This window comes from Pseudoalteromonas sp. DY56-GL22 (assembly GCF_041414715.1).
GTDB lineage: Bacteria > Pseudomonadota > Gammaproteobacteria > Enterobacterales > Alteromonadaceae > Pseudoalteromonas > Pseudoalteromonas simplex.
Genome location: NZ_JANHZR010000002.1, coordinates 93,781 through 555,153, shown reverse-complemented (window position 1 = coordinate 555,153; position 461,373 = coordinate 93,781). Strand labels below are relative to the sequence as shown.

Annotated in this window: 404 protein-coding genes, 3 tRNA genes, 1 pseudogene and 2 riboswitches (2 of these 410 cut by a window edge); of the genes and pseudogenes, 173 read left to right on the top strand and 235 right to left on the bottom strand. The window is 40.3% G+C overall.

Annotated features, from left to right (window positions below; translation table 11 throughout):
* Both ansA and sppA read right to left on the bottom strand, forming a co-directional pair.
* Positions 1 to 316, bottom strand: partial view of an asparaginase gene (ansA, locus tag NO991_RS06475; protein ID WP_300357686.1) — the 5' portion only. Its footprint begins 695 nt before the window's first position; only the first 316 of its 1,011 coding nucleotides appear in the window; the start codon lies at positions 314 to 316; its stop codon lies beyond the left edge, outside the window.
* A 59-nt stretch (positions 317 to 375) separates the two neighbouring features.
* Entirely contained in the window at positions 376 to 2,241 is a 1,866-nt protein-coding gene (gene sppA / locus NO991_RS06470) for a signal peptide peptidase SppA (RefSeq protein ID WP_054553935.1), read from the bottom strand.
* A gap of 199 nt (positions 2,242 to 2,440) precedes the next feature.
* On the opposite strand from sppA, the gene NO991_RS06465 reads away from it, so the two are divergent.
* The 7 genes from NO991_RS06465 (at position 2,441) to NO991_RS06435 (ending at position 7,673) form a co-directional block, all read left to right on the top strand.
* A complete protein-coding gene (locus tag NO991_RS06465) occupies positions 2,441 to 4,402 on the top strand; it encodes an FAD-dependent oxidoreductase (protein ID WP_300357689.1) in 1,962 nt (653 codons plus the stop codon).
* 61 nt (positions 4,403 to 4,463) lie between these two features.
* Positions 4,464 to 5,174, top strand: a complete 711-nt coding sequence (locus NO991_RS06460; RefSeq protein WP_054553943.1) for a DoxX family protein — start codon at positions 4,464 to 4,466, stop codon at positions 5,172 to 5,174.
* A gap of 63 nt (positions 5,175 to 5,237) precedes the next feature.
* Entirely contained in the window at positions 5,238 to 5,786 is a 549-nt protein-coding gene (locus tag NO991_RS06455) for an NAD(P)H nitroreductase (RefSeq protein WP_199529099.1), read from the top strand.
* A 200-nt stretch (positions 5,787 to 5,986) separates the two neighbouring features.
* A complete protein-coding gene (locus NO991_RS06450) occupies positions 5,987 to 6,364 on the top strand; it encodes a hypothetical protein (protein ID WP_054553932.1) in 378 nt (125 codons plus the stop codon).
* Positions 6,365 to 6,437: 73 nt separating this feature from the next.
* Positions 6,438 to 6,528, top strand: a tRNA-Ser gene (locus tag NO991_RS06445).
* 52 nt (positions 6,529 to 6,580) lie between these two features.
* The gene (locus NO991_RS06440; protein ID WP_228290505.1) at positions 6,581 to 6,982 is read left to right on the top strand and encodes a hypothetical protein; all 402 of its coding nucleotides are present in this window, start codon (positions 6,581 to 6,583) and stop codon (positions 6,980 to 6,982) included.
* Between the two features lie 73 nt (positions 6,983 to 7,055).
* A complete protein-coding gene (locus tag NO991_RS06435) occupies positions 7,056 to 7,673 on the top strand; it encodes an FKBP-type peptidyl-prolyl cis-trans isomerase (RefSeq protein WP_300416608.1) in 618 nt (205 codons plus the stop codon).
* A gap of 68 nt (positions 7,674 to 7,741) precedes the next feature.
* Here NO991_RS06435 and fur read toward each other — a convergent pair whose 3' ends face one another.
* From fur to NO991_RS06410, 5 genes are all read right to left on the bottom strand, one after another.
* Positions 7,742 to 8,185 (bottom strand): ferric iron uptake transcriptional regulator, encoded by a 444-nt coding sequence (fur, locus tag NO991_RS06430; RefSeq protein WP_054561419.1) that lies wholly within the window; start codon positions 8,183 to 8,185, stop codon positions 7,742 to 7,744.
* A gap of 190 nt (positions 8,186 to 8,375) precedes the next feature.
* Entirely contained in the window at positions 8,376 to 8,903 is a 528-nt protein-coding gene (gene fldA, locus NO991_RS06425) for a flavodoxin FldA (RefSeq protein ID WP_054553928.1), read from the bottom strand.
* A gap of 14 nt (positions 8,904 to 8,917) precedes the next feature.
* Positions 8,918 to 9,196: a LexA regulated protein gene (gene ybfE / locus NO991_RS06420; RefSeq protein WP_004586673.1), complete on the bottom strand. Its 279-nt coding sequence runs from the start codon at positions 9,194 to 9,196 to the stop codon at positions 8,918 to 8,920.
* Positions 9,197 to 9,198: 2 nt separating this feature from the next.
* Positions 9,199 to 9,420: a DUF2788 domain-containing protein gene (locus tag NO991_RS06415; RefSeq protein WP_036968243.1), complete on the bottom strand. Its 222-nt coding sequence runs from the start codon at positions 9,418 to 9,420 to the stop codon at positions 9,199 to 9,201.
* A gap of 99 nt (positions 9,421 to 9,519) precedes the next feature.
* Positions 9,520 to 10,284, bottom strand: coding sequence for an alpha/beta fold hydrolase (locus NO991_RS06410; RefSeq protein WP_138616804.1), 765 nt, complete (start codon positions 10,282 to 10,284; stop codon positions 9,520 to 9,522).
* A gap of 131 nt (positions 10,285 to 10,415) precedes the next feature.
* Between NO991_RS06410 and seqA the strand changes: the two genes are divergently transcribed.
* The 6 genes from seqA (at position 10,416) to NO991_RS06380 (ending at position 17,844) form a co-directional block, all read left to right on the top strand.
* A complete protein-coding gene (seqA, locus tag NO991_RS06405) occupies positions 10,416 to 11,018 on the top strand; it encodes a replication initiation negative regulator SeqA (protein WP_054553926.1) in 603 nt (200 codons plus the stop codon).
* A 16-nt stretch (positions 11,019 to 11,034) separates the two neighbouring features.
* A complete protein-coding gene (gene pgm / locus NO991_RS06400; protein WP_054553925.1) occupies positions 11,035 to 12,672 on the top strand; it encodes a phosphoglucomutase (alpha-D-glucose-1,6-bisphosphate-dependent) in 1,638 nt (545 codons plus the stop codon).
* A gap of 78 nt (positions 12,673 to 12,750) precedes the next feature.
* Positions 12,751 to 13,806, top strand: coding sequence for a succinylglutamate desuccinylase (gene astE / locus NO991_RS06395; RefSeq protein WP_371351808.1), 1,056 nt, complete (start codon positions 12,751 to 12,753; stop codon positions 13,804 to 13,806).
* A gap of 269 nt (positions 13,807 to 14,075) precedes the next feature.
* Positions 14,076 to 15,290, top strand: a complete 1,215-nt coding sequence (locus tag NO991_RS06390; protein ID WP_054553923.1) for a thiamine pyrophosphate-dependent dehydrogenase E1 component subunit alpha — start codon at positions 14,076 to 14,078, stop codon at positions 15,288 to 15,290.
* Positions 15,290 to 16,267, top strand: a complete 978-nt coding sequence (locus NO991_RS06385; RefSeq protein WP_054553922.1) for an alpha-ketoacid dehydrogenase subunit beta — start codon at positions 15,290 to 15,292, stop codon at positions 16,265 to 16,267. Before NO991_RS06390 ends, NO991_RS06385 begins: the two co-directional genes overlap by 1 nt.
* An 8-nt stretch (positions 16,268 to 16,275) precedes the next feature.
* Complete coding sequence (locus NO991_RS06380) at positions 16,276 to 17,844, top strand: dihydrolipoyllysine-residue acetyltransferase (RefSeq protein WP_371351806.1); 1,569 nt, start codon at positions 16,276 to 16,278, stop codon at positions 17,842 to 17,844.
* A 61-nt stretch (positions 17,845 to 17,905) separates the two neighbouring features.
* On the opposite strand, the gene NO991_RS06375 is transcribed toward NO991_RS06380, so the two are convergent.
* Together NO991_RS06375 and NO991_RS06370 are read right to left on the bottom strand one after the other, a co-directional pair.
* On the bottom strand, positions 17,906 to 19,078 hold the full coding sequence (locus NO991_RS06375; RefSeq protein WP_199529104.1) for a putative manganese transporter: 1,173 nt from the start codon (positions 19,076 to 19,078) through the stop codon (positions 17,906 to 17,908).
* Between the two features lie 71 nt (positions 19,079 to 19,149).
* The gene (locus NO991_RS06370; RefSeq protein ID WP_199529105.1) at positions 19,150 to 20,775 is read right to left on the bottom strand and encodes a M28 family metallopeptidase; all 1,626 of its coding nucleotides are present in this window, start codon (positions 20,773 to 20,775) and stop codon (positions 19,150 to 19,152) included.
* 110 nt (positions 20,776 to 20,885) lie between these two features.
* On the opposite strand from NO991_RS06370, the gene NO991_RS06365 reads away from it, so the two are divergent.
* The 3 genes from NO991_RS06365 to NO991_RS06355 are packed head-to-tail and all read left to right on the top strand — an operon-like array spanning position 20,886 to position 23,684.
* Complete coding sequence (locus NO991_RS06365; RefSeq protein WP_300357724.1) at positions 20,886 to 21,698, top strand: DUF3025 domain-containing protein; 813 nt, start codon at positions 20,886 to 20,888, stop codon at positions 21,696 to 21,698.
* Entirely contained in the window at positions 21,695 to 22,483 is a 789-nt protein-coding gene (locus NO991_RS06360) for an ABC transporter ATP-binding protein (protein ID WP_054553917.1), read from the top strand. Before NO991_RS06365 ends, NO991_RS06360 begins: the two co-directional genes overlap by 4 nt.
* Complete coding sequence (locus tag NO991_RS06355; protein WP_054553916.1) at positions 22,476 to 23,684, top strand: ABC transporter permease subunit; 1,209 nt, start codon at positions 22,476 to 22,478, stop codon at positions 23,682 to 23,684. The genes NO991_RS06360 and NO991_RS06355 overlap by 8 nt, the downstream gene beginning before the upstream one ends.
* Positions 23,685 to 23,733: 49 nt before the next feature.
* Here NO991_RS06355 and NO991_RS06350 read toward each other — a convergent pair whose 3' ends face one another.
* The 6 genes from NO991_RS06350 to NO991_RS06325 all read right to left on the bottom strand — a co-directional run bounded on the left by NO991_RS06350 (position 23,734) and on the right by NO991_RS06325 (position 30,376).
* Entirely contained in the window at positions 23,734 to 24,567 is an 834-nt protein-coding gene (locus NO991_RS06350) for a UDP-2,3-diacylglucosamine diphosphatase (RefSeq protein WP_371351805.1), read from the bottom strand.
* Positions 24,568 to 24,708: 141 nt separating this feature from the next.
* Positions 24,709 to 26,433: a proline--tRNA ligase gene (locus tag NO991_RS06345; protein ID WP_138599556.1), complete on the bottom strand. Its 1,725-nt coding sequence runs from the start codon at positions 26,431 to 26,433 to the stop codon at positions 24,709 to 24,711.
* A gap of 113 nt (positions 26,434 to 26,546) precedes the next feature.
* On the bottom strand, positions 26,547 to 27,251 hold the full coding sequence (tsaA, locus tag NO991_RS06340; RefSeq protein WP_194441434.1) for a tRNA (N6-threonylcarbamoyladenosine(37)-N6)-methyltransferase TrmO: 705 nt from the start codon (positions 27,249 to 27,251) through the stop codon (positions 26,547 to 26,549).
* 106 nt (positions 27,252 to 27,357) lie between these two features.
* Complete coding sequence (locus NO991_RS06335) at positions 27,358 to 27,930, bottom strand: outer membrane beta-barrel protein (protein WP_055198360.1); 573 nt, start codon at positions 27,928 to 27,930, stop codon at positions 27,358 to 27,360.
* Positions 27,931 to 28,161: 231 nt separating this feature from the next.
* Positions 28,162 to 28,626, bottom strand: coding sequence for an acyl-CoA thioesterase (locus NO991_RS06330; RefSeq protein WP_054561436.1), 465 nt, complete (start codon positions 28,624 to 28,626; stop codon positions 28,162 to 28,164).
* 103 nt (positions 28,627 to 28,729) lie between these two features.
* Positions 28,730 to 30,376: an electron transfer flavoprotein-ubiquinone oxidoreductase gene (locus NO991_RS06325; protein WP_300419244.1), complete on the bottom strand. Its 1,647-nt coding sequence runs from the start codon at positions 30,374 to 30,376 to the stop codon at positions 28,730 to 28,732.
* 193 nt (positions 30,377 to 30,569) lie between these two features.
* Between NO991_RS06325 and NO991_RS06320 the strand changes: the two genes are divergently transcribed.
* Positions 30,570 to 31,319: an electron transfer flavoprotein subunit beta/FixA family protein gene (locus NO991_RS06320; protein ID WP_063705098.1), complete on the top strand. Its 750-nt coding sequence runs from the start codon at positions 30,570 to 30,572 to the stop codon at positions 31,317 to 31,319.
* Positions 31,320 to 32,246 carry an electron transfer flavoprotein subunit alpha/FixB family protein gene (locus tag NO991_RS06315; RefSeq protein ID WP_300357746.1) on the top strand — a complete coding sequence of 309 codons (927 nt, stop codon included), beginning with the start codon at positions 31,320 to 31,322 and terminating at the stop codon, positions 32,244 to 32,246. It abuts the gene before it with no gap.
* 70 nt (positions 32,247 to 32,316) lie between these two features.
* On the opposite strand, the gene NO991_RS06310 is transcribed toward NO991_RS06315, so the two are convergent.
* Both NO991_RS06310 and asnS read right to left on the bottom strand, forming a co-directional pair.
* Entirely contained in the window at positions 32,317 to 33,246 is a 930-nt protein-coding gene (locus NO991_RS06310; protein WP_300419241.1) for a PstS family phosphate ABC transporter substrate-binding protein, read from the bottom strand.
* Between the two features lie 150 nt (positions 33,247 to 33,396).
* Positions 33,397 to 34,794, bottom strand: coding sequence for an asparagine--tRNA ligase (gene asnS, locus NO991_RS06305; RefSeq protein WP_130166360.1), 1,398 nt, complete (start codon positions 34,792 to 34,794; stop codon positions 33,397 to 33,399).
* 259 nt (positions 34,795 to 35,053) lie between these two features.
* Between asnS and NO991_RS06300 the strand changes: the two genes are divergently transcribed.
* Complete coding sequence (locus tag NO991_RS06300; RefSeq protein WP_235372977.1) at positions 35,054 to 35,488, top strand: ATP-binding protein; 435 nt, start codon at positions 35,054 to 35,056, stop codon at positions 35,486 to 35,488.
* A gap of 297 nt (positions 35,489 to 35,785) precedes the next feature.
* Here the strand turns inward: NO991_RS06300 and bioA are convergent, their stop codons facing one another.
* On the bottom strand, positions 35,786 to 37,078 hold the full coding sequence (bioA, locus tag NO991_RS06295; RefSeq protein ID WP_371351804.1) for an adenosylmethionine--8-amino-7-oxononanoate transaminase: 1,293 nt from the start codon (positions 37,076 to 37,078) through the stop codon (positions 35,786 to 35,788).
* Between the two features lie 98 nt (positions 37,079 to 37,176).
* Here bioA and bioB point away from each other — a divergent pair, with 98 nt between their 5' ends.
* The 5 genes from bioB (at position 37,177) to htpX (ending at position 41,878) form a co-directional block, all read left to right on the top strand.
* A complete protein-coding gene (gene bioB, locus NO991_RS06290) occupies positions 37,177 to 38,217 on the top strand; it encodes a biotin synthase BioB (RefSeq protein ID WP_054553903.1) in 1,041 nt (346 codons plus the stop codon).
* 7 nt (positions 38,218 to 38,224) lie between these two features.
* Positions 38,225 to 39,358 carry an 8-amino-7-oxononanoate synthase gene (locus tag NO991_RS06285; protein ID WP_300360060.1) on the top strand — a complete coding sequence of 378 codons (1,134 nt, stop codon included), beginning with the start codon at positions 38,225 to 38,227 and terminating at the stop codon, positions 39,356 to 39,358.
* The gene (locus tag NO991_RS06280) at positions 39,355 to 40,146 is read left to right on the top strand and encodes a methyltransferase domain-containing protein (protein WP_300544021.1); all 792 of its coding nucleotides are present in this window, start codon (positions 39,355 to 39,357) and stop codon (positions 40,144 to 40,146) included. Before NO991_RS06285 ends, NO991_RS06280 begins: the two co-directional genes overlap by 4 nt.
* Positions 40,147 to 40,159: 13 nt before the next feature.
* Positions 40,160 to 40,843, top strand: a complete 684-nt coding sequence (gene bioD / locus NO991_RS06275; RefSeq protein ID WP_300419285.1) for a dethiobiotin synthase — start codon at positions 40,160 to 40,162, stop codon at positions 40,841 to 40,843.
* Positions 40,844 to 41,017: 174 nt separating this feature from the next.
* Positions 41,018 to 41,878, top strand: a complete 861-nt coding sequence (gene htpX, locus NO991_RS06270) for a protease HtpX (RefSeq protein WP_054561446.1) — start codon at positions 41,018 to 41,020, stop codon at positions 41,876 to 41,878.
* 37 nt (positions 41,879 to 41,915) lie between these two features.
* On the opposite strand, the gene NO991_RS06265 is transcribed toward htpX, so the two are convergent.
* Entirely contained in the window at positions 41,916 to 42,119 is a 204-nt protein-coding gene (locus NO991_RS06265) for a hypothetical protein (protein ID WP_054561447.1), read from the bottom strand.
* An 80-nt stretch (positions 42,120 to 42,199) separates the two neighbouring features.
* On the opposite strand from NO991_RS06265, the gene NO991_RS06260 reads away from it, so the two are divergent.
* The 7 genes from NO991_RS06260 to NO991_RS06230 all read left to right on the top strand — a co-directional run bounded on the left by NO991_RS06260 (position 42,200) and on the right by NO991_RS06230 (position 46,165).
* The gene (locus tag NO991_RS06260; protein WP_199529556.1) at positions 42,200 to 42,679 is read left to right on the top strand and encodes a GNAT family N-acetyltransferase; all 480 of its coding nucleotides are present in this window, start codon (positions 42,200 to 42,202) and stop codon (positions 42,677 to 42,679) included.
* A gap of 82 nt (positions 42,680 to 42,761) precedes the next feature.
* On the top strand, positions 42,762 to 43,193 hold the full coding sequence (locus NO991_RS06255) for a DUF3859 domain-containing protein (protein WP_138616765.1): 432 nt from the start codon (positions 42,762 to 42,764) through the stop codon (positions 43,191 to 43,193).
* A 21-nt stretch (positions 43,194 to 43,214) separates the two neighbouring features.
* Entirely contained in the window at positions 43,215 to 43,625 is a 411-nt protein-coding gene (locus NO991_RS06250; RefSeq protein WP_371351803.1) for a GFA family protein, read from the top strand.
* 5 nt (positions 43,626 to 43,630) lie between these two features.
* The gene (locus NO991_RS06245; RefSeq protein WP_371351802.1) at positions 43,631 to 43,942 is read left to right on the top strand and encodes an antibiotic biosynthesis monooxygenase; all 312 of its coding nucleotides are present in this window, start codon (positions 43,631 to 43,633) and stop codon (positions 43,940 to 43,942) included.
* A gap of 286 nt (positions 43,943 to 44,228) precedes the next feature.
* Positions 44,229 to 44,588, top strand: a complete 360-nt coding sequence (locus tag NO991_RS06240; RefSeq protein ID WP_339979385.1) for a group 1 truncated hemoglobin — start codon at positions 44,229 to 44,231, stop codon at positions 44,586 to 44,588.
* Positions 44,579 to 45,463: a GGDEF domain-containing protein gene (locus tag NO991_RS06235; RefSeq protein ID WP_371351801.1), complete on the top strand. Its 885-nt coding sequence runs from the start codon at positions 44,579 to 44,581 to the stop codon at positions 45,461 to 45,463. The genes NO991_RS06240 and NO991_RS06235 overlap by 10 nt, the downstream gene beginning before the upstream one ends.
* A gap of 318 nt (positions 45,464 to 45,781) precedes the next feature.
* Positions 45,782 to 46,165: a nuclear transport factor 2 family protein gene (locus NO991_RS06230; RefSeq protein WP_371351800.1), complete on the top strand. Its 384-nt coding sequence runs from the start codon at positions 45,782 to 45,784 to the stop codon at positions 46,163 to 46,165.
* A 62-nt stretch (positions 46,166 to 46,227) separates the two neighbouring features.
* Here NO991_RS06230 and NO991_RS06225 read toward each other — a convergent pair whose 3' ends face one another.
* Both NO991_RS06225 and NO991_RS06220 read right to left on the bottom strand, forming a co-directional pair.
* Complete coding sequence (locus NO991_RS06225; protein WP_371351798.1) at positions 46,228 to 47,436, bottom strand: porin; 1,209 nt, start codon at positions 47,434 to 47,436, stop codon at positions 46,228 to 46,230.
* 171 nt (positions 47,437 to 47,607) lie between these two features.
* The gene (locus tag NO991_RS06220; protein ID WP_199529560.1) at positions 47,608 to 48,129 is read right to left on the bottom strand and encodes a TetR/AcrR family transcriptional regulator; all 522 of its coding nucleotides are present in this window, start codon (positions 48,127 to 48,129) and stop codon (positions 47,608 to 47,610) included.
* 205 nt (positions 48,130 to 48,334) lie between these two features.
* On the opposite strand from NO991_RS06220, the gene NO991_RS06215 reads away from it, so the two are divergent.
* The 7 genes from NO991_RS06215 to NO991_RS06185 all read left to right on the top strand — a co-directional run bounded on the left by NO991_RS06215 (position 48,335) and on the right by NO991_RS06185 (position 56,877).
* Positions 48,335 to 49,921 (top strand): ABC-F family ATPase, encoded by a 1,587-nt coding sequence (locus NO991_RS06215; protein ID WP_082401562.1) that lies wholly within the window; start codon positions 48,335 to 48,337, stop codon positions 49,919 to 49,921.
* 261 nt (positions 49,922 to 50,182) lie between these two features.
* Positions 50,183 to 50,665, top strand: a complete 483-nt coding sequence (gene purE / locus NO991_RS06210) for a 5-(carboxyamino)imidazole ribonucleotide mutase (RefSeq protein WP_054553887.1) — start codon at positions 50,183 to 50,185, stop codon at positions 50,663 to 50,665.
* 1 nt (position 50,666) lies between these two features.
* Positions 50,667 to 51,815 carry a 5-(carboxyamino)imidazole ribonucleotide synthase gene (locus tag NO991_RS06205; protein ID WP_371351797.1) on the top strand — a complete coding sequence of 383 codons (1,149 nt, stop codon included), beginning with the start codon at positions 50,667 to 50,669 and terminating at the stop codon, positions 51,813 to 51,815.
* A gap of 144 nt (positions 51,816 to 51,959) precedes the next feature.
* Positions 51,960 to 52,190 carry a DUF2798 domain-containing protein gene (locus tag NO991_RS06200; protein WP_054553885.1) on the top strand — a complete coding sequence of 77 codons (231 nt, stop codon included), beginning with the start codon at positions 51,960 to 51,962 and terminating at the stop codon, positions 52,188 to 52,190.
* The gene (locus NO991_RS06195; RefSeq protein WP_187489585.1) at positions 52,187 to 53,119 is read left to right on the top strand and encodes a YeiH family protein; all 933 of its coding nucleotides are present in this window, start codon (positions 52,187 to 52,189) and stop codon (positions 53,117 to 53,119) included. Before NO991_RS06200 ends, NO991_RS06195 begins: the two co-directional genes overlap by 4 nt.
* Positions 53,116 to 54,279, top strand: a complete 1,164-nt coding sequence (locus NO991_RS06190; RefSeq protein ID WP_300360042.1) for an endonuclease/exonuclease/phosphatase family protein — start codon at positions 53,116 to 53,118, stop codon at positions 54,277 to 54,279. The genes NO991_RS06195 and NO991_RS06190 overlap by 4 nt, the downstream gene beginning before the upstream one ends.
* A 105-nt stretch (positions 54,280 to 54,384) precedes the next feature.
* Positions 54,385 to 56,877, top strand: coding sequence for a prolyl oligopeptidase family serine peptidase (locus NO991_RS06185; protein WP_371351796.1), 2,493 nt, complete (start codon positions 54,385 to 54,387; stop codon positions 56,875 to 56,877).
* Between the two features lie 71 nt (positions 56,878 to 56,948).
* On the opposite strand, the gene NO991_RS06180 is transcribed toward NO991_RS06185, so the two are convergent.
* Both NO991_RS06180 and rrtA read right to left on the bottom strand, forming a co-directional pair.
* A complete protein-coding gene (locus NO991_RS06180; protein WP_371351795.1) occupies positions 56,949 to 57,542 on the bottom strand; it encodes a hypothetical protein in 594 nt (197 codons plus the stop codon).
* A 52-nt stretch (positions 57,543 to 57,594) separates the two neighbouring features.
* Positions 57,595 to 58,179: a rhombosortase gene (gene rrtA, locus NO991_RS06175; RefSeq protein WP_371351794.1), complete on the bottom strand. Its 585-nt coding sequence runs from the start codon at positions 58,177 to 58,179 to the stop codon at positions 57,595 to 57,597.
* Positions 58,180 to 58,264: 85 nt separating this feature from the next.
* Here rrtA and ggt point away from each other — a divergent pair, with 85 nt between their 5' ends.
* The 3 genes from ggt (at position 58,265) to NO991_RS06160 (ending at position 62,741) form a co-directional block, all read left to right on the top strand.
* A complete protein-coding gene (ggt, locus tag NO991_RS06170) occupies positions 58,265 to 60,022 on the top strand; it encodes a gamma-glutamyltransferase (RefSeq protein WP_371351793.1) in 1,758 nt (585 codons plus the stop codon).
* 174 nt (positions 60,023 to 60,196) lie between these two features.
* Positions 60,197 to 61,891 carry an NAD-dependent malic enzyme gene (locus NO991_RS06165; protein ID WP_371351918.1) on the top strand — a complete coding sequence of 565 codons (1,695 nt, stop codon included), beginning with the start codon at positions 60,197 to 60,199 and terminating at the stop codon, positions 61,889 to 61,891.
* Positions 61,892 to 62,024: 133 nt separating this feature from the next.
* Positions 62,025 to 62,741 carry an SIMPL domain-containing protein gene (locus NO991_RS06160; protein ID WP_300417704.1) on the top strand — a complete coding sequence of 239 codons (717 nt, stop codon included), beginning with the start codon at positions 62,025 to 62,027 and terminating at the stop codon, positions 62,739 to 62,741.
* Positions 62,742 to 62,747: 6 nt separating this feature from the next.
* Here the strand turns inward: NO991_RS06160 and NO991_RS06155 are convergent, their stop codons facing one another.
* Entirely contained in the window at positions 62,748 to 64,100 is a 1,353-nt protein-coding gene (locus tag NO991_RS06155) for a DUF2254 domain-containing protein (RefSeq protein ID WP_300546211.1), read from the bottom strand.
* A 119-nt stretch (positions 64,101 to 64,219) separates the two neighbouring features.
* Between NO991_RS06155 and NO991_RS06150 the strand changes: the two genes are divergently transcribed.
* The 5 genes from NO991_RS06150 (at position 64,220) to NO991_RS06130 (ending at position 67,316) form a co-directional block, all read left to right on the top strand.
* The gene (locus tag NO991_RS06150) at positions 64,220 to 64,594 is read left to right on the top strand and encodes an MAPEG family protein (protein ID WP_166340113.1); all 375 of its coding nucleotides are present in this window, start codon (positions 64,220 to 64,222) and stop codon (positions 64,592 to 64,594) included.
* Between the two features lies 1 nt (position 64,595).
* Positions 64,596 to 65,501: an ABC transporter substrate-binding protein gene (locus tag NO991_RS06145; protein ID WP_166340115.1), complete on the top strand. Its 906-nt coding sequence runs from the start codon at positions 64,596 to 64,598 to the stop codon at positions 65,499 to 65,501.
* The gene (locus tag NO991_RS06140; RefSeq protein ID WP_371351792.1) at positions 65,498 to 66,130 is read left to right on the top strand and encodes a sulfotransferase; all 633 of its coding nucleotides are present in this window, start codon (positions 65,498 to 65,500) and stop codon (positions 66,128 to 66,130) included. Before NO991_RS06145 ends, NO991_RS06140 begins: the two co-directional genes overlap by 4 nt.
* Before the next feature lie 45 nt (positions 66,131 to 66,175).
* Positions 66,176 to 66,748: a tRNA-(ms[2]io[6]A)-hydroxylase gene (locus tag NO991_RS06135; protein WP_138616725.1), complete on the top strand. Its 573-nt coding sequence runs from the start codon at positions 66,176 to 66,178 to the stop codon at positions 66,746 to 66,748.
* A 196-nt stretch (positions 66,749 to 66,944) separates the two neighbouring features.
* Positions 66,945 to 67,316, top strand: coding sequence for a hypothetical protein (locus tag NO991_RS06130; protein WP_054553872.1), 372 nt, complete (start codon positions 66,945 to 66,947; stop codon positions 67,314 to 67,316).
* Here the strand turns inward: NO991_RS06130 and NO991_RS06125 are convergent.
* On the bottom strand, positions 67,308 to 68,015 hold the full coding sequence (locus tag NO991_RS06125; RefSeq protein ID WP_054553871.1) for a metallophosphoesterase: 708 nt from the start codon (positions 68,013 to 68,015) through the stop codon (positions 67,308 to 67,310). The two genes, NO991_RS06130 and NO991_RS06125, sit on opposite strands and share 9 nt — an antisense overlap.
* 245 nt (positions 68,016 to 68,260) lie before the next feature.
* Between NO991_RS06125 and NO991_RS06120 the strand changes: the two genes are divergently transcribed.
* The 9 genes from NO991_RS06120 (at position 68,261) to NO991_RS06080 (ending at position 79,609) form a co-directional block, all read left to right on the top strand.
* On the top strand, positions 68,261 to 69,838 hold the full coding sequence (locus NO991_RS06120; RefSeq protein WP_371351791.1) for an ATP-binding cassette domain-containing protein: 1,578 nt from the start codon (positions 68,261 to 68,263) through the stop codon (positions 69,836 to 69,838).
* Positions 69,839 to 70,060: 222 nt separating this feature from the next.
* The gene (locus NO991_RS06115; RefSeq protein WP_371351790.1) at positions 70,061 to 70,441 is read left to right on the top strand and encodes a hypothetical protein; all 381 of its coding nucleotides are present in this window, start codon (positions 70,061 to 70,063) and stop codon (positions 70,439 to 70,441) included.
* 197 nt (positions 70,442 to 70,638) lie between these two features.
* Positions 70,639 to 72,303 (top strand): hypothetical protein, encoded by a 1,665-nt coding sequence (locus NO991_RS06110; protein WP_371351789.1) that lies wholly within the window; start codon positions 70,639 to 70,641, stop codon positions 72,301 to 72,303.
* Between the two features lie 471 nt (positions 72,304 to 72,774).
* Positions 72,775 to 73,362: a hypothetical protein gene (locus NO991_RS06105; protein WP_187489596.1), complete on the top strand. Its 588-nt coding sequence runs from the start codon at positions 72,775 to 72,777 to the stop codon at positions 73,360 to 73,362.
* Between the two features lie 713 nt (positions 73,363 to 74,075).
* Positions 74,076 to 74,471 (top strand): response regulator, encoded by a 396-nt coding sequence (locus NO991_RS06100; protein WP_194441462.1) that lies wholly within the window; start codon positions 74,076 to 74,078, stop codon positions 74,469 to 74,471.
* A gap of 7 nt (positions 74,472 to 74,478) precedes the next feature.
* On the top strand, positions 74,479 to 75,372 hold the full coding sequence (locus NO991_RS06095; RefSeq protein WP_371351787.1) for an AAA family ATPase: 894 nt from the start codon (positions 74,479 to 74,481) through the stop codon (positions 75,370 to 75,372).
* 3 nt (positions 75,373 to 75,375) lie between these two features.
* The gene (locus NO991_RS06090; RefSeq protein ID WP_300582648.1) at positions 75,376 to 76,335 is read left to right on the top strand and encodes a DUF58 domain-containing protein; all 960 of its coding nucleotides are present in this window, start codon (positions 75,376 to 75,378) and stop codon (positions 76,333 to 76,335) included.
* 2 nt (positions 76,336 to 76,337) lie between these two features.
* Complete coding sequence (locus NO991_RS06085; protein ID WP_300542673.1) at positions 76,338 to 78,278, top strand: DUF3488 and transglutaminase-like domain-containing protein; 1,941 nt, start codon at positions 76,338 to 76,340, stop codon at positions 78,276 to 78,278.
* Between the two features lie 8 nt (positions 78,279 to 78,286).
* Entirely contained in the window at positions 78,287 to 79,609 is a 1,323-nt protein-coding gene (locus tag NO991_RS06080) for a Na+/H+ antiporter family protein (protein ID WP_300357804.1), read from the top strand.
* A 41-nt stretch (positions 79,610 to 79,650) separates the two neighbouring features.
* Here NO991_RS06080 and NO991_RS06075 read toward each other — a convergent pair whose 3' ends face one another.
* Positions 79,651 to 81,624 (bottom strand): response regulator, encoded by a 1,974-nt coding sequence (locus NO991_RS06075; protein ID WP_371351786.1) that lies wholly within the window; start codon positions 81,622 to 81,624, stop codon positions 79,651 to 79,653.
* Between the two features lie 166 nt (positions 81,625 to 81,790).
* Here NO991_RS06075 and yvcK point away from each other — a divergent pair, with 166 nt between their 5' ends.
* The gene (gene yvcK, locus NO991_RS06070) at positions 81,791 to 82,696 is read left to right on the top strand and encodes a uridine diphosphate-N-acetylglucosamine-binding protein YvcK (RefSeq protein ID WP_138602262.1); all 906 of its coding nucleotides are present in this window, start codon (positions 81,791 to 81,793) and stop codon (positions 82,694 to 82,696) included.
* On the opposite strand, the gene NO991_RS06065 is transcribed toward yvcK, so the two are convergent.
* Positions 82,661 to 82,993 (bottom strand): Hpt domain-containing protein, encoded by a 333-nt coding sequence (locus NO991_RS06065; protein ID WP_371351785.1) that lies wholly within the window; start codon positions 82,991 to 82,993, stop codon positions 82,661 to 82,663. The genes yvcK and NO991_RS06065 overlap by 36 nt on opposite strands.
* A gap of 20 nt (positions 82,994 to 83,013) precedes the next feature.
* Between NO991_RS06065 and NO991_RS06060 the strand changes: the two genes are divergently transcribed.
* Positions 83,014 to 84,048 (top strand): glycosyltransferase family 4 protein, encoded by a 1,035-nt coding sequence (locus NO991_RS06060; protein ID WP_371351784.1) that lies wholly within the window; start codon positions 83,014 to 83,016, stop codon positions 84,046 to 84,048.
* On the opposite strand, the gene NO991_RS06055 is transcribed toward NO991_RS06060, so the two are convergent.
* From NO991_RS06055 to NO991_RS05990, 14 genes are all read right to left on the bottom strand, one after another.
* Positions 84,017 to 85,465, bottom strand: coding sequence for a sigma-54 dependent transcriptional regulator (locus tag NO991_RS06055; protein WP_199529623.1), 1,449 nt, complete (start codon positions 85,463 to 85,465; stop codon positions 84,017 to 84,019). The two genes, NO991_RS06060 and NO991_RS06055, sit on opposite strands and share 32 nt — an antisense overlap.
* A gap of 100 nt (positions 85,466 to 85,565) precedes the next feature.
* Positions 85,566 to 87,023, bottom strand: a complete 1,458-nt coding sequence (locus tag NO991_RS06050; RefSeq protein WP_371351783.1) for a SpoIIE family protein phosphatase — start codon at positions 87,021 to 87,023, stop codon at positions 85,566 to 85,568.
* 7 nt (positions 87,024 to 87,030) lie between these two features.
* Positions 87,031 to 87,735 carry an AAA family ATPase gene (locus NO991_RS06045; protein ID WP_371351782.1) on the bottom strand — a complete coding sequence of 235 codons (705 nt, stop codon included), beginning with the start codon at positions 87,733 to 87,735 and terminating at the stop codon, positions 87,031 to 87,033.
* Positions 87,732 to 89,798 (bottom strand): SLBB domain-containing protein, encoded by a 2,067-nt coding sequence (locus tag NO991_RS06040; RefSeq protein ID WP_371351781.1) that lies wholly within the window; start codon positions 89,796 to 89,798, stop codon positions 87,732 to 87,734. The genes NO991_RS06045 and NO991_RS06040 overlap by 4 nt, the downstream gene beginning before the upstream one ends.
* 1 nt (position 89,799) lies before the next feature.
* On the bottom strand, positions 89,800 to 90,657 hold the full coding sequence (locus tag NO991_RS06035) for an OmpA family protein (RefSeq protein ID WP_138602250.1): 858 nt from the start codon (positions 90,655 to 90,657) through the stop codon (positions 89,800 to 89,802).
* A gap of 8 nt (positions 90,658 to 90,665) precedes the next feature.
* Positions 90,666 to 90,986 (bottom strand): STAS domain-containing protein, encoded by a 321-nt coding sequence (locus NO991_RS06030; protein ID WP_138602248.1) that lies wholly within the window; start codon positions 90,984 to 90,986, stop codon positions 90,666 to 90,668.
* A gap of 158 nt (positions 90,987 to 91,144) precedes the next feature.
* Positions 91,145 to 92,980 carry a sugar transferase gene (locus NO991_RS06025; protein WP_371351780.1) on the bottom strand — a complete coding sequence of 612 codons (1,836 nt, stop codon included), beginning with the start codon at positions 92,978 to 92,980 and terminating at the stop codon, positions 91,145 to 91,147.
* A gap of 9 nt (positions 92,981 to 92,989) precedes the next feature.
* Positions 92,990 to 94,066: a glycosyltransferase gene (locus tag NO991_RS06020; protein ID WP_054553832.1), complete on the bottom strand. Its 1,077-nt coding sequence runs from the start codon at positions 94,064 to 94,066 to the stop codon at positions 92,990 to 92,992.
* Complete coding sequence (locus NO991_RS06015) at positions 94,063 to 95,538, bottom strand: GNVR domain-containing protein (RefSeq protein ID WP_054553831.1); 1,476 nt, start codon at positions 95,536 to 95,538, stop codon at positions 94,063 to 94,065. Before NO991_RS06015 ends, NO991_RS06020 begins: the two co-directional genes overlap by 4 nt.
* Positions 95,539 to 95,691: 153 nt before the next feature.
* Positions 95,692 to 96,816 (bottom strand): glycosyltransferase family 1 protein, encoded by a 1,125-nt coding sequence (locus tag NO991_RS06010; protein WP_371351779.1) that lies wholly within the window; start codon positions 96,814 to 96,816, stop codon positions 95,692 to 95,694.
* Complete coding sequence (locus NO991_RS06005) at positions 96,813 to 97,523, bottom strand: acyltransferase (RefSeq protein ID WP_371351778.1); 711 nt, start codon at positions 97,521 to 97,523, stop codon at positions 96,813 to 96,815. Before NO991_RS06005 ends, NO991_RS06010 begins: the two co-directional genes overlap by 4 nt.
* Positions 97,516 to 98,880: an O-antigen ligase gene (locus tag NO991_RS06000; RefSeq protein ID WP_054553828.1), complete on the bottom strand. Its 1,365-nt coding sequence runs from the start codon at positions 98,878 to 98,880 to the stop codon at positions 97,516 to 97,518. The genes NO991_RS06005 and NO991_RS06000 overlap by 8 nt, the downstream gene beginning before the upstream one ends.
* Complete coding sequence (locus NO991_RS05995) at positions 98,864 to 100,279, bottom strand: lipopolysaccharide biosynthesis protein (RefSeq protein ID WP_371351777.1); 1,416 nt, start codon at positions 100,277 to 100,279, stop codon at positions 98,864 to 98,866. The genes NO991_RS06000 and NO991_RS05995 overlap by 17 nt, the downstream gene beginning before the upstream one ends.
* A gap of 9 nt (positions 100,280 to 100,288) precedes the next feature.
* Positions 100,289 to 101,440 carry a glycosyltransferase gene (locus NO991_RS05990; protein ID WP_054553826.1) on the bottom strand — a complete coding sequence of 384 codons (1,152 nt, stop codon included), beginning with the start codon at positions 101,438 to 101,440 and terminating at the stop codon, positions 100,289 to 100,291.
* Between the two features lie 220 nt (positions 101,441 to 101,660).
* Between NO991_RS05990 and NO991_RS05985 the strand changes: the two genes are divergently transcribed.
* Together NO991_RS05985 and NO991_RS05980 are read left to right on the top strand one after the other, a co-directional pair.
* Positions 101,661 to 102,575, top strand: coding sequence for a glycosyltransferase family A protein (locus NO991_RS05985; protein WP_138617714.1), 915 nt, complete (start codon positions 101,661 to 101,663; stop codon positions 102,573 to 102,575).
* Positions 102,575 to 102,979: a response regulator gene (locus NO991_RS05980; protein ID WP_371351775.1), complete on the top strand. Its 405-nt coding sequence runs from the start codon at positions 102,575 to 102,577 to the stop codon at positions 102,977 to 102,979. Before NO991_RS05985 ends, NO991_RS05980 begins: the two co-directional genes overlap by 1 nt.
* Here the strand turns inward: NO991_RS05980 and NO991_RS05975 are convergent.
* The 4 genes from NO991_RS05975 to NO991_RS05960 all read right to left on the bottom strand — a co-directional run bounded on the left by NO991_RS05975 (position 102,952) and on the right by NO991_RS05960 (position 106,154).
* Positions 102,952 to 103,863, bottom strand: coding sequence for an endonuclease/exonuclease/phosphatase family protein (locus NO991_RS05975; protein WP_199529632.1), 912 nt, complete (start codon positions 103,861 to 103,863; stop codon positions 102,952 to 102,954). The two genes, NO991_RS05980 and NO991_RS05975, sit on opposite strands and share 28 nt — an antisense overlap.
* Before the next feature lie 182 nt (positions 103,864 to 104,045).
* Positions 104,046 to 104,480: an acyl-CoA thioesterase gene (locus NO991_RS05970; RefSeq protein ID WP_138602233.1), complete on the bottom strand. Its 435-nt coding sequence runs from the start codon at positions 104,478 to 104,480 to the stop codon at positions 104,046 to 104,048.
* Positions 104,481 to 104,485: 5 nt separating this feature from the next.
* Complete coding sequence (locus NO991_RS05965; RefSeq protein WP_287242827.1) at positions 104,486 to 105,304, bottom strand: M23 family metallopeptidase; 819 nt, start codon at positions 105,302 to 105,304, stop codon at positions 104,486 to 104,488.
* Positions 105,297 to 106,154, bottom strand: a complete 858-nt coding sequence (locus NO991_RS05960) for a 6-carboxytetrahydropterin synthase (RefSeq protein ID WP_371351774.1) — start codon at positions 106,152 to 106,154, stop codon at positions 105,297 to 105,299. Before NO991_RS05960 ends, NO991_RS05965 begins: the two co-directional genes overlap by 8 nt.
* A 207-nt stretch (positions 106,155 to 106,361) precedes the next feature.
* On the opposite strand from NO991_RS05960, the gene fabA reads away from it, so the two are divergent.
* On the top strand, positions 106,362 to 106,877 hold the full coding sequence (gene fabA, locus NO991_RS05955) for a bifunctional 3-hydroxydecanoyl-ACP dehydratase/trans-2-decenoyl-ACP isomerase (protein ID WP_054553819.1): 516 nt from the start codon (positions 106,362 to 106,364) through the stop codon (positions 106,875 to 106,877).
* Positions 106,878 to 106,941: 64 nt separating this feature from the next.
* On the opposite strand, the gene rmf is transcribed toward fabA, so the two are convergent.
* Entirely contained in the window at positions 106,942 to 107,112 is a 171-nt protein-coding gene (gene rmf / locus NO991_RS05950; protein WP_036968408.1) for a ribosome modulation factor, read from the bottom strand.
* Between the two features lie 373 nt (positions 107,113 to 107,485).
* Here rmf and NO991_RS05945 point away from each other — a divergent pair, with 373 nt between their 5' ends.
* Together NO991_RS05945 and NO991_RS05940 are read left to right on the top strand one after the other, a co-directional pair.
* The gene (locus tag NO991_RS05945; RefSeq protein ID WP_054553818.1) at positions 107,486 to 108,118 is read left to right on the top strand and encodes a TetR/AcrR family transcriptional regulator; all 633 of its coding nucleotides are present in this window, start codon (positions 107,486 to 107,488) and stop codon (positions 108,116 to 108,118) included.
* Positions 108,119 to 108,179: 61 nt separating this feature from the next.
* Positions 108,180 to 109,169, top strand: a complete 990-nt coding sequence (locus tag NO991_RS05940) for an MDR family oxidoreductase (RefSeq protein WP_199529636.1) — start codon at positions 108,180 to 108,182, stop codon at positions 109,167 to 109,169.
* A 48-nt stretch (positions 109,170 to 109,217) separates the two neighbouring features.
* Here NO991_RS05940 and NO991_RS05935 read toward each other — a convergent pair whose 3' ends face one another.
* Positions 109,218 to 109,784 carry a hypothetical protein gene (locus NO991_RS05935; protein ID WP_054553816.1) on the bottom strand — a complete coding sequence of 189 codons (567 nt, stop codon included), beginning with the start codon at positions 109,782 to 109,784 and terminating at the stop codon, positions 109,218 to 109,220.
* 183 nt (positions 109,785 to 109,967) lie between these two features.
* On the opposite strand from NO991_RS05935, the gene NO991_RS05930 reads away from it, so the two are divergent.
* On the top strand, positions 109,968 to 110,384 hold the full coding sequence (locus tag NO991_RS05930; RefSeq protein ID WP_138617722.1) for a VF530 family DNA-binding protein: 417 nt from the start codon (positions 109,968 to 109,970) through the stop codon (positions 110,382 to 110,384).
* A gap of 182 nt (positions 110,385 to 110,566) precedes the next feature.
* Positions 110,567 to 111,097, top strand: coding sequence for a lactoylglutathione lyase (gloA, locus tag NO991_RS05925; protein ID WP_371351773.1), 531 nt, complete (start codon positions 110,567 to 110,569; stop codon positions 111,095 to 111,097).
* Positions 111,098 to 111,266: 169 nt separating this feature from the next.
* On the opposite strand, the gene NO991_RS05920 is transcribed toward gloA, so the two are convergent.
* The 11 genes from NO991_RS05920 to NO991_RS05870 form a co-directional block, all read right to left on the bottom strand.
* Positions 111,267 to 111,665, bottom strand: a complete 399-nt coding sequence (locus NO991_RS05920) for a biotin/lipoyl-containing protein (RefSeq protein ID WP_054553813.1) — start codon at positions 111,663 to 111,665, stop codon at positions 111,267 to 111,269.
* Positions 111,666 to 111,679: 14 nt separating this feature from the next.
* The gene (locus NO991_RS05915; RefSeq protein ID WP_166340159.1) at positions 111,680 to 112,351 is read right to left on the bottom strand and encodes an RDD family protein; all 672 of its coding nucleotides are present in this window, start codon (positions 112,349 to 112,351) and stop codon (positions 111,680 to 111,682) included.
* Between the two features lie 38 nt (positions 112,352 to 112,389).
* A complete protein-coding gene (locus NO991_RS05910; protein ID WP_371351772.1) occupies positions 112,390 to 114,210 on the bottom strand; it encodes a serine/threonine protein kinase in 1,821 nt (606 codons plus the stop codon).
* A gap of 55 nt (positions 114,211 to 114,265) precedes the next feature.
* Positions 114,266 to 114,754: a hypothetical protein gene (locus NO991_RS05905; RefSeq protein ID WP_371351771.1), complete on the bottom strand. Its 489-nt coding sequence runs from the start codon at positions 114,752 to 114,754 to the stop codon at positions 114,266 to 114,268.
* 108 nt (positions 114,755 to 114,862) lie between these two features.
* Complete coding sequence (locus NO991_RS05900) at positions 114,863 to 115,624, bottom strand: SDR family oxidoreductase (RefSeq protein ID WP_105180499.1); 762 nt, start codon at positions 115,622 to 115,624, stop codon at positions 114,863 to 114,865.
* A gap of 9 nt (positions 115,625 to 115,633) precedes the next feature.
* Positions 115,634 to 116,524 carry a 3-hydroxyisobutyrate dehydrogenase gene (gene mmsB, locus NO991_RS05895; protein ID WP_371351770.1) on the bottom strand — a complete coding sequence of 297 codons (891 nt, stop codon included), beginning with the start codon at positions 116,522 to 116,524 and terminating at the stop codon, positions 115,634 to 115,636.
* 17 nt (positions 116,525 to 116,541) lie between these two features.
* On the bottom strand, positions 116,542 to 117,684 hold the full coding sequence (locus NO991_RS05890; protein WP_371351769.1) for an enoyl-CoA hydratase/isomerase family protein: 1,143 nt from the start codon (positions 117,682 to 117,684) through the stop codon (positions 116,542 to 116,544).
* Complete coding sequence (locus tag NO991_RS05885) at positions 117,684 to 118,463, bottom strand: enoyl-CoA hydratase (protein WP_371351768.1); 780 nt, start codon at positions 118,461 to 118,463, stop codon at positions 117,684 to 117,686. The genes NO991_RS05890 and NO991_RS05885 overlap by 1 nt, the downstream gene beginning before the upstream one ends.
* 10 nt (positions 118,464 to 118,473) lie before the next feature.
* A complete protein-coding gene (locus NO991_RS05880; RefSeq protein WP_341804308.1) occupies positions 118,474 to 119,631 on the bottom strand; it encodes an acyl-CoA dehydrogenase family protein in 1,158 nt (385 codons plus the stop codon).
* Between the two features lie 110 nt (positions 119,632 to 119,741).
* Positions 119,742 to 121,232, bottom strand: a complete 1,491-nt coding sequence (locus tag NO991_RS05875) for a CoA-acylating methylmalonate-semialdehyde dehydrogenase (RefSeq protein ID WP_371351767.1) — start codon at positions 121,230 to 121,232, stop codon at positions 119,742 to 119,744.
* A 91-nt stretch (positions 121,233 to 121,323) separates the two neighbouring features.
* Positions 121,324 to 122,505: an acetyl-CoA C-acyltransferase gene (locus tag NO991_RS05870; protein ID WP_371351766.1), complete on the bottom strand. Its 1,182-nt coding sequence runs from the start codon at positions 122,503 to 122,505 to the stop codon at positions 121,324 to 121,326.
* A 341-nt stretch (positions 122,506 to 122,846) separates the two neighbouring features.
* Here NO991_RS05870 and NO991_RS05865 point away from each other — a divergent pair, with 341 nt between their 5' ends.
* The 9 genes from NO991_RS05865 to NO991_RS05825 all read left to right on the top strand — a co-directional run bounded on the left by NO991_RS05865 (position 122,847) and on the right by NO991_RS05825 (position 132,422).
* Entirely contained in the window at positions 122,847 to 123,281 is a 435-nt protein-coding gene (locus tag NO991_RS05865) for a MerR family DNA-binding transcriptional regulator (RefSeq protein ID WP_054553803.1), read from the top strand.
* 44 nt (positions 123,282 to 123,325) lie between these two features.
* Positions 123,326 to 124,501 carry an isovaleryl-CoA dehydrogenase gene (locus tag NO991_RS05860; protein WP_054561519.1) on the top strand — a complete coding sequence of 392 codons (1,176 nt, stop codon included), beginning with the start codon at positions 123,326 to 123,328 and terminating at the stop codon, positions 124,499 to 124,501.
* A gap of 9 nt (positions 124,502 to 124,510) precedes the next feature.
* The gene (locus NO991_RS05855) at positions 124,511 to 126,118 is read left to right on the top strand and encodes a carboxyl transferase domain-containing protein (RefSeq protein WP_371351764.1); all 1,608 of its coding nucleotides are present in this window, start codon (positions 124,511 to 124,513) and stop codon (positions 126,116 to 126,118) included.
* Between the two features lie 10 nt (positions 126,119 to 126,128).
* Positions 126,129 to 126,899 (top strand): enoyl-CoA hydratase/isomerase family protein, encoded by a 771-nt coding sequence (locus tag NO991_RS05850; RefSeq protein WP_371351763.1) that lies wholly within the window; start codon positions 126,129 to 126,131, stop codon positions 126,897 to 126,899.
* An 8-nt stretch (positions 126,900 to 126,907) separates the two neighbouring features.
* Complete coding sequence (locus NO991_RS05845; protein WP_371351762.1) at positions 126,908 to 128,872, top strand: acetyl-CoA carboxylase biotin carboxylase subunit; 1,965 nt, start codon at positions 126,908 to 126,910, stop codon at positions 128,870 to 128,872.
* Positions 128,872 to 129,777 carry a hydroxymethylglutaryl-CoA lyase gene (locus NO991_RS05840; RefSeq protein WP_371351760.1) on the top strand — a complete coding sequence of 302 codons (906 nt, stop codon included), beginning with the start codon at positions 128,872 to 128,874 and terminating at the stop codon, positions 129,775 to 129,777. Before NO991_RS05845 ends, NO991_RS05840 begins: the two co-directional genes overlap by 1 nt.
* An 11-nt stretch (positions 129,778 to 129,788) precedes the next feature.
* Positions 129,789 to 130,487: a CoA transferase subunit A gene (locus NO991_RS05835; RefSeq protein ID WP_054553797.1), complete on the top strand. Its 699-nt coding sequence runs from the start codon at positions 129,789 to 129,791 to the stop codon at positions 130,485 to 130,487.
* Between the two features lie 11 nt (positions 130,488 to 130,498).
* A complete protein-coding gene (locus NO991_RS05830) occupies positions 130,499 to 131,155 on the top strand; it encodes a 3-oxoacid CoA-transferase subunit B (protein WP_054553796.1) in 657 nt (218 codons plus the stop codon).
* 388 nt (positions 131,156 to 131,543) lie between these two features.
* A complete protein-coding gene (locus tag NO991_RS05825) occupies positions 131,544 to 132,422 on the top strand; it encodes a LysR family transcriptional regulator (protein ID WP_054553795.1) in 879 nt (292 codons plus the stop codon).
* Between the two features lie 45 nt (positions 132,423 to 132,467).
* On the opposite strand, the gene NO991_RS05820 is transcribed toward NO991_RS05825, so the two are convergent.
* The 3 genes from NO991_RS05820 to NO991_RS05810 form a co-directional block, all read right to left on the bottom strand.
* On the bottom strand, positions 132,468 to 132,815 hold the full coding sequence (locus NO991_RS05820) for a hypothetical protein (RefSeq protein WP_371351759.1): 348 nt from the start codon (positions 132,813 to 132,815) through the stop codon (positions 132,468 to 132,470).
* Between the two features lie 98 nt (positions 132,816 to 132,913).
* Positions 132,914 to 133,366: a hypothetical protein gene (locus NO991_RS05815; protein WP_300579909.1), complete on the bottom strand. Its 453-nt coding sequence runs from the start codon at positions 133,364 to 133,366 to the stop codon at positions 132,914 to 132,916.
* Positions 133,367 to 133,474: 108 nt separating this feature from the next.
* On the bottom strand, positions 133,475 to 133,708 hold the full coding sequence (locus tag NO991_RS05810) for a hypothetical protein (protein WP_300416867.1): 234 nt from the start codon (positions 133,706 to 133,708) through the stop codon (positions 133,475 to 133,477).
* Positions 133,709 to 134,008: 300 nt separating this feature from the next.
* Here NO991_RS05810 and NO991_RS05805 point away from each other — a divergent pair, with 300 nt between their 5' ends.
* Positions 134,009 to 134,431 (top strand): hypothetical protein, encoded by a 423-nt coding sequence (locus NO991_RS05805; RefSeq protein ID WP_166340183.1) that lies wholly within the window; start codon positions 134,009 to 134,011, stop codon positions 134,429 to 134,431.
* 69 nt (positions 134,432 to 134,500) lie between these two features.
* Here NO991_RS05805 and NO991_RS05800 read toward each other — a convergent pair whose 3' ends face one another.
* The 3 genes from NO991_RS05800 to NO991_RS05790 form a co-directional block, all read right to left on the bottom strand.
* The gene (locus NO991_RS05800; protein WP_300416871.1) at positions 134,501 to 135,418 is read right to left on the bottom strand and encodes a DUF5700 domain-containing putative Zn-dependent protease; all 918 of its coding nucleotides are present in this window, start codon (positions 135,416 to 135,418) and stop codon (positions 134,501 to 134,503) included.
* Between the two features lie 63 nt (positions 135,419 to 135,481).
* The gene (locus tag NO991_RS05795) at positions 135,482 to 136,018 is read right to left on the bottom strand and encodes a hypothetical protein (protein ID WP_300416873.1); all 537 of its coding nucleotides are present in this window, start codon (positions 136,016 to 136,018) and stop codon (positions 135,482 to 135,484) included.
* Between the two features lie 107 nt (positions 136,019 to 136,125).
* A complete protein-coding gene (locus NO991_RS05790; protein WP_138619488.1) occupies positions 136,126 to 136,560 on the bottom strand; it encodes a GNAT family N-acetyltransferase in 435 nt (144 codons plus the stop codon).
* A gap of 436 nt (positions 136,561 to 136,996) precedes the next feature.
* Here NO991_RS05790 and NO991_RS05785 point away from each other — a divergent pair, with 436 nt between their 5' ends.
* Positions 136,997 to 137,416: a hypothetical protein gene (locus NO991_RS05785; protein WP_054553788.1), complete on the top strand. Its 420-nt coding sequence runs from the start codon at positions 136,997 to 136,999 to the stop codon at positions 137,414 to 137,416.
* A 66-nt stretch (positions 137,417 to 137,482) separates the two neighbouring features.
* On the opposite strand, the gene NO991_RS05780 is transcribed toward NO991_RS05785, so the two are convergent.
* From NO991_RS05780 to msrA, 4 genes are all read right to left on the bottom strand, one after another.
* Positions 137,483 to 138,571 carry an HlyD family secretion protein gene (locus NO991_RS05780; RefSeq protein ID WP_371351758.1) on the bottom strand — a complete coding sequence of 363 codons (1,089 nt, stop codon included), beginning with the start codon at positions 138,569 to 138,571 and terminating at the stop codon, positions 137,483 to 137,485.
* A 14-nt stretch (positions 138,572 to 138,585) separates the two neighbouring features.
* Complete coding sequence (locus NO991_RS05775) at positions 138,586 to 139,914, bottom strand: glycosyltransferase (protein ID WP_371351757.1); 1,329 nt, start codon at positions 139,912 to 139,914, stop codon at positions 138,586 to 138,588.
* Positions 139,911 to 141,317: a hypothetical protein gene (locus NO991_RS05770; RefSeq protein ID WP_294408583.1), complete on the bottom strand. Its 1,407-nt coding sequence runs from the start codon at positions 141,315 to 141,317 to the stop codon at positions 139,911 to 139,913. Before NO991_RS05770 ends, NO991_RS05775 begins: the two co-directional genes overlap by 4 nt.
* A 276-nt stretch (positions 141,318 to 141,593) precedes the next feature.
* Positions 141,594 to 142,871, bottom strand: a complete 1,278-nt coding sequence (gene msrA / locus NO991_RS05765) for a peptide-methionine (S)-S-oxide reductase MsrA (RefSeq protein ID WP_054553784.1) — start codon at positions 142,869 to 142,871, stop codon at positions 141,594 to 141,596.
* Positions 142,872 to 143,028: 157 nt separating this feature from the next.
* Between msrA and NO991_RS05760 the strand changes: the two genes are divergently transcribed.
* The 5 genes from NO991_RS05760 to NO991_RS05740 all read left to right on the top strand — a co-directional run bounded on the left by NO991_RS05760 (position 143,029) and on the right by NO991_RS05740 (position 150,250).
* Complete coding sequence (locus tag NO991_RS05760; protein ID WP_300544881.1) at positions 143,029 to 144,552, top strand: leucyl aminopeptidase; 1,524 nt, start codon at positions 143,029 to 143,031, stop codon at positions 144,550 to 144,552.
* Between the two features lie 152 nt (positions 144,553 to 144,704).
* On the top strand, positions 144,705 to 145,373 hold the full coding sequence (pxpB, locus tag NO991_RS05755) for a 5-oxoprolinase subunit PxpB (RefSeq protein ID WP_371351756.1): 669 nt from the start codon (positions 144,705 to 144,707) through the stop codon (positions 145,371 to 145,373).
* On the top strand, positions 145,370 to 146,305 hold the full coding sequence (locus NO991_RS05750) for a biotin-dependent carboxyltransferase family protein (RefSeq protein WP_054561537.1): 936 nt from the start codon (positions 145,370 to 145,372) through the stop codon (positions 146,303 to 146,305). The genes pxpB and NO991_RS05750 overlap by 4 nt, the downstream gene beginning before the upstream one ends.
* A 370-nt stretch (positions 146,306 to 146,675) precedes the next feature.
* Positions 146,676 to 148,343: an asparagine synthase B gene (gene asnB / locus NO991_RS05745; protein WP_138619474.1), complete on the top strand. Its 1,668-nt coding sequence runs from the start codon at positions 146,676 to 146,678 to the stop codon at positions 148,341 to 148,343.
* Positions 148,344 to 148,675: 332 nt separating this feature from the next.
* Positions 148,676 to 150,250 (top strand): BCCT family transporter, encoded by a 1,575-nt coding sequence (locus NO991_RS05740; protein WP_054553779.1) that lies wholly within the window; start codon positions 148,676 to 148,678, stop codon positions 150,248 to 150,250.
* A gap of 106 nt (positions 150,251 to 150,356) precedes the next feature.
* On the opposite strand, the gene NO991_RS05735 is transcribed toward NO991_RS05740, so the two are convergent.
* From NO991_RS05735 to NO991_RS05715, 5 genes are all read right to left on the bottom strand, one after another.
* Complete coding sequence (locus tag NO991_RS05735) at positions 150,357 to 151,064, bottom strand: 3'-5' exonuclease (RefSeq protein WP_166340201.1); 708 nt, start codon at positions 151,062 to 151,064, stop codon at positions 150,357 to 150,359.
* Positions 151,064 to 152,962, bottom strand: coding sequence for a DUF294 nucleotidyltransferase-like domain-containing protein (locus NO991_RS05730; RefSeq protein ID WP_138619468.1), 1,899 nt, complete (start codon positions 152,960 to 152,962; stop codon positions 151,064 to 151,066). The genes NO991_RS05735 and NO991_RS05730 overlap by 1 nt, the downstream gene beginning before the upstream one ends.
* Before the next feature lie 84 nt (positions 152,963 to 153,046).
* Complete coding sequence (locus NO991_RS05725) at positions 153,047 to 156,124, bottom strand: efflux RND transporter permease subunit (RefSeq protein ID WP_300579915.1); 3,078 nt, start codon at positions 156,122 to 156,124, stop codon at positions 153,047 to 153,049.
* Between the two features lie 2 nt (positions 156,125 to 156,126).
* Positions 156,127 to 157,143 carry an efflux RND transporter periplasmic adaptor subunit gene (locus NO991_RS05720; protein ID WP_138619466.1) on the bottom strand — a complete coding sequence of 339 codons (1,017 nt, stop codon included), beginning with the start codon at positions 157,141 to 157,143 and terminating at the stop codon, positions 156,127 to 156,129.
* A 290-nt stretch (positions 157,144 to 157,433) separates the two neighbouring features.
* Positions 157,434 to 158,441: a rhodanese-related sulfurtransferase gene (locus tag NO991_RS05715; RefSeq protein WP_055197229.1), complete on the bottom strand. Its 1,008-nt coding sequence runs from the start codon at positions 158,439 to 158,441 to the stop codon at positions 157,434 to 157,436.
* A gap of 199 nt (positions 158,442 to 158,640) precedes the next feature.
* Here NO991_RS05715 and NO991_RS05710 point away from each other — a divergent pair, with 199 nt between their 5' ends.
* Both NO991_RS05710 and NO991_RS05705 read left to right on the top strand, forming a co-directional pair.
* Positions 158,641 to 159,966 carry a DEAD/DEAH box helicase gene (locus NO991_RS05710; RefSeq protein WP_300544890.1) on the top strand — a complete coding sequence of 442 codons (1,326 nt, stop codon included), beginning with the start codon at positions 158,641 to 158,643 and terminating at the stop codon, positions 159,964 to 159,966.
* Between the two features lie 2 nt (positions 159,967 to 159,968).
* Positions 159,969 to 160,799 (top strand): S1 RNA-binding domain-containing protein, encoded by an 831-nt coding sequence (locus NO991_RS05705; RefSeq protein WP_300544864.1) that lies wholly within the window; start codon positions 159,969 to 159,971, stop codon positions 160,797 to 160,799.
* Between the two features lie 212 nt (positions 160,800 to 161,011).
* On the opposite strand, the gene NO991_RS05700 is transcribed toward NO991_RS05705, so the two are convergent.
* From NO991_RS05700 to gyrA, 16 genes are all read right to left on the bottom strand, one after another.
* Complete coding sequence (locus tag NO991_RS05700) at positions 161,012 to 161,461, bottom strand: hypothetical protein (RefSeq protein ID WP_300580854.1); 450 nt, start codon at positions 161,459 to 161,461, stop codon at positions 161,012 to 161,014.
* Between the two features lie 41 nt (positions 161,462 to 161,502).
* Complete coding sequence (locus NO991_RS05695; RefSeq protein WP_300580857.1) at positions 161,503 to 161,847, bottom strand: hypothetical protein; 345 nt, start codon at positions 161,845 to 161,847, stop codon at positions 161,503 to 161,505.
* Positions 161,848 to 161,910: 63 nt separating this feature from the next.
* Positions 161,911 to 162,906, bottom strand: coding sequence for a hypothetical protein (locus NO991_RS05690; RefSeq protein ID WP_300580859.1), 996 nt, complete (start codon positions 162,904 to 162,906; stop codon positions 161,911 to 161,913).
* Positions 162,907 to 162,953: 47 nt separating this feature from the next.
* On the bottom strand, positions 162,954 to 163,259 hold the full coding sequence (locus NO991_RS05685) for a hypothetical protein (RefSeq protein WP_300580862.1): 306 nt from the start codon (positions 163,257 to 163,259) through the stop codon (positions 162,954 to 162,956).
* Between the two features lie 146 nt (positions 163,260 to 163,405).
* Complete coding sequence (locus NO991_RS05680) at positions 163,406 to 163,684, bottom strand: hypothetical protein (protein ID WP_300580865.1); 279 nt, start codon at positions 163,682 to 163,684, stop codon at positions 163,406 to 163,408.
* A 122-nt stretch (positions 163,685 to 163,806) separates the two neighbouring features.
* Entirely contained in the window at positions 163,807 to 164,130 is a 324-nt protein-coding gene (locus NO991_RS05675) for a hypothetical protein (RefSeq protein WP_300580868.1), read from the bottom strand.
* A 235-nt stretch (positions 164,131 to 164,365) separates the two neighbouring features.
* Positions 164,366 to 164,614, bottom strand: coding sequence for a hypothetical protein (locus NO991_RS05670; RefSeq protein WP_063705472.1), 249 nt, complete (start codon positions 164,612 to 164,614; stop codon positions 164,366 to 164,368).
* Between the two features lie 367 nt (positions 164,615 to 164,981).
* A complete protein-coding gene (gene pyrF, locus NO991_RS05665) occupies positions 164,982 to 165,686 on the bottom strand; it encodes an orotidine-5'-phosphate decarboxylase (RefSeq protein ID WP_300580874.1) in 705 nt (234 codons plus the stop codon).
* A 32-nt stretch (positions 165,687 to 165,718) separates the two neighbouring features.
* Complete coding sequence (gene lapB / locus NO991_RS05660; RefSeq protein ID WP_058585078.1) at positions 165,719 to 166,855, bottom strand: lipopolysaccharide assembly protein LapB; 1,137 nt, start codon at positions 166,853 to 166,855, stop codon at positions 165,719 to 165,721.
* 2 nt (positions 166,856 to 166,857) lie between these two features.
* Complete coding sequence (locus tag NO991_RS05655) at positions 166,858 to 167,139, bottom strand: lipopolysaccharide assembly protein LapA domain-containing protein (RefSeq protein WP_054551349.1); 282 nt, start codon at positions 167,137 to 167,139, stop codon at positions 166,858 to 166,860.
* 20 nt (positions 167,140 to 167,159) lie between these two features.
* Entirely contained in the window at positions 167,160 to 167,447 is a 288-nt protein-coding gene (gene ihfB / locus NO991_RS05650) for an integration host factor subunit beta (RefSeq protein ID WP_036968575.1), read from the bottom strand.
* Between the two features lie 65 nt (positions 167,448 to 167,512).
* Positions 167,513 to 169,180, bottom strand: a complete 1,668-nt coding sequence (rpsA, locus tag NO991_RS05645) for a 30S ribosomal protein S1 (RefSeq protein ID WP_054551350.1) — start codon at positions 169,178 to 169,180, stop codon at positions 167,513 to 167,515.
* A 98-nt stretch (positions 169,181 to 169,278) separates the two neighbouring features.
* A complete protein-coding gene (gene cmk / locus NO991_RS05640) occupies positions 169,279 to 169,986 on the bottom strand; it encodes a (d)CMP kinase (protein ID WP_058585079.1) in 708 nt (235 codons plus the stop codon).
* Between the two features lie 104 nt (positions 169,987 to 170,090).
* On the bottom strand, positions 170,091 to 171,371 hold the full coding sequence (gene aroA / locus NO991_RS05635; protein ID WP_300418094.1) for a 3-phosphoshikimate 1-carboxyvinyltransferase: 1,281 nt from the start codon (positions 171,369 to 171,371) through the stop codon (positions 170,091 to 170,093).
* A gap of 2 nt (positions 171,372 to 171,373) precedes the next feature.
* Complete coding sequence (gene serC / locus NO991_RS05630) at positions 171,374 to 172,462, bottom strand: 3-phosphoserine/phosphohydroxythreonine transaminase (RefSeq protein WP_300418096.1); 1,089 nt, start codon at positions 172,460 to 172,462, stop codon at positions 171,374 to 171,376.
* Positions 172,463 to 172,531: 69 nt separating this feature from the next.
* Positions 172,532 to 175,228 carry a DNA topoisomerase (ATP-hydrolyzing) subunit A gene (gene gyrA / locus NO991_RS05625; RefSeq protein WP_138600685.1) on the bottom strand — a complete coding sequence of 899 codons (2,697 nt, stop codon included), beginning with the start codon at positions 175,226 to 175,228 and terminating at the stop codon, positions 172,532 to 172,534.
* A gap of 176 nt (positions 175,229 to 175,404) precedes the next feature.
* Between gyrA and ubiG the strand changes: the two genes are divergently transcribed.
* The 5 genes from ubiG to yfaE all read left to right on the top strand — a co-directional run bounded on the left by ubiG (position 175,405) and on the right by yfaE (position 180,940).
* Entirely contained in the window at positions 175,405 to 176,115 is a 711-nt protein-coding gene (gene ubiG / locus NO991_RS05620) for a bifunctional 2-polyprenyl-6-hydroxyphenol methylase/3-demethylubiquinol 3-O-methyltransferase UbiG (RefSeq protein WP_300360524.1), read from the top strand.
* Positions 176,115 to 176,789: an HAD family hydrolase gene (locus NO991_RS05615; protein ID WP_300360526.1), complete on the top strand. Its 675-nt coding sequence runs from the start codon at positions 176,115 to 176,117 to the stop codon at positions 176,787 to 176,789. Before ubiG ends, NO991_RS05615 begins: the two co-directional genes overlap by 1 nt.
* Positions 176,790 to 177,181: 392 nt before the next feature.
* Entirely contained in the window at positions 177,182 to 179,467 is a 2,286-nt protein-coding gene (gene nrdA, locus NO991_RS05610; RefSeq protein ID WP_371351754.1) for a class 1a ribonucleoside-diphosphate reductase subunit alpha, read from the top strand.
* 70 nt (positions 179,468 to 179,537) lie between these two features.
* Positions 179,538 to 180,668: a class Ia ribonucleoside-diphosphate reductase subunit beta gene (gene nrdB, locus NO991_RS05605; RefSeq protein WP_371351753.1), complete on the top strand. Its 1,131-nt coding sequence runs from the start codon at positions 179,538 to 179,540 to the stop codon at positions 180,666 to 180,668.
* Positions 180,668 to 180,940, top strand: a complete 273-nt coding sequence (yfaE, locus tag NO991_RS05600) for a class I ribonucleotide reductase maintenance protein YfaE (RefSeq protein ID WP_371351752.1) — start codon at positions 180,668 to 180,670, stop codon at positions 180,938 to 180,940. The genes nrdB and yfaE overlap by 1 nt, the downstream gene beginning before the upstream one ends.
* On the opposite strand, the gene NO991_RS05595 is transcribed toward yfaE, so the two are convergent.
* Positions 180,937 to 181,464, bottom strand: coding sequence for a YaeQ family protein (locus NO991_RS05595; RefSeq protein ID WP_371351751.1), 528 nt, complete (start codon positions 181,462 to 181,464; stop codon positions 180,937 to 180,939). The genes yfaE and NO991_RS05595 overlap by 4 nt on opposite strands.
* 166 nt (positions 181,465 to 181,630) lie before the next feature.
* Between NO991_RS05595 and NO991_RS05590 the strand changes: the two genes are divergently transcribed.
* Positions 181,631 to 184,039: a TonB-dependent receptor gene (locus NO991_RS05590; protein ID WP_371351917.1), complete on the top strand. Its 2,409-nt coding sequence runs from the start codon at positions 181,631 to 181,633 to the stop codon at positions 184,037 to 184,039.
* Positions 184,040 to 184,125: 86 nt separating this feature from the next.
* On the opposite strand, the gene glnS is transcribed toward NO991_RS05590, so the two are convergent.
* Positions 184,126 to 185,793: a glutamine--tRNA ligase gene (gene glnS, locus NO991_RS05585; RefSeq protein ID WP_166340235.1), complete on the bottom strand. Its 1,668-nt coding sequence runs from the start codon at positions 185,791 to 185,793 to the stop codon at positions 184,126 to 184,128.
* 228 nt (positions 185,794 to 186,021) lie between these two features.
* Between glnS and NO991_RS05580 the strand changes: the two genes are divergently transcribed.
* Positions 186,022 to 187,092, top strand: coding sequence for a DUF3083 family protein (locus NO991_RS05580; protein ID WP_062564460.1), 1,071 nt, complete (start codon positions 186,022 to 186,024; stop codon positions 187,090 to 187,092).
* 25 nt (positions 187,093 to 187,117) lie between these two features.
* On the opposite strand, the gene argA is transcribed toward NO991_RS05580, so the two are convergent.
* The 9 genes from argA to sdhC form a co-directional block, all read right to left on the bottom strand.
* Entirely contained in the window at positions 187,118 to 188,458 is a 1,341-nt protein-coding gene (gene argA, locus NO991_RS05575) for an amino-acid N-acetyltransferase (protein WP_054561564.1), read from the bottom strand.
* Positions 188,459 to 188,651: 193 nt separating this feature from the next.
* Positions 188,652 to 189,524, bottom strand: coding sequence for a succinate--CoA ligase subunit alpha (gene sucD / locus NO991_RS05570; RefSeq protein ID WP_054551365.1), 873 nt, complete (start codon positions 189,522 to 189,524; stop codon positions 188,652 to 188,654).
* The gene (gene sucC / locus NO991_RS05565) at positions 189,524 to 190,690 is read right to left on the bottom strand and encodes an ADP-forming succinate--CoA ligase subunit beta (RefSeq protein WP_054551366.1); all 1,167 of its coding nucleotides are present in this window, start codon (positions 190,688 to 190,690) and stop codon (positions 189,524 to 189,526) included. The genes sucD and sucC overlap by 1 nt, the downstream gene beginning before the upstream one ends.
* A gap of 177 nt (positions 190,691 to 190,867) precedes the next feature.
* Positions 190,868 to 192,367 (bottom strand): 2-oxoglutarate dehydrogenase complex dihydrolipoyllysine-residue succinyltransferase, encoded by a 1,500-nt coding sequence (odhB, locus tag NO991_RS05560; protein ID WP_371351750.1) that lies wholly within the window; start codon positions 192,365 to 192,367, stop codon positions 190,868 to 190,870.
* Positions 192,368 to 192,370: 3 nt separating this feature from the next.
* Positions 192,371 to 195,190: a 2-oxoglutarate dehydrogenase E1 component gene (locus NO991_RS05555; protein WP_371351749.1), complete on the bottom strand. Its 2,820-nt coding sequence runs from the start codon at positions 195,188 to 195,190 to the stop codon at positions 192,371 to 192,373.
* A gap of 84 nt (positions 195,191 to 195,274) precedes the next feature.
* Entirely contained in the window at positions 195,275 to 195,991 is a 717-nt protein-coding gene (locus NO991_RS05550; RefSeq protein ID WP_054551369.1) for a succinate dehydrogenase iron-sulfur subunit, read from the bottom strand.
* A gap of 10 nt (positions 195,992 to 196,001) precedes the next feature.
* Entirely contained in the window at positions 196,002 to 197,774 is a 1,773-nt protein-coding gene (sdhA, locus tag NO991_RS05545; RefSeq protein WP_054551370.1) for a succinate dehydrogenase flavoprotein subunit, read from the bottom strand.
* The gene (sdhD, locus tag NO991_RS05540; protein WP_054551371.1) at positions 197,775 to 198,122 is read right to left on the bottom strand and encodes a succinate dehydrogenase, hydrophobic membrane anchor protein; all 348 of its coding nucleotides are present in this window, start codon (positions 198,120 to 198,122) and stop codon (positions 197,775 to 197,777) included.
* Positions 198,113 to 198,490, bottom strand: coding sequence for a succinate dehydrogenase, cytochrome b556 subunit (gene sdhC / locus NO991_RS05535; RefSeq protein ID WP_082389167.1), 378 nt, complete (start codon positions 198,488 to 198,490; stop codon positions 198,113 to 198,115). Before sdhC ends, sdhD begins: the two co-directional genes overlap by 10 nt.
* A gap of 408 nt (positions 198,491 to 198,898) precedes the next feature.
* Between sdhC and NO991_RS05530 the strand changes: the two genes are divergently transcribed.
* The 3 genes from NO991_RS05530 to NO991_RS05520 all read left to right on the top strand — a co-directional run bounded on the left by NO991_RS05530 (position 198,899) and on the right by NO991_RS05520 (position 201,938).
* Positions 198,899 to 200,185 carry a citrate synthase gene (locus tag NO991_RS05530; RefSeq protein WP_054551373.1) on the top strand — a complete coding sequence of 429 codons (1,287 nt, stop codon included), beginning with the start codon at positions 198,899 to 198,901 and terminating at the stop codon, positions 200,183 to 200,185.
* 111 nt (positions 200,186 to 200,296) lie between these two features.
* Entirely contained in the window at positions 200,297 to 201,511 is a 1,215-nt protein-coding gene (locus tag NO991_RS05525) for a SufS family cysteine desulfurase (RefSeq protein ID WP_339979097.1), read from the top strand.
* A 13-nt stretch (positions 201,512 to 201,524) separates the two neighbouring features.
* Positions 201,525 to 201,938, top strand: coding sequence for a SufE family protein (locus tag NO991_RS05520; protein ID WP_166340247.1), 414 nt, complete (start codon positions 201,525 to 201,527; stop codon positions 201,936 to 201,938).
* Positions 201,939 to 201,941: 3 nt separating this feature from the next.
* Here the strand turns inward: NO991_RS05520 and tcdA are convergent, their stop codons facing one another.
* The 7 genes from tcdA to NO991_RS05485 are packed head-to-tail and all read right to left on the bottom strand — an operon-like array spanning position 201,942 to position 209,277.
* A complete protein-coding gene (gene tcdA / locus NO991_RS05515; RefSeq protein ID WP_054561573.1) occupies positions 201,942 to 202,736 on the bottom strand; it encodes a tRNA cyclic N6-threonylcarbamoyladenosine(37) synthase TcdA in 795 nt (264 codons plus the stop codon).
* Positions 202,737 to 203,411 carry a TIGR01621 family pseudouridine synthase gene (locus NO991_RS05510; protein WP_371351747.1) on the bottom strand — a complete coding sequence of 225 codons (675 nt, stop codon included), beginning with the start codon at positions 203,409 to 203,411 and terminating at the stop codon, positions 202,737 to 202,739. It lies immediately after the preceding gene.
* A gap of 3 nt (positions 203,412 to 203,414) precedes the next feature.
* The gene (gene kdsB, locus NO991_RS05505) at positions 203,415 to 204,170 is read right to left on the bottom strand and encodes a 3-deoxy-manno-octulosonate cytidylyltransferase (protein ID WP_194441514.1); all 756 of its coding nucleotides are present in this window, start codon (positions 204,168 to 204,170) and stop codon (positions 203,415 to 203,417) included.
* Positions 204,158 to 204,355, bottom strand: coding sequence for a Trm112 family protein (locus NO991_RS05500; RefSeq protein ID WP_036968654.1), 198 nt, complete (start codon positions 204,353 to 204,355; stop codon positions 204,158 to 204,160). Before NO991_RS05500 ends, kdsB begins: the two co-directional genes overlap by 13 nt.
* Positions 204,345 to 205,322 (bottom strand): tetraacyldisaccharide 4'-kinase, encoded by a 978-nt coding sequence (gene lpxK / locus NO991_RS05495; protein ID WP_138600662.1) that lies wholly within the window; start codon positions 205,320 to 205,322, stop codon positions 204,345 to 204,347. The genes NO991_RS05500 and lpxK overlap by 11 nt, the downstream gene beginning before the upstream one ends.
* Positions 205,322 to 207,064 carry a lipid A export permease/ATP-binding protein MsbA gene (msbA, locus tag NO991_RS05490; RefSeq protein ID WP_371351746.1) on the bottom strand — a complete coding sequence of 581 codons (1,743 nt, stop codon included), beginning with the start codon at positions 207,062 to 207,064 and terminating at the stop codon, positions 205,322 to 205,324. The genes lpxK and msbA overlap by 1 nt, the downstream gene beginning before the upstream one ends.
* A gap of 59 nt (positions 207,065 to 207,123) precedes the next feature.
* Positions 207,124 to 209,277, bottom strand: coding sequence for a DNA internalization-related competence protein ComEC/Rec2 (locus NO991_RS05485; protein ID WP_371351745.1), 2,154 nt, complete (start codon positions 209,275 to 209,277; stop codon positions 207,124 to 207,126).
* Between the two features lie 96 nt (positions 209,278 to 209,373).
* Between NO991_RS05485 and NO991_RS05480 the strand changes: the two genes are divergently transcribed.
* Positions 209,374 to 209,883 carry a DUF2062 domain-containing protein gene (locus NO991_RS05480; RefSeq protein WP_054551382.1) on the top strand — a complete coding sequence of 170 codons (510 nt, stop codon included), beginning with the start codon at positions 209,374 to 209,376 and terminating at the stop codon, positions 209,881 to 209,883.
* 79 nt (positions 209,884 to 209,962) lie between these two features.
* Here NO991_RS05480 and NO991_RS05475 read toward each other — a convergent pair whose 3' ends face one another.
* From NO991_RS05475 to NO991_RS05375, 21 genes are all read right to left on the bottom strand, one after another.
* Complete coding sequence (locus NO991_RS05475) at positions 209,963 to 211,699, bottom strand: DUF3466 family protein (protein ID WP_371351744.1); 1,737 nt, start codon at positions 211,697 to 211,699, stop codon at positions 209,963 to 209,965.
* An 11-nt stretch (positions 211,700 to 211,710) separates the two neighbouring features.
* Positions 211,711 to 213,621: an ABC transporter ATP-binding protein gene (locus tag NO991_RS05470; RefSeq protein ID WP_371351743.1), complete on the bottom strand. Its 1,911-nt coding sequence runs from the start codon at positions 213,619 to 213,621 to the stop codon at positions 211,711 to 211,713.
* Between the two features lie 14 nt (positions 213,622 to 213,635).
* The gene (locus NO991_RS05465; protein WP_054551385.1) at positions 213,636 to 213,869 is read right to left on the bottom strand and encodes a glutaredoxin family protein; all 234 of its coding nucleotides are present in this window, start codon (positions 213,867 to 213,869) and stop codon (positions 213,636 to 213,638) included.
* Complete coding sequence (gene rlmKL / locus NO991_RS05460) at positions 213,862 to 215,979, bottom strand: bifunctional 23S rRNA (guanine(2069)-N(7))-methyltransferase RlmK/23S rRNA (guanine(2445)-N(2))-methyltransferase RlmL (RefSeq protein WP_235373465.1); 2,118 nt, start codon at positions 215,977 to 215,979, stop codon at positions 213,862 to 213,864. The genes NO991_RS05465 and rlmKL overlap by 8 nt, the downstream gene beginning before the upstream one ends.
* Before the next feature lie 178 nt (positions 215,980 to 216,157).
* The gene (locus NO991_RS05455; RefSeq protein WP_138600650.1) at positions 216,158 to 216,688 is read right to left on the bottom strand and encodes a cell division protein ZapC domain-containing protein; all 531 of its coding nucleotides are present in this window, start codon (positions 216,686 to 216,688) and stop codon (positions 216,158 to 216,160) included.
* 120 nt (positions 216,689 to 216,808) lie between these two features.
* Positions 216,809 to 217,819, bottom strand: coding sequence for a quinone-dependent dihydroorotate dehydrogenase (pyrD, locus tag NO991_RS05450; protein ID WP_199529676.1), 1,011 nt, complete (start codon positions 217,817 to 217,819; stop codon positions 216,809 to 216,811).
* Positions 217,820 to 217,933: 114 nt separating this feature from the next.
* Entirely contained in the window at positions 217,934 to 222,772 is a 4,839-nt protein-coding gene (locus NO991_RS05445; RefSeq protein WP_187489256.1) for an NAD-glutamate dehydrogenase, read from the bottom strand.
* Between the two features lie 212 nt (positions 222,773 to 222,984).
* Positions 222,985 to 225,309 carry an RND family transporter gene (locus tag NO991_RS05440; RefSeq protein WP_300360327.1) on the bottom strand — a complete coding sequence of 775 codons (2,325 nt, stop codon included), beginning with the start codon at positions 225,307 to 225,309 and terminating at the stop codon, positions 222,985 to 222,987.
* Positions 225,309 to 226,313, bottom strand: a complete 1,005-nt coding sequence (locus NO991_RS05435) for a YCF48-related protein (RefSeq protein WP_300542925.1) — start codon at positions 226,311 to 226,313, stop codon at positions 225,309 to 225,311. Before NO991_RS05435 ends, NO991_RS05440 begins: the two co-directional genes overlap by 1 nt.
* A 123-nt stretch (positions 226,314 to 226,436) precedes the next feature.
* The gene (locus tag NO991_RS05430) at positions 226,437 to 227,801 is read right to left on the bottom strand and encodes a DUF1329 domain-containing protein (RefSeq protein ID WP_138600718.1); all 1,365 of its coding nucleotides are present in this window, start codon (positions 227,799 to 227,801) and stop codon (positions 226,437 to 226,439) included.
* Positions 227,802 to 227,813: 12 nt separating this feature from the next.
* Positions 227,814 to 229,898: a DUF1302 domain-containing protein gene (locus NO991_RS05425; protein ID WP_054551392.1), complete on the bottom strand. Its 2,085-nt coding sequence runs from the start codon at positions 229,896 to 229,898 to the stop codon at positions 227,814 to 227,816.
* Positions 229,899 to 230,195: 297 nt separating this feature from the next.
* Positions 230,196 to 230,417 carry a DUF2835 domain-containing protein gene (locus NO991_RS05420; RefSeq protein ID WP_300360322.1) on the bottom strand — a complete coding sequence of 74 codons (222 nt, stop codon included), beginning with the start codon at positions 230,415 to 230,417 and terminating at the stop codon, positions 230,196 to 230,198.
* Positions 230,417 to 233,011, bottom strand: coding sequence for an aminopeptidase N (gene pepN / locus NO991_RS05415; protein ID WP_300580038.1), 2,595 nt, complete (start codon positions 233,009 to 233,011; stop codon positions 230,417 to 230,419). The genes NO991_RS05420 and pepN overlap by 1 nt, the downstream gene beginning before the upstream one ends.
* A gap of 41 nt (positions 233,012 to 233,052) precedes the next feature.
* Complete coding sequence (gene nhaC / locus NO991_RS05410; RefSeq protein WP_054551394.1) at positions 233,053 to 234,534, bottom strand: Na+/H+ antiporter NhaC; 1,482 nt, start codon at positions 234,532 to 234,534, stop codon at positions 233,053 to 233,055.
* Between the two features lie 178 nt (positions 234,535 to 234,712).
* Positions 234,713 to 236,737 carry a carboxy terminal-processing peptidase gene (gene prc, locus NO991_RS05405; RefSeq protein ID WP_300542930.1) on the bottom strand — a complete coding sequence of 675 codons (2,025 nt, stop codon included), beginning with the start codon at positions 236,735 to 236,737 and terminating at the stop codon, positions 234,713 to 234,715.
* Between the two features lie 27 nt (positions 236,738 to 236,764).
* Complete coding sequence (gene proQ / locus NO991_RS05400; protein WP_054551396.1) at positions 236,765 to 237,415, bottom strand: RNA chaperone ProQ; 651 nt, start codon at positions 237,413 to 237,415, stop codon at positions 236,765 to 236,767.
* 14 nt (positions 237,416 to 237,429) lie between these two features.
* Positions 237,430 to 237,708: a hypothetical protein gene (locus tag NO991_RS05395; protein ID WP_371351742.1), complete on the bottom strand. Its 279-nt coding sequence runs from the start codon at positions 237,706 to 237,708 to the stop codon at positions 237,430 to 237,432.
* Positions 237,705 to 238,166: a GAF domain-containing protein gene (locus NO991_RS05390; RefSeq protein WP_166340277.1), complete on the bottom strand. Its 462-nt coding sequence runs from the start codon at positions 238,164 to 238,166 to the stop codon at positions 237,705 to 237,707. Before NO991_RS05390 ends, NO991_RS05395 begins: the two co-directional genes overlap by 4 nt.
* Before the next feature lie 125 nt (positions 238,167 to 238,291).
* Positions 238,292 to 238,687, bottom strand: a complete 396-nt coding sequence (locus tag NO991_RS05385; protein ID WP_054551399.1) for a hypothetical protein — start codon at positions 238,685 to 238,687, stop codon at positions 238,292 to 238,294.
* A 152-nt stretch (positions 238,688 to 238,839) separates the two neighbouring features.
* Positions 238,840 to 238,930, bottom strand: a tRNA-Ser gene (locus NO991_RS05380).
* A gap of 41 nt (positions 238,931 to 238,971) precedes the next feature.
* A tRNA-Ser gene (locus NO991_RS05375) sits at positions 238,972 to 239,062 on the bottom strand.
* Positions 239,063 to 239,321: 259 nt separating this feature from the next.
* On the opposite strand from NO991_RS05375, the gene NO991_RS05370 reads away from it, so the two are divergent.
* From NO991_RS05370 to NO991_RS05315, 12 genes and pseudogenes are all read left to right on the top strand, one after another.
* Positions 239,322 to 239,987, top strand: coding sequence for a Bax inhibitor-1/YccA family protein (locus NO991_RS05370; RefSeq protein WP_062564480.1), 666 nt, complete (start codon positions 239,322 to 239,324; stop codon positions 239,985 to 239,987).
* 55 nt (positions 239,988 to 240,042) lie between these two features.
* Positions 240,043 to 240,396 carry a sulfurtransferase complex subunit TusD gene (gene tusD / locus NO991_RS05365; RefSeq protein WP_371351741.1) on the top strand — a complete coding sequence of 118 codons (354 nt, stop codon included), beginning with the start codon at positions 240,043 to 240,045 and terminating at the stop codon, positions 240,394 to 240,396.
* Positions 240,393 to 240,749 carry a sulfurtransferase complex subunit TusC gene (gene tusC / locus NO991_RS05360; protein WP_138600636.1) on the top strand — a complete coding sequence of 119 codons (357 nt, stop codon included), beginning with the start codon at positions 240,393 to 240,395 and terminating at the stop codon, positions 240,747 to 240,749. Before tusD ends, tusC begins: the two co-directional genes overlap by 4 nt.
* Complete coding sequence (locus NO991_RS05355; protein WP_054551403.1) at positions 240,746 to 241,012, top strand: DsrH/TusB family sulfur metabolism protein; 267 nt, start codon at positions 240,746 to 240,748, stop codon at positions 241,010 to 241,012. Before tusC ends, NO991_RS05355 begins: the two co-directional genes overlap by 4 nt.
* A 3-nt stretch (positions 241,013 to 241,015) precedes the next feature.
* Positions 241,016 to 241,345, top strand: coding sequence for a TusE/DsrC/DsvC family sulfur relay protein (locus NO991_RS05350; protein WP_054551404.1), 330 nt, complete (start codon positions 241,016 to 241,018; stop codon positions 241,343 to 241,345).
* Positions 241,345 to 241,992, top strand: coding sequence for an rRNA large subunit pseudouridine synthase E (locus tag NO991_RS05345; protein WP_235373475.1), 648 nt, complete (start codon positions 241,345 to 241,347; stop codon positions 241,990 to 241,992). The genes NO991_RS05350 and NO991_RS05345 overlap by 1 nt, the downstream gene beginning before the upstream one ends.
* Positions 241,985 to 242,418 (top strand): annotated as a pseudogene (locus NO991_RS05340) (NUDIX hydrolase). The gene NO991_RS05345 and the pseudogene NO991_RS05340 overlap by 8 nt, the downstream one beginning before the upstream one ends.
* Positions 242,419 to 242,505: 87 nt before the next feature.
* Complete coding sequence (gene mnmA / locus NO991_RS05335) at positions 242,506 to 243,606, top strand: tRNA 2-thiouridine(34) synthase MnmA (protein WP_054551934.1); 1,101 nt, start codon at positions 242,506 to 242,508, stop codon at positions 243,604 to 243,606.
* Positions 243,606 to 244,208 carry a high frequency lysogenization protein HflD gene (hflD, locus tag NO991_RS05330; protein WP_054561602.1) on the top strand — a complete coding sequence of 201 codons (603 nt, stop codon included), beginning with the start codon at positions 243,606 to 243,608 and terminating at the stop codon, positions 244,206 to 244,208. Before mnmA ends, hflD begins: the two co-directional genes overlap by 1 nt.
* Positions 244,209 to 244,241: 33 nt before the next feature.
* On the top strand, positions 244,242 to 245,612 hold the full coding sequence (gene purB / locus NO991_RS05325) for an adenylosuccinate lyase (RefSeq protein ID WP_371351740.1): 1,371 nt from the start codon (positions 244,242 to 244,244) through the stop codon (positions 245,610 to 245,612).
* Between the two features lie 73 nt (positions 245,613 to 245,685).
* On the top strand, positions 245,686 to 246,831 hold the full coding sequence (locus NO991_RS05320; RefSeq protein WP_294409706.1) for a cupin domain-containing protein: 1,146 nt from the start codon (positions 245,686 to 245,688) through the stop codon (positions 246,829 to 246,831).
* A 12-nt stretch (positions 246,832 to 246,843) separates the two neighbouring features.
* Complete coding sequence (locus tag NO991_RS05315; protein WP_138615853.1) at positions 246,844 to 247,302, top strand: GNAT family N-acetyltransferase; 459 nt, start codon at positions 246,844 to 246,846, stop codon at positions 247,300 to 247,302.
* A gap of 67 nt (positions 247,303 to 247,369) precedes the next feature.
* On the opposite strand, the gene NO991_RS05310 is transcribed toward NO991_RS05315, so the two are convergent.
* The 6 genes from NO991_RS05310 to NO991_RS05285 form a co-directional block, all read right to left on the bottom strand.
* Complete coding sequence (locus NO991_RS05310; RefSeq protein ID WP_054551411.1) at positions 247,370 to 247,816, bottom strand: DUF4826 family protein; 447 nt, start codon at positions 247,814 to 247,816, stop codon at positions 247,370 to 247,372.
* A 113-nt stretch (positions 247,817 to 247,929) separates the two neighbouring features.
* Entirely contained in the window at positions 247,930 to 248,460 is a 531-nt protein-coding gene (locus NO991_RS05305; RefSeq protein ID WP_300359952.1) for a DUF924 family protein, read from the bottom strand.
* Between the two features lie 9 nt (positions 248,461 to 248,469).
* Complete coding sequence (locus NO991_RS05300; protein ID WP_300542941.1) at positions 248,470 to 249,714, bottom strand: lipoprotein-releasing ABC transporter permease subunit; 1,245 nt, start codon at positions 249,712 to 249,714, stop codon at positions 248,470 to 248,472.
* Positions 249,704 to 250,402, bottom strand: a complete 699-nt coding sequence (lolD, locus tag NO991_RS05295; RefSeq protein WP_300359948.1) for a lipoprotein-releasing ABC transporter ATP-binding protein LolD — start codon at positions 250,400 to 250,402, stop codon at positions 249,704 to 249,706. The genes NO991_RS05300 and lolD overlap by 11 nt, the downstream gene beginning before the upstream one ends.
* Entirely contained in the window at positions 250,395 to 251,612 is a 1,218-nt protein-coding gene (locus tag NO991_RS05290; RefSeq protein WP_138600616.1) for a lipoprotein-releasing ABC transporter permease subunit, read from the bottom strand. Before NO991_RS05290 ends, lolD begins: the two co-directional genes overlap by 8 nt.
* An 89-nt stretch (positions 251,613 to 251,701) precedes the next feature.
* Positions 251,702 to 252,583 carry a LysR family transcriptional regulator gene (locus tag NO991_RS05285; protein ID WP_082389169.1) on the bottom strand — a complete coding sequence of 294 codons (882 nt, stop codon included), beginning with the start codon at positions 252,581 to 252,583 and terminating at the stop codon, positions 251,702 to 251,704.
* A gap of 110 nt (positions 252,584 to 252,693) precedes the next feature.
* On the opposite strand from NO991_RS05285, the gene NO991_RS05280 reads away from it, so the two are divergent.
* Both NO991_RS05280 and fghA read left to right on the top strand, forming a co-directional pair.
* A complete protein-coding gene (locus tag NO991_RS05280; RefSeq protein ID WP_300359945.1) occupies positions 252,694 to 253,815 on the top strand; it encodes an S-(hydroxymethyl)glutathione dehydrogenase/class III alcohol dehydrogenase in 1,122 nt (373 codons plus the stop codon).
* A 54-nt stretch (positions 253,816 to 253,869) separates the two neighbouring features.
* On the top strand, positions 253,870 to 254,706 hold the full coding sequence (gene fghA / locus NO991_RS05275) for an S-formylglutathione hydrolase (protein WP_194441534.1): 837 nt from the start codon (positions 253,870 to 253,872) through the stop codon (positions 254,704 to 254,706).
* Positions 254,707 to 254,720: 14 nt separating this feature from the next.
* On the opposite strand, the gene NO991_RS05270 is transcribed toward fghA, so the two are convergent.
* The 3 genes from NO991_RS05270 to NO991_RS05260 form a co-directional block, all read right to left on the bottom strand.
* Entirely contained in the window at positions 254,721 to 255,029 is a 309-nt protein-coding gene (locus tag NO991_RS05270) for a hypothetical protein (protein WP_300359943.1), read from the bottom strand.
* Entirely contained in the window at positions 255,019 to 255,360 is a 342-nt protein-coding gene (locus NO991_RS05265) for a hypothetical protein (RefSeq protein ID WP_166340299.1), read from the bottom strand. Before NO991_RS05265 ends, NO991_RS05270 begins: the two co-directional genes overlap by 11 nt.
* A 75-nt stretch (positions 255,361 to 255,435) precedes the next feature.
* Entirely contained in the window at positions 255,436 to 256,929 is a 1,494-nt protein-coding gene (locus NO991_RS05260; protein WP_300419086.1) for a BCCT family transporter, read from the bottom strand.
* A 227-nt stretch (positions 256,930 to 257,156) separates the two neighbouring features.
* Between NO991_RS05260 and NO991_RS05255 the strand changes: the two genes are divergently transcribed.
* The gene (locus NO991_RS05255) at positions 257,157 to 257,573 is read left to right on the top strand and encodes an MgtC/SapB family protein (RefSeq protein ID WP_054561617.1); all 417 of its coding nucleotides are present in this window, start codon (positions 257,157 to 257,159) and stop codon (positions 257,571 to 257,573) included.
* A gap of 4 nt (positions 257,574 to 257,577) precedes the next feature.
* Here NO991_RS05255 and NO991_RS05250 read toward each other — a convergent pair whose 3' ends face one another.
* Together NO991_RS05250 and NO991_RS05245 are read right to left on the bottom strand one after the other, a co-directional pair.
* Positions 257,578 to 258,654: an energy transducer TonB gene (locus tag NO991_RS05250; protein WP_166340301.1), complete on the bottom strand. Its 1,077-nt coding sequence runs from the start codon at positions 258,652 to 258,654 to the stop codon at positions 257,578 to 257,580.
* A gap of 101 nt (positions 258,655 to 258,755) precedes the next feature.
* Positions 258,756 to 260,654 (bottom strand): beta-ketoacyl synthase, encoded by a 1,899-nt coding sequence (locus NO991_RS05245; RefSeq protein ID WP_300542948.1) that lies wholly within the window; start codon positions 260,652 to 260,654, stop codon positions 258,756 to 258,758.
* Between the two features lie 127 nt (positions 260,655 to 260,781).
* On the opposite strand from NO991_RS05245, the gene NO991_RS05240 reads away from it, so the two are divergent.
* Together NO991_RS05240 and NO991_RS05235 are read left to right on the top strand one after the other, a co-directional pair.
* Complete coding sequence (locus NO991_RS05240; protein ID WP_166340305.1) at positions 260,782 to 261,792, top strand: GlxA family transcriptional regulator; 1,011 nt, start codon at positions 260,782 to 260,784, stop codon at positions 261,790 to 261,792.
* A gap of 117 nt (positions 261,793 to 261,909) precedes the next feature.
* Positions 261,910 to 263,109 (top strand): ATP-binding protein, encoded by a 1,200-nt coding sequence (locus tag NO991_RS05235; RefSeq protein WP_300421145.1) that lies wholly within the window; start codon positions 261,910 to 261,912, stop codon positions 263,107 to 263,109.
* A 10-nt stretch (positions 263,110 to 263,119) separates the two neighbouring features.
* Here the strand turns inward: NO991_RS05235 and NO991_RS05230 are convergent, their stop codons facing one another.
* From NO991_RS05230 to NO991_RS05190, 9 genes are all read right to left on the bottom strand, one after another.
* Positions 263,120 to 263,560, bottom strand: a complete 441-nt coding sequence (locus NO991_RS05230; protein WP_138600714.1) for a GNAT family N-acetyltransferase — start codon at positions 263,558 to 263,560, stop codon at positions 263,120 to 263,122.
* 26 nt (positions 263,561 to 263,586) lie between these two features.
* Entirely contained in the window at positions 263,587 to 264,081 is a 495-nt protein-coding gene (locus NO991_RS05225) for an MgtC/SapB family protein (RefSeq protein WP_054551426.1), read from the bottom strand.
* A gap of 30 nt (positions 264,082 to 264,111) precedes the next feature.
* Positions 264,112 to 265,215, bottom strand: coding sequence for a GNAT family N-acetyltransferase/peptidase C39 family protein (locus NO991_RS05220; RefSeq protein WP_300545910.1), 1,104 nt, complete (start codon positions 265,213 to 265,215; stop codon positions 264,112 to 264,114).
* On the bottom strand, positions 265,215 to 266,609 hold the full coding sequence (locus tag NO991_RS05215) for a RimK family protein (protein ID WP_138600598.1): 1,395 nt from the start codon (positions 266,607 to 266,609) through the stop codon (positions 265,215 to 265,217). The genes NO991_RS05220 and NO991_RS05215 overlap by 1 nt, the downstream gene beginning before the upstream one ends.
* A 240-nt stretch (positions 266,610 to 266,849) precedes the next feature.
* Positions 266,850 to 267,326 (bottom strand): transcription elongation factor GreAB, encoded by a 477-nt coding sequence (locus tag NO991_RS05210; RefSeq protein ID WP_054551429.1) that lies wholly within the window; start codon positions 267,324 to 267,326, stop codon positions 266,850 to 266,852.
* Positions 267,327 to 267,402: 76 nt separating this feature from the next.
* On the bottom strand, positions 267,403 to 268,323 hold the full coding sequence (secF, locus tag NO991_RS05205; RefSeq protein ID WP_300360422.1) for a protein translocase subunit SecF: 921 nt from the start codon (positions 268,321 to 268,323) through the stop codon (positions 267,403 to 267,405).
* Positions 268,320 to 270,131, bottom strand: a complete 1,812-nt coding sequence (secD, locus tag NO991_RS05200) for a protein translocase subunit SecD (protein ID WP_138600594.1) — start codon at positions 270,129 to 270,131, stop codon at positions 268,320 to 268,322. Before secD ends, secF begins: the two co-directional genes overlap by 4 nt.
* Positions 270,132 to 270,205: 74 nt before the next feature.
* Positions 270,206 to 270,577, bottom strand: a complete 372-nt coding sequence (locus NO991_RS05195) for a hypothetical protein (protein ID WP_235373495.1) — start codon at positions 270,575 to 270,577, stop codon at positions 270,206 to 270,208.
* Positions 270,578 to 270,776: 199 nt separating this feature from the next.
* The gene (locus tag NO991_RS05190) at positions 270,777 to 271,823 is read right to left on the bottom strand and encodes an NAD(P)-dependent alcohol dehydrogenase (RefSeq protein WP_300360421.1); all 1,047 of its coding nucleotides are present in this window, start codon (positions 271,821 to 271,823) and stop codon (positions 270,777 to 270,779) included.
* A gap of 209 nt (positions 271,824 to 272,032) precedes the next feature.
* On the opposite strand from NO991_RS05190, the gene NO991_RS05185 reads away from it, so the two are divergent.
* The 3 genes from NO991_RS05185 (at position 272,033) to NO991_RS05175 (ending at position 275,897) form a co-directional block, all read left to right on the top strand.
* Entirely contained in the window at positions 272,033 to 273,775 is a 1,743-nt protein-coding gene (locus NO991_RS05185; RefSeq protein ID WP_371351916.1) for an ABC transporter ATP-binding protein/permease, read from the top strand.
* Between the two features lie 74 nt (positions 273,776 to 273,849).
* The gene (locus NO991_RS05180) at positions 273,850 to 274,563 is read left to right on the top strand and encodes a YebC/PmpR family DNA-binding transcriptional regulator (protein WP_166340319.1); all 714 of its coding nucleotides are present in this window, start codon (positions 273,850 to 273,852) and stop codon (positions 274,561 to 274,563) included.
* 53 nt (positions 274,564 to 274,616) lie between these two features.
* Positions 274,617 to 275,897 carry a protein kinase gene (locus NO991_RS05175; RefSeq protein WP_300360420.1) on the top strand — a complete coding sequence of 427 codons (1,281 nt, stop codon included), beginning with the start codon at positions 274,617 to 274,619 and terminating at the stop codon, positions 275,895 to 275,897.
* Between the two features lie 29 nt (positions 275,898 to 275,926).
* Here NO991_RS05175 and NO991_RS05170 read toward each other — a convergent pair whose 3' ends face one another.
* Positions 275,927 to 277,048, bottom strand: coding sequence for a sterol desaturase family protein (locus NO991_RS05170; RefSeq protein WP_300360419.1), 1,122 nt, complete (start codon positions 277,046 to 277,048; stop codon positions 275,927 to 275,929).
* A 412-nt stretch (positions 277,049 to 277,460) separates the two neighbouring features.
* On the opposite strand from NO991_RS05170, the gene NO991_RS05165 reads away from it, so the two are divergent.
* Positions 277,461 to 277,970, top strand: a complete 510-nt coding sequence (locus NO991_RS05165) for a type VI secretion system amidase effector protein Tae4 (RefSeq protein ID WP_138615879.1) — start codon at positions 277,461 to 277,463, stop codon at positions 277,968 to 277,970.
* Between the two features lie 336 nt (positions 277,971 to 278,306).
* Here NO991_RS05165 and gap read toward each other — a convergent pair whose 3' ends face one another.
* The 5 genes from gap to glk all read right to left on the bottom strand — a co-directional run bounded on the left by gap (position 278,307) and on the right by glk (position 284,301).
* Positions 278,307 to 279,311, bottom strand: a complete 1,005-nt coding sequence (gene gap / locus NO991_RS05160; RefSeq protein WP_371351739.1) for a type I glyceraldehyde-3-phosphate dehydrogenase — start codon at positions 279,309 to 279,311, stop codon at positions 278,307 to 278,309.
* Between the two features lie 18 nt (positions 279,312 to 279,329).
* Positions 279,330 to 279,950, bottom strand: a complete 621-nt coding sequence (locus tag NO991_RS05155) for a bifunctional 4-hydroxy-2-oxoglutarate aldolase/2-dehydro-3-deoxy-phosphogluconate aldolase (protein WP_054551439.1) — start codon at positions 279,948 to 279,950, stop codon at positions 279,330 to 279,332.
* Between the two features lie 34 nt (positions 279,951 to 279,984).
* Positions 279,985 to 281,835 carry a phosphogluconate dehydratase gene (gene edd, locus NO991_RS05150; RefSeq protein WP_054561636.1) on the bottom strand — a complete coding sequence of 617 codons (1,851 nt, stop codon included), beginning with the start codon at positions 281,833 to 281,835 and terminating at the stop codon, positions 279,985 to 279,987.
* Between the two features lie 431 nt (positions 281,836 to 282,266).
* Positions 282,267 to 283,280, bottom strand: coding sequence for a LacI family DNA-binding transcriptional regulator (locus NO991_RS05145; protein WP_054551441.1), 1,014 nt, complete (start codon positions 283,278 to 283,280; stop codon positions 282,267 to 282,269).
* Between the two features lie 22 nt (positions 283,281 to 283,302).
* Positions 283,303 to 284,301 (bottom strand): glucokinase, encoded by a 999-nt coding sequence (gene glk, locus NO991_RS05140; RefSeq protein ID WP_371351738.1) that lies wholly within the window; start codon positions 284,299 to 284,301, stop codon positions 283,303 to 283,305.
* Between the two features lie 415 nt (positions 284,302 to 284,716).
* On the opposite strand from glk, the gene NO991_RS05135 reads away from it, so the two are divergent.
* On the top strand, positions 284,717 to 285,736 hold the full coding sequence (locus NO991_RS05135) for a LacI family DNA-binding transcriptional regulator (RefSeq protein WP_138600573.1): 1,020 nt from the start codon (positions 284,717 to 284,719) through the stop codon (positions 285,734 to 285,736).
* Positions 285,737 to 285,929: 193 nt separating this feature from the next.
* The gene (locus NO991_RS05130) at positions 285,930 to 288,116 is read left to right on the top strand and encodes an OsmC domain/YcaO domain-containing protein (RefSeq protein ID WP_300417625.1); all 2,187 of its coding nucleotides are present in this window, start codon (positions 285,930 to 285,932) and stop codon (positions 288,114 to 288,116) included.
* A gap of 65 nt (positions 288,117 to 288,181) precedes the next feature.
* Here NO991_RS05130 and NO991_RS05125 read toward each other — a convergent pair whose 3' ends face one another.
* The 11 genes from NO991_RS05125 to NO991_RS05075 all read right to left on the bottom strand — a co-directional run bounded on the left by NO991_RS05125 (position 288,182) and on the right by NO991_RS05075 (position 304,534).
* Complete coding sequence (locus NO991_RS05125) at positions 288,182 to 289,102, bottom strand: hypothetical protein (protein WP_300362819.1); 921 nt, start codon at positions 289,100 to 289,102, stop codon at positions 288,182 to 288,184.
* A gap of 101 nt (positions 289,103 to 289,203) precedes the next feature.
* Entirely contained in the window at positions 289,204 to 289,785 is a 582-nt protein-coding gene (locus tag NO991_RS05120; RefSeq protein ID WP_371351737.1) for a DUF1287 domain-containing protein, read from the bottom strand.
* A 71-nt stretch (positions 289,786 to 289,856) separates the two neighbouring features.
* Positions 289,857 to 290,294 (bottom strand): hypothetical protein, encoded by a 438-nt coding sequence (locus NO991_RS05115; RefSeq protein WP_300360545.1) that lies wholly within the window; start codon positions 290,292 to 290,294, stop codon positions 289,857 to 289,859.
* Positions 290,295 to 290,389: 95 nt separating this feature from the next.
* Positions 290,390 to 291,283, bottom strand: a complete 894-nt coding sequence (locus NO991_RS05110; protein WP_300360547.1) for a sialate O-acetylesterase — start codon at positions 291,281 to 291,283, stop codon at positions 290,390 to 290,392.
* A 149-nt stretch (positions 291,284 to 291,432) separates the two neighbouring features.
* A complete protein-coding gene (locus NO991_RS05105) occupies positions 291,433 to 292,371 on the bottom strand; it encodes an alpha/beta hydrolase (RefSeq protein WP_300360549.1) in 939 nt (312 codons plus the stop codon).
* A gap of 60 nt (positions 292,372 to 292,431) precedes the next feature.
* Complete coding sequence (locus tag NO991_RS05100) at positions 292,432 to 294,831, bottom strand: glucan 1,4-alpha-glucosidase (RefSeq protein WP_371351736.1); 2,400 nt, start codon at positions 294,829 to 294,831, stop codon at positions 292,432 to 292,434.
* A 12-nt stretch (positions 294,832 to 294,843) separates the two neighbouring features.
* Positions 294,844 to 296,328: an MFS transporter gene (locus NO991_RS05095; protein ID WP_138600557.1), complete on the bottom strand. Its 1,485-nt coding sequence runs from the start codon at positions 296,326 to 296,328 to the stop codon at positions 294,844 to 294,846.
* A complete protein-coding gene (locus NO991_RS05090) occupies positions 296,321 to 298,195 on the bottom strand; it encodes an alpha-amylase family glycosyl hydrolase (protein ID WP_371351915.1) in 1,875 nt (624 codons plus the stop codon). Before NO991_RS05090 ends, NO991_RS05095 begins: the two co-directional genes overlap by 8 nt.
* 94 nt (positions 298,196 to 298,289) lie before the next feature.
* The gene (locus NO991_RS05085) at positions 298,290 to 300,140 is read right to left on the bottom strand and encodes a glycoside hydrolase family 13 protein (protein WP_300360557.1); all 1,851 of its coding nucleotides are present in this window, start codon (positions 300,138 to 300,140) and stop codon (positions 298,290 to 298,292) included.
* A gap of 2 nt (positions 300,141 to 300,142) precedes the next feature.
* Positions 300,143 to 301,639 carry a tryptophan halogenase family protein gene (locus tag NO991_RS05080; RefSeq protein ID WP_300544788.1) on the bottom strand — a complete coding sequence of 499 codons (1,497 nt, stop codon included), beginning with the start codon at positions 301,637 to 301,639 and terminating at the stop codon, positions 300,143 to 300,145.
* A gap of 105 nt (positions 301,640 to 301,744) precedes the next feature.
* Entirely contained in the window at positions 301,745 to 304,534 is a 2,790-nt protein-coding gene (locus NO991_RS05075; protein ID WP_300360561.1) for a TonB-dependent receptor, read from the bottom strand.
* Positions 304,535 to 305,217: 683 nt separating this feature from the next.
* Here NO991_RS05075 and NO991_RS05070 point away from each other — a divergent pair.
* Positions 305,218 to 306,843 (top strand): alpha-glucosidase family protein, encoded by a 1,626-nt coding sequence (locus NO991_RS05070; RefSeq protein ID WP_054551456.1) that lies wholly within the window; start codon positions 305,218 to 305,220, stop codon positions 306,841 to 306,843.
* Positions 306,844 to 306,899: 56 nt separating this feature from the next.
* Here NO991_RS05070 and NO991_RS05065 read toward each other — a convergent pair whose 3' ends face one another.
* Complete coding sequence (locus tag NO991_RS05065) at positions 306,900 to 307,448, bottom strand: TIGR00645 family protein (RefSeq protein ID WP_054551457.1); 549 nt, start codon at positions 307,446 to 307,448, stop codon at positions 306,900 to 306,902.
* A gap of 236 nt (positions 307,449 to 307,684) precedes the next feature.
* Here NO991_RS05065 and NO991_RS05060 point away from each other — a divergent pair, with 236 nt between their 5' ends.
* Positions 307,685 to 307,927 (top strand): hypothetical protein, encoded by a 243-nt coding sequence (locus NO991_RS05060; protein WP_054551458.1) that lies wholly within the window; start codon positions 307,685 to 307,687, stop codon positions 307,925 to 307,927.
* A gap of 133 nt (positions 307,928 to 308,060) precedes the next feature.
* Here the strand turns inward: NO991_RS05060 and topA are convergent, their stop codons facing one another.
* Together topA and NO991_RS05050 are read right to left on the bottom strand one after the other, a co-directional pair.
* Complete coding sequence (gene topA, locus NO991_RS05055; protein WP_138615908.1) at positions 308,061 to 310,721, bottom strand: type I DNA topoisomerase; 2,661 nt, start codon at positions 310,719 to 310,721, stop codon at positions 308,061 to 308,063.
* A 294-nt stretch (positions 310,722 to 311,015) separates the two neighbouring features.
* On the bottom strand, positions 311,016 to 314,348 hold the full coding sequence (locus tag NO991_RS05050; protein WP_138600543.1) for a hypothetical protein: 3,333 nt from the start codon (positions 314,346 to 314,348) through the stop codon (positions 311,016 to 311,018).
* Positions 314,349 to 314,541: 193 nt separating this feature from the next.
* On the opposite strand from NO991_RS05050, the gene NO991_RS05045 reads away from it, so the two are divergent.
* Positions 314,542 to 315,873 carry a dicarboxylate/amino acid:cation symporter gene (locus NO991_RS05045; RefSeq protein WP_371351734.1) on the top strand — a complete coding sequence of 444 codons (1,332 nt, stop codon included), beginning with the start codon at positions 314,542 to 314,544 and terminating at the stop codon, positions 315,871 to 315,873.
* A gap of 75 nt (positions 315,874 to 315,948) precedes the next feature.
* Here the strand turns inward: NO991_RS05045 and sohB are convergent, their stop codons facing one another.
* Together sohB and NO991_RS05035 are read right to left on the bottom strand one after the other, a co-directional pair.
* Positions 315,949 to 316,965 (bottom strand): protease SohB, encoded by a 1,017-nt coding sequence (gene sohB / locus NO991_RS05040; RefSeq protein ID WP_199529719.1) that lies wholly within the window; start codon positions 316,963 to 316,965, stop codon positions 315,949 to 315,951.
* A gap of 114 nt (positions 316,966 to 317,079) precedes the next feature.
* Entirely contained in the window at positions 317,080 to 319,512 is a 2,433-nt protein-coding gene (locus NO991_RS05035; RefSeq protein WP_300359887.1) for a VolA/Pla-1 family phospholipase, read from the bottom strand.
* 228 nt (positions 319,513 to 319,740) lie between these two features.
* On the opposite strand from NO991_RS05035, the gene NO991_RS05030 reads away from it, so the two are divergent.
* A complete protein-coding gene (locus NO991_RS05030) occupies positions 319,741 to 320,484 on the top strand; it encodes a YciK family oxidoreductase (protein WP_054562005.1) in 744 nt (247 codons plus the stop codon).
* Positions 320,485 to 320,544: 60 nt separating this feature from the next.
* On the opposite strand, the gene pssA is transcribed toward NO991_RS05030, so the two are convergent.
* Positions 320,545 to 321,870 (bottom strand): CDP-diacylglycerol--serine O-phosphatidyltransferase, encoded by a 1,326-nt coding sequence (gene pssA, locus NO991_RS05025; RefSeq protein WP_339978846.1) that lies wholly within the window; start codon positions 321,868 to 321,870, stop codon positions 320,545 to 320,547.
* Between the two features lie 288 nt (positions 321,871 to 322,158).
* Between pssA and trxB the strand changes: the two genes are divergently transcribed.
* From trxB to infA, 4 genes are all read left to right on the top strand, one after another.
* Positions 322,159 to 323,109: a thioredoxin-disulfide reductase gene (gene trxB / locus NO991_RS05020; RefSeq protein ID WP_054551466.1), complete on the top strand. Its 951-nt coding sequence runs from the start codon at positions 322,159 to 322,161 to the stop codon at positions 323,107 to 323,109.
* 105 nt (positions 323,110 to 323,214) lie between these two features.
* The gene (gene aat / locus NO991_RS05015; protein ID WP_371351733.1) at positions 323,215 to 323,931 is read left to right on the top strand and encodes a leucyl/phenylalanyl-tRNA--protein transferase; all 717 of its coding nucleotides are present in this window, start codon (positions 323,215 to 323,217) and stop codon (positions 323,929 to 323,931) included.
* Entirely contained in the window at positions 323,924 to 324,628 is a 705-nt protein-coding gene (locus NO991_RS05010) for an arginyltransferase (RefSeq protein WP_054551468.1), read from the top strand. Before aat ends, NO991_RS05010 begins: the two co-directional genes overlap by 8 nt.
* Positions 324,629 to 324,718: 90 nt before the next feature.
* The gene (infA, locus tag NO991_RS05005) at positions 324,719 to 324,937 is read left to right on the top strand and encodes a translation initiation factor IF-1 (protein ID WP_002962494.1); all 219 of its coding nucleotides are present in this window, start codon (positions 324,719 to 324,721) and stop codon (positions 324,935 to 324,937) included.
* A 171-nt stretch (positions 324,938 to 325,108) separates the two neighbouring features.
* On the opposite strand, the gene clpA is transcribed toward infA, so the two are convergent.
* Both clpA and clpS read right to left on the bottom strand, forming a co-directional pair.
* Entirely contained in the window at positions 325,109 to 327,373 is a 2,265-nt protein-coding gene (gene clpA / locus NO991_RS05000) for an ATP-dependent Clp protease ATP-binding subunit ClpA (RefSeq protein WP_371351732.1), read from the bottom strand.
* Positions 327,374 to 327,444: 71 nt separating this feature from the next.
* Complete coding sequence (gene clpS, locus NO991_RS04995) at positions 327,445 to 327,753, bottom strand: ATP-dependent Clp protease adapter ClpS (protein ID WP_161804337.1); 309 nt, start codon at positions 327,751 to 327,753, stop codon at positions 327,445 to 327,447.
* Positions 327,754 to 327,962: 209 nt separating this feature from the next.
* Here clpS and cspD point away from each other — a divergent pair, with 209 nt between their 5' ends.
* Complete coding sequence (gene cspD / locus NO991_RS04990; RefSeq protein ID WP_036968098.1) at positions 327,963 to 328,178, top strand: cold shock domain-containing protein CspD; 216 nt, start codon at positions 327,963 to 327,965, stop codon at positions 328,176 to 328,178.
* 433 nt (positions 328,179 to 328,611) lie between these two features.
* A complete protein-coding gene (locus NO991_RS04985; protein ID WP_371351731.1) occupies positions 328,612 to 330,834 on the top strand; it encodes an NADP-dependent isocitrate dehydrogenase in 2,223 nt (740 codons plus the stop codon).
* A 98-nt stretch (positions 330,835 to 330,932) separates the two neighbouring features.
* Here the strand turns inward: NO991_RS04985 and NO991_RS04980 are convergent, their stop codons facing one another.
* The gene (locus tag NO991_RS04980) at positions 330,933 to 332,951 is read right to left on the bottom strand and encodes an ATP-binding protein (protein ID WP_371351730.1); all 2,019 of its coding nucleotides are present in this window, start codon (positions 332,949 to 332,951) and stop codon (positions 330,933 to 330,935) included.
* 160 nt (positions 332,952 to 333,111) lie between these two features.
* The gene (locus NO991_RS04975; RefSeq protein ID WP_371351729.1) at positions 333,112 to 339,426 is read right to left on the bottom strand and encodes a M4 family metallopeptidase; all 6,315 of its coding nucleotides are present in this window, start codon (positions 339,424 to 339,426) and stop codon (positions 333,112 to 333,114) included.
* Positions 339,427 to 339,629: 203 nt separating this feature from the next.
* On the opposite strand from NO991_RS04975, the gene NO991_RS04970 reads away from it, so the two are divergent.
* The 3 genes from NO991_RS04970 (at position 339,630) to NO991_RS04960 (ending at position 343,137) form a co-directional block, all read left to right on the top strand.
* On the top strand, positions 339,630 to 340,919 hold the full coding sequence (locus NO991_RS04970; RefSeq protein ID WP_371351728.1) for a diguanylate cyclase domain-containing protein: 1,290 nt from the start codon (positions 339,630 to 339,632) through the stop codon (positions 340,917 to 340,919).
* Positions 340,920 to 341,016: 97 nt separating this feature from the next.
* Positions 341,017 to 341,910, top strand: coding sequence for a TIGR01777 family oxidoreductase (locus tag NO991_RS04965; RefSeq protein WP_371351727.1), 894 nt, complete (start codon positions 341,017 to 341,019; stop codon positions 341,908 to 341,910).
* An 81-nt stretch (positions 341,911 to 341,991) separates the two neighbouring features.
* Positions 341,992 to 343,137 (top strand): GGDEF domain-containing protein, encoded by a 1,146-nt coding sequence (locus NO991_RS04960; protein WP_371351726.1) that lies wholly within the window; start codon positions 341,992 to 341,994, stop codon positions 343,135 to 343,137.
* Positions 343,138 to 343,155: 18 nt separating this feature from the next.
* Here the strand turns inward: NO991_RS04960 and NO991_RS04955 are convergent, their stop codons facing one another.
* Positions 343,156 to 344,106, bottom strand: coding sequence for a LysR family transcriptional regulator (locus NO991_RS04955; protein WP_054551477.1), 951 nt, complete (start codon positions 344,104 to 344,106; stop codon positions 343,156 to 343,158).
* Positions 344,107 to 344,216: 110 nt separating this feature from the next.
* Here NO991_RS04955 and NO991_RS04950 point away from each other — a divergent pair, with 110 nt between their 5' ends.
* Both NO991_RS04950 and NO991_RS04945 read left to right on the top strand, forming a co-directional pair.
* Entirely contained in the window at positions 344,217 to 345,158 is a 942-nt protein-coding gene (locus tag NO991_RS04950) for a sodium-dependent bicarbonate transport family permease (RefSeq protein ID WP_371351725.1), read from the top strand.
* 83 nt (positions 345,159 to 345,241) lie between these two features.
* Positions 345,242 to 345,661, top strand: a complete 420-nt coding sequence (locus NO991_RS04945) for a hypothetical protein (protein WP_054551479.1) — start codon at positions 345,242 to 345,244, stop codon at positions 345,659 to 345,661.
* Between the two features lie 12 nt (positions 345,662 to 345,673).
* Here NO991_RS04945 and NO991_RS04940 read toward each other — a convergent pair whose 3' ends face one another.
* From NO991_RS04940 to NO991_RS04930, 3 genes are all read right to left on the bottom strand, one after another.
* The gene (locus tag NO991_RS04940) at positions 345,674 to 346,054 is read right to left on the bottom strand and encodes a hypothetical protein (protein WP_138600519.1); all 381 of its coding nucleotides are present in this window, start codon (positions 346,052 to 346,054) and stop codon (positions 345,674 to 345,676) included.
* 112 nt (positions 346,055 to 346,166) lie between these two features.
* Positions 346,167 to 346,751 carry a hypothetical protein gene (locus tag NO991_RS04935; protein ID WP_138600517.1) on the bottom strand — a complete coding sequence of 195 codons (585 nt, stop codon included), beginning with the start codon at positions 346,749 to 346,751 and terminating at the stop codon, positions 346,167 to 346,169.
* Positions 346,752 to 346,834: 83 nt separating this feature from the next.
* A complete protein-coding gene (locus tag NO991_RS04930; protein WP_062564539.1) occupies positions 346,835 to 347,017 on the bottom strand; it encodes a hypothetical protein in 183 nt (60 codons plus the stop codon).
* Between the two features lie 264 nt (positions 347,018 to 347,281).
* On the opposite strand from NO991_RS04930, the gene sbcB reads away from it, so the two are divergent.
* Positions 347,282 to 348,727 carry an exodeoxyribonuclease I gene (gene sbcB / locus NO991_RS04925; RefSeq protein ID WP_371351724.1) on the top strand — a complete coding sequence of 482 codons (1,446 nt, stop codon included), beginning with the start codon at positions 347,282 to 347,284 and terminating at the stop codon, positions 348,725 to 348,727.
* A 39-nt stretch (positions 348,728 to 348,766) separates the two neighbouring features.
* Here sbcB and NO991_RS04920 read toward each other — a convergent pair whose 3' ends face one another.
* The gene (locus tag NO991_RS04920) at positions 348,767 to 349,648 is read right to left on the bottom strand and encodes an NAD(P)-dependent oxidoreductase (protein WP_054551484.1); all 882 of its coding nucleotides are present in this window, start codon (positions 349,646 to 349,648) and stop codon (positions 348,767 to 348,769) included.
* A 114-nt stretch (positions 349,649 to 349,762) separates the two neighbouring features.
* Between NO991_RS04920 and NO991_RS04915 the strand changes: the two genes are divergently transcribed.
* Entirely contained in the window at positions 349,763 to 350,278 is a 516-nt protein-coding gene (locus NO991_RS04915; RefSeq protein ID WP_054551485.1) for a glutathione peroxidase, read from the top strand.
* Positions 350,244 to 351,227 carry a 2-hydroxyacid dehydrogenase gene (locus tag NO991_RS04910; RefSeq protein WP_371351914.1) on the top strand — a complete coding sequence of 328 codons (984 nt, stop codon included), beginning with the start codon at positions 350,244 to 350,246 and terminating at the stop codon, positions 351,225 to 351,227. The genes NO991_RS04915 and NO991_RS04910 overlap by 35 nt, the downstream gene beginning before the upstream one ends.
* A 38-nt stretch (positions 351,228 to 351,265) precedes the next feature.
* Here NO991_RS04910 and NO991_RS04905 read toward each other — a convergent pair whose 3' ends face one another.
* The 3 genes from NO991_RS04905 to NO991_RS04895 all read right to left on the bottom strand — a co-directional run bounded on the left by NO991_RS04905 (position 351,266) and on the right by NO991_RS04895 (position 353,779).
* Entirely contained in the window at positions 351,266 to 351,727 is a 462-nt protein-coding gene (locus NO991_RS04905; protein ID WP_054551487.1) for a hypothetical protein, read from the bottom strand.
* Between the two features lie 59 nt (positions 351,728 to 351,786).
* Positions 351,787 to 352,386 carry an SMI1/KNR4 family protein gene (locus tag NO991_RS04900; RefSeq protein ID WP_235373097.1) on the bottom strand — a complete coding sequence of 200 codons (600 nt, stop codon included), beginning with the start codon at positions 352,384 to 352,386 and terminating at the stop codon, positions 351,787 to 351,789.
* Between the two features lie 67 nt (positions 352,387 to 352,453).
* Positions 352,454 to 353,779 carry a sodium-dependent transporter gene (locus NO991_RS04895; RefSeq protein WP_300360133.1) on the bottom strand — a complete coding sequence of 442 codons (1,326 nt, stop codon included), beginning with the start codon at positions 353,777 to 353,779 and terminating at the stop codon, positions 352,454 to 352,456.
* A 148-nt stretch (positions 353,780 to 353,927) separates the two neighbouring features.
* On the opposite strand from NO991_RS04895, the gene NO991_RS04890 reads away from it, so the two are divergent.
* Positions 353,928 to 354,665, top strand: a complete 738-nt coding sequence (locus NO991_RS04890) for a 4'-phosphopantetheinyl transferase superfamily protein (protein ID WP_371351723.1) — start codon at positions 353,928 to 353,930, stop codon at positions 354,663 to 354,665.
* On the opposite strand, the gene lysC is transcribed toward NO991_RS04890, so the two are convergent.
* Positions 354,642 to 356,021, bottom strand: a complete 1,380-nt coding sequence (gene lysC / locus NO991_RS04885; RefSeq protein WP_371351722.1) for a lysine-sensitive aspartokinase 3 — start codon at positions 356,019 to 356,021, stop codon at positions 354,642 to 354,644. The two genes, NO991_RS04890 and lysC, sit on opposite strands and share 24 nt — an antisense overlap.
* A gap of 81 nt (positions 356,022 to 356,102) precedes the next feature.
* Positions 356,103 to 356,275: riboswitch (Lysine riboswitch) on the bottom strand.
* Positions 356,276 to 356,363: 88 nt separating this feature from the next.
* Positions 356,364 to 357,614, bottom strand: coding sequence for a sodium:proton antiporter NhaD (gene nhaD, locus NO991_RS04880; protein WP_054551492.1), 1,251 nt, complete (start codon positions 357,612 to 357,614; stop codon positions 356,364 to 356,366).
* 148 nt (positions 357,615 to 357,762) lie between these two features.
* Here nhaD and NO991_RS04875 point away from each other — a divergent pair, with 148 nt between their 5' ends.
* The 6 genes from NO991_RS04875 (at position 357,763) to NO991_RS04850 (ending at position 365,523) form a co-directional block, all read left to right on the top strand.
* On the top strand, positions 357,763 to 359,037 hold the full coding sequence (locus tag NO991_RS04875; RefSeq protein ID WP_166340378.1) for a hypothetical protein: 1,275 nt from the start codon (positions 357,763 to 357,765) through the stop codon (positions 359,035 to 359,037).
* 2 nt (positions 359,038 to 359,039) lie between these two features.
* Positions 359,040 to 359,585 carry a hypothetical protein gene (locus NO991_RS04870; RefSeq protein ID WP_063705788.1) on the top strand — a complete coding sequence of 182 codons (546 nt, stop codon included), beginning with the start codon at positions 359,040 to 359,042 and terminating at the stop codon, positions 359,583 to 359,585.
* Complete coding sequence (locus NO991_RS04865; protein ID WP_371351721.1) at positions 359,585 to 362,371, top strand: ATPase; 2,787 nt, start codon at positions 359,585 to 359,587, stop codon at positions 362,369 to 362,371. Before NO991_RS04870 ends, NO991_RS04865 begins: the two co-directional genes overlap by 1 nt.
* Positions 362,372 to 362,493: 122 nt before the next feature.
* Positions 362,494 to 363,042, top strand: coding sequence for a DUF4136 domain-containing protein (locus NO991_RS04860; RefSeq protein ID WP_054551495.1), 549 nt, complete (start codon positions 362,494 to 362,496; stop codon positions 363,040 to 363,042).
* A gap of 138 nt (positions 363,043 to 363,180) precedes the next feature.
* The gene (locus NO991_RS04855; protein ID WP_054551496.1) at positions 363,181 to 363,483 is read left to right on the top strand and encodes a hypothetical protein; all 303 of its coding nucleotides are present in this window, start codon (positions 363,181 to 363,183) and stop codon (positions 363,481 to 363,483) included.
* Between the two features lie 201 nt (positions 363,484 to 363,684).
* Positions 363,685 to 365,523 carry a TonB-dependent siderophore receptor gene (locus tag NO991_RS04850; RefSeq protein WP_300580266.1) on the top strand — a complete coding sequence of 613 codons (1,839 nt, stop codon included), beginning with the start codon at positions 363,685 to 363,687 and terminating at the stop codon, positions 365,521 to 365,523.
* A gap of 170 nt (positions 365,524 to 365,693) precedes the next feature.
* Here NO991_RS04850 and NO991_RS04845 read toward each other — a convergent pair whose 3' ends face one another.
* The gene (locus NO991_RS04845) at positions 365,694 to 365,942 is read right to left on the bottom strand and encodes a YkgJ family cysteine cluster protein (RefSeq protein WP_054562006.1); all 249 of its coding nucleotides are present in this window, start codon (positions 365,940 to 365,942) and stop codon (positions 365,694 to 365,696) included.
* Positions 365,943 to 366,100: 158 nt separating this feature from the next.
* Here NO991_RS04845 and NO991_RS04840 point away from each other — a divergent pair, with 158 nt between their 5' ends.
* From NO991_RS04840 to NO991_RS04815, 6 genes are all read left to right on the top strand, one after another.
* Positions 366,101 to 367,273: an efflux RND transporter periplasmic adaptor subunit gene (locus tag NO991_RS04840; protein WP_138600497.1), complete on the top strand. Its 1,173-nt coding sequence runs from the start codon at positions 366,101 to 366,103 to the stop codon at positions 367,271 to 367,273.
* A gap of 3 nt (positions 367,274 to 367,276) precedes the next feature.
* Positions 367,277 to 370,429, top strand: a complete 3,153-nt coding sequence (locus NO991_RS04835; RefSeq protein ID WP_055020813.1) for an efflux RND transporter permease subunit — start codon at positions 367,277 to 367,279, stop codon at positions 370,427 to 370,429.
* A 158-nt stretch (positions 370,430 to 370,587) separates the two neighbouring features.
* A complete protein-coding gene (locus NO991_RS04830; RefSeq protein ID WP_300359525.1) occupies positions 370,588 to 372,204 on the top strand; it encodes a murein L,D-transpeptidase in 1,617 nt (538 codons plus the stop codon).
* Between the two features lie 8 nt (positions 372,205 to 372,212).
* Positions 372,213 to 373,076: a D-Ala-D-Ala carboxypeptidase family metallohydrolase gene (locus NO991_RS04825; protein ID WP_300542623.1), complete on the top strand. Its 864-nt coding sequence runs from the start codon at positions 372,213 to 372,215 to the stop codon at positions 373,074 to 373,076.
* A 226-nt stretch (positions 373,077 to 373,302) separates the two neighbouring features.
* Complete coding sequence (locus NO991_RS04820; RefSeq protein ID WP_300542621.1) at positions 373,303 to 374,148, top strand: alpha/beta hydrolase; 846 nt, start codon at positions 373,303 to 373,305, stop codon at positions 374,146 to 374,148.
* A gap of 22 nt (positions 374,149 to 374,170) precedes the next feature.
* A complete protein-coding gene (locus NO991_RS04815) occupies positions 374,171 to 375,613 on the top strand; it encodes a serine hydrolase (RefSeq protein ID WP_054551503.1) in 1,443 nt (480 codons plus the stop codon).
* 49 nt (positions 375,614 to 375,662) lie between these two features.
* On the opposite strand, the gene ribB is transcribed toward NO991_RS04815, so the two are convergent.
* Both ribB and NO991_RS04805 read right to left on the bottom strand, forming a co-directional pair.
* Positions 375,663 to 376,316 carry a 3,4-dihydroxy-2-butanone-4-phosphate synthase gene (gene ribB / locus NO991_RS04810; RefSeq protein WP_138616028.1) on the bottom strand — a complete coding sequence of 218 codons (654 nt, stop codon included), beginning with the start codon at positions 376,314 to 376,316 and terminating at the stop codon, positions 375,663 to 375,665.
* Positions 376,317 to 376,422: 106 nt separating this feature from the next.
* Positions 376,423 to 376,570: riboswitch (FMN riboswitch) on the bottom strand.
* Positions 376,571 to 376,617: 47 nt separating this feature from the next.
* On the bottom strand, positions 376,618 to 377,556 hold the full coding sequence (locus tag NO991_RS04805) for a LysR family transcriptional regulator (protein WP_199529746.1): 939 nt from the start codon (positions 377,554 to 377,556) through the stop codon (positions 376,618 to 376,620).
* A gap of 102 nt (positions 377,557 to 377,658) precedes the next feature.
* Here NO991_RS04805 and NO991_RS04800 point away from each other — a divergent pair, with 102 nt between their 5' ends.
* Positions 377,659 to 378,315 carry a nitroreductase family protein gene (locus tag NO991_RS04800; RefSeq protein ID WP_300359579.1) on the top strand — a complete coding sequence of 219 codons (657 nt, stop codon included), beginning with the start codon at positions 377,659 to 377,661 and terminating at the stop codon, positions 378,313 to 378,315.
* A gap of 72 nt (positions 378,316 to 378,387) precedes the next feature.
* Here the strand turns inward: NO991_RS04800 and NO991_RS04795 are convergent, their stop codons facing one another.
* The 6 genes from NO991_RS04795 to dapB all read right to left on the bottom strand — a co-directional run bounded on the left by NO991_RS04795 (position 378,388) and on the right by dapB (position 385,912).
* Complete coding sequence (locus NO991_RS04795) at positions 378,388 to 378,789, bottom strand: hypothetical protein (RefSeq protein WP_152967105.1); 402 nt, start codon at positions 378,787 to 378,789, stop codon at positions 378,388 to 378,390.
* Between the two features lie 57 nt (positions 378,790 to 378,846).
* Complete coding sequence (locus NO991_RS04790; RefSeq protein ID WP_138600478.1) at positions 378,847 to 379,890, bottom strand: S66 peptidase family protein; 1,044 nt, start codon at positions 379,888 to 379,890, stop codon at positions 378,847 to 378,849.
* 117 nt (positions 379,891 to 380,007) lie between these two features.
* Positions 380,008 to 380,484: a transcription elongation factor GreA gene (gene greA, locus NO991_RS04785; protein ID WP_054551507.1), complete on the bottom strand. Its 477-nt coding sequence runs from the start codon at positions 380,482 to 380,484 to the stop codon at positions 380,008 to 380,010.
* Positions 380,485 to 380,535: 51 nt separating this feature from the next.
* Positions 380,536 to 383,754, bottom strand: a complete 3,219-nt coding sequence (gene carB / locus NO991_RS04780) for a carbamoyl-phosphate synthase large subunit (protein WP_054551508.1) — start codon at positions 383,752 to 383,754, stop codon at positions 380,536 to 380,538.
* A 16-nt stretch (positions 383,755 to 383,770) separates the two neighbouring features.
* On the bottom strand, positions 383,771 to 384,907 hold the full coding sequence (gene carA / locus NO991_RS04775; protein ID WP_055020805.1) for a glutamine-hydrolyzing carbamoyl-phosphate synthase small subunit: 1,137 nt from the start codon (positions 384,905 to 384,907) through the stop codon (positions 383,771 to 383,773).
* Positions 384,908 to 385,114: 207 nt separating this feature from the next.
* A complete protein-coding gene (gene dapB / locus NO991_RS04770) occupies positions 385,115 to 385,912 on the bottom strand; it encodes a 4-hydroxy-tetrahydrodipicolinate reductase (RefSeq protein ID WP_138615973.1) in 798 nt (265 codons plus the stop codon).
* Between the two features lie 280 nt (positions 385,913 to 386,192).
* On the opposite strand from dapB, the gene NO991_RS04765 reads away from it, so the two are divergent.
* Positions 386,193 to 387,506 (top strand): Na+/H+ antiporter NhaC family protein, encoded by a 1,314-nt coding sequence (locus NO991_RS04765; protein ID WP_054551511.1) that lies wholly within the window; start codon positions 386,193 to 386,195, stop codon positions 387,504 to 387,506.
* A 93-nt stretch (positions 387,507 to 387,599) separates the two neighbouring features.
* Positions 387,600 to 388,382: an outer membrane protein OmpK gene (locus tag NO991_RS04760; protein WP_054561705.1), complete on the top strand. Its 783-nt coding sequence runs from the start codon at positions 387,600 to 387,602 to the stop codon at positions 388,380 to 388,382.
* 131 nt (positions 388,383 to 388,513) lie between these two features.
* Here NO991_RS04760 and NO991_RS04755 read toward each other — a convergent pair whose 3' ends face one another.
* Positions 388,514 to 389,311, bottom strand: a complete 798-nt coding sequence (locus NO991_RS04755; RefSeq protein WP_054551513.1) for a M48 family metallopeptidase — start codon at positions 389,309 to 389,311, stop codon at positions 388,514 to 388,516.
* 192 nt (positions 389,312 to 389,503) lie between these two features.
* Here NO991_RS04755 and NO991_RS04750 point away from each other — a divergent pair, with 192 nt between their 5' ends.
* Positions 389,504 to 390,703: a Bcr/CflA family efflux MFS transporter gene (locus NO991_RS04750; RefSeq protein ID WP_371351720.1), complete on the top strand. Its 1,200-nt coding sequence runs from the start codon at positions 389,504 to 389,506 to the stop codon at positions 390,701 to 390,703.
* Positions 390,704 to 390,730: 27 nt separating this feature from the next.
* On the opposite strand, the gene grpE is transcribed toward NO991_RS04750, so the two are convergent.
* Together grpE and NO991_RS04740 are read right to left on the bottom strand one after the other, a co-directional pair.
* Entirely contained in the window at positions 390,731 to 391,339 is a 609-nt protein-coding gene (gene grpE / locus NO991_RS04745; protein WP_300359594.1) for a nucleotide exchange factor GrpE, read from the bottom strand.
* Positions 391,340 to 391,397: 58 nt separating this feature from the next.
* On the bottom strand, positions 391,398 to 392,342 hold the full coding sequence (locus NO991_RS04740; RefSeq protein WP_371351718.1) for an HrcA family transcriptional regulator: 945 nt from the start codon (positions 392,340 to 392,342) through the stop codon (positions 391,398 to 391,400).
* A gap of 120 nt (positions 392,343 to 392,462) precedes the next feature.
* Here NO991_RS04740 and nadK point away from each other — a divergent pair, with 120 nt between their 5' ends.
* The 4 genes from nadK to NO991_RS04720 all read left to right on the top strand — a co-directional run bounded on the left by nadK (position 392,463) and on the right by NO991_RS04720 (position 396,206).
* Positions 392,463 to 393,347, top strand: coding sequence for an NAD(+) kinase (gene nadK / locus NO991_RS04735; protein WP_166340406.1), 885 nt, complete (start codon positions 392,463 to 392,465; stop codon positions 393,345 to 393,347).
* A gap of 96 nt (positions 393,348 to 393,443) precedes the next feature.
* Positions 393,444 to 394,007 (top strand): hypothetical protein, encoded by a 564-nt coding sequence (locus NO991_RS04730; RefSeq protein WP_054551517.1) that lies wholly within the window; start codon positions 393,444 to 393,446, stop codon positions 394,005 to 394,007.
* 68 nt (positions 394,008 to 394,075) lie between these two features.
* Positions 394,076 to 395,749, top strand: coding sequence for a DNA repair protein RecN (gene recN / locus NO991_RS04725; RefSeq protein WP_054551518.1), 1,674 nt, complete (start codon positions 394,076 to 394,078; stop codon positions 395,747 to 395,749).
* A 58-nt stretch (positions 395,750 to 395,807) separates the two neighbouring features.
* Entirely contained in the window at positions 395,808 to 396,206 is a 399-nt protein-coding gene (locus tag NO991_RS04720; protein WP_300362660.1) for a hypothetical protein, read from the top strand.
* Positions 396,207 to 396,280: 74 nt separating this feature from the next.
* Here NO991_RS04720 and NO991_RS04715 read toward each other — a convergent pair whose 3' ends face one another.
* Both NO991_RS04715 and NO991_RS04710 read right to left on the bottom strand, forming a co-directional pair.
* The gene (locus NO991_RS04715; protein ID WP_300362658.1) at positions 396,281 to 397,876 is read right to left on the bottom strand and encodes a hypothetical protein; all 1,596 of its coding nucleotides are present in this window, start codon (positions 397,874 to 397,876) and stop codon (positions 396,281 to 396,283) included.
* Positions 397,877 to 398,026: 150 nt separating this feature from the next.
* Positions 398,027 to 399,622, bottom strand: coding sequence for a hypothetical protein (locus NO991_RS04710; RefSeq protein ID WP_371351716.1), 1,596 nt, complete (start codon positions 399,620 to 399,622; stop codon positions 398,027 to 398,029).
* A gap of 334 nt (positions 399,623 to 399,956) precedes the next feature.
* Here NO991_RS04710 and NO991_RS04705 point away from each other — a divergent pair, with 334 nt between their 5' ends.
* Positions 399,957 to 401,999, top strand: coding sequence for an ATP-binding protein (locus NO991_RS04705; RefSeq protein WP_300362654.1), 2,043 nt, complete (start codon positions 399,957 to 399,959; stop codon positions 401,997 to 401,999).
* A 66-nt stretch (positions 402,000 to 402,065) separates the two neighbouring features.
* Entirely contained in the window at positions 402,066 to 402,554 is a 489-nt protein-coding gene (locus tag NO991_RS04700) for a hypothetical protein (RefSeq protein WP_138600461.1), read from the top strand.
* Here NO991_RS04700 and NO991_RS04695 read toward each other — a convergent pair.
* The 4 genes from NO991_RS04695 to gltB all read right to left on the bottom strand — a co-directional run bounded on the left by NO991_RS04695 (position 402,547) and on the right by gltB (position 409,609).
* A complete protein-coding gene (locus tag NO991_RS04695) occupies positions 402,547 to 403,239 on the bottom strand; it encodes a response regulator (protein ID WP_209326467.1) in 693 nt (230 codons plus the stop codon). The two genes, NO991_RS04700 and NO991_RS04695, sit on opposite strands and share 8 nt — an antisense overlap.
* Positions 403,240 to 403,251: 12 nt before the next feature.
* A complete protein-coding gene (locus NO991_RS04690) occupies positions 403,252 to 403,449 on the bottom strand; it encodes a hypothetical protein (RefSeq protein WP_054551940.1) in 198 nt (65 codons plus the stop codon).
* Positions 403,450 to 403,726: 277 nt separating this feature from the next.
* Positions 403,727 to 405,142 carry an FAD-dependent oxidoreductase gene (locus NO991_RS04685; RefSeq protein ID WP_194441589.1) on the bottom strand — a complete coding sequence of 472 codons (1,416 nt, stop codon included), beginning with the start codon at positions 405,140 to 405,142 and terminating at the stop codon, positions 403,727 to 403,729.
* Between the two features lie 9 nt (positions 405,143 to 405,151).
* The gene (gene gltB, locus NO991_RS04680; protein ID WP_138600455.1) at positions 405,152 to 409,609 is read right to left on the bottom strand and encodes a glutamate synthase large subunit; all 4,458 of its coding nucleotides are present in this window, start codon (positions 409,607 to 409,609) and stop codon (positions 405,152 to 405,154) included.
* A 695-nt stretch (positions 409,610 to 410,304) separates the two neighbouring features.
* Between gltB and NO991_RS04675 the strand changes: the two genes are divergently transcribed.
* From NO991_RS04675 to NO991_RS04650, 6 genes are all read left to right on the top strand, one after another.
* The gene (locus tag NO991_RS04675; RefSeq protein ID WP_300358799.1) at positions 410,305 to 411,558 is read left to right on the top strand and encodes an efflux RND transporter periplasmic adaptor subunit; all 1,254 of its coding nucleotides are present in this window, start codon (positions 410,305 to 410,307) and stop codon (positions 411,556 to 411,558) included.
* 21 nt (positions 411,559 to 411,579) lie between these two features.
* Positions 411,580 to 412,287, top strand: coding sequence for an ABC transporter ATP-binding protein (locus tag NO991_RS04670; protein WP_054551528.1), 708 nt, complete (start codon positions 411,580 to 411,582; stop codon positions 412,285 to 412,287).
* Positions 412,288 to 412,289: 2 nt separating this feature from the next.
* Positions 412,290 to 413,603, top strand: coding sequence for an ABC transporter permease (locus tag NO991_RS04665; protein ID WP_300542603.1), 1,314 nt, complete (start codon positions 412,290 to 412,292; stop codon positions 413,601 to 413,603).
* Positions 413,604 to 413,614: 11 nt separating this feature from the next.
* Positions 413,615 to 414,820 (top strand): ABC transporter permease, encoded by a 1,206-nt coding sequence (locus NO991_RS04660; RefSeq protein WP_138600449.1) that lies wholly within the window; start codon positions 413,615 to 413,617, stop codon positions 414,818 to 414,820.
* An 81-nt stretch (positions 414,821 to 414,901) separates the two neighbouring features.
* A complete protein-coding gene (locus NO991_RS04655) occupies positions 414,902 to 416,230 on the top strand; it encodes a sigma-54 dependent transcriptional regulator (protein ID WP_300358780.1) in 1,329 nt (442 codons plus the stop codon).
* The gene (locus NO991_RS04650) at positions 416,230 to 417,522 is read left to right on the top strand and encodes a PAS domain-containing sensor histidine kinase (RefSeq protein WP_300358777.1); all 1,293 of its coding nucleotides are present in this window, start codon (positions 416,230 to 416,232) and stop codon (positions 417,520 to 417,522) included. Before NO991_RS04655 ends, NO991_RS04650 begins: the two co-directional genes overlap by 1 nt.
* Before the next feature lie 54 nt (positions 417,523 to 417,576).
* On the opposite strand, the gene NO991_RS04645 is transcribed toward NO991_RS04650, so the two are convergent.
* Positions 417,577 to 417,915: a Grx4 family monothiol glutaredoxin gene (locus tag NO991_RS04645; protein ID WP_054551536.1), complete on the bottom strand. Its 339-nt coding sequence runs from the start codon at positions 417,913 to 417,915 to the stop codon at positions 417,577 to 417,579.
* Between the two features lie 264 nt (positions 417,916 to 418,179).
* On the opposite strand from NO991_RS04645, the gene NO991_RS04640 reads away from it, so the two are divergent.
* From NO991_RS04640 to NO991_RS04620, 5 genes are all read left to right on the top strand, one after another.
* Complete coding sequence (locus tag NO991_RS04640; protein WP_054551537.1) at positions 418,180 to 418,761, top strand: superoxide dismutase; 582 nt, start codon at positions 418,180 to 418,182, stop codon at positions 418,759 to 418,761.
* A 239-nt stretch (positions 418,762 to 419,000) separates the two neighbouring features.
* On the top strand, positions 419,001 to 420,923 hold the full coding sequence (locus tag NO991_RS04635; RefSeq protein WP_054551538.1) for a PrkA family serine protein kinase: 1,923 nt from the start codon (positions 419,001 to 419,003) through the stop codon (positions 420,921 to 420,923).
* Between the two features lie 26 nt (positions 420,924 to 420,949).
* Positions 420,950 to 422,236: a YeaH/YhbH family protein gene (locus NO991_RS04630; RefSeq protein ID WP_130167088.1), complete on the top strand. Its 1,287-nt coding sequence runs from the start codon at positions 420,950 to 420,952 to the stop codon at positions 422,234 to 422,236.
* 20 nt (positions 422,237 to 422,256) lie between these two features.
* Positions 422,257 to 423,771, top strand: a complete 1,515-nt coding sequence (locus NO991_RS04625) for a SpoVR family protein (protein ID WP_300358770.1) — start codon at positions 422,257 to 422,259, stop codon at positions 423,769 to 423,771.
* Positions 423,772 to 423,777: 6 nt separating this feature from the next.
* Positions 423,778 to 424,659 (top strand): universal stress protein, encoded by an 882-nt coding sequence (locus NO991_RS04620; RefSeq protein WP_300358767.1) that lies wholly within the window; start codon positions 423,778 to 423,780, stop codon positions 424,657 to 424,659.
* Between the two features lie 56 nt (positions 424,660 to 424,715).
* Here the strand turns inward: NO991_RS04620 and NO991_RS04615 are convergent, their stop codons facing one another.
* On the bottom strand, positions 424,716 to 425,678 hold the full coding sequence (locus tag NO991_RS04615; protein WP_054551542.1) for a diguanylate cyclase: 963 nt from the start codon (positions 425,676 to 425,678) through the stop codon (positions 424,716 to 424,718).
* 3 nt (positions 425,679 to 425,681) lie between these two features.
* On the bottom strand, positions 425,682 to 426,686 hold the full coding sequence (locus NO991_RS04610; RefSeq protein ID WP_054551543.1) for a response regulator: 1,005 nt from the start codon (positions 426,684 to 426,686) through the stop codon (positions 425,682 to 425,684).
* A 205-nt stretch (positions 426,687 to 426,891) separates the two neighbouring features.
* Between NO991_RS04610 and tpx the strand changes: the two genes are divergently transcribed.
* Positions 426,892 to 427,473: a thiol peroxidase gene (gene tpx / locus NO991_RS04605; RefSeq protein WP_371351715.1), complete on the top strand. Its 582-nt coding sequence runs from the start codon at positions 426,892 to 426,894 to the stop codon at positions 427,471 to 427,473.
* A gap of 78 nt (positions 427,474 to 427,551) precedes the next feature.
* Here tpx and adk read toward each other — a convergent pair whose 3' ends face one another.
* The 10 genes from adk to NO991_RS04555 form a co-directional block, all read right to left on the bottom strand.
* Positions 427,552 to 428,196, bottom strand: a complete 645-nt coding sequence (adk, locus tag NO991_RS04600) for an adenylate kinase (protein ID WP_036967590.1) — start codon at positions 428,194 to 428,196, stop codon at positions 427,552 to 427,554.
* 179 nt (positions 428,197 to 428,375) lie between these two features.
* Positions 428,376 to 430,289, bottom strand: coding sequence for a molecular chaperone HtpG (gene htpG / locus NO991_RS04595; protein WP_138600431.1), 1,914 nt, complete (start codon positions 430,287 to 430,289; stop codon positions 428,376 to 428,378).
* Between the two features lie 160 nt (positions 430,290 to 430,449).
* Positions 430,450 to 431,058 (bottom strand): recombination mediator RecR, encoded by a 609-nt coding sequence (gene recR / locus NO991_RS04590; RefSeq protein WP_054551546.1) that lies wholly within the window; start codon positions 431,056 to 431,058, stop codon positions 430,450 to 430,452.
* 10 nt (positions 431,059 to 431,068) lie between these two features.
* Positions 431,069 to 431,395, bottom strand: coding sequence for a YbaB/EbfC family nucleoid-associated protein (locus NO991_RS04585; RefSeq protein WP_054551547.1), 327 nt, complete (start codon positions 431,393 to 431,395; stop codon positions 431,069 to 431,071).
* A gap of 59 nt (positions 431,396 to 431,454) precedes the next feature.
* Positions 431,455 to 433,890 (bottom strand): DNA polymerase III subunit gamma/tau, encoded by a 2,436-nt coding sequence (gene dnaX / locus NO991_RS04580; protein ID WP_300358754.1) that lies wholly within the window; start codon positions 433,888 to 433,890, stop codon positions 431,455 to 431,457.
* Positions 433,891 to 433,893: 3 nt separating this feature from the next.
* Positions 433,894 to 434,439 carry an adenine phosphoribosyltransferase gene (gene apt / locus NO991_RS04575; protein ID WP_054551549.1) on the bottom strand — a complete coding sequence of 182 codons (546 nt, stop codon included), beginning with the start codon at positions 434,437 to 434,439 and terminating at the stop codon, positions 433,894 to 433,896.
* A gap of 161 nt (positions 434,440 to 434,600) precedes the next feature.
* A complete protein-coding gene (locus NO991_RS04570; protein ID WP_254907726.1) occupies positions 434,601 to 434,723 on the bottom strand; it encodes a hypothetical protein in 123 nt (40 codons plus the stop codon).
* 85 nt (positions 434,724 to 434,808) lie between these two features.
* Positions 434,809 to 435,567: a DUF2063 domain-containing protein gene (locus tag NO991_RS04565; RefSeq protein ID WP_300542595.1), complete on the bottom strand. Its 759-nt coding sequence runs from the start codon at positions 435,565 to 435,567 to the stop codon at positions 434,809 to 434,811.
* Entirely contained in the window at positions 435,560 to 436,423 is an 864-nt protein-coding gene (locus NO991_RS04560) for a DUF692 domain-containing protein (RefSeq protein WP_138616016.1), read from the bottom strand. Before NO991_RS04560 ends, NO991_RS04565 begins: the two co-directional genes overlap by 8 nt.
* 54 nt (positions 436,424 to 436,477) lie before the next feature.
* A complete protein-coding gene (locus NO991_RS04555; protein WP_235376807.1) occupies positions 436,478 to 436,966 on the bottom strand; it encodes a hypothetical protein in 489 nt (162 codons plus the stop codon).
* A 173-nt stretch (positions 436,967 to 437,139) separates the two neighbouring features.
* Between NO991_RS04555 and NO991_RS04550 the strand changes: the two genes are divergently transcribed.
* Entirely contained in the window at positions 437,140 to 438,117 is a 978-nt protein-coding gene (locus NO991_RS04550; RefSeq protein ID WP_300419639.1) for a tRNA-dihydrouridine synthase, read from the top strand.
* Between the two features lie 51 nt (positions 438,118 to 438,168).
* A complete protein-coding gene (locus NO991_RS04545) occupies positions 438,169 to 438,504 on the top strand; it encodes a TraR/DksA C4-type zinc finger protein (protein WP_138601654.1) in 336 nt (111 codons plus the stop codon).
* Positions 438,505 to 438,518: 14 nt separating this feature from the next.
* On the opposite strand, the gene NO991_RS04540 is transcribed toward NO991_RS04545, so the two are convergent.
* From NO991_RS04540 to pyrC, 10 genes are all read right to left on the bottom strand, one after another.
* The gene (locus NO991_RS04540; protein WP_371351714.1) at positions 438,519 to 439,523 is read right to left on the bottom strand and encodes a hypothetical protein; all 1,005 of its coding nucleotides are present in this window, start codon (positions 439,521 to 439,523) and stop codon (positions 438,519 to 438,521) included.
* A 55-nt stretch (positions 439,524 to 439,578) separates the two neighbouring features.
* Positions 439,579 to 440,838: a tetratricopeptide repeat protein gene (locus tag NO991_RS04535; RefSeq protein WP_054551555.1), complete on the bottom strand. Its 1,260-nt coding sequence runs from the start codon at positions 440,836 to 440,838 to the stop codon at positions 439,579 to 439,581.
* Positions 440,839 to 440,849: 11 nt separating this feature from the next.
* Positions 440,850 to 441,467 (bottom strand): energy transducer TonB, encoded by a 618-nt coding sequence (locus tag NO991_RS04530; RefSeq protein ID WP_054551556.1) that lies wholly within the window; start codon positions 441,465 to 441,467, stop codon positions 440,850 to 440,852.
* The gene (locus tag NO991_RS04525; RefSeq protein WP_054551557.1) at positions 441,467 to 441,871 is read right to left on the bottom strand and encodes a biopolymer transporter ExbD; all 405 of its coding nucleotides are present in this window, start codon (positions 441,869 to 441,871) and stop codon (positions 441,467 to 441,469) included. The genes NO991_RS04530 and NO991_RS04525 overlap by 1 nt, the downstream gene beginning before the upstream one ends.
* 14 nt (positions 441,872 to 441,885) lie before the next feature.
* Positions 441,886 to 442,410 (bottom strand): MotA/TolQ/ExbB proton channel family protein, encoded by a 525-nt coding sequence (locus NO991_RS04520; RefSeq protein ID WP_054551558.1) that lies wholly within the window; start codon positions 442,408 to 442,410, stop codon positions 441,886 to 441,888.
* Positions 442,410 to 443,774 (bottom strand): MotA/TolQ/ExbB proton channel family protein, encoded by a 1,365-nt coding sequence (locus NO991_RS04515; protein ID WP_054551559.1) that lies wholly within the window; start codon positions 443,772 to 443,774, stop codon positions 442,410 to 442,412. The genes NO991_RS04520 and NO991_RS04515 overlap by 1 nt, the downstream gene beginning before the upstream one ends.
* A 6-nt stretch (positions 443,775 to 443,780) precedes the next feature.
* The gene (locus NO991_RS04510; protein WP_054551560.1) at positions 443,781 to 444,551 is read right to left on the bottom strand and encodes a DUF3450 domain-containing protein; all 771 of its coding nucleotides are present in this window, start codon (positions 444,549 to 444,551) and stop codon (positions 443,781 to 443,783) included.
* A 466-nt stretch (positions 444,552 to 445,017) separates the two neighbouring features.
* Positions 445,018 to 445,632 (bottom strand): response regulator transcription factor, encoded by a 615-nt coding sequence (locus tag NO991_RS04505; protein ID WP_082389172.1) that lies wholly within the window; start codon positions 445,630 to 445,632, stop codon positions 445,018 to 445,020.
* A gap of 408 nt (positions 445,633 to 446,040) precedes the next feature.
* Positions 446,041 to 446,250, bottom strand: coding sequence for a cold-shock protein (locus tag NO991_RS04500; protein ID WP_036967526.1), 210 nt, complete (start codon positions 446,248 to 446,250; stop codon positions 446,041 to 446,043).
* Between the two features lie 340 nt (positions 446,251 to 446,590).
* Positions 446,591 to 447,637 carry a dihydroorotase gene (gene pyrC / locus NO991_RS04495; RefSeq protein ID WP_054551562.1) on the bottom strand — a complete coding sequence of 349 codons (1,047 nt, stop codon included), beginning with the start codon at positions 447,635 to 447,637 and terminating at the stop codon, positions 446,591 to 446,593.
* A gap of 191 nt (positions 447,638 to 447,828) precedes the next feature.
* Here pyrC and NO991_RS04490 point away from each other — a divergent pair, with 191 nt between their 5' ends.
* Positions 447,829 to 450,201 (top strand): EAL domain-containing protein, encoded by a 2,373-nt coding sequence (locus tag NO991_RS04490; protein ID WP_166339406.1) that lies wholly within the window; start codon positions 447,829 to 447,831, stop codon positions 450,199 to 450,201.
* A gap of 58 nt (positions 450,202 to 450,259) precedes the next feature.
* Here NO991_RS04490 and NO991_RS04485 read toward each other — a convergent pair whose 3' ends face one another.
* Positions 450,260 to 452,539 (bottom strand): acyl-CoA dehydrogenase, encoded by a 2,280-nt coding sequence (locus tag NO991_RS04485; protein WP_300545419.1) that lies wholly within the window; start codon positions 452,537 to 452,539, stop codon positions 450,260 to 450,262.
* Positions 452,540 to 452,707: 168 nt separating this feature from the next.
* Between NO991_RS04485 and NO991_RS04480 the strand changes: the two genes are divergently transcribed.
* Positions 452,708 to 454,558, top strand: coding sequence for a M2 family metallopeptidase (locus tag NO991_RS04480; protein WP_054551565.1), 1,851 nt, complete (start codon positions 452,708 to 452,710; stop codon positions 454,556 to 454,558).
* Between the two features lie 57 nt (positions 454,559 to 454,615).
* On the opposite strand, the gene NO991_RS04475 is transcribed toward NO991_RS04480, so the two are convergent.
* The 8 genes from NO991_RS04475 to nagX all read right to left on the bottom strand — a co-directional run.
* Entirely contained in the window at positions 454,616 to 455,404 is a 789-nt protein-coding gene (locus NO991_RS04475; RefSeq protein ID WP_054551566.1) for a putative porin, read from the bottom strand.
* A gap of 220 nt (positions 455,405 to 455,624) precedes the next feature.
* Complete coding sequence (locus NO991_RS04470) at positions 455,625 to 455,999, bottom strand: PH domain-containing protein (RefSeq protein ID WP_054551567.1); 375 nt, start codon at positions 455,997 to 455,999, stop codon at positions 455,625 to 455,627.
* A 2-nt stretch (positions 456,000 to 456,001) separates the two neighbouring features.
* Positions 456,002 to 456,910, bottom strand: a complete 909-nt coding sequence (locus tag NO991_RS04465) for an ABC transporter ATP-binding protein (protein ID WP_138619291.1) — start codon at positions 456,908 to 456,910, stop codon at positions 456,002 to 456,004.
* Positions 456,907 to 457,725 carry an ABC transporter permease gene (locus NO991_RS04460; RefSeq protein WP_199530112.1) on the bottom strand — a complete coding sequence of 273 codons (819 nt, stop codon included), beginning with the start codon at positions 457,723 to 457,725 and terminating at the stop codon, positions 456,907 to 456,909. Before NO991_RS04460 ends, NO991_RS04465 begins: the two co-directional genes overlap by 4 nt.
* A 115-nt stretch (positions 457,726 to 457,840) precedes the next feature.
* Positions 457,841 to 459,019 carry a cystathionine beta-lyase gene (locus NO991_RS04455; protein ID WP_138619295.1) on the bottom strand — a complete coding sequence of 393 codons (1,179 nt, stop codon included), beginning with the start codon at positions 459,017 to 459,019 and terminating at the stop codon, positions 457,841 to 457,843.
* A 19-nt stretch (positions 459,020 to 459,038) separates the two neighbouring features.
* Positions 459,039 to 459,956, bottom strand: coding sequence for an NAD(+) diphosphatase (gene nudC, locus NO991_RS04450; protein ID WP_138601666.1), 918 nt, complete (start codon positions 459,954 to 459,956; stop codon positions 459,039 to 459,041).
* A gap of 114 nt (positions 459,957 to 460,070) precedes the next feature.
* Entirely contained in the window at positions 460,071 to 460,865 is a 795-nt protein-coding gene (gene nagB / locus NO991_RS04445; RefSeq protein ID WP_054551572.1) for a glucosamine-6-phosphate deaminase, read from the bottom strand.
* Between the two features lie 210 nt (positions 460,866 to 461,075).
* Positions 461,076 to 461,373: the final stretch of a transmembrane glucosamine N-acetyltransferase NagX gene (nagX, locus tag NO991_RS04440; protein ID WP_166339410.1), read on the bottom strand. 833 nt of this gene lie beyond the right edge of the window; 298 of the gene's 1,131 nt are visible here — the last part of the coding sequence; its start codon lies beyond the right edge, outside the window; it ends in the stop codon at positions 461,076 to 461,078.

Sequence of the window (461,373 nt, the reverse complement as noted above, 5' to 3'; positions counted from 1 at the left end):
CGAACATGAAAGACAAAGCAGAAGCTGTATAGGCCATAGTATCGGTACCATGCAGAACCACAAAGCCATCATAGTCTTGGTATTTACTCTTAATATCGTCAGCAATTAATTGCCAGTGGGCAGGGGACATATCTGAAGAATCAATGAGCGGGCAATATTCGTGAATATCAAACAAAGGCATTTCATCACGATTAAACTCTGCATTATTGACCACTGTTTCGGTTAAAAAACCTTCTGCCGGAACATAGCCACGGCTCGATTTTTTCATACCGATAGTACCACCCGTATAGGCGATATATATACGTTTACGTTTCATAAAAAAAGCCCAGTTAAATAACTGGGCTTAGTATACCTAAAATCGCTTAGCTAAGTAACTTATTGAATTACATTACACACTAAACAACGAGCGTAAACGCCTTGTGGATCGTTGTAATCTTTTAGATTATCGATCTCACTACTTAACTGATTAATAAGGCTTTGTAAGTTAGCTTGTGTTGCGAGTACTGATTGTGATGAATCAGACTTAGCAAAGAAGCTCTTAACAGCCGCGGTGCCAAAGATATCTTGCAGCATTTGCTCTTGTGGTGTTAATGACTGTTTGATGGTCTTAACATCATAATGATTAAGCTTAGCAAGCTCAGCTGCCGCCTTAATTGCATCTTGCTTATCGCCAAGTTTATCAACTAAACCTAGTTCTTTCGCTTGAGTTGCAATCCATACACGGCCTTGGGCAATTTTATCAACTTGCTCAGGCGTCATGTTACGTGCTTCAGCCACTACATTTAAAAAGCGTTTATATGCATTTTCAACGCTCATTTGAATGATGTCTGACATTTTCTCGTCAAGTGGGCGTGCAATAGAGAAGCCAGCAAGGTCAGTTGTTGCAACACCATCTGAGTAAATACCTAATTCAGCCATGGTATTTTCAAACGTCATGAAAGTACCGAATACACCAATTGAACCAGTAATTGTGCTAGGAGCTGCCCAAATTTCATTGGCTGCAGATGCAATCCAGTAACCACCTGATGCAGCCACTGAGCTCATTGATGCGATAACCGGTTTTCCTGCTGCCTTAAGTGCTAATACTTCAGCGCGGATAACTTCAGAAGCAAACATACTACCGCCACCTGAATCGATTCGTAGTACAACGGCTTTCACTTTGTCATCAAGACGTGCTTTACGAAGTAGGGCTGCAGTAGAGTCACCACCAATTTCACCTGCTTTACGTTCACCATCAACTATGGTGCCTTTAGCTACAACGACAGCTACTTTTTCAGTAATTGGGTTATCGAACTCAACAGGCGGTTTTACCAGAGATAAATACTCACGGAAGCTTACTTGCTTAAAGGTTTTACCTGTTTCTTCTGCACCAACTAACTCAATAAGTTGCTGGCGAATTTGTTGTGATGTTTTTAAAGAATCAACCCATTGATTATTTAACGCGTATTGGCCCGAGTTACCGTCAACTGCTTGCATTTTTGCAAGGTAAACATCCATATCTTCATCGAAGTTACTTTCATCGAATGGACGGCTCGCAGCAACGTCAGTTTTGTACTCGTTCCAAAGTGCAGTTAACCAAACGCTGTTCGCTTCTTTTGCCGCATCTGACATGTCATTACGAATAAATGGTTCAACCGCTGATTTATAAGTACCCACACGGAAAATATGTTGAGTCACTTTTAACTTTTCAAGCGCGTCTTTGAAGTAAAGTGGGAACATACCATAGCCTTCAATGCTCACACCACCATATGGGTGCATAGACACTTCATTGGCATGGGCAGCAATATAATATTGTGCTTGTGTATAGTAGTAGCCCGTTGCAATAACTTGCTTGCCTGCCTCTTTAAATGCATCAATTGCTTTCGTTATTTGTTTTAGCTTATTGATGTGTGCACTTGGCATTTTTTGTAGGTCAAGAAGCATCACACTGATACGATCATCTTTAGTCGCTTGGTTGATCACTTCAATGACATCATCAAGAAGAATTTCTGATGGTGCTTCTTTACCCATAGTTGCATCGTTGATTGCTGCTTCTACAGGATCAACATAGGTTTTTTCTTCAACAATAGGGCCATTTAAGTTTAGGCGTAGCACGGTTCCGTCTGCTACTTTTACTTGGTCTTCTTCACCTGTGATGGCAACAAAGAAGAGTATTACTAGTAATAGAAATAATATGTTTAGGACCAAACGGCGGGAAAAATTAATCCCGGTCCAAATGCCTTTAAATATCTTTGCTAGCAAAATAAATCCTTAATTCAGTACAGCTTAGTAGTGAACTCATCTTAGCTTAGAATAACTTTAAAATTAACTGTTAAATAGTAACAGAGTGTTTAAAACGATAATTTGCTACCGATTAATTAGCAGTGAAAAGTTGATTATTCTAAGTTATTGCCGCAGAATCTATTTCAAATAGAGGTTCGACCAGTTAACGGGGCACACAATGTTAGAACAAAAATTACAATTACCGCATACCGAACTTCGTAATCGTTTGGTTATGGGATCAATGCATACTGGCTTAGAAGAAGGCTGGCATAACCGCAAACGCTTACGTGCATTCTACGAGGCACGTGCCAAAGGCGGCACGGGTTTAATCATTACAGGTGGCTACAGCCCAAATATTCGTGGCAAGCTATCTCCGTTCGCATCAACATTTAATTCATTTTATGATGTGATCAAACACAAAGCATATACTGATGCGGTGCATCAACATGGCGGAAAAATTTGCTTACAATTATTGCATGCAGGTCGCTATGCGTATCATCCATTCAATCAAGCGCCAAGTTCAATTCAAGCTCCTATTAATCCATATAAACCTAAAGAAATGTCGTTAGGGTCGATTAAAAAAACCATCAAAGACTTTGCTAACTCAGCAAAAATGGCTGAAAAAGCAGGTTATGACGGTGTTGAAATCATGGGTTCTGAAGGTTATTTGATTAATGAATTCATGGCTAACCACACCAATAAAAGAACAGACAGCTATGGCGGTAGTTTAGAGAACCGTATGCGCTTGGCTGTTGATATTGTTAAAGCTGTTCGCGCTAAAGTCAGTCAAAAGTTCATTATTGTATTTCGTTTGTCTGTAATGGATTTAATTCCTAATGGATCAACGCCTGATGAAGTAAAGCAACAAGCCCTGGCACTTGAACAAGCTGGCGTTGATATCTTTAACACCGGTATTGGTTGGCACGAAGCTCGTGTACCAACGATTGCCAGTATGGTCCCAGCAGGTGCATTTAAAGAAGCATCAAAACGCTTAAAAGATACGGTATCAGTGCCAGTTATCGCGGTTAACCGTATTAACACGCCAGAAATTGCCAATGGAATTTTAGAAGCAGGCGAGTCTGATTTAATTTCGATGGCCCGTCCTTTATTAGCGGACCCAGAGTTTTTCAATAAATACGTTAATAATAAGTCTGAACAAATCAATATTTGTATTGGTTGTAATCAGGGCTGCTTAGACCATGTGTTTAAAAATAAACGTGCCACCTGTTTGGTTAACCCACAAGCGGCTTTTGAGTTAGATTACAGCCTTGAGAAAGCACCATCATCTCGATTAGTCCTGGTTGTGGGGGCTGGCCCTGCTGGCCTCGCTGCAAGTTGTTACTTAGCAGCGAAAGGTCACAAAGTGACTTTAATTGAACGTAAAGAACAAATGGGTGGCCAATTTAATTTAGCCATGCAAGTGCCGGGTAAAGAAGACTTTAACCATACCCTTAACTACTTTACTAATGAATTAAAGCGTTTAAATGTCGATTTACAGCTCGGTACTGAATTTACTGACAATATGCTCAATCAATACGATGATGTGGTTTTTGCAACAGGCGTACGTCCGCGCGAAGCCAAAATAGAATGCGGTGATGGCAAACGTGTATTCGCTTATGATGAAGTAATTCGTGGTGAAGTAGAACTCGGTGAGAAAATTGCGATTCTAGGTGCCGGTGGTATCGGTTTTGATATGGTTGCCTTTTTAAGTGAACACAAAGGCCAAACAATTGAGCAATTCAAAACTCAATGGGGTATTGAGTGCGAAGCTGCGCCTGAAAAAGACAATCGCCAAATTTATATGCTTAAGCGAAGCGCAGGGCGTTTTGGTAGTGAACTTGGTAAAACAACGGGTTGGATCCACCGTCAAGTTGCCAAACAGCATGGTGTTAAACAAATCGCTGAGTGTCAGTATCTAAGCTTTGATAAGCAAGGTCTGAAGATAACGGTAAAAGGTGAAGAGCAAATCCTCGATGTTGATACCGTGATTGCTTGTATTGGTCAGGTATCAAATACTGAAACGTTCGACAATCAAACCGAAAACGCGAAAGTACATGTTATTGGTGGCGCAAAACTAGCTGCCGCTATCGATGCTAAACGTGCAATTTTTGAAGCGTTACAAGTCGCTCGTAAAATTTAATTGAAAGTAAACTAGAAAACATGCGGTCTATGTGATTAATCTATTTAGTCACGAGACCGCTATGTTGAACACACACCTAATACCCCTTTACCAACACACCTTAAAGAAACTGCAGTTTTTAGATGGACTACCGAGTCTATTAATTCGCTTGATTTTAGCCCCAGTGATGATCATTGCAGGCTTTAATAAGCTTGCTTTAAGCGGTGATGTTACTCATCTTTATCAATACTTTTTAGCATCTGAAGATATTGTTGCATGGTTTGGAAATAGTGACTGGGGTTTAGGCCTACCCATGCCCTCTATATTGGCCTTTTTAGCTGCATGGACTGAGTTTTTAGGGGGGATCTTTATATTATTGGGTTTATTTACTCGTTTAACCGCAATTCCTTTGATGATCACCATGCTGGTTGCAGCAACAACAGTACATGCCAGTAATGGCTGGTTTGCTGTAACACCTACCGATGCCAGCACCAGCCCAGCGAGAGTACTCAATTGGCTTGCAATACCTGGTAGTGAAGCTAGCCTAGTTAATTCTGATGAAGCCAGCGAAAGATTAACCAAAATGCGTGAGTTGCTAGAAACGCATGGTTATACAGAGTACCTTTATGCGAAAGGGAAACCTGTGATCTTAAATAATGGTATTGAGTTTTCTGCCATATATTTTGTTATGTTATTGAGTTTATTTTTTACAGGGGGTGGTCGTTACGTTAGTTTAGATTATTGGTTAACTAGAAAAGTATCGAATAGCTTTCTTGCTCATAAAGATAAATGATAAGCTTGGGTTTTCTGCCCCGATTATTAAGGGGCGTCGTACTTAAGCATTTACGGAATATTCATGGACGCTTTAACGCTATTACAAACTCGACAATCAGATCCTCGCCTTATCGCACCTGGACCTACTGCAGAACAACTTGAAATTATTAAGCGAGCGGCCATTAAAGTGCCTGATCATGGCTGTATTGCGCCTTGGCGATTTATTGTCGTTGAAGGCGATGCACGTAATAAATTAGGCGATATCTATCATCAGGCCGCTGTTGCTGAAAACCAAGATGATAGAACCATTGAGCGCGCTAAAGAACTACCGCTGCGATCTCCGATGATGATCATTGCCATTGCAGATGTAACTGAAAACCTAAAAGTGCCACGTATTGAACAAGTACAAAGTGCAGGCTGCGCTGTACTTGCAATGCAACAAGCGGCATTCGCCCAAGGTTTAGGGGGTATTTGGCGCACAGGTTATTTTGCACAGAGCCCAGCTGTTAAAGCGGCACTCGGTTGTAAAGAACAAGATGAGATTGTTGGTTACCTCTATTTAGGTACGCCAGAAATAGACATTAAAAAACCTATCAGACACAAGCCAGAGACGTTTTTTGAGAATTTATAAATAGTAGGAACTTTTTTGCAGTTAAGCAGTCAGAGACTATTAAGCTTACTTATGTTAGTTTTTTTAGATTTAGCTTAGCTGTAAGAAGCGCACGGATGCAAAAAACGAAATAATTCTTCTTCAGTGTGTTTTTTAATCGGTTATTTTTTGTTAACGTATGGAAAGTCTTAAAAAAAATAACGATAAAGAAGACGAGAACAATGGGAAACTTATTTTTACGTGAAAAAGAAAATTGGTTCGCTTGGTCAATTTGGGGCTTAGTTGGCGCTGTTGTCACATTTTTTGTTGCCATGTCTACAAAACAACCTCATTACCTTGGCTTGTCTGCTGTAGTGGTATTACTTCTATTGACATGGTGGATGCAAAGCACTAAACGTTTCGATTTCGGCCGCGCTTTTAAAATTTGTTGCTACGTTTTAACGATCACCTGCTTACCCGCCTTCGCATTAGTTATTGTACCGAGTTATAACCTCAATAAAATTGACGTAATAGTGCAGGGCTCAGGTTTTGCAATTGTTAGTTTAATTGTTTGTTTAGTTTGCTCTTTAATCGCAAAGCGTCCGAAGCAGTACTATTAAAAATACTTTTTTAAAGTTTTTTACATTTAAGGCTTTACAACGAACGCAGTAAACACTATTATGCGCGCCGTACGGAGAGATGGCAGAGTGGTCGAATGCACCGGTCTTGAAAACCGGCAGGGGTTTGTAGCCCCTCTAGGGTTCAAATCCCTATCTCTCCACCATTATTTAGAAAAACCGCCTTTAGGGCGGTTTTTTGCTATCTGGAGATAAGTAATGTCAGCAAGCGAGTCTTCTTCTACACTAATGCGCATTGTTAAACATGTTCTGCTTTGGTGTATCTTTTCTTATTTTTATCACAGCGGGATCAATGTACTTGTAGCTATGGCCCATGATGCCCAGCCTGATTACGGGCTAATATCTTCAATCGCTTATGGTATTGGGTTTAATGTGTTAGTAGGGCACCTTATTGGCAAATACGACAAGCATTGGCCTGTCATTGCTGCATGTGTGATTTCGATTGTGGGTCTTATTGCTGTGCCTTTAATTATGTTAGGCAAAGATGGTTTAATGAGCGGCTTTTTTATTGCTTCGATGATCGCTACATTACCTGTTGCGACATTTGTAATTGATAAAATAAAGCAGCGAATTAGTGCAAACACTGAGCAAACGCAGTAAAACTAGGCGATATTCGTTGTTTTTTTATGTTAGTATGAGCACGTCTTTTAACTAAATAAACGTGAATTAAAACATGTCAGATAATTTTACAACAGACGCTGAAAAAGCAAGTTACGGTATTGGTTTACAAATGGGTGAGCAATTAAAAGCGAATCCATTCGAAGGTTTAAACTTAAATTCTGTATTTGAAGGTATGAAAGACGCATACACTGGTAATGATTTCCAAGTTGAAATCCCAGAAATTCAAGCAGCTTTTGAGAAAATCAACGCTGAGATCCAAGCTCGTCGTGAAGAAGAAGCTAAAGTTCTTGCAGCTGAAGGTATTGCATTCTTAGAAGAAAATGCAAAACGTCCTGAAGTAACAGTAACTGAATCAGGTCTTCAATACGAAGTACTGACTGAAGGCGACGGTGAAAAACCAACTGCAGATTCAACTATCCGTGCACACTACCACGGTACATTAATCAACGGTACAGTATTTGACAGCTCATACGAGCGTGGTCAACCAGCTGAATTCCCAGTTGGCGGTGTAATCAAAGGTTGGACTGAAGCAGTGCAAATGATGGGTACTGGTTCTAAGTGGCGTTTATACGTACCACACGAACTTGCTTACGGTGAGCGCGGTGCTGGTGCAGCAATCGCTCCTTTCTCAACGTTAATCTTTGACGTTGAGCTATTAGAAATCATCTAATCGATTTCAAATAGACATAAAAAAACCTGCTTTAAGCAGGTTTTTTTATGTCTGAACCAAATAGCTAATTAGCTATTTGATTCAGCGTATTCTTTACACGCAGCAGTGTCTTCACATTCACCATATAGGTAAAGAGAGTGGTTCGTCAGTTTAATACCATTCTCTGTTGCGATTTCTTCTTGACGACGTTCAATAGTGTCGTCTTCAAACTCAACTACCTTACCACATTTTAGGCACACTAAGTGGTCATGGTGAGTGCTACCTGATAATTCAAATACTGACTTGCCGCCTTCGAAGTGGTGGCGAGATACAATACCTGCATCATCAAATTGGTTAAGAACACGGTAGACAGTTGCAAGACCAATCTCTTCGCCTTTGTCTAAAAGAATTTTATAGACATCTTCAGCGCTGATGTGTTGGTTGTCTGGAGATTGTAGAATCTCTAAAATTTTAATACGTGGCAAGGTTACTTTTAACCCTGCTTTTTTTAATTCCAAGTTGTGATCAGTCATTCAATCTGTCTCAATTTTATTTAGTTATACTAGGCATCATCAAGATGCACACGACACATTAGCAACTATTAGAATAACGTGCCTAGTTACTAAGTGCAAAGAACAATTCGTCTATTTGCCGATTTTTCAAACAAAAATGAACTGGTTGTGCATCTTTACATCAGCTAGTAAATGCGAGTAGTACTTGTTATTAATCAGCAAGTTCCGCTAAACACATTTCGTCATAAACCTGAGCACACCAGTCTTTAACACGCTTTTCAGTAAGCTCTGGTTGACGGTCTTCATCAATACCAAGGCCAACAAAGTTGCTGTCATCTACGAGTGCTTTTGAAGCTTCGAAGTCGTAGCCTTCAGTTGACCAATGGCCCACTACGATTGCGCCACGCTCAGTAACGATATCGTTAATCATGCCCATTGCATCTAAGAAGTACTCTGCATAGTCTTCTTGGTCACCGCAGCCGAAAATAGCAACAAGTTTACCTTCGAAGTCAACTTCTTCTAATTCAGGGAAGAAATCATCCCAGTCACATTGAGCTTCACCGTAGTACCAAGTTGGAATACCGAATAACAATAAATCGAATTCAGCAATCTCTTCTTTAGAACTTTTTGCAATGTCGTGAACAGCTACAAGCTTTTTACCTAATTCTTTTTGAATCATTTTAGCTACGTGTTCAGTATTGCCTGTGTCACTTCCGAAAAAAATACCTACGCTTGACATGGATTTAAAACCTTCTATCTATCAATAGCCAATCTTTCTTGTAAAATTGTTTCAATCAACGCGCTACGGCTAATATTCTGCGCATCTGCCATATCGCTTAATGCTTGATATAACTGTGATGAAACCTTAAATTCTACACGCTTTAAACCACGTGCTTTATCTCGTTTTATTTGATTACGTTTATTTACTTTTAATTGCATATCGCGAGGTAGGGGATTTGTTTTCGGCCTACCTGGACGCTTTTCGTATTCAAATAAATCGGGTGTTGTTCTATCTGTTTCTGACTTTGCCATGTCTAGCCTACACCTGCGCCTTGCCAGAAGACTTGAATAAGTCCTTTCGCTATAAACCCAGAACAGCCTAAAAATAGCACTAACCAAACGATGTATCGGCCAAATCGTGGTACATCACCTTTTTTAAGGACGTCTTGAATTGCCATTCCAATAAAAAAGAAAATACCGGCTAAGCCAAAATACAACCCTAAGGTATCAAATTCGTTAATTAACTGACTGACCATCAACGTATAAACCTTTAAATTAAACGGCGCGTACTATATCACACAAATTTGTAATAATTTAGTGCGCACGATCAAAAACAGCGAATTTAATCAGCTCTATTAATGAGCTAAAAAATCGCTGATTGCTTTATTAACAGCAAGTGGTTTTTGGGCATGTAGCCAGTGACCAGCACCATGAATAATTTTTGCTTTTGCATTAGGGAACAACGCCATAATAGCAGGGCGGTGCTCTGCTAAAATGTAGTCAGAATCATTACCTTTAATGAACAAAGTATCACATAAACAAGAATCATTTTCACTAACTTGCGCTAAAATATTTTCATATTGCTGGTATAAAACAGCTAAATTAAAGCGCCATTGATAGTGACCTTCATCATTTTTAGCAAAGCTTTTTAATAAAAATTGACGTACGCCCATTTCCTCAATGTGCTTGGCAAGTATTTCATCAGCCGATTTTCTATCTTTGATATTAGACTGTGCAACTTCGTTTAGGCCTGCAAATATGGCACTGTGGCGAGGGTTATTAGCAACAGGAGAAATATCTAACACGACAAGCTTATCGATTAGTGAAGGGTGATTAAGTGCTAATTGCATGGCCACTTTGCCACCCATTGAATGACCTATGATGTGCGCTTTACTAATAGTTAGATGTTCAAGTAACTCACTGACATCTTTTGCCATAGCATGATAATTCATGGTATCGCTATGGAATGATTTACCGTGGTTACGTAAATCGATATTCGTTACACGATAATTTTCAGCTAATGCTTTTGCGATTACATTGAGGTTTTCAAGTGAGCCAAACAAACCGTGGATCAATACAACGTCTGAACCTTGACCCATTTGTTGGTAGTTTAATAGCATTTTCAACTCCTATTTTTAATGGCAGTATTTTGCCTAGTGAAATTACAAAATGCAAAACATAGAGAATTGCTGCGAGCTTAGGTATAATCATTGAGAACTTTTAAAATGTGACCCGTAAAGACAGGAATAACATGAAAAAAATCGACATAGACGACGAGTTATATCAATACATTGCAAGCAACACGCAAAGTATTGGTGAAAGTGCATCAACCATTTTGCGTCGTTTATTAAACCTCTCTGATGGCACCAATGCCCCAGTTGAAACAACTACTAAAACTGAACAAGAAACCCCAGTTGTTGAAGTACAAGAACAAGCAGAACAAGAATCAAGCCCTGAACCAAGCAACGAAAATGTTGAAGAGGCTGCAGAAACTGTCACAGCATCGACACAAGTGAAAGGTAATGTGTTTAATGTATTAAACAAAGAAGAGCTGGCAATGCAAAAAGGTGTTGTTGGTCGATTCTTATTTATACTTGCTGCTTTATATAGAACGCATAAAAAAGATTTTGCTAACGTGCTTGAAATTAAAGGCCGTGATCGAGTTTATTTTGCCACAAGCAAAGAAGCACTTCTTGAGAGCGGTAGCAGCATGAATCCAAAAAATATCACTGATACTGAGTATTGGGTGATGACAAATTCAAATACAACCAGAAAAAAAATGATGCTTCACGAAGTAGCACTGTGCTTAGGTTACAGCGCAGATGAAGCAGAAAAAATTCGTGATTACTTATAATCCATAAGGAAATAATATGGCGATTCATCCAGATGCAGGTAAACCTGCACCGCAATCAAGCTTAGTGAATGTACCAAAACTGATCTCGGCTTATTACTTAAATGAACCAGACCTAGAACAAAACCCAGAGCATTGTGTTGCTTTTGGTACATCTGGCCATCGTGGTTGTTCGTTCGATGTAAAATTTAATGAATCGCATATTTTAGCGATCACTCAAGCAATTTGTGATTACCGTAAAGAAAACAATATTTTTGGCCCACTTTTCTTAGGTAAAGATACACATGCATTGAGTGAAGCAGCTTTTAACTCTGCTATTGAAGTACTTGTTGCAAACGAAGTGCAAGTCATTGCACAAGAAAATGACGATTACACGCCAACGCCGGTAATCAGTCATGCTGTTGTTTGCCATAACAAAGAAAACCCAAATGAACTTGCTGATGGTATTGTGGTAACACCTTCACATAACCCGCCAGAAGACGGTGGTTTTAAATATAATCCGCCAAATGGTGGCCCTGCAGATACTGATGTTACTAAGTGGATTGAAGACAGAGCAAATCAATTACTTTTAGAAGACTTAGTTGAAGTAGAGTTATTTCCATATGCTAAAGCATCACGTTCTGGTTTTATTAAGTACCAAGACTTAATTACCCCTTATGTTGATGACTTAGTTAATATCGTTAATCTAAAAGCAATTAGCGATGCGAAAATCAAAATTGGTGTGGATCCACTTGGTGGCTCTGGTATCAACTTTTGGCCAGTCATTGCAGAAAAATATAATTTAGACTTAACGGTCGTAAATGAATCTGTTGACCCAACATTTTCGTTCATGCCTTTAGATAAAGACGGCAAAATCCGTATGGATTGTTCATCACCTTATGCAATGACAAACCTTATTGCATTAAAAGATGACTATGATATCGGTATTGGTAACGACCCTGATTATGACCGCCATGGTATTGTTACGCCTGACGGCTTAATGAATCCAAATCACTTTTTAGCAGTTGCGATTGACTACTTATTAAATAACCGCGAATGGTCAAAAGAGGTCGCAATTGGTAAAACGCTGGTATCGAGCGGCATGATTGATAAAGTGGTTGCACGTAATAACCGCGAAGTAAAAGAAGTACCGGTAGGCTTTAAATGGTTTGTTGAAGGCTTAAGCAAAGGTACCCTTGCTTTTGGTGGTGAAGAAAGTGCAGGGGCGTCATTCTTACGCTTTGATGGTACAGTTTGGAACACTGATAAAGATGGTTTCATCTTAGGTCTACTTGCTGCAGAGATTTTAGCTGTAACAGGTAAAACACCATCACAGCTTTATAAAGAACTTGAGCAAGAGTTCGGTGCGCCTATTTATAAACGTATTGATGCGCCAGCTAATGCAGAACAAAAATCACGTTTAAAAGCGTTATCAGCGGATGATGTAACTGCAAGTACCTTAGCGGGTGATGCCATTACGCAAAAACTAACCCATGCTCCTGGTAATAACGCTGCTATCGGCGGTTTAAAAGTTGTTACTGAAAACGGTTGGTTTGCTGCACGCCCATCTGGCACTGAAGACATCTATAAAATTTACCTTGAATCATTCAAAGGTGAAGAACATTTAGCATTATTAGAAAAAGAAGCGAAAAAGCTGGTTGATTCAGTAATTAGCTAATTCCTCTTTTACCTATTAAATGGCTGAGTTTCTCAGCCGTTTTTGTATTCTACTCTCACGCATTTTTAGGATAGAACAATGAGCTATTCAACTCCTTCATATCTCGAACAATTAAAAAGTACTGGCGACTTTTTAACCCTTACTCGTAACAATGAATTTTCACTCGAACCTTGTGCATTTACCCTTGAAAACGGTACTGATGTCACTGTTCACGACACGGGTATCATTGAGTTTCAACCTGCGCAGCAGACAAACAAAGATATTGTACTTTCAAGTGCGGTACATGGTAACGAAACTGCGCCAATTGAAATCTGCGATCAATTAATCAAGTCAATCGTTACAGAACAACTTACCTTGCAGCAGCGTGTACTGTTTATTTATGGTAATCCTAAATCTATTAATATCGGTAAGCGTTTTGTAGATGAAAACTTAAACCGTTTGTTTAATGGTCATCATACTGTAGAAGGCATTGCTTCAAACCCTGAGCGAGTTCGTGCAAAGCTACTTGAAGACGTGGTTACTGATTTCTTTGCTAGAGGCAACCAGGACAGTGAGCGTTTTCATTATGATCTTCACACAGCAATTCGTGGCTCTAAAAATGAAAAGTTTGCAGTCTATCCTTTCTTACATGGTAAACCGTGGAAAAAATCACAACTGCAATTTTTACTTAGCTGTGGCGTAAACACGGTACTAATGATGAAATCAGCGGCAACTACCTTCAGTTACTACTCGTCGTTTGTACATGGAGCTGACTCATTTACGGTAGAACTTGGCCAAGTAAAACCATTTGGCGAAAACGACATGTCGCGATTTGAGAAAACCAAACAAACCTTAATTGCATTAATTAGTCAAAAATCTGTTGAATATAAAGGATTCAATGCAGAAGATTTCGAGTTGTTTTCTGTATATAGAACAATAAACCGTACTTGCGAAGACTTTAGTTTTCCATTTGCTGATGATGTGGAAAATTTCACCGGTTTCGCAAAGGGCGAATTAATGGCAACTGATGGTCAGACCAGATATGAAGCGGAAGTAGACGGTGAAGCTATTATCTTCCCAAACGCTGATGTAGCCTTAGGTCAGCGCGCTTTGCTTACCGTTATTCCAATGCAAGTTGATAGCAACTTTATTTAAAATCTCTGCATTAACATCCATCTAAATTTAGTTAACTATATGATTGTAAAGAATTTATCTTGTTGTATAGTTAACTTTCCATGCGTTTTTAGCCATTTGTCATCTATTCGTCTATGATTAGTTGAATAACAACTTACGTTAACGTAAAGTGACGGCAGTTTAATTTAATTAGATTGAATATTGCGCAAACTTTATCCTTACAGCTCATGCTGATAAAAATATAATTAAGGGCAGTAGCGTAGGTTTCTGACAACGAAAGAAGGTAGGTTATGAGTAATCCAAATAACGTATCGCTAAACATTAATCATGAACTGTCATTTATTGATGGTCACGCATTAACGATCCCTACATTAAGTATTCTTAATGAGGAAGGCGACATCTACGAAGGTGCAACCGCACCTGATATCGACAAAGCAACGGCAATCCGTCTATATGAAACAATGCGTTTTATTAGAGCACTTGATGAGCGTATGCAAGCAGCACAGCGTCAAGGCCGTGTTAGCTTTTATATGCAATGTCTAGGCGAAGAAGCGGCTGTAACAGCATCAGCTGCAGCGCTTGATCAAAACGATATGATCATGGCCCAATACCGTGAGCAAGCAGCTTTACGTTATCGTGGTTTTAGCCTTGACCAATTCATGAATCAAATGTTCTCAAATGAAAAAGATTTGGGTAAAGGTCGCCAAATGCCAATTCACTATGGCTCACGCGAACTTAACTACATGACTATTTCATCACCGCTTGGTACACAAATTCCACAAGCAACAGGTTATGCATATGGTCAAAAAGTTCGTCATATTGATGCCCAAACCGGTGAGTTAAACAGCACTATTGATAACATCACTATTTGTTACTTTGGTGAAGGCGCTGCGTCTGAAGGTGATTTCCATGCTGGTTTAAATATGGCCGCAGTTCATGAAGCACCGGTAATTTTCTTTGCTCGTAACAATGGTTATGCGATTTCTACACCTGCTGATGAGCAATTTAAAGGTGATGGTATTGCATCACGTGGTGTTGGCTATGGCATTAAAACAATTCGTGTTGATGGTGCTGATGCACTTGCTGTTTATGCAGCAACTAAAAAAGCCCGTGAAATTGCAACGACTAAAGGTGAACCTGTTTTAATTGAATCGATTGCCTATCGTCTTGGCGCTCACTCAACCAGTGACGACCCTAGTGGCTATCGTACAAAAGATGAAGAAGCAAAACATAAAGGCTGTCCAATCGAGCGTTTCCGTAAGTGGTTATTAAAACAAGGTTGGTTAGATGAAGCGCAAGACGCGAAAGACAAAGAAACAATTCGTGAAGAAATTTTAGCGGCTCTTAAACGCGCTGAAAAAGTAGCAAAACCAGCATTAGAAGACCTTATTTCTGATGTGTATGATAAGCCAATCCCATCACTGCAAAAACAATATGAAGAACTAAAAGAGCACATTTTGCAGCATCCTGATGCTTATCCAACAACTGCAGGGAGATTAAAGTAATGGCTAAAATGAATATGCTTCATGCAATTAACTCTGCCCTTGATATCACCATGGCAGAGCATCCAAATGCATGTATTTTCGGTGAAGATGTTGGTTATTTTGGTGGTGTATTCCGTGCTACATCTGGCTTACAAGAAAAATATGGTAAGCATCGTGTGTTCAATACTCCGTTAACTGAGCAAGGTATTTTAGGTTTTGCTAATGGTTTAGCGGCGTTCGGTGCACCTGCTTTAGCTGAAATTCAATTTGCTGATTATATTTTCCCTGCATTTGACCAAATCGTGAATGAATCAGCTAAATTCCGTTACCGTAGTGGTAATGAATTTAATGTTGGCAATCTAACAATTCGTACACCATACGGTGGTGGTATTGCAGGTGGTTTATATCACTCACAATCACCAGAAGCTTATTTTGCTCACACACCGGGTTTAAAGTTAGTTGTGCCACGTAACCCATATCAAGCAAAAGGTTTGCTTCGTGCATCAATTAAAGATGATAACCCTGTTATTTTCTTTGAGCCGAAACGTTTATACCGTGCATCAACAGGTGAAGTGCCAGAAGAAGATTACAGCATCGAGCTCGGTAAAGCTGAAATCGTTCAAGAAGGCACTGATGTCACTGTACTTGCTTGGGGTGCTCAGATGGAAATCATCGAAGACGCCGCTAAAAAAGCTGCAGAGCAAGGTATTAGCTGTGAAGTGATCGACTTACGTACCATTTTACCATGGGATGTTGAGACCATTGCTAAATCAGTGACTAAAACAGGTCGTTTAGTGGTAAGCCACGAGGCACCCATCACGAATGGTTTTGGTGCAGAGATCGTTGCAACAATTCAACAAGAGTGTTTCTTACACCTTGAATCGCCAATTACTCGCGTGTGTGGTTTAGATACGCCATACCCATTAGCACTTGAAAAAGAATATGTGCCGGATGCACTTAAAGTGCTTGCTGCGATCAAGCAATCAGTAGAGTTTTAGGAGTCAGTATGTCTAAAGATTTTATCTTGCCAGATATCGGCGAAGGCATCGTAGAGTGTGAAATTGTTGAATGGTTAGTTGCAGAAGGCGATTCTGTAAAAGAAGACCAGCCTATTTGTGATGTTATGACCGACAAGGCGCTTGTGCAAATTCCTGCTGTTCATGATGGTGTGATCAGTAAGCTCTATTATGCAAAAGGGGATATTGCGAAAGTACATGCACCATTATTTGCAATGGATGTTGATGGCGAAGCACCAACACAAAGTGAAGAAGTGCAAGCTCCTGCAGCAACTGAAGCATCATCTGAGGCTGGTGAGCACTTAGAAGATTTCATATTACCCGATATCGGTGAAGGTATCGTTGAGTGCGAAATCGTTGAGTGGTTAGTGAGTGAAGGCGATGAAATTGTAGAAGACCAAGCTGTGTGTGATGTAATGACAGACAAAGCATTGGTGCAAATTCCGGCTAAATACACAGGTAAAGTTGAAAAGCTTTATTATCAAAAAGGTGATATTGCTGCAGTTCACAGCCCATTATTCCAAATGAGCATTGCCGGCCAAAGTGCAGAGCCAGATGTAAGTTCTGCGGTAGTTAAAGCACAAACAAATGCAGCAACTAAACCAGCACAGAAACCTGCGGCTTCAGCAAGTGAAACTAAACAACTTAATAAGAAAGCGGTTGCTTCACCTGCTGTACGTCGTAAAGCCCGTGAACTTGATGTTGATTTAACGCAAGTACCAGGCTCTGGTAAAAACGGCCGTATTTATAAACAAGATATCGAAGATTTCTTGAATGAAACACCAAGCCAAGCAGCATCACAACAAGCTTCGCCAAAAGCGGCAGAGCCTGTATCAACGGTGGTGTCTTCTGGTGGCAGTCGCGTAGAGCCTATTAAAGGCATTAAAGCGGCAATGGCTAAGCAAATGGTTGCTTCAGTTTCGACAATTCCTCACTTTACTTTCTGTGATGAAATTGACCTCACTAAACTGATTGCAATGCGCAGTGAGCTTAAAGAGCAGTATAAGCAGCAGGGCGTTAAGCTCACTATGATGCCGTTCTTTATCAAAGCACTGTCGTTAGCGATCAAGCAATTCCCAGTACTAAACTCGCAAGTAAATGATGATTGCAGCGAGCTAACTTACTTTGACGATCATAACATCGGTATGGCGGTTGATTCTAAGATTGGTTTACTGGTACCAAACATTAAATCATGTCAGTCAAAGAGTATCGTCGATGTTGCAAACGAAGTGACCCGCTTAACTGAAGCAGCACGTGATGGTCGTGTTTCACCGGATGATTTGAAAGGCGGCACTATTAGCATTTCTAACATCGGTGCGATTGGCGGCACAATTGCAACCCCGATCATCAATAAACCTGAGGTAGCGATTGTTGCTTTAGGTAAACTGCAGCATTTACCTCGCTTTGATGCACAAGGTAATGTGATTTCAGCAGCAATTATGCAAGTAAGCTGGTCTGGTGACCACCGAGTGATTGATGGCGGAACAATTGCCCGCTTCAATAACTTATGGAAGTCTTACTTAGAAGACCCTGCAAAAATGATGATGGCGATGAGCTAGCATTAGTAAGCATTAAAAAACCAGCCTCGGCTGGTTTTTTTAATTGTAAATTTTATATTTGCTATTTACCGTAAAAATACAACCCATAACCGAGTAACAGCGCTGGAATTGTTGAATACACCGTCGCGATTAAGGCCGCTTTTGGTGCTAATGCGATAGCTGGGAATAGGGCATCGCCGTCATTTGAAATTGCATTAGCTGCCATCGCACTAAATGGAATAATACCTTGAATATAAAGTGTCATCACGACGATTTGTGGCCCGCAGCCGGGTAATAAGCCAATAGCAACAGCCACCAGCGGTGCAAGATAAGCATACTCAGAAAACCACGCTGTTAAATCAACACCAACTAGGTTAACGAGAATTTCAAACAGCATAAAACTGGCAACAACCCAGGCCGTAACAAAGTGCGTGTCCATTAACACTTTCGTGAGTTTTGAAGGAGGTGTGCAAGGTGCTTCTTCACTGGTTACTTGCTTATAACTGCTGCCTTTTGAAGACAGTGCCCACACAACTACAGTGAACAGGGCCATGATTGAGCCAAATACAGTAATGCCCTCATTAATACCACTGCCAAATACACTTAAGTCGGTATTGGTGGCGATAACAAAAGCAACAATCAAGCTCGGTACTAAAGCAAATTTCCATACTGGTCGGCTAAACTTTAACGCTTTTGGTTGGCATTGTGGCTGCTCGTTGTATTCGCTAGCCTCATCAGGCTGAAATTTATCTGGGCTATGAAATGTATTAACTAATTGACCACTAATAACGCCTACAGCAACACCTATTAACATCATTAATAAACCATCAAGCGGGCGGGTTGCTAACAGTAAAAAGGCGGCATCACCCATGGTTGCGGTTAAGACAGCAACAACAGAGCCAAAGCTAGCCTGCTTTTTAGTAAATTGGGTTACCACAATAATGGCACCCCCACAGCCAGGTAAAGCACCTAAAATTGAGGCAAAACTCACCTCAAGAATACCTGATTTAGCGCGTAGATAGCTCAGCTGTAACTGAGGAAGTTTATCAATAAGGTAGTAATAGATTAATAAGGTGGCTGCAACAAATACAGATACTTGAAAAAAAGCATCACTAAGCGCTTGTAGGGTGAATTCTCGGCTTGCAGGTACCGCTAAAGAAATTAGTAATAAAAGGGGTAAAAATAAGCGTTTATTGTCCGTAATGTAACACCTCGCTTTGTTAGGAATAAACCTCGTTTGTGTTAGTGAGAGCATACAGTGCAACCTTAAAATTAATCAGGTTACACTGTAGTACGATTTTAAATGAAAATCAATCTCATTTGTATCTATTTGCGTTGGAACTCAGAAGTGGCATTCCAGGTCGGCCATTCTTTTCGTTCTGAGATATCAAAACCTACTTGATAGAATAACTGAAGGTCCTGAACGGCACCTGATAAATCCCATTCATCTCGGTAACGGTCGCAAGGCTGATGATAACAACCACGAAGCACTAGGCTCATACGCTTACGGTAATTTGCCGTTTCTTCATCAAGGGCTTCACTACCACCACCGGCATACATTGCTGGTACACCCATGTTTGCAAATGCAAAGTGATCAGAGCGGTAGTAACCACCTGAAGACGGTTTAGGGTCGCCAGATACTGTACGGCCTTGCGCTTTTGCAGCTGTTTCTAGTAGGTTATCCATTTCAGATTTGCCAATACCAACAACACTGATGTCTTTTACTTTACCTAATAGGTTTAAGCTATCCATATTAATGTTTGCAACCGTTTGTGATGCTGGGATCACTGGATTTGCAGCATAATATTTCGAGCCAAGTAAACCTTGTTCTTCAGCAGTAACGGCTAAGAAAGTCATTGAACGGCTAGGGTGCTCAGGTAAGGTAGCGAATGCTTCAGCAACTTCGATTAAGCCAGCAGTACCCGTTGCATTATCGTGGGCGCCATTATAGATTTGGTCGCCTTTGCGGGTTTTGTCAGTACCAAGGTGATCCCAGTGAGCTGAATAAATGATGTGCTCATCAGGCTTTTCGCTACCCGGTAACGTCGCGATAAAGTTATACGAAATTGATTTTTTAATTGTGTTATTTACTTCAACACTTGCAGTTAGGTCGCCCATATCAACATGGTAAGCGCCTTTTGCCGCATTCGCTTTCATGGTATCGAAATCTAAGCCTGCTTTTGTGAAAAGCTCTTTAGCAACATCAGTTGTTACCCAGCCTTCGACAGCAACACGGTCCATGTTGTTATTTTCTTTTTGGAAACCAAATTGCTCACCGCTCCAAGAGTTTTCAACAACTGACCATGGGTAAGAAGCCGGTGCTGTTTCGTGGATGATAATCGCACCTGCTGCACCTTGACGGCTTGCTTCTTCATATTTGTATGTCCAACGACCGTAATAGGTCATGGCATCGCCCGTGAATAAATCAGGGTTTTTCGTCGCAAAACCAGGATCGTTTACCAGCATAACAACTGTTTTGCCTTTAACATCTAGGCCTTCGTAGTCGTTCCAGTTGTACTCTGGTGCATTAACACCGTAACCAACGAATACTAATTCAGAATCTTTAATGCTTTGCTTAGCACTAATACGGCTACTACCCATTACCATATCTTTTTTGTATTGGTAATCTTTGCCGCCAATGGTAAGTACCATGTCTGAATCAGCTTCTAATGAAACAAGCGGTACTTCTTGTAAGAAGCTATCACCGTTACCCGGCTCAAAACCCAATGCTTTAAATTGGTCGGTTAAATAGGCAAGCGTTAGCTCTTCACCTTTCGATGAGGGGGCACGGCCACCGAACTCATCAGAGGCAAGCACTTTAATGTGCTCTGCTAGTTGCTCTGAGTTAATGCTTTGATAGGCTTTTTCGACATCACTTGATGTGATACTTGTTGAAGCACAGCCCGCAAGAATAGCACTTGCAAGGACTGTCATTGGAAAATAGCGTTTCATAATAGCTCTTTTTTTGTTTTATGGTGGCGTTAGTATATGAGGTTCTATTAATGAGAACCAGTTTTTACGGTAAACTACCCACAATACATCAATAAGTTAAAAAATAAGCAATGAAACGATTTACTGCTCCCGAGCAATGGTCAACGCAATACCTTACAACGGGTGCCTTTAGTGACCTAGCAACGCTATTTAATATTGATAAACTCTCAGATTGGCCATCTTGCCAGTGGTTTAATCAATATCTAAATGCGAAAACTACACAGGGCAAAGCCATAACCTTTGTTGAAGATGAAAAGTTTGCCGATGAAACCCGTTATTATGAGCAAATCATATTTGAGACAGGGCAAGTACCAACAAGACAACAAAATTGGCATGACCTTTTTGGTGGCTTTATTTGGTGTTTATTCCCAAAAACCAAAGCGCTGATTAATCATCAGCACATTGAAGAAATTAAACTGCATGGTCTAAAAGAGCGTAGTAAACACCGAAACGCACTGACCTTATTTGATGAATGCGGCGTGGTGCTGGCAATTACTGAACAAAGCTGGCAGCAGCAATTACGCGACCACCAATGGCAGCAAGCCTTTGTAAAACAGCGTGAACAGTGGGGTAAAAGCATTAGACCATTTATGTTTGGCCATGCTAACTACGAAATGCTCACACAGCCTTATATTGGTTTAACGGGGAAAGCATTATTTGTAATTGTTCCTGATGACATATTTTGTAAAGATTTAACCGAGCAATATGCGTATCTAGATCAACGTCTTTATGAGATGATTAAGCATGATGATTGTTTGCGTGATAACAAAAATTTATCACCCTTACCCTTGTTAGGTGTACCGGGATGGTGGACTGACAATGAAAATCCAGAATTTTACAGTAACACTGATTACTTTAGACCGAAACGAAGGAAACGCACATGATTGAAGTGGCAGGGCTTAAAAAGAAGTTTAAGCTAACAAAAGATCATAAAAAAAATAAAACGGACAACGTAGACCCCCGTGAAGATAAAGAGTTTTTTCATTCTGTAAGAGACGTCAGCTTTCAATGTAACAAAGGTGAAGTACTCGGTTTACTCGGCCCAAATGGTGCCGGTAAAACAACCACCCTTAGAATGATTTCAACAGCCTTAAAACCAGATGAAGGCAGCATTACCATCTCTGGTCACGATATCGTTAAAAAGCCATTAGTTGGCCGCAAATCAATTGGATTTCTGTCAGGTAGTACTGGCTTATATGGGCGTTTAACAGTAAAAGAAAACGTTGAATACTTTGCCCGTTTACATGGCATGAGTAAAAAAGCGGTCGCCGCTCGTTGTGATGAGCTATTCACCTTACTTGATATGCACAGCTTTATTGATAAACGCGCCGAAAACCTTTCAACAGGTATGAAGCAAAAAGCCAATATTGCCCGTGCTGTTGTTCATCATCCTGATGTGGTTATTCTTGATGAGCCGACAACTGGTTTAGATATTATGACTACGCAAACCGTCATTAACTTTATTCGCGGCCTTAAAGAGCAGGGCACACCAGTTATTTTCTCAACGCACCATTTAGATGAAGTTGCCTTACTGTGTGACCGTGTTGCAGTGATAAACCAAGGAATTAGTTGCTTTGATGGCACCTTAGATGAGTTTAAACAAACAGGTCAAAGTGAAGAATTAAACCAAGCGTTTATGAATATTTTAACGGAGAGCCGTAATGTTTGAAGTATTTAAAAAGGAATTAAAAGAGCTATTACGTGACCGTAAAACATTGATTTTCGTTGTTGCACTACCGGTTGCTATCTTCCCACTGTTATTTGCTGTTATGGCCTTTATTAGTTCACAAGCGGCGTTAGAGGCAGAACAAGAGGTCCATACTTACGCTATTATCAATGGTAATTACGCGCAAGATTTTACAGATAAAGTGTTTTACCATAAGAGCTTTGCTTTATATAAAGGTGATGAAACCTTTAATACGGTAGAAGATCTCACTAAAGCGGTAAAAGCAGGTACCATAGACATGGGTATCTATTTACCGTCAGACGCTAAGCAAACGTTAGATGATGCAAAGCAAAGTGAATGGCAAGTTGTGTATAACGACGCAAAAGCAATTAACTTCCTATTTGACCGTGTAAAAGAACTGGCAAAAGAATATGGCGATACGCTGCGTACAAACAAACTATTAAGCTTTGGTGTATCAGAAGAGCAGCAAGCCGCTATTATCGAGCCTATTAAAGTGGTGAAGGTCGACACTGCAGATAAACGTGAAAATCTGGGTGAGAAAATTGGTGGGTTTATTCCTTATCTACTTATTCCTCTGGTATTGATGGGCGCAACGTACCCGGCGATTGATTTAGGAGCTGGTGAAAAAGAGCGTGGTACGCTCGAAACCTTGTTACTTACACCAATCACCCGTACACAGCTAGTGTTAGGTAAGTTTGTAACCTTACTTGCTTCTTCTATTGCAACAACCACCATTACCGTACTCAGTATGGGTGTGTGGATATCAGTGGCCATTGCATTTGTAGATTTAGCCGTTGTTAAAAACGCATTTAGCTCTTTAACTGTATTAGATTTAGGGCTAATTTTTGTGCTGTTATTACCTATTGCTGCAATCTTCTCATCATTAGCGTTGGCTATTTCTATCTATGCGCGAACCTTTAAAGAAGCACAAAACTACATGGCACCACTTAGCATGGGTGTAATTTTTCCAATTATGGTTGCCTTAATGCCTAATGTTGAGCTTACGAGCAAAACAGCATTTATTCCTGTGACAAATGTAGCTCTGGCAATCAAAGAAATCATTAAAGGTACAGTTGATTACACACTCGTGGGTTTAATTTTCTTAGCGACAGTTATTGTGGCAGGTGCATTACTTGCGTTTTGTGTTAAATGGTTCAATAAAGAAGATGTACTATTTAGATAGTAAATTACAATAAATTTAAGCCCCGAGTAGGGGCTTTTTACGTTTAGGTCTAGGCTGCATCTTGGTTTTTATCATAAGCAGTCTTTGGTGTAAGTTTGCTAATGTCTGCCGAGTGAATCACTTTTTTAGTTTCACTCCAGTGCAATAACTCTATACGCCCAGAGCTGTTCTCTACTAATGCAGTGCAGTTTTCAATCCAGTTGCCATCATTGCAATATAAAATTCCATCAACTACTTTAACAGCTGGGTGATGAATGTGCCCGCAAATGATGCCATCGACGGCTTGTTTTTTTGCTTCGTGGATGGCCGCTTTTTCAAATGCATCAATAGCTTCACGTGCTTTATGCACGCGTGCTTTGATCCAGGAGGCCAATGACCAATAATTACCGCCAAATAAACGCCGAATGCGATTAGTCCAGCGATTTAAAAATAGTAATAAATCGTATCCTGCATCGCCCGCAATACTGATTAATTTGTTGTAGCGCGTTGCTGAGTCAAAATCGTCACCATGTAACAGTAAAAACCGTTTTTTGGCTTTTGTGGTATGGATATATTGCTTGTGTACTTCGATACCGAATAATGAATCATTGGCATAATGGCGAAAGGTTTCGTCGTGGTTACCCGGTATATAGATAACTCGAGTGCCATCTTTTGCTTTTTGTTGAATAAGCGCAAGCACATCATAATGACTAGGATGCCAAAAAAACTGTCGTTTCATTGACCATAAATCAACAATATCACCGACCAAATACAGAACATCGCATTCAATGGCATTTAAAAAATCTAGTAAATACTGCGCTTGGCAGTCTTTATAACCTAAGTGAACGTCGGAAATCCAAACGGCAGGATAGTGGGTTTTACTACTGCAAGTGGTGTTATTCATGGCATTTACTCATGGTGTAATAAAGTAAATGCTAGGCAGAATCAATGACAGTTAAAAGACGCTTTAGCGAAACATCTATGACAATTAATAAAACAAAAAAACCGCCGAAGCGGTTTTTTAAATTTTGTTGAGAAGACTTAATCAGCCTTTAACAAGTGCGGCAATTTCAGAAGCGGCACTATCTAAATCAAGCATTAGCTTTTCGCCAGTACGACGGTTTTTAAGCTCAACCTTGTTTTCATCAAGGTTACGCTCACCAATTACTAATGTGAAAGGCACACCTAGTAATTCCATATCGTTAAACATAACACCTGGGCGCTCTTTACGGTCATCAAACAACACATCTAAACCGGCATCTTTCAAGCCTTTGTAAAGGTTATCAGCAATATCAGGAATACGATGAGACTTGTGCATGTTCATTGGCACAATCGCTAAATCAAATGGTGCGATAGGTTGCGGCCATTTAATACCGTATTGGTCATTGTTTTGCTCAATAGCGGCAGCTACGATACGTGATACACCAATACCGTAACAACCCATTGTCATTACTTGGTTTTTACCTGTTTCACTTAATACGCCAGCTTTCATTGCTTCTGAGTATTTAGTACCAAGTTGGAAAATATGACCTACTTCAATGCCACGTTTGATTTGCAGTGAACCTTGACCACATGGGCTTGGGTCGCCTTCAACGATATTACGGATATCAGCCACTTCGTAGTTTTCTACATCGCGATCCCAGTTGATACCGCTGAAATGTTCACCATCTTTATTAGCACCTGCTACAAAGTCAGCCAAAACGTTAGCTGTGCGATCAACAATAATTGGCATTGATAGACCAACAGGGCCTAATGAACCTGGTTTTGCGCCAATAGCAGCAACGATGTCTTCTTCTTTTGCCATTTCAAGCGGTGAGTCTACAAGTGGATGCTTCTCAGCTTTTAACTCGTTTAATTCATGGTCGCCACGTAATACAAGGGCAACTAAACCACGTTGTTCGTTTTCATCTGGTGCGCCATACACGATTAATGTTTTCACGCCGCGATGAGGTTTAACACCATAGTGCTCTTTAAGCTCAGCAATTGATTTTGCATCAGGCGTTGGGAACGCTTTTAACTCTTTACTTGCTGCTGGGCGCTCTTCAGTCGGTGCCAGTGCTTCTGCTTTTTCGATATTTGCAGCGTAATCACTTGCATCACTAAATGCGATTGCATCTTCGCCTGATTCGGCAAGTACATGGAACTCGTGTGAAACGCTACCACCAATTGAACCTGTATCAGCGATAACAGGGCGGTAATCAAGACCAAGGCGCTCGAAGATGTTGCAGTATGCTTTGTGCATTACTTGGTATGTTTTCTCTAAACACTCATCACTTAAGTGAAAAGAGTACGCATCTTTCATGGTAAATTCACGGGCACGCATCACACCAAAACGAGGGCGAACTTCGTCACGAACTTTTGTTTGTACTTGGTAAAGAGTAAGCGGTAATTGCTTATAAGAGCTCACTTCTTTACGTACAAAATCTGTGATCACTTCTTCGTGTGTTGGGCCAAGTGCAAATGGGCGGTTGTGACGGTCATTAATACGCAGTAATTCAGGGCCAAATTGCTCCCAACGACCAGACTCTTCCCAAAGATCAGCTGGTTGGATAATAGGCATTAACATTTCGATAGCGCCTGCTTTATCCATTTCTTCACGTACGATGTTTTCTACTTTTTTAAGTACGCGTAGACCAGAGGGCAACCATGTATACAAACCCGACGCAACGCGGCGGATCATGCCTGCTCGTAGCATTAATTGATGAGAAACAATTTCTGCATCAGACGGAGTTTCTTTAAGTGTTGCGAGTATATATTGACTGGTACGCATCTCTATTCCAAGTAGTGTTAAAATTATTATCGTTTACTCAAGACGTTTGAGTAATAACAAGGCGCTAAGTTTACCAGTGGAAGCACTGACACTAAAGCGCTATATGCTAAAAACTAGCATTTTTCAATGCAGGTCACTGTATTATGATTGTCCTGAACATGCCACCTAATATTAAAATCATATAAGGTCATGCCGTAGCTTTGTTCTGAGTCACGTTGCTTTTTATAAGCTGGGCGAGGATCTTGCTTTAATACATTGCTTATAAACGCTTTTAATTCAGGTTGCTCAGTTTGCTTTGCAATAAAAGCAAGGGCTTCTTCGCTAAACTCAACGCTCATATCGGTTTCTGGTCGGGTATCGGCAAAGCCTGCGGTGGCATCGGTCATTGCGTCTGAGTAGGGCAAATATGGCTTAATGTCTAAAATAGGTGTGCCATCGAGTAAATCGATTCCTGAAAGCAATAAGCTTAACTGACCATTTTTATACTCGATACCCTCTAATTTTACGGCACTCATGCCAATTGCATTTGGGCGAAAGGTTGCACGTGTTGCAAATACACCTTTACGTTCATTACCGCCTAGGCGAGGGGGTCTCACCATTGCTGAATAGCCTTTATCTGCGGTTTCATGAAATCTGAATAGTAACCAAATATGGCTAAATTCATCGAGGCCGCGTACAAACTCTTCACGATTAAAATCGCTGCTAAATACCAGCTTTGCTTTAGCTTCAGGAACTAAACGAGGTTGGCGAGGTATGGCAAACTTTTGTTTATAAGGAGATTGAATATGGCCGACGGCAGTTAATTGGTATTCGCTCATTGTGCATTGTCGTTAAGAAAATCTGCCGACATTTTACATGCATTATATGCAAACACAAAAAAGGCAGTCGAGACTGCCTTTTAATATTTAGACTACGCAGTATAAATTAAAACATGTATTGGAATGATACAGACGCAACGTCCATATCTGGGTCAATATCATCTTCTAATTTATAGCGCTCATACTCTAAACGTACTTGCATGTTTGTTGTGAAAGCATATTCTACACCTGCACCATAAAATACATCACCACCGTCTGAGTCAGCACTGATGCTGCCAAGCTCGCCTAGGTCTTGCTCAATTTCAGCATCCCACTCTAGCCAACCACCTTTGGCATAAACAGAAAAGCTATCTGTAATTGGGGCTGCTAAGCGTGCTGCTAGTGAAACACCGTCAATTTCAGCTTTAGAATCGATATCGCTTACTTCATCAAAATTTTGATAGGCAAGTTCAAGGCTTAAGTACTTGTTAAACTGAGTACCAATATAGCCTTTTAGCATTTGTGAATCGTCATCGAAGTCAGTGTCATTTTCACTGTCTTCAAACTCAAAAGAATATTGGCCGTAGCCGATACCGGTATAAATACGCGGAGAATCCATTTCGGTAATATCTGCATGTGCAGCATTATTAAAACCTAGTAGTGCTAAAGAAAGTGCAGAAAGTGAAATTGCTTTAATCATTTAATAGCTCCTTTATAAAATAAATAAACGAATGTTTCGCGTCATTCACAAGGAGTATTGCAATGGCAATGCCAAGCTGAAAATAAAGCCTAAAGTATTGTTTTTAGGCTTCATTAAGTGGTTTTTTAAACAGTTTGTTGAAACTGTAATCAGGCATTCAGTTTGGCAGTCGTAACAATTTCAGGGTGCTCTGTAGAAGTTACTAGGTGCAGTTTTTAAATCGATTTAGTTTTATGCTTTTTGTAATAGGGTTTCTGTTTCTATCGCGATCTCTTTCATTTTAATCGCATAGTTTTCAATTTTCTTTTCTTCGTCTGTCACAGCTGTATATGAAGGTACTTCAATTGGGTAGCCTGCTTCATCCATTGCAATAAAACTTATAACACAATGATTGGTTTCAACTAGATTTTGTGTTTTAGGGTCGCCACAGCGTACTTGAATAAAGATTTGCATGCTGGTTTTACCCGTGTGGGCGATACTGGCTTTCACTTCGACTATTTGGCCAACCAGAATAGGGCGCTGAAACTTTACACCCGCAACAGACACAGTAACGCAGTAGTGACCGCTCCAACCTGCAGCACAGGCGTAACCAGCTTGGTCAATCCACTTCATTACCACACCACCATGAACTTTACCGCCAAAATTGACATCGGTAGGCTCAGCTAAAAAACGAAAGGTTACACTTGAAGACGGCATACTTTACTCACTTTTATAAAACACGACACTTTCAGCATAGCCTAAAAAAGGGGCCGAAGCCCCTGCAATTTAGGATAAATTTTAATTAAATGAGTAACGTGCGTTACATATTAGGGTAGTTTGGCCCGCCTGCTCCCTCAGGTGTTACCCAAGTAATGTTTTGACTTGGGTCTTTTATGTCGCAGGTTTTACAGTGCACACAGTTTTGTGAGTTGATCACAAACTCTTTCTCACCTTCAACTTCTTGTACTTCGTAAACCCCCGCAGGGCAATATCGTTGTGCTGGCTCATCGAATTGCGGTAAATTGACCTTAATTGGAATCGAGTTATCTTTAAGCTTTAAATGGCATGGCTGCGATTCTTCATGATTGGTATTTGATAAAAATACCGATGAAAGTTTATCGAAGCTAAGTTTGCCATCTGCTTTTGGGTAGTCGATTTTTTCAGCCTGATCAGCTGCAACCAACGTTGCATGATCTGGCATGTTATCTTCAAAGTTAAACGGTAAGCTACCACCAAATAAGTTTTGATCTAGGGTGTTATAAGCACCACCTAAGAACTTACCGAGTTTGTGCATAACAGGGCCAAAGTTACGTGATTGATAAAGCTCTTTGTATGCCCAGCTTTGTTCAAAAGCTGACTTATATTCAGCTAAATCGGCATTTTCTTTACCGTTGCTAAGGGCTGCAACGATCACATCAGCGGCAACAATGCCTGATTTCATCGCTGTATGATTACCTTTGATCTTGGCAAAGTTCAATGTGCCGGCATCACAACCCACAAGTAAACCACCCGGGAAGTGCATTTTCGGTAACGAACGTAGGCCACCTTTGGCAATGGCTCTTGCGCCATAGGCTATACGTTCACCGCCTTCTAAAACATCTTTAAAGACAGGGTGATGTTTCATGCGTTGGAATTCATCAAACGGGCTTAAATGTGGATTTGAATAGTTAAGGTCAATAATTAAGCCCACCACAACTTGGTTGTTATCGCTGTGATACATAAACGCACCACCACTGGTATCACCGGTTAACGGCCAGCCTGTGCCATGTACTACAGTGCCTTCTTTGTGTTTACTCGGGTCGATTTGCCAAATTTCTTTGAAACCTAAACCGTAATGCTGTGGTGATGCATCTTTATCAAGAGCAAAGTGTTTGATTAGCTCTTTACCTAAATGACCGCGGCAGCCTTCAGCAAATACGGTGTATTTAGCTCTAAGCTCCATACCAGGCATGTAACCATCTTTTTCGTTGCCGTCTTTATCAAGGCCCATATCGCCAGTGATAATGCCTTTCACTGTTTCGTCTTCAATAATCAAAGAATGAGCACTAAAGCCAGGGAATATTTCTACCCCTAAGTTTTCCGCTTGCTCTGCTAAAAAGCGACATACATTACCCATAGAGACAATGTAATTGCCTTCGTTATGGAATGTTTTAGGGCTAGCAAAGTGGGGGATGCTGGTGGCTTTTTCACTGTTGTTGAACCAGTAAATATCATCTTGCGTTACTTTAGTGGTAACTGGTGCGCCTAATGACTGCCAATCAGGTAATAATTCATCCAGCGCTTTAGTTTCGAAAACCGCACCCGATAAAATGTGTGCGCCCACCTCAGAGCCTTTTTCTACCACACAGATCATTAATTCTTGTTGTTTTTGTTGTGCTTGTTGAGCCAATCTAATCGCAGTTGATAAACCTGCTGGGCCTGCGCCTACGATGACTACATCAAATTCCATGGTTTCGCGTTCGACCATATAAACCTCTTCTCGGTGACGGACCTGCTGTAAAGAACCTTATTTCATACTTGCAAATGAAACGTTACAGGCTGTGAATACTTTAAGGTTATTTTAGGTTGACGTTTACGTCAACAGGAAGTAGTCTGAAATCATAAAATAAATAAGTTGACGTTTAGGTTAACTTTGAGAACACACAATTGATGGAGTCACGATGAAAGTCCTCGTTCCAATTAAAAGAGTAATTGACTACAACGTCAAAGCACGCGTTAAAGCCGATAAAACGGATGTTGATCTAGCTAATGTAAAAATGGCGATGAACCCGTTTTGTGAAATTGCAATTGAAGAAGCTATTCGTTTAAAAGAAGCAGGGACGGCCACAGAGGTTGTTGCTGTGACTATTGGTAATAAATCATCTCAAGAGCAATTACGTACGGCATTAGCACTCGGTGCTGATAAAGCCATTCATATTGAAACAGAAGAAAAGCTTGAGTCTTTACATGTTGCTAAATTACTGAGCAAGATTGTAGAGCAAGAATCACCTGAGCTGGTTATTTTAGGTAAGCAATCGATTGACTCTGACAACAATCAAACCGGTCAAATGCTTGCTGCTTTAACGGGTCGTGGCCAAGGCACCTTTGCATCTAAAGTCGATGTTCAAGCGGGTACCGTTAATGTAACACGTGAAGTAGACGGTGGCTTGCAAACAGTTGCTCTTAAACTTCCTGCTATCGTAACCACAGACTTACGTTTAAATGAACCACGCTATGCTTCATTGCCAAACATTATGAAGGCAAAACGCAAGCCTCTTGATGTAATTGCTGCTGACAGCCTAGGTGTAGACCTTGCGCCTCGCGTACAGCTGGTAGAAGTAAACGAGCCAGAAAAACGCAGTGGCGGCATCATCGTAGAAGATGTAGCAACATTGGTAGAAAAGTTAAAAACAGAAGCGAAGGTGATCTAAATGAAAACATTAGTGATAGCCGAACACGATAAAGGTGTTCTAAAGCCTGAAACCAATAAAACGATTACTGCTGCTGTTAAACTAGGCTTTGATGTAGATTTACTACTTGCAGGCGAAAACTTATCAGCAATGAGTGAACAAGCAGCATCAATTGCAGGTGTTAGTAACGTACTTATTGCCGATGATGCAGCTTATGCTAATCAACTTGCAGAAAACCTAGCTGATCTAGTTTTATCTTTAGCTGATAACTATTCACACATTGTCGCAAGCGCAACAACAACGGGTAAAAACTTTATGCCACGTGTTGCTGCACTTTTAGATGTTGCGCAAATTTCTGAAATCATCGATGTGATTGATGCAGATACCTTTAAGCGTCCTATTTATGCAGGTAATGCAATTGCGACAGTTAAATCACTAGATAGCAAAAAAGTGATTACTGTTCGTGCAAGTAGCTTTGATATTGCACAAGAGCAAGCGCCAGTAGCTGTTACAAGCGTTGTGGGTAAAGGTTCTGTTGGTCTGAGTGAGTTTGTATCAGAAGAGCAAACTGAATCCGAACGCCCAGAGCTAACAGCTGCACCTGTGGTTATTTCAGGTGGTCGTGGTATGCAAAATGGTGAAAACTTTGCGTTATTAAATGGGATTGCCGACAAACTAGGCGCAGCAATTGGTGCTTCACGTGCTGCTGTTGATGCGGGTTTTGTACCAAACGATATGCAAGTGGGTCAAACCGGTAAAATTGTTGCGCCAGATTTATATATTGCTGTAGGTATCAGTGGTGCAATTCAACACTTAGCGGGTATGAAAGACTCTAAAGTGATTGTTGCCATCAATAAAGACCCTGATGCGCCAATTTTCCAAGTCGCAGACTATGGTTTAGTTGCTGATTTATTTGATGTGTTACCAGAGCTTGAAAGCGCTCTGTAATTCATAACGATTCTGGTTGTTAAAAGCTGTTCACCTTTTTAGGTGCGCAGCTTTTTTTATATTTACGAAGCTATTTTACTGGAAGGTAGCCAATATCGAGCATTTTTTGTTGTATCTTTTTTGACTTTATAAATACAGCTAATTTGTCACCTATTTTCTTTGAACGCGGTGATTGTGTATTAACTATCAATACCAATGGGCGAACAAAAGCGTATTCTCCACTTTGAATTGTTTCGATAGACGGGCTAACGCCATCAATTGCTAATAAACTCACTTTATTTATTCTTCTATCGTTTTCAAGCTTGGTTATTGCTCCATATGAATCATAAGCAATAGCATTTTGTATTCGTTGTACAATTCCCAGCGCTTGATTAAATTGATCGTATAATTCAACTTTTTGTTCAGAAAATAGGCCTCTATTTCCAGCATTTTTTAGGCGAATAAAATTACTGTCTGGTTCTTTGATGTAATCAAGCTGTAAATACTCTAAAAACACATCAAAACTGCCGTGCGTTGTGCCTTTGCTGAAAAGCAAAATCTCATCATTTTTACTACTAAGTTTCGGAGTATGCGGAGAAACATCTGACCACTTAGCGAGTTTACCCTGATATATAGCACTGAGTGTACTAGTTGATAACTCATCGATATTGAGGTTTTTATTTACAAAAAAAGTGATCGCATCTTGTGCTAAAACAATTTGCCGTAAAAAGGGCCATCTTTGTTGTTCATCTTTGGTGAGGTATCGGGAGCTTGTGCCAATATCGATGACATTATCTGCAATTGCGATAATTCCTTTATCGCTACCCATAGGTCTTATTTGTATGCTATTACCAAATTCTTGACTTAATTCGCTCTTAAGATCTATTAATAATGCAGAAACAGAAGTTGAACCAGCAATAAAAATAGGCTTTGCGTTTAAGTCTTCTTCTAGTGCCGTGACTTTGCATGCGATTAATGATGAGGTTACTAGTAAAATGGTCTGAATAGCGCGAAAGTGCATAATAAAATGAGCTCTTAATTATTAGACTACTTTCAATATAGGCTATTTATATATGTTTGCTAAATCTCTACCAGATTTTTTATATATTATAGTGTGTTAGCATTAAAAAAGCCGCTCGAAAGCGGCTTTTAAATTGTATAGCGTTGCTTATTAGTAAGTCGCGCTACCTTTTGTACGTGGGAAAGCGATAACGTCACGTACGTTACCCATACCGGTTACATATGCAACTAGACGCTCAAAACCTAGACCAAAACCTGAGTGCGGTACAGTGCCGTATTTACGTAGGTCGCGGTACCAGCTGTAATCTTCTTTGTTTAAGCCCATTTCTTCTAGACGCTTATCTAATACATCTAGACGCTCTTCACGTTGAGAACCACCGATGATTTCACCAATACCTGGTGCAACTACGTCCATTGCAGCGACTGTTTTACCGTCTTCGTTTTGACGCATGTAGAAGGCTTTAATATCACGCGGGTAGTTTTTAATAACTACTGGCGCATTAAAGTGCTCTTCAGCAAGGTAACGTTCGTGCTCAGATTGTAAATCTACACCCCATTCAACAGGGTATTCGAATTTCTTGCCACACGCTTTTAAGATTTCGATAGCATCTGTGTAATCAACTTGTGCGAAATCTTTAGTTACGAACTCTTCTAAGCGTGAGATAGCTGTTTTCTCAACACGTTGTGCAAAGAATTCCATATCGTCACGACGCTCAGTTAATACTGCATTGAAAACATATTTCAGCATGTCTTCAGCAAGTTTTGCGATATCTTCTAAATCTGCGAATGCAACTTCAGGTTCAACCATCCAAAACTCTGCTAAGTGACGAGATGTGTTTGAGTTTTCAGCACGGAAAGTCGGGCCAAAAGTATAGATTTTTGACATTGCAGATGCGTATGTCTCACCATTTAACTGACCAGATACTGTTAAGAATGCTTCTTTACCGAAGAAATCTTCACTGTAATCGATGTCGCCTTTATCTGTGCGTGGCAAGTTTTGCATATCTAAAGTAGATACACGGAACATTTCACCGGCGCCTTCACAGTCACTAGCAGTGATGATAGGTGTGCTGATCCAGTAGTAGCCTTGCTCGTGATAAAAACGGTGAATCGCTTGTGCTAAACAGTTACGTACACGGGTTACCGCACCAATGATGTTAGTACGAGGGCGAAGGTGTGCGTGCTCACGTAAATATTCAATGCTGTGACGTTTAGCAGACATAGGGTAGGTGTCTGGGTTCTCAACCCAACCTAATACTTCTACAGAGTTAGCTTGAATTTCGAAAGACTGACCTTGACCTGCAGATGGCACTAGAACACCGGTTACAGATACAGAACAACCTGCTGTTAAACGTGTTACTTCATCATAATTATTGAGTGAATTAGGTACTACCGCTTGAATAGGATCAAAACACGAACCGTCATGAACGGCTAAAAATGAAATTCCTGCTTTTGAATCGCGGCGTGTACGGATCCAGCCTTTTACTGTTACTTGGCTGTCTACCGCAACCTTGCCTTTTAATAGCTCTGAAATCGCTAAATGGCTCATCTTCACTCCAATGATATAAGTTGCCTAATATAATAATGCTGTGCATTGCACTTGAATCGACTATCTTACCCTCGTAAATCAAATAAAAAAACTATTGTGACGCACTCTTTAGTAGTTTTTCTTCAATTGAGTAAAATAGCAGCAATATTTTGCGTAAAATTTGCGTTTATTTAAATTCTCGCTGCGCTAATTGGTTATTTTGTGGCATCATTAACAATTACTGTCCTTTAGTCTTTAATTAAATTGTATAACAGGTGCTATGAAACAAGTTTTTATTCTTCGCGGCTTACCAGGCTCAGGTAAATCATATTACGCACAAAGCCTTGCTGATGAGTTGGTAGCTGGTAATGAAAGTGATTATGTCGTGTGCGCAACAGATGATTATTTTTACAATAGCGAAGGTGAGTATCAATTTGATAAGTACAAGTTATCTGAGTATCACAATCTAAACCTTGCCCGCTTTATTAATGCCTTAGCAGAAGAAATCCCGTTAGTAATTGTTGATAACACTAATATTAAAAAGTGGGAATTTATCGCCTATGCACAAGCGGCCACTGCACTGGGTTATCAAGTAAAAGAAGTGATCGTTGGTGAAATTAAAGATAAATCATTACAGCACCTTTATGCCAAGCGCTGCGAACATAAAGTACCACTTCGCATGATAAGTAAAATGGCTTATATGTTTGAATGGTAAAGTTTAAAGAAAAGGAAGCATTCGCTTCCCAAGAGGGCGTGTTGACCTTTGTGGATTAAAATTTGTTCACTCTAGGGGCGATTTAATCGCGGCGCGAGATTTGTAACCTAGTGGGCTAAGTAAAAATCGAGCAACAAAGAGTTAATCGCCCCTAGAAAGAACCCGAAGGGCAGCGCGTGTTTGGCATTGATGCTGCGTTATCGCCTATTTATGTGGAACAATCACACTACATAGGCTCTGCCTTGCCTAAATACCAAACACACTGCTGCAAAATTAATCACAAAGGGTCAACACGCCCTAATACGCCTGCTGTTCTATGGCTGCATAAATAGCATTGCATAACTTAGTTAAGCTTTGTTCGTCGCTTATGTAAGGCGGCATTAAATAAATTAAATTACCAAACGGGCGTATCCACACACCTTGCTCGATAAAAAAGCGTTGAATCTTTGCTACATCTACACTTCGCTTAAGCTCAACAACACCAATTGCCCCCAATGTTCGCACATCAACGACTGCATCGAGCTGCTTACACTTTGCAAGTTGCGCTGTCAGTACATCATTTATGTGTTCAATTTGCTCTTGCCACGGTTGCTCAAGCAGTAAATCAATACTCGCACAGGCTGTAGCACAGGCAAGCGGGTTACCCATAAAAGTTGGGCCATGCATTAATACGCCGGCTTCACCTTCACTAATGCCAACAGCGACTTTACTGGTGGTTAATGTTGCTGATAGGGTCATCATGCCACCCGTTAATGCTTTGCCAATACATAAAATATCAGGCTCTATGTTGGCGTGCTCAACAGCAAACAAGGTGCCAGTGCGGCCAAAGCCTGTGGCAATTTCATCACAAATAAGTAAAACATCATACTTATCACAAAGAATGCGCAGGTGTTTTAAGTAATCGGGATGGTAAAAATTCATGCCCCCAGCATTTTGAACTATGGGTTCAATGATAAATGCCGCAACATCTTGATGGTGAGCGGCAAAGTAGCTTTCAAGTGTATCAGCTTCAGCAGGGCTAAACTCGCCGTTAAATTTAGCACTCGGCGCAGGCACAAAAACATGTTCAGGTAAAAATCCGGAGTACATGCTGTGCATTGAATTAACGGGATCGCAAACGCTCATCGCTGCAAAGGTATCGCCATGGTAGCCCTTAAGCGGCGTCATTAATTTTTGTTTGCTGGTGTAACCTTGGCTAAGCCAGTACTGCAAGGCCATTTTTATGGCAACTTCAACACTCACAGAGCCACTGTCGGCTAAGAACACCTTATCGAGTGACTCAGGTGTGATACTGACTAGCTTTTTACATAGCTCAACAGCGGGCTCGTGAGTTAAACCACCAAACATGACATGGCTCATTTTGCTAACTTGCTGGGTGATTGCTTCATTTAAAACAGGGTGGCAGTAACCATGGATGGCACTCCACCAAGAGGCCATACCATCTATTAGGCTTTCGCCAGTTTCTAAGAAAATACGATTTGTATTGGCATGACTGACTGGGTAAACGGGCAGGGGCTGAGTCATAGAAGTATAAGGGTGCCAAATATGCTCACGATCAAAATCTAAATCTATTGGTTGTTTATTAATCATATGTAAACTTTATATCACTTCGATTCGTTGACAATGTTACGTCAAGTCGTAGACTAAGCCAATCTAACCGTCCCAATAATTTAAAAAAAGAGACTATTATGGAGCACGCAGTTGTCCGTCACGATTGGACTCACCAAGAAGTAAAAGCATTATTTGAAATGCCGTTCAATGATTTGTTATTTAAAGCGGCCAGCGTACATCGTGAAAACTTCAATCCAAATGAAGTACAAATTTCTACTTTATTATCTATTAAAACCGGTGCTTGCCCAGAAGATTGCAAATATTGTCCTCAGTCAGGTCATTATAAAACAGACTTAGACCGTGAACGCCTTATGGAAGTAGAAAAAGTGGTTGAGCAAGCGCGTGTTGCCAAAGAAAAAGGCGCTACCCGTTTTTGTATGGGCGCTGCGTGGTCTGATCCGAAAGAACGTGACATGCCTTATATTTCAAAAATGGTAAAAGAGGTTAAAGAGCTCGGCCTTGAAACCTGTATGACCCTTGGCATGCTAGATAACGAAAAAGCCCATGCATTAAAAGACGCGGGTCTTGATTACTACAACCATAACTTAGATACATCACCTGAGTATTACCAACAGATCATTACAACACGAACTTACCAAGACCGTTTAAACACCATCGATAACGTGCGTGATGCCGGCATGAAAGTGTGCTCTGGTGGTATTGTTGGTATGGGCGAGCAGGCTGCTGACCGTTTTGGTTTATTAATGCAATTAGCTAATTTGCCGCAGCAGCCAGAGAGTGTGCCAATTAATATGTTGGTTAAGGTTAAAGGCACGCCACTTGAAGATGTCGAAGACTTAGACCATTTTGAGTTTATTCGTACCATTGCTGTTGCACGTATCATGATGCCGAAAAGCTATGTTCGGTTATCTGCTGGTCGTACGGCGATGAATGAACAAATGCAATCAATGTGTTTCTTTGCTGGTGCTAATTCAATTTTCTACGGTGATAAACTACTGACTACAGAAAACCCTGAAGCAGACGCAGACATGATGCTGATTAAAAAATTAGGCATGAACCCAGAAACCCGTGAAGATTATTCTGATGAAGCGGTTGCAGCATCACTTTCATCAAAAGTTGCTGATAAAGCAACATCAGAACTATTTTACGAAGCGTAATATTTAAATGGCTTTTGATTTTATTGCCGAGCATCTTGTTGAGCGACAAGCAGATGCATTACTGAGAAAGCGCCAACTTGTTGAGCAATCAAGCGGGCGCTTTATTCAGGTTGCAGGCAAACAGTATTTAAATTTTGCCAGTAATGACTACCTTGGCTTTTCGGATGATTTTATTGAGATACAAGCGCAGCAGCTAGGTAGCCACAGTTCAGCATTAGTGAATGGTTATAATAAACCACAACAACAGCTTGAGCAGCGTTTATGCGAGTTATTAGGCTACGAAAGCGCCATGTTATTTAATAGCGGATTTAGTGCTAATAGCAGCGTATTAAAAGCGTTGTTTCAAGATAAAACCGTGGCGCAATCATCGGCAATTTTTCAAGATAAGCTTAATCATGCCAGCCTAATTGATGGCGGCCTTCATTCTGCCGCTGCCATGGTGCGCTTTAATCATAACGACCTTAGGCACTTAGAATCTCGGTTACAAAAGTCAAAAGCAAAGCATAAGCTTATAGTGAGCGAAGGGGTGTTTTCGATGGATGGCGATCAAGCCCCCATTGAAGCACTTTGTAAACTCGCTAAACAATACAACGCGTGGCTGATGATTGACGATGCCCATGGCTTTGGCGTGTTAGGTGAGCAAGGCTTAGGCAGTTGTGAGGCAATCAAGCCTGATTTACTGATCATCACCTTTGGCAAGGCACTGGCAAGTAGTGGCGCTTGCCTGCTTGCATCAAAGCAAATGATTGATTACATGTTGCAGTTTAATCGCGAATACATATATTCAACAGCGATGTCAGCACTGATGGCAAGTTGTACTCTTGAGCGACTCGAAAAGATATTAAAAGCTGATGAAAAACGCTCTCAGCTTACAGAGAATATTGCCTACTTTAGAGCACTTGCCAAAGAGCATAACTTAGCATTAATGGAATCATCAACGGCTATTCAGCCTTTAGTATTGGGCGATGCAGAGCACACGCTAGCGGTTGCTAATAAGCTTAAAGAGAAAGGCGTGTGGTTAACCGCTATTCGACCACCCACGGTGCCATTTAATACGGCTCGACTTAGAATAACCTTAAGTAGCGCACATCAAGCTGACGATATAAAACAGCTGGTTGATTCGCTAGTGGAGTGTTTATGAGTGTTCAACTGCAAGCGCCTTTAAGTTTTCAACACAGTAATAAGCTAACAACACAAGCTAAGTTCTCTAAAGCAGCTGCAAATTACGCAAGCCATGCTAATGTTCAAAAACAAGCGGCTGCGCACTTATTTAAAATGATGGCAAGTAAACATCAGCAGGGTACTTGCCTTGATTTAGGGGCTGGGCCTTTAGTTAACACGGCAATGCTTAAAACACACTTTGATACTGTATTGGCAATGGATTTAAGTCATTCCATGCTAAGCACAGAGCAAAACCCGCATTGTTTAAAAGTGTGTGCTGATATGGATAACCTACCATTACAGCAAAACTCCCTTGATTGTGTGTTTAGTAATTTTGCAATGCAATGGTCTGCTGATTTAGAGGCACTAATTAAAAATCTTTTTTCCGCATTAAAAGCGGGCGGTAAGGTTTATTTAAGCTGCGTGGTAGATGGATCCCTTAAAGAGATCAAACAGGCTTTTGCTTGTTTAGATGAGCAAAACCATATTAATCAGTTTCATAGTGCTAGTCACATTATTGAGTATGCAAAATTGGCGGGGTTTAAACTGAATTTTGCAGCCGAAAGATGTTATATAGATTCCTATAACTCTCCCTTAGATGCGCTGCGGTCGATAAAAGCGATTGGTGCTACCTCATTGCAAACTAAGCAAAAACGCAAAGGGTTATTAACAAGACAGGCACTTAATAGTGTTTGTAAGGCTTACCCTCTGGTTGATGGGCATGCTAGAGTGAGCTATCAAGTTGTCCTTTTAGAACTAGAAAAATAGAATTAACTCAAAAATGAAAGAATTTTTTATCACGGGTACAGACACCGATGCCGGAAAAACCCATGTCACCAGTTTATTATTAAACTTACTAGCACAACATAAACAGCGTGCGGTTGGGTTTAAACCCATTGCAGCAGGTGCCGAAGAAGCATTTGGGCAGCTAGTCAATGATGATGCATTAACCTTAATGGAAAGCTCATCAATTGGTGTTAAATACAACATTGTTAACCCCTTTACCTATGAGCCACCCATTGCACCGCATATTGCAGCTGCCCAAGTAGGTGACAGACTGTCATTTGATAAACTCGATACTGCTTATGCAAATGTAAAAGCACTCAATACCGATTATATTCTTACAGAAGGTGCAGGCGGTTGGTGTTTACCTATCAACGAAACTGATTTACTGTGCGATTGGGTTAAATCACAAAACCTTGATGTTGTTCTAGTAGTAGGCATGAAGCTTGGTTGCCTTAATCACGCACTATTGACAGCTGCTCACTTTAAAGCGCTCGGTGTAAATTGTGTGGGTTGGATTGCAAATCATGTAGACCCAAACATGCGTGAACAAGACGCCAATTTAGAAACACTAAAATCAGCATTGCCTTTCCCGCTTTTAGCGATTAGTCCGTATACAGACGGCACCCCTAAATTAAAAATTTACAAAACCTTACTTGAAATTTTATCTATCAACCCATAATAATTGAGTTGTTACTTTTGACATACTCTGTCACAATTGGTTGCAATTAGTTCCTTGCAACCAATTGCATAAGCCCTAAACTGAGTTGGTAGAACACCCAGATAATTTTATTAACTAACGATTTTTAACCATGTCGTTAGTTAATACAATTGGTATGTTTATTCTGAGGTTTTTATGAAGCGTGTATTTTTGTTTCTACTGACTAACTTAGCGGTAATGCTAGTGTTAGGTATTGTGTTGTCTATTGTGATGAGCGTACTGGGTATTAGCCATCGCAGTCTAGGCGGCATTTTAGTTATTTCGACCGTATTTGGTTTTGGTGGCTCGTTTATTTCGTTATTTATGTCGAAATGGATGGCAAAAAAATCAACTGGTGCACATGTTATTGAACAACCTCGTTCTGAAACAGAACAATGGTTAGTTTCGACGGTAGCAGCGCAAGCTAAAAAAGCAGGTATCGCGATGCCAGAAGTGGCTATTTACGATAGCCCTGAAATGAACGCATTTGCGACCGGCCCAAGTAAGAACAACTCGCTGGTGGCTGTGAGCACAGGTTTATTACACAACATGAATCAAGATCAAGCTGAGGCGGTATTGGCTCATGAGGTGTCACACATTGCAAATGGTGACATGGTAACGCTGACACTTATCCAAGGTGTAGTGAATACCTTTGTTATCTTTATGGCGAAAGTATTGGCAGGTATTGTTGATAACTTCCTTAATAGTGATGAAGAAGAGGGCGGGAGTAGCTGGACATACTTCTTGTTCGATATGATTTTCCAAATGTTATTTGGTGTTCTAGCAAGTGTGATTGTTGCATACTATAGCCGTAAACGCGAATTCTCTGCGGATGCCGGTGCAGCAAAACTAGTAGGTGCAGATAAAATGCGCAGCGCCCTTGAGCGTTTAAAACAAAACCACCCATCACAACTTGAAGGTTCAATGATGGCATTTGGTATTGCAAGCGGTAAAGGTGTTGCTGAATTATTCTCATCGCACCCACCACTTGATGAGCGTATTAACGCATTACGTTAATTTAAACACGAAAAAGCCAGCTTGATGCTGGCTTTTTTTATTGTTGGTTTTTCTCTCGCTCGAGTTGTTGTGGCAATAAAACCTCAACAATTTCACGGGCCGGTAAGGTATACCTTACGCCATCAAACATCACAGAAGTATGTTCATCAATACTGGTGATCCCTGTTAAGGTCCAGCCTTCCCCGCGTTCTTTACAGTATACTGTGGTGGTAGGTTGAATTACTTTAAATTCTTCACTCATCGAACTTAATCTAATTGCTTGAAATTGCGTTTATAGTAAGACAATAATGCCAGCTCATAAAGCAAAAAGAAGAAATTAACGTGTCTAGCCACGATGACTTAGCCTTTGACTTACGCCCAATTCGTCATAGAGATTGCCAAGCGATATGGGATATTTTAAAAGATCCGCAAGTACAAACATTTAATGATTACGGCGCTGATATAACGAAAGGTGACGTGTACGACTTTATTCAAGGCGACATAGAACGTTTTTATAATCAACAAGGCATTCGTTTAGTTATTGTTTTACGAAGTAGTGGGCAGGTTATTGGCAGCGTAGGCATATTTAACATAATTGACGGACAGGGCATGTTGGGGTTTGAGTTGTCGTCTCAATACTTTGGCAAAGGAATAATGCAAAAGGTACTAGATATGCTATTTGAAAAACTGACGACCTATGTACCTGCTCCGCTAAACAGTGTGTTAGCTTTAGTTAACCCAAATAATAGCGCAAGTATTAAACTTTTAACTAAATGTGGCTTTCAACAACATGACACTCACTGGGTAAAATACGTTAGCTAATTACTATAATAGTACAATCTTGTTCTGGTAGGGTTGCTACTATAAAATAGCGCCTCATTTTTAAAAAGGAGCGCTTGCAGCTATGGCAAAAGCAAAGCCAATTACCACTATTGAAAGTTACGGCATTTACAGTCATTGGGATGCAAAAGAGAAAGACCTGCCACAAATCACCGAGTTTACAACAGACGTTCCTGCACAGTTAGATATTGAATTTGGCTTTATAGTTAACATTAAAAAGGCCAAAGGACAAAAAATTAAATTTTGCGTTTACCACCCAGATATTCCGGATGAAGATGGCGAGATCATGCCACCGTTTGAGGGCGAACAGTACGTTAAAACAAACGATTGGCAGTTTTATTTAGGTGATACGATATGGGCACCTGTTGACAATAAAGTAGGTATTTGGCGCATGACTATTGAGTTAAATGGCCATATAATTGCTGATAAATCCTTTAACTTATTAAAGGAAGCCGAAGGCACTGCCACTGAATTTTGGAAGCATCGCGGTTATTAATCTTTAAACCTGAGAGGGACTATGTATCAAGGAAGTTGTTTATGCAGCAAAGTAAAAGTAACTATTGCTGGTGGTATAGACTCAATTATTCATTGTCATTGCTCCTTATGTCGTAAAAACTCAGGCACAGCCTACGCAACCAATGGCTTTATTCAACGAGATGGTTTTAACCTCACAGAAGGTAAGCAGCATCTAAGCGCGTTTGAATTTAAACCCGGCAGAATTCGTTATTTTTGTAGCTATTGTGGCTCACCTATTTATAGCGAGAATAAAGATGACCCAAGCCGCTTACGTATTCGCTTAGGTTTATTAGATAGCGATATAAATGAGCGCCCGATCAGCCATAACTTTGTAAGCTCTAAAGCAAATTGGGATACATTTGACGAAAAAACTCCATGTTATGATGGTTTTGAACCAAGTAGGGGGAAGTAACAGCCATGATAGCGAATACACCAAAACCGCCTTATTACGCCGTGATTTTTACGAATACCTTATCTGACGATACCACCGGTTATGAAGAAATGGCTAATAGAATGGTAGAACTTGCAGAGCAACAACCAGGGTATTTAGGTATAGAGTCTGTTCGTGATGGTTTGGGTATTACGGTGTCGTATTGGCAAAACTTAGATGCGATAAGAGCCTGGAAACAAAACGTTGAGCACTTAAACGCCCAACAGCTCGGCAGAGACAAATGGTACAGCGCCTTTACAACGCGTATTGCTAAAGTAGAACGCGATTATTCATTGTAATAGCCATTAACCATAAAAAGAACACATCATACTGTTTTGGGGTTTATTTCAATCTCGGCAAATATCTTTGAATTTAAGATTTTTAAATCAACAGATATGGGGTGTAAGAGGGGCTATTAATATTTACGTGCAAATAATGAGAATAATCCCATTATTTGCTTATTCAAAAATGCAAAATCTCTTTTCCTTTCTATAATTTAAATATCAATAGCTTGCAGACTTTCTTGTCATCTTTTGTGGTGCCTTATTAGCTACTTAAATATTTATCGATAATACAGGACTCGATGTGGAATCTTCTTTGTTTATCAAATACGGTGGTTTTTCTCGAATTTATAAAGTCATAGAAAAGTTTTATGACAATATTTTGAAGTCAGAAACCCTTAATGCTCATTTTAAACATACCAACATGGAAAGGTTAATTCATCATCAAACAAGTTTTATCTCATCTTTAATGGGTGGACCTGATTACATCAGTGATGAACAGCTAGCACAAGCCCATAAAAATTTAGGTATTAATATTAAAGATTGGCAAGAAATGATAAATATCTTGTCGCTTACATTTTCTGAACAAGGAATATCAGAAGATGACGCGAAGCAAGTCATAGCTAAGCTTGAAACAAAGCGAGACTTTATCGTATGTCATTAGAGCAAAACAACGCGTATTATTCTGTTTTAAATTATTTGCAGTTACCTGTCGTTGTTTTGTCGGCTAATGAACACAAGGAAGTATTTCAAAACAACTCATTTCAACTTGTTGCACAGCATTATCTAGATGCATCGAACAATCCAACTAACAGAAGCTTAGTACAATTAATTATTTCGAAATTATTAGAAAATGATACTGATAAGCTTGAAGTGGAAATTAATAACGGTTCTTATCGTAATATATTTAGATTTACTGCCAATGTAGTGGGTGAGCACGTCATTGTTGAAGGTGAGGATATCACCGAACTTAAGAGAAACCAGTTTTTGTTTAACCGAACAAACACTCTCTTAGAAGACTACAGTAAGCAAATGTTTGAACTTGCTCATACTGACCAATTAACAAATGTGCCAAATAGGCGAGCCTTATTTGCAAAATTCAGTCAGTTACAATCAAATCATAAAGAATTTAGTTGTACAGTTTCAATTATCGATCTTGATCACTTTAAGCATTTTAATGATTCATTTGGCCATGATTTTGGCGACCAAGTATTAGTCACCTTTGCAAAGCATGTAAAAGATAGCATTGATGATACGTGTTACTTTGCAAGACTTGGCGGTGAAGAGTTTTGCCTTATTCAAATAAACAATAAAGACACGTTTTGTTTTGCCAATACAGAAACACTACTTCAAACAACTAAGACCATAAAGCTAATGACACCTGATAACTCAAATATAGGTATGTCGTTTAGCGCAGGTGTTGCTGTGTATGGTAAAGACGGCATTTCACTTGATGAGCTTTTGAATAAAGCTGATAAAGCACTTTATATTGCTAAAGAGAATGGCCGTTCGCGTGTAGTAAAGTTTGAAGGTGCTTAAAACGCTAAATTGATTACTGATACTTTATACATTTTAGATTCGCTAAAAGATTAATAGCTTATTTTTCTGCTAACACGTACCCATTCCAACATACGTAACATATAAGCTATTTACTAAAGTGAAGTGTAACCGTCATTCGTTATTATCGGAAATTTGAACGCTCCATTGCTAACTTTTCTGGCTAGTTATCAGTTAATAGCTCTGGTAGAAATAGAATATTCAGAAAAGGAACTATTATGCTTTAGTAAAATGTGTAATTAGCTTGTCTTACATTTCTTAAATACAAGCATAATCCACAAATTTGTGAAGAGGTGCTAAATGTCGGTTGATTTAGAATTAAATAAGAGAAATGCTATTGAGTTTTACAAAACCGCTTATCTAGGAAATCCATCTGTAGCGGTTGAAAAGTATGTAGGCGAAGTATACATACAACATAATCCTTTAGTTGGTGATGGAACAGCCTCATTCATTGCCTATTTTGAAAAAATGCATAATGAATATCCAGATAAGAAAATTGATTTTGTTCGTGCCATAGCAGAAGGTAATCTTGTTGCACTTCATACTCACCAAATATGGCCCGGGAATGACCAATATGTCACTATGGATTTCTTTCGGTTTGATGAAAATGGCAAGATTGTTGAACACTGGGATTCAATACAACAGATACCACAAGAGACTTTGAATGGTAACTCAATGTATTGAATATGTACGTAAGCGACTTATCGTTGTAAAGCCCACAATAGTGGGCTTAGTGTTTATCGTAGCTACAAAGTATAATTAAATCCGATAGCTATACCGTCATCTTCGGTTTGAGACATCTGTGTTTCTTGCTCTGCGTCATTACTTGAAAAGTCACTAAAATCCTTACGAGCTTCGATATATAAAATGGTATCTTCAGCCATAAAGTAGTGCACACCTAAAACTGCAAATTGGCGTTTAAACACATCTTCAGGGTCGGCATTAAAGTTAGGCTGAATAACATAGTCACTACCTGTATCAAATACGTTATAGGCAACAAAAGTACGAATGTCATTATCAAAGCGATAACTTAGAATTGACTCTAAACCAACGGCATCTTTGATTAAGCGTCCTAAGTTGTCGGTGTCGTGGTTTTCGTTTTTATTTATATTTGCTGATGCATACCAGCCTGGTTTATAAAAATCACCATAAGTAACACCAACACCATAGATAAGATCTGTAACGAGTTGATCGCGACCGTTTGCATAAACAATATCAAATTCGCCGCGGTTAACCCCTGCAGTAAATTTTAAATTATTTGTTGCATTGTAGGTGATAGCCGCACCATAGGTTGAATTAAACTCTACTCTTTGTGCTGCGGCATTACCTTGATTAAATAACAGTTCACATGAACTTCGTGATATGTCTGCAATGTCGCAGGTATAAAAGTCATCTGATTTCAGTTGCGCTTGTAGGGCAAGATGAAATTTTCCCCACGTATTACGATACTGTAGTACTTTATCACCGCGACCAGTACCATTTACTGCACCGTCATCTTTATTGTAGGTATAAACACCCGCGGCGTTACCATCCCACACTAAACTGTAGTTGGTGTTATAAACAACGTCATACCATGCACCCCATTGTTTGCCTAATGTAATTTGACCATAGTCTTCATGTTTAAGGCCAACATAGCCAAGTCGGTTATATAAAAACTCATCTTGAATCGATTCAAAGCGATTATTATAAATAATGTCACTACTACCAACAGGGTTTACACCCCATTCTAATAATGCCAAGGCTTGCCAGCCATTTTTTAATTGACGCTTAAAATCTAAATTGATTCGTGATGCACCATTAACTACCTCTGTTTCACCTTGTGTATTAATAACCCTTGCATCTATAAAGCCACCTATAGTGACACTATTGGTTTGATCGTTGTAGATCTCGATGGCATTCGCTGTAGGCATGCTTATCATGCCCGCAACAAAAAAGGCAGCGTGTGTTCTTTTCATAATGTACCTTGATTAAATATTGTCCCTAATAGGTATAATTTAGTTAAGAGTCGGAGATTATCAAAGCTAAAATTGGGTCAAAAGTGAAAAATTATCATGCAACAAACCTTGTTTGAGGAAAAATTATTCACTTTAGGTTCACAATATCGAATTATCAATGAGTTAGTGAGCTTAAAATATAGACACTTTCTGACTAAGCGTTCTCAGCATCAATTTTGTATTCGGAGTTTCAGCGCCCAATCCATACAATAAGGTCATAAAATAGCAGTCGAGTAATATAGCAGCTTTAACTTTATTAAATTGCGGTTGATCGGCAAATACTAATGATTGAATTAGTTCCATGTGTTGTTGTTGAAAGGTTTTGCAGAACAAGCGTTGGCTAAAAAGCACTTTATAAAAGCGGTGATGTAAACAGTAAAATTGATAAAAGTATTGAGCATAATGATTGATTTTAAGACGAGGAGGGCGGTGAATGTCGGTTTCTTTGGCAAGTTCTAATACGTCATGAAACCTTAGATCAAGACATGCTTCTAAAATCGTAATTTTACTATCAAAATGTTTAAACAAAGTACCGATTGCAATACCACAAGTAGAAGATATTTGCCGTGTAGATGTTTCATTGAACCCATGTTTAGAAAAAAGTTGCCAAGCAACATTTAAAATATGCTGATGTGTCTTATCGTAATTACCCATAGCTAATATCTTAATTTTTATAGTTAAATTTAAAAGTGAGCGCGTTCACTAATAAAAGTGAGCGTGTTCACTAAATGTAGACCTAACAATTTTAGTTGTAAATTGAGGAATTGATTTAACTAATCTTTCATGGCGTGCCAAGCGGCTTTAGTTTAAAATTGCACACAGTTTCATTTTTACTTTTTACCCGCTGGAGGGTACCGCTATCATTAGTACAGCTAATATCACCATGCAATTTGGTGCTAAACCTTTATTCGAAAATATCTCAGCAAAATTTGGAGACGGTAACCGTTACGGTTTAATCGGTGCGAATGGCTGTGGTAAATCAACCTTCATGAAAATCCTAAGTGGTGAACTAGAGCCATCTTCAGGTAATGTCAGCACAGATCCAAACGAGCGTATTGCTAAACTAAACCAAGACCAGTTTGCTTACGAAGAGTTTTCTGTAATCGACACAGTGATCATGGGTCATAAAGAGCTGTGGGAAGTAAAAAAAGAGCGTGACCGTATTTACAGCTTACCTGAGATGAGCGAAGAAGACGGTATGCGTGTAGCAGACCTAGAAACTGAGTTTGCCGAAATGGATGGTTACTCAGCAGAAGCTAAAGCAGGTGAGTTACTAATTGGTGTAGGTATTGGCACAGAGCAACACTACGGCCCTATGTCTGAAATTGCACCAGGTTTTAAACTGCGTGTGTTACTTGCACAAGTGCTGTTTTCTGATCCAGATATCATGCTACTCGATGAGCCTACCAATAACTTGGACATTTACACCATCAAGTGGCTAGAAGACGTGTTAAACCAACGCGACTGCACCATGATCATCATTTCGCACGACCGTCACTTCTTAAACTCAGTTTGTACACACATGGCTGACATTGATTACGGCGAGCTTCGTATTTACCCGGGTAACTACGATGAATACATGTTTGCTGCAACGCAAGCTCGTGAGCGTCTACTAAGCGAAAATGCCAAGAAGAAAAGCCAAATTGCAGAACTTCAACAGTTCGTATCGCGCTTCTCTGCGAACGCTTCAAAAGCAAAACAAGCCACGTCGCGAGCTAAACAAATTGATAAAATTCAGCTTGAAGAAGTTAAAGCTTCTTCTCGTCAAAGCCCGTTTATTCGTTTTGAGCAAGAAAAGCAGTTATTCCGTAATGCCTTAGAGCTAACAAATTTAACACAAGGCTTTGAAGAAACATTATTCAGTGGCCTTGAAGGCCTAGTTGAAGTAGGCGAGCGCATTGCAATTATCGGTGAGAACGGTGTTGGTAAAACCACACTATTAAATACTCTTGCTGGTCGTTTAGCACCGAAGCAAGGTGAATTTAAATGGTCTGATAACGCTAATATCGGTTATTACGCTCAGGACCATGCTGACGAGTTCGAACAAGACATGAACTTATTCGAGTGGATGGAACAATGGCAACAAGAAGGTGACGACGAACAAGTTGTTCGTAGTTTCTTAGGTCGTATGCTGTTTTCACAAAACGATATCAAAAAGTCAGTAAAAGTGATTTCAGGCGGTGAGCAAGGCCGTATGCTGTTTGGCAAAATTATGATGCATAAACCAAACATCTTATTAATGGATGAGCCAACCAACCACATGGATATGGAATCTATCGAAGCGCTTAACTTAGCACTTGAAGCATACGAAGGGACATTATTGTTCGTATCTCACGATAGACAATTTGTATCATCGCTTGCAAACCGTATTTGGGAAATCAAAGACGGCAAAGTTATCGACTTTAAAGGTACATACACTGAGTACCTAGCAAGCAAAGAAGCTTAATTAGCTGATGAGTGATTAAAAGCCATGCATGTCATGGCTTTTTTGTGCTTCTAGAGTCGCATCTTGATGTGGTTTAAGAGAATTTATACTGCGTTATAGATTTTAACAATAGAACCTCTATTATTTGCATCAACGCCCTTGCAAAAACGCTTTTAATTCCAACTGAAACTCGCATCTTGATGTGAGTTAGGTATATAATACCCGCCACAAAATAAGGACAAAAGTCCGCTTTTTAGAAAACTATTTAACTGAGGTGTATTTATGACTGTTGGCATTATTATGGGTTCCAAATCAGACTGGCCAACGATGGAACATGCGGCGTTAATGCTAGAAAAATTCGGCATTGAATACGAAACTAAAGTTGTTTCTGCTCACCGTACCCCTCAATTACTTGCTGACTATGCAAGTTCAGCTGCAGATCGCGGCATTAAAATTATTATCGCCGGTGCCGGTGGTGCTGCGCACTTACCAGGTATGGCTGCGGCGTTTACATCACTGCCAGTTTTAGGTGTGCCAGTTAAGTCTAAAACACTTAATGGTGTAGATTCGTTATTATCTATCTGCCAAATGCCTAAAGGTGTTGCGGTCGGTACATTGGCTATCGGTGAAGCGGGTGCTGCAAATGCTGGCCTTTTAGCGGCACAAATTTTAGGTTGCCAACAGCCTGAAATCTTCGCAAAAGTTGAAGCTTTCCGTAAAGAACAAACAGACACTATCTTAGCTAACCCTAATCCTGCAGAGTAATATGAATATTCTAATTTTAGGTGCAGGTCAGTTAGCTCGTATGATGAGCTTAGCGGGTGCACCGCTTGATTTAAATGTTGTTGCCTACGATGTGGGTAGTGAAAAAATCATTCATCCATTAACTGGTGAAGTTCATAACAGCACATTACAACAAGCTATTGATAACGCAGACGCGATTACAGCAGAGTTTGAACACATTCCTGATGATGTACTTACATTATGTTGTCAAAGCAATAAGTTTTATCCGGGTAAAGCGGCAATTAAAACAGGTGGCGATCGCGCACTTGAAAAAGCATTACTTGATAAAACAGATGTTGAATGCGCGCCTTACCAGCTAATTACAGAAAAAGCGCACCTTTTTGCTGCCGTAGAGCGTTTAGGCAAGCCGCTTGTGATCAAAACTTGCCAAGCAGGTTACGATGGTAAAGGTCAGTGGCGCTTAAAGTCTGATGATCAAATTGACCAAATTTGGTCAGAAATGGCAGATTTCATTGCATCAGGCACTGAAAGTGCGCCGCATTCTATTATCGCTGAAAAGATGATCCCATTTGACCGTGAAGTATCTATCATTGGTGCACGCGACAAAGCGGGTAACACCGTTATTTATCCATTGACTGAAAACCAACACACCAATGGTGTACTTACGCTTTCAGTTGCGGGTAAAGAAAAAGCAGCAATTCAAGAACAAGCAGAGCTTGCTTTTAACAAGTTAGCGCAAGAGCTTGACTATGTGGGTGTATTAGCAATTGAGTTTTTTGACGTACAAGGTACGTTATTAGTTAACGAAATTGCGCCACGCGTTCATAACTCTGGTCACTGGACACAGCAGGGTACACATTGCTCACAGTTCGAAAACCACATGCGCGCTGTTGCAGGTTTACCATTAGGTAGTACAGCGTGTCTTCGTCCTACTGCCATGATCAACGTACTTGGTCAGCCTTCAATCCCACACTCAGTACTGGCAACGCAAGACGTTACAAGTCACTGGTATGGTAAAACGGCTAAACCAGGTCGTAAGATGGGTCATATCAATGTATCGGCTGATAACCTTCACCAATTAGGTGAACGTTTAGCGGCACTGGCTGAAATTCTACCAGAGCAAGAGTACCCAGGAGTAGCTGATACCAGCACTCAACTTATTTTAAACTAATCAGTTTAAATTCTTAAAAGCCGAGTTTATCTCGGCTTTTTAATTACCCGCAAACTTCGCTAATTTTGTACCTCTTGTCTCAAAGCACTTGCGTCAGGGTCATCTTGCTATAGACTAATATTTTTATATTAATATTAGATCGTTATGTTACATCCTCGATTAAGAACAGTCGTATTTGCGTTCTTTATGGCGCTGTTTATGTCTGGATTTATGTCTTTAGTGATCAGCATTTTTAACGTTGGTTTAATCGATAACATTGCAACCATTTGGCTTAAAGCATGGGCTTTTGCATTTTGTGTGGCGTTTCCTACTGTTATATTTGTTGCACCTGTGGTGCATAAGCTAACCAATAAACTTATCAGAGCACCGTTGTGATAGCCGAACGCCCAAAGCAGTTTCTATTTATTGCACTATTTTTAGTATCAGCATTACCATTTGTTGGCTCTGCTACGGCACTTGTCGTCGGTGCTTTATTTGCCATGATATTAGGCAACCCATTTGCATTGCAGTCACAAAAAATAAGTAAATGGATGCTAAAGTTGGCGGTGATTGGCTTAGGCTTTGCTGTTGATTTTAATCAAGTTATAGAAGTAGGTCGCAGCTCTATTGTGCTTACTATTGTTAGTATTACCGCTATTATTGGCCTTGGTGAAATTTTATCTCAGTTATTTAAGTTAAATAAAAACACCGGTGTACTTATTTCTTTTGGTACCGCCATTTGTGGTGGTAGCGCCATTGCAGCAATGGCGCCGGTTATAAAGGCCAAAGATCACGAAGTAGCTATATCACTCGCTGTGGTGTTTTTATTAAACGCCCTTGGCTTAGTGTTATTCCCAATGATTGGTCATTACTTTGGCCTGACTGAGCAACAATTCGGTGTTTGGGCTGCACTTGCTATTCACGACACCAGTAGTGTAGTGGGGGCTTCCGCTGCGTATGGCGCATCAGCACTTGCTATTGCCACAACCATTAAACTAACTAGAGCGATGTGGATAATCCCTTACACAAGCATCGCGGGTGTTTTTTGGAAATCGGATGAAAAAGCCAGTATCCCATTGTTTATATTTGGCTTTTTAGCGGCGGCACTGATTAATTCAAGCTTTCCTGAATATCAAACACTGTGGCATGCACTCAATGTGGGTGCTAAACAAGTTTTAGTAATGACCTTATTTTTGATTGGTAGTGGTTTATCTATTTCAGTCTTAAAACAAGCGGGCATTAAACCTTTTATCATGGCGATGATCTTATGGATCATTGTCAGCAGTATTATTTTACTACTTATAGTAGACGGATTTATTTCATGAAAAACGCTTTATTAACTTCTTCAATAGCACTAGCTGTAGGCTTATTTGCTAACAATGTATCGGCTGCTGATTTACGTGTTGCTACCTTTAATGTGAGTATGGATGCAACCAACTATGCTAAAAAAGGCGAAGCAATAGATAAAGATGCTTTAAGTAAAGCATTAGCGAGCAACCACCAGCAAATTCGCAACATTGCCGAAATTATTCAGCGCGTAAGACCAGATGTTATTTTACTCAATGAATTTGATTATATTGATGCCGACAAAGGCATTAACGTATTTCGTAAAAACTACCTGCAAGTATCGCAAAATAAGCAGGTTGCCATCGATTACCCGTATTACTTTATTGCACCTGTTAACACTGGTTTACCTACTGAGTTTGACCTAGACAACGATGGTGTAAAGGGGCATTACAAAGGCGACGCACACGGCTTTGGCTTCTTTGAGGGGCATTATGCAATGGCTGTATTGTCTCGCTACCCAATCGATTTAGATAAAGCGCGTACATTACAAACATTCAAATACAAAGATATGCCAAATGCACAAATGCCTATCGACCCCAAAACAGGTAAAAACTGGTATTCAGCTGAAGAGTGGCAAGCAATTCACCTAAGTTCTAAGTCTTTTTGGGATTTACCAATAGATGTAAAAGGTAAAACGTTTCACTTGCTTGCATCGCACCCAACGCCGCCTGTTTTTGATGGTGACGAAGACCGTAACGGTAAGCGTAACCACGATGAAGTACGCCTAGTTGCAGATTACATCAACAATGCTAACTACATTTACGATGATAAAGGTCAAAAAGGTGGCTTAAAAGCGAAAAGCCGTTTTGTTATTGTTGGTGACTTAAATGCTGCGCCAGAAGGGGGTAAGGCACGCCCGAATACCACAGACCAAATTTTAAAAAATCCATTAGTGAATACCTCTTTTACGCCAACAAGCAAAGGTGCAAAAGAATCGTATAAAGAAGATTACGCTAAAAACTATACCGCTTATTGGCAGGCTCGTGCTGATTACGTTTTACCTTCAAATTATGGTATTGAAATAAACGGTGGTGGCGTTTTTTGGCCACAGAAAAACTCTGAACTGTTCCGTTTAATTAAAGATCGTAACGCATCATCTGATCACCGTATGGTATGGCTTGATATCAGCTTAAAATAAGCTGTTATTAAACGGAAAAGTTTGGCTGTTTATCCTATAAAAATTGCTATTTCATCAGTGCTTCTGCTTAAATAGGGCGAATTATAATAACCCGTAAGAAGCACTATGAAATTCAAAACCACTGCTAATAAAACGTTAGTGGCTCTCGCAGTCGCATCTAGCTTCATGCTAGCAGGTTGTCAATCAACCGCCTCAACGCCTTCTGAAGAACAAGTTATCAATGTAGCACCAGTAGTTGCTACTCCTGCTGATACAGGTTCAGCTGAAATCACGTTAGAGCAAGCAATGGCTCACCCTGATTGGTTAGGCCGTCAACCTGAGCGTGCTTTCTGGAATGGTGATTCTAACAGCATCGTTTATGCACAAAAGCAACAAGGCAATGAGTTACGCGATTTATACGTTCAAGCGGTAAATAGCCAATCTGCATCACAATTAGCGTTAAACAAACTACACACTGTAGGCGCTAAAAATGCCGTTTACTCGGCAGATAAAAAACAACAGGCTTATGCATTTGAAGGTAATATCTTCGTTAAAAACCTAAGCAATGGGCAAATTACACAAATCACTCACGATAGCGCACAGCAATCAAAACCACAGTTTTTAACTGATGGTAGCCTTGCATATCGCCAAGGTAATGCATTTTATAAAGTTGATTTAGCAACGGGTCGTCAAGTTGAATTAGTTAACTTACACCTAGACGATGCACCTAAAGGTGTACAAGAGCCAGACACTTACATCGCAAAAGAGCAGCACAAACTAATTGATTACATTGCGCTTACGCACAAAAACAAAAAAGATCGTGAAGAGCGTAAAGCACAAATCAACGAGCAAAACGACAGCATTGCTAATGCACAGTTTTATTTAGGTAAAGGTAAGCGTTTAGCAGATGTACAGCTTTCACCAAATGGCCAAGCACTTGTTGCAGTAACCACAGAAAGCCGTTCATGGCGCGATGAAGGCGATATCATGCCTAATTACATTGCCGATGATGCACGCGTTAAAGCAGAAAAAGTACGCCGCCGTGTTGCTGATGAAAAACCAATCAGCTCAGATGTAGTTTACATCGACCTTAAATCAGGCGAGCAAACAACGCTTGCATTCGATACCTTACCTGGCTTTGATGAAGATGTACTTGCAGCTGTTAAGAAAGAAAACTACGCCCGTGATGGCAAAACTTATAAGTCTGAAAAAGCACCACGTGCCATCAACTTAATGATGGATTGGGGTTGGGACCAAAGTGCAATCCAATGGAACACTGATGGTTCACAAGTGGCACTAATGCTTGAAGCATGGGACAACAAAGACCGTTGGTTAGCTACTGTTGATACACAAAACAACAAACTTGTTTCGCAGCACCGCTTACACGACGATGCATGGGTTAACTATGCATATAACGATTTTGGTTGGTTGAACAACTCAGACACGCTTTACTACTTATCTGAAGAGTCTGGTTACAGCCACATTTATAAAAAGCCACTTAATGGTAAAGCAACGCAGCTAACTAATGGCCAATTTGTTGTTTCTAACTTAACGTTAACAGCTGATAACTCAGCGATTTACTACAAAGCGAACGTTGAGCACCCAGGTCTTTACGAAATCTATCGTGTAAACCCTGCAAACGGTGAATCTGAGCAAGTAACAAACCTTGATGGTATGACTGATTACCAGTTAAGCCCAGATGAAAGCAAACTATTGCTAACTCACTCAAAAATTATGTCGCCGCCTGAGCTTTATGTTGCTGATGCAAAAGCAAATACTCAAGCGACGCAGTTAACGCACACGGTTTCTGATGAGTTCTTAGCCAAGAAACTGATCGCACCTAAGATTGTTGCTGTGCCTTCAAGCCACACTGATCAGCCAATTTACGCAAAAGTATATTACCCAGCTGATTATAAAGAAGGTGAAACAGGTAAAAACCGTAAAGCGGTTATCTTTAACCACGGTGCTGGTTACCTACAAAACTCACACATGGGTTGGTCTGGTTACTTCCGCGAGTTTATGTTCCACTCACTACTGGCTTCAGAAGGCTACGTAGTAATGGACATGGACTACCGTGCATCAAAAGGTTACGGCCGTGATTGGCGTACAGCTATTTATCGTCAAATGGGTACACCTGAAATCCAAGATTTAGCAGACGGCGTAAGCTGGATGGCAGACAACGCAAACGTAGATACACAAGCTGTAGGCACTTATGGTGGCTCTTACGGTGGTTTCATGACGTTTATGGCGCTATTCACACAACCTGATTTATTCAAAGCAGGTGCTGCACTTCGCCCGGTAACTGATTGGGCTCACTACAATGGTCCTTATACGTCTAACATCTTAAACCACCCAGATGTTGACCCAATTGCCTATGAAAAGAGCTCACCAATTTACTTTGCTGAAGGGCTTAAGAGTCGTTTATTAATTAATGCGCCTATGGTTGATGACAATGTATTCTTCCAAGACTCAGTTCGCTTAGTACAACGCTTAATTGAGCTTGAAAAAGAAAACTTTGAAACAGCGATCTTCCCAGTTGAGCCGCATGGTTTTGTACAACCATCAAGCTGGTTAGATGAATACCGTCGTATTCATAAGCTATTTAATGAAACGCTTTAATCAATAGCGTAAATGAAAAACAGCCACTTTAAGTGGCTGTTTTTATTTGTAATCGAATTTATCTATAAGGGTTATTTGCAGTAAAATTCACTCACATCGAGTACTGTCTTACCTTCTTCTGAGTCGTTTTCAAAAATTAAACTATCACCCTCTAAACTCATTTTATAGTCTTTCATCCATGATAGATTAGCTATTAACTCCAATTCATAGCGATTAAACGAAACAGGGCACTTTAAATACACATAATGGTGAGCAGTTCCAAAAGCTCCAGGGTCTGATGTGTAGACATAAAAGGTGCGATATTCAAATGCTTGTTCTTGGTGAACGTAATCAGTATTTGAGTTAAACATGATGTTGAATAATATAAGTAAACCAATGCCAAAGAACATTAAGCATGAATACAAAATACTAAGAATAAGGGTCAAATGATCAATAATTTTATTCTTAAACGATTCTTTAACGATACTGTATTTTGCTAACAACAGACAAAACCCAATACAAAGTGAGCAAAATACTATGATGTAATAAATATTATCAAGGCTTGCCATAAACGTTGGTGAAACAAATTTTAAGTTTACCAATTGGCCAAATAGCCCAGCCAATAGAGGCCCGTAAAGGCAAAATAGGATAATGCGAAGGTAAATATCTCCTTTATTTTCATTCATCTAAAATTCCTTTTTCAAGTTAACAAAGAGCAGTTGTAAAGAGCCAGTAAGGTTACTCGCGCTTTTTTATTATTTTAATGAAGATAGGCAAAGCGAGTAGTGTGCCGCCAACTGCGCCGATAAAGTGGGCGTCAATGGCAACATTAGAGGCGATTAACTGAGTCACCGATTCACTCGGGCCTGCTATTTGCTCCCAAATCACTTTAGCCCAAGTACCAGCGAACAATAACCAGCCTGATAGCATGCCTGCTTGTACATCTTTAACTGCACCCCAAATGATCACACCGTGCAACAGGGCACTTAATCCGGTGTAAATTTGGATATCTGGGCAAAATAGCCACACACCTAATCCACACCACAGTGCAAGAACAATAATATTAAACGCATAGCGAGCAGGGCTTGTATGCTCAGCGTGTAGAGCCCAAATTAATAAAATTCCGGCGCAATTTAAGCCTAGATGTGGCCAATTAGCATGCACAAATTGGCTAGTGAAAATGCGCCAAAATTCACCATTTGCAACTAACTCACGGTTAAATTCAAGATATTCATTTAAGTTGAAAAGTGCAAACAAGGAACTAAGTAGTACTAAACACAGTGGCGGCAGAATATATTCTAGTTTCAGGGGCAGGTTTATCATGTTATTTTTGGTGTATCTGAGATTGTCGCCTATTGTGCACGTTTAATTTTAAGATGCCAAATACACTACGGGATTAAGTTTATTTATGTTATTCAAAACCAAAGCGCTGTTAGCTCTGTCCACCTCATTAATTTATTCAACTGCTATTTTCGCAGCCCCTGCAAAAGTTGAAACTCGCGAACCTGAAGCTGCAACGGGATTTGCTCATAAGCAGGTTGTTAAAGGCGATAAGTACATGGTCGCAGCAGCAAACCCTTATGCAGTAAAAGCAGGGCAAAAAATGCTTGAGCTAGGCGGCTCAGCGGTTGACGCTGCTATTGCAACGCAATTAGTACTGACACTGGTAGAGCCGCAATCGTCGGGGATCGGTGGGGGTACATTTATGATGTACTTCGACAACAAAACAAAAAGCCTAACTAGCTTTGATGGCCGTGAAACGGCTCCAAGCAATGCTGATGAAACACTATTTTTAGATAAGCACGGTAAAGCCGTAAAATGGATTGAAGCCGTTGTAGGTGGTCGTTCTGTTGGTGTACCGGGTATTTTAGATGCCTTTGCCACTGCCCATAAGCGTTACGGTAAGTTAGAGTGGCAAACCTTGTTTGGCCCTGCCATTGAATTGGCTGATAAAGGCTTTATTGTGTCGCCGCGTTTACATCAATTATTGGCTAAAGAATTAAACCCTGGGGTCACTAAGCTACCAGTTATTCGTGACTACTTCTTCCCTGATGGTAAACCGCTTGCTGTAGGTACCGTGAAAAAGAATCCTGAACTTGCCGCGCTTTATAAAGATATAGCGAAACAGGGCATTGATGCATTTTACAAAGGTGAAAACGCTAAAGAGCTTGTGCATGCAGTGCAAAACTCAGTAGTTGCACCGGGTACATTAACGGTTGAAGACTTAGCCGATTACAAAAGCAAAGAGCGTGCACCTGTGTGTGTTGATTATCGCCAATACGAAGTGTGCTCAATGGCACCACCAAGTAGTGGTGGTGTAGCTGTATTACAGATTTTAGCCTTACTTGAACATAAAGATATGGCTAAACTTAAACCAAACTCTGTTCAAGCTCTGCATTACTTTACCCAAGCATCACGTTTAGCGTTTGCTGATCGCAACGTGTATATGGGCGACCCTGATTTTATGGCAATCCCGACACAAGGATTACTCGATAAAAACTATATTGCTGGTCGCGCAAAACTTATTTCTGAAAAAGATACTCACGCAGAAGCAGGCACACCGCCAAACTCAGTTGCATACGCGCAAGATGATGCATACGAGCTGCCATCAACGACCCATGTTTCGATTGTCGATAGCCAAGGTAACGCTGTGTCGATGACAAGTTCTATCGAGATGGCGTTTGGTTCAACAGTAATGGTGAACGGGTATATTTTAAACAATCAACTAACTGACTTTGCTTTATCGCCAACTAAAGATGGTAAGCCATTGGCTAATCGTGTTGAAGCAGGTAAACGTCCGCGTAGTTCTATGTCGCCAGTCATGGTGTTTAACAAAGACGGCAGCTTACGTTTAGTGGTTGGTTCGCCGGGTGGTAGCCGTATTATTGATTATGTAGCTCAAGTGGTTGTAGGTGTGCTTGATTGGAACCTAGATGCGCAAACAGCCATTAACTTACCGCGCATTACTAATCGTAATAATTACACAAGTCTCGAAAAGGGCACTGAGCTTGCCAACGCTGAAGCTGATTTTGTTAACCGCGGACACACAGTTCGTATCCTAGATTTAAACTCTGGTTTACATGCTGTTGAAGTTAAAAACGGTAAACTTTATGGCGCAGCCGATCCGCGCCGCGAAGGCATCGCTTTAAGTGATAAAAGCCACTAAAAACAAGCTCAGCAGCCTTAAAGCTGCTGAGTTTTCATGTATACTATCTGCAATGCCATTTAAGGCATAAAATTCATTTTCTTCAATGGTCTGACAAGGTGAAATGTCATTGCAATTTCGCCTTCAAGAGTAATAATGTCAGGTCATAATTATGACGCATCAAAGCTTGGAAATATGACTACAAATACCGATCCAAATTATCTTTATATTCCTTATTCAGGCCCAGGTCTGATTGAAACGCCACTATTAAATAAAGGCAGTGCTTTTTCACAAAAAGAAAGGGAAAATTTCAACTTAGCCGGATTACTGCCACCGCGTTATGAAACGATCGAAGAACAAGTTGAGCGTTGTTACCAGCAGTATTCAAGCTTTAGCGATAATTTAAATAAGCACATTTACTTACGTGCTATTCAAGATAACAACGAAACACTTTACTACCGTTTAGTGCGTGATCATCTTGAAGAAATGATGCCTATTATCTACACGCCAACGGTTGGTGATGCTTGTGAAAAGTTCTCAGACATTTACCGCAGTGCCCGTGGTCTATTTATTTCTTATGAAGATCGTTTCCAAATTGATGATATTTTACGTAATGCCACTAAAGGCAAAGTAAAAGTTATCGTTGTGACTGACGGCGAGCGTATTCTTGGTCTAGGTGACCAAGGTATTGGTGGTATGGGTATTCCAATTGGTAAGTTATCACTTTATACAGCGTGTGGTGGTATTAGCCCTGCATATACGTTACCAGTGATGCTTGATGTTGGTACGAATAACGAAAAACTACTTAACGACCCTATGTACATGGGTGCTCGCCATAAACGTATTTCGCAAGAAGAATATGACGAATTTTTAGATCTATTCATTAAAGCAGTTAAACGTCGTTGGCCAAGTGTTTTACTTCAGTTTGAAGACTTTGCACAACCAAATGCCATGCCATTACTAAAACGCTACCGCGATGAAATCTGTAGCTTTAACGATGACATTCAAGGAACTGCTGCGGTTACTGTAGGTTCTTTACTCGCTGCATGCCGCGTTAAAGGCGCAAAACTTTCTGAGCAAAAAGTTGTGTTTGTTGGTGCAGGCTCTGCAGGCTGTGGTATTGCTGAGCAAATCATTAGTACTATGGTTGCTGAAGGCATTAGCGATGAGCAAGCGCGTTCGCAAATTTTCATGGTTGACCGCTTTGGTCTACTTACTGAAGGTATGGAAGGCTTACGTGATTTCCAACAAGCACTTTGTCAATCTAAAGATGGCTTAAGTGAGTGGACTTACAGCGGTGAGTACGCATCACTATTAGATGTAATGCACTGTGCGCAACCAGACATTCTAATTGGTGTATCTGGCCAACCTGGTTTATTCACTGAACAGGTTATTAGTGCAATGCACGCATCATGCCCACAACCGATTATCTTCCCCCTAAGTAATCCGTCTAAGCAAGTTGAAGCACTTCCTGCTGATGTTATTGAATGGACAAACGGCCAAGCGATTGTTGCTTCTGGTAGTCCATTTGATCCGGTTGAGTATAACGGCCAAACATTCCCAATCCCACAATGTAACAACAGTTATATTTTCCCGGGTATTGGTTTAGGCGTTATCGCTGCTAAAGCAACGCGCATCACTGATGCAATGCTAATTGTATCAAGTGAAACACTGGCTGAGTCTTCACCACGTGCAAACACTGGGAAAGGCAGCTTATTACCTGCACTGACTGAAATCCAAGCGTTAAGTAAACGTATTGCATTTGCGGTTGCGAAAAAAGCGATGGAAGAAGGTGTGGCACTTGAGCTGAGCGATGAAGCGCTATGGGCAGCAATCGAGAAAAACTACTGGCTTCCAGAATATCGCAACTACAAGCGCCGTAGTATCTAAACTAGAACGCTTTTAGTGAATGAAAAAACAGGCTTTTTATGCCTGTTTTTTTATATCTGTAAAATGGCTTGTTCATATTCAATTAACCCTTTAAGGTGATAATGAACGGAGTTTTAAATTAAGGAACAGTATTATGCGTAAGTTAGTTTTTACCGCTATGGCAGCAACACTTAGTTTTAATGTGTTAGCACAAGCAACACCTGATGCGCCACATATTTATATACAAGGTAATGCAACGGTTAAAGCGATCCCTGATAACGTTAAACTGACAGTAGGTATTGTTGAAGTAGATAAAGATTTAATTGCCGCGAAAAACAAAGCCGATGCAACCATGGCGAAAGCGATTAAGCTCGCTAAAAACCAAGGCGTAGAAGAAAAGGGCATTTATGCGTCTAATATCTCGATTAATCGCCAAACAGAATATAACCGTGAAACGGGTAAGCAAGAGTTTGTAGGTTATAGAGTAACGCGTAGCCTGTCTGTAACTTTAACTGATATAAAAAAATACCCAATTATGCTTCAGCAACTAGTGAATTCGGGCATTAATGAAATTAATCAAACGCAATTTGTATCAAGCAAGTACGAAGAGCTACAAAAGCAAGCGCAAAAGCTAGCCATTAAAGATGCCCGTGCTGCGGCGAAAGAATTTGCCAATGACTATGGGGTAGAGCTTAAAGGTCTTTATACAGCTTCAAGTAGCCCACTTGATACAGGTAGCCAACCTTATATGCGTGCCAGCAAAATGGTTATGGCAGAAGCTGCACCAGATAACTATGTACCTGATGCATACAATGGTGGTGAGCTTACGATTACCGCAAGCAGCTATGCGGTTTATTTAATCGAAAACTAAGTTAACTTATTGATTGCTGGCAAACCTTGCCAGCAATTTTTCACCTTGTTGTTCTGAAATACGAGCAATCGCTTTTAGCATATTAGTGATTTGCTCACGGTCGTATTCATTACTAATATGCTTATCTATATCTTCAATAATTGCCCCTAAATAAACAAATAGGCTATCAGTTGCTTTATTGTTATCAGATGCTCTAAACAATATGTTTTTAAATGCCTCAAGCACGTTAACCATTACATAGGCGTCATTTTTTGCATAGTTACGAATTGGCGTGAAGTTATCATGCAGCAGCTCATCGAATGAGGTTTCGTGAATAAACAGGTGCGGTTGATTGTTCTCGCAACGTTTAAGCGAGTAATTCACATCGTAAATATCTAAGCGCAATATCAGTAATATGCTCAACATATCTATGGCTTTTACCGCAGTACCGGGATCGTTAATACCCGGGCTCATAGCTTTAACAGCGATTTCTGAAATTTGTGTCATACCGTAGCGGTAATGGTCACTAATATATTCTTCGATATAAAAGATAAAGCAGTCTAGTAATTGTTCTACCAGTTCAGGTTTGTCAGATAAATCCTTATCACACTTTAAAAACGGGTATCCCTTTACTGTAAAGAAGCCTTGTTTAACCGAAATATAAATTTTAATACCGTGCTGTTGGCATAACGCACACAACTTATCGCTATGTGCCCCTTTAAAGTAACCTTCTGTTTTACTTTTAACACTATGCCAGTCATCAAACTCAGGAAAATGCTCAACAGGATTTTGTTGTTGCATGTCAATTATGCATTTAAGCTCGCCTTTGGTATTTTTAAATAAGTCGTTTAGTACATTATCGACTTGAATTGCTTTTGAAATTGAGTGAATAAAAAACACAAAAAAACCAAGCGAAATTAAACCAAACACCAATGAAAAGAAGATACCAAGCGATGGAATACCCATATCTCCATCACCAATGGTACGTATGTTTATCAGCATTAATATGGTGTAGATAATACTACCAAGATAAAACCCCAGTACTAATTGGTGCGACTTACGGGTAATAAGCCCCGGTAATACACGCGGCGAAAGACTGGCACTGGCACTATTAAGCACCACCATAACCATAGAAAAACTAAAAACCGTTAATGAGATAATGCTGCCGGCAAGTGTGCTGAGGATGGTACGGGCATTCTCTTCGCTATCGACCAATAACACACCAATCAGCTTTTTAAATTCCATTGATAATGACGAGTACTCGACCGCAGTAGTAATTAATCCAAAAACTAAAAACATCACAGAGAGCATTGATGGGTAAAATCCGATACTACTGATCATTTCGCGGTAGTTATCGGCGATTTTTCTTGGCGTAAACATGCACTTCCTTAAGAACTGTTAGACATTAAATATCATACTGAGCTAACCTAACTACTTACTTAACAGCCTAGCAATAAATTATGCTAAGCGTCTAACTTTAAATAAAAATTGGAAAAACTGTGATTGTTTCAACGTTTGCTGCCATCTTGGCCATTTTATACATTCAACTTAGCTTTCGCGTGATCAAACTACGTAGAGCAAAACGCATTTCACTTGGTGACGGGGGAGACAAAAGCCTACAAGCAGCTATACGAACTCATGCAAATTTCATTGAATATGTGCCTTTTTCGTTGATCCTGCTATTTTTATTAGAGTACCAAGGCCTCCCAAGCCATTATTGCTATATTTTAGGTGCAATGCTGGTTGCTGGTCGTTTTTGTCATAGTTACGCACTTGCTGATAATCTGATGAAATTACGTGTATTAGGTATGATGCTTACTTTCATTACTATTTTGATTAGCGCTGTGATGTTATTAGTTACACAGGTTTTCTGATATGCTAAAAATTGTTTTTCCATGTTTGTTGTTCTTATTTTCAACTTGTTTATTTGCCAATGTAAAAACAATTAATGCCAAGAAAAATCGCGTAACACCACCAACCACTTTACATGTTGTTTATCCTAAAACAATGGATAGCTTAGACGAAGAAGTACTTTATCCTTTAATACTTCTTCGTACAGCTTTAAAAAGAAGTGGTTATAAGTTTACCTTATCACCCGCACCTGAATTATTAAGCCAAAATCGTGTTTTAAAAGAAATTGAAACGACTGGATCTATCAATGTTACTTGGAGCATGACAAACCAAGAGCGTGAAGACACTTTGCTCCCTCTACGAGTTCCTATATTTAAAGGCTTATTTGGTTGGCGATTAATGTTTACTACAGAAGATAAGTTACCGAGGCTGAAACAGCTAAAATCTCTTGATGATTTAAAATCGATTAACTTAGTTCAGGGTACAGATTGGCCAGATACACGAATTCTAACAAGTAACGGTTTAACAGTGGCAACGGCAATGGACTTTGAATCATTGTTTGTAATGTTAGATAGAGGAAGGGGGGATTTATTTCCTCGTTCAGTATTAGAGATCCAAGATGAACTTGCGTATTTTAAAGAAGGAATGCCGTTGGTCGTTCTGCCGCATCTAATGCTCAAATACAAAAGCCCAATCTATTTCTTTTTTAATAAACATAATACTAATATTGCTAAAGCCGTTTCTCAGGGGATTAAGGTTATGCAGCAAAGTGGTGAATTTGACGAATTATTTTTTAAGTACAACGGAAACTTTATAAAAAACGCCCACCTACACGACAAAATTGTTATAGAATTGCACAATTATGATTTACCAAGGTTAACCCCAGTCAACGACAAATCGCTGTGGTTAGCATTTGATCAGGTGCCATGAGCTCTAAAATTTTTATAATCGGTTTACCACGAACCGGCACAACTAGTATCTGTAACAGCTTTTTACAACTCGGTTATAAAACCGCCCACACAGCCTATACCCAACAAGCAATTACAAGTGCAGATGTTATTGCTGATACTCCAGTTTTTAGTGAATACGCCTTGCTTGATGAGCACTTTGCAAATAGCCGTTTTATCAACCTCGAGCGCGATTTAACTAAATGGTTGCCATCTATAAGGCAGTTATTAGCACGCATGCACACTAATTTAATGCGCCCTGATGGTGGTTTTAATAGCCATTTAAAGCGCTGTTATTTTGATGTGTTTGGTCAGTATAGCTTGGCAGAGTTAGAATCTGATGAATACTTAACAGCGTGTTATCAGCGTCACCAACAGCAAGTGGCAGACTACTTTAAAGGGCGTGAACAGCAATTATTAACACTGGATGTAGCAGACTCAAACAGCCCGCAATTACTTCAGCAGTTTTTAAACACTCAGCAGCCAATTAGCTTTAAACAGCTGAATATGGGTGGCAAAGTCACAGCGTGGAATGACATAAAACACCCAGATCAAGTATCATCTACCCGAAGTGGTAAAATTGATAAATCTCTTGGTTATAATCACACGTAAAATACGTTAAAATCGCCGCAATTATAAGTTTAGTTGTTCCTCATCATGTTTGAATTGAAATACCACACGCCATTTGAATGGACAGAAGGTGTCTTAGCTGACTTCGATACCTTTTTACAAGATCATGCTGCAGCAGAGAAAAAAGCTTCTGGTATGGCTATGTCTATGCTTTCTCATTACCCAGACCGTCGCAAGCTTGTTAGAGCCATGACAGACTTAGCACTGGAAGAAATGATCCACTTTAAACAAGTGTTAAAGCTATTAATGGAACGTGATGTATCACTTGGCAATGACCAAAAAGATCCTTACATCAAACAAATTCGTGCGGTATTTAGAAATGGTCGTGATGAATTTTTAATGGACCGTTTATTAGTAGCAGGCGTTATTGAAGCACGCGGACACGAGCGCTTTTCTCTTGTTGCAGAAGCTTTACCTGCAGGCAAAGAAAAAGAGTTTTATGTCGCGATTGCAAAATCAGAAGAAAAACATAAAAACTTATTCGTTGAACTTGCTTACGAGTATTTCGATAAGCAAGAGGTTGATACACGCCTTGAAGAAATCCTTATTGCAGAAGCCGAAATCTGTAAAAAAATTCCATTTACAGCAGCGCTTCATTAACTTGATGCTTGTGTATTAGGCCTTTTAGCCTAATACACAAATTTATGTTTAAACCCCAAAGCAGTAAATTAGGGACTAAAAACAATAATTAAGTATCCTGCAAATAGTTACGCTAATTCTAATTGATTAAATAAACAGCATACATTCATCTTTCTCTCCTATAGTTAAATTAGTACCTAACTGAGAGGAATAGAGCATGAAATGGATGATGACTCTTACGACGTTGTCGTTAATAGGGATTGTATTCACCGGTAATTCTATTTATACCGAAGTGAAGCTTTTTCGTTCAAACGATAAGCCAACCGAAATAACTGCTAGTATGTATCGCTCGCTTATTTGGCATAGTGATATTTATAAAGACGATGAATTTCTAAATACCGCACAAAGCTACTTTAGCGATGGTAAAATTGATACGCGTGAATACAGTAAACTAACTAGCCTGGCAAGCAAAACTGCTGGCCCAATCATCTACCTTCAAGAAACAGATGAGCAGTTGTGGCATGCAAGGCTAACCTACAAAAAATACCTTGAAGAGCAAACGGTCGAACGACTGGCAAGTTTACATTGAGGAAAACTGCTTTTTCAGCGTGCTAAGCTCAACAATGGTGGGCTTACCGCTGAGGTAATTAGTATCAAGGTGGTAACTATTGCCAAGCCAATAGGGCTTTTGGGTCGTGTTATGGCCATGCACAGAAAAATCGATACTTGGATTTATTAGCGCTTTTTTCTCTTTGGTTAAGCTTCTATCCCAAAGCAAAGCGCCAATCGCTTGTTGTATATCTTGAGTAGGATTTTGCCAATCCCAATCCGCATGTGTTGTATGTGATAAACCAACTTTAATTTTGCCGTATTCAACATAGTAAGAAAGCGGGCAGTTAAGTAGCTGCTTACAGACAAATGCGAGCTCTTCATCAGTTGCATCTAAATGCCAACGGCCGCCATTCTCAACCCATAATCGGTAGTAACTTTTATCGCCTGCAAGTAAAGACTCAAGCAACATATGCTCGTGGTTACCAAGGCACATGTTCACACCAAGCTCTTTAAAACGAGAAAGTAACGCAATGCTGTGCTCACCTCGATCAATCACATCACCCAGTGAAAACAAAATATCTTCGCTTGGATTAAAATTAACAGAGCAAAGCGCCTGTTCAAATTTAGTTAAATCTGCATCTAAATCGCCAATAACAAATACACGTTTACTTTCATTAATTTGCATCTTAACTTGAATTGGGTTTTGCGAGGCAAGAGGGCTTTTAACTAAATTCAAAATACATTCCTTTAAGCAGCTAATAATTTAAGACTATCATATCTCGTTGCTATTTGAGCACTGGGTGGTTATTATCTAGCCTCACTTTTTAGGAGTTACCGCCAACATGAACAACTAAACCTGTTATCCAATTTCATTTTTATCTTTTTGGACCAACAGGGTTAGTAGGCGTTGCTCACTATCACTTTTATACTATTACTTTTCGTGTGATCAAGCGCTTATGCCCCTGTAATACAGGAGGCACTATGCCACAACTTCAAGCTTTTAATTTATGTTACCAACATGGCAATGGCGATGTTGTATTTAACGACCTTTCATTTTCACTCACAGCAAAAGTCACCGCGTTAGTCGGCAGGAACGGTTGTGGTAAATCTATATTAGCGTCAATACTTGCTAAGCAAAAAGAGCCTAGCTCTGGTACGGTTGTATGTAATTCAACCCTCGGTTTATACCGACAAATGAACGATATAAATCAGGTTGAAAACCAAACTATTGCAGAGGCTATTGAGCTAGAGCCTGTGTTTAATGCCCTTGATGCTATAAACCAAGGGCATGTTACAGAGCAAAACTTAATGTTAGTTGAGGGTAATTGGGACTTAGCAGAGCGCTTTAATGCAGAACTTGTAAGGCTTGGCGTAAACAACAAAACCCCTTACTCCTTAAGCAAACATTTGAGTGGCGGTCAGCTTAGTAAATTAAAGCTTTGGGCACTATTTACCTGCATAAAGCCCGACATTTTAATACTGGATGAGCCATCAAACCACCTAGATGCAAAAGGCAAAAGCTGGCTTATAAAGCAAATACACAACTTTAAAGGGCAATTATTACTAATAAGTCACGACCAAGAATTATTAGAAAAAGCCCATGAAGTTTGGGAGCTAACACCCCTTGGGTTAACACAATATGGTATGCGTTTTTCTGAATACCAAGCACAAAAACAGCAGCAAGTTGCTGCGCTTGAAAACAAATTAAACCACGTTGTTAAACAGCACAGTAAGCTCAAGGCAGCAGAGCAACTACAAAAGCAAAAAACACAAAAACGTGCAGGTCAGGGCGCAGCACTCAGAAAATCAGGCAGCCAGCCTAAAGTGCTGATGGATGCTAAAAAAGATAAAGCCAGCGCTAATTTATCATCACAAATCAAAAATACCGCTAAGCGAGAGGGTGAACTCACTCGAAATAAACATGAGCTTTCTAGCCAGCTTGAACAAACTAAAGCGCAGCAATTTTACCTAGCGCAATCAAATGAAGCTAAGCATCATAAGGTACTTAGCCTGGAGGAGGTTGTAATAGCTCATGGCACACAAAAACCGTTTAATTTACAGGTATTCAGTGATGATAAAATTCATTTAGCGGGCGCAAATGGCACTGGTAAATCAACCTTACTTAAAACCCTGAACTACGACATACCAGTAAAAGCAGGGCAGTTACATTGCAATCAAGCACTTTATTATTTAGACCAACATTTTACATTAATAAACAACGAGCTAACCCTGCTTGAAAATGTGATGACTTACTGTAAAAACCTAGATGAGAGCACCGCGCGTACTCTACTTGCCAGTATTGGCTTTAGAAAAGACGCTGTTTTTAAATATGCCGCACTTTTAAGTGGCGGTGAAAAAATGAAGCTCGCCATGTGTATTGTCAGTAATAGTGAAAGCACCGCATTTTTGTTACTCGATGAGCCCGATAATCATCTCGACCTAGAATCAAAACAGCTCTTGGCATATTCATTACAGGGTTTTAAAGGCGGGTTTATACTCGTAAGCCATGATAAATACTTTGTAGAAAGTATCGGCTGCAATAGGCAAATTGGTTTATAAAATAGTCATTTACAAATAAGCGAGCTAGGGTGGTTGTAGGTACTTTATACCAATCCGCAATAATACTTAATCATTTTGAGGGATTAAACCTGTCGCTATCTGCGTTAAAAATTTCTGATTTAGAACAACTAAATAACAAAATTTTTGCCTTGCTATCAACGAGGTTTTATTGCCTCAAAATAGACTACTTAATTAAGCGAATTGGTATTACAAGGAATGACTATGAATTTTACTGCCGCTTACCGCATTTTTACTGCTTTATTCATGCTGATTGTAACCATAGGTTTAGGCATGACGCTCAATGATTTTATTTCGGTGATCTATGTGTTCGTGCCGTTATTATTAATGCTAGTCAGTTCATTTATCCCATTTTTTAAACACCGAAAACTGCGTTTAATACTTTTTTCAGCCCCAATCATTATTTTTTATTGCTTTGGCTTTTATCCTTGGCTTACAAATTACGAAGAAGTCGCCGTTTCTTCATCCACCACAACCCTCGATTTTATAATCATCCCAGTTTGGGCAACTTTATATGGCGCGGGTTTTGTTGTATTGCATGAAATAGCATTAGGTGTGGCTAGGGCGGTTAATTGGGGGAAGTGAATTCAACTAATTAGAAAGATATTTACTAGTTTTGTTAACTTACTCTGAGTTTTGATGAAAGTTATTAAACTGATACATCAACCAACGTGAGGTGTTGGGTTTAGATGTAACGGGTTTAATTGAAGAGTATAGGGGCGTATAAAAGGTTGAAAAACTGATAGCTATGAATTAGCTTGTAGAAAAATAAGGAAGTTACAATGCAAGACTATGCCACTCAAATCCATGATCTTTTTGAAGATGACTCTTTTCCTCCAATTGTTGCTTTCTCTGGAAAATGGGGAATTGGTAAAACGTTTTATGTTCAAAATCACCTTACAACAGAGTTAGTTACAAAATACGACAAGAAAGTACACTACTTATCATTAATGGGGATTACATCGATAGAAGATTTTAAAGATCTTTTAGTATCCAAAGTTTATCTAGAAGAAAAACATGATAATACTGCAACAACAAAACTATTTGATCTATTTAGCTCTGTTGAAAAACACATAGGAGGTAATAACACTATTAGCAGTGTTATAAAAGGTTCAACTGGTGCAGTAAAACACTACATGTTGAAAAACATTGATGATGAAATTTTTATAATTGATGACATTGAGCGCCTTGAAGATAAGAGCCTAAAAAAAGCAATCATGGGTGAATGCTTAAATCTTTCAGAGAAAAGTGAAGATAAGAAAAATAAGTTTTTGTTTGTAACTGATTTAGATACTTTGAAAATCGAACAAACATATACAGAAAAAATCTTTTCGGAAGTGATTTCTTTTAATCCGACACCAGAAGATCTTTTCGAAATATTGCAAGAAAGCTTGTACCATTTAAAAGATAAACGAGCTGAAATCATTCATCAAATTGATTCCAAGAATTTAACAAATTTAAGAGTATTAAGTCGACTGTTTAAACGTTCAGAAGCATTGTTCTCCGAATTTAGTTCAGATTATGAATTAGATTTAGACGTTATAAAAAACAACATAATAGAAGATAGTTTTAAAGTTGCTAAACTTTTCTATATTGACAACAAAACAACTACTGAAATATCTCAACCAGCAAACAAGCACGAATCTATCCAGCTAAAGGTTAGGCATTCGTTTTTACTTAATGAAGACTTTATTAATTACTTTACTGGTTCTTATGTAGACATTAAAAATATATTGGATCATGAAAACTTACCACTAAAAGGAAAACCATTAGATAAGTTGCTCTATCAGGAGCCTTATAGGCTCAGTGAAACCGATTTTAGTGAAGGTATTCGCGAACTTAAGACATATATTTTGAATGAGAAAGAAGTCCATCTTAAGAAATTTTTTGAATGTTGCTATTATCATGAATACCTAGTATCAAACGGTTACATTGAACAGGATAAAGACATCGAATATAACCAGATATCAAAAATAGCGGACCAAAAAAAGTTTCATAATTCTCCTAAGTTCCATAACTTAACTTTAAGCGATGAACGTTATAAAAACCTTTTCGAAGCTTATATTGGTAAGTTTAGTTATATAACAAATCAAGATGAACTGGATAAGCTATTTAGTTCAATGGAAAATTCATTTGCAAATTGTGAGTTATACGTTGGGAACTCTTACAAGTTAAGGCCTATATTGAACGAGTTTTCAGAAAAAGACTGGAGAACACTCTTTAATAATTGGACCTCTGAAGACATTGGTTGCTTCGGTGATTACTTATTTACGAGGTATGAAATAAATGAGTCTAAAAAAATATTTGAGAAAGAAAAAGGTACAATCAGGTTTTTGAAAAACTTAATAGATGAGTTATTAGAAACTGAACCTACAGGCTTAAAGAAAGGTTTACTTCATTATCTAAATAAAGCTTTAGAGCATTCACAAGACGTCCTAAACAACTAGGCTTGCATTTTCAATGCCTTTTCATTTTAACCTAATAACACACCCGCAAAACACAGCGCTGAAAACTACTTTACAGTGGAATGCCCCCTCTAAATTTATTTACTTAACGCATGACAAAAGCAGTGCATGCGCCATTTATTGAGTTATTAGCTCAGCTTATTGTGTCGGCCAATTCTAAAAACGAGCAGATTGCAATATCACGCCGTTGCCCGTTAAAAGATTTGCCAGCACTACGAAAAATACTCGTTAGCATGCCTGTTAAGTTAAAAATCTCAATTTAACCAAACATCATAATTAAAATAATAAACCATAAAAAAGCAGATAAGGGGAGGGTATGGCAGTCGATGCAAACTAAATACCTAGCTTAAATTAAGTGGATAAACAGATAGTTTGAGTAGACTTTGATTTGGAAATTACATTAAGTTAAATTGACAGTTAACTATAAGGAAGAACAGAACACTAAGGATAGTTTTGAATAAATTCATAATTTTTCTCTTTTTATTGCCCCTCGCTATTATCTCTTTTGGTGCATCAGCAAACGCAGGAGTCCCTATGATTATGCTTGCAGTGCCTGTGTATTCGATCTCTTTGTTACCAATAATTGCTATTGAAGCAATATACCTTCAAAAGAGTTTAGATTTAACCAAAGGACTATCGGTGAAAATGGCATTTGTTTCAAATTTAGTATCTACGATTATAGGGGTTCCTTTAACTTGGGTAATTCTTGTTTTAATACAAGTGCTGACGGGCGGTGGCGCAGCGTATGGTGTGGATACATTTGTAGGTAAAATGTTAGCAGTAACGTGGCAAGCGCCTTGGTTAATCCCTTATGAATCTGACTTACATTGGATGATTTTATTTGCGGGGTTATTCCTACTTATTCCTTTTTATTTTGTATCATGGTGGTCTGAATTTTTAGTTTCAAAGAAAATTCTTGCAGATACAGTGCTTAGTAAAAATGACATTAAGATTAAAGTAAGGAATGCAAACCTAATAACATATAGTTTGTTGGCGTTTTGGCCAATTGGCTGGTATGTAGTTGGCTACGTATTAAAGTAATAGGCAATTCATGAAAGTCTAAAATTAATAAATCATTTGTACATTCAGAAATAGTAATTTCTTACAAAGCAATTGTTCACTCATTTTGATTAAGTCATTACCAATGATATTCAGCGTCTAACTTACTTAAACCAAATCGTATAGTTATCTAATTTGAGCTTGAAGGGCATCTACGTGGCTTTCGTAATTACGAACAGTTTGTTGTAGAAATAAATCATAGTTAATGAACTTAAAGCCATAACAGTTACAGGCAGTGAAACCAAAATTGCTTTTATATTTTTGTGAAGCCGTACAAGAAAGGCATTTCAAATCTAGGACTGTAAAAAGTCATCGTTGTAGTCTTATTGGAATAAAGTAAGTCGTGTTGAAAATTTACAAAGTAAAAATGAGCATTTCATAAAAAGCTAGAAAACCGTGAAAAGCCATATTAAGCAAAGAAGGGGCTAAAAAAACCTTAAAATCTAACGACTAATGAGCCTGCTTATAAAGATAAATATGCTATTTAACATAATATAAATTATAGGTGGTGATGTATCTATGCATAGCGATACCTATTCTCTGCGCATGTTAAGTCCAATACTAGACGGTATCGGACATTAGGGTGTTGTTTTATCATATTATTCATTTTATTAGTGCTTGTTTCTTGAGCTTAGTTATCTCATGACTTATATTAAAACTATCAACTTGAGATGTAACGATAAGATGTAAACGATATGGAATTTGTGAAGCCGTTAGAACCTATTCTGATAATCGACGATATGCAAGATATCCGCGACTATCTAAATCAAATTTTAACTGGTCTTGGTTTTGACGATATTTTAGAAAGTCGAGATTTTGAATCAGCTAAAACGGTTATTGAAGAAAAGTCGCCTAACGTAATCTTTCTTGATATTGAACTACCTAACACTGACGGTACACAAATTCTTGAATACTTAAATGACCACCATCCTCATACGCACGTTGTTATGTGCTCTGGTCATAATAGTCTTGAGAATGTGCAAAACACCTGGGAATTAGGTGCTAAAGGTTTTATCGCCAAACCATTCAACGCAAAAAAAGTCGACTCAGTTATGAAACGTCTAGAATTGATGGAAACCATAACAAATTAAGTAGTTTATGAATTCGACAATCCAACTCATTATCGATGACCTATCAACGGTCATTTTTGGTAAGCAACAACAAATCAAACTCGCCCTTACGTGTTTATTTAGTGAAGGCCACCTGTTAATTGAAGATTTACCAGGCATGGGAAAAACCACTTTATCTCATGCACTTGCTGCAGTTCTTGGCTTGTCATATCAACGTATTCAATTCACTAGCGATTTATTGCCTTCTGATATTCTTGGTACAAACATCTTTGATGCTAAAGAGCACAGTTTTTCTTTTCATCAAGGTCCGGTCTTTAGCCAAGTTGTTTTAGGTGATGAAATTAACCGTGCAGGCCCTAAAACACAAAGTGCATTGTTAGAAGCAATGGAAGAAAAACAAGTGACGGTCGATTCGGTTAAACACGCCCTACCATCACCATTTTTTGTAATTGCGACGCAAAATCCTGTGCATCAATCTGGCACTTATCCGTTACCAGAATCGCAATTAGACCGCTTTTTTATGCGTATTAGTTTAGGTTTTCCCGATAAACACGCTGAGAAAAACCTCATTTTAGGCTTAAACAACCGAAATTATGACGACTTACCTATGCGCATTAATCCTAAGCAACTTGCTGTTATTCAAAAAGAAATTAATAAAGTAACGATAAGCAACGCGGTGGTTGATTATATTCTTGAGCTCGTTGCGTATACTCGCCAAGATAACCATTTTGTAAACCCATTATCACCAAGAGCGAGTATTGCGCTTGCCCGCGCTGCAAAGTCATGGGCGTATATTGAAGGTCGTGATTTTGTAATGCCTGAAGATGTACAAGCTGTTTTTCCTAGCGTGACTGATCACAGACTTGGCTTAAACGCTGGTGACAGTGGCTATGCACTTAAACATGTGCCTGTAAGCTTATAAAACATGTTTAAGCGCCCTGCTTTTGTTAATCGATTTCGTCAGTCCGTTTTTAATAAGTTATTAAAAAACAAGCATAAAACTAACGAAATTGAGCTTCAACATAAAACAATTTATGTATTACCCTCAAAACTTGGTGGGCAGTTTTTACTAATTGCCTTACTGAACTTTGTGATGGGCATTAACTATCAAAACAACTTGATTTTAGCCATGGCGTATTTAATGGTGGTTGTTTTAGTATTTGCGATACTCACCGGCTATAAAAATGTGCGAGGTTTGTCGGTTAAATACCAATCAGTTAATGAAAGTTATGCGCCAAAAGCCCCTTTTGCGCGTTTTCAAATTCACGCACGATCATACTGTGAGCTTATAAAACTGGTTAATGACAACCTTGAATCTGAAACTGTATCACTGCAAAACAAAGAGAAAAAGACCGTTGAAATAGTGCTTAAATGTAGTGAACGTGGTGCATATGGCTTTGATAGAATAAAAATCATTAGCCACTTTCCATTTGGTTTAGTGTCTGTGTGGAGTTACATTGAACCAACCGAAACCGTGTATGTTTACCCACAACCTATCACCACTGAAAAGCTTGATACTCAGCTCCATGACAATGACGAACACGACGGCGATAACGCACAAGTTAAAGCGGGAAATGATGACTTTTACCAGCTTACCCCTTTTGTGCAAGGAACAGCGCTTAATAAGGTATCGTGGAAACACTACGCTAAAACTCAGCAACTATTAACGAAAGAATTTACCAGTGATGCATCACAAGAGTTAGCGCTTAATTTCAATATGTTGAGTGGCAATAATGAGCATAGATTAAGCCAGTTATGTTTTTTGGTTAATCAATTAACTGACCAACACATGGCGTTTTCGTTAACCTTACCCAATAAATACATTGCAAAAGGCCAAGGGGTCAATCATCAAACAACCTGCCTACAAGCTTTAGCGGAGTTTTAATTATGAATACGCCGCTTATAAATACTGTTTTATCAGTGCTGTTTATTGTTACCAGTGGCTTTTTGTTTACTGAAGTAGCGACTCCATTCTTAGCCATATTGGCAGGACTGAGTTTTTTAAACCTGTTTTTAGGTAAGTTTTATAAAAAACTAAATGGATTGGTGGCGAATATTTTGGCTGCGGTTTGCTTAGTTGCCTTATTTATACTGGTTGGTGTGAGCGATACGGTCAAGTTATTTGTATCCATGATGCTACTTGCTAGCAGCTTTAAATTGCTACAAGCGAAAACCGTTAAACAGTATCAATCTGTGTGTTTACTGGTGTTTTTTAACCTTTCAACGGTGTATTTGTTTCATCAAGGATTATTTGAAACCTTGATAGTCAGTGTACTTTATATTGTTAACTTCGCGGTACTAGGCTATTTAACTAGCCCTCAAAGCTTTAAGGCCGCTAACAAACAAAGTTTTAAAACCATACTACTAGCCTTACCCATAGCGGCGTTTTTGATTTTATTTTTACCTAAGCTACCCGCATTTTGGCAGCTACCGGGGCCAAAACTTGCTAAAACGGGGTTATCAGAGCAGGTTAACCCCTTTTCGATTGCGAAATTAGCAGAGTCAGATGACTTAGTTTTTCGGGTAGAACAACAGCCAGAGCAAGCTTTACAAGCCCCCTATTACTGGCGCAGCCTTATTCATGATGAGTTTAATGGCAGTGAATGGTTAATATCGGACATTTTGAAATCGCAACAATATAACCCAATTCGCCGTACAATTACTCAAAGTAATGGTGTTAATTATCAGGTTATTGCAGAGCCTTCATCTTCAAATTGGCTTTTTGCAGTTGGCTTTGCGCAAAGTGATAATTCTGATGTGCACTCAACCTACAATGGTTTGTTAAAACGCAAAGGTAACTTAAACAAAAACATTAAATACGCGGTAACGAGTAGCCAAGCCTCGCTGAGCCTAAATGAATTTGAAAAACGCTTATACACCCGCTTACCGAAAGCAACTAATCCACAAACAACAGCTTTGGCAAAAGAGCTGGCTGCTGAGCATATAAATGCCCAAGGTTACTTTAATTCGCTACTTGATTACTTTAATCAGCAGCAGTTTGCTTACACATTATCACCTACACCCATGTATGGTGATAATACGTTAGACCAGTTTGTGTTTGATACCAAACGTGGCTTTTGTGGCCACTATGCCAGCACCGCTGCATTTATGTTTCGTGTTGCCGGTTACCCTGCCCGTGTTGTGTCGGGTTATTTAGGCGGAGAACAAACTAAAGCCGCTACGCTTAACATTTACCAATATGATGCACATGCTTGGGTCGAAGTGTTCTTTGATGAAAAGTGGCATATTTTTGATGCTACCGCTGTTGTTGCCCCGGAGCGTTTAAACGGTTCGTTATCACAACTGGGGGATTTAAACGAAAGCTTTAACGACAATCTTAACTTTGGCCTAAAGCGCTGGAGTCATTTTAAAGCAATAAACTGGCTGCGAATTCACCTTGAAGAGCTCGACTATAAATGGACTAACTGGGTGCTTACGTTTGACCAAGAATCACAACAAAGTTTATTTGATTCTCTGTTTGGCAATAAGTCAGCATGGCTAACACCTTTAATTGTGTTAGGTACATTATTACTGAGCTTTACTGGCTATTTCTTATATAACAAACGCCCTATTCGAAGTAGAGAGCCGCTGGTTGATGACATCACTAAGCTATACCTGTGGGCAAAAAAGCAAGGCATTGAGCCAGTTGATACCAACACGCCACTGCAAAATATTGCTTTAATTAAACAGCAAAAGCCTAGAACAGAGGCATATTTAAGTGAGTTTGAGCAAATAATCATCGAAGTACGTTATCAACAGCAATCATATAACCAAAATCGCAAAAACCGCGTACGAGTTCTGTTAAACTCTCTCAAAACAGCCAAATAGAGAACAATATGAATGCAGTAATTGTCGGCGTTATGTTGATGCTGATCCTGACACTTTGTCGAATTAATGTCATTGTGGCGATGACGGTAAGCGCAATTGTTGCGGGTTTGACCGCAGGCCTTGGTTTATCACAAACCGTTAATGCATTTAATGATGGCTTATCGGGCGGCGCTGAAATAGCACTGAGCTATGCGATGTTAGGTGCATTTGCGGTGGCTATTTCTAAGTCAGGTTTAACCCGTATTTTAGCGTCTAAGTTACTAAAGCAAGTAAACGACAATAGCCACAAAGGCGAAACGACGCTTAGTTATCTTATATTGAGTATTATTTTGTTGTGTGCGATCTCGTCGCAAAATTTGATACCCGTACATATTGCTTTTATACCAATTCTAATACCGCCCCTACTTGTTGTTTTTAACAAGTTACGCCTTGATAGACGTGCCATTGCGTGTATCTTAACCTTCGGCTTAGCCACCTCTTATATGGTGCTACCTTATGGTTTTGGTGGCATCTACTTATATTCAATCTTACACAAAAACCTCACTGAAAATGGCTTAGAGATTCTTAATACTCAAGTGCCGATGGCAATGATCATTCCAGCCATTGGGATGTTATTTGGTTTATTGGTTGCGGTGTTTATATCTTATCGAAAACGCCGTAGTTACGAGTCCCACAGCCTAACAGAGCAACAGCAAGAGGTTGTCATTGAGCAGCCTAAAAAAGTGTTAGCTGTGGGAATTACCGCAGTACTTTGTTCATTAGTGGCACAAAATATTAGTGGCTCTATGATCCTGGGTGGTCTTGTTGGGGTAGCTATATTTACCTTATTCGGTGTTGTAAAACTTGAACAAAACGGCGATGTATTTAGTAAAGGCATTGCTATGATGGCGATGATTGGCTTTATTATGATTTCGGCGCAAGGTTTTGCTTCAGTGATGAAAGCAACCGGTGATGTAGCTTCATTAGTTAGCTCTGCCGCAGGAATGATTGAGGGTAACAAACCCCTTGCCGCTGCGTTAATTTTACTCGTTGGCTTATTAATCACCATGGGCATTGGTAGCTCGTTTTCGACAGTGCCAATTATAGCCACCCTGTTTGTACCACTTTGTATGGAACTAAACTTTTCTGTTATGGCTACTGCGGCACTGGTTGGAACTGCTGGTGCGCTAGGTGATGCAGGCTCCCCTGCCTCTGATTCAACACTTGGCCCAACATCTGGCCTAAATGCAGATGGGCAACACGACCATATTTGGGACTCTGTCGTGCCTACTTTTATCCATTTTAATATTCCACTACTGATTGCTGGCTGGGTTGCGGCAATGGTGTTGTAAAATTAGCATTGTTTATTTTAAAGCCCCAATTTGGGGCTTTTTTATTGGCTGAATAAAATACGTAAAGCACGATTTAAATCATGAAATCTGATTGGTTTAGTAAGCACTTTGTCCATTCCTGCTTCTAAGCAAGCGCTCTTATCTTGTTTAGAAGCATTTGCAGTTAATGCCACAATAGGTATGGTGAGGTTTAGTTTCTCGCGCATGTACTTAGTTGCACTTATTCCATCCATAACCGGCATCATCATATCCATAAGAACCAAATCAAAAGTACTTGCTTGCACTTTTTCAATTGCCTGCTGGCCGTTATCTGCAAGTGTTACATGATGGTTAAGTTTTTCTAGGAATGTCTTAATTAACACCTGATTCGTTTTATTATCTTCTGTTACTAAAATAGAAATCGGCTCAAGTGACTGTTCTTGTTCCTGTGTGTGAGTGGTCTCTTTTACCAAGGTAAAGGGTATCACTATCGTAAATTTAGTGCCTACGTTAGGCTCACTAACAACAGTGATAGTTCCTTTCATAAGATCGACCAGACTTTTTGTAATACTCAGCCCAAGACCTATCCCTTCAGCTTGCCTGTTTACGCCATCATCATGTTGTTTGAAAGCGTCATAGATTGTCTCAAGTTGAGACTGAGACATACCTTGCCCTGTATCTGAGATCTCAAAAATAAGTTCTTTTTCGGTACTATCAACTTTAAAATTAACAGTACCAACTTTAGTAAATTTAATCGCATTATCTAAAATATTAAATAGGATCTGTCCAACGCGAGCACTATCTATATCGATAGTTTTGGGTAATCCCGTTTTTATTTCAGATGAAAAAATAACGCCCGTGCTTTGGCTTGTTTCTAAGAATTGAGAAGCGATATTTTTAACCAATGTGTAAATGTCTGTCGCTTTGACATCAAGTTGCAGTGAACCACTTTCGATTTTTGAAAAATCTAAAACATCGCTTATCAGATCTAGAAGAAGGTCTGCACTAGTATTAGCGTAATTTAACCACCTACTCTGTTTTTCATTTAACTCAGAGTCAGCGAGTAGTTCTAACATGCCAACAATGGCGTTCATTGGGGTTCTTATTTCATGCGACATAACAGTTAAAAATTGCGATTTTGCAAGACTGGCTTCTTCAGCCCTGTTCTTCGCTAGATTAAGTGCATACTCTCTATCTTTATTTACTGTTATATCTTTTGCAATACCCATATAACCTTTGAAATGGCCATTTGCATCATATTGCGGTTTACCACTAAAAGACACCCAAGCTTGAGGTGATGAATTTATCTCAAATTCAAAATCTATAAATTCATTTTGTTCTGACAATAAGTGTTTAAATTGAGACCACTTTTTTAACTGCGTTTGTTCATGTTCAGTTATTACATCGTCAAATGTTTTATTCAGGAAATGCCTTTTGTATAGATTGTTTGCTACGTTTGAGGTTAATACGTTTGTAAACAGATTATTTTCTGTGGTTTTCCAAAACCATTCACTGGCAAAGTCATTAAATAGATTTGAAAGCTCAGCTAAACGGCTTAATAGTGAAGTCGAATGAAATTTTTGCCTGTTAAGCCTCGTTTGATGTTCTAATTGATGTGCAACTTGTTGAAGTAAAATTTGTAATGGCATTGATTCAAGTTCGTTAAAACAAGCTCCTGGTTCAATAGATAAAAATACCAGGCATTGAGCTTTACCAAATCCTGTTTTTACTTGAAAGACTAAAGCACTCTCTACATTGCTTGGGGTTCTAAACATGCTGCTATTGTTAATCTCAACCCATAAGATTGAGTCATCAATCAAAGCATCAATAAACAATGTTTCTTCAAAATCGAAATACTTCATAGTACGCATTTCGACTGATGCTTTATTGTTTTCAATATTAATTAAGCAAAGCTCATTAAAACTAAAATAAGGATTCAGTAAAACTTGAAGTTCTTTTTTAACAGTTTGATTTTCTGTTATTCCATTAAACTGTCTTAGCACAATTGGTAATTGCTCTAAGTTAATACCCGCCATGGCTTTTCCTATCAAAAATTGCATCGCATAATGCAAATATAGAAAAAAGAATTAGATTCATCCATATATTTTTTAAAAAATTATCGATATTTCATCATATTAGCTAAATCTTAAAAATGGTATGCCTTATGCTTTTAATTGGTATGAACTAATTAGGGTGAATCAAATGAAAATTGTATGTATTGGTGGTGGCCACGGCTTATCTCATATGCTTAGTGCAATTAGACCACATTGCGCAGAACTCACTGCAATTGTCGCAACAACTGATAATGGTGGTAGTACAGGAAAACTAAGAAATAGTCAGGGGGGCGTTGCTTTAGGTGATATAAGACGTTGTTGCCTACAACTTGCCGATGATGACTCATTAGTACATAAAGTATTTCACCATCGCTTTGAAGGCGGTGAGTTAGATGGTCATAGTTTAGGTAATTTAACACTGCTAGGATTATCACAACAAACTAACTCTGCGACTCAGGCAATTGCTTGGTTCAATGCGATGTTGGGCAATTCTGAAACCATTTTGCCAATGTCTGATGAGCCAACCGATTTATTAGCTGTTTTACCAAACGGTGAAAAAATTATTGGTGAATGCCAGATAGACTCGCTAACTCAGTTACCTGAATATGTCACTCTATCTCAAAATGTAAATGCGGCTCCAGGTGCTGTTGAAGCAATACATAATGCTGACTTAATTTTAATTGGTCCTGGTAGCCTAATAACCAGTGTTATGCCAGCTATGCTTGTAGAAGATATCGCTCAAGCAATTAACATGACTTCAGCGTGTCGAGTGTTTATAGAAAATATTGCAAAAGAAACAAGTGTAATTAAATCATTAGATTTAAAACCCGTTGATTGGCTTGAAAGTATGCTGGGATATTCATTTTGTGATTTAAGTATTTCACACGACGCACTTAGCGAAATTGTTTCACATTTTGATGATGTGATTAAAACACCAAATCAGCAACATGATATTGAACAACTTAGTACAGTTTTTGGTGAGATACTTAAAATGCCATTAATTTTGGAGGCTGATAAATCAAGCCGAACTGATCAAGCTATTTCCATGCTTTAGTGTTAGTGAAAATTGATCTTGCAGTGTCTCGATTAAATCATGCAATTCATGATCGAATTGTTCAGCTTTGGCTTTGTTCTCAATTTGTTCAGCAATAGAACCTACAGAAAGCGCGCCATAGCTTCGGCTACTGCTTTTCAGACTATGAGCATTTAAAGAAATAGTTGCTTGTTTTGTTGTATCAGCAATATCGTTAACAATTTGTGTGGATTCAGTGAGGTACACTTGTAGTAGCTGTTTTGCTAGGTCTTCACCAACATCCTGTTGCAATTGTGCAAATGTAGCAGTATCTATCATGTTTTGTCCTTGGAGTAGATATGAAGTACAGTGTTATTTTATTTGTAGATTCAAGCATCATTGGCGGCATCGAAAGCCATATCATCGCCCTATGCAATTTGCTTGAACAATATAATATTAAAAGCTCAGTTTTGTTTTATCAAGATCATAATAACATCGCATTTTACAATCGTTTGGATAATGCAAATATTGACTACCAATTTGCGGGCGGATGTTTTTTAGGTTTATACAAAATTATCAAAGGGTTACCATCTAGCTCGTTACTTCATACTCATGGTTATAAAGCAAGTATATTAGGCAAGCTCGCTTGCTTAATGCAAAATCGCCGTTGTATATCTACTTATCATGCCGGTGAGCAAGGTCAGGGACTCGTTTATTTATATAACAGGCTTGATAAGCTTTTAAGCTACTTTTCATTTAATTTTGCCGTTTCAGATATTCTTTCAAAACAGATTTACAAAGCAGAACTACTGGAAAACTTTATCAGTTTGAATAATAAATCTAAGCACTCAATAAACATTGAGAGAGAGCCAATTAACGTTGGCTTTGTTGGCCGCTTATCTTACGAGAAAGCCCCTGATATATTTATTGAAACAGCTAAACAGTTTTCATCTGAATATCTTAATTTTCATATGTTTGGTGATGGACCAATGGCAAGTGAATTAGATTTAACAGCAATAACTTATCATGGACAATGTGAGCCAGAACAAATATGGCCACATTTAGATGTATTGGTTGTTTGTTCAAGGGCCGAAGGTTTACCTATGGTTGTCCTTGAAGCAATGTCTAATGGTGTACTAGTGATTTCTGCACCTGTTGGCCAACTTGTGAAAATCATTGAACATTTAAAAAATGGCTTACTAATGACTGATTCAAGCACTGATGCATTAGTAAACCAATTAAATTACTTACGATCACTCAGTGCTGAGCAAAAGCGCAATATGCTCAAAAATGCTAAGCAATTAGTTGAGCAACGTTTTTCAGGTAAACAGCAATTTGAACAATTAAATAAGGCTTATACCGCTAGCTTACCTGCATTTCCTCCCAACTCTTGATTTTTCTGTAAAGTGTTGAAGGACTCACATCTAACAAGGCCGCTGCTTTTGGAATATTGTTATCACAAGCATCGATAGACTGTTCTATATAGCGTTTTTCAACTAACCAAAGGGGTTCTATATCTGACTGAGAAAACTCTGCTGGTTTTTCATCAATTGAAATTATTTCTGAAGATATAGGCGTACTATCCTCAAATTGTGTTTTAACCCTATGACTTGGTTCAGAAGCTGCCGTTTCGACTGACTGGTTTTGGCTATGAGGTAAAGCAGGGATCATATTTGTTTCTATATAATCCTCATTGTGAAGTACGAGAATATTTCTAATTGTATTTTCTAGCTGTCGAACATTACCCGGCCAACTGTATTTTAAAAACATGTTTTTAACAGCATCAGACATGCCCCTGTAACTACGCCCTTCCTCTTTACTAATTTTTTTGAATAAGGCATCTGCTATCTCAATAACGTCTCTGCCACGTTGATTAAGAGGTGGTAAAGTGACAGGAATAACATGTAAACGATAATATAGATCCTCGCGGAAACGCCCTTCTTTAACCTCAAGCAAAGGATCACGATTTGTTGCACAAACAAAGCGTACATCAACTTTAACCTCTTTTTCACTCCCTACTTGCTGATAACAACCAGTTTGAATAAAGCGTAAGAGTTTACTCTGAAGATTAATATCCATTTCGCAGAGCTCATCTAAAAATAAAGTTCCTCCATCAGCTTGGCCGGCAGCCCCTTCACGGTTTGCAATGGCCCCTGTAAATGCGCCTTTTAAATGTCCAAAAATCTCACTTTCAATTAAATCTTTAGGAATTGCGGCACAATTCAAAGCAACAAAGGGTTTATTTGCACGCGGAGATGCTAGGTGCACTGCACGGGCACATAATTCTTTTCCTGTACCACTTTCACCAGTAATAAAAACGGTTGCTTTGCTTGCTGAGGCAGATTTAATAATTTGGTAAACAGATTGCATTTCAGCAGAGCTGCCAATCAAATCAAAGTACTGTCCATTCTCATAGGTACTTTTGTATGTTTTTACGGTTTGCTTTAAGTCTTTTAGTTTTAATCCGTTATTTACAGTGATCCGAAAACGATCCGCTTCAATGGGTTTTTCTAAAAAGTCACTCGCACCTAATTTAATTGCTTTAATGGCCATTTCTTTTGTTGCATGGCCTGTTAAGACAATTACCTGCGGAGAGTTATCAGCATTTAATGATGATAAAATATCAAGGCCATTCATATCCGGCAGCATGACATCTAATATGATCAGGTCTGGTTGAAATTCTTCTAAAGCAGCTATCGCCTGCTCGCCGGTGTAAGCGATGCGCGTATTTACACCCGTGGGTATTAAGTATGACTGGTACATTAAAGCCAGTGACTCAGTATCTTCAACAATGAGAATTTTAGGTGGCATTGGTATGTCCTTATTTTAATAGCTGTTGAGATAAAGTGATTATGATACAAAACCTTACTAATAGCTTAGTGTGAAATCGCTCAGTTTGTAAACTCAAACTTTAGTGTTTGTTGATCACAATGAGTGATGCATCATCAACTTCTTCAGATAACTTCACTTGACTGGCTTGCCATAAACCATATGCAAAATCTTCATTGTAGAGTTTGTTTGCGTTTAATTTCGATACTATTTGATCCACTTCATCTAAGTGCTGGTTATCTAACCAACCATCTGTAAAGATTAATATGTGCTCAACCTCAGCTAGTTCATATTGGTAATGCTTAAATTGATGTTGATCATTAAGGCCAAGCAAAGGATCTGTGCCAACTAGCTGCTCTAAACGGCCTTGTTTATTAATAACACAAGGCGCAGGATGACCCGCATTGAACCAATGTAAACGGTTATCTTCGATATAAATTATCAACAAGGTTACTAAGCTTGATTTACATAAGCGCTGCTCAGAAAGGGCTCTATTCAACATAGGTAGTACGGTCTTTAAAGGGATCTCTGTTGCTAAACAACCACTTAAAAAACCTTTAATAGCAAAGCTCTCTTTTAAAGCGACTAGACCATGTCCCATCATATCGCCAATTACCACGGCGTTGCTATGCTGGTGGGGATACAAACAAAAATCTCCCCCCATTTGGCTTATAATTGAGCCAAAATTATAAGCGTTATACGTTTCTAACTCACGTTTGGTTGGTGCTCTGTCCTCATTAACAAAGTACTTTAAAGCAGAGAACCGATGAACAATTCTTTCAATACTTTGCAGTAATCTAGTTTTGGTAACAGGTTTAACTAGATAATCATCAACGCCGAGCATATTAATTCTTTTGATCAACTCTTCACTGTCATCCCCCGTGAGCATAACAACTGATAAATTAATTTTTAGATTTGACTGGTTTAGTCGTTTTAATAGCGGCTCACTCGTACCATTTTTAAGCTTGTGGTCTAACAGTAAAATCGTCGCACCCGAGGTCAGGATCTCTTGCCAACCTGATTCAATGTCTTCGCAACAGATTACTTGAAAATGTTCAGATAAATAGGCTTTAAGCAGAGCCAATTGTGACTTATCATCATCAATGTATATCAATGTGGGCCGCTTATCGATATTGTTTAAACAGAAAGAAAATGTATTAAATTGATGATGAGTATTATAGCTAGCATTAGGAAAATAATGCTTGATAAGCGCAACCCCCATCCCCCCTTCAACAAGCTCACCGCTGTCTATTTCCCAATTTGATGAGTGATTATTAAAAATATCATAACTTTTAAATGAATCTTTAAATTCAATTCGTAACTGCTGGTTTGATACTTTAAATATACTAAATAACAAAGGCTTATCATTTTTCTTTGTGTGGCGTAGTAAATTAGTTAAATACTCGGTTGCGACAAGGCCTGCAGCATCAATGTCTTGGTGCTTGACACTAATTGCAGTAAGGATATGTTTTAAAACATGCCGTATCTCACTCACTATCGGCCAATCTAGCGTATAACTCTTTTGATAAAGGCAGTCCATTTGTCTCTCAATATGCAGTAAACAACCAACGTTGTTTAATTATTTTATTTATTAGGTAATTAGAAAGTTTAGGCCATTTATGTTGGCGCGTTTTAAGTGACTCAATCAAACGTGTACCCAGTGGAGCAAAGTTATGCTGTGCTACTACAATTTTAATCTCAGTCAATCCTGCTTGCTCTAGATTTGTAATGCCATGGCACAGTGCTTCTTCATCATTTAAACCTAATGAAACAGTCAAAAATGTCATGTCAGTACATAAGCTTAGCGCATGTAATGGTACATTGCCTCGATTACACTTAAGTGCTGGGCTCATATCAATAAACACATAGTCATATTCTTGTTTTATTCGTTCAATTGCATCGTTTAGGATTGATTTGTTTTTAACTGATTCCAGCTCATTTAGATGCTGCATAGTTAAAATATCAACGTGATCTGTGCTAATAATATTTAATTGACAACTTATATCACTAAAGCACCATGGCCCAACGTCAGTACTTTGGTTCTGATCAAGTTTAAAAGGCGAAATTGGGTTCAAGTCAATGATCAAAACTCTTTTTGATTGATTGCATAGTCTTGTTGCAACACTAGTACATAAGGAAGTTGACCCCTCACTTCCTGTTAAAGATATAAAACAAATACAGCGAGCTTTAAGGTTATCAATTTCATTACAAACTGCTTCAAGCTCTTGGTATTGAGAAGGTATCATTTTCATAGGCCCACCACTAAAGCGATTACTGTTATGAAGTCGAGAAAGTTAGATTTAAATTGGCTAATTAAATCCTGACCTTTATCTGGCACATAAAGCGTATCGCCGGCACGTAACACAGGGATATACGCTGAATTCGGATTCTTAACAAACTCTTCTAAATCAAATACACGAGACTGCTCTTTACAGCATGAATGATTAACCACCACAATTTTGTCTATGAGTGCAGAGCTTGATGGACCGCCTGCTTCTGCTAGTACGTCAAGTACCGTCATAGTGTCATCAAAGCTGTAACGACCAGGCTTTTCAACAGCCCCCATAATACGCACTACTTGCTCTTTAGGGGTACGTAACCAATCTTTATCTTTTTCAGGAATGTAGATGGTATCGCCTGGTAAAACGTGTGGAAAGAGTGTTTCATCGCCTGTTTCAAAATAAAGTGCGAGGTTTAACTTACTAACCTTTGCAGTGTTTCCATTACGATGGGTAATACGAATATTACGTAAATCTGCATTATCTGTAGGACCATCAGCCGCGGCTAAAATATCAATAAAATGCATATTGGTATTAAATGCATAGCGGCCTGGAGAACCAACTTGACCCATTATATAAATAGATTTACTTGATTCTTGGCGGATCCATTGCGATTTATTATCAGCAGGATCAACTGGCAGTTCCTCAACAATGATAGTGTCGCCAGCAATCAAGTTGGGTAATTCATAGTTTCCTGCATCATTAATTGTATACTGCTCTAAATCGAAACGTTTAGTGACTTCAGCATTACGAACGATCTTTATATCATTGATATTTGCGCCTTTAGTTGGCCCGCCTGCATGCGCAAGTAAATCTGTGAAATCCATTTCGGGACTCCATTCATAACGGCCCGGTGATTGGATTGCGCCGATAATTTTAATTGCGCGTTTTGGTGGCACTTTTAACCAACTTTTTTCATTTTGGTCAGTCTTTTCTGGAACAAAAATCACATCTCCTGGGTTTAAGTTAGGCACTTTTACAGTCACAATTCCTTCACTGTAGCCTTGCAGATCGAATAAAATACTTTCGCCCGATGGCGTTAAAATCTTAATCTGCCGAGTTTCTGCAAAGCGAGTCGGCCCGCCGGCATTCGCAAGAATATCTAAAAAGCTGGTACTATCACCGGCCTCATAAGCACCCGGCTTTTGTACTTCACCCATGATGTAGACGGTACGTGATGTAGTGTTTACATCATCAACCATGATAGGCACGTAAATCGTAGAACCAGCTTTTAGTGCAGGCATTGTATCGTTGTTAGGTTTATCCAAATACGCTTTTAGGTCAAAAACAACAGGTGTTTTGTCTACGATAACGCGAATTTTGGTTACATCTGCGTAGCGAGTTACGCCTTCAGCTCGCATCAATGCATCTAATACACTCATATTTTCTTTGAATGAAAAACTACCTGGATTGTGGACTTCACCAAGTAAGGTGATTGCACTATTATCGCTGGCATCACCGGATGCACTTAATGTTTGCGCATCAAAATCGATTTGTACATTGCCTAATAGTGGTGATACAGGTACGAATACTGTGTCGGCACTTTGTAATTGGGGTAATAAGTCAATGTTGCCTGAATCTAAATAGGCTTTGTAATTGAATTCTATTACATCGTTACCGCGACGAATTTGTAGTCTGTCTAGCTGTGCCCCTGGTTTCAAGCCACCTGCACGTGCAATGACCATTTGGATATTACCATCACGGGGAATACTGACTTGAGATGGGTCGTTCACATAACCCATAACATTAATAAAAATATCTCTAGAACGAATTTCGACATAAAAATCATCCATCGCAACATAGACTTCGCTTAATGCAGCACGTAGTTGCTGTTCAATTTCAGCAAGTTCAGCGCCAGTTACTTTAAACTTACCAAGCTCAGGTAAAGTGATGGTGCCATCTTTGGCAACTTCAAATGGTTCATCGAACTCTACTTCACCCGGTAAGTATAAATATATTTTGTTTCCGACTTGAACTTGCTCTGCAACAGCGAGTGTTGAGAACATAAGTAAGCATATTAAAATTAATTGTTTCATATTATTGCCCCTTAGGACCATTTAAAACTTTGGTCCAACTGGATAATGCATGTACTTTTTTGTTCGTATCTTTGTCAGTAATATCAATAACTATCGCTTCTACACGTCTATCTGAGTGGCGTTTAGCATTTGAGTCGGGCTCATTGCTATAAGGTGATAAACTACCTTGTGTGAGCGTTGTAATTGTAGCTGGATTAACCCCGTAAATTCCTAACCAATGTTTAACCGTCTCTGCACGTTTCAATGCTAATTCATAGTTATTGGTTTGTTGCCCGCTAATATCTGTATGCCCTACTAGTAATAAATTGATTTTATCTACTTGTTTTATTAAGTCAGCCGCTTGTGATAATCGAGAGATGTATTTAGGTGTTACTTGAAAGTCATTAAAAGAGAATTGATTGTCACTATTTAGCAGCTCAGTGATCTGCTCTTTCAATGATGCAGTCATCACCTGCTCATTTTCCGTTGGGCCAGCACATTGCGTCATCGCATTAACTGTTTCAAAGTGTTTTGATAACTGGTTTAGGCCGTGGTAATGGATCAAAAGATCATGCTCTGCGTCTTCCCACATTTGGGCTGCGATTAAACGACGTATACGATTTTCATAAATTTGAGCTTTAAGCAATTGAGCGGGCATACATTGTTTGATGCCTTGAGCTTTCAACAAATCTAATTTCAAAACGTGATGTTCAAACTCACTCAAAACCACTGTTTCTTGTGTATCGTAAATAAGCTCATTTTGTTCATCGGTTAATGGGTAATTTTGGTATTTTTCGGCCCAGCCTCCTTGTCCTTCATCAGGCCAAGAAGCACATCCGCCAATTATAATCAGTAAAACTGTTATTAGTATGTGCTTCATAACTCACCTCACGCGATGTCAGCTTGCTCAATGAATGGGATGGTTTTATCTACTCTTAGTAAACTCATTAATTTATGTGGTTGACCTGAAACGTTCAGTAAAGAAAGCTTTTGGCCTTTTTTCTCAATTCGTTTATATAAAAATACCATCGCACCAATACCTGAGGAGTCGATGAAGGTGGTGTCACTAAAATCCAGAACCACATTAGATTGTTCACTCGTGGCTACCGTTTCGAACTGATCTTTGAAGCTATCGACTGCTAAGCCAGAGAAATCATTTGGTAAAGTGATGAATGTGGTATTTGCATCAGATTTAGTTGTATTAGTCATGATTTTCTACCTTTAAGATGGTTTGGTTAATCTTACTGTTACAACTTAAATGCCAGAATATAAGATATTGATAATTTTATGTTTTTATTTACTTTGTGCATAATGCAATTAATTTATAGGAATTAATTTGCATTATGCAACTGATTTTGACCATAAAACTATTGGCCTTTTCCTGTAAAAACAACCATTAGCGTTTTGACAATTATTGAGCATTCTAATTTTAGCCATGCTAATGGCGTAGACATACTAAGAGAATAGGCATAATCCCAACCAATTTTACTGCGAGCATCTTCTATTGATTCGTCGTAGCCATTCATTACTTGGGCAAGACCCGAAATACCAGGTTTTACGCCATAAGTTCGTTGACAAAAATAGGGGATATTTTTTTCTAACTTTGCATAGAAAACTGGACGCTCTGGTCTTGGACCAATTAATGACATATCCCCTTTAAGAACGTTTATTAATTGCGGTAACTCATCAATACGCGTTTTTCTCATAAATCTGCCAATAGGAGTAATTCGTGGATCATCCTTACTCGCCCATACGGCACCTGATTTTAATTCAGCATCAACAACCATAGAGCGAAACTTATATACATTAAATAATTTGACAAAGTCATCTGAGCTTTCACCGACACGAAGTTGGCTAAAAATAATCGGGCCTTTAGAAGTTAATTTAATTGCGATAGCGGCAAATAAACAAATTGGCCAAACGAGAGCGATTACAACTAATGCACCGATAACATCACAGCCACGCTTTATAACCTTCACAACCGACTTACCAGATATCTCACAAGAAGAACGATTCACATTGTTATCCCTCACACGTCGCCAAGGGGCATTAAAGTACCCTAGCTCGTAGCGTATAATTCCATATAAAGACAGAAAATAACTGTTTAAAATATAGTTTACTTTATCTAAAATAGGTACGCGTATTTTAATATTAAAAACACTCTTTAACAGCTCAACACCGTGTAAGCTTAAAATACCTATGGCTAAAAACACTGCCCATGTGGTTTTCATGAATGCAGCTTCGAATAAAATACACAAGTAGATACACGCTAAGATAATCGGCATCACACCGCGTAGTACTTTATGCGAAAAAAAGTTTAAACTCGTCCAACCAAGCTGAGGCTTTAGAAGCTGTTTTAGGGACTTAATTTGTTGCCAATTCCCTGCTCCAAGGCGGATACGACGTTTGTAGTCTTCTTGTTGTAAATCGCATTCACGCTCATAAATAACAACGTCTTCATCTAATACTGCCTTACCACCTTGTGCAAGCGCATTCATAGATAAAATAAAGTCATCATTAATAGTGTTATCATCAAGCTCTATTGCCGATGTTGAACGCATCGCAAACATGGCACCAGGCACACCAATTACTGCACCTAGCTCGGACTCAGATAGTTTTACCTGATTTTGATACTTCCAATATGCTTTTTGTGCATCTGGAGCCCTATCATCAAGTGTGTACACTCCCGTAGAAATTGCAACTTTTGGATTACTAAATTTATCGGCGACCTTATTTAAAGCATCAATGCTCAATAGCGCGCTCACGTCAGTGAACAATAAAATATCATTTTGAAATTTAGCTAACCCCATTAATGTATTTAATCCATGCACTTTACCTTTGTTCTCTTCCCTGACATGGAAAAAACATTGCACACCATGGCTCAATAAAACACGTTGAGCCTCATAAGCTCTGTTTACCGTCGCATCTGTGCAACCATCAAAATAGACATGTATGCTGTAATGATCATTGTCATATAACAATGAGGCTAAGTTATGTAACTTTTCTGCTATGTGGTCTTGTTCGTTATATGCGCACATTAAAATACCAATATTTGGCTGATAGGTTTTAGGGTCAGCCTTGCTATTTTTGTGTTTAGATTTGTGACTTTTTGCAGCCCAATCAACCATGATTGGATATCCAACATGGTGGTAAATTGCAACGAATACTAATACTAAAAATACGATACTGAAAATTGTCATCATAGCCTCCCATCACGCTAACGCTGTGTATAAATTGTCATATTGACTACTCATGGTCCGTGCATCAGCAACAGCAATAGCATGATGACGAATAGGATTTCCGTTTGGTAATTGCAAAGTACGTAATATTGCAGGGGCAATTAGCTTGTAGTTATTTGCTGCAATCAATTCCCCCTCTTTATCAGTTACAACTTCGTGAATACCACCTACATCAGATGCGACAATAGGTACTCCACATGACATCGCTTCAATGATAGACAGGGGCAGACCTTCTCGTTTCGAATATAGACACATAACATCGATGCTAGAGTAAAAAACTCTCATGTCGTGTATATTTCCTAAGAAATGTACTCGCGATTTTAAATCATAGCTTTCAACAGCTTTGTGGAGTAAATCTCTCTGGTCACCATCGCCTGCAAATACAAGGTGATAATTCTCAGGCAAATAAATGAGAGCATGTATTAAGTCTTTATGCCCTTTACCTTCAATTAGTCGGGCTGCACACCCGATCAACTGAACATTTTCTGGTAAGTTTAACTGCTGGCGTGCACATGATTTATCTATTGCTTTAAATTGCTCGCAATCAATACCATTTAAAATTGTCTGTTGAGGTATGATTGACGTTTTTGATTGAAACTCATTGGCTACGATGTTTGCATCTGCTACCCAATGAATATGTGTTAATAAGTTAAGAGCTCTGGTGAAGAAACGTTGCTTAATATTGTTTAAATACCAAGCATCATGAATAGTCGAAACATGGCGAATACGCTTAGTTGTTAATGAACACACAATACCAGCGTACAGTAATGGACCTATATGATGACTATGAATAATATCTATTTGCTGCTCTTTTATAAGCGCCTTTAATTTTTTTATAACCGAACCTTTAAAGCCAGGTGCTTTATTTAAACAAAAAACACTGCTTTTATAATTGCTAAGTTCCGGCCATTGTTTGATTGCTGACTCCTTATCACCTTCTAACGAGACGATGATGGTTGTTTGGCTATATTGACTATTCTTTAATAGCGTAATTGCCATTTTTTCTAGGCCGCCAACTTCTAAATGCTGTACTAAGTGCATTACCTTCATAAAGGTTCTCCTTCAATATGCTTGTTAGATGCACTGCTGTTTATAATTGGCAGGACAGTTACTACGTGTGCATTACTAAGCTTTTCAATAGTTTGAATATCTTTTAGATGGCTGTCGCAAAGTGAAGCAACAAATACACTTGCTCCACCTGTAAACATTCCAAGCACAACTCCAATCACGATTGTCATGACTAAAGAGGTATTGATTGGTTGCGTTGGGCTATAGGCGCGTTCAATTGTTTTTACTTTGTCTGGGCCTTCATATTTAACAAGTTTTCCTGTTACTTTTGCCATTTCGTATCGGCTTAACATATCTTTGTACAACGATTGTTTAACTTCGTAATCTCGTTCTAATTTTCTTAGCTGTTTTTCTACATCGCTGGTAATTAATAATCTCTCGCTTACCTCTTTTACCTGTTCTTCTAGCATTGCAAATTCTTGTTCCTGTTGAAGCAGGTTATTTTTAGCCTCTTCTAAGGCAAGCAGCTGAGAAACCAATACACTGGATTCTTTATTTTCACCCGAAGGCAAGGTATTAACCATTTGCCAAAGTTGATCTAAATTCGAGGTATCTAAGTCTTCGCTTGATTCAAGTAATGACTGCTGACGCGCTTTTAAGTTTTTTAAAGTACGTGTTTTTTCAATAACTTTACTGTGCTTATCTGTATAACGAGTGCGCAGTAGACTTAATTCAGATTCTGTACGAATAATTTTTTCTTCTAACTTCCCTAGGATTGGATTAGCTTGCCCTACTTTATTTTTTAGTGCATTGAGCTTTGCTTTAGCACCAGAAAGAGCAATTAATTTCTGCTGTTTTTCCGATAATAATTTATCGAATGTTTCGCGGTTGCTATGTAAAACCGTTGGTAATGTATTGCTATTTTGGCTTTTAAATTTAGCAAGAGATTCTTCAGATACTTCTAACTCTTGGCGTAACCCTTCAAGTTGTTGAAAGAAAAATTGTTCTGACGTATCTAAAGAGGCTTTAGTTGGCGCAAGTAAGCGTTCAATAAATTTCTCTACCACTTTTTCAAGTACAGGTTTCATTTGACTTTGGTCGTGCCATATAAAGTTTATACGCACTAATTCATCGCCGATTAATGACAAAGAGAGAGCTTTAGAGAGCTTTTGATGAATTTCTTCAACTTGTTTTGGCGTTGCATCTTCTGCGATTAAATTAGTTTCCTTAGCGACAGCAATAAGTACTTTTCTGCTTATAACTAAAGTTCTAAGTGCTGCCATACGATCTGATAACTGAAATGAAAAAGACAGATCATCTAAGTACGGATTTAAAAGTGCAGATTCTTCAATCAAAATGGTTGCGTGGTTGGTATATTGTTTTTGAGCAGTCAGCCCCATGAAAATAACAACAAGAGGCACAATGCAAAACGGAATAATAAAAAGCTTAATACGCGTGTAAAGCGCATAAAGCCCTAAATATATTAATCGTTTGATCTGCTCTTTAACTAACATGGAGTTACCTATTGCTTTGCAATTTGCAAAAAAATGCAGTTATATTTGCATTTTGAAAAAAATAAATTGCGATAATTTCAATTAGTTATTCTGTTGCAGATCTTGTTCCAAAAATAAAAAAAGCTGCGTTAATGCAGCTTTTAATAGATGAAGTTAACCAAGCCCTAGCTCATCACTTATTTGTAGCGCCTTAACTTGCCAACTGTGATTTTTTGCGTAATCAGCTTGAGTTTGTCGCCAATTAAGCTTTTGCTCATCGCTTATGCTAATGGCATAGTCCACACGCTCAATGAAGGCATTCATAGAGTCTGCGATCAGCACAGCCTCTTGATAGGGTCTCACTGCAGCAAAATTAGTTGAAACAATGGGGGTTCCTGTCGCTAGATACTCCTTAAGTTTAAGCGGATCGCATGCTCTAATTTGCGCGTTATCAACAAATGGGAGAATCGAGACATGCCAATGTTGAGAAAAAGTAGCAAGTTTATGGTGCTCTACTGAGGGTACATGGGACACATTGTTAAGGGATAATAATGAATCAAAGTTTTCAATAATGTTACCAATTAACATTATTTGGTATTGAGGCCGTTCAAGTGCCAGTTTTTGCAAAAGCTCTTTGTCGAGCCACGCATTTAAAGAACCATAAAAGCCAATAACCGGTTTATTTATATTACTAAGTTCAACTGCCTTCTGCTTTTTATTATTAAATAAATCAAAGTCAACACCATGAGATAACAGCTTAACTTTATGCTTTGGCATTTTGCTAGAAAGAAATTCACTTACTACATAAATGAGGTCGGCTTTAAGAATAAGCTCTCTCTCTAGTGGTTCAACCATTAAATGATCAACACCCGCTAAAGCCGAAAAGTCATCGCCACAATAATAAACAATCTTGTCTATGGGACGTAAATTAATAAGGTATATGGCAGTAGGAACACTAACCCAATAGATAATTGGTTCATTATCAACAAAAGGCTTTTTATTAAAAATCCATTTATTAAATGCTTTTACAAGCTTATTGTCATGCCAAGGTAAAATCGGCAAAGTATGATCTTTAAGTTTGCTGTGCTTGTCTGCAGATTCTTCAGTATGCCTCTTTTTCAACACTAACGATTTTAGTTTGTAAAAAACTCTTTTTACATCAAGCAACTTTATTGTTGGCTTTCGCATACCGATTGAATTTATCCATACAATATCATGGCTTTTCGCTAATTCTTTAAAGATATGTTGAGTACTGCTTGGATGGCTTTGCCAATCTTCACCAAAAACGATAAATTTCATGACTCTGACTCCAGCTTCTTAACAACTTTTGCAGGGTTTCCAGCCACGATCGTATATGCAGGTACATCTTTTGTAACAACACTACTTGCAGCAACTATTGCGCCCTTTCCTACTGTTACGCCAGCAAGGATTGTCACCCCCGTTCCAACCCAAGCCCCTTGCTCTATAATGATGTCTCCGACTTGCGAATCATCATCAGGCTCACCTAAAGCGCGCCTTTGCGAGTTTAAAGGATGGCCTGGAAAACCAGCTAGAAAAACCCGTCCAGCAAGCCTAACATCATCTTGCAGAACAATTTTACCAGCCACAGAGAATGAGTTTTGCCAACCAATATCGACATTGTTACCAATGATAAGTTGCGATTTGTTTAACCCATGACTACGACCACAAAAAGTGCTAATACCACTAATACGAGAATTATCTTGGCACGTTATATCTAGCTGCCCTAAAATTTGTGGCATACCAGAATAAAGATATAAATTACGTTTTGAACCTTTAATTTGGCTTTTAAAAATTGGCGTAAAATAGAAGATACGTAATAGTTCACTGAAAATTGTTTTAACAAGTAAATGCAGTTTGTATAGGCATGCATGGAAACCTGGTATTACAAACATTTGCGGATTGCGAATGAGTTTTGCAATTTGAAAAAGTGACTTTGCAAAAGGACTGTCACTTGATTTTAACCACTGTTTTAAATTCTCAGTCATAATGCCTTTCCTTTTGTTTATCTATAACAAGCTTTTCAAGAGCAATAGTTAACGCCAAGATGATGTATATAGGCCAAGTAAAAGCTTGAGTTAAAAAGGTTCCTGACACCATAAAGCCTATCAGCCCGCCTTTAAGTGCTTTCGCATTCACTGCTATTTTTTCATCGTTAAGCTGTTTATTAATCAAGAAAACACGGTTTAAACTTCGGTAAATACATGTGATCAGGGCAATGAATATAAACATCCCAACAATGCCTGTTTCGCCAAGTACTTGAAACCATGTACTGTGTACTGCATGATTCTTGCCATCCCAATGTGGACTATAGAAAAAATAATTCGCTACAAAATTATTTACACCTACCCCAGTCAATGGATTAGACAGCGCCATGTTAATTGCCGCATGCCAAGCATAGATACGGCCCATTGCAGACTCATCGACACCATCTTCATGAGCACCACCACTTTGTCTATCTGATATCCCTGCAAAAACAATCATCGCGAGCATTCCGACAGCACCTATACAACCAACAATGATTGGATTTTTAATTTTTTGATAGATAAAAAAGCTTAATACTGCTGCAATCCCCAGTAATCCCCCACGACTTTGAGTAGCAATAACGCCACTAATCGCAACTATTAGACAGATGAGTGCTATAAAACGTCTTATTTTATGGGCGCTACTATCAAAAACTTCAGCTGCAAGAAAAGACACTGGGAACATCATGACAAGTGATAAATCATTCGGGTCACCGAGTTGTGAGCGAAGTTCTCGCGAAATAGTCACACGAGTTCCTTCAACAAGACCGATCCCATTCATTTTATTACTTAAGGCTACAAGCGCGATGGCTGAGCCTGAAATCATAATACCAATGCGGATAACATTAAAATGTTGTAGAGAAGTCATCCACCATGAAATTGCAAACACCATTATGAGCACTTTAATCAACACACCTGACCAATACTCAAGCGCTAAACCACGGTTAGCCGCACTGAATACGCAAATAGTTAACCAAATAAACCAAGCAAAAAATATAAGGTGATTTGTATGCCAATGAGGCTTTAATTTCTGCGAAATAAATAGATGCCATGCAATCCCTAAAAGAGATGCTAATGCCAAGAGCTTAGGAATTTTTAATGGCATCAAAACAGGAAATGCTTCGTGTAGCCTAAAATAACTAAAAAGAATAAATAAGATAATAAATGCAACACTGACTTTCACTGCTGTAAACGCTGCAAAAGGAAGTAGTAATAAAGCAAAAACGGCGATAGGACCTAGTAGCGAGTAAGTCGAAATAACCAGTACGGTGACAACAATACCATTTATTACAAGTTGATTTTGCTTATAGTAATTGAGCATATTTACGCTCCTCTACCGTTTTTTTGATAACTCGTAAAATGATGCTCTTGTACTGATTAATAAATACAAAAATGTACGTTAACAGGACACCTAATTGTAGAATTAAATTGCCAGGCATAAACGAAATACCCGCTATGATCAATAAAGCAAGCCAACTAGGAGCAAGTGAAGATAGTTTAAAAGTTAGCGGAACAAACTGTTGGCTAGTTAAGTAAAAACATAACAGTTTAAAGCTCTGCATAATAATTAAAGATAAAATCGCTCCTTCTACAGCAAACATTGGCACCAGAAGATATAAAAGGCTCAGACCGACTAATGCAGTTAAAAGATTAATAATGGGTACCGAGATCCCATTCTTATGCGTATAACAACCAATATTCAAAATATCGCTATGGTGCCTAATAGCAACCACAACAATTAACAATACTAACCAGTGCTCGTTGCCGTGGTAATTATCAGGTAACACTAAATTTAAAGTGATTGGAGCAAGAACAGACATCACTACGCAAAGCGCTAAACCAACATTCAAACAGAGAATGGCTTTACTTTCGTATTCAGATTTATTGTTTTTAACTAGGCTAAAACGTTTAGCAAACCACCAAAGGCGTATAGGCTCAAACGTAAACGAAGTTAATACTGCAAACTGCGCCGCCACGTAGTAATTCGCTAACAATGTCTCATCAAAGTTTGCAACAATAAACCAATTTTCAGCGCCGTTTCCGGCATAAATAAATAAACTAGAGATAACAATAGAAATGATAAAAACAGTCTGTTTACCTTGTATTCGCCAAGAAAACTCTGAATAACTTACATTAATAACCTTTAAAATATCAAAATAGCTAATACATACAATAAGTAAACTACTCACTGCGCCCGACACCATAACTCCAGTGATACTGAAACCTAAAAATAGTAAGGTAATCGTTAATGTTGTTTGGACTAAAGCATGAGAAATGCATAAATAACAATATGTTCTCGCATTATTAGTCAAGCGGTAATAAATGTACGGAATACCAATTAGCGCCGATAGTACAAGGTTAACAATTAATAGCCTTAAATCTAGAGGATCAACTTTGGCCGGTAACTGATGTGCTATTTGCTCAGAAAAAATCAAAGAACAACCTGCAAAGAGTAAACTAAATATAAAGGTTGTTATTACCGCGTCACGAAACAGAGCAAGTTTTTCAGTATGAGTATTGTACTGTTGTTTAAGTAAAAGCTCTGGTAAGCCTATTGATAAAATAAGCGAACACAGCGCAGAAACAGTTACTAGAAAATTTAACTGACCAAACTCTACTTGACTTAGGAATCGTGTGCTAATTGGTAGCAATAAAAAGCCTAGTCCTTTTACTGATAATACTGCGACGGCAAAATAACCTATTTGTTTTAGATTACTCATAACTGTTCCTTACAAAGCTTCAACCCACTTTGATAGTTGTTTAGCCTGGTTAAATGCATTGTAGTGCTGATTAACATGTTGTTTTGCATTTTGGCCGAGTAAATAGCGTTTATGAGGTGACAACTGATGAAATTTATAAAGCATCTTGCTAATACCAGAGATACTGCTAGGCATACATTTCATGCCAACATTAGGCGTAACAATTTCATTCGCACCCATTAAAGTGGTTGTTAAAACGGGTAAACCACATGCCATTGCCTCTTTTAAAACCAGTGGCCCTGTATCTCGGTCACCATTTTTAGCGACACAAAATGGGGCAATCAAAGCTGAATAATTCACTAGGTTTTCACTTACCCAAGCATGAGGTTTTTCACCTAGAAACCTGACTGACTTTCTTACGCCAAGCTCTTCAGCCATATACATTAGGTCGTTGATCATTGGACCGTCGCCAACGATATCTAAAGTAATACCAAATTCTTTAGGCATATGTTTAAGAGCTGGTAATAAGAATTGAAGCCCTTTCTTTTCGACTAGCCTACCTATAAAAATTAACCTTACAGATTCACTTAATGATGAAGGTGTTTGGTTAAATTTTGTAGTATCGATACCGCAGTGAAGTAATTTCACGTTACTTTTTTCGCATTTTTTAAACTGCATAGCCATTTCTTCACACACAGCGACAGAGAAATCACATAAAGCTAATTTCGAGTTTAAATCGGCACTATTTACATAAACATCATGGCCATGCCCTATCGAAGAGACAGTGATATTTGCCATTTTCGCAGCAACAATGCCATATGCTAGAGGGCCATGCATAAAATGGCAGTGCAAATGATCTATTTTGGCAACTTTAAGGTACTGAGCAATTTTGTAGCCATAGCCAATAAGAGATTGTGTAGATATCGAGCGAAACTGGATTGCAGTATTTATTGCTTTACTGAGTTTCACAACATTAAACATTGCGGGAAGTATTTTTTTAAAGTCAGGCTTTTCAATCTCTTTGACTTCTATTGCACTTGATAAATTAATCAACACAGAGGTTTTTTCAAAAGTGAATACCGTCACTTTATGTCCAGCATCTAGAAGTGCATTAATTTCTGTGACAACAAATGTTTCTGATGCAACTGGGAAACTCGGAACTAAGATAGCGATGTGTTTCATAAAATGCTCCTACTAAAATATATGTAGAAACAAGGGCAATAACCATACCTGCTTTTTATGGGGTACTTTTCTCAATTTGAGACGTCAAATCTATAAATAATTGCAAAATGCAACGCACAAAAAGAAAAATCAGAGAATTATAGCCAATATCGAGCTAATAAAAGTGGCTTCTAAATTGCGTACTACAAGAATAATATGTTTAAGTTTTTGGAGTAATCTTATGTCTACTCAAGTTAGTGTAATCATCCCTAATTACAACTGTCTCAAGTATTTAGAGACATGCATAAACAGTATTTACCAACAAAATGATGTTAATTTTGAAATTATTATTGTTGATGATGGGTCTACTGACGGAAGCATAGACTACTTACAACAACTCGCTAAAACAAATAAAGAAGTACGTTTATTTACCCAAAATAGGAAAGGTGTCGTGGCAGCAAGAAACTTGGCCATCACACAAGCAAATTCAGAGTATGTTGCATTTTTAGATGCAGACGATTACTGGTCAAAAGATAAACTAGCTAAACAGTTAGCCTTTCATAACGAGCATCCAGAGTGCGTACTAAGTTTTACAGACTACATGCACTTTAATGAAAAAAATGAAGACATAATCAGCTGTTTTGACTACTGGCCTGAATTCGACAGCAATAGAACGAACACAGAATTTCATTTGCTGAAAAATCCAATAAGTCAAATGATAACAACTAACATTGTTGGCACTTCATCTGTAATGGTTAAACGTGCCGCTTTGATTGACGTAGGCGGATTTGATCACAAATTAACAAGCGCAACAGATCTGGATTGTTGGTTAAAAATAGCTAAGCAAGGTGATGTAGCTTACAGCTCTTTGTGCGCAATGCACTACTTGATGCGAGCAAACTCAATAACTGCTAATAGAGAAAATCGATTAGCCGCAATGGTTGAAATTATACGCAGGAATCAATACGGGGTTACAAAAGGAGAATTAAAGAAAATAAAAGCACGTTTAAGTGAGTGTTATGGTGAGTTTTATAGAGAATTAGGTAATTACTCGAAAGCACTATCCTATTCAAATAAGGCATTTTGGCTATTTCCTCATAAGCGAAATTTTAAACATGTTCTTTATGATCTAAAACACTTATTGGGTGCAAGCTAATGAAAGAAACTGTATTAATAATTGATGATGATGAGGCAATTTTGCGCTCATTAAAACGACTGCTAATTAGTAAATATTCTGTAGTTTGTTACAGTGATCCCTATGCAGCTATTGAATATGCGAAACAAAATGCGCTTGACCTGGTAATTTGTGATCTATTAATGCCTTCTTTGAGTGGTTTAGCTGTACTTGAGAAAATTAAGGCAGTAAAACCTTACAGTTCGCGTATGTTATTAACTGGCTATGCAGAGATGGAAGCATCTAAGCATACAGTCAAAGATAAAGTCGCAACAATGATTACGGCAAAGCCTTGGGATAATTTTGAATTAAGTATGTTAGTAGAGATATTGATAGAAAATAGTAAATTAAGACAACTTCACTGTTTAGATAGTTTAACTTCATAGGTAAGCGACCTGTGGTCGCTACCTTTAACGAAACTAGTATTAATATTAGTTAGCCTAATTTTCTCACTTGCAATGCAATGGTCAATAGGAAGACCTAAAACTGGTAAGCCATTAAATTGAATTTTAGAAGGCCAAGTTACATAAAATCCACTACGATCAAAGCAATTATTATCAGCTTCAATAAAATAGCGCGACCATGGAACCGTGTTAAAATCCCCTGCAATTAACCAATTCCCTCCTAAAGTTTTAATTTCGTTTTGCACTTTACTTAAAACAGAGTTGCGTTGCGTCCATAGAGTTCTATCTCTTGGTGATGGAGGATGAAAAACAAGGCTATTTAACATAATGTTATTATGCAAAAAACTAAGTTTTACATAGCCTAGTTTTGGATTATCAAAACGTTTAATTTGTTTTTGGATAATCGGAAGTTTTGAGATAACGATTATACCAAAAGGCGCGCCTTCAACTTCAGCATAACCAAACAAATGATATTCTGTGTTGAGATTATCAAGAACATGACGCTGTGTATCATTAAACTCTAATAACACCAGGATATCATTTTTCTCTTCTATCATTTGGTTATAGATAATCTGTTGTAAGTTAGGGTTACTATATTGTAGGTTTATTTGTGTAACCTTAATATCACCGACCTCCCTCTGATTAGATGAGTATGGTTTAAAGTGCACTAAAGTCAAAATTGTACTTAAAACTAATAAGCTTGATGCCATCTTTTTACTGTAAAAATAGCATAACCCTACAAGTAAAAAGCTAACTAAAATTAACTGACCTCTTAGCGCTGCGATTAAATCCAGCATATAAGAATCTAATTGATTAAAAGCTAAAAATAAAAGAACGCCATAAAGAACCAGAATTAGTAAACGCATAGCCACCCTCCCTCTGATTACTTATAGTCCTATTTCTTAATCTTTGCTGAGATAATATTTACATAAAATTTAGTATGATGTGTTCTTTAATGTGTAAAAATAAATACCCGCAGGTACTTATTTTTTAAGTTTAACACCAATTCGCTTAATTAAGTTTTATTGCGAATTGGTATAGCCGTGCTTTATTCGAAACCGTTGATCATTTTATCGCAAACAACCGGTGTTGGCCTGTGATTATCATCAACAGCTACAAACGTGAAACTACCAGAAATAGCTAAATGCTTATCGTCTTTGTGCATTGTTTCTAAAAAGATTTCAACGTCTACTTTAAGGCTGGTGTTTCCTACATGCACCACTTTAGAAATTAGCTCTGCAAATGTACCAGCTGGAATGGCTTCTTTAAAATCTACACGGTCAGACGAAATAGTTACAAGTGGCTTACGACAAAAACGTGTAGCAGCGATAAACGCGACTTCATCCATCCAAGCCAACGCATCACCGCCAAATAAAGTATTGTGGTGATTAGTGCGGCCAGGAAAAACAGTTTTTGTTACCGACGTTGTTGAGTCAGCAATACGCTTTGCAATAATAGCGTCACGATCGATTGGTTGTGTCATAGTCTCTACTTTTTATTAGCTAATGTGTCTTGCATCATTAGCGCAGGGTCAAGGCGTTCATTTTTCCAATTAAAACGCCAGTCTAAATGAGGGCCAGTTACGCGACCGGTTGCACCGATCTCGGCAATTTTATCGCCACGCTTAATTTCATCCCCTACTTTTACATCTAATTTGCTTAAATGAATATAAGTAGAGGTAACACCATGGCCGTGGTCAAGGATCAAGGTTCCACCAGAGTAATATAAGTCAGCATCAGCAAAAACAACTGTGCCGCTTACTGGTGCATACACTGGACTACCCGTTTTATTGGCAATGTCTAAACCAAAGTGCGGGCGGCGAGGCTCACCATTAAAGTAACGCTGGCTACCATAAACACCTGAAATACGGCCCGTTGCAGGCTTATAAACAGGATCTAAAAAGTACCGTAGGTCAGAATTGACCTGCCTCGCTTTGCGTACGGCAACAGCTTCACGGCTAATACGCTCAGACACTTCTTTAGGTGGCGAGACATATTTTTTTGCAACACCGGTGATTTTGTCAATTTTGTAATCACGCTTAGTGATCACAATTGCTTGTTCGTGGCTTACACCCGCACTATCAACCCAAGAAAGGCTATGATTTGTCTTCGCATCACGACCAAAGCCAAACACAAACTCACCATTTGTTGAAAGCTTAAGAGGCTCACCATTGAAGCTAACACTTTTAGCGCCATCAATTTGGCCTGTTACTAAACCGCCTTGAGTTAAATGTCCTTTTAATTCAACAGCACTTGCAGTTAAAGAAAACAATCCTGCAAATGCAGCTATTAGTAATCCTTTACGCATAACTGATTGACCCCTTACCAACCCCTTCGTAAGCTGTAATTTTAACTTCTGAATCAGGGTATTGGTTTTTAACTTGTGAACTTAAGTAGTCTGCAATGCACTCAACCGTAGTATCACAAGGTAAAATATCGCAACGAGATTTATCAATCGCCATTTCAAAATAGCCTTGCTGTGATGTATAAGCAAAACACACATCGTTATCTTGTGCAGTTACATGCTTGAGGTCTGATTTATTGATTTCATCTTCAGCTGTTGCTAGATAAATGTCTTCCCATTTATCTGCCCACTCTTTTTGTAAGCGAGGCATAGCCATACCATCAAGGCTAATACCAATCTGTGAGCGATGGCCATGAATAATACGCTGACAATTACCATCGTGCTTTTTAAGACCATGGCTGTAATGATAGTAAAAACTTTGGCTATGCTCTGGGTATAAAGTAATTTCAATCTTTTCAATGTTGCTAGGTAGCTCAGGCATAATTGTTTTAATTAAAAACTCGGTTACCGACTTTTCATCAATAACATCAGCATCGATTAAACAATATGCTTGGTTAGGAGCACTCATAGCTAAGTGATAATTATCACCAAAATGACAATCTAGCACGCTGTGCTCAGCATGCTGTGTTAGTGAACCGTTTAGTGTGGCAGGCACAGCAAGTTTATGGTCGATACAGTTATCAATAATGCCCTTGATTTGCTTTTTAACTAAACCAAAATCAAGCACCATCGACTCATCATTTAATTGACCGTGCAGAGTTAAATCCACAATCCAGCTCTCGCCAACTGCGCCGCGTTTATTACACAAGTAAGAAAAATCAATCACTGTCAGTGAGTTTACAAAAAGGATCATAAATTTCCTTTAGACTGGTTAAAGAATCACAGCAATTATAATGATTTTTACTTCACAATGCGCGGTTTTATCTCCCTTTATCAGCGACAGTTTAATTAAATGGTCATAAAACAAGCGAAAAATAGCAAATAATTAACTGCTCCGAGTTGTTTAGCGTACAAGTGTACGCTAAAGTACGGGGCAATTTCTAAGCGATGAATGAGAGTTATGGAACCTAAAAACAGCTATACAAAAGAAGAATTGGTCCTTTGCGGTCAAGGTGAAATGTTCGGTGAAGGCAACTGTCGTTTACCAAGTGACAACATGTTAATGATGGACCGCATTATCTCTATCACTGCTGATGGTGGTGAGCACGGTAAAGGCCAAATCGTTGCAGAACTAGATATCAACCCTGATCTTTGGTTCTTCGACTGTCACTTTAAAGGTGACCCAGTAATGCCTGGTTGTCTTGGTCTTGATGCTATGTGGCAATTAGTAGGTTTCTTCCTTGGTTGGTCTGGTGGTCCAGGTCTTGGTCGTGCACTTGGTGTAGGTGAAGTTAAATTCACAGGTCAAATCTTACCGACAGCTAAAAAAGTAACTTATCGTTTAGACATGAAGCGTGTAATTAAACGTAAATTATTCATGGGTATGGCTGATGGTACTGTAGAAGTAGATGGCCGCGTAATCTATGAAGCAAAAGATCTTAAAGTAGGTCTTTTCCAAGATACATCTGCATTCTAATATGAATGTGTAGATACAAAAAAGCCCCGAAGTGGGGCTTTTTTGCGTAAATAAGGTGCCTATTTTAAGTTTTAAACATATTTCGGTTTTCAATGGCTTCTCGCCAGCCGCCTAACCATTCTGATTTAGGGTCTATTTGTTGATAAGGGCATTGTTCTTTGGAACGGCCTGCCAAGCCTGCTTTATAACCTTGAGAATGAGCTCTTTCTAAACGATCTCTTTTCTGTCTCTTCATAGGTAATATCCTCACCTTTTATATTTATAGATATGTAGCGAAATTGACATCTACATTTAATGAATAGTTAATAAAACTGTTAAATTCAAATAGCAAAAAGCAATTAAATAAATTGACAATAACTAACGTGCTGATGCTCAAATGAATTAACATTTTAAATGACTAGGTGGTCGTACCTCTTTAACTAAAACCATCTATTAATACACTTAAATTCAGCTAAAAACGATACAGCTCTTTTAGCTTCAATATTTGTGACCTAGCCTATTTCTACAAAGTTCCCAATTAAATTGTAATCATGACAAATTTGTGATGATTACAATTTAGTCTATTTATTACTTGCATATTAAAAACCGATCGGTCTAATATGGTGCTCATGGAAACAAATAACTCTGTGCCGAGCCGTCGTGGCAGGCCACCAAAAATAGCGCGTTCAAATGCAGATACGCGTGCCCTACTAATTAATACAGGGTTAGCCGTATTAACTGAAAAAGGCTTTAGCGCAACCGGCATTGATTTAATCTTAAAATCAGCACAAGTACCTAAGGGATCTTTTTATCATTACTTTAAAAGTAAAAATGATTTCGGCTTGGCACTCATAGATGCTTACGACAGCTATTTTCAGGCAAAGTTAAAACGCCACCTAGCAAACGATGCAACAACCCCTCTTGAAAGGATTGTACTGTTTGCTAATGACGCTAAACAAGGCATGGCAAAGTTTGAGTTTAATCGCGGCTGCTTAATTGGTAATTTAAACCAAGAGCTCAGCTACCTTAATGAAGCAATGATTGCACGTATTAAGCAGGCTTACACCAGCTGGCAAGCTCTAATTGAACACTGCTTGATAGACGCAAAGCAGCAAAAACAAATACCTCAATCATCAGATTGTAAAATGCTTGCTGAGTTCTTCTGGATTGGATGGGAAGGCGCAGTGATGCGCTCTAAACTTGATAAATCAAGTGAACCGCTTACCCTTTATACAGCTCAATTTTTACGCTTAATTTTATAAAGCCGTTTTAATAGGGTTTTATTTTAACCATTAAAAGACGATCGGTCTAAAAGGAGTCAACATGACAACATCAGTAAAATCGGTAGTTATCAACAAAGATGATCAAGGCTATCGTGCCGAATACACAGACTTTCCTGTAGAAAGTATCCACCAGCACGATGTAAATATTGATGTTGACTACAGCACCTTGAATTACAAAGATGCTTTAGCGATTACAGGTAAAGGCCCTGTGGTAAGAACATTCCCGATGATCCCAGGTATTGACCTTGCAGGCACAGTGACTGAGTCTAAAAGTGATGAATTTAAAGTAGGTGATAAAGTCTTGTTAAATGGCTTTGGTGTTGGTGAGAAATACCTCGGTGGTTTAAGTGCAAAAGCATCTATGAGTGCAGATTGGCTTATCCCCCTTCCCGCTAATTTAACACCAAAACAAGCAATGCAAATTGGTACTGCGGGGTATACCGCAATGCTTAGTATTATCGCTTTAGAAAAACAAGGGATCACGCCTCAAAGCGGTGAAATTCTGGTCACTGGAGCCAATGGCGGCGTGGGCAGTTTTGCTATCTATTTACTTAATAAGCTTGGCTTTGATGTTGTTGCCACAACAGGCCGCATGAACGAAGCAGATCATCTTGAAAAATTAGGCGCAAAACGTGTTTTATCTCGCGATGAATTCTCAGCACCTGGTAAACCACTGGCAAAAGAGCAATTCGCTGGTGCAATTGATTCTGTGGGTAGCCACACCCTTGCAAATGTGTGTGCATCGATTAAATACGGTGGTGTTGTAACAGCCTGTGGTTTAGCACAAGGTATGGACTTTCCGGCAACGGTAGCGCCGTTTATCCTTCGTGGCATTAGCCTAATGGGTATTGATAGTGTAATGCGCCCTAAAGCTGACCGAATTGAAGCATGGCAACGTTTAAGTGAGTTAGTTGAGGCGCAGTACCTAGATACTATTTCACAAGAAGTCCCGCTTTCTGACGCCGTTGCAAATGCAGAAGCCCTATTAAAAGGTGAAATACGTGGCCGTGTAGTAGTTAATTGTAAGTAATAGATTTAAAGGCTCTAAACACCTTAGAGCCTTTTTAAAAAAAAGAATTTAAACACCAAACGCCGCAAGCTTTTCGTTTAGTTCTTCCTTTGAAATTAATTGCATATCGTACTGTTTTTTAACTTTACGAATATTATCAAAATTATCCAATTTAAGCTGAGCTCTAGCTAATTTATCCTGCATCTCTTTTTCTGTTAATACATCCAGTTTCACAGCTTTCTCTAGCTTTTCTTTTTCTTCATCAAACTCACGTTGAAAAATTGCTTTTTCTTGTAGAATTATCTGATCTTTTAATTTTTTCTCAATTTCTACTGCTTCTTTCTCAAGCTCTATTTTTTTCTCTAAAAGAGGCTCTATTCTGTCGAGTGTATCTTTTAGAACAGCTTCAACATTTTCACCCTTATTATCGACTAAATTAGATACATACTTTTTACCAATGTCTTGGTAAGCAATATTTAGTTGCCCGTTAATTGAAGTAATTTCAGAATTAATCGCTGAAAGCTTTGATTTTTCTTTCGACGCAGTAGAGATATCACTGGTTAGTTTAGAGGTTGATTCACTAATATTTGTTCCAATTGTATTAGCTTGTGTTTTGATCTTATCAAAAAGTCCCATTTATAGATTCCTTAATCAATTTAATAAATTAGCCTCATGCCAATTCAAGCGCATAGATTACCCATATAAGGTAAACATGTAAACTTTTAAAATGGTTCGTATATCAAATTGATAAGCGGTATCTAAATTAGATCTTTCAAATTATAATTAACTAATTACGTAAACAATAAACAAGAGCATGATATGAGTAATAAAGAAATTTTCAGCAATAACCCGCTACAAGGTGTTGGTATCGAGCAAGTCGTCACAGAGCTTGTCGAACAATATGGCTGGGAATTACTCCACGCCTATATGCGTTTGAACTGCTTTAAGAATAATCCAGATGTTAAATCTACGGTTAAGTTTTTACGTAAAACCCAATGGGCTCAAGAAAAAGTCGAGAACTTTTATTTGTATCGTCTAAAAAACTTACCACGCCCAGACAATGTAAACTACGAATTACCGCCACGCGATCGTGTGATCCCTGCTGATCAAAAACCAGGTGAACCGTGTGAGTTAAGTTTTATTGACGCCAAACGCATCCACGCTAAAAAAGAAGCAAAACAACTTGCTCGAGCTCGTAAACAGCGTTCAAGTGCGAGTAACCCTTGGGGTAATTGATTTTTAAGCTTTGAGCTGTAAGATGAAATAAGCCGCCTGTTTGGCGGTTTTTTATTTGGGTTAGCAAATTAAGAACTGAAGATTTGTCTTAGCACATCAAAAATATTTGTTATTAATTTAAGGGTAACGTGAATATGTTAGACTAATTACATTACCAGAAATATCAGCTAAAAAGGATGTGTATGTCTAACTACAACGAATCACCTGAACAAATCGCAACCGCTACGCAAGGTTATGTAATGCAACAGACAATGTTGCGCATTAAAGATCCAAAGCCTTCTTTAGATTTCTATCGAAATGTTTTAGGTATGAAGTTACTTGGTAAATATGACTTCCCTAAAATGGAGTTTACGCTGTACTTTTTAGGTTATGAGCAAGACATGCCAACAGGCAGCGATAAAGAAAAAGCACAGTGGGTATTTCGCCGCCCTGCTCTTATCGAGCTTACACATAATTGGGGCACAGAAAATGATGACAGTTTTGCTGGTTACCATAGTGGTAATGATGAACCAAAAGGCTTTGGTCATATCGGTATAAGCGTGCCAGATGTGTACGCAGCATGCGAGCGTTTTGCAAAATACGATGTTGAGTTTCTCAAAAAACCAGATGATGGCTCTATGAAAGGCCTAGCTTTTATTAAAGACCCTGATGGCTATTGGATAGAAATACTCTCGGCTGAAGGGATCACTGAGATCATTGAAGAGCATAAGTAAGGCTGCCCCTTTAATAACCTGCTATTTAGCAGGTTATTGAATTTTTCATTTTAAGGTTTTACTTATTAACTCAGAGTTCTCTTTAAAATAAAGATTCCATTAATTATCATTTGGTCATTGTTTAGCTTTAAATACACCTGTTAAAAGCCAAATAACATCATCTTCTCAGTTACAAACTTGTATAAATAATACCTACAATAGCCACAAAAAAAAGAACTAGCAGCCAATAATGTTGAACTTGATGGTTCTTACTCTTTTTATCTGAGGTGTTTACTTTAGAAGTAGCATTTTCCTTCGGTGTAGAGTGAACAAATCTAATTTCAGCGTTTTCATCAGGTAACATCATCCCAACTACTTGGTTAGCAGTAACATAATCCCCAGCTTTAACCTTAAATTCACTAATTTCACCTGCTTCAGACGCTTGAATTTCTAATATTGTTTTATCTGTTTCTATATCAAAGAGGGGGGAATTAACTAAAACAATATCGCCAACATCTACATGAACATTTGCTACCTTAACATCGCCAATATCATTTGGTAATTCAGGTATTTTTATTGGGATTGACATAGTCGCGCTCCTTATTACAACCTAACAACAACCGTTTTACCTATGAAGTCATGTATTGCACGACGCTTTTCATTAAACAGCATGGTTATAAATTCTGACAATGCCCATACTGTAGCTAAAGAACTCAAACCCATAATTAAATAAGTTAAAAACTCATGTATGCTACCGAGTTGTTGTAACGATATTGAAATAGATAAAAGTAGTAGTATCCAAGATGAGTTAATAGCAATATTTACAGATTCTCGGCGAACCGATTGTTTAAGATTAATATCTGTTTCAGTGTCATGATCGAGGACTTTAACATCCATCACCATCTTACCAAGAGTTTGGCCATAAAACCCATGCATAAAAACAACGTAGCCAATATACTGAACGCCATTAACGGCTTGTAAAACCATGTTTTGGTTAGAGTATTCAACGCCAAAGAGTAAGCATTCAATATAAAGTAATGCTGTAAATATTAAACCATCAATAATCGCGGCCCAAAAACGAGGCCAAAAAGTAGCATACCTTTTACTCGTTTCTAGCTCTTCAAACTCTGCTTTTATTTCTGGGTCTTTTATTTTATTTGCTATCTCTAATTCTAACTCTTGTGCTCTTTGTGGGAAGCTATCTTTATCAATATATTTTTGAGCATCTAATAGCTCATCTAATGAATAATTTTTATAATTTGGGGTGTAGTCCATGTTTGTTATTCTCCTTACTGCTTTAATTTAGTCAGCTTTTAGCATTTAGCTCTTTTTGGGTCTCGCGGATAAAACTCATCGGGCTGTTTAGTACACAAATCAAATTCACGAGTATTCTTGTAAGGTAGCTTCATAAATCCTGCTACACCCACATCTGTGATATTAACCGCGTATTGCATGAGCTTACTTAATAAACGTTTAAATTCTGGTTCTTTACTGGCATCTAGCAGACGATAGTAATGGTGTATCTTCATCCTATCAGGTAAGGCTTCAAAAATAATACAGCCTGTATGGTGTATTTGGTTTAGCTCAAATACGCACTTTATAACCTTTTTCGGGAGCTGTAATTGCTCATCAGGGTCTTTACCATCTTCAAAGTACGAATGCGGTCTGGTTACGTCTGAGGCTTGTACATCCATTACTTCGTAATCAAGCTCAGGTAAATTCTCAAACTTAAACGCACCTGTGCCATCACGTTCGAGCTGAATGGTCTTACGCGCATCAAACAAACAACATTTAAAGAGACCTTTTTGTTCAATCCCCTGTGCTAACATCACCGTGTTGTTAATGGCATCGGTAAAGGCTGTACCAAGTGTTTCATCATGCAGGATAAGTGATGATTCAACAAACAGTGAGTTTTCTTTCCAATGAAAACTAAGGCCCCCTACTACCGGATATTTTGCTAATCGGCTAATAGAGGCCAAAAATGCTTTTTCGGTGTCGCCGGTATCAAATAAAAACTCTTTGTAGTACCTGTCGAGCTGGGCATCGTTTACATCAAGTAATTGTTGATTATGGTCCGCTTGTCTTAAAAATTGTTTACGTGAGCTATAAACTACCGTGTCTGGGTGTTCATCAAACTCACTAAACCAATAAGGGATATAAGGGCGAATGACTTTACGGGGCAGCTCAGGGAGGTAAGCTTTAGCCATTGTAGGCATGTTTCGCATAAAATAATCACCAGCGCCATCTCTGGTTGCCTTATCTTTTGAAAGCATACCGTCAATAACCCGGGCAAGCTCCATTGGTAAATTCAGGCTTGTAGCCGGAATAACCGCCGCACCAAATCGGCAAGATTGTGCAGATGCCAGTGCATAAAGAGTTGAAGCAACACCTTGCTCATCAAAACGTGGCGATGACTGCCCGCCCGACATTTGCTCATCACCAATAAAATACACATCACCCATACGTGCATTGGTTGTGCTGATATCAGCAGACATAAGATCCATAAAGTTGCTAGCAACCGGATTACCTTCAGCATCTATTTGTGCATAAACAGAGCTGCCCCAGTCTACCAACGACAACTTATTGGTTTGTTCATCATAAACAATGTTAGAGGGTTTAATATCGCCATGTACAATAGGATGTGGGCTTAAGCCATTTTTGTGTTCGCGTAAATCTACAAGCACATTACGTAACCTAAGAGCCAGCGCCATGACTTTTGCTGCGCTAAAACGCCCCTGCTTGATGGAGATTTTTTCTAAATCTTCACCTAGAGCGCGCTCCATCATTAAAATGCCTTGCTTTTTAATACGCTCAAAGGCATAAAATTTTGGCACCAATGGATTATTAACTTGCGAGAGCATGTACGCTTCGTCTTCTAAACGGTCACGTACACTTTGTGCAAGGGTTATCCGTGAAAACTTAAATACCCAAGGTAGGTCTTCATCATCAACACCGGCAAAAACAAATCCAAACGCACCAGAACCAATTAATTCAACGTCACTGTAACCAAGCAAAGTAAGCTGTTTAATACAAATGTTAAGCCATTGACGGTGCTTTTTAGCATCATGGTGAGACAGCAAATAAACAGACTGCTCTTCATTGATATAAAAATTGCGGATTTGTTTGGGATTCACTGCATCTCTCAAAGTTAAGCGGCTTTTAACCGCTTAATTATTGAATGCTAGGCAGTTAATTACAAGGCTTTTGCTCTTCGATGATCCAGCCTTGATCTTTCATAACCAGTTCTGATACTGCGAAGGTTAAGCAACAAAAGATAACCAACTCTAATAAGGTAAGAATATCAGCGGCAAAACACCAGCCTAAAACCCCTGCAAATAAAAATGGGATTGCTTTTAAATACCAAGCAATTTGTCGGGTTTTACCATATGTGAGTTGATAACTGTGAACTAGCTCCCCCTCACACTCTAATGTGATGGTAGAAGAAAACTTCCTGAATAAAGTCACTGAAACTGTTAATTGGCAGGCTTTACCATCAATATTAAACTCATGAACAGATTTCGTTTTAAAGTTACGTGATTCTGCTATTAATTCACCGTCTACTTTCAGAACTTCTTTACCTGAGTAAGCAGAACCCCAGTATTCAATTAAATGTTCACCCAGTTTGAAGTTGGCTTTAATTCCCTTGCTCATTGATACTGTAATGCCATCAGTGTTCATAACAGATCTCCTTATCATTATGAATTTAAAATACTTTAAAAATAAAAAAACGGCAAGCTAGGCTTACCGTTTTGGTACTTTCAATGGGTAAAGGGTTACCATTTCAAACTAAAGGCGGATACCACCATCAATTTCAACAACACGACCTGTAAAGAAGTCATTCTCTACAATGTATTGTGCTGTTTGGGCAATTTCTTCTGCTTCACCAAAACGACCCACTGGCGTTACCGCCATCATGCGTTGTTTTGCTTCTGGTTTCATTGCATCTGTCATTGCTGTGCGAATAACACCTGGTGCGATTGCACCAACACGGATACCAAAGCGACCTAGTTCTTTCGCCCAACCCGTTGTCATCGCAACAACACCGGCTTTAGACGCAGCATAGTTTGTTTGGCCAATATTACCTGCACGAGCAACACTCGACATATTAACGATAACGCCGCCTTTGCCAGACTCAATCATGTGACTCGCAGCTTCACGTCCTGCTAAGAATACACCAGTTAGGTTCACATCAATCACAGATTGAAATTGAGCCAGCGACATTTTATCTACCACTTTGCCTTCTTTTGCTTTGATAAACATACCATCGCGTAAGATACCTGCGTTATTAATTAAAACGCCGATATGGCCAAAGTCTTTGTTGATAGTATTAAACGTTGCTACCACAGCGTCTTCATCTGTAACATTAGCAGCATACGCCATGACTTTTGTGCCATGCTTGGCAAGCGCTGATACTGCAGTATCTAGTACATCTTGTTGCATATCGATAAGGGCGATGTTCGCGCCAAGGGATGCAAATTTCTCGGCCATAGCAAAGCCTAAACCTTGCGCACCACCGGTAATTACGATGTTGTTGTTTTTAATTTCCACAACAATCTCCTACTTCGAGAATAATTTAAAAATAGCACTAAAATCATCACTACCCGCACCTTGATGCTGAAGCATAGTGTATAGATTCTTCGCCATTGACCCCATTGGGGTAGATGAATTACTTTGCTGAGCCGCTTCCATAGCAAGACCTAAGTCTTTCGCCATTAAATCAACCATAAAGCCCGGTTTATAATCATTACTTGCTGGTGCTGTTTCCATTACACCAGGGCATGGGTTGTAAAGCTCAAGTGTCCAGTTACGACCAGAGCTTGCGCTCATAATGTCACTTAACACTTTTGGATCAAGCCCGTTGTTAATTCCCATTTGTAGTGCTTCGCTAGTACCAGCCATTAAAATGCTCAGCAGCATGTTGTTACAGATTTTTGCGACTTGGCCTGCACCAACATCACCAGCATGGAAGATGTTTTTACCCATATCCACTAAAGCCAGTTTGGCTTTTTCAAAGTGGCTTTGCTCACCACCGACGATAAAGGTTAAAGTACCTGCTGTTGCACCTGCAACACCACCTGATACCGGCGCATCAACAAAATCAATGCCTTTTTGAGCAAGTTCGCTACCCACTTGACGCGCTGATTCTGCATCAATGGTTGAGCAGTCAATCACTAAGGTTTTGCTATCAAGTAAGTTGATAAGACCTGTTTCGCCTAAGTAAAGCGATTTAACGTGTTTGCTTGCTGGTAGCATACTGATAAAAATATCAGCGCCAATGGCACACTCAGCTGCATCGGTAGCAGCAATTGCACCTTTATCGGCAAGCTCACTGACCGCTGCTTTATTTAAGTCAAACACACGAACTGTATGCCCTGCATTGACAAGGTTTGCCGCCATTGGGCCACCCATGTTGCCTAAACCAATAAATCCTATTGTTAATTTAGCCATTTGTTTACCCCTTGGACTTAAGATGACGTTAATGAGTTAAGTGGGTGAGATTGCTCATCCCAGCGTGCTGTAAAGAAGCTATCTACAACTGTTTCGTCGATATCGCTAATCGATTTAAACTGCCAGTTAGGTGCACCGTCTTTGTCGATTAGTAGCGCACGAACGCCTTCTTGGAACTCGCCTACTTCGCCACAACGAACTGACATGCCTAACTCCATTTTGAAGCAATCTGCTAACGTCATCTCTTTTGAATTAGCTAATTGACGTTCTACCAGCGCACAACTAAGCGGACAACCATGCGCTAATGACTTTTGCGCACGAGTAAGCCATTTGTCTTCAGTTTGTAAAGCTTGAATGTAGTCAATTTTCCCCTGCAATGAATCAAACTCAGCCAGCTTTTGAATAACCGCTAAGTTATCTTTTACATTGCCTTTAGGAACACGGCCTGAAATATTATCAATAGAGATTAGAATATTTGTCAGCTTTTCGTGGTTTAATGAGGCTGTTTTGCCCCACTTTTCAGCGGTGATAGCCGTTAAAATAGCGTCATATTTATCTGCTGTTGCATAGTGATCAGCAAGATTAACAAACAAGGCATCTTCAGCATTGATAGACGCCGCAGTTAACCCTAAGAATAGACCCACTTGCTCAGGCATTTTATGTAAGAAATAACTGCCGCCCACATCAGGGTATAAACCAATGGTTAGCTCAGGCATTGCAATACGCGATGTTTCTGTTACCACTCGGTGACTTGCCCCAGCCATTAAGCCAAGGCCGCCCCCCATAACAATGCCATTACCCCAAAGTAATATTGGCTTTTCATAGCAGTGAATTAGATAGTCTAATTTGTACTCAAGGGTAAAAAAGTCTTCAATGTAGTTAGCAGGCTCACCTGTGCTCATTGCTTTATGCAGGCTTACTACATCGCCACCAGCACAAAATGCTTTCTCGCCAGCCCCTTTCAGCACGACCATGGCAACGGCGTCATCGTCAGCCCATTTTCTAAGCTGAGGCTCTAACAATTGGATCATGTCGTAATTTAAAGCGTTTAACGACTTAGGTGCATTGAGTGTCGCAATTGCAATAAGGCCACTCTCGGCCTCAGCAGTTTCAAACACCACAGGCGCATCTTGATGATTTAGTAGTGTTATATTAGTCATTAGCCATTTACCCAATTTGCTTTACGCTTTTCTAAGAACGCATTCACGCCTTCTTTTTGGTCTTGTGTATCAAACAACTGAACAAATAACTCACGCTCTAATGGCAACGCATGAGCCATAGGTTGTGTGCGACCTTTTTGAATAAGTTCTTTACATGCCGTCACAGCAACTGGGCTTTGCTCGCCAACTTGGTTAGCAAGTTTCATTGCCGCAGCTAAACTTTCGCCAGCACCGACCACTTCTTCAACAAGGCCAATTTCACCTGCTTTATCTGCTTTTAGGCGCTCGCCACATAAGATCATGCGTTTTGCCCAGCCTTCACCAACAAGCCATGCAAGGTTTTGCGTACCGCCAGCACAAGGCAGTAAGCCAACTTTCGCTTCAGGAAGGGCCATTTGAGCTTGCTCTTCAGCTATACGAATATCACAAGCAAGAGCCACTTCAAGACCACCGCCCATGGCATAACCATTAATTGCCGCGATTGATACACCACGGAAATTGGTTAATGCTTCAAATGCATCACCAAACACTTTTGACATAGTGGCAGCAACGCCTTTGTCACCGCTGGCAAACACGTTTAAATCAGCACCTGCACTAAAGAACTTTTCACCTTGGCCTGTAATCACTAATGCATAGACATTTTTGTTAGCATTTAGCTCAGTTACAGTGTCTTTAAGCGCGGTTAATGTATCTTGTGTCCAGGTATTCGCTGGCGGGTTATTCATAGTTAAAACCGCTACGTTACCTTCAATATTTAAATCAATCGATGGATTAGACATAGGTTGCTCCTTATAGAATGTCGCCAGCTGACTCAGCTAAGATACGGCGTGCGATAATCACGCGCATGATTTCGTTTGTGCCTTCAAGAATTTGATGTACACGGACGTCTCTGAAATGACGCTCTAATGGGTATTCTTTGATGTAACCATAACCACCATGTATTTGTAGTGCGTCGTCACAGACTTTAAAACCAACATCTGTAGCAAAACGTTTTGCCATCGCGCAGTAAGTGGTTTTTTCGCTGTCACCGGTATCTAGTTTAAATGCGGCTAAGCGCACCATTTGACGAGCGGCAACAAGCTCGGTGTTCATATCGGCAATCTTAAATTGCAGTGCTTGGAAAGCAGCTAATGGCTTACCAAATTGCTCACGTTCTTTTAGGTATTCGCGCGCAGTATTAAGAGCTGCTTGTGCTGTACCTAATGAACAGGTAGCAATATTAATTCGGCCACCATCTAGGCCTTGCATTGCAAACTTAAAGCCTTCGCCTTCTTGGCCTAGTAAGTTAGCCGCAGGAATTCTGACACCTTCAAAACTAATTAAACGTGTTGGCTGTGCATTCCAGCCCATTTTTTCTTCAGCTTTACCGTATTCGATACCTACTGCGTCAGCTGGCACAACAAATGCCGAAATACCGGCAGCGCCTTCACCACCAGTGCGCGCCATAACAACGAGTAAATCAGTTTCACCGGCACCCGAAATAAACATTTTAGAGCCTGAGATCACATACTCATCGCCCTCTTTAACCGCTTTGGTTTTTAGCGATGCTGCATCAGAGCCAGAGCCAGGCTCTGTTAAACAGTAAGAAGCAAGTAACTCACCCATCACTAATTGTTCGCAGTACTGGGCTTTAACGTCCTCAGTACCAAAGCTTGCAATCATCCAGGTTGCCATATTATGAATGGTCAACATAGCGGTCGTTGCTGTACAACCCATGGCAAGCTGCTCAAAGATAATGCTTGAATCTAGGCGAGATAAACCTAAGCCGCCCGCTTCTTCAGGGGTATATAAACCACAAAAGCCAAGCTCACCGGCTGCTTTAATGGTGTCTTTAGGGAAAATGTGTTCTTGGTCCCACTTAGCAGCATGTGGAGCAAGTTCAGACTCTGCAAACTGACGGGCTGTTTCAGCAAATGCTTGCTGATCTTCGGTTAAATTAAAGTCCATAGTAGACCTCTATTTTGTTGTCTTATTCTTGTGTGAATAACGATTGTTGTCGTTTAAATGTGTGTTCTTTGAGCGAGCGTGTGCTCGCTCAGCAGTAAATTAATTACGGCTTATTTAAGGTTGATACTCATGTTCGGACCTGAGGCGATATCATCCTCGAACCAACGTGAAGTAATTGTTTTCGTTTCTGTGTAAAAACGAATACCTTGCTTACCATAGGTGTGTTGGTCACCGTAGAATGAACCTTTCCAACCTGTGAAAGAGAAAAACGGGAGTGGCACAGGAATTGGCACGTTGATACCAACTTGACCTACTTCGATTTCATGTTGGAATTTACGTGCAGCAGCGCCGCTTGATGTGAATAACGAAGTACCGTTACCGTAAGGCGAGTTATTGATAAGCTCAATCGCCTCTTCTAGAGTATCTACAAACATACAAGCCAATACAGGACCAAAGATCTCTTCTTTGTATAAATCCATCTCTGTTGTTACATCAGTAAATAACGTTGGACCAACCCAGTTACCTTGCTCGTAACCTTCAACAGTAAAGTCAGAGCCATCAATTAAGCACGTTGCACCTTGTTCTTTACCACTAGCGATAAGTGATAGAATACGGTCTTTAGCAGCTTTTGATGTTTGTGGGCCGTAAGCCGCGTTGGCATCATCCCATACACCTGGGCGTACGTTTTCAAAGCCTGCTTTAATTTCATCAAGCCAGTCTTTAGCTTGACCAACAAATACAGCAACCGAAATACCCATACAGCGCTGACCCGCAGCACCTACAGACGCACCGACTAGGTTGTTTACAACATGCGATTTACTGGCATCTGGCATAATAACCATGTGGTTTTTTGCACCTACACAAGCTTGTACGCGTTTAAGGTTTGCTGTGCCTTTTGAATAGATGTATTCACCAACACCACACGAACCAACAAATGAAATAGCACGTACTGCTGGGTCTTCTAATAAACGGTCAACTTGTGGTTTTGTACCGTGAACAACTTGTAACACCCCTTTTGGCGCGCCCGCTTCTACAAATAGTTCAGCTAAACGCATCGGTGTTAGTGGATCTTGCTCTGATGGTTTCAGAATAAAGGTGTTACCACACACAATAGCCAGTGGGAACATCCATAAAGGGATCATCGCAGGGAAATTAAATGGCGTAATACCCGCACATACACCTAGTGGTTGCATGTAAGAGTAAGTATCGATTTTACGCGCTACGTTTTCCATTGTTTCGCCCATCATCAGAGATGGTGCATTGGCTGCTTGCTCAACCACTTCAATACCACGCCAAACATCGCCTTTGGCATCTTCAAATGTTTTACCCAGCTCATGACAAATAATCGTCGCGAGTTCGTCATGGTTTTCTTTTAGTAGTGCTGCGTATTTCATCATAATGCGCGCACGCTCAGAAATTGGCACTTCTTTCCATGTTTTAAATGTTTCTTTTGCAGAGGCAATGGCTGCATCCATTTCAGCATCCGTTGCACACGGAACTTGGGCTAACACTTCTTGGTTTGCAGGATTGATAACATCAATCAGCTGCGATGAACTTGATTGGGTAAATTCGCCGTTGATAAATAAAGGTACTTGGTGCATGAGGCACTCCTCCCCAGTGGGTATAAAGAGGCCGCAACATGATAGTTTTTAAAATACGTTGCGGCTGTGAGAGATTAAAATTCTAAAGCGATTAAATAGCTTCAACAGCCATAGCAACAGCTTCACCACCACCGATACACAGTGAGGCAACACCTTTGCTAAGACCACGATTTTTTAATGCATGAATTAAGGTAACTAAGATACGCGCGCCGCTTGCACCAATAGGGTGACCAAGTGCACAGGCACCGCCGTTTACGTTTACTTTGCTTTCATCAAGTTTTAACTCGTTAATTGCAAGCATAGTCACCATGGCAAACGCTTCGTTGATTTCCCATAAATCAACATCATTAACAGACCAACCGGCTTTTTCTAAAAGCGATTGCATTGCGCCAACAGGTGCTAAAGTAAATTCGCTTGGGGCTTGAGAATGTGTGCTGTGAGCAACAATACGACACAGTGGTGTTAAACCTTGTGCTTTAGCATCTGATTCACGCATTAACACAAGCGCTGCTGCACCATCAGAAATTGATGACGAGTTTGCAGCTGTAATCGTACCGTCTTTTTTGAATGCAGGACGTAAACCCGGGATTTTATCAGGACGTGCATTGCCTGGTTGCTCATCAATCGCAACGGTCACATCACCTTTGCGTGTAGAAATAGTGTGCGCGGCAATCTCGTTTGCAAATGCGCCGGTTTCAATCGCACTATTCGCTTTAGTTAGTGAGCTAAGCGCAAAGTTATCCATTTGTTCACGACCAATTGAATACTGATCAGCAGTGTCTTGTGCAAAACAACCCATTGCTTTGTTGTCGTAAGCATCTTCAAGGCCATCACACATCATGTGATCTTTTACTTCGCCATGACCCATACGCATACCTGAACGTGCATTTCGTAACATATAAGGGGCATTACTCATGCTTTCCATGCCACCAGCAACCGCTGAGTTGATAGAGCCTGATTTAATTAAGTCATGGGCAAACATGGCAGCCTTTAAGCCAGAACCACATACTTTGTTGATTGTTGTAGCGCCAGTACCTTGATTAAGACCCGCTTTTAACATTGCTTGGCGTGCAGGTGCTTGACCAAGACCAGCTGGTAATACGCAGCCCATGATCACTTCTTCAATCTTATCGGCAGATAAACCGGCTTGCTCTAAGCTACTTTTAATAGCTGTAGCACCTAAATCAGTTGCGTGTGCACCACTTAGTGCGCCCATAAAACCACCCATAGGGGTGCGTTTTGCGGCAACAATAACAACGGCTTCAGTAGTCATAATTGGCTCCATGTAAGTGGTTATCATCATGTGTTCAAATCATGTGTAACCAAACAGTTAATTTGTTATAGTTTAATTTCGATTTAATTCAGCATACATAATATTTACGTTTACGCCAACGTAAATCTAAAATCAACATTTTTGCGGCCGGTAAAACTGTAAACTTATCTGTATTTTGTTGTATGAAAAATCGAACATTTGCTTACAAGGCTAGATAAATAAAGCTTTTCAACAAATCCAACCAGTTATCTTTATAAGTCTAAAGTATAACTCCCAAATCACCCTTTACCTTTACGTAAACTTCACTTATATTGGTGTTATTCGAATGAGGTAAATAAATCATGAAACAAGACAATCAAACAAACTTTGAAAGCGCAGCAGTTGAACCTGCTAGCAATGAGCAAACGTTTAGTATCAGCGAACTAGCAAAAGAATTTGATATTACCACCCGCTCTATCCGCTTTTATGAAGACCAAGGCCTGATCTCACCTGATCGCAATGGTCAAACCCGTATTTATTCAAAACGCGACAAAGTAAGACTAAAACTTATTCTACGCGGTAAACGCTTAGGTTTTACCTTGGCTGAAACGGGCCGTTTGTTTGAACTGTACGATGCAGATAAATCGAGCGCTAAACAGCTAGTGACTATGCTTGACCTTATCGCAGAGAAAAAAGCGGACCTGAGCCAACAAATGGATGACATTAAAGTTGTACTAATGGAATTGGTGACTGCAGAACGCCGCTGTCGTGAAACCCTTAATAATTTAGACGAATAACCTGACAACAATCTCGTCAACAGACTCTCACAGGAACACACATTATGAGCACTATTTCACTATACAAAGAAATGAACTTCGGACTTGGCGAAACAGCAGACATGATCCGCGATCACGTTAATAGCTTTGCGAGCCAAGAAATTGCCCCACTTGCAGAACAAACAGACGTAGACAATGCCTTCCCTAATCAACTTTGGCCACAGCTTGGCGAAATGGGATTATTAGGTATGACAGTACCTGAAGAATTTGGCGGTGCTGGCCTTGGTTACCTTGAGCATGTTATTGCAATGGAAGAAATTAGCCGTGCAAGCGCATCGATTGGTTTAAGTTATGGTGCTCATTCAAACCTATGTGTTAACCAAATTAACCGTAATGGGTCACAGGCTCAAAAAGAAAAATACCTGCCTAAGCTTATCAGCGGTGAGCACATTGGTGCCCTTGCGATGAGTGAGCCAAATGCGGGTTCTGATGTTGTATCAATGAAATTAAAAGCTGAGAAAAAAGGCGATGTGTTTGTACTTAACGGTAACAAGATGTGGATCACTAATGGTCCAGATGCCGATACCTTTGTTATCTATGCAAAAACAGATTTAAATGCCGGCCCTAAAGGGATCACAGCGTTCATCGTTGAACGTAACACACCAGGATTCTCTACTGCGCAGAAGCTAGACAAACTTGGTATGCGTGGCTCTAACACCTGTGAATTAGTGTTCGAGAACTGCGAAGTACCAGCAGAAAACATTCTAGGTAACTTAAACGAAGGCGTAAAAGTACTTATGAGTGGCCTTGATTATGAGCGTGTTGTTTTAGCTGCAGGCCCGCTTGGCATTATGCAAGCATGTATGGACATTGTGGTTCCTTATATTCATGAGCGTAAACAATTCGATAGCCCAATTGGTCAGTTCCAACTGATTCAAGGCAAAATCGCTGATATGTACACGCAAATGAATGCAGCTCGTTCTTATGTTTACACGGTTGCTCGTGCATGTGATCGCGGCGAAACAACGCGTAAAGATGCCGCTGGCGCTATTTTATATGCCGCAGAGCTGGCGACTAAAATGGCCCTTGATGCTATCCAAATCTTAGGTGGTAACGGTTATATCAACGAATACGCGACAGGTCGTTTATTACGTGATGCAAAACTATATGAAATTGGCGCAGGTACTTCAGAAATCCGCCGCATGCTAATTGGTCGCGAATTATTCACTGAAAGCCGATAGGACCTTGTTATGACGATTTTAAAATCGAGTGTAAATCCACACGATCCGCAATTTTTGCAAAATCACGACAACATGGCAGCGCTCGTAAGTGATTTACGTGAAAAAGTCGCTGATATCCGTTTAGGTGGTGGCCCTGCACTAATTGAGCGCCACCAAGGCCGCGGTAAGTTGTTTGTTCGTGACCGTATTGAAACGCTACTTGATGAAGGCTCGCCATTTTTAGAGATTTCTCAATTTGCTGCCTTTGGCGTGTATGAACAAGCGATTCCTTGTGCCGGTGTTGTTGCTGGTATTGGTCGTGTGAAAGGCGTTGAATGTATGATCATCGCCAATGATGCAACCGTAAAAGGCGGTACATACTTTCCACTAACAGTGAAAAAACACCTACGTGCTCAAGATATAGCAGAGCGTTGTCATTTACCCTGTATTTATTTAGTTGATTCAGGCGGTGCAAACCTGCCTGAACAAGATGATGTATTCCCAGATAAATTACACTTTGGCCGTATTTTCTATAATCAGGCGCGTATGTCTGGTAAAGGCATTCCACAAATTGCGGTTGTTATGGGTTTATGTACTGCAGGTGGTGCTTATGTACCAGCGATGGCTGATGAAAGTATTATCGTAAAAGAGCAAGGCACAATTTTCTTAGCAGGCCCGCCACTGGTTAAAGCGGCTACCGGTGAAGAAGTAAGTGCTGAAGATCTCGGTGGTGCTGATGTTCACTGTAAAACTTCAGGTGTTGCCGACCACTATGCTGAAAACGATGCCCACGCACTTTCGATTGCTCGCCAATGTATTGAACGAATTAATTATCAGCGCCCTACTGCACCGTTACTTGATGATGTTAAACCGCCGCGTTACGACATTAACGAAATTTACGGCATTGTGGGTACCGACCTTAAAAAGCCATTTGATGTACGTGAAGTAATTGCCCGTGTTGTTGATGATTCATCATTTGATGAATTTAAACGCTACTTTGGCGAAACCTTAGTAACCGGCTTTGCAAAAATCTTTGGTCACCCTGTAGGTATTGTTGCCAACAACGGTATTTTATTTAGTGAATCTGCGCAAAAAGGCGCGCACTTTATTCAGCTATGTGCACAACGTAAAATTCCTTTGGTGTTTTTACAAAACATTACTGGCTTTATGGTTGGTAAAAAATACGAAGCTGAAGGCATCGCCAAACATGGTGCGAAAATGGTAACCGCTGTGTCATGTGCTGATGTACCTAAATTCACCGTGTTAATTGGTGGCTCGTATGGTGCAGGTAACTACGGTATGTGTGGCCGTGCGTTTGAACCTACCATGATGTGGATGTGGCCAAACGCCCGTATCTCTGTAATGGGTGGTGAACAAGCAGCAGGCGTTCTTGCACAAGTTAAACAAGACGGTTTAGCCCGTAAAGGCGAAAGCATGACTGATGAGCAAGTCAGTGAGTTTAAAAAGCCAATTATCGAGCAATACGAAAAACAAGGTCATCCATATTACGCCAGTGCCCGCCTTTGGGATGATGGCATTATCGATCCTGCTGATACTCGCAATGTATTAGGGCTTGCCTTAAGTGCAGCTAAAAATGCACCAGAGCGCGATTCGCAGTTCGGCGTATTTAGAATGTAATGGAGGCCTTATGTCAGTAACACTCGAAATAACAAAATCAAATGTGGCTGTACTGGTACTAAGTCGCCCTGAAAAACACAATGCATTTAACGAAGAAGTCATCAGTGAGCTGATCCGTTTAATTGAACACGCAAACAGTTGCGATGTGCGCGCACTGGTTTTAAAAACCGAAGGTAAGCACTTCTCTGCTGGCGCTGATTTAAACTGGATGAAGTCGATGGCTGGCAATGACTTTGCAGAGAACTTAGCGGATTCTATGCAGCTAGCAAAGCTTATGAAAGTCCTGGCTACCAGTCCGCATCCAACAATTTGTGCCGTACAAGGTGCTGCATTTGGTGGTGCGTTAGGCTTGATTGCGTGTTGTGATATCGCAATTTGCCAAGACGATGCACAGTTTTGCTTAAGTGAAGTAAAGCTTGGTCTTATTCCTGCGGTTATCAGCCCTTATGTCATTAAAGCTATTGGTGAGCGCGCTGCACGTCGTTATTTTTTAACGGCAGAGATTTTTGACGCGCATACAGCCAAGCAACTGGGTTTAATTCACCAGATCACTGGCGATTTACAAACAGCACTCGACAAACACTTACAAAACCTTATCAACAATGGTCCTGTTGCTGTTAAAGCAGCAAAACAGCTAATCAATGATGTCGCTGGCAACGTAATAGATGATGCACTGATTGAGTTAACCGCTGAGCGCATTGCTCGCATTCGTGTATCTGAAGAAGGCCAAGAAGGCCTAACTGCTTTTTTTGAAAAACGTGCCCCTAACTGGCAGAAATAGGAACCATTATGACAACAAAATCATTGAAAAAAATTCTCGTTGCCAACCGTGGTGAAATTGCCTGCCGAGTTATGCGTACAGCAAAGCAAATGGGCTTAACTACGGTTGCAGTGTACTCAGATGCTGATAAACATGCTCAGCACGTAAAGCTTGCTGATGAGGCGTATCACATTGGCCCTGCGCCAAGTAAAGATTCGTACTTAGTAGCAGACAAAATCATCGATGTGGCAAAACAAGCAGGTGTTGATTGTATTCACCCAGGTTATGGTTTTTTATCTGAGAACTGTGACTTTGCGCTCGCGTGTGAGAAAAATGATATCGCCTTTATTGGCCCGCCAGCATCAAGCATTGAAGCCATGGGTTCAAAAACCCGCGCTAAAGAAATAATGCACCAAGCAAATGTACCTTTAGTGCCTGGTTACTATGGTGACAACCAAGATACTGAGTTCTTACAAGCCGAAGCTGAAAAAATTGGTTACCCGGTACTGATTAAAGCGGCCTTTGGTGGCGGTGGTAAAGGTATGCGAGTTGTTGAACACGCAAAAGATTTTATCAGTGCACTTGAAGGCGCAAAACGTGAAGCTAAAGCTGGTTTTGGTAACGATTTAGTGCTGTTAGAGCGCTATGTCACCAAACCGCGCCATGTTGAAGTACAAGTTTTTGCCGATAGCCATGGTAACTGTGTGTACTTAGGTGACCGTGACTGCTCTTTACAGCGTCGTCACCAAAAAGTAATTGAAGAAGCCCCTGCTCCGGGTTTATCTGATGCACTTCGTAAAGAAATGGGTGAAGCTGCGGTACGTTGTGCCCAAGCGATTAACTATCGCGGTGCAGGTACGGTTGAGTTTTTATTATGCGGTGATGAATTCTTCTTCATGGAAATGAACACCCGTTTACAAGTAGAGCACCCAGTAACAGAAATGGTAACCGGTGTTGATTTGGTGAATTGGCAAATCAATATTGCGGCAGGTGAAGCATTACCACTTAGCCAAGCAGATATTCAGCTACAAGGTCACAGCTTTGAAGCGCGTATTTATGCAGAAGATCCAAGTAATGACTTTATTCCGTGTTCTGGCCACATTGACGCCCTATTCACACCGAACGAATCTGAATTTGTACGTATAGATACAGGGATTGCAGCGGGTGATGAAATTAGCCCGTTCTACGATCCTATGATTGCTAAATTAATTGTGCATGACGATAACCGTGAGGCAGCGCTTGGGCGTTTAGCAAAAGCACTAGAGCAATTCCACCTAGCAGGTTTTAGCTGTAACGTTAATTTCTTACATAACCTTGCTAACCACGCTACTTTTCAAGCAGGTGCACCCGATACGCACTTTATTGAAGACCAAGGTGAGCGCCTTGTTGCTAAAAACGAGCAACAGTCTGTTATTGCGACCGTTGTGGCAGCCTATGCGTATGCACATCAACTAAAAGGTGAAAGCAGCAGCCCATGGCAACAATTAACAGGCTTTATGCTAAACAGTGACCCTAAAACAACAATTCCGTTTGTAGATTTTAACGTTCATGCTGTTAAGACCTCAGATGGCTTTAAAATCAGCTTAGATGGGGTTGACTATACAACCTCGGGCAAGGTTGAAAATGGCCTTTCAAACCTAGTCGTTAATGGCGAAAAAGTTGTAGCTCATATTAATCAAACAGACTCTCACATTACAGTGATGTACAAAGCACAGCAAACGGTGCTAGAACTGATTGATAAGCACTATATTAGTGAACACGAAAGTGATGCACTACCACTTGCTGCACCACTCAATGGTACTGTTGTTAAACATTTAGTTGAGGTAGGTACTACTGTCGCTAAAGGTGACGCTGTTGTCATCATTGAAGCGATGAAAATGGAATACACGCTTAATGCCCCGCATGATGGTGTATTAACGAGCTATTGCTTTGCTGAAGGTGAATTGGTGAGCCACGGTGATATGCTCGCCATTGTTGAAGAGCCGGAGGCGTAATGGCACATTTTCCTGATTTTGTTCGCATTGTAGAAGTTGGCGCCAGAGACGGCTTGCAAAATGAAGCCGCCGTTAGCACTCAAGATAAAGTCGCTCTCATCAACGCACTAGCAGATGCTGGGCTTAAAGATATTGAAGCAGGCGCCTTTGTGTCACCTAAATGGGTGCCACAAATGGCTGACTCAGGCGATGTAATTAGCGCGTTAAATTTGCCTAATGTTAACTTAAGTGCCCTCACCCCGAATTTACGCGGTGCAGAGGCGGCAAAACAAGTCGGCATACAAGAATTTGCAATCTTTACAGCGGCAAGTGAAGCGTTTTGTCAAAAGAACATTAACTGCTCTATTGATGAAAGTATTGACCGCTTTAAAGATGTAATGGATTTTGCCAAAGCGAATAACATTCGTGTTAGAGGTTATGTTAGCTGTGTCATGGGTTGTCCATATCAAGGTGATGTCGACTACAATGATGTATTAAAAGTATCAGAGCGATTACTCGAGCTTGGTTGTTACGAAATTAGCCTTGGCGACACCATTGGTGTAGGTACGGCGAAAAAAGTCGATGAGTTATTAGATTTACTCTTGCAACATATTGATAAATCAAAACTCGCTGTACATTTTCACGACACCTACGGACAAGCGCTCACAAATATTTACACCGCCCTAAGCCGCGGTATAGCAACGGTTGACAGTGCTGTTGCAGGCCTTGGTGGCTGCCCTTATGCCAAAGGCGCGTCAGGAAATGTTGCCACTGAAGATGTAGTTTACTTACTGCAAGGACTTGGCATAGAGCATGGAATTGATTTAGAAAGACTGGCGAAAGCTGGTTGGGCTATTTGCAGTGCACTAAATAAACAACCTGTCAGCAAGGTATCACTTGCTCTAAAGAACACTCAGAATAATTAAGGAGTAGGCTCATGGCCGGTTTCGATAAAGTGGTTTCAAGTTATGAAGCTGCAATGGAAGGTTTAAAAGATGGCGATACAATTATCGCTGGTGGCTTTGGCTTGTGTGGTATTCCTGAGGGACTTATCAGTGAAATTAAGCGTAAACAGACTAAAAATCTAACTGTTGTTTCGAATAACTGCGGTGTCGACGATTTTGGTTTAGGTGTTTTACTTCACGACAAGCAAATTAAAAAAATCATCGCTTCTTATGTGGGTGAAAATGCGCTTTTCGAAAAACAACTACTCGATGGTGAAATTGATGTTGTTTTAACACCACAAGGTACACTCGCTGAGAAGATGCGCGCCGGTGGTGCTGGTATTCCTGCGTTCTATACAGCTACAGGTTACGGCACGCCTGTAGCCGAAGGCAAAGAAGTTAAAGAATTTGATGGTCGCCCATATATCTTAGAAGAGTCAATTACAGGTGAGTTTGCCATTGTTAAAGCATGGAAAGCCGACCGCTACGGTAATCTTGTATTTCGCCACACAGCTATGAACTTCAATCCGATGGCCGCGACAGCAGGTAAAATTACCGTTGCTGAAGTTGAAGAGATTGTTGAGCCAGGTGAACTTGAGCCAAGCCAAATTCATACCCCAGGTATTTATGTTAATCGCGTGATCAAAGGCGACTTTGAAAAACGCATTGAACGTGTAACAACTCGCGATTAAGGAGCGATAAAATGGCATTATCACGTGAACAAGTTGCAATGCGTGTTGCACAAGAACTACAAGATGGCTATTACGTAAACCTAGGTATTGGTATCCCTACTCTGGTTGCTAACTATGTACCTGACGGTATCGAAGTTATGTTGCAGTCTGAAAATGGCTTATTAGGCATGGGTGCGTACCCAACCAAAGACCAAGTTGATGCAGATATGATCAACGCGGGTAAAGAAACCGTGACAGCAGCCACAGGTGCAGCAATATTTAATAGTGCAGATAGTTTTGCCATGATACGGGGTGGTCATGTAGACTTAACAGTATTAGGTGCATTTGAAGTTGACCAGAACGGTAACATCGCATCGTGGATGATCCCAAAAAAGCTAATTAAAGGCATGGGTGGCGCGATGGACCTCGTTGCTGGCGCGAAGAATATTATTGTTACGATGACTCATGCAAGCAAGCATGGCGACTCTAAGTTATTAGAAAGTTGCACTTTACCGCTAACTGGGGTTAACTGTGTAAAGAAAATCGTAACTGATTTAGCCGTACTAGAAGTTAAAGACGGCGCATTTCATCTAATCGAACGCGCTCCAGGCGTGTCGGTAGATGAAATTATTAGCAAAACGGCAGGCAAATTGCTTGTTGAAGGTGATGTTCCAGAGATGGTTTTTTAAACCACTCACATCCCATGTACCGACCTCATTCCCAGTGCCAATGGCGCTGAGTTACCCAAAATCCCTCGCAAGAGGGATTTTTTTTATCTAAAGTCAGCCTTTCGCCGCACCATTTTGTCACATAAATAGTATAAAATGCCCTGCTTTAGTGAATTGGCAGTATCTAATACTGAGACTATGACGAAATAGCTAAAACTGCTAAGATCACTTTTTTACTAAACATTTGCCTAAACATAGATTAAACGAGCGATTAAAGGCTGTTTTTTATACAATATGGCAAGAGTTAGCTATATTCATTCTTTACTCTCTATTTTTTTACATTTTGGGATAATAATTGCTTAGCAGTTAATTAACTAACAAGCGCTATTGAGACTTACTGAAATTAACTATGCAAACACCTATTCGTGGCCTACGCTCATTTTGTTTTGCTGCACGCACCCTTAGCTTTAAAGATGCAGCAAACCAGCTTTACCTTACACCGTCTGCCGTAAGCCATCAGATCAAACAATTAGAAGAACAATTGGGTATTGAACTATTTGAACGTCAAACCCGCTCTATCCGCCTAACTGCTGCGGGGAAGAATTTTTATGACTCTGTATCACCGCTTATTAAAGCGCTAGAAAAAACCATCAATGAGTTTAGTCAGTTACAAGAGAACGTTACGATCAGTATTACGTTACCTGAGTTTTTCGCCAGTGAGCTTTTAATGCCAAAACTGAGCGAATGGACCAGTGAGCACCCAAATACAAACTTACAGCTTAATACCTTAAAAACGCGTAAAGAGCTGACTAAGCAAAGCGATTTGTCGATTGTATTGTCTTCATCTAAACCGCACGAAGGCGTTGTACATGAGCTATTTTCGCTATCGTATACACCAGCTTGCAATAAAGAAAACTGGCAAGCATGGCAAGAAAACCCGTTTCAGGCTTTAAATGAAGTTCCTCTTATACTTCATAAAGCACGTCCTTGGGCTTGGCACCAATGGGCAGAGCATGCTGGTATTGATGACTTTGCACCAAAACAAATTATTCAGGTTGATAGTATGTTTGGTGTGGCACGTGCGGCACAACAGGGTATGGGTATTGCCCTAATCCCCTTGCCTATCAGTCAGACTTGGTTTGATGAACAATGGTTATTTAATTTCACCGATATGCCATTAAAAACGAAAGATAAATATTACTTAGTGCAACACGATCCTAGTGAAACTAATGCACAATTAGAGCTATTTATAAAATGGATGCTTGATACTTTCAAACATCTAAAATAAAAGATTAAAGACCCTCAATTTTGTTGAGGGTCATTTATCTTTAAATTAGCTTTTAGATTTGGTGACTAAGATACTCACTTTGTTTTCACCTATTTCGAAAGACGCTTGTTTACCATATTCCACAACAAAAGAAGGTGTAAAATAGCTGCCAGCGAGTGTGATTGATGTTTCTACAGCTGCCGTATTATTTTGTTGTGGTATCACTGTAACTTCATAGCTAAACCCCTCACCTATAGAGATGGTCGCAGGTTGTTTCTCTTCCACCAGCATTACTGGCGATGCTAGTAGCTCATTCGCTTTATAAACAGATGTTTCAACTTGAAAGCTATCAGCTGCGAAACAACTTGTTGATGCTAAAAATACGCCTGCTACTAAACCTAACTGTTTTTTCATATTTATTTCCTTATCTCATTTATAGGGTTTGTCCGTAATTAATATCAGTTAGTACGTTTATTTGATACACGGAAACTTCAGAATGTTAACTTTCTCTATCAAAGCTCTCGATAATACACATCAATGGTATGTGATATAGCTTCATAGCTGTTATTTTCGTGTTTAAAACACGCTTTTCTTAGTTCCTTCTCTTCGTAGTTTTTACCTGCTACTACGACTTGATCTAAAGTTTGTGAACGTGCACAGAATTGCTGTTTTGAAATTGTTTCTACTTTGACTGATTCAGCTTTTGAACGCGGTAATGAACTAGGCTTAGGATTTTGCTTCATGCCTTCAAGTAACTGTGCTTTAGTAACAGGTAGAGTATCTGACCCTAGCCCAGGAATATGCAATGTTTGTTTAATCGTATAGTTTTTACTTAATAATGGCGCAAACAAAGATACATCGTTGCTCAAATAAGCTTGCTCAAAATTAAGATAAACAGCCACTTTATCTTCAGCTGCATTGGCAACGAATGGGCATAGTAATAAACACGCAAGTTTAAGCTTCATAGTCTTTTTTATTTTTTACCTATTTAACAACTATATATCACCTTAAAGTACCGATTTAGCCATTAATAAACAACTATTTGTTTAATTTATGGCTCTCCCTACCTATGATTATTTATCATCTTGCTTTTGTTTTTTACGTTGCTCATGCTTTGCTTTAGCAACGTTTTCGAACACGGGCGGCGGTATCGGAAATAATGAGATAAGCGGAAATAAAGCCATAAAAAGATAAGCGCTTTTTGGCATTTTTTTAGCCCAACGTACCATATGGGACAAAATGATAAAGGCTATAACTAGGCTAACAAAAGCAACGATAACTATAAGTAAAAGTGTAAGTAAGTCCATTTTCAATCCATCAATAGGTGACTTAAGATTAATGGGTCCTTATGTACGTTTTTTAAACCGTTAAATTGTTAATTGATAGCTAAAGCCAATTTCAGCAATCGGCATAAGATCAAATAACGAAAAGCTTCCTCTATCTAACTTCAAGCTTCCCCTTTAATTCTAATTCATTACATTAGACTAAAGTCTATAGGTTAAATTTCTTCATCTATTAGGTCATTTTTTATCGTTTGTTGAATTTGCAGTGTTCAATTAAAGTTCATTTGTCGGCGATTGATACCGACTCAAATAGAGGAAATGATTATGTTTAGTACACTTATGAAACGCGTTGCAGTTAGCTCATTATTAACTTGTTCAGCTATGGCAGTGGCTGATCAAAGTGACTACAAATTAATGGTTATTGATCAATCTACACAAGCAACAGTAGAAACAAATCGCCAATACGAACTAGCATTTAACCAATGCGCATTAAGTGTTCAAGCAAAGAATTTTACAGAAGCTGAAACACTTTGCTCTAAAGCAATCAGCTTGCTTAGCAAGAGCAAGGTACCTGCTTACAAACGTCGTGAATTAACCTCATTTGCATTAAGCAACCGCGGTGTAGCTCGAATCATGTCTGAAAACGACACTGCTGCATTGTCTGACTTTTACGAAGCAGTACAAATTTCAGGTAACGAGTTAGTAGAGCACAACTTAACGCGTGCGAAAAAGAACTTAGCATTATAAGTTCTCACAAAATTGTGTTTTCACAAAACCCAGCTTCGGCTGGGTTTTGTCGTTTAACTGTTTCGTTTTTTAGTCTTCCGCTTTTATCAATAAATCAAGTTCTTTTAGCAATAGGCTCTCTACTGTCTTTTTATCCATATTAGCCAATTGCTCTAAGCTGTAATTTTTGCCAATTTCTTTCGCTAAAATATAACCTAGGTAATAACCTCTTCGGTATGGCAGCTTTGTCTCGTCCTTTACGAAGTTGAAAAATGAAGAATATATTTCAGTTTTTTTTGAGTAAAACTTTTTCTTAAGGTCAACGAAAGAATCGAGCTGCCTTGAGCGAATCTTTTTCACCAAATTGCTAGGTATGTTTAGCATCAATTCATCATCACTGGCTGACGGAGTTAATTTATGTGAAACGTAAGTAGCTAATCCCTCAGTCCAAATAGAGCACCATAGCTCATCCTTACATTGAAATAACTTTTCATGATAAACGTGAAATAACTCGTGATGAAAGAATGGCGTATCGTTTTTCCAGGTATGATATTTGGCCATAAGGTCTACACCAAACATTAAGTAAGTCTTACCATTTAACTCTCGCGTTGCCCCATTGAACCTTCCTAATGAGTGAAGTATGTAAATGGGGGTTTCAGATTTGAAATCAGGGAAAGTAGCAATAAATGATTCCATACTGCTGTTTAACTCTTTAGATAAACGTCTATTTTTTGAAAAATATACTTCTTCTATTCCACTGAAACCCTCAATAGCTTTAACAAAGCTTTTATCACTATAAAAAGGCGCAAATTGAGATGTGAAATGTTGAGAAAACTGCTCGGCTCTATTTTCTGCAGTCAACGTCTTGCTTGACTGATATAAAGTATAAAAATCATCAGCGAGATTAATGACTTCAAAATCAGCTGACTGCTTGTTAGCAAGCGCATTAAATGAAAGCACACCAAATAGGAAGATAGAGAGTAGAAGAAATTTAGAGAATATTTGCATAATTATAGTCAGAATTATTTGTTAGGATAAAGTCGAATATGTTGAAGATTCGATAATTCATGTCTAAGTGGTTGGTTGCTCAGACAATGCCTGTTTGTAACTTAAATCAAAATGTTTGAGTAACTGATTCAAGTAGTTCAGATTTATCTGGTTAGGTTTAAAGCTTTGCCCCTTTTCAATATTTGCTATGTGTTGTTTTAGTTTTGCTTTGTCTTTATTCCAAAAAGCGATGTTCCCTAACACAAAGTCATTCCAATACATTTTTGAACCACTTAGCTTTTCATCGGGATCCAATACTTTTTTAGCGTGAAAAACCGCTTGTTGATAGTCACCCGCTAACCCTTCCATTTGAGCTAAATGCCAAGTTAATGAGCTTTCATTTGAATTATTATGAGAGATATAACGTTTTATCAGAATGGCAGCTTCAGCATGGCAACCTGATTTTTCTAACAATCTAAAACCGGCATCGTACGTCTGATCAAATTGTTGGTATGTTAGGCTCAAATCGTCTTTTAACCTTTCTTCAAGCTCAACTTTACAGTCAGCAAAGCTTACATTTGATATAATTAAAAACCCGATTGATGAGAGTCCTGTTTTCATAATTCTGTCCTTAAATTTGCTAATGCCTGTATAAGATAACACTGCAATCAAACGCAAGTTCACCACGAACTGAAAGTATTTGATTCCATGTAACCTTTAAATTGTCGTTATTTCTCTAGCTCATGATAAACATTTGGATTCCAAATTTGCATAAACATCTCTGGATTTTCAATTGGTTGAAAACCATATTGCGCGTACAAACCATGCGCATCTTTTGTTGCCAATACCATACGTCTCAAACCTTGAAGCTCGGGGTGAGATACTATGCTCTCAACAAGCCACTTGCTCAAACCTTTACCTCGATGGCTTTCTACTATGAATACATCGGAAAGATAAGCAAATGTTGCTTTATCTGTTATAAGGCGGGCAAAACCTACTTGAGAATCATAGCTGTCATAGACTCCAAAACAAAAAGAGTTTGAAATGGCAGTTTCTAGCGTCTGCTTTGGTATTCCGGACGCCCAGTAGCTTTTTGAAATAAAACCGTAAATTACTTCAAAATCGAGATCAGTTTTATTTGTGCTAATTCTATATCCTTGCACCAGTATTCCTTCTTACGGTTTATCATGATAATTATGAATTTATTGCTAGTCTGCGTACCACAATAAACTCTTGTTATTTAAGATGTTTAGTTTTAACAAAGTTACTAACCAATTGCTACTGTCCAAACATTAAGACTGTGCCCCTTTGACCTAAATATATTTTAAACCACAATTTACGGACCCAAATAACATTTCTATATAAGAGACAGCATTAAATTTATCAGCACTCAACTCAGCTAATTTGTTACTTTCAATACAGGAATAAAACAACTTCACCTCCTCTACATCACAGTAAAATTCCGAAACCTGAGTAATTACCCTATAGATTAAATTTCTTCATCTATCAGTTTTAATTTAATCGTTTGTTTAGCTTATGGGAATATTTTAAAGTTCACTCGTTGGCAAGAAACACCAACTTATTCAGAGGAAAACTATCATGTTAAAAACACTTGTAACCACTATTGCACTTAGCTCTTTATTAACTTGCTCAGCGATGGCAGTAGCCAAACAAGCTGATTATAAACTGATGGTTATTGAGCAAGCTCAAACGAACGATAATGCAACTAGCCAATACGAAACTGCCTTCAACCGCTGTGCATTAAGCGTTAAAGAAAAGAATTTTTCAGAAGCGGAAAGCCTGTGTACACAAGCAATTTCTCTTCTAAGTACAAGTAAGGTACCTGGTTACAAACGCCGCGAATTAACTTCGTTTGCACTTAGTAACCGTGGTGTTGCCCGCATCATGTCTGAAAAAGATACTGCTGCACTTTCTGACTTTTATGAAGCGGTGCAAATTTCTAAAAATGAACTTGTTAATCACAACTTAAGTCGCGCAAAACAAAACCTAGCGCTGTAACAGTTCCCCCAACCAAATTGTTGTCGAAAGCCCGGTTCTTGTGTGTTCTGACCGGGCTTTTTTTATTTAATGTTTTGCAAATAAATCTGACATCCCCTTCATTGTGATGCGATCAAATTGAATTTCTACAGGTAATCCTTCTATATGGTATTCTGCTGGAATATCTACTTGCAAAATAAGTTTTAAAGCGGCTTTTTCGCCTTCGAATGGACCTGAAAGCTGCGGGGGTAACTTACTTGTAAGCTCTGTATATTCATTAATTACAGCATCAAATTTTTTACCATTTGGAAGTTTTACAGTCGCTTTTTGACCTATTTTTGAATACTCCAAAAATTTTGGTGCAAGATAAGCATGAACTCTTAGTTCTCTGCCGGTATCTACTGAAAATAATGGTGAGTTTTGATCTACAAACTGACCATCTTGCACAAAGATATCGTTAATATTTCCCGAAAACGGAGTTTTAACAACAAGGTTTTGTTGCAGTGCAGACAACTTTGCAAATTCAATTGAAAGATCTTGATAGCGTTGCCCCTTTAATCCATACAAGCGTTCCATTTCTTGCCGCTCTTTCTCACGCAAGATATCAACTTTTGTCTGTTCGTAACTTAATTGAGCACTGTTAAAAGCAGCTATTGCGCTTGCTAAATCAGAAACGGGGACTATTCCGCGGCTTTTATAATCTTTATACGTATTAAGTAATTCTTGCTGCCTTTCAACGCCTTCTTTTGCGACTCGCTTTCTTTGTTCTAGCTGCGTCATAATTGTTTTGCTAAATGGTATCTGTTGTTGAGTTAGATTTAATATTTGTCGGTCAACTTCTTGATACTGCCCTGTCAATTCAGGGTTATATAATGTGAGCAATATTTCATCTTTCATCACAGAATCACCAAGGTTAACGTCAACAAATTCAATAGTTCCTTTACTTGGAGCTTTAATCAGAAGCGGTTCAGTCGTAATGATACCAACAGCTTCAACCTTAAGTTGTGGCACTAAATAAATCCATGCGACAATACAAATAGGGCTCAATGCAATCAGAATTAAAAAATACCAGCGTAATTTATGTGATGTTCTTTTTGCTCCAGCATATGGAACTTTAATTCCTTTTTCTTCATTCGGATTGTTGACCTTTGCAGTGCTATTAAAATGCAATTTCATATTATTCCCTTAATCTAAAATTTTTGACCACGTTTAAGCACCCACCAAGGTGCCATACTAGACTCTTCATGCGACCGCCGGAATACTTCATTAACCAGCGCAAAGCAACATACTAGGCGCATTATAAATGCATAGATGGGATAGAGAGGTAACCAGAGGAATAGTGTAAAATCTTGCTTAGGCCTTTCTGAAACACTAACTAAAACTAACAAATAAAAATAGCCGATAGTTAGAAGGTATAAGGCATAAATGACGAATATTAATGCTAGTGAGAATTGCCAAGGATAAATAATAGCAACCCCAACAAAATACACAAAAATGACAAATGGCAACATAACGTTTTGCAAGTAACCATAAAAAAGTGTAAACAAAAAATTCTTCCAGCCTAAAAGCTTAGGAGAAAAAGCTGGCCAATGTTTACGCAAATATAAAAACAGCAAGTCCCCGTCCCAACGTAATCTTTGCAAGACAAGCTCTTTAAATGATTGAGGTGCGTCTGTATGTGCAATCGACGCAGTCGCGTAAGGTATTTTTAAATTAGGGTAGCGTTTAAAATACTGTTTGATACGAACTGTTAGATCTAAATCTTCTGCAGTATGAGTATCCCAACCTCCTATTTGTTTTAAGAAATCACGTCTAAATGCACCAAATGCACCTGAAATGTTGTTAATTAAATTACATTGAGCTAATCCAGTTTTACCACCCTGCATCGATATTAAGTATTCGATTGCTTGCATTCTAGTCCATAAAGTTTTATTCACATTACGAACTCTTAAAGCACCTCCCACAGCAGGTACATTAGGGTCTTCAAATAACCTGACTAAATTTGCCATCATATCATTGTCAAATGAAGTATCCGCATCAACATTGACGATAATTTCACCTTTAGCATAGGATAAGCCTGCGTTTAAAGTTGAAACTCGCCCTCCCCGCTGCCATTTTGGCAATAAAACAATCTCACGATTTTTGCGTTTAAATAACTGCTTACATTCTTTAGCTACATGGTAAGTGTGGTTATTTTGAACAGCACCATCTATTACAGCAATAATTTCAATTTTACCTGGGTAAGTTTGTTCAACGAGTGACTGAATGGTTTCTTTAACTGCATCCCCTTCTGCATAACAAGTAATAACACAGCTAACTTTTGGTAAATAAAATAATTTAGTATTGTTTATACGTGTCTTTTCTTTAGTCCATTTAATTATGCCAAACGTGATTATTAAAAATAGCGGCAACTCATAGATAAGGTATAAAGGAATAAATTTTACTAGAACTAATACATTACTTTGTACATAAAACATAATTCGTTCAGTAATATGTATTAAAGTGCTTAGCGTACTCATAAAACACTCTCCTGCTGAGCTGCAAATTGTTGCTCAAGCCAAACACCTATTTCATCTGGCATTTCTTTTGATGGAAGTGGAATGCCTTTAATCGAAAGTGAGAAATCGCTATTTTTATTGAGTAAAGAAATCCCTTTTAATTTTTGATAAACAAAGGATAAATGTTCAATTGTTGTATTAGGTAACATTAAAAGTAATGTATGCTCTCCTGCTAAACAGCAAATATCCGTGGTCCTGATACTCTCGTTAATTCTGCTCTCAAATTCGTCTATTAATTGAATAGCACGTGCTTCACCATTTTCTGCAATAAATTGCGCGAGGTTTTTTAACTCTATCTTAACTATTGAGTGTGTTTGCTGGTGCCTTACGGCAAGTTGGTTTTGCCACTTAACCACCCATTCAAAATGTGAATAGTTAATAGAGTCAGTGCTGGTTAAATTAAAATTGTCAAAACGCTCACCAAGTCTAATTAAACTTTTACCTTCCATTGATATGTTGTAACTATGAATGTTCTGTACTATTAACTCATCAACTTGATTACTGGTCTGACAGTGGAAGCATTTAGCAATAACGTCAGCATCTACAAAGCTAGTATGGCATTGGTTACATTTCTGATTTTCTATTGGGCGATCATAGTCAACGCCAATGTGTCTCAATTTTGTATGGCAATTAGGGCAGCTTAGCCCGATACCCTCTTTAAATTTAGATTCGCCATTTACATGACCACAGTTAAAACAGTGCAAACTAGATACACTGGCAATATCAATACTTTGACAACTTGGGCATGAATCAACATAATTTAAGTGCCCTGATTGGCAGTGTCTACAGTAGCGAACACGGTCGATTAACTTATCTGTCTGTAAGAGTTTTCTTCTATGGATACTCGACAACCATGACATCGCATCTTTAGTGTTAACCCCGAAACACTCTAAAAGCGGATAATAATAAACACTATTAATGCTTAAATCATGAACAGGTAACAAGCTATTACCTTTATAAATCCACATAAAAGACAAAAGCTTAGTTAAAGCTGAGTCGACTAAATTAAGACTTAGATTTAAACTAGTTGCGCGCGTTATTACGGAGTTATAAAAATCATCACTTTGTTTATTAAAAAGACCATTTGCAAGAGCTTCTGATAAATAACAAGGCGTATTTACCAAAATACAGCTTTGCCATAACAGTTCGTGCTTACGGATTTTCTTGAGCGCTTCGCCTTGGTTTACAATGTTGTCAGCAAAAACAATAAGTGGAAAATGAGATTGAGCTTCAAAACCGGAAAAAAAGTGCTCTACGTCGTTAAATACTGTGAATTCGTGTCCGTAAACTAAAAAATCAATATCCTTAAGCTCACCAATCCAAATTTTTTGTAACGAAATATCATTTAATTGCTGTTTATTCATTTACCCTCCATGAAATGAACTGTTGTATTCATACCGCATTTTAAACTGTTTTTATATAAGGTACGATCAGACTTTTCATATAACTGGTAATTTATGGTTTAAATTAACTAGTCAATAGCTTATAAAAATAAGAAGGTATGATTGAAATCTATATTTAAAATAATATTTTATTGTTATTAATTGAAATATAAACTTTATGTTAATAAAGAATTGTATGAGGTAGCTTTTAATATAAAAGCCAGCTCTGAAAGCTGGCTATAAATAAGTTCTAACTTCTTAAGTTTCATCTCTTGGCACAAAATCAAGCACTGTTGCATTAATGCAGTACCTGTCTTTACCTCTTGGCCCTTCACCAGGGAACAAATGACCTAAATGAATACCAGAGCTTTTTGATTTAAGCTCAATACGCTGCATGCCATAACTGTTGTCTTCATGCATAGTTACACTGTCTTTAACTGGATGTGTAAATGAAAGCCAGCCAGTGCCTGAGTTAAATCTATCTCGGGTATCAAAAAGCGGCGCTCCACTTAGCTTATCAATAAAAATACCGTCGGGTGTATTTTTAAAGATATCGTACTGCTTACAAAATGGGCTGTCAGTTCTGGCATGAAATGCAACTCTAAAGGCTTCACTGTCACCTAGTTTAAATGCGCCTAAGGCTTTGTAAAACTCACCTTTACTGACATAGCCTTGGCGACCATAAACCTCTTCGCCATTTTCTATAAATAATAACGTGGGTGTTGCCCAAGTCGGCGTTTTAATCGTTAAACCATCAAGTTGATCAGCATGTCGGAAAGTCATAGGAATTGTCCCCATGTACTCATTAGCGACCTCTTTTTTAAACTTTTCACAGTATGGGCAATAACCTTTAGCATCTATCACTACAATTTGCTTACCTGCCAATAAGGCTGTGTTATCAACCTGCTGTTTTTCTACTGGTGTGAATACAACGCCCGTTGAATGATCAGGGCAATAGCCATTCGGGTTTTTCTTTAAATAATCTTGGTGATAATCCTCTGCAGAATAAAATGCGTCAAGCGGTTTTATCACAGTCACAATCTTGCCGTAGCCTGCTGCGGTTAATTTACTTTGGTATTCATCTTTAAGTGTATTAGCAACCTCGAGTTGCTCATTATTACTTACCAAAATTGTTGAGCGGTATTGAGTGCCAATATCATTACCTTGGCGATTTAGCTGGGTTGGATCATGATTTTCAAAATAATGCATTAACAGTGATTGTGTTGTTAACTCGTTGCTGTTGTATGTCACTTTAACAACTTCTGCATAATTGTTTTTATCAAAGCGTCGCGAGCTACGTGTTATGTTCTTGTAGGTCGCTTTAAAACCATGCCCATCGGCATAGCCAGATACCGCATCCAACACGCCATCAAGTGCTTCGTAACGTTTTTCTGCTCCCCAAAAACAACCTGAACCTAGCACAATGGTTTCAATATGCCCTGTTGCGTTATCTGGCATTGTTTCAGCTTTAATTGGGCTGGTGGTAAAAATGGCACTGCAAGTGAATAGTGTCAGTAACATCGACTTAATTGTCATACTAATTTCCTCTTAAAAGCCTGTATTTAAGACAGACCGCGTATAGGTATTAATAATTTCAACTTAAACGCATGCAAACAGCGATTCACCGCTAACAATTTAACTCTTAACCTTATTTACGGTAAAACACAGCTTTTTAACATTGGGATATTAAAAAATGAAAATTGCACACAGCTTATCTGCTATTGCATTAGGATTAACACTTGCTACGCAAGTGAATGCCGCAGAGTTCACTTTTGCAAAATCAATCAAACCGAACGACAACACCCTAGTTTTATTTTTAGATACAGATAGCCAAGTTGCTAACTTTAATTATTTAAAGCCAGAAACCCAAACTCACTTAAATAAAGTCATTGAATTTAGCGACTTTAAAGCAGGCTATGGCAAAACTTTAGAAGTTATCGCACCAAACGGTAGCGACCATCAACGCATCTTACTTGTTGGCTTAGGAGAGCAGCCAAAACTAGATGCAGCAAAAATGGCAAAACTAGGTGGTAACGTTCACGCTAAATTGCAGTCGGCTAAACAAGAAAATGTTAGCCTTGATTTTTCAGAGCTAAAAGACAGCGCAATCAATGCTAAATATGCAGCAGAATTTGCACACGGCGCAAATTTACGTGACCACCGTTTTGAGCAATACAAAAAAGAACAAGACAGCCATGTTGTTAACTACACATTAGATGTTGAGAATTTAGACCAAGCGGTCAAAACCCATAAACTACTACAAAGCATTGAACAAGGTGTATTTTTAGCACGTGACTTAACGTCTGAAGTTGCAACAGAAATGACGCCGGTTGATTTTGCTAAAGCGGCAAAAGAGCTTAAAAAGTTAGGTGTTAAAATTACTGTTTTAGAGCCTAAGCAACTTAAAAAGCTGGGCATGGGTGCACTTGAGGCTGTTGGCCGTGGTAGCGAAGAAGGTGCACGTTTAGTGGTTGCACATTATCAAGGTAATAAAAAACCCCCTATCGCGTTAGTGGGTAAAGGTATAACCTTTGATTCTGGTGGTTACAGCCTTAAAACAGGCGCTTCAATCGCCCGCATGAAATCAGACATGGCAGGTGCAGCAGCCGTACTGGGTACTGTTAAAGCAATGGCACTTGCTAAAGCCGACACAAACGTAGTTGCTGTCATGGGTATGGCAGCTAATATGGTATCGCAATCTGCCGTAGCGCCAGGTGATGTTGTAAGAACCGCTGAAGGTTTAAGCGTTGAGATTGTAAATACAGATGCTGAAGGCCGTTTAGTATTAAGTGATGCAATGTGGTATGCACGCGACAAGTACAAGCCAAGTATTATGGTTGATGTTGCGACCCTAACCGGGTCTAAAATTCGTGCTGTAGGTAATGACTATGCTGCAGTGTTCTCTGACGACGACACGCTTGTAGAGCAACTAACTGTTGCTGGTAAGCAAGTAAACGAAAACCTATGGCGTTTACCTCTAGGTTATGAAGATGCGTTAAAGTCAGACATAGCTGATCTTAAAAACATCGGTTCACATGGCCCAGGTGCTACTACAGCAGCGAGTTTCTTACAAAACTTTGCCGGTGACACACGTTGGGTTCACATTGATATTGCTGGAAACGCGCTAAATTCTAAAGCAAAAGATGAACTAGCTGAAGGCGGTACAGGCTATGGCGTACGTTTACTGTCTAATTGGTTATTAAATAACGCACAGTAATTAGGCATTGCACTTTATCAAGTGGTTATAAGCTATTACAGCCACTTGATTGTCTTGAGTTTTTCTAATTAACACTAAAGACACATTTACATCATCAACAAACAGCCTATATGCTAATAAGCATTAAGGGATAATAATAAGATTGATACGCAATGACGACGACCAATAGTACACCTAAGATTATGGCGCTCACTACGCATAGCATCTTTTTTGATGCCTATGAAACAGCAAGCGACACACTCACTACGCAAAAAAAAATATGGGCATTAGCCCAATATTGCCAAAGCAGTGATGACTTTGTTGATGTAGTCCCTGCCAATAATAATTTAACGCTTTATCTAAAAGAGCCCGCTAAACTTGCTGGCTGGCTACCACGATTACTTGAACAATGGCACGAACTAAAAGCCACTGACTTTAACTCACGTCATCATAAACTTGCTACTCGTTATGGCGGTGAATATGGGCCTGATATAGCGCATGTTGCTAAACATCATAATCTGTCTGTTGATGATGTTGCTCAAATGCACAGCAGTGCCAAATACCACGTGCTTTTTTTAGGCTTTAAACCCGGTTTTGCTTATTTAGATGGTTTAAATCCACAACTTTTCACACCTCGTCATGCTGAACCAAGGCTCTCTGTTCCAAAAGGCTCCGTTGCTATTGGCGGCGATCAAACCGGTATTTACCCTGAAAGCTCCCCTGGTGGCTGGCAAATTATTGGTCATACAGATTTTCGTCTGTTTGATATCAATGCAGCTTCGCCTTGTGCTATTGAACCCGGTGATACTTTAGAGTTTGTTATTCAGGAGGTGTTAAAATGATCACTATCATCAAACCTGGCATGCAAATGTCTATACAAGATCAAGGCCGCACAGGCTCTCGCCATTTAGGCATTGGTCAATCAGGGTGTATAGACCCTTACGCTCAAGTTATTACAAACCGTTTAGTTGGCAACGACGACAACAACCCCGTTATTGAGATCACTTTGGGTCTTGCCGAAATTCAGTTTGATAACGATTACTACATTGCTCTGCACGGCACTGATATGAAAGCCACAGTGAATGGCAACCCTGTTGATCCTGGCTGGAGCTTTTACATAAAAAAAGGCGATGTATTAAAGTTTAATGCTGCACGTCATGGTTTTAGAAGCTATCTTGCTATTGGCGGCGAGTGGCATTTACCTGAGCCAATTTTAGATTCTTACTCAACAGATATATTAGCGGGTTTTGGTGGCTTAACCGGTCAAGCACTACAGGCTGGCGATAGTTTTGATATAACGCCAAGGTACAATACCAAAGTTGGCTTAGGCGCCATGCTACCACCTAAAAGTACACAAATTCGTATTCATGCCGCACCACATGCAGCACTGTTACCAAAAGAAACCATCGTTAACTTTATAAATCATTCTTGGCATGTATCGCCTAATAGTAACCGCATGGGCACAAGACTATTAAGTGATGAGTGTGATATCAGCCATGATGTTTCATTACCCTCTATGGCTGTTGCTCCTGGCTGTATTCAGCTTCCACCAAATGGTGAACCCATAGTGCTATTAAACGATGCGCAAACAACTGGGGGTTATCCATTGCTCGGCACCGTGATCGAAGCGGATCTTCGTCATTTTGCACAATTAAAACCCGGCGACTTCCTTCACTTTAAGTTTGTTACACTCAACGAAGCCCACGAGGCACAAGAAAAGCTAACTGCGCACTTAAATCAACTTGCGATAGCACTAAACTATATTAATAAATAGCGTTTAATTTATTGATGTTTAAAATGCGAGCAAAGAAAGTCTTTGCTCGCGTTACCTTTATGGCTTGTCTATACATTTAAAAAGGTAAAAACCCTACGCATTCCTTTGCACCAAAGCTGTGCAGAAAATTTAGTAACAAAAGCCTTTAATCCAGACTCATTATCATCCAATTTGCACAAATCAAGCATTTAAACTGCTCACTCTTTAACCACTTACCCCATACTGGTGCAAAGAGGTAACCGCAGGTGCATATTTTATTCTCAATTAATTAAAAAACCTGTGTGACTTAGGTAATTATTTCTGTTAAAACAAACATTCGCAGTTATATAAATTCTGTTAACTGCGCACATATTTGGAATGAGGAGTCACTATGTGTTCAATTTTTGGGGTATTAGATATTAAATCTGATCCCGCTCAATTGCGTAGCCAAGCAATTGAGATGTCAAAACTATTAAGGCACCGCGGGCCAGATTGGTCTGGCGTGTATTCATCAGATAAAGCTATTTTAGTGCACGAGCGTCTAGCGATTGTTGGCGTATCGAGTGGTGCACAGCCTTTGTACAACCCTGAGCGTACAAATATCCTTGCTGTTAACGGTGAAATTTATAACCACAAAGAGCTCGCTGCCAGCTTAGAAACTGATTTTACTTTTCAAACTCAGTCAGACTGTGAAGTTATTTTGGCTTTATATAAACAAAAAGGCCCTGAGTTTTTAGATGATTTAAATGGTATTTTCGCGTTTTGTTTATACGACGAAGAACAAGATGCCTACTTAATTGGGCGTGACCATATCGGGATTATTCCGCTTTATACGGGTCATGATGAACATGGTAACTTTTATGTTGCCTCAGAATTAAAAGCATTATCGCCAATTTGTAAACATATTGAAGAATTCCCTCCGGGTCATTTCTTGTGGAGCAAAGATGGTCAACTTCGTAAGTATTACAGCCGCGATTGGCAAAGCTATGACGCAGTAAAAGACAACGAAGCTAAATCAAGCGATGTTAAAGAAGGCTTAGAAGCTGCTGTTAAACGTCAATTAATGTGTGACGTACCTTACGGTGTTCTATTATCAGGCGGTTTAGATTCATCGGTAATTTCAGCTATCACACAACGTTTTGCTGCAAAACGTATCGAAGATAATGATGAGTCTGATGCATGGTGGCCAAAACTGCATTCATTCTCTGTGGGTCTTGAGGGTTCACCCGATTTAGCAGCTGCACAAAAAGTAGCTGATATGATTGGTACGGTTCACCACCCTATTCACTTCACCATTCAAGAAGGTATTGATGCCCTACGTGAAGTGATTTATCACATTGAAACGTACGATGTAACAACTATTCGTGCCTCAACGCCGATGTACTTAATGGCGCGCCAAATTAAAGCCATGGGTATTAAAATGGTGTTGTCGGGCGAAGGAGCTGATGAGCTATTTGGTGGTTACCTTTATTTCCACAAAGCACCAAATGCGCAAGAGTTCCATGAAGAGCTTAACCGTAAAGTCTCTAAACTACATATGTTCGATTGCTTACGTGCGAATAAATCAATGGCAGCATGGGGCGTTGAAGCGCGAGTGCCATTCTTAGATAAAGAATTTGTAGACGTAGCAATGCGTATCAACCCAGAAGCGAAAATGTGTAAAGACGGTAAAATCGAAAAACACATTATTCGTGAAGCGTTCGACGGCTACCTGCCAGACGACGTGCTTTGGCGCCAAAAAGAGCAGTTCTCTGATGGTGTAGGCTATAACTGGATTGATACGTTAAAAGAGTATGTGAACGAACAAGTTAGCGATCAAGACCTTGCTAATGCAAAATACAAATACCCGATCAATACGCCTGATTCTAAAGAAGCGTATTTCTATCGTAGTATTTTTGAAGAGCACTTCCCTGGTGATGCAGCTGCAAAATGTGTTCCGCATGGCAAATCTGTTGCTTGTTCTACTCCTGAAGCACTAGCTTGGGATGCATCATTCCAGAACAATGCTGACCCTTCAGGTCGTGCTGCTGGCGTTCATAACGACGCTTACAAAAAGTAGTAACTTTGTGCTGCAAGCCCTGTGTTTGCAGCACTTTCCTCTCAATTGAAATAATTTGCTTTGAATTAATACTGTCATCAAATTATTCCTTTCGCTGCCTAATTTGTTCACAATTCCTACAAAAAACGTAAAAAACTGCATTTATTCGGCTGTTTAGGGACAAAACCATTTACATTTTTTTTCGAGCTCCTACACTAAAGACTAAACTTTGGTACAAATTTAGTTCGTCTACAAACTATTTTTGGGTTTGATACGTAAAAATAGTAATAGCCAAGCTAGTGCCAACCGGCCGTTTAGCTCTCTGCTAAATATAATCACAACAAGAGGTATTCATGAGCGAACATCATGACAAGTACAGTATCGACAATACCGACTACACTGTCGGACAGGACAATGTACAAAAATGGGGTTTTGATGTGCACAACCCTGTATTTGGCATTAGTGCTGGATTAATTGCCCTATTCTTAGTGGCAACACTTATTTCAGATGCTGAAACAGCAAAAACAACTCTGAATGGAATTAAAAACGACATTATTAATAACTTTGATGGCTTTTTTATGTGGTCAGCAAACTTATTCGTATTGTTTTGCTTAGCGTTAATTGTTTCACCATACGGTAATATCCGCCTTGGGGGTAAAGAAGCACGTCCAACTCATTCACGTATTTCTTGGCTTGCAATGTTATTTGCTGCAGGTATGGGTATAGGCTTAATGTTTTGGGGCGTCGCAGAACCTGTCGCCTACTTTACAGGTTGGTACGAAACACCACTTGGTGTTGAAGCAAACACGCCGGAAGCCGCTAAACTGGCAATGGGTGCAACTATGTTCCACTGGGGTTTACACCCTTGGGCAATTTACGCGGTTGTTTCGCTTTCACTCGCATTCTTTTGCTATAACAAAGGTTTGCCGTTATCTATTCGTTCAATTTTTTACCCAATTTTAGGTGACAAAGCGTGGGGCTGGCCTGGCCACCTTATTGATATTCTAGCTGTACTTGCCACTCTATTTGGCCTTGCAACATCTCTTGGTTTAGGCGCACAACAAGCCGCTGCTGGTATTAATCACGTATTTGGTACTGATAGCGGAATTGGCTTAGAAATAGGCGTTATTATTGGTGTGACGTTACTAGCTGTTATTTCTGTTGTTCGCGGTATCGACGGCGGTGTAAAACTGCTTAGTAACGTAAACATGCTTATCGCTTTTGTATTACTCGTATTTGTTGCACTTGTTGGGTTTTCTGCAGCATTTGGCAACCTTCCTAATACAGTAATGGGTTATGTTGAAAACATTATTCCACTGAGTAATCCTCATGGTCGTGAAGATGAAACATGGATGCATGGCTGGACTGTATTCTACTGGGCTTGGTGGATTTCATGGTCACCGTTCGTAGGTATGTTCATTGCACGCGTATCTGAAGGCCGCACAATCCGTGAGTTCTTAATTGCTGTATTACTTGTTCCTACTGTTGTGACTATCTTCTGGATGTCAATTTATGGTGGTATCGCTATTGAACAAGTGATTGATAAAGTGGGTGTACTAGGTGAAAAAGGCTTAACTGATGTACCACTAGCTATGTTCCAAATGTTTGAAGCCCTGCCAATGTCGCAAGTGCTTTCATTCATTGCAATTGTGCTAGTACTGGTGTTCTTTATTACGTCATCTGACTCAGGTTCATTAGTAATCGACTCAATCACCGCTGGTGGTAAAGTTGACGCGCCAGTGCCACAACGTATTTTCTGGGCTACAATCGAGGGTGCAATTGCAGCTGCACTTGTTTGGATTGGTGGCACACAAGCAATCGAGGCCTTACAAGCCGGCGCCGTATCTACGGGCTTGCCGTTTACCTTTGTATTGCTATTAATGTGTGTGAGTTTACTCCTAGGTTTACGAACAGAACCAAGACACTAAATACGCTTTGAAATAATAAAAAACGCCGCATTTTTTGCGGCGTTTTTTTATTGATAAGCTTTGCACAATAATTTAAATACCCGACATAACGTCGGTGCTACGAGCGCTATATTAGTAATTCGCTGAGTGGCGTATCTGGGCGGTAGTGGTAAGCTATTTGCGCTTGTAGCAGCTCTGCGGTGGCTGTGGCATCATTAAGTGCATTGTGGTTTTGATACGCTGGTAACGAATAACGAATGCGAGAGTCAGCTAAGCGCACAGAATCCAGCTTAGAATTAAATAGTCGACCTAGTAACCCCTGCTTTGCTTTAAGTGCGCGCGTTTCCAGATCAAGCGTGTCTATAACGGCAAATTCAAGCCCTTCGCCTAAACGGGCTTGCAACGCTTGATATAAAAAGTGCCGTTCAATGGGAGCAAAATGCACCACAATCACTTTGCCTTTTAATGCTGCTAACAAAGGCGCCATAATCGTTGAAAAGTCAGGTGCATCGCTCACTTCTGAGTGAGTTATACCATGAATAACAATCGACTCTTCAGCAAGCTTGCGCCTTGGTTGAACAATCCAATGTTGGCTATCTTTACAAAAAATACGCTTGGTATTAAATGGAATTAAACCAACACTGACTATATCGTCATTTTGATAATTTAGACCGGTTGTTTCAAAATCAAGTGCTACTAAGGGAATATCACTAATTGGTGTGCTTAAATCACAAATAGCTGATTCATAATACGCTTTGATTAGTGGCTGTTTGCTCTGTGTTAATAACTCTTGATACCGAGTCGGCCAATCAAGTTTTGCCCCTTGTTTTGCCATTACTTCATCCCTGAGTTAGCAGAGTATCTGAATTTTAGGAAATTCTGCGCTTTATCTAAAATGGCAAACGCCTCTTTAAGATTGCGCTGCTCAAAAGGAGAAAGTAAATGAGGCTCTAAGTCATTATCTGGCGCTTCATCAAGCTTTTCTATTTGCCACGCTTGGTGTCTAATTCTGATCATGGCAATGTACTCTAGGGCGTCTCGTAAATCTTGTGCTTTGCCTTCAGGAAGTAGTTTAGCTTCGATAATATCTTCTAAACGCTCGAATGAATTTTGTTTACGACTGCCTATCGCTAATGCATGCACGCGTATCACATCAGATAAAGGCGCTGTACCGCGGCGTTTTAAGTTCATAGAGCGCTTGTGTTGGCCATTATGCTCTAACACAAAGTCTTTAAAGAAACCTAAAGGCGGCGTTCTGTTACGCGCATTCGCAGCAAGGTTTGCCAAGAAACGCTTATTCTTGCGCCCTTCTGTTGCGATAAAGCGTTTGAGTTCATCGGCCCATTTGTTTTTACCGTAAACACCATCTAAATCAAAAAAGATCGAGCTATGTAATAAAGCCTGCGGTTTAGGTTCGGCCATCCAACCTGCAAATTGTTCTTTCCACTGCTCGCGTGTTAAACGCCACTTTTTAAATGACGCCATGATTTCGCCTTCACAATATTTGTAGCCACACTCAGCTAAACCGTCACAAACAAAATCAGCCAAATTCTGAAAATACTCGTCATGTAATTCCTCGTTAAAACTATTATCAAGGATAATGGCGTTATCTTGGTCGGTCACAATTAATTGCTCATCACGCGCCATTGAACCTAAAGCGATGAAGCAATAAGGAACCGGCGGTGGGCCAAACTTTTCTTCAGCTAAATCAAGTAAACGCTGTTTGAAGGTACGCCCTATTACAGCCATTGCGGTACCAATCATGTGAGAGTTAGCATCTTCGTTAACCATACGAACAAATACATTAGGTAATTGCCTTGCATAGTGAGCTAAATCTTCAACCGATTGCTGAGCTAATATGCCGCGCACTAACAATAAGCTACTTTGCGACTCGTAGCGTAAAATATCCGATAACGAAATAACGCCAATCGGCTTTTTCTTAACAACCACAGGCAAGTGGTGAATGTTATCTCTGAGCATGGCCAGTACAGCTTCAAACACATAGGCATTACTATCGAGTAGTATTAAGTCTTTTTGCATTATTTGAGCAGCTGGCGCTTCGTAACTTAACCCTTCAGCAATTACACTGGTGCGTAAGTCACGGTCAGTAATAATGCCAACAACTTGGCCGTCGTCATCATCAGGATCATCACTGATTGGTTTATCGGCATCAGTAACAAGCACAGACGATACCGACTCTTGCGTCATTAATTGCGCAACCATTTGCACAGAGGCATCTTTTGCCACAGTGACAACATCACGATGAAGAAGCGACTTGACCTTGGCGGTTGTTAAATCGTTGCTGTCTGCCTGTTCAACAATTGCCTGATGAAGGCGCACATTACCATCGGCTTCAAAAAAGTCAGCAAATGTTTCGTATTCGTCGCAGTATTGATTAAACAACTCAACATTAATGCAATAAACTAAGGTGTCTTCGAGTGCCTTTGCCGGAAAGCGAACTTTGCGGTTCATCAGAAGGCCCATTTGCCCAAAAATGCCGCCGATAGTTAAACGGTTGTATAAATCACCATCACGACGATATATCTCTACAGCACCTGTTCGAATAACAAATAAATCAGCGATATCCTCGCCATAATTTAGTATTTCAGTGCCTGCGCGAAAATAAGCGATTTCGACTTGTGATGCGAGTTTATTTACCGCCTCTTCAGGAAGATCATCAAAGGGAGCGTGATCAGAAAGAAATTGGGCGATATCGACGTGTTCGGCTTGCATACGCGTACCTAGTTTTAAACAATTGATTTAATTGTGAGGGTAATTGGCTATTTTTTCAAAGAAAAAATAGCCAATTAAGTTGGATTAAGCCTTTTCTAACTCTTCAGCCAGAAGTTTCGACTCATCACCTCTTGGTTTAGTAAAGCGAGCTAAACCAAGGTAAATAACAGGCGTTAAATAGAGGGTAAATAACACAGCCAGTGCTAAACCGCCAAATACTACCCAACCAATGGCGTTACGAGCCTCAGCCCCTGCGCCGGTAGATAAAATAAGAGGTAATGCACCCAATAAAGTTGAAACCAGTGTCATCGCTATTGGGCGAAGACGAACTAATGCGGCCTCTTCTACCGCCACTCTAACCGAGCGGCCTTGGTCACGTAATTGGTCGGCAAACTCCACCAGCAAGATGGCATTTTTAGCAATTAGACCAATCAGCATCACTAAACCAATTTGCGAGTAAATGTTTAATGATGTACCTGTTAGATATAACGCTAAAATTGCAGATGTAATACCAAATGGTACTGTGATCATCACAACAATTGCACTATTCACACTTTCAAATTGCGCTGCCAATACCAGAAGAACAATTAAAAAGGCCAGAACATAGGTCACTAATACTTCATTGGCGGTTTCTTCAAAGGTTAATGCCTCACCTTTAAACGCTAAGCTGATGCCAGCAGGCAGAGATTGCTCTGAAATATCACGGATTTTTGTAACCAGCTCAGCAATAGTTACGCCCTCAGGCATTTCCATACTCAGTTCAATAGCACGGCGCTGCGCGTGGCGCTCAAGCTCTGCTGCAACACCTTCTTCAGTAATCGTTGCCACACTACTCAATGGCACTAATTGACCATTACGGCCACCAACATACAAGTTAGCTAAATCGCTCGGGTTTGTGATGGTTTGGTTTTGTGCTTGCAACATAATCGGGATTGACTGGTCACCAATGTTTAAATCGGCAATATCATCACCATTAATTGCAGCGCGTAGTGTTACTGATATATCACTAAGCGATACACCGAGCTCTTCAGCACGACGTCTATCAATATTGACCCGTAATTGTGGCTGTGACGGCTGATATGAAATACGTACAGGTGCCACTTCTGGCACTGCTTTTTCAATTTCAGCAGAAAAATCTTGCGCGGCTTTAAATATCTCGAGGTAGTCTTGTCCCAATAAGGCAAGCTCAATACCACCGCCTTGACCACGCAGGTTCAAACTATTTGAACCACCAGGGTAACCAGCCGCACCAGGAATATTCCCTAAAGGCTCTCGTATTTTATTGATAATTTCTTGCTGACTAAAATGACGTTCGTCCCAATGTTTTAGTGGCACAGTAATAAATACAATATTTGGATCCCACTGCCCAACCACAGTGTAAATAGACTCAATATCACCACTTTCAACATACGGCAGTAAGATATCTTCCATTTGCACCGCTTGCCTGTCCATAAAGTTCAAGCCAACACCATCAGGACCACGGGCAAAAATACGAATTTTACCGCGATCTTCTGTTGGTAATAACTCGTTATCTAAATTGAAATACAGTGCACCAGAGCCTGCAGCAACCAACAAACATGCAAAGAAGGTAAGCCATGCATGTTCAAGTACACCATGTATTGTGCGCTTATAAACAGCAGCTAACATATGGCCAACTTTTGCAAATGGATGAAAACCGCCCTGCTTTAATTTCAGTTTTGATGTCAGCGCAGGGACCAAAGACAGTGCAACAAAGCTTGAAATGATCACAGCGCCAGCTAATACACCACCAAACTCTCTAAATAGTCGCCCAGCTGTTGATGGTAAAAACGCAATAGGCACAAACACCGCAGCTAATACGGCGGTTGTTGCCACAACAGCAAAGAATACTTCACGTGTACCAACCACTGCAGCTGCACGACGACCAAGACCTAAGCCCCGCTGACGTTGTATGTTTTCACTTACCACAATGGCATCATCTACAATTAGGCCAGTAGCTAACACAAGTGCAAGCAAGGTAAGAATATTAATCGAGAAACCAAGCGCCCAAATAAGTGCTAAAGAGCCAATTAATGCAACAGGTATCGCAAATGCAGGAACAAGCGTTGCGCGCCATGAGCCAATAAACACCCACAGTGTGATCACCACTAACAGCACGGTTAGTAAAAGTGAGTTAATAACTTCATCAACTGAGCTTCTGATAAACTGCGCATCGTCAGAGGTTAAAGTAAATTCCATTTCAGGAAAACGCACTCGCATGCGTTCGATTAAAGTTAGCACTTCATCCGAAATTTCAATGGTATTAGATTGCGCCTGACGAATAATTTCCATGCCAATCACAGGTGTGCCATTCAGCCTTACGAATGAACGCGGATCAGCTGGTCCAAAGTAAACAGCCGCAACATCGCCAATACGGGTATCGTCACGAACGATGATATCGGATACTTGTTCAGCAGAGATTGACGTTGCATCAGCACGCACGATCACCTGTTGATCGCTTGATTTTAAACTACCCGCCGGCACATCAAAGGGAGCCTGACGAAGTACGTTGGCAATATCTGGTACGGTAAGGTTAAAGCTACTTAGCTTAAGTGGGTCGATGCGCACTCTAAGAACCCGTTCACGGTCGCCATTTAAACGAACATCGGCAACCCCTGGAATGGTTAAAAACTGCGGGGCTAAGTCAACATCAACACGCTCTGTCAACGCCTCAAGGGATAAGCTATCACTTGATACCGTTAACGATACAACCGCTTCGGCATCATTATCGGCTTTAATAATTGATACCCGTTCAACTTCTTCGGGTAATTCTCGCTGCACACGGGCTACCGATTCGCGTGTTTCGTTTGCAGCATCATCTAGATTAACACCGGGGCGAAACTCAACCACGATTCGAGCATTGTTTTCTTCACTTTGGGCACGAATCGACTTTACACCACTTACCCTCGCAACCGCCCCTTCGAGCTTACTAGTTACTTCGGTATCTACGGTCTCCGGTGAACCACCAGGGAAAGACGCTGATACAGTAATACGTGGTCTATCAACATCAGGAAGCTCACGTACTTCAACCCCTGCTATTGCAGCAATACCGGCGATAATAATGAGTAAGTTAAGTACCACAATTAAAACAGGGCGACGTATCGCCATTGATGGTAAGTCTTCCATCATAGGTTGCTGTTTCATCATTACTCCTTGGCTAGCTGCACTTCATTGATGAAATTAAGCTCTTGATTAGGTCTTAAGCGCTGAACGCCTTCTGTCACCAATAAGTCACCTTCGTTTAAGCCACCAGAGACTAACAAACGCCCTGCTAAACGCTGCTCAATTTTAACATCAACGCGTGTGGCTTTTTTATCGACACTCTTCCATACGTAAGGGCCTGCAGCCCCCCACATCATGGCTGCTTCGGGTACTACAGCAAGCTCTTCACCTAGAATATTTATGTGCACACGAAAGCTCATACCCGGCATAAATTGCTGAGCATTATTGTCAAGTTTGGCTTTTGTTCTGAGTGTGCGGGTTTGCGCATTGATACGCGAATCAAGCTCTGCCACCTTAGCCGTGTAAGCTTTATCGCCTAACCAAGGCACTACTTCGACCGAAGATTTTTGTTTAAGCACTGAGATAGCGGCTTCTGGGGCATTAAAATTGATATAAAGCTCAGAAATATCATCGATAGTGGCAATGGCTGTTTGGGTTGTGATCCTATCGCCTACTTCGACGTCAGTTAAACCCATAACACCACTGAACGGAGCACGTACTTCACGGTCTTCACGCTCTGTTTTGGCTTGCATTAACTGGACTTTTGCAAGCTCATAAAGTGTTTTCGCATCATCTAAATCACTTTGCGGCACCGCACCACGGGCGTGGCTTTCTTCAAGCCTTTTCATGGTGCGCTCAGCATCTTTTAAAGTAATTTCAGCTTCGATCAACGCTGCTTTTTGTCTACGTGAATCAAGCTCTAATAGTAAGTCACCTTTGGCAACGTTATCGCCTGGTTTAAAGTAAACAGCGGTGACTCTGTCCCCAACGGCTGGGTAAAGAGTGACTGAGTGGATCGCTTCTGCATTACCCACTGCTTTTATCTGTTGTTTAGACTTTTCAACAGACACTGATTCTACAACTACATTAGCCGCCTCTGCGACGGAAACACAACTAATACAGGCAATTAAAGTCCATGTATGTAATTTGCCAATTGTCAAAATTTCACCTAAATAAGAATCGTTTTAATTGTTACGAAGTGTAACAGCTTTGTGATCAATAAAAAGCTGACTTCGTTTAATAAACAATTAGCCAAGGTGAAATAAACTCATACATCGCCTGTGTTTTCTAATTAGAAACGACAATGTGATGAATCGACCTCTTTTAAGTGTGCTTCGCTTGCAATGGTTACCTCCAGACAATAAGAACCATCACTTATATGTTCTTTTTGAATAGGCATAAAAAAACCCCAGACAATGCTGGGGTTTCTATCAATTCATAAAGCTAACAATTACTGTTGGCGCTGTGCTTCTTTTTGCGCTTTTTTAGCTTCTTTACGCTTACGAAGAACTTCTTGCGCTTCGTTACCAATGTGACCTTCACCACGCGCTTGTGCTAATTCGATTTGCTTTTGACGCTCAGCAAAACGGGCACGTTGCTCTTCTGTTAGGCTGTCGTGACAGTGGTGACACGATACACCTTCCATGTATTCAGGCTTTTGCTTTTCTTCTTCAGTGATAGGCATACGACATGCGTGACATTGGTCGTAAGAACCTTTTTGTAAGTCATGATTTACCGCAACACGGTTATCGAATACAAAACACTCACCTTCCCACATGGTTTCTTCTTTTGGTACTTCTTCTAAGTACTTAAGAATACCACCTTCAAGGTGGAATACTTCGTCAAAGCCTTGCTCTTTCATGTACGCAGTTGATTTTTCACAGCGAATACCACCGGTACAGAACATAGCAACTTTCTTGTGCTTTTCTGGGTCTAGATTTTCTTTCGCCCATGCTGGGAATTCACGGAATGTTTTAGTGTTTGGATCAACCGCATTTTGGAAAGTACCAATCTCGATTTCGTAATCGTTACGCGTATCGATAAGAATCACTTCAGGGTCTGAAATTAACGCATTCCAATCAGCTGGTTTTACGTATGTACCCACTACTTCACGTGGGTCGATACCTTCAACACCCATAGTTACGATTTCTTTTTTCAATTTTACCTTAGTACGGTAGAACGGGCATTCGTCATCGTATGACTCTTTAGTCACAATGTTGTCTAGGTTTGGTTGTGAATCTAACCATGCAAGTAGGTTATCGATACCTTCACGTTTAGCAGAAACAGTACCGTTGATACCTTCAGCCGCAAGTAACAAAGTACCGCGTACTTCATTGTCTTCCATTACTTTTAGTAGTGGTTGGCGAATCGCTTCAAAATCAGGAAGGGCTACAAATTTGTAAAGTGCGCAAACAACAAAGTGCTCGCTAGTTACATTGTCTTTATGAACAGCAGTCATGGTTTTACCTTTTGCTTTAAATGCCCATGTGGGGCGTTAACCGAATCGCAAATCCGGCGCATTGAGGGCGCGTATTTTACGCGAATTAGCGATAATTGCAAAAACTGATGCGAATTAGCTGTGTTTTTACTGTCTCCTAGTGAGGCAAGTGCGTTATAATGAACGGGATTTACAAATTTTGCTCATCGGAGATTACGCATTGCAATTTACTGAACTTGGGATTGATACACGCCTCGAAAAACAACTTGCGCATCAAGGCATCACCCAGCCCACTGACATTCAAGCTCACGCGGTACCAACAGCTATCGCAGGCCATGATATTTTTGCACAGTCAAAAACAGGATCGGGCAAAACGCTGGCGTTTTTATTACCTGCTGTACAGCGCGTAATGAAACAAAAAGCACTCAGTAAACGCGACCCGCGCGTTTTGATCGTTGCGCCTACCCGCGAATTAGCAACCCAAGTGTACAGCCAATTAAGGCTATTAATTGCCGGCACAAACATTAGTGCGGTAAAAGTACTGGGTGGTGAAAACTTTAACGATCAAATTAAAGCGCTTCGTAAAGACCCTCATTTTTTAGTGGGTACTCCGGGGCGTTTAGCTGACCATTTGAGTCAACGCTCATTACAGCTTTCAGGCTTAGAACTGTTAATTTTTGATGAAGCTGACCGTATTTTAGATTTAGGCTTTACCGATCAAGTTAAAATGATTAACGAGCTTGCTGATCACCGTTTACGCCAAACATTATTGTTTTCAGCAACTCTTGACCATGCACAAGTTGATGCCCTGTCACGTAACTTATTACGTTCACCAAAACAAATATTGTTAAGTGCCTCTAACGAGCAACATAGTGACATTACCCAACAGCTTTATTTAGCTGATCACTTAGATCACAAAGAAGCCTTACTTGAGCACTTTGTAAAACAAGACAATGTTGGCCAATGCATTATTTTCACCGCAACACGTGCCGACACTCAGCGTTTAAGCCAGCTATTAAACGATAAAGGCTTTAAAGCGCAAGCGCTTGCAGGTGACTTAACACAGGCTAAGCGTCTTGAAATTATGGATGCCTTTAGCCGTGAAAACTTTAAAATCTTAATCACCACCGATGTTGCATCACGTGGTCTTGATTTATTAAGCGTGACCCACGTAATTAATTTTGACCTACCAAAACATGCTGAAGAGTATGTGCACCGTATTGGTCGTACTGGTCGCGCAGGCTTTAAAGGAACTGCTATTTCGTTAGTAGGCCCGAAAGATTGGCCAAGTTACAAAGCAATTAAAGCATTTTTAAATGATGAATTAAGCTTTTTCACCGTTGACGGCCTTGTTGGTAAATTTAAAGGTCTGCGTGAGAAAAAACCAAACACAGTTTGGAAAAAAGCAGAGAAAAAAGTGGCTGCTAAACCTGCAAAACCAAAACGCAAAGCAGCCCCTAAAAAGCCTAAAGCCCCTATTCAAGCACCAATTGATGTAGATGGTTTTGCTCCAATGCGCCGTAAGAAAAAGCCAGAACAGGAATAACAATGAGTATTTTAGGAACCACACAAACCCTTTTCGTTAACGAAATGTCTAACGAAGGTGCTTATTTAGATGGCCGTGATTTAGGCGAAGTATTCTTACCAAGCAAAGAAATTGATTACGAACTAGAAGCTGGCGACAGCGTGCAAGTATTCATTTACTTAGATCACGCAGGTCACCCAACCGGCACTACAAAAAAACCTTTAGCTGAAGTGGGCGAATATGCCCTACTACGTGTTAAAGCAATTAATAGCACCGGTGCGTTTTTGGATTGGGGCCTCGAAAAAGACGTACTAGCGCCATACAACGAACAAAAGCCAAAAATGAAAGACGGCTTTTCGTATCTTGTACGTCTATACCTCGATAACGCCAGCCAACGTATTTGTGCATCGAGCAACTTTAATAAATTTTTATCGAAAGATGAACCAACTTACGCAACTATGGAAGAAGTTGACTTAATCATTGCCGGTAAAACAGACCTGGGTTACAAAGTACTTGTAAATGAAGCCCACATTGGCGTTGTTTACTACAACACGGTATTTAAAAAGCTATTTGTTGGCCAACGCTTAAAAGGCTTTATTCAAAAAGTACGTGAAGACGGTAAAATCGACGTACTACTTGAAAAGCCAGGCATGGGCAAAGTAAACGACTTAGGCGAAAAAATCTTAGCTAAATTAAAAGCCGAAGGCGGCGTACTTCACCTAGGTGATAAGTCAGACCCAGAAGCAATTAAAAAGACTTTCTCAACCAGTAAAGCAAACTACAAAAAAGCCATTGGCGGTTTGTTTAAGCAAGGTTTAATCGAGATTGAAGCGACGTCGATTAGATTGAAGTAAGTTGCGAGTTGCGAGTTGCGAGTTGCGAGTTGCGAGTTGCGAGTTGCGAGTTGCGAGTTGCGAGTTAACAAGATAGTGAATTATCTGAAAGAGTAAAGTTAAAGCTTTACTCTTTTTTCTAGTTTAATAACTATGTAATTTACTTTTTGAATTAATTAGATTTATCAAAGAAACCTAAATTAATTTGAATATACAAGGTTTTATACTCGCTGTTAAATGCATCCTTGTGGTGTTGTTGGCCATATAGGCTGATCGTTATCGCTATACAAAACTCCAAAATTAATGTTTGTGAGGTTATTAAAATGAAATTGAAGTTCTAGCCATTCTTTTTCAAACGTTACAGATATAAACGAGCCATAATCATCAACAGAAGGTTCAGAGTCTAGTTCGGTCTTAATAATTGATAAAACTTCGGCCATTGGCTTACCTATAAGTTGATAACCAAACAAAGCTGCACTTTTATTGTAAACTTCGATCCAGCCAAGACGATTATCATTGTCAATTTCAAAAGTCAGCTCTATTAAAAGCTGGTTAAACTGCAATCGCTTATTTTCTGAATCGGTGAAAAATATTTTATCAGGTACACCTAACGCAGAAACAGCTTGCATCTCTGTAAGACCAAATTGAATTATGTCGATTCCATGCCCTAGTTTGATTTCCATTAATTGAATCCTTTTAAGCGAAAACAGGGTTTTATATGCAATTAGATATTCGGCTCAACATATCTAAGCCTTGGTTTTGGTTCAAAATAAACCAAGAAGTTATTATCGTCGTTCGCTAAATAGACTCTTAAAACCAACTCACCGCCCCACGCTTGAAAGGCAATTCTTGTAATTTCTTCTTTATAAATATGAAATACTAACTCCGTTCCGTAAAATAACTTTACACTCACTGAGTTATTCATAAATGGTGAATGAGTAAATATTAATTTTTCGTTGTTCTCATAGGTCTTAATGAATGAGAATAGCCCTTCATCATGATCATATTCGCAAGAATAACCAAATCCTTTTTCAAAAAACTCTACTTCATCAGGAAACTCGTATGACATTTTTACACCTTGCTACAACTGCAATTAATGTACAGTAAAGAGTTTTTGATTACGGGTAATTCTCTAGCTTTCATTAGCAAACAACCTAGCGTCTTCAAGTTGCCCTTCTGTACAAACCCACCGCCAATGAATGTCTTCAATCTTATTGCCTAGTATTGATAACTCTTTTTTTAAGCGGCTTCTATCTCTGGTAAGCCAAAACCAACCACTTATATTATATCTCACAAAAATAGTTACTTTCGTTTCTTTAAAACTCTCATGATTTAACGAGTCGTTATATAAATCAACTATGTCTTTCTGAATATTTTTGTCCATAAGGAAGTCATTTGCTTCATCAATTTTATTCTCAAACAAATCTAAATACTTCCAATATTCGATATAAGCTTTAACTAAAATAAGCTTAAGATCACTACCTGTCGGGGCATTCCTAGAAGCTTTTCTTGCAAACTCAAGCATTTCTTTGTTATCACCGCCCCACTTTTCAGATAAAGCAATGATCATGTGCATGTGTGCAGCCCAGTTATAAGGATCTCTAGCTATTGCTTCCTCATAATATTTAAATTTAAGTTCATCGCTATCTGAGTACCATGTAGCTACCATAATCAAGTATGCCCATGGTGTAGGATCCTCTGGTGTTTTATCTGCACATTCTAATAATACTTGCCTAGTTTTATCCAATCGCCTGAAAAACTCTTTCCATTGAGCTTCTGATATTTCAGCTCCACGACCATAGCCCCTTGCAGACCAAGACCATTGTAGTAAACGAGCACCATAACAAAGTAGAGCATCCCCGGAGTCTGGATGCGAATTTGTCCACTTATCTAAAGCTTGAGGAAACATTATTCGAGACATACTTACAGAATAAAAATAACGCTCCTCATGGCTATCTAATGTTTCAAATAACTTTTTAAGGTCACTGTATTGGTCAGGTTTATCTAAAACGTTGTAAGCTTTTATACACCCGTAAGCACATTGTCTACGTTTATTATTCTTATGTTTTCTATGGAAATACATCAATATAGATAAAATTGATAAAGCACACAAAATCAAAAAAATCATTCAAAATCCAAATTTAATAAATAAAGTTTAATGTAGTTTGTAAGTATTCAATGCCTACCAACAAACGCTAAAATCCAATCATGTTCTTCATCAGTTGATGTTTCTTTATTAACGAACTCTGATATTTCAGCTTTCATTGCTTCAAATTCACTAATCTCCTCTTTTATGTTTGATAAGTGAGTTGTATGAAAGAAGCAACCGTAAACCCCACTTGTTAAGGTGTATGGTGCATCAACACTATCTTTTTCTAAAGTTAGGCGAGCACCTTTTGAAAGCTCCTCGTCTTTAATTAATTCACCACTTTCAGAGCCTACCGTTCCTATGGTTTCTCCGTTATCGATTCCACTCCACATATCATACCTTGTAGTTTAGAAAATCAGCTTCGAGTAATGACAATATCTCATTTATACCCACCTATTTCGCTCTCTAAATTATCACTATTATATAAAGTGTATTTACCGGGAACTGTGAGAACAATCTCATTAAAACCATTAGCTTCTTATACATATTGGAATTGATGGGCAACATACAAAATAACAGCTGCGGTTAGCCAGCACAATAAAGCCAGTCCTAGGTTTTTAAAAGCCTCTTTTTTATGTGAAATCGCAATTGAATTGAAAAAGTTATTAGTTAGAAATAAAAACGGGAAACAACTAACGAGCAATGGATGAGAACAATTTTCTAATGATTTACTAAACTCAGAGACTGAATCGACAGAAAAAATTACAAACCCAATAAGCAGTGGGATTACTAAAATTGTGAGTACAAATTTTTCCATGTCCTATTATTTTCCTTACGAATAACCCTGAAGCAATTTTATAATTGAAGAAAATTTTACAGCTATAAACTAAAAATAATGTGGCACGAGACATAGCATACCGCATTCGTCCTTCTAATATTTTAAATACCTCTAAAGAATACAGATTGTAAGAAGCTTAAAAGATCAGTTTGATTAGAATAGTAGTCAGAAATCTCACCCCAAACTTCGAAGTTACTTAAGTTGAACCCGTCTTCTATATCATTATAATAAAGACATCGCTTACCAATTATTGCGACAACCCAAAAGCCATTGCCCTCCTCACCAAATGGATACTGAGTCCATTTTTCAAGCTCGTTTAGTTTAATTTGGTTCCACAGGTTTCTTTCAACCAAAGACATGTTGAACTCAGCAATTTCTATAATGCCTTCTAAATGAGGTTTTGTGATAGGTTTCCAGTTACTCATAATGCTTCTATTTTTGGCGATTTAATTCATCTATAATAAATCACATAACCTTCTGATATTTAGTATTAATGAACTCAAGAAAGAGACCCTCAATTTGTGTTTGCCGAAAATATTTTAACGGCTAACACATATATCAAAGATAAACAGGTTTTTAAAATAACAAAAGAAAAATTAGCTACTTAAAGCAGCAAAAAAGAATCGTTATGCTTACTTTATCCAAGCATGTTGATATGTGTTAAGTGTCGATTATTACGAAACCTTCAGCCCAATAATCTTTACCAAGTGGGTAACACGATATATAGAAACCACTTTCGTCACAAGCAGCGGGGTTAATATTTGGAAAATCACTAAACCCAGGTTGCTCTTTTAGCCTTCCAACAGCAGCAATGGCCTCTTGCTCAGAAGCATAAATCCCGATTGTCTTTACACATTCATTGTTTTCAGAAATTATGTGCAAATGCTCTAGCAGGTATACTTTATCCATAGACACCTAACATTTAAATAGTGCGCTTGCAGACTTAACGCCAATTATCTGGTTTCTATATTTTTAACAAATTACCTAAATATTTACTACCACGAAGTTTTATAAGACATCAAAGTCAAATTAAAAAGAGTAATCTGATCGCAACGTTAATTGCCATGGATATATGTGAAAAGAACAGTTTAAGTTTAGCAATTTATTAAACATGATATTTAGCCAATCTTAATACCCACTTTTTGCTCGCTAGACTTCTCGGGAATTCAGCTGATTAACTATTGTGAGCTTGCTACAAAAACAAAAAGAGCACTGTATAAAGCGCGATATAAATCACGCATACAATGCTCTTTAGAGACTATTTTAAATAACGAGGTTATTTTAGTGAGTCGTTAATTTCTTTTAGTGTCGCAACTGGGCCTGCCGATTGAGTGATTGGGCGACCTACAACTAAATAGTCGCTGCCATCTTCAACGGCTTGTTTTGGTGTCATGATGCGCTTTTGATCACCTGCATCGCTGCCAGCTGGGCGAATACCCGGAGTAACCAGTTTAAAGTCTGCGCCAAGTTCTGCTTTTAGCTTTTTCGCTTCTTGTGCTGAGCACACTACCCCGTCAAGGCCTGACTCTTTGGCAAGTTTTGCTAGGTAAATCACTTGCTCTTCAGGTGTTTTATCTACACCTAAACGAGTAAGTTCTGCGGCATCCATACTTGTAAGTACAGTTACTGCAATCAGTAATGGAGCATCATCACCAAACTGCTCTAAAGCTTGTTTTGCTTTGGTCATCATTTCAACGCCGCCAGAGGCATGCACGTTAACCATCCATACACCCATTTTTGCAGCTGCTGTTACGGCTTTAGCCACTGTGTTTGGAATATCATGAAATTTTAGGTCTAAGAATACATCAAAACCTAAGTCGATTAGTTCCTTAACAAAGCTAGGACCAAAATACGTGAACATTTCTTTGCCTACTTTAAGGCGACACGTATCAGGCGATAATTGCTTTACAAACGCAAGAGCTGTTTGTTGATCATCATAATCAAGGGCAATTAATACTTTTTTTGAATCTTCGACAGACATAACTTTCCTAAAAACTAATGGACTAATATGAATTAAAAACCGTCTATGCCACGGCTTGGAACAATTGTTTCCCAGTGCTTACAAGATGGACATACCCAATAAATGGTATGACTGGTAAAGCCACAGTGTTGGCACTGAAAATCAGGTTTGGTTGCGATATAAGACGTTACTAGCTTATCAATTTGATCGAGTACATCTTTAATATCGTTGTTTTGTTTAGCTAGTAGCTGTAATAAGAAGCTAAAGCCACGAATAGTCGGATGACGCTTTAAACTATCCGTTAAAAATTTAATTGCTTGCTCTATGTGGCCTTGCTCAAGTAAGGCTTGGCAGTGTTTTATTTTTATTAATACGCCACCTTTATCGAGCAGTTCATTGAGTAATTCGTAAAACTGATGCGTTAAATTAAGCTTTTGATAGCTCAGTGCTAATTCTTCAATAAATACCGGCGCAAAAAACGTGAATTGGCTAATCAACTCACGCCAATAGTAAATTGCTTTTACATAATCTTCTTTGGTGAAAGCACTGTGACCAAGCTCATACAGTGGGCGAATGGCTTTGTGGTTTAAGCTAATGGCTTTACGCATAATTTGCGTATCGTTATCTTGTAAGGCTGCTTCACAGTAAAAATTGGCAATCGCTTTTACATGCTGAGGTTTAGTGAACAACTCACTGTGGGCCTCGTACATGTTAATGCCCTTTTCCCATTCACGGGTTTGTGAATAAAGATTAATAATAGGCTCTAACGCTTCTTTATAGCCTGCCTTAACAAGCCATACTAAATGCTCTTCTGCACCATCTAACAAGCCTGCCATAATGTAATCTTCAGCAAGTTCTAAGCGGCTGGTTGCAGCTTGTTGCTCATCAAGACTTGGATGTTTTAATAGCAGCTCATGAATTTTAATGGCGCGGTCAAGTTCGCCACGGCGGCGGAACATAGTTGCAAGCGTTGAATAGTGTTCAACAGAATCAGCGGCAACTTCGAGTAGATTAATAAGGTGCTCTAAGCCTTGGTCTTCTTCTCTGTCTAAGAGAAATTTAAGGCCTTTAGAATATTCAGAGGTAATTTGGCGATTAAGCTGATGAGCTTGGTTTTTAGCGCTGTTTTTACCCATTATCCAACCGTAACCGGCTGCAACGGGTAAAAGTAAAAACAGAAGCTCAATCATGATTAGGTGTCTTTATTAGCAACAAGCTTTTTATTGTTTTTTTCAGGCGCTAATTTTTTCTTTAAGCGATAATTTTGCCACTTTAACTGAGAAAACAGTGTAAAGCTTATAAAACAACCAATTGCGACACCTAAAATAAAGCAGATACTTATTACTACAGCTAAGGGCAAAGTATTACTGGCAATTAAATAATTGATTTGCACCAATTGTGGATTCTGTGAACCAAGTACAAACGCAATAAATAAACACAGCGCAATTAATACAATTTTTAATACCCTAAACAAGTAACTACTCCTGTATAAAACTAGGCAATACTCGCATTTACGCGGTCACGTAATTCTTTACCTGGTTTAAAATGTGGTACGTGCTTACCGTCTAACTCAACTGTTTCGCCAGTCTTTGGATTACGACCTGTGCGAGGAGAACGATAATGCAATGAGAAACTTCCAAAGCCACGGATCTCGATGCGATCTGAGCTAGATAATGAGCCGGCCATTTGTTCAAGAATTTCTTTAACGGCATTTTCAACATCTTTCACAGGGATGTGTGCGTGTTGCTCGGCAAGTTGTTCTATCAATTCTGACTTAGTCATAGCGTTTCCTTAAAGAGTGGTAAAGGAAGGGCAAAACTGCCCTTCCAATTTTAAAAGACTAGATATTAGTCTTTTTGAGCATTTTTGAATGCTGCAGCCATAGCGTTTTCGAACGCTGGCTCTTCTTTCTTAAGCTTCTCTAGTACTTCTTTCTCTTCTGCTTCGAAAAGAGCTTTAACAGATAAGCTTAAAGTGCGGTTCTTACGATCAACACCAACGTATTTCGCTTCGATTTCGTCGCCTGCAGAAACTACAGTAGTAGCATCTTCAACACGCTCTTGAGCGATATCAGCTACACGGATGTAACCTTCAACGCCTTCGATTAGCTCAACAGTTGCGCCTTTCGCATCAACTTCAGTCACTTTACCTTTAACAATAGCACCTTTTTTGTTTGCGTCCAGGTAGTTATTGAATGGGTCAGCTTCGATTTGTTTAACGCCTAGAGAGATACGCTCACGCTCTGGGTCAACTTGTAATACGATAGCAGTGATTTCGTCGCCTTTCTTGAATTCACGTACAGCTTCTTCGCCTGGCGTGTTCCAAGAAATGTCTGAAAGGTGAACAAGACCGTCAATACCGCCTTCAAGACCGATGAAGATACCGAAGTCAGTGATTGATTTGATCTTACCAGTAACTTGGTCGCCTTTGTTTTGTAGACGAGCAAATTCTTGCCATGGGTTAGCAATACATTGCTTAAGACCAAGAGAAATACGACGACGCTCTTCGTCGATTTCAAGAACCATAACTTCAACAGTGTCACCTAGTGAAACAACTTTTGAAGGGTGGATGTTCTTGTTAGTCCAATCCATTTCAGAAACGTGTACTAGACCTTCTACGCCTTCTTCGATTTCAACGAAACAACCGTAGTCTGTAAGGTTAGTTACACGACCAGAAAGCTTAGAACCTTCTGGGTAACGACCAGCGATAGCTGCCCATGGATCTTCGCCAAGCTGTTTAAGGCCTAGAGATACACGAGTCTTTTCTTTGTCGAATTTAAGAACTTTAACTGCGATTTCGTCGCCAACATTAACGATTTCTGAAGGGTGCTTAACACGCTTCCACGCCATGTCTGTGATGTGTAGTAGACCGTCAACACCACCAAGGTCAACGAACGCACCGTAGTCAGTAAGGTTCTTAACGATACCTTTAACTTCTTGACCTTCAACAAGGTTAGCAAGAAGTTCTTCACGCTCTTGTGAGTTCTCTGATTCGATAACTGCACGGCGAGAAACAACAACGTTGTTACGTTTTTGGTCAAGCTTGATTACTTTGAACTCAAGCTCTTTACCTTCAAGGTGAGTTGTGTCACGTACTGGACGAACATCAACAAGTGAACCAGGTAGGAAGGCACGGATTGAATCAACTTCAACAGTGAAACCGCCTTTAACTTTACCGTTGATAACACCAGTAACAGTCTCTTGCTCTTCACATGCTTTTTCTAAGCGGATCCACGCTTCGTGACGCTTCGCTTTCTCACGAGAAAGGATAGTTTCACCGAAACCGTCTTCGATTGCGTCTAAAGCAACATCTACTTCGTCGCCTACAGCAACTTCTAGTTCACCAGCAGCATTTTTGAATTGCTCAGCAGGGATTGCACTTTCAGATTTAAGACCAGCATCAACAAGTACGATGTTGTTCTCGATTGAGATAACAGTACCTTTAACGATAGAGCCTTGCTCTGCTTCAAAACCCTTAAGGCTTTCTTCAAATAACTGCGCAAAATTTTCTGACATTATACGTCTCTAAATAATTAAATAACCAATTAGCAACCATGCTGCATGGGGTTGTTAAAATAGCACTGGCTTCCTGCCGGCACCTTAATAAATTACTTTTAAGCTTTTGGAAGCTTTCCTGCAAGTACGGCTTCGTCGAGTAAAGTTACAACTTTATCAAACACTTGCATTGCATTAAGCTCGCTAGTATCGAGCTCAATGGCGTCTTCTGCAGGAACAAGCGGCGCAACTTCACGCGTCATATCACGGTGATCGCGAGCTTTTATGTCCTCAAGTAGACCACTTAGTGTAACATCAAGACCGCGTTCGTTCAACTCAGCAAAGCGACGACGAGCGCGCTCTTCAGCTGATGCGGTTAAATAAATCTTCAATGGTGCATCTGGGAACACAACTGTGCCCATGTCACGACCATCGGCAATTAAGCCGCTCTCAGTACGAAACGCACGTTGACGACGTAATAATGCTTCTCTCACCCGTGGTAATGCAGCAATTTTTGATGCCGCAGCACCCACTTCTTCGTTACGAATTGTGGTTGTGACGTCTTCGCCTTCCAAGACAATTTTAGAAGTATGCGTTTGGCTATCGACCAAAAACTGTACATCTAAGTTTGCAGCTAGCGGAACTAGCGCATCTTCATTATCTAGTTCAATTTGATGATGAAGCGCTGCAAGTGACAGCACACGGTAAATCGCTCCACTGTCTAATACATCCCAACCTAATTTCTCGGCTAACAAGCGACAAACAGTTCCTTTACCTGAACCACTTGGGCCATCGATGGTGATTACGGGCATTGATAACGCCTGCATTTATAACCTCCTGCAATGCACACCAAAATAAAACCGCGATATTATACGCCAGTTCTAGAAATAGATCCGCATTTAGAATGTAACTTTTTATATTTTCTTCTGTTTTATTGACTTGAGACAGACTCTAGTACTTTGAAAAACGTTGGAAAAGTTTTGTATGTACACTTAGGATCGTTAATGGTTATCGGCTTTCCGCCAACGGCAACCATTGCAAAACACATGGCAATACGATGATCGTTATAGGTATCAATCGCTACATCGTTAAAAGTGTCTGGTGGTGTAATTTCGATGAAATCTTCACCTTCAACCACTTCTGCACCAACTTTACGAAGCTCAGTCGCCATGGCATATAAACGATCTGTTTCTTTTACACGCCAGTTATAGATATTACGAATTGCTGTTTTACCTTTTGCAAAAAGCGCAACAGTGGCGAGTGTCATTGCCGCATCAGGGATTGCATTGGCATCAATATCGACCGCGTTCAGCTCGCCTTTACGAACCAGCAGCTTTTCATCGTACCAATCGATTTTAGCGCCTACTTGCTCCATCACTTTGGCAAAACCAATATCACCTTGAACAGATGCCGCACCTACCCCGTTAATTTCAATTTCACCACCAGCTATTGCAGCCGCCGCAACAAAATAAGAGGCGCTTGATGCATCACCTTCAACCATAATACGCTCAAGTGCTTGATACTGCTGACAGCCTTTAACGTAAAATGTTTCGTAATTGTCATGGCTTACAGTAACGCCAAAGCGCTTCATTACATCTAGAGTGATATCAATGTAAGGCTTTGATACCAGCGTGCCTTTAATGGTGATTTCTGTATCGCCATTAAATAATGGTGCAGCCATTAGTAACGCTGTTAAAAACTGGCTAGAGATGCTGCCATCAATTGCAACTTTACCACCGTTGATTTTACCGCCTTTTATGGCCAGTGGTGGATAATCTTTATGCTTAAGGTATTCAACATCACCACCGAGTGCTTGCAGTGCATCAACCAAATGACCGATTGGGCGCTCTTCCATACGAGGCTCGCCCACCAGCTGGTACTCGCCTTCTACAGCTGCTAAAACCGCTGTCAGTGGACGATAAGCCGTACCGGCATTACCTAAAAATAAAGGCTCGCTCGGATTTTTAAATTTACCTGCAACACCCTCTACGGTGGCCACTGTTTTATCTTCATTAAGCGATACATTTACACCTAAAAGATTTAATGCGCCTAGCATGTGACGAATATCATCACTATCTAATAGGTTTTCAACAACCGTTGTGCCCTCTGCTAAAGCAGCTAGTAACAAAATACGGTTTGATAAGCTTTTTGAGCCTGGCAGTGTCACACTACCATTTACCTTTGTAATCGGTTCAAGACGAAGCTGTTCCATAATTAGCTGTTCTCCTTGGCGAATTTTTCCATAAAATTAACCAAGGCTTGAACACCTTCAAGTGGCATCGCATTATAAATGCTTGCGCGCATACCACCGACAATACGGTGACCTTCAAGGGCTAATAAGCCTGCTTCTTTTGATTCACTTATGAATTTATCATTCAATGATTCATCATTTAACCAAAACGGAACGTTCATGCGCGAACGGCAATGCTTAGCAACTTTGTTGCTGTAAAAACCTGAGCTATCAATGTAGCTGTAAAGAAGTTCTGCTTTTGCGATGTTTTGTTCTTCCATCGCTTTAACGCCGCCGTTTGCTTCAAGCCATTCAAATACTTCAGCAGCTAAGTACCACGCAAATGTCGGTGGGGTGTTATACATGCTGCCTTGTTTTGCTTCTAATGCGTAATCAAGAATACCTGGCTTGGCAAGACCTTCACGCTCAAGAAGTGTTTTGCGAATAATAACAATCGATAAACCAGACGGGCCGATATTCTTTTGTGCGCCAGCGTAAATAAGATCAAACTGATTTACGTCAAACTCGCGCGATAAAATAGTCGATGACATATCAGCCACAATCGGTGCTGATGGGTGTGATGGTACGTCAAAAATTTCAATGCCATCGACGGTTTCATTCGGACAATAGTGAATGTAAGACGCATCAGCAGGTAATTCCCAGCTGCTTGCTGGTTTTATAGAGAACTGGCCATTTTGCTGCTCATCATCACGTACATTGATGCTTTCAACTGCAGTGAATTTTGCCGCTTCTGAAGTAGCCCCTTTAGACCACACACCGTTTTCACAGTACACGGCTGGCTTATCATCAAGGTGAAGATTCAGTGGCACAGCACTGAATTGACCACGGCCACCGCCGTGCATAAATAACACTTCAAACTCATCGCTAATATTCATTAAACGACGCAGGCTTGCTTCACATTTAGTGGTAAGCGCTAAAAAGTCGCTGCTGCGATGGCTAATTTCCATCACAGAGACACCTAAACCTTGCCAATCTATAAATTCTTTTTGTGCTTTTTGCATAACTGCCGGCGGTAGCATTGCCGGTCCTGCACAAAAATTATACTTAGTCATTACTTTGCCTCATTCCAGTAATTATAGTGCGGATAAAAAAAGCGGCCGAAGCCGCTTTTTAAATCAATGTTATTCTGAAGGTGGGTTATCACCCGTTTCTTCAGTATTGGTATCGACTACTTCAACGGCCTCGCCTTCGATGGCTTCTAGCTCATCAACTTCGATTTCTTCGATACGTTGTAAACCAACTACTTGCTCTTCGTCAATAGTTCGTATCAAAATAACGCCTTGAGTATTACGACCAACCGTAGAAACCTCGTTTACACGGGTACGTACTAAGGTACCGCGATTCGAGATAATCATGATTTCGTCGTTATCGTCAACTTGTACTGCACCAACCACAGCGCCATTACGTTCGCTTACTTTGATTGATACAACACCTTGTGTTGCACGGCTCTTCGATGGGTAGTCTTCAAGTGCTGTACGCTTACCGTAACCGTTTTCTGTCACAGTTAGGATTGCGCCATCTGACTTAGGTACGATTAACGACACAACGCGTTGGTCGTCAGCCATCTTAATACCACGAACACCTGTTGCTGTACGACCCATTGGACGTACACCTTTGAAGCGGATTTCTGGGTTACCGTTTTCGTCTAGAACTGGGTTACCGTTTTCATCAACAACTGCTGACTCTTCTGCTTCTTTAAAGCGAACAACTTTACCAGCATCAGTGAATAGCATGATTTCATTCGTGCCATCAGTGATATCAACACCAATTAGGCTATCGCCTTCATTTAGGTTAACTGCGATGATACCGCTCGCACGTTGACGGCTGTATGCTGTAAGTGGTGTTTTCTTAACTGTACCAAACGCAGTTGCCATGAAGATGTATTTATCTTCTTCGTACTCACGTACTGGTAAGATAGCAGTAATACGCTCATCAGCTTCAAGAGGTAATAAGTTAACAATTGGCTTACCACGCGCTGCACGGCTTGCTAATGGTAACTGATATACTTTCAACCAGTATAAGCGACCTGCTGTTGAGAAACATAAGATTGTATCGTGGGTGTTAGCAACTAATAGACGTTCGATGAAGTCTTCATCTTTCATCTTCGTTGCTGACTTACCTTTACCACCACGACGCTGTGCTTCGTAATCTGATAGTGGTTGATACTTAACGTAACCTTCGTGAGAAAGCGTTACAACAACGTCTTCTTCATTGATTAGGTCTTCAAGGCTAATATCGTGAGCTGCTGCACTGATTTCAGTGCGACGTTCGTCACCATATTGCTCTTTAATTTCTACTAGCTCATCGCGGATAACTTCCATTAGACGCTCTGGGCTTGAAAGAATATGTAAAAGCTCAGCAATTAGATCAAGAAGTGTTTGATACTCGTCTAAGATCTTCTCATGCTCAAGACCTGTCAGTTTATGTAAACGTAAGTCTAGAATTGCTTGTGCTTGTTGCTCAGATAAATAGTACTGACCATCACGGATACCTAAATCAGCCGCTAACCAATCAGGACGTGCAACGTTATCTTCACCTGCTTTTTCAAGCATTGCTTTAACAGTGCCTAGTTCCCAAGAACGTGCTGTTAGTGCCGCTTTTGCTTCTGCTGGTGTTGGTGACTTACGAATAAGTTCGATAATTGGGTCGATATTCGCAAGGGCAATCGCTAAACCTTCAAGCGTGTGAGCACGGTCACGGGCTTTACGTAAATCGAATACTGTACGACGTGTAACAACTTCACGGCGGTGTACGATAAACGCTTCAAGCATTTCTTTAAGGTTGAAACACTTAGGTTGGTTGTTATCAAGTGCAACCATGTTCATACCAAACACAGTTTGTAACTGAGTTTGTGCATATAGGTTGTTTAAGATTACTTCACCAACATCACCACGTTTGATTTCGATAACGATTCGCATACCGTCTTTATCTGATTCATCACGTAGTGCACTAATACCTTCAATCTTCTTATCTTTAACAAGCTCTGCGATCTTTTCGATTAGGCGTGCTTTGTTAACTTGATAAGGGATTTCGTGAACGATGATTGTTTCACGACCGGTTTTTTCGTCAACTTCGATTTCAGCGCGAGCGCGGATATATACTTTACCACGACCGGTTAAGTACGCTTGCTCAATGCCTTTTTTACCATTGATAATCGCCGCAGTCGGGAAATCCGGACCTGGGATATATTCAATAAGGTCAGCAATTGACATATCAGGGTTTTGAATAAGCGCTAAACAACCATTGATAACTTCTGTTAAGTTATGAGGTGGAATGTTCGTCGCCATACCAACCGCGATACCCGAAGAACCATTTACTAATAAGTTAGGTACTTTTGTAGGTAATACATCAGGAATTTGCTCAGTACCATCATAGTTCGGTACGTAATCAACCGTTTCTTTTTCTAAATCAGCTAATAATTCATGTGACATTTTCGCCATACGGACTTCCGTATAACGCATTGCTGCCGCAGAGTCACCGTCAACAGAACCAAAGTTACCTTGGCCGTCAACAAGCATGTAGCGTAATGAGAAAGGCTGCGCCATACGAACGATGGTGTCATATACCGCGCTGTCGCCATGTGGGTGGTACTTACCGATTACATCACCAACAACACGTGCTGATTTCTTGTAAGGTTTATTCCAATCATTATTGAGTTCGTTCATTGCGAATAAAACGCGGCGGTGAACTGGCTTTAAGCCGTCACGTACGTCTGGCAATGCACGTCCTACGATTACACTCATCGCGTAATCAAGGTAGGAATTTTTTAATTCATCTTCAATATTGACTGGCAGAATTTCATTGGCGAGATCAGTCATTTGATTTCACATTCCTTCAGTATTGACTCATTAAGAGGCAAACCGCCGTCTTAAGAGCTTTAGTTATTATTTCCAGACCATGCTATCACAATTTATTTAGATTTACAGGCGCTAAATCTTTGCGATTTATTAATTTCCCCCTATATAATGGCCTCAGATTAACGAGGAAGTTTTTTATGACCGAGCATCAAAATGTAGATAATGCAGAAATTGCAAAGTTTGAAGCCATCGCAGAACGTTGGTGGGACCGCGACGGAGAGTTCAAACCCCTTCATGAAATAAATCCTCTACGTTTGGATTTTGTCGCTGATAAAGTAGGCGGCTTATTTGATAAGGAAACCTTAGATGTTGGCTGTGGTGGCGGCATCTTAAGTGAAAGTATGGCGCGTATGGGCGCTAAAGTAACCGGTATCGATATGGGCCAAGAGCCACTTACCGTTGCTAAGTTACATAGTTTAGAAACAGGCGTACCTGTTGATTATATAAAAGTACCTGCAGAGCAATTCGCTGCTGAGCACCCTGCTCGCTTTGATGTAGTGACTTGTATGGAAATGCTTGAGCATGTTCCAGACCCTGCTTCTATTATTCGTGCTGTAGCAGACCTTGCTAAACCGGGCGCTGATGTGTTCTTTTCAACATTAAATAAAACACCAAAAGCCTACTTGTTTGCTATTGTCGGTGCTGAAAAGCTTTTAAAGATGGTGCCTGAAGGTACGCATGACCATAAAAAGTTTATCAAACCTGCGCAGCTTATTGCATGGGCAGAAGAAGCAGGATTAAAAGTACGCGCCAGTACCGGCCTTCACTATAACCCGTTTTCTAAGCAGTACAGCTTAAATGATGATGTAAGTGTTAATTACATCCTGCACTTTGAGAAACTAGTCTAATGAGTGGTGTGCAAGCACCCTCTATCGATTTTGATGCGTTTATCTTTGATTTAGATGGCACACTACTCGATACCGCGGATGACTTAGGTGGTGCATTAAACCGCGTGTTAGCAGACGCCAATGTGGCGCCTGTTGCTGAGCATGTTTATCGCCCTGCTGCGTCTAACGGTGCAAATGCATTATTAGAAGTAGGGTTTGGGGATAATTGGCCCGAACTTGAACAACTCGCCTTGCGCCAAAAGCTTCTTGACTATTACGCCGAGGATATTGCTGTGCACAGTAAATGCTTCAACGGCATCGAACAGCTTTTAATTGCACTTGAGCAAAACAATATTAAGTGGGGCATTATGACTAATAAGCCCGGCTTTTTAACTGAGCCCTTAGTGCAGGCTATTCCCTCCTTGCGTGATGCAAAAGCAGTTGTGAGTGGCGATACATTAGCTGTGTCAAAACCATCACCGGATCCACTATTACACACTGCTGAGATCTTAGATGTTGATCCGAGCCGTTGTTTATACATCGGTGATGCTGAACGTGATATTCAAGCTGCAAAAGCGGCCAATATGTACAGCGCAACAGCGTTATGGGGTTATATACCCAGTATAGACGCTGCACTTGGCTGGCAAGCGGATTTCAATTGGCAAACGCCGATTGATGGTTTAAACCATATATAGTGTTATTTGATAATTGAAACACCATATATTGTGATTTGATTTACTTTTGAGCATTCATTGATGATAAAAAAATCAGTCAAAATTTATTTTTCAAAACGGTAAATTTTCTGGATCTTTTGTTGATTTCTACAAATTTCGTCGTCTATGAATGTTCAAAGGTTAATGGTTACTAACACAATGCGCTTATCCAATAGTTATCCACAAATTGGGGCAATTCTATCCCTTGCAAAACAACTCAGACCACACTATCTTGTGATCTGCAATTTAAACAACACCAGATATTGTGGCTAAATGTTATTCAATTAGTTTATCTTGGTGTTGAATAATAATAATTACATTAAAGAATACCTTTGTCTTACAACTAAAATTTCCCAAGGAATACAGGCAAAACTATGAACCAACAGCTATCTGTAAGCAAACGTGACGGCCGTAAAGAGTCACTTGATCTAGATAAGATCCATCGCGTGATCGCTTGGGCCGCAGAAGGTCTAGAGAATGTGTCTGTCTCACAAGTTGAATTAAAATCACACATTCAATTTTATGACGGCATTCGTACCGATGACATTCATGAAACAATCATCAAAGCTGCAGCTGATCAGATCTCTAAAGATACGCCTGATTACCAATACCTCGCTGCTCGCTTAGCTGTATTCCATTTACGTAAAAAAGCATATGGTCAATTTGAGCCGCCGCGCTTATACGATCACATCACCAAATTAGTTGAAGACAAGCGTTATGATCAACACCTACTTGTTGATTATACCGAACAAGAAATTGATGACTTAGATGCTTACATCGATCACAACCGTGACTTAAACTTCAGCTACGCTGCTGTAAAGCAACTTGAAGGTAAGTATTTAGTTCAAAACCGTGTTACTGGTGAAATCTACGAAAGTGCACAGTTTTTATATATCTTAGTGGCTGCAAGCTTATTCTCTGATTATCCAAAAGAGACACGCCTTGATTACATCAAGCGTTTTTATGATGCAGTATCTACATTCAAAATTTCATTACCGACACCTATCATGGCAGGTGTACGTACCCCTACACGTCAGTTCAGCTCATGTGTACTTATTGAATGTGGTGATAGCCTAGATTCTATTAATGCAACATCGTCTGCGATAGTTAAATATGTTTCGCAACGTGCAGGTATTGGTATTAATGCCGGTCGCATCCGTGCCCTTGGTAGCCCTATTCGTAACGGCGAAGCGTACCACACAGGTTGTATTCCGTTTTATAAGCACTTCCAAACAGCGGTTAAGAGCTGTTCACAAGGTGGTGTTCGTGGCGGCGCAGCAACGCTGTTCTACCCACTTTGGCACTTAGAAGTTGAAAACCTACTTGTTCTTAAGAACAACCGTGGTGTTGATGATAACCGTGTACGTCACCTTGACTACGGTGTGCAGTTCAACAAATTAATGTATAGCCGTTTAATCAAAGACGATTACATCACATTATTTAGCCCATCAGATGTACCGGGTCTATACGATGCGTTCTTTGAAGATCAAGCGAAGTTTGATGAGCTATACATCAAATACGAGCAAGACGAGTCAATTCGTAAAAAACGTATTAAGGCGATTGAGTTATTCTCAATGTTTGCACAAGAGCGTGCCAGCACAGGTCGTATCTACTTACAAAACGTTGACCACTGTAATACGCACAGCCCATTCATCTCGACTGTGGCACCAATTCGTCAATCTAACTTATGTTTAGAAATTGCATTACCAACTAAGCCACTTAGCAATGTAATGGATGAAGAAGGTGAAATTGCACTTTGTACGCTGTCGGCGTTTAACTTAGGTGCAATTGAGTCACTTGACGAATTAGAAGAACTTGCTGAACTTGCAGTACGTGCCCTTGATAACTTACTTGATTTCCAAGACTACCCTGTTCCTGCGGCTAAAAACGCGACTATGGGTCGTCGTACGCTAGGTATTGGTGTTATTAACTACGCATACTACTTAGCGAAAAATGGTAAGCGTTACTCAGATGGCAGCGCAAATGCCCTAACTCACAAAACATTTGAAGCAATTCAGTATTACCTAATGAAAGCATCAAATGAGTTAGCGAAAGAACGTGGTGCGTGTCCTAAATTTAACGAGACAACGTATTCTCAAGGCATTATGCCAACAGATACTTACAAACGTGACCTAGATCAGTTCTGTGATGAGCCTCTTCACTTAGATTGGGATTCATTACGCGAAAGCATTAAAGAGCACGGTATGCGTAACTCAACGCTATCTGCCCTTATGCCTTCAGAGACATCATCGCAAATCTCTAACGCGACAAATGGTATCGAGCCACCACGTGGTCATATCAGCGTTAAAGCAAGTAAAGATGGTATCTTAAAGCAAGTAGTGCCAGATTATGAAAATCTGAAAGATAACTACGAGCTACTGTGGGATATTCCTTCAAACGATGGGTACCTACAACTTGTTGGTATTATGCAAAAGTTCGTTGACCAAACGATCTCTGCAAACACTAACTATGATCCATCTAAGTACGAAGGCGGTAAAGTACCTATGAAGGTGCTATTAAAAGACCTACTGACTGCGTATAAACTTGGTGTTAAAACCCTGTACTATCACAACACACGTGATGGTGCATCAGACTCTCAAGATGAGTTAACACCAGAGGTAGAAGATGACGGTTGTGCAGGCGGCGCTTGTAAAATCTAATTAAATTAATAACATAACAAAAGCGGGCTCATTAGCCCGCTTTGTCCTGACTGTTTTTTGAGAAATCACTATGTCATATACAACTTTTAGCCGAAATCATAATAACCAATTACAAGAACCGATGTTTTTCGGCCAAACGGTAAACGTGTCACGTTACGACCAACAAAAGTACCCTATCTTCGAAAAGCTAATTGAAAAGCAACTTTCGTTCTTTTGGCGTCCTGAAGAAGTTGATGTAAGTAAAGACCGTCTTGACTTCCAAGCGTTACCAGAGCACGAAAAGCACATCTTTTTAAGCAACTTAAAATATCAAACGCTACTTGATAGTGTGCAAGGTCGTTCACCTAACGTTGCGTTACTACCTATTGTGTCTATTCCTGAGCTAGAAACTTGGATTGAAACATGGGCGTTTAGTGAAACCATTCACAGCCGTTCATACACACACATTATCCGTAACGTTACGCAATCTCCTGAACTTATCTTTGACGATATCGTAAGCAACGAGAAAATCAGTGAGCGTGCTGATGCGGTAACTAAGTATTACGATGATTTAATAAACATGATTTCTGTTTACAACCTATATGGTGAAGGTAAACATGTGATCAATGGTGAAGAAGTTAAAGTCAGCTTATTTGACCTTAAAAAGCAACTTTACCTAGCAATGATGTCGGTTAACATCCTAGAAGCGATTCGTTTCTATGTAAGCTTTGCTTGTTCATTTGCTTTCGCTGAGCGTGAATTAATGGAAGGTAATGCAAAAATCATCAAGCTAATCGCCCGTGATGAAGCGTTACACCTATCTGGTACACAGCACATCTTGAACATTATGCAAGAAGGTAAAGACGACCCAGAAATGGCAATCGTTGCAGCACAATGTCGTGAAGAAGCGATCCAGATGTTTAAAGAGGCCGCTGAACAAGAAAAAGATTGGGCAGAATACCTGTTCAAAGATGGTTCTATGATTGGCCTTAACAAAGATATCTTATGCCAATACGTTGAATACATCACTAATGCACGTATGACTGCGGTAGGCCTACCTGCACAGTTCGAAAGTAAGAGTAACCCTATTCCGTGGATCAACTCTTGGTTAGTATCAGACAATGTTCAAGTTGCTCCACAAGAAGCTGAAATCAGCTCTTACCTTGTTGGTCAAATTGACTCTCAAGTTGATGCATCTGACTTTGGTGACTTCGACCTGTAATGAGCTCAAACAACACTGCAGAGGTTATCCTTGCAGGAACAGACAGCCAGAATCTTGAATTTGATTCTGGCTGTTCATCTCTCCTTGAATGCCTAGAACTAAATAAAATAGATGTCCCCTACCAATGCCGTGAAGGTTATTGTGGCGCATGCCGTGCAAAATTAGTCGAAGGTGATGTGAGCTACAATCAAGAACCGCTTGCGTTCGTTCGAACAGGCGAAGTATTGCTGTGTTGTAGTAAACCCAATGGGAAAGTAAAAATTGAACTTTAATGCCAAATAAGCTCACTGGTTTGGTAGAAATTTTCTTTATCTGACACACTCACCATTTGCTGATCAATCGTAACATCCCACTGTAAGTTTTTAGTTAGATGACCCGCTAATTCCTCAATGAAATTGTTATCAAACGCAATTAAATGACCATTATTGATAAGTTCTAACTGGTGTTCATTTTCTTTAAGCCAGTCGTTGTTTAAGGTTGTCACAACCCATAGTTCATCAACCCGCTTCGCGATTTTGTTGAGCTGCACAATATCTGGTTGGTCAACAGCAAGCCATGTTTGATAATGGTCATCAAGTGCTTTTATTGACACATCTGGTTCAGCATGACTGAACCTTGCATTCAATATGGCTGTTTCGTTGTGTGAAAATAAGCAATAACTTAAAAGCTTAAGTACAAAGTGTTGATAGCTTTCACGACGGTCACATGCAGTAGTAAACACCTCTTTATGATTACGATGCTCTCTTAAATCAGCAATTGTAAAATTTGCTTTGAATACCCTATTTTTATCAGACATAAGATTTGGCCATCTCAGTGTAACAGTCTAAGTATAGTGTATGGTGTTAAAATCGCGACTTAGGGTTAAGGTATAGGTAAAGTTATAGTATAACGTTATTGCAGTTAAAAAATTGCGGTGTTATATTATAACGCAACACTCAACAACAAACTTAGAAGTAGTAATGATGAAACAAGTTTCAATTCTTTCTAGTGCTGTTGCCGCTGCGCTGTTTTCTCAATCAACAATGGCTGCTGTGATCACAGGTCAAGTATTAGATAAAAACCAACAACCTATCAGCAATGCTGAAATACATGTACACGGCAAATCACAAAGCGTTGTGACTGACAAACAAGGTCAGTTTAAAATTGATGTAGACAATAAAGGTCAGCTTCACATCAGTAAGAACAATTTCATCGATAAGCGTGTTGCTATTAATGGCGAAGACCAAAATGTTGTGGTTACGCTTACACCAACATCAGTTGAAACTGTTGTTGTTTATGCATCAGCACTTCATAAAAATAGTCTTGAAATGATTTCGCCTGTGAATGTTTTAGCCGGTGATGAGTTAAAAGACAAAGCAAAACCGACATTAGGTGAAACACTAAAAGCTTTACCGGGCGTTAATGCTAGCTACTTTGGCCCAGTTTCATCAAGCCCTATTATTCGTGGTTTAGATGGCCCGCGTGTGAAGATCACCCAAAATGGCCTTGATAGCAGTGATGCATCACGTATTGGCCCTGACCACGCAACATCAAATGACAGTTTAGCAGCAGAGCAAATCGAAGTACTTCGCGGCCCAGCTACCCTACTTTATGGTTCTGGCGCTATCGGTGGTGTGGTGAACGTTGTTGATAACCGTATTCCTACCGATAACATCGAGTCTTTAACCGGTGCTGCTCAATACACTCACGATACAGTATCAAATACCAACACCTATGCTGCAAAACTTGAAACCGGTAATGATGGTTTCAACTTCCATTTCGATGGAACAAAGCGCAAAGGTCACGATTACGACACGCCAAACTTTGAGCTTCCTGAGGAACATGAAGAGCACGAGGAGCATGAAGGTGAAGAGCATGAAGAACACGAAACTGCTAATAGCGTAGAAAACACCTTTATCGGTAGCCAAACAGTTAACTTTGGTACTAGTTACGTGGGCGATCACCTAACGCTAGGTGTGTCATACGGCCGCATCGAAACAGATTACGGTATTCCTGCTCATGAGCATCATCATCATGAAGAAGAAGAGGAAGATCATGATGAACATGAAGGTGAAGAGCATGAAGAATCAGTATTTGCACAGTTAGAGCAAGACCGCTGGCAAGGTTACATGAGCTATGCACTTCATGATAACTGGATTGAAAATATCTCACTACGTGTTGGCTACACAGACTACAAACACGCTGAAATTGAAGATGGTGCAGTGGGCACCGTGTTTACAAACAAAACAACCGAAGCACGTGCAACCGTTGAGCACAAGTTAGGCCTTTGGCACGGTATGGCTGGTTATCACTACACTGAGTCTGACTATGATGCAGATGGTGAAGAAGCCTTTACACCGGCAAGCGTAACTAAAACAAACGCGTTATTCGTTCTTGAAGAGCGCCAGTTTGGTGATGTGACCGTTGAGCTAGGTGCACGCCTTGAAGATTATCAAATCGACTCTGCTGTAAGCATGGCTGAGCATCATCACGATCATGAAGAGGAAGAAGAGCACCATGACGAAGAAGAAGCTGAAATCATTAACTATAGTGAAGATTTCACAAACCTGAGCTTATCTGCAGGTGCAATTTGGCAATACCAAGAAGGTCAAAGTGTTGCTTTAAGTGTATCTCGTTCAGAACGTGCGCCACTGAGTGCTGAATTACTATCAAACGGCATTCATATCGCAACAGGTACTTACGAGCTAGGTCTTGGTTATCATATTGAAGATGGCGAAATTCATTTTGAGCCAGAAGATATCGAGCAAGAAACTGCAACGAACTTTGACTTAAGTTTCCGCCGTTTTATTGGTGACTTTGGTTACACAGTTAACTTCTTCTATAACGACATTGAAAACTACTACTACCAGCAAAATACCGGTTTAGTTTTTGATGAAGAGCATGGCTTAGAATCAGCAGCTGATGCAGATGAAGATGCAATGGCGGTTTACCAATTCACAAGTAAAGATGCGAAATTATACGGTATTGAATTTGACGTACACTATCAAGTGACGCCAAGTGCGCTAGTGAAAGTGTTTGGTGATTCAACAACGGCTAAGCTAAAAGATGATAAGGGTTATTTACCGCGTATTCCGGCTAATAAACTGGGGTCTGAATTACAGTACACAGTGTCTGATTGGAAGTTTAGCCTAACCGGTACTCATTATTTTGAGCAATCTGATATTACTGCTTACGAGACAAAAACTGACGGTTATACCCTATTTGATGCATCAGCTAACTACCAACTTGACTTAGGTCCTGTTGATACACAGCTTTACATTAATGTTGACAACTTAACCGATGAACTTGGTTTCGTACACAGCTCATTCATTAAAGAAAAAGCACCACTACCTGGTCGTAACTTCAGCTTGGGTATTCGCGGTTATTTCTAATCGCTTTTAATAGTTATAAAAAAACCCTTTCACTTTTAAAGTGAAAGGGTTTTTTATTAAGCATAGAAACTTAACAAAGTTAGCTATTAGCCCTTTTGTTCAATCTTCGCCCATGAATCACGAAGACCAACAGTTTGATTGAATACTAATGTTTCTGCTTTGCTATCACGACAGAAGTAACCTGTACGCTCAAACTGGAAGCCCTGCTCTGCTTGTGCATTTGCAAGTGACGGCTCAACTTTCGCATTTTCAAGAACCACAAGTGATTCAGGGTTTAGTGTTGCGTTAAAGTCTTCTGCTGCCGCTGGGTTTGGCACGTTAAATAAACGGTCGTATAAACGAACTTCAGCTGTGATAGATTCACTCGCTGATACCCAGTGAATTACACCTTTAACCTTACGGCCATCACTTGGGTTTTTACCCAAAGTTTCAGGATCGTAAGAGCAGAAGATAGTTGTAATTTCGCCGTTTTCGTCTTTTTCAACGCGCTCAGCTTTAATTACATAAGCACCACGTAAACGTACTTCTTTATCAAGAACTAAACGCTTAAACTTATTGTTTGCTTCTTCACGGAAGTCTTCACGCTCGATATAAAGTTCACGAGTGAAGGGTACGTCACGGCGACCCATCTCTTCTTTATTCGGGTGATTAGCAACAGACAAGGTTTCTACTTTATCTGCGTCATAGTTTTCGATAACAATCTTCACAGGGTCAAGAACAGCCATTGCACGAGGTGCATGCTCATTTAGGTCTTCACGGATACAAGCTTCTAGCATACCCATTTCAACCATGTTCTCTTGTTTAGTGATACCGATACGAGAACAGAACTCACGTACAGATGCAGGTGTATAACCACGACGACGTAAACCCGCAATTGTTGGCATACGTGGGTCGTCCCAGCCTTCAACATGACCATTTACTACTAAGTCGTTTAATTTACGCTTAGACATAATGGTGTACTCAAGATTTAATCGTGAGAACTCGATTTGTTGCGGATGACACTCAAGGCTGATGTTATCTAATACCCAATCATATAAGCGACGGTTATCTTGGAACTCAAGCGTACATAATGAATGTGTAATACCTTCTAGCGCATCTGAAATACAGTGCGTGAAATCGTACATTGGGTAAATGCACCACTTGTCGCCTGTTTGGTGGTGATGAGCAAAACGTACACGGTATAAAATTGGATCACGCAATACCATGAATGAGCTTGCCATATCGATTTTAGCACGCAGTACACATTCACCTTCTTTGAATTCGCCATTACGCATTTTTTCGAATAACGCTAGGTTTTCTTCAACTGGTGTATCACGGTATGGGCTGTTTTTACCTGGCTCTTTTAAAGTACCACGGTATTCACGGGCTTGATCTGGCGATAAGAAACACACATACGCTAGGCCTTTTTCGATAAGCTCAACAGCATAGCCGTATAACGCATCGAAATAGTTAGATGAATATTTAATTTCACCATCCCACTGGAAACCTAACCACTGCACATCTTCTTTAATCGAATTTACGTAGTTGATGTCTTCTTTTTCTGGATTCGTATCATCAAAACGTAAGTTACAAAGACCTTGATAATCTTGGGCGATACCAAAATTTAAACAAATAGACTTTGCATGACCAATGTGTAAAAAACCGTTTGGTTCAGGTGGAAAACGCGTGTGTGTAGTCGCATGCTTACCGCTTGCTAGATCTTCGTCGATACGCGTTCTAATAAAGTTACTTGGGCGATTCTCAATTTCCGCCATAGGAGCATAATCCTCTGAATATTGCATGGTGACAAAACTAATGCATTATTACAAAAACAAACCCTAACATACAGTGGTTGCATCATGTTTATTGAAGATATTACGTCAATTGTTGAATACATAGTTCACTGACTCGACAAAATCGGTAAAAAAATTGTTCTAACGCAATAAAATGATCATTGACTAGCGATATAGTGCCGTCAGTTTCACTACCAATAAGGAAAAAAGATGGCTTCGCTCAATCAACATCGAGTCTATATTCCAAGCTCAGCACGTGCAAACCAGTATGTGTTAGTTGAATTTAAACCTACTGATGAGTTTTTTGCCCAGTTCACCAATGTGAGCTGTGCTTATAAGCGTCTTGCAAGGGAGTTATTTGCACTATGTGATGAGTATGAATTACATAATGTACACCTAATCGCCAACGATAAACTGCCTGTGGTTCGTTACCATGATGAGGCATATAGCTTAGAGACCGCTAAGCAGATTTTGTTTTTCTATAACCCACAATATCATGAAGCACATAATGTATTTGCTGATGGTGAGCAAAAATGCAAAAAAATTCGTTTATTATTCTTAGCAACCGGTGAAGATATTCGCGCTCATGCGGCTAGTTTTCATCATAATGTGCAAAGAGTGATCAATTCACTACAAGAAAAATTACTGAGCGGCCAACCACCTCTGAAAATTCGTGACCACCAACATCTAACTTATGATTTATTTGCTAAAGCAAAAGGTCACAAAGAGAGCTATGGCTATAAATTACGTAGCTTATATCCACGATATCAGTCTCGCCAATGTCATTTACCAAATGAACACAGTGAGATGACATACGCTGGGTTTTCGATTCCAGTAACTCGCGCTATTAAAACGCAATTTCAGCATATGTTGAATGAAGAGAATTACACGCAGTTTTATCAATACATCTTTGATGCATTCAAACGAGCATGTGATAAACGCGGATTAACACTCGGTGCTTTCATCGCTAACGGTACCCGCCCTATTGTTCGTAATAGCAATATTGATAACGCACAAAGTAACAGCGAACTGCAAAAACTAACCTTTGATTGCAGCTCTGAGCAGGTGCAATTACAACAGTATTGGGATGCAAATCAACTTGTAGATTCACTACATTTTGTGATTGCCGCAGCTGATAAAGACAAGCATGACATTGGTTATGGTAAGTTTATGAATCAAGTGCAAAGTGCGATAAATGAAGTTACTGACGAGCTGGCATTTAATCCAACTCGGCAAGATTTACGCGTGCGTTTTTATCAGCACATTAACTATCAATATTAAGAGTATAAGAGGTGATGCGCATGCGTCACCTCTTATTCCCTAGCTTAGTTAAATCTAGACGCAATACTTTAGAGCGGCGTTCATGGTTATAAAGCGCTTTTTTCTTCGCAGGTAGTTCATCAACTGTCACTATTTCAAAGCTTTGCTCTAAAAACCAGTGAATGCTGCGTGTGGTGAGAGCAAATAAATGCGAATAACCTGCACGTTTAGCCTTGTTAATAATAAATCGCAGTAGATAACTACCACGATCGGCATCTCGGTACTGGGGGTGAACAGCTAAACTTGCAAACTCCCCTACTTGTTCATCTGCAAACGGATACAAAGCCGCACAGGCTATGATAAGACCATCACGCTCGATAACCGTAAATTGTTCAATTTCGATTTCTAGCTGTTCACGTGAACGGCGCACCAAATAGCCTTGCTGTTCAAGGGGTCTGATAAGGTTAATGATACCGGTAATATCAGCAATACTGGCACTTCGTAATTGCTCAGAGCTTTGCGGTGCGATTTGTGTACCAATACCATCTAAAGAGAACAGCTCTTGTAATAGTGCGCCATCCTCTTTGTAACTAACAAGATGGCAACGATGTACGCCACCTCGACAAGCATCAATTGCAGCTTGTAAGAATACGGTTGCGCTTACACATGAGTCAGGTTGCTTACGATAGTTTACTAGAAGCTGCTCAGCTTCATTTGGCATTAGCTCTGCAATCGCCTCACCATTTTCATCCAAAATACCGGCTTCTTTACAAAAGCCAAGCATTTTATCGGCACGTAGTTTGAGCGCTACTTGCGTAGCAATTTCTTCAGCAGTTAAATTAAAGCTTTCACCTGTAACAGACGCCGCTATTGGCCCAAGCAGAACAATTCCGTTGTTATCTAACTGGTGGCGAATACCCGCAACATCGATACGTCTCACTCTACCTGAATGATGATAGTCAACACCTTCATCGACCCCTAAAGGCTGAGCAATAACAAAATTACCACTCACCACATTTAAAAATGAGCCAGACATAGGTGTACTACTTAAAGACGTAGATAAACGCGCGGTTATATCGAACTGCATTGCACCCGCAACCTTTTTAATCACATCAAATGTTGCGTTATCAGTTACCCGTATCTCATTATGAAACTGACTAGTTATGCCAACTTGTTCAAGCGCTGCGTTAAACTGTGGGCGAGCACCAAACACTAAAACAATCTTAATACCAAGACTAGTTAATAGCGCGACATCGTTGATGATGCTGCGACAACCAGACTGATCGATCGCCTCTCCGCCAAGCATAACAACGAATGTTTTACCGCGGTGAGCATTAACGTATGGGGTTGACTGGCGAAATCCATCTACCAATTCTGTGGTACGCACGTAATATTTACCTTATTAAAGTCGAATGTTTTAATCAAAACAACTATACAAGCCACAAGTGTAGAGAATTTATATTCACAAATAAAGCATTATTATTCTTAATTTGTGGTTGGAATTTTCTTGTAGGGAACAAAAAAATGTTAGATACAAAAAAGGCCCGCATAAGCGAGCCTTTTTAAGAGATTAAAACTGATTACCAGCCTGTTTTCTCTTTAAGTGCATTACCGATATCAGCTAATGAACGTACAGTTTTTACGCCAGCAGCTTCTAGAGCAGCAAATTTCTCATCAGCAGTACCTTTACCGCCTGCGATGATTGCACCAGCGTGACCCATACGCTTACCTGCAGGTGCAGTAACACCAGCAATGTAAGAAACAACAGGCTTAGTCACGTTGTGCTTGATGTATTCTGCAGCTTCTTCTTCTGCAGTACCACCGATTTCACCGATCATAACGATAGCTTCAGTTTGCTCGTCTTTTTCGAACATTTCTAAAACGTCGATGAAGTTAGTGCCAGGGATTGGGTCACCACCGATACCAACACATGTTGATTGGCCGAAACCAGCGTCAGTAGTTTGCTTAACCGCTTCGTAAGTTAAAGTACCAGAACGCGATACGATACCTACTTTACCAGGCTTGTGGATGTGACCAGGCATGATACCGATCTTAGTTTCACCCGGAGTGATAACACCTGGGCAGTTAGGACCGATCATACGAACACCAGTTTCATCAAGCTTAACTTTAACGTCAACCATGTCTAGTGTTGGGATACCTTCAGTGATACAAACGATTAGCTCGATGCCAGCATCGATAGCTTCTAAGATTGCATCTTTACAGAAAGGTGCTGGTACGTAGATAACTGATGCAGTTGCGCCAGTTGCTTCAACAGCGTCACGTACTGTGTTGAATACTGGAAGACCAAGATGCGTTTGACCGCCTTTACCTGGGCTTACACCACCAACCATTTGTGTACCGTACTCAAGCGCTTGCTCAGAGTGGAAAGTACCTTGGCCACCTGTGAAACCTTGACAGATAACTTTTGTATCTTTATTGATTAATACAGACATTATTTGCCCTCCGCAGCAGCAACAACTTTTTCAGCTGCGTCTGTTAGTGATTCAGCAGCGATGATGTTAAGGTCAGAACTAGCTAGTACTTCACGACCAAGTTCAGCGTTAGTACCTTCTAAACGCACTACTACAGGAACGTTAACACCCACTTCTTTAACTGCGCCGATGATACCTTCTGCGATCATGTCACAACGTACGATACCACCAAAGATGTTAACTAAAACAGCTTTAACGTTGTCGTCAGATAAGATGATCTTGAATGCTTCAGATACACGCTCTTTAGTTGCACCGCCACCAACATCTAGGAAGTTAGCTGGCTTGCCACCGTGAAGGTTTACGATGTCCATAGTACCCATCGCTAGGCCTGCACCGTTAACCATACAACCAACGTTACCGTCTAGTGCAACGTAGTTAAGCTCGAAGCTTGCAGCGTGAGCTTCACGCGCGTCTTCTTGTGAAGGATCGTGCATTTCACGGATTTTAGGTTGACGGTAAAGCGCGTTACCATCTACACCGATTTTACCGTCTAGACAGTGAAGGTTACCTTCGTCTGTGATTACTAGCGGGTTGATTTCTAATAGTGCGAAATCGAAATCGTTGAACATGTTAGCAAGACCCATGAAGATCTTAACGAACTGTTTCATTTGAGTAGGATTTAAACCTAGTTTGAAGCCTAACTCACGTGCTTGGTAAGCTTGAGGACCAACTAGTGGATCGATCTCAGCTTTGTGAATTAGTTCTGGAGTTTCTTCTGCAACTTGCTCGATTTCAACACCACCTTCAGTAGATGCCATGAAAACAACTTTACGAGAAGCACGATCTACTACAGCGCCAAGGTATAATTCGTTAGCGATGTCAGTGCAGCTTTCAACAAGGATTTTAGCTACTGGCTGACCATTTTCGTCTGTTTGGTAAGTAACTAAGTTTTTACCTAACCAGTTCGCAGCGAACTCTTTAACTTCGTCGATTGTTTTAACTAGCTTAACACCGCCAGCTTTACCACGGCCACCTGCGTGAACCTGTGTTTTAACAACCCACATATCACCGCCGATTTTCTCAGCAGCTGCTGCAGCTTCTTCAGGTGTATCGCAAGCGAAACCTTGAGAAACTGGTAAACCATATTCGGCAAAAAGTTGTTTTGCCTGATACTCATGCAAATTCATGATGCTTTATCCAATTTTTTATACTAAAAGAGCTGAATATTTATGCAAAATAAACAGCTATCCCAAATTGCGCACTTAGTATAAATCCCAAGGCTCCACATGAAAACCCCAGTTAGACCAAAGGCGCAAAAAAAAAGCTGTGAACGAGGTTCACAGCTTAGTTTTCATACAACCAGATTAAACATCTAGTAGTAAACGAGTCGGATCTTCAAGTAACTCTTTAATTGTTACTAAGAAACCTACTGATTCTTTACCATCGATTTGGCGGTGATCATAAGATAACGCTAAGTACATCATTGGTAAGATTTCAATTTTACCATTTACAGCCATAGGACGCTCTTGGATTTTGTGCATACCTAAAATTGAAGACTGTGGTAAGTTGATGATTGGTGTAGATAGTAATGAACCGAATACACCACCGTTAGTGATAGTGAAATTACCACCTGTCATGTCATCAATTGATAATTTACCGTCACGACCTTTAAGCGCTAGCTCACGGATACCTTTTTCGATTTCAGCAACTGATAGCTTGTCACAGTCTTTAAGTACTGGTGTAACAAGACCACGTGGTGTAGAAACCGCGATGCTGATGTCGAAGTAGTTGTGATAAACAATATCATCACCGTCGATAGACGCATTTACTTCAGGGAAACGCTTAAGTGCTTCAGTAACTGCTTTCACGTAGAAAGACATGAAGCCTAAACGGATACCGTGACGCTTTTCGAATACTTCTTGGTACTGCTTACGAAGGTCCATGATTGGCTTCATGTTAACTTCGTTGAAAGTCGTTAACATTGCAGTTGAGTTTTTCGCTTCAAGAAGACGATTAGCGATTGTTTTACGTAAACGAGTCATAGGAACACGTTTTTGTGTACGGTCACCCATAGGTGCTGCTGGCGCTGTTGCTTCTGCTTTAGGCGCTGCTGCCGGTGCTTTTAAGAATGTATCAACATCTTCTTTAGTTACACGGCCATTTTTGCCAGTACCTTTGATTTTTGATGCATCAAGACCTTTCTCAGCGATTAAACGACGAACTGACGGCGTTAATACGTCAGAGCTGTCATTTGATTCGCTTGCTGGTGCTGCTTCAGCTTTAGGAGCTGCTGCTGCCGGCGCTGCACCCGCTTTAACTGTACCAATTACTTGCTCACCAAGTACTGTTTCGCCTTCAGCGTGAATGTGCTCACCCATGATACCGTCTTCTTGAGCAACAACTTCAAGAACAACTTTATCAGTTTCGATGTCAACAAGGTTTTGGTCGCGTGTTACCGCTTCACCTGGTTGAACGTGCCAAGTAGCAATTGTCGCGTCTGCGACTGATTCTGGAAGTACAGGTACTTTAATGTCCACTTCTTTACCTTCTGATGCTGGTGCTGATTGCGCCGCTGGCGCGTCTTCTGATTTAGCTGGTGCTGATTCGTCACTTGCTGGTGCAGCATCTGCATCACCAAGTAATGCAATTACTTGTTCACCAAGTACCGTTGCACCTTCTTCTTGTGAAATTTCAGTGATTACACCGTCATTTGGTGCAACAACTTCTAAAACAACTTTATCTGTTTCGATATCTACTAAGTTTTGGTCGCGGCTTACTTTGTCGCCAACACTTACGTGCCATGTTGCAACAGTAGCATCAGCAACCGACTCAGGAAGTACAGGAACTTTAATTTCTGTGCTCATTGCTTATCCTTTCTTTTCAATAGTAAGCGCATCTGCAACGAGCGCTTGTTGTTCTTTATTATGCACTGACATGTAACCACACGCTGGTGATGCTGATGCTTTACGACCTGCGTAAGTTAATTTAGCATCGGCTGGGATTGCATCAACAAAGTGGTGTTGAGAACAATACCATGCACCTTGGTTTTGTGGCTCTTCTTGACACCAAACAAAATCTTTAACGTGTTGGTAACGCTGCATGATTGTATCCATCTCAGCGTGTGGGAATGGATATAATTGTTCTACACGAACAATAGCAATGTTATTTAATTCTTGCTTACGACGCTCTTGTAGTAGCTCGTAGTAAACTTTACCGCTACAGAATACAACGCGTTCTACTTTATCTGCATCAATATCATCGATTTCATCGATCATATTGTGGAACACACCTTCCGATAACTCTTCAAGTGAAGATGTTGCCAACGGGTGACGAAGTAGCGACTTAGGCGTCATAACAATCAATGGACGACGAAGTGGACGTACTGATTGACGACGAAGCATTGCATAAACTTGCGCAGGTGTTGAAGGAACACATACTTGCATGTTGTGATCAGCACACAACTGTAAGAAACGCTCTAAACGTGCCGAGCTATGCTCAGGACCTTGACCTTCATAACCGTGTGGAAGTAAACATGTAAGACCACATAAACGGCCCCACTTCTGCTCACCTGAACTTAAGAATTGGTCAAATACAACTTGTGCACCGTTAGCGAAGTCACCAAATTGTGCTTCCCACATTACAAGTGACGTAGGTTCAGCTGTTGCGTAACCATATTCAAATGCAAGTACCGCTTCTTCAGAAAGAACTGAGTCATACACTTCAAATGCACCTTGCTTTTCGCTGATATTTTGCAGCGGCAAGTATGTTGATGCATCTTTTTGGTTATGAACAACAGCATGACGGTGGAAGAATGTACCACGGCCTGAATCTTGACCTGTTAAACGGATATCTGTACCTGCATCAACAAGTGTTGCATAAGCAAGTGTTTCAGCCATACCCCAATCAAGTGGTTTTTCACCTGTCGCCATCAGCTTACGGTCGTCGTAGATTTTCTTAACACGCGACTGTGCTTTGTGGCTTTCTGGGAAGCTTGCTACTTTTTCGCCAAGCTCTTTTAACTTTTCAACCGATACTGTTGCATCGTACTCAACATCCCAATCGTGACCAACAAACTTAGCCCAATCAGAAGAGTGTGATGTTTCTAGTTGAATTTCTTCAACTACACAGTTGCCTTTATCTAAGCCGTTACGGTAATCATCAGCAAGTGCTTTTACTTCATTTTCTGAGAATGAACCTTCAGCAACTAATTGATCTGCGTAAATTAGACGAGGTACTGGATGCTTTTTGATTTTTTGGTACATAAGTGGTTGAGTCGCATTCGGCTCATCCGCTTCGTTATGACCATGACGGCGATAACATACTAAATCAATCACTACATCACGTTTAAACTGGTTTCTGAAATCAAGTGCGATTTGAGTAACAAATGCAACCGCTTCAGGATCGTCAGAATTAACGTGGAAAATTGGTGCCTGAACCATTTTCGCAATATCAGTACAGTATGGTGTAGAACGAACATCAGACTGTTTTGACGTTGTGAAACCAACTTGGTTATTTACAACGATACGGATACTACCACCACAACTAAATGCATTAGTTTGCGATAAATTAAATGTTTCTTGTACAACACCTTGACCTGCGATTGCAGAGTCACCATGAATAGTAATTGGTAATGCTTTAATACCTGACTTATCGCCTAGACGGTCTAAACGAGCACGTACCGAACCCATAACCACTGGGTTAACGATTTCTAAGTGAGATGGGTTAAATGCAAGTGCCATGTGCACGTTGCCACCCTTAGTTGCAAAGTCAGATGAATAACCCATGTGATATTTAACATCACCTGAGCTTAATGTGTCTTTGTGTTTACCAGCGAACTCATCGAATAATTCTGATGGGTTTTTACCTAAAACGTTCACTAGTACGTTCAAGCGACCGCGGTGAGCCATACCAATAACAGCTTCTTTTTGTCCGCTTTCACCTGCACGATGAATTAGTTCTTTAAGCATTGGTACTAACGCATCACCACCTTCAAGTGAGAAACGTTTTGCACCAGGGAACTTAGCCCCTAAGTATTTTTCAAGGCCATCTGCAGCTGTTAATCCTTTAAGGATACGTAGCTTTTCTTCTTTAGAGAACGTTGGACGTGATTGCACTGATTCTAAACGTTGTTGTAACCAACGCTTTTCTTCAGTTGAAGTGATGTGCATATACTCAGCACCAACCGACCCACAATAAGTCGTTTTGAGTGCTTGATATAGCTCACCTAATGGCATGGTTTCGCGACCGACAGCAAACGAACCCACATTGAATTCACGGTCAAAATCAGCTTCAGATAAATCGTGGTACTCTAATTCTAGATCACGAACACGTTCGCGTTGCCAAATACCTAATGGATCTAGGTTGGCATTTTGGTGACCACGGAAACGGAAAGCATTAATAAGTTGTAGCACCTTGACCTGTTTAGGATCGCCAGAGCCACCCTCTGCTACCACTACTTCTCTATGCTTGTTTTTAGCAAGCTGTGCAAATTGTGAACGAACTTCTGAATGTTTAACGTCAACATCCACACCATCAACTTTTGGTAATTGTTCGAACACTTCTCGCCATTCTTCTGGCACAGAAGTCGCATCATCTAAGTACGCTTCATAAAGCTCTTCTACGTAAGCAACGTTACCGCCGTTTAAGTGAGAAGATTCTAGCCATGCCTTCATCACACCTTCGTGCATTTATAAGCCCTTTTCTTTAGCGCAGAAATTAATTGTTGTAAAAACAAGGTGGTTAATCACTTAACCACCTTACATATTCAAGCTTTAAACAGCGCGGTTTAAAAGCATTGATTTGATTTGTCCAATTGCTTTGGTCGGGTTAAGACCTTTTGGACACACGCTAACACAGTTCATGATACTGTGACAACGGAACACGCTGAACGCATCGTCAAGGTCAGCAAGACGCTCTTCAGTTGCTGTATCGCGGCTATCAGCCAAGAAACGATACGCATGAAGAAGACCCGCAGGACCGATGAACTTGTCTGGATTCCACCAGAACGAAGGACACGATGTTGAACAACATGCACATAAGATACACTCATATAAGCCATCTAACTTATCACGTTCTTCGATTGACTGAAGACGCTCACCCGCCGCAGGCGTGTCGTTGATTAGGTAAGGCTTAACTTTTTCGTATTGAGTGTAGAACTGACTCATGTCAATAACAAGGTCACGTACCACAGGTAAACCTGGTAAAGGACGAATTACGATTTTACCTTTGCCACCTTTAAGTAGCGTTGATAAAGGAGTAATACACGCTAAACCGTTTTTACCATTCATGTTGATACCGTCTGAACCACACACACCTTCACGGCATGAACGACGGAATGATAATGTTGGATCTTGCTCTTTTAATTGCATAAGCGCATCCAATACCATCATATCTTGGCCTTCTTGCGTTTCTAGCGAGAAGTCCTGCATACGTGGTGCATTATCAACATCTGGATTGTAACGATAAACCGAAAATTGTACTTGTGCCATCGTCTCGCTCCTAGTATGTACGTGCTTTAGGTGGGAAAGCTTCACGCAGTTTCGGCGCGTAGTTTACGTCACGTTTGCTCATTTCTTCGCTCTTAGGATCGTAGATTGAGTGACATAACCAGTTTTCGTCATCACGATCTGGGAAGTCAAAACGAGAGTGTGCACCACGGCTTTCTGTACGGAAGTTTGCAGCTACTGCTGTTGAGTAAGCTGTTTCCATCAAGTTGTCTAGCTCTAGACATTCGATACGTGCAGTGTTGAACTCAGTAGACTTGTCGTCAAGACGAGCGTACTGAAGACGTTCACGAATTTCTTTAAGCTCTTTAAGACCTGTTGCCATTGCATCACCTTCACGGAATACCGAGAAGTTAAGTTGCATACACATTTGTAGGTCTTTCTTGATTTGTACTGGGTCTTCACCTTGGCCAGCTTTAGAGCTTTCCCAACGGTTAAAGCGTGCAAGTGATGCTTCAAGGTCTGAATCAGACGCATCTTTACCTGCTTCAACACCGTTAAGGTACTTACCTAAGAAGTTACCAGCTGCGCGGCCGAATACAACTAAGTCAAGTAGTGAGTTACCACCTAGGCGGTTAGCACCGTGTACAGATACACATGCAATCTCACCAACAGCGAATAAACCTTCAACTACTTTCTCTTGGCCGTTCGCATCAATTTGTAATGCTTGACCATTTACGTTAGTTGGAACACCACCCATCATGTAGTGACATGTTGGGATAACTGGAATTGGCTCTTTAGCTGGATCAACGTGTGCGAATGTTTTCGCAAGGTCACATACGCCTGGAAGACGTAAGTTAAGTGTTTCTTCACCTAAGTGGTCAAGTTTAAGCTTGATGTGTGGACCATAAGGACCATCGCAACCACGACCTTCACGGATCTCAGTCATCATTGAACGAGCAACAACGTCACGAGATGCTAAGTCTTTTGCATTTGGGGCGTAACGTTCCATGAAGCGTTCGCCGTCTTTATTTAGAAGGTAACCACCTTCACCACGACAACCTTCAGTTACAAGTACACCGGCACCGGCGATACCTGTTGGGTGGAACTGCCACATTTCCATATCTTGCATTGCAACGCCAGCACGTGTAGCCATACCAACACCGTCACCAGTGTTGATGTGTGCATTCGTTGTCGATGCATAGATACGGCCTGCACCACCTGTTGCTAAAACAACAGCTTTTGATTTGAAGTAAACAACTTCACCAGACTCGATGTCGATTGCTGTACAACCAACAACGTGACCGTCGCTGTTTTTAACTAAATCTAGTGCGTACCACTCAGAGAATACGTTAGTTTTGTTTTTAACGTTCTGTTGGTATAAACAGTGTAATAGCGCGTGACCTGTACGGTCAGCTGCTGCTGCAGTACGTGCAGCCTGTTCACCACCAAAGTTTTTCGACTGGCCGCCGAAAGGACGTTGATAAACACGGCCATTTTCAAAACGAGAAAATGGTAAACCCATGTTTTCTAATTCAGTAATAGCTTCTGGGCCTGTTTTACACATATATTCGATAGCGTCTTGGTCACCGATAAAATCGGAACCTTTAACAGTATCGTACATGTGCCATTCCCAGTTATCTTCATGTGAGTTACCCAGCGCAACCGTAATACCACCCTGTGCAGACACAGTGTGAGAACGTGTAGGGAAAACTTTTGAGATAAGTGCACAGGTTTTGCCTGATTCAGTGATAGCTAGTGCTGCGCGCATACCCGCACCACCGGCACCAATCACTACAGCGTCAAATTCACGAACAGAATAATTCACTTAAACACCCCATAAAACGATTAGACCAATTGCTACGTAAGCAACAGCCATAAGGTTTAATACAAAGCCTAAAACAGCACGTAATTTAGCGCATTTAACATAGTCAGTAAGAACTTGCCAAAGGCCGATACGGGTGTGAACCATGATGCAAACTAGGGTAATTAAGGTAAACCCTTTCATTGCTAGGTTAGAGAATAGGCCTTGCCAGGCTTCGAAAGTGACTTCTGGCGTACATAAAAAATAGCCGATAATAAAAATCGCGTAAGCGCTGATTATTAATGCTGTTGCACGTAGTGATACGAAATCTTGTACACCATCACGTTTAAGAGTTGCTTGATTTAAAACCATATCCACACTCCTGCTAGAATTGCAGCTACAACACCTAAAGCTAATGCAACTTTAGCGCTGAAGTTACCTGATTCAAGTTCTTCCCAGTGACCCATGTCCATAATGATATGACGGATACCACCAATTAAGTGATACGCCAATACAGAAATGGTGCCCCATGCTATGAATTTGGCAATGAATCCGCTGAACAGACCCTTGACGAATTCAAAACCTTCTGCAGAAGAAAGAGACTCAGACCAAGCCCAAATGACAAACGTTAAAGCAAAAAATAATGCAACACCGGTGACGCGGTGTAAAATTGATGCTTTAGCCGTTGCCGGCATAGATATAGTTGTTAGATCTAGATTTACAGGTCTTTGCTTTTTCACAGTTACTTGCCCATCTTGCCCTTATCGGGCTCATCTACTTGTTTTTCTAAAACCCATCAAAATGAATTTCGATGGAACTATCTAAGTAAACCGTGTTGATACACAAAAAGTTCACACTTATGCAAAACTCAAATGTAAAAATAAAGTTTACCTACAGACAATACGGTATAAAACCTTGGATAGTATATATAGCCAAAGGTCTTTTTACAATTCTTGTTTAGTAAGAGACGTTTGCGAATTAGCCAATAGTATAATATTTAATCCTGACAGAATATTTATTATCCATTTGTGCATAATGTTTATAAAAATTGACTTTATACCCCTCTTTCACGTTAAAATGAAAAGAATGTGCTTAAACAGATTCAGAACATAACAATCAGAGTTGTTATCTTAATAGGAGATAAATAGATGGCGGATAAGAAAGCCACGGTCCATATTGATGGTCTTGATCCAATCGAACTTCCAATTTACCAAGGCACTGCTGGCCAAGACGTAATCGACGTACGTACGTTAGGTTCACACGGTCACTTCACTTACGACCCAGGTTTCATGTCGACCGGTTCTTGTGAATCTTCAATCACTTACATCGATGGCGGCAAAGGTGTTCTATTACACCGTGGTTACCCAATCGAGCAATTAGCTGATGAATCAAACTACATCGAGCTTTGCTACTTACTATTAAACGGCGAATTACCGACTAAAGAACAATACGAAGCGTTTGCTCAAGAAATCACGCACAACACAATGCTCGATACTAAAATCGCAAACTTCTTCCAAGGTTTCCGCTTTGACGCTCACCCAATGGCAATGCTGTGTGGTGTTGTAGGTGCTCTATCTTCTTTCTACCACGAAGATTTAGACATCACTGACGCAACACAACGTAAAACAAGCGCAATCAAGCTAGTTGCTAAACTACCAACTATCGCTGCGATGGCTTACAAATACAATGTAGGTCAACCGTTTGTTTACCCACGTAACGACTTAAGCTTCGCTGAAAACTTCTTACACATGATGTTCTCAGTACCAGCTGAAGAATACAAAGTAAGCCCTGTTCTTGCTAAAGCAATGGACAAAATCTTCATGCTTCACGCTGACCATGAGCAAAACGCATCAACGTCAACTGTTCGTCTAGCTGGTTCTTCAGGTGCTAACCCTTACGCGTGTATCGCGGCTGGTATCGCATCTCTATGGGGCCCTGCGCACGGTGGTGCTAACGAAGCATGTCTTAACATGTTAGAAGAAATTGGTTCTGTTGACCGTATCGATGAGTACGTTGCTAAAGCGAAAGATAAGTCTGATCCTTTCCGTCTTATGGGCTTTGGTCACCGTGTATACAAAAACTTCGACCCACGTGCGACAGTAATGCGTCAAACATGTCACGAAGTACTTGCTGAGCTAAACATTCAAGATCCACTTCTTGATATCGCTATGAAGCTTGAGCAAATTGCACTTGAAGACCCATACTTCGTTGAGAAGAAACTTTACCCTAACGTAGATTTCTACTCAGGTATCATCTTAAAAGCAATCGGTATTCCAACAAGCATGTTCACTGTAATCTTTGCAATGTCACGTACTGTTGGTTGGATCTCTCACTGGGATGAGATGCTTTCTCAACCTGGTCACAAGATCAGCCGTCCTCGTCAGTTATACACTGGTGAAACTTCACGCGATTACGTGCCAACAGACAAGCGTTAATACGAATTTGCGTTTAAAAAAGGCCGCTATGCGGCCTTTTTTGTTGCCCTGCACTTGTCTATTTGTGCAAAGTAATTAAAATCGTCGCATTCTTGTAGCTTAAGGCCTTTCATGTTCGATATCACAAAAATACGTGCTGACTTTCCAATACTGAATGAAACAGTCAATGAGCAGCCTTTGGTGTATTTAGACTCAGCAGCGACCTCTCAAAAGCCCCAGGCAGTTATTAATGCTCTTAGCCGTTTTTATAGCCATGAGAACGCCAATGTGCACCGCGGCCGCCATACACTCAGTGAAAACGCGACACGCCAATATGAGCATACACGAACGCTACTTGCAGATTATTTTTCTGTAAAAAATAATGAGATAGTGTGGACCAAAGGCGCAACCGAATCGATTAATTTAATCGCAAATGGTCTGGTTTCGAGGCTTAATCCTGGCGATAAAATTGCCCTATCAGCCATTGAACACCACGCCAACATAGTCCCTTGGCAACAGCTAGCTCAGCGTACCGGTGCAGAAGTCATTATTTTGCCGATAGAAAATGATTTAACTATTAATAGCGTGCACTGTAGTGAATTTATCAAGCAACAAAAGCCTAAAATAGTCGCTATTACCCATGCATCAAATACTCTTGGTAATATTACTGATTTAGCGCCAATCATTAGCGCATGTAAAGCCATTAATGCTATTTCGGTTATTGATGGTGCGCAGGCAGCGATGCATTTACGCCCTAATTTACAAGAAATTTCCTGTGATTTTTACGTGTTTTCTGCCCATAAAATGCTCGGGCCGACAGGTTTAGGAGGCCTATATGGCCGATTTGAGCTGTTAAATTCGCTCGATGTATATCAAACCGGTGGCGAAATGATCGAAACAGTGAACCTAACACACAGCACTTTTCGTGATGCGCCGGGTAAATTTGAAGCAGGAACACCCAATATTGCAGGTGTCATTGCCTTTAGTGAGGCAATAAATTATTTAATATCGTTAGATTTTCAGCAAATGCGTCAACATGAGCATACAGTTTTTGACTATGCGATAAAACAATTATCAGCTATTGGTGGTATTAATATCTATTCAAACCAAACAGATAACATCGGTAACATTAGTTTTAATTATCGTGATGAACATCCGTTTGATTTAGCCACCCTACTTGATGGATTTGGCGTTGCGGTACGTAGTGGCCATCATTGTACGCAACCTATAATGAGTCATTTAGGCATCCCAGGTACTGTACGAGCAAGTTTTGCGTTATATAACACTAAAGCTGATGTCGATGCCTTTATCAGTGCTGTTAAAAGTAGTATTGAGTTATTAGATTAATTTTGGATAAGTTATGAATTCAGCGTTTGAAGCCGTTAGTAAAAACATTGAAACAGTTGCTGGGTGGCAGCAAAAATATCGCCAAATAATGCTCTTAGGTAAGCAATTACCTGTTATGCCTGAAGTACTCAAAGTAGATGATGCTCTAGTTAAAGGCTGTGAAAGTAAAGTTTGGCTATATATCGACTTTGATCATACTGAAAACAGCCTGGTTTTAGCGGGCGATTCAGATACTCGCATCGTTAAAGGACTATTAGCTTTAATTTTAGCCTTATACAATGGTCTAACACCGGAGCAAGCAACGCAAATTAATGCCTATGATGAATTTGAACGACTCGGTCTAATTAGCCATTTGAGCCCTTCTCGTGGTAATGGTATAAAAGCCATGGTTGATAAAATTCAAACCATGGCTGAACAAAAACAATAAGTTTTATAAACTACGCTGTTTTTTATCGAGGTATTTTCTAATCGCTTTGGCTGCAACAAAAAAGCCAAAGCTGCCTGTTACCATAGTTGCAGAGCCAAAACCATTATTGCAGTCCATATTCATTGAACCATCTGCACCTTGTTTTGCTTGGCAAACCTCACCTTCAGAGGTTGGATATACAAGCTGCTCTGTAGAATAAACACAATCGACGTTAAATTTTCGCTTTGGATTGCTACTAAAGTTGTACTGTTTTCGCAAAATATAACGTACTTTTGCAAGCAATGGATCATGAGTTGTCTTTGCAACGTCACCAAAACTGATTTGACTCGGGTCGGTTTGCCCGCCTGCGCCTCCGGTGGTAATAACCGGTAGTTTTATGCGTTTACAGTGAGCAATAAGCGCAGCTTTTTCTTTTACAGCATCAATACAATCAATCACATAGTCAAAACCTTGAATATGCTCACGAATGTTATCTAGCGTAATGAAATCGTCAATAACATTAATTTTGATATCTGGGTTTATCAACTCACAACGTGTTTTCATCGCTTCTACTTTTGCTTCGCCTACGGTGCCAGTTAAAGCATGAATTTGACGATTAACATTGGTTGCACAAATATCATCTAAATCAATGAGGGTTAATTGCCCTACACCCGTTCGAGCCAATGCTTCAGCAGCCCAACTACCTACGCCACCAATACCAATGACACAAAAATGTGCTTGTTGTAACCAATCAAATTGTTGATGACCATATAAACGTTTAATGCCACCAAAACGGATGTCTTGTGTTGTTTCTTTCATTTACCAATCCAACGTCCAAGGAGCTGTCCACTCTTTGAATTCGTCTGAGTTAAAAACTTCATTAAGATGAGCACCTAAAGTGTAATCGCATCGATATTCTTTAAGCTGCCCTTTATAGCTAAATTGTAGTGCATAGGCATGCAAGTTTGTGCGCTCGTCTTCACTTCCCGCATAGGTACTATCACCTAGAATTGGAGCGCCTAAGCTTTTCATCGCGACTCTAAGCTGATGTGTCTTACCTGAAAATGGCTTTAACAAGTATGCACGAAGCCCTGGTCGAATACTTTTTGAATAAAAGCGTGTGATAGCAGGATTCGTTTGGCTCTTTAACAGCTTAAATGCTCCACGACGACTTTTTTGCATATCCCCTTTTATCCAACCTTGCTTTTTCTTAGGCTTAGCATCACTCACTGCGAGATAAAACTTATTGACTTGATGGGCTGAAAATAGCGAAGTGAATTCGGCTGCTGCTTCTTTGTTACGGGCTAATATAATTAAACCCGATGTTACTTTATCTAGCCGATGAACCGGATAGAGCTTCTCATTGACAAACTCTTCAGCAAGTACGACAAAACCAGCACATTGTTCACTATGAAAGCTCACACCTGCTGGTTTATAAAAAACAAAAAAGTCATCTTCACTGGCATGAAGATGAACATTGTTTACATCATGCATTTTTTAGTTGCCAAGTACTGCAATAACGCGCGCTAAATCTTCAGGAGTATCTACGCCTGCTTGCGGTGCACACAGAGCTTTTGCGATTTTAATTTTGTGACCATGATAAAGTACACGAAGCTGCTCTAATGACTCTAAAAGCTCTAATCGAGATTCTGGTAATTCGATGTAGTCCTTAATAAAACCAGCACGATAAGCATAAATACCAATATGGCGCGCAAAATCAGCAAGATTTAGCTTATCTTTGTCATCATTCATCATCGCATCACGATGATAAGGGATTGGCGAGCGCGAAAAATACAGTGCGTTGTTGTCTGCATCGTTAATGACTTTCACGCAATTGGGATTAAATATATCGTCAATCTCATCAATGCTGGTGCTCAAAGTCGCCATTGGCGCATCAGAATCAGCAAGTAGCATGGCAACTTGAGATACATTTTCGCTTGCCAATAAAGGCTCATCACCTTGCACGTTGACAACAATAGTGTCACTTTCGAGTTTTAACTGTTCAACAACCTCAGCTAAACGTTCTGTGCCTGATTGGTGATCTTCTCGTGTCATCAATACATTATCAGTAAACTTCTTTACTGCATCAAACACTGTTTGATGATCAGTCGCTACATAAACTTGTGATGCACCTGACGCAACCGCTTTTTCATAAACATGTTGGATCATTGGTTTACCACAAATATCAGCAAGTGGTTTACCTGGTAAACGCGTCGATGCGTAGCGAGCTGGGATAACGACTACGAATTCCACTTATCAACCTCTTCTTGGCTTAATTCACGGGCTTCATTTTCTAAAAGCACCGGGATATCGTCTTTGATTGGGTACGCTAATTTCGCAGCAGTACTGATAAGCTCTTGATTCTCTTTATCAAGACGTAATTTACCTTTACACACTGGGCAAGCGATAATTTCAAGTAATTTTGTATCAAAGGCCATTGAGGATCCCTTTTTGTTTTAATAATAAATTAAGTTTTTCGATAACTGCTGCTGTTGGCTTTGCATCAACAGGTAAATAATACCAATTTGGTTTAGCAAAACTAAAGCATTTAACTGCATCTTTTTCTGTCATAAATACAGCGTCATCTGCAAAATCGCTAAAGTCATTTGCTTGGTAGGCATAATGATCACGAAAATGATGAGTAGATAGTAAGTTAATGCCTTGCTGCTCAAGACTTATTTCAAAGCGTTTGGGGTTACCAATAGCACTGACCGCATGGCCTTTCTCTTGAACTGAATTGGCGAGTTCTGAATTACTCACGGTTCGAAATGGGCTTGATGCTAAATCATAGCGGCTTTGTGCGTTGCCACCATTTTCTATGACTAAATCAACCGATTTTAAGCGCGCTTTGGTTTCACGAAGTGGACCTGCAGGCATTAATAAACCGTTACCAAATTGGCGTTCACTATCAACAATACAACATTCGATATCACGCGCCATTTTATAATGCTGCATGCCATCATCAGAAATAATGACATCGATATCATGTTGTTCTAATTTTTTTATACTCGCTTGTCGGTCAGGGCCAACCATTACAACACAACCTAGGCGGCGTTTAATAAGTACAGGTTCGTCACCTGCTTGCGTTGTCGTCGTTTGTTCTGTCACTAACAAAGGATACGAATCAGACTGACCACCGTAGCCACGGCTGATCACAGCCACTTTTAAACCTTGCTGCTGTAAGTACTCAGCAAGCCAAATAACAAAGGGCGTTTTGCCGTTTCCACCCACACTAATGTTACCAACAACAATGACAGGAACATGCGCTTTAAAAGCCTTAAGTATATTTAGCTTATAAAACAAAGCACGAAGCGTTGAGATAAGCCAAAAAAGCACACTCAAAGGCAAGAGTAAAATGCTTAATAAACCTGGCTTTTTATACCAGCTTTTTTCAATAACACTCACTACTGCTCACCAAACTGCATCTTACATAACGCACTATAGGTACCGTCTTTTTCAAGTAGCTCGCCATGCGTGCCCTTTTCGATAACTTGACCATGGTCGATGACATAAATGCAATCACTGTTTTCTATTGTTGATAAACGGTGTGCTATCACAATCGATGTTTTTTCTTTCATTAAGCTATCAAGTGCTTGCTGAATCAGTTTTTCAGATTCAGTGTCAAGTGCAGATGTCGCCTCATCAAGAATCAAAATAGGGGCATTTTTTAATATTGCACGTGCAATGGCTATTCGCTGACGCTGGCCGCCTGACAACATAACGCCGTTTTCACCCACCATGGTATCTAAACCTTCTGGTAAGTCTTTAACAAACTCCCAAACATGGGCTTGCTTGGCAACGGCCATTAACTCCTCGTTTGTTAATTCGCGGTCGAGGCCATAGCAAATGTTATTCGTTATGGTGTCGTTAAATAAAACCACTTGCTGTGAAACGAGTGCAAATTGCTTACGTAAGTCTGTCAGTTTGTAATCAGCAATGTTGACGCCATCAAGCAAAATTTCACTGCCAGCTTCAAGCTCATAATAACGCGGTAATAAATTTGAGATGGTCGATTTACCTGAGCCTGAACGGCCAACCAGTGCAATGCTTTCACCTGCATTAATCGAAAGTGATAAATTCTTTAATACAGGCTCATCTTTCGTTGGGTATTTAAAGGTCACATTGTTTACTTCAATTTTCCCAGTTACTTTATCAACGCTGTAGGTGCCTGTGTCTTTTTCTACTTCTTCATCAAGTACCAAAAAGATACTTTGCGCTGCCGAAATACCTCGTTGTAAATCACTATTAACGTTTGAAAGTTGCTTCAGTGGCCGTAATAACATCATCATTGATGAAATAAGTAATACGAAGTCACCTGAACTGATGGTATCAATCATCGACGGCATAGAAACAACCCATAAAATCACGGCCATCGCGCTTGCTGCCAAAATTTGGATAACAGAAACGCTTAACGCTTTAGTTGCATCCATTTTAATGCGCTGCTGACGATTATGATTATTAATAGCCGAGAATTGCGATATCTCTTGCTGTTGACCACCAAAGCCATGTATCACTTTATGACCAGATAGCATTTGCTCTGAGCTGCGAGTTACTTGGCCCATAGCAGATTGGATTTTTTTCGAAATCATACGAAAACGTTTCGATACAAAGGCAACAATCACAGCCACCAGCGGAATAATGACTAAAAATATCAGTGATAGCTTCCAACTGGTATAAAACATATTGAAAAGTAAGAAAACAACAAAGGCCCCTTCTCTTACAACAATTAACAGGGCTTTGGTAATGGCTTGTTGAACCTGCTCAGTATCAAAGGTGATTTTAGAGATTAAATCGCCATTTGAATTTTTATCATGAAAAGACACCGGCAGATGTAAAATATGTTCGAATAATTGTTGGCGCAACGTTCTTACAACTTGAGAGCCAACATAACTTAAACAGTACGACGACATATAGTTAAACATGCCACGACCTAATACCAATGCAATCACAACAAATGGTGCATAAGTTAAAACATCAGTGTTACGATCATTTAAACCTTCATCAATGAAGGGCTTCATTAAATTGATAAACAATGCATCCATGGCTGAATAGCCAATCATGCCTACAATGGCGAAAAACGCGATTAACTTATAATCACCCACATAACTGATTAATCGCTTATAGATTTGGGATGTAGTTTGATCCATAACACTCTCTTATTCATAGACTTCGACTATTGTAGCCTTTAGGGGATAAAAACAAAACGTCAATCTTGTTCGAACCAATAACTTTCCTGCACTCGCGCAAATTCTAAGCGATACGTATCTGAATAAAATTTTATGCGTATATGGCCATACTTTGCCGTCGATAACTGCTGTATATGGTGTTGGTTATAACGATTTACAACCTCTGGGTGAGGAAAGTGCCATTGCCCTTGGTAAGCAGATGAATGGATAACTACTTCAGGATTTACTGCATCCATAAATTCATAACTTGACGAGGTATTACTGCCATGATGGGGGCTTATTAAAATAGTCGCTCGTAAATCCACCTCCTCTTCAATAAGTTTAGCTTCTGCCGCTGCTGATATATCTCCAGTTAGTAAAAGTGAATAATTAAAACCTGTTACTTTTAATAAGCAAGACTGGTCATTGCGACTCGCTTTTTCTACCTTTGCTGTAAAACTTCTGATATTGAGCTCAGCAAGTTTGAGGTTGGTTGTTTTGCACTTATTTAACAGTCCCTGAGGATGAAAAGTAGCTAAAGTGTGTTGATAGCCAGCCACTTTCCAACTTGCTAAACCACCAGAGTGGTCGTTATCTAAGTGGCTTACTATGGTGGCAATCACAGATAGCTGCTGTTTATTGATGTTGTTAAGTAATACGCGGTGTACATAATCATAACGGCCAAAATACTGTGGGCCTAAATCATAAATTATCGCTTTATTTTTACTGCTTACCATCACCATTAAGCCATGCCCGACATCAAACACATCCAACTGAAACTTAGCTTCTGGCTGTAATTCACTATCAACGGCATATATACAAACAGGAATTAAACACACATATTTATTAGGGCTAAAGTACAACAGCAGAAGTGTTATGTAACTGATGATCAATAATGAGAAATTAAACTCATTGAACGACAACCAACGCCAGTCATTAGGGATAGAAAGCAATAGTTGATAACTAAAATACAGGGCACTGTCGATCAGTGATAACAGACCTGAAATATCCAGTAGGCTAGAAATCAGACTATAAAAAATCAACAAAGGCAATAACAGCACACCAACCAAGGGCACAGCAATAAGGTTAATCAATAAACCTATCACGCTAGTACCTGAAAAGTAATATAAGGATAGCGGTAGTAAACCAACAAATAAAGCGCATTGAACTTGCAGTAGCTGTACAAATCGCTTTAAAAAACTAAGTGACAAATTAATTGTTTTTTTAGTCAGTAGAAAGATGATCGTAACGGCCAAAAAACTGAAATAGAGCCCAGGATTCAACAGCGTAAATGGGTCTATAAACAACACCACACTCAAGGCGTACAAAATTGAACGCCAACGCACTGGGTTTTTTCCTAAGTTATAGATTACAAGGTAGCAGCCTAACATTAGCAGCGCCCGGCTTGCAGAAACTATAAAATCACTTAAGTAAACATAAACGAGCGAGCAACTGAACCCTATTACAACAAATAGCTTATTTAATTGAATTGATTGGCTTACACGAAAGTGACTCACTCTTAACAGCCACTTACTACTATAAAAACCGACTGCGAAGATAAGTCCGATATGAAGACCCGAAATAGCAAGTAGATGAGACAATCCTAATTCACGCAAGTGCTTTCTATCTTCATAACCTATTTTACTTTTGTCACCGGTTAAAAGCGCATAATAAAGCCATTGTAATTGGGTGTTTGCCGTAATTTTATCAATATAAGTGCGGTAACTCACACGCAGGGAGTCATATTGATGATGATTTAAATAGCTTATCTCTCCTACGCTTCGGCCTTTATAAAATACTCGCTCAAATAATGCTTGCCGTTCTCTATTAAAACTGTAGAAATTTTTTACTGACCGATAAGGTTTAAGTTTGAGTACTGCGCTAAATTCATCTCCACTAGTAACTGGTTTATCTGAAGTAATGCTGAGCATTGCATTAGGAGCAGGTCGGATGCTTGTAGGGCAAGATTCAATATGTTTTAGACTTGCTTTAATGTAGTAAGGGCTTTGTTCACTGTATGTTTCAACTACCTGAAATCGAACTAATCGGCTTTGTTGATAATCTATTTTGCAGTCAGAGATTGAGTAAAAGATGAAGTAATGAAAAATCACTACCAAAATAGCGCAAATAAACCCTGACAATAGAGTTAAAAAAGGCTTAAAATAGGCACCTGCTAGCAATACAGCAAAACTCATTATATAAAACGCCGCAGTGCCAAATGTATATAGGGTGAAAAAACAGCCTATGACAAAGCCGCTGCATAACCAAATAGATGTAAATGGTTGCTTTAAATGGCTAAGAAAACGATCCAACGCTTTTTACCAGATCATAACAAGGTAAAAGAACACAAGTATTTAAGAATTTTTGGTCGTTTATTGCATGATGCCAATTTATGGCACTTAAATAGACGCTCAGCACGTGGTGCATTTGCGGTTGGTTTATTTTTTGCGTTCATCCCTGTTCCTTTTCAAATGGTTCTTGCAGCCGCCCTGGCTATTCCATTTCGAGTAAATTTACCGATTTCTGTTGCAACCGTGTGGATCACGAACCCACTAACCATGCCTCCTATTTTCTATTGTTCATATATTGTAGGCACGATTGCCCTTGCTCAGCCACAACAGCACTTCCAATTTGAACCAAGCTGGCAATGGTTTATAGATAGCCTTACAACAATTGGCCCAGCCTTTTTAGTTGGCTCACTTATTTGTGCTACTGCTGCTGCTATCATCGGTTATTTTGCTACCGACATGCTTTGGAAACGCTCAGTCCGAAAAGCATGGATACATCGCCATAAAAAATAACTGATTTCAGTATAGACAAAAAACCCAGCTTAAAGCTGGGTTTTTTAATATTGATTAGTAAGTCTCGATTACGAAACGATTACTTTTTAAAGAAGCTACGTGCAGCTGCAAATGGTAATAGCAATAAAGCATACCATGGGAAGCTTGCTGATTGACGCTCGTATTGTTCAATCTCTTCTGCAGGACATTCTTCAACACTGCCATCAATTGGTGTTAACTTAACAGCAACAGCAATACTTTCATATTCGATATTGCCATCAACATCGACGACAACATTACCGAATGAATCTGTCTTTTCAACAGTTTTAGTCGCAACACCAAAGATTTCATTATTGTTGTTAATTGATTTCGCTTCAGCAACCGTGTACTTAAAGCGAGTCTCACCATCTTCTTCATAACAAGGTAATAAATCGTTTAAGTTTACAACTGAGTCTTCACCAATGGTGTACATGAAACCTTCACGACGACGCGTAGAAGTATTATAAATATCTGTTTCACCCTCACCAACAACAATACCATTATCATTAATATCGTTAGCTAATGAGCTTGAGCTTGAGAAGTAATCCGTTGGGAAAACAACACTGTCGCTATTTTTATCATAGTAAAAGAACTTAGTTCTATTCGTACCATCAATACGTTTAGTTGCATAACCGACTACAACATCATCATTGTTAACGGCTAATGGCTGACCTGAAATCCAATCGTCCTCTTGGTCGATAAACTCTTTCACTTCACCATTTTCGAAAATAACAGGCATACTAATACGTGTGCTATTACTCTTGTAACGCACATCAGACGTACCAACCACTAAACCATTTTCGTTTATCGCAAGTGCGTTACTACGGAACGCGAAATCTTCATCATCTTCAGGCGTTAAACCTAAGCCATACATTTCTGTATTGGTGATGTTTAGATTACTGTCTAATGTCCACTTAACAGCTCGTTTATTATAAATACCCGTTGAATAAGTACGGTTGTACGCTTCTACACAGTCTGAAACTGGCTCATCTTCGCCATCACAGTTATCAGTAATATCATCAAGTGGATCAACGGCGATATCCGTTGAAACAGTACCTACAACTTCATAACCATTTGCTGTTTTGATAATGTCATTTGCTGAGCTAACACCACCGTACTCATCAAACTCTGGTGCAAGTTCTACTTTTACACCGTCTTCGGTGATAACAATTGCACGGCTAATGAAGTCTCTTAAAAAGTGGGTTTCTTCTTCGTCTTCATCTGTTTGTGTGAATGATGTTTTTTCGTAAGGTGCGCTTCCCCAACCAACCATTACACCGTCATCTGTTACAGCATTTAGTAAGTTAGAAGTTGAACGTGTTAAGCCATCAAAATCAAGTGACTGTTCATCAAACAAAACTTGCTCTGAAGCACCTTCAGATGTGTAAAGCGTTGCAATTGCACTTGATAGTTTTTGATATTCAGAGTCAGTTGAGCGACCAGTTAAAAAACTAACCATAAATGAATGTGCATCTGCATTGGTATTTACCGCATCGTTGTTAGCAATATCGTCAAGTGTGAATGTAATTTCTTTATCAATGAGTTCGTATTGCGCTTCAGCAGTATCATAAGCTGATTCAAGATAGCTATCATCTATGAAATCAATATATGAAATATCAATAGGTAGCTTATAAAGACCGTTTGCTAAGCCTATGATGTGACCGTTTTCACTAACATCTGTTACGTAGTTAAATTTAGCGCCATCAACGCCACCTAATTCTTCTAATTTATAGGTTGCGCTCATCGCTGAGGTACTTAGGGTGGCTAAAATACTGGCAGCGAGTAATTTGTATTTCATTTTAATCCTTACTACTGATTCTTTAAATCTTCGAGTTCTTCCCAGCGCTCAAAAGCGACTTCAAGCTCAGACTCTAACTCGGCTAAATGGTTCAATGCTTTTGTTGTAATTGCAGCATCTTGCTTAAAAAAGTCAGGGTCATTAACCACAACTTGCTGAGCGTCTAACGCTTTTTCAAGTTGTTCCACTTTACTGGGTAATTCTTCTAATTCAAGTTTTAATTTGTAAGAGAGTTTATTACTTTTCTTTGGTGTTTTATCTTGGCTAACAACGGCCGGCTTTTCTTGCTTAATTTGTTGCTGTTGTTGTTTTTCTTGCTCAGCTAAATGAGCTGCATACGCTTCATAGTCGCTATAGCCTCCGACAATGTCAGTGATCTTGCCGTTACCTTCAAATGCCCATACAGAATTACAGGTATTATCAATAAATTCACGGTCATGGCTTACAATCAGCACAGTACCCTGATATTGGTTGATGATCTCTTCTAAGAGCTCTAAGGTTTCAATATCAAGATCATTGGTTGGCTCATCGAGAACAATAATGTTAGATGGCTTTAAAAATAACTTTGCTAATAATAAGCGGTTTTTCTCACCACCTGAAAGTGCTTTTACTGGCGTACGCGCTCTTGCCGGTGGAAATAAGAAGTCTTGCAAGTAACCAAGTACATGACGTGAGCGCCCGCCCATCATCACTTCTTGCTTACCTTCAGCTACGTTATCTTGTACTGTGGCTTCTTCATCAAGCTTTTGACGATACTGGTCAAAATAAGCAAACTCTAAATTAACACCTTGCTTAACACTGCCGCTATCTGGTGTTAAGTCACCAAATAAAATTTTAAGCAGTGTTGTTTTGCCAATACCATTGGGTCCGACAAGGCCAACACGATCGCCACGCATAACAAGGGTCGAGAAATCTTTCGCGATCACTTTATCTTTAAATGCATGACCGATGTTTTTCGCTTCGAATACTAATTTACCTGAACGATCCGCTGTTTCAATATTGAAATCGGTTTTACCGACCTGATCAACACGCTGCTTACGCTCTTTACGTAACTCTTTTAAAGCGCGCACACGACCTTCATTACGCGTTCTACGTGCTTTAATACCTTGGCGGATCCACGCTTCTTCTTCTGCTAAGCGTTTATCAAATAGTGCGTTTTGTGTTTCTTCTACTTTTAAATCATGCGCTTTTTGCTCAAGGTACGTCGCGTAATCGCCAGGGTACGAAACCAGCTTACCACGGTCTAAGTCAAGAATACGGGTTGCAACTGCTCGAATGAATGCACGGTCGTGAGAAATAAAAACGATACCGCCTTTAAACTCTTTTAAAAACTGCTCAAGCCAAATAACACTACTCATATCTAAGTGGTTGGTAGGCTCATCAAGTAGCAGTAAATCAGGTTCACTAACCAAGGCTCTTGCAAGCGCAACTTTACGTAGCCAACCACCCGATAATGATTCAAGCTTGGCTTCTGGGTCTAGCTCTAAGCGAGATAAAACGAGCTGAATACGGGTATCAAAACGCCAGCCATCAACGGTTTCTAATTGATTAGATAAACGCTCTAATTTGTTAAGCAATTTATCGTTATAGTCTGTTTGCATTTGATTACTAACTTGGTGATATTCTATCAGTAAGTTAGCGATGTCAGGCATACCCTGCGCTACATAATCAAATACTGAGCCTGCCGCCCCTTTTGGTGGATCTTGCTCTAAACGTGAAATGCGAATACCGCCTAATTGGTTGATTTCACCATCATCCAATGTCACTTGGCCATCAAGCACTTTTAATAGTGTTGATTTACCTGCACCGTTTCGACCAACGATACAAACACGCTCACCTGACTCAATAACGGCATCAGCATCATCTAGTAGCGGATGCGTACCATAAGCAAGTTGAGCTTTGGCTATTCTGATTAAATCCATCGTGATTACTACTCTTATTCTTTATTATCAGCAATAAATTGCGCTAATTGCTCAGCATCAAAAGGCCAAAATAATTTCTCGCCTTGATGAGATTCCACAACCGGAATACTGGTTTGGTAAAGTTCAATCAGCTGTTCACTGTCCATAATGTCTTTTGCTACAAACGAAGCGTTTGCAGCAATTAATAATTCATCGGCCATTTCACACAGATGACAGCCATCAGTGTGGTACAGGGTAAAATTAGCCATGAGTAATAAGCCAGCTATTATGAATTTGCTTATTACGTTTAAAATCTGGTGATAAAGTCTTGTCAGAAATGTTTTCTGCTTTTAAACCCAGCCCCATTAGCCCTACTTCATCCATGTTAAAGCCACGCTTATTGTTTGAGAATATAAGCGTACCGTTCGGGCTTAAAATCTTCTTAACCCAGGTAAGAAGTTTGATGTGGTCGCGCTGAACATCAAACGCATCTTTCATACGTTTTGAGTTTGAGAACGTCGGTGGATCTAAGAAAATTAAATCATATTGGCCTTGTGCATACTCAAGCCACTTCAAGCAGTCAGCTTGTTCAAAACGATAACGTGTATTGCTAATGTCGTTAAGGGCAAAGTTTTCTTGTGCCCATTTTAAGTAGGTTTTTGACATATCAACCGTGGTAATCGCTTTAGCACCCCCCACAGCAGCATGCACAGATGCGCTGCCCGTATAAGCAAATAAGTTTAAGAAGCGTTTGCCCTGTGCGTTTTGTTGAATATAACGACGAGCTAAACGGTGATCTAAGAACAAACCAGTGTCTAGATAATCAAATAGATTAACTTTGAATTTAGCGCCAAACTCTTCAACGACTTGCGTACGATTTTGTTTTGCTACCTTGGTATATTGTTCTTCACCTTTTTGTTTTTTACGCACTTTAACCGCAATGTTTTCTGGTGCGATATTTAACTGCTCAGCGGTCAAGCTGATCACATCTTGCAAACGTTTTTGAGCCGTATTGTCATCGATTTCTTTCGGTGCAGCATATTCAAAAATAACCGCAGAATCATCGTATACATCAACAGCTACGTTATATTCTGGAATATCCGCATCATAAACACGGTAGCAGCTCACTTCATTTTGCTTTAACCAGTTCTTTAAATTTTGCTTATTTTTCTTTAAACGGTTTGCAAAGGCGGTTGAACCTTCAAAGTTAAGAGCTGGCTTGTCTTCTTTGCTAAGTTCTACTTGTTTATCGTCTAGTTGGTATAAATTCAACACAACATCTAACGGGCCATTTTTAAATTTATAGCGTTTTAACTTAACTAACTTTAATAACTTAAATAAGCTTTCGTCAGTGCCAAGCAAAGCAAGTTTCCAATGATTAAAGTGCTTTTTGAAGCCAACACCTAAGCTACGGTGTAAGTTAACCAGCTCAGCCATTGAGCCTAAACGTTCACCATAAGGTAAGTTTGAAATCACTACACCAGGTAGTTTCGCAACGGAGGTTAACTTAGTGGCATCGCTTTGTTTAAACTTAATAACATTACCAAGGTCTGCACGCTCTGCGTTTTCTTGCGCTTTTGCAATCACACTTCCGTCAATATCATGGCCAATAAGCCAAAGTTTAGGATCTGTAATTTGTGCAGTTAGTTCTGCTTTTAATTCTTTGTACTTTTGAATACGGAAACTAGGCAGGCGCTCAAAGGCAAAACCTTCACGGAATAAGCCCGGTGCTTCATTGCGAGCCATGCTTGCGGCTTCAATTAAAATGGTACCCGAACCACAACATGGATCGAATAAAGGTTGTTGCACGTTTTCAAGCCAACCACTTCTTTTTACAAGAGCAGCAGCTAAATGCTCCTTAATCGGCGCTTTACCTTGATCTTGACGATAACCACGCTCAGATAAACGCGGGCCAGAATAATCGATATAAAGCGCAACACCTTGACGGTTCAATCTTGCTACAACTCGAACGTTGGCATTGTATTTATCAACATCTGGACGTTGTTCGAACAAATCAGCGAAGTAATCAACAATCGCATCTTTTACAACTAGACCTGAAAATTGCGTATTTTTTAAGTCGTTATTTGTACCACTAAAATCAACAGCAAAGGTTTGTTTAGGGCCAAACCACTCCTGCCAAGGCTGCAAGCGTGCGAATTGATAAAGGCTGTCTTTGTCTTTTACGCCTTCTTTTTCTTCTATCAGCATCATGATACGAGTCGCAAAACGGCTCGATAAACAAATCTTTTGTGCTAACAAGCTATCTGCTTCAAAACGTACAGAGCCCACGGTTTGTTTTGAGACTTCGGCACCGAGTGCTGTAAGCTCATCAACAAGTAAATTTTCTATTCCGATAGAAGTAAGTGCGATAAATTGCAAAGTAAAAACCCTTAAATGCTAACTGCGCAGGATTATAGCATAGCTTGGCGAACAAAAACGCCAACATTTGCAGGGATATTAGCTGGATTTTTACTTAGCCCACTAGGTTACAAATCTCGCGCCGCGATTAAATCGCCCCTAGAGTGAACAAATTTTAATTCACAAAGGTCAACACGCCCTAGGCTGATTTGAACTGTTTTTGTTGAATATAAACAGGATGGATACGGTTATTTAAAACCTTAATAGCTTCAAACTGTTCAAGAGAAAGGTTTTCGTCTAATTGAAAGTGTTGGCTTAGGTTAATACACACTGAGGCTTCGCTCGAGTGGTCAACAATTAAAAACTCACCTTCTTGTGCCTGCGAGCACAATTTAACCACTGCTTCAACACTTGGCTGGCTGCCATGATACTCATGAAAGAACCAACTTTTTGCAAGTACAGGCTTTAAATGAAATTTGACCGCAGTGGCATTTAGCGCGATTTGGCAAAGCTGTGCAGGGTTCCACAGTGAGAATGTTTCGAGGTATTGATAAACTTGCTGATAAAATGCAGCATCTTCAAGGCTAAAGTTTGGCTCTTGTAAAACAGCATCAGTAAGTTGGCGAAGTTTGTAAGGCGTGCACAGTTGCATATCTTGGTCAAGGTCAACCAAAAGACGATTATTTTTCGCACAAGCAAGCCATTTCCATTGCTTAGATGCTTGTAACATGTCTCCTCCCTAACGAATAAATACTGTGCGCTTAATCATAAATTATAACTAAAGCAGACCATTAATAAAATGATTTCTTAGAACATTTTATTAATGATCAATTGCTTAGATAACTGATCCTTATAAGCTATTTAGGATCGTTTTTACCAATTCTGGGCCTTTATAAATGAATCCAGTGTAAACTTGTACAAGGTCTGCACCAGCTGCAAATTTCTCTTTTGCAGAATCCGCATCATCAATACCACCCACACCAATGATAGGTAGTTTACCTTCGGTTAAACGCTTAAGCTCACTAACCACGTGGGTTGAACGCTGACGTACTGGTTGGCCAGATAAACCGCCCGCTTCGTTTGCGTATTGTTGACCTTGTACCATCGCGCGCTCAAGCGTGGTATTTGTAGCAATAACACCATCGATCTTATTGTTGATCAATGACTCACTAACTTGGCCAATTTGTACTTCATCAAGATCAGGGGCGATCTTAACTAGCATAGGTACTTGTTTGTTATGTTTAGCAACTAGATCAAGTTGTTCATTCTTTAAGCTTTGCAATAAGTCATCAAGCGCTTCACCATATTGTAAGTCACGAAGACCTGGGGTATTCGGTGAAGAAATATTTACTGTGATATACGATGCATGCTCAAATACTTTACGCATACAGTGAATGTAATCATCTTTACCCTGCTCGTTTGGTGTATCTTTATTTTTACCAATATTAATACCTAGAATACCGTCGTATTTCGCTGCTTTAACATTGTTAACTAGGTTATCAACGCCCTTATTGTTAAAGCCCATGCGGTTAATAATCGCATTTGATTCAGGTAAGCGGAAAATACGTGGCTTGTCATTACCCGCTTGAGCACGTGGTGTAACAGTACCTACTTCAACAAAACCAAAACCCATTTGCGAAAATGCATCAATACACTCGGCATTTTTATCTAAGCCTGCCGCTAAACCTACTGGGTTTTTAAACTCTAAACCTAAAAAGTTAACGGGTTTATTAGGGACAGATTGAGACCACGCAGCACTCAATGGCGTATGAGCAAATCGGCGTAAATTATTAAGTGCAAATTCATGAGCCCACTCCGCATCACGGGTAAACATAAAACGGCGAGCTAGATCATAAAACATGGTTTGTTCCTTAGGTAAAAATAAACAAGGTAGCCGTTTATAAACGGACCATTGCAAATTAAGGGCAAAAAAATACCCCAGCGAGCTGGGGTATGTATTTTAACGACTTTTCACTTATTTGGAAGTGTCACAGTTGTGGCTTAACAACATTAGTTCACGAAGTGCCACTGAGAATTTCGCAAAATCATGGCTTTGCGATGTTTTGAACTCAGATAGCATCTGCTTCCAACGTTGTAATAGTAGATCTTGGTTATCCATCCACTCATCAATTTGTGCATCAATGTCTTTGCTGTCTGCAGCAAAGCTATTAAGTACCACAGCTGATAATGTGCGTTGTTGCCAATCCAACTCTTCACGGTATGAAGCACGAGCAAGTGCTTGCCAGTGGTTCGCAACAGGTTGGTTGGTGATTTGGTCAAGGAACCAATGTAAGCCCATACGCGCACCAAGCTTGAAGTAGGTGTTAGAAACCATATCAATACTACGCTCTGAATTATCTGCGATTTCAGCTAAGTCCATTACAGAGAATAAGCTTGATAGTGACACAATACGTGTTGCAAGTGCTTTTGGTACATTGCTGTCAATTAGCTTCTCTGCCGCTTTAACTAGGCGATCGCTTTCTTTTTCAACCATGTAGCTGTTTAAGTTTTCACTTAAATCAGCAAATGTTGGTGCAAAGAATTCAATTGCTTGTTCAATCGTTTGAGCTTTATTGCGATGACGTAAGAACCAACGTGTTGCACGACGAACCGTACGACGTAATTGATATAGCATTTCTGTTTGTACAGCTGCTGGGATCTTATTATCAAGTGCAACAATTGATGACCATGTTTCTGGCATCTGGAACACTTCTTTTGCAATTGAGTAACAAAGTGCGATTTCAGCTTCGTTAGCACCTGTTTCTTCGTGCATACGAATCATGAAGTTAAGACCCATATCGTTAACGATGTTATTTGCAAGTTTCGTTGCGATAATCTCTTTACGAAGTGGGTGGTTATCCATTGCATCGTTGAACTTCTCACGAAGTGGCACTGGGAACGACTTAACTAATAACTGACGGTAGTAAGGGTTTTCAGTGATTTCATCAACCACTAGAGACTCTTTTAATACCATCTTCGCGTAAGAAACAAGTACAGAAAGCTCTGGACGAGTTAAATCTTTACCCGCTGCTGCGCGCTCTGCAAGTTCTTCATCCGTTGGGATGAACTCGATTGCACGGTTAAGCTTGCCATCTTTTTCAAGGGCATGGATGAAACGTACTTTTTCTTTAAGCGTTGATGTACCTTTTGATTGAGTAATCGATAAGGTATGCGTTTGACGATAACAGTCTTTTAATACTAACTCAGACACTTCATCAGTCATTGAATAAAGTAACTCATCACGCTGTTTACGTGTTAAGTCACCTTCAGCAACTAGACCATTAAGTAAGATTTTGATGTTTACTTCGTTATCTGAACACGCAACACCACCTACGTTATCGATGAAGTCAGTGTTAACGCGACCGCCTTTAGCAGCAAATTCGATACGACCTAATTGAGTTGCACCTAAGTTACCACCCTCACCTAAGATCTTCGCACCAAGCTCAGAACCGTTAATACGTAGCGCATCATTCGCGCGGTCACCCACATCAGCATCAGTCTCTTTAGAGTTCTTGATGTAAGTACCGATACCACCATTCCAAAGTAAATCAAACTCCATCATTAGAGCCGCTTTGATTAACTCGTTAGGTGTCATGCTTGCTTTCTTAGTGCCAAGCATTTTCTTCATTTCTGGGCTTAAGCTAATTGATTTAGCCGCACGAGAGAAAATGCCACCACCTTGTGAAATAAGGTCTTTGTTGTAATCTTCCCAAGAAGAACGCGGTAGATTAAATAAACGCTCACGCTCTGGGTAAGATGTCGCTGCATCTGGGTTTGGATCAACAAAGATATGCATGTGGTTAAACGCTACTTGTAAGCGAATGTGCTTAGAAAGCAACATACCATTACCAAATACGTCACCCGCCATATCGCCGATTGCTACAACAGTGAAATCAGTTGTTTGACAGTCAATATCCATTTCACGGAAATGACGTTTAACAGATTCCCACGCACCTTTAGCAGTGATACCCATTTTCTTGTGGTCGTAACCTACTGAGCCACCTGATGCGAATGCATCACCTAGCCAGAAGTTATATTCATTTGCGATGCCGTTTGCGATATCAGAGAAAGTCGCAGTACCCTTATCGGCAGCAACAACTAAGTACGGGTCATCTTCATCATGACGAACAACATCAACTGGTGGCACAATCTCACCACGTTCAATGTTATCTGTGATATCTAATAGACCACGGATGAAAATCTTGTAGCACTCTTGGCCTTCTTTGAAGAATGCTTCACGGTCTGTCGGTAGCTGTTTACATACGAAGCCACCTTTCGAACCGACTGGCACGATAACCGTATTTTTAACTTGTTGCGCTTTAACAAGACCCAGTACTTCAGTACGGAAGTCTTCACGACGGTCTGACCAACGTAAACCACCACGAGCAACTTTACCACCACGTAAATGCACACCTTCAACGCGCGGCGAGTATACAAAGATCTCAAACGCAGGCAGAGGTAATGGCATTTCAGGGATCATAGAAGGCTGAACCTTGAACGATACGTATGACTTAAATTGGCCATCCGCTTCTTTTTGGAAGAAGTTTGTTCTAAGAGTTGCATTGATCATATCAACGTATAAACGAATGATACGATCATCATCTAGGTTTGCCACGTTTTCAAGCTCAAGATTAACTTGTGCAACTAGCTTCTCAAGTGTCTTTTCACTACCTGGGTTCTTAACTGAGAACTTTTTAGTGAATAAGTTAACGATTTGCGATGCAATGTGTGGGTAATTTGCAAATGTGCTTTCGATGTAAGTTTGCGAGAAAGTTACACCAATTTGACGCATGTATTTAGCGTAGGCACGAAGAATAGACGCTTCACGACCTGTTAAGCCACCCATTAATACTAAACGGTTGAAACCATCATTTTCTAAACGGTTATTCCACACGTTCGTTAACGCTGCACGGAAACGCGCTGACACTTTATCAAAATCAGCAATGCCCTTGTTGTCAATTAGCATGGTGAAATCCATGATCCAATTAACTTTACCGTCAGTCGTTTTCACTGAGTAAGGAGTTTCACCAACTACGCGTAAACCAAAGTTTTCTAACATTGGCATAACGTCAGACAGGTGGATTGGCTCATCTTTATGGAATAAGCTTAAACGAACAACATTAGTGTTTGCTTCTTCTTGTGGACGGTAGAACAACATTTCTAGTTTGTTCTCGTCATTCAGAAGTTCTAGTTTTTCAATATCAACAACCGCTGCACTTGGTAAAACCTGATCTTTATACGCACTTGCAAACGCTTGTGCATATTTACGGTTTAGTTCTTTACCACGTGCTTCACCTGCGCTTTCAAGTAGTGCAGATTGGAGTCTATCTTCCCAAGTACGGGCAGCTTCAATTAGGTTGTTTTCGATGTCTTTCACGTTATATTCAATATTATTGTCAGTCACACGCACCGTGTAATGTGTACGGGCTAATGTTGACTCAGAGAAGAAAGTAGTAAATTCGACTTTGTCGTCAGAATTAAATGCATTGGCTAAGATACGTTGCGTTTCACGACGTAGTGCCGTGTTATAGCGCTCACGCGGAACATATACCATGCAAGAGAAGAAACGGCCATATGCGTCTTTACGCACAAAAATACGGCACATATCACGCTCTTGTACTTGTAATACGCCCATGGCAACTTCAAGTAGTTCAGCTTCACGTGCTTGCACAAGCTCATCACGTGGATACGTTTCTAAAATATTTAATACCGCTTTGTATGCATGGGTGCCTTTAGCAAAGTCACACATTTCCATAATGCGGTTAATCTTACTTTTCAGTACAGGTACATCAGCTGCGCTGTTGTTGTAAAAGCTTGATGAGAATAAACCAAGGAAGCGATCTTCACCAATTACATTGCCTTCATCATCAAAACGCTTAATACCCACGTAGTCGATGTATGCAGGTCGATGTACACGAGACACTGAATTTGTTTTCGTTAAAATTAATAAGTTACTGCTACGCGCTTCTTGGCGCGCTACTTCAGGTAACTCAGAAAGTAAACGGCTATGCTCTTCGTCTGTGTTTTTCATCAGACCAAGGCTAGTGCCCTTTTTACCTTTTAACTGGTAATCACCTTGCACTGGCGAAAGTTCATACTCACGGTAACCCATTAGCGTAAAGTTATCTTTAGCTAACCAGTCTAAAAACTCTACCGTTTCTGCAACTTCGCTTTCGTTATTATTATGGTGGCGTTTAGGTAAGTCTTTCGTTACCGCAATTAGCTTTTCACGAATTGGCTGCCAATCTTCTACAGCGATAGATACGTCAACTAACACAGACTCAAGTTCTTTTTTGAAAGACTCAATTACTTTTGCATCTGTTTGACGATCAATCTCGATAAAGAACACAGTTTTTGTCGACGTTGATTCTTGCTCTGCTTTTAAGCTTGAAATACCGGTGATTTTAGCATTTTTATCACGTTGGATTTTCAGCGGAGAGTGAAGTAATAAGTGAGAAGCGATGTTTGCGCGGGTCATGGCCATACGCACAGAATCAACGAGGAAAGGCATATCTTTCGCGATGATTTCAACAATGGTGTGCGATGACTGCCAGCCATCTTTTGCTACTTCAGGATTGAAAACACGGACAACCGCGTCATCAGAATTATTTTTTTCTAGCGAGTTCCATAGGCTTAGTGCAGCGCCATATAAGTCACTATCGTTGCGATGAGCCAAATCCTCTTTAGACATATTGCTGTACAAGGCTTTGGCGAATTTCTCAACGAGTAACACATTATCAGCGTGAACTTTTTTCTGGATCAGCTTACAGACATTATCTAAGATAACCGAGGCTTGCCCTTCATTTCGTGTCATTGTATGTTCCTTAATCTATACTACTTATCGATTAGTAGAATATTTGTACAGCCATTTATTAGCGTGGAGTCAGGTAAATTCTAACTCTTTTACAGCTAATAAACAGCCTTTTCGATGAAATCATTTTAAGCTTTTCAGCTATTTGGTCATCTATTCACAAAATATAGATATAAATGGCCATTACTGGCCATATTGGAGCACAATTATTCACATTATTTTTTCTGGTCAGTCCAGAGGAAGCTACCAATTGCAGGTAAAAGTAGTACTGCACCCAACATGTTAACCAAAAACATGAAGGTTAAAAGAATACCCATATCCACTTGGAACTTCAGATCAGAGAAAATCCATGTGCTAACACCAATGGCTAAGGTAATACCTGTGAACAGCACTGCACTACCTCGCTCTGCTAATGCATTACGATAAGCGACTTCCAGTGCCACACCTTGTTTTAGCTGCCCCATCATTGATGAAAGTATGTAAATCCCGTAATCGACACCAATACCAACACCTAAAGCGATAACTGGTAATGTCGACACTGTTAAACCTATTTCAAGTTGCACCATCAACGCTTGCGCTAAGGTTGATACGATGTACAGAGGTAATACAACCGCGACCGTTGCCTTCACACTTCTAAAGCTAATTAAGCATAGCAGGATTACGGCGCCGTAAACGTAAAGCATCATAGGTAGCTGTGCAGCTGATACCGATTCGTTCGTTGCGGCCATAACACCGACAGGGCCTGACGCTAGCTTAAACTTTAATTCATCGGTTTCTTCTGCCTTAGCAAACTCTTTAACTTTCGCTACCACATTATCAATCGTTTCTGCTTTGTGGTCATTTAAGAAAATAATCACTGGCATTACTGAGCAGTTACCATCGAGTAAACCTGAGCTTGTTTCAACCCGTGAAGTAGCTTGCACTAAACTTGCCGTATTGCGCGGCAGGCTTTGCCATTTTAAGTTCCCTTCGTTAAAGCCGGCGTTCACAGATTGCGCAACTGAGCTTAAGCTCACAGCCGATTGTACCCCGGCAACGTTTTCCATCTGCCATTGGAAACGACTAATACGCTCCATAACATCATGCTCCGTACACGCAGCAGGATACGCTTCTACAATCACTTTTAGGATATCTGAAGAAATAGTGTATTTATCAGAAATCAAAAAGGTGTCTTGGTTATAGCGGGCATCTTGGTGCAAAGATGGCGCACCAGCATGTAAGTCACCAATACGCATTTTGTCAGCTTGCCAGTAACCCACTGCAAATAACACAGCCGTAAAGACGATAATAAAACCTGCCGTTTTACGATCTGTGGCTTTTACTAATAGCTCACGTAACTTGTCTAGTAGATTTGGTTTGTCTGTGTGAGTACCTGCTTGAATATGCACAGAGCCTTCAAAGCGCATGTACGATGCCCAAACAGGTAATAAAATTAAATTAGTGAAAATAATTACCGCTACACCCAAACTTGCTGTGATAGCAAGTTCACGAATAATACCAATATCAATGGTGAGTAAGGTTAAAAAACCAATTGTGTCTGATAGCAGCGCGATACCACCTGGGATCAGAAGTGCTCTAAAGCTTGCCTGACAGCAAACCCGAGTTGAACTACCCGTAGACACTTTTTTGCCGATGTCATTGATCATTTGCACGCCATGGCTTACACCAATCGCAAACACTAAAAACGGCACTAAAATTGACATAGGATCTAAACCGAAGCCTAAGCTTGAAAGCAAGCCTAACTGCCAAACAACGGCAATGATTGAACAGGCAATCGGTAAAATTGTCAGTTTTAAAGAGTGGCAGAACAGCCAAACCATCACAAATGTGAAAGCAATGGCAATAGCAAAGAATAGCAGTACGCCCTTAGCGCCCTCTGCGACATCCCCTGCCATTTTGGCAAAACCGATAATATGAATACTAACCTTGTCAGTACTGAGCGGTTCACGAACTTGCGTTTCTAGCTTTTCTGCAAATGCTAAAGTGTCGAGTTTTTCTTGCGTTTGTGGATCAGTCTCGAGTAGCTGAGCGGTTACCATTGCACACGAATAGTCACTGGCAATCATGCGACCAACGACTTTTGCTTTTTCGATGTTTTCTTTTACAACCGCAAGACCACGTTTATCAGCAGTGAAGTTTGCCGGAATAATTGGACCGCCAGCAAAACCATCTTCAACTACTTCAACAAAACGTGCACTCGGTGCAAAGATTGAATTAACTAACGGACGATTTACACCTGGAATAAAGTAAAGCTGGTCGTGAACTGCTTTAAGTTGGGTGAAAAATTCCTCATTAAAAATATCACCATCTGCATCACAGACAGAAATCAAAATGCTGTTAGCGCCACCGAACTGTTTTTCATGTTTGGTGTAAACTTTCATGTAGTCATGATTAAGCGGAATATTTTTATTAAACGACGCGTCTAATTGAATTTGTGTTGCTTTGAATAATAAGAAACAAGTGATCAACGCAAAGGAAATAATTGCGAATAAGCGATGACGAAACACCGCTCTTTCTAAAATATCTAAAAAACCACGCATTACGGATTCAACTCCTTCACTTTAATGCCATTTTCTGAAGCCATAACTAGTTTGTCTTGAAACACAACACCATCAAGTAACGATTTACCATCGGCCATTTGTTGTTCTGATAATTGGCCATCCTCAATTTGGAATATCACCCCGCTATTGGCAAATAATAACCACTGGTTGTTGTATTTAATCGCGCTATTTACGGTTGCATAATTGTCGTGTGGTATTTGTTGCCACTGTTCACTGCCTGCTTGGCGAGTGAAAATGTTGCCTCGAAGGCCTGCAACTAGGTCTTCCCCACCTTGATCCGCAGTTGACGCAAACGTAAAGAAAGAGCCCATATATATCTCATCAAGACGCTGCCAGGTTTGACCATTGTCGACACTTTGTGCCATTAAACCCATTTCACCGGCTAGAAATAGACTCTCATCGGTTTTAACGATGCGATTAAAGTGCGGCAGTATTGAAGCAGTTTCAATTTCATAGCCTTCTGGGTCACTGTCTTTTAAATCATTGAGGTATTCACGGTCTTCTTCAAATAACAAGCTATCTAAAAAACGTTTCTGCCAAGTTTGGCCACCATCGTTAGTTTCATAAAACATTCCATATGCACCGACTGCATACCCTTGTTTGTCTGTAGTAAATAAAATGTCTAAACATGGCTTATCCATGTTTGGAAATGATTGCTGTAATTGCCACGTTTTACCTGCATCTACGGTATTGATGATGGTAGCATCATGACCACAGGCCCAACCTAAATCGTTATTATAAAAATCAACGGCTGTTAGCAGCACTTGAGTAGGCACAATGGCTTGTTGCCAGGTTTGAGCGTCTGTACTTGTGATAACCACACCGTGTTTGCCAACTGCAATGAGATTTGGGCCAGCTAGTTCAATGTCGGTGAGTAGAGTTTTGTTTGCGTTAACAGCGCTAATGGCTTGTTGTGGCATAGGCATGTCTTGAGCAAAACATGAAGCACTATAAGCAAGACAGGCATAAAGCAAATACTTCATAAAGATAAATCGCCTTCGAAAAAATAAAAAGAGAAGTCAAAAAAGTCACTGGGAAACCTAATGCGTGTACTGATGACTTACGCGAATTGCAAAAGGCACCTGGAGTCAGGTGCCTTAAATGGATTAACGACCTTCGCGGCGTAATGCGCTTGAAGTAAACTCGTTATCGTTGAATGATTGTGAGAAATCATACATTTTTTCTTGGTTATCTAAACCAATTGCTAAATAACGACGAGAGTTAAGGTCATGATAAACTTCTAACGTACTCCAATGAGTTGGTACTTCATAGTAGTTAAGACCATGTGCCATCGCTACACGATACATTTGATCACGGTTATCATAGATATCCGCTACATGTACTTGCCAGCTATCCTCGTCAATATAAAAGACACGTTTCTTATAAATATGACGCGTGCCCTCTTTTAGGTTCGCTTCAACCACCCAAACACGGTGTTTTTCATAACGAACATGCTCAGGGTTGATATGACCTGCTTGTAGAATATCATCATAGCTTAGTTTGTCGCTGTGAAGCTTGTAGCTGTTATAAGGAATATAAAGCTCTTGCTTACCTTTTAATGTCCAGTTGTAACGATTCGGAGAACCATTGAACATATCAAAGTCATCAGTCGTACGTAAGCTATCAGCGGCTGTTCCCGGTGCATCGTAGGCAACATTTGGAGCACGACGAACACGACGCTGGCCTGAATTGTATGTCCATGCTTGGCGTGGTGTTAAAATTTGATCCATGGTTTCATGTACTAATAACGCAGTACCAGCAAGACGAGCAGGCTCAGTTACCTTTTGCTTAAACTTAAACAAGATATTAGATTCTTGAAGCTTCTCAGGTGTTGCTTCAGGTGATGAGTACTCAACTAACAGTTGCTCATCAAAACCTACATAGTTATATGAACCAGAGGCTGTCGGTGCAGCTTGACCACCAGAACGTTCAATTGATAGGCCACGGAATCGCAACAAGTGGTTCCAAATAGCTTCTAAACCATCTTTAGGAATTGGGAAAGGTACACCCACAGCGGTATTTTTAATACCGTTACCACCTTCAACTAATTCAGCTGTCGTCGCATATTTTTTAGTTGCATCATATACAAACTGTGGATATGACGCACTACGACGGGTTGGGTAAATGTTCATTTTGAACGTATCAGGATAGGTATTGAATAATTCAATTTGACCTGGGCTCAAGTAGTCTTTGTACTGGGCAACGTTCGATTTATCAATCGTGAATAAAATTTTATCATCAGCATATGGATCTGGATGGTGCATACCCGGTTTGTAACCTGCTGGCGGTGTTGTGATACCACCATCCCAAGCTGGAATAGAACCGTCTTTATTCGCTGCTTTTTCAGCGCCAATTGGCGTTAAATCACTGCCTAAACGTGCCGCTTCATCAGCGGTAATTTTTGCAAGTACACTTGAGCTTGCGAAAACGCCGCAAAACGCTGCAGCAATGAGGGTAGGTTTTCTAATAATCATAATTTACCCTTAGATTGAATATTTAATATTAAATGAAACATAATCGCGATCAGAGAAAGTATTCGTCGCGCCACCACCCCAGAATGAGTTGTAGCTAAAGTCGAATGACCACGCATTTTGGTAATTGAAGTTCATAGTAACACCGAGTGATTTACGGTCTTCAATAAATAAATACATTGGATCTGGTGTAATACCATTCACATCGTGTGAGAAAACAAAACGAGGTGAGAAGTTTACGCCACTAAAAATATTGTAGTAATCACCCTTAGCGATAAGGCGATAGCCCCATGCAGACGCTGTTGGGAATGGGTTTGTTTCAGGACCATTAGACAGACCTAGGTGAAGTGTTGAATAATCATCACTTAATGGGCCTTGCATAATGCCGCTTCGACCAGTACCGGAAACGTTTAAACGGAGCTCGTCATAATCCGGCATATCGTTAATTCTAACGCCACCAACTTCACCAACTACCGCCCAGCTATCAGCACCTAATGATGGACCAAATAAGTGTGTTGCAGTAAATTGTAATTGAGCAGTGTTACGAAGAATAAATCCTTGTGCTACTTCACCAGGACCTACAACGCTAGTTGCATCACCCGGACTCATTTGCGAAATACCTGCAAAATCAGGGCGAATACCTGCAACAGCCAATTGCTCTGGCATACCCGCGTAAAGTAACTCTACGTCATCAATTTGCAGAGGCTCATCTTGACGGAAAGCAAATTCACCAGAAAAAGCCGTTTCACCAATTGATGTATTGAAGCTCAAGCCATAAAGCTTAATGTCTTCTGGGTATTCTAGCTGGCCTTTGGTAAATGCTTGTAAACTAGTTACATTATCTTCAGTGATATCTGTTGTTAATAACATACCGATATCAGCAGCGATTGCCGCATCAGTGAAGTTTGATACCTGGCCTGAAATCACAGGACGACGGCTATGGTAGTTAATGTGGTATAACGCCACTTCAGTATCGTTTAACTCAGGTAAAAACATACCCAAGCGTAAACCGTATTGACCACCATCATCAGGTTCATTTTTACCTGCACCGCCCTTACCTTTCAACGCAACTTTGGTTGGGTAAGCGAGATACATTTGCGACATCATCGCTATGCCTTGTGCTGATGTAGGGTCAACACCTTGCGAGCGAACAATATCATCTAAATTATTTAAGCTTTCTGTTAAGAATGCTAAATCGATATCTGGGTTAGACGTGAAGCCTAACTGAATATTCTGCTGATAGCCATTTTCTGACGCGAAATCGTTCGTCGAGAAGTAAGTACCAGCCGCTGGAAGGCGTGTTTCATGCCATTCATATTGGTAGAAACCTTCTAGCGTTAAGTTATCTGTGATGCCTAGTGATGCCCAAAGCATACCAACAGGTATGAAAGCTTCTTTTAACTCTGCACCTGGCGCTTTTAAACGATCGATATCAACAGGGTTAACGTTAATACCATGAGAAATCAAAGTACTCTCACCCCAGTTCACAACTTGTTGGCCTAAACGAATAGACAGCGGGTTACGGCCTTCATTTAAATCAAAATTTGCCCAAACATAAGCGTCAAGTAAACGTAAATCAGCACATACTTGTTCTTTAGTGTCGTCATCATCACAAGGGTCAACTTTTTTACCCGACGTTGGATTGGTATAAGCAAAGTCACCATCCATTAAGGCAAAATCATAAAAATACATAAAGCGAGTGAAGAAACCAAAGTTATCTTTACTGATAGAAAGCTCATGAGTGCCTTTTAATAACTTTGAAAAAGAATCTCCACTATCAAAGTTTAAGTTTCCGGCATCACCATTATTTGAGTAAGCACCTGGTTGGTTCCAAACATCAGCTGAAGAATAAATAGGGTTTAGAGCTGAGTGATAACCCGTCCAATCAAATGATGGATTATTACTTTTACCTATGTGTTGAAAGTCTCGGTCTTCAACACGAATGCTTTGACCATAAGAGAAGTTAGAGTCAAAACGTATGTCAAAGTCACCTAACTCGAAATTAGCCGCGTGCAAAGATGTGCTTGAGAGACCTAGAGTTGCTGCTGCAAGCCCCAAAGCTATTTTGTTTTTAACAAAAAGCGATCGTTTTATCATTGTGTTCATCCCCCTGTAACGGGTTGTTTTGTGATCAAATTGTTGTTTTTAGTATCTTTCTAACGATAGAAGCGAAACAGTAAAATTACAATATAGAACGCGTCTAATCGGTTAATATTTATTTAAAAATGTGACGTTTACGTATTGGTAAGACGTCATACCAGATAATTTATACACGTAAATTAACAATAGAACAAATCGAATTAACAAAAATATAATAAATTTAGCGAATTGGGGATAGATAAAATTAGTGTTTTTTATGAAAAATCATCAAAAAAAGCAGCCGTAGCTGCTTTTTTAACTAATTTTCTCGAGTTTTAAAAACTGATTTTCAGACGTTAATGTCAGCCTAAAGCGCCCTCTTATTCCTAGCGAAGAAATAAAAGGACGCAAATGGTGAGCATCAAAGCGAACTGACTTGCCACCATCCTCTGTGACTTGCACTGATTTATATTTACCATGGTAATAATCAAGACATTCCGAGTAACTCAGATACAAGGCAAAATAATATTCTGTCATTAACTTTCGAGTGCTTTCTCTACTTTTTCAAACAGATCATCACTAAGGCCATCTAAATCAGCTAAACGTTGCAATTGTGCTTTCATTGCCGCTGAACGATTTTCATCATAGCGTTTCCATGACATAAAAGGTGTCAGCATGCGCGATGCATTTTGCGGGTTAATATCATTTAGTTTCACTAATAAGTCACCTAATAGCTGGTACCCTTCACCATCAGCTCGGTGGAACTGAGTGATATTAAAGTGACTAAAGCTACCAACCAAAGCACGCACACGGTTTGGGTTACCAAAGTCAAAACTTGGATGATCATAAAGCGCTTTGATATCGCTGATACTCGTTGCTGAATCTTTCATCGCTTGCAGTGCAAACCATTTATCCATAACGAGAACATCATGACGCCATTTAGCATCAAACTCTGTTAAAAGCGTATCACATAGTGAGTGATTTGCTTTTACAACAGCACTTAATGCAGCAAGGGCATTGGTCATATTATTACTGTGGGCTGACTCTCTGATGAGGCTATTAACATCGCTGTGATTTGTTTTCGCTAAATAGTATAAACAAAGTTGCTTAAGAGCACGTAGTGCAACGGCTGTAGCGGATGTTGAACCATCATCTTCAAGCACGTTATAACAATTAACCAATGATTCTGTTAAGAAGTTGGCAATTTGCGATTCAAATGCATTTTGTACAGCAATAATGTCATCAACAGGGATGACGGCATATTCTGCTGCAAGAGTATCGTAGCTAGGCAGTTTTAACAGCTCCGCAATCAATGCAAGGTCACCTTCACGATTATCAACTAGTAGCTTTAATGCCGACAAGATATCATCAGATAAGCAAGCTTCACCACTGGCAATCGCTGCTTTCATTTCATTAGTAAATAAACGCTGCTGAGCATCCCAACGTGAAAAGTCACTGCGAGCAAAACGCATAATATGTAACAGATCAGCGGCAGATGTATTTTGATTAACAATACATGGTGCAGAGAAATCTTCGAGTAGCACAGCTACTGGGCGCTGTTTAATACCTTCGAAAACATACTGCTGCGTTTTTTCAGTGATATTCAATACCGAATCTTGCGGCTGATTATCAATCACAAGAGGTAATGACTGCCCTTCACTATCTAAAAGCTCAATAGCAAAAGGAATGTGCAGTAAGGCATTGTTAGGCTGATTATCAGGTGCAAACTGCTCAATGCTTAATGTGAAAGTCTGGTTTTGTTCATCATACGCCTGCTCTATATTGAGCTTAGGTGTACCCGCTTGACTATACCAACGCTTAAATTGTGTTAAATCAATGCCAGACGCATCACTCATGGCTGCAACAAAATCATCACAAGTAACTGCTTGTCCGTCATGGCGCTCGAAATACAATGCCATACCTTGTTGGAACTTTTCTTCTCCAAGTAAGGTGTGCATCATACGAATAACTTCAGCCCCTTTGTCATACACTGTCACTGTATAAAAGTTATTCATTTCAATGACTTTTTCTGGGCGAATTGGGTGCGCCATCGGCCCTGCATCTTCACTAAATTGATGAGTACGCATGACTTTAACGGCATCAATACGATTAAGCGCACGTGAACCTAAGTCGCTACTAAACTCTTGGTCACGGAAAACCGTTAAGCCTTCTTTTAACGACAGTTGGAACCAGTCACGGCAAGTCACACGGTTGCCGGTCCAGTTATGGAAGTACTCGTGCCCTACAATAGATTCAATCGTATGGTAATCTTTGTCTGTGGCTGTTTCTTGATTTGCAAGAACACATTTAGAGTTAAAGATATTCAGGCCTTTATTTTCCATTGCGCCCATGTTGAAGAAATCAACGGCAACAATCATGTAAATATCTAAATCGTATTCAAGGTTAAAGCGCTCTTCATCCCATTGCATTGATTTCTTTAAAGATGTCATGGCATGAGGCGTTTTTGATAAATTACCTTTATCAACAAACAAAGCTAATTCAACTTTTCGTCCAGACTGCGTCGTGTAATGGTCACGTAATACGTCAAAATCACCGGCGACTAATGCAAATAAGTAGCTAGGCTTTTTAAATGGGTCTTGCCATTTTACAAAATGACGACCGTCATCTAAGTTACCTGATTCAACTTGGTTACCATTGGACAGCAAGTGAGTGTACTTTTTGTCGGCAATAATAGTGACATCAAAGCTGGCAAGTACGTCTGGGCGGTCAAGGTAATAGGTAATCTTTCTAAAACCTTCAGCCTCACATTGAGTACAATAAGCACCACCCGACAAGTACAAACCTTCTAACGAGGTATTCGTTTGCGGATCAATATGGTTTTCAATTTTCAGAATAAAGCTTTCAGGCAGGTTATGAATTATCAGCTTTTCATCTTCAAGCGTGTAATCATCATACGCTTTGTCATCAACCATCAATGAAATTAGCGTTAAATCAACACCATCAAGCAAAAGATCTGCATTGCTTTCATCGGTACGATTGATTGTCATGGTTGACTGCACTGATGTTTTTAAAGGGGCTAATTCGAAGCGTAAATCGATGTGCTGGATTGAGAATTGTGGGGCTTGGTAATCTTTTAAATATTGAGCTTGAGGTTTACTCGTAGCAGACATTACTGACTCCAAATGGCCCTGCTTAGCAGGGCCTAAATAGTTTATTCGGCGTTAGCTTCTTGTTTAAGATGTTTTGGGGTAATACGTAAAATTTTAATACCAAAATAGGCATAAACAACCGCTAAGAATGGATTAATTAAATTAAAGAACGCGTACATTGCATAGTCAAATGGATTGATTAGTAAAACACTTTGCATATAGGCACCACAGGTATTCCAAGGAATAAGTGGGCTAGTAATTGTGCCACCATCTTCTAATGTGCGAGATAAATTTACAGGCTTTAAACCACGTTTTTCATATTCGTCTTTAAACATACGTCCAGGAACAACAATCGCGATATATTGGTCAGCTGCAACCGCATTGGTACCAATACAGGTTGCAATCGTTGCTGTGATAAGAGAGCCCGTGCTTTTAGCAATTTTTAAGATGCTCTTAACGAACATATCAAGTAAGCCAGTTTTTTCCATGATAGCGCCAAACATCAAGGCCGTCATAATCAGCCAAGTGGTTGTTAACATGCCAGCCATACCACCACCGCTCAATAATGAATCCATTTTTTCATCGCCAGTGTCGATGCTGAAACCATCAAAGAACGTTGTCCAAACTAATTTGAAGTAACCAATTGCTTGGCCTTGTGATGCATCAATTTGGCTATTGATTAAATCAGATTGAAATAACATAGCCCAAATCGCGCCTAGCACCGCACCAATTGAAATAGCTGGGAAAGCTGGCATCTTACGAATTGCTAAAAACAACAACACCACCAGTGGCACTAGCATTTCAAAACCAATATTAAAGTTTTGCTCTAATAAATTAACGATTTCATCAATACGGCCCGCTTCTGTTGAACCACCGGCATTAAAGCCCATAAAGATAAAAATAATTAACGCAATAATGAAGCTTGGCACTGTAGTCCAAAGCATGTGATGAATATGCTCAAATAAATCAGCCCCAGCCACTGCTGGCGCTAAGTTTGTTGTTTCAGAAAGCGGGCTTAATTTATCACCAAAGTAGGCACCAGAAATGACCGCGCCTGCTGTAACAACTTGTTCAAGACCAAGACCAGTTGCAACACCTAATAACGCCACACCGATAGTCGCAGCTGTTGTCCAAGAGCTACCAATACTCATAGCTACAATGCCACAAATCAAACAGCTAGCGGCATAGAACCAGCTAGGGTTGATAATTTGTAAGCCATAGTAAATTAGAGTGGGTACGGTGCCTGATAACAGCCAAGTACCGATTAAGGCACCCACCATTAACAGTATAATGATTGCTCCAAGGGATAAGGTGATCCCCTCAATCATGGCTTGTTCTAGTTTCTTCCAGGTGTAACCATTTTTTAAGCCAATTAATGCCGCGGTAAACGTAGCGAATAATAGAGCGATTTGGTTAGGACCAGATGATGAGTTATCACCGAATAAATAAACAGCAGCGCCTAGTAGGCACACGAGCACAGTAATTGGGATTAAGGCATCTAAAAAACTGGCCTGTTTTATTGGCTTCTCTTCAATTGAATTCAAAAGATAGTCTCCTACACGTCTTATGTGGCGTGTTTAATTATTATTGTAAGCTTTGACGCAAAACTTCAGTGGCCTTATGCAGCCAGATTTTGTGATTATACCAATCTAACCTGTTTTAGGTAGCAAAAAAGGCGCTTAAGCGCCTTTTTATTAATCAATATTGCTAATTAATTGCTAATTATTTCTTAGCGATACGACCATATTTTATATAATCTTGGGTGATTAATGCCGCTTCTTCTAAGAAAGGGTCTAGCTCATCAAGGCTATCAGGTAAATCGTCAAGCTTCTCTACTGGCTTTTCTCCAAGGCGAACAAGTCGTTCATTAGCACGTTCTAACGCGCGTTCTTCACCTTCGTCTTTCTCTTTTAGACGCGTCGCTTCAACCAATGAAATAGTCTTACGGTCTTTCTCTTCTTGATAGCGCTCAATGTCAGCAAATACATAGCCAAACTCAGGCTCGTCTGCAATACGGGCATCATGAAGCTTATTAACGTAAGCAATCGCTGGTTTGAGGTTATCAACAGAGTTGTACTTAGCACGTATGATGCTATCCCAAGGTAGCGCGTTGTCTTGTTGACTCTCACCCCATTCTGATGGCTCAATTGCCGATGGGAATGACACATCTGGGATCACGCCTTTGTGCTGTGTGCTTCCGCCGTTAATTCGGTAGAATTTTGCAATGGTATACTGCACGCTACCTAATGGGTGGTCGTATAGGTCATAAGCACGGCCAAGTGGTTTATGCTGCTGTACAGTTCCCTTACCAAAGGTTTGCTCACCAATCACAATTGCACGGCCATAATCTTGCATTGCTGCTGCAAAAATTTCTGAGGCAGACGCACTGTAGCGATCAACTAACACTGTCAGTGGGCCATCGTAAAAAGTGACGCCATCACGGTCTTTTTGCTCTTCAATACGATTATTTAGAGTATGAATTTGTACAACTGGACCTTGATCGATAAATAAGCCAGAAAGTTGCGTCGCTTCGTAAAGTGACCCACCGCCGTTTTGACGTAAATCGATAATGATACCGTCAACTTTGGCTTCTTTTAACTTCGCAATTTCAACTTTTACGTCTTGCGATAAATTGTTATAGAAACCAGGGATTTCAATCACACCAATTTTGCTGGTTAAGTCTGAATATTTTGCTTCAAATACTTCAGATTTTGCAGCACGGTCTTCTAAGCGAATTTTATCACGCGTGATTTCAACCACTTTTGGTGTACCGTGAGCATCAGCCCCTTTTAAGTATTGCAGGCGAACTTTTGTCCCTTTCGGGCCTTTGATTAAATCAACGACGTCATCTAAACGCCAGCCAATCACATCAACAAACTCTTCACCTTCTTGCGCAACACCAATAATACGGTCATCTGCTTTTATTTGTTCAGACTTATCAGCCGGTCCGCCTGGGACTAAGCTACGGATTACCGTGTAATCTTCGTCATAACTGAGTACCGCACCAATACCTTCTAATTCAAGATCCATGTCCATCTTGAATTGCTCAGCGCGACGAGGTGATAAATAAGAGGTATGCGCTTCAATGCTTCGTGCGAATGAGTTCATCACAATTTGAAAAGCATCTTCACTGTTCGTTTGTACTAAACGCTTTTGCGCGTTGTGGTAGCGCTTGGTCAAGACTTCTTTAATGCCTTGCCAATCTTTACCAGTCATTTTTAATCGTAAAGCATCGTATTTAACGCGCTGACGCCAAAGTTCATCAAGCTCAGCTTGGCTTGTTGCCCACTCAGCGTCTTCACGGTCAAACAGGTACTCATCTTCTTTATCGAACTTCATTTCGTTTTCAAGTAACGATAAAGAATAGTCATAGCGTTCAAAACGACGTTTTAAACTTAAATTAAAAATATCAAAAGCAAATCCCAATTTACCTGTCGACAATGCATTATCAAACTGGTCTTTATATTGCTCAAACGAGGCAATATCAGAGGCTAAAAACACATTTTTATTGTAGTCGAGAGATTCAATGTAACGATCAAAAACCTTCTCAGATAATTCATCGTTAAATTTAATTGGTTTGTAGTGTGCACGAGTAAATAAGTTTGTCACCCGTTTGCTTGCCGTACTATGTTGGCTTTCTTGCTTGAGTACTGGCAGGTCTTTTTCAGTCAGATTGTCTGATGATGCCAGTAATGAACCTGAAAACAGGGCAGCGACTAACGGAATGAGCGTAAACTTTTTACTCATACACAACTCCTTTATTTTTTACAGCTATTAAATGATATACAGGCTGTCTGCTTTGGTCTTAACTTGCATCCCTGTTACTAACTCAACGTGAACTTCATCTTTATTCACTTCAGTAATAACCGCGTTTACAAGTGCTTGGCCAAGTTTAACTTTAACTTTGCTATTAACCTTGACCTCTGAGGCAGGTAAAGGTTCAACTTTTCCTGAACGTTTTGCAGGAGCAGCTTTAGCAGGCTTATTATTTACTTTAGCGCCTTTTTCGCCAGATTTAGCGTGGTGGCCACTATTCTTTTTGTAAGATTTTGTGTCACCGTCTTTACGTGGACGTTGTGGCTTCTTACGCTTTGCCATTTTAGCGCGGCTTTCTTCTAAAGCTTTTTGTGCGTGCTCAATGTGTTCTTGTTCTACTTTTTCATCTTGATTACCATCAAGATCGATACGGAACTCAGACTTAGTCACCGCTTCTAAATAGCGCCAGTTTGAGGTGTACTTTCTTAGTGCTTGACGAACCTGAGTTTTACTTACTTTCTCAGAACCTTCAATACGCTCAGCGATATCTTTAAAGATACCTACTTTAAGCGGCTGAATACCGTCTTTTTGTTTAAAACATTGTGGAAATTCTTGGTATAAGAAATCCAATACTTCATTAATATCTTTTAGCTTGTTTGTGGTTTCCATGTTAGAACCTTTTATTACATCTTTTCATCAAGTGATGAATCGGCATAGTGTGTTACCCAGTCGGTCAACTCTTCGAAGTCCGCTTCAATAAGCGCTAAATCACCACGAAGGTGTTCCCAAATACCATTTATAATTTCATCAATTGATTCACAGTCAAGGTCATCTGGTAGACGCTCCCATGCCATGTGAATCAAGTCGTTGAGCCTTTCGGCAACAACTTCTTCTTCCCCTTCCCAATCACCAACATCATGGATTGCAAAGAGGTAATCTTGCACATTTAGCAGATCTTTCATTTTAGATTTGCCTCAAAGCATTTTACCAATGCTTCTAAACCAGCTTGATCATCAGCATCGAATCGCGCAATGCTTGGGCTGTCGATATCAAGTACAGCAAATACTTTACCGTCTTTGAAAATCGGCACAACTACTTCAGAGTTAGATGCAGCATCGCAGGCAATATGACCAGCAAATGCATGCACGTCTTCAATGAGTTGTGTTTGTTGTGTTTGCGCGGCAGTTCCACATACCCCTTTACCTACTGGAATACGGATACATGCAGGATTACCTTGAAACGGCCCTAGCACTAATTCTTCAGGTGAATCCATTAAATAAAAGCCCGCCCAATTGATATCCTCTAAAGAGGTAAATAACAGCGCACTAATATTTGCCATGTTGGCAATAACATTTGATTCACCAGCGATTAGCGACTCAGTTTGTTTAACTAATGACTGGTAAAAATCTTGCTTTTGCATACCAAACTACTTCTTATTAAACATACAGTAGCTAAAGGTACTCTTTGTAGACGACAAATGAAACCTTTTAAGGGCAAAAAAAAACATTTTGCCCTCAATTTCAGTCAGCTTGATTAAATATTCTGCTATTGATGAGAAGATTGTGTTGTAAGGCCCTGTCTTAAACCAAATAAAAACAGTCCAGCTGCCAGAGCAGACATCATAGCATTGACTACAAAAGCCATCCCTGTTGTAGCGCTCAGTAAGTAGCTAAAAATAGCGCCACCTAGTAAGCCAAGTGTCAGAACACCTGAATAATTAACCTTTGCATATTTAAACATAAGTAAATAACCAGGCACTACAAATGCTGCCATAGTTAAGCCTACTATGTGTGCATTGGCAATTGCGCTAACAAGTAAGTTAAAGAAAATGCTAAAACCATTTCCTTCAAGTGTGAATGCATAATAAAGGCCTAAGATACAACCGATGATCACAGGCGATAATAAAGAAAGTCCTACACTCTTTGCTAAACGATGTTTCATAAATTCCCTAATGTCACAAAGATAATACGAGAAGTGTTAAGCATGGACTAACTAGTTAAAATGCGAAATATCGACAATAGTCGTAATTTGCAGAACAAATGAGAAGCTTAAGAAACAAAAAAGCCGCTGAATAAATTCAGCGGCTTCAATGATGGTGGAGAGATAGGGATTTGAACCCTAGAGGGGCTACAAACCCCTGCCGGTTTTCAAGACCGGTGCATTCGACCACTCTGCCATCTCTCCGAATGCGAAAACCTACCGGCTTACGCCAGTAGTAAAAATAATGGTGGAGAGATAGGGATTTGAACCCTAGAGGGGCTACAAACCCCTGCCGGTTTTCAAGACCGGTGCATTCGACCACTCTGCCATCTCTCCGACGGCGTGCATAATAGATAAGGCAGCCGTGTTTGTGAAGCTTTTTTTCAAAAAAACTGTTTAAGTGATTAAAAAACAATTAATTTGCTCAGCATTAGTACAACAATGTTTAGATTGTGCGCAACATTGAACTTTTCAATTATTTATCTTGTCTATTGATCCACAATAGTTTGCCCAAATATATAACTCTTGATAGGCTTAGTTCAGTTTAATAATTGGAACTAACGAACGTATAAGTTCATTTAAAGGAGCTCTAACAATGGCGTTTAATCAATCGTACAATACTGCAAGACCAGTAATGTCGACTATTGAAACCAATAAAGTTTTAAAAAATACCTATTTCTTACTTGCCATGACACTGGCATTTAGCGCAGTGACAGCAGGTATCTCAATGGCAATGAATCTACCTTATTTTATGGGGTTAGTATTTAGTTTGATTGCATTCGGTGTCCTGTTTGTTGTTAACAAAAAGGCCGACAGTGCATCAGGTGTTGCTTGGGTGTTTGTATTCACAGGTTTGATGGGCGCAGGACTCGGTCCAATGCTTAACTACTATGCTGCAATGCCAAATGGCCCTATGCTCATTATGCAAGCGTTAGGCTCTACTGCGTTAATCTTCTTTGGTTTGTCTGCTTATGCACTTACCACGAAAAAAGACTTCTCATTTATGGGTGGCTTTTTAACTGTGGGTTTAATCGTAGTGATTATTGCAAGCCTAGTTAACTTATTCATCGGCAGCTCAATCACCTTTATGGTTATCAATGCTGCAGTTGTGCTAATTATGTCTGGTTTAATCTTATTTGACACTAGCCGTATTATTAATGGCGGTGAGACCAACTACATCCGCGCAACTGTTGCTTTATACCTGAACGTATATAATTTATTTACGTCTCTTCTTCACCTACTTGGTGCAAGTGATGACTAATTAAATAGTTCTGCTAAAATAGCCCCTTTCTAGGGGCTTTTTTATTGGATGCGTTTTGGCACAATTTGTACTTTCTCTTCATACCGCGCCGACCGATCACGACACAACTCAACGGCTAATTAAATTTGCACAGGCCTGTCTTGACTCTGGTCACTCAATTGCAGCTATCTTTCTTTATCAAGCAGGTGTTTACCACGCAAGTAACCATTTAGAACTTGCCAGCGACGAGCTGCCAATTAATCGTTTGTGGCAGTCGTTGAGTGAGCAAGAGATCCCCCTACTGCTATGTGTCACTGCTGCTGAAAAGCGTGGCTTAGATATTGATAACACAAGCGTGTTTACCGTCGCTGGGCTTGCAGAATTTGCGATGCTTGTCAGTGAAGCGGATAAATGGGTGCAATTTAAATGAAAAACATTTTAGTGATCAGCCAGCATGGCCCATTTGATGATCAACATATTCGTGAATCACTCGACACCACACTAATTTTTGCTGCTATTGAACAAAACATTAGTTGGCTACTCAGTGGTGAAGCTGTTTTAGCTTTGAAGAAAAACCAGCAGCCAGAGCAACTTGGCATTAAAAACTATTTTAAAACCATTAAAACGCTTGAATTATACGATGTTGAAAATATATATGTATGTGAAAAGTCGTTGATGGATTTTAACCTCACACAAGAAAGCTTAATTATTGATGTTAAAGTAGCTAACTTTGAGCAACAGCGTGAATTAATTAGCCAGCAACATCAGGTGGTGACACTATGAGTACCTTGCATATTTTTTCAAAACCTTTATCGCACTACTGCAATAATATGTTGGCCAATTTAATTTCTTCAGAAGATACAGTGCTACTTGTTAGTGATGCTTGTTATAACAACATGCAGTTTAAACAGTTCTCTTCAGCAATTCATTTACTTGAAGAAGATGCTGCAGCTCGTGATATTTCATTCAATCAAGGCGATATCGCAATAAACTATACACAGCTTGTAGAAATGACTTTAAACGCAAAAAACACAATTACTTGGTAAACCATGCTTGAATTTAATGACAAACAGATTGAAACCGACAAACAAGGCTATTTACTTGATTCAAATGATTGGTGTGAAGAGCTTGCACCCATTATTGCAGAGCAAGAGAACATTACCTTAAGTGAGCAGCACTGGGAAGTTGTGCATTTTGTGCGTGATTTTTACGTAGAGTACAACACCAGCCCTGCAATACGCATGCTGGTCAAAGCAATGGCCCAAAAGCTAGGTGAAGAAAAAGGAAATAGCATGTACTTGTATAAGCTATTCCCTAAAGGCCCCGCTAAGCAAGCGACTAAAATTGCAGGTTTACCTAAACCGGCTAGGTGTATTTAATGGTTAATAAAGCCAATAGCAAATCACGTCGCAGCAGCGGTCGAACTTATTCAAGGCCGACTCAAAAACGCCAAGTTAAAAAAGCAATTAGCCCTGAGCAGCGCAAAGTGGTGCTATTTAACAAACCATTTGATGTGCTTTGCCAATTTACCGATGACCAAAACCGCAAAACGCTTGCCGACTTTATTACTATTAAAGACGTGTATGCAGCAGGACGCCTAGACAGAGATAGTGAAGGACTGTTGCTACTTACCAACTGCGGTAAATTACAACACACACTCACTGAACCCAATAAAAAAACAGCTAAAACTTATTGGGTGCAAGTAGAAGGTGATGTGACTGATGAGGCAATCTTTGCGCTTAACAAAGGCGTAGAGCTTAAAGATGGCATGACCAAGCCAGCCAAGGTTAGACGTATTGACGAGCCATCAATTTGGCCGCGTACCCCGCCCGTTCGCGAGCGTAAAAACATTCCAACCAGCTGGTTAGAAATCTCTATCACTGAGGGGCGTAATCGCCAAGTTCGCCGTATGACAGCGCATGTTGGCTTCCCTACTTTGCGATTAATTCGTTACAGCATTGGTAACTATACCCTTGATGGCTTAGACAGTGGTCAGTTTAAAGTAGTGAACAACCCAGATGCATAAACCCAATGTCACAGTGGCCGCCATCGTCACATGCCAAGACAAATTTTTACTTGTTAAAGAGCGTGATAAACACACAGGTGATATTTGCTATAACCAGCCTGCCGGCCATTTGGAAGCCAATGAAACCTTAGCTGAAGCAGCTCATCGCGAACTTATAGAAGAAACAGGGATTAGTCTAAATGCTAGTCACCTGGTTGGTATCTATAATTTACACGCCGCGAATGGCATTCACTATATGCGTTTTAGCTTTGCTTTTAATAGCCCAGAGCAGTTTAAACCATCTCCAAAGATGATGACATTCTCAGCGCAGATTGGTTTAGCCTTGAGCAAATTAAAAGCCTGCCACTTAGAAGCTCTCTGGTTTTAAAATGCATTGAAGATCATTTAGCTGGTAAAGCCTACCCACTTAGTTTGATTTACCAATAAGCGCTGTGATTTTGGCTGGTTTGGGTGTCTAAAAGCATGCTATAATACCGGCCTTTCCATAGCAGTTAAAAAATGACAGCGAATATTATGAGCGAAAATAGTCACATTAAAGTCATCGTGGGTATGTCCGGCGGTGTTGATTCTTCTGTATCAGCGTATTTATTAAAGCAACAAGGCTATCAAGTTGAAGGCCTGTTCATGAAAAACTGGGAAGAAGACGATAATGATGAATATTGCGCTGCAGCTGAAGACCTAAAAGACGCACAAGCTGTGTGCGACAAGCTAGGTATTGAGCTTCACACTGTAAATTTTGCAGCCGAATACTGGGACAACGTGTTTGAGTACTTTTTAGCAGAGTACAAAGCAGGCCGTACGCCAAACCCAGACATCATGTGTAATAAAGAAATTAAATTCAAAGCATTTCTAGAATTTGCAGCACAAGCACTTGGGGCTGATTACATCGCGACTGGCCACTATGTTCGCCGCGAAAAACGTGGTGATAAATTTGTAATGTGTCGTGGCCTCGATGACAACAAAGATCAAAGCTATTTCTTATACACTTTAAGCCATGAGCATATTGCGCAAACACTTTTCCCTGTTGGCGATATTGCTAAGCCTGAAGTACGCCGCATTGCTGAAGAGCAAGATTTAATTACGCACGATAAAAAAGACAGTACTGGTATTTGTTTTATTGGTGAGCGTAAATTTAAAGACTTCTTACAAAAATTCTTACCAGCACAGCCAGGTAAAATTGAAGACACCGATGGCAACGAAGTGGGTGAGCACGAAGGCTTGATGTACCACACACTTGGTCAACGTAAAGGTCTATTAATTGGTGGCATGAAAGAAGGTTCGGGTGAACCTTGGTATGTAGTTGATAAAGACGTTGATCGTAACGTATTAGTGGTTGGTCAAGGTAAAGACCACCCTCGCCTGTACAGCAATGGTTTAAATGCAAACCAGCTGCACTGGGTTGACCGCGAAGGTCCGAAAGGGACCACACGCTGCACTGTTAAAACCCGCTATCGCCAAGAAGATATCAGCTGTACTTTACTTGTTGGTGAAGATGGTATGGCGCGCGTACTATTTGATGAGCCACAAAAGGCAGTGACACCGGGCCAATCAGCTGTATTCTACGCTGACGAAGTCTGTTTAGGTGGCGGCATTATTGATTCGGTGATCAAATAATGACAGAGCACCAAGTCATGGCTTTAGCTGCCATGTGTCAAGTTGCTAAACAAGTACAAAAAGTTGCGCAATATGGCCAAGGCAGTGATCACGAATTAGAAAAATTACTAAACTGTATTGTTGAAACATCACCAAATAGCCCTGAAGACGTGTATCAGGGTAAGCATAATTTACGTGAAGGCTATCGCATTTTGATTGCACAGCTTTCGGCTGGCGCCGACAAAGACGTCGAAATCGTAAAATATGTGGGTGGTTTAATGCAATTAGAACGTGCATTAAGTTCAAAACAAAACAGCTTAAATGAATTAGGTCGTCGCATTGATGATGTTAAACGTCGCCTCGACCATTTTGCTATCACAGATGATACTGTAGTAGCAGCGCTTGCTGATATTTACTCATCGGTGCTAAGCCCCCTTGGGCATCGTATTCAAGTGTATGGCAAGCCAGAGTTATTAAAACAGCAGCTCACGCAAAACAAAATTCGTGCCCTATTATTGGCCGGAATTCGTAGTGCCGTGCTATGGCGACAAATGGGCGGTAAACGCCGTCACTTTTTCTTTGCAAAAAGAAAAATCCTCGCTATTGCTAAACAATCAATTTAATTATCGTTCAAACTAGACAATTTAGGAGTCATTATGGAGCTTTCAGCGTTAACCGCTATCTCTCCGGTAGATGGTCGCTATGGCAGCAAGACCACGGAACTACGCAGCATTTTCAGCGAATTTGGTTTAATCAAATACCGTGTAACTGTTGAAGTTCGTTGGTTACAAGCTTTATCTGCAGCTAGCGCAATCAAAGAAGTACCGGCTTTTAGCGACGAGGCTAATGCTTTACTTAATGCCATTGTTGATAACTTTAGCGAAGCGGATGCAGCACGCGTTAAAGAGATCGAGCGCACAACTAATCATGACGTAAAAGCAGTTGAATACCTACTTAAAGAAAAAGTAGCTGATAACGCAGAGCTTAACGCAATTAACGAATTCATTCACTTTGCATGTACTTCAGAAGACATCAATAACCTGTCTCACGGTTTAATGCTGACTGAAGCGCGTGACAAAGTATTACTTCCATACTGTGACCAACTTCTAAATGCATTAAAAGAAAAAGCAGTTGAGTACAAGTCAGTTGCGATGATGACACGTACCCACGGTCAACCAGCTACCCCTTCGACAATGGGTAAAGAGTTTGCAAACGTCTACATGCGCTTAAAGCGTCAACGTGACCAAATTGCTAGCGTAGAAATGTTAGGTAAAATCAACGGTGCTGTAGGTAACTACAACGCTCACCTGAGTGCATACCCAGATTACGATTGGCACAAACACGCTGAGCAGTTCGTAACGAGCCTAGGTTTAACATTCAACCCGTTCACAACACAAATCGAGCCACACGATTACATTGCTGAGTTATTCGATGCAGTTGCACGTTTCAACACTGTATTACTTGATTTTGACCGTGACGTTTGGGGCTACATTGCACTAAACCACTTTAAACAAAAAACAATCGCAGGTGAGATTGGTTCATCAACTATGCCTCACAAAGTAAACCCGATTGATTTCGAAAACTCTGAAGGTAACTTAGGTATTGCTAACGCTATCTTTACTCACCTTGCGCAAAAACTACCTGTTTCTCGCTGGCAACGTGACTTAACTGACTCAACAGTGTTACGTAACCTAGGTGTTGGTATGGGCTACACACTTATCGCTTACCAAGCGACATTAAAAGGTGTTAGCAAGCTTGAAGTAAACGAAGAGCGTTTATTAGCAGAACTAGACCAAAACTGGGAATTACTAGCAGAGCCAATCCAAACGGTTATGCGTAAATATGGTATCGAAAAGCCATATGAAAAACTTAAAGACCTTACTCGTGGTAAGCGCGTAAACCAAGAAATCATGGCTGATTTCATCGATGGTCTTGAGTTACCTGAAGAAGCAAAAGTAGAAATGAAAAAATTAACTCCGGCTAATTACATTGGTCGTGCTGTTGAGTTCATCGACAACTTAGCTTAAATTCAAATTAAGACTTAAAAAAGCGAAAGGCCTTCCTTTCGCTTTTTTTATATCAATTCGCTTAGGTCATGTTATGTATCAATTAACCATCAATTCATTAACCCAAGAGCAATTTTTAGCTGAGTATTGGCAGAAAAAACCATTACTTATAAAGCAAGGCTTCAAGGATTTTGCAGATCCGATCGAGCCCGAAGAATTGGCCGGTCTTGCCATGGAAGAAAGCATTGAATCACGTATTGTGACCAATCACTCAGATGATTGGCAAGCATACCATGGTCCTTTTGAAGACTTTAGCTTGCTAACTGAAAAGCACTCAACATTACTGGTGCAAGCAGTTGACCATTGGCATAGCGATGCAGCGCAACTATTGGAGCCATTTCGCTTTATTCCCAACTGGCGTATCGATGACTTGATGATCAGCTACTCTACCCCGGGTGGTGGCGTGGGCCCGCATTTAGACCAATACGACGTGTTTATTATTCAAGGTGAAGGTAAACGCCACTGGCGAGTTGGTTTACCTGATGCAAACTTAAAGCAATTTGCACAAAATAAGAGCCTGTTACAAGTTGAGCAATTTCCTGCCGTGATCGACTGTGTGTTAGAGCCGGGAGATATTCTCTATATTCCACCAGGTTGCCCACATGAAGGTTACGCAGTTGAAAATGCACTTAATTACTCTGTGGGTTTTAGAGCGCCAAACCAACGCGATTTATTATCACAATTTGCCGATCACCTCATCGATACTGAGCTTGGTAATCAACGATACGGTGATGCAGAGCTTAAGTTGCGCTCATCTAAAGGTGAGCTTAACCAAACTGAAGCAGAAAAAGTAAAGCAACTTATGATTGCTGCAATTAATGATGACGCAGTATTCAAGACTTGGCTTGGTAACAGTATGAGTCAGCCAAAGCATGACATGGATTTAGCGCCTTTAGAAGAGCCATATACTTTAGATGACGTAAATGACTTACTCAATGATGAAGACGTTGTTTTTGAGCGTTTAGGTGGTACCCGCGCTATCTATCAAGTAATTGACGATAAAATACTTTTAAGTATTAATGGTGTTAATTACATGCATGATTTAACTGACCTTGAATTAATAACAAAGCTCACCGATCAGACATGGGTGACCGCTGCTGACATAAATAGTTCAAAAAATAATCACATTTTCTTGAAAACCTTTACTACACTTTTAAATGAGGGTATTTGGTTTTGTTAGGAGTGTGTGTGTATGGGCTATCAAATAGATGAAGTTGAATGGAGTATCGACAAGGAACTCTTACAACAAATCCGAGAGCGGGTATTTGTATATGAACTACATATCCCAAGACACATTGAGTTTGACCATCTAGATAAAATAGCACATCACGTGCTCGTTACAGATGAAGGTAAACGCCCAGTTGCTACTGGGCGTTTATGTAATGATGGCCTTATCGGCCGTATTGCAGTTTTACCAGAACACCGTAATCGTTCGGTTTATAAATCATTATTGAATTACTTAGTTAATTTGGCTGAAAAGCAAGGCTGTGATTGTGTCAGCATTAATTGCATATTGAATGAAGTAGATAGATTCAAACAAAATGGTTTTTCGGCTGATGGTTTAGTGTTTATGGAAGCTGGTATTCCAAGGCAACGAATGCTCTGCCCTATTAAGCAATTTGATACGCGGCCATTCACTTTGGTGCATTAAGGTACATGTAAAACAAAAAAGCTGAATAACATTATTCAGCTTTTTCTTAGAAGGTATGCAGAGTTAGTTATGCTGGCTCGTTTTGCCACATTTCTTCTTTTTCAAATAACTCATATAAGCCATGGGCACGGTTGATTAACAGATTAGCAAAATCAGCTTTGGTTTTATCTACCGCACCTGATTGCATTAGCTGATCAGCCTTCATTTGCCACTGCATTGAGAAATAACGTAATACTTCACGTGCATTGTTTGCTGCACTTGCTTCAGCGTGATCGGTTGGTAAACGACCTGTGATCACCCAATAGCTCTTACCGTTTTGTGCTTTAAATTTCCAAATAGCTACTAATGGCGCAATAAAACGGCTTTCTTTTTCTACAACAGTTTGCGGAATAACGCCTTTTTCAGCTAAATGCTTTTGTGCATTTTCGAAACATTCTCTTTGCCAAATAACACTTTGTTTTTGCGCTTCAGCTTGTTCTTCTGGTGTTAATGGTCTTGCTTGTTTTTGTTCCATGGTGGTTACTCTTTTACAACATTTCTGACACTTTAAGGTTTAAAATGGCGCTGTGCAAGTATTTACAAGCAATCAAAGAGCATTTAAATTTACTTGCGTACTATTCAATCAACCTAGAAAGAAGAGTTAGGCTCAGTCAAAAATTGCAGTTCTTCAGGAGTTGATTCGCGACCTAAAATCCTATTGCGATGTGGGTAGCGACCAAACCTATCAATAATCACTTTGTGCTTTAGTTCAAATTCAGAATTACTCATGCCTTTAAACAATTGCTCAGCCTGCTGGTGAATGATTTTAGATTCACTGTGCATAAACGGCATGTAAATAAACGCAGCTTGAGAGCTAGGTAATTTTTTATCAAAGCCAAGTTCAATTGCTCTTTGCGCTAAGCTTAGTGCTTGTGGGTCTTGGCTAAAAGCCTGCGCCGTATTACGATAAATATTGCGTGAAAACTGATCTAACACGATAATTTCAGCTAAAGAGCCTAGGGCATCAACTCGCCAGTCAGCATGCTCGCCTGCGATAACCTGTAAAAGGCATTCTGAAAACTCAACCGTAATCAAGGCATCAACTTCATCAGATTGCTGATACCAAGCTTCTGGTCCTAATTCATTAAACCAGAAATCGATAATCCTTTGCTTATTCATAAACACTCCTTAATTACCAAGAACTTTTGCAGGATCGACACGGGTTGCTTGCCAAGCAGGATATAATGTTGCCAAAATAGCGAGGATAAAAGTCACAATCACCGTAATAACGATATCTTGCCAAACTAATTTACTGGGTAAAAACTCAATAAAATAAACCCCTTGTAACGGGTTATCGCCAAATAAATTACTTGCCCAAGTGAACAGTTCACTGATGTTTAACGCAAGCATCACACCGATAATCGTGCCTAGAATTACCCCGATTAAAGCTTGTGTAAAACCTTGCATCACAAAAGTTGCTAAAATGGTGCTATCTTGTGCGCCCATGGTTTTTAAAATTGCGATATTTGCCTGTTTTTCACGTACTTCCATCACTAAAGACGAAACAATATTAAAACTCGCTACCGCAATTATTAAAAACACCACGATATACACAATCGTGCGAACCATTTGAATATCTTGATATAAGCTACCCTGGGTTCTAAACCAACTCGATACATAGACATAATCAGGAATAACTTGCCCCACACGCATCGCCGTTTGATGGGCTGCGAACACATCAGCTACTTGTAGACGTAAACCGGTTACTTGGTTTTGCTCAAAACTCAACACACTTTGCGCTTTATCAAGGCGAATAAAAGCCGCTGTTTCATCAATTGGGCCGCCCATTTTTATAATACCCGCAAGATTCAAGCTAACACGCTTTGGCGCCAATAAAGTGTTACTTTGCTGGTTTATCTGTGGGATTAATAAGGTAACTGGGTCACCAATTTTAAGACCCAATCGGTTGACTATTTGCTGCCCTAAAAGCACATCTTCTTGTTGTAGCTGGCTAACTAAGCGCCCTTCTGTGAATTGGTTTAACGCCGACACTTGGTTTTCAAATTCAGGGCTAACACCACGCACTTCAACTGCTTTTAACTCACTTTTATATTGTGCCATGCCGTTAACACTTATAAACGGCGCAGCACCTGTTACACCGGCTTGAGAGCGAAGTAGAGCAACTTTTGACTGCCAATTATTGATAGGTTTGTTAGGGGCAACATATTCAACCTGCGGAACTACCGATAAAAGTCGATGTACTAATTGCTGCTCAAAGCCATTAATCACTGACAAAGCAACAATTAACACGGCGACTCCTAAAAGTATGCCGATTGTCGATGCTTTAGCGATAAAGCTAACAAAACCGTTTTGTCCGTCTTTTTGGCCACTATGGGCACGAAATCGTTTAGAAATAAAGGCACTAAGCAACATGCTGAGACTCTTTAATAGCAAGCTTACCATCATCTAAATAGGCAATTTTGCCTAGTTTATCTGCAAGTTCTAAATCATGGGTTACCACAACAAAACTGGTTTTTAAGCTAGTATTTAATTCTTTAATCAAATCGTAAATTTTAATAGCGTTTTGTTTATCTAGGTTACCCGTAGGTTCATCGGCTAGCACTAAAGCAGGCTCAGTAACTAATGCACGTGCGATTGCAACCCGCTGCCTCTCACCACCTGATAACGCCGAAGGTTTATGTTCGCTACGATGGGATAACCCTACTTTATCTAGCATGTTATGGGCTTTTTCGGTTGCCGCTTTTGCGCTTAAACCTTTAATTAATAATGGCATTGCAACATTTTCGATGGCAGTAAATTCCATTAATAGATGATGGAATTGATAAATAAAACCTAAATTTTCATTTCGGAAACTGGCTTGTTGTTTACGGTTTAATTTAGAAACTTGCTGGCCTTTAATTTCAACCTTGCCTGAGCTTTCGTTATCTAAGGTACCCAATATATGCAGTAAAGTACTTTTTCCTGAGCCTGAGCTCCCTACAATGGCTAACATTTCGCCTTGTTTAAGAGCTAAATCAACCCCTTTTAATACCGCAACCTCGTTATCGCCATCTTGATAGACTTTATTTAGCTGCTGACAATTGATAACTAAATCACTCATAACGTAATACCTCTGCTGGATTCACTTTTGCAGCTTTTCTGGCAGGATACAAGGTAGCTAAAAAGCTCATCGCAATACTCCCTGCGGCAATAAAACTCAAACTCATCACATCAAATTTAACGGGTAAACTCACGCCCGCTAGTAAATTGATGCCTAACATATTCAATAATTCATTAATGTTGCTACTCAATAGCACACCAAGTAACGCACCAATACTGGTACCGATAAGGCCATTATATAAGCCTTGGATCATAAACACGTGCTGCACTTGTAAGGGAGTTAAACCCAGTGTTTGTAAAATAGCGACTTCACTTTGTTTTTCGCTCACCATCATGGTTAATGCCGACACGATATTAAACACTGCCACGAGCACGATTAAGCCAAGTAACATCGACATAATACGCTTTTCCATTGCCACAGCCGCAAATAGTGTCCCTTGGCTAGCTCGCCAATCAGTCACTTTGTAATCGTTTAAAATAGCTAACTGAGATTGTAATACTTGCTCAACAGCAAATGGTTCATACAGCGATACACTCAAGTTGGGTGCTGCTGATTTTGCCAGCTTTAAGACCCGGCCTAGCGAATAGCCACTGGTAAATGCCAATGACATATCAATTTCTGACTGTGTTTCATAAAGTGCAGCAACAGTAAACAAGCGCTGACTAGGTACTCGACCAAGGGGAGTATATGAACTGGCATTAGGCATGATGACCCGTACTTTATCCCCAAGCGAAATACCCAATTTTCGACTCAAGTAGCGGCTAATCGCAATATGGTAGTTGCTGTCCATTACTTGTGACCAATTGCCGGCAACAATTTTATCTTTTACGTTATAGATGGAGCTTCCTTCATCATAAAGACCTTGTAACAATACGCCGTGCAAATCTTGGTTAGTTTGTAAAATGGCTTCGCCATGGCGGTATAGGTTAACTTGTTTAACATCTTGAGAATTTGCTAGTTGCTGCTTTAACTGCAGCATGGTTTCTTTCGAATTATCTTCGGCTGATACTTCAATATGAGGAATTAAACCTAGCATGTTGGTTTTAAGGTTATTTTCAAAGCCATTCATTACTGAACTAACTGTAAACAAGGCCATTAAACCAATAGCAATGCCCGCGATAGAGAAAAATGAAATAAATGAGATAAAGGCATTGCCCTTTGAGGAGCGACTATATCTCAGCCCTATAAAAAGGCTAACAGGTTGAAACATAATAAATTATGGGTATTCCAAGGGCTAAATATGCGCTCATGTTAGCATAGATTTAGCTAGCATGGGATGCGCGAAATTGTAAAAAATAATTATAAATCTGATACTTGAACAGTAGCAACCAAATGGTCAAGTAATGCTTTTACATTGGTTGCAATAAACTGCCTTGGTGGATACACCCCCCATACCCCTTCAGGTTCAGGTGCAACATTCGAAAGAACAGCAGTCAACCTGCCATCGGCTAAGTGTTCATTGACATAGTAATCTGGTAATTGCACGATGCCTAACCCTTTGATAGCAGCGTCAACCAATGCCCAACCACTGTTACAGGCTAAACGCCCAGCCACTTTGATGTGCTTATCTTGGCCCTGCTCTTTTACCCGCCAGTAACTGTTATTACCGATAAGGCAATTGTGCTGATGTAATTCACTGACACTGTGTGGTTGGCCGAATTTATTGATATATTCAGGGCTACAACAAATAACAAGCCTGCGCTGACTAATGCGCCGTGCTTTTAAAGATGAATCTTTTAAATGACCGAGGCGAATAGCCAGATCATACCCATCTTCTAATAGATTAACTTGCTCATTACTTAAATGGCTGATCACTTCAATATCTGGGTGCTTTTGCATAAACGAATGTACCGCAGGCATGATAAAACTTTCACCGTACATAACAGGAGCTGTTAGTTTTATACTGCCTTTAGGTGTCAATTGCTGCTCTGCAAGTAATGCCGTAGCATCATCCATGGCATGCTGTAATTGTTTTGTTTGATGCGCAAATACCTGCCCCTCTTGCGTTAGAACCACTTTACGAGTGGTTCGGGTTAGCAATTGGGTGTTTAATCGCTCTTCTAATTGGCTCACATAGCGGCTTACATGGGCCACTGACATACCCAATAGCTTACTTGCTTTTGTAAAACTGCCTGTTTCTGCTACCGCTAAAAACTCATCAATTCCGTGCCAACGATTCATTATTACCATACTGTAAAAGTGTTTTAATAAAACGAAGATTATCATTCATTGAGAAACAAATAAAATAGACTAAGTTTAATACTTACTTCCAACAACTATAAGGGAACGTTATGACTGATTTTATCAAATCAAAAGCGGCTATCGCTTGGGGTCCAAATCAACCACTATCAATTGAAGAAGTGGATGTAATGATGCCTAAAAAAGGCGAAGTGCTTGTAAAGATTGTTGCTACAGGTGTTTGTCACACAGATGCATTTACTTTATCTGGTGAAGACCCTGAAGGTATTTTCCCAGCAATCCTTGGCCATGAAGGTGGCGGTATCGTTGAAGCCATCGGTGAAGGCGTAACACATGTTGAGGTTGGTGATCATGTTATTCCTCTTTACACTGCTGAATGTGGCGAGTGTAAAATGTGTAAATCGGGCAAAACAAACTTATGCTCCGCGGTACGTGAAACGCAAGGTAAAGGGTTAATGCCTGACGGAACAACGCGTTTCTATAAAGATGGTCAACCAATTTATCACTACATGGGTTGCTCTACCTTCTCTGAGTACACTGTATTACCTGAAATTTCACTTGCTAAGGTAAGCAAAGAAGCGCCGCTTGAAGAAATTTGTTTACTTGGTTGTGGTGTAACAACCGGCATGGGTGCTGTTACTAAAACAGCAAAAGTTCAAAAAGGCGATACAGTGGCTATTTTTGGCTTAGGTGGTATCGGTTTATCGGCGATAATCGGTGCGAAAATGGCGGGCGCTGGCCGTATTATTGGTGTTGATATCAATACCAGTAAGTTTGATCTTGCTACTAAACTAGGTGCAACTGATTTAGTCAATCCAAATGACTTCGACAAACCAATCCAAGAGGTTATCGTTGAAATGACTGACGGCGGTGTTGATTTCTCATTTGAATGTATCGGTAATGTTAATGTAATGCGCTCTGCTCTTGAGTGTTGTCACAAAGGTTGGGGTGAATCGGTAATCATTGGTGTTGCAGGTGCAGGCCAAGAGATCTCAACACGTCCATTCCAACTAGTAACAGGTCGTGTATGGCGCGGTAGTGCATTTGGTGGCGTTAAAGGTCGCTCAGAACTACCTGAGATTGTTGAGCGTTATATGAACGGTGAGTTTGCTTTAAATGATTTCATCACACACACCATGAAACTTGAAGATATCAATGAAGCTTTCGACTTAATGCACGAAGGTAAGAGCATCCGCTCAGTTATTCATTATTAATCTTTTATTTGGCGCTAGGTTGATACCTAGCGCTTTTGTTTCAAGGATATGGTTATGCTAGAAAACATAAGCTCAACAAAAGTCAGCGGTGGCTGGCATAAACAATATACCCACCAAGCTAGTAGCACACATTGTGCTATGCGCTTTGCGATTTTTTTACCGCCCGGTGCCAGCGAAACCAATAAAGTACCCGTCATGTATTGGTTGTCAGGTTTAACCTGCACTGATGAAAATTTTATGCAAAAAGCCGGAGCATTTAAAAAAGCGGCTGAACTAGGTATTGCGATTGTCGCTCCAGATACTAGCCCTCGCGGTGAAAATGTGCCTGACGATGACAATTACGATTTTGGTCAAGGTGCTGGTTTTTATGTCAATGCGACTCAAGCGCCTTACAATGTGCACTACAACATGTACGACTATGTTGTTTCTGAGTTACCTGCACTTATCGAAGCGCACTTCCCTGTGACGACCAAAAAAGCCATCGCCGGTCATTCTATGGGTGGTCACGGCGCATTGATGATTGCACTTAAAAACCCTAAACAATACGTCAGCGCCAGTGCTTTTAGCCCGATTGTGAACCCGATTAATTGTCCTTGGGGTGAAAAAGCGTTCAGTAATTACCTAGGTAGTGATAAAGCAAGTTGGCTTGAATACGACAGCTGTGAATTAATGAAAAATGCCGTCACTGATGATTATTTACCCATGCGTATTGATCAAGGTGAGGCCGATAACTTCTTAACTGAGCAACTCAAAACGGAGAACTTATTTGCTGTCGTGAACGAAAAAGATTACCCAGCCGAAATTAACATGCACGCGGGTTATGATCATAGTTACTTCTTTATCAGCAGCTTCATTGATGAACACCTAATGTTTCATCAAAAGTATCTGTGATTAATACTTAATTTTTAGTGTGAGGGCTTAACTTCCTCACACTCTTTAATACTGCGTGTGATTTGCCTGCAAACTAATTGCGGTTGTTCTTCATTTGGTTTGAGTAAACCAATAACAGCGCGATCAATTTCGAAGCCTAACTTTGCGAATGAAAAGCCGTCGGCATCGGTTACAGTACTGTTAGTTTGATTTGCATTTGTAGTTGCAAGATTTGTTGGTTGTGAGTTTTTTGCATAGCCATCGACTATTGACCCCGCCACTGTACACCCCACTAATTGGTAGCTAATTAAGCAAATAACAAGTTTTGAAAAGTTAATCTTCATTAAAACTATCCATTAATGTAGGTCTTTTTTTTGGCTCAGCTTTGACCTCAACACATTCCTTTACTGTGCGACTTATTTGGCGGCATTTAAGCTCAACGTCTTTGTCTTTACTACCGCTCTCCAAGCCTTCAATAATCGCTTTGTCGATTTCATAACCTAGCATCGTCATGGTCATACCATAGTTCACTCGGTCATTATCTTTTTTATCTGCATAGGCACTGGCAGGCTGTGCTTGGCTAGCACGCCCACCAATACCATCAGCAACTAGGCCAATTGCAGTACAGCCACTGAGCAAACTAACAGAAAGTAATAGATACAGAGATTTAAGCATTGGTCCTCCAATACACTTAAGCTTATTTTATAAGCATAATAACAAACGCGTAGTTTAACTGTAAAAAACTGTAGATTAATCACAAATCTCGCGAATAAACTCTTTTAAAAACCCAACCAACTGCAATAGAAATATTAATAAGAAAGGTAAAGCGCCTAAAATTGCAACGCTACGATTTAACGGCTCATCTTGTAACATTAATAATGCAAAGCTGCATAGGAATAATGCTAAACACCATGCATAGAGGGTTACGCGGTTATTTTGCTCAGAGCTAACCAGTTCTCTTATGACTAATATTGCAGAGTCAGCGGATGTGGCAACAAATATCAACAATAATAATAAGCTGGCCCAAATAAACACGGTTCCTTGCCAGTCTAGTTGATTAAAAAATACAAATAAGCCTTGGCTGTAATCTTGTTTTATTGCGACTAAAATACCTGCTTGGTTAAGTCTATCCCATTCAATTGCTGCCCCCGAAAAGGTCGCAAACCAAATTATAGTGACTAAAGTTGGAATACACACAACCGCCAAAATAAATTGCCAAACCTTGCGCCCCTGACTAATTTTGGCTAGGAACACACCAACAAATGGCCCCCACGCTAACCACCAAAAGTAATAATTATATGTCCAATGAGTGGCCCAGTCAGGCGTTTTTAACTGGCTATCAAATTGCCAAGTGCCGGTTGCAAGCAACTGTAAATAGTAGCCAGTTCCATCAAATGCAATCTTTATAATAGGCTCAATTGGCACCACTAGTAGCAACCAAACAAGCAGACTAAATGCTAGGAGTACGTTAAATATACTCAGTGACTGTACCCCGCGTCGTAATCCAAATTTAACCGACAGCGAATAAATAACTGCTAACAAACAAACGATTAATGAACCTACTAATAAAGTTGAAGTAACCCCCAACTCAATTTCTACGCCTTTACTTATCAATAAAGTTGAATTAGCTATGGTGCCGACGACCCCAAAAAAAATAGCGATTACCGCAATTAACTTAACAATAAACGACACAGTAAATTTTGCAGACTTATCAAAGCGATTACCAAGCGCCGTTAAAACAGGGGCACAAATATCTCCTGATTTACCACTGTATTGCGTTAATCCCCCAAGCACGAGCGCAAATACTGCATAAAGTGCCCAAGCATGGGCGCCCCAATTAACCAAGGTTAAAGCGAGGCTACTAGCTAGTCTATCTGGGTATAAGCTTTGTTTAAGTGGAGGGTCGAGAGAATGTAATGCAGGCTCTGCTACGCCCCAAAAAACCAAACCAGATCCCATTCCTGCTGCAAACAACATGGCAAACCAACCAAAGTTTGAATACTCAACAACAGCGTGTTCGCCACCTACTTTACGGCTACCGAGTGGGCTAATGGCTAAAATAATGATGGCAAACAATAAAAAATTCACCAATAAGAAAAAGCTACTACCAATCCATTTTAAAATCATTTGTACAAACGGCTGAACTTGCTCAGTGATAACATCAGGCAAAATCACAGCAATCAGTGCACCAAACATACACAGTGCAAGCGCGGTTTTTTCAAGAGAGGAGATGGAATGTTTCAATGTGAAGCCTATTTTGTCAGCGTGTTTAGCATACTGTTAGCATGACTTAAATTCAAACAGCCAAAAGGCTGAAAAAATGACATAGCACTGCGTAAAAATCGCAAATTATAGCAAGGCATGCTTTTAAAAACCCGGCTACATGTCCCTAGTTTCATCATTTTATGTGATTTGTTGATCGGGTATTGAAATTGCAAAGCTATCATAATCTTTATAGCAAGGAACAAAGCATGGACTTTAATATTGATTGGTATGAAATTCTCGATAATTTAATTCACCTAGGCATTGCCTACTTACTTGCCCTTCCTATGGCATTTGACCGAGAAAAAACCAGTAATGGTGCAGGTCTTAGAACATTTCCATTAGTCGCTGTTGCATCTTGTGGTTATGCATTAGTGGGTATGTCTGTTTTAACAAGTTCAGAGGCAGAATCAAAAGTACTCGAAGGGATCATCACGGGTATTGGTTTTATTGGCGGTGGTGCCATTTTGAAGAATAAGAATTCAACGTATGGAACAGCCACAGCAGCCAGTATTTGGAACATGGGACTCATCGGCATTGCTGTGGCATTTAGTCGCTACGAAATCGCTTTTTTAATGGCGTTGATTAATTTCGTAACGCTAAGGTATGTTAAGCGCTTAAAGTAAACGATTAGCTAGCGTCATATTTTGAGTTAACGATGGCATAGCCAGTTTGTTTCACTTTAATCTCAGCAGGGTTTGCAGATTTAACTAATAAACCGCACCGTCTGCTTTGCTCATCAATAACGTATTTAACCGATTCACTCGCTTCAAGGTCAACGACTTGATCAGCACAGCGGATCTGTAATTTAGTGACATCGCTCGCGCCTTCAATTTTGATTGAACCGCGAGATAAAGATAAATATGACAGCTTATCTTTTGAAACATTGATTTGTGAATTAATCTGCGGTGTGCGCGCCAATAAGTCATCAATTTGCTTGATGGTGGCAAGTTTGTTTTCTTCTGAAAACTGTTTACCCTCGATATTATCTAACGCATAAATAGCATTGTAAGCAAGATTAAAATCGCCCTTAAAGCTGTACCATTGTAGCGCACTTTTAGCGACTAAATATTGTATATCCGTTGGCAACTTAGCTCGCAGTAAATAGGCTACAGACAACTGCTCATCAAAGCCAAACCATTGTTGTTGATGATAATAATATTGGCTTTTCAACCAAGCAAACAATGCCTGCTCAGAGGTGTTTTTAGTATGGTCTTTGTATAACTCAGCCAATGCTTGCTCAGCTTTATTAAACTCTTTTGCTTGTAGCATTTTATTGATTTCATCGTATTCATTAATGAAACCACGGCTCGCTTTATCATTTGAGTAACCATTAAAATACTTACCTACTTCAAATGAAAATAGGTAACCCCCTTCTACGGTTTTACCTTCTTTTGTAGCGGGTGCAAACTCTAAGTTGGTTAAGTATTTCTCTGCGTTTTCTTCGCTGCCGCGAGTATCAGATGCCATGATCACTTCAATATCTTTTGCCTTACCATGTGTATCAACCACATAAGACATTAATGCCCAACCTTCAAGGCGAGAGCCGTTATAACTACCTGGGTAACGTTTGTTTGAATTTTTAACAATGTAAGCTGATGTGGCGGCCTGTAAATCAACACCTAAGTCGTTGACATCTCGTGCTAAAGCCTGTGTTGGTAATGCGATAAGTGAACAAAGTGCTGCGAGTTTAGTGAATTTAATCATGACAATGGCTCCAATTCCCTTTGATAGGAACATTTATAGCACTAAAAAAGGCGCTTTAAAAGCGCCTTGCTGTCAAGAATGTGCTTAAACATGTCTTGAACTTAAAACATATCCTGATAAGGATTTGGTTTAGATAATAAAACTTTTTTATCAAAACCTGGGATTGTCATTGAATCTTCACTAATCTCAATGTCATTTTCATCAATTAAGCCATCACCAAAACGATAAATTAGCTCATATTGACCTAAATCTGCCTGTTGCTGATAGTCAGTTTGTGCTTGGACTACCTGAGTATGACGGTCATGATATTGCGCTATTACCGCATCACCGTGACGCCTTGCGAGCATTTTTAATGTAATTGCCGGTGATAAAACTGTCGCAGTAGCGTTATTGCCACCAAAGCCTTTTGAGTTAATGAAGGCAATATCCATTGCATCACATTGATAATGTTCAGTGCGAATATCTAAATGCTCGCTATAAACATCATCTGCCACTTTATCAATTGTGGTTATACCCGGCATAATATTGTGACTAAACACACCTAATGCCATAGCTAATTGGTCACCACTGGCAGGAGCTATAGTATGGCCAACATACGCTTTAGGTGCTGCAACCTTCCAATTATCAATTGCAAAAGTCTCTGCCACTTTATGATAGATCAGTGATTCTGTTACGCGGTTTTGTGGTGTACTTGAGCCGTGAGCTAAAATGAAACTACGCTTTTGTACTGCTTCTTGGCCAACAATACTGCTCGCTAATGCAACAGATTTGGCCATCGTAATGTAGTTACCAGGGCCCGGTGCTGTTATTGATTTTTTAATGCCATCGGCATTGACAAACACATCTGCAACACTGCCTAACACATCTGCACCTAACTCTAATGCCAATGCATCATCCATTAAAACAGCAACTTGTGCACCTTCACCAATTGTAAAACCACAGTTTTCACCAAATGGACGGCTGGTACGACGGTGATCAACCACATCTGTATTATCAAGACGCTTAAGGCCCTCTTCATTAGCAAGTGCGCTCATATTGCCAAAACCTTCAACGATTTCAGGTGTAATAGCACACTCAACAGACGCCACAATAGCTACACGCGTACGTCCTGCTTGAATATCGTTTACTGCTGCACGTAGGTTATATAAAAACGTTGCACAAGCACCTGATGTTGTAAAAGTTGTGCCCACATTGCCTGTTACATAAGCATTGATAAAGTCAGTAGACATGGTGTTTAAGCCAAGTGCAAGCTGTTTTGTACTCACACGGTCGCCCTGCTGACGCGCACGAATAAGTCCACCAAATCCTTCATCATCAACTTGACCAGCCACAGAAGCTGAGTAAGTGCCAATTTGATCAGGCTCAACGCTATTCATTACCTGCTGCCACGCCAGACCTGTCGAACGAATCGCATCAGTTGCGGCAAAGATAGTCGCTTGCAAGCCTCTTGGTTGATAACGGCTGTTATACATAGCCGAAGGTTCAAAACCTGTTGGTAATTGACCGGCCGCTTTAATTGGGTTATCGCGCGTACTGTCATGTTTAATAGCAAGATCAGCACTAATTGTAACTTTCACTTTTTTATCAGTTAATTCTTCAACCTGCCAAGCACTTGGTACTGGAGTTGGTAAATCACGGCGGCGCGTTTCAAAAACAATCTGCTGTTCATCAGACGCTGTTAACGTCATTTTTTGCTGCCATGGCGTTGCATCAACATCGAAGTGATTTTTTTCAATTTTACGAATAAGTGTACCAGCTAAAATTTGTTCACCGAACTTAGCTTCGATGTCTGATTCGGCAATGGTATTGCCGTCAGCATCTTTTAGTAAACCTTCAGTAAGGGTGACTAAGTTCATTAATGTCGCTAAGCCTAAGAATGTCTCCTGACGGGCTTTAGCGTCCAAGCTGTCTAACACGATACGACGATAACCTTGATGAAAAGAAGTGCGGCCAGCGGCATTAATACCACCCATACCGACAATAACGGGTAATGCTGTCATAAAAAACCTTGAGAAAACGTGTTATGAGAATTAAGCCAAGTTTAAATGGATTAATTAACACGCTTTATGCTTAAATAGCCAAATAACCTGCATAACAGGCCAAAAATAACTGGTCGGAGCAATTAGAGTGACGAAACTTCAACAAGTAAAAGCTATTGAAATTAGTATTTTGGTTTATCCTCATTTATTAATAACCAGTTTAACCCTGCCTATCGAAATGCTCAGAGCTGGCGAGGCCTTTGCTAAAAGCCATCGTCAGCAAAACGAATTTAAACCCTTAAACATCAATTTAGTTGCAAGTAGTCTAAAAGCGATCCCCAATCGTACTGGGCTTTCGATTATGCCCGATTGTGAAACCGTCACAGCGCCTGTAAGTGACTTAATTATCGTTCCCGGGATTTGGCGAAACCCGCGTCCAGTAGTAAGTAAACAAAAGAGTTTGGTGAACTGGCTTGGTGATTCTTGGCAGCAAGGCAGCCATATCATTGGTGTTGGCACAGGTAATTGTTTAGTTGCCGAAGCGGGATTACTAGATGGCCACCCTGCTACCACTCACTGGCACTACGCAGAACAATTTAAACGTGACTACCCTAAAGTACAGCTTAAGCCTGACTTTTTCATCACACAATCTGAGCGCATGTACACCGTTGCGAGTTTAAATGCCCTTGCCGATGTTATTGTGCATATTATTAGTCAATATTACGGCCGAGAAGCGGCGCAACATGTTGAGCGTAATTTCTCCCATGAAATTCGTAAACCTTACGAAGATCAGCGCTACCTTGAAGGTGCCGTTGATAAACACCCAGATGAGCTCATTGCACAAATTCAATTTTGGCTGAAAAACAATTTAACCTCAGAATTAACCCTGCAAGAAATTGCAGCGCAATTTAGTTTAAGCTACCGCACCTTTACGCGCCGATTTCGTCAAGCCACCAGCCAAACTCCTGTTGAGTATTGGCAACAGCTTAGAGTACAAACTGCAAAAGAGTTATTAGCGTCTTCAAATTTATCTATTCAAGAAGTTGCCCTGGAAGTAGGTTATAACGACCAAGGTCACTTAACACGAGTTTTTAAGAAAGTGCTTTCGCAAACACCCAGTGAATATCGCACAGTTGTTAGACGAAAACTATTTGGCTAAAACTAAAGTATCTAAATATATTTCAGGCTAAGTCAGATTAATCATATTTAAGTTGCTGAATTCAAGATTATTACTATCCTTTGACTTGTTGTATTAGTAATTGAGTAAATTTGATAAATGTATCAGCCAAATTATGATGAGTTAGTACAAAGTTGGAATAAAACGCTCGCTGTTTTAGCCCTGATTGCTGAAGTGCCCGTCGCATTAGTAATGAAAATAGAAAACAATATTATTAGTGTGTTTTCAAAAAACGATAACCAAGCAAATCCTTTTGAAATTGGTGACAGCGAAGAGTTAGAAGATTCAGGCCTCTATTGCGAGCATGTCATAAAAACGCAGAACTTACTGAATATTCCAAACGCACTTATTGATGATGATTGGAAAGAAAACCCTGATATCAAGTTGAATATGATTTCTTATTTGGGTTTACCAATCTGTGCTGGAGATACTACCCCATTTGGTACTATTTGTATCCTTGATAGTAAACCCCATGAATATAATGAGCCAATAATAAAGCTACTCGAAACCATTAAACAAAGCTTCGAGACGCAACTAAAATTGTTACATCAGCAAAAACAAGCGTTTGAGCAGCAACAGTTTACTGAACTCGCGACCTTAATTCGAGGCATTGCTCATGAGATTAATACTCCTTTAGGTAACTGTATTACAACCGTTGATGTAACCAAACTTGCCTTAAATGACACTAAATCCCTACTAGTGAAAAAACAATTAAGCCAACAAGCACTACAAAACACATTAGATACATTAGAGAACACTAATGAACTGCTAGATAGAAATTTAACCGCATGTGCACATAAAATACGAATTTTACAAGATTTGCTGTATACCAAATCACAATCTAGTAAAACTGTCATTACCTTAGCTCAGCTTTCAGAATCACTTCAAGAACACTTAAAAGAGCAAATAAAATATCGTGCAATTAAATTAGACATTAATTATCAAAACCCACATAGCCAATTTGAAGTTGAAATAGAGCTACTCAAGCAAGTACTCATTATTTTGCTACAAAACTCAATGGAGCATGCGTTCAACAATATTGCAGACCCTGCTATAGAAATTAATATTTTTAATTTTGATGAGGTGTTAAAAATTCACTATAAAGATAACGGCAACGGTATCAGCAGCAATGAACTAAGCTCAATTTTCACCCCTTTTTTTAAAGGTAGCAGCAATCAATCAGGTTTAGGGCTAGGCCTGAGTATTGCGAAGAAAATAGTTAGCCAACAACTGCAAGGCGATATTTGTGTACAAGAAAGTGATGCAGGCGCCCATTTTTTAATTAGTTTGCCTAAGTAAGTTGATAAGTTTAAATGTCTTTCGTAAATAAAATCTTGCTAGTTTGTAGGCTGCCTCTGTCTTCATAACCTACAATTGAATAGCCATTTTTGATAAGCAGACTCAGCATTGCAGGAAAACGGTTCATCGACTTAACCTTTATAGTTAGGTAATTGTTGGCTTTAACCCATGCTTCTTGCGCGTTTAATAGAGCCTGTGCAATGCCCTGCCCTCTACATTTTGGTGCAACCGCACCAAGCCAGCTATAGAAAGTGTTTGAATCTAACGCATAACCCAGTTTGTAGGCCACAGGCTCATTATCGATATAAGCAACTAAAGCTAGGTGGTCAACATCTGCACACTGTGCCTGTAATTTACTGAGGGTATTTCGGCCATCAAACTCTGGTATTTGACTATCTATAAACAACAAATCTTCTAATCTAGCTGGCTTTATTACGTAAAGAGGCTCCATGAATAACTCTTATCTGATATCTTATGTCACTTTTCTTTTCGATAATACAACTTTGAGTAGCGTTTTACACGGGCATGCACACCACGACCTAGGCTCTTAAATTTAGCTTCAAGAACATCTACGCCATATAAAATCCCCACCACTAGCACTGATAGCTTTATCGCAGCGAGTAAGTTGTCAGTGGCAATGACAACACCAATTGATGCTAATACCCAAATCGTTGCAGCGGATGTTACACCAACAACCGCACCATCTTTTGCAAGCATCACCCCGGCACCCAAAAAGCCGATACCAGTAATGATCTGGCCAACGACACGTGAATGATCAATATCTTCACCATGTAACATAAACGCTGTTGATAGAAACAAATAAGTACCCAACACAATGAGCGCTGAAGTACGAATGCCCACAGGTTTGCCGCGTAATTGACGCTCCATACCAATAATTGCGCCGCAAAATGCGGCGCTACCTATTGCTGACCAAGAATAAGGAGCAATATCAAATAAACTACTTAGTGTCACTGCACTTCCAAATCAAACTAACAATCAAAATTATAAATAAAAGGCCATCGCAGTACTGAGACGCGATGAACCAAAACTAGCCATTTTAGTAAAATCGGCTTTAGCTATTGGCACATGCTGACAATCAATCGCCAATTGCTTTTCGTTCTCACAAAACGGGTCATGCACGTACAAGCAATGCTCATCAATATGAGTTACACACACCCAGTGCGGTGACTTTTTACCATCAAACCGATAAGTGCTGATCAATAACACCACCGCTTTACCCTCAGCAAGCCAATCTTCAATGGAGGCCAAGGTTAACTCTTGATACCTCACTGGCAGCTTTGCAGCTATTGCTTCGGCTACAAATTGATTGTGTACGGTATGCAAAATGGCTTTTTTCTTTTCGCTTCTGACACCATCAATAAACAAGGTATCACGGGTATTTAAAACTACATCAGCTTTAAAACCACGTTTCATTGCAGCAAGTGCTAACCCTAGAGGATGACAACCGCCATGCCCTGAAGTCATGAAGATAGTCGTGGCTTCACGCCATATATCCAACTCTTTGTGTTGGCTCATTGCGGTATCATTCAAGGATGACATTGCCATTAATAACGCCGCTGGGCCACAGGTAAATTCGGTAGTTTGCTGGTACCAAGGTGTGTGTTTATCGGCATTAAATTCGATATTACGACGAATGTTTTTTTGCATTCGATGGGCGTCACTGTGGTCATCATAGTAATCACTGTAATGACCAAAAACTTGGTAGCCCAGTTTTTCATATAAACGAATTGCTGATTGGTTGTTTACCGCAACTTCTAAGCGCATGTATAAACGGCCCCGTTTAGCCGTTTCACTTTCAAGCGCAAGCAGTAACTGCGCAGCAATACCTTTACCTTGCTGAGATTGCAAAACCGCCAGTGAATATAACCGAGCAAGGCGTGTCCCTTTGTGACACCACACTAAGCCATATCCAACTAGTTGATTATCTACCTCGGCCACCATCAGTAAGCCGTGAGTTGCGCTGATCCAGCGTTTTAAACTACGGCTACTTAATCTATCTTGGCTAAAGCTTTGCTCTTCAATGGCAACAAGAGCCATCAAATCCGTGGCCTGTGCAAAGCGGATTTGACAAACAGATGCGTTCATTAACCGCGGCCTCTTGCTTCTAGGCGTTGTTTAAATTCATCCATAATGATCATATAAAGCTCATCACCTAAATAGGCATCTTCGACTTTATGGTCGATACTTGGGTTATCATTCACTTCTAACACGTATGCTTTACCTTGATGCTCTTTAACATCAACACCATACAAACCTTTACCCACCGTTTTACAAGCTTTTAATGCTGCATCGAGGACCACTTTAGGTAGCTCAAACGTTGGCAAAGTTTCAAAACCACCTGAGAAAAAGCGTTTTGCATCATGGTTGTAAATTTGCCAGTGATTACGCGCCATTAAATAACGACACGCATAAATTGCACGACCATTTAACACCCCGACACGCCAGTCGTATTCGGTATACATGTATTCTTGTGCAAGCACAAGTGCACTGAACTCAAACAGCTCTGTTAACTTAGCAATTAACTCATCACGATTAGCGACTTTAAATACGCCTTTCGAAAAAGAGCCTTCTGGCATTTTTAAAACCAGCGGATAGCTAAAGTTTGCTTCTAAATTATCAATTGTCTCTTCACTTGTATCAGCAACAACATGCGTTTTTAAACTCGGCACTTTTTGATAATTAAAGGCATCGTGCAAATACACTTTATTACAACAGCGTAGTATTGACTCAGCATCATCAATGACCACTAACCCTAAGCTTTGTGCTTTACTAGCTAAGCGATAAGTTGGATGGTCGATAGCCGTTGTTTGACGAATAAATAACGCATCAAATTGTGCAATATTGGTTATTTCATCAAATGTCAGTGCTTGAGCATAAATACCATGTTTAGCGGCTGCTTTAATGAATTTAGCAATGGCATCTTTATCACTTGGCGGCACTTTTTCTTGGTGATCAACCAAAATAGCCATATCCCAACGGTAACGACGTTTTTTATCGTGAATACGCCATACTGACTCTGTAAAACTACTGAGCTGTTTTACAAATTCTGTAAAGGCTGTGTCATCTAATGATGCAATCGTGCCTTGCTTAACAACTCCTTGCTCATCACACACTAAAATAGGTGCGGGATATTGTGAGAATAGTGCTTTGGTTGCTTTACTATGCTGCTCTTGATCTGTATGGCCAAAAAATACAGTGCCACCAGCAAGTTCTTTATGACGCGAGCTGTGCTCATCGCTACGTAGCGCATTAATTGTTTTTACACTCGGTAATACCTGATGCTTTCTCGCTTCAGCAAGCAAAGAACAATAATAACCTTTACTTAAATACTGCCCTGTATCACACAAGTTTAAAATGCGCGTTTTTGGCTCATTATGTTTTGGATAATCACGTAAGTAGGTGTCAAAGGTAATGACATTTTCGAAATTTTGAGCAATACGTTGCTCATTGTTATCAACCACTATCAAGGTTTTAAACACGACTTTTCCTAAATTAAGTCTTATGAGAAAAATGAAAACACCCAACCAATTAAGTGAACGCATGAGGCTAAACTTCACTTAACTAGATGGGTGCTTGAAATACCAAAACACAATAATTGCTAATTAAGCGTATTGGTATAAGCCTTAAGCTTGATGTGATTTATAGAGGTTTTTTTGCTTTGTGACCAACGAGATATTTTTTACTTGAAGATGAAATTTACTGATTAAAAATACCAATAATTAAATTAACTGATCTATGCTGTACAGTTGTTTATTGCCAGCTATTGAGAGTTCAACTTCATCATCAAGGCTCTTTCCAATCAATTGCTTACCTAACGGCGCTTCTCGGGTTACAACATAAATAGGCTGCTCTTTTACGGTAACCACTAAGCCACCTGCACTTGGGCCCATAAAAAACCACTTTGCGTTATCTTGCTCATCGATAAGACACACTAATGCACCTTCACGAACCTTATTAAACTCGCTTTCTTTAAACACCGCATTGAATGCCTGAATATCACGGTAGCATTCATTAACTCGCTCAGCTTGCCCTTGGGCTAAATAAGCGGCTTCTAAACCCAAGGTATCGTATTGAGTTTCAGCAACACTTTCTTCGTGAGTTGCTGCATCATGGGCCGCTTTTGCCGCTGCTTTGGCGTTTTGCAGTTGTGCCTCTAGCGCAAAGCGTAAATGTTCAATTACGTGTGTTTTATTCATATCAAAGTAGCTAAAACAGAAAAGCCGCTATTCTATGGAAAAATAGCGGCTGATGAAAGTAAGTTATAAAACTGGCTTACGGCAACTCCATATAGGCTTTAGTTTTATCATCCAGTGTTTGGGTGTAATTTTCTGAACTTAACCCCAATAACTGCGGCAAGGTCGCGGCGATACAAATCGATGAGAAGGTCCCTACCACAATACCCACAAATAACGCGATAGCAAAACCCGTTAATGCAGCCCCTGCAAGCAGCCAAATACAAGCAATGGTCGCAAGTGTTGTGCCTGAGGTGATCAATGTACGTGTTAAGGTAGAACCAATTGCATCGTTAATCACAACATGGGTATTTATGCGTTGATTGTCTGGCTGAATACGTAAAAGCTCTCTAACTCTGTCGCCAACAATAATTGAGTCATTCAATGAATAACCAATAATAGCCAGTAAACTCGCCAGCACGGTTAAATTAAACTCAAGCCCAAGTAAGGAAAATAAACCAAGCACTAAGATTAAATCATGTAACAGTGCAACCACTGAACCTACCGCGAGTCGCCATTCAAAGCGCACAGCAAGATAAACCATAATTGCAATCAGCGCTGCAAATAAAGCTAAACAACCTTGTTCAAAAAGCTCATCACCCACTTGTGAGCCTAAAAATGAGCTAGATAAAACGGTATAGTCTACCCCTTGCTCATTCAGCTCTGCTTGCCAAGTACTGGCTTTACTAACCTCTGGTGCTTCTCTTAAAACAAAGTGATATTCACCCGCTTTACTTATAGTTAATTTACTCGCAACCTCAGGGCTTAACTTTGCCTTTAAATCTGTAATTGTTGTGACTGACGCTGTGTTAATTTCCGTGATGTAGCCACCTGTAAAATCAAGACCAAAGTTTAGCCCTTTTACAGATAAAACAGTTAAGCTCATAATGACTAAAACACAACTAAGCAATAATCCTAAAACGCGCGCTTTACTAGCTGCAGTTAATGTTGACCAACTCATGCTTTAGCCCCCGTTAAATTAGTTAGTTTAATGTAGAGTGTTTGGCTAAGCGCTTTCGAAATATAAACGCCAGTAAAGACACTAGTTAATAGCCCAAGCGCCAATGTGATTGCAAAGCCTTTCACCGGCCCATAACCAATGGCATATAAAATAATTGCCGTGATCATCGTAGTCACATTGGCATCAAAAATGGTCGAAAATGCTTGGTTGTAACCTTGCTCTATCGCTTGATAAGTAGGCCGGCCTTTACGCTTCTCTTCTTTTATTCGCTCAAAGATAATCACATTGGTATCAACTGCCATACCTATCGTCAGTACAAGCCCAGCAATACCCGGTAAGGTCAGCACAACCCCCGGTAATAACGACATTAAACCAACTAAAGCCGTTAGATTAAGCAATAAAGCAATATTGGCAATCAGCCCTAAGCGACGATACCAAAGCGCCATAAAGGCAAGGGTAATTCCGATACCCAGCATTAACGCTGCTAAACCATGTTCAATGTTTTCACTGCCTAAGCTTGGGCCTATGGTTTGTTCTTGAACAATTGTCACTGGCGCTGTGAGCGACCCAGCGCGTAGTAAAAGCGCTAGATCATAGGCTGCTTGCGGGCTTTTCATATTAGTAATGCTAAAACGAGAACTTAAATGCTGGGCAATGTTTGCCACATTGATCACTTCGCTTTTTTTCACAACGTCGCCATTTGCATCCCGCGAGTATTCAGAATACACCGTGGCCATAGGCTTACCTATGTTGTGCTTAGAAAATGCAGACATGGCATCGCCACCTTGCGAATCTAAACTAAGCTGCACTAAAGGCTTGCCCCATTCATCTTTGCCAACACTGGCATTATTAATGTGATCACCTGAAAAAATCGCAACAGGATTTAAATTAACAACGCCACCACCTTGCACATTAAACGCTTTACCACCTACTTCGACGACTTGGTAAAAATCGAGAGTCGCAGTTGCACCAATAATACGTTTCGCTTCTGATGGGTCTTGCACACCGGGTAACTCAATGCGAATACGCTGCTTACCTTGTCTTTGCGTTACCGCTTCTGTGATACCAAGCTCTTCAATGCGACCACGCAGGGTTGTTAAGCTTTGCGCCATAACTTGTTTATTAAATTCGCTTTGGCTTTGCTCATTAAAATGCAGTAATACCGTGGTTAGGTTATTCGTTGTTGATTTAGTTTGCATCAGGCCTTTAAATTGACCTTGTAACGTTGAAACAAGCCCTGCGAGTTGCTCCTCGCCGCTTGGTAAAATTTGTAGCTCAACCCCTTCTTTTACAATACTTGCCCGAATACCACGAATTTTGTCTTTACGAAGCGTTAATTTAGTTTGTTGATAGACACTGTTTAAGTGCTCTTGCATTGCTTTATCTAGGTCAACATCAAGCACAAATAACACCCCACCATTTAAGTCGAGTCCCAACTTAATCGGTGAAAGCCCAAGTTGCTGAAGCCATTGTGGGCTTGTCGCATGCTCAACAATTTTAGCCTCTAGCTGTGGGTATTGCGTTTTTATAAAGCTCAACGCATTAGCACTTTGAGTCGGTTCAGCTAATAAAATAGCCAGTTGTGCTTGGCTATCATTGGCTTCAGTCACTTCAAAACCATGTTGATTTAGTGCCGTTGTCACACTTTGCAGCGTCACAGTCTGATCTGGCAAGCTAATGTGCAACCAAGATTTGTTAGGGTAAAGGTTAGGTAGTGCGCTAACCGCTAATAAAATACACGCCGCTATCATAGCGACATAACTCATTTTTAGACGACGCCATAGAGCCGGCTTTGATTTATGTGACATACATGACTTCCTTCCGGCATTGTCAGCCGGTAAAAATTTAATTCCAAAAAATAAAAAGTAACGAAGGAAGCCGTTTAGCTATGGTAGGTGGTATTGGCTTTGTACAAGAGATTAGCGTCTTTCCAGCCACTAATGCGGGATTTACATTGAGTGGCTAATGCAAACCATGGGATCACACGTACAGCACCTGGCGGCGCTAAAAAGTGCTCTTTCCCCCAATCTTCAGCAAAGAATTCAATTAATAGTTCGTAATCAGGATCAACCTGACTATGATAAAGAAATAATGATGAATTACTGGCAGTTAAACGCGGCATAAGGGTATCAAACCCCGATGGTTCATCCGGTTTAGGATGCTCAGCTGTATGAGTTTGGGAAATAACTGGTGTTTTAGTCAGCTCGACTTGGAACAATTTAGTTGCAGAAAAGTGTGACTGAGTGTCAGGCATAGCCATGCTCTGTGCACTAAAGAACACTGTAAAGAGCAAGATAATGACTGAGAAAAACCGTAACAAGAACTGACCAATAAATTAAGCGGATGACAGGGATATAATGAGGGTAAAAAAATAAAACACAAGGTATTACTTAAATAAAAGTGACTAAAACAAAAAGCGGGCCTAATTAGGCCCGCTTAGTCATTTAACTTTGTTAAACTTCTAATGATGACATGTCGATAACAAAGCGTGAGGCCATATCACCTTGCTTTAATTTATCGAATGCGTCGTTAATTTGGTCCATTTTGATCATTTCAACTTCTGGCAGAATATTATGTAACGCACAGAAATCGAGGATCTCTTGGGTTTGCGCTATACCGCCAATTAATGAGCCAGCAACACGGCGACGCCCCATTAATAACGGCACTGAGTTAGACTCAGCAAGCTCACCTACTTGACCAACCAATACTTGCGTACCATCAATATCTAAAAGCGGAATATACGGCGTAAAGTCGTGTTTTACCGGAATGGTATTGATGATCACATCAAATTGATTAGCATGCGCTTGCATGGCATCTTCATCGCTCGATACCAATAAATCTTTTGCGCCATAAGATAAAACCTGCTGTTTTTTCTTATCACTGCGGCTAATAGCTGTAACATTTGCGCCCATTGCAGCTGCGATTTTAATTGCCATGTGGCCTAAACCACCTAAACCAATCACACCAACACGGCTACCAGGGCCGACATTCCACGTACGTAATGGCGAATACGTTGTGATACCCGCACATAGAATTGGCGCACACTTAGCAAGGTCTAAGCCTTCAGGCACACTTAGTACAAACTCTTCACGCACCACAATGTGTTTTGAATAACCACCTTGAGTGAGTTCACCACTAATACGGTCTTGTCCTGAGTAAGTTCCTACCATACCTTCGCGACAAAACTGCTCTTCACCGTTATGACACTGGTCACAGCTTAAACAGCTATCAACCATACAACCCACAGCAACATTATCGCCCACTTTGTATTTAGTAACGCCGCTACCTACTTCAAGGACGCGACCAACGATTTCATGGCCTGGTACCACTGGGTACTGAGTCCAGCCCCAGTCGTTTTCTGCCGTGTGTAAGTCAGAATGGCACACGCCACAATACAGAATTTCAATTGATACATCTTCATCACGAAGTGCACGGCGTTCAAAATGATACGGCTCTAATGGTTTTTCAGAATCATGTGCTGCATAACCGACAGTTTTCATGCTTACTCCTTAATTTTCTTCGTGTTTAACTCATGCATTTAACTAATTTGCTAATGCGCTGGTGTATACTGCACTCAGTATAGAGGTAATTTAGCAAAGTACACTTGCCTAAAACACGAAAGCTTTTGCCTATTTTTATCAAATTGATTCAAGAGAGCCCAATGCGTGGAATGAGCCGCAAAGAACAGGTAAAGAGATCGCCTGATGCAATGAACCTTTCACAAAGCATCAAAACACTTTGGCCCTATTTAATGACCTTTAAAGGCCGCGTTATTTTAGCCGTCTTAGCGCTTATTGCTGCAAAAGGCGCCACATTGCTGATGCCTTGGGCACTAAAAGAAATAATTGACGCGGTTGATGCGAGTATCAACCCGCTATTAAGTGTTCCTATTGCCTTGCTGATCGCCTATGGTTTACTGCGCTTTGCCAGTGTATTTTTTGGTGAAGTACGCGATGCATTATTTGGCCGTGTTACAGAGCACGCTATGCGCCATATTGGCCTAAAAGTATTTAAGCACTTGCACAGTTTAGAGCTTGCCTTTCATCTTGACAGGCAAACAGGCGGTATCAGTCGCGATATAGAGCGTGGCACAAGTGGCCTCAGCTTTTTAATGCGCTTTTTAATGTTTAATATTGTGCCAACGCTATTTGAAATAATCACAGTAGCCATTATTTTTGCAACCTTATTTTCACCTTGGTTTGCACTGGTCACATTAATTGCGGTTGCTAGTTACATTGCTTTTACTGTGATTGTAACTCAGTGGCGTAACCGATTTATTCGTGAAGCAAATGCTGCCGATAACAACTCAAACACCCGTGCAATCGACAGCTTACTAAATTACGAAACCGTTAAGTACTTCAACAATGAACACTATGAAGCGAGCACCTACGACGGCTTTTTAGCTAAATGGGAGCAAGCAAGGCTTAAAAATCGTTTATCGTTACTAGCCCTTAATTCAGGACAAGCACTTATTATAGCCACGGCTATAACAGCGCTAATGTGGCTCGGTGCCAGCTCAGTGGTCAATAAAGAGCTGACAATAGGTGAGCTTGTGATGATCAATGCTTATATGATCCAGTTATTTTTACCACTTAACTTTTTAGGTTTTGTTTATCGTGAAATACGCCGTGCACTGACCGACCTTGAAAACATGCTCGGGCTGTTAAATCGAAAAGCCGCCATTAGCGATGACAAAGATGCACAACCATTAAATGCAACCAAAGCTGCTATTCGATTTGAAAATGTGTCGTTTAGTTACGACAAACAACGGCCAATTCTAAATAACTTAAGCTTTGAGGTTACTTCTGGCAGCAAAGTGGCGATTGTGGGTGCCAGTGGCGCAGGTAAAAGCACCTTAAGCCGTCTGCTCTACCGCTTTTATGATGTTGATGCAGGTAAAATTTATATCGATGAGCAAGCAATCAACACAGTGACACTTGAAAGTTTGCGCCAAGCTATTGCCATCGTACCGCAAGATACCGTGCTATTTAATACCAGCATTCGCGAAAATATCGCCTACGGAAACCCAACAGCAAGCGAAGATGAAATTGATAAAGCCATAAGCCTTGCCCATTTAGATGGATTTATTGCCAGCCTAGATAAAGGTGATAAAACCCTTGTTGGTGAGCGCGGTTTAAAAGTGTCGGGCGGTGAAAAGCAGCGCATTGCAATTGCTAGAGCCATTTTAAAAGGTTCACCCATTTTATTATTTGATGAGGCAACATCGGCGCTAGATTCGCATTCAGAACAAGCCATTCTCAGCGCGATGCGTGAAGTCGCACAAAGACATACCAGCTTGGTTATTGCACATCGTTTATCAACAATTACTGACGCAGACAGAATTATTGTTATGAAACAAGGACAGATTGTTGAGCAAGGTCAGCACCATCAACTGCTTGCAGCGAATGGTGAATACGCACGAATGTGGCAGTTACAGCAAAGCGAAGAATAAACACTGTTAACTAGTAGGTTAAATGATTAGAATAACCGCTTTATTTTTATCTATAACAAAAAGGCAACACGCAGATGGGCAGAGCTTATCAAAACAAAAAAGACTCAATGGCAAAAACTGCGGGTGCAAAAACCAAAGTTTATTCAAAGTACGGAAAAGAAATTTATATCTGCGCTAAGAATGGTGGTGTTGATCCCGATGGCAACTTAGCGCTTCGTCGCTTAATTGAGCGTGCTAAGAAAGACCAAGTACCTACGCACGTGATTGAGCGTGCAATCGATAAAGCCAAAGGCGGTGGCGGCGAAGATTATGTAGCAACTCGCTATGAAGGTTACGGCCCGGGTAACTGTATGATCATTGTTGACTGTTTAACCGACAACAACAAACGTACATTCGCTGACGTACGTGTTTGTTTTACTAAAGCAAATGCAAAAATTGGCGCGCAAAACTCAGTATCACACTTATTTGATCACCTTGCTATTTTTGTCTTTGATGGTGATGATGACGAAGCTGTTTTAGAAGCGCTAATGATGGCTGATGTAGATGTAACGGATGTAGAAGTTGAAGACGGTAAAGTGACGGTATTCGCGCCACACACTGAATACAACAACACCCGAACAGCACTTGAAGAAATGGGAATTACTGATTTCCACGAAGATCTAATTGCTTTTGTGCCGCAAGTAGAAGCACCCATTGCAGGTGAAGACGTTGAAGTCATGGAACGCTTTTTAGCCATGCTAGAAGACTGTGACGACGTACAAAACGTTTACCATAACGCACAGTTTTAATTAAAAAGGCCAACCAAGTTGGCCTTTTACCTTTTAGCCCAAAGGAATCAACATTGAATACCCTCGAAGAGTTAAAAGCCGGTTCTCTACAAGGTTGTACACGGCTTCAGCTTGTTGCAAAACTAACCGAGTTCCCAAAAGAAATTTATACTCTAGCCGATACGTTAGAAATCCTCGATTTATCTAATAACCAGCTAAGTGATTTACCTGACGATTTTTACAAATTAAAAAATCTCAAACGGCTGTTTTTATCATTTAATCAGTTTAAACATATTCCAGACGTGCTAAGAGAATGCCCTAACTTAATCATGGTGGCATTTAAAGGTAATCAAATTACTGAATTTAAAGCGCACTGTTTGCCAACGCAGATTGAATGGCTGATCTTAACGGATAATCAAATCCCCGCTTTACCTGATTCATTTGGTGAGTACAGCAAGCTTAAAAAGCTCGCACTGGCAGGTAATCAGTTAACTCATTTACCAGCTTCAATGGCTAATTGTAACGAGCTTGAGCTAATACGATTAAGTGCCAATAAGCTTACAAAAGTTGAAGATTGGCTTTTAGCTTTACCGAAACTTGCTTGGCTTGCCTTCTCTGGTAACGATTTAAATCGCTCAACTAGCTTACACTGTGAGCAGTTTAGCAAAATCACACTGGATGAAATCCAAGTTAAAGAGCAGATTGGCCAAGGTGCGTCTGGGGTTATTCATTTGGCCAATTGGCATCAACGTCCTGTTGCCCTTAAGTTATTTAAAGGCGAAATCACCAGTGATGGCTATCCACTCGATGAGCTAAATTGTTGTTTAAAAGCCAGTGAGCATCCAAATCTCATTAAAGCATTGGGCTATGTCGATGAAGAGTCACAACTTGGTTTAGTGATGGAGCTTATCAGTAAAGAGTTCACGAATCTTGGTTTGCCACCCTCCCTTGCAAGCTGTACCCGTGATACCTTCGAAGACAACTGCCACTACGCGCCAGAAATGGTGCTAAAAATCGTTAAGCAAATGGCAAGTACCCTCGCTCATTTGCATCAAAAGCAAGTAAGCCATGGTGACATTTATGCCCATAACAGCATGATCAATTCACAGGGCGAGTTATTATTTGGTGACTTTGGTGCAGCAACCGACTTATCCATGCTGACGCCTGATCAACAGCAGCGATTAGAAAGCATTGAAGTACGCGCCCTTGGTTATTTCATTGATGATCTACTGACCGTAGTGAGTGAACAAAACGACATTACTAAGATGCTTTCTGACATCGTTCAAGAGTGCTTGGTACTAAACTCAGACAAACGCCCTCGCCTTTCTGAGCTAGTTTCGCGATTACGAGTGTAGGTAATTATAAATAAAGCCTCTGTGAGGCTTTATTTTTGCTTTTTAAACGGGAACACCTGCTGCTTTAACATACCTTCTGGCATGTAATCCCCAACCACTCCATATTTATCGGGCCACTCTGCTTGACCTTTGACTGCCGTGCCAAATAGATAATCTAAAAATGAAAAATGCGCAGCATAGTTACGGTCAATGGCCGCTTTATCAGATGAATGATGCCAATGATGAAACTGAGGGGTAACCAGCAAATACTTTAACCATCCAAATTTTACCCGAACATTAGCGTGGTTAAACACAGCCTGAAAGCCAACAATAATGACATATAAGCTAATGACATCCGATGGAAAGCCGAGCACAAAAATTGGCGTAAGCACTAAGCTGCGCGTCACGAGTATTTCTAAAATATGTTGACGAGAGCCAGCAAGCCAATCCATCTCTTTTGCACTGTGATGCACGGCATGAAAACGCCAAAGCAGGGGCACTTCGTGATAAGCCCTATGCACAAAGTACTGCATTAAATCAGCAACTAAAATGATTAAAAATAATTGGAGTAAAAATGGCAGTTGAATAATAAAGCCTTGCACTGTATCAGACACAGCCCAGCCAAAAGCATGATGCACGAACTGATTGGTTGCCAGCAACACAAAACCAATAATTAAGTGATTAACAAAGAAATGATTTAAATCACCCTGCCACTCAGAGCGGAGAATTTTTTGTTCTTTACGGTGCGGCAGTAGCTTCTCAATTAGAATAAAAATCAGTGTGGAGCCAAGTAAGTCAAGAATGAACCAATCCAGCCCCAAGTACGGCGTGTTATCTTTAAAGTCGCCCACTTCAACATTCGGACCGCCAAATGCAATTGCCACAACTATAAATACCCAAGCCGTTGCACCGAGCCGTTTATTAGTATTACGAACAAAATTCAAAAGCCCTAAACTGCCCGAAATAATTAATGCCACAAACATTAGCTGACGTAAAAACTCAACACTGTAGTTTTGCCTGAGCTCTGGGGTCGTTAAGTACTCTGGAAAATGAAAAGCTAATACCCCTAAACAGGATAACACCGCTAAGAAACAAGCAATATAACCGCTAATATTGCCTTCACCCACTTGAAACTGCTCAGCTCTAAATAGCTGATGATAAAGACGTGTCATGATATAAAAATCCATTTATCAATTTTTCGCAGCATAACACAGAAGAATTTAGGAACAAATATTGTAAAGTAAGACATTATAAAACAGCGTGAGTGTTTGCTAGCAAGTATCGATAGAATCAAATGTAAGTAGCCAACTAAAATACAAACGAATCCTCATTGACTTAAAATGAGGAACAAACTAACCTGCACAAGTAAATTATTTTTAAAGGAATAAAAATGTCTACTTTCTTAAAAGATAACCTATCTTGCGATTTACCAAACAATTCGGCTGATTAACTTAGAGTTTTAGCAGCAATTATTGAAGTACCATACTCGATAGTAATTAATTACAAAAAATGAACTTTAGTCGATTTTGTTCAAACCTTTGAAGATATTTACAATCAAGACCATCTCTATTATAAGGATATAAAATGTTACAATTTAATGATTTATGGGAAAACTTTCCTGAAAAAGAACTGATCAGAGCAAGATGTCAAAATAAGCAAACTAATAGCTCTTCCCCATTTGGAAACTATTGCGCTATTAACTTAAGTGACGCATTAATTAAATCTGGCGTATCAACTGCAGGAGCTAAAGTTAAGAAATGCTGGGGACACGCGGGCATGAAACATATTCTTTTAGCAGAAGAAATGGCCAGTTGGCTTAAAACTTCAAACTTTAGTTGGTTAGGTGATCTACAAAAAATTAATCCAAAAACTTTCCAAGATGACCTAGATGGTAAAACTGGAATTATATTTTTTAAAGATTATTGGCAACGAGGCAGTGAGTCTGTTACTAACCGTAGTGGAGACCACATCGATCTTTGGAATGAAGATCAAATTACTAGTGGTGGTATGCTGACAAGATCAATATATGAATTCTTTGGTGTAGTATCAGATCTTAACAACAGCAAAGATATTTGGTTTTGGGAGATTAAATAACTATGTCAAAGGCTAAGTCATATATTTTGAATATAAGTCTTATTTTAGTTAGCGCATTCGCGAATTTCATGTTGTTTTTAGAAGCTTATAAGAAACTCTCTATTCCATTTATGAATGAAGAACAAAGAGTAGAAAATGCTCCTTTGCTTTTTATTTATGTACTTCCTTCATTTATATTTCTTTCAGTTATAGTTTTTTTCCTATATAAAAAGTTACTCAAAAATCAGAAAAATAACGCATAAAAATGAAGCTGACATTTAAGGCGTATTTTTTAAAACCAAAAAAGCCACGATAAACGTGGCTTTGTTGGATAAAGCTTAAACTTTTACTGTTCTATTATAAGAACTGACCTAGCGCTTTAACTTGGTCTAACATGCGGTTTGAGAAACCCCACTCGTTATCGTACCAAGCCATCACTTTAACAAGCTTACCATCTACTTTAGTTTGGGTAGAATCGAAGATTGAAGACGCTGGGTTGTGGTTAAAGTCGATAGAAACAAGTGGTAGTTCGTTGTATTCAAGAATACCTTGCATTGCACCTTCTGATGCTGCTTTAACTACTTCGTTGATTTCTGCTGCAGTTGTTTCGCGCTTAGCAACAAACGTTAAGTCTACTAAAGAAACGTTGATTGTTGGTACACGTACTGCCATGCCGTCAAGTTTACCCGCAAGTTCAGGAAGTACTAAACCAACTGCTTTAGCTGCACCTGTTTTCGTTGGGATCATTGACTGAGTTGCGCTACGTGCACGGTATAAGTCTGGGTGATAAACGTCAGATAAGTTTTGATCGTTTGTGTAAGCATGAATTGTTGTCATGCTACCTTGCTCGATACCGACTGTGTCGTTGATTGCTTTTGCAATCGGTGCTAAACAGTTTGTTGTACAAGATGCATTTGAAATGATGTTGCTGTCAGCGTTTAATACTTCGCTGTTAACACCGTGAACAACTGTTGCATCCATGTCAGTACCAGGTGCAGAAACAATAACTTTTTTAGCACCCGCTTCAATGTGTTTAGCCGCTGCGTCACGTGAAGTGAATAAACCTGTACATTCTAAAACGATATCGACGTTTAATGCTTTCCAAGGAAGGTTTGCAGGATCACGCTCTTGCGTAAGGGTAATTTCATCATTACCAATTAGCATGGTGTTTTCAGCAAGTGTTACTTTTTGAGAAAATTGACCGTGTACAGAGTCAAATTGAGTTAAATGCGCGTTAACATTTGCTGGTGCTAAATCGTTGATAGCAACAATTTTGATTTCCTTGTTTTGAGCTGACTCATAAAGAGCACGTAATACGTTACGACCGATACGTCCATAGCCATTAATTGCAACATTAATCATTCTAATATCTCCCGTTAATTATTTTACTTCACTTGCTTGGCGAGCAAGCGCTTCAATGGCTTGCCAGTCTTTGTTTTCAATAAGTTGTTTATCTAACATCCAAGTACCACCTACACAGATTACGTTTTTAAGTGCCAGGTAGTTAGGTGCTGTTTCAAGGCTAATGCCGCCTGTTGGGCAAAAAGTTACTTGTGGTAAAGGGCCACCAATTGATTTCAGCATTGCTGTGCCACCCGCTGCTTCTGCAGGAAAGAACTTTAAGAACTTAAAGCCATGGCTTGCTAATTTCATTACTTCACTTGGTGTTGCTGCACCTGGTAAAAATGGAATATCAGTGTCTTTAGCCAGTGCTAATAATTCGTCGTTTACACCTGGGCTAACCATGAAGTCAGCACCGGCTTCAACAGATGCATTAAATGTCGCTTTATCAACCACGGTACCTGTGCCAACGTATGCTTCTGGTACGGCTTCTTTCATTAGCTTTACAGCTTCTGCCGCAATCGGCGTACGTAAAGTAATTTCTAGTGCTTTTAAGCCACCGTTATAAAGCGCACGTGCAAGGGGTGCTGCATCTTCAAGTTTTTCGATAACAACAACCGGTACCACAGGTGCCGATGATAAAATTTTCTCAATGCTCATTGTTTGTTCCTCATAGCCCAGTAACGGCGTATTATTATTCTAAACCAAAGGCACTTGCGCCAAGGTCTGCACTACTTACTATATTTCTGAAACCTGCGAATAACTCTCGGCCTGTACCATATGTTTGGCTTGGTTGGCTAAGTTGTAATTCACGTTTTGCTAATTCTTCATCGCTTACGTGTACTTTCAATACACCCGCTGGTGCATCAAGCGTCACTAAGTCACCTTCGTGAATTTTTGCGATTACACCACCTTCAACCGCTTCTGGTGCTAAGTGGATTGCAGCAGGAACTTTACCTGATGCACCCGACATACGACCGTCTGTCACAATCGCCACTTTGTAGCCTTGGTCTTGTAGTGTTGCCATTACTGGCGTTAATTTGTGAAGCTCAGGCATGCCTTTCGCCTTCGGACCTTGCTCTTTAATTACAGCAATAAAGTCTGTATTTAACTCACCGCGGCTATATGCTTCTTGTAACTCACCTTGTGAGCTAAATACTTTAGCTGGTGCAGAAACAACTTGGTGAGATTCAGCCACTGCAGAAACTTTAATAACGGCTTTACCAAGGTTACCTGTAAGAAGCTGTAAGCCACCCTGCTTGCTAAACGGGTTATCAATCGGACGTAACACTTCTTCGTCATGTGATTTTTCAGGACACGCAACCCATTTAACTTTGCTTGGGCCTGTGCTGTTAGTCATGATCACTGATGAATCTTTATCTAGCATTGGCTCTGTGGTGTATGCCTCAAGGCCATCACCCACAATCGTTTTCACGTCGTTATGTAAGTAACCTTTGCTCAGTAGTTGCTTCATTAAGAAGCCCATACCGCCGGCGGCTTGGAAGTGGTTTACATCTGCTGAGCCGTTCGGGTAAATACGTGTAAGAAGTGGCACAACTTCTGATAAGTCAGCCATGTCTTTCCAAGTAAGGATTACACCCGCTGCTTTCGCTATTGCTACTAGGTGGATTGCGTGGTTTGTTGAGCCGCCTGTTGATAACAAGCCAACTAAACCATTAATAATTGTTTTTTCACTCACTACGTCAGCAAGGCAGTTAGCATCTTTTGTTTCGATTAACTGCTTTAACATGGTTTCGACAGCATGACCTGTTAAACCATCACGAAGTTCTGTGTAAGGGTTAATGAAAGAGCTACCTGGTAAATGTAGACCCATGATTTCCATTAACATTTGATTCGAGTTTGCGGTACCGTAGAAAGTACACGTACCGGCACTGTGATACGATGCGCTTTCTGCTTCTAAAAGCTCTTCGCGACTTACTAAGCCTTGTGCAAATTTTTGACGAACACGGGCTTTTTCTTTATTCGGGATACCCGATTGCATTGGACCAGCTGGTAAGAAATACGTTGGTAAATGACCAAATGATAAGGCACCAATTAAAAGTCCAGGGACAATCTTGTCACACACACCTAAACAGAAAACACCGTCGAACACGTCATGCGATAAAGAAACCGCTGTAGACATTGCAATCACATCACGTGAGAACAATGATAGTTCCATACCATCACGGCCTTGAGTAACACCGTCGCACATAGCAGGTACGCCGCCAGCAACTTGTGCTGTAGCATCGAACTTAGTGGCAAGGCTTTTGATGATTTCCGGATAATCTTTGTAAGGAACATGCGCTGAAAGCATGTCGTTATAAGCGTTGATGATAGCTAGGTTTGGTTGCTCGTCTGCTTTTAAGCGAGCTTTGTCATCGCTGCTACAAGCAGCCATAACGTGTGCAATATTACCACAGCCTAAACCTGCACGAACTCTTGTTTGTTTTTTTGCGTGCGCGATTCGCTCTAAATAAGCTTGGCGGGTCTCTTTACTGCGTTCGATAACGCGTTCGGTGACTTCTTGGATACGAGGATGCAACATATAAATTCGACTCATCTCTATAGTTAGAGGATAAAGGCTCAGTAACAATTACAGACTCCACGAAAATAATTGTACTGAGCAACTTTGATTTACCCGTTCAAAGGTACGCTGACAGGCTGTCTCTCACAACCAACCTGACACCGGTGTCACTGTATTAACTCATGACTGTGACACCGGTGTCAACCTTATCTGTTAAATTTAGTTTAATTTTTTTAAATGACCAAATAATGAACAATGTAATTTTAGTAGAATATGAGTAGAATTCATGTGAAGTACCACTATCAAAGGCCTATAGACAAGACAAGCTTGGAGGTTTGTTTTAATTAAAAACAGTAACTTATAGCGTTTTCATGAAATTTTTTAGTCTGAAATAAAAAAGCCCGAGAACGCGTCACTCATTCTCGGGCTACTGTGAAAAAACAAGATGAAATTTATTTAATTGCTGCTGTCGACTCACGAGTAATGAGTTTTGCTTCAAGGGTTACTTGATAAGGCGACTCTTGTGGATCACCAATATGAGTGATCAATTGCTTAACCGCTTGCTGAGTCATTTCTTCAACTGGTTGTGCAATGGTCGTTAACCCTGGCCAAATATGACGTGCAATTGGTGCGTTATCAAACCCTGCAATAGAGATATCATCAGGCACTCTTAACTGCATTTGTGTAGCAAGCTTTAATACCGCCGCTGCCATGTAATCATTTGAGGCAAATACTGCTGTCGGGCGAGGGTTTAAATCTAAAATTGTACGGGCACTATCTACACCAGAGTGATAACTGAAGTTACCTTCTTCAACTAAGCGTTCATCAAACTCAATACCATTTGACGCAAGTGCTCTTCGATAACCTTTAAAACGCTGCTCTGTGGCACTGTGATCAGGGTGACCTTTAATGAAGGCAATTTCTTTATGGCCCAGCTTAATAAGATGCTCTGTTATTTCAAAAGCCCCCTGCTCATCATTACTTCTTACCGAAATAGAGTCGTCTTCAAGTACTGCTGATGCGACGCGAGCATACGGGATCTTTTTCGACTTTAAAAAGCTTACAAGTTCAGGAAAATCTGAAAATGGCGGGGTCAATACAATACCGTCTAAACGAGAAGTTTGAATTAATTGCTCAATGTTACTAATTAATTCATCACCGCGTAATTCGCAAGGATGGATCAATAAGTTGTAGTTAAGTTCATGGCACGCCGCTAAGGCACCAGTTTGCACCCGGGTAATATAGCTTTTACTCGGATTATCGTACAAGCAACCAATAATAAAACTACGGTTTTGTGCTAAACCTCTAGCGATTGGGTTTGGCGTGTAATCGAGCTCTTTAAATACTTTAAGTACTTTTTCGCGCGTTGCATCACTCACGTTTGGCTCATTGTTAAGCACGCGAGATACTGTTTTTTTCGATACACCGGCATAGCTGGCGACACTGTTGATGGTTACTTTCTTCATCCGCTCTACATCCAACTGCTAATTACGCGTTACTTTTAACATGTATACACGCAGCAGCACCAATGAATGGAATGTTGTCTTGTGTTACAAGCGTAACAGGGATCTGTGAAGTATATTGCGACATAATGCCTTTGTCTGCAAAACGTTCAACAAATCGACTAGATAATAAACGTTGTTGCATACGAGGTAAAATACCACCACCAATAAATACGCCACCTAACGCACCAAATGTCAGGGCTAAGTCCCCTGCTACACTACCAATCCAATCACAAAATTGATTAAGTGTTGCATCACAGACTTCGCATTGACCAGTGGTTGCTAACTCGCTAATTTGTGCTGCATCTAAATTCTTCGCTTCAACGCCTTTTACCGCAGCCATAGCGCCATATAAATGAGCAATACCAGGGCCTGAGAACACAGTCTCCACAGAAACATGATTTAATTGCTGTTTAAGCTCAGTAATCAGTCTACGGTCTAAGTCTGTGACAGCTGCAAGGGTAATGTGCCCTGCTTCACAGCTAAGAACAGCACTGCCTTGTGATGTGCGAACTAAACATGCAGCACCAAAACCTGTACCAGGCCCCATAACTGCGATATTCGCATTTTCATCCGCCTGACCTGCTTTAACAGCCATATTTTGCGAATCATCTAAATAAGGTGCCGCATAAGCAAATGCTGCAAAGTCGTTGATTACTTCAAGTTGCTCAAATGAAAACTCAGCTTTTAAATCGGCAACGTTAAAGTGCCAGCCAAGGTTAGTTAAATGAACTTGACCTGCTTTAATCGGGCCAGCTACTGCTAAACATGCACGGCTTGGCTTTGGAAACGAAATTTGACTAAAGTACTGGTTAATCGCACTTTCTAAAGAGCCAAAATCTGCACTTGGAAAAGTTAAATTGTGCTCGATAACAAACTGGTTAGTTTGTGCATTAAAGTCAGTGATTAAAGCGAAACGAGCGTTAGTGCCGCCGATATCGGCAACAAGAATAGGAGCGAATTCTGTGGTTGTCTGTGTGTTCATGATGTTTTCTCTATTTGTCTAAGCTAGTTGCCGCTTATTGTTCTAGTTTTCAATGGCAAAGCCACTGTGTCTGCTAAACTTTGGGTCATTGCCTCAAAGAAGCTATCTTTTGTATTAAAAAAATGCTGCCCAAATGAATGGGCAGCCAAATACGTTTTGACAACAAAATGATAAAACAGTGACATTATGACACCGGTGTCAGATTTGGATCAATAAAAATTTTCATTATTTGTGCATGCATACGTATTTAATGAGAAAACCTGCGTATTAAGTATCGAAAAGGCATTTATAAACACATAAAAAATGCCTAACTGTGTACAGAACAGCCACACTCTCGCTGCTTGTCACAAATAGCTTGAAAAAAATATTAAATAGCCGAAAATGGCAATTACTAGTTCTGTTATTTGGTAACCATATGAAAGGTAAGGCGACATCTTTTGACATTGCACATTATGCGGGTGTGTCGCAGTCAACCGTGTCTCGCGCGCTGCGAAATAGCCCTTTGGTCAACGAAGAAACCCGTCGACGTGTTCATGAGGTAGCCAAGCAGCTCAACTACAAAGTTGATAAAAATGCCAGTAACTTAAGAACACAGCAAAGTAGCACCCTCGCCCTGTTATTATTTGAAGATCCCACTTCGGATGAATCACAAATAAACCCTTTCTTTTTGGCGATGCTAGGTAGTATAACCAGAGCCTGTGCAAAAGAAGGCTACGACTTACTGGTATCGTTTCAGTCAAGCAGCTCTGATTGGCAAGCCGATTACGAAGACAGCCATCGTGCAGATGGCTTAATACTGCTTGGTTATGGTGATTACCTTGATTATCAACCTAAATTTAAAACCCTAATAGATCAGCACACTAAATTTGTCTGTTGGGGTGCCAGTGTAGATAACCGCCCAGATTTAACTGTGAGCTGTGATAACTACGGCGGTGGTAAATTAGCGGCTGAACATTTACTCGCAACAGGAAGAACCGATTGTGCATTTATTGGTGATGCATCTGAGCATAGTCCAGAATTTTTTGCTCGCTACCAAGGCTTTAAAGATGCATTTCTAGCCAAGGGCGTGAATTTAAACGAACGTAAGATGGCAAATGCTATTTCAACAGAAGAATCAGGCTATCACGCGACTCGTTCACTCTTAGCAAATAACATTCGTTTTAACTCATTATTTGCTGCCAGTGACCTTATTGCGATTGGAGCTATTCGCGCATTGAAAGAAGCAAAAATAAAGGTTCCTGATGATGTGCACGTTGTTGGCTTTGATAATATTGCGGTTGCCAGCTTTGTAAACCCACCACTTACCACTGTTCAGCAAGACACCACCCTCGCCGGACAAATGTTGGTCGATAACCTGCTCAAACTTATTCGTGGTGAAGATGTCGAGAATACCCTTTTACCACCCCGGTTAATTATTCGCGGTTCAAGTGTTTAATTTTTAGCGATAACAGCTTTGTTATCGCTTACTCCCTCCCTAACCAGACACTTATTGCATTAAAATTAGTTTTTTTTCGATTTACCCAAGACTATTACTTCGAAAAAGCAGATAATTACACCTATTATGTTGAAAATGCTTATCTGGCTAACAATGCTTTAGATAACAACGCGCACAAAGGTGGAATTTTTTAATGGAAATTAAAGTTAATTTTCTCGACAACCTCAGACTTGAAGCCAAGTTTGATGATTTCTCTGTCATTGCAGACCAACCTATTCGCTATAAAGGTGATGGCACTGCACCAAGTCCATTCGATTACTTTTTAGCATCTTCTGCATTGTGTGCGGCTTACTTTATTAAAGTGTATTGTAATTCACGCGATATCCCGACTGACGGTATTCGTGTTGCGCAAAACAATATCGTTGACCCTGAAGACCGCTATAACCAAATTTTTCAAATTCAGGTTGAGTTACCAGAAAGCCTTTCTGAGAAAGATCGCACAGGTATTTTACGCTCTGTTGAGCGCTGTACAGTTAAACGTGTTATTCAAACTGGCCCTGAATTTAAGATCGATACTGTTGAAAGCATCGAAGCTGATGCGCAAGCAATGCTGATGGCAAAACCCGGTGATGACAGTAATACCTTTATTTTAGGTAAAGACTTACCGCTTGAAGAAACCATCGCAAATATGACGGCCATCCTTGAAGAGTTAGGGATGAAAATCGAGATTTCTTCTTGGCGTAATATTGTGCCAAATGTATGGTCACTTCATATTCGTGATGCAGCTTCGCCTATGTGTTTTACCAATGGTAAAGGTGCAACGAAAGAAAGCGCACTATGCTCAGCTTTAGGCGAATTTATTGAGCGCTTAAACTGTAACTTCTTCTATAACGATCAATTCTTAGGTGAAGACATTGCCAATAGCGCGTTTGTTCATTACCCAAATGAAAAGTGGTTTGCACTGACTGACGATGACTCTTTACCTGAGGGCATTTTAGATGACTATACCCGTGAAATTTATAATCCAGATGGTGAGCTGTGTGGCTCACACCTAATAGATACCAACTCTGGTAATAAAGAACGTGGCATTTGTTCGATTCCTTATGTTCGCCAGTCAGACGGTGAAACGGTTTATTTCCCTTCAAACCTAATTGAAAACTTATTCTTAAGTAATGGGATGAGTGCAGGTAACAATTTTGCTGAGGCAAAAGTACAATGTTTATCTGAAATTTTCGAGCGTGCCGTTAAACGTCAAATCATTGAGCAAGAAATAGTTTTACCAGACGTACCAGAGGACGTTTTAAATAAATACCCAGGTATTGTTGCGGGTATTAATGGTCTTGAAGAACAAGGTTTCCCTGTTGTAGTAAAAGACGCCTCGCTAGGTGGTCAGTTCCCTGTGATGTGCGTAACACTTATGAACCCTAAAACAGGCGGTGTATTTGCTTCTTTTGGCGCGCACCCAAGCTTTGAAGTTGCGTTAGAGCGCAGCTTAACTGAGTTATTACAAGGCAGAAGCTTTGAAGGCTTAAACGATGTACCTAAGCCAACGTTCAATAGTATGGCAGTTTCTGAACCGGAAAACTTTGTAGAGCACTTCATTGATTCAACTGGCGTCATTTCATGGCGCTTCTTCAGCGCTAAGCACGATTATGATTTTGTTGAATGGGATTTCTCAGGTAGCAATGAAGAAGAAACAGCGAGCTTATTCGGTATTTTAGAAAGCTTAGGTAAAGAAGCTTACATTGCTGAGTTCTCAGACCTTGGTACTGCATGCCGCATTTTAGTGCCTGATTACTCAGAAGTTTATCCTGTGGAAGACTTGATTTGGGACAATACCAATAAAGCACTTAACTTCCGTGAAGATATCCTGAACCTGCATCGTTTATCAGAAGATCAACTTGCTGATTTAGTTGAGCGCTTAGAAGAAAGTGAACTTGATAACTACATTGATATCATCACCTTAATCGGTATTGAGTTTGATGAAAACACAGTGTGGGGTCAGTTAACGATTCTAGAGCTGAAGCTACTTATTTACTTAGCACTTGGTGATTTAGAAGCAGCAATGGAGCTTGCTGAAGCATTCTTACAGTATAACGACAATACCATTGTTGAACGCGGCCTATTCTACCAAGCAATGCATGCAACGTTAGAAGTTGCACTCAGCGATGACCTTGAGATTGAAGATTACATTCATAGCTTCACCCGTATGTTTGGTCAAGAAACAATGGATGCCGTGGTTGGCTCAATCAACGGCGATGTAATGTTCTATGGTTTAACAGAAACCAGCATGAAGCTTGAGGGTTTAGACAGACACCTTCGTTTAATCGAAAGTTACAAAAAGCTACACGCTGCTCGCGCTAAAAAAGCAGGGCTATAACGAAGAGATATCAAAGCCGCACGTTTTCGTAACCTGCGGCTTTTCAACTTTACTTAACCCGTTACTTAACGAAAACGAACACCTGTAATGTCGTATTCAGCAATAAAGCGGCCACCATAAGAATCTACAAACATAAACTCCATCTCTATTTTATCTCGTCGACCTTTGTGCTCAAGCAATTCAACAATAAAGTGTTTATTAGAATTAAGGTCATAGGAGCGACCTTGTGTTTCTCGGGTAATATTGAACTTTGTAGGGTTACCTATGCTATCAAAATACTCAAACAGCACGTTTAAACCGCGCGCATAAATTCCCGAGTCTCGCTGTGAGGAATTAGGTCTTTGCTGTGCCAACAACCATGTTTTGTCTTTTTGATTTACAGCCTTAATAAACTCACTTATTAATTGTTGGTGCTCAACAAGAGGTGGCAGCTTTATTTCTTTTAGTGACTCTGTGAGTTTATCGCCCGCTCCCCCGGTTCTTGCTATGTAATTCTCAAAACCGGCATCTATCGACATATAATTTAAATAGTCAGCTAAGCCACCATTGTAAACCTGTTCAAATGTGCCATATTCTTCAGAAAGAACACTTTCAAGACGATTATATAAAGAAAAAGCATGCGCTGAGTCTATTTTTTTTAGTTCAGAAGTGTCTATCAATTGACCAAAAAGTAGTGCATTTAAGTCAATTATATTCGTTTTATCATCAAACGTAATGATTTCCTTGGCCCATTCTTTATCTGCTGTGGCAATTTGCAAATAGTAACGTTGAAAAGGCGCACCATGCTCATCAGTGATGGTTATTTTTTTGGTCGAAAAGTCATAAATTTTGGCATTTTTAGTAGGGCCAGTTCTAACACTTACCTTTAAGCCTTTTGACAGTTCGGTAAATTTATCTGACTTTTCGATCACAACTTCTTGAGAAGCAAAAATAGTCGTCGGAAGTAGCAACAAAATACTGGCAATGCATTTACTCACATTTTTCATATAAATCCCTTTAAGTTAAAAATCAGACCAAACCCAATAAAGGTACATAAATACCTTAAATGTATACTAAAGTGGTAACTAATTGAAGCTTAGTGTGTATGTTAGGGTTTATATCTGTAATGCCCTGTAATTTTGTAAGTGAATAGCAAATCTTCCATTTTCGGCCCCCAGCCTATGTTATGAACAATCAGAGGTCTTAATTTATCTTTCGACAGTTCATCTGTAACAATACCTATATGGGGCCTATTATTAGGTAAAATCCAAGTCACAATATCACCTGCTTGATAATCAGCTGCTGTATTACTAGTAACTTGACTTTCACCATGTCTTTCAAAAAACACTTGTAGGTTAGGTACCCTGCGATGGTCAATATTGGTATCTGGTTTGGTTAAGCCCCAAATTCGTTTTGAAGGATATAAGCTAAAGTTGTAGCGCATATCCTCATGTACAAGCGCTTGTAAATCAATTCCTAAAGCTCTGTAAGTACGAATAACCACGTCGGTACATACACCTATATTCTTAGGCACATCACCATTGGGATAGTCTATTTTTCGATAACTTCCGTTATAAACTACAAAGTGTTCAGTTCGCTCTTTGGCAGCCTCAACAAGTTTAGATTGAAAACTTTCCGCTTGAGAATTAAGAGCAAATAATAAAAGTAACATCCCGGCTGTTTTGATCATCTACAAACTCCATTTTAAATAATTATAAAAACTCGAATAGGCTGCTCTCTGCCCATTCTCTTTATTAAGTATTAATGCTGTTCAGTATTAGCGTATTCTGCTAAACGGTTTTCAACTTGTGAGCGCTCTTGCTCAGTGAGTTCGCCATAAAACTTGGGGTATGGCCAGCCATAACCCCAGCGAAAGCTGGTAGGTAAAAAAGGTGTCCCTCCCACTCTGACACCGGCAAGCATCAATACCGCAATTTCTTGTTCACCCACTTGTGCAACACACGCTTTTAAATCTATATCAGCTTGCTCACGTTGCTTAAAAGTACCGCCTTGCCAATAAGCGAGATCATGGGCAGTGCAGCAAGCTAACCATAAGTTTTTGTGTTCTATCGTTCCATCAGGAAAAGAGCTGCAACCATCTGTAGTGAAGGGTTTAAGTTCAGCTGCCTCAGCTTTAATTAAGCACACAGGTAGAGCAATGAGAATAAGTATAACAAGAATAAAATTTTGCTGATTCATGGTAAATTCCATTTTAAATTTGGCCCTATTATAAACAAAAAACCGCCGAGGTTAATTCGGCGGTTTAATTATTTAATTAGATATTTAAAAGAAACTTACTTAGCTAATGTTTCGGCTGCTTTCTCTGCAAAAAGGTTACCTAGTTTTATATAGTAATTACTTTTATAGTGCCATTTATCTTCAATGAATTCGACCGGCTCATCAAAGGCGACTAAATGAGCGTTAGCATTTGATTTAACGTACTTTTTCTGAGCATTCCATACACTCTCAATATGTGGCATCATGCGTGTTTCAGGTGTTTTACCAGAGTCTTCGATTCTGCCAAGGATGATTGGTAACTCCTTATCACCAAATGCCATTTTCATATCATTCATAAGGCTTGTTAAATTAGCTAAATAAACCTTAGATGCTTGCTCATGATAGGCATCGGCCTCGCCTTGCATCCAAATGATCCCTGCTGGGACTAAAGTATCTGCTTCACCATCACCATCTATATCATTGTTAGCTAACGCAGCTCTTACTGTATTTTGAAAGTTATCCCATTGGTTGATCTTGGTGTTGTCAGCATAGTTCTGCCCCCACGTACCAAAGCCAGATGCCCCAAGCGCAATAGATGAGCCTCCACGCGCATATTTAATAATGGCTATTTTCTTATCAGTGAGCTCAGATAAGCGTTTACCAAAACTCAATTCAGGACCAAACCTTTCAGATAAAATAATTGAATGCTCTGTCGATCTTGCCCCTGTTCCAAAACCAGGCATTAAATTAGTCCAAACACCTTTACCACCATTTAATGCATCATCAGCAACAGGGTTACCAAAAAAGAGTAAGGTATTTTCAACTGGCTTTTTATACTGTGCAGGTAAGTCTTTATTAAAGCCAAAACCTTCCATATTTGATTGGCCCCCCATAAAGTAAAGCAAATAGTCATCCGCTTTACTTTGCGTGCTTATTGCTAACAAACCACATAAGGCTAGTTTTTTTAACATTATTTTTCCTTTTACCAAAAGCCATGCCCAATAAGTATTGGGTATGTAATTAAGTTTTTACTTCATAGTTATAGCTTCGTGCTATAAATACTTTTAATACAGGCATTTAGCCTAGCAGAAGCAGTTCGATTCTTTTAATCAATTAATTATTACAGTGCTTGCGCGTTTACTCTGAACATAAACTCAAGTGGGATTTGCAATCGCTTAGCCCAATCAACTTCTGCATGCGTCGCACCTGGGAAATATTGACTCTGCCATAACGAAGCTGGATAACCGTGTTGCATAAATACATTATCAATTTGTTTTTGAAGATCAGGATACATGGAGTCTAATGTGCCATCTCCATAATCGAAGTAAACTTTTTGTGTTGTTAGTTTGCCAATATTGTCAGAAATATACTGCTTGAAAGCAGTAAATACTTGTTTGTCATAAGTAAAAATCCCTGGCCAATGCGTAGACATACAAATTGCGCCGGCAAACTCATTAGGATATTGAAGTAGTGTATACCAAGAAATAAGCCCTCCCATGCTTGATCCTGCGATATACCGATGTTCAAAACCTTTATTTACTGAATAGTTATTCTCAATAAAGGGAATGACTTCTTCAACAACAAAGCGAGCATAGTTGTCTGAATAAACCTTAGAGTAAAACAGCTTTTGCCCTGGATACCTCTCTAACTCATATAAATTTGCTTGTTTTTGCTTTGCTAAACTTTCAAATACTTTTTGCGGAAAATACTCGCTATGACGATTTTCTACCGCATTTGGAATGCCAACAACAATAAATGGCTTAACTTTACCGCTTTGAATTAACTTCGCGGCAACTTCATCAACTTGCCATTCTTGTTTATTCCATGTTGTTTTGGCATCAAACAACATTCGACCATCATGCATATATAAAACATCATACTTACGCGTGTTGTTATAACCTGGTGGTAACCAGATATTTAAAAAGCGGCTCTCAACGTACTTTGAACTAAAGTTTTCTTTAACATCAAGATGCCCTTTTGACACCTCAGGGATTATCACATTTGCAAAAGTGACACCTGTAAATAGCATCAAGGTTAAACAAATTAATTTCTTAAACATAATGTCTACTCAAATTTAAACTAAAAAGCCGCAAATGAATTGCGGCTTATTAATAAGGTATTACTTGAGGGCTTTTTCAACCACAGGGTAATGGTCCCACACATGTTTATCACTCACTGAACGGAGTAACTTAATGTATTCAGCGTGTGTCCAAGCCAGTGGTGTGGCTGAGTTTGTCCCCTCACCTAACTGATAGCCTGCTTTATTGTTGCCTACGCCATCCCAAACTTGTTCAGGTAACATCATGCCTTCATTGGCAAATGCTTCCATACCTTTTACATAGGTGTCTTTAATCGCTTGTTGCTTCATCGCATCAAGGCTATTAGTTGCGTTTGCCGCAGCGATTTCATAGTGACCACGTTCACCTGTGAAAAACGGCCATACACGACCACGTTGACCAGGGGTGTTGTTACCACCTTCGGCATAGTTGTTACCTGTCACTTCATCTTCACCGTAACCATCGTTACCATAGCGACGGTAACCAGGGAATGACCCTGAGCCATCAGCAAAATTAAAGGTGTAACGCACTTGCAGATTATCGACTAAGGTTTCGTCATCGTATTCTGGTAATGTTTTTACAATGCTTGGCGCAAGTGCATCACGAACACCATAACGTACAAGCTCTAAGAAACCACCATCAAGGATTTGCTTTTTATCAAAGCCTTCACGACCGTTATTGGCATTAAGCGTGGTTGATGAGTTTGGATCTTTGTCTTGACCAATACGAATGAAATATTCACCATCGCTATTTTCAGACTTAAGGTTACCTTGAGTCGTAAACATGGTGCTTTCAATTTCACTGTTGTAGGTTTTAGCCGTTGCTAGGTAACGCTCTGCATTTTTTGTGTCACCTGCTTTTTTAGCAATATCAGCAGCCGTGACTAAGCCTGCAACAACCGCTGCAGTTGTTGATGGAGAGAAACCATTTTGTTCTTCCCAACGCTCTTGTTGCGTTGCTGGCGGTGTAATTTGCGTGTCGTTCCAAAGAATTTTCGCAAGGCCCCCATCAACTAAGAAATCAGCTGCTGGCTTTAACATTTTGCCATACCAATCTGTGAGCTCTTGATCGCTAAGTACGCCAGCTTGATGTAACTTCCATGCTAACATAATTGGCATTGCTGTTTGGTCAAGCTGAACACCTACCCACTCAAGCTCACCATCAACGTGCGTCTTTTGTAAAAACCAACCCGTGTCACCACCATTGCCTGGCGTGTTATCTGTTACTTGTACTTTTTCTAGATATTCAAATGCTGTTTTAGCGGTACGTGTGTCACCCATGGCCATAAATGCCATCGCAACTTGATAGAAATCACGTACCCAAACCGCTTTATAACCGGTAGAGCCTGTTTTAGCCGACACTGTTTCACCCCACGGGTTAGACAATGACGCAATTAAAGCACCAGCATGGGTTTTATCTTCTTGCGCTTTCAACACCATGGCGCTGGTATAAAGCAACTTACCATTATCTGCGGTGCTGTTAGTTAATGTGCTCAAAGGTTCAAGGCTTGCTAAGTAGTCTTGCCAACCAATTGCAGCACCCTCACCGTTATATGCAGCAAGCACTTTTTGGTAGCCTTGGTTTAAACTCGCTTGACCTTCTTTTAAGCTTGCAGCTTCAGAGTTACCAAAGCTTAACGCTAAATCAAAGGTGGTGTTTTTTGATACTTCACCAAGCTCTGCAAGTAAGCTTACATTACCCGACTTATCACCAGTATTTTGGTAAGTCGTTGATAGTGATTGCGATGCTTTTAACTCTTTTAAGCCATCACTTACACCCGTAAAGCCAACGCTTGCTTGCTTAAATGGTTGAGCGGCTTGTAAAGATAAAAAGTTATCATCTTGCCACGCAACTAGACCCTTATCAGTGACTTTTGCAAAATCATGTAAACCGTTGTTATCAATGTAAGGGTTCACATTAACGTAGGCTTTCACACCTTCAAGGTCGGTATTAAATACGCTACGAACAAACAATGTTTGGCCATTTGGATCTGTAAAAATATGCTTTTCTAAAGTGAAACGACCTTGTTTATCTTTACTAACGACTTTATAAGCAAGCGATAATGGGCGACCAGCGTCGTCTTTGTATAAATAATCAATGCTCACATCGAGATCATCGTTCTCTGTAACGGTAAAGTCTTTACCGACTACAACAAACTGCATATCTTTGATTTGCGCTTGGTGAATTAAACCAAACATGGTTTCTGTGATCATGCCTTTCGCGATTGAAAACCAAACTTTTGATACTTTGCCAGTAGCAGCTGCGTCGCTGTAGTGGCCGTCTTGGTATTGCTCGTAAGAGGTACCAATACCCGTTTTACCAGAGTATGCCCAAAAAGGCTCAACACCCGGTGCACCTGGCGCTGACACCTGCTCAACTGCTGTATTAACTGATTGCTCTGAACTACAAGCTGTTAAACCTAACGCTAACAAGCTTGCTGTAATAAGATTAAATTTTTTCATTGTGTGTCCTTATTATTGTTGCTTAACGCGCAGCACAGCGACCGCTGCTAGTACGAATGACACTGCACCTAGCACTAACGCATAAATCGGTTGATTATCAAAAAAGTGACGTAAAATTAGGCCTAATACGCTTGCCGCTAACAGCTGCGGAATAACAATAAAGAAGTTAAAGATACCCATGTACACACCCATTTTTTTACTTGGTACTGAGGTACTTAACATTGCGTATGGTAAAGATAGAATTGACGCCCAAGCAAACCCTACTCCAATCATTGGCCAGATCAGTAAACTTGGATCTTTGATAATAATGAAGCTGACCAGACCCAATGCACCTAGCACTAGGTTGAGAGCGTGAGCCATTTTTAGCCCTACTTTTTTAACGATAACCGGAATACACAGTGCTGCAATGGCAGCAAAACCATTGTAAGCGGCAAATAATACACCAACCCAATCCGCACCGTTATTGTAGGCAAGAGAGCTTGTATCACTGCTGCCGTAGTGGAAGCTAGTTACTGCCGATGTGGTGTAAATCCACATTGCAAACAATGAGAACCAGCTAAAAAATTGTACCCATGCCAATTGTTTCATCGTTTCTGGCATAGTGAATACATCATTCACAACTTGATAAAAGCCACCACTGGTTGCGTTTTTAGCCTTTAAAGCACCAGCAATAAATTGAATAACACCAAAGCTAATCAAACCACCAGCGAGTAAATAAAGCTCTTTTTCAAGCGATAGACCCGTTACAATACCAAGTACTACTAGACCAAGAACCGTAAAGATTGCAGCGCCTTTGTTAAAGTTTACATCACTTTGAACATCACTCGAGTCATCGCTTTGCTCTTGTTCATGAAAGCTTTCAAGTTCTTCTGGTGAATATTCTTTCGTGGTAAATACAGTCCAAAACACAGCAACTAATAAAACTACTGCACCAAAGTAAAACGAAAATTTTACAGAATCTGGAATTTGCCCAGCAGGTGCCGTATTAGCAATATCGAACCAGTTAGTCATCATCCAAGGTAATGCAGACGCAACAACCGCACCAACACCAATGAAGAAGCTTTGCATCGCATAACCAGTTGCACGTTGTTTTTTCGGTAGGTTATCACTAACAAGGGCGCGGAATGGCTCCATAGTCACGTTAATTGACGCATCCATGATCCATAACATACCCGCCGCAATCCAAAGGCTTGGTGAGTTAGGCATGATGAATAACGATAACGTCGTTAAAATAGCCCCATAGAAAAAGAACGGACGACGACGACCTAACTTATTCCAAGTTTTATCGCTCCAGTAACCGATGATCGGTTGTACAATTAGACCTGTTAATGGTGCTGCAACCCAAAGGATTGGAATATCATCAACATTGGCACCTAAAGTTTGAAAAATACGGCTTACATTACCGTTTTGTAATGCGAAGCCAAATTGGATACCAAGGAATCCAAAACACATATTCCATATTTGCCAAAAGCTCAGCGTTGGTTTGTTATTATTCATAGTCAGCCTTTAAGGTAAATACTGCACTGCTTAAGCCATTCAGCTGTAGTTGAATTGGCGCATTCGTAGCTGCCTCAGAAATCACAATGTCGGCATGATTTTCTAGGTTATCAATTAACGTTAAGCCACTGTGATTAAGCTTAGGTAACAACGTTTGGTTAAGTGTTAGTTCAACATCTTGAGGGTTTTCTGAAAAATTACTTACGACGAGCACCAGTTGTTGACCTAGCTTTCGCGTAAAAGCAATAACTTGTTCTGAGCCTGTCAATTCAATCGCTTGCATGTCACCACCAACAATGGCAGGAAGTGTGTTTAACGACATTAACTTAGTGTAGTAAGTGCGAAGATCAGCTTGCTGCTTTGAAAGCGCACCGCCGTCGAATTTACCATTATTCATCCACGCTTGATGCGCAGGTACACCCATATAATCAAAGATACTGGTACGCGTTGGGTCACCAAAGCCACCGTCCTCAGAGCCATCTTCACCGACAGCTTGACCAAAATAAAGTAAGGTTGGCGAGCGCGACATCAATGTAGATACCACCATCGCTGGCTTACCTTTTTCACTACTACCAGCGAAATCTGGGCTAGCTATGCGTTGCTCATCATGGTTTTCTAAGAAGTGCAACATATGCTCTTCAATATCCGCCACTTGGCTTTGGATATCGAAAATAGTATCCGCTGATTGCTTGCCTTGCATCACAGCTTTAACCGTGTCGTAAAAACCGACTTTGTCGTAAAGGTAATCCATCTTACCTTGTTGGATATATGGGCGGTAAAGCGTTGGGTTATATACCTCAGCCAAAATAAAGGCATCGCTTTTTTGCATCTTGATTGATGAATTTAAAAAGCTCCAAAACTCAACAGGCACCATCTCGGCCATATCATAACGGAAACCATCAACACCTTTATCTAACCAATAAAGCGCGATATCGCGGAATTTATACCAGCTATTTGGTAGGTCTTTATCTTGCCAAAATGCGTAGTGCGCACGGTAATCTTTATCAGCGTAATCATCCGGTAGCGTCGGGAAGTCGTAGCTACCATCTGGTTTCACACCGTAATTGATTTTAACTGTTTCGTACCAATCATTGATGTCGGGTTTAGCGGCACGGGCCCCATTACCCGTCCATTTTGCTGGGGTTTCGGCAAATTGATTATCAGCAAGAGGATGCGGGTTACCACCTAACACTTGGTAGCTATCGCTTGTTGGCACTTGAAATGACTGCCCTGTTACATAATAAAAGTTATTATCGCGAGCATAGGTTTTCGTCGTGTCATCTTCAGCACCAAAATCCTTTACGCCTTCAGGCTTAGCAACCGACTCATAGTTACGCGCTACGTGGTTTGGCACAATATCAATAACCACTTTCATACCGTGCTTATGAGTGCGATTGATTAGCTCGACAAACTCTTCTAAGCGGCGCTCAGGGTTAATTGCTAAATCAGGATTAACATCGTAATAGTCTTTCACTGCATAAGGCGAGCCTGCACGGCCTTTTACAACATCAGGGTCATCTTGAGACAAACCGTATTCGGTATAGTCAGTTACTAAAGCATGACGCGGTACACCAGTGTACCAAACATGTGTTGTTCCTAGCTCTTTAATGCCTTGTAATGCTGCATCATTAAAATCAGCGAATTTACCTACCCCATTTTCTTCTAATGTGCCCCACGGTTTATTGGTGGTGTTAGTGTTACCAAATAATCGAGTGAATACTTGGTAAACCACAGGCTTAGAGATAGCTGCTTGGCTAGATTCTGATTGCTGCTGTTGCGTGTTCTGCTGTACTGGCGCATCGTTACCACAGGCAGTTAAACCTAAAACCGAAGCCACTACTAACGCAGTTAGTTTGTATGTTGTCATCATTACTTCATTTTTCTGTAAATATCAGTTCATACTAATGTTAAGGGCTGCATACGGACAGTAAATGCATACGTATTCAGCCTATTAGTTGCAATTATTCAAGTTCTATTAAGCGTGCTTGCATAGCTTTTAAGCGGATTGGCGCAGCAAGATCAACACGCTCTTCGCTAATTAAATCGCGTCCTTTATTATTGCCTTTCAGCACTTCTTGCATGTAGCTTAAATCCCAATCAATAGCTTGTTGGTTTTTGTTAAGAACAACCAATACAGTTTGGCCATTGTGCTCTCTCACATAGCTGTAAATGCCTTGCTTGGGTGAAAAATGCATTAAACGACCTTCGCTTAACGCTGGTTTTTCTTGACGAAGCTTAAGCAGTTTTTTCATGCTAGCTAACATCTCTTGCTGATCAGCTGAAAGCCCCTTACCTGTGAAGGCATTCGCTTTTTGACCTTTAAACCCACCCGGGAAATCAATGCGAATATCACCGTGGTCATTGCTTGGCGTGTTATCGAGCAGCAGCTCAGTGCCGTAATAAATTTGTGGAATACCACGAGTTGTTAATAACAGCGTCATGGCTAATTTAGTTTTTGCTAGGTCTTGACCCAGCTCAGTGTAAACACGGCTCATGTCATGGTTATCTGCAAACACTAAAATGTTATCTGTATCAGCATATAAAAAGTCATTCGCCAGCGATTGATACACTTTAACCCAACCTGTATTCCAGCTTTCTTCTTCGTTAAGTGCTTGGATCAACGCCTCTTGTAATGAAAAGTCCATTACACTTGGTAACTCAGAGGTATAACCATCTTGATTGACTTTGCCACGCTGCCAATAAGATGCAATTGCTGGGTTGGTTGTCCATTCTTCACCAACAATATTAAAGTTTGGATACTCGGTCATAATCGCTTTAGTCCAATCGGCTAAAAATGCTTTATCTGAGTATGAATAGGTATCAACACGAATGCCGCTTAAGTTGGCGTATTCAATCCACCAAATGGCATTTTGAATTAAATACGTTGATAGTAACGGCTGGCGCTGATTTAAATCAGGCATCGTCTCAACAAACCAACCATCATTAAATTGACGTTTGTCGTATTGGCTCGCATGAGGGTCTTGAATTGTTTGTCTGGCGTGACTAGTGGCATTTTTACCGTTTTCAAACTTGCCATCAAAGTTAACCCAATCTGCCGTTGGCATGTCACTCATCCACTGATGCGATGAACCAAAGTGGTTAAGTACCATGTCCATCACTAAGCCGATACCATGCTCTTTCGCTTCTGCTGATAAGGTTTTATAAAGCGCATTACTGCCCATACGCGGATCAACTTTGTAAAAGTCAGTAATAGCATAACCATGATAAGAATAACTTGGCATGTCATTTTCAAGCACCGGCGTTAACCAAAGTTGAGTCACACCGAGGTCCTCAAGGTAATCTAGGCTATTGATAACACCTTGAATATCACCGCCATGTCGGCCTCCTTTAAAGCTTGGGTTTGCAGCCTCCTGCATACCAGCAATACTATCGTTACTTGGGTCACCATTTACAAAGCGATCAGGGTTTATTAAATAAAGCGTGTCTCTATTTGTAAAGCCATGACGATTGGCACTTTGCTTATCACGGTCATTTAACGGGTAAGTAAAGGTGGTGCCGTCTTCAGCTTTAAAAGTCAGTGCTCCCGCCTTTGCATTATCGCTGATGGTTAAATCTAAAAACGCGTAGTTAGGGTTATTTGTTGTTGTCACCCCTTTAAACTCAACGCCTTTGTAAGGCACCATTTGCCACGCTTTGTTAGCAATATTGTTATCGTAAAGCATGACTTGTAATGAGTCGTTTTGCATCCCTACCCACCAGTTTTCTGGTGACGCAGTAATTGCAAAACTTGCTGTTGAGTTAAAAAGTGTAAATGCGGTTGTTAACGCTAAAAATGTTTGTGTTTTTTTCATAATTAATTTTGTACTTTTTCTAAGAATTGATTGTGGGTCGGCAACTGCTCGACAGTGCTATTAATCAAGGTTTTTAAATTGCTAAATAACTCATTTAATTGCTCATCAGATAACGCATCTGTTAAAGGATGGTGATCCTCTGCAATAAGCCCTTGCCCTATCATTACTTGCTGCCATGCGATTTCGGCAAAGAGCTCATCGTCTTCTCTAATTAGCTTGCCGCTGGTTTTAAATAGCTCAATTTTCTTTCTGAGACTGCATGGAATATCCATGCCTTTACAAAAACGCCAAAACGCACTGTCATCACGCTCAGTAAGCTTGTAATGAAGAATAATAAAATCACGAATTCGCTCAAATTCTGTTTTACTTTGTTGATTAAATTCATCTACAAGGCTTTGTTTAATACCTTGATGAGGAAAAAACTTAATTAAACGAATGGCTGCACTTTGAATTAAATGAATACTGGTCGATTCTAATGGCTCTAAAAAGCCGCTTGATAAGCCGACCGATACCACATTTTTATGCCACTGCTTTAAACGGCGGCCTGTTTTAAACTTAATAACACGCGGCTCTGTCAGTGGTTTGGCAGGTAAATTATCCAAGAGCTGTTGTTTTGCCGCTTCGTCTGATAAGAAACGAGAAGAATACACAAGCCCGTTGCCTACTCGATGCTGTAATGGTATTTGCCACTGCCAGCCTGAGTCTCTTGCAATTGAACGTGTATAAGGAATTGCATCCGAAGCTGATTCACTTTGCACCGCAATCGCGCTATCACACGGTAACCAATGCGACCAATCTTCAAAGCCGGTATTAAGTGTTTGCTCTATTAATAAAGCACGCAAACCAGTGCAATCAATAAATAAGTCGCCATCAATTTGCTCGCCATTTTTAAGTAACAAAGAACGAACATACCCGCTTTGATGGCATTGATTAACCGATTCAATTTTGCCTTCAATGCGTTTAACGCCCCGTGATTGCGCCAACTCTTTTAAGAATTCGCCGTATCGAGTGGCATCAAAATGATAGGCATAATGTAAGCCCGCCAACTGAGTGTTAGGAATGTGCTTAAGGTGAGCAAATTTATGCGCTTTTGCTGCTTGGTAGTTAAGTGAAAAATCCCAAAAGTCAGGCGCGTTTTGTGTTTGATTTGCTTTTAGCCAAAAATGATAAAACTCACAAAACGGAAAATCTTTACCTATTTCACCAAAGGCATGCATGTAGCTGTGATCTTGACTGCGCCAATTTTCAAACTCAATACCGAGCTTAATCGTTGCGCCAGTGGCTTTAATAAATTCTTTTTCAGAAATGCCAAGGGCACCATTTAGATGCAAAATAGGTGGAATACTCGCTTCGCCTACACCCACAGTGCCAATCTCTGCTGACTCTATCAGGGTGATATCAAGCACTTTGCCCAGCACTTTATTAAGTAATGCAGCGGTTATCCACCCTGCTGTGCCACCACCGGCAATCACGACCTTGGTTATTTTTTTTGTTTCCATAGTACACCTAACGCCAATTTCTATTCATTGAGTGTAGCTCACTGATATAAAAAAGCCCTTGTAAAACAAATCACAAGGGCAATTTTCTATCGCTGTTTTAGCTAATTACAGCTTGTAGCTGAAGCCTAACAGGAATGTACGACCGTAGTCTTGGTAGTCACGTACTTGAAGTGAGTTATCACCTTGTAGTGACGTGAACGGCTCTTCTGTGATGTTCTGTACTTGGAAAGTGACAGATAAACCGTCAAGGCTCTCTACACCGCCTTCGCTAAAGTCATAACCAACTTGAGCATCCCAAATTGTTTCGCCTTTAATGTCAACTTGTGTAGTCGCAAAACCTAAACCGTATACGTCACCTTTAAAGTCGCTACGCTTACGCATGCTAGTACGCGCTTGGAAACCGTTACGCTCAAAGTAAACTGTTAAACTATCGATTTGGTCCGATAAACCAGGTAGCTCATAATCGTTACCATTTTGGTCAGTTAAGTCTTGCTCAACACCTGTATGGCTTGCGATTAAACCAAAACCATCAAGTGACTCGCTGAACATAGTGAATGGTAGAGTTAATGAAAGCTCATAACCCCATAGGTCACCAGAACCACCGTTCACTTTACCTGAACCTGTGCCAGTTGAAGTCGCAGGAATTTCACCAGTAGACGGATCAGCTACACCGCTCATGTCGATTTCATAAGTACCATCGAAAATCCACTGAGTGATATCTTTATAGAATACAGCTGCAGCGAAGTAACCTTCTTCATGGAAGTAGTTTTCGTAGCTTAAATCAAAACCAGTTGCTTCTTTTGGCTCAAGCTCAGGGTTACCACCTGATACACTCCAATAGTTACCGTTTTCATCTGGTTGTTGATTGTAAGTAGCGTTAACTGACGCGTTCATTTCGTCTAAGCGAGCACGAGAAATGGTTTTCGCGGCACCAAAACGTACTGTTTGCTCTTCATCAATTGCAAATGATAAGTTGATGCTTGGCAAGAAGTGGCTGTAGTCATGGTTTACATCTGTTGGTGATACAACAACTAAACCATCCACAGTGTTAGCTGCGAAGCCTTGTGAAGACTGTTCAGTTTTCACATAACGCACACCAACGTTACCTGTTACAGGGATAGAGCCCAGCTCTGCATTAATGTCAGCTTGAGCAAAGAACGCTGTTACTTCTTCTTGAACTGTCCAAGACTGTGTCTTGTGTTTTGAATCAGTTAAGCTTTCTTGAAGCAGGCTATAGTAACCATCATTCACTAGACCGTTGGTATCGTAAGCAACCATGTTGCCCATGCCAATGAAATCAAGGCTAGCTGACCCTAAACGGTATTGCTCTGGGATTGATAACATACCCGGGTTTGATAAAGAGAAGTCTTTTAATGTCATGAAGTAACCTTCAGACACTTTGCTCTTTTCACGGTCGCGGTAAGACATACCAAATGACACACGGCTGATGTACGCGTTATCAAGTACTTTGCTAGCCGCAAGTTTCAATGTGCTTAGTTCATCATTGATTTCTGGCGCATTGATGAAACCATCTTGCGCAGTATTTTGATAAGCAGTATCAGTTAGACCGTACTTATCGTTCAGTGCAGCACTTGCACCCCAAGATAATGGGCCACCAAGTTGAATTAAGTCATAATCGCTGTAATCAAGGTTATGGCTGAATTGTGCGCCTGTGTTACCACCGTCAAACTCATAACCAATCGTATCAGCAACACCATTTGCATCACCACGACCTGTACCTGAGTAGCTTTCGATACTCCAGATTTGACGCTCAACTTCAGAGCGGCTTACATCAAATTCTACTGACCAATCATCGCTGATGTCGTATTTTGCATTAAAACCAAACTGAGTTAGCTCCGCGTTACGCTCTTCGTAGTCATTACGAACAACAACACGTTGGCCTTCTGTTACTGCGCTTGTGATGAAACCAGAATCTGCGTCAACAACAGCTGAACTTGGGTCAATTGAACCTTGGCCCCATGCAAATGGCACTTCAATACCACGTAAGATTTTCTCATCAGAGAAATCTACATATAAAGCATCAAAGGTCATGTTCAGGCGATCAGTCGGCGCAGCTTCAATAACAAGCATGGCTGTATCACGTTCAAGCGTTGATGAACGTACGAATGGCTTAGCACCACCTAAGATTGAGTACGTATTACCATCTTCACCTGTAAACTCAGGGTAACCCCATGCGTTCCAACGTTTCTCTTGGTTTGGAGAACTCATCGTGTTGTATGCAAATGCAACACCGATGGTGTCATCAGCAAATTGATCAATATATGAGAACGTACCACGGAAACCTTGATCGTCACCGTCTGGGTTTAATTTATCAAAACCCGTTTGTTCGTACTGGCCATTGAACATGATAACTTGCTCACCTTTGCTTAAAGGTTTAACAGTTTGCATGTCGATAACACCAGCGATACCTTCTGCTTCAATACCTGCGCTTGGGGTTTTGTATACCGTTACGCCACTCATAATTTCTGATGGGTAAAGGTCAAATTCAACGCCACGGTTGTCGCCGATTGAAACTTGCTCACGACCGTTGAATGTTGTTGCACTTTCGTTTTCACTGAAACCACGAACACTTACACGACTAGCTCGACCGTCTAGACGTTGTGCTGTTAAACCAGGAAGGCGTGCAATTGATTCTGCAATTGATGAATCAGGTAATTTACCGATATCTTCAGCTGAGATTGACTCAACAACTTCAGGAGTGAAGCGTTTAGTATTAATAGATTCTACAACACTGCCACGAAAACCTTTTACTTCGATAACTTCAACGTTGTCGTTTTTTGTTTTTTGGTCTTCTTCTGCAGCATACACTACAAAGCTATTTAAACCTGCGGCTGTTAAAGCCAGAGTTAATATACTTGGTTTGAACATAGACATGATGTTTTCCCATTACCCAAATTGTAATGTCAACGTGTTGCAGTTATTCATGAACATAATAGCTGTTATTCGCTGACTGATTTTGTTGTCGAATTGAATATTAACGCCCTGGTTATTTTCTTAACAAATTTATGCATACGTATTCAGCGTAGCTCATCATCACAAATATTAACACCATCTTTACAAAACCACCCCATAACCGATTGAATATAAATGATTTATCAATTTTACTGTGTAAATTAATAGTAATGAAACATTTTCGCTATATTTTCGCCCCCAATTTGGTTACAGAAATAGGTGCTAGGCCATTTATCCCGCTTAAATGGTGACTTAACGCAATAATAATAGGAACGCACATAAATCAATGATAATTGGTCTTACCAATAATCACATTGCACCATTCTGGTGTAAGCCAGCTATATTATGCACCACGCTGGCGTTTTGAGTTGGAATAAGACAATTACTTTACTAATTGGTAAATTTTACGGCGCTAAATTTATGCTGCTCAATTTTAAATCAAGTTAATAGGTTTTACTGAGGACAGAGGTGAATTTGGCGTGCATACGTATGCAGAGTTTTTACAGTATCACACCCTTCACGTATGCTTTTGACATTCCGGCAACATATACGACTAATGGTTGCCTTATAGTTTACACACTCTGAGTGTCACGATGGAGAAAAACATGGCTCAAAAGCAGTGGTATAAAGGTGCGGTTATTTATCAAGTGTATCCGCGCAGTTTCCAAGACACCAATGGCGATGGCATTGGTGATATCAAAGGTATCATTGATCGCATTGATTATATTAAAAGCCTAGGTGTTGATGCTATTTGGGTTTCACCTTTCTTTAAATCACCAATGAAAGACTTTGGTTATGACATCAGTGACTATCGTGATATCGACCCATTGTTTGGTAACCTTGATGATTTTGATGAACTCATTGCACAAGCTCACCAACGTGATATTAAGATCATTATTGATCAGGTATTGAGCCATACCTCAGATCAACATCAATGGTTCCTTGATAGCCGTGAAGATAAGATCAACGATAAAGCAGATTGGTACGTGTGGGCAGATGCCAAACCTGACGGTACACAACCAAATAACTGGTTATCTATTTTTGGTGGTCCTGCATGGCAGTGGGAACCGCGTCGTGGTCAATATTATTTACATAACTTTTTGACTGAACAACCTGATTTAAACTTCCATAACCCTGAAGTACGCAAAGCAGTATTAGACAATGTTGAGTTTTGGCTGAAGAAAGGCGTTGATGGTTTCCGCTTAGATGCAATTAACTTTTGCTATCACGATGCGCAATTACGTGACAACCCGGCTAAGCCACCAGAAAAACGTCAAGGTCGTGGTTTTAGCGAAGACAACCCGTACGCTTTCCAATATCACTACTACAATAATACACAACCTGAAAACCTGACTTTTATGCAGGACATTCGTGCCCTACTAAACAAGTACCCTGGTACCGTTGCATTAGGCGAAATCTCATCTGAAGATTCACTCGCAACCATGGCTGAATACACATCAGGTGGTGACAAACTTCATATGGGTTATAGCTTTGAGCTACTGACTAACGACTATAGCGCTGAATATATTCGTACAACAGTTAGTACTCTTGAGCAGCGTATGACCGAAGGCTGGCCATGTTGGGCATTTAGTAACCATGATGTAGAACGCGTTGCTAGCCGCTGGAGTAAAGATAACATTATCAATCCGCAGCAATGTAAAATGCTTACTGCCCTGTTAGCGTCTTTACGTGGCAGCGTGTGTATGTACCAAGGTGAAGAGCTTGGTTTAGGTGAAGCTGAAGTCGCATTTGAAGACTTACAAGACCCATACGGCATTACATTCTGGCCAAACTTTAAAGGCCGTGATGGTTGTCGTACACCAATGCCATGGGATGCAGCAGATGCTGAGCAAGCTGGTTTCTCTACAGTAAAACCTTGGTTACCTGTAGGCAATGCACACAAATCAGTTGCGGTAAACACGCAAGATCAAGATAAAGATTCAATTTTGAATGCGTATCGTGAATTTATGGCATGGCGTAGAGATAAGAACGTACTGCTTGAAGGCGACATTGAATTTATCGAAACACAAGAGCCTGTGCTTGCTTTTTATAGAACGCTTAACGACACTAAAATGCTTTGTGCATTCAACTTAGGTGCAAAAAGTAGCGAACTGACACTCTCTGATTCTGTGTCTTCACAGCATACAGAGATCTCTCATCACACAGCTGAATTAAACAATAATACAGTCACTCTGCCCGGGTTTGGTTGCTTTTACGCAACCCTGAATTAATAATCAGTTGTTAAACACCAAGCCCTGCAATTGCAGGGCTTTTTTATTTCGTGGTATTAGTGGTTCATGGTTTTACTATTAATGTAATCTGTAAGAGCAAACAACACCCCCGACACCACAAACGTGACATGAATTAACACCTTCCAGAGTAACTCATCTGTTGAATGGTTGTTTGAGCTAATAAATACCTTTAAAAGCTCCACAGCCGAGATTGCAACAATTGCACTAATCAACTTCATCTTAAGGCCAGAGAAACCAACCTTGCCCATCCAAACTGGTCTATCTTCATGGTTTTCTATATTTAATTTTGAAACAAAGTTTTCATAACCACTAAAAATAATAATAAGCAAAAGCCCAGCTAGTAGCGCAGTGTCAACTAAAGTCAAAATACCTACCAAAAGCTCTTGGTTTGACGCAGTGAACGTATTTAAAGCCATGCTGTATAAATATTTAAAGAACTTTAGCAGCAGTAATACCACAGCGACTAATAAGCCAATAAAGAATGGCGCTAGTAACCAACGCGAGCGAAAAATAAAACTCTCTACAACTTGTTCTAGTTTGGTTGGTACTTTCTTTGTTTTTGAATGAGTCCCTTGTTCAGACATAAGTTAGTTCACTTTTCTTTTAAAATTAGCGCGATAATACGTGTTTTGACCTTACGATTACCAGCATTAGAGGCAAAATAGTGGTTATTTTTTGCTTATCTTTACGATAAAAAAATTTCGTTATCTTTTTTTGAAATTTAGTTTATAAATTCACTCAAGCAAAGTGACATACACATTGCGCACCATTACTGTGCATTTAGCCAGTGATAATTAATTTTTTGATTAGGAATAATTAAATGAAAAAAGCATTGCTAGCACTAATTTTGGCACCTGTTTTAAGCGTGTCAGCAACGAATGCAATCGCTAACGAAGCACCTGAAGCATCAGCTGAAATGATCAAAGAATACACTGAAATGTGTTTAAACTGGGCAAAAGATGATGACATCAGCAACGAAGAATTAAAGCCATACGTATTAAAATGTGTAAACGATGAGCTTGAAGCTGAAGGCTATAAAAAAGTAAAAGACGTACAAATCTAATTTTACGTTTACTTAGAATATGAAAAAACCGGAATGACACAATGATGTGCGTTCCGGTTTTTTATTTGCATCTCAAATTAACAATAAGTTTGCGCGACATTACGCCGCGACTTCGATTATATAATCTGGCGATTTATTTTTTGGCTGCTGTTTTTTTCTTAGCAGGCGCTTTCTTTTTACTTTCTTCTACCCATTTACCATTTTGGTAGTGGGCGGTCCAACCTGTGGCTTTGCCATCTACTTCACTCATTACATACTGCTCTTTATTTTTGCGGCTGTAGCGAACGACTGAAGGATTTCCATCAGGATCTTGTGTAGGTGCGTCAGCAAGGTAATAAAACTTTTCAGAAATACGATCTCTAAAACGCTTTAATTCTTCCACTTTAGGCGCACGCGTTTCACGTGATTTAGGGAAAGTATTAGCCGCTAAGAAAATACCTGACGCACCATCACGCAGTACAAAATAAGCTTCTGACTTTTCACATTCAAGTTCAGGTAAGTGAACTGGATCTTCTTTTGGTGGCGCAGCTTCACCATTTTTGAGTAACTTACGTGTATTTTTACACTCTTCATTACTACAACCGAAGTACTTACCAAAACGACCAGATTTTAACTGCATGTCTGAGCCACATTTATCACATTCGATAATAGGGCCGTCGTAGCCTTTAATTTTAAAGGTGCCTTGCTCAACGATATAACCCTTACATGCCGGGTTGTTACCACACACATGTAACTTACGTGTTTCGTCAATTAAGTATGAATCCATTGCCGTTTCACAAATTGGGCAACGCTTCATTTGCATTAGAGATTCAGTTTCTACGTCTTCGACATCCGCAGCAATAGCTTCATCGCCTGATACCAAATTCATGGTTGTAGTACAGCGCTCTTTAGGTGGCAAGTTGTAACCAGTACAACCTAAAAATACACCCGTTGATGCGGTACGAATCCCCATCTTACGACCACACGTAGGGCAATCAATATCAGTTTCGACCATTTGGTTTTGACGCATGCCACCCTGCTCTTCGTCACCTGAGGCAATTTCAAGCTGTGTTGAAAAGTCTGCGTAAAATCTATCAAGTACTTGTGTCCAAACACGCTCACCCTCTGCGATGTCATCGAGACGGCCTTCCATCTTAGCGGTAAAGTCAAAGTTCATCAGATCTTCGAAGTTCTCAACTAAGCGGTCTGTAACTATCTCGCCCATTTTTTCAGCGAAGAAGCGGCGATTTTCAACACGCACATAACCACGATCTTGAATCGTAGAGATGATAGATGCATAAGTAGATGGACGACCAATGCCACGCTTTTCTAATTCTTTAACTAGGCTCGCTTCACTAAAGCGTGCAGGTGGCTTTGTAAAATGTTGTTTAGGATCTAGCTCAACAAGCGTTAAAACATCACCTTCTTTAACTGCTGGCAGTGATTGATCTTCTTCATTCTTTTTACGAACAGCCGGTTGGACTTTTGTCCAACCATCAAAGCGAAGAACGCGACCTTTAGCTTTTAACTGATATTCGCCAGCACCCACTGTTAAAGTGGTTAGATCGTATTCCGCAGGAACCATCTGGCAGGCAACAAATTGGCGCCAAATTAATTCGTAAAGTTTTTTAGCATCTGCTTCAACACCGTCTAAATGACCAGATAGTACGGTAACACTAGAAGGACGGATCGCTTCGTGTGCCTCTTGTGCATTGCCTTTAGAGCTATAACTAATCGGTGCTTTCGGTAAATATTTTTCACCAAATTGCTCTGTCACGTAATCACGACACATTTCAACTGCATCTTTCGATAAATTAGTTGAGTCGGTACGCATATAGGTAATGTGACCCGCTTCATATAAGCGTTGAGCAAGCATCATGGTTTTCTTAACACCATAACCTAAGCGCGTACTGGCAGCCTGTTGCATGGTTGAAGTAATAAAAGGTGCGCTCGGTTTACTCTTGCTAGGCTTTTCTTCAACGCTAATGACTTTGTAGTCAGCTTTTTCGAGTTCACTAACAGCAGACATCGCCTGCTCTTCATTAACTGGTTTAAAAGGCTTGTCAGCGTGTTTAGTAACTTCTAAGCGTAAAGCTGCCTCTGTATTTTTAACGTCAGCGTGGATATCCCAAAACTCTTCGGGGATAAATGCTTTGATTTCGCGTTCACGTTCAACAAGTAAACGTACTGCAACAGATTGCACACGACCGGCTGATAAGCCACGTGCTACTTTAGCCCACAGTAATGGCGACACCATAAAACCCACGACTCGGTCAAGAAAACGACGCGCTTGTTGCGCATAAACCATGTCAGTGTTTAGTTCACCGGGTGTTTCAAATGCCTGCTGAATCGCATTTTTAGTAATTTCATTAAAAACAACTCGCTTATATTTTTCAGGCTCGCCACCAATAATTTGTTCGAGGTGCCATGCAATCGCTTCCCCTTCTCTATCCAAATCGGTTGCGAGATAGATTTTATCGGCGTTTTCAGCAAGTTTCTTTAATTCTTGAACAACTTTCTCTTTGCCCGGTAAGACTTCGTAATGTGGCTCCCAGCCTTTTTCAGGGTCAATACCCATACGAGCAACTAAATTTTTATAGTCGCGTTGCTTTTTATAGGCAGCTTTTTCTTCTGGTGACATTTTTCGAACTTCAGCAGGGGTTTTCGTCGCTGCAGTTTTTGTTTTGCCTGAACCTGAAGTTGGTAGATCACGCACATGCCCAACACTGGACTTTACGATGAAATCGTTACCTAAGTATTTATTAATTGTTTTTGCCTTTGCAGGAGACTCTACAATTACAAGTGATTTGCCCATAGTTGCCTATTTCTGACCGAGTATTTTAAAAGTTTTTTGCCCTTATAAATGTATATCAATCACATTAAACAAATAAGTATGATTTTTATCATTGGAGCACGAATATTTATAGGTATATCTACAAACACCAATTGTTACAAGCTTTTAATAGAAACTTTTCTTCATTGACTGAATAATTAAACAATTTTTGTTGCTAATTTAGTCAATGTGGTGTTTTAAGGTAATTTCAAGGGGAATATATAGAACAGCAACAAAAATGCCAACCTTCTGGTTGGCATTTTTTAAGATTTAACTTTATTTATCATCGATTATTGAAATCGAGCGGCTCACCGTTTTAGTTCCGCCAAGCTGATTTTCAAATTGGAAAGTTATAGTTAGTACACCATCTTGATCTTGGTTACCATCAGACTCCCTAGCAATTCGAACATCAGAATACATTGTTGAGTCACGATTTGTGCTCGGAATCGTTTCCTCATGCTCAATAATAGAAAAATCTCCATTATCGGCTGTTAGCGACACTTCAGTTCCAGCAGGAAGTGGATTACCAAACTCATCACTGTAAAAAATACGTACATTGATACTAGATAAACCCACTTCTAAGGTCTCAGGATCTGTTTCATTGGGGTCTGTTGCATCATAGTCTGGGTTGGCACGAGATACTTCAGATAAATCAATAGAGGCGACATCGCACCACAACGCATTATCAGATACCTCAAATACACCAGCTATTGTGCTCGAACAATCAGCAGGCACTAAAACCTCATATGGAGCAGATACTACTTCATTGGATTTTAATACAGCAAAGCGAACATATGGATCATCACCAGACATGACAACTTCAATTTGCTTACGAACTTCAATTAAATCACGGGTACACTGGCCTGCATTAAAGGCAGCTTCACTACACAATAAGCCATTATACAAACCATCTGCACCGTCATAAATTCCGTTATTATTAAGGTCACGCCATGTTTCGTTATGACCACCACGCGAGTTTAATTCAGAACATTGATCTGTGTTCGGATCGTAACTATCACTATCTGCATCACTGCAGTTCGCCTTGTCAAAAGTGCTATTTTCATTATGATCATTAAACGCTTCTGGTAAGTCATATAATGTGTAGTATTCGCCAATATCGAATAAACCATTGCGCCTAGTTATGCCATCTGATGACTCTTCATCGACAAAGCTTTCTTGACCTTTTGCAACAGCAATAATACTTGTTCTTCCGCCTCGTATAACACCATTAGGATCGTTTTTAGCGCGAACTAATGTCCCGATACAAGGCGCTGCAGTTTCAAAATAAGGATCGCAGTTAACATCACCCGTCTTAGGGTTTATACCTTCGGTAGTTGCAGAGTTACCATCGATTTCACCAATTCTATTACCCCACTTGTAATCATAGAACGGTCGCTCACCTTGTGAACGCCACGTTACTACACATGACGCGTCAGTAGTACGACACACCGCTTCATTACTTTGTGGACCTACAACGCCTGATTCTGTCAAAACTGTTGATTCGACACCATTACTATTAAATTGATTAAATTGGTCACCAAAATAAACCGTAAGACTATTAGTAATTCCATTGTAATTCAGTGCATTAGGGTTAAAAACTTGAGGGCTTAAATCGAAACTATTTTGATCCGTAATGCCTGAATATAATGCAAGTTGCGATGATACTGCATTGATTTGCTCTGCTAGTGGTACGAGGTGAAGCGTTCCTTCAGGACAAATGTCATTTGTTGGTTCATCTGCACACAACTGCACCTCATCTGTCCAACATGATAAATCATCACCTTCTGGTAATGCAGCAACATCTGTTTTTGAAACAAAACAAGCCTTAACTACAAGAGGACCAGGCACAATACCTGAAGTGACCGTAGTTTGCACAACACCATCATTGTCTGTATTCGCTGTACGTTGAGTCAAACCAGCTAAACCAGTTGAGTCTGTTAACTTAAAGTCAATTCGCTGCTGTGGCGATACAATGCCGTCGGCATCTAATAATCTAAAGCGAACGACAGACTGTGTAGGTAAGCCACCTTCACCTGGAGGAAGAGCAATTACCGGTTCTGAGACGTCGATAAACTGAATTGATTGTACTGCTGAAACTTCAACAGGGATGATCGTTGAAGCAGTAAAGTTCTTTCCGCCCGTTTCGACTGTAATATTAACAACATCATCAATTCCGCAACCATTGGCTCTATAGGTAGAACTAGCTATACCGCTTGATGATTTTACAGAGGCATCAATACTTGAATTATTGTTATCAACACATGTTGAACTAAATTCTACATCTGTTGGTGTGGTATATAAATTCCCTTCTTCGTCCTTTAAAGTGACCTCAATAATTGTACTTCCTCCAGCTTTAAGAGGAATTACATCACCATTTGAGTCAACATTTAGGCCGTTGTCCACTTCTAGAATTAAATCTGCGATACCTACTGCAAAGTTAGTGCTAATTTGTTCATCTAAAGCAGATACTGTAATTGTTCCTGCACCGCCAGTGTTACCAGGTTGGATTTTCAATAGTGCAACACCAAAGCTATCAGTCAACGCTCGACCTGATGATGGAAGGACTGTCCCTAGATCAGTTGTTACTTCGACTAGTGCATTAGCAACAGCGTCACCACTTTGCTGATTCGTTACTTCAATAAATAAATCAGCAAGTTCAGCACTCGATACCGAGTTAGTTATGCTACAGCCTGATGCTATTGAGGTCGGGTCTAGTTTTACGTTACTTCTATTGTCATCCCAAGAAGGGACACAACCAGTTAAAAGAGAAGCTGTAACCGAATACTGTATAGCATCATCAGGGGCTTCATCACCATTAGAAATAAAGCCAGCAATTTTAGTGACTGCATTACCGCTTTCATCTGTATAGGTTGCTACAACTTGACCTGCCCCTTTCGCATCACCACTGCTCAGTGTTACAGAAGCTTCACCATTTGAATCTGTTAGAGCGGTTCCTAAAACAGGCGTAATTTTACCTGTAAAATTAGTGCTAAATGAAATAAGTTGACCTGCAAGGGGCGTCTCTTCATCAAGCAAAGTTGCTGTGACTGTACCTTTATTATCTTTGCTTACAGGGTTATCAACAGTAAACGGTGCTCCAGAAGTGTCTGTAATAGTGAGGTTTAATGTGACGCTGCCGCTCACACTTGAATCATCTGATTCTGAACCATCCGATGTGAAACCAAATGTGTCGCTGTAGGTATCTCCATCAAGAGCGTAGGTAGCAGTTACTATACCAGCGCCAGCAGTATCACCTGCCGTAAGTTTAATAGAAGCAACACCATTGCTATCTGTTAGATCAGTTCCAGATACTGGATCTAAAAGACCAATATCGCCGTTTAAACTAAAGTTAATCACAACCCCAGCAACAGCTTCATCATTATTTGTTAATGTAGCAGATATTGTTAACGGAGAGTCAGCTGTTACCTGATTATCTTGTTCACCAGATGACAGCGAAAAACCTTGTACTGCAATTTCATAACTAGCTTCAGCTGTTGAATCATCCCCACCATCAAGCGAACCACCATCACTTTCCAGTGAGCCACCGCCACCACATGCAGCTAATAATGAGCTGAAAACTATTACACTTAGCCATCGAAATAAAGGCATTGACCTCTCCCTAGTTAGCTATTTCAAACTTTGTTTTATTATTTACCTAATATTAACCTAAAATCAGTCCGAAAATAATCATTTTTTTATTCATTTCTTAACGAATTAATTTAATTATTTATCGAATTTTTCTGTATAAAAATCCTTATGCTGGTAGTCTATGACAAAATTTATAACAAGATAGATTAGGTGTATGTCAAAAGTACGGTCTTTAAGCCTTACATCTCGTATCATGGTTGGTATGGTACTTGGTGTAGTTGTTGGTTTTATCTTTCAAGCCATTTTAGCGGGTGAAGACGATTTCCTTATTCCATTAGGGTTATTCTCTTTACCTATTAAAGCTTTTTTTGTTGATGGTATTTTCCATGTTGGCGGGCAAATATTCATTGCAAGCTTAAAAATGCTTGTGGTGCCTTTAGTATTTGTATCACTTGTTTGTGGAACTTGTAGCTTGAGCGACCCAAAAAAGTTAGGTCGACTAGGTGGTAAGTCTATTTTGCTTTATTTAGCGACAACGGCAATCGCCATTACTGTTGCTATCACCTTGGCGTTATTAGTGAATCCAGGTGAGGGAATCAATTTACCTTCAGATGCTAACTATAGTGCGAAAGAAGCTCCCACCCTTGCGCAAGTCATTATTGGTATGTTCCCAACAAACCCTATTGATGCAATGGCAAGTGGCAACATGCTCCAAGTTATCGTTTTTGCCTTGTTATTTGGTGTTGCGATGGCACTCAGTGGAAAAGCAGGTAAACGTGTGGCCAGTGTTTTTGAAGATTTAAATACCGTAATTTTAAAGCTTGTAACACTGCTTATGAATATTGCACCGTATGGTGTATTTTTCTTAATGGCAAAATTATTTACAACTATTGACTTAAAGCTTATCACTAGCTTGGCCTTATATTTTGGTGTTGTTGTTTTTGCTTTATTATTTCACGGTTTTGTGAATTACAGCCTGTTACTTAAGCTGTTTACAAGTCTAAACCCTATTACATTTCTAAAGAAAATGAAAAATGCCTGTTTATTTGCATTTAGTACATCAAGCTCAAGCGCAACTATGCCTATTACCCTTGAAACAGCAAATAAAAAGTTAGGTGCTCATAACTCTGTTGCTTCTTTTACCGTGCCCCTTGGCGCAACCATCAACATGGATGGTACGGCGATTATGCAAGGCGTTGCGACTGTTTTTATTTCGCAAGTTTTTGCAGTAGATTTAACGATTTCTGATTATCTGATGGTTATTTTAACCGCAACCCTTGCTTCTGTAGGTACTGCTGGTGTTCCGGGTGTAGGCCTTATTATGTTAGCTATGGTATTAAATCAAGTTGGATTGCCTGTAGAAGGTATTGCTATCATCATTGGTGTCGACCGCTTACTTGATATGACGCGAACCGCTGTTAACGTGACCGGTGACTGCATGGTCACCTGTGTGGTTGCAAAATCTGAAGGTGAGTTTGATGAGGACGTATTTAACGACCCAAATGCCGCTAAAGATTTAGAAGATTACCATAAATCTATTAATTAATTTCACACTAATTAACTCATAAAAAACCCGCTAAATAATAAGCGGGTTTTTTATACTACTTTCATATTTTTAAATTTAAGGGTTTAAGCCTTTTAAACGAGACATTAAAGTCACTCCCGCTTTACTTACCCCTGAACTTAATCCGACGGCGAGCTTATCGCTTAAATTCTTCTTAATACGGTATTTTACTTTAAAAATTTGACGTTCTTTAGCTTGACTCAATAAAATGTCATCACTTGTTTCAATCTTATCAACTAAACCTTTATCAAACGCTTGAGTAGCAAACCAATGTTCACCGGTTGCAACAGTATCAATATCTAGAGATGGACGTTGCTCACTCACAAAGGTTTTAAATAAACCGTGGGTTTGTTCTATTTCTTCTTTGAATTTTTCACGACCTTTATCGGTATTTTCACCAAAGATAGTTAGCGTACGCTTGTATTCACCTGCGGTGATTTGCTCAAAATCAACATCATTCTTTTTCAAGATTTTATTAAAGTTAGGAATTTGCGCAATAACACCTATCGAGCCAACAATTGCAAAAGGTGCTGCAACAATCTCATTGGCCACACAGGCCATCATATAACCACCACTTGCTGCTACTTTATCAATAGCAACAGTCAAATGAATTCCTGCATTACGTAAGCGTTGAAGTTGAGAAGCAGCAAGACCATAGCCGTGCACCACACCTCCACCACTTTCAAGGCGAACCAGTACGCGGTCTTTTTCTTTGTCAGCAATGGTTAAAATAGCGGTAATTTCTTCGCGAAGACTTTCGACTTCATGGGCATCAACACTGCCATTGAAATCAATAACATATAAACGCGATTTAGGCTCGTCGTTTTGCTGTTTTTTAGCCTCAGTTTTTTGCTGTTTTTGATGAGCCTTGAGCTCTTTTTTAGAAAGGGTATTTTCGATAAAGCTTTGTTTTAGATCATCAAGTTGCTCACTTAAATCATCAATTGTTATCTCCCCTTTCTTCGCTTTTGGTTTCACTGCTGCGCCCATGATAATGGCAACAATCACTGCAATTGCGATGACAAATGTCAGGGTCTTTGCAAAAAACAACCCGTATTCATATAAAAATTCCAATCAAACTCTCCATTTATTAATACTTCGGCACAATTTACCACGCTTTAAAGCAAAAAAAAGCCACATGATGTGGCTTTTTACTTAATTGGTTATTACGTAATTAATAGCATTTAATTATTCAGTAACAACTTCTGTATTTGTAACTTGAAGATACTGCCCACGACTTGCTAAGAAAGTCGCGATTTGTAATTGCATTTCTGTAGTTGCTGCTGCACTTTCTTCAGCAGTAGCACCTGAATCTTCTGTCGCTGCAGGTGATAATACAGAGCTGTGATGGCCTTTCGTGAATTTAACCACATAGCTCATTGCATCAGCAGTCGGGCCTTGAGTTTCTGCTACAGTTGATAAGCCCATTAGATTAGCAAGAGGTAAGCTACCAGCAATTGGGTTGCTCGCCACCATTGGTGGAATAACCATATCAGCATTGTTGTTAGCACCATCGCCAACCACTACACTCATGTACACTGGCGTGCCAAGCGCTGCAACAGAGGCTGCATAATTTGACGGGTCACCACTATCAAGTGCTGTTTGTGCAGCAAAAGCAAATTGAGTAACCACACTTTGAATGTTTGCTAGTTTTTCTGTTTCGCCTGCCACTGTTAGTGAACCAACGTACTCTTTATAAGCACATGTGACAAATTTAGTTTGGTCTGGTAATAGCACGCCACAATTTGATAACGCTTCATTTTGAGCATAAGCACCAAACTCAGCAGATTCAGCTGTACCGGCTGCAAGTAATACAGAGCCTTGAACAAATGGGCCAAATGTATTTGACTCAATTAAGAAGCTTGCGATACCACCGCCGCCACTGGCAAGTGCTACGCTTTTAACGTTGAACATTGGATCAACTTGGTCAGCTAGCGGTGCATTAGTAACAGCAACAAATGCTGGGGCAACTACCGAGCCTAATGAATGACCTAAGAATGATACATCTCGCGCATTTAAATCAGCAGCACCGGTAAAGTTAAGACCCAAACGTAAACCAAGTAAATCAGCAACTGATTGACGTAAGCTATCACGGGCTACTAATAATGACTGTAAGTTCATATAGCTTAATACAGAACCAGTAGAGGCATTAAAGTCGTCAGTACCGTCGCCATCTACATCTACACCACGCTCACCATGCATAGGATGATCGATTGCAGCTGTTGCAAAGCCTTGCAGTGTTAATTGTGCAGTAATGGCTAACATATCTTCTTTTTTAGAAGTAATGCCGTGCTGAAGGATAACAACTGGCCAGCCTGTCTCAGGCATGCTCAATGCGTCTAAGCCGAGCTGAGCTCGCACTGCATTAATTACAGGTAAAATTGGTTTAGTAATTTGTACTGGCACATTAGCAATACTTTGTGTTTTTGGAATTGTGTTGTACTTAGTTAAGTGTTTAGTTTGGTCTAAACCTAAATCACGTAACTTGCCTTCACTTAACGCCATACACAGGCCATCAGTTTCGCTAATAGGGTCTGTTGGGAATGAATCACCCGCTGCGGCTGCATAACCTAGTACCGCAACACCGCTATCACATAAACCTTGCCAGTAAGTCGCAGATAAATCATCAACCGTTGTGCCAGTTGGTGTAGCTAAATACATAGGTAACATTACGCTACCTTTTTGATACTGCACACCACCAAACACAGGTGACACACCAGTAATACCTTGTGATGCAAATACTTGCTCAACGGTAATAACGGGTTGATCAGGAATTTGCACCATAGGCGTCGGTAGTGCATCTTGGGTTAAACTTGCAGCAAGAAGCTGCTTAACTGTTCCAAGCACTTGACCTGCTGATTGCATTGTCATCGCTGCTGAGTAAATGATTTCATCTTTTGTGATTGCACCACCTGATGTCACTGCGTTTTCATAGCTATTGATAACCGCTTGAAGTGACTTTTGTGAGTCGGTAATAAGTGTTGCTTCCTCGCTCACGAGTGCATAAGTTGAAGAAGGCTCAATTGAGCGCCCTTCTGAGTCCATTAATGACGTTGTCAAAACATTAATGTAAGTGCTGCCAGCTTTAAATGGCTTAAGTGGGATCACAGCAACCGCATCACCAGAACCTTGTGTGATAAAGTCAACACCGAAAGTAAGTTCAGACACTAATTTACAAGCGATACCAGCTGGTACTTGTGAACAGGTTTCGTCTGTTTGGCTTGCACCCATAACAACTTCAAAAATACGCACAGCGCCTGGTGAAGCAGCAGATGTCATATCAAGAGAGATACCCGAAGGAAAAGTTAAGTCAATTTTAAACGGAGTTTGCGTAGACCAACCATCAAGCGCACCAAGTGCAAGTTGTGGATCAGCATAGGCCGCACGGTCAACACTAACATTGTCGTCGTCTAATTCACCCGGCATATTTAAAGTACCATCAAGCGTACCACTCATAAGTAAATCATTCGGCACTGAGATAACACTATTCGCTGGGTCAAATTTTACTGTCGCGGTTGGGAGAACAGGAGGATTATCATTTTTTACATCTTCTAATGTTTCTCCTCCACCACAGCCAGTAATGGCTGACGCAATGGCTAGTGAGAGTAGCAGTTTTTTCATAATTTCGCTCCGCGCAAATCTTATTGTTATTGTGTGTTCAAAGTTAAAAGTAGTGGTTCTACTACCTTCATTCTAAGTTAATTTAATGTAATTAGGTTATTAATGAGACATTAGACCAGTTAAACTTAACGTAAAGTTTCAATTTTCGCCACCTTAATTTGCAATAAATTCGATAACTTGGCTTTTTGCTATGGTAAAATAGTAAAAAACTTAATCGATGGTACGTTTATGCATACTTATAAAGCCGCAGAGAATGCGCTAAAAGACAAAGTAATTTTAATAACAGGTGCTGGTGACGGCATTGGTCGTGTTGCCGCACTAACTTATGCTAAGCATGGTGCCACTGTTATTTTACTCGGAAAAACAACCAATAAGCTTGAATGTGTTTACGATGAAATTGTAAACGCTGGCTATCCACAACCGGCTATTGTGCCAATGGATTTAAAAGGTGCCACAAAGCAAAACTACCGTGACTTAGCTGCAACCATCGAAATGCAGTTCGGTAAGTTAGACGGCTTACTTAATAATGCAGGTATTTTAGGTTCATTAGGTCCACTTGAGCACTTCTGTGTATCAACATTTGAAAACATCATGAAAGTGAATGTAACTGCACAAGCTATGATCACTAAATTTATGTTCCCTCTGCTTCGAAAATCTGACAGTGCATCTGTTATTTTTACTTCATCTGGGGTGGGTCGCCAAGGCCGCGAACACTGGGGTGCGTATGCTATCTCAAAGTTTGCTGTAGAGGGCATGATGCAAACGTGGGCTTGTGAAGTGGGTAAAACCAATATTCGCGTAAACTGTATCAATCCTGGCGCTACCCGCACATCAATGCGTGCATCTGCATACCCTGGTGAAGATAGGGATAAGTTAGCAACACCCGAAGATTTAATGCCAACTTATTTATACTTGATGAGCGACGACTCTAAAGAAGTTAATGGTCAGTCTTTAGATGCTCAACAAAAATAAGCCAGAAACAAATATCTAGACACAAAAAAAGCAGCTTTCGCTGCTTTTTTAATTTTTCGATTAAATAAAGCGTTTGATAATAAAATCAACTTTTACACGTTTAGCCTGGCCCAATAGCTTTTTAACCGACGCAGGATAGTCATTCATCGTTTCTAAGTCTTGTGGGCCTGTTAAACGTCGACAGTGCTTTAATATAGCTTGTTTTTCGTTTTCTATTTGTTCAAGGATATGCTGCTTAGGGTCGTCAATTAAAATACCATTTTCGATATCTAAGCCCCATGCGCGTGGATTTAAATTGTGCCCACTTAATAAGTGTAATCGCTTATCCGAACAAATCCCCTTCAAGTGGAACGAGTTACTCTCGTGCTTCCAAAGGTAAACATTCAAATTGCCATTACTGATGTGGCGTTTTTGTGACTTTAAAAATTTATACAAAATGGTTTCGTATAAATAAGGTAATGCACCAATCTTACTAAACGGCTCACTTGGCGGCAGATAAAAGTCATTGGCAGTTTTATCCCCTACCACAATAGTTACCTGCTTACCTTGCTTTAATAAACGGCGTAATGAACGCATTAATGGTGCAGGAAAGTTAAAGTAAGGGGTATAAAGAACGAGCTCTTGCTCAGTGGTATCGAATAACGATTTAATTAAACGGTTCAGCTTATTACTTCTTCGCCCTAAACCTAAAAATAAACGCACACCCAACTCACCGGCACTGGCTTCTGCAGCGCTTTCGTAACTTGCAGATTTAAGTTCACGCATCAATTGCTTTTGCGCCACTTTAATATCATTAAATTGTATCAGTGGGCGCATATCAATTCGCGGCACGGCAACTGAGCTTAACAGATGTGTTTCTATAAATTCGATGACCGAATTACATAATCCAGCTTGGTGAACTAAGAAGTAACGGTCTAAACGATAACGGTCATCTTGCTGAAGATATACATTATTTAAGCTTGCGCCGCTGTATAATAATGTGTCGTCAATCACAAAACCTTTTAAATGCAGTACCCCGAAAAGCTCTTTGGCTTTTACCGGAACACCATGTACTTTCACATTTGATTGATACTGCTCTTGAAAATCACAATACATGCTGGCATTGCCATCAGACTTAGCTGCACCAATTAAACCACGTTGAGCTCGGTGAAAATCAACGAGTACTTTTACTTCTAACTCAGGATTAGCAAGTGATGCCTGATGTAAGGCAGTCAATATTTCTCGTCCTGCTTCATCATCTTGCAAATACAAAGCAGTAATATAAATTCTTTTTTTCGCTGAACCAATTAAACGCAATAGTTCAGTGCGATACTCTTTTGCATTGGTTAAGACTTGTACGTCTTCTGTAGTCAGCCCAAAAGCGGGCTTTTCCTGCCAAAATACCATAATTGCCTGTTAGTTTAGTTAGCTCATACCAAGAGCTAATATCAAAATTAGCTAAAACATACCAAAAAAATATTGCTTGGTCATGAATTACCGTACTTTGATCACAGAACAATTTGTAATTAGCCTGTTTTATGAGCAAAAAGAGTTATTTAAATTATAATAAGTAAGGATTATTTGACAGCTTAGCGATTTGACTAAAAAAATAATCAGGGCTTTTGTTTACATCCGCCTTGTTTTTCTTAGAATCGGGCGCATAGACATCGTATTGAAACGTTTTTAGGAAAAACCATGAGTGACGCAAAACACTGTAAACTATTAATCTTAGGTTCTGGCCCAGCTGGTTACACGGCAGCGGTATACGCAGCACGTGCCAACCTTAACCCTGTTCTTATCACTGGTATTCAGCAAGGTGGTCAATTAACGACAACCACTGAAGTTGAAAACTGGCCTGGCGATGCACACGGTTTAACAGGTCCTGCATTAATGGACCGTATGAAAGAGCATGCTGAACGTTTCGAAACTGAAATTGTTTTTGATCACATTAATAAAGTTGATGTTTCAAAGCGCCCTTTCACTTTAACTGGTGACTCTGGCACATATACGTGTGATGCATTAATTATCGCAACAGGCGCGTCGGCTAAATACTTAGGTTTAGAATCAGAGACTAACTTCCAAGGTCGTGGTGTTTCTGCTTGTGCAACCTGTGATGGTTTCTTCTACCGTGGTCAAAAAGTAGCGGTTGTAGGCGGTGGTAACACTGCTGTTGAAGAAGCACTTTACTTATCAAATATTGCTGATGAAGTTCACGTTATCCACCGTCGTGACAGCTTCCGCAGTGAGAAGATCTTAGCTGATCGTTTAAAAGAAAAAGCTGAAAACGGTAACGTTGTTTTACATTACAACCGCACATTAGATGAAGTGCTTGGTGATGAAATGGGCGTTACTGGCATCCGTATTAAAGCAACTGATTCTGAAGAAACAGAAAACTTAGATCTTGCCGGTGTATTCATTGCAATTGGCCACAAGCCAAACACTGACATGTTTGAAGGTCAGCTAGAAATGAAAGACGGCTATTTAGTCGTTCAATCTGGTTTAAACGGTAACGCAACACAAACAAGTGTACCAGGTGTATTTGCTGCAGGTGACGTGTCTGATCACATTTATCGCCAAGCAATCACATCAGCTGGTACTGGCTGTATGGCTGCACTTGATGCTGAGCGCTTTTTAGATAACCTATAAATTAGTTGATCTAAAGCACTAAATACTGGGGGCTGTTGTAAAACAGCCCCTTTTTTATAGCTAAAATTTTGTTAAAATCAGAACAAAGAACAACGACAAGCTGATATGATCAAGCAACTGTACCAACTCTCGCCCGAGACTGTTGATTTTCCAGACCCAGAAGTCGCTCTTGATGAGCCCGATGGCCTGCTAGCAATTGGCGGTGACTTATCAGTTGAACGCATTAAAAATGCCTATAACACAGGTGTTTTTCCTTGGTTTAGTGACTATGAGCCCATCATGTGGTGGTCACCTAGCATGCGCGGCGTTATTGAGCTAAATGAATTTCATGTCAGTCGTAGCTTAAAAAAGCATTTAAAGCGTTTTCCTGTGCGTGTCACCATTAATCACGCATTTACCCATGTTATCAATGCTTGCCGTGAGCAACGTATCGATGCTGAAGGTACCTGGATCACAGAGCAAATGATGCATGCCTATATTGAAGCGCACCATCAGGGGTTAGCACACAGTCTTGAGATTTGGCATGAAGATGAACTGGTAGCTGGCCTCTATGGCATTATGCAAAACGGTATTTTTTGTGGTGAATCAATGTTCCATCAAGTCAGTAATGGTTCGAAACTGGCGATGTGGGCATTAGTAAATTGGCTTAACAAACATCAAGCCCATTTTATTGATTGCCAACTAGAAAACCCTTATTTAATCACTTTAGGTGCAAAAGTTATCCCACGTAGAGAATTTTTAACTAGACTTAAATTAGCACACAGTTATGTGCCTAAAAAAGATATGTGGCAACCACAAGAGTTGATTAATATTTATGACTGAGCACTTACCCGCTAGGCTTGGTTTAAGCCAGCAATTTGATTGCAGTTATTTACCCGACCGTCAGGAACAACTACTTGTTATACTTGATCCGAGTTGTTATTGCCCTGATAAATTTGAACAATTATTAGCATTAGGCTTTAGACGCAGTGGCGACCAAATCTATCGTCCACATTGCCCTATTTGTAATGCCTGTAATTCAGTGCGCGTTTTAGCCCAACAATTTACTCCTTCAAAATCGCAAAAGCGCAAATTAAATAAAGCAAATAAGGTTTTCACGGTCAGTTATAGTGAGTACGAACGCGCAGAATACTACCCGTTATATTGCAAATACATCACGCAAAGACATCAAGATGGTTCAATGTTTCCGCCTGACCAAAGTCAGTACGAAAGCTTTTTGTTTTGCCAGTGGCTACCCGTTACATTTATAGAGTTAAGAGATGGCGATAAGTTAGTTGCCGTTGCGGTAACCGACTGTATGACCAATGCCCTATCAGCGATTTATACCTTTTTTGATCCCGACTATGAGCAATACAGTATCGGTAGCATCATGATCATGGAACAAATTAAATTTGCAAAACAACAAGCAAAACAATTTGTCTATTTAGGCTACCAAATCGACGAATGCACTAAAATGAAATATAAAACCCAATTTTTGCCTGCACAAAAGCACATTGGCGACGAGTGGTTGGCGATTTAATTTACAAAATTGAGCCCTGTAGCTTTACTTATTGCAGTATTTTCGGCAAAATCTGCAGCGTTTAACTATTAAAGAGGTGTTACGCTAAACATGGCGAAAGAAGACGTAATCGAAATGCAAGGTACGGTCCTTGATACTTTACCAAATACAATGTTCCGAGTTGAGCTAGAAAATGGTCACGTTGTTGTGGCTCATATCTCTGGTAAAATGCGCAAAAACTACATCCGCATCTTAACTGGTGACAAAGTAACCGTAGAAATGACTCCTTACGATTTATCGAAAGGTCGCATCGTATTCCGTGCTCGCTAAGTTAGTGCGTTAACGAGAGATTTAGCTTTTTGCTGCTTTGAATGAGCAGGTGTGTTTATTACAAAGAGCTAAAAGCGTTTGTTAAATGGTGTTCAAACTAACTTAGTTTTAATTCCATTTAATAAACAAAAAGCCCAGCAATTGCTGGGCTTTTTGTTTCAGCTTGATAAATTAAGCCGTTTCTAAGCTAGTCTCAAAATCAAAGTGGATTTTCTTGTCCTTAATCGAAACCTTAACTGAACCACCATCGGCTAGCTCACCAAACAAGATTGCATTTGCCAGCGGCTTTTTAAGCTCATCTTGGATAACACGTGCCATCGGACGTGCACCCATTGCTTTATCGTAGCCTTTATCTGCCAACCACTCTCTTGCTTTGGATGTAAGCTCAAGATTAACCGACTTCTTATCAAGTTGCGCTTGTAACTCAACAATGAACTTATCAACCACTTGCAAGATAATCTCTTTCTCAAGGTGATTAAACCAAATGATATTATCTAAACGGTTTCTAAACTCAGGTGAAAACACTTTGTTGATTTCACTCATCGCATCATGAGAATGGTCTTGCTCAGTAAAGCCAATTGACTTACGTACAGTCTCTTGAACACCCGCATTCGTCGTCATCACCAATACTACATTTCTGAAATCGGCTTTACGACCGTTATTATCAGTAAGTGTACCGTGATCCATTACTTGCAGTAGAATGTTGTAAATATCTGAATGTGCTTTTTCAATTTCGTCTAGTAGTACAACTGCATGCGGATTTTTAATTACCGCTTCAGTTAATAAACCACCTTGCTCAAAACCTACATAGCCAGGAGGTGCACCAATTAGACGACTGACCGCATGACGTTCAACATATTCAGACATATCAAAACGAATAAACTCAACACCCATACACTTAGCAAGCTGCTTAGTAACTTCTGTTTTACCAACTCCTGTTGGGCCTGCAAATAAGAACGAACCCACTGGTTTATCTTCGTTAGCAAGACCTGAGCGTGATAAGCGAATTGCTGAAGTCAACGCATCGATTGATTGGTCTTGACCAAACACTAGCATCTTCAGGTTACGATCAAGGTTTTTAAGTGTTTCTTTATCGCTTGACGAAACGCTTTGCTGAGGGATACGCGCCATCTTAGATACAATTAGCTCGATATCAGCCACGCCAATTGTTTTCTTACGTTTAGAAACTGGCTGTAAACGTTGATTAGCACCAGCCTCATCAATAACATCAATAGCCTTGTCTGGTAAGTGACGTTCATTTATGTATTTAGCACTAAGTTCTGCAGCTGCTTTCAATGCTTTTTGTGTGTAACGAATACCATGGTGCTCTTCGTAACGCTCTTTTAAGCCGTTAAGAATCTTCGTGGTATCAGCCACACTTGGTTCAAGCACATCAATTTTTTGGAAACGACGTACTAGCGCACGGTCTTTTTCAAAGATATTCTTGAACTCATTATAAGTAGTCGAGCCCATGCAGCGCAGTTTACCACTTGAAAGTAGCGGTTTAATTAGGTTCGATGCATCCATTACCCCGCCCGATGCTGCACCGGCGCCAATGATGGTATGAATTTCATCAATAAATAAAATTGAACCTGGTTTAGCTTGTAGCTCTTTAAGTAACGACTTAAAACGTTTTTCAAAATCGCCACGGTATTTAGTACCCGCTAATAACGCGCCCATGTCGAGTGAGTAGACCACTGCATCGGCAATCACTTCAGGTACTTCTTTGTTTACAATACGATAAGCTAAGCCTTCAGCTATGGCTGTTTTACCCACCCCTGCTTCACCAACCAATAGCGGGTTATTTTTCTTACGACGACATAACACTTGTACTGTGCGTTCAACTTCGTTGTCGCGGCCCACTAATGGGTCAATATTGCCATCAATGGCCTGTTGATTCAGGTTGGTCGTAAAGTTTTCAAGCTTAGTTGGCTCTTCACCTTGCACTTCTTGCACTTCTTCATGAATGTCATCGTGATCTTCACCGCCAATGTCGTCATCTGTTTTAGAAATACCATGCGAAATAAAGTTAACAATATCCAAACGATTAACATCTGATTTTTTAAGTAAATAAACTGCTTGGCTCTCTTGTTCAGAAAAAATTGCCACTAGCACATTCACGCCAGTAACTTCGTTTTTGCCTGATGACTGCACGTGAAATACAGCGCGCTGTAATACACGCTGAAAACCTAACGTCGGCTGTGTTTCTCTGTCTTCCTCAAGATCAGGAATAACCGGTGTTGTTTCGTCAATAAAATCTGATAATTCGACTTTTAATGCGCTCATATCTACGCCGCAGGCGTTAAGCGCTTCCCCAGCAGAAGGGTTATCGAGCAGTGCAAGTAAAAGATGCTCGACGGTCATAAATTCATGACGACGTGTTCTCGCTTCGCGAAACGCCGCATTTAAGGTTAGTTCTAAGTCTTTGTTTAGCATTGGCAACCCCTTACTGAGATAATATTTATATACCGTTGTGACGGGCTAATTAGTTCACCCTACCTTGGTATTTATTCCTGCTCACAACTACATAGCAGTGGATGCTCGTTGTCTCGTGCGTAACGATTAACTTGTTCAGCTTTGGTATGAGCTACATCGGCGCTGTAAACACCGCATATCGCTTTACCATTATGATGAACTTGAAGCATCACATCTGTTGCTCTATCGCTATCCATATTAAAAAACGTCATTAGTACTTCTATCACAAAGTCCATAGGCGTGTAATCATCATTATTTAAAATGACTTTATATTTTCGCGGTGGTTGCAATTTTTGCTTTTCACTATCGCGAACCGTTTCAATAACACCAGAATCTTTCATGCCACTCATAATTAAATATAGTCTTGTCTTTAGAACTCAAGCAAACTTGAATAAAAAAATAAATAAATTGTTAAAAAATAGTCTAAAACACTTGACTGACTGGCTAAATAAACTACAGTCAAATATAGATTGATTAATCATTAGTCAGTCTAGCAAATTACACGGTTTAGAATAACTAAATTAGTCAACTTATAGAAGGATGTAGAAGTATGGCTTGTGGAAAAGTCAAATGGTTCAACAATGCCAAAGGTTTTGGCTTCATCGTAGAAGACGGCAGCGAGACTGATATCTTCGCTCATTACTCAACGATTGTAATGGACGGTTATAAAACACTTAAAGCTGGTCAAGATGTAACATTCGAATTGCAACAAGGTCCAAAAGGGTTACACGCAACGAATATTGCGCCTAACGATGAAATCTCTTAGGTAAAACCTATGCGAGTATCAAGCGAGCGACCTTGTTAAGTTCCTCGCTTACTCTTCCACTAAAATTTATCCTTACACTTACCTTGAAATTCCATTTGTTTACCCCAATTGATTAATTGTTATTAGCCCTTTAGAGCCAAGCTTGTTACACTCTTGTTGCTTAAATTTAGCTTTTTCGTCATTTTGACGTAAGGCTTTTGGCTAATTTCATGATTTGCTTATTTGAGCTATAAGAATTTTACAGTCTGTCAGCTGTGGTTATTTTAATACTTTGTATTGAGTGGCAACAGCTAACAGACTGCTTGCTGTTGTTTTATCAAGGTACCTAAAGCTTGGTAATTCAAAGCTATCTATTGCATTGTTGAATATGGCTAATTAAGGGTTACTGTTAGCAGTCATTACCAAACATTACGCCAACTATCTAGGAATGATGATGACATCAAAAATTATCTATACTAAAACAGATGAAGCGCCAGCTCTTGCGACGTATTCATTGTTACCAATCATCCAAGCGTATACAAACGCTGCTGGTGTTGAAGTTGAAACTCGCGATATTTCATTAGCGGGTCGTGTAATTGCAAACTTCCCTGAGTACTTAACTGAAGATCAACGTATTGATGATGCACTTGCAGAATTAGGTGAAATGGCTAAAACACCTGAAGCTAACATTATCAAACTACCTAATATCAGTGCTTCTATCCCTCAGCTACGTGCAGTAATCAAAGAGTTACAAGAAAAAGGTTACGCATTACCTGACTACCCTTCAGAGCCAAAAACTGATGAAGAAAAGAAAGTTAAAGCAACTTACGACAAAATCAAAGGTTCTGCTGTAAACCCGGTACTTCGTGAAGGTAACTCAGACCGTCGTGCTCCAGGTTCAGTAAAAGAGTACGCGCGTAACAATCCACACTCAATGGGTGCATGGAGCAAAGATTCAAAGTCTTACGTTGCTAGCATGGAAGACGGTGACTTTTTCGGTTCAGAGCAATCAGTCACTGTTGCACAAGCAACTGACGTACGTATCGAGCATGTTGCTGAAAATGGTGACATCACAGTTCTTAAAGCAAGCACACCATTACTAGCAGGTGAAGTAATTGACGCTTCGCGTATGAGTGCTGCTAAGCTTCAAGCTTTCCTTGCAAAAGAAATTCAAGCAGCAAAAGACAAAGGCGTGTTGTTCTCATTACATATGAAAGCAACGATGATGAAAGTGTCTGACCCAATCATCTTCGGTCACGCTGTAAAAGTTTTCTTCAAAGACGTTTTCACAAAACACGCTGATCTTTTCAAAGAGCTAGATGTTGACGTAAACAACGGCTTTGGTGATGTATTCTCAAAAATTGAAAGCCTAGATGCAGCTAAAAAAGCTGAAATCGAAGCGGATATCCAAGCGGTATACGACAACAACCCTGCTATTGCAATGGTTGATTCTGACCGTGGTATCACGAACCTTCACGTACCAAGTGATGTGATCATCGATGCATCAATGCCTGCTGCAATCCGTTCTAGCGGCCAAATGTGGAATAGCGAAGGTAAATTACAAGACACGAGCTTTGTCATTCCAGATCGTTGTTACTCAGGTGTTTACCAAGCAACTATCGATTTCTGTAAAGAAAACGGTGCATTCGATCCAACTACTATGGGTAGCGTACCTAACGTTGGTCTTATGGCTCAAAAAGCTGAAGAGTACGGTTCACATGACAAAACGTTCGAAGTAGCAGCAGCTGGTACAATCCGTGTAGTTGACACAGCTGGTACAACTTTACTTGAGCATGCTGTTGAGCAAGGTGATATCTGGCGTATGTGTCAGGTGAAAGACGCACCAATTCAAGATTGGGTTAAACTTGCTGTTAATCGCGCTCGCGCAACTAACACGCCAGCAGTTTTCTGGTTAGACGAAAACCGTGCACACGATGCTGAGCTAATCAAAAAAGTAAACGCGTATTTACCACAACATGATACTGATGGTCTTGAAATCCACATTTTAGCACCTGTTGAAGCAACTAAATTCTCTTTAGAGCGCATCAAAGAAGGTAAAGACACTATTTCAGTAACTGGTAACGTACTACGTGACTACCTAACTGACTTATTCCCAATCCTTGAGCTTGGTACAAGTGCTAAAATGCTTTCAATCGTACCACTTATGAATGGTGGTGGTTTATTCGAAACAGGTGCCGGTGGTTCTGCGCCTAAGCACGTTCAACAATTCGAAAAAGAAAACCACTTACGTTGGGATTCATTAGGTGAATTCTTAGCACTAGCAGCTTCTTTAGAGCACTTAGCAGTTAATGCTGGTAATAAGAAAGCGCAAGTACTTGCTGATACGCTTGATAAAGCGACAGGTACTTTCCTAGCGGAAAACAAATCACCTTCACGTAAAGTGAAAGAGATTGATAACCGTGGTTCGCACTTCTTCCTTTCATTATTCTGGGCACAAGAACTTGCTGCACAAAATGATGATGCGGAATTAAAAGCACAGTTCACACAAATCGCTGCTGATCTTGAGTCTCAAAAAGACCAAATCGTTGCTGAATTAAACGATGCACAAGGTCCTGCTATGAGTGTTGGTGGTTACTTCCAACCAAATGATGAGTTAGCATTCAAAGCGATGCGCCCAAGCTCTACATTTAATGATATATTAGCAAAGTTAGTTTAATCTCAAACTAAGCTTACGAAAAAGGGTTATCAATTTGATAACCCTTTTTTATTGGACTCTGATCGGGAGCCATTTAGTGAGGTTAATTAGAAAAAACATTACATAAATAAGTGCTCTTTTGCTGAAATAATAGCTTGTTCTATGGCTGTATTTTTAACAGGTTTAGAAACAAACAAGTCCATACCAGCTCGCTTACATGCAGCCTTATCATCGGCTGAAGTATTCGCTGTCAAAGCAACTATGTAAGTTTTATGTACCGGGCAAATTAGTTCTTCTCTTAAAATACTAGTTGCTTCAATACCATCCATTTCAGGCATTACACAATCCATAAATATTAGATTGTAGTTATTTTGTTTGCACTTATTTATCGCATCAATACCATCGCATGCATAATCAGCAGTTAAACCTAACTTTTCTAAATGGGCTTTTAGAACAAAACGATTAATTTGATTATCATCAACAACAAGTATCGACAATGGCAAGGTTGAAAAGTCAATATTTGCGGCAGTAATAAGGTCAGACGTCCGAGCTACTCCCCTTTTTAAAGTTAATTGAATATCAAAACAACTTCCTTTGCCGTATTCGCTAGTAACTTTAATAGAGCCGCCCATGTAGTCAATAAGTTCCTTAACTATTGCAAGGCCAAGCCCTGTACCACCTTTTTTACGCTCTTTGTTTACTTCTTGTGTAAAGGGAGAGAATAGTGACTTCATAAAAGATTCTGACATGCCGACACCACTATCACTTACCCGCAGATTTAGAAGCACATCATCACCTTGTTGCTGTGCGACAGCGCGCAATTTAATATCACCTTGCTCAGTAAATTTTAATGCGTTGCTTAACAAGTTAGACACTATTTGGGTGATCCGCGTGTTATCACAGTAAGTCCAGCACTTATCACTGATATCAATATCAACTTCAAAATTTAAGTTCTTTTCTTGGTATAGCGGTAAATATAACGAAGCAAGGTCAACAAAAATTGTCTTTAACAAGAAATGACATGGCTCTAGTTTCAGCTCTCCATGGTTAATTTTCGAAAAATCAAGAACTTCATTAATAATATTAAGCAATATATCGGCGCTACGAAGCGCAACTTTCAACTTCTCTTCACGCTTTTGCTCAGATTTCTCATAAAGCAAAGTCGTCAACATGCCAGTTATACCATTCAACGGAGTACGTAATTCATGACTTATTTTTGCAAGTAAAATACTACGATCTTCTAAGGTGCGTTCTGCGTCTGCCTTTTGCTTTTTAAGTTCTTCTCGCAATAATACCGATTTAGTAATATCTTGAAATGTACCTATTAATCTTACGCACTTTCCGTTTTTGAATTCAGGTTCACCAAAAGTGGATACCCATATAGGTTTACCTTTCGCTGTGATCAATTCAATTTCGATATTCCACTGTTTTCCATCTTCAATAGCTTCTTTCACAGCAAGCTCAATGGCATCCCTACTTGGCCCTTTTTTGTAATATTCTATGGCATTATCAAGTAAGGGAGTAAAATCTTCTGGTACCTCATGGATCGCTTTTGTTTGTTTACTCCAATAAAGGCGATTTGATGCAAGATCTAACTCCCATGAACCAATCTTCGCAACTTTCTCAACTTGAGCAAGCATTGAGTTCTTTTTTATTAATTTTTTTGATGCTGAATTTCGTGCAAACTCATTTCCAAGCCATTGCGCAAAAAGCTCAACATAATCATGGGCATCATCATTAAAAGGTGGTGAAGGTTGCGGTGCAGAAAAGTTAAGAGTACCAAAGACTTTATTACCTACAAAAATAGGTGCGCCAATATAAGATTCAAGCTTGAAATTCAGATAACACGGATGCTCTGCAATAGTACTTTGAGAGGCTTGATGAAAAGATATCGCTTTATTCGCTGTGAGCGTATGGGTGCAATACGTACCCGATAGTTCAAACTGAGTACCAACAGCAATTGCATCATCTGGAGCAATTACGTGTATGACCGTGTAAACATTATTTTCTACACGACTAATTATCGCAAAATCAAGATTAAATACATCTAGACCAAATTTTAGTAACTCTGTTATTTTCTCTGAGAAGTCAGTATTTTGATCAGATACGATGTTGTGAAATTGGCGCAGAAAGTTCAACCTAGCTCCCTAGTTACACGAATTTTATTTTGCTTTAATAAGCATACCAAGAATTTCAAATAACAACAGTAGTAATCATAATTTATGACTGTATTTAAATTATTTATAATGACTTGCTCCTATTAAAAAAGCCCCTTTAAAAGGGGCTTTTTTCGCTATTTTAATCTCTGTATAGTCGCCTTCTATAAACAAAAGGTAACAAAGCAATGAGAAATACAAAAACGCCACCGCTACTAGATTCAGCTTTATCACTATTGATAGTAGTAGGTACATTTTTAACAGTAACATCTATCGATTGTTCTGTAGTTCCTTCCCCATCCGAAACTGCTACTTTGAATTTGAGCAATGAATCCTCTGAAACAGCTGGAGATTTGAATTTTAACGTTGCCGAATTCGATTGAAGAATATCAGCTTGAAGACCTTGCGTTTGTGTCCAATTGTAAGTTAACGACTGTGATTCCTTATCTGTCGCAGAAACGGTAATTACACCGTCTGCATTCTCATTAACTGTATAACTACTAGCAAGTTCAATAGTTGGCAATTGGTTTACATGCACGAATAGAACAGATTGTTCATGAACAAATTCCTCATAACCATCGTTAATGGTTAAAGAAATTGTCCCTTGCTTTGACTCTGTTAGCTCTGACACTTTTAAGATTGCTATACTTTCATTTTGGTTTTCGATAGTAACTTCAGGTATTGAAATAGACCAGTGATACGTTAGCTCATCTGCGTCGCTATCTGACGTGCCTGACGCATCTAAAACGAAAGTATGCAGCTCTTCTATCGTTTCAGGAATAATAAGAGACAATGTCGGTGCGCTATTAAGACTTTCTTGGGCAAGTTTTGCGACAACTTCAACAAAACCATTTTTCTCGCCGTCTAAGTCAAATTCACTACCATCTTCAATCCTAATCACAGAACAATTACTGCACTCAGCACTAAACTCGCTGCTTGCAATTATCTCTACCGATTTCCAACCACTCAACGTTAGTACGCGTGCTTGTAGCTCATCGCTCAATAAAGCGTTTTCAAGCATTGGTAAAGCAAGGTCTACTGATTCTGTGCGCTGAGCGAGCTCAACATTGATGTTTATCATGTCACTCTTCAACTGGAAATGAGGATCTTCAACCCTCATCTCGGTGAAGGCATCAAGCAGTTGGCCCTCAGAGACATTCATATTTTCTATGAAGTGCTCACTGTGAGTGCGAATAACGTCACCTGCTCTGATGATATGGAAAACATTGTTCGTATATACATAAGAGTCAGATGCGAGTACCCCTTTCGAGGTGTTTGCTGAATTATCTAAGAAATCAACAATCCCATCGCCATCACTGTCGCCGATCCACTCTACAATATCAGGGATATTATCACCATCGGTGTCGACGCTTTCATCATCAAAGTTAACATTATTAATTAATGGCACGGTCTCAGTTTTAGTCAGAACCGACTCTCCATTTTGTAAAATGTCATACTGTAAGGTAATGTCTCCTTGCCAAGTATCTTCAATACCAAAATAGCCACTCCAAATTGATGTGTCATACATATACACGTCAACTTCATTGATGACTTGTTCACCAAATAATAATGTTACTTTTAGCTCTAAACTTTCATAATTTGAAAAGCCATATACTTGAATAGAAAGGTCGGCGCTATTCCCTTTGACCAAACTTGCCATTTTCTTACCATTTTGTTTATAAGTGGCACTGATAGTACGTGGAGCATCTTCATCTAGATGAATTATTTCAGATTTACTAAGCTCACCTGTATAACCGCCGTCGTATACTTCAAGCTCAATTGAATCAACTGACGAGTCAAGCGTATTTCCTAATACTACATTCTTGATCCCTTCGATACTGTAGTCACTAAAATAGTGGCTATAATTGCCAGCAGTTAAATTCAAGCCCAAGTAGCCATTTAACGGCTTACCTCTTACATTAAGCGCAACTACAGGCAGAACATTTCGATAAGCATAGGTATAAGGCTGAATATCAATACGAGGATTTATATGTAGGTTTATTGTGCCTGAGGCTGTATTACCTGCATTATCGCTTGCCGTAATATCTAAAGAGTAACGCCCTGATTCAAATTCTATATCTAGCCCTGATCCGACAGTTATTTCTTTGATGCCTGATACCCTATCAAAAACAATAAATTGCTCTAGCAAGGTTTCAAACAATTGTTCTTCAGTAAATTCGCCGTTCATAGCGACGACATCGTTTCGGATGGTTGGAGCCGTCGTATCAGTAACAAAGAATGTTTGCACAGCTCTTGCGCTATTCCCTGCAATATCTTCAGCGACCCAAGTTACTTGATTCTCGCCATATACTAGCGTTCTAGATAAAGGGTATACCTCAACTGCTGCTCTATTGTTATCAGTAACCTCAGGATAAAGACTTCTAGGAATAGATGTGTTTTCATAGACACCTTCAATTGTCACAGCTGTCAAATCAGAGAAAACAGGTGGTAAATTTTCTCCTAAATTTGGATCATCTGGATGACTATCCTCACTATCAACCACACCATCTGAATCAGTATCTTCAGCTGTTGGGTTTGACCCTATTTCAAATTCAGTTAAGTTAGTCAAACCATCTCTGTCTAAATCTTGACTTGCATCGTATGAGTCAAGAACATTTAAGCCAAATTGATACTCCCAAAAATCTGGAATGCCGTCATTGTCGGTATCTAAACGAGTATCAACCTCTGTAACCCACATAACTCTATCAATAAAGAATGGATCATAGCGGTAAAAATCAGCATCAACTAGATTAAGTTTTATGACGTTGAAGCCATCAGTGACAGGTATTAGTAAACGAGACTCATTATATTGAACCTGAATGTTTTCGTTGTTTAGTTGAACATTAAAGCGGTCATATTTGTTAACTCTATAGTCAATTGTGATAAAACCCTGCTCAAACAAGCCAGCAATAGCAAAACCTGCATTTACTTCTGTATAATTTTCGCCATCAAACTTAGGATTGAAAGAAAGGCTATTCACTCCGTTAGAAGACCAAGTATCACTTGAAATCCAGTCAACATTATTTGCTGCTAACACCGTAAAGCGGTTAGGTAATCCTGCACTTTCAAAGCTTTCGAAAAGGTTATTAATTGCTGAAGGCGTTGAAGCGTATTCTGAAGGCGAGCTTTGTGCATAATACTCTTGTACGTCTGTATAACCATCTTCATCTAAATCAGCACCAGTAACATTTGCATTAATCGGTGAGGTCATAAGTACATTTACTTCGTAACCGTCAGGTAGTTCATCTCCATCACTATCCGAAAGCCTAGGATCTGTTCCAATACCATACTCTTGCAGAGCTGTTAATGCGTCATTATCGTAGTCAGAAGATGCATCATTAGCATCAGTTAAATTAAGCCCATTTTCAACTTCCCAAAAATCTGGCAACCCATCACTATCTGTATCAGCATCGCTCGTTTTAGCAATAAACTTAAAATTATCTAGCCAAACAGCATCCTCTCCAGTAGATATTGATCCATCTTTTGAATATGAAAACTCAATAACGTTAACACCTTCGGGGATTTTAACTATTACCGACCCTTCTTTAGTCCCAGCGATCCACTCAATATCACTGTTTGAACCATTTATTTTCATTATAAAAGAGTCGCAACATTCTTCAGACTCTATTTTATAGTCAAATACAAGGTATGCTTCAGCGAAGACGCCTGTAGCACTGAATGAGCTCATTTGACCATCTGAGATTTTACCGGAGCGAATGCTTTGCGAACCATCTGTAGCAAAACTATTATCAATGTACCAATCTGCGTTGTTCTCTGATGAATGGTTAAACCATTGAGGTAGTTGAGAGTCTTCAAATGAACTAGTTAGATTCAATTGCTCTGGAAATGACTCTGCATCCTGCGGATCAGTTTGTAACTGAAACTCGGTAAAGTTGCTAAATCCATCGTTATCACTATCAAGCATAGCATCAGTAGAGTCTGTTAAATTTAGACCATACTCATATTCCCAGCCGTCTGGAATTTGGTCTCCATCTGTATCAAGGTTATTGGGGTCTCCCTGATGTAAAAACTCATTTAGATTACTCAAACCGTCATTATCATTATCTAGTAATGCATCATCTGGATTTGAAGGATCTAAGCCGTGCACAACTTCCCAAGAGTCAGGTATTGAATCACCATCATTATCAGCAAACTCATTACTGATATAAATGTTATCAATGAAGACAGCATCTAAACCTGATGATACAGAACCATCTTTAATATAAGCGAATTTAAGTGTATTTAAGCCTACAGGAATGACCTGCTCGAAAGAGCGCCAATCGGTAATACCAGAATCAATAACAATTAATTGCTCGTTTAGGTATACATACAAATGGTCAAAACCTGCTTCTGTAGAAAGTTTATAAATGAAACTTAAATACTTAGTCTGGTCTGTTACAAAGCTGTATTCAAAACTAGTTGCTTGACTATCGTCAATATCATTATTAGCCAAAGAGAAGCTATAGCTTTCATCTATTTGTGACGTTATCCATGACGTAGAAGGATCTGTAAAATTAAAACTTTCAGGAACAAGATTATCGTTAAAGTTAAAAGAGATTGTTGCAGGAATTGAAGGCGTAGAATCAGCATCCGTTGGGTCTGAACCTAATAAAAATTCAATTAGGTTAGTGAAGCTATCTTGATCTAAGTCACTTTGTGCATCTGCACTGTCTAGTGGATCTAACGAAAAATTGACTTCCCAACCATCTGTCATTCTGTCGTTATCAGAATCTGGATTAGTTAAGCTCGTTTGATATTCATGATGTTCTTGATAGTCCGTTAGGCCATCGTCATCTGTATCAGAATTATTTGGCAACGAATTTAAACTGTATTCTTCTAGGTTGGTCAATCCATCTTCATCAAGGTCACCTGAGGCATCTGTAGGGTCTGAAGAGTCGAGTGAGTATAACAGCTCCCAGTTGTCATCCATTCCATCGTTATCATTATCAATGAATTGAATATTATTACATACAACACCTACCGTATTGAATGCATCAACAACATCATTTGCCGCATAACCTAAATCAATGGCACTGTTTATTGCACCACATGCTCCATCGATAAAGTCAGTTGAATTAACCCAATAATTTTGGTTTGCGTAAAGCATAATTTGAAAAGCTTTTCGCGGATCCCACTCAGGCTTATTTGCAAGTAAATAAAATGCTCTGTTAAATACACCACTACTGTAATGGACATCAATACCAGAATAAAACTCTGATGCATGGTCTATTGAAATACCATCATTTGACGGTGTTTCAAAATAACGCAATGCAGTTCTATTTTTTGTGATGTCGGCACCCGACAACCAATCTGTAGTGCCTCTGACAAAGTATTCAGCAGTTTCACCAGCCATGTCTGAAAAAGATTCATTTATCCCGCCTGATTGGTCAAAATAAAATAAATTAGAATTTTGTTCTGTTACACCATGACTTACCTCGTGAGATACAATATCCAAAGATACTAGTGGGTAAAAGCTATCAGCACCATCACCAAAACTCATCGCAGAGCCATTCCAGGTGGCGTTTTCCCATCCATCTCCTTGGTGAACACGCAGTAATAATTTAAAGGTCAGGGGCGCCGTGTTGTACCATTGCTCATACATATCAAACACTGAGGTACCAAATGCATGCGCATCGTTTAAAGGCGAATAGGCACCATTGACCTCTTTGTGAGTATTTCGATCACACGGGAATGAAAACGCAGATGATGGCTCACTGCCTGACTCCATCGAAACAGTTTTCACTTTATCATTCTCTAAAAAGCATGTTTCTCCTACTTGAGAAACTGCAAAGGCAGGATAATCTTCGCCATATTCATAACGGCCAACTTTCTCATTCCCCCCAGGACCCATCGCCTGTGTGTGCTTAATATTATTCCACGCTTTATACACTTCATAAGTATTTTCATTGATGATAGCTGAAGGCTTTGACTCATGTTCGGCATTTAAAATTTCAAGTTCAATTAAATATGCGTAATGAGCTTTATCATCCTTAACATAAATATAACGTTCTGATTTTATAAGCTTATATGGCAAGTCTAATGACAATTTAGCAGCTTCAAGTACTGCGTTAACTGCAGTATCTAAATCAAATTGATTGTTCGCTCTTAATTGTAATTGCGCATCATTGATGCCGGTCGCAAAAAAGCCACTCATGTGCTGTGACTTCTCTTGAACACGAATTTGCTGACCCCAAATAGGAATACCAGAGTAATACTGCTGCAGAATTTTATTTGATGAGCTTTTTCTTAACACACTATTAGAGTGTTGGTGAGTAGAAGTAATTTCTTCAAAATAAGAGCCTTTTATTTGGCTTTTTTGAAGAGTCTGATTCATTAACAACAGGTTTTGAAGTTGAGGCTTGTTAGATGGACTTACCCTTTCGACTGTTGCAGCTTGAAGAGAGTATGCACTGAACATACTAAAAACTGCAGCACCTGCAATTAATCCCTTATGCATAATAGTTCCTTAAATACATTTTTTACTTATTATCGGGACCAAAATACCAAAAATAAACACAATCTGCACCAATTTGTTAAGCTCACATTAATGAATTAGCTAAAATTTCGAATCCATATATCAAAACTCAAACTGGTAAAATACTCAACCTCAGTCAATACTTTATCATTACAGGTTAGTAATTTTAGGCTGTCGCTATTTCAATGTCGCTGAGAATTAAATTCATCTTTTTGCTATCTACCATTTTTTTAGTGGTGGTAGCCAATACCTTGTTTATCTATGTATTAGATAAACAAGGTCAGGCTAAGCTTGAGGCAGTGATCCATACTCATGATGTGCTCGATGAATCAGAAAAGCTCTACAATCAAATAACGAACGCAGAAACCGGGCAACGTGGTTATTTATTAACGCAAGATCTGAACTATTTAGAACCCTACTACGCAGCACTTGAACAAGTTAAACAACATTTTTTAGCCATCAATAGACTAACGCTAAGTAACCCCGAACAACAAAATACACTTGCAGTAATAGATGAGCTAGTCGACAAAAAGTTAGCGGAGTTAGCGTTAACTGTCACACTTGTAATGCAAAACACGCCATATGCAATCGAAGAAGCAAAAGCGATTGTTTTGACGAATGAGGGGAAACAGTATATGGACCAAATCCGCAAGCATATTTTACTGTTTCAAAATATTGAACGTGCCAAGCTAGAACAGCAAAATGCTGACTACCAAAGAAACAGACTATTCATAACTCGGTTTGTTACTTTGCAAATACCATTAATAGTGACCTTGTTAGTTTTTTGTGCTTTTTATATTAATTCAAGGCTTTTTAAACCTCTTAAGTTGTTAATTCAAAACACTGAACAACTAGAAAAAGGCGAAAGACCTAAAATGTTGACGATTAATTACAACGATGAAATTGGCTTTGTGTTAAAACGTTTTGCACGCATGAGTGACATTGTTTATAAACGAACGAGCAAGTTAAATTTTCAAGCTAGTCATGATCATCTTACAGGTGTTTTGAATAGAACAGAGCTAAAGCCTGCATTAAAGCAAGCCATTTCTACTTGCTCTAAAGACAGTAAGCTGGCCGTTATATTTATAGATATCAATAAATTCAAAAAACTGAATGATGAGTATGGTCATTTAATTGGTGACCAAATTCTCATTGAAACCGCAAAACGAATTACGTCATCTGTTAGAGCTGATGATGATGTATATCGTTATGGAGGAGATGAATTTGTCATAATTACACATAATATTGCCAAATACAGATACGTTAATGCGATGATCACTCATTTATTAGCACGTTTTGACAATCCTTTTGTACTCGAACAGCTGACATTAAATATTTCATTAAGTATTGGAGTAGCCCTCGCTCCTGATCACAGCCTAAATCATCAACATTTACTTAAACTCGCTGACCAAGCAATGTATCACGCTAAGCATGAGTCAAAGAATAGTTATCACATACACAACAATCGCGGCTAGAAGACTAATCTAAATTACTGCTTTATACGTATAAATTTGCAAAAAGCCCCATCACTATGTATAAAAAATACACACAGATTTTAATTAAGGTAGCACTATGCATATTTTATTAACAGGTGGAACAGGCCTCATTGGTAGACATTTGTGCCCTTTCTTACTTAATCACCACAAGGTTACTGTGCTAACACGCAATCCGATACAAGCTGCTGTGATACTAACTCATCAGGTACACACAGTTAAGTCGTTAGATGAAGTCAATTTTGAAGAGATTGATGCTGTCATTAATCTTGCAGGAGAGCCAATCGTCAATAAACGTTGGAGTGAATCACAAAAGCGCACTTTACTTAATAGCCGGATTAATCTTACCCAACAAATCTCAAAAGCGATTAGCCGCTGTGAGTCCCCTCCTCACACATTCATTTCTGGCAGTGCGATTGGTTTTTATGGCCGTCAAGAAAACCAGCCAATCGATGAAAGCTTTAATGATATATACCCTGAATTTAGCCATGTCCTTTGTCGTGATTGGGAGCATGCCGCAACGAAAGCGCACGGTGATCAAACTCGCGTTTGCTTGCTGCGTACAGGCATCGTTTTAGCAAAACAAGGGGGAGCTTTAGGTAAAATGTTGCCAGCTTTCAAGTTTGGTTTTGGTGGCCCTTTAGGTCATGGTCGTCAAGGGATGTCGTGGATCCATATTGACGACATGATCCAACTCATTCTTTTTGTGCTTTCACATCAAGAGGTTCACGGACCAATTAATGCCACCGCGCCAAACCCCGTTGATAATAATGAATTTAGTCAAACACTTGCGAATGTAATTTCGCGCCCTGCCATGTTGCGTATGCCTAGTTGGCTTCTCAAATTGATGATGGGAGAGATGTCAGATCTTCTACTTCATGGTCAATTTGTGCTTCCCAATAAATTACTTAATCACAATTTCCGCTTCCATTACCCAACATTGAAGCCCGCATTAGAAAGTCTGAAATTATAGTTACAATGTACTGGTTGATAAGATTAAACTAATACATAATAATTAACTTGATTTTAGTCGAGTGATTATCCAGGGAAAATCATGATGCATTTACCCACCATAATCAGCATTTCAATTTTATTGAATGTGATTATTGGGGCGTTTCTACTGTCTTTATATTTCTTGAGACAACAAGCAAGCTATTTATATTGGGGTAGTTCGTGTTTACTTTTCGTATTTGCGCAGATCACCGCATCTCTGCGTGTTTTTATCGACTTCCCCTTAATTACCCATTACTTGGCTGATTTACTCATTATTTCAGCGCCTTTAGCTGCAATTTTAGGGATACATGCGTTCAGTCAGTCAGATAAAAAATATCATAAAGCCTGTGCATTTGTAGTGATTCTATCCATGCTGATATTGCTGCCAGTGCATGACTCCCCGTTAAACCAAATAATCACCACGGCCATTATCGCCATATGCTTTAGCTACGCTGCTTTTGCCCTCAGAAAACTACAGGTTGAGCGCATCATGCATCTTGCTTTACTAAAACTATGCTTTGTAATTCATGCTTTAATTATGCTTTTACAGTTTTCGCTTTTAGTTTCGGATTATCAAGACATTATTATTGATACTGATTTAACTCACATTCTCGCGGTCATTCTGATAAGCCATATTATAATTACCACTCTAACCGCCATGATCTGGCCATTAATGATGTTTTTAGAATCAGAGCAAGTACTAAACGATCTAGCAAATCGAGATCCACTCACTGGATTATTAAACCGTAGATCATTTATAACAATTAGTAACAGCTACTTAGAACAAGCTAATCATAACCTGACTGAGCTCTGCGCTTTGATGATTGATATCGACTTCTTTAAAAAAGTAAATGACCAATATGGTCACGAAACAGGAGATGAAGCACTCAAATGGGTTGCAAAAAAGATTAAAAGCCAACTACGTGAACACGATTTGGTGGCCAGAATCGGTGGTGAAGAATTTGCAGTCATACTACCTAGCACCACTCAAACTCAAGGCGAAAGCCTATCTGAACGAATTCGTTTAGCGATACACAACGATCGTTTCTTTTATCAAAACCAAGCTCTAAAGCTTACGATCAGTGTCGGTATTATTACACATAAATCGGGCACCAATAATGTCAATGAGTTGCTCGCAGAAGCCGATAAAGGTTTGTACAAAGCCAAGTCAAATGGCCGAAATCAAGTTGTAACTATGGCATTTTAAATGCGGTAGTTAGAATCTTTAATTTAAGCTTTCATTGAGTAGGTTTAGCTCATTAGTGACCCACTGTTTATTTAAACATTGTTCTAAATTCAACTGAGCAAATTTTAAAAAGCTACGCGCCGCATGCGATAAATGGCGATCGGTGCGTACCACAAAATACCAATGACTAGCTAAATTGACATCTTTTACATCTAACATACAAAAACTTGTATCATGGGGTGGCAATACGTGGCGAGAAACAACACCTAGCCCCATTCCTGAACCAACCGCAACCCGAATAGCTTCGTTACTTGCCATTTGTACTGTGTTGCTTAATACAAAGCCTCTGCTTTGCAGTTCACTTTCAAACAGCATTCGTGTGGCAGAGCCAGGTTCTCGAAGCAAAAAACGTTCAGATACTAAGTCTTGTAATGTGACCTGAGTCTGACTCGCGAGCGCATGGTTGGTTGGTGCAATAAACACTAATGGGTTTTGTAAAAACCGTCCTGCTTTTGCATGTTCTAATGAAGGTGGATGACTAAAGACATAAATATCGTCTTCGCCTCTTTCAAAACGGGCTAGCACTTCAGCCCGGTTACCTATTTCAAGGGGTAACTCAACATGAGGGTGTAAATTACTATACGGACCAAGTAACTTAGGCAAGATATATTGCGCGGTGTTAACCATGGCTATTTTACAGCGCCCTCTCTCACCACCTCTAAGCTCAGCAAGATAATCTTGATAGTCATCAAAGTGACCAAACACCTGCTGACAAGTTTGAAACAATGCAAAACCCGCTTCAGTAACATGAATTCGCTGCTGATTAACCATCACTAATGGCTCATTGACTGTTTCTTGTAAGCGTTTAATTTGCTGCGATACCGTTGGTTGCGTTAAATGTAATTGCCTTGCTGTTTCACTAATTGAGCGTGTTTTTACAACGCACATGAATACCTCGAGTAAACGAAAAGAAATATGCCTTAAATCCATAAAATCAAACCCATAGATAAAAACCTATAGGATATTATCATTTATTTTATTATTTACTATGTGATTTTTTATCTAGAATAGCGGCGCTTTTTAATCAAGAGGAGAACAAAGTGCCTGATATTGTTGTAATGTTTTTTGTTTTAGGACTCACTGCCGGATTACTTCGCTCTGACCTAAAAATTCCGCAAGCGACCTATGAAACTCTTAGCCTATTGTTAATGCTCACCATTGGCTTAAAAGGAGGTATGGTGCTGCATGGCAATTTGCATTGGCAACTTCTACCAGAAATGGGCGCTGTATTACTACTTGGTGGCTTAATACCATTGATGCTGTTTCCTATTTTAAACAAACTGCTAAACCTCTCTGTTGCTAATAGCGCAAGTATTGCTGCCCATTACGGCTCAGTAAGCGCAGGTACATTTGCAGTTGCTTTAGCCTATGCTGAATCGAATTCACTTAATGTAGGTGCTGAAGTCACTCTGTATTTAGTAATGCTTGAGTTACCTGCGATTATTGTTGGATTGTTACTGTATCGCCGCCTTGGTAATGGTTCTGGACAAAACCTTTCTCTAAAAGCACTTTGGCATGAAACACTTACTAACAAAAGTGTCATTCTGCTAGTTGGTGGTGTAATTATTGGCATGATGTACGGGACGCAACAAGGGAGCCAAGTAACGAGTCTCTTAACGAACAGCTTTAAAGTTGTGCTGGCACTATTCCTACTTGAAATGGGTTTAATGGCTGCACAAACTCTGCGCCCTATTCCATGGCACCAATGGCGATTAGCATTATTTGCTCTTATAACACCAAATTTATTAGGTACAATCGGGGTCTGCGTTGGTACTGCATTACAACTAGAATTAGGCTCTGTGGTAATACTAGCAAGCCTAGTTGCAAGTGCCTCTTACATAGCAGCCCCTGCCGCGATTAAAGCAGCCATACCCGATGCAGACATTGGTTTAGCCATGTTATGTTCTTTGGGCATTACCTTTCCTTTCAATGTATTAGTAGGAATTGGCTTATACCATCAAATAGCATTATTTATGGGCTAAAAAACGGTCACACCTTAACTTTATTAATGAGATCTTCTGAAAAGTCGTTTAATATAAACAAAAAAGCAGCGCAAGGACATGCTATGTTTAATCAAACGCTCAGCACCGAGCAACAGCATGTGAGTGATATTTTTAAGCGCATATGTACGCTTTGTAAGGTGCAAAACTATGCTGAATTAGAAAGGCACTTATCGTTAACATCAGGTTTTTGCGAGCAAAGTATTGAAGTTGCTGCAGTGCCTTATGAACTAATTGATAACGTGGCTAAAGCTTCTGAAGTTAGCTTTGATTCACTACTTAATGGTAGCGAACAAACCACAGTGACACTTGATGGGGCGTTACTACAAGCAGTAAGTAACGGTATTATTAAGAGTATAAAAAAGCTTTCTATGGCGGGGCTAATTAAAGGTGATAACCACACTCATGAAGCCCTTAGTCAGCTTGCAGATATTCAGCTAAAACAAATAAAAAATGAGCTCAAAATACAAAGCCAGGTTAAATAACCTGGCTTTTTACTAATTCTTACCTTTGTACATTTTATCGTAGATATCGGATATATTATTTTGTTTATCGTAGTAGCGCTGCAGCTCCCCAAGCGATAACTCTTTTATTTCATTACTATCAAGCCCAACAGGCTCTGCTAACTTAAAGTCTGCAGCTTGCGGTGAATTACCCATTAAGGTGGCAATTTCACTCTTTAACTGTTCAGCTTTATTAAATAGTTTAATTGCTTTGCTGATATCTGTTTCATGCTCAGCTTGTAACGTGCACCAAACTACCTCAACTGATTTAGATCTGATTTGATCTTCAAAGATATTTTTACGCGCAATCAACCATGTACTTGCAACAAGCAAGATGGCTAAAACGACAATGGCTATGTAAATTAGTTCAAGCATTACGATCCCTCGGTAAACTAAATGTTACTATACACCCAAACTTGGTTCGCAATACATCAGGAAAAAGCATTATAAATGAAGTTATAGGACTGAAAAACATCATAAATTAATGTTAACTTTTTGTTCCAAAAGGCCAGCTTGGACTAAGTAATAGTTTTAATTTGGTTTTCAAAAGACCTGGAAACAACATTACAACAGCAAGGACAATACTAATGTAGAGCACAATAAAACTATACATGTAGTGTATGTAGGCGTGTTCTTCTTGAATGTTTAAGACAACAAACTTAACCCAGACAATTAAATGTGCGATTGTCACTACGATCGTGAGCTTGAATACACTTAAAAACAGCTCTCCATACTTATAGCTGAATCGCTGATGTAATTTGTATAGGATATATAAACTTAAGAGGTTTATCCCAGCCACACTCAGATAAACATTTTGAGCAATTCCACTTTCACCGGTTTCTTGAACGTATATAAGTACTTTTTCCATAAGTAGAGATGTAAGCTGATATTTAAACACAACCACGGCTATTGATAAGAAATCACTGAAAAGCTCTCTATTTCGTAGGGCTCTATAAAATGATAGGACTAAAGCAACTGCATAACTTATTGCAATGATTACCTGCACTGAAAACACTTTATGAACAGCTGTTGCTACAAGCAACTCATTGTATAATTCGACTAAATATTGCATGAATCATCCTACTAAAGATGTTCATAATCATAATCTTATAGCATAAAAAAAACCAGCTCTTGGCTGGTTTTCTTTACTTTATATTAATTTTCTTTTTTCTTTGGGTTAAGAATGATTATCCCACCAGTTCCCTGCAATTCTTGATTTTTCTTTTTCGGGTTTAGAATAATGATTCCACCAGTACCTTGAAGTTTTGTTGTATCAAAGCTAGGAGCTGGTGCTGCGTCGAATGCTAAAGTAGATAGTAATAAAGCTGATAAAGTCATTTTTTTGTTCCTTCATTGTTAAAGATAGCTTTCGTTAGCAAATACCGAGCCACTACAATAAAAATTTAGGTAAAAACTAACGACTAGACCCTATATAAGCATAAAACCTAGCCGTTAGGCTATTTTTTATACCGCGCAGGTATATAAAACGACCACTAAACAGCATCAGCACCTTTAACTCTATAAACTAACAAGCCTCTATGCCATAATTCTGTCAATTCAAAAATAAGTCAAAGCGGCCCAACGCTTAGCAAGGTTTAATGCATGGCATATCCAGAACAACAGCAACCAACAATTTATTGGCACGACTACGAAACATTTGGCGCAAGCCCTCAAAAGGACCGCCCAAGTCAATTTGCAGGTATTCGTACCGATCTCGATTTGAATATTATTGGTGAGCCGTTAATTGAATATTGCAAGCCTGCAGCCGATTACTTGCCGCACCCTGAGGCGTGTTTAATAACGGGTATTACCCCGCAAGTTGCAATGCAAAAAGGCTTAGTTGAAGCTGAGTTTATGGCAAAGATCCATGCTGAATTTAGCCAACCTAACACATGTGTTGCGGGCTATAACAGTATCCGTTTTGATGATGAAGTCACACGTTACAGCTTATACCGTAATTTTTATGACCCTTACGAGCGAGAATATAAAAACAATAATAGCCGCTGGGATATTATTGATTTAGTGCGTGCCTGTTATGCACTGCGCCCAGAAGGCATTGAATGGCCGCTCAAAGAAGACGGTACGCCGAGCTTTAAGCTCGAGCATTTAACCGTTGCCAATGGCATTGAGCACACTGCTGCTCATGATGCATTAAGTGATGTAACGGCAACCATAGCGTTGGCAAAATTAATAAAAGAAAAACAACCTAAGCTGTATCAGTTTTTCTTTAGCTTACGCTCTAAAAAAGCACTGGCTGATTTAGTTGATGTGTTTAACATGACACCACTGGTGCACACTTCATCACGAATTCCGGCAAGCCAAGGCTGCACCAGCTGGATTGCACCAATGAGCTTTCATCCAGTGAATAAAAACGCCATTATTTGCTTTAATTTAACTGAAGATCCGCAAGTGCTATTAGATTTACCTGTTGAAGAGCTACGCACGCGTCTTTACACAAAACACAGCGACCTTGGCGAAGACGAAGCACCGGTAGGCTTAAAACTCGTGCATTTAAACAAGTGCCCTATTCTTGCTCCAGCAAAAACCTTGTTACCAGAGAACGCAGCCCGTTTAGGTATTGACCGCGAAAAGTGCCTACAAAATCTCGCTATTTTAAAAGCCAACACAGAACTTCGCGACAAAGTGACCGAAGTGTTTAACGAGCAGCGTGATTACGGCGAAACCACCAACCCTGACTATCAACTTTATGATGGTTTTACCAGCCATGCAGATAAAGCTAAATTTGCCATTATTCGAGATGCAAGCCCTGAGCAATTAGCCACAATGCAGCTAGATTTTGATGATAAAAAGTTTGCTACCTTGTTATTTAGATATCGCGCTCGAAATTGGCCACACACACTAAGCCAAGATGAACTGGCAAAATGGCGCCAGTATTGTCAAAACAAACTAATGCACGGTGAAGATAGCCCGTCGATCAGTGGCCAAGATTTCATGATCACTCTTGAAAATCTGGCTCATGAAAATGATGATAACGAGAAAAATCTGCATATATTAAAAGCGTTGTACAATTACGCACAAAGCATGTAATAAAAAACGCGACAATCATTGTCGCGTTTTTTATGGATATTACTTTTTATGTAACGCTTCGATACGCGCTAATAAACTAGATGTGTCGTACCGACCGCCACCTAAGGCTTGTACATCGGCGTAATATTGATCAACTGTTGCCGTCATCGGCAAAGTTGCGCCGTTGGCCTTTGCCTCATCCAAAGCGATGCCTAAATCTTTACGCATCCAATCAACAGCAAAACCAAATTCGTATTCGCCAGCCCACATTGTTTTGTAGCGGTTTTCCATCTGCCATGAACCTGCAGCGCCTTTAGAGATGGTTTCAATTACTTTTTCACCATCAAGGCCAGCTTGTTTTGCAAAGTGTAACCCCTCAGCCAAGCCTTGTACCACACCCGCAATACAAATTTGATTTACCATTTTACACAGTTGACCAGAGCCTACTTCACCTAATAATTGGCTAAAACGGCTAAAAGCAGCCATAACAGGTTGAACAACATTAAAATCAGCTTCGTCGCCACCAACCATCACGGTTAATACACCATTTTCTGCCCCAGCTTGACCGCCAGAAACCGGCGCATCTAAAAATGCGATGCCTTGTAGTTTCGCTTGAGCAGCCACTTCACGTGCCACTTCAGCTGACGTTGTAGTGTGGTCAACTAAATAGCTGCCCTCATGCATGCTTGCCAGCACACCCTGTTCGCCATAAACAACTGAACGTAAATCATCATCATTACCTACGCACATGAAAACGATATCAGCCCCTTTTGCTGCTTCACTTGGTGTTTCAGCGTATTCACCTTGATACTCAGAAACCCACTTTTGCGCTTTAGCCGTTGTGCGGTTGTAAACTGTCACGTTGTGACCTGCGTTGGCAAGGTGACCCGCCATTGGATAACCCATTACACCTAATCCGATGAAGGCGACTTTCATTGACATAAAACTGACCTATTTGAGTGATAAATTAGTAACAATTTCATTATCTCAACCGAATAACTAAAAAGCGAATGAAAAAAAGTTCATTTAAACCGTTAAAAAACACACAGGTAAAACATGGATAGTATATATCGTTTCAATGCCCAGCTTGCATCTGGTGAAAACTTCAGCCTTGAATCGCTACAAGGAAAAACAGCACTTATTGTCAATATTGCCAGCAAATGTAATTTTTCAGTGCAAATGGCAAGCCTTGAAAAACTCTATCAAGAATATAAACAGCAAGGATTTACCGTACTCGGTTTTGCCTGTAATCAATTTGGCCACAATGAACCTCTAGATGGCAATGAACTTAAAGCCTTTTATCAGCAACACTTTGATGTCAGCTTTCCCATTTTTAACAAGGTGTTAGTCAACGGCCCAGACGCCCACCCGTTATTTAATTATTTAAAGTGCCATACTCGAGGAATTGCGCAAAACCGCGCAATTAAATGGAATTTCACCAAATTCCTTATAAACTCAGAGGGTCAACTCGTTGCGCGATATGCCCCGCGCACCAAGCCCGAAACCCTCAAAATGGTGATAGAGAGTAATTTAAATGATGAAACTGGCCTTATTCAGTGCGCAAAAGTATGAGCAACCGTTTTTTGAAAGGAATCTAACTGAATACACTGAGTCTGTTTCGCTCAGTTATTTTGAACAATCCTTGAACAGCAATACCACGCCCCTCTGCCAAGGTTTTGATGCTGTATGCGTGTTTGTAAACGATACGGTCGACAAACACGTCATTGCAGATATGGCGGCTGCCGGTATAAAGGCTATCTTATTACGTTGTGCTGGCTTTAATAATGTTGACCTTGATGCTGCCAAAGAATATAACATCAAGGTTTGCCGCGTGCCTGCATATAGCCCAGAAGCAGTAGCAGAGCATTGTATTGCCCTTATGCTAACGCTCAACCGAAAAACCCATAAAGCCTTTAACCGCGTGCGTGAAGGTAACTTTGATTTAAACGGTTTACTTGGTTTTAATCTGTTTAAAAAAACGATTGGGATTATCGGCTGTGGCAAAATCGGTTTAGCGCTGGTTAATATCTTAAATGGCTTTGGTGCTAAGGTACTCGTTTGCGACCCAATGGCTGGTGAAGGCCCTTATACCCTGTGCGATTTAGACACATTGCTCACCCAAAGTGATGTCATCTCATTGCACTGCCCGCTCAACGAGCACACCCATCATTTAATTGATGCTAGCGCATTTGAGAAAATGAAAGACGGTGTTATGCTGATTAACACCTCTCGTGGTGCACTTCTTGATAGCCAAGCATGTATTCAAGCGCTTAAGTCTAAAAAGCTTGGACACCTAGGCCTAGATGTGTACGAACAAGAGTCAGAGTTATTCTTCAAGGATCACCGTGAAGAAATCATGCAAGACGATATTTTTTCACGCCTTATTAGTTTTCCAAATGTGTTAGTGACAGGCCACCAAGGCTTCTTCACCCAGGAAGCACTGAGCGAAATAGCCTGCACCACATTACAAAGTGCCAATGAAATAAGCCAAGGCTTAGCATTAACTAACGAAGTTATTTAAGAAATGGCCTTGATACTTCTCATCAGGCGTTAAGCTCATCAATGCTCGTTTAACCTTTCATTGTTATCGAGCATTTTTACTGGTAATTGGTGATCAACCAAAAAGTCGTAAAATCGTAAATCTTCAATTAGATCGGAAGATGCTAGCTCGAAATCTTGGTAAGTTAGGTTTTTATAACTAAACCTCACTGTATGTTCGAACCTTTTAGTTTGTGAGTAAAGAATTTCAGTTACTTCGGAAATATCTATTTTAACACCTAATAATAGTAACTTTTCACCGTCTATTGACACCTCAACTGAATTTTTTGGCTCTATCATCCAATAATCTACAATGATAGAAATGATGCAACATACAACTATAAAGCCGAGCTGCATAAAAAATGGTTTTTCTGCAAATTCAGTTAAATAATAAGCAAACATACCACCAAATAACAATCTGTATAAAAAGCTGTTGAGCAATTTAAAGCTAACCTTCTTCCTTTTTCTTCTAAACACTTGCAAAGCTAACCATCCTTTATTAACTTATTGATTTTATGACATTTTAATAAAATTATGTTTCATTACTTTTGAGATAACTCTTTGAGTGCATCTATGAAGTGTGTATGGTTGTATGAATAACTGCCATCTTCCTCTTCAACAAGCGAAGGGCTATTTAGTAATTCAGTGAGGAGCACTAAGAAATCATCAAGTGACTTTGCAAAAACACACTTATCATCTTCGTCTCGGCCAAAATTGATAATTTGACCTTTCGTTCCTGTCGGGCCTGGATCAAAGTCCACCCCTATAAAATTACCTCCTCCATCTCCAAGTAGAGGTAACCATTTAGTATTCGCATATTCAATTTTTATAGCGCTAGGTGTTAGGGATGAACAACTCTCATTTAACCCTTCTAATCCTTGGTCAATAATCTCTCGCCAAACATTTAACTCATGAATAATTTTTTCTGTACTTAATAATGAAAGGCCAAAAACGAAACCAGCCTTAGTGCGGAATTGACCATTACAATTTGCATATATTGATACAAAAGATTGAGGTAAAGTATTTCCAACCAAATCTGCAATTTTATTTAATGACTCAACATTCGACTCATTATTAATAACATCTATCAGAGCTGGAAACTTTGATTCTATTTTTTCTCTTAAAACAATCCATTCGTTCATAATATATCCTTATTTTAAATGACTTTACTTAAGATGGTCTGATTGAGTAAATGTGAGTATTAGTTTTTTATTTCAACAACGCCACGTTCACGAATACCGCCGTCATTAATAACGGGCAGATAAAGCGAATGTACTGGGCAAACCAATAATGAGGGCCGCTCGATACTTGATGCAATTTATTACCACGCTGCCATAACCAACCAACGGTAATGAAATAGAACAGCCCCATTAAAGGTAATTGGTACTGTGTAAGCACCATAATGACTAAACCAAATAACCAGTCAAAGTTTAAGATAATCAGTGATGAGGCAATAAACACGATTAGGGTTACAAATAAGGTCGCTTTTTTGCGCTCAATACTGTGATTCTCAACTAAAAATGCCACTGGAATTTCGGTCGATGAAATAGTTGACGTCACTGAGGCAATCGACATTAATACAAAAAATAATAAGCCAACGAGTAAACCCACTTGGCCCATTGTGCTAAACAGTTCAGGTAAAATCGCAAAAATTAACTGCCCTTCACCAACCAATTTACCACCGCTAAATACCTCTACACCGTTATGTTGAGCAACAAAAATAGCCGGAATAATCAATAAACCCGCTAAAAAGGCTACACCAGTATCAAGCAGTGCCACGGTTCCAGTTAGTTTAGGCAGGTTGGCATCTGGTTTTAAATATGAGCCATAAACCATCATACAACCAACACCTAACGACAATGAAAAGAATGCTTGCCCCATTGCCGCAATAATTAAGTTTGCATCAAGAATTTGACTAAAATCTGGCACTAAGTAGGCTGCAAAGCCATCCATCGCACCATCTAGGGTCGCGATATAAGCAATTAACGCCACTAATAACACTAGCAATAATGGCATTAAGCGACGTGACCAAGTTTCGATACCTGATTTAACGCCTTTTAAAATAATACTCGCAGTAAGAATAAGCATCAGTGGCGTAAACACAAAATTGCGCGCCATGGAGTCACTGTGTAAAAAGTTACTTAGCTCAGTAAAACCAAAGAAGCTTGCGACTGGCTCAAGCGCATAAGCGAGCATCCACCCTGCAACTATCGAATAAAAGCTCAGCATCACAACCGCACCAAAGAGGCCAATATAGCCTGCTGCAGCGCCCACTTTAGGCGCTGTGTCTTGCCATGCATTAGATAATGCTTTTACTGGATTCGCTTGCGCTTGGTGGCCTAAATACAGCTCAGTATAAAGAGCCGGAAGCGCTAATAAGAAGATAACAATGAAGTAAACGAGTAAAAATGCACCGCCGCCATGGTTTGCCGCTTGTGTTGGAAAGCCCCAAATATTACCTAAACCTACCGCCGCGCCAGAAGCTGCTAAAACGAAACCTAATCGACTTTGAAAGCCGTCACGAACTTGTGCCATACATCTACAAATCTGTTATTATTTTTCCTCATTAAACCATAATTACAGTCAACTGCGTAAACTATTTGCGTTTGTTCATGCCTATAAAAGTGCATTTGCTGTAAAAATAAACAAAACTAAATACGAGCTTTCGTGTAAGCGTTAAACCATGAGCAGTCACTACTTTTCGAACACTCTTATCATCGAGCAACAACGCCAAACAACGGCCAAAAAAATCATGCTGATGGATGCAACATGTATTGATGTTGCAAGTTTACCCCTTGATAAATTACTCAGTGAGTTTGAATTAAGCGTACTTGAAAAACGCAAAGTGCCTAGTACCAAGCAAGAGTACTTAGCGACTCGCCTAACGTTAAAGTATTTGTATCAACATGCTTACCCTCATGACGATTTAGCGCTCAGTGAAATATCAAGCCAGTTTGATGACAAAGACAGCAAGCTCAAATTACATACAAAACGAAGAGAGCCTGTGTGGGCTTGTTTATCACATTCGAATGGTTTAATTGGCGCTGCTCTTAACCCAAAACAGCAGCTATTTGGTTTTGATATTGAACAAAGCAGTAAACCTCGCCCTTTTATCAAACTCGCAAAGCATTTTTATCATCAAGATGAAGTTGACTTAATTAGCCGTTTTGACGCTCCCGATGAACAGGCACAGTGCTTTTTTAGAATTTGGACATTAAAAGAAGCGCTTGCCAAAGCAAGTGCTCAGCCGATTGCGAAACTACTTGCTCCTAATGTATTCGAAGAATTGAGCAAACATAATTTCAGCGCGAGCAGTAACTCTATTGAAGGGTTTGATATAAGTGTTGTGGCACAAAAAAGCACTGACTGGCAGTGCTCTTTTATTAATTTTAACGACTTACGCCGCGACTTGGCTTTCTAATAGTCGGCTGTGAATAGCCTGCACGACTTCATCTGACTCACTTTGCTCAACTAAGAAGCACAGATTATGTTTACTTGCACCGTGGCAAATTAAACGAATATTAAAATCACTCAATACCTGCATTAAGTTCATTTCTTGCTGACGTAATTGAATTTCAGAACCAATTAAAGCCACCAGCGTTAAGTTATTCTCAACCGACACATGACAAAACTCAGAAAGCTTATCTAAACAAGCTTGATCAAGCTCAGGGCGTGATGCATTTGGTGCGTTATCTAAAGTGATTGCAACACTGATCTCTGAGGTAGTAACCAAATCAACCGAAATATTAAACTCACTTAAAATGGTGAATACACGCGCTAAGAAACCACTCGCAAGGAGCATTTCTGGGCTTTTAACCGTTAACAGAATTTGATTTTTACGCTGTGTTACGGCACGAATACCTGGTTGCTGAGATTTTTCTTTTTCAATCCATGTACCACCTAACTGTGGTTCACGGCTTGAACCAACAAACACACTAATATGGCTACGGCTTGCAGGTAAAATGGTTGCAGGGTGCAGTACTTTCGCACCAAACGTTGCCATTTCTGCCGCTTCATCAAAGCTTAAGCGTGCAATTGGGCTTGCTTTAGCGCATAAACGCGGATCAGTACTGAAAATACCCACAACATCGGTCCAAATATGCACGCTTTTTGCGTTAATTGCTTCAGCGAGTAATGCAGCACTGTAATCTGAACCACCACGGCCTAAAGTGGTCGTTTGATTGTGCTCATTGCTACCAATAAAACCTTGGGTTACCACAACATGGTCATCAAGTAGAGGCACTAAATGCTCTTTAGCAGCCGCTGCGGTTGCTGCAACATTTGGGGTAGCTTTAGCAAATTGGCTATCTGTTTTTAGCACTTTACGAACATCAAAACGCACCGCATCAAGACCTTGGCCACGTAACACTTGAGTAAACAAATACGATGATAAACGCTCACCAAAGCTCAGTAGTTCATCTTGCTCAGCTACTGACTTTGCGCCTTCTGACGCTAGATTTTGGAAAGCCTTAAGCGTTTCATTAAAGCCATGTGCTAAATCAGCATCAAGCGATAGTTCTGCCAAGATAGCTTCTTGAATGGCGACAACGCCAGTAATGTGCTCGTCACGCTCAGCCGCACTCAAATCAGCTTTACACAATGCAACTAAATGGTTTGTCACGCCTGCACTGGCACTCACAGCAACTATACGTACTTGATTATCAGCACAAATGATTTCAGCGCAGCGGCTCATAGCATCAAAGTTAGCTACACTGGTGCCACCAAATTTTGCAACAACGTAATCTGATTTTGTGTTGGCGGCTAATTGGGTATTCATGTCGTCTCCTTTTGTGGAAAACTATCCACAGTAATTCAAGAAGAACTCGGCAAGGGGGTGCTTTGAAAATAAAGAGTAGTCCATGCCAGAAGCTCTCCACCTAGTTTGGTGACAGTTTTGAGGATTCAGCCCCATAAACCGAAAAATAACCGTGACGTCCGGTTAATTTTCTCGGCGAGTACTTCCCTCATTAATGGTCATCGGCGTTCGTCACCTCACATTAATTACCTAAGTATCGCACCTCTTCTGAATGTTAAGTTAACACCTGGTTAAAATAACAAAGCCTGCTGTTAAAAGCAGGCTTTGAAAGTTAACGTTTAGACGTCTAGCTGTCAAGTTGTTTTATGAAATTAAACTGCCCGCTAAGTGCGAACCGTAATAACCAACGGTATAAGCAATTAATAAATAAACCGACATTTTAAGATAGCTCATAAAGGTTAGTGCTTTTACCTTACTCATGGCAATAATACCTGCCGCAGAGCCGATTATAAGCATTGAGCCACCTACCCCAGTTGCGTAAGTAAACGACAACCATTGCTGAGGGCTCATCACAATATCAGCTTTTAAAAGTGCTGCAGTTAGAGGTACGTTATCTACCGCCGCTGATAATAGCCCCATTAAATAGTTGGCGTATTCTGGTGCCATCAATTCATAAAGATGAGTAAATTTAGCAAGCATACCGACTTCTTTTAATGCACCAACGAGTAATAATACCCCGACGAAGAACAATAAGGTGTCGTATTCAATTTCACGAATATAATCGATGATTTTTTTGTTTACGTCTTTTTTGCGCATTAAAAATTGCGCAACCAAAAACATAAGTGATAAACCAAATAAAAAGGTTAACAGCGGCGGCACACTATAAAGCACACTCAAAGTTAACGTGGCAATAATCGTCGAGAAGAAGATAACCGCAATGGTAATATCTGTTTTTTCGATACGACGGGCAGCTTGTTTTTCAAACACAACATTACCCGACATACCCACCGACAACATTGCCGCGAGCAGTGCAACACTTGTCAGTGCAGGGGCAATTAATAATAGTAGATTAGCAATGGTGACTTTTTCGTCTAAGAAAATCATCAAGGTTGTCACATCACCTGTGATCAACGACACCCCACCCGAGTTAACACTAAATACAATTAAGGTCGCATATTTTATTAATTTTTTAGGATCTAACTTAAGTGACATCACCACCGCAAGCGAGATTAAAGTTGCCGTTATGTTGTCTGAAATAGATGAAAATAAAAACGCAAAACCACCAATCAGAAACATCAGCTTTCGTTCACTGATTTGATTTGGCATAATTTTATGAACAATATTCTGGATAAAACCTTTAGAGTTTAAATACGCTACAAAGGTCATCGCAGCCATTAAAAACAGCCACAAAGTCGCGATTTCTAATATGTTGTGATCCAGTTGATGTTGTATGGTTTCTGGGCTTTGCCCATGAATTGGAGAGATAAATAAGATAATCCAGCATAAAGTGCCAAAAAAAAGCGTCGTTTTGGCCTTGTTTACATGGATAATATCCTCTATAACGATAAGCAAAAATGCCACCGCTATCAGGGTTAGGATAAGTGGGGTTACCATGGTGTTTGAACAACCTTTATAATAATGTAAAAATTGTAAGTCGAGTGTTTCGGCGCGGATTCTAGCAGCATAGAAAGCATAAAACTATTCTCAATTACATAATTTACTACTAATCGCCAACACCAAAGTCTGAATTTACTGGAGCCTTATGATCCCAGCTAAAAAGTTATTAAATACCCTTACTGAACATTGGGGGGTGTTAGAACTGCTATTTAAACGTTTTAAGATGGCTGATTTCAGCTTGAAAGACGTACAAAATGCGATAAAACAAAAGCAGCCCTCATGGTCAAACGAACGCATTTATAAAGAAACAAATCGTTTATTGAATCAAGATATTATCATTCCACTGGCAAAATCATCACAGTTAGAAATAAACCGCGCGATCGCCGATTTTGCGACTTTCTTGCTACAAGAAGAGCACTTAGGTCTTGCTCAAGAGATTAGCGTGCTCGTTGATGACTTAGCTCGCCTTGGCAATCGCCTTGCTAAAGCGGGTGAAATTGAAGATTACGACGAGCTTCGCCGCTTTAGCCGCATTATGGATGATCGGGTACGCAAAATAATGAAATTGTTTGCCCACAATGAAAACGCAATTTTAAATATTGTTGAGCAAGCAAAAGCAGACAACGCGGTGCAATCACTGCAAAAACGCTATCAGGCTGTAATTGAAGCGTTCGATGAATACATCGAGCCTATGCTGGAAATGGTTGATATTCGAGGTGACTTCCACGCTTGCTTTAATACCATCGAAGCGCAAATTAGCTCGCAAATAGAGCAAATTGACCGCCTTGGTAAATCATATCAAGACAAGCGCATGCTTGAACAATTACGTACTCGTATTCTAGAAATGCATTTAGTTGGCCGTGAAAGTTTACGTAAAAGCGCCGATATGTTGATGCCACTGCGTGAAGAGTTACGCCGCAACAACTTAATTACTCGCCAAGCGGCTAAAGTGCTTGGTTTAGTGCGTAAAAATGGCGTCGATAACATGTTAAGTGCAGTACAGCCTAACTTTGTTTCAGACGCACAACGTTTTTCACTTGGTCAGCAACGTCATATCGTGGCTTATATGGCAGGCTTAGTTGACTTTGAGCACGATGAATATCAGCTTCCTGAACATGATGATGTGCCCGCCTATCAAAGCCCGCATATTCCTGATTACAACGACGTTAAAACACAATTTAGAAAACGCTTTAAAAAAGCCAGCAAAAAAGCTCAGCCGCTGCTTAGTTTCTTAGATGAAAGCTACCCAGATCTAGAGGCTGACGAAATGCTGTTCTTATATCAAAAATTGATTAGCGATGGCGACCTTGAAATCAGCCAAAGCCAAGAGAAAGTAAAAATAAAAATTGCCCAGCAACACTTCTCTCTTTATCCATTTAACTCATCGATTGCTGACGATAAAAAAGCAACAGAGCAATAACCATGACAGATATTAATTTAGATGATTTAACGCATCTGCAAGCTATTAATAAAAAGCTCACATCAGGCTACCACATTAGCGAACAAGACACGCTGATGTGGCAAGAGCTTGATCAACACATTGATGCTTACCGCGCATTATTTAACGCCCTTGGCCATGACCTGCAACACGATAGCCGTGGCTTTTACTATTTTGGTAGCGACGAAAGCACCCCAAATATGGGTAAAATTTCGCGTGCCATCGCACTGACTATCTACATCTTGATTGAGCACTATGCCAATACCGGTAAAGATCCAATGCGTGCCTTGTTTGACGAAGTAAACGACCTTGAACTAATGCAAACCTTAGTGCAAATCAACAAGCATTTGTTTGATCAATTAGAAATCTTCTCAGGCTCAGATTTACGCAAAGACGTTTACCTACGTATGGTGCGTTTAGGTCTTGCTCGCGAAGTAGAAAACGGCTTTATGCTGCAAGCACCTATTTATCGTTATATCGATGCATTAATGGAAGTAAACGAAGAAACCTACCTAGGAGATGACGAATAATGCAAAGCCAAAGCCTTTACGGACTCAGCAAACTTGCGCTTTTAAATACCGCTGGCTATGCAAAATGCGTGATCCCGTTGGATAAAAGTAGCTCTATTTGTGCACCGAATAATACCGGTAAAAGCTCGGTAATTAATGCCCTGCAATTTCCACTGATTAATGATTTGCGTTTAACAGAATGGGATGGCCATGATTTAGACGAAACCCGAAAATTCTACTTTTCGTCAGACCAATCCTATATTTTGCTTGAAGCTGACCTACCTAATGGCCCTGTGGTGATTGGTGTTGCTGGCCTTGGTAAAATTGCTGGTTACGCGCATCAGTTTTTTTGCTACCAAGGTAAGTTGAACCTTGAACACTACACGCAAGGCAAAACTATTGTAAAATTCACCAAGCTTTTTAATCACTTAAAAGAGCAAGGTTTCAATCCAATTGAATTAAAAGCGCAAGAGCTAAACGCCCTACTCACTGGCGGCGCAACCCCATTTGATGGCGATATCAACTTAAAGATGATCCCCCTCAATAACGTGCAAGACTCAGCGATTTACAAAGAAATTTTCCGCCGTATCCTTAACTTGCATAAGTTAGGTGCCAGCGATGTGAAACGCTTTATGTTACGTGTATTTGAGCGCCATATGTCAAACTCACGGGTTGATTTTTATGAAGTATGGCGACGTTCATTTGATAAAGTGAATCGCGCTAAACGTGAATTAAAAGCCCTTGAGTCAATGCAAGAGCCAATTGCAGCTCTTGAATCTATGCTTGAAAACCAAACGGTTTTAAAAGGTAAGCTTGCTGCTTATGCGCCAAAAATTGACCAAGCACTGATTGACTTTGAAACCTATCAACAAGAGCAACTCACTGAGCTAAATATTGCCCTTGAGGATATCGAACACGAAAAGCACGAGTTCGAACAAAAGCAGCAGCTGTATATTCAGCAATCGCGCGATATTGAGCGTAAACAAACTCAAATAGAACAATGGTTTTTAGACTATCGTGCGCTTAAATCTGAGTTTGAGTTGGTTAATAAATCCACTTTAAAAGTCAGCCTTACTCAGCTTAAACAAGATTATGAATCGCTATCGCATTCATTAAGCAGTGCTCAAGGGCAAAGCTTGCACACCCTTGATTACCGTATTAGCGAAACACAAAAGCAAATCAAGAGCTTAAAACTGCAGTTAAAGAACCTTGAGTTCAATTTATTCACCCGTATGCGTGAAGATTTATCTTTGAAAGAAGTTGAAGAGATTTCGCGTATTCTGAACCCAGATATCTTATCGTTTGCCACCACCAGCAATGGTGATGTTGAGATCACAGACGAAGATGCCTTTGGGGAGTTCTTAGAGCAGTTATCGGCTAACGTGAAAGGCGGTGTACTGACTCTGCCTGGTGCGACGATTAAACTTAAAAAGCTAAGCCCAGTGCAAATGCAAACTGGCGAAAATAAAGAGCAATTAACTGCGCAACTTGCTGCTCTTGAAAACTCACTGAAAGAGTTTAAACAACAGCGCGAAGTCGCCGCAAATGTCGCCGAAAAGCAAAAAGAAAAAGATGCCTTGTATGATGAGTTAATGGCCTCAGAAGAAGCATTAAAACGTTTTGAACAATTTGAAGTGATGCAGCAATCTGTCGATGCACAAACCCTGCTAAAAGAGCAGTTAAATGCAGAACGCGAACAAGTTGACGACTACCTGCAAGATATTCAAAAGAATAGTGGCTCAATCAGCGATCGTCGCTCAATTATCAAGTCGAAAAAAGATTTGCTCGCGCGCCAAGCTGACCGTTTACGCCAAGTTAAATCTGAACGTATCGATCACACCCTTGATGTTTACTCAGGAAAAGTCACTCCGTACATGATTGAAATCAGTATTGATTTTGATAACTTAAGTGACCTCATTCACCACTTCAATAAAGACTGCCAAGAGTTACGTAACTTTGATATCAACGTACGTAACACCTACCTGCATATTTACAATGCAGGTATTACTAAATTTGATAACGAAAACGATGAGTTTACTAAATACGAAAAGCTTATTAGCGCGTTTCATAACATTGATAACGAGCGCGATGCGGTTGAACGTCAAGGCAGAGTTGCGTTAACTGAAGTAGCCGCAACCATTAAAGGCTTGCGCGAAGACTTAGACCGCCTACGCCGCGAAATGAACAGCTTTAATAAAGGCATTAGTCAGCACCGTATCTCTAACCTTCAAGCATTTAAAATTAATGTTATTCCGCGCAAGATGTTGGTTGATAGCATTGATACTATTATTAGTACCTCAAGTCAGTTTGAGCAAGGCGATACCCTCGACCTATTAAGCCAAGAGCCTTATAGCGAATCTGCAGTAAACGAAGCGAAAGATCATTTGATTAAGCTTGCCTCTGAAAAAGCTGGTTTAACACTGACCGACTTATTCGATATTCGTTTTGAAGTAGTAAACCGTGCTGGTGAAACTGAGCACTTCGAAAAAATCGATTCAGCTGGTTCTAACGGTACGCGTATTACCATTAAGTTACTTTGCGGTATGCTGTTTATTCGTTACTTATTAAGCGACCAAGAACAAAACTTGTATCGTATTCCGATTTATATCGATGAAGCAGCCGATATCGACCCACAAAACCAAAAAGCAATTATCGAAACCGCGCTTAGCTTTGGCTTTGTGCCGATTTTTGCCTCAGTTAAACCACAAGTTAGCTGTGATTACATCGTCCCTATTCGCACTGTTAAAGATGGCGCACAAAACTGGGTCGATGAAAAAGACTGGATAGAAGTGGAACACAGTGCTTAATTACAAACTATTACAGTACTTTTTTGTAAATGTGCCATAGTTTTTAAATAATCATTCAGTTGAGTATTTTTTGTGTTATGTTATCAATCAAGTAGTGGAAATTTTGCCAAGGAGCAAACAATATGAAGAACTTATTAATCGCGACGGCTGTACTATTTTTAGCAGCCTGTGCTAAAACGCCTGATTGGGATTACGACAAATCAGCCGATTTTAGTAATTATAAAACCTTCTCTTGGGTACCGAATGCCAGCTTGACTAAAAATGTATCGAACTACCAAATTAGTCCTTTAATGGAAAAACGGGTTCGTGAAGCCGTTAATGCTGAACTTGAAAAAAGCGGTATGAAGCTAGTTGATTTAGCACAAGCAGATGTGCTGATTAACTACCATGCCTCTGTTGATACTAAAATTGATGTAGATACCTTCAATGTAGGTTACGGTGCACGCTGGAATTACTGGGGTATGGGTTATAACACGCAAACAACTGCTCGCGAATACGAAGTGGGTACGTTAATTTTAGACGTGGTAGACCGTGCTTCTAACCAATTAGTTTGGCGTGGTGCGAAAGAAGGTCGTTTGCAAAAGAACCAATCACCTGAAAAGCGCACTGAAGTTATCAAAGAGACTGTTGCTAACATTCTAAGTAACTTCCCACCAAAACCTCAGCAATAAGCCTTTTACATAATTTTGAAAAGCTCACAAATTGTGAGCTTTTTTGTTTGTGAAGATCAAAGTTTGCTATGATGCTTTAACTTAAATAACTCTAAATGGAATTAGGGGTCTTAGAGAAAAGATCCAAAAAGGAATAAAATGAAATTAACTTGCCCAAACTGTAAAACCATAATTGCGACTAAAGATATAAAAAAGGTTAATACAAACAGCCTCTTCATTGAAAATCAATGCCCCTCTTGTCAAGCATGGTTTTGCTTAAATAAAACACAGACGATTTTAAAAATTTCCGGTATTTCTCTATTGTTAATAACTAGCTTGCTTAATATTTTTAATATTAAAGCTGAATATAGCCTAGCTTTTTCGGTCATTGGATTTATAGGTATTTTTGTTGCTCTCATCATTACTTTCTTTGGTAAATATGATGCGGTTAAAAATAAATAATCAAACTGAAACACACATCTTTTTTAAATAATAAATAGACACAGCTCTTATTGCACAACCGCGCCTTAGCGCGGTTTTTTGTTACCTGCTGAAATCTGGTTGGAGTGGTATAACTCAGTGATTCAGATACAATACCTGCAATTTCTAGTGCGCTCTTAACGGCCACTGCAACGAGTTAATCAAAATAATAGAGAGTTTTAGATGGTACGCGCAGTACAGCTTACACTTCCCGCTTTATTCGTCACTTGCTCAGTGCTAGCAGAAGACACCAACAATATTGAACAAATCACCGTTGAAGTTTCAGCAACCGCAAATAAAGAGCCTGTTGGTACCTTTGATGCGCCGGTATCAAACTTAGAATATGACCCACGTGTCGATTTGCAATCACGTAACATGGCTGAAGCACAAGCTGATGTCACTATTCGTGGTGGTATTTTCGAAAATACTGGTTTTCGTGTCGGTAGCAGTACGTTATTCGACCCTCAATCTGGTCACTACTTTGCTGAAATTCCAATTGCGCCACAAATGCTAACAGGCCCTTCAGTGCTTACAGGGGCTGATAATGCCCTTTATGGTATGAATAGTTCGGTTGGCACAGTTTCATTTGGCTGGCGCCCTATCACAAGCACTGGCAGCGTTTCACTTGGCACAGGTACGAATGGCTTTAATTTACAAAGCATTCATGCTGCCCATAGCCAAAAGCTGGATAGTAAACCAGATTGGCGATTAGGCATTGAAGGGGAATACTCGCACTCAAAAAGTGATGGCTCAATTGATAATGGCGACCACGACTTTGAACGTGCCTCAGCACGCGTTCAAATTGCAAGCGATACCTCGCAAACTGATTTAATGTTCGGACGCCAAGAGAAGTTTTTTGGTTGGCCAAACCTTTACACGCCATTTAATTTTAACGAAACCGAAGATCTTGAAACCAAGCTTTTCATGCTAAATCACAAACAAATGTATGGTGAGAGCAATACCTTTGAAGTGACTGGCTATTATCGTAAACATAACGACCATTATGTTTTGTCTCGTGAAAACCCAGCTATTTTTGAAGCGTTTCACGAAACCACGGTTAAGTCATTAGCACTCTCTGGGCGTCACCGCTTAAATAATCGCTACGCAATTAATTATGCTGGGCAATTTATTGCTGATGAAATTGAATCAACGTCTCTTGAAAACAACTTTACGTCACGCAATTACACTAAGCTAAGTATCTTGCCTGAGTACAAATCAGCCCTTACAGCGAACAAAGAGCTTACTGTACGTATTGGTGCAGCATTTGATAATACTAACCACGATAGCTCAGCTACCTCATTGATTGCCGATGCCAGCCTTAAAGTAGCTAATCATAACGGCGGTGAACATACTTGGTATGCATCATACGCAGAAGCAACACAAGTTCCCGGTTATACCGCCATCGGCGGCAGCGAAACGGGCGGATTATTCAGAAGTAACTACAGCCTTGAGCGCGAAACAACCGATAACCTTGAGCTAGGTTTACTGATTGAACAGTCTTCGTGGCGTTTAGATTCAGCTATTTTCTACCGTAAAGATAAAAACCTGACAGATTGGACATATCGCTTTGATGCAACCTCAGCTCGTTTTGCAAACCCGGTTGATATAGACACCTTAGGCGTTGAGTTTTTAGCGAATAAATCGTTTGAAAGCACTGAGTTGATTGCCAGCTACACCTACTTAGAAAAGTCAGAAGACTATGGCGCGGCAGATATTGATGCGAGCTTTTATGCGCTTAACTACCCTGATCACCGTGTAACACTGGGTGCAGTATGGCAACCAATGGATGTGCTTGAGCTACGTATCGATAACGAATGGCGTAAGCAACATAGTAACCGCTTACGTAACTCTGATGATGAAGCCTTCTTCACGCAGTTAACGCTAAAATTCACCCCAGCTCAGCTTGATAATGTGTTTGTTACCTTTGCAGCTGACAACATTTGGGATGAATCTTTCGAAGAAGTCCCGGGTACCCCTGGTCGCGGCGAGCAATATACTCTCAGCGCTACTTATACGTGGTAAACAAAAACAACAATGCCAGTCAATTGACTGGCATTCCTCTATCGCGCTACCGCCTAGACATCTCACGAACCATAACCAAAATTATATTAAATGCTGTGAATAAAAATTTGGTTATAAAAAACACAACTGATCCCAGTAACCGTTAAAAAGTGTTAAAGGTTTAATCTTTTTTAAGTCATCTGCTCAAGCTCGGTAATTAAATACAACGCTTGCTCATTTGTCGTGCCGCACACATCAATAGTGGCAGAAAAGTCACTACACACCTTAGGCCTTGATTCATCACCAAATAATTTACATAGGTTATTATCATCAAGCTGAATACAGCGCTCTCCCGCTGCTTTCCCATTGGGCATTCCTGGGATCGGTGAGCTAATACTGGGTGCAATACAACAGGCGCCACAGCCTAATCTGCATGCCATTTTATCTGTCATTGAGTACCTCTTATAGAACCTTTGTAGCGCCTTTGTAATATGTGTAATGGTTTGTTACATCTTCAAACGCCTTGTAAACACTTTATTGCGTATGCTTAGCCTATCAAATTTATTTTTAATTACCGTCAACCGTGAGGGACTATCCCGTGGCTAGTAAAAAACAAATCATTCTCCCTATCGCCGTATTAGTCGGCGGACTTGGAATGGCATTCGCATTTGCCTCAATGAAGCAACCGCCAGTAGAAAAACCAGAACAAGATCTGCGCCCGCTTGTATCAATCAAACCGTTAAGCTTTGACGCCATTACCCTCGATGTAAAATCATACGGTATCGTTAAACCTAAAAACCAAACTGAGCTTGTTGCGCAAGTAAGTGGTCAGGTTGTGTCGTTATCAGATCAATTCGTACAAGGTGGATTTGTTAAGCAAGGCGACATTCTAGCACGTATTGACCCAAATGATTACGAAGCAGCACTCATTGAAGCTGAAGCAGGACTAGCCCAAGCAAGCTCTGCACTTGAGATAGAACGTGCACAGGTGTCAGTTGCGCAAGCTGAGTGGGACCGCATCAAAGGTGACTCAAACCAAGTTATCCCTTCTGAGCTTTATTTACGTAAACCACAACTTGCTGAAAAACTTGCAAGTTATCGTGCTGCGCAAGCGAGTGTAAAACGCGCAAAACGTAATCTTGAGCGCACATATATTAAAGCGCCTTACAATGCGATTATCGACGAACGCCTGATTAGTCTAGGTAGTGTGGTAAACCCAGGTAACAGCTTTGGTAGTCTGAGCTCAACGTCACTGGCTGAAATTCGTTTACCTGTTGCTGATAAAGATCTGCAATACCTAAATAACCAAGGAATTGGTGCAAGCGTATCAATTAATGCTGAATTTGCAGGTAAACAAACAACGTGGCAAGCAACTATCGTACGTAGCGAAGGAGTTGTAGACCAACGAAGCCGCATGAATTACTTAGTAGCACAAGTAGCAACGCCTTATGAGCAAAAGCAGCCATTACGTTTTGGCTCATACATTAACGCCACTATCGAAGGCCGAGCGTTAGACAACGCGATTGTTGTTCCGCACCATTTAGTTAAAGATAAAAAAGTCGCTGTTTTACAAGATGGCGAAACGCTTACCTTTAAAACACTTAACATCGTTCGCGAACAAAATGGCATGGTGATCGCCGATAATGGCCTTGCTAACGGTGAGCAACTGATTACATCGGCACTTGAATATCCAACTGAAGGCATGGCGGTCAAGTTAGATGACGCAACACTGAGTGTGCCAACAACGCAGTTAGCGTTAAAAGAGGAATAAGCCATGACCACGCACAGAGAAAAAGGGCTTATTGCCTGGTTTGCTCGCAACCCAGTTGCTGCAAACTTACTTATGATTTTCATTTTAGTGGGTGGCTTATTGACGGCTATGTCGGTGCGCAAGCAAATGTTCCCACAATTTGAGAGCAATTGGATCAGTATTCAAGCTGTCTACCCAGGGGCTGCGCCGCAAGAGGTAGAAGAAGGTATCACCATTAAGGTCGAAGAGTCTTTAGAAGGTCTCGAAGGCATTAAACGTTTAATTACCTATTCGAACCGTGGTTTTTCACAAGCTTGGATCGAAATCGAAGAGAAGTACGACCCGCAGGAAGTACTCGATGAAATCAAGATGCAGGTTGATTCAATCAATACCTTCCCTGCTGAGATGGAACGCCCAATTGTTCGCCGCGAAAAGTTTGAGCAAGAAGTGATGATACTCGCGCTGTATGGCGATATGAGTAACTACCAGCTCAAAGAACTTGGTAACGACATAAAAGATGAGCTACAAGCTTTACCACAAATTAACTTAGTCAACTTTTACAGTGGCTTAAACTACGAAATTGGCATCGAAATTAGCCCAGATAAGCTACGTGAGTATGGTTTAACTTTCCGTGATATTGCCACAGCCGTTCGCAGCTTTTCTGCCAATATGTCTGCAGGTCAAATTCGCTCTGAAAATGGCTACATTTCAATGCGTGTTGAAAACCAAGCATATCGTGGTAAAGAGTTCGAAAATCTGCCTTTATTACACTTACCAGATGGCGCTCAAGTTTTCTTAGGTGATGTAGCAACAATTAACGACGGCTTTGAAGAAGGCTTACAATACTCTAAGTACAACGGTAAAAACTCACTGACTTTTGAAGTAAATGCGTCGAAAGATCAAGACATCACTAAAGTTGCTGCGGTATTAAAAAAATACCTAGCAGATAAAGCACCACAGTTACCAGCAGGTGTAAAACTATCACCGATTGTTGATTTAACTTACTACCTTGAAGGTCGTCTAAACATGATGATCGACAACATGATTTGGGGTGGTATTTTAGTGATGGTGGTACTGGCGCTATTTTTACCACTACGCTTAGCGTTTTGGGTAATGATGGGCTTACCTGTGTCATTCCTAGGCGCATTTTTAATGATGCCACTGGGCTTTATTGATATCACGGTTAACTTAGCTTCTTTATTCGCATTTATACTGGTGCTCGGGATAGTCGTTGATGATGCTATTGTCGTCGGTGAGTCAGCCAGTGCTGAAATTGAAAAGCACGGTCATAGCCTAGATAACGTAGTACGCGGCGTAAAACGCGTTGCTATTCCTGCAACCTTTGGGGTGTTAACCACAATTGCCGCATTTTTACCACAAACACTGGCATCCGGTCCTGGCTCTGCGTTTTCTAAAGCCATTGGTGGTGTAATTATCCTATGTTTAATTTTCTCACTAATTGAGTCAAAACTAATTTTACCGGCTCACTTAGCGGCAATGAAAAATAAACCTGCGAACCCTAAAAATCCACTACATCGCTTACGTTTAGGTATGGATAAAGGCCTCAAGAACTTTGTTGATAATTACTACACACCATTTATTGGCCGCTGTATTCATTACCGTTACACCGTGATTGTTGGCTTTATCTGTGTACTTATTGTTAGTGGCGGTATGTTCGCTGGTGGCTTAGTGAAATTTGTTGCGAACCCTAAAATTCCACATGATTTCCCGCGTATCTCAGTTGAAATGAACTTATCTTCGTCTGAGCAAGCAACCCTTGAGACAGCGCAAACAATTGAAAAGCTGATTTTAGATGTCGATAAACAACTTGAAGAGCAATATGGTCAAGCAATGATCCGCGATTTATCGGTTAGTTTACGCGGTAGAACAAGTGCACGCATTATGGCGATTTTGGTTGAACCAGACTTACGCCCTATTGATACCTTCCAATTAAGTGCAATGTGGCGTGAGCAAATGCCACCACTGCCAGGTGTGAAAACGCTGAATATTGAAGACAGTATCATGAACGGTGGTCGTGATGACGGTGATGTGAGCTTTCGCTTAGAAGGCAAAGATATCAATAAGCTCAAAGAAGTGGCTGCTAAGTTAAAAGAAAAGCTAAATAGCATGCAAGGCGTAGGCGATGTAAATGACTCACTACAATCTGCAACTGACGAGGTTCAACTTGAACTTAAACCACTTGCTTACAGCTTAGGGTTAACCCTTTCAGATGTGGCATCACAAGTTAGTTTTAGCTATTACGGCCTAGAAGCACAACGTATTTTACGTGACGGTGAAGAGATCAAAGTAATGATCCGCTACCCTCGTGAATCGCGTAACGCAGTAAGTGACATCACAGATGCGCGTATCATCACGCCAACGGGTGTTGAAGTACCGCTTGCTGAAGTTGCTAAAGTTAACATTGTAGATGGTGTAAACCGTATTCGCCGTGAGAACGCTAAACGTACTGTAAACGTGTGGGCTGCGGTTAATACTGACCAAGCTGAACCATTTGCCATTGCAAAAGAAATTCGTGACGAATACTTACCTAGCCTACTGAAAAGCTACCCTGGTGTAGAAAGTAATGTGGCAGGTCGTATTCAAGAAGAGATGGATAGTGTGGCAGAACAAGTACGTGATTTTGCTTTATCAATGATGATTATCTTTGCGTTACTTGCTATTCCACTTCGCTCGTACTCACAGCCATTTATCATCATGTCGGTTATTCCATTCGGTGTCATTGGTGCAATGTTTGGCCACATGATCTTAGGTATGACAATGAGTAGCCTATCAGTATTCGGTATCATCGCTGTTGCAGGTGTTGTCGTAAACGACTCGCTAGTGATGGTCGACTTTGTCAATAAAGCCCGCGCCGAAGGTGTTGCAATCAAAGAGGCTGTAATGCAAGCCGGTGCGCGTCGTTTTAGAGCAATATTACTGACCTCGATTACAACCTTTATTGGTGTATTACCAATCATTATGGAAACAAGCTTACAAGCAAAAATCGTTATCCCAATGGCTGTATCTCTAGCATTCGGGGTGTTATTTGCAACGGTCATTACGCTTATTTTAATCCCTTGTCAGTACGTCGCGTTAGAAGACTTCAAACGCTTAATTGGCAAGCTAAGAGGTAAAAAAGCAGAGCCAGAAGCAAAATTACAAACAACCAGTAATTAACCCACCCTCAAAATCCCAACCGAGCGCTTGGCAAGCTTAATTGCCAAGCGTTTTTTATTTAAAAATATGTTCCTATAAATCCTGTTGTTTTGCTAAGCTTAAATGAGCAAAAAAGAAACAATTCAAAAAATAACTAAATACGTTATAAGGACATAGCTATGAAAATTCTGCACTACACAGCTTTGCTCAGTTGTTTATCAATTTGTATGCCAGTGCTTGCTGAGAACCAATACTTGCAACAACAGCTTGAACCTATTCTGATTGGTGAATCTCACAATATAGAAGGACAACAAATCCACTCCCCAGAAATGACTGTTGCCACCTATAAAGCAAATAGTTTTGAACGAGTATGGGATGACAGCAAATATGCCAAACAAGCGCTCAATTTAATTGCGCAAGCAGAACTTGAAGGGCTATCTCCTAACGACTATCACTTTGATACATTAATGGCGCTAGCCAACGAAATAGAGAAACGCGGAGCAGATGCCGTCGAAGCCCAGTTTGATGTACTGATGACAGATGCCGTGATGACCTATGCAAAACACTTAATACGCGGAAAGGTAAACCCAAAACAATTGGCAGCCACATGGAACTATGAACAGTTTGATGTTAGCCCAGATGCTGCAGCAACCTCATTACTCAAACATGTAAAATCAAAAAGCCTTGATAAAGGGCTTGAAAACCTAAAACCTGTTTTGCCTCATTATAAGCGTTTAAAAGACGCCCTTGTGTTTTATCGAGAGCTTGATGCCACTGGCGAGTTACCTGACTTCGCACTGCAAAATAAGGTATTAAAACCCGGACAATCAGACCCAGCAGTACCGCTTTTAAGACAAAAGTTAAAACGACTAAAGTATTTTGACGGCAGTAACAGTGATGCCACTGATTATAACGATGAGCTAGTCACAGCAGTTAAATGCTTTCAAAATGCCCATCAAGTTGCTGATGATGGTGTGATTGGCAATGTGACGTTAAAACTACTCAACAAAGATTACAGTGAGTACGTTAATGATATTTTAGTAAACCTAGAGCGCATTCGTTGGGTTGATAACACGCTCACAGAGCGCTTCTTAGTGGTAAATATCGCAGGCTACTTGCTGTATTTGTTTGAAGACAACAAATTGAAATGGCAAACCAACGTAGTTGTAGGCAGAAACTACACCAAAACCCCAATATTTAAAGGGCAAATGAGTTATATCGTGATGAATCCAACGTGGACAGTACCGCGGAGTATTTCAGGTGGCATCATCAAAAAAATGAAAGAAAACCCAAATTACTTAAACGAGAAAGACTTTGTTGTGGTTGATAGTCGCCGTAACCCAGTTGATAGCAAGAGTATTGATTGGCCGAATGCTAGCCGCAAAAACTTCCCGTATTGGTTTGTACAACAGCCTTCAGAGAATAATTCATTAGGGCAAATCAAGTTTATGTTCCCAAATAAATACTCAATCTATTTGCACGATACCCCTGCAAAAAGTTTATTCCAGCAAGACCAACGTGCATTTAGCCACGGCTGTGTAAGAGTTGATGACCCATTCACCTTAGCTGAGAAAATATTAGAAACCTCAGATAATTGGAGCCGTAGTGAAATTGATGACGCCATTGCTGCAAAAGAAACTAAAAAAGTCAGCTTATCAAAACCGCTGGATGTACTTTTAATGTATTGGACCGTTGCGGGTAACGACGAGGGCCTACAATTTTATACCGACGTTTATAATCGTGATGGCGCGTTATTAAAAGCTCTCACCACGCCATTAGCAAACAATACAATTTAGAGGTCACTATGTATTTCAGCCGTATTATTTTTAGTGTGTGCTTAGCGTTAACTACATGTTCTGTTGCTGCCATTGAATTAACTGACTCGCTGCACAGCCTTGTACTTGATGCAAAACAAGTGCTAACACTTGATAACACGGCTGATTTTGCTCCAACTGCAGTTTCAGATGTTGAGACAGAGCGATTAGGGCCAAATAGCATTGCCGTTTATGCGCCAGAAAATGCAGGGTTTTATAGCCTAGTACTGAGTAACAACAAAACGAGCAAACGCTTACTCGTTATAGTGAAAAAACCATTCAATGCTAACAATAAGCAATTGAATAGTTATCAAATAGGCCTCTACCCTGCCCCTTATAAAGGCTATACACAATACAGTGCACCAAACGGGTTTATAGAAATTTTTGAGAAAGACCTAACACGCCAGCTGACTCCTCATGTGCAAGTTAAAAATGTAATTTGTAAGCAAGTGAGTGGCTTTCCAAAATACCTTTATGTCAACAACGATGGCTTGATGATGCTCGAAGATCTGCTCTCGTTTGTACAAAATGAAGGGATTAAAGTCAGCAAATTTGCCTTTATCAGCGGCTATAGAACACCCCATTACAATCGCTCAATTGGTAATGGCAAACACAGCCGACACCAATACGGCGATGCCTTCGACCTATATATAGACGAAGATGGTGATGGCCGAATGGACGATTTAAACGGCGATGGCAAACTAACGGTTGCTGATGTTGATGTGCTTTATAAAGTGTTTGAAAAGTTCCAAATACAGAGCCGCTATAATGGCGGTATTGGCCGCTATAAACCCGCATCCCACCACGGTGGATTTGTTCACATAGATAACCGTGGATTTACCGCTAGGTGGTAATTGCAGCTTCATATAACCCTTGAATAAATATTATCCAATTGCATTATTACTGCGGGGTTGCTAAGTTATTGTAAGAAATGGAAATACTACAATAACAACAAAGGGAATTATGCGCTTTATCTTCTGCATTTTTTATATTTCAGTCCTCAGTGGTTGTCAGAGTTTTATTGCTTATCAAATCACTCAACCTGTTGAAGAGATATCTTACGGTGGCCCTGACGACCCAATGTTGAATACCGTTTACGAAGGTATACCTCGAAAAACATGTAACACTACACATGAATGTTTAGCAGTTAGAATATTTTCCCATAATGATTTAATCGAATATTTTGAGCAAGGTGAACAATTTGGCATAACTTTTCAACTTAAATCAAAAGAGGAAATGGAAACATTTGAAACAACTTTGACCTCTATAAATGGTGCCAAACAGAAAAACGATTCAGCAATTATACTATTCCCAGGTTATGGTGTGAGTAGTTTGATTTATAGCTTTCAAGCTCGTTGGCTAAGCCATTTTACTGGCAAAGATGTTATCCTTATGCCTGCGAGCAATCAATATAGTGAATTCAAGTTTGGTCTAAATAGTCTTGATGTATTAAAGCATTTTTTAAATACCAACCAATACCAACAAATTGATATTTTAAGTTATTCAATGGGCAGTATTGCCGCAATGCAACTTGCAAAGCAAATGCCTAATGTAAAGCAACAGATAATGGTTGCACCAATAGTGCATTTTGACACCGCATTAATGTCCGTAGCTAAAAATTATCACCCAAAATTAAGCTACTTTGTCGAAGATGATGATTTTAAAAACGCAGCAAAAAATGTAATTCAAGACAGTGGTATTGATGAAACACAGCTTGATTTATTCGCCCTACTGAACAGCAAACAATCAGCTAATAGAACCACACTCTATGTCAGTAACGCAGACCCAATAAGCCCAGCTGGTTATTGGCAAGCGCTTCAAAATAAGAGTGTATCTGTAGTGCATTACAGTAATTTGAACCACACCAGAATGGTCAGCCTTATCAATCAAGCCATGCGCAATGAAGTTTTACATCGATTAATGTAACCAACAAATAACAAGGAAAGCAATGAACATATTCTTTAATAAACTAAGACTACTTGTAGTTTTTTATTTAGTCGCAATTTCAAGCCTCGCACATAGCCAAAACATGCAAGCAGAGATGGCTGACTTTATTAATGGCTTTCATAACTTTAAGCAGTTTAATGGCAATGTGTTAGTTGCAAAGGATGGAAAAGTACTGTTTGAACAAAGCGTTGGCTATGCCAACTTTGAATGGGGTATAAAACATAGTAATAAAAGTAAATTTAGAATTGGTTCAATTACCAAACAGTTTACCGCCATGTTAATTCTGCAATTGGCACAAGATGGTAAACTCAAACTCGATGATCACCTTGCAACATACCTCCCTGATTACAGAAAAGATATAGCCACTAAAATTACCCTTCGGCAAATACTTAATCACACCTCAGGTCTTGGAAATTATACTCAGGCAAAATCGTTTCGTGATGAGTACAGCCGAAACCCTTACAGTGTTGATGAATTTATTCGCTTGCTATGTAGTGATGATCTAGTGTTCGAACCTGGCACTGAATTTCGTTATAGCAACTCTGGCTATTTTATTTTAGGTGCGGTAATCGAAAAGGTAACAGGTCAAAAATATCAAGACGTATTACAGAAGAATATTTTAGATCCACTCGATATGAAGGATACAGGCTATGACTCTCACAATAAAATCATTAAATTTCGCGTATCGGGTTACGACAATGGCCTAGCAGGTTATAGCAATACTGATTATTTAGATATGTCTATCCCGTATGCTGCTGGGTCAATGTATTCAACAGCACGAGATTTACTAAAATGGGATCAAGCTCTCTACACAGATAAGTTATTGAACAACGAATATAAAAAACAGATGTATCAAGTTTCTGAGCAAAGAAATTATGCGCTTGGTTGGGAAGTTACAAACCTTGATAAAAGCACCTACGGAAAACCCCTAACACGTATCCAACATGGCGGTGGTATTAATGGTTTTAATGCATTTATAAGTAGAATAATCGAAGACAAATTACTGGTTATTATTTTAAATAACACCGGTGGTGCGCCACTCACACCCATGACTAATGGCTTACTTGCAATCTACTATGGCAAACCCTACGAAAAAGCGACAGAGCATGCAGATAGTAAACTTTATAACGCATTTAAACGTGAAGGTATTGCAGGGCTAAAGAATACCTATCAGCAAATGGTGAGTGAGGGTAATACGCCTAGAGAAAGGTCGCTAAACTACTTTGGCTATGAATTAATGCAGATGGATGAGCTAGACGCCGCAATAACGGTGTTTGAACTCAACAATCAATCTTATCCAGATTCAGCAAATACGTTTGACAGTTTAGGTGAAGCATATTTAACAGCTGGTGATAAACAAAAAGCATTAGCAAGTTACAAAAGTGCGCTAAAACTTAATCCTGACAGTGAAAGTGCTAAACAAGCTATTGAGAAATTACAATAAATAAAGGCCACAAGAGTGGCCTTATTTTTTTACTTACGGCTTAAAGCTTTTAGCAAGCCTGTTTTTGCGTTGCTTGGATATAGGCAACTAAATCTTCAATCGATACAACAGGCATGTTGTGCTCACTGGCAAACTTGCTTACTTCAGGCAAGCGAGCCATTGAACCATCTGGATTCGTTAATTCACAAATAACACCAAACGGTGTTAAACCCGCTAACAGCATTAAATCAACAGATGCCTCGGTATGGCCACGGCGGACTAATACACCACCCGTTTGTGCTCGCAGCCCAAACACATGTCCTGGACGAGACAAATCTTCAGGCTTTGCATTGTCAGCTGTTGCCGCTTTAATGGTGGTTACACGATCAGTTGCTGAAACGCCAGTTGTCACGCCCGTTTTAGCTTCAATGGTCACTGTATACGCTGTTTTGTTCTGGCTGGTGTTATGTTCAACCATTTGTGGTAAATCAAGCTGTTTAACACGCTCATCGCCCATACAAAGACACACAATACCGCTGCCTTCACGGATCATCATGGCCATTTGCTCTGTGGTCAGGTGCTGTGCTGAATACACAAAATCACCTTCGTTTTCACGGTTTTCGTCATCTACTACAAGTACGCCTTCACCTTGCTGCAAGGCAGCAATAGCACGTTCAACGCGTTCAAGTGGTTCGCCAAATTGGCTAAGTAAAGAAGACTGAATCATCATTTTTAATACCTATTAAATTAAATATGAAAAGATTCAGGACATTGAAAGGCACAGCAAAAAAGACCACCCGCAGGCAGCCAATTACTGTTTTATAGATAAACTATATTCTCTTTCATCCGGACTATCACCGTCGGCTCTGGCCTCTCACCAGATCTGCTGACCTCTAACCAAAGTTAAAGCGCTCGCGGGCTCACTTAAATTCAAAGTATACCGCCGGTGGGGAATTTCACCCCGCCCTGAGAATGTTGCTTAATCAATAAGATGAATAAGCCAAGCTATTCTATACCTAAAGTAATTAGTTATCGAGTACCCGCTTATCTAATATGCCTTTTTCAATCAGTTGATTGAGTATCGCCTTGGTTTTTTCTCGGCATATATCACGCACTAGACGAACCGCGGGTGTAATGGACTGTCGACTTGGGCATATTAGCCAAAGCTCAGCACATAAGTGAGGATAATTTTGCATCACGGGCACTACCCGCCCACTTAGTAAATCATCACTGATATCAATACATGATTTAACCGCTAGGCCTTTACCAGCCACGCACCAACGCCTTACCAAATCACCATCATTAGATGCTCGGCGGCCTTGCATTTTCACCTTAAAACGCTCGGTTCCATCGGTAAATTCCCAGACATTATTGATGATATCTTGTAGTTGATAAAACAGGCCTTGATGCTGATTTAATTCATCGGGATGTGTCGGCGCGCCATGTTCGGCAATGTACTCCGAGGTTGCACATAACAGCCGCGGAACATTACAAATTTTAAAGCCATACAAATTTGAGTCGGATGGCGAGCCATACCTAAGGGCAAAATCAACGGAGTCTCGGTAAAAGTCGACATTACTATCGCTAATATGCGGGCGCATACTCAGCTTTGGATACTCATCAAGTAGCTCATCTAACCATGGGATAATGATGTTGCGGCCTAAATCTGAAGATAATGCGACTCTTAGTTCTCCTTCAATTTCATCATGCTCACCTTTTAACGCAAGTGTGGCTTGCTCTAGCATGAGCACTGCTTGCTGACACTGAGGTAAAAAGCGCTCCCCTGCCGCAGATAAACGCAAATGACGAGTAGTTCTAACAAATAACTCAGCCCCCAGCGCTGCTTCAACACGTTTAATTGCCGCACTGGCGGTAGCAGCTCGCATGTCTAATTTGGCTGCCGCGGTTGTAATACTGCGAAATTCAGCCACCTTGAGGATTAATTTAAGATCTTCAACCAGCATATTAACTAAAAATTTTTGATAATGTTTATTCGATTATGCGCTTTATCGCAAAGTATGCAAGGCGTAAACTGCACCTAATTGTTATACATGCGGGAGCAAATCATGACACACCCAATCATTTCTGACTTACAACGCCGTTATACTAGTAAACGTTACGACGCTTCAAAACAAATTAGCCAAGCAGACTTAGCTGTAATTTTAGAAGCATTACGTTTATCGCCATCGTCTATTAATTCTCAACCATGGAAGTTTGTGGTCATTGAATCAGAGCATGGTAAACAGCGTCTGCATGATAGTTTTGCAAATAAGTTTCAGTTTAACCAAGTTCATGCAAAAGCGGCATCACACACCATTTTATTTGCTTATAACCCAAGCTATAAACGTGCTGATTATGAAAAAGTAATTGATGCCGATATTGCTAATGGCCGTACAAAAGCAGAAAACAAAGAGCAAGCATTTGGCGCCTTCGCCTTTGTTGATTTAAATACTGATGAGCAAGGTGTTAACGCTGCTTGGACTAAAGCGCAAACCTACATTGCCTTAGGTAATACCATGCATACAGTGGCTCGTTTAGGTTTAGACTCAACACCGATGGAAGGTGTCGATAAAGACTTACTCGGTGAGCTTTTTGCAGATGAATTAGGCGACTATGTTTGTGAGGTGGCACTCGCTATTGGTTATCACGAGCCAGAGCAAGATTATAATGCTGCATTACCAAAATCGCGTTTAGATAAAAATTCTGTAATTAAGATTGTTTAACAAACCTTAATAGTTACGCCTTTTAATGTAGGCGTAACTTTAAATGGCTATTATAAATGAGCTTATAAGCTTTTAATCAGATAGAAACTGCCTATACACTTTTTCATCCAAGCCTAAATTAGGGCAAACCAAGGTTTTATCCTTCACCTTTGATAATGATAGTGTTTCATTATTAACAATAACAGCTTGATATTCTAGTGAACAGTTATCTTCTTTTGTTACGGACCATCTCGACAGCTTATCTAACGGTGATGGTGCCCCAGAAATAATATAAACCTCTGTTTCACCATATTTCTTAAAATTCAATAAATTATCATGAACTTTCACTAAACTGCATGGAGTAATTAACCCCAGTTTTTTTTCTGTGTTATTTAACTTCACTGTACAACTTTCAGAATTTACATAAAGAGCACTTTTCGCAGTTGAACAGGACAAAAGTAATATCATGCCAAGCAATAATAATTTTACTTTCACACTAATATCTCCCAAAACCAAACTTGGTCACCTAGTTCTAGCCAATCAGAGCTTCCTTTAATTACATATTGTCTTCACAACCACATTACTCGCCATACCTTCACACAAATCTGCAGTTATTGTGGCAACAGCACCATTAATTAATGCTAAATTAGGGGCTACGTGGCCAATGTCGGCATCAACAATAACTGGGAACAAATTGCCTTTAAATGCGAGCTCTATTGCTTGGTATTCATCAAAGTAGCAGTCGTTATTAATTGCAGGGCTGCGGCCGAATACCACCGCATTTACATCAGTAAAAACATCATTCAACTTTAACGATAACAAACAACGTGCAAGGGCCATTGGACTGAGCTCTGCATTTTCTAGGTATAAAATTAACCCCTCTGGTGCATACTGTTTTTTAAACTCATGCAATGCATAGTAATTAGAGGGTAACAACAGACCTAAGGTATCTAAACAGCCGCCAATTAAGCGACCAGACACTTCAATTTGGCGTTTATCTTTATAGTTAATACAGCGCCATTGGCTAGGAGCAGTATAGTCAAATTGAGCCTCAGGCTTAGCTTTATAATCAATTTGCTTTTGCTGATAAAAAGGCGAAGCAACTTGATGCAATTGCTGTTTTTCTTCAAGTGACATGGCACTGAATATATTTGCTAAATAAACATCGGGATCGTCAGGGTGAATTTGCATTAAATTCGCAGCGTGCAAGGTTGCCCAGCCACAACGAGTGGTTAATGCACATGCAAACGTGCTGATATCTGAAAAGCCAACCAACCATTTAGGTTTTGCTTTACTTATCGCATTAAAATCGAGAAGCGGTAAAATTTCCATGGTGAGATCGCCCCCCCATGGCGGCATGATGGCTGCGATTGAATCATCAGTTAAATACTGCATGAGCTCATCAGCACGTTGCTTTGCACTATTGTGTGACTGACGTAAGCAGGCACCTTCAATAACAATAAAACCTTTGGCTGTTAAGCCATTAAGTACTATGTCTAAGCGCTCATGAAAGGCTTTATCAACACCTGATGAAAAAGCACATATGGCTATTTTATCACCTTGAACAAGTGGTTTAGGATACTGAATTTTCGCCATTATTACTCCTTCATTGCAACAGTTTGTAGCCAACGTACCGAATAAATCCACGCCTGTAAACAGGCATAAAAAAACCGCAGTGTGAACTGCGGTTTTTCTCAATGCTTGGTTAAGCTACTAAATATACTCAACTTCAATGATTTCGTACTCTACTTCACCGTTTGGCGTTTTAATGATAACGGCATCATCTACCTCTTTACCAATTAAACCACGCGCGATTGGTGAGTTAACAGAGATCAGGTTGTTTTTGATATCTGCTTCGTCATCGCCTACGATTTGGTATTTTACTTCAGCATCGGTTTCAACATTAACGATAGTGACCGTTGTGCCAAAAATAACTTTACCTGTGTTAGGCATTTTAGTTACATCAATGATTTGCACATTTGAAAGCTTCGCTTCAATTTCTTGAATACGGCCTTCGCAGAAACCTTGTTGCTCACGAGCAGCGTGGTATTCAGCGTTTTCTTTCAAATCACCGTGCTCACGTGCTTCAGCGATATCAGCAACGATTTTTGGACGGGTAACTGTTTTTAATTCGTTAAGTTCTTCGCGCAGTAATGCTGCACCACGAACTGTCATCGGAATTGATTGCATATTATTCTCACTTAATCCCAAGGGCGATTGCCTCGCCCTTGGCACATTTCCTTAGTTCATTCGCTGGTGTAGTTCCTGAACTGACGTCACCTTGCTACGGTCATCTGCTTGGTTTGCAGTACAGTTAGCAAATGCCGCGTTCAGAGTCGTTGTGTAGTTAGTCTTATGCTGTAACGCACCACGACGTAACACCTTCGAATCTTCAATCGCTTGGCGGCCTTCAGTAGTGTTTACAATGTAGCTGTATTCACCATTTTTAATTCTATCAAGAATATGAGGACGACCTTCGTATACTTTGTTCACGCGACGAACTGCAATGCCAGCTTCTTCAAGTGCTTTTGCAGTGCCACCTGTTGCATCTAGCTCGAAACCAAGATCAGTCATGGTTTTAGCTAGTTCAACGATACGTGGTTTGTCACTGTTGCGTACCGATAGTAACGCGCGACCACCGCGTGGTAAAGTGTTGCTTGCACCTAATTGTGCTTTTGCGAATGCTTCGGCGAAAGTTTCACCAACACCCATAACTTCACCCGTTGAGCGCATTTCTGGGCCACGAATTGGGTCAACACCTTGAAACTTAGCAAATGGCAGTACCACTTCTTTTACGCTGTAGTAAGGAGGGATTACTTCTTTTGTAATACCTTGGCTTGCTAGCGACTGACCCGCCATACAACGTGCCGCTACTTTAGCAAGTGCGATACCTGTCGCTTTTGAAACGAACGGTACTGTACGCGCAGCACGTGGGTTTACTTCGATTAAGTAAACTTTACCGTCTTTCACAGCAAACTGTGTATTCATCAGACCTACTACGCCAAGCTCTAGTGCCATATCTGTCACTTGCTTACGCATTACGTCTTGTACTTCAGCTGTTAGTGAGTGAGCTGGTAATGAACACGCTGAGTCACCTGAGTGAACACCTGCTTGCTCAATGTGCTCCATGATACCACCGATGATTACTTGCTCACCGTCACAGATAGCGTCAACGTCAACTTCGATTGCGTTATCTAAGAAGTGGTCAAGTAGTACTGGCGCTTCATTTGACGCTGATACTGCTTCAGTCATGTAACGACGTAAATCGTCTTCATCATAAACCACTTCCATCGCGCGACCACCTAGTACGTACGAAGGGCGTACAACCAGTGGGAAGCCAATTTCAGCAGACTTAACAATCGCTTCTTCTAAAGAAGTAACCGTTGCATTCTCTGGTTGAAGAAGGTTTAGACGCTCAACAAGCTGTTGGAAACGCTCACGGTCCTCTGCACGGTCGATTGCATCTGGTGAAGTACCAATAACTGGCACGCCATTCGCTTCAAGCTCACGAGCAAGTTTCAGTGGTGTTTGACCACCGTACTGAACGATAACACCTTTTGGCTTTTCAACACGTACGATTTCTAATACATCTTCAAGCGTGATTGGCTCGAAGAATAAGCGATCAGATGTATCGTAGTCAGTTGAAACAGTTTCAGGGTTACAGTTAACCATAATTGTTTCATAGCCGTCTTCACGTAAAGCTAATGCTGCGTGAACACAACAGTAATCGAATTCGATACCTTGACCGATACGGTTAGGACCACCACCGATTACCATGATTTTATCTTTGTCAGATGGATTCGCTTCACATTCTTCATCATAAGATGAGTACATGTAAGCTGTATCTGAACTAAACTCTGCAGCACAGGTATCAACACGCTTATATACAGGCACGATAGCTAACTGGTGACGTTTCTTACGAATTTCGGCTTCAGAAACACCGGCAATTTCAGCGATACGCGCATCAGCAAAACCTTTACGCTTAAGCTTGCGTAAAAACTCAGCATTTAAACCAGCCATACCTACTTCGCTGATTGTTGCTTCGTCTTTTAAGATGTCTTCGATTTGTACTAAGTACCAAGGGTCAATCTTAGTTAATTCGAATACGTCTTCTACGCTCATACCGTGACGCATTGCATCAGCAACGTACCAAATACGCTCAGCACCTGGCTCACGTAATTCACGGATGATTTTTTCTTTTGCTTTCGGATCATCAAGGGCAACAATTGGGTTAAAGCCCGTTGCGCCAACTTCAAGACCACGTAATGCTTTATGTAGCGACTCTTGTTGGTTACGACCAATCGCCATCACTTCACCCACAGATTTCATCTGTGTTGTTAGGCGGTCGTTTGAACCTGCGAATTTTTCGAAGTTAAAACGTGGGATTTTAGTAACAACGTAGTCAATTGACGGCTCGAAAGACGCTGGTGTTTTACCGCCAGTGATGTCGTTTTGTAGCTCATCAAGGGTGTAACCTACTGCTAGTTTTGCAGCGATTTTCGCAATTGGGAAACCGGTTGCTTTTGATGCTAGTGCTGAAGAACGCGATACACGTGGGTTCATCTCGATGATAACCATACGGCCATCAACTGGATTCACACCAAACTGTACGTTTGAACCACCTGTTTCAACACCGATTTCACGAAGTACCGCCATCGATGCATTACGCATGATTTGGTATTCTTTATCAGTTAGTGTTTGCGCTGGTGCAACCGTGATTGAGTCACCCGTGTGAACACCCATAGGATCAAAGTTTTCGATAGAACATACGATGATACAGTTGTCGTTTTTGTCACGAACAACTTCCATTTCGTACTCTTTCCAACCGATTAATGATTCATCGATTAAAAGTTCATTTGTTGGTGATAAATCTAAACCACGCTCACAAATTTCATCAAATTCTTCTTGGTTGTATGCAACACCACCACCGGTACCACCCATAGTGAATGATGGACGAATGATACATGGGAAACCGATACGGCTAAGTACATCGTGTGCTTCTTCCATTGAGTGAGCGATTTCTGCACGTGGACACTCAAGGCCAATGTTCTTCATTGCTACGTCAAAACGCTCACGGTTTTCAGCTTTATCGATTGCATCAGCAGTTGCACCGATTAGCTCAACACCATGTTTTGCCAGTACACCGTGCTTGTCTAAATCAAGCGCACAGTTTAATGCTGTTTGACCACCCATAGTAGGTAGTACTGCATCTGGCTTTTCTTTTTCAATGATTTTCTCTACCACTTCCCAGTGAATTGGTTCGATGTACGTCGCATCCGCCATTTCAGGGTCAGTCATGATAGTTGCAGGGTTCGAGTTTACAAGAATTACTCGAAAGCCTTCTTCTCGTAGTGCTTTACACGCTTGTGCACCAGAGTAGTCAAATTCACAAGCTTGACCGATTACGATCGGGCCCGCGCCTAAGATAAGAATGCTTTTTATGTCGGTACGTTTTGGCATTGTTACTCCGGTTAAATTAGTTAGAACGTGCTTGCATCAGGTCGATGAAGTGGTCAAATAATGGCGCCGCATCATGTGGACCTGGGCTTGCTTCAGGGTGACCTTGGAAGCTAAATGCAGGCTTATCTGTGCGGTGAATACCTTGTAGCGTGCCATCGAATAAAGAAACGTGAGTTGCACGTAAATTCGCTGGTAATGTTGCTTCGTCAGCTGCGAAACCGTGGTTTTGCGCTGTGATCATTACAACATTGCGGTCAAGGTCTTTAACTGGGTGGTTACCACCGTGGTGACCAAACTTCATTTTCACCGTTTGTGCACCTGAAGCAAGTGCAAGTAATTGGTGACCTAAACAGATACCAAAGATTGGCGTGTCTGTTTCTAGGAAAGTTTTAATTGCTTCAATCGCGTAAGTACACGGCTCAGGGTCGCCTGGGCCATTTGATAAGAAGATACCGTCTGGGTTTAATGCCAGTACGTCTTCTGCAGATGTTTGTGCAGGAACAACGGTTAATTTACAACCGCGGTCAACTAACATACGTAAGATATTACGTTTAACACCGAAGTCATAAGCAACAACGTGGAACTTCTCGTCTGCTGCTTCTAGCGTTTTAAAGCCTGAACCTAACGTCCAGCTTGATTCGCGCCACTCAAAATTTTCCTTGGTTGAGACAACTTTTGCTAAATCCATGCCTTTTAAGCCTGGGAAGGCTTGCGCAGCTTCAAGCGCTTTATTCTCATCTAACTCGTCGCCTGCAATGATACAACCATTTTGAGCGCCTTTATCACGTAAGATACGTGTTAATTTACGAGTGTCGATGTCGGCAATACCTAAGATATTGCGTTCTTTTAAGTAATCACTTAACGATTGCTCGTTACGGAAATTACTTGCTAGCAGTGGCAAATCACGGATCACTAGGCCTTTAGCCCAGATTTGACCCGCTTCTTCGTCTTCGCTGTTAGTACCCGTATTACCGATATGTGGGTACGTCAAAGTTACGATTTGTTCCGCGTATGAAGGGTCAGTCAAAATTTCTTGATAACCAGTCATAGACGTATTGAATACTACTTCACCGACTGACATGCCGTCAGCGCCGATTGCAGTACCGCGAAACACTGTGCCGTCTTCTAGGACTAACAGAGCGGATTTAGTCAAGTTAACCTCCTAACAGTAAAAAACGGGAGTAAAGTCATTTGCTCTACTGCCCGTTTATAGCGATTGGAAACACGCATTTATGAATTTTTGGCAAATTGGCGCTATTCTACAGTAATTTAGCTTTCAGATCTAATCTTAATTAATAAAATAGTAAAAATAAGCGTTATTAACTAAAAATTCACTGAAACTGCCAAAAAAGAAACTAAACTACTTCAAGTCAAGCACATCTTGCATGTCATAAAGTCCAGCTGGTTTATTTTTCAACCAGCCCGCAGCTCTTACAGCACCTAATGCGAAGGTCATTCTTGAACTTGCTTTATGAGTTAATTCTAGCCTTTCGCCAGAAGTTGCGAAATATGCGGTGTGTTCACCTACTATATCTCCGCCTCTCATGACTGAATAACCGATTTCATTTTGCGATTTTGCATGTTCGTCATTGCTTCTATCAAAACGCGCGACTTCATCATGCTGCCAGCCTTTTGCCTCGGCAATCGCTTCACCAATTGCCAATGCAGTTCCTGATGGCGCATCGATTTTGTGACGATGGTGGGCCTCAAATATTTCGATATCCATATCATCGCCAAACTTCACAGCCGCAGTCTGCACTAAGTTAAGCAGTAAATTCACGCCTACGCTATAGTTGCGGGCAAAAACAATCGGAATGTGTTTCGCGGCTTCATTAAGGGCATCAAGATCATCTTGGTTAAGGCCCGTAGTACCAATTACCATGGCGATATTTTTTTCGACCGCTGTTTTTAAGTGGTTGCGCATGCCTTGAGGTAAGGTGAAATCTATCAATACATCTGCATCTTTTACGTCTGTTTCTTTACTAAATGAAACATCTGCTGATGCAGCGCTGTTTAATTGATTAACCGCACTATCTAAAAGTGGTGAGTTTTCGCGTACGTACGCGCCCGTTAATGTTGCGTCATCTTTTTTTGAGACTGCTTCTAAAAGTGCAAGTCCCATGCGGCCGTTTGCGCCAAATACACCTATGCGGTTCATATAGTTACCTTATCTATTCTTCTTAGCTGGCTGGATTTTATCGAAAACTCATGTAATAGTCAGGTTAGCTTATAAAAAATACAGAGCTAATTTTAGATTTATTAATAGAACAACAATAATAACAGATAGTCTTTGCATTTAGCCATCTATACATTTAAACTTCTTCCTTTGCGCCGATTTGGTCTTTGGCTTGCGGGCGCTGTTGTTGTCTTTTAGACACAACTAAATACAGCTAAAAGAAGTGTTTGGCTGTGTTATTGGTTATCTAACGAGGAATATGATGCAGCCATCATTTAATAAAACAAAAGCAAAACTTTCTTTGCTGCCGCTTTTGGTGTTTGTCGGCTTATTTTTAGGCGCTGGCTTATACTTACAGTCTCAAGGTGTCGATTACGCCTTCTATCAATTACCAGCTCCTGTGGCAATTTTACCTGCCATCATGCTGGCGTTTATCTTAAATAAAAATACCATCAACCACAGTGTTGAAACCTTTATTAAAGGTGCTGGCCATAGCAACATCATCACTATGTGTTTGATTTATTTGCTTGCTGGTGCGTTTTCTGCGGTTGCTGGTGCAACCGGTGGTGTTGATGCCGTTGTTAATGCGGGCTTATCACTTATTCCACCGGCTCTGTTACTACCAGGATTATTTTTAATTGCTGCGGTTGTGTCGACTGCGATGGGCACTTCTATGGGTACTATCGGTGCGATTGGCCCGATTGCTTATGCCGTCGCCCAAAAAACAGGCATTGATCCATCTCTGATGGCAGGCACGATTGTATCGGGTGCCATGTTTGGTGATAACTTATCAATCATCTCTGACACAACTATTGCTGCAACCCGCACGCAAGGCTGTGAAATGAAAGATAAATTCCGTGAGAACTTAAAAATCGCCTTACCTGCTGCGGCATTAACTATCGGCTTATTATTCTTCTTAACCCCTGCAGCAGAAGCTGTAGAGACACAAGACTTCGATATTTTATTAGTGTTACCTTATGCCTTTATCTTAGTGCTCGCGGTAATGGGCTTTAACGTATTCGTGGTGCTGTTTAGTGGTATTATCTTTGCCGCACTCATGGGCTTTACTGGCAGCTATGAAGGTGCAAGCTTTGTTAAAGATATTTATAAAGGCTTTACTGATATGCAGGAAATCTTCTTGCTATCGATGTTTATTGGTGGCCTTTCAGAGTTTATCCGTATTAATGGTGGTCTTGATTATATTGCTAACAAAATTCAAGCAATTACAAAAATCGTTGCAAAATGGCACCGTAAAGTTGCAGATCAATTAGGGATTGCAGCACTGGTTATGACCAGTAACTTATGCATCGCTAATAATACCGTGTCTATTATAGTTGCAGGCCCGATTGCTAAAAAATTAGCGGATGATGGTGAAATTACAGGCAAGCGTTCAGCAAGTTTACTTGATATTTTTGCTTGTGTTACGCAAGGCTCGTTGCCGTATGGCGCACAAGCACTTCTACTGGGCGCAACCTTCAAAATTAGTCCGTGGGAAGTTTCTACCTCATCTTACTACTGCTTTATTCTTGCCTTTACTGCCGTTGCAGTAATTTGCTTACGCCGGAATAAAGCATAAGTTAAATAATTTTTTCTCTCGATACGCCCAAATATGGGCGTATCTGCTATAATCCTCACTTTATATCCCCCATTACACCATCAATATTGAGATATGAACTTGAAAAAGATCCTTTCTGTTGCTGCGCTTTGTGCAGTAAGTACTTCGAGCTATGCCGCTAATTGGAGCTCTACGCAATTACACGTTAATAACGGTGAACACAAAAACCCGTTTTCATTGACTAAGTCAAACACCACGGTTGTATCACTACAGCATGCGTCTGGTTATGACTATGGCGACAACTTCTTTTTTATTGATTACAGCAATGACGACCGTCAAGATGGCTATCAAGATAAAGATTTTTACGGCGAGTGGTATTCAACATTTAGCTTATCAAAAATCTCTGGCAGTGATTTCTCATACGGCGCAATTGCTGATGTGGGTTTAACGGCAGGTTTTAATGCCGCAGGTGACTCGAAAGTTCTTAAGTATTTACCAGGTGTAAAGCTCAGCTGGCAAGCACCGGGCTTTAGTTTTTTATCTACTCTATTTACCGCTTACATCGATGACAGTGAAGGCGTAGCACGCGGTGGTGCACCAACTGAAACAAATAGCTGGATGATTGATGTTGCTTGGGGCTACCCATTCACTATTGGCTCACAAAAGTTCAACGTAACAGGCCATGTTGAATACATTGCAGAGCGTGAAAATGAATTTGGCGAAGATGTTAAAGCGTGGATTTTAGCGCAGCCAATCATTACGTGGGATTTAGGTCACGCAATGAGCATGAAAGAAAACACCTTACTGCTAGGCCTTGAGTGGCAATACTGGCACAACAAGCTAGGTACAGACACAACTGAGTCAGTACCACAACTTCACGTTGAGTGGACGTTCTAAAAAGCTGAAAGCTGAAAGCTGAAAGCTGAAAGCTGAAAGCTGAAAGCTGAAAGCTGAAAGCTGAAAGCTGAAAAAATTAAAGCCTGAAGTCATCACTGAGTACAGGCTTTTTTAATTTCTATAGATATTCTTTACAGTTTACACTGCGGGGTTTTACCCTTTGCTCGCGCCGCTTGTTGGGCTTTTAATGCTTCCGACATATGCTTTTGAAGCTCTTTGATGCGGTTACCCGGTGCTGGGTGAGTCGACATAAACTCAGGTGTACCGCTACTGCCAGCTGCACTCATATTTTGCCAAAGCGACACTGATTGCTCTGGGTTAAACCCTGCTTTTGCCATTAAATCTAAGCCAACAATATCCGCTTCTGATTCATGTGAGCGGCTAAATGGTAAAACAACACCATACTGTGCGCCTAAGCCTAAGGCTTGCATAATTTCGCCACGATATTGAACATTACCCATATCAAGTGCTGCACCACCAACTTGTAGTCCTGTTTGTAACAGTGCGTTTTGTGATACACGCTCATTAGAGTGCTCAGCAATAACATGTGCAACTTCGTGACCTAGTACTGTAGCCAATTGATCTTGGTTTACAGCGACTTTTAATAAACCTGTATGAACACCAATATACCCCCCCGGTAATGCAAATGCATTTGCTGAATCTTCTTCAAATACAACAACTTCCCAAGACTGCTTGGCATACTCGTTAGGTAAAACCGCAATAACATCATCGGCAATACACTTTACATAAGCATTGACACCTGGATCAGTATTAACAGGCTGTGTTTTTTTCATTTCAGCAAAGCTTGCTTGACCCATTTGGCTCATTTGTTGATCTGAATAAAGTGCGATTTGGGTACGTCCCGTAGGAGAGGTTTTACAGCCAGCTAAAACAGCGGTGGCTAACACTGCCATGATTAACTTTTTCATACTAGTCCTTCAAATACTTTGTGTAATTGAGGCTAATATAGCAAAGCATTGCTTAATTTTATATGAAAATGAACAATCACCCACTCAGTTGTTACCATTTAGTTAATTCTTTTACTTAGCAGGCAAACTAAGTTCACCACAGTGACTCACACTGCTACAATAGTGACCTACTATTTGATTATTGAGTAAACAATGCCTTCCCTTGAGACTTTAAATAAACGCATTTTATTACCTTTACTGGCAAGTATTGTCGCGATTACGCCTTTGGCAATTGATCTATATTTACCAGCGATGTTGGTGATTGCCAACGACTTGCAAACTACCATGCCAAATGTGCAAATATCACTCAGCATTTATTTAGCAGGTTATGCTCTTGGCATGCTTTTTTTTGGCCCGATTGCCGATGAACTTGGCAGGCGATTACTCGCTAAGGTGGGTTTAGCGCTATTTGGTATAAGCTCATTAGCATTGGCGTTTTGTACTAACATCGAATTATTTTGGTCTTTAAGAGCTGTGCAAGCATTCACAGGTGCCGCTGCAACCGTTGTAGTGCCGGGTATTATTCGCCACATTTACCGAGAGAACACAGCCAAAGGCATGTCTTATGTCTCGATGATCATGATGGTTGCCCCGTTAATTGCTCCTACTCTAGGCTCATTGATCATGGGTATTTCGACATGGCAGGTCATTTTTATTGCATTGGCGGCCTACAGTTTCGCTATTTTAGCCTTGGTGCAAATTCATTTAATCGATATTCCAATCTTTAAGAGTCAGCAACGTGGCTTGGCATTGTTCTTTAATAGCTATAAAACGGTATTTTCACGCCGCAGTGCCCTTGCCGATATTGCCAGCTCAATGTTTGCCTCATTCGCATTCTTTTGCTTTTTAACATCGGTACCTTATGTATATCTCGATTTCTTCAAAGTAGATGAGCAATTGTTCGGTGTGTTATTCGCCTTTAACGTGTTGGCTTTAATGTTCGGTAACTTTATGAATACACGTTTAGTGCCGCGCTTGGGTTCTCGTATACTGTTATTTATTGGGCTAGGTATTGGCTTTGTGTCTGGTGGGGCATTGTTGTTATTCAGTGTGATGCATCTATCACTGTATTTTATCGTAGCAAGCATCGCACCATTGATGATGAGCTTGGGTATTGTCGCGAGTAATGCGGACTCATTGATACTGATGCAATTTGAGGAAAAATCAGGCACTGCAACAGCTGTTATTGGTACCCTGAGATTCGGTAGTGGCGCTTTAGTTGGGCCTATCCTTGCCTTTGTTCACCCACAAAGCGCCATTCCATTTTCTGCTATGATGTTCTGCGCACTGATACTTATCTTACTCGTGCAGCTTTGGCATCGAAAATTGGACAAAAAAAATGCCTGTAATTAACAGGCATTTTTTATTTTTCTTTAAAGCTTATTCAGCTTCTTTTGATACCATAACCATTGCAGGGCGTAATAAACGGCCATTTAATGTATAGCCTTTTTGCATTACTGCAAGAACAGTATTAGGTGCTACATCATTGCTTGGTTGAATTGACATTGCTTGATGGAATTCAGGGTTAAATTGTTCACCCTGTGGGTTAACAATTTCAACACCGAATTTTGATACCGCATCATTAAAGCTCTTAACAGTCATTTCGATACCTTCAAGTACAGGCTTAAGCTGCTCATTTTCTTTATCAGAAAACTCAATCGCACGCTCTAGGTTATCGATAACTGGTAATAATTCGTTAGCAAACTTTTCAAGTGCAAACTTATGCGCTTTTTCTACATCTTGAGCGGCACGACGACGCATGTTCTCAACATCTGCAGCAGCACGAACAACACTGTCTTTTTGATCGTTAATCGTTTGTTTCGCCGCTTCTAATTCGCTGTGTAGTAGAGCGATTTCAGCTTCAGGGCTCATTTCTTCGCCGTCAACTTGTTCAACTGCTTTTTCTGCAGCTTCTACTTCAGCTTGCATTTGTTCAAATTCTTCGTTTAGTTCAACTTCTTGCTCTGGTGATTTTGTCTGCTCAGACATAGCTTACATGCTCCAATTCTTTACAACTGCGGTAATTATGGGGATTGAATTAAAAGATTCAAGAGGCTGATGAGCCGATTAACTTAAATTCTTGGATGATTGCTTCTATTTGCGCTGATTTTGGACAAATTACGCAAAATCGGCTCTGGTATTCATGGTTATTAAAATAAGGAATGCTGATCACCATCAACTCATTACAATCTGTAAATGGCAATTGTTCTGTGTTTAATACCGATACACCATTTTTAAATGCAAGTTTATCTTCAACAAAATTTAAAAACGATACACCTATATTTAAACTGGTTTGACAATCAACTTGGCGGTAAAGGTAGTTTTCACCGACCACAATACTGTTGTCTGAACCAAGCTTTTGGCTTAATTGCCGAGTCCATTGTGTTAGTGAGTCATGGCAATTATTTGGTGCCGTGCCTGCCATTGCCTGCATACGATATAAGCCTTCCATTAAGGTTTGCTGACTAAACACGGTATTAAGCCAAGTAGCAAACTGGTAACGAACGGCATCAGATGAATCTTCAGGTTTGGTAATGCAAATGTTATGGCTTTGCCCTGCTCTATCTATTAGTAGAATTAGCCAATTGCTACCATCAAAATCAAGTACCTCTACTCGAAAGACCAACTGTGAGCTGACTTGAGGTAAGCCCACACAACAACACACTTTATAACGCTGACTCAAACCATGGGCAAGCTCGACTAATTGTGCTTGCTCAGGCTGCCAATATGGTGCAATTTCAGGTAGAGCAAAAAACTCATCAAGCCAATAATCAAAACCGGCATTGGTTGGTACGCGGCCAGCAGAAGTATGCGGCGAATAGAGTAAGCCCACTTTTTCTAGCCGTGCCATAGCATTACGCACTGTAGCTGAACATACCGCCATGCCTTTTTGTTTGGCAATACGAGTTGAGGCTACAGGCAGACCTTCCCCGTTACAGTAAAGGCTCATCACAGCTGAAAAAATTTGTTGGTCGCGCGGATTTAATTTCATAATTCATACATCTTGCTTCTTGCCAGTGGATATTTGGGCGCAGCAAGTTTATTTCAAGTTATTTTCAAAGCATTAATTTTTAATGTAATCTATCGATATGAAAGTTTAAGTGCAAATAACATGGATTCACCGTTTAAAACCATAGGTTTAATTGGCAAACCTAATCACAGCGGGGCAGCTGCCACACTTGCTCGCCTGCACACATTTTTGCGAGCCTTGGGTTTCGAAGTGCTAGTAGAACAGCGCACTGGACGTCAACTTGAAGACCTTCCTCAAGAAAACCTAGTTAAATTGGTAGATTTAGGTGAACGAGCAGACTTAGCCATAGTCGTCGGTGGTGATGGCAATATGCTTGGCGCAGCTCGAGTATTAGCGCGTTTTGATGTCGCTGTGATTGGCGTAAACCGTGGCAACTTAGGCTTTTTAACTGACTTAAACCCAGAAGGTTTTGAAGCGAGCCTAGAACAAGTGTTAAGTGGCCAGTTCCTTGAGGAAAAACGCTTCTTGCTTGAAGTTGAAGTATATCGCCATGCCGAACTCAAAAGTGCAAACTTGGCAGTGAATGAAGCGGTACTTCATGCTGATAAAGTTGCGCATATGATCGAGTTTGAGGCCTTTATTAATAACGACTTTGTATTCTCTCAACGCTCTGATGGATTAATCGTTTCAACACCAACTGGCTCAACAGCTTATTCATTATCTGGCGGCGGGCCTATTTTAACCCCTGAGCTGAATGCGATTTCATTAGTTCCTATGTTCCCGCACACATTATCAAGCCGTCCTCTTGTGGTTGACGCTGACAATGAAGTACGTTTAAAGCTTAGCCTCGAAAATACCGACAGCCTACAAGTCAGCTGTGATAGTCACGTAGTTTTAGCTGTATTACCTGGTGACGAAGTAGTGATTAAAAAAGCAGACAAGCGTCTACGTTTGATTCATCCAAAGGAATACTCTTACTACAATGTATTAAGAAAAAAATTAAATTGGGGAAGCCGCTTATTTTAAGTGGCTTTTTTTATCTCAAGCTAATTGCCAAGGCGTATTGATTAGCGCAAAATAATAAGACTAAAAGCTGTATTTTTTAAAGGATTCTAAGGCGAAATGAGTTATATCGTTTTTCTTGCTCTATTATTACTTATCACCTTACTAGGTTGTTACTGGGTGGTTGAGAGCAATCGTCGTAAAGCTATTGAAGCTGAAAAAAAACGTTTTAATCAACGAGTCAAAGAAATCAATAATGACTTTAAAAATAAATTAATTGATTTTAGCGAAGGCAAAATTATCCGCCCTAAGAATATTTCGCGCCTAAATATGATCACCAGCAATTACTTTGTAGTGCAAGCGCACAATGAAGAAAATCTCACTTACCTCGAATTCATTAGCGATTTGCTTATCAACACAATCATAATGGAAGCCAGTAAAGCGCAAAGCCCTGAGGAAATTGATCAGCTCGCTGACAGGTTACAGTATTTTATGGCTGAATTGCCTTACAACGGCATCGAGTACAATAAAGCGTTTTATCAAGAAGCCTTACCATCGCTGATTGAAGTAATTAAATATCAGCCCCCCACCGATTTACAGGACGATCAGCCGCTAGCCCAGAGCACGCAAGCTGCAAATGAATCAGTCCAAGAAAATCAACTGCCAGAATTAAGCAAAGCTTAAAAATTTAATTTGCAAAACCCGAAAACACTGTATAAATTAACAGTTAATTGACTGGGTGGATAAACAGTATGTTAATCGGGTTAGAAATTAAAAACTTTGCCATTGTAAGTAATTTAAGTACTGAGTGGCACAATGGTATGACAGCTATTACAGGTGAAACGGGTGCGGGTAAATCAATTGCAATTGATGCCCTGTCATTATGTTTAGGCGAGCGTGCAGATGCAGGTGCTGTTCGCCCAGGTACGGATCGTGCAGAAATTTGTGCACAATTTGATATTAGCCAACTCCCTCTTGCCCAGCACTTTTTAGAGCAACATTTACTCTCAAACAGTGAAGGCGAATGTTTACTACGCCGTGTTATTTGCAAAAATGGCCGCAGCAAGAGCTACATTAATGGCAGCTCAGTTACCGCTGCACAATTAAAAGAAATAGGTCAGTATTTAATTTCTATTCACGGGCAACATGCCCATCAGCATTTATTAAAAGCTGAACATCAGTTGCACCTGCTTGATGCCTATGCCGGCCACAACCAGCTATTAGCTGATGTTAAAGAGCGCTTTAAAGCCTACCAAGCATTAATTAAAGAATTTAATCAACTTGAACAACAACAGCAGCAACAAGCAGCTCAAAAGCAATTACTGGAGTATCAAGTAGCTGAACTTGATGAATTTGCCCTGCAACCGGGTGAGTTCGAAGAGATTGAAGCTGAGCATCATAAACTAAGCCATAGCCAGACTATTTTAGAGTCATGCCAACGTGAGCTACAACACTTATACGAAAGTGATGAGCAAAGTGCGTGTTCATTGCTGCAACATAGCGCCCAACAATTTACAGAGCTGGCAAGCTACGATGAAAGCTTATCTAGCATAGCATCATTACTGAGTGAAGCTGCCGTTCAAGTTGAAGAAGCTAGCCGCGAGATACGCAGCTATGTTGATGTAACTGATTTAGACCCTGCCCGGTTAGACGAAGTTGAAACGCGTTTAACAGGTGCTATGGACCTTGCCCGTAAACATCATATAAAACCAGAAGAGCTGGTAGAATTTCATCAGTCAATCGCAGAAGAGTTAGCATCAATTAGTTATAACAGCGACCGCCTTGTTGCACTCGAAAGCGAAATTAACAATGCCCTTGAGCAATATAAACAAGCAGCAAAACTGTTAAGTGAAAGCCGCCATAAATACGCAGATACGCTTAATCAATTAATTAGTGATAGCATGGCTAACTTATCAATGGAAAACGGCAGGTTTGCGATTGATATTCAACAAACTAGCGATAAAGCGCCAAGTGCAATGGGTTTTGATACTGTGTCGTTTTTAGTATCTACCAACCCAGGTCAACCGTTACAAGCACTGTCTAAAGTGGCTTCTGGTGGTGAGTTATCGCGAATTAGTTTAGCTATTCAGGTCATTATTGCTCAGCGTGTTACAACGCCGACTCTTATTTTCGATGAAGTAGATGTGGGTATTTCTGGACCAACCGCTTCTGCAGTTGGCAAGCTTTTACGCCAATTAGGTAAATCAACTCAAGTTATTTGTGTAACTCACTTGCCGCAGGTTGCAAGCTCTGGACATCAGCAATTTTTTGTAGCTAAAGAAATTGCAAACGGCGAAACCTACACTCAAATGAATAAGCTATCTAAAGAAGGCCGTATTGATGAAATTGCCCGACTACTTGCCGGTGACAATATCAGTAAAATGGCTAGAGCAAATGCCAAAGAGCTTATAAGCGCACACGCATAACCCATTTTTAGCTATGAAACTTAGATTGTTGATGAATTTGATGGTATAGAGTTTATAAATGAAAAATAAAAATATACTTACAGCTTTGGGTCTTGCCTTAATAACGCTTAACTCAGGGCATTCGTTTGGCGCAGTGGTTGAACCACCCTATAACGATACGCAGTTATTCGTTGCTTTATTTAAATGTATTTTGTTTGTCTTGCCCTCAACTACATTGTTGCTGGTTCTATGGAGTCGCTGGAAGCACTTAAGATTTAAGCAATTATTACAAACAGTATTAAATTATTCATTGGTCATCATGTTAGCTAGCCTGATAATGGTTAATCATCTAACAGCTGAGCTTTCATCATGGTTAGTTGTGTTTGCAGGTATTCATTCATTGCTTGTTGGCATTAATTATTTATTGGTTAAACAACACACTAACAGGATAAAAAATTCACTTTCTAGTTGCTGGTAATGAAATTACTTTGGCTGCAAAAAAATCGCGAAACAGCACGTTTCGCGATTTTAGTTCTTATTTGCTGATTAGCGTTATTCGATTTCGCTAGCTAAATATATCAAATTCATAAATAAACGGTCTGTCATACTACTAACTCCGGTACCATTGGTATAATTACCAACTTTATTTTGAGAGTTAATAATTGCATTATCTGCGAGTAATATATCACCCGATTTCAAGTCAAAAACCACTGTCGGTAAGCCATTTGGATTGACAGCTAACACTTGGCTTTCTTCTGGCATTACTGAGAAGTATCCCTTTGAACCACCGGCCTGATAAAAGCGTGTAACCTCTCCAAAAGGACCTGCAAATATAGCTTGTTGTATTTGAGAGTTTAATCCTTCAGGGTTTTGGGTATTTGGTCCATCTTTGTAGCCTTCTCTGGTTACTGTATAACCCCACTTTGAATACACCTTCTCGTCAGTCATATCAGAATCTGATGCTATGATGACAACATTTCCTTTCTTCTTTGACCAATTATATAGCTCTGCAATTTCTGTTTCAGTAAAATCACTGTTGTAAAAACTGCCCATAAAGAAGATATCAGTGTTATAGCTTTCAATCGCTTCCTGAGTAATTGAGCCTGATGCCGCAAAATCATGATTAACCGATACTGATTTAGCTACAACCCCACTTTCACCAAAATTTTCTGGGCTTGCAAGTTTAGCCATCGGTAAATCAAACAAGTAAGCGTTTAATGTGTAGTTTTGCCATTGTGCCTTTCTTTGCTTATCAATACTCGTAATTACAAGCGACTCTACTCCTGTACTACAAGTAGGCTGCGCATAACATGCAACAGGCTTTAGAGTATTTAGTGCTAAATCGTTTATTCGCACTGGGTATGTCCCCAATGTGCATGTTTTACCCGTTTCGATTGATGCTTTATATAATTTAGTAATATTAAAATTACCTTGATCATTAATGACTTCACGGGAAATTACCAATTCGTCATTTTGATTTAGAGCAGCACCTGTTACCGTCGTTAAACCATGTTCAGATTTTTTTGTTAACTCCAGTGTTTCCGGATCCAATAAAAAAATGCTTGTGGCAGAGATGAGGTAAACCTCACCATTTTTAACAACCATGTCGCCACGCAGAATATCTGAACTACTATCGTAGCCCTTCATATTGCCTAAGAACTGAGTTTCTCCTGAATCAATAGCAACCTGGTAAAGCTTACTCCCTTTAGAGCCATAAATAACGTCTTTGTTAGGGTCATAAGCAAGACGGGTCATAGGGTTAGTACGTGCCACTACAGTGTGTTTGCCTGTAGACATATCAACATAGGCGAGTTGTGTAAATCGATACTTGTCGGCTTTTATAGGCAGATCATTTAACTCTTCATCTGATAAGTTGAGAACACTCGTATCCAGTTTATAAGTTAAAGGTCTTGGGGCTGAAACATAATAGAGTCTATTTCGATAGCTATCAAAAGCCATTGCTGCGGATGAGAACTTTGCAGCAGAATGAATGTTAGCCGTTTGCGCTTGCTCATCTAAAGAAAAAACGAAGCCCGAGCTCCCTCTCCCTGAGTTGATTCCATATAACTCACCCGTACATTCAGACGCGCTAAGGCCAGCAGGTATTAAGCCTAAAAGGCTAACTGTAGATAATAAAAACTTTTTCATTTTAAATTCCTTTCAATGTAAAAATAACTCACTTCCTGTTCAACTTTATTACTATCCTCCTCATAATTTTGAACGAAATTGGTATAAAACTCACAAACAAAATCGCGAGGCCACAAGCCTCGCGATTTCAATTAGCATCTAAAATTACAATTAATCGATTTCACTCGCATAATTGATTAAGTTCATAAATAAACGGTCTGACATGCTCGATACCTCGGTACCATCAGTAAAGTTGTCTTCTTTATTTTGTGTTGTCAGCATACCGCTATCAGCAAGTATTATGTCGCCTGTTGCAGCATCTAAAACAATTGTAGGCAAGCCATCCTGATTTACAGCTAAGACTTGAGTCCCTGAAGGCATTTCAGAGAAGTAACCTTTTGCGCCACCAGCTTGGAAAAAGCGAGAGACTTCACCAAATGGTCCTGCAAAGATTGCCTCTTGAGCTGCACTACCTACTCCTTCTGGGTTTTGTGTATTTGGACCATCAACATAACCATCTCGAGTAACTGTATAGCCCCAAGTCGTATACACTTTTTCTTCAGGGTAGTCAGAATCACCCGCTATTATCGCTACGTTTCCTTTTTTAAGGGACCAATTGTAAGCTTCATTTAATTCGCTATCTGTGAAGTCGCTTTTGTGGAAACTACCAATAAAGAAAACATCGGTGCCATAAGCATCTATCGCAGCTTCAGTAATCGAATTTGCCGCTGCAAAATCATGATTTACAGATACTGTTTTATAAACAGTTCCCTGTTCACCAAAGTTTTCTGTACTTAAAAGCTTCGCAAGTGGCTTATCCATTAAGTGGCCATTTAGTGTATAACCTTGCCAGGTTGCTTTTCTTAGCGTATCAATACTTGTAACAACAAAAGAGTCTGGCTCTACACTACATGTAGGTTGAGCATAGCAAGCAACTGGTTTTGCTGTATTTAGCGCCAAATCATTTATGCGCATCGGGTAGGTTCCCATTGCACACGTTTTGCCAGTCTCAATCGATGCTTTATATAACTTGGTAGTATTATAGTGACCTTGATCGTTTATAATTTCTCTAGAAATTAATAGCTCACCATTTTGATCAAGCGCAGCACCTGTAACAGCAATTAAGCCATGCTCTGATTTTTTCGTTAACTCCAATGTGTTCAAATTAACGGAAAAAATACTCGTAGCACTGATCAAAAATAGTTGGCCATCTTTAAAAACCATATCACCGCGTAAAATATCTGAGCTGTCGCCATAGCCAGTTAAGTTACCAAGTAATGTAGTTTTTCCTGATACAGGATCAACAGTATATAACTTGCTTCCTTTAGAGCCATACATCATGTCAGTATTAGCGTCATAAGCCAGTCGAGTCATTAGATTAGATCGAGAAATTACTGTGTGTTCACCAGTTGCCATATCAACATAAGCAAGCTGAGTATATTTGTATTTAGCCCCCTTAATTGGCAGATCTTTTAACTTATCTTCAGATAAGTTCAAATCACTAGGATCAAGTTTGTAAGTTAGCGGTCGAGGAGCTGAAACATAATATAAGCGATCTCTTGCACTATCATAGGCCATAGCAGCAGAAGAAAACTTTGCTTTTGAGTGAATAGCGGCTGTTTGCTCTTGCTCATTTAAAGAAAAAACAATGCCTAGATGGCCGCGACCAGAATTAATTCCATACAACTCACCCGTACATTCATTAGCGACTACATTTGTAGATAAAGCACTTGTGATTGCAAGAACTGAAAGTAGCGATTTTTTCATATTTTTACACCTAAAAATTAGGCCGACTAACTAAAATAACTAATAAAAATAATTAAATTACTGCTTTAACATCAGGCCATTACGTTTAAATTTTGTACGCAATAATTTTATTTCGCTACAGTTCAAACACAATCAGAAATTACTGATTTGTCTCTATTTATTATAAAAACAGACATAACAATTAGCACCAATTATGTAAAACACACTTTAGTATTGGCAATGGCTAATAACTTCTGATTTTCTAGATTCCCAATGTTTTAATATTCTTACTGCTCCATATTTTCCACACATTTTCTCAGTAGCATAACGGCAAACTTGGTCACCGAAATATTTAATGAAGCTAACTGTAACTTTAATCCTTGCTCTTCTTTCTCTTCCTTGTATGGCTAATACAGATCACATACCGCAGATAGAAGAAATATTTGCCTTAGAGCAGAAAGGAAACCTAAAAAAAGCACTATTGTTAATTGAAAAACTACAAAGCAATAACACGCCTGTCGCAAAATCAACGATTGATTTGATAAAAGCCCCAATATTAAGAAAACAAGGGCAATACGAGGCTGCAATAGAGTTACTTTTACCTTTACAGCATATTGCTGAGTTGTCCAAAGAAGAGCATTATCAAATCCAAAAAGAGCTTGGTATCAATTACAGACGCCAAGTTAAAACGACCCAAGCTCAGCAGCATTATATGGCAGCACTCAAACTAGCTTACGAGTTAAAGGATAAAAACAAACAGGCACAAAGCCATAGTAATCTGGGTACCTTATATGACACGTTGAATGACCTAGACAAGTCTATTTTTCAGCAATTAAAAGCACAAAAGCTTTTAATTGGCAGTAAAGATAATGAGTTAATCGCCACCAATTTTTATAATTTAGCAAACCTTTCTCATCGCCTAGATGATCTTGCTCAGTCTGAATACTTCTACAAAAAAGCACTTGAGTTTGATATTAAAACAAAAAATCAAATAAACATTGCAGATACCAGCTTACAGTTGGCAAAGTTAGTTTATAAACGTGGTGACTATGAGCAAGCTTTACCCTTATTAAAAAATGCCTACTCACGCTTAGCTGATTTAAATGCTTATGAAGGAATGGCAACAGCAAAGCATACGCTAATGCAACTATATTTAAAGCTCGAAAATAAACATATGGCTTTAAGTAGTGCAGATTCAGGCCTCAGAGCAGCACTTAAATCTGGCTCAGCATTGAGTCAAATATATTCATATTTCAATTTAATTGAACTCCACCTGCCACTTAAGAACTCACAATTGATTGACCTCTATTTAAGTCGTTCAAAAGAACTTATCGAAGGAATTGATAATCGGTTACTAAATAAAAAGCTGCATGGCTACACCGCAGTTTATGCCGAACTTATCGGTGACTACAAACTCGCAACTGAGCAATTGAAGCTTGAAAATAAACTAGCCGAGTCTTTGTTTGAAGAACATTTAAATCAAGCCGTTGAAAAAAACAAAAAGCAATTAACAGCAATCGAGCAACAGCAACGTATTGATGATGAAGTGCAAAAAAATAAGCTCACTACTGCACAAATGAATAACCAACGACTAGAAAAACAGATTTGGTTATTGTCTGCGGGTATTGTTTTGTTGTTCACGACTCTTGCGCTCGTGCTCTATTACTTCAAGCATCGAAAAGCGTTATTTAAAGCAAAACTTTATCAATATAACCTGCTTGAAAAAGACAAAATGCTTGCTGATATATCCCATGAATTACGCACCCCCTTAAGCGTATTAAAACTGCATATAGAAGCACTTGAGCTCGATATTCAAGAAAACCGCGATCTAGCCTATAGCAAAATTAATGGCAAAATAGCGCAACTTAACAACCTAATTTCAGATGTGTATCAGTTATCTCAAGCAGAAAACAAAACTCTCGCGCTAAATCTCCAACGCTTAAATGCTGCAAATGTCTTTGCTGAGTACGAGCAAGACATGCGTCATTATGTTCGCAGCCACCACCTGACATTTTTTTCAGACATTATTATTGCTAAAGATGTAGAGATCACGGTAGATAAACAAAAGCTCGATCAGATCCTTAATAATATTTTTACTAATGCCTGCCTATATACCGACAGCCCAGGTCATGTTCGGCTCAAAGTGAGAACTAACAAGCAAGAGCTGTTTATTCAAGTCGATGATACTTCTCCGGGTGTAGGTAAAGCCCATATAGGCAAACTCTTTGACCGTTTATATCGTGTTGAAGAATCTCGAAGCCGCGCATCAGGTGGCTCAGGTTTGGGGCTATCAATTTGCCAAAGTTTTGTCGAATTAATGTCTGGCAGTATCAGTGCATTACCGGGTAAGTCGGGTGGATTATGTATCCGAATTTTACTGCCTTTAAGCAATAAATAAGCTTCTCCATTTTTCCACCATATTTTATTGCTTAAATAGCATAATAAACTACTGTGGAATGGAACCATGTCAGAGTCATTAAAGCATGCTCAATGGGCAAAATCTGTTGAGCGTAAACACCGCCAAAGCAAAGTTAAAAAAACCAAAAAATCACCTCTTCCTATCTGCGCCGCGCTTGCTTGTGTGCTATTGAGTGCTGGGTTTTATTATGCGAGTTATGAAAAACCGAAAGAGTATCCACCGTTATCTGCAGCGGCGAAACAGCGTATCTCGCAATTTTTTGCCAAACAGTTTTTACTGGGGCAATGGCGCTTAAATAAAATTAACTACTCATCTGATGCAATTCAGGTGTATGTGCAAACGCCAAGCAAAATTGCTCTAGAAGGTGAAGCTTTGAGTCAATATTTACATTACGCTTTATGCCCTGTGGCTAGCAAACGCATTTGGCAAGATATCAAAACGAGGGAATTATCAGTGTATGTGTTTAGCCATTCGATTCGAAAAGGTGATCGAACAGTATGTAATTTAGAAAGCGATGAACGCCAAATCAATTGATTTGACGTTCATCATAGCGATAGCCAGCACCATAAACGGAAGCGACTATCTTAGGAGAGAAATCTAAACTCTTAAGCTTTTTGCGAATATTTTTAATATGGCTGTCGATTACCCGATCGGTAATATCAAAGTTGTTTGGTTGGATATGGTCAAGTATCTGCTGCCTAGAAAAAACACGCTTTGGGGCTTTGTACAAAAGTTTAAATACGTCAAATTCCACTTTTGTTAAACCTAAAGAGACACCTTTAATTTCAACTTCAAGCGCATCTTCTATTAAGCAAATTGCATCAGTCGCTTGCACTACTACATCGGTACTAGGTGCTGACGCACAACGCCTTAAAATAGCTTTAACACGCATCACCAGCTCTGCGCCGCTAAAAGGTTTACAAACATAGTCATCGGCACCATGTTCTAGCCCTTTTAGCCTATCAGCCTCTTCAACTTTAGCGGTTACCATAATAATAGGTACCATAGAAAAAGCGCGGATCTGCTTCATGCACTCCACGCCATCTAAATTAGGTAACATTACATCTAAAATTATCGCATCCGGATTATTTTCTTTAACCCACGACACCACAGCACTGCCATCAGTGATGTGGTGAGTAGTAAAGCCAGATGCATTGAAGAACAACAGCACTTGTTCTGCAATATCTAAGTCGTCTTCAACGACTAATATCTGCGGCATTTCTATTTCCGTTTATATTTTTTTTATTGTTCTAAGTTGTTGCTTCACCATCGCTTTAAGCGTATCTGATAAGGTTTCATCTAATAAAACCATAGTCAGAATATCGTGCAGATCTTCACTATTCATAACCTCATTGAGTAAATCATTTTCAGATTTCGAATTTGGCTGAAAAAAGCTTAACTGCTCGTCATTTGTGTGTTCGCAAAACATTTTCTTTTTATCCATGTTGTTAGCATCAAATATTAAGATGGGCTTCTGCCTCTACTAAATATTAAAACGCAACAATATGGAGCAAATATGGAGTTAGTACGAAATAATGAATTTTTTCTGTTCAACAGTTAGATTCATTCCTAGATTTTAGGTAATAAGCGCTATTTTTTCATTATTTTTCTAAAACTAGGTTAAATTTTCGTATCAATAAAATGATAGGCAATAAAAAAGCAAGCTCGGTAGCTTGCTTTTAAAAGTGTTGAATGGCGCCTTAGAATTAAACGCCTAAATAATCCATAATCCCTTCCGCGGCATTTCGGCCTTCGAAAATAGCCGTTACCACTAAATCTGAACCGCGGACAATATCGCCACCGGCAAAAATCTTAGGGTTGGTTGTTTGGTGAGTAAATTCACCTTTTTCTGGTGCATTGATACCACCCCAATGATTGATTTCAACACCGTACGGTTCTAACCAATCCATTTTATGAGGTTTAAAACCAAACGCCATGAGCACTTTAGTTGCTTCAATAACATGCTCAGAACCCGCAACTTCTTCAGCACGACGACGACCATTTTCGTCCGGCTCACCAAGTTGGGTTTTCACCATCTTAACGCCAGCAACTTTACCTTGCTCATCAACCACAATGCCTTTTGGCTGAACGTTAAAGGTAAACTCAACGCCCTCTTCACGGGCATTTTTAACTTCGCGCTTTGAGCCTGGCATGTTTTCTTCGTCACGACGATATGCACAAGTAACCTGTGTAGCCCCTTGACGAATAGAGGTTCTCACACAGTCCATTGCTGTATCACCACCGCCTAATACAACGACTTTTTCGTTCGCCATATCAATATAAGCTTGCTTGTCTTCTGCATAGCCCATAACACGGTTAGTGTTACCAATTAAAAACGGCAGTGCATCAAACACACCCTCTGCATCTTCATTCTCAAGGCCTGCACGCATACTTTGATAGGTACCCACCCCTAAGAATACGGCATCATATTCAGCCAAAATTTCATCAAGGGTAATGTCAACGCCAACTTCAGTGTTTAGCTTAAACTCGACACCCATTTCCGTGAAAATTTCACGACGCTTTTGCATTACTTCTTTTTCAAGCTTAAATGAAGGAATACCAAACGTAAGAAGGCCACCGATTTCTGGGTGACGGTCAAACACCACAGGCTTAACACCGTTACGTACTAAAATATCCGCACAACCTAAGCCCGCTGGACCTGCACCAATGATAGCCACTTTTTTGTCAGACCATACCACATACGACATATCTGGTTTCCAGCCCATTTTAAATGCCGTATCAGTGATGTACTTTTCGATATTACCGATAGTGACAGCACCAAACTCTTCTTCAAGTGTGCAAGAGCCTTCACACAAGCGATCTTGTGGACAAACTCGTCCACACACCTCTGGTAAGCTGTTTGTACGGTGAGACAGCTCTGCCGCTTCTAAAATACGGCCAGTACGAATGAGTTTTAACCATTGTGGAATATAGTTATGCACTGGGCATTTCCATTCACAGTACGGATTACCACAATCTAAACAGCGATCCGCCTGTGAGTTAACTTGTGTCTCAGAAAACGGCTCGTAGATTTCTACGAAAGATTGTTTACGTGCTGAAATTGGCTTTTTACGCGGATCAACACGTTGTACATCGATAAACTGGTATACATTTTCGCTCATACTACCCCCTTACTGAGCCTGAACACGAAGCTCTGCGCTACTGCGCGCTCGGTGTCCGAGTAAACTTTTTACATCACTAGATTTTGGCTTAACTAATTTAAACATTGGCATGTATAAATCGAAGTTAGCTAAAATCTGCTCAGCGCGATTTGAGCCGGTAAGCTCTAAATGCTCAGCAATGAGGCCGCGTAAATGTTCTTGATGTGACGCCAACCCTTCAAGGGTAACAATTTCAACAAGCTCAGGGTTAATGCGTTTTTCAAAGTCGTTGCCCTCATCAAGAATATACGCAAATCCCCCTGTCATACCTGCACCAAAGTTAATACCTACTTTGCCAAGTACGCAAACCACACCACCTGTCATGTATTCACAGCCATTGTCACCAACACCTTCTACAACCGCTTGAACGCCTGAGTTACGCACTGCAAAACGCTCACCGGCACAGCCTGCAGCAAATAACTTACCGCCTGTTGCACCATATAAACAGGTATTACCGGCAATGGTCGCTTTGTGGCTTTCGAACGATGAACCCAGCGGTGGGCGAATTACTAGCTTACCGCCAGCCATGCCTTTACCAACATAGTCATTGGCATCACCAACCAGTGTCATTTCAAGGCCACCCGCATTCCATACACCAAATGACTGACCCGCTGTACCATGAAGCTCAACAGAGACAGGATCAGCAGCCATACCTTGGTTACCGTGTTTAGAAGCGATATAGCCAGATAACATAGCGCCCACTGAACGGTCTGTATTGCAAATACGGTTAACCAGTGAGATACCTGATTTTTCATCAATTGCTTGTTTAGCTTTTTCAAGCAAGGTTTCATTTAGCTGACCTAAGTAGTGTGAGCTATTTGGCGCACTACAATACAGTGTTTCACCCGTTGGGTTGTTAGGCACAGCAATCACTGACGACAGATCGACTTTCTTTTGTTTCTCTGTGTTGCCTTCGATTGCTTCAAGTAAGTCCAAACGACCAATTAAATCTGTTAAACGAGTTACACCTAAACTTGCCATAATTTGGCGAGCTTCTTCGGCTATAAACTTAAAATAGTTCATCGCCATTTCTGGTAGGCCATGATAATGCTTTTGGCGCAGCGTATCGTCTTGCGTTGCAACACCGGTCGCACAGTTGTTTAAGTGACAAATACGTAAGTATTTACAACCTAGTGCCACCATAGGGCCAGTACCAAAGCCAAAGCTTTCAGCACCTAAAATAGCCGCCTTAATGATATCTAGACCCGTTTTAAGACCACCATCTGTTTGCAAACGAATACGGTGACGTAAACCATTTTCTACCAGCGCTTGCTGGGTTTCAGCAAGACCAAGCTCCCAAGGGCTACCTGCATACTTAACAGAGGTAAGCGGGCTTGCACCTGTGCCACCGTCATAACCAGCAATGGTAATTAAATCTGCATAGGCTTTAGCTACGCCAGTTGCGATAGTACCTACACCCGGCTCAGAAACGAGTTTCACCGAGATCAGTGCATCTGGGTTTACTTGTTTTAAATCGAAAATAAGCTGGGCTAAATCTTCAATCGAGTAAATATCGTGATGCGGCGGAGGCGAAATCAAGGTCACACCTGGCACTGAGTAACGTAATTTTGCAATATACGGCGTTACTTTTTCACCCGGTAATTGACCACCCTCACCTGGTTTTGCACCTTGCGCCACTTTAATCTGAATGACATCAGCGCTACGTAAGTAATGTGGTGTAACACCAAAACGGCCCGAAGCAACTTGCTTAATACGTGAGTTTTTCTCTGTACCGTAGCGAAGCTTGTCTTCACCACCTTCACCAGAGTTTGAACAACCCCCTAAGCGGTTCATTGCAATCGCGAGTGCTTCATGTGCTTCTGGCGATAATGCACCAATACTCATTGCAGCAGAGTCAAAACGTTTGTAAAGCTCAGTTGCTGGCTCTACGTCATCAACACTCACACCGCTATCAGGAATTTTCACCGCTAGCATGTCACGTAAATTGGTGATCGGCCGGTTATTTACTAAATCAGCATAAGCCAAGTAATCTTTATAATCCCCAGAGCGCACTGCCTTTTGCAGAGTTTGAATAACATCTGGGTTATAAGCATGGTACTCACCACCGTGAACATATTTTAGTAAGCCACCATGACTTAATAACTTACGTTTACTAAATGCCAGCTTATGAAGTTTACGTTGGTCATCATCAAAATCAGTAAAACACGCCCCTTTGATACGACTAGCTACACCGTTAAAACAGGTTTCTACAACCGCATCTGATAAACCAACTGCCTCAAATAACATCGAGCAGCGGTACGAAGCGACAGTACTGATCCCCATTTTCGACATGATTTTATACAGACCCTTGTTGATCGCATTACGATAAGCAAGCGTTACTTCGCAATAGCTCTTGTTTAAAATCTTTTTGTCACTCATTGCAACTAATGATTCATATGCAAGGTACGGATAAATTGCCGTTGCACCAAAACCAAGTAATACCGCAAACTGATGCGCATCACGGACACTACCCGATTCGATGATGATATTAGATTCACAACGTAAGTTATTATCGACTAAACGCCTTTGAATTGAACCAACCGCCATCGCAGCCGGGATCGGCAAATGCGTTTCGCTAAAGTTACGATCACTTAAAATAAGCATGACACAGCCTGACGCTGCTTTTTCTTGTGCTTCATCACAAATACGTGTGATTGCTTTTTCTAAGCCTTCTTCTTGTGTGTAAGTGATATCAATTTTACAGTAGCTGTAATGCTCATCGTCAGCATTGATCAGCTGTTGCATATCAGCGTACATCAAAATCGGCGTATCAAACTGTAAACGCTTAGCGTGGCCGGTTGTTTCGTTAAATACGTTTTGCTCACTACCAATACAGGTTGCCAGTGACATAACGTGATTTTCACGAAGTGGGTCAATTGGTGGATTGGTTACTTGCGCAAATTTTTGTCGGAAGTAATCAAACAGTGAGCGATGGCCTTCTGACAGAACCGCAAATGGCGTGTCATCACCCATTGAACCTGTTGCTTCTTGACCATTTTCACCCATTACACGAATCACGCTATCAAGCTCTTCGTTGGTGTAGCCAAACATTTTTTGATACTTAAGCAGTGTTTCGTCATCAAAAGAACGGTTACCCGCATCTTTTTCAGATAACTGTTCAAATGGCGTTAAACGCTTAACGTTTGCTTCAAGCCATGCTTTATATGGATGGCGTGACTTAAGATCTTGGTCAATCTCATCTGAATGCCAAATTTTACCTTGATGAGTATCAATTACTAATAACTCACCAGGGCCAACACGGCCTTTCTCAACCACTTCGTCTGGCGCGTAGTCCCAAATACCTACTTCTGAGGCAAGGGTAATAAAACCATCTTGGGTAATTACATAACGCGCTGGGCGTAAACCGTTACGGTCAAGGTTACAAGCAGCAAAACGACCGTCAGACATGACAATACCAGCTGGGCCATCCCATGGTTCCATATGCATTGAATTAAAGTCATAGAATGCACGTAAGTCATCATCCATAGCACGGTTTTTTTGCCATGCTGGCGGCACAAGCATACGCATTGCACGGAATAAATCCATGCCACCGGCTAAGAACAATTCAAGCATATTATCTAAACTTGAAGAGTCAGAGCCACTTTCGTTCACGAATGGTGCTGCTGATTGCAAATCAGGAATAAGTGGTGAGGCAAACTTATACGCACGGGCACGAGCCCATTGGCGGTTACCTTGAATCGTATTAATTTCACCATTATGTGCTAGATAGCGGAATGGTTGCGCCAGTGGCCAACGAGGTTGTGTATTAGTAGAGAAACGTTGGTGGAATACACAAATCGCACTGGTCATGCGGATGTCAGCTAGGTCTAAATAAAAGTTAGGTAAGTCTACAGGCATCATTAAGCCTTTATAGACAGTAACTAAACCAGATAAGCTGGCAATATAAAAATGTTCATCGTTTTCGAGGCGTTTTTCAGCACGACGACGCGCTACATACAAGCGACGTTCTAAATCTTTTGGACGCCAGCCTTCTGGTGCGCTTACAAAAATTTGTTCAAAGCCTGGTAGTTGTTTTTTTGCAATTGGCCCTAAACATGACGCATCGGTAGGTACTACGCGCCAGCCTTGAATGCTCAAGGTTTCTTTTTCGAGTTCTTCACTCAACACATCTTTAGCTGTTTGCGCAAGTACAGGATCGGCATTTAAAAATACCATGCCAACGGCGTAGTTCTTTCCTAAATGCCAATCATGTTCGCTGGCTATAGCACGAAAGAAGCTATCAGGTTTTTGCATTAATAAACCACAGCCATCACCTGTTTTACCATCAGCAGAAATACCCCCACGGTGTTCCATGCGATCTAAGCCAGTGATTGCTGTTCGAATCAAGCGGTGACTCGCCTGACCATTGACCTGGGCTATTAAGCCAAAGCCACAATTATCTTTTTCTAATTTTGAGTCGTATAACATAGACCCCTCCCCTTGCTACAACGACTAGCGGTTCAGTCTTTTGTGACAGTGCTAGCAGACGAACAAAACTATCGCCAAATACCTCATGAGTCAATAGAGTTTTGAATACATATTCATATTCATGAATATTTCTCACTTAAGGTACTTTTTAAATTCTATGCTATTTTTTTACATTTAGTCGTATTTTACCCGTTATTTTTTTATGACACTGGTGTCAAATTTAACAACTTGTAAAAAAACAATCTAAAAACCCGCCACTTTACGTTAACGTAAACTGTGCTTTATTTTGAATAATTATTCAAATTATGAATATCAATGCAGTTTTTTACGGGGTCTCGACTAGCCTAACTGCATCATTATTTACTCTTGGCTTTAGCATAGTTACAAACTATGTATCTGAGCAGACTACCTTAGTCGCAATGACTGAGTTCTTTACCCTTGCGTCAACAATCAGCAATTTAAAAGTGTCCGCTGCGGACACTTTTTCTGTCCGCGGACAGACATTAACTCACTGTTAAAACGTAAAATCATTAAAAATCAATAAATTAAAAACTGGCACGCTACTGGTATAGATAAGACATCAGCGAAATTGAGGATTTCAAAATGTTCACTATCAGTTTGTTTATGGCTTCTCCACTTACCATGCTTGCCGTTGGCTTCATGATTGTGTGTTTTGAGAATCGTAAGGAGTTATGATGATTAAAGATACCAGCGCCCAAGATATTACCGTGGCCAAGAAAACCACCATTAAAAAGCCACTAATAATAGCTGCAGGTGTAATACTTGTTGGTGCGCTCGGCTTTCAAGCATTGTTTGCCAGTAACGATGGCAGCATTTCGGTTGATGCAGCAAGCCTACAAATTAGTGAAGTAAGCCAAAAGACACTCACCAGAGATGTAGCAGCAAGCGGTAAAATCGTTGCAGCTAATGCGCCAAAGGTTTATAGCCCAGAACGCGGCTTTGTCGATTTAAAAGTAAAAGCCGGTGACAGCGTTGAAGTAAATGAAGTGATCGCAACCGTAACCAGCCCTGAGCTAACCAACGAGCTAAAACAACAACAATCAGTATTAGCGCGATTAGAAGGCGAATTACAGCGCAAGCAACTTGAAGCGCGCAGACAAAAACTAAGCCTTACTAAAGCGCTCGATTTAGCGCAAGTTGAACTCAATGCTGCAGATAGAGAAAACCGCCGAGCTAAAATCTCAATCGAAAAACATTTAATTAGCCAAATAGATTTAGAAAAAGCCGTTGATGACTTAGCTCGTGCCAAGCTGTCTTATAAGCACGCCGAGCAAGAAGTCAGCTTAGCTAAAGATACCCTCGCATTTGAGCTAAAAGCTGCAGAGCGTGATCTGGCACGTCAGCAACTGATTGTTGATGACTTACTCAGACAAGTAAATGAACTCACTATTACCGCGAGTGTAAGCGGCATTGTGGGTAACTTATTAGTGCAACAAAAAGAAGCGGTCACACAAAGCCAACCATTAATGACATTGGTCGATTTAAGTAACTTTGAAGCAGAACTGCAAGTACCAGAAAGTTACGCCAATGAGCTAGGTCTTGGTATGCAAGTTGAGCTTACGTTAGGTAGTCGTCATGTCACAGGCACGCTCTCGGCTATATCACCTGAAGTAAATAACCGCGAGGTGACAACCCGCGTACGCTTTGACAATGAGATTTCTGGCATTCGCCAAAACCAACGCTTAACTGCACGTATTTTACTAGAGAATCGCGACGATGTATTACAAGTAAAACGCGGCGCATTCTTACAACAAGGTGGCACCCATGCTTATAAAGTTGACGGTGACATGGCTTATTTAATCGATATAAAAACCGGTGCAAGCAGTATTAATGCTGTGGAGATAATTGAAGGCGTAGAGCCTGGCGATAAGTTAATTATCTCAAACTACGATCGCTTTAAAAAAGCACCCACACTGGTTTTACGCTAACAAATAAAAGGAATAATCAACATGCTTACAATGAACAACATCAGCAAAGTGTATCAAACAGATATGGTACAAACACATGCTCTTCGTGACTTTAATCTTCAAGTAGAAGAAGGTGAATTTATTGCCGTAACGGGCCCAAGTGGCTCAGGAAAAACCACCTTTTTAAACATCGCCGGTATGTTAGAACCCTTTAGCGAAGGCCAATACATGTTAGACGGTATTGACGTGGGTAAGCTAAACGACAACCAGCGTGCAGATCTTCGTAATCAAAAAATTGGTTTTATTTTCCAAGGTTTTAACCTGATCCCAGATTTGAACCTCTATGAAAATATTGAAGTACCACTGCGTTATCGCGGTATCAAAGCCGCCGAGCGTAAACGCCGAATCGAGCAATGCTTAGAGCAAGTTGGTTTAGCATCACGCGCTAAACACTTACCGCAACAACTTTCTGGTGGCCAACAACAACGTGTAGCTATTGCCAGAGCCCTTGCTGGTGAACCGCGCTTTTTACTTGCCGATGAGCCAACCGGTAATTTAGATAGCTTAATGGCCCGTCAAGTAATGGAGCTACTTGAGCAAATCAACCGTGATGGCGCAACCATCATCATGGTTACTCATGATCCAGAACTTGCTCGCAGAGCACCACGTAATATCCAAGTTGTTGACGGCCAACTCGCTGACTTCACCTTGTACCAAGGCACTCAAAATCTTAAAGCGGCTGGAGTGTAACCATGTTCCTTCATTATTTAGATTTAAGCTGGCGCAGCTTTAAGCGCACGCCACTTGTGAGCTTTTTAATGGTACTGGCCATTGCCATTGGTATTGGCGTAACCATGACAAGCTTATCTGTGTATCACATGATGTCAGCAGACCCTATTCCTGAAAAAAGTAGTGACCTTTATACAGTACAGCTACAAACCATGGATGAAGGCCGTACGTGGTGGACAGTCGATAACATGCCACTGCAATTAACTTATCAGGATGCCGTTAACCTTAATCAAGCGAATGCGGGTGGCAAACGTGTCACTATGGTTAGAACGGGTTTTTCGGTTTATTTAGACTCAGATAAAGTTAAACCATTTATTGGACAAGCACGCCTAACCACGCCTGATTTTTTCGATATGTTTAACCTATCGTTTATTTACGGTGGGGTTTGGAGCGCGCAACAAGAAGCCGATGCAGCCCCTGTTGTGGTGATCAATAAAGAATTAAACGACAAGTTATTCGCAGGTGAAAACCCGGTAGGCAAAATGGTGTACCTCGATGATGCCAGCTACGAAGTTATTGGCGTGATTGATGATTGGGATATCACCACCAAATATTATGATCTGAACAACGGTGCATTTAATAAGACCGAGCAACTATTTTTACCATTTAGCCTAATGAAAGCACGCCAGCTTGAAAACTGGGGTAATACCAATGGTTGGAAGCACGAAAAAACCAATACCTTTAACGACAAACTCAATTCTGAAATGGTGTGGTTACAATTTTGGGTTGAACTAAAAACACCTGCAGAAAAACAAGCTTACCAAGACTTTTTAATGGCCTATATGCAAGAGCAACAAAAGCTAGGTCGTTTTAACCGCGAAAAATTAACCGCTACCTTACGCGATGTAAATGAGTGGATGCAGTACAACAATGTTGTTAGCGAAGACAACGAAATTCTGGTTGGCCTTAGCTTTATGTTTTTAGCGGTATGCCTTGCCAACATTTTAGGCTTATTACTAGCGAAGTTCTTGCGCCGCGCTCCTGAGGTCGGTGTACGCCGTGCATTAGGTGCCAGCAAACGCCAAATATTCTTTCAACATATTGTTGAGGTTGCCATGTTAGGTTTCTTAGGTGGCATCTTGGGTATTATTTTGGCGCAAGTGGGTTTATTAGGCGTACGTCAAAGCTATAGCTACTACCAAAGCTTAGCCACTATGGACTTAACCATGCTACTCAGCGCACCTGTGATTGCAATTAGCACCTGTGTTATAGCGGGTCTGTACCCTGCTTGGCTGGTATGTAAAACCAACCCTGCTATTTATCTTAAGAGCCAATAAGGAAGACACCCATGTTAGAAATTAAACCTATCTTTCACGCCTTATGCCGCTCAAAAGTTGGCGCTATTTTATTACTGATCCAAATTGCCATCACCACTGCAATTGTTAGTAATGCGGCGTTTATTATCCAAGACAGAATTAGCTATTTAAGCCAAGAGACTGGCTATCCTGAACAAGACATTTTCGTTTTTAATGTCATGATGTTTGGCAAAGATGTGTCGCCGTCACAGCAATATGAGCTTGATGAAGCCATGCTTCGTCAAATACCTGGTGTAGTTGATGCTGCTTATTCAAGTAATACACCGCTTTCGGGCAGTGGCTCTTCGTCAGATTTTAGTTTAAAGCCAGCACCTGAAGAGAGTAAATCAGCGCGTAGCTCTTACATGTTTATCGATGAGCATGGCATTAATACTTATGGTGTAAAACTCATTGCTGGGCGTAACTACACCGAAGACGAAGTGATCGTCACCGATAACTATGATGAGCTTTCAAAAGTAACCGTTGTTACTAAAACTCTACTCGATGAGTTGTTCCCTGAAGGCAATGGTTTAGGGCAAACAGTCTACTTTGGTGACATTCCAATGAAAATAATTGGTGTTATTGATCTAATGAAAGGCCCTTGGCTTAAAGACAGCCGCCCAGATAACGTAGCACTGCTGCCTTTTATTAAACCTGGTACAAATGCACGCTTTGTGGTTAGAACAGAGCCTGGTCAACGCCAATCAGTCATGAACCGTGTTGAAGAAGCCATGCTAAAAAACTACAACAAACGCGTTATTTCTCGCATTCGTGGCTTAGATGACGATAAAGAGTCATACATGGCTGAAGATACATTAATGATGCGCATGTTGATTGTACTTATTACTATTTTAGTGTTGGTGACGGCCCTGGGTATTTTCGGCCTAACGCTGTTCAATATTAGCAAGCGTACTAAACAAATAGGCACTCGCCGCGCTTTAGGCGCCAGAAAATCGGCCATCATCAGCTACTTCTTAGTTGAAAACGCCATGATATGTATCGTTGGTTTAGTGATTGGTGTAATTGCTGCCGTGTATTTAGGCCAGTTGCTCATGCAGCACTTTTCAATAGCTCAGCTTGATGTTAGCTACGTGCTTGCTACAGCGCTGGCAGTGTTCGTTATGAGTTTATTAGCAGTCCTTGCACCTGCAAAACGGGCGGCGAATATCTCACCGAGCATTGCAACTCGAACAATTTAGTTCTCCCAACCTATGCTACACTGGATTAACAGTGTAGCATTCATCTTGCACCCTTATTAGGAAAATAACTAAAACAATAATATGGAAAAAATACTTATCGTCGACGATAACCCAGCCATTTTGGATGCATTGTCGTTATTACTCGAAATTCACGGTTTTGATGTTGTTACAGCAAGTAACCCGTTTGAGGCAATTCAAGCCGTACAATACCAACGTATTGCGCTTGTTATTCAAGACATGAACTTTACCGCCGACACCACTTCCGGCGAAGAAGGCAAAGAACTTTTTTATGCCTTACGAGACATAAATCCTCACCTACCGATTATTTTGATCACCGCATGGACAGAGCTTTCTACTGCCGTTGAACTTGTCAAAGCAGGGGCTGCTGATTATTTACCAAAACCATGGGACGACGCCAAGCTACTTACTTGTGTAAATAATCTAATCGAACTGGGTAAAGCAAAACAGCAAAACGAGACTTTTACCCGCCACCAGCAAGAGCGTGACGCATCTGTACGACAAGCAAATTTGGTGGGCTTGGTTTATAAAAGTACCGCTATGGAGCACATTGTTAATCTTGCGATTCAAGTGGCTAAATCGGATATTTCAGTACTGATCACAGGCCCCAACGGCAGTGGTAAAGAACGCATTGCACAAATAATACAAGCCAATTCATTATTAGCAGATAAACCCTTTATCACTGTTAATGCCGGTGCTTTGCCAAGCGAGCTTATTGAGGCTGAGTTATTTGGTGCCGAAGCTGGCGCTTATACAGGTATTACCAAACAGCGTATTGGTCGTTTTGAAGCGGCCGATGGTGGCACCCTATTTTTAGACGAAATTGGTAACTTGCCACTTTCTGGGCAAATGAAATTATTACGCATTTTACAAACCGGTGAATTTGAACGTTTAGGTTCAACACAAACACGTAAAGTGAATGTGCGGGTGATTTCAGCAACCAATGAAGATTTAAGCCATGCAATTAAAACAGGTCAATTTCGAGAAGACCTTTACTACCGCTTAAATGTAATTGAGTTAAATTTACCAAGCCTTGCCCATCGCCCAGATGATATTTTAGCTTTAGTCGCACACTTTTTACCTGAGCGCACACTGTCGCTAAGTACAGAAAAAGCCCTGCTCGCCCATAGTTGGCCGGGTAATGTTCGTGAGCTTGAAAATGCCTGTAAACGCGCTGGCGTTTTAAAACCCTCAGGGGTGATTGAGCTTGCTGATTTTGGCTTACAAGTTGAAACAAACAGCCCAACACAAACAAGAGCAGAGCCTAACAAACAGGAGATCGAACTTGCCATGCGCGAATACAAAGGTGTAATTGCTAAAGTGGCTCGCCATTTTGGTTTAAGCCGCCAAGCGCTTTATCGCAGGCTTGATAAATTTAAGATTGAATACTAATGCGTTTTTCGTTTCGATATAAAATCATAACCTTATGTATTGCAGCGTCTGCATTGCCGCTAATATTGGTGTGTTATTTTGCGGGCATAAGCTTGCTTTACAGCCTATTAGCCCTACTCGCTTGCACCTTGATAAGCGGATTTTTTGCCGCGCAATTATCAGCTCCGCTCATTGATGGCATGAACTCGCTCGAAACCGGGCTGCTTAATTTTAAAGATGGTGAGCTGGCTACATTATTAGCCTATGATGGCAGTGATGAGCTAGGTGATTTATGCCGGCTTTATAACCAAACTGCAAAACAGCTTCGCCAAGAAAAACAATGGATTTATCAGCGTGAGCTGATGCTCGATAAAGTACTGCAAAGCTCGCCACAAGCTGTGCTTTTGACTAACGACCAAGGCTTGATTGTGTATAGCAACCATAGCGCTCGCAGCTTACTCGATGCTAAATCAGCCCTTGAAGGCGCCAAGCTAGAAAACTTATTAGATTCAAGCTGCGAGCAATTAACGCGTGCCATACACAAAGGTGTTGATGGCTTATTTACCCTCGACAAAGCAGATCAAGAATCACAAACTTGGCATATGGCAACAGGCCGATTATTACTTAATAATCAGTTTCACCAACTGTATGTTTTTAAACAACTGACCCGCGAACTAAGCCGCCAAGAAGTAGAGGTATGGAAAAAAGTTATTCGTATTATTAGCCATGAGCTAAACAACTCCCTAGGGCCAATGTCGTCGATGCTTCATAGCGCGCAACTTTTAACAAAAGAAGTCGATGAACCACGCTTAAAACGGGTATTTACCACCATTGAAGACCGCATAAAACACCTTAATGAGTTTGTACAAGGCTATGGTAAATTTGCCAAGTTACCCACCCCTCAACTATCAACGATTAACTGGCCTACGCTGATTGAGCAATTAAAAAGTCAGTGGCAAGTCGAGGTTTCACTTGATGAGCGTGTAACAACTGACGCTGATCACACTCAGCTTGAACAATTACTTATAAACTTATTAAAAAATGCCTATGAGTCAGGGTCAAACCCCGAAGATGTCAGCTTAACAGTGCAACAAGAAGCAAGTGGCACACACATCACGGTGAGTGATAAAGGTAAAGGCATGAGTGAAGCTGTAATGGCTAACGCACTTATACCCTTTTACTCCACTAAAGCAACAGGCAGCGGCTTAGGGTTAGCACTTTGCAGGGAAATAGTTGAAGCGCACCACGGGCAAATTAGCTTGCATAACCGCGAGCAAGGTGGATTAAGCGTGCATGTTTTGCTGCCCGCGTAATACAACAGATACAAAAAAGCCGCAATCAGCGGCTTCTTTCTACACTAAATATAATTATTCAGCGTCTTTTTCTTTGTACTTTGCAGCTGTTTCAGTGATTAGTGGCTGTAATTCACCACGTTGAAACATTTCGATAATAATGTCACAACCACCGATAAGTTCGCCTTCTACCCATAACTGTGGGAATGTTGGCCAGTTTGCGTATGCAGGTAACTCTGCACGGATATCTGGGTTAAGTAGAATGTCAACGTAAGCAAACTGCTCACCACACGCCATAAGTGCTTGTGATGCTTGTGAAGAAAAACCACAGTTAGGTAACTTTGGTGATCCTTTCATGTAAAGAAGAATTGGATTTTCAGAAATTTGCTGTTTAATTTTATCGATGGTTTCCATTTACAACCTCAAAAAAGACATTGGCTTACTACATTGGCCTTGAAAAAGTTTCACTCTGGCCTCAGATATATAACTTAAAATCGGCATTCGTAGCCACAATTTTAAATAGTCTTTAGCAATAGCATTGCTGTTTGCTAAAACTTGAGTAAAATACTCAACAATTATAGTAACACTATAATACCACTTGGTATAGGGAAGTACGCTGTTTACCTTGCTATTACCTATAACTGAGTGGACTATCAACCAAGAAGATGGAGATAAAAAATGGCATTTGAACTACCGTCACTACCATACGCAATCGATGCATTAGAGCCACATATTTCAAAAGAGACTCTAGAGTTTCACCACGGTAAACACCACAACACTTACGTTGTGAAATTAAACGGTCTGATCCCAGGCACAGAATTCGAAAACAAATCTCTAGAAGAAATCGTATGTTCTTCAGAAGGTGGCGTATTTAACAATGCTGCACAAATCTGGAACCACACGTTCTACTGGAACAGCCTATCTCCAAATGGTGGTGGCGAGCCTACAGGCGCAATCGCTGACGCGATCAACGCTAAATGGGGTTCTTTCGACGCATTCAAAGAAGCGTTAAACGACAAAGCAGTAAACAACTTCGGTTCAAGCTGGACTTGGTTAGTTAAACTAGCTGACGGCACTCTTGATATCGTTAACACATCAAATGCTGCAACGCCATTAACTGATGAAGGTGTTACACCAATCCTAACTGTGGATCTTTGGGAACACGCTTACTACATCGATTACCGTAACGTTCGTCCAGATTACCTAAAAGGTTTCTGGGCATTAGTTAACTGGGACTTCGCGAACGCTAACTTCGCTTAATCTTCTGTTACTAGCAGTAATCAAAAAAAGACGCTTCGGCGTCTTTTTTATTGCCAGTGCACGCCCCTTCTAAGTCGCAGCCAAGCCCTCAGCCAAAAAGCGTAATCAAGATGAGCTTTTTTCAATTAAATTCTTAATTTTCTTGCGCAAAAATTCAAAATCGTGACTAAGCTTTAATTAGCCTTTGCTTTTCTCTTAATCTAATTACACGTCATTTTAGCGGGTTTTCGGAGGTCTCTATGAGTATTTTTGAGCATTACCAATCACGATACGAAGCAGCGCAAGAAGAAGAATACAGTATTGAGGAATTTCTCGAGATCTGTAAGAAGGATAAATCAGCTTATGCCAGCGCACCTGAGCGGCTATTGATGGCCATCGGTGAGCCGGAGATTATCGACACTTCAACCGATGCGCGCTTAAGCAGGCTGTTTTCTAATCGCGTAGTCGCACGCTACCCTGCATTTCACGATTTTTATGGTATGGAAGATGCCATTGAGCAAATCGTTTCTTATTTAAAACATGCTGCGCAAGGCTTAGAAGAATGTAAGCAAGTACTGTATTTACTTGGCCCAGTAGGTGGCGGTAAATCATCCATTGCTGAAAAACTAAAATACTTAATGCAGCAGGTACCTATTTACTCAATCAAAGGCTCGCCTGTTAACGACCACCCTTTAGCGTTATTTGACCCAAATGAAGACGCTGAACTTTTAGAAAAAGAATACGGCATTAAACCGCGTTATTTAAAAACGGTGATGTCACCGTGGGCTGCAAAACGCTTAAGTGAATTTAATGGTGATATTAGCCAATTTAGAGTGGTTAAGCGCTTCCCATCTATTTTAAATCAAGTCGCGATTGCGAAAACTGAGCCCGGCGATGAAAACAATCAAGACATTTCAGCGTTAGTTGGTAAGGTAGATATTCGCCAGCTTGAGCACTTTGCACAGAACGACCCTGATGCCTACGCCTACTCAGGTGCACTTTGTTTAGCAAACCAAGGCTTAATGGAATTTGTGGAAATGTTTAAAGCGCCAATCAAGGTGCTACATCCACTGCTTACAGCTACGCAAGAAGGCAATTACAACGGCACAGAAGGCATTAGTGCCCTGCCGTTTAATGGCATGATTTTAGCTCACTCAAATGAATCTGAGTGGCAAACATTTAAAAACAACAAAAACAATGAAGCATTTTTAGACCGTGTTTACATCGTCAAAGTGCCTTATTGTTTACGTGTTTCTGAAGAAGTTAAAATTTACAACAAACTTCTTGAAAACAGTGAATTACATGATGCACCTTGTGCACCGGGCACATTAAAAACACTGGCACAATTTACCACTCTTTCGCGTATTAAAGAGCCTGAAAACTCAAGTATTTATTCAAAAATGCGGGTGTATGACGGCGAAAGCTTAAAAGACACCGATCCGAAAGCGAAGTCGTATCAAGAATACCGCGATTACGCGGGTGTTGATGAGGGCATGACCGGGCTTTCTACTCGCTTTGCGTTCAAGATCCTATCGCGGGTATTTAACTTCGATACCACTGAAGTGGCAGCCAACCCAGTGCACTTATTCTATGTTCTTGAACAGCAAATTGAGCGAGAGCAATTTACCGCCGATGTTGAAGAGCGTTACTTAAGCCACTTAAAAGGATACCTCATTCCTCAGTATGTAGAGTTTATCGGGAAAGAGTTACAAACAGCCTATTTAGAGTCTTACTCTGAATATGGGCAAAACATCTTTGACCGCTACGTCACTTATGCAGATTTCTGGATCCAAGATCAAGAATACCGCGACCCAGATACTGGCCAGTTATTTGACCGTGCTGCGCTTAACGCAGAACTTGAGAAGATTGAAAAACCTGCGGGTATTTCAAACCCTAAAGATTTCCGTAATGAGATAGTTAATTTCGTACTGCGGGCGCGTGCCCACAACCAAGGCAAGAATCCGCTTTGGACCAGCTACGAAAAACTTCGCACAGTTATTGAGAAGAAAATGTTCTCAAATACCGAAGATCTGCTGCCGGTTATTTCCTTCAATGCGAAAACCTCTGCAGAAGATCAGAAAAAACACGAAGACTTTGTCAATCGTATGGTTGAGAAAGGCTATACCCAAAAACAAGTACGTTTACTTTCTGAATGGTATTTACGCGTTAGAAAATCGCAGTAAAAAACGTTTGTTTTAAGGGGGTTGTTATGGCGCATTTTATTGACCGACGCCTGAATGGAAAAAACAAAAGTACCTTGAATCGTCAACGATTCATCAGGCGTTATAAAAAACAGATTAAAGAAGCGGTATCTGATGCCATTAATAAGCGCAGCGTAACCGATACCACCAGCGGCGAGAGTATCTCTATTCCGCAACGTGATATCAGTGAGCCTATTTTTCATCAAGGACGTGGTGGCGACCGTGAACAGATCCACCCAGGCAATGACCAGTTTTCTACGGGCGACAAAATCAAGCGCCCGCAAGGAGGCGGTCAAGGTGGTGGTAGCGGCGAAGGTGAAGCAAGTGACTCTGGTGAGGGACAAGACGACTTTGTATTCTCTATTTCAAAAGATGAATACTTAGACTTATTGTTCGAAGATCTTGAGCTGCCTAACCTGCAACAAAACCAGCTCGATAAACTGGTGCAGATGAAAACCCATCGCGCTGGTTTTTGTAACGACGGCATGCCAAGCAATATTGATATTGTTCGCTCATTGCAAGGCTCGCTTGCTCGAAGAGTGGCGATGACTGCAGGCAAAAAACGTCACCTTGCAGAGCTTGAAGGTCAGCTCGCTCTGCTACAAGCTGAAGAGCAGCCAGACAAGGCAGCCATTGCGTTACTTGAACGTCAGATTGAGGAGCTGCAAAACCGCATTAAAGCAGTGCCATTTATTGATAATTACGACTTACGTTTTCGTAATTATGAAAAGCAACCACACCCAACAAGCAAAGCTGTGATGTTTTGTTTAATGGATGTGTCTGGCTCGATGGATCAAGCCACGAAAGACATGGCAAAACGTTTTTATATTCTGCTTTATCAATTTTTAACTCGTAGCTACAAAAATATAGAGGTTGTCTATATTCGTCATCATACCCAAGCGAAAGAAGTTGATGAGCAAGAGTTTTTCTATTCTCAAGAAACGGGTGGCACCATAGTATCAAGTGCATTAAAACTGATGAACGAAATCATCGCTGAACGTTATAACCCTGAAGAGTGGAACATTTACGCAGCGCAAGCCTCTGATGGTGATAACTGGGCTGATGATTCGCCAAACTGTGGCGAAATTTTACGTAATAAACTGTTAAAGGCGGTGCGCTATTACGCCTATATCGAAATTACAGCCCGTGCTCATCAAAGTTTATGGCGAGAGTATCAATCAATAGTGCAAACCCACGACAATTTTGCCATGCAACACATTCGTGGCGTTGAGGACATTTACCCTATTTTCCGTGAATTATTTAAAAAGAATCGTCAGCAGCAAGGCGCCGCATAGCCTTGCCAGTGAGGTAAAGTATGGCCGATAAACGTATTAGCGACGGTCCTGATTGGACATTTGATCTACTAACAGAGTATCAAACTGAGATTGAACGGGTAGCGAAAATTTATAAACTCGATACCTACCCTAATCAAATTGAGGTGATCACTGCTGAACAAATGATGGATGCCTATTCGAGTGTGGGTATGCCGATTGGCTATAGCCACTGGTCGTATGGTAAAAAATTCATTCAAACAGAGCAGAATTATAAGCGTGGGCAAATGGGCCTCGCTTATGAAATTGTCATTAACTCAGATCCTTGCATTGCCTATTTAATGGAAGAAAACACCCTGCCAATGCAAGCCTTGGTAATGGCCCATGCCTGTTATGGTCACAACTCATTTTTTAAAGGCAATTACTTATTTAAAACCTGGACTGATGCCAGCTCAATTATCGATTACTTATTATTTGCCAAAAATTACATTGCCAAGTGCGAAGAGAAATACGGTATTACCGAGGTCGAAAACCTGATTGATTCATGTCATGCATTAATGAATTATGGTGTTGACCGCTACAAACGCCCGCAACGTATTTCTCTTTATGAAGAGCAAAAACGCCAACAAGAACGTGAAGACTACCTACAATCTCAAGTCAACGAGTTGTGGCGCACAATCCCTACTTCGCAGCAAGAGTCGAAAAAGCGTGAACGCCGCTTCCCTGCTGAGCCACAAGAAAACATTTTGTACTTCATCGAAAAAAATGCGCCGCTGCTAGAATCATGGCAACGAGAAATAATTCGTATTGTGCGTAAAATTTCGCAATATTTTTACCCACAAAAACAAACTCAAGTGATGAATGAGGGCTGGGCTACGTTTTGGCATTACACCATTTTGAACCATCTGTACGACGAAGGTAAGCTCACCGATGCCTTTATGCTCGAGTTTTTACAAAGTCACACCAATGTGGTGTATCAACCACCCTACAACAGTAATTATTATTCAGGGATCAACCCCTATGCTCTTGGCTTTAACATGATGGTTGATATTCGCCGTATCTGCGAAAACCCAACAGAAGAAGACAAGAAATGGTTTCCAGAGTATGCCGGCAGCGATTGGTTAGAAACCTTGCACTTTGCAATGCAAAACTTTAAAGACGAGAGCTTCATTAGCCAGTTTTTATCGCCAAAAATTATTCGTGATTTTAAGTTGTTTACCATTATTGATCATGAAAAAGAGCCAACCCTCAATGTCGGTGCTATTCATGATGAAATGGGCTATCACCAAGTTCGTGAAACCCTGTCGGCACAATACAACCTAAGTAATCACGAACCAAATATTCAAGTCTATAATGTTGATATTAGAGGAGATCGTTCACTTACTCTGCGTTATGTACCCCATAACAATATTCCTTTAAACAAGTCTAAAGATGAAGTACTAAAACACCTTTACAGGCTATGGGGCTTTAAGGTAAAACTGGAACAAGAAAGCGCAACAGGTGAAGTTTCATTATTGGGTGAATGCCCAAGCAGTGATGCCCGACACACAACAGAGTAACCAAAAATGAATAAAAAGATATTGGTGATCATCGACTCAACGGCCGATGCTAAAACATCTATATTACATGCAAGACAAAAAGCCAAAGGCATGAAGCATATTGATATTGTTGCTTTTAGCTACGAAGACACCAATAACATTTTATTCTCTATTCCACCTGATGAAGCGCTCACTATTCAAGACAAAGAGCTTGCTAAAGTCCGTGCAGCACTTGGTCCACTTATCAGCGAGTATTTAGATGATGATAGCTATACTTTGCAAACCCTGTGGCATGAAAGCCCAGTACAATGGCTAGCCAATGAGCTTGATACGTCAGATTATGAAATGGTGATTAAAACTCGCCACATCGACGAAGAAACGCAATTTACAGAGCTAGACTGGCAGCTTATTCGCTTTAGCCCGCTGCCACTTTATTTGGCCGCCGATAACAAATGGCGTAACAATACCAATGTGCTAGCAGCCCTTGATTTAGGCAGTGAGAAGGCGACTAAATACTGTTTAAACGAAGCAATTATCAAAGCAGGCTTAGCCTATGCAAAAGACTACGACAGCGAGTTTTATGCCTGTTATACCGTACATGTATCACCGTTTTTACGTGATTTAGGCATTGTATTTTCAGATGAGCAAGTGATTAAAGCCTTTGAAAAGCTACCCGTAGCACAGCGAACCTTAATCGAAGCGCACGACTTAAAAGACAAGCTTAAAATCAAAGCCGGTGTGGTTGAGCAAGTGATCCCAAGTGTTGCAGCTAAATTAAATGCTGACTTAGTGATTATGGGTTCGGTGGGTAATACAGGTATTAAAGGTCATTTAATTGGTAATACCGCCGAAAAAGTCATGAAGCTACTTAAAACAGATATTCTTGTTTTACCGCCACTTGGGGTTTAATTTGCTTAACTGAATAGAGTTACTATGAAAAAGGGGCTTAATTGCCCCTTGTTTGTTTATAAATCTGTGTAAGCTGTGACCTTGTTACGGCCGTTTTCTTTTGAGTGATATAAGGCTTTATCGGCGGCTTCAACCCACTTTTCGTAGCGATCAAACTTCTCGTCGAAGCAGGCAAAGCCAATACTGACCGTCAGTTGAATTTGTTTGCCATCAAAGTAAATTGATGAGTTCTCAATGAGTGTTCTTAATCGCTCAGCAAATATATGTGCACCTTCATGATCAGTATCAAGCAAGGTTACCGCAAACTCTTCACCGCCATAGCGACCTGCTAAGTCTGTTTCACGCAGAGTTTTACGCAGTAAGTCTGCAATATGACGCAGCGCCTCATCACCGCCGCGATGGCCATGTTCATCATTGACCTTTTTAAAGTGATCAATATCAAACATTAACAAGGTGCTGCACCCGCCACTGCGCACTATGCGCATGTATTCTTTGCGTAGCTTTTCTTCCCAATAACCACGGTTAGTAAGCTTAGTAAGTGCATCGGTACGGCTCATTTGTTCAAGCTTGCTATTCGCTTCTTCTAGCTCTTTTTTATTCACCGCTTCATCGGTTACATCATAGATAATGATACAGATATGCGATACTTCACCTGTGGTCGTCGTCAGTGGAATAAAAGTGGCATTTTGATACATATGATCCGCTTTACCGGTAATTGGGCGGTAATTCTTAAAACGGAAAATATATGGCTGCTGCTCCCAAATAGTAAATGAGCGATTATTTAAAATGAACACAGACTCAGATTTGCTGCGAAACCACTTTTCATCGATTGATGGAAACAAATCAAACAGGTCTTTATCTTTCACCGCGCTTGGCAATAGGCCAGAATGGTTTTCCATAAACCCATTCCAGATGCATACTTTGTAGTCTCTATCGAGCACCACTAGGCCTACATCAACGGTATTAAACATATCCATTAACCAATGGAGTTCATTCATATTAAAATCGGCTGCAGGCATAGTTTAGTCTTCTAATAAATAAGCTACTTTGTACTTAAGGGTTTTTAATGAGTCCTCGGTGAACAGCAACATCAAATCACAGTTAATATTGTGATTTTCGATGCCATAGCTGATCTCAATCGCCAGCGTTCGTTGCCAGCGAGATTTATTCGCCTTTACTAAATCAGATACATCACAGTGTTGTCCCAGCACCACAGGATGACCTTGGCTAAAACGCATATCTAATTGGTGCGACAGTCCTGTCAGAATAGCCCCTATTAATATGTTACTCACATCCATTAATAGCTCTAATTCAACTTTATCGTTGAGCTCACCCTCATAATTCATTAACGAGGCGATTTCTTTAAAACTTGAATCATTTAACAGCAATAGTGCTTCGCCAGAAACACCGCCGCCAATAAAACCCTGACATACACCTGAGGTTGCGGCATTGGCATCAATCGAGCGCAAAGCCATATCTAGTTCATTGACTTCTAAAACATTTACATTAGGAATAGGAAGCTTTACGAATACATTAAGAAGACGCGCTAATAAGTCTCCAGCTTGCCCCATTGCGACATTGGTGAGTTCTTGGTAGATATCACGCACATCGGGATCAACTTGCTCACCTAGCTTATTAGCAAGACGCTCACGCATGGCTTTATCTTTAATACCATGATGTTCAATAATACTCGCTAGTTTCTCGGCGGAACAAGGTTTTTGAATAAAGTCGATTGCGCCTAACTCAAGCACACGTCGATGAGCATTAGGTTGGATGTCTCCAGATACAACAACAGTGAGAACATGAAGGTCTTGTTCTTGAATGGCTTGCAGTACTTCGTAACCATCCATTTCAGGCATGTTTAAATCGAGAAATAAAATTTCCGGCTGAATTTTTTTGATTTGCTCAATACAGTGAACACCATTTTCAGCAAACTCAATTTTTATATCCCAATCATCGGGTAAAGAGCGTGCTAATTGTCGACGTGCTAACTTTGAATCATCACAAACTAATACCGATGTTGACATATATTCTCTCTAAATCCACACTTTCTAACTAGCAAAAACATTAACTAGTAACTTTATTCTTATTTTTATATGTAAAAAATAGGGTCACAGGCACATGTTAATCAAACTAATGGTTATTTACAATTTTAAATTGTACTAATCCTTGGAGCCACTTCATGAGTATAATACACTGAAGTTAAATGCGTTAATTTAAAGGAATTTTATTATGTTACGTCCGCTAATGTTTGCATTAGGCGCTGTGTGCACGTTTACTTATGCAGGTGATTTATCAGAAAATAGTTTAGACGCAGGTAAGGTTTCAGCCCAGTCTAAACCGGTTACTTTACTAGGGCAAGGTGTTGAAGTTGGCCAACAAGCACCTAATTTTAAAGTAGTAGATGGCAACTTTACCCCCGTCACACTAGACAACTATCGAGGCCAAGCAGTGCTTTTAAGCGTTGTGCCAAGTTTAGACACAGGTGTATGTAGTATTCAAACCAAACACTTCAATGAAAAAGTAGCTTCAGAATACCCAAGTGTGGCGATGCTGACCTTAAGCGCAGATTTACCGTTCGCACAGAAGCGTTTTTGTAAAGCCGAGAATATAGACAAAGTAGTGACCTTATCTGACTCTGTATGGCGTGACTTTGGTAAGAACTACGGTTTGATTATCAAAGATATGGGCTTGTTAACCCGTGCCGTATTTGTGCTCGATAAAGACCATAACATCGTTTACAAGCAGCTTGTCGATAACCTTTCAAAAGAGCCTGATTACGACAGTGCTATTGCGGCATTAAAGAAACTGTAAAAGCGCAATTTTAACTTGCAGTGATACAAACACAAAAAAACCGCCCAAGGCGGTTTTTTCATATCAGCAATTAGGCTATTAACCTAAAAGCTCACCAAGTTGTTGGCTAACAGCTTCAACAGCTTGAGTACCGTCTAACTTGTGGTACTGAGTGTTACCCGCTTTTGCTTCTGCTTGGTAGTAATCAACTAATGGTTTAGTTTGGTCGTGGTAAATACCTAAACGCTTACGAACTGTTTCTTCAGTGTCGTCATCACGAATGATTAGGTCTTCACCTGTGATGTCATCTTTACCATCAACTTTAGGTGGATTATAAACAACGTGATAAACACGACCAGAGCCAGGGTGTACGCGACGGCCGCCCATACGCTCAACGATGATTTCGTCAGCAACGTCAAATTCGATAACGTGATCAACTACCACGCCATTCTCTTTCATTGCATCTGCTTGAGGAATAGTACGAGGGAAACCGTCTAGTAAGAAACCTTTTTCGCAATCAGGTTTAGCAATGCGCTCTTTAACTAGACCGATAATAATTTCGTCAGATACTAATTGACCTGCATCCATTACTTTTTTAGCTTCAAGACCAAGTGGTGTACCTTCTTTGATTGCTGCACGCAGCATATCGCCCGTAGAAATTTGTGGAATACCGTATTTGTCCATCAAAAACTGAGCTTGAGTACCTTTACCTGCACCCGGCGCGCCCAAAAGAATAATGCGCATATCATTGTCCTCTGTGTGATACTAATCTTAAAAATGGTCGATCAGTGGAGTTTTGTTTTTAGAGCCTGAATTCTTCCACAACTAAGGCTATACCTCAAGTAACTTATACCAATTGCCTATATTAGCGGCAATAAAAAAGGGAGCCTTGCTCCCTTTCCAAACTCATTGCGCTAAAACGCTTATTTGCTTAAATCTAGCATAAGTTTGTTCAAACGAGTTACAAAGCCTGCAGGGTCTTTTAACGTACCGCGCTCAGCCAGTAATGCTTGATCTAGAAGCACTTGTGACCACTGGGCAAACTTGTCTTCATCTTGTTCAACATTTAAGTGTTTAACAAGCTGATGCTCTGGGTTAAGCTCAAAAATTGGCTTTTGCTCAGGCACTGTTTGACCAACTGATTCCATTAACTTTTGCATTTGCGAGCTCATATCGTGCTCATCTGCAACAACACATGCAGGAGAGTCAGTTAGACGGTGCGTAAAGCGTACGTCTTTAACGTTATCACCTAGTGCAGTTTTAATGCGCTCAACTAGGCCTGCAACTTCTTTTTCTGACTCTTCTTGCGCTTTTTTAGTTTCTTCGTCATCCATGTTGCCTAAATCTAAGTCACCACGAGTAATTGACTGGAATGATTTTTCGTTGAACTCTGTTAAGTAGCTCATCATCCACTCATCAACACGGTCGCTTAATAGCAATACTTCGATGCCCTTCTTACGGAAGATCTCTAAGTGTGGTGAGTTCTTCGCTGCAGCGAATGAATCAGCAACTACATAGTAGATCTTGTCTTGCTCTGGCTTCATACGCTCAATATATTGCTCAAGCGATACATTTTGTGTGCTTTCATCAGTGTGTGTAGAAGCAAAACGCAGTAGCTTAGCAATGGCTTCTTTGTTAGCCGCATCTTCAGCTGGGCCTTCTTTTAACACCTGACCAAACTCGTTCCAGAACGTTTGGTAATCTTCTTCGCGGTTTTTCGCCATACGCTCAAGCATCTTAAGTACGCGCGACGTACACCCTTTACGGATTGCTTGTGTTACTTTGTTGTCTTGTAAGATTTCACGCGACACGTTTAGTGGTAAGTCGTTTGAATCAAGTAAACCTTTCACAAAACGTAAGTAGCTTGGCATGAACTGCTCAGCGTCATCCATGATGAAAACGCGTTGTACATACAGTTTTAAACCTGATTGACGCTCACGGTTCCATAAATCGAAAGGTGCTTTTTTCGGGATGTATAACAAGCTAGTGTACTCAGTTTTACCTTCAACCTTGTTATGTGCCCAGCTTAGTGGCTCTTCCCAATCGTGACCGATATGCTTATAAAACTCTTTGTACTCTTCGTCTGTTACTTCTGACTTGTCACGGGTCCATAGTGCTGTCGCGCGGTTAATACCTTCCCACTCGCCTGGCTGTGCTGGAATTTTCTCGCCGTCAGGACCTTCAGATTCAGGTACCTCTGCTTTATACATCTCAACTGGAATAGAAATATGGTCTGAATATTTAGTTACGATGCTACGTAAACGGAACTCATCAGCAAATTCTGTTTCGTCTTCACGAAGGTGAAGAATGATTTCAGTACCACGTGATGGTTTATCAATCTCTTGTAATGTGTACTCACCTTCGCCTGCAGATTGCCATTCAATACCTTGGCTTTCACCTGCTTTACGCGTACGCACTGTTACTTTGTCAGCAACGATAAACGCTGAGTAAAAACCAACACCAAATTGACCAATCAATTGTGAATCTTTGCTTTGGTCACCAGTTAGGTTTTGGAAAAATTCTGCGGTGCCTGATTTTGCAATTGTACCTAGTGAATTGATCACATCTTCACGGCTCATACCAATACCATTATCAGTAATGGTGACCGTGTTTGCTTCTTTATCGGCACTGATACGTACTTTTAGTTCCGCATCGTTTTCGTATAAATCGCCATTAGAAAGCGCAAGGAAACGTAATTTATCTGCCGCATCTGACGCGTTTGATACAAGCTCACGTAGGAAAATCTCTTTATTAGAGTAAAGAGAGTGAATCATCAGGTTTAATAGTTGTTTGACTTCTGTTTGAAAGCCTAATGTTTCTTTTTGTGCTGCAGTCATTGTGTAAATCTCCAATTAACAAAGTGTCTAATCTGCACTATGACTCTTTATATGGGGCAGGCTTTTTGAACTTCAAGGCAAAAAATTAAATTTACGGCTAAATTGGGGGCTATATACAAAAAAGCCTGCTTAAAGCAGGCTTTTGACACCATATTAGGTATTAGTTTTGGTTTACGGCGCGTCGTCCGCTAAATGCATGCATCAATGTCATACCATCAAGTAAGTCGAGCTCACCACCAACAGGGACACCGTGAGCAATTCGAGATGCACCTACCTGATACTTATGACAAAGCTCAGCAATGTAGTGGGCTGTGGTTTCACCTTCAACACTTGGATTGGTCGCGAGGATCACCTCATTAATGCCGCCTTGTTGCAACTTACTTTCAAGAATATCAAGGCCAATTTCTTTTGGTCCTATGCCATCAATTGGCGACAAGTGACCCATTAAAACAAAGTAAAGACCTTGGTATTGACCTGTTTGCTCAATCGCGAGTACATCGGTTGGTGATTCGACCACACACAATAAACCACTATCTTGGCGTTTAACACTTGAACAAATATCGCATACAGCTTGCTCTGTAAAAGTACGACAAGATTGACAATGCCCTACTTCATCCATTGCCTTGGTTAATGCATGGCCAAGCTGTTTACCACCCTGACGGTCACGCTCAAGTAAATGAAAAGCAATGCGCTGTGCCGACTTAGGGCCTATGCCCGGCTGGCATCGTAGCGCTTCAATTAGCTGTGTTAAACTAGGAGATAGTTGCATACAAAATCACTTAGAATGGCATTTTCATACCTGGTGGTAATTGCATACCGCCAGTTACTTTGCTCATGCGCTCTTGTGTTTCTTCAGCAACACGACGTACAGCATCGTTACACGCTGCCGCTAATAAATCTTCGATCATGTCTTTGTCGTCTTCCATTAGGCTGTCATCTAATTCAACACGACGAACATTGTGGTTACCAAGCATAGTTACTTTAACTAGGCCTGCACCTGCTTCACCTACAACTTCAAGGTTTGCGATTTCTTCTTGGGCTTTTTGCATGCGCTCTTGCATTTGCTGCGCTTGCTTCATCATGTTACCCATTCCACCTTTAAACATAACTGTCTCTCTTTCTAAACTACTTTAATTGGCATGAAGATAAGGGCTATTGTAACTAATTACAATGCCTGAATACTGTTTTCATCGATTATAGCGCTAAATAACTGCTGAAATTGCACTATATTTTCATCACTATTTATTACATCAATCGCTTGTTGATGACGTCCCGCATCAATTTTTTGTTGAATCAAATACGGTGAATCAATTACGCCATCAGCAAACTCGATACTAAGCTCTACATTATGGCCGTAAATTTCACTTAATGCAGCATTGAGCTTTTGTCTAAGCACAGCACTATCTAAATGGCGCTGTGATGAATCAACTTCAATGTGCAGCTGATTATTCTGCTTGGTAAAGATTGAATGCAGCGCAAATTGGCGCATGCGACCACCCAGTCCCATGCGTTTTATTAAATACGCCCATTCGTCTTGTTCGTGTGCAAATTTAATACTGCTGATCGGGCTTTCAAAATCATCAGGTATCGGAATACTGGCTTCTTCAACTACTGGCTCTGGCGCTTTTTGTGGATTGATCTGCTCAAGTAACTCTGGCGCTAAGTTTTCGGTGATTGTTTGATGCTTTTCTCGAAAGTCGACTTTTTTTACTTTACTACTGCTCTCCCCCGTTTGCTGGGGGATGGGCTTTTTTACTTCAGCAGCCATTGCTTGCTGCTGAGGCTGAATGTTGGTCGCGGCTGTGCTTTGTTGCGCTGGCGGCTCTGCTTTGGGCTTAGCTTCAGGCTGTGGTTCTGCTTTAGCATGAGTTTGCGTTGCTGCACCACTTAAACGCCCAGCACCTGAAATATTGCGATCTTGTAAAATACGAGCAATGGCCGACTGCGCCTGACTTTGCTGCTGTTGTAATTGTGCTGGTGCTGTTTGCTGTTGCTGAGGCGCAGATGCTTCATTGGCAGTAAAGCCCTGATCATAGGCGCTATTCATCACATCATCGTATTGCGCTGCAAGTGATGAATCCATTTCGGCATCATCATCCATATAATCTTGCGAAGAATACTCTGGTGATGAGTACTCAGCTGCTGGCACTTGCTCTGAGTGGCTTGGCTCTTGCTGTTGTGGCGCAGGTTGAACTTCAGCAACCATTGCAGTTTCAACAGATTGCTGAGGCTGTTGACCAGCATCAGGCTGCTCTACTGCTGTTGCTTCAACTTGCTGGGCAGGCTCATGGCTATGTGCCGTTTCTGCCTTGGCTGCTTGAATAGGCTCAGCTTGTGTTGGCTGAGGCTCTGAAGGAACAGCAGTTGTCTGTGCAGAGCTATGTGCAACTGGTGCTTGCTCTGAAGCAGCTTGCTCACGTCGCGCCGTAGATTTTTTCAAAATATCACGCAGTGCACCGGCACCACTTGGCTTAACCTGTTGCTGGGTATTCGTTGGTGTTTGGCTTTGTGCAAATTGCGTAGGTTGGAATGCAAGCAGTCGCAACATGATCATTTCAAAGCCAAGTTTAGCATCGGGTGCCCATTGCAAATCTTTTTTACCATTTAATAGCAATTGGTAGTAAACCTGCATCTGCTGTGCATCAGTGGTTTGTGCCACCTGCTCAACAAAATCTCGGTTAGTATCATCAAGTGCCGCTGCACTAGGCACAAGTTGCACAAGCTGAATAAGATGCGTCAGGGCAATTAAATCGTCGAGCAAGGCTACAAAGTTAGGGTTTCGGCTAACGACCGCTTTTACTTCTTGAAGTAATGCATCGCCATCTTGGCACAGTAACGCTGCTAACATGGTTTGGCTATATTGAGTATCCATCAAGCCAAGCATAGTTTGCACAGCCTGATGATTAATATTGCCATTGGTTTGCGCAATTGCTTGGTCTGTAAGACTCAGTGCATCACGCATACTACCATCGGCTGCCTTAGCTAAAATAGACAATGATTTATCATCAAAACTTAGCTGCTCTTGATTAAGAACATGGGCAAGCTGATCATGAATTTCTGATTGCGACAAAGCATTTAAATTAAACTGTAAGCAACGCGATAAAATCGTCACTGGCAGTTTCTGCGGATCGGTTGTCGCTAATAAAAACTTCACATGCTCTGGCGGCTCTTCCAATGTTTTTAGTAATGCATTGAAACTGTGCTTTGACAGCATGTGAACTTCATCGATTAGGTATACCTTGTAACGACCACGTGTTGGTGCGTATTGAACGTTATCAAGGATTTCGCGGGTATCTTCTACTTTGGTACGTGATGCCGCATCGATTTCTAATAAATCAATATAACGGCCTGCTTCAATATCAGTACAACTTGAACATTGGCCGCATGGCTCAGCAGAGATACCCTTATCGCAGTTGAGACTTTTTGCGAATATACGTGCAATGGTTGTTTTACCCACCCCACGGGTTCCAGTAAAGAGATAAGCGTGATGGAGTCTATTTTGTGTTAATGCATTAACTAATGCTTGTTTAACATGAGACTGCCCCACTAACTCGTGAAAGGTTTGTGGTCGCCATTTCCTTGCTAGAACCTGATAACTCATTAATTATTCGCCTTCGAATTCAACCAACTTTAAGATTTTGATGCCCATATCAGCAACTCGTTGCTCACCACCCAGCTCAGGTAAAGAAACAACAAATGCCGCATCAGTTGCGTTACCGCCAAGTTTAGCAACTAATTTTGCCGTTGCTTCGATTGTGCCACCTGTAGCCAGTAAGTCATCTACTAGTAACACTTTATCGCCAGGGACAATTGCGTCTGTATGAAGCTCAAGAATATCTTCACCATACTCTAATTGATAACTTTGTGAAATCACTTCGCGAGGAAGTTTGCCTGGTTTACGAACAGGAATGAATGGAATACCTAGTGCGTAAGAAAGTGGTGCACCGAAGATAAAACCACGAGATTCAGTACCGATGATTTTTGTAAAACCTTGGTCTTTATATGCTGCAATAAAGCTGTCGATGGTTGCTTTAAATGCGTCAGCATTAGCCATTAAAGTAGTTACGTCGCGGAACATAATGCCCGGCTTTGGGTAATCAGCGATCGTTGCAATGCTCTGTTTGATGAGCGTTGAAGTTGCTTGAGTCATAATTATACTGCTCAAAAAGTTTATCTAACAAAGCTCGAGAGTATAACATCACCTTAGTAGAAAGTCGGTAGCAAGTTTCGAAATTAATCACTTAACAAGAAATATCAGCTATAAAAAAGGCTGCATAATGCAGCCTATTGTCTTTAATTTGCTTACGCAGATTAAGATAAAGAAGTGATCCAACCAAGAATAGCGTTTAGACAGCCAATGCCACCGAATACAGCTAAAAACGCAATGAAATAAGTTGCATTGAACGGATCTTTAAAGTCTTTATCATTCGACATAATTACTACCTTTATTTAAGCACGACAAAATAAGGCGCTCATAATAGTCGAACTAAATACATCAATAAAGACTTTTAGCTGATTTTTAAACCAAGGTATTAGAAACCACAATGCCGCGTTCTGCCATTGCACTTAAGGTATTGAGCGCTCCCTGATACAGCTGCTCTTGGCTAAATTCAGGCGCATGCTCTGCAACTGCTTGGCATACATCATTTAAATCTGCACCCGGCTGAGATTCAATAATATTAAGAAGTAATGCGGTCATCGCATTTGTCGATAAAAATTGTACTTCGTCATCGCTATCACGATAAACCACAAAGTAACTGGGTTGTGCTGCCGGTTCACTTGGTTGATTATCTGCACTGATGGTATGAACAGGAAAACTGTAACACAAATTACGGGCAAGTGAACTTAAGAATAATGCAGAGCTTGTCACTTGATGAGCCGATAAACTGACTTCTTCTGCCACCTCTTGAGCAACCGATACATCAAGCTCAACCCATTCATAGTGCGCTAGCTCTAACATAAACGCGGGATCATCGCTTTGTATTTCATAGTCATTAGCAAGAAAAGCCAAAAACTCCCCTGCAATATCTAAAAAATAAGGTGATTTACAATCATGCTGGCTAAAAAACTGCCTAACGAGTCTGTGCCAAGCTTGCTCTGAATATAAACTTTTTAGTACTGGATACGCAGAGCTTACAAACCCATCCACATTATTAAAAAATAAATCGCGGTAAATCGCCATCCGGCGCTCTTCAATATCACTAGGCTTAGCGTGTTGTTGAGGGTCGCGGATATGCGCCATAAACGCTTGCTGTACTTGAGTAAAATGTTCAGGCACTGTGTTTCACCCTTGCTTGGTTTTGCTTGCTCGCTGTTTGCTGCAGTGCTTCAATGGTTTTTAGCTCGGTTAACAACTCACTCATCGGCGGAATATTAAAATCACGCTCTAATAAAGTGGGAAATACGCCATGAACTTCATAAGCTTTTTCAAGCAATTGCCAAACAGGATCGATAACTGGCGCACCATGGGTATCAACCAGTAGATCTTCAGCCTCAGTGTAATGGCCCGCAACATGTCCATAGGCAATCCGTTTTGTTGGTAATTCAGCTAGGAATTGCTCAGCGTTATAACCATGATTAATCGAATTAACGTAAATATTATTCACGTCGAGCAGCAGTTTACAATCAGCTTCTTCTAAAACAGCATTAGTAAATTCAAGTTCTGTCATTTGTTGCCCAGGGGCGCCATAGTAAGACACGTTTTCAATAGCAATTGGCTGTTCTAAAATATCTTGTACTTGCCTAATACGAGAAGCAACATGCTTAATAGCATCTTCAGTAAATGGTATAGGCATTAAATCGTACATATGTCCTTCGCCCGAGCAGTAACTTAAGTGCTCGCTGAATAAACGAATATTATGCTCTTTAAAAAAGGTTTTAAGCGATTGCACAAATTCAATATCAAGCGCTGCTGGTGAGCCAATCGATAACGATAAACCATGGCAAACAAAGGCATGTTGTTCGGTAAGCTGTTTAAATTGTTTACCAAAACGCCCCCCAAGCTTTAGCCAGTTTTCAGGTGCAACTTCTAAAAACTCAATAGGTTTAGGAACATCAATGAGCATTTCATCAAGCATTTCTCGGCGCAAACCTAAGCCAATCAACCCAAAATCAGCTACTGATTCATTTAACATACTACCTCCTACTAAAAAGGGCCTTTACGGCCCTTTTAAAAGCTAAATGAGCGCTTAGTGATTAGAACCACATTTACCTTCGCCACACTTACCTTCTTTAGCTTTCTTTTTGTCTGCGCCACATTTACCTTCGCCGCACTTACCTTCTTTGGCTGCTTTTTTGTCTGCGCCGCATTTACCTTCGCCACACTTACCTTCTTTGGCTGCTTTTTTATCGCCGCCGCATTTACCTTCGCCGCACTTGCCTTCTTTGGCTGCTTTTTTATCTGCGCCGCATTTACCTTCGCCGCACTTACCTTCTTTGGCTGCTTTTTTGTCGCCGCCGCACTTACCTTCACCGCACTTGCCTTCTTTTTCAGCTTTTTTATCGCCGCCACATTTACCTTCACCGCATTTACCTTCTGCGGCATCTAGTTGATAGCCCGCTTGCATTTGCTGAAATTCAAATGGGTTTGCACTTGCATCAGTTGCTACAAAACTTGACGCACCTACTACAACCGCACCTAATGTTAATGCAATTGAATTTTTCTTAACTGTGTTCATTCGATGACTCTCTTTTTTATAAAGGGTTATTAAACAAGACCCGAGAACTAAAAATTACTTTCAAAATTTTTATAATTATTTTCTGAAAGTGCCAAGAATGCAAATTACGATTTATAAAACAATCCAGAAAAGCTAGAATACGCGTCCTAATTTTTGATGAGTTAACAGGTATCATGCGACTAGTTTTAGCACCGATGGAAGGCGTTGTGGATTTTAAAATGCGACAACTCTTAACTGATTTAGGTGGATTTGATTTATGCGTAACAGAGTTTGTTCGTGTCGTTGAAGACACAATGCCCGAACGCGTGTTTCATCGCTACTGTCCTGAGCTAAAAACCGGTGGCTATACCCGTGCAGGTACGCCAGTGCGTATTCAGTTGCTAGGTCAAGTTGCCCATGCTTTAGCAGCAAATGCCGTCAAAGCAATACGCCTAGGCTCCCATGGCATTGACTTAAATTTTGGTTGCCCAGCTAAAACAGTGAACAAAAGTAAAGGTGGTGCGGTACTGTTAAAAGACCCTGAGCACATGTACGAAATTATTAAAGCCGTACGTGATGCTGTTGATCCTTGCCATGAAGTTAGTGCCAAAATTAGGCTTGGTTTTGATGATGATAGTAATAGCCAAGAAATTGTTGATGCTGTTGTTAGCGCGGGTGCTTCAAGTCTTGCTATTCATGCCAGAACTAAAAGAGATGGTTACAACCCTCCGGCATACTGGGAAAAAATCCCCCCGTTGATCAAAGATAAAAATATTTCGGTCGTTGCTAATGGCGAAATTTGGCAAGTTGAAGATGCCATGCTTTGTCAAAAGCGCAGTCATTGCCAAGATTTAATGCTTGGTCGTGGTGCATTAGCGATGCCTGATCTAGCAAAACAAATAAAATCTCATGCAGAAAACGAGCATTACACTCCGATGTTATGGGAGCATGTGATATACCACATTATTCATTCATCTATGCACCAAGACGAGAGCAAATGTGAAAAGTATTTTGCTTCTCGTACTAAGCAATGGCTCGGCTATTTAAAGCGCCAATACCCACAAGCTAACGCACTTTTTGATGAGATCCGCCGCCTAAAAGCCAAAGACGAAGTTGCAGATGTACTAAGAAAGTACGCGAAAGCGCCGAGTATTGATACAAATCATAATTAGCAAATCGATTTTGTTTGATAATACCAGTATTGCCCACTTGGAAGAAAAGCGATGAACAATACTGAAATTCAAACAAAGTTATCTGCGGAACTTGCGCAGGTTCGACAACGTTTACTGGATATGCTGGCTAATTCTGATCAAGCCTATCATCAGCAACTGCTATCGCAACTCAAGGATCATTCCCCTTCAGACTGGTTAGAGCTGACAGCAAATAATCTCGGTTCTGAGTATCAAATATTGATTGCTCGAATAGAAAAGTTAGAAGCAGCACTATGCCAAATCGATATTGGGCAGTATGGCTATTGCTGTGATTGTGAAGAAAAAATTGATGACGAACGTTTACTTGCAGATCCTGCAAGCCAACGCTGTCGGCGATGCGCTCCATAGAGCGCAGCGCTGTACTAATTTATAAAAATAAAGCTCATCGCAGGATAAAGCACGATATCCTCAATTAACCAATCAGCTTGTTGCTGATTTACCCCTAGACGCTTCATCAAACTAACACGTGCTTGCTGTTCACTCCATGTGTGATAATGAATTCCTAAGTCGGTTTCCATCATAACTTGCCAGAAGTATTGCTCATCTTGTGTGAGTTTACGCTTACTTTTAAGCGGGTCGAGATAATCAAGCTGCCAATCAAGACCTGTGTGCTGATGACTTTCTACAAAATAGTTCATTACTAATGGTTTAGCGTGAGAGTCTGATACAGGTAATACAAAATCTGCATTCTGCGATTGCTTTAACGAAGCCTGGATTTCACTTAACCAAGTTAAAGGCGGCTTAGTCTCACCACTAAAGTAATTAAGTTTACTTTGATACCAATCTTTACCATTTGCCAAACCGACTAAACCAAGTTTTGTACGCGGTTTATATTGAGTTAAATATTGATTAAGTTTGTTTAGTGCTGCTTGTACACTGTCATCGCTATTATCAAGGTGCGATTTGACCATATTATGTAAAAGCGTTAATTCGATTTTATTTAATTTCAGATTGCTTTGCTCAGCTGCAATTAACTGCGTTTCAACTAACTCTAGCCAGTTAGCTAATTCATTTACCGAATAGTCATCTACTAAACGAGCTTGCCTAATAACATCACGTTGTACAGGCCACACAAAGTAACGTTCGGGATAACGCTCAGCAATGATTAAATAGTTCAATTGCGCCTGTTGTGACACATCTAACGTCGTCGTTTTTAGTCCTTGATAAGCCTGATGACGTGCTTGCAAATAACTTTCTGAGAAAGGCCAGCTAGCAGCTTCACTTTGCTGTTCTTGAGTCGATAATAAATTATTAATAGTTTGCAGCGCTTGCTGCCCTTCACTAAATGTTTTGAAACCTGATGTTTGCTCAGAGCAAGCTATCAGCATCACACTTGCGACAACTAATAATACGATCTGTCTTAGCATTTTAAAATTCCATAAAAAAAGCCCCAGAGGGGCTTTTTAATTAAAACAACATCAATTAGATTTTTACACCGTTACGAGCGGCTTTATCTTTGATGAAGGTCGACCAGCTCTTCGCAAACTTGCGAGTGCGCGGATCGTCCATTGCTTTAGTGATAGCGTTATAAGCTTGCTTATACTTCTCTTGGTAGTAATAAGCTTCAGCTAAATCAGAGTAAATAGTTCCTTTTTTGTCAGAACCTAACTCTATTGCCTTGTTCAAACGAACAACGGCTGCACTATAATTTTGCGATTGTAAAAGTAATGAACCCGCTTTGCGGTAAAGCTCAGCATCATCATCAAATTTAGCCGCTTCTTCATAGTATTTAGCTGCTTTTTCAATATCTTTAGAACGGTGGTAGTTAGATGCCACTGCACTGATATTTTGCTTGTTACGCTTAACTTTTTCTTCGTTGATTGCCTTTTCAAGCACAACTGCTGCTTTGTAAGGGATATCATTTAACGAATAAAAGTTAGAAAGTACTTTGTATTCAACTTCGTTTTCAAAATAGCCATTTTTATAGGCAACTTCCATGGTCGCTAGACCTTTCTTGAAGTCTTCGGTTTGAAGGTAGTATTTACCTAAACCAACCCAGGCTTTTTTGTCTTCAGGCCAAACACGAACAATTTCTTCAGCAACACCTACCATATTTTTGTACTGTTTAAGTTCAAAATAGGCAGCTAGCTTTAATTGGTAAGCAGCCTTTGCAGGTTCTTTTGCCAATTCAATTGCTTTGTTTGCAGCAGGAAGTACGTCTTTGAAAAGTTTTAACTCGTAGTTTGCTTGCGCAATACGTGTATAAACCTTGTCGTCTTCCTCACCTGTGAAGTCCATCCAAGCTGCATAAGCTTCTTTCGCTTTTGCATATTGCTCAGTACCCGCGTACATATCACCTAGAAGTTTTAAGCCTTGCTCTTGGTCAGCAAAATTTAAAACGTCAGGCTGAACTGCCGCTGCGATATGCTTGATAGCCAATTGATACTGCTCTTTTTGAGCGTACATTTGACCTAAGTAACGATCGACTGTTGCCTTATCAAATTCATCCGAAGGATCGATTTCTTTAAGTAACGCAATCGCTTCATCAAGCTTCTCTTCATTGTACAAATCAAACGCTTTAATAACTTTTTTACCAACGCGCTCGCCCATTACTTTAGTTTTTGCTTTTTTACGCGCTTCAATCTTCGCGTAATCTGGCGCTGCTAAAGCAGGTGCAGTGAAAGCTACACCTGATAGAGACATAAGAAGCGCAAGTGCAGTTACTTTAGATAAATTTCTCATTACTCGCCTCCTTAGTTACCTTGGTTAAGTTTAAAGTCTAGTTGTACTTGAAGACCAAATTGCTTCTGTGGTTTGCCGTCAATGATTTTCGGACGGTACTTCCACTTACGTAGCGCACGTTTAGCTTCGCGGTCGAAGATACGTTTAGGATCGGCGTCGATCACTTCAACATCTTCTACACCACCCACTTCATTGATAGTGAATGAAAGTTGTACCCAACCTTCTTTACCATCACGCGCTGCTTGCGTAGGGTATTTTGGTTCAATACGAACGATAGGTGTCGCGTCACCATCACGTCCAAATGCACCTGGACCACTTAGGCCACCAGCTGTGCTACCCACATCGATGCTTGGCATATTAAATGACAAACCACCAGTGTTAGGGTTGCTGTTTTCCGGCTGAGGCGGCTGCGGTTTAGGCGGCTGCTTTGGCGGTGGCGGAGGCGGAGGCGGAACACGCTTCCTCTCCTGCACCTTAGATTCAGGCGGATTCGTCATAATTTCGACTACGATCTGTTCTTTTTGTTCAGTCGCACGGTCAGCTCCACCGGAGATGAGGTACGCCATGAAGTAGAACAAGCCGAAAGTAACTGCCCCACCTGCAATCAGTGAAAACAGAAAACGAATCATTACTGATCTCCAGCTATTGAAATTTTAAGGTTATCACCCGTCGCTTTGATCTGGTCCATAACTTTAACTACTACGCCGTGTTTTGCTTCTTTATCAGCTTGCAAAATTACAACTTCAGTAGGTTGTTCTGCTAATAAACTTTCAAGTTTAGCTGATACACGCTCAACGTCTACTTGTTGTTTATCAATCCAGATCGCACCGTCAGCGCGGATAGCAACAAAAATGTTTGCATTTTTTTGCTTCGTAGCTGCAGCTGCTTTAGGTTTATTGACTTCGATACCAGCCTCTTTAACGAACGATGTAGTTACGATAAAGAAAATAAGCATGATAAATACGATGTCAAGCATTGGCGTCATGTCAACCGCTGCTTCTTCTTCTTCACGAAAACGTTGTTTACGTGCCATATTTAATTCTCTCTCTAGTGATGAGGCATGCTATCTACAAGTTTAGCTTTCGCCATTCTCGCTCTCGCTTCAAGACGTGAGCTAAAGAATACTCCAGATAGTGCCGCAACCATTCCAGCCATTGTTGGGATTGTTGCCATTGAAATACCTGATGCCATTAAACGTGCGTTACCAGTACCTTGAGTAGCCATGGTTTCGAAAACCGCGATCATACCCGTTACAGTACCTAATAAGCCGATTAAAGGACAAACAGCTACTAATGTCTTAATCAACAACATACGCTGATCTAATTTTTCAGACGCTTCAGAAATCCATGCTTCACGGATTCTGTGTGCGTACCAAGACGTAGTGTCTTGGCGGGCATCCCACTGAGCTACAATGTTCTTCGTCATACGAGGAAACTCAGCTAGTAGGAACCAATAGCGCTCAATCATTAAAACCCACATAAGAAAGAGTGCTATCGCGACCACGTATAATACCTGGCCGCCTGTGCCAACAAAATCCCTGATAGATTCCCAGATCTCCATCAGGACTAGCATTAGGCTTTCTCCTTCTCCGCGTGAGCAGCGATGATACCAGCGCTTTGCTCATCAAGGACATGTAGAACCGACTTACTACGACCCGCAACAATTGAGTGAAGTAGGATAAGTGGTAGAGCTGCAATTAGACCTAACGCTGTAGTTACAAGTGCTAGAGAGATATTACCAGCCATGATCTTCGGATCACCTGTACCGAACAATGTGATTGTTTGGAACGTAAGGATCATACCGATTACCGTACCTAGTAGACCTAGTAATGGAGCGATTGCTGCCAAGATCTTGATGATGTTGATACCAGCTTCGATGCGAGGCGTTTCACGTAGGATTGCTTCGTCAAGTTTAAGCTCAAGGTTTTCAACGTCTTGATTCTTGTTGTCAGCGTAAACCTTAAGAATACGACCCAGTGGGTTGTTTGTATTCGGAGTAGAAAGGTTCTTAAGCTGGCTCTTAATCTTAGTGCTAGTAAGCGCAAGATCAATGAAACGAACGATAAAGATAAGTAGACCAACAACTAATAATAGTGTGATGATGTAACCTACTTCAGCACCTTGCTCGTAGTATTCCATTAGTGATTTCTTCTGCGTGTTGATACGTAAGATCGCGCCACGAGTCGGGTCGATGTATACGCCAGCGTAGTTATCTGCAGAAGTACCTTCTAAATCGCTGATACCCGCTAGGATGTAGCTATCAGGTTGCTTACCTAGAGGTTGAATCGCTTTAGTTTCTGGAGAGTAGATTAAATAACCGTCGTCAGTTACTAAGTTGAAGTTACCGATACGCGTTACTTTCTTCACAGAAGATGAACCGTCAAGACCTGCAACTTCAGTTTCGAAAGTTGAAACTTTAGCAGACTCAGTCATTTCAGTTTGAAGAGAAATCCAAAGCTCTTCTAGTTCACGAACAGTTGGAAGTTCTTTCGCAGCAGCTAGTGAGCGAAGTACTTCAGCACGTCCTGGTTTTTCAGCAGAAACAAGTGATGCTTCGATTGAACCGATTGCATCAGCAGCTGCACGACGTACAACACCGAACATCTCACCTAAAGTACCTTGAGCATTTAAAAGAGCTTGCTCTTTTTCTGCTAAAGTATTTTCGTTTTGAGCATATTCTTTAGCTAAACGGTCACCACGTGCTTTTTCAGCAGCTAGGTCGCTTTTAGCTTTGTTAAGTAACGCTTGCTTGTCAGCACGAGCTGAAAGGAACTCTTGTTCACGTTGCTTATTTAATTTGCCTTCAGAGATACGTTCTTGCTTAACTTGCTCAAGAATTTTGTCTAAAGCATCAGTGTTTGCGTGTGCATTAAGCGCGGTACCTGCAGAAACAGATAGTACTGCTGCAACAGCAAAACCTTTAAATAGTTTCTTCATTATTGATTACTCCGCGCCAAAAATTGGTAGTTTAACAAGTTCTAATGTCGCTTGTTTACGCGCCATACGGATAACTTCTTTAACAGGTTTTAGGTATTCTTCACCTAATTCTTTCCACTGTTTAGTGTTGTTATCCCACACCCACGCGTGCTTAAGGTCAAAAGACTGAGCTACGTAAGTGATACGACCTAAACGACCGAAGTCAACGTTGATGCTCTTACCATCGATCTCAAGAGTACCTTGAGAAGCAGTTACAGCTGAGCTGTATGCAGTTTCAACAGTGTAAGCTTCAAGAACTTGGCGGAATTTTTCAGATGTAGTAACTGAAGCTGACGCCATGATGTCACGAAGTCTTTCAACACGTGCTAGACGGTTTTCAAGATTGAACGGAACGTCCGCTTTGATGAATTGCTCAAGCGTATCGATCATGCGATACATCAAAGGCACAACGTTTTGTTTCGTGTTATCGATAGTTGCGATTTGACGGTCAAACGATTCGATTGAAGCGTTTTGGTCAGCGACCAAACGTGCTACGTGATCGTTGTAAACCTTCATTAGCTCAGTTTCGTCAACAACGCTACGGTACTCAGCGATTAGCTCTTGAGTTTGACCATATACATTGTCAATTTTAGTTTGAGACTTAACAGCAGCCTTTTGAATTTGTTGACCTGCATCTTGCACATCTTTCAAAGGATCTGCAATCACATTGCTGCTTGCAAATGCAAAAGCGCCAACCAACGCTGATGCTACAAGACTCTTTCTGATTTTAACAGACATAGTTCCCAACCAATTAAGTAATGTTACTTTTATAATTTAATTACCCTCCGAAGAGGACAACCCTGATATCTTTTAATAGATATCAACCCTCCAATAATGCTAAATGCATCTGAGTCTGTCAACTTGATGTTCGGCTTTCATCGGAAAAATTTGGTGACTCGTCGTTGATATGAAAATAACCAAAACAACGAATTAACAAAAATATAACAGCCACACATCTGTAAGGCTTCTATAGCCCTTTAGTAACAATCATCACATTCATATTCCGTTCAAACTTAAACATAAATGTAACATTTATTGAAATCAAAAAGCGGTAAAGAAAAATGAAAAAAAAATTCAGTTTTTTCATCTAAAAAATCTAATTAGAAGAATTTTTATGCATTTACAGGCAGGGAATGTTTAATAAGCAAGCAAACTGCTTACTAAACATTAAACGGGATTTAATCTTGACTTATAACTGCCGCCATTAGAACACGGCGCGGTCTTTTACTAGCTTAGCTAATGAGATAACTGAATCAACCTCAAGCTTTTCAAATATTTTTGTTTTGTAAGTACTGACGGTCTTGTTACTGATGAAAAGTTTTTCACCAATGTCTTTATTCGATAGCCCTTGCAATAGGTAATTCATTACGGCGAGTTCACGCTCAGTGAGTAACTCGTCAATGTCTTTTTCAGAAGCAATTAAATGCTCTTGAGGAAAAAAGGTGTAACCACGCAAGATCATTTCAACTGCAGAAGAAATATCTTCAAGGCTTTCAGCTTTGTTAACGAAGCCTTGCGCTCCCAACTTTGCTGCAGTGCGTATAATATGCTTATCTTGCTTAGCTGATAAGAATAACACTTTGCCAGTAAACCCTGCACTAACAGCCCGCTTGTATAAGCTAAAACCATCTGAGTCTTCTAACTCAATATCTAATATAGCTAACGCTACATTATTAGCTTTTAAAAATTGTAGTGCTTCTTTTTGACTTCCAACAGCTTGAACTTCGTTAACTAAGGTCGATTTGGATAAAACCATTTTAATTGCTGTTGCCACCATCGGGTGATCGTCTACCAAAAGTATATTATTTCCTATGCTCATCAATTAGCAAACCTTCATTATATCTATCAAACGAGTATTTTATTGCTCATTTAAATTACCGCTGTCTTATATATCATTAAGTTTAGCGGGAAATTCAGATGTTGGTAAAAAAATCTACAATCTCTGAAAATGAGTACTAAATTTTCTCGTTAGATCAAATTCTTCACTTACACAACGATCAATGTCATGTTTAATTAACTAAGTCTAAGAGCATATAGTACTTTAGATACCGAGAGTAGCTTTAAAGGAATAGTTGAGAAAGTTCTAGAAGAATTACCTATTAAAAAAGGCTAACACAATACTTTAGGTTTAAATAGGTTTAGGTACAACTGTATGATATTTGGGGAGTAAATGAATTTTGGTGAAACAGAAACTGTTTCACCAAAATGCTTAGGTTCACATAATAAATTATGCTACTTCTACGTTCTCAGCTTCAGGGCCTTTTTGACCTTGTTTGATGCCGAAAGATACTTGCTGGCCTTCGCTTAGAGTGCGGAAGCCTGTACCTGTGATAGCGCTGAAGTGTACGAATACATCAGGGCCATTTTCTTGTTCAATGAAACCGAAACCTTTAGCTTCGTTGAAGAACTTAACTTTACCAGTAACCGTGTTTGACATACCAAATTTTCCTGTAAGTCAATTATTAAAATTCAGCCATAATGGCTCTATCCTCCCTGAGTGAATGCCCAATAAACTTGGGGTAAAGTACAGGAAGAACCAATAACCAAACCGGTAACCGTACAGCCGCACATTATCCGTAAATTCAATACGCAAAAACTCAAAGCAATTTAAGACTAACACATTAAATAGCTTTTAGCTCTATTAATCGAAAATAATTTTAAGGTCAACCGCTCAAACAAAAATATATGACAGTACTATTTATAAACAATTAATTATAAATGAAAAAAGCCCATCAAATAGATGGGCTTTTTATTCTCGATTTAGACCTTGCTAAAACTTACTTAACTTGCCAGTCCATTTGTGCTTCTGCTTTGATTGGCACCACTTCTGAATCGCCTAGTTTATAGCTAGCTGGTACTGTCCAGCTCTCTTTTACTAGTGTAATGGTATCTTGGTTTCGAGGCATACCGTAAAAGTCAGGACCGAAGTGACTCGCGAAACCTTCAAGCTTGTCTAAAGCACCCGCTTCTTCAAACGCTTCAGCATAAAGCTCAATAGCTGCATGTGCAGTATATGCACCAGCACAACCACAGGCCGCTTCTTTTTTGTCTTTGTAATGTGGTGCAGAGTCAGTGCCTAAGAAGAACTTTTTGCTGCCGCTTGTTGCAGCACCAATTAACGCTTGTTGGTGAATGTTACGCTTTAGAATAGGTAAGCAGTAATAATGCGGGCGAATACCACCTGCTAGCATATGATTACGGTTATAAAGAAGGTGATGAGCAGTAATGGTTGCAGCAACATTCTCTGGTGCATTATTAACAAACTCTACCGCATCTTTTGTCGTGATGTGCTCAAGCACAATTTTAAGACTCGGAAAGTCATTTACTACATCCGCTAAAATTGTATCTAAGAAGACCTTCTCACGGTCAAAAATATCAATTGATGAATCGGTTACTTCACCATGTACTAACAGTAACATCCCTACTTCTTGCATTGCCTCAAGTACAGGGTAAATATTCTTAACTGATGTCACACCAGAATCTGAGTTGGTCGTCGCGCCAGCTGGGTACAGTTTAGCAGCAACAATTTTACCTGTTGCCTTAGCTTTTTTAATTTCTTCTGGCGTAGTTTTATCTGTTAGGTAAAGCACCATTAATGGTTCGAAGTTACCTTGTGGGCCCGCAGCTTTAATTCGCTCATAGTAAGATAATGCAGTGTCTGTACAAGTTGCCGGTGGAACAAGGTTAGGCATGATGATTGCTCGCCCCATGTAACGGCTTGCATCACGAACGGTATCAACGAGTTGCTCACCATCACGTAAATGAATGTGCCAATCATCTGGGCGTGTAATTGTTAGAGTTTGCATCGAATTTAAATCTGACATTGCTTGTTTCCACGGCTAAAGTTAGGGGGATAGCATAAACATTGAGCAAATAACCTCGCTTATTTACCCAAGTTCATTTTCAGGTGACTAGTTTACACCAGTATACGTTTTTTTTGAAAATAACTTTGTGGATAGTTTGATAGTAGGTTAACGTAATAAATTAATACAACATTTTGGTTACCTTTTATTCTATGCCTAAGAGTTTAGACACGGCTTTTGCACTTGAAGTCAAAACAGACCAATTACATATTATTAATCAGTTCTCATCATCTCTAATGCAGTTAGATACAGTTGAAGAGTTACTCGAATATGTTACATCAGAGGTAGTGAGCCGCCTGGGCTTTATAGAGTGTGTCATTTACCTAGCAGACGATAAAACACGTACCCTAAAAGAAATGGCGTCTATTGGCACGGCAAGTAGCCATGATACTTACCATATCGACCGAACAGAAATTAGCTTTGATCAAGGTATTACGGGTTATGTCGCAAGCACTGGCAAACCCTTAATGATTGGCGATGTCAGTCAAGACCCGCGTTATATTGCCGATTCTCGCCCTGCTCTTTCTGAGCTTTGCGTACCATTAGTTTACAAAGAAAAAGTACTGGGTGTCATTGACTGTGAGCACCCGCAAAAACATTACTACAATGATACGCATTTAGAGATTTTATCAACTGTCGCCCACTTACTCAGTGCCAAGATAAATCAAGTTCGCACCGTAGAAGACTTACAGCAAACTGTGATGCAGTTAAATGATGCACAAAAGCTAGAACGCTCGATGCTGCAAATCGCTAACTTAACCTATCAATCAAGCGAGCTAGATAGCTTCTTTGAATCTTTACACGGCATTATTACCTCTTTACTGAGGGCTGATAACTTCTTTATTGGCCTGTATGACAAGCAACTCGATGTGCTTGATTTAGTTTACATTATCGAAGAAGGCGTGCGTTCTAACGCCCATAAGAAAATATCGAAAGAACAACTAAAAGACACCGCATCTTATTATTTATTAAACATCGACCAATCTTTACTTTTTACGAAAGAAGAATTTCAACAACACATTGATGCGGGTCATTTTAAAATGGTTGGTCGTCAGGCCGAGTCTTGGCTAGGGGTGCCATTTAAAGTAAATGAGCGTATTAGTGGTGTTATCGCCGTACAAAGTTACAGTAAAAGCTATCACTATGACGAACATGACCGTGCCTTACTCACGTATGTGAGCCGCCAAATTAGCATGGCGATAGACCGCCAATTATCAAGACAAGAGCTTGAGCACCGAGCTCTTCACGACGAATTAACCGGCCTTGCTAACCGCTCGTTATTAATAGAGCGTATTAAACATGCGATCCTTCGTTTGGCAAGAGCAGATAAGCGCCACCAACATGCCCTGCTCTATCTAGACTTTGACCGTTTTAAAAGTATCAATGATTCATTAGGTCATGAGGTTGGTGACCACTTTTTGGTAAAAATCTGTGAGTTAATCTTAGGTACCATCCGCAATACCGATACCTTTGCCCGCTTAGGGGGCGATGAGTTTGCCATTTTTATGGAGAACATCACCGATAAACAACAAATTAAAGATGCCCTTGAACGAATTCAACAGGTTCTCGCTGAGCCTCTTGATATTGATGGCCACTTACTTCAGGCATCCACAAGTATTGGTGTTGCGTTTTGTGAAAGTAGTCGCGATCAAGCTTATAAGCTACTACAGCATGCTGATGCTGCAATGTACGAGGCGAAGTCATCAGGCCGCGGTAAAGTTAAGTTTTTTAACAATACCATGCGTAAAAAGCTTAAAAACCATGCGGATATAGAAAATGATTTACAGCATGGTATTGAACATGACGACTTTGAACTTTACTACCAGCCAATTTTTGCTATTCAAGATGCACAGGTTGTCGGCTTTGAGGCGCTTGTGCGCTGGCATCACCCAAGTAAAGGCTTTGTTTCGCCAAATGATTTTATACCCGTTGCAGAAGACACAGGCCAAATTATTAACTTAGATTTACACTTGCTTGAACTCGCGGCAAAGCAAATAGCACTGTGGGCAAGTAAAGGTAAAGCGTTTGGCCGAATTACCGTGAATGTGTCATCACGTCATTTTGCAAGTCTCGACTTCGTCGCGCAAATCCATGCTTTGTACTCTAAATACAAACTCCCTTTAGGCTCGCTGTGCTTAGAAATCACTGAATCTGGGCTAATTGGTAATTTAGAGCTAGCAACAAAAATCATTAAGGGCCTTGAGCCTCTTGAAGTTAAACTGTGCTTAGATGATTTTGGTACTGGCTACTCAGCGCTTGGTTATTTACACCAATTACCTATCCATATTTTAAAAATCGATAAAAGCTTTATCGATCATTTAAATAAAGCACACAACCCCTTGGTGGATGCCATATTATCGTTAGCACAGTCGTTAAAACTCGATGTTGTTGCGGAAGGGATTGAAACAGAAAAACAATTGGCAATCTTAAAACAAACGCAATGTAAGTTTGGTCAAGGCTTCTTAAAAGCGAAACCAATGCCAGCCAGCGAAGCAGAAAAAGTCATCACTCACGGATTGGTATAAGCTAAGATAAAAAAGCCTTGCAAATGCAAGGCTTTAATTATTTCAACTTGGCAAGAAGTTACAGCTCGCCGGGGGAGAAGTTATCAACGGCTATCGCTTGTTTACGTAGCTCATTGGCTTGATTCATACGCTCTGCAACGGTTTCGTTTATCAAGTTTTTCTCTGCTGCTGCGGCAATTGCGCCCTCAAGTTCAAGGTTTTTGGCAATAGTGCCTTCTTTTTGCCATTTACGAAGCTGCTTAAAGTCTTCATGGGTGTCAATCATGGCTAAAAAGGCATTTTCCATGACACCCGTGCCTGCATTTTCATCAACATAACAAAGATGGGTTAATCTGTCTCTAAAGACCCCTGGTTTGCTCATGTGCTCACACATTGTTTGTGCTAACTCATCGCTTGGACGGTGGTAATGATTACCCAGAGGGAACACAATACGTTTTAGTAAAAAATTAACCACTGGGTTAGAGAAGTTTTTAAAGAAGCCATCGAATGCTTGACCAATGCAGAATAACGAATGCTCAACGGCATATTGCACAAATGGTAGGTCAGCTTGCTGACGCCCTTCATCTTCATAACGTTTCAATACACATGAAGCAAGGTATAAATGGCTAAGCACGTCACCTAAACGTGCCGAAATCATCTCTTTGCGTTTTAACTCACCGCCTAATACTAGCATCGCAACGTCAGTACAAAATGCTAAACCACGACTCATGCGACTTAACTGTTTATAGTAACCAGTGGTTGCGCCACAGACAGGGGCTTTAGCGAAGTAACTGCGCGTTAAACCGTGCACAAATGCCATACCAGCATTACTGCCAGCAAATAAAATATGTTGCAGCAGTAATGAGTCAAATTCTTTTAAAGCAACATCTTGGTCTTCCATTGCTGCTGCTTCCATTTCTTTTAAAACAAATGGATGACAACGGGTAGCGCCTTGACCAAATATCATCAAGTTACGAGTCAGAATATTTGCACCTTCAACGGTAATCGATACCGGGATCCCCATATAGCCATGGGCTAAATAGTTATTCGGCCCGACTTGAATACCTTTACCAGAATGAATATCCATCGCGTCGTTCATAACTGTACGGCCCATTTCAGTCATATGGTACTTAGCTATAGCGGTAACCACAGATGGACTCAATTTTAAGTCTATCGCCCCTGCGGTCATTAGCCTCGCTGATTCTAAGGTGTAAGTTAAACCACCAATGCGAGCGAGTGCTTCTTGAACACCTTCAAATTGGCCAATCGACACACCAAATTGTTGGCGAACGGTTGCATAGGCTGATGTCATTCTTGAAGCCAAGTGACCTGTTGCCGTACTAAGTGCCGGTAACGAAATACCGCGGCCCGCACTTAAACATTCAACTAACATGCGCCAACCTCTACCTGCGCCCTTTTCGCCACCGATGATCCAATCAAGCGGAATAAACACATCTTTACCGTACGTTGTGCCATTCATAAATGCCATGTTTAACGGGTAATGACGCTCACCTGTTTGCACACCTTCGTGATCTGTCGGAATAAGTGCACACGTGATGCCAAGCTCTTTTTTATCACCCAATAAACCTTCAGGATCGTACATTTTAAATGCAAGACCCAGTACTGTGGCGATTGGCGCAAGGGTGATATAACGTTTTGACCAGTTAAGTTTTAAGCCAATCACTTCTTCACCGTTATGCATGCCCTTACAAACCACCCCAGTATCAGGAATACTGCCTGCATCAGACCCAGCCTCAGGGCCCGTTAATGCAAAACAAGGCACATCATCGCCCTTAGCTAGGCTTGGCAACCAACGCTCTTGTTGCTCTTTGGTACCGTAATGAAGAAGTAATTCGCCAGGACCTAAGCTATTGGGGACCATAACGGTGACCGCAGCGGTTAAGCTCTTAGTTGCAATTTTCGATACAATGGTTGAATTAGCAATGGCTGAAAACTCTCGGCCACCAAATTCTTCAGGAATGATTAGTGCAAAAAATCCTTCTTTTTTTAGGTAGTCCCACACTTCTTTTGGTAGGTCTTTATCTTTTTGCACGATTTGATAATCATCAAGCATGGCTAGCAAAGTTTCGACTTGCTCACCCATAAATGCGCGCTCTTTTTCGCTGAGTTCAGGTTTAGGAAAACGATGCAGCTTTTGCCAATCAGGGTTACCACTGAATAACTCACCGTCCCACCAAACATCACCCGCTTCCATAGCTTCACGTTCTGTTTGCGATAACGGCGGCAAAACTTTTTTAAATAGTCTAAACGTAGGTCGTGTGACAAGATTGATGCGAATGTCTTTCACAGCAAAAATTACAATCACAGCAACTAGTAACAGAATGATTACGGTCGTCATTGTGCAATCCTTTTATTTTATTTAACTGGTTCAAGTATGACTGATCGTGCCATAAATACAACGTAAGCAGCGCTTACTTAGCTTGTTTTCAACTAGGCAGTTTGTTGTTTACTAAGACACTGCTATTATGCATGGGCAATAAATAACAATAAACTTCTAGGGAACGTTATGAAAAAGACTCCATTTAAGCTCAGCATCAGCGCGCTTATGGTCGCCAGTGCACTAGCACTTACAGGCTGTAATGATGACACTGCGAGCACTAAAACAACGACTGCTGAAGTCAAAACAAGCCAAGTAACCGCACAAGATGCCGCTAAATTTATCGCCGATACTGAAAAAGAATTAAGCGCGCTTTATTTAGAAGCAAGTCGTGCTGAGTGGATTTATGCCAACTTCATCACCCATGATACTGCGGAACTATCTGCTGAAGTAAATCGCAAAATGACAGAAGCTGTGGTTCGTCTTGCTAATGAAGCCGCAAAGTTCGATAGTTTAGAGCTTGATTACGATGCACGTCGTAAACTCGATAAACTTAAACTCGCACTTACCTTACCTGCTCCACAAGATGCTGAAAAAACAGCTAAGCTCTCACAATTAGTGGCTGAGCTAGGGGGTATTTATGGTAAAGGTAAATACTGTAAAGAAGATGGTAGCTGTTTAAGCCTTGGCGAGATGACTGCTAAAATGGCAACGAGCCGTGATTACAATGAATTGCTTGATTTATGGCAAGGCTGGCGACAAGTTTCAAAACCTATGCGCCCGCTTTATGAGCAACAAGTTGCACTCACCAATGAAGGTGCAAAAGAGCTAGGTTATGCAGATACAGGTGCTATGTGGCGTAGTAAATACGACATGCCAGCCGATGATTTTGCAAAAGAACTCGACCGCATTTGGGGCCAAGTTAAACCGCTATATGATTCATTACATTGTCATGTTCGTGCCAAGCTAGGTGAAAAATATGGCGAAGATAAAGTCCCGCAAGATCAACCTATCCCAGCTCACCTTCTAGGTAATATGTGGGCCCAAACATGGGGTAACATTTACGACGTTGTTGCACCAGAAAATGCCGATCCTGGTTATGATGTAACAGAACTATTAGCTGAACACGATTACGACGAACTTAAAATGGTACGTGGTGCTGAGAAGTTCTTCACCTCAATGGGCTTTGCACCACTGCCTGATACCTTCTATGAGCGCTCGCTATTCACTAAACCGCAAGACCGTGACGTACAATGTCATGCATCTGCATGGAATATTGATAGCAAAGACGACCTACGTATTAAGATGTGTATTCAACGCACAGGTGAAGAATTCTCTGTTATTCACCATGAACTAGGGCATAACTTCTACCAACGCGCCTACAACACACAGCCTATTTATTATCAAGAAAGTGCGAACGATGGTTTCCACGAAGCGATTGGTGACACCATTGCACTTTCTGTAACGCCAGGTTATTTAAAAGAAATTGGTTTATTAGACGACGTGCCTGATGAATCTAAAGATATCGGCCTGTTAATGAAAATGGCATTAGACAAAGTAGCATTTATCCCATTTGGTTTATTAGTAGACCAATGGCGCTGGAAAGTTTTCTCAGGTGAAGTAACGCCAGAGAACTACAACAAAGCGTGGTGGGAATTACGTGAAAAATACCAAGGTGTACAAGCGCCTATCGCACGTAGCGAAGCAGACTTCGATCCAGGTGCTAAGTATCACGTACCAGGCAACACGCCTTACACACGTTATTTCTTAGCGCACATTTTACAATTCGACTTCCACAGAAGTTTATGTGAAATTGCCGGTAACGAAGAAGCGATTCACCGTTGTTCTGTATACAACTCTGCTGAGGCTGGTGAAAAACTAAATGCTATGTTAGAAATGGGCTCAAGCCGCCCATGGCAAGAAGCACTTGCGACAATCACTGGTAAAGAAGAAATGGATGCAACAGCAATCTTAGATTACTTTGCACCGTTACAAAAATACCTTGATGAGCAAAATGAAGGCCGCCAGTGCGGTTGGTAATGATAAAAACGAAAAAGCCCGCATAATGCGGGCTTTTTTATATCATCAAATTAATGATTAAAACTGTAAGCTTAGGTTTGCAAAGTATGCATCGTAGTCTGAGTCATCCCAGTTGTTTGCATAACCAGCTTTTAAGCCAACGTTTTTATTAAAGAAGTGCTGAGCACCAAAGCTGTAGTCATCTTCTTTATTAAACGTTACAAATACTGATGTTGCTTTAGAGAAGTAGTAGTTAGAACCTAGTTCCCAAGAGCTACCACTATCATCAGTATCAGCAATTGTACCTTCAATCGTTAGGTAATTACCTTGTTGAAGATCCATAAAGTATTTAGCGCTAACCGCACGATAATCAAACTCGTCGTCTGCAGTGAACGTGAAACCTAAGTAATCAGTGCTGTTAATTTGATGATTGTACTTAAGGTCGAACATTACATAGTTATCACCATCTTCAACGTCAGTGAAAGTCGCTTTTAGAAGAAGGTTAGGGTTAAAGAAGTAACCCGCAGACACATTGAATAAATCAGTGTCTGAACCGTAATCGTAATTGCTGTAACCCGCACCGATTACAAAATCTTGTACGAAGTACTCACCGCCGATGTTAGTCACATCACCAAAGTCATCATCTGCGTACGAACCAAACACGTTAGTTGTTCTGTTGATGTATTCAAACTGGTCGTATGGACCCATCGTTTTCTTTGGTGCGAAGTAATAAGTTGAATCAACACTTACAGTGTCGTTGCCATCGGTGTCCTTGTATCCTAAATGGCTAATTGATTGGTAACTATCCGCAGCAGTCGCGGCAGTTGACAGAAGCATACTCGAAATAATAACTGCTAACTTTTTCATAAACAGATTTCCCTATTAACATTGTTTCATTGCTGTTGAAAACTAGCCTGATGGCTAAGTTGGGCACATGCTAACGTCAGAAAACTGAATGGAAACTTAACTAAGCGTTTGTTTTTACTTGATTAATTGTAATAAAGTGTCGGTAAATGTAAAGAAAAAGTTGGCCAAAACTTTCATCTTTTAGCCAACTTTTAATAAAAAAACAAGATTTGTCAGTACTTTATAAAGCAAATTGACTTATAATTCTATAAACCTCATTAATGTTATCTCCTGCTTTAAAGTCTTTACTGATTGGCGTTGGATCTGAACCAACCCAAATTTTCAGTTCAGCATCTAGGTCAAAATGCCCGGCACTTTCTTTACTAAACTTAGTAATTTTTGAGTAAGCAATACTCAGCATTTCAACTTTAGAACCGGTAACACCTTGTTTATCTATGATAATTAATCTTTTATTAGTAAAGATGAACATATCACGAATAACTTTATAGGCTTTTTGAACTGTTTCACCATCAATCAATGTATTAGCAAGCAGCTCTTCTAAGTCGTCGTTATCGACTTCACTTGCATTACCCATTAATCCACTTAATAGACCCATAACTAGCTCTCCTTATGAAAAATTTGATTTTCGAGTGTGTGACCATTTACCAGTTGACGATACTGCCAACCTTGCTGATAACAAAATTGTAGAAGATTGATGTCAAAAGGCTCTGCGGTTTTCTCAAACTCGATCACATATTCTTTTGCTTGGCTCATATAAACATGATGTACATCGGCAAGGCCAGCAAGCTTTGCTTCTACATCATCATAGTGTTGATTTAACTGCAGCGTAATAAAGTGTTTATTATCTTGCGTGCTAGAACGGGCTTGATGCTCACTTAACACCCCTTTATCGAGGTGTAAAACTTGTGAGCATAAACGCTCAAGTTCAGTTAAGTCATGGGAGCTTAAAATAAATGTTGCTTCGTTACTTAAAGAACTTACCAGCTCCCTTACCTCACGAGCATGAATTGGATCAAGGCCTGCAGTTGCTTCATCAAGCATCACTATTTCAGGTGAGCCAATTAATGCCTGTGCAATCGTCACTCGCTTACGCATACCATGAGAAAGATCATCTGGTCGTTGCTTAGCCACTTCTGATAAACCAACCAACTCTAAGACGCGAGCCGTTTCTTTTTTACGAACCGCACCACTGAGCCCTTGTAATTGGCCATAAAAGTTAAGTTGATGCGCAATACTAAAACGAGGATCAAGCTGGGCATCTTGCGGTAACGCGGTTAGCTTACCAAATAACGCCGCACTGCCTGGGGTATACCCCATTACCGATAGCTTTCCTGAGCTAGGTAAAATATAGCCACATAACAAACTGAATAACGTTGTTTTACCTGCACCATTAGGACCAACTAGCGCTACCGGTGCCCCTTTGTTTATCTCAAAGCTAACGTTATCGAGCGCTCGCTTAGCCCCGTAGTTTTTTGACAAGCCTTGTGCTTGAATTAAAACGGTCATAATGAGCTCCTTGCAAAAATTCGTTCACCAGCAACCAGTAGCACTGCCGTTTGTAAAAGTGGTAAACCAAGAGCCAGTGTCACACCTGCACGTTGACCTGCCATTAAATCAAGTTGATAGCCCGGAAATATGTAATTTAAAACCTCAAATGCAGGCCATTGCCATGTTAGTAAGCCAATCACAATATTACCGCCAGCAAAAAACAAAATAGCCAAAACAAACGCAAGACGCGATGAACGGGCAAATGTATTTAAAAAGCTCATCAAGGCAATAAATGGCATAACTGCAACAAGCAAATAAAATAACAACATAAAGCTTCGCGATAAGCCAGAAAGCAGTAAACTTGGCTCACGATAGCCAAGCATTGCAACCGTTGCCATCAAGGTAACAAACAACAATGCCGCTAAGATGAGTAGCTGTCCTAAAAAGCGGCCAATAATAATTTCTGAACGAGTAGCTCTAAGTGATAAAAAGCGTAACGTACCTCGCTGTCTGTCGCCCACTGTTTGGTCACTACATAAAAACAAACAAAAGCTTGGGAAACTAAATAAGGCAACCAGCCAATAAACGGCAAGTTCAGATTCAGGCCAATCAAGTAATTTACTGATGCCAATGGCGCCAAATGCTTGCCTTGCAAAGTCGGCAAAATCAGGTGAGCTAATCAAGGTCACAGATTGGGCAATGGGATAGCGTAAAATAAGTAGCCAACAAATGGCAAAAGCGGCAACCGCCAACAAACCACGTTTGGTCAGAAATAGTCGTACCAGCTCAAATTGGGCAATTTGTGCAAGGCGTTTAGGATGTAACTGCGTCACTCATAATCCTTAATGAATTTTATTATTAGAATTACACTAAGTTGAAACAGCTTGAATTACCAGAAAAAAAAGACCCGACAAGCGGGTCTTATGTAACAAAGTATAAACTTTTAACCTAGAGGTGGCTTTCGTACACTGCAAGCGCTTGGTCAAGATCGGCTAGTAAATCAGCCACATCTTCAAGACCAATGTGTAGCCTTATTACCGGGCCTTGTGACCAACCTGTTTCAGAGCGAAGCCCTTTCATGCTCAGGTTTGCCGTGACCAAGCTCTCATAGCCGCCCCAAGAAAAGCCCATTTTAAAATGGTGCAGGCTATCTAAGAACGCATCAATTGCTTGTTGATTACCCTGCTTCATTACAAATGAAAATAAGCCGTTACTGCCATCAAAGTCTCGTTTAAAGAACTCATGACCCGGGCACGTTGCAAAAGCGGGATGGCGAATATGATCAACCAATGGGTGTGTTTCAAGCCATTTAGCCACTTCGATGGCGGCTTGTTCATGCTGTTTTAAACGCACAGCCATAGTACGCAGACCACGTAGCGCTAAATAAGCATCATCCGCAGAGGTGCATTGCCCTAGTAGGTATGAATTTTCTCGAAGGGTTGGCCAATACTTTTTATTAGCGACCGCCACACCCATCATCACATCAGAGTGACCAACAATGTATTTTGTCGCTGCTTGAATACTAATATCTACGCCATGCTCAAGCGGTCTAAAATGCAGACCATTACCCCAGGTGTTATCTAGCATGGTCATTACACCGCGCTCATTAGCCTTAGCAACCATGGCTGGCACATCTTGTACTTCCATAGTGATTGAGCCTGGTGATTCTAAAAACAATACGCGAGTGTTATCTTTGATAAGCTCATTAATTCCTGCGCCAATTCCCGGTGGGTAATAGGTTGTTTCAATACCTAATCCAGCCAGTATTTTGTCGCAAAAATCACGGGTTGGCTCGTAAGCGGTATCCACCATTAAAATATGATCGCCTGTTTTTACAAACGATAGCAGCGCATTGCTTATTGCAGCCGCACCTGATGGATAGAGCGCACAGCCTTCGCCGCCTTCAAGTTCAGCAATCGCTTCTTGCAGAGCAAAATGTGTCGTCGTACCGCGACGGCCATAAAATAACGTTTTGTCGCCTCGCTTCTTCGCCGCTGCTTTTAAATCAGCCACTGAATCGAATACCACTGTTGATGCACGTTGCACCACAGGGTTCACAACCCCTTGTGTATATGCTTTTTTACGCCCTGCAGAGACGATTTGGGTATGTTTATTTGTCTTTGTCATAATTTGTCCAAGCTGTGCTTTACAGGTTGCGCCAGTGCTCAACCAAAAATCGAGAAATAGAATCTTGTCGGGTTAGTTTAAGATGGCTACCCTGCTCATGCCATTGGCCAAATTCATTAAGTTCAGCACGGCTAAACCATCTTGCATCGTCTAACTCGTCTTTATCTACCTGAATATCTTCTGAAACCGCTGTGGCCATAAAGCCAAACATGATTGATGATGGAAATGGCCAAGGCTGTGACGCGATATATTGAATATCTGTCACCGCAACACCGGCTTCTTCCATGACTTCGCGGGCAACGGCCTGCTCTAGTGTTTCACCTGGGTCAACAAAACCAGCAAGAGTTGAAAAAACACCGTCAGGCCAGCTTGCTTGACGGCCTAGTAAGCAGCGCTCAACTCCATCTGAAAAGGTTTTAGTCACGATCATAATCACCGCAGGATCAGTTCGCGGAAAAGTTTGATGCTGGCAAGTTTGGTTCTCACATAAACGTGAATGCCCTGCTTCAACCATGTTATTTTCATGACCACAACGACCACAAAAACGGTGCGTTGCGTGCCAAAAACACAAGCCCCTTGCCAGTGCGGCAATCGAGCCTTGTTTTAGCTCAACTTGTGGGCCTAACTTGCGAATATCAACAAATTCAGCGCCATTAAGCATAGGCTCAATGAGTGAGTCTGGAACATGGCTGACATCTAAAGCAAAATGCGCCACATCATCGTCGTCTAGACCCAATAAAATGCCTTTTGATAAATCGAGATGATCCACTTGAGATAAGCGTAAATAACACACTTCAGGACTGTCTTTAACAAATAAACTTTGATTGTTATTGACCAATAACCAGCGACTCTGAGAATTCATTTGAGCCTTTAACCACTTTGGATCTTTACGGCGATTTGATGCACGATCCAATGGCATTTGAGAGTAATTCAGCATGGCGTTCCTTGAAAATAGTTTACTCGCTAAAACTACCATAAGCGGATAATAAACCCAATTTATTACAGGCATAAAAAAAGCCCAAACTGGGCTTTTTTATTCTCTCTCACAATTTTACAAGGTCGCTAGATGCGCTTGTAGTTTTTGGTTCTCAGCTTCAATATGCTGATAGAACTCTAAATCTTCTAATTTACTCGCGGCAGCTTTATCAATGATGATCACCGCATCTTTATGAAGTTGCAGTGCTGAAGCTGGGCATTTAGCCATTAACGGGCCTTCTACCATGGCATGAACGGCATCCGCTTTACTTGCACCCGTTGCTAAAAGCACAACTTTTTTGGCTTCTAAAATAGTGCCAATGCCCATAGTGATTGATAAATGCGGTTGATATTCGCCTTCTGCAAAAAATCGTGCATTGTCTTCAATCGTCGCTTTCGTCAGTGTTTTTACACGGGTGCGTGATGTCAAACCTGATGAAGGTTCGTTAAAACCGATGTGACCATTACGGCCAATACCAAGTAGTTGTACGTCAACACCACCAGCCGCTGTGATTTTTTGCTCATATTCAGTACAAGCAATAAGCGGATTTACTGCATCACCCGGCGGTACATGGGTGTTTTGTTTGTCGATATCAACATGGTTAAACAGCTGCTCATTCATAAAGTAACGGTAACTTTGAGGATGCTCGCCAGTTAAACCTAAATATTCGTCTAAGTTAAATGTTGTCGCTTGGCTAAACGAAATATCGCCAGCTTTATTTTTTTCGATCAGTTGTTGGTACAAAGCAACAGGTGTTGAACCTGTGGCAAGACCGAGTACCGAGGCTGGTTTTTTTAGTAATTGTTTAGCAAAGATGTTGGCACCATACGCTGCAACTTGGGCTGCATCATCAAGAATCACTATTTGCATATCGATTAGCTCTAATTATAAGTTGGAAAAAAATGGGACCTAAAACCCAACCCCACGTGCAATCGAGCTGGGTTTTAGATCAAACCACTGCCAGGATACGATGCAGTAGCTACAACCATTATGACAACGCTGTCATTATCACTTCTAGTTTTATCTTTGTAAAGTAAAAGTGAATAAAAAATTACTCTTTTTGTTAGTGTTTAATAATTATCAAACACTAACAAAGATCTTACGGCGATACATCCAATGCAACACCAGCATTTGTACTGCTAATAATGCAATTACCGCCATCAGGGGTTGCCATGCCGCTGGCACAGCTCGAACCACCCCACCAAATACGCTTTGGCTTACATAACCCCAATTCACTAGACTTGACGCTAAATAAATAATAATCGAGTTTGCACCTATGATCACAAATGGATACGCAGCGCGTTGCCCCGGTAAAATATCAACCAGTGCATAAAATACGGCGAGCAATATGGCACTCCATCCAACGGTCACAAGCACA

Coding starts and splice junctions, on each gene's coding strand:
- NO991_RS06465 (WP_300357689.1), top strand. CDS start 2,441: ATGTTAGAACAAAAATTACAATTACCGCATACCGAACTTCGTAATCGT.
- NO991_RS06460 (WP_054553943.1), top strand. CDS start 4,464: ATGTTGAACACACACCTAATACCCCTTTACCAACACACCTTAAAGAAA.
- NO991_RS06455 (WP_199529099.1), top strand. CDS start 5,238: ATGGACGCTTTAACGCTATTACAAACTCGACAATCAGATCCTCGCCTT.
- NO991_RS06450 (WP_054553932.1), top strand. CDS start 5,987: ATGGGAAACTTATTTTTACGTGAAAAAGAAAATTGGTTCGCTTGGTCA.
- NO991_RS06440 (WP_228290505.1), top strand. CDS start 6,581: ATGTCAGCAAGCGAGTCTTCTTCTACACTAATGCGCATTGTTAAACAT.
- NO991_RS06435 (WP_300416608.1), top strand. CDS start 7,056: ATGTCAGATAATTTTACAACAGACGCTGAAAAAGCAAGTTACGGTATT.
- fur (WP_054561419.1), bottom strand. CDS start 8,185: ATGACTGATCACAACTTGGAATTAAAAAAAGCAGGGTTAAAAGTAACC.
- fldA (WP_054553928.1), bottom strand. CDS start 8,903: ATGTCAAGCGTAGGTATTTTTTTCGGAAGTGACACAGGCAATACTGAA.
- ybfE (WP_004586673.1), bottom strand. CDS start 9,196: ATGGCAAAGTCAGAAACAGATAGAACAACACCCGATTTATTTGAATAC.
- NO991_RS06415 (WP_036968243.1), bottom strand. CDS start 9,420: ATGGTCAGTCAGTTAATTAACGAATTTGATACCTTAGGGTTGTATTTT.
- NO991_RS06410 (WP_138616804.1), bottom strand. CDS start 10,284: ATGCTATTAAACTACCAACAAATGGGTCAAGGTTCAGACGTTGTATTG.
- seqA (WP_054553926.1), top strand. CDS start 10,416: ATGAAAAAAATCGACATAGACGACGAGTTATATCAATACATTGCAAGC.
- pgm (WP_054553925.1), top strand. CDS start 11,035: ATGGCGATTCATCCAGATGCAGGTAAACCTGCACCGCAATCAAGCTTA.
- astE (WP_371351808.1), top strand. CDS start 12,751: ATGAGCTATTCAACTCCTTCATATCTCGAACAATTAAAAAGTACTGGC.
- NO991_RS06390 (WP_054553923.1), top strand. CDS start 14,076: ATGAGTAATCCAAATAACGTATCGCTAAACATTAATCATGAACTGTCA.
- NO991_RS06385 (WP_054553922.1), top strand. CDS start 15,290: ATGGCTAAAATGAATATGCTTCATGCAATTAACTCTGCCCTTGATATC.
- NO991_RS06380 (WP_371351806.1), top strand. CDS start 16,276: ATGTCTAAAGATTTTATCTTGCCAGATATCGGCGAAGGCATCGTAGAG.
- NO991_RS06375 (WP_199529104.1), bottom strand. CDS start 19,078: ATGCTCTCACTAACACAAACGAGGTTTATTCCTAACAAAGCGAGGTGT.
- NO991_RS06370 (WP_199529105.1), bottom strand. CDS start 20,775: ATGAAACGCTATTTTCCAATGACAGTCCTTGCAAGTGCTATTCTTGCG.
- NO991_RS06365 (WP_300357724.1), top strand. CDS start 20,886: ATGAAACGATTTACTGCTCCCGAGCAATGGTCAACGCAATACCTTACA.
- NO991_RS06360 (WP_054553917.1), top strand. CDS start 21,695: ATGATTGAAGTGGCAGGGCTTAAAAAGAAGTTTAAGCTAACAAAAGAT.
- NO991_RS06355 (WP_054553916.1), top strand. CDS start 22,476: ATGTTTGAAGTATTTAAAAAGGAATTAAAAGAGCTATTACGTGACCGT.
- NO991_RS06350 (WP_371351805.1), bottom strand. CDS start 24,567: ATGAATAACACCACTTGCAGTAGTAAAACCCACTATCCTGCCGTTTGG.
- NO991_RS06345 (WP_138599556.1), bottom strand. CDS start 26,433: ATGCGTACCAGTCAATATATACTCGCAACACTTAAAGAAACTCCGTCT.
- tsaA (WP_194441434.1), bottom strand. CDS start 27,251: ATGAGCGAATACCAATTAACTGCCGTCGGCCATATTCAATCTCCTTAT.
- NO991_RS06335 (WP_055198360.1), bottom strand. CDS start 27,930: ATGATTAAAGCAATTTCACTTTCTGCACTTTCTTTAGCACTACTAGGT.
- NO991_RS06330 (WP_054561436.1), bottom strand. CDS start 28,626: ATGCCGTCTTCAAGTGTAACCTTTCGTTTTTTAGCTGAGCCTACCGAT.
- NO991_RS06325 (WP_300419244.1), bottom strand. CDS start 30,376: ATGGTCGAACGCGAAACCATGGAATTTGATGTAGTCATCGTAGGCGCA.
- NO991_RS06320 (WP_063705098.1), top strand. CDS start 30,570: ATGAAAGTCCTCGTTCCAATTAAAAGAGTAATTGACTACAACGTCAAA.
- NO991_RS06315 (WP_300357746.1), top strand. CDS start 31,320: ATGAAAACATTAGTGATAGCCGAACACGATAAAGGTGTTCTAAAGCCT.
- NO991_RS06310 (WP_300419241.1), bottom strand. CDS start 33,246: ATGCACTTTCGCGCTATTCAGACCATTTTACTAGTAACCTCATCATTA.
- asnS (WP_130166360.1), bottom strand. CDS start 34,794: ATGAGCCATTTAGCGATTTCAGAGCTATTAAAAGGCAAGGTTGCGGTA.
- NO991_RS06300 (WP_235372977.1), top strand. CDS start 35,054: ATGAAACAAGTTTTTATTCTTCGCGGCTTACCAGGCTCAGGTAAATCA.
- bioA (WP_371351804.1), bottom strand. CDS start 37,078: ATGATTAATAAACAACCAATAGATTTAGATTTTGATCGTGAGCATATT.
- bioB (WP_054553903.1), top strand. CDS start 37,177: ATGGAGCACGCAGTTGTCCGTCACGATTGGACTCACCAAGAAGTAAAA.
- NO991_RS06285 (WP_300360060.1), top strand. CDS start 38,225: ATGGCTTTTGATTTTATTGCCGAGCATCTTGTTGAGCGACAAGCAGAT.
- NO991_RS06280 (WP_300544021.1), top strand. CDS start 39,355: ATGAGTGTTCAACTGCAAGCGCCTTTAAGTTTTCAACACAGTAATAAG.
- bioD (WP_300419285.1), top strand. CDS start 40,160: ATGAAAGAATTTTTTATCACGGGTACAGACACCGATGCCGGAAAAACC.
- htpX (WP_054561446.1), top strand. CDS start 41,018: ATGAAGCGTGTATTTTTGTTTCTACTGACTAACTTAGCGGTAATGCTA.
- NO991_RS06265 (WP_054561447.1), bottom strand. CDS start 42,119: ATGAGTGAAGAATTTAAAGTAATTCAACCTACCACCACAGTATACTGT.
- NO991_RS06255 (WP_138616765.1), top strand. CDS start 42,762: ATGGCAAAAGCAAAGCCAATTACCACTATTGAAAGTTACGGCATTTAC.
- NO991_RS06250 (WP_371351803.1), top strand. CDS start 43,215: ATGTATCAAGGAAGTTGTTTATGCAGCAAAGTAAAAGTAACTATTGCT.
- NO991_RS06245 (WP_371351802.1), top strand. CDS start 43,631: ATGATAGCGAATACACCAAAACCGCCTTATTACGCCGTGATTTTTACG.
- NO991_RS06235 (WP_371351801.1), top strand. CDS start 44,579: ATGTCATTAGAGCAAAACAACGCGTATTATTCTGTTTTAAATTATTTG.
- NO991_RS06230 (WP_371351800.1), top strand. CDS start 45,782: ATGTCGGTTGATTTAGAATTAAATAAGAGAAATGCTATTGAGTTTTAC.
- NO991_RS06225 (WP_371351798.1), bottom strand. CDS start 47,436: ATGAAAAGAACACACGCTGCCTTTTTTGTTGCGGGCATGATAAGCATG.
- NO991_RS06220 (WP_199529560.1), bottom strand. CDS start 48,129: ATGGGTAATTACGATAAGACACATCAGCATATTTTAAATGTTGCTTGG.
- purE (WP_054553887.1), top strand. CDS start 50,183: ATGACTGTTGGCATTATTATGGGTTCCAAATCAGACTGGCCAACGATG.
- NO991_RS06205 (WP_371351797.1), top strand. CDS start 50,667: ATGAATATTCTAATTTTAGGTGCAGGTCAGTTAGCTCGTATGATGAGC.
- NO991_RS06200 (WP_054553885.1), top strand. CDS start 51,960: ATGTTACATCCTCGATTAAGAACAGTCGTATTTGCGTTCTTTATGGCG.
- NO991_RS06190 (WP_300360042.1), top strand. CDS start 53,116: ATGAAAAACGCTTTATTAACTTCTTCAATAGCACTAGCTGTAGGCTTA.
- NO991_RS06185 (WP_371351796.1), top strand. CDS start 54,385: ATGAAATTCAAAACCACTGCTAATAAAACGTTAGTGGCTCTCGCAGTC.
- NO991_RS06180 (WP_371351795.1), bottom strand. CDS start 57,542: ATGAATGAAAATAAAGGAGATATTTACCTTCGCATTATCCTATTTTGC.
- rrtA (WP_371351794.1), bottom strand. CDS start 58,179: ATGATAAACCTGCCCCTGAAACTAGAATATATTCTGCCGCCACTGTGT.
- ggt (WP_371351793.1), top strand. CDS start 58,265: ATGTTATTCAAAACCAAAGCGCTGTTAGCTCTGTCCACCTCATTAATT.
- NO991_RS06165 (WP_371351918.1), top strand. CDS start 60,197: ATGACTACAAATACCGATCCAAATTATCTTTATATTCCTTATTCAGGC.
- NO991_RS06160 (WP_300417704.1), top strand. CDS start 62,025: ATGCGTAAGTTAGTTTTTACCGCTATGGCAGCAACACTTAGTTTTAAT.
- NO991_RS06155 (WP_300546211.1), bottom strand. CDS start 64,100: ATGTTTACGCCAAGAAAAATCGCCGATAACTACCGCGAAATGATCAGT.
- NO991_RS06145 (WP_166340115.1), top strand. CDS start 64,596: ATGCTAAAAATTGTTTTTCCATGTTTGTTGTTCTTATTTTCAACTTGT.
- NO991_RS06140 (WP_371351792.1), top strand. CDS start 65,498: ATGAGCTCTAAAATTTTTATAATCGGTTTACCACGAACCGGCACAACT.
- NO991_RS06135 (WP_138616725.1), top strand. CDS start 66,176: ATGTTTGAATTGAAATACCACACGCCATTTGAATGGACAGAAGGTGTC.
- NO991_RS06130 (WP_054553872.1), top strand. CDS start 66,945: ATGAAATGGATGATGACTCTTACGACGTTGTCGTTAATAGGGATTGTA.
- NO991_RS06120 (WP_371351791.1), top strand. CDS start 68,261: ATGCCACAACTTCAAGCTTTTAATTTATGTTACCAACATGGCAATGGC.
- NO991_RS06115 (WP_371351790.1), top strand. CDS start 70,061: ATGAATTTTACTGCCGCTTACCGCATTTTTACTGCTTTATTCATGCTG.
- NO991_RS06110 (WP_371351789.1), top strand. CDS start 70,639: ATGCAAGACTATGCCACTCAAATCCATGATCTTTTTGAAGATGACTCT.
- NO991_RS06100 (WP_194441462.1), top strand. CDS start 74,076: ATGGAATTTGTGAAGCCGTTAGAACCTATTCTGATAATCGACGATATG.
- NO991_RS06095 (WP_371351787.1), top strand. CDS start 74,479: ATGAATTCGACAATCCAACTCATTATCGATGACCTATCAACGGTCATT.
- NO991_RS06090 (WP_300582648.1), top strand. CDS start 75,376: ATGTTTAAGCGCCCTGCTTTTGTTAATCGATTTCGTCAGTCCGTTTTT.
- NO991_RS06085 (WP_300542673.1), top strand. CDS start 76,338: ATGAATACGCCGCTTATAAATACTGTTTTATCAGTGCTGTTTATTGTT.
- NO991_RS06080 (WP_300357804.1), top strand. CDS start 78,287: ATGAATGCAGTAATTGTCGGCGTTATGTTGATGCTGATCCTGACACTT.
- NO991_RS06075 (WP_371351786.1), bottom strand. CDS start 81,624: ATGGCGGGTATTAACTTAGAGCAATTACCAATTGTGCTAAGACAGTTT.
- yvcK (WP_138602262.1), top strand. CDS start 81,791: ATGAAAATTGTATGTATTGGTGGTGGCCACGGCTTATCTCATATGCTT.
- NO991_RS06065 (WP_371351785.1), bottom strand. CDS start 82,993: ATGATAGATACTGCTACATTTGCACAATTGCAACAGGATGTTGGTGAA.
- NO991_RS06060 (WP_371351784.1), top strand. CDS start 83,014: ATGAAGTACAGTGTTATTTTATTTGTAGATTCAAGCATCATTGGCGGC.
- NO991_RS06055 (WP_199529623.1), bottom strand. CDS start 85,465: ATGCCACCTAAAATTCTCATTGTTGAAGATACTGAGTCACTGGCTTTA.
- NO991_RS06050 (WP_371351783.1), bottom strand. CDS start 87,023: ATGGACTGCCTTTATCAAAAGAGTTATACGCTAGATTGGCCGATAGTG.
- NO991_RS06045 (WP_371351782.1), bottom strand. CDS start 87,735: ATGAAAATGATACCTTCTCAATACCAAGAGCTTGAAGCAGTTTGTAAT.
- NO991_RS06040 (WP_371351781.1), bottom strand. CDS start 89,798: ATGAAACAATTAATTTTAATATGCTTACTTATGTTCTCAACACTCGCT.
- NO991_RS06035 (WP_138602250.1), bottom strand. CDS start 90,657: ATGAAGCACATACTAATAACAGTTTTACTGATTATAATTGGCGGATGT.
- NO991_RS06030 (WP_138602248.1), bottom strand. CDS start 90,986: ATGACTAATACAACTAAATCTGATGCAAATACCACATTCATCACTTTA.
- NO991_RS06025 (WP_371351780.1), bottom strand. CDS start 92,980: ATGATGACAATTTTCAGTATCGTATTTTTAGTATTAGTATTCGTTGCA.
- NO991_RS06020 (WP_054553832.1), bottom strand. CDS start 94,066: ATGAAGGTAATGCACTTAGTACAGCATTTAGAAGTTGGCGGCCTAGAA.
- NO991_RS06015 (WP_054553831.1), bottom strand. CDS start 95,538: ATGTTAGTTAAAGAGCAGATCAAACGATTAATATATTTAGGGCTTTAT.
- NO991_RS06010 (WP_371351779.1), bottom strand. CDS start 96,816: ATGAAATTTATCGTTTTTGGTGAAGATTGGCAAAGCCATCCAAGCAGT.
- NO991_RS06005 (WP_371351778.1), bottom strand. CDS start 97,523: ATGACTGAGAATTTAAAACAGTGGTTAAAATCAAGTGACAGTCCTTTT.
- NO991_RS06000 (WP_054553828.1), bottom strand. CDS start 98,880: ATGCTCAATTACTATAAGCAAAATCAACTTGTAATAAATGGTATTGTT.
- NO991_RS05995 (WP_371351777.1), bottom strand. CDS start 100,279: ATGAGTAATCTAAAACAAATAGGTTATTTTGCCGTCGCAGTATTATCA.
- NO991_RS05990 (WP_054553826.1), bottom strand. CDS start 101,440: ATGAAACACATCGCTATCTTAGTTCCGAGTTTCCCAGTTGCATCAGAA.
- NO991_RS05985 (WP_138617714.1), top strand. CDS start 101,661: ATGTCTACTCAAGTTAGTGTAATCATCCCTAATTACAACTGTCTCAAG.
- NO991_RS05980 (WP_371351775.1), top strand. CDS start 102,575: ATGAAAGAAACTGTATTAATAATTGATGATGATGAGGCAATTTTGCGC.
- NO991_RS05975 (WP_199529632.1), bottom strand. CDS start 103,863: ATGCGTTTACTAATTCTGGTTCTTTATGGCGTTCTTTTATTTTTAGCT.
- NO991_RS05970 (WP_138602233.1), bottom strand. CDS start 104,480: ATGACACAACCAATCGATCGTGACGCTATTATTGCAAAGCGTATTGCT.
- NO991_RS05965 (WP_287242827.1), bottom strand. CDS start 105,304: ATGCGTAAAGGATTACTAATAGCTGCATTTGCAGGATTGTTTTCTTTA.
- NO991_RS05960 (WP_371351774.1), bottom strand. CDS start 106,154: ATGATCCTTTTTGTAAACTCACTGACAGTGATTGATTTTTCTTACTTG.
- fabA (WP_054553819.1), top strand. CDS start 106,362: ATGGAACCTAAAAACAGCTATACAAAAGAAGAATTGGTCCTTTGCGGT.
- rmf (WP_036968408.1), bottom strand. CDS start 107,112: ATGAAGAGACAGAAAAGAGATCGTTTAGAAAGAGCTCATTCTCAAGGT.
- NO991_RS05945 (WP_054553818.1), top strand. CDS start 107,486: ATGGAAACAAATAACTCTGTGCCGAGCCGTCGTGGCAGGCCACCAAAA.
- NO991_RS05940 (WP_199529636.1), top strand. CDS start 108,180: ATGACAACATCAGTAAAATCGGTAGTTATCAACAAAGATGATCAAGGC.
- NO991_RS05935 (WP_054553816.1), bottom strand. CDS start 109,784: ATGGGACTTTTTGATAAGATCAAAACACAAGCTAATACAATTGGAACA.
- NO991_RS05930 (WP_138617722.1), top strand. CDS start 109,968: ATGAGTAATAAAGAAATTTTCAGCAATAACCCGCTACAAGGTGTTGGT.
- gloA (WP_371351773.1), top strand. CDS start 110,567: ATGTCTAACTACAACGAATCACCTGAACAAATCGCAACCGCTACGCAA.
- NO991_RS05920 (WP_054553813.1), bottom strand. CDS start 111,665: ATGTCAATCCCAATAAAAATACCTGAATTACCAAATGATATTGGCGAT.
- NO991_RS05915 (WP_166340159.1), bottom strand. CDS start 112,351: ATGGACTACACCCCAAATTATAAAAATTATTCATTAGATGAGCTATTA.
- NO991_RS05905 (WP_371351771.1), bottom strand. CDS start 114,754: ATGAACACTGATGGCATTACAGTATCAATGAGCAAGGGAATTAAAGCC.
- mmsB (WP_371351770.1), bottom strand. CDS start 116,524: ATGGCTAAATTAACAATAGGATTTATTGGTTTAGGCAACATGGGTGGC.
- NO991_RS05890 (WP_371351769.1), bottom strand. CDS start 117,684: ATGACTAATATAACACTACTAAATCATCAAGATGCGCCTGTGGTGTTT.
- NO991_RS05885 (WP_371351768.1), bottom strand. CDS start 118,463: ATGTCTAATCCATCGATTGATTTAAATATTGAAGGTAACGTAGCGGTT.
- NO991_RS05880 (WP_341804308.1), bottom strand. CDS start 119,631: ATGGACTTTAATTTAACCGAAGATCAGCAAGCATTTGCTGAAACAGCC.
- NO991_RS05875 (WP_371351767.1), bottom strand. CDS start 121,232: ATGCACCAAGTACCTTTATTTATCAACGGCGAATTTACCCAATCAAGT.
- NO991_RS05870 (WP_371351766.1), bottom strand. CDS start 122,505: ATGACTACTGAAGCCGTTGTTATTGTTGCCGCAAAACGCACCCCTATG.
- NO991_RS05865 (WP_054553803.1), top strand. CDS start 122,847: ATGAAACAAGACAATCAAACAAACTTTGAAAGCGCAGCAGTTGAACCT.
- NO991_RS05860 (WP_054561519.1), top strand. CDS start 123,326: ATGAGCACTATTTCACTATACAAAGAAATGAACTTCGGACTTGGCGAA.
- NO991_RS05855 (WP_371351764.1), top strand. CDS start 124,511: ATGACGATTTTAAAATCGAGTGTAAATCCACACGATCCGCAATTTTTG.
- NO991_RS05850 (WP_371351763.1), top strand. CDS start 126,129: ATGTCAGTAACACTCGAAATAACAAAATCAAATGTGGCTGTACTGGTA.
- NO991_RS05845 (WP_371351762.1), top strand. CDS start 126,908: ATGACAACAAAATCATTGAAAAAAATTCTCGTTGCCAACCGTGGTGAA.
- NO991_RS05840 (WP_371351760.1), top strand. CDS start 128,872: ATGGCACATTTTCCTGATTTTGTTCGCATTGTAGAAGTTGGCGCCAGA.
- NO991_RS05835 (WP_054553797.1), top strand. CDS start 129,789: ATGGCCGGTTTCGATAAAGTGGTTTCAAGTTATGAAGCTGCAATGGAA.
- NO991_RS05830 (WP_054553796.1), top strand. CDS start 130,499: ATGGCATTATCACGTGAACAAGTTGCAATGCGTGTTGCACAAGAACTA.
- NO991_RS05825 (WP_054553795.1), top strand. CDS start 131,544: ATGCAAACACCTATTCGTGGCCTACGCTCATTTTGTTTTGCTGCACGC.
- NO991_RS05820 (WP_371351759.1), bottom strand. CDS start 132,815: ATGAAAAAACAGTTAGGTTTAGTAGCAGGCGTATTTTTAGCATCAACA.
- NO991_RS05815 (WP_300579909.1), bottom strand. CDS start 133,366: ATGAAGCTTAAACTTGCGTGTTTATTACTATGCCCATTCGTTGCCAAT.
- NO991_RS05810 (WP_300416867.1), bottom strand. CDS start 133,708: ATGGACTTACTTACACTTTTACTTATAGTTATCGTTGCTTTTGTTAGC.
- NO991_RS05805 (WP_166340183.1), top strand. CDS start 134,009: ATGTTTAGTACACTTATGAAACGCGTTGCAGTTAGCTCATTATTAACT.
- NO991_RS05800 (WP_300416871.1), bottom strand. CDS start 135,418: ATGCAAATATTCTCTAAATTTCTTCTACTCTCTATCTTCCTATTTGGT.
- NO991_RS05795 (WP_300416873.1), bottom strand. CDS start 136,018: ATGAAAACAGGACTCTCATCAATCGGGTTTTTAATTATATCAAATGTA.
- NO991_RS05785 (WP_054553788.1), top strand. CDS start 136,997: ATGTTAAAAACACTTGTAACCACTATTGCACTTAGCTCTTTATTAACT.
- NO991_RS05780 (WP_371351758.1), bottom strand. CDS start 138,571: ATGAAATTGCATTTTAATAGCACTGCAAAGGTCAACAATCCGAATGAA.
- NO991_RS05775 (WP_371351757.1), bottom strand. CDS start 139,914: ATGAGTACGCTAAGCACTTTAATACATATTACTGAACGAATTATGTTT.
- NO991_RS05770 (WP_294408583.1), bottom strand. CDS start 141,317: ATGAATAAACAGCAATTAAATGATATTTCGTTACAAAAAATTTGGATT.
- msrA (WP_054553784.1), bottom strand. CDS start 142,871: ATGACAATTAAGTCGATGTTACTGACACTATTCACTTGCAGTGCCATT.
- NO991_RS05760 (WP_300544881.1), top strand. CDS start 143,029: ATGAAAATTGCACACAGCTTATCTGCTATTGCATTAGGATTAACACTT.
- pxpB (WP_371351756.1), top strand. CDS start 144,705: ATGACGACGACCAATAGTACACCTAAGATTATGGCGCTCACTACGCAT.
- NO991_RS05750 (WP_054561537.1), top strand. CDS start 145,370: ATGATCACTATCATCAAACCTGGCATGCAAATGTCTATACAAGATCAA.
- asnB (WP_138619474.1), top strand. CDS start 146,676: ATGTGTTCAATTTTTGGGGTATTAGATATTAAATCTGATCCCGCTCAA.
- NO991_RS05740 (WP_054553779.1), top strand. CDS start 148,676: ATGAGCGAACATCATGACAAGTACAGTATCGACAATACCGACTACACT.
- NO991_RS05735 (WP_166340201.1), bottom strand. CDS start 151,064: ATGGCAAAACAAGGGGCAAAACTTGATTGGCCGACTCGGTATCAAGAG.
- NO991_RS05730 (WP_138619468.1), bottom strand. CDS start 152,962: ATGCAAGCCGAACACGTCGATATCGCCCAATTTCTTTCTGATCACGCT.
- NO991_RS05725 (WP_300579915.1), bottom strand. CDS start 156,124: ATGAAACAGCAACCTATGATGGAAGACTTACCATCAATGGCGATACGT.
- NO991_RS05715 (WP_055197229.1), bottom strand. CDS start 158,441: ATGACTGCTGTTCATAAAGACAATGTAACTAGCGAGCACTTTGTTGTT.
- NO991_RS05705 (WP_300544864.1), top strand. CDS start 159,969: ATGAGTATTTTAGGAACCACACAAACCCTTTTCGTTAACGAAATGTCT.
- NO991_RS05700 (WP_300580854.1), bottom strand. CDS start 161,461: ATGGAAATCAAACTAGGGCATGGAATCGACATAATTCAATTTGGTCTT.
- NO991_RS05695 (WP_300580857.1), bottom strand. CDS start 161,847: ATGTCATACGAGTTTCCTGATGAAGTAGAGTTTTTTGAAAAAGGATTT.
- NO991_RS05690 (WP_300580859.1), bottom strand. CDS start 162,906: ATGATTTTTTTGATTTTGTGTGCTTTATCAATTTTATCTATATTGATG.
- NO991_RS05685 (WP_300580862.1), bottom strand. CDS start 163,259: ATGTGGAGTGGAATCGATAACGGAGAAACCATAGGAACGGTAGGCTCT.
- NO991_RS05680 (WP_300580865.1), bottom strand. CDS start 163,684: ATGGAAAAATTTGTACTCACAATTTTAGTAATCCCACTGCTTATTGGG.
- NO991_RS05675 (WP_300580868.1), bottom strand. CDS start 164,130: ATGAGTAACTGGAAACCTATCACAAAACCTCATTTAGAAGGCATTATA.
- NO991_RS05670 (WP_063705472.1), bottom strand. CDS start 164,614: ATGGATAAAGTATACCTGCTAGAGCATTTGCACATAATTTCTGAAAAC.
- pyrF (WP_300580874.1), bottom strand. CDS start 165,686: ATGTCTGTCGAAGATTCAAAAAAAGTATTAATTGCCCTTGATTATGAT.
- lapB (WP_058585078.1), bottom strand. CDS start 166,855: ATGATTGAGCTTCTGTTTTTACTTTTACCCGTTGCAGCCGGTTACGGT.
- ihfB (WP_036968575.1), bottom strand. CDS start 167,447: ATGACTAAGTCAGAATTGATAGAACAACTTGCCGAGCAACACGCACAC.
- rpsA (WP_054551350.1), bottom strand. CDS start 169,180: ATGTCAGAAAATTTTGCGCAGTTATTTGAAGAAAGCCTTAAGGGTTTT.
- cmk (WP_058585079.1), bottom strand. CDS start 169,986: ATGCAGGCGTTATCAATGCCCGTAATCACCATCGATGGCCCAAGTGGT.
- aroA (WP_300418094.1), bottom strand. CDS start 171,371: ATGGAACAGCTTCGTCTTGAACCGATTACAAAGGTAAATGGTAGTGTG.
- serC (WP_300418096.1), bottom strand. CDS start 172,462: ATGACTAAGTATAATTTTTGTGCAGGACCGGCAATGCTACCGCCGGCA.
- gyrA (WP_138600685.1), bottom strand. CDS start 175,228: ATGACTGATCTCGCCAATGAAATTCTGCCAGTCAATATTGAAGATGAA.
- ubiG (WP_300360524.1), top strand. CDS start 175,405: ATGACCGAGCATCAAAATGTAGATAATGCAGAAATTGCAAAGTTTGAA.
- NO991_RS05615 (WP_300360526.1), top strand. CDS start 176,115: ATGAGTGGTGTGCAAGCACCCTCTATCGATTTTGATGCGTTTATCTTT.
- nrdA (WP_371351754.1), top strand. CDS start 177,182: ATGAACCAACAGCTATCTGTAAGCAAACGTGACGGCCGTAAAGAGTCA.
- nrdB (WP_371351753.1), top strand. CDS start 179,538: ATGTCATATACAACTTTTAGCCGAAATCATAATAACCAATTACAAGAA.
- yfaE (WP_371351752.1), top strand. CDS start 180,668: ATGAGCTCAAACAACACTGCAGAGGTTATCCTTGCAGGAACAGACAGC.
- NO991_RS05595 (WP_371351751.1), bottom strand. CDS start 181,464: ATGTCTGATAAAAATAGGGTATTCAAAGCAAATTTTACAATTGCTGAT.
- NO991_RS05590 (WP_371351917.1), top strand. CDS start 181,631: ATGAAACAAGTTTCAATTCTTTCTAGTGCTGTTGCCGCTGCGCTGTTT.
- glnS (WP_166340235.1), bottom strand. CDS start 185,793: ATGGCGGAAATTGAGAATCGCCCAAGTAACTTTATTAGAACGCGTATC.
- NO991_RS05580 (WP_062564460.1), top strand. CDS start 186,022: ATGGCTTCGCTCAATCAACATCGAGTCTATATTCCAAGCTCAGCACGT.
- sucD (WP_054551365.1), bottom strand. CDS start 189,524: ATGTCTGTATTAATCAATAAAGATACAAAAGTTATCTGTCAAGGTTTC.
- sucC (WP_054551366.1), bottom strand. CDS start 190,690: ATGAATTTGCATGAGTATCAGGCAAAACAACTTTTTGCCGAATATGGT.
- odhB (WP_371351750.1), bottom strand. CDS start 192,367: ATGAGCACAGAAATTAAAGTTCCTGTACTTCCTGAGTCGGTTGCTGAT.
- NO991_RS05555 (WP_371351749.1), bottom strand. CDS start 195,190: ATGCACGAAGGTGTGATGAAGGCATGGCTAGAATCTTCTCACTTAAAC.
- NO991_RS05550 (WP_054551369.1), bottom strand. CDS start 195,991: ATGGCACAAGTACAATTTTCGGTTTATCGTTACAATCCAGATGTTGAT.
- sdhD (WP_054551371.1), bottom strand. CDS start 198,122: ATGGTTTTAAATCAAGCAACTCTTAAACGTGATGGTGTACAAGATTTC.
- NO991_RS05530 (WP_054551373.1), top strand. CDS start 198,899: ATGGCGGATAAGAAAGCCACGGTCCATATTGATGGTCTTGATCCAATC.
- NO991_RS05525 (WP_339979097.1), top strand. CDS start 200,297: ATGTTCGATATCACAAAAATACGTGCTGACTTTCCAATACTGAATGAA.
- NO991_RS05520 (WP_166340247.1), top strand. CDS start 201,525: ATGAATTCAGCGTTTGAAGCCGTTAGTAAAAACATTGAAACAGTTGCT.
- tcdA (WP_054561573.1), bottom strand. CDS start 202,736: ATGAAAGAAACAACACAAGACATCCGTTTTGGTGGCATTAAACGTTTA.
- NO991_RS05510 (WP_371351747.1), bottom strand. CDS start 203,411: ATGCATGATGTAAACAATGTTCATCTTCATGCCAGTGAAGATGACTTT.
- NO991_RS05500 (WP_036968654.1), bottom strand. CDS start 204,355: ATGGCCTTTGATACAAAATTACTTGAAATTATCGCTTGCCCAGTGTGT.
- msbA (WP_371351746.1), bottom strand. CDS start 207,064: ATGGATCAAACTACATCCCAAATCTATAAGCGATTAATCAGTTATGTG.
- NO991_RS05485 (WP_371351745.1), bottom strand. CDS start 209,277: ATGAGTTTTGCTGTATTGCTAGCAGGTGCCTATTTTAAGCCTTTTTTA.
- NO991_RS05480 (WP_054551382.1), top strand. CDS start 209,374: ATGGCTAAGAAAACGATCCAACGCTTTTTACCAGATCATAACAAGGTA.
- NO991_RS05475 (WP_371351744.1), bottom strand. CDS start 211,699: ATGAAATACAAATTACTCGCTGCCAGTATTTTAGCCACCCTAAGTACC.
- NO991_RS05470 (WP_371351743.1), bottom strand. CDS start 213,621: ATGGATTTAATCAGAATAGCCAAAGCTCAACTTGCTTATGGTACGCAT.
- NO991_RS05465 (WP_054551385.1), bottom strand. CDS start 213,869: ATGGCTAATTTTACCCTGTACCACACTGATGGCTGTCATCTGTGTGAA.
- NO991_RS05455 (WP_138600650.1), bottom strand. CDS start 216,688: ATGTTACAAGCATCTAAGCAATGGAAATGGCTTGCTTGTGCGAAAAAT.
- pyrD (WP_199529676.1), bottom strand. CDS start 217,819: ATGTTTTATGATCTAGCTCGCCGTTTTATGTTTACCCGTGATGCGGAG.
- NO991_RS05445 (WP_187489256.1), bottom strand. CDS start 222,772: ATGACACGAAATGAAGGGCAAGCCTCGGTTATCTTAGATAATGTCTGT.
- NO991_RS05440 (WP_300360327.1), bottom strand. CDS start 225,309: ATGCGTGGTTTTTTAGATATTTTAGAAAGAGCGGTGTTTCGTCATCGC.
- NO991_RS05435 (WP_300542925.1), bottom strand. CDS start 226,313: ATGAAGTATTTGCTTTATGCCTGTCTTGCTTATAGTGCTTCATGTTTT.
- NO991_RS05425 (WP_054551392.1), bottom strand. CDS start 229,898: ATGATAAAACGATCGCTTTTTGTTAAAAACAAAATAGCTTTGGGGCTT.
- NO991_RS05420 (WP_300360322.1), bottom strand. CDS start 230,417: ATGACAGAATATTATTTTGCCTTGTATCTGAGTTACTCGGAATGTCTT.
- pepN (WP_300580038.1), bottom strand. CDS start 233,011: ATGTCTGCTACGAGTAAACCTCAAGCTCAATATTTAAAAGATTACCAA.
- prc (WP_300542930.1), bottom strand. CDS start 236,737: ATGAGTAAAAAGTTTACGCTCATTCCGTTAGTCGCTGCCCTGTTTTCA.
- proQ (WP_054551396.1), bottom strand. CDS start 237,415: ATGGAAACCACAAACAAGCTAAAAGATATTAATGAAGTATTGGATTTC.
- NO991_RS05395 (WP_371351742.1), bottom strand. CDS start 237,708: ATGAAAGATCTGCTAAATGTGCAAGATTACCTCTTTGCAATCCATGAT.
- NO991_RS05390 (WP_166340277.1), bottom strand. CDS start 238,166: ATGCAAAAGCAAGATTTTTACCAGTCATTAGTTAAACAAACTGAGTCG.
- NO991_RS05385 (WP_054551399.1), bottom strand. CDS start 238,687: ATGAAACATCGTTTAGCAAAGAGTGTAGGACTTTCTTTATTATCGCCT.
- NO991_RS05370 (WP_062564480.1), top strand. CDS start 239,322: ATGGCGTTTAATCAATCGTACAATACTGCAAGACCAGTAATGTCGACT.
- tusC (WP_138600636.1), top strand. CDS start 240,393: ATGAAAAACATTTTAGTGATCAGCCAGCATGGCCCATTTGATGATCAA.
- NO991_RS05355 (WP_054551403.1), top strand. CDS start 240,746: ATGAGTACCTTGCATATTTTTTCAAAACCTTTATCGCACTACTGCAAT.
- NO991_RS05350 (WP_054551404.1), top strand. CDS start 241,016: ATGCTTGAATTTAATGACAAACAGATTGAAACCGACAAACAAGGCTAT.
- NO991_RS05345 (WP_235373475.1), top strand. CDS start 241,345: ATGGTTAATAAAGCCAATAGCAAATCACGTCGCAGCAGCGGTCGAACT.
- mnmA (WP_054551934.1), top strand. CDS start 242,506: ATGAGCGAAAATAGTCACATTAAAGTCATCGTGGGTATGTCCGGCGGT.
- hflD (WP_054561602.1), top strand. CDS start 243,606: ATGACAGAGCACCAAGTCATGGCTTTAGCTGCCATGTGTCAAGTTGCT.
- purB (WP_371351740.1), top strand. CDS start 244,242: ATGGAGCTTTCAGCGTTAACCGCTATCTCTCCGGTAGATGGTCGCTAT.
- NO991_RS05320 (WP_294409706.1), top strand. CDS start 245,686: ATGTATCAATTAACCATCAATTCATTAACCCAAGAGCAATTTTTAGCT.
- NO991_RS05315 (WP_138615853.1), top strand. CDS start 246,844: ATGGGCTATCAAATAGATGAAGTTGAATGGAGTATCGACAAGGAACTC.
- NO991_RS05310 (WP_054551411.1), bottom strand. CDS start 247,816: ATGGAACAAAAACAAGCAAGACCATTAACACCAGAAGAACAAGCTGAA.
- NO991_RS05305 (WP_300359952.1), bottom strand. CDS start 248,460: ATGAATAAGCAAAGGATTATCGATTTCTGGTTTAATGAATTAGGACCA.
- NO991_RS05300 (WP_300542941.1), bottom strand. CDS start 249,714: ATGTTGCTTAGTGCCTTTATTTCTAAACGATTTCGTGCCCATAGTGGC.
- lolD (WP_300359948.1), bottom strand. CDS start 250,402: ATGAGTGATTTAGTTATCAATTGTCAGCAGCTAAATAAAGTCTATCAA.
- NO991_RS05290 (WP_138600616.1), bottom strand. CDS start 251,612: ATGTTTCAACCTGTTAGCCTTTTTATAGGGCTGAGATATAGTCGCTCC.
- NO991_RS05285 (WP_082389169.1), bottom strand. CDS start 252,583: ATGAATCGTTGGCACGGAATTGATGAGTTTTTAGCGGTAGCAGAAACA.
- NO991_RS05280 (WP_300359945.1), top strand. CDS start 252,694: ATGACTGATTTTATCAAATCAAAAGCGGCTATCGCTTGGGGTCCAAAT.
- fghA (WP_194441534.1), top strand. CDS start 253,870: ATGCTAGAAAACATAAGCTCAACAAAAGTCAGCGGTGGCTGGCATAAA.
- NO991_RS05270 (WP_300359943.1), bottom strand. CDS start 255,029: ATGAAGATTAACTTTTCAAAACTTGTTATTTGCTTAATTAGCTACCAA.
- NO991_RS05265 (WP_166340299.1), bottom strand. CDS start 255,360: ATGCTTAAATCTCTGTATCTATTACTTTCTGTTAGTTTGCTCAGTGGC.
- NO991_RS05255 (WP_054561617.1), top strand. CDS start 257,157: ATGGACTTTAATATTGATTGGTATGAAATTCTCGATAATTTAATTCAC.
- NO991_RS05250 (WP_166340301.1), bottom strand. CDS start 258,654: ATGATTAAATTCACTAAACTCGCAGCACTTTGTTCACTTATCGCATTA.
- NO991_RS05245 (WP_300542948.1), bottom strand. CDS start 260,654: ATGACAGCATTACCCGTTATTGTCGGTATGGGTGGTATTAATGCCGCT.
- NO991_RS05235 (WP_300421145.1), top strand. CDS start 261,910: ATGTATCAGCCAAATTATGATGAGTTAGTACAAAGTTGGAATAAAACG.
- NO991_RS05230 (WP_138600714.1), bottom strand. CDS start 263,560: ATGGAGCCTCTTTACGTAATAAAGCCAGCTAGATTAGAAGATTTGTTG.
- NO991_RS05220 (WP_300545910.1), bottom strand. CDS start 265,215: ATGAACGCATCTGTTTGTCAAATCCGCTTTGCACAGGCCACGGATTTG.
- NO991_RS05210 (WP_054551429.1), bottom strand. CDS start 267,326: ATGAATAAAACACACGTAATTGAACATTTACGCTTTGCGCTAGAGGCA.
- secF (WP_300360422.1), bottom strand. CDS start 268,323: ATGAGTTGGTCAACATTAACTGCAGCTAGTAAAGCGCGCGTTTTAGGA.
- secD (WP_138600594.1), bottom strand. CDS start 270,131: ATGTCACATAAATCAAAGCCGGCTCTATGGCGTCGTCTAAAAATGAGT.
- NO991_RS05195 (WP_235373495.1), bottom strand. CDS start 270,577: ATGCCTGACACTCAGTCACACTTTTCTGCAACTAAATTGTTCCAAGTC.
- NO991_RS05190 (WP_300360421.1), bottom strand. CDS start 271,823: ATGAAAACTGTCGGTTATGCAGCACATGATTCTGAAAAACCATTAGAG.
- NO991_RS05185 (WP_371351916.1), top strand. CDS start 272,033: ATGAACCTTTCACAAAGCATCAAAACACTTTGGCCCTATTTAATGACC.
- NO991_RS05180 (WP_166340319.1), top strand. CDS start 273,850: ATGGGCAGAGCTTATCAAAACAAAAAAGACTCAATGGCAAAAACTGCG.
- NO991_RS05170 (WP_300360419.1), bottom strand. CDS start 277,048: ATGACACGTCTTTATCATCAGCTATTTAGAGCTGAGCAGTTTCAAGTG.
- NO991_RS05165 (WP_138615879.1), top strand. CDS start 277,461: ATGTTACAATTTAATGATTTATGGGAAAACTTTCCTGAAAAAGAACTG.
- gap (WP_371351739.1), bottom strand. CDS start 279,311: ATGATTAATGTTGCAATTAATGGCTATGGACGTATCGGTCGTAACGTA.
- NO991_RS05155 (WP_054551439.1), bottom strand. CDS start 279,950: ATGAGCATTGAGAAAATTTTATCATCGGCACCTGTGGTACCGGTTGTT.
- edd (WP_054561636.1), bottom strand. CDS start 281,835: ATGTTGCATCCTCGTATCCAAGAAGTCACCGAACGCGTTATCGAACGC.
- NO991_RS05145 (WP_054551441.1), bottom strand. CDS start 283,280: ATGAAGAAAGTAACCATCAACAGTGTCGCCAGCTATGCCGGTGTATCG.
- glk (WP_371351738.1), bottom strand. CDS start 284,301: ATGAACACACAGACAACCACAGAATTCGCTCCTATTCTTGTTGCCGAT.
- NO991_RS05135 (WP_138600573.1), top strand. CDS start 284,717: ATGAAAGGTAAGGCGACATCTTTTGACATTGCACATTATGCGGGTGTG.
- NO991_RS05130 (WP_300417625.1), top strand. CDS start 285,930: ATGGAAATTAAAGTTAATTTTCTCGACAACCTCAGACTTGAAGCCAAG.
- NO991_RS05125 (WP_300362819.1), bottom strand. CDS start 289,102: ATGAAAAATGTGAGTAAATGCATTGCCAGTATTTTGTTGCTACTTCCG.
- NO991_RS05120 (WP_371351737.1), bottom strand. CDS start 289,785: ATGATCAAAACAGCCGGGATGTTACTTTTATTATTTGCTCTTAATTCT.
- NO991_RS05115 (WP_300360545.1), bottom strand. CDS start 290,294: ATGAATCAGCAAAATTTTATTCTTGTTATACTTATTCTCATTGCTCTA.
- NO991_RS05110 (WP_300360547.1), bottom strand. CDS start 291,283: ATGTTAAAAAAACTAGCCTTATGTGGTTTGTTAGCAATAAGCACGCAA.
- NO991_RS05105 (WP_300360549.1), bottom strand. CDS start 292,371: ATGTTTAAGAAATTAATTTGTTTAACCTTGATGCTATTTACAGGTGTC.
- NO991_RS05100 (WP_371351736.1), bottom strand. CDS start 294,831: ATGAAAAAATTTAATCTTATTACAGCAAGCTTGTTAGCGTTAGGTTTA.
- NO991_RS05095 (WP_138600557.1), bottom strand. CDS start 296,328: ATGAATAATAACAAACCAACGCTGAGCTTTTGGCAAATATGGAATATG.
- NO991_RS05090 (WP_371351915.1), bottom strand. CDS start 298,195: ATGACAACATACAAACTAACTGCGTTAGTAGTGGCTTCGGTTTTAGGT.
- NO991_RS05085 (WP_300360557.1), bottom strand. CDS start 300,140: ATGAAAAAAACACAAACATTTTTAGCGTTAACAACCGCATTTACACTT.
- NO991_RS05080 (WP_300544788.1), bottom strand. CDS start 301,639: ATGGAAACAAAAAAAATAACCAAGGTCGTGATTGCCGGTGGTGGCACA.
- NO991_RS05075 (WP_300360561.1), bottom strand. CDS start 304,534: ATGTCTATGTTCAAACCAAGTATATTAACTCTGGCTTTAACAGCCGCA.
- NO991_RS05070 (WP_054551456.1), top strand. CDS start 305,218: ATGGCTCAAAAGCAGTGGTATAAAGGTGCGGTTATTTATCAAGTGTAT.
- NO991_RS05065 (WP_054551457.1), bottom strand. CDS start 307,448: ATGTCTGAACAAGGGACTCATTCAAAAACAAAGAAAGTACCAACCAAA.
- NO991_RS05060 (WP_054551458.1), top strand. CDS start 307,685: ATGAAAAAAGCATTGCTAGCACTAATTTTGGCACCTGTTTTAAGCGTG.
- topA (WP_138615908.1), bottom strand. CDS start 310,721: ATGGGCAAATCACTTGTAATTGTAGAGTCTCCTGCAAAGGCAAAAACA.
- NO991_RS05050 (WP_138600543.1), bottom strand. CDS start 314,348: ATGCCTTTATTTCGATGGCTAAGTGTAATAGTTTTCAGCTCATTATTA.
- NO991_RS05045 (WP_371351734.1), top strand. CDS start 314,542: ATGTCAAAAGTACGGTCTTTAAGCCTTACATCTCGTATCATGGTTGGT.
- NO991_RS05035 (WP_300359887.1), bottom strand. CDS start 319,512: ATGAAAAAACTGCTACTCTCACTAGCCATTGCGTCAGCCATTACTGGC.
- NO991_RS05030 (WP_054562005.1), top strand. CDS start 319,741: ATGCATACTTATAAAGCCGCAGAGAATGCGCTAAAAGACAAAGTAATT.
- pssA (WP_339978846.1), bottom strand. CDS start 321,870: ATGGTATTTTGGCAGGAAAAGCCCGCTTTTGGGCTGACTACAGAAGAC.
- trxB (WP_054551466.1), top strand. CDS start 322,159: ATGAGTGACGCAAAACACTGTAAACTATTAATCTTAGGTTCTGGCCCA.
- aat (WP_371351733.1), top strand. CDS start 323,215: ATGATCAAGCAACTGTACCAACTCTCGCCCGAGACTGTTGATTTTCCA.
- NO991_RS05010 (WP_054551468.1), top strand. CDS start 323,924: ATGACTGAGCACTTACCCGCTAGGCTTGGTTTAAGCCAGCAATTTGAT.
- infA (WP_002962494.1), top strand. CDS start 324,719: ATGGCGAAAGAAGACGTAATCGAAATGCAAGGTACGGTCCTTGATACT.
- clpA (WP_371351732.1), bottom strand. CDS start 327,373: ATGCTAAACAAAGACTTAGAACTAACCTTAAATGCGGCGTTTCGCGAA.
- clpS (WP_161804337.1), bottom strand. CDS start 327,753: ATGAAAGATTCTGGTGTTATTGAAACGGTTCGCGATAGTGAAAAGCAA.
- cspD (WP_036968098.1), top strand. CDS start 327,963: ATGGCTTGTGGAAAAGTCAAATGGTTCAACAATGCCAAAGGTTTTGGC.
- NO991_RS04985 (WP_371351731.1), top strand. CDS start 328,612: ATGACATCAAAAATTATCTATACTAAAACAGATGAAGCGCCAGCTCTT.
- NO991_RS04975 (WP_371351729.1), bottom strand. CDS start 339,426: ATGCATAAGGGATTAATTGCAGGTGCTGCAGTTTTTAGTATGTTCAGT.
- NO991_RS04970 (WP_371351728.1), top strand. CDS start 339,630: ATGTCGCTGAGAATTAAATTCATCTTTTTGCTATCTACCATTTTTTTA.
- NO991_RS04965 (WP_371351727.1), top strand. CDS start 341,017: ATGCATATTTTATTAACAGGTGGAACAGGCCTCATTGGTAGACATTTG.
- NO991_RS04960 (WP_371351726.1), top strand. CDS start 341,992: ATGATGCATTTACCCACCATAATCAGCATTTCAATTTTATTGAATGTG.
- NO991_RS04955 (WP_054551477.1), bottom strand. CDS start 344,106: ATGGATTTAAGGCATATTTCTTTTCGTTTACTCGAGGTATTCATGTGC.
- NO991_RS04945 (WP_054551479.1), top strand. CDS start 345,242: ATGTTTAATCAAACGCTCAGCACCGAGCAACAGCATGTGAGTGATATT.
- NO991_RS04940 (WP_138600519.1), bottom strand. CDS start 346,054: ATGCTTGAACTAATTTACATAGCCATTGTCGTTTTAGCCATCTTGCTT.
- NO991_RS04935 (WP_138600517.1), bottom strand. CDS start 346,751: ATGCAATATTTAGTCGAATTATACAATGAGTTGCTTGTAGCAACAGCT.
- NO991_RS04930 (WP_062564539.1), bottom strand. CDS start 347,017: ATGACTTTATCAGCTTTATTACTATCTACTTTAGCATTCGACGCAGCA.
- sbcB (WP_371351724.1), top strand. CDS start 347,282: ATGGCATATCCAGAACAACAGCAACCAACAATTTATTGGCACGACTAC.
- NO991_RS04920 (WP_054551484.1), bottom strand. CDS start 349,648: ATGTCAATGAAAGTCGCCTTCATCGGATTAGGTGTAATGGGTTATCCA.
- NO991_RS04915 (WP_054551485.1), top strand. CDS start 349,763: ATGGATAGTATATATCGTTTCAATGCCCAGCTTGCATCTGGTGAAAAC.
- NO991_RS04910 (WP_371351914.1), top strand. CDS start 350,244: ATGAAACTGGCCTTATTCAGTGCGCAAAAGTATGAGCAACCGTTTTTT.
- NO991_RS04900 (WP_235373097.1), bottom strand. CDS start 352,386: ATGAACGAATGGATTGTTTTAAGAGAAAAAATAGAATCAAAGTTTCCA.
- NO991_RS04895 (WP_300360133.1), bottom strand. CDS start 353,779: ATGGCACAAGTTCGTGACGGCTTTCAAAGTCGATTAGGTTTCGTTTTA.
- NO991_RS04890 (WP_371351723.1), top strand. CDS start 353,928: ATGAGCAGTCACTACTTTTCGAACACTCTTATCATCGAGCAACAACGC.
- lysC (WP_371351722.1), bottom strand. CDS start 356,021: ATGAATACCCAATTAGCCGCCAACACAAAATCAGATTACGTTGTTGCA.
- nhaD (WP_054551492.1), bottom strand. CDS start 357,614: ATGGTAACCCCACTTATCCTAACCCTGATAGCGGTGGCATTTTTGCTT.
- NO991_RS04875 (WP_166340378.1), top strand. CDS start 357,763: ATGATCCCAGCTAAAAAGTTATTAAATACCCTTACTGAACATTGGGGG.
- NO991_RS04870 (WP_063705788.1), top strand. CDS start 359,040: ATGACAGATATTAATTTAGATGATTTAACGCATCTGCAAGCTATTAAT.
- NO991_RS04865 (WP_371351721.1), top strand. CDS start 359,585: ATGCAAAGCCAAAGCCTTTACGGACTCAGCAAACTTGCGCTTTTAAAT.
- NO991_RS04860 (WP_054551495.1), top strand. CDS start 362,494: ATGAAGAACTTATTAATCGCGACGGCTGTACTATTTTTAGCAGCCTGT.
- NO991_RS04855 (WP_054551496.1), top strand. CDS start 363,181: ATGAAATTAACTTGCCCAAACTGTAAAACCATAATTGCGACTAAAGAT.
- NO991_RS04850 (WP_300580266.1), top strand. CDS start 363,685: ATGGTACGCGCAGTACAGCTTACACTTCCCGCTTTATTCGTCACTTGC.
- NO991_RS04845 (WP_054562006.1), bottom strand. CDS start 365,942: ATGGCATGCAGATTAGGCTGTGGCGCCTGTTGTATTGCACCCAGTATT.
- NO991_RS04835 (WP_055020813.1), top strand. CDS start 367,277: ATGACCACGCACAGAGAAAAAGGGCTTATTGCCTGGTTTGCTCGCAAC.
- NO991_RS04830 (WP_300359525.1), top strand. CDS start 370,588: ATGAAAATTCTGCACTACACAGCTTTGCTCAGTTGTTTATCAATTTGT.
- NO991_RS04825 (WP_300542623.1), top strand. CDS start 372,213: ATGTATTTCAGCCGTATTATTTTTAGTGTGTGCTTAGCGTTAACTACA.
- NO991_RS04820 (WP_300542621.1), top strand. CDS start 373,303: ATGTTGAATACCGTTTACGAAGGTATACCTCGAAAAACATGTAACACT.
- NO991_RS04815 (WP_054551503.1), top strand. CDS start 374,171: ATGAACATATTCTTTAATAAACTAAGACTACTTGTAGTTTTTTATTTA.
- NO991_RS04805 (WP_199529746.1), bottom strand. CDS start 377,556: ATGCTGGTTGAAGATCTTAAATTAATCCTCAAGGTGGCTGAATTTCGC.
- NO991_RS04800 (WP_300359579.1), top strand. CDS start 377,659: ATGACACACCCAATCATTTCTGACTTACAACGCCGTTATACTAGTAAA.
- NO991_RS04790 (WP_138600478.1), bottom strand. CDS start 379,890: ATGGCGAAAATTCAGTATCCTAAACCACTTGTTCAAGGTGATAAAATA.
- greA (WP_054551507.1), bottom strand. CDS start 380,484: ATGCAATCAATTCCGATGACAGTTCGTGGTGCAGCATTACTGCGCGAA.
- carB (WP_054551508.1), bottom strand. CDS start 383,754: ATGCCAAAACGTACCGACATAAAAAGCATTCTTATCTTAGGCGCGGGC.
- dapB (WP_138615973.1), bottom strand. CDS start 385,912: ATGAACCGCATAGGTGTATTTGGCGCAAACGGCCGCATGGGACTTGCA.
- NO991_RS04765 (WP_054551511.1), top strand. CDS start 386,193: ATGCAGCCATCATTTAATAAAACAAAAGCAAAACTTTCTTTGCTGCCG.
- NO991_RS04760 (WP_054561705.1), top strand. CDS start 387,600: ATGAACTTGAAAAAGATCCTTTCTGTTGCTGCGCTTTGTGCAGTAAGT.
- NO991_RS04755 (WP_054551513.1), bottom strand. CDS start 389,311: ATGAAAAAGTTAATCATGGCAGTGTTAGCCACCGCTGTTTTAGCTGGC.
- NO991_RS04750 (WP_371351720.1), top strand. CDS start 389,504: ATGCCTTCCCTTGAGACTTTAAATAAACGCATTTTATTACCTTTACTG.
- grpE (WP_300359594.1), bottom strand. CDS start 391,339: ATGTCTGAGCAGACAAAATCACCAGAGCAAGAAGTTGAACTAAACGAA.
- NO991_RS04740 (WP_371351718.1), bottom strand. CDS start 392,342: ATGAAATTAAATCCGCGCGACCAACAAATTTTTTCAGCTGTGATGAGC.
- nadK (WP_166340406.1), top strand. CDS start 392,463: ATGGATTCACCGTTTAAAACCATAGGTTTAATTGGCAAACCTAATCAC.
- NO991_RS04730 (WP_054551517.1), top strand. CDS start 393,444: ATGAGTTATATCGTTTTTCTTGCTCTATTATTACTTATCACCTTACTA.
- recN (WP_054551518.1), top strand. CDS start 394,076: ATGTTAATCGGGTTAGAAATTAAAAACTTTGCCATTGTAAGTAATTTA.
- NO991_RS04720 (WP_300362660.1), top strand. CDS start 395,808: ATGAAAAATAAAAATATACTTACAGCTTTGGGTCTTGCCTTAATAACG.
- NO991_RS04715 (WP_300362658.1), bottom strand. CDS start 397,876: ATGAAAAAGTTTTTATTATCTACAGTTAGCCTTTTAGGCTTAATACCT.
- NO991_RS04710 (WP_371351716.1), bottom strand. CDS start 399,622: ATGAAAAAATCGCTACTTTCAGTTCTTGCAATCACAAGTGCTTTATCT.
- NO991_RS04705 (WP_300362654.1), top strand. CDS start 399,957: ATGAAGCTAACTGTAACTTTAATCCTTGCTCTTCTTTCTCTTCCTTGT.
- NO991_RS04700 (WP_138600461.1), top strand. CDS start 402,066: ATGTCAGAGTCATTAAAGCATGCTCAATGGGCAAAATCTGTTGAGCGT.
- NO991_RS04695 (WP_209326467.1), bottom strand. CDS start 403,239: ATGCCGCAGATATTAGTCGTTGAAGACGACTTAGATATTGCAGAACAA.
- NO991_RS04690 (WP_054551940.1), bottom strand. CDS start 403,449: ATGTTTTGCGAACACACAAATGACGAGCAGTTAAGCTTTTTTCAGCCA.
- NO991_RS04685 (WP_194441589.1), bottom strand. CDS start 405,142: ATGAGCGAAAATGTATACCAGTTTATCGATGTACAACGTGTTGATCCG.
- gltB (WP_138600455.1), bottom strand. CDS start 409,609: ATGTTATACGACTCAAAATTAGAAAAAGATAATTGTGGCTTTGGCTTA.
- NO991_RS04675 (WP_300358799.1), top strand. CDS start 410,305: ATGATTAAAGATACCAGCGCCCAAGATATTACCGTGGCCAAGAAAACC.
- NO991_RS04670 (WP_054551528.1), top strand. CDS start 411,580: ATGCTTACAATGAACAACATCAGCAAAGTGTATCAAACAGATATGGTA.
- NO991_RS04665 (WP_300542603.1), top strand. CDS start 412,290: ATGTTCCTTCATTATTTAGATTTAAGCTGGCGCAGCTTTAAGCGCACG.
- NO991_RS04660 (WP_138600449.1), top strand. CDS start 413,615: ATGTTAGAAATTAAACCTATCTTTCACGCCTTATGCCGCTCAAAAGTT.
- NO991_RS04655 (WP_300358780.1), top strand. CDS start 414,902: ATGGAAAAAATACTTATCGTCGACGATAACCCAGCCATTTTGGATGCA.
- NO991_RS04650 (WP_300358777.1), top strand. CDS start 416,230: ATGCGTTTTTCGTTTCGATATAAAATCATAACCTTATGTATTGCAGCG.
- NO991_RS04645 (WP_054551536.1), bottom strand. CDS start 417,915: ATGGAAACCATCGATAAAATTAAACAGCAAATTTCTGAAAATCCAATT.
- NO991_RS04640 (WP_054551537.1), top strand. CDS start 418,180: ATGGCATTTGAACTACCGTCACTACCATACGCAATCGATGCATTAGAG.
- NO991_RS04635 (WP_054551538.1), top strand. CDS start 419,001: ATGAGTATTTTTGAGCATTACCAATCACGATACGAAGCAGCGCAAGAA.
- NO991_RS04630 (WP_130167088.1), top strand. CDS start 420,950: ATGGCGCATTTTATTGACCGACGCCTGAATGGAAAAAACAAAAGTACC.
- NO991_RS04625 (WP_300358770.1), top strand. CDS start 422,257: ATGGCCGATAAACGTATTAGCGACGGTCCTGATTGGACATTTGATCTA.
- NO991_RS04620 (WP_300358767.1), top strand. CDS start 423,778: ATGAATAAAAAGATATTGGTGATCATCGACTCAACGGCCGATGCTAAA.
- NO991_RS04615 (WP_054551542.1), bottom strand. CDS start 425,678: ATGCCTGCAGCCGATTTTAATATGAATGAACTCCATTGGTTAATGGAT.
- NO991_RS04610 (WP_054551543.1), bottom strand. CDS start 426,686: ATGTCAACATCGGTATTAGTTTGTGATGATTCAAAGTTAGCACGTCGA.
- tpx (WP_371351715.1), top strand. CDS start 426,892: ATGTTACGTCCGCTAATGTTTGCATTAGGCGCTGTGTGCACGTTTACT.
- adk (WP_036967590.1), bottom strand. CDS start 428,196: ATGCGCATTATTCTTTTGGGCGCGCCGGGTGCAGGTAAAGGTACTCAA.
- htpG (WP_138600431.1), bottom strand. CDS start 430,289: ATGACTGCAGCACAAAAAGAAACATTAGGCTTTCAAACAGAAGTCAAA.
- recR (WP_054551546.1), bottom strand. CDS start 431,058: ATGCAACTATCTCCTAGTTTAACACAGCTAATTGAAGCGCTACGATGC.
- NO991_RS04585 (WP_054551547.1), bottom strand. CDS start 431,395: ATGTTTAAAGGTGGAATGGGTAACATGATGAAGCAAGCGCAGCAAATG.
- dnaX (WP_300358754.1), bottom strand. CDS start 433,890: ATGAGTTATCAGGTTCTAGCAAGGAAATGGCGACCACAAACCTTTCAC.
- apt (WP_054551549.1), bottom strand. CDS start 434,439: ATGACTCAAGCAACTTCAACGCTCATCAAACAGAGCATTGCAACGATC.
- NO991_RS04570 (WP_254907726.1), bottom strand. CDS start 434,723: ATGTCGAATGATAAAGACTTTAAAGATCCGTTCAATGCAACTTATTTC.
- NO991_RS04560 (WP_138616016.1), bottom strand. CDS start 436,423: ATGTTAAATGAATCAGTAGCTGATTTTGGGTTGATTGGCTTAGGTTTG.
- NO991_RS04555 (WP_235376807.1), bottom strand. CDS start 436,966: ATGAACACAGTTAAGAAAAATTCAATTGCATTAACATTAGGTGCGGTT.
- NO991_RS04550 (WP_300419639.1), top strand. CDS start 437,140: ATGCGACTAGTTTTAGCACCGATGGAAGGCGTTGTGGATTTTAAAATG.
- NO991_RS04545 (WP_138601654.1), top strand. CDS start 438,169: ATGAACAATACTGAAATTCAAACAAAGTTATCTGCGGAACTTGCGCAG.
- NO991_RS04540 (WP_371351714.1), bottom strand. CDS start 439,523: ATGCTAAGACAGATCGTATTATTAGTTGTCGCAAGTGTGATGCTGATA.
- NO991_RS04535 (WP_054551555.1), bottom strand. CDS start 440,838: ATGAGAAATTTATCTAAAGTAACTGCACTTGCGCTTCTTATGTCTCTA.
- NO991_RS04530 (WP_054551556.1), bottom strand. CDS start 441,467: ATGATTCGTTTTCTGTTTTCACTGATTGCAGGTGGGGCAGTTACTTTC.
- NO991_RS04525 (WP_054551557.1), bottom strand. CDS start 441,871: ATGGCACGTAAACAACGTTTTCGTGAAGAAGAAGAAGCAGCGGTTGAC.
- NO991_RS04520 (WP_054551558.1), bottom strand. CDS start 442,410: ATGCTAGTCCTGATGGAGATCTGGGAATCTATCAGGGATTTTGTTGGC.
- NO991_RS04515 (WP_054551559.1), bottom strand. CDS start 443,774: ATGAAGAAACTATTTAAAGGTTTTGCTGTTGCAGCAGTACTATCTGTT.
- NO991_RS04510 (WP_054551560.1), bottom strand. CDS start 444,551: ATGTCTGTTAAAATCAGAAAGAGTCTTGTAGCATCAGCGTTGGTTGGC.
- NO991_RS04505 (WP_082389172.1), bottom strand. CDS start 445,632: ATGAGCATAGGAAATAATATACTTTTGGTAGACGATCACCCGATGGTG.
- NO991_RS04500 (WP_036967526.1), bottom strand. CDS start 446,250: ATGTCAAACACGGTTACTGGTAAAGTTAAGTTCTTCAACGAAGCTAAA.
- pyrC (WP_054551562.1), bottom strand. CDS start 447,637: ATGTCAGATTTAAATTCGATGCAAACTCTAACAATTACACGCCCAGAT.
- NO991_RS04490 (WP_166339406.1), top strand. CDS start 447,829: ATGCCTAAGAGTTTAGACACGGCTTTTGCACTTGAAGTCAAAACAGAC.
- NO991_RS04485 (WP_300545419.1), bottom strand. CDS start 452,539: ATGACGACCGTAATCATTCTGTTACTAGTTGCTGTGATTGTAATTTTT.
- NO991_RS04480 (WP_054551565.1), top strand. CDS start 452,708: ATGAAAAAGACTCCATTTAAGCTCAGCATCAGCGCGCTTATGGTCGCC.
- NO991_RS04475 (WP_054551566.1), bottom strand. CDS start 455,404: ATGAAAAAGTTAGCAGTTATTATTTCGAGTATGCTTCTGTCAACTGCC.
- NO991_RS04470 (WP_054551567.1), bottom strand. CDS start 455,999: ATGGGTCTATTAAGTGGATTAATGGGTAATGCAAGTGAAGTCGATAAC.
- NO991_RS04465 (WP_138619291.1), bottom strand. CDS start 456,910: ATGACCGTTTTAATTCAAGCACAAGGCTTGTCAAAAAACTACGGGGCT.
- NO991_RS04455 (WP_138619295.1), bottom strand. CDS start 459,019: ATGACAAAGACAAATAAACATACCCAAATCGTCTCTGCAGGGCGTAAA.
- nudC (WP_138601666.1), bottom strand. CDS start 459,956: ATGCTGAATTACTCTCAAATGCCATTGGATCGTGCATCAAATCGCCGT.
- nagB (WP_054551572.1), bottom strand. CDS start 460,865: ATGCAAATAGTGATTCTTGATGATGCAGCCCAAGTTGCAGCGTATGGT.